The 333611-nt window shown below is 71.9% G+C and carries 271 protein-coding genes and 7 pseudogenes (1 of these 278 cut by a window edge); 131 read left to right on the top strand and 147 right to left on the bottom strand.

The features are described from left to right. A pseudogene (locus ACZ4VK_RS19830) lies at positions 1-230 on the top strand (ABC transporter); the annotation flags it as partial. Then, the gene (locus ACZ4VK_RS19825; protein WP_468353658.1) at positions 227-1018 is read left to right on the top strand and encodes an ABC transporter permease; all 792 of its coding nucleotides are present in this window, start codon (positions 227-229) and stop codon (positions 1016-1018) included. The pseudogene ACZ4VK_RS19830 and the gene ACZ4VK_RS19825, both read left to right, overlap by 4 nt. A 300-nt stretch (positions 1019-1318) precedes the next feature. On the opposite strand, the gene ACZ4VK_RS19820 is transcribed toward ACZ4VK_RS19825, so the two are convergent. After that, positions 1319-1813, bottom strand: coding sequence for a carboxymuconolactone decarboxylase family protein (locus tag ACZ4VK_RS19820; protein WP_468353657.1), 495 nt, complete (start codon positions 1811-1813; stop codon positions 1319-1321). Between the two features lie 311 nt (positions 1814-2124). Between ACZ4VK_RS19820 and ACZ4VK_RS19815 the strand changes: the two genes are divergently transcribed. Together ACZ4VK_RS19815 and ACZ4VK_RS19810 are read left to right on the top strand one after the other, a co-directional pair. Further along, entirely contained in the window at positions 2125-3717 is a 1593-nt protein-coding gene (locus ACZ4VK_RS19815) for a hypothetical protein (protein ID WP_468353656.1), read from the top strand. 319 nt (positions 3718-4036) lie between these two features. After that, positions 4037-5613, top strand: a pseudogene (locus tag ACZ4VK_RS19810) (carbohydrate-binding protein). Positions 5614-5673: 60 nt separating this feature from the next. Here ACZ4VK_RS19810 and ACZ4VK_RS19805 read toward each other — a convergent pair. Then, entirely contained in the window at positions 5674-6108 is a 435-nt protein-coding gene (locus ACZ4VK_RS19805) for a DUF4345 domain-containing protein (protein WP_468353655.1), read from the bottom strand. Positions 6109-6184: 76 nt separating this feature from the next. Here ACZ4VK_RS19805 and ACZ4VK_RS19800 point away from each other — a divergent pair, with 76 nt between their 5' ends. Continuing rightward, positions 6185-6793, top strand: coding sequence for a TetR/AcrR family transcriptional regulator (locus tag ACZ4VK_RS19800; protein WP_468353654.1), 609 nt, complete (start codon positions 6185-6187; stop codon positions 6791-6793). 69 nt (positions 6794-6862) lie between these two features. On the opposite strand, the gene ACZ4VK_RS19795 is transcribed toward ACZ4VK_RS19800, so the two are convergent. The 7 genes from ACZ4VK_RS19795 to ACZ4VK_RS19765 form a co-directional block, all read right to left on the bottom strand. After that, the gene (locus ACZ4VK_RS19795; RefSeq protein ID WP_468353673.1) at positions 6863-7630 is read right to left on the bottom strand and encodes an SDR family NAD(P)-dependent oxidoreductase; all 768 of its coding nucleotides are present in this window, start codon (positions 7628-7630) and stop codon (positions 6863-6865) included. Between the two features lie 118 nt (positions 7631-7748). Next, a complete protein-coding gene (locus tag ACZ4VK_RS19790; RefSeq protein ID WP_468353653.1) occupies positions 7749-9770 on the bottom strand; it encodes a SpoIIE family protein phosphatase in 2022 nt (673 codons plus the stop codon). 16 nt (positions 9771-9786) lie between these two features. Further along, positions 9787-11379 carry an oleate hydratase gene (locus ACZ4VK_RS19785; protein WP_468353652.1) on the bottom strand — a complete coding sequence of 531 codons (1593 nt, stop codon included), beginning with the start codon at positions 11377-11379 and terminating at the stop codon, positions 9787-9789. 312 nt (positions 11380-11691) lie between these two features. After that, a complete protein-coding gene (locus ACZ4VK_RS19780; protein WP_468353651.1) occupies positions 11692-12267 on the bottom strand; it encodes a DUF3291 domain-containing protein in 576 nt (191 codons plus the stop codon). A 32-nt stretch (positions 12268-12299) separates the two neighbouring features. Beyond that, positions 12300-12986: a helix-turn-helix transcriptional regulator gene (locus ACZ4VK_RS19775; protein ID WP_468353650.1), complete on the bottom strand. Its 687-nt coding sequence runs from the start codon at positions 12984-12986 to the stop codon at positions 12300-12302. Positions 12987-13148: 162 nt separating this feature from the next. Continuing rightward, on the bottom strand, positions 13149-14873 hold the full coding sequence (locus tag ACZ4VK_RS19770; RefSeq protein ID WP_468353649.1) for an acyl-CoA dehydrogenase family protein: 1725 nt from the start codon (positions 14871-14873) through the stop codon (positions 13149-13151). Positions 14874-14923: 50 nt separating this feature from the next. Then, positions 14924-15481, bottom strand: a complete 558-nt coding sequence (locus ACZ4VK_RS19765; RefSeq protein ID WP_468353648.1) for a PadR family transcriptional regulator — start codon at positions 15479-15481, stop codon at positions 14924-14926. A 205-nt stretch (positions 15482-15686) separates the two neighbouring features. Between ACZ4VK_RS19765 and ACZ4VK_RS19760 the strand changes: the two genes are divergently transcribed. Both ACZ4VK_RS19760 and ACZ4VK_RS19755 read left to right on the top strand, forming a co-directional pair. Next, the gene (locus ACZ4VK_RS19760) at positions 15687-16148 is read left to right on the top strand and encodes a cupin domain-containing protein (protein WP_468353647.1); all 462 of its coding nucleotides are present in this window, start codon (positions 15687-15689) and stop codon (positions 16146-16148) included. 123 nt (positions 16149-16271) lie between these two features. Next, the gene (locus ACZ4VK_RS19755; RefSeq protein WP_468353646.1) at positions 16272-17963 is read left to right on the top strand and encodes a CAP domain-containing protein; all 1692 of its coding nucleotides are present in this window, start codon (positions 16272-16274) and stop codon (positions 17961-17963) included. A gap of 40 nt (positions 17964-18003) precedes the next feature. On the opposite strand, the gene ACZ4VK_RS19750 is transcribed toward ACZ4VK_RS19755, so the two are convergent. From ACZ4VK_RS19750 to ACZ4VK_RS19735, 4 genes are all read right to left on the bottom strand, one after another. Then, positions 18004-19410, bottom strand: coding sequence for a DUF5685 family protein (locus ACZ4VK_RS19750; protein ID WP_468353645.1), 1407 nt, complete (start codon positions 19408-19410; stop codon positions 18004-18006). A 145-nt stretch (positions 19411-19555) separates the two neighbouring features. Beyond that, positions 19556-20284 carry a pyridoxamine 5'-phosphate oxidase family protein gene (locus ACZ4VK_RS19745; protein ID WP_468353672.1) on the bottom strand — a complete coding sequence of 243 codons (729 nt, stop codon included), beginning with the start codon at positions 20282-20284 and terminating at the stop codon, positions 19556-19558. Positions 20285-20376: 92 nt separating this feature from the next. Continuing rightward, positions 20377-21921: a globin domain-containing protein gene (locus ACZ4VK_RS19740; protein ID WP_468353644.1), complete on the bottom strand. Its 1545-nt coding sequence runs from the start codon at positions 21919-21921 to the stop codon at positions 20377-20379. A 400-nt stretch (positions 21922-22321) separates the two neighbouring features. After that, the gene (locus tag ACZ4VK_RS19735; RefSeq protein WP_468353671.1) at positions 22322-24151 is read right to left on the bottom strand and encodes a rhamnogalacturonan lyase; all 1830 of its coding nucleotides are present in this window, start codon (positions 24149-24151) and stop codon (positions 22322-22324) included. A 497-nt stretch (positions 24152-24648) separates the two neighbouring features. Here ACZ4VK_RS19735 and ACZ4VK_RS19730 point away from each other — a divergent pair, with 497 nt between their 5' ends. The 4 genes from ACZ4VK_RS19730 (at position 24649) to ACZ4VK_RS19715 (ending at position 27958) form a co-directional block, all read left to right on the top strand. After that, positions 24649-24771 (top strand): hypothetical protein, encoded by a 123-nt coding sequence (locus ACZ4VK_RS19730; protein WP_468353643.1) that lies wholly within the window; start codon positions 24649-24651, stop codon positions 24769-24771. A 146-nt stretch (positions 24772-24917) separates the two neighbouring features. Further along, positions 24918-25781, top strand: a complete 864-nt coding sequence (locus ACZ4VK_RS19725) for a GDSL-type esterase/lipase family protein (RefSeq protein WP_468353642.1) — start codon at positions 24918-24920, stop codon at positions 25779-25781. 50 nt (positions 25782-25831) lie between these two features. Next, complete coding sequence (locus ACZ4VK_RS19720; RefSeq protein WP_468353641.1) at positions 25832-26881, top strand: dienelactone hydrolase family protein; 1050 nt, start codon at positions 25832-25834, stop codon at positions 26879-26881. Between the two features lie 132 nt (positions 26882-27013). Further along, complete coding sequence (locus ACZ4VK_RS19715; protein WP_468353670.1) at positions 27014-27958, top strand: arabinan endo-1,5-alpha-L-arabinosidase; 945 nt, start codon at positions 27014-27016, stop codon at positions 27956-27958. A gap of 39 nt (positions 27959-27997) precedes the next feature. On the opposite strand, the gene ACZ4VK_RS19710 is transcribed toward ACZ4VK_RS19715, so the two are convergent. The 3 genes from ACZ4VK_RS19710 to ACZ4VK_RS19700 all read right to left on the bottom strand — a co-directional run bounded on the left by ACZ4VK_RS19710 (position 27998) and on the right by ACZ4VK_RS19700 (position 32225). After that, entirely contained in the window at positions 27998-28291 is a 294-nt protein-coding gene (locus ACZ4VK_RS19710; protein WP_468353640.1) for a putative quinol monooxygenase, read from the bottom strand. Between the two features lie 114 nt (positions 28292-28405). Further along, a complete protein-coding gene (locus ACZ4VK_RS19705; RefSeq protein WP_468353639.1) occupies positions 28406-30961 on the bottom strand; it encodes a GH32 C-terminal domain-containing protein in 2556 nt (851 codons plus the stop codon). 292 nt (positions 30962-31253) lie between these two features. After that, entirely contained in the window at positions 31254-32225 is a 972-nt protein-coding gene (locus ACZ4VK_RS19700; protein ID WP_468353638.1) for a carbohydrate kinase family protein, read from the bottom strand. Between the two features lie 320 nt (positions 32226-32545). On the opposite strand from ACZ4VK_RS19700, the gene ACZ4VK_RS19695 reads away from it, so the two are divergent. The 4 genes from ACZ4VK_RS19695 to ACZ4VK_RS19680 all read left to right on the top strand — a co-directional run bounded on the left by ACZ4VK_RS19695 (position 32546) and on the right by ACZ4VK_RS19680 (position 36853). Beyond that, on the top strand, positions 32546-33559 hold the full coding sequence (locus ACZ4VK_RS19695; protein WP_468353637.1) for a substrate-binding domain-containing protein: 1014 nt from the start codon (positions 32546-32548) through the stop codon (positions 33557-33559). A gap of 317 nt (positions 33560-33876) precedes the next feature. Beyond that, positions 33877-34872 carry an ABC transporter permease gene (locus tag ACZ4VK_RS19690; RefSeq protein ID WP_468353636.1) on the top strand — a complete coding sequence of 332 codons (996 nt, stop codon included), beginning with the start codon at positions 33877-33879 and terminating at the stop codon, positions 34870-34872. Next, positions 34869-35702 carry an ATP-binding cassette domain-containing protein gene (locus tag ACZ4VK_RS19685; RefSeq protein WP_468353635.1) on the top strand — a complete coding sequence of 278 codons (834 nt, stop codon included), beginning with the start codon at positions 34869-34871 and terminating at the stop codon, positions 35700-35702. The genes ACZ4VK_RS19690 and ACZ4VK_RS19685 overlap by 4 nt, the downstream gene beginning before the upstream one ends. A gap of 110 nt (positions 35703-35812) precedes the next feature. Continuing rightward, positions 35813-36853: a LacI family DNA-binding transcriptional regulator gene (locus ACZ4VK_RS19680; RefSeq protein ID WP_468353634.1), complete on the top strand. Its 1041-nt coding sequence runs from the start codon at positions 35813-35815 to the stop codon at positions 36851-36853. 26 nt (positions 36854-36879) lie between these two features. Here ACZ4VK_RS19680 and ACZ4VK_RS19675 read toward each other — a convergent pair whose 3' ends face one another. Beyond that, positions 36880-37938: a LacI family DNA-binding transcriptional regulator gene (locus ACZ4VK_RS19675; protein ID WP_468353633.1), complete on the bottom strand. Its 1059-nt coding sequence runs from the start codon at positions 37936-37938 to the stop codon at positions 36880-36882. Between the two features lie 151 nt (positions 37939-38089). Between ACZ4VK_RS19675 and ACZ4VK_RS19670 the strand changes: the two genes are divergently transcribed. The 5 genes from ACZ4VK_RS19670 (at position 38090) to ACZ4VK_RS19650 (ending at position 44550) form a co-directional block, all read left to right on the top strand. Next, positions 38090-39397, top strand: a complete 1308-nt coding sequence (locus ACZ4VK_RS19670) for an ABC transporter substrate-binding protein (protein ID WP_468353632.1) — start codon at positions 38090-38092, stop codon at positions 39395-39397. A 17-nt stretch (positions 39398-39414) separates the two neighbouring features. Further along, positions 39415-40365, top strand: a complete 951-nt coding sequence (locus ACZ4VK_RS19665; RefSeq protein WP_468353631.1) for a carbohydrate ABC transporter permease — start codon at positions 39415-39417, stop codon at positions 40363-40365. After that, positions 40365-41183, top strand: coding sequence for a carbohydrate ABC transporter permease (locus tag ACZ4VK_RS19660; protein WP_468353630.1), 819 nt, complete (start codon positions 40365-40367; stop codon positions 41181-41183). Before ACZ4VK_RS19665 ends, ACZ4VK_RS19660 begins: the two co-directional genes overlap by 1 nt. Before the next feature lie 8 nt (positions 41184-41191). Continuing rightward, positions 41192-43570, top strand: coding sequence for a beta-xylosidase/alpha-l-arabinosidase (locus ACZ4VK_RS19655; RefSeq protein WP_468353629.1), 2379 nt, complete (start codon positions 41192-41194; stop codon positions 43568-43570). A 206-nt stretch (positions 43571-43776) separates the two neighbouring features. Next, the gene (locus tag ACZ4VK_RS19650; RefSeq protein WP_468353628.1) at positions 43777-44550 is read left to right on the top strand and encodes an IclR family transcriptional regulator; all 774 of its coding nucleotides are present in this window, start codon (positions 43777-43779) and stop codon (positions 44548-44550) included. A 52-nt stretch (positions 44551-44602) separates the two neighbouring features. On the opposite strand, the gene mmsB is transcribed toward ACZ4VK_RS19650, so the two are convergent. The 5 genes from mmsB to ACZ4VK_RS19625 form a co-directional block, all read right to left on the bottom strand. Beyond that, the gene (mmsB, locus tag ACZ4VK_RS19645) at positions 44603-45844 is read right to left on the bottom strand and encodes a multiple monosaccharide ABC transporter permease (RefSeq protein ID WP_468353627.1); all 1242 of its coding nucleotides are present in this window, start codon (positions 45842-45844) and stop codon (positions 44603-44605) included. Next, positions 45834-47396: a multiple monosaccharide ABC transporter ATP-binding protein gene (gene mmsA, locus ACZ4VK_RS19640; RefSeq protein ID WP_468353626.1), complete on the bottom strand. Its 1563-nt coding sequence runs from the start codon at positions 47394-47396 to the stop codon at positions 45834-45836. Before mmsA ends, mmsB begins: the two co-directional genes overlap by 11 nt. 16 nt (positions 47397-47412) lie before the next feature. Then, positions 47413-48534 (bottom strand): multiple monosaccharide ABC transporter substrate-binding protein, encoded by a 1122-nt coding sequence (chvE, locus tag ACZ4VK_RS19635; protein WP_468353669.1) that lies wholly within the window; start codon positions 48532-48534, stop codon positions 47413-47415. A 5-nt stretch (positions 48535-48539) separates the two neighbouring features. After that, entirely contained in the window at positions 48540-49541 is a 1002-nt protein-coding gene (locus ACZ4VK_RS19630; protein WP_468353625.1) for a hypothetical protein, read from the bottom strand. 434 nt (positions 49542-49975) lie between these two features. After that, positions 49976-51139, bottom strand: coding sequence for a mandelate racemase/muconate lactonizing enzyme family protein (locus tag ACZ4VK_RS19625; protein WP_468353624.1), 1164 nt, complete (start codon positions 51137-51139; stop codon positions 49976-49978). 212 nt (positions 51140-51351) lie between these two features. On the opposite strand from ACZ4VK_RS19625, the gene ACZ4VK_RS19620 reads away from it, so the two are divergent. Next, positions 51352-51768: a DUF3052 domain-containing protein gene (locus ACZ4VK_RS19620; RefSeq protein ID WP_468353623.1), complete on the top strand. Its 417-nt coding sequence runs from the start codon at positions 51352-51354 to the stop codon at positions 51766-51768. Between the two features lie 32 nt (positions 51769-51800). Here ACZ4VK_RS19620 and ACZ4VK_RS19615 read toward each other — a convergent pair whose 3' ends face one another. Further along, a complete protein-coding gene (locus ACZ4VK_RS19615) occupies positions 51801-52175 on the bottom strand; it encodes a winged helix-turn-helix transcriptional regulator (protein WP_468353622.1) in 375 nt (124 codons plus the stop codon). A gap of 74 nt (positions 52176-52249) precedes the next feature. Here ACZ4VK_RS19615 and ACZ4VK_RS19610 point away from each other — a divergent pair, with 74 nt between their 5' ends. From ACZ4VK_RS19610 to ACZ4VK_RS19565, 10 genes are all read left to right on the top strand, one after another. Continuing rightward, positions 52250-52900: an NADPH-dependent F420 reductase gene (locus tag ACZ4VK_RS19610; protein ID WP_468353621.1), complete on the top strand. Its 651-nt coding sequence runs from the start codon at positions 52250-52252 to the stop codon at positions 52898-52900. Positions 52901-52973: 73 nt separating this feature from the next. Continuing rightward, positions 52974-53774, top strand: coding sequence for a VOC family protein (locus ACZ4VK_RS19605; RefSeq protein WP_468353620.1), 801 nt, complete (start codon positions 52974-52976; stop codon positions 53772-53774). A gap of 125 nt (positions 53775-53899) precedes the next feature. Then, a complete protein-coding gene (locus ACZ4VK_RS19600) occupies positions 53900-54850 on the top strand; it encodes a hypothetical protein (RefSeq protein ID WP_468353619.1) in 951 nt (316 codons plus the stop codon). Continuing rightward, a complete protein-coding gene (locus tag ACZ4VK_RS19595) occupies positions 54832-55638 on the top strand; it encodes a hypothetical protein (protein ID WP_468353618.1) in 807 nt (268 codons plus the stop codon). Before ACZ4VK_RS19600 ends, ACZ4VK_RS19595 begins: the two co-directional genes overlap by 19 nt. 15 nt (positions 55639-55653) lie before the next feature. Next, positions 55654-58887 (top strand): DUF6603 domain-containing protein, encoded by a 3234-nt coding sequence (locus ACZ4VK_RS19590; RefSeq protein ID WP_468353617.1) that lies wholly within the window; start codon positions 55654-55656, stop codon positions 58885-58887. Beyond that, the gene (locus ACZ4VK_RS19585) at positions 58888-62223 is read left to right on the top strand and encodes a hypothetical protein (protein WP_468353616.1); all 3336 of its coding nucleotides are present in this window, start codon (positions 58888-58890) and stop codon (positions 62221-62223) included. It begins immediately after the preceding gene. Next, the gene (locus ACZ4VK_RS19580; protein ID WP_468353615.1) at positions 62220-66830 is read left to right on the top strand and encodes a hypothetical protein; all 4611 of its coding nucleotides are present in this window, start codon (positions 62220-62222) and stop codon (positions 66828-66830) included. Before ACZ4VK_RS19585 ends, ACZ4VK_RS19580 begins: the two co-directional genes overlap by 4 nt. 2 nt (positions 66831-66832) lie before the next feature. Then, complete coding sequence (locus ACZ4VK_RS19575) at positions 66833-68587, top strand: hypothetical protein (RefSeq protein WP_468353614.1); 1755 nt, start codon at positions 66833-66835, stop codon at positions 68585-68587. Positions 68588-68693: 106 nt separating this feature from the next. Continuing rightward, positions 68694-69695, top strand: coding sequence for an ArsR/SmtB family transcription factor (locus ACZ4VK_RS19570; RefSeq protein WP_468353613.1), 1002 nt, complete (start codon positions 68694-68696; stop codon positions 69693-69695). A 212-nt stretch (positions 69696-69907) separates the two neighbouring features. Further along, entirely contained in the window at positions 69908-70447 is a 540-nt protein-coding gene (locus tag ACZ4VK_RS19565) for an RICIN domain-containing protein (protein ID WP_468353612.1), read from the top strand. An 81-nt stretch (positions 70448-70528) separates the two neighbouring features. On the opposite strand, the gene ACZ4VK_RS19560 is transcribed toward ACZ4VK_RS19565, so the two are convergent. Then, positions 70529-71143 (bottom strand): TIGR03086 family metal-binding protein, encoded by a 615-nt coding sequence (locus tag ACZ4VK_RS19560; protein ID WP_468353611.1) that lies wholly within the window; start codon positions 71141-71143, stop codon positions 70529-70531. 62 nt (positions 71144-71205) lie between these two features. On the opposite strand from ACZ4VK_RS19560, the gene ACZ4VK_RS19555 reads away from it, so the two are divergent. Beyond that, a complete protein-coding gene (locus ACZ4VK_RS19555) occupies positions 71206-72162 on the top strand; it encodes a helix-turn-helix transcriptional regulator (protein ID WP_468353610.1) in 957 nt (318 codons plus the stop codon). Positions 72163-72247: 85 nt separating this feature from the next. Here the strand turns inward: ACZ4VK_RS19555 and ACZ4VK_RS19550 are convergent, their stop codons facing one another. From ACZ4VK_RS19550 to ACZ4VK_RS19525, 6 genes and pseudogenes are all read right to left on the bottom strand, one after another. After that, positions 72248-73453: a cytochrome P450 gene (locus tag ACZ4VK_RS19550; RefSeq protein WP_468353609.1), complete on the bottom strand. Its 1206-nt coding sequence runs from the start codon at positions 73451-73453 to the stop codon at positions 72248-72250. Further along, positions 73453-73974 carry a cupin domain-containing protein gene (locus tag ACZ4VK_RS19545; RefSeq protein WP_468353668.1) on the bottom strand — a complete coding sequence of 174 codons (522 nt, stop codon included), beginning with the start codon at positions 73972-73974 and terminating at the stop codon, positions 73453-73455. Before ACZ4VK_RS19545 ends, ACZ4VK_RS19550 begins: the two co-directional genes overlap by 1 nt. A 77-nt stretch (positions 73975-74051) precedes the next feature. Continuing rightward, positions 74052-75104: a type III polyketide synthase gene (locus ACZ4VK_RS19540; RefSeq protein WP_468353608.1), complete on the bottom strand. Its 1053-nt coding sequence runs from the start codon at positions 75102-75104 to the stop codon at positions 74052-74054. Between the two features lie 154 nt (positions 75105-75258). After that, positions 75259-75774: a hypothetical protein gene (locus ACZ4VK_RS19535; protein WP_468353607.1), complete on the bottom strand. Its 516-nt coding sequence runs from the start codon at positions 75772-75774 to the stop codon at positions 75259-75261. A gap of 549 nt (positions 75775-76323) precedes the next feature. Beyond that, positions 76324-76440 (bottom strand): annotated as a pseudogene (locus tag ACZ4VK_RS19530) (IS5/IS1182 family transposase); the annotation flags it as partial. 86 nt (positions 76441-76526) lie between these two features. Next, entirely contained in the window at positions 76527-77891 is a 1365-nt protein-coding gene (locus ACZ4VK_RS19525) for a protein kinase domain-containing protein (protein WP_468353606.1), read from the bottom strand. 493 nt (positions 77892-78384) lie between these two features. Between ACZ4VK_RS19525 and ACZ4VK_RS19520 the strand changes: the two are divergent. Together ACZ4VK_RS19520 and ACZ4VK_RS19515 are read left to right on the top strand one after the other, a co-directional pair. Beyond that, positions 78385-78927: pseudogene (locus tag ACZ4VK_RS19520) on the top strand (transposase family protein); the annotation flags it as partial. A gap of 93 nt (positions 78928-79020) precedes the next feature. Beyond that, entirely contained in the window at positions 79021-79416 is a 396-nt protein-coding gene (locus ACZ4VK_RS19515) for a GNAT family N-acetyltransferase (protein ID WP_468353605.1), read from the top strand. A gap of 172 nt (positions 79417-79588) precedes the next feature. Here the strand turns inward: ACZ4VK_RS19515 and ACZ4VK_RS19510 are convergent, their stop codons facing one another. Continuing rightward, the gene (locus tag ACZ4VK_RS19510; protein ID WP_468353604.1) at positions 79589-80215 is read right to left on the bottom strand and encodes a GNAT family N-acetyltransferase; all 627 of its coding nucleotides are present in this window, start codon (positions 80213-80215) and stop codon (positions 79589-79591) included. Between the two features lie 72 nt (positions 80216-80287). On the opposite strand from ACZ4VK_RS19510, the gene ACZ4VK_RS19505 reads away from it, so the two are divergent. After that, positions 80288-80731: an endonuclease VII domain-containing protein gene (locus ACZ4VK_RS19505; protein WP_468353603.1), complete on the top strand. Its 444-nt coding sequence runs from the start codon at positions 80288-80290 to the stop codon at positions 80729-80731. Positions 80732-80778: 47 nt separating this feature from the next. Continuing rightward, positions 80779-81213 carry a DUF6892 domain-containing protein gene (locus ACZ4VK_RS19500; protein WP_468353602.1) on the top strand — a complete coding sequence of 145 codons (435 nt, stop codon included), beginning with the start codon at positions 80779-80781 and terminating at the stop codon, positions 81211-81213. Positions 81214-81310: 97 nt separating this feature from the next. Here ACZ4VK_RS19500 and ACZ4VK_RS19495 read toward each other — a convergent pair whose 3' ends face one another. Both ACZ4VK_RS19495 and ACZ4VK_RS19490 read right to left on the bottom strand, forming a co-directional pair. Beyond that, entirely contained in the window at positions 81311-81451 is a 141-nt protein-coding gene (locus ACZ4VK_RS19495; protein ID WP_468353601.1) for a hypothetical protein, read from the bottom strand. Further along, positions 81448-81861: a LysR family transcriptional regulator substrate-binding protein gene (locus ACZ4VK_RS19490; RefSeq protein ID WP_468353600.1), complete on the bottom strand. Its 414-nt coding sequence runs from the start codon at positions 81859-81861 to the stop codon at positions 81448-81450. Before ACZ4VK_RS19490 ends, ACZ4VK_RS19495 begins: the two co-directional genes overlap by 4 nt. A 41-nt stretch (positions 81862-81902) precedes the next feature. On the opposite strand from ACZ4VK_RS19490, the pseudogene ACZ4VK_RS19485 reads away from it, so the two are divergent. Further along, positions 81903-82169: pseudogene (locus tag ACZ4VK_RS19485) on the top strand (molybdenum cofactor biosynthesis protein MoaE); the annotation flags it as partial. Between the two features lie 122 nt (positions 82170-82291). On the opposite strand, the gene ACZ4VK_RS19480 reads toward ACZ4VK_RS19485, so the two are convergent. Beyond that, positions 82292-84610, bottom strand: coding sequence for an FdhF/YdeP family oxidoreductase (locus tag ACZ4VK_RS19480; RefSeq protein ID WP_468353599.1), 2319 nt, complete (start codon positions 84608-84610; stop codon positions 82292-82294). Between the two features lie 142 nt (positions 84611-84752). On the opposite strand from ACZ4VK_RS19480, the gene ACZ4VK_RS19475 reads away from it, so the two are divergent. Genes ACZ4VK_RS19475 through ACZ4VK_RS19465 form a run of 3 tightly spaced genes read left to right on the top strand, consistent with a single transcriptional unit; the run spans position 84753 to position 86019 of the window. After that, a complete protein-coding gene (locus ACZ4VK_RS19475; RefSeq protein WP_468353598.1) occupies positions 84753-84917 on the top strand; it encodes a hypothetical protein in 165 nt (54 codons plus the stop codon). A 41-nt stretch (positions 84918-84958) separates the two neighbouring features. After that, positions 84959-85585 (top strand): DUF1345 domain-containing protein, encoded by a 627-nt coding sequence (locus tag ACZ4VK_RS19470; protein WP_468353597.1) that lies wholly within the window; start codon positions 84959-84961, stop codon positions 85583-85585. Between the two features lie 14 nt (positions 85586-85599). Next, the gene (locus tag ACZ4VK_RS19465; RefSeq protein ID WP_468353596.1) at positions 85600-86019 is read left to right on the top strand and encodes an ATP-binding protein; all 420 of its coding nucleotides are present in this window, start codon (positions 85600-85602) and stop codon (positions 86017-86019) included. 21 nt (positions 86020-86040) lie between these two features. On the opposite strand, the gene ACZ4VK_RS19460 is transcribed toward ACZ4VK_RS19465, so the two are convergent. The 12 genes from ACZ4VK_RS19460 to ACZ4VK_RS19405 all read right to left on the bottom strand — a co-directional run bounded on the left by ACZ4VK_RS19460 (position 86041) and on the right by ACZ4VK_RS19405 (position 100271). Continuing rightward, the gene (locus ACZ4VK_RS19460; protein ID WP_468353595.1) at positions 86041-86751 is read right to left on the bottom strand and encodes a hypothetical protein; all 711 of its coding nucleotides are present in this window, start codon (positions 86749-86751) and stop codon (positions 86041-86043) included. Positions 86752-87362: 611 nt separating this feature from the next. Next, entirely contained in the window at positions 87363-88475 is a 1113-nt protein-coding gene (gene menC / locus ACZ4VK_RS19455) for an o-succinylbenzoate synthase (protein ID WP_468353594.1), read from the bottom strand. Positions 88476-88510: 35 nt separating this feature from the next. Then, a complete protein-coding gene (locus tag ACZ4VK_RS19450; protein ID WP_468353593.1) occupies positions 88511-89281 on the bottom strand; it encodes a GNAT family N-acetyltransferase in 771 nt (256 codons plus the stop codon). Further along, positions 89278-90360 carry a M20 family metallopeptidase gene (locus ACZ4VK_RS19445; protein WP_468353667.1) on the bottom strand — a complete coding sequence of 361 codons (1083 nt, stop codon included), beginning with the start codon at positions 90358-90360 and terminating at the stop codon, positions 89278-89280. The genes ACZ4VK_RS19450 and ACZ4VK_RS19445 overlap by 4 nt, the downstream gene beginning before the upstream one ends. Before the next feature lie 232 nt (positions 90361-90592). After that, positions 90593-91615: a dipeptidase gene (locus ACZ4VK_RS19440; RefSeq protein ID WP_468353592.1), complete on the bottom strand. Its 1023-nt coding sequence runs from the start codon at positions 91613-91615 to the stop codon at positions 90593-90595. 78 nt (positions 91616-91693) lie between these two features. Beyond that, complete coding sequence (locus ACZ4VK_RS19435; protein WP_468353591.1) at positions 91694-92386, bottom strand: ABC transporter ATP-binding protein; 693 nt, start codon at positions 92384-92386, stop codon at positions 91694-91696. Next, on the bottom strand, positions 92383-94200 hold the full coding sequence (locus ACZ4VK_RS19430) for a dipeptide/oligopeptide/nickel ABC transporter permease/ATP-binding protein (RefSeq protein ID WP_468353590.1): 1818 nt from the start codon (positions 94198-94200) through the stop codon (positions 92383-92385). Before ACZ4VK_RS19430 ends, ACZ4VK_RS19435 begins: the two co-directional genes overlap by 4 nt. Beyond that, positions 94200-95237 carry an ABC transporter permease gene (locus ACZ4VK_RS19425; protein WP_468353589.1) on the bottom strand — a complete coding sequence of 346 codons (1038 nt, stop codon included), beginning with the start codon at positions 95235-95237 and terminating at the stop codon, positions 94200-94202. Before ACZ4VK_RS19425 ends, ACZ4VK_RS19430 begins: the two co-directional genes overlap by 1 nt. After that, the gene (locus ACZ4VK_RS19420; protein ID WP_468353588.1) at positions 95234-96826 is read right to left on the bottom strand and encodes an ABC transporter substrate-binding protein; all 1593 of its coding nucleotides are present in this window, start codon (positions 96824-96826) and stop codon (positions 95234-95236) included. The genes ACZ4VK_RS19425 and ACZ4VK_RS19420 overlap by 4 nt, the downstream gene beginning before the upstream one ends. Positions 96827-97062: 236 nt before the next feature. After that, entirely contained in the window at positions 97063-97980 is a 918-nt protein-coding gene (locus ACZ4VK_RS19415) for a serine hydrolase (protein WP_468353587.1), read from the bottom strand. Continuing rightward, complete coding sequence (locus tag ACZ4VK_RS19410; protein WP_468353586.1) at positions 97977-98924, bottom strand: serine hydrolase; 948 nt, start codon at positions 98922-98924, stop codon at positions 97977-97979. The genes ACZ4VK_RS19415 and ACZ4VK_RS19410 overlap by 4 nt, the downstream gene beginning before the upstream one ends. Positions 98925-98945: 21 nt before the next feature. Next, a complete protein-coding gene (locus ACZ4VK_RS19405) occupies positions 98946-100271 on the bottom strand; it encodes a serine hydrolase domain-containing protein (RefSeq protein WP_468353585.1) in 1326 nt (441 codons plus the stop codon). Between the two features lie 195 nt (positions 100272-100466). Between ACZ4VK_RS19405 and ACZ4VK_RS19400 the strand changes: the two genes are divergently transcribed. Then, positions 100467-101054, top strand: coding sequence for an isochorismatase family protein (locus tag ACZ4VK_RS19400; protein ID WP_468353584.1), 588 nt, complete (start codon positions 100467-100469; stop codon positions 101052-101054). A gap of 12 nt (positions 101055-101066) precedes the next feature. Here ACZ4VK_RS19400 and ACZ4VK_RS19395 read toward each other — a convergent pair whose 3' ends face one another. Together ACZ4VK_RS19395 and cuyB are read right to left on the bottom strand one after the other, a co-directional pair. Beyond that, on the bottom strand, positions 101067-102758 hold the full coding sequence (locus ACZ4VK_RS19395) for a PucR family transcriptional regulator (RefSeq protein ID WP_468353583.1): 1692 nt from the start codon (positions 102756-102758) through the stop codon (positions 101067-101069). Positions 102759-102827: 69 nt separating this feature from the next. Beyond that, positions 102828-103571 (bottom strand): cysteate racemase, encoded by a 744-nt coding sequence (gene cuyB / locus ACZ4VK_RS19390; protein WP_468353582.1) that lies wholly within the window; start codon positions 103569-103571, stop codon positions 102828-102830. A gap of 287 nt (positions 103572-103858) precedes the next feature. Between cuyB and ACZ4VK_RS19385 the strand changes: the two genes are divergently transcribed. Beyond that, positions 103859-105205, top strand: a complete 1347-nt coding sequence (locus tag ACZ4VK_RS19385) for a pyridoxal phosphate-dependent decarboxylase family protein (protein WP_468353581.1) — start codon at positions 103859-103861, stop codon at positions 105203-105205. Positions 105206-105687: 482 nt separating this feature from the next. On the opposite strand, the gene ACZ4VK_RS19380 is transcribed toward ACZ4VK_RS19385, so the two are convergent. Beyond that, positions 105688-106653 (bottom strand): pirin family protein, encoded by a 966-nt coding sequence (locus ACZ4VK_RS19380; protein WP_468353580.1) that lies wholly within the window; start codon positions 106651-106653, stop codon positions 105688-105690. 151 nt (positions 106654-106804) lie between these two features. On the opposite strand from ACZ4VK_RS19380, the gene ACZ4VK_RS19375 reads away from it, so the two are divergent. The 3 genes from ACZ4VK_RS19375 (at position 106805) to ACZ4VK_RS19365 (ending at position 108469) form a co-directional block, all read left to right on the top strand. Continuing rightward, positions 106805-107152 carry a tetratricopeptide repeat protein gene (locus tag ACZ4VK_RS19375; RefSeq protein WP_468353579.1) on the top strand — a complete coding sequence of 116 codons (348 nt, stop codon included), beginning with the start codon at positions 106805-106807 and terminating at the stop codon, positions 107150-107152. 136 nt (positions 107153-107288) lie between these two features. Beyond that, a complete protein-coding gene (locus ACZ4VK_RS19370) occupies positions 107289-107714 on the top strand; it encodes a DUF6153 family protein (RefSeq protein WP_468353578.1) in 426 nt (141 codons plus the stop codon). Positions 107715-107812: 98 nt separating this feature from the next. Then, positions 107813-108469: a DUF305 domain-containing protein gene (locus ACZ4VK_RS19365; protein ID WP_468353577.1), complete on the top strand. Its 657-nt coding sequence runs from the start codon at positions 107813-107815 to the stop codon at positions 108467-108469. A 121-nt stretch (positions 108470-108590) separates the two neighbouring features. Here the strand turns inward: ACZ4VK_RS19365 and ACZ4VK_RS19360 are convergent, their stop codons facing one another. After that, on the bottom strand, positions 108591-110318 hold the full coding sequence (locus ACZ4VK_RS19360; RefSeq protein WP_468353576.1) for an amidohydrolase: 1728 nt from the start codon (positions 110316-110318) through the stop codon (positions 108591-108593). Between the two features lie 280 nt (positions 110319-110598). Next, the gene (locus ACZ4VK_RS19355; RefSeq protein WP_468353575.1) at positions 110599-111996 is read right to left on the bottom strand and encodes a purine-cytosine permease family protein; all 1398 of its coding nucleotides are present in this window, start codon (positions 111994-111996) and stop codon (positions 110599-110601) included. Positions 111997-112178: 182 nt separating this feature from the next. On the opposite strand from ACZ4VK_RS19355, the gene ACZ4VK_RS19350 reads away from it, so the two are divergent. Next, positions 112179-112823, top strand: coding sequence for a TetR/AcrR family transcriptional regulator (locus ACZ4VK_RS19350; protein WP_468353574.1), 645 nt, complete (start codon positions 112179-112181; stop codon positions 112821-112823). A gap of 7 nt (positions 112824-112830) precedes the next feature. On the opposite strand, the gene ACZ4VK_RS19345 is transcribed toward ACZ4VK_RS19350, so the two are convergent. Further along, the gene (locus tag ACZ4VK_RS19345; protein WP_468353573.1) at positions 112831-114276 is read right to left on the bottom strand and encodes a dihydrolipoyl dehydrogenase family protein; all 1446 of its coding nucleotides are present in this window, start codon (positions 114274-114276) and stop codon (positions 112831-112833) included. A 115-nt stretch (positions 114277-114391) separates the two neighbouring features. Here ACZ4VK_RS19345 and trxA point away from each other — a divergent pair, with 115 nt between their 5' ends. Next, a complete protein-coding gene (gene trxA, locus ACZ4VK_RS19340) occupies positions 114392-114757 on the top strand; it encodes a thioredoxin (protein ID WP_468353572.1) in 366 nt (121 codons plus the stop codon). Between the two features lie 262 nt (positions 114758-115019). Here the strand turns inward: trxA and ACZ4VK_RS19335 are convergent, their stop codons facing one another. Together ACZ4VK_RS19335 and ACZ4VK_RS19330 are read right to left on the bottom strand one after the other, a co-directional pair. Next, positions 115020-115289, bottom strand: coding sequence for a hypothetical protein (locus ACZ4VK_RS19335; RefSeq protein WP_468353571.1), 270 nt, complete (start codon positions 115287-115289; stop codon positions 115020-115022). Between the two features lie 17 nt (positions 115290-115306). Beyond that, positions 115307-116341 (bottom strand): LacI family DNA-binding transcriptional regulator, encoded by a 1035-nt coding sequence (locus ACZ4VK_RS19330; protein WP_468353570.1) that lies wholly within the window; start codon positions 116339-116341, stop codon positions 115307-115309. A 155-nt stretch (positions 116342-116496) separates the two neighbouring features. Between ACZ4VK_RS19330 and ACZ4VK_RS19325 the strand changes: the two genes are divergently transcribed. From ACZ4VK_RS19325 to ACZ4VK_RS19310, 4 genes are all read left to right on the top strand, one after another. Continuing rightward, positions 116497-117768, top strand: a complete 1272-nt coding sequence (locus ACZ4VK_RS19325) for an MFS transporter (RefSeq protein ID WP_468353569.1) — start codon at positions 116497-116499, stop codon at positions 117766-117768. Positions 117769-117812: 44 nt separating this feature from the next. After that, positions 117813-118520 carry an alpha/beta fold hydrolase gene (locus tag ACZ4VK_RS19320; protein WP_468353568.1) on the top strand — a complete coding sequence of 236 codons (708 nt, stop codon included), beginning with the start codon at positions 117813-117815 and terminating at the stop codon, positions 118518-118520. A gap of 41 nt (positions 118521-118561) precedes the next feature. Next, on the top strand, positions 118562-118765 hold the full coding sequence (locus ACZ4VK_RS19315) for a hypothetical protein (protein ID WP_468353666.1): 204 nt from the start codon (positions 118562-118564) through the stop codon (positions 118763-118765). Positions 118766-118848: 83 nt separating this feature from the next. Continuing rightward, positions 118849-120258, top strand: coding sequence for a flotillin family protein (locus ACZ4VK_RS19310; protein ID WP_468353567.1), 1410 nt, complete (start codon positions 118849-118851; stop codon positions 120256-120258). A 173-nt stretch (positions 120259-120431) separates the two neighbouring features. Here ACZ4VK_RS19310 and ACZ4VK_RS19305 read toward each other — a convergent pair whose 3' ends face one another. Both ACZ4VK_RS19305 and ACZ4VK_RS19300 read right to left on the bottom strand, forming a co-directional pair. Beyond that, positions 120432-120605: a hypothetical protein gene (locus tag ACZ4VK_RS19305; RefSeq protein WP_468353566.1), complete on the bottom strand. Its 174-nt coding sequence runs from the start codon at positions 120603-120605 to the stop codon at positions 120432-120434. A gap of 77 nt (positions 120606-120682) precedes the next feature. Next, positions 120683-121513 (bottom strand): TIGR02452 family protein, encoded by an 831-nt coding sequence (locus ACZ4VK_RS19300; protein ID WP_468353565.1) that lies wholly within the window; start codon positions 121511-121513, stop codon positions 120683-120685. Positions 121514-121672: 159 nt separating this feature from the next. Between ACZ4VK_RS19300 and egtA the strand changes: the two genes are divergently transcribed. The 4 genes from egtA to egtD are packed head-to-tail and all read left to right on the top strand — an operon-like array spanning position 121673 to position 125968. Continuing rightward, on the top strand, positions 121673-122932 hold the full coding sequence (gene egtA, locus ACZ4VK_RS19295; protein WP_468353564.1) for an ergothioneine biosynthesis glutamate--cysteine ligase EgtA: 1260 nt from the start codon (positions 121673-121675) through the stop codon (positions 122930-122932). Beyond that, on the top strand, positions 122929-124254 hold the full coding sequence (gene egtB / locus ACZ4VK_RS19290) for an ergothioneine biosynthesis protein EgtB (RefSeq protein ID WP_468353563.1): 1326 nt from the start codon (positions 122929-122931) through the stop codon (positions 124252-124254). The genes egtA and egtB overlap by 4 nt, the downstream gene beginning before the upstream one ends. Then, positions 124254-125006 carry an ergothioneine biosynthesis protein EgtC gene (gene egtC, locus ACZ4VK_RS19285; RefSeq protein ID WP_468353562.1) on the top strand — a complete coding sequence of 251 codons (753 nt, stop codon included), beginning with the start codon at positions 124254-124256 and terminating at the stop codon, positions 125004-125006. The genes egtB and egtC overlap by 1 nt, the downstream gene beginning before the upstream one ends. Beyond that, a complete protein-coding gene (egtD, locus tag ACZ4VK_RS19280) occupies positions 125003-125968 on the top strand; it encodes an L-histidine N(alpha)-methyltransferase (RefSeq protein WP_468353561.1) in 966 nt (321 codons plus the stop codon). Before egtC ends, egtD begins: the two co-directional genes overlap by 4 nt. Here egtD and ACZ4VK_RS19275 read toward each other — a convergent pair. From ACZ4VK_RS19275 to ACZ4VK_RS19265, 3 genes are all read right to left on the bottom strand, one after another. After that, positions 125863-126783, bottom strand: a complete 921-nt coding sequence (locus ACZ4VK_RS19275; RefSeq protein WP_468353560.1) for a lysophospholipid acyltransferase family protein — start codon at positions 126781-126783, stop codon at positions 125863-125865. The two genes, egtD and ACZ4VK_RS19275, sit on opposite strands and share 106 nt — an antisense overlap. Continuing rightward, complete coding sequence (locus ACZ4VK_RS19270; protein ID WP_468353559.1) at positions 126780-127613, bottom strand: GNAT family N-acetyltransferase; 834 nt, start codon at positions 127611-127613, stop codon at positions 126780-126782. Before ACZ4VK_RS19270 ends, ACZ4VK_RS19275 begins: the two co-directional genes overlap by 4 nt. Before the next feature lie 139 nt (positions 127614-127752). Further along, positions 127753-129003 (bottom strand): extracellular solute-binding protein, encoded by a 1251-nt coding sequence (locus ACZ4VK_RS19265; RefSeq protein WP_468353558.1) that lies wholly within the window; start codon positions 129001-129003, stop codon positions 127753-127755. A gap of 275 nt (positions 129004-129278) precedes the next feature. Between ACZ4VK_RS19265 and ACZ4VK_RS19260 the strand changes: the two genes are divergently transcribed. Next, positions 129279-129497 carry a dodecin gene (locus ACZ4VK_RS19260; protein ID WP_030215071.1) on the top strand — a complete coding sequence of 73 codons (219 nt, stop codon included), beginning with the start codon at positions 129279-129281 and terminating at the stop codon, positions 129495-129497. Between the two features lie 78 nt (positions 129498-129575). On the opposite strand, the gene ACZ4VK_RS19255 is transcribed toward ACZ4VK_RS19260, so the two are convergent. The 5 genes from ACZ4VK_RS19255 to ACZ4VK_RS19235 all read right to left on the bottom strand — a co-directional run bounded on the left by ACZ4VK_RS19255 (position 129576) and on the right by ACZ4VK_RS19235 (position 140364). Continuing rightward, the gene (locus ACZ4VK_RS19255; RefSeq protein WP_468353557.1) at positions 129576-130064 is read right to left on the bottom strand and encodes a phosphatase domain-containing protein; all 489 of its coding nucleotides are present in this window, start codon (positions 130062-130064) and stop codon (positions 129576-129578) included. A 28-nt stretch (positions 130065-130092) separates the two neighbouring features. Beyond that, the gene (gene nhaA / locus ACZ4VK_RS19250) at positions 130093-131391 is read right to left on the bottom strand and encodes a Na+/H+ antiporter NhaA (protein ID WP_468353556.1); all 1299 of its coding nucleotides are present in this window, start codon (positions 131389-131391) and stop codon (positions 130093-130095) included. A 232-nt stretch (positions 131392-131623) separates the two neighbouring features. Next, positions 131624-133168, bottom strand: coding sequence for an alanine/glycine:cation symporter family protein (locus tag ACZ4VK_RS19245; RefSeq protein WP_468353555.1), 1545 nt, complete (start codon positions 133166-133168; stop codon positions 131624-131626). A 358-nt stretch (positions 133169-133526) separates the two neighbouring features. Next, a complete protein-coding gene (locus tag ACZ4VK_RS19240; RefSeq protein ID WP_468353554.1) occupies positions 133527-138206 on the bottom strand; it encodes a DNA repair ATPase in 4680 nt (1559 codons plus the stop codon). A 100-nt stretch (positions 138207-138306) separates the two neighbouring features. Further along, positions 138307-140364 carry a flotillin family protein gene (locus ACZ4VK_RS19235; RefSeq protein WP_468353553.1) on the bottom strand — a complete coding sequence of 686 codons (2058 nt, stop codon included), beginning with the start codon at positions 140362-140364 and terminating at the stop codon, positions 138307-138309. A gap of 371 nt (positions 140365-140735) precedes the next feature. On the opposite strand from ACZ4VK_RS19235, the gene ACZ4VK_RS19230 reads away from it, so the two are divergent. Further along, positions 140736-143105 (top strand): ATP-binding cassette domain-containing protein, encoded by a 2370-nt coding sequence (locus ACZ4VK_RS19230; protein ID WP_468353552.1) that lies wholly within the window; start codon positions 140736-140738, stop codon positions 143103-143105. 16 nt (positions 143106-143121) lie between these two features. Here ACZ4VK_RS19230 and melC2 read toward each other — a convergent pair whose 3' ends face one another. The 5 genes from melC2 to ACZ4VK_RS19205 form a co-directional block, all read right to left on the bottom strand. Next, positions 143122-143949 carry a tyrosinase MelC2 gene (melC2, locus tag ACZ4VK_RS19225; RefSeq protein WP_468353551.1) on the bottom strand — a complete coding sequence of 276 codons (828 nt, stop codon included), beginning with the start codon at positions 143947-143949 and terminating at the stop codon, positions 143122-143124. Positions 143950-143972: 23 nt separating this feature from the next. Further along, the gene (gene melC1, locus ACZ4VK_RS19220) at positions 143973-144374 is read right to left on the bottom strand and encodes an apotyrosinase chaperone MelC1 (RefSeq protein ID WP_468353550.1); all 402 of its coding nucleotides are present in this window, start codon (positions 144372-144374) and stop codon (positions 143973-143975) included. Between the two features lie 292 nt (positions 144375-144666). Beyond that, a complete protein-coding gene (locus ACZ4VK_RS19215; RefSeq protein WP_468353549.1) occupies positions 144667-145416 on the bottom strand; it encodes a succinate dehydrogenase/fumarate reductase iron-sulfur subunit in 750 nt (249 codons plus the stop codon). Then, complete coding sequence (locus tag ACZ4VK_RS19210) at positions 145413-147356, bottom strand: fumarate reductase/succinate dehydrogenase flavoprotein subunit (RefSeq protein WP_468353548.1); 1944 nt, start codon at positions 147354-147356, stop codon at positions 145413-145415. Before ACZ4VK_RS19210 ends, ACZ4VK_RS19215 begins: the two co-directional genes overlap by 4 nt. A gap of 2 nt (positions 147357-147358) precedes the next feature. Continuing rightward, positions 147359-148084: a succinate dehydrogenase gene (locus tag ACZ4VK_RS19205; RefSeq protein WP_468353547.1), complete on the bottom strand. Its 726-nt coding sequence runs from the start codon at positions 148082-148084 to the stop codon at positions 147359-147361. A gap of 96 nt (positions 148085-148180) precedes the next feature. Between ACZ4VK_RS19205 and ACZ4VK_RS19200 the strand changes: the two genes are divergently transcribed. Together ACZ4VK_RS19200 and ACZ4VK_RS19195 are read left to right on the top strand one after the other, a co-directional pair. Beyond that, positions 148181-149092 carry a LysR family transcriptional regulator gene (locus ACZ4VK_RS19200; RefSeq protein ID WP_468353546.1) on the top strand — a complete coding sequence of 304 codons (912 nt, stop codon included), beginning with the start codon at positions 148181-148183 and terminating at the stop codon, positions 149090-149092. A gap of 62 nt (positions 149093-149154) precedes the next feature. Beyond that, complete coding sequence (locus ACZ4VK_RS19195) at positions 149155-151329, top strand: hypothetical protein (protein ID WP_468353545.1); 2175 nt, start codon at positions 149155-149157, stop codon at positions 151327-151329. A 142-nt stretch (positions 151330-151471) separates the two neighbouring features. Here ACZ4VK_RS19195 and ACZ4VK_RS19190 read toward each other — a convergent pair whose 3' ends face one another. After that, on the bottom strand, positions 151472-153643 hold the full coding sequence (locus ACZ4VK_RS19190; protein ID WP_468353544.1) for a putative bifunctional diguanylate cyclase/phosphodiesterase: 2172 nt from the start codon (positions 153641-153643) through the stop codon (positions 151472-151474). Then, the gene (locus ACZ4VK_RS19185) at positions 153640-154452 is read right to left on the bottom strand and encodes an SAM-dependent methyltransferase (protein ID WP_468353543.1); all 813 of its coding nucleotides are present in this window, start codon (positions 154450-154452) and stop codon (positions 153640-153642) included. The genes ACZ4VK_RS19190 and ACZ4VK_RS19185 overlap by 4 nt, the downstream gene beginning before the upstream one ends. A 594-nt stretch (positions 154453-155046) precedes the next feature. Here ACZ4VK_RS19185 and ACZ4VK_RS19180 point away from each other — a divergent pair. The 3 genes from ACZ4VK_RS19180 to ACZ4VK_RS19170 all read left to right on the top strand — a co-directional run bounded on the left by ACZ4VK_RS19180 (position 155047) and on the right by ACZ4VK_RS19170 (position 157093). Next, a complete protein-coding gene (locus ACZ4VK_RS19180; protein ID WP_468353542.1) occupies positions 155047-155367 on the top strand; it encodes a hypothetical protein in 321 nt (106 codons plus the stop codon). 236 nt (positions 155368-155603) lie between these two features. After that, on the top strand, positions 155604-156368 hold the full coding sequence (locus ACZ4VK_RS19175) for a bestrophin-like domain (protein ID WP_468353541.1): 765 nt from the start codon (positions 155604-155606) through the stop codon (positions 156366-156368). A gap of 167 nt (positions 156369-156535) precedes the next feature. After that, entirely contained in the window at positions 156536-157093 is a 558-nt protein-coding gene (locus tag ACZ4VK_RS19170) for a hypothetical protein (protein ID WP_468353540.1), read from the top strand. Between the two features lie 113 nt (positions 157094-157206). On the opposite strand, the gene ACZ4VK_RS19165 is transcribed toward ACZ4VK_RS19170, so the two are convergent. After that, positions 157207-157692 (bottom strand): hypothetical protein, encoded by a 486-nt coding sequence (locus tag ACZ4VK_RS19165; protein ID WP_359205407.1) that lies wholly within the window; start codon positions 157690-157692, stop codon positions 157207-157209. A gap of 424 nt (positions 157693-158116) precedes the next feature. On the opposite strand from ACZ4VK_RS19165, the gene ACZ4VK_RS19160 reads away from it, so the two are divergent. Further along, the gene (locus ACZ4VK_RS19160; RefSeq protein WP_468353539.1) at positions 158117-158779 is read left to right on the top strand and encodes a class F sortase; all 663 of its coding nucleotides are present in this window, start codon (positions 158117-158119) and stop codon (positions 158777-158779) included. 70 nt (positions 158780-158849) lie between these two features. On the opposite strand, the gene ACZ4VK_RS19155 is transcribed toward ACZ4VK_RS19160, so the two are convergent. Then, positions 158850-159737 (bottom strand): polysaccharide deacetylase family protein, encoded by an 888-nt coding sequence (locus ACZ4VK_RS19155; protein WP_468353538.1) that lies wholly within the window; start codon positions 159735-159737, stop codon positions 158850-158852. Positions 159738-159851: 114 nt separating this feature from the next. Further along, positions 159852-161066, bottom strand: a complete 1215-nt coding sequence (locus ACZ4VK_RS19150) for a CapA family protein (RefSeq protein WP_468353537.1) — start codon at positions 161064-161066, stop codon at positions 159852-159854. A gap of 269 nt (positions 161067-161335) precedes the next feature. Here ACZ4VK_RS19150 and ACZ4VK_RS19145 point away from each other — a divergent pair, with 269 nt between their 5' ends. The 3 genes from ACZ4VK_RS19145 to ACZ4VK_RS19135 all read left to right on the top strand — a co-directional run bounded on the left by ACZ4VK_RS19145 (position 161336) and on the right by ACZ4VK_RS19135 (position 163039). Further along, complete coding sequence (locus ACZ4VK_RS19145; protein ID WP_468353536.1) at positions 161336-161893, top strand: sigma-70 family RNA polymerase sigma factor; 558 nt, start codon at positions 161336-161338, stop codon at positions 161891-161893. Between the two features lie 4 nt (positions 161894-161897). After that, positions 161898-162311 carry a PaaI family thioesterase gene (locus tag ACZ4VK_RS19140; protein WP_468353535.1) on the top strand — a complete coding sequence of 138 codons (414 nt, stop codon included), beginning with the start codon at positions 161898-161900 and terminating at the stop codon, positions 162309-162311. A gap of 224 nt (positions 162312-162535) precedes the next feature. Further along, positions 162536-163039, top strand: a complete 504-nt coding sequence (locus ACZ4VK_RS19135) for a hypothetical protein (RefSeq protein ID WP_468353534.1) — start codon at positions 162536-162538, stop codon at positions 163037-163039. Positions 163040-163072: 33 nt separating this feature from the next. Here ACZ4VK_RS19135 and ACZ4VK_RS19130 read toward each other — a convergent pair whose 3' ends face one another. The 5 genes from ACZ4VK_RS19130 to ACZ4VK_RS19110 all read right to left on the bottom strand — a co-directional run bounded on the left by ACZ4VK_RS19130 (position 163073) and on the right by ACZ4VK_RS19110 (position 168382). After that, positions 163073-164284 carry a histidine kinase gene (locus ACZ4VK_RS19130; protein WP_468353533.1) on the bottom strand — a complete coding sequence of 404 codons (1212 nt, stop codon included), beginning with the start codon at positions 164282-164284 and terminating at the stop codon, positions 163073-163075. Positions 164285-164359: 75 nt separating this feature from the next. Then, on the bottom strand, positions 164360-166093 hold the full coding sequence (locus ACZ4VK_RS19125; protein WP_468353532.1) for a sodium/solute symporter: 1734 nt from the start codon (positions 166091-166093) through the stop codon (positions 164360-164362). Between the two features lie 33 nt (positions 166094-166126). Next, positions 166127-166540, bottom strand: a complete 414-nt coding sequence (locus tag ACZ4VK_RS19120; protein ID WP_468353531.1) for a hypothetical protein — start codon at positions 166538-166540, stop codon at positions 166127-166129. 120 nt (positions 166541-166660) lie between these two features. Continuing rightward, positions 166661-167419, bottom strand: coding sequence for a LytR/AlgR family response regulator transcription factor (locus tag ACZ4VK_RS19115; RefSeq protein WP_468353530.1), 759 nt, complete (start codon positions 167417-167419; stop codon positions 166661-166663). A gap of 90 nt (positions 167420-167509) precedes the next feature. Next, positions 167510-168382, bottom strand: a complete 873-nt coding sequence (locus tag ACZ4VK_RS19110) for an Fpg/Nei family DNA glycosylase (protein ID WP_468353529.1) — start codon at positions 168380-168382, stop codon at positions 167510-167512. A 164-nt stretch (positions 168383-168546) separates the two neighbouring features. Between ACZ4VK_RS19110 and ACZ4VK_RS19105 the strand changes: the two genes are divergently transcribed. From ACZ4VK_RS19105 to ACZ4VK_RS19095, 3 genes are all read left to right on the top strand, one after another. Beyond that, entirely contained in the window at positions 168547-169218 is a 672-nt protein-coding gene (locus ACZ4VK_RS19105) for a response regulator transcription factor (protein ID WP_468353528.1), read from the top strand. After that, positions 169215-170552 carry a sensor histidine kinase gene (locus ACZ4VK_RS19100; RefSeq protein ID WP_468353527.1) on the top strand — a complete coding sequence of 446 codons (1338 nt, stop codon included), beginning with the start codon at positions 169215-169217 and terminating at the stop codon, positions 170550-170552. Before ACZ4VK_RS19105 ends, ACZ4VK_RS19100 begins: the two co-directional genes overlap by 4 nt. Positions 170553-170668: 116 nt before the next feature. Further along, positions 170669-172435, top strand: coding sequence for an alpha/beta fold hydrolase (locus tag ACZ4VK_RS19095; RefSeq protein WP_468353526.1), 1767 nt, complete (start codon positions 170669-170671; stop codon positions 172433-172435). 45 nt (positions 172436-172480) lie between these two features. Here the strand turns inward: ACZ4VK_RS19095 and ACZ4VK_RS19090 are convergent, their stop codons facing one another. From ACZ4VK_RS19090 to ACZ4VK_RS19080, 3 genes are all read right to left on the bottom strand, one after another. Beyond that, positions 172481-173848, bottom strand: coding sequence for a wax ester/triacylglycerol synthase family O-acyltransferase (locus ACZ4VK_RS19090; RefSeq protein WP_468353525.1), 1368 nt, complete (start codon positions 173846-173848; stop codon positions 172481-172483). Between the two features lie 111 nt (positions 173849-173959). Next, entirely contained in the window at positions 173960-176047 is a 2088-nt protein-coding gene (locus ACZ4VK_RS19085) for a SpoIIE family protein phosphatase (protein ID WP_468353524.1), read from the bottom strand. Positions 176048-176096: 49 nt separating this feature from the next. After that, positions 176097-177533, bottom strand: a complete 1437-nt coding sequence (locus ACZ4VK_RS19080) for a DUF6777 domain-containing protein (RefSeq protein WP_468353523.1) — start codon at positions 177531-177533, stop codon at positions 176097-176099. Positions 177534-177822: 289 nt separating this feature from the next. Here ACZ4VK_RS19080 and ACZ4VK_RS19075 point away from each other — a divergent pair, with 289 nt between their 5' ends. The 3 genes from ACZ4VK_RS19075 to ACZ4VK_RS19065 are packed head-to-tail and all read left to right on the top strand — an operon-like array spanning position 177823 to position 180693. Beyond that, positions 177823-178695: a YndJ family protein gene (locus ACZ4VK_RS19075; protein ID WP_468353665.1), complete on the top strand. Its 873-nt coding sequence runs from the start codon at positions 177823-177825 to the stop codon at positions 178693-178695. Then, positions 178692-179243 (top strand): DUF1990 family protein, encoded by a 552-nt coding sequence (locus tag ACZ4VK_RS19070; RefSeq protein ID WP_468353522.1) that lies wholly within the window; start codon positions 178692-178694, stop codon positions 179241-179243. Before ACZ4VK_RS19075 ends, ACZ4VK_RS19070 begins: the two co-directional genes overlap by 4 nt. Positions 179244-179265: 22 nt before the next feature. Beyond that, the gene (locus ACZ4VK_RS19065; RefSeq protein WP_468353521.1) at positions 179266-180693 is read left to right on the top strand and encodes a lipase maturation factor family protein; all 1428 of its coding nucleotides are present in this window, start codon (positions 179266-179268) and stop codon (positions 180691-180693) included. Between the two features lie 99 nt (positions 180694-180792). Here the strand turns inward: ACZ4VK_RS19065 and ACZ4VK_RS19060 are convergent, their stop codons facing one another. From ACZ4VK_RS19060 to ACZ4VK_RS19050, 3 genes are all read right to left on the bottom strand, one after another. After that, positions 180793-180963: a hypothetical protein gene (locus ACZ4VK_RS19060; protein ID WP_198942251.1), complete on the bottom strand. Its 171-nt coding sequence runs from the start codon at positions 180961-180963 to the stop codon at positions 180793-180795. 302 nt (positions 180964-181265) lie between these two features. Next, a complete protein-coding gene (locus tag ACZ4VK_RS19055) occupies positions 181266-182750 on the bottom strand; it encodes an SDR family NAD(P)-dependent oxidoreductase (RefSeq protein ID WP_468353520.1) in 1485 nt (494 codons plus the stop codon). 60 nt (positions 182751-182810) lie between these two features. Then, positions 182811-183524 (bottom strand): (2Fe-2S)-binding protein, encoded by a 714-nt coding sequence (locus ACZ4VK_RS19050; protein ID WP_468353519.1) that lies wholly within the window; start codon positions 183522-183524, stop codon positions 182811-182813. A 285-nt stretch (positions 183525-183809) separates the two neighbouring features. Here ACZ4VK_RS19050 and ACZ4VK_RS19045 point away from each other — a divergent pair, with 285 nt between their 5' ends. Then, positions 183810-184832 carry a DMT family transporter gene (locus tag ACZ4VK_RS19045; protein WP_468353518.1) on the top strand — a complete coding sequence of 341 codons (1023 nt, stop codon included), beginning with the start codon at positions 183810-183812 and terminating at the stop codon, positions 184830-184832. Here ACZ4VK_RS19045 and ACZ4VK_RS19040 read toward each other — a convergent pair. The 4 genes from ACZ4VK_RS19040 to panD all read right to left on the bottom strand — a co-directional run bounded on the left by ACZ4VK_RS19040 (position 184713) and on the right by panD (position 188051). After that, positions 184713-186203, bottom strand: coding sequence for a transglycosylase family protein (locus ACZ4VK_RS19040; RefSeq protein WP_468353517.1), 1491 nt, complete (start codon positions 186201-186203; stop codon positions 184713-184715). The genes ACZ4VK_RS19045 and ACZ4VK_RS19040 overlap by 120 nt on opposite strands. Before the next feature lie 364 nt (positions 186204-186567). After that, a complete protein-coding gene (locus ACZ4VK_RS19035) occupies positions 186568-187233 on the bottom strand; it encodes a hypothetical protein (RefSeq protein ID WP_468353516.1) in 666 nt (221 codons plus the stop codon). 2 nt (positions 187234-187235) lie between these two features. Then, positions 187236-187580 (bottom strand): GNAT family N-acetyltransferase, encoded by a 345-nt coding sequence (locus tag ACZ4VK_RS19030; RefSeq protein WP_468353515.1) that lies wholly within the window; start codon positions 187578-187580, stop codon positions 187236-187238. 27 nt (positions 187581-187607) lie between these two features. Continuing rightward, a complete protein-coding gene (panD, locus tag ACZ4VK_RS19025; protein ID WP_468353514.1) occupies positions 187608-188051 on the bottom strand; it encodes an aspartate 1-decarboxylase in 444 nt (147 codons plus the stop codon). A gap of 1803 nt (positions 188052-189854) precedes the next feature. Here panD and ACZ4VK_RS19020 point away from each other — a divergent pair. Both ACZ4VK_RS19020 and ACZ4VK_RS19015 read left to right on the top strand, forming a co-directional pair. Further along, positions 189855-191039 carry a hypothetical protein gene (locus tag ACZ4VK_RS19020; RefSeq protein WP_468353513.1) on the top strand — a complete coding sequence of 395 codons (1185 nt, stop codon included), beginning with the start codon at positions 189855-189857 and terminating at the stop codon, positions 191037-191039. 216 nt (positions 191040-191255) lie between these two features. Beyond that, positions 191256-191494 (top strand): annotated as a pseudogene (locus ACZ4VK_RS19015) (hypothetical protein); the annotation flags it as partial. Between the two features lie 729 nt (positions 191495-192223). Here ACZ4VK_RS19015 and ACZ4VK_RS19010 read toward each other — a convergent pair. The 4 genes from ACZ4VK_RS19010 to ACZ4VK_RS18995 all read right to left on the bottom strand — a co-directional run bounded on the left by ACZ4VK_RS19010 (position 192224) and on the right by ACZ4VK_RS18995 (position 205034). Beyond that, positions 192224-192808, bottom strand: a complete 585-nt coding sequence (locus ACZ4VK_RS19010) for an SMI1/KNR4 family protein (RefSeq protein WP_468353512.1) — start codon at positions 192806-192808, stop codon at positions 192224-192226. Positions 192809-192818: 10 nt separating this feature from the next. Further along, positions 192819-203420 (bottom strand): LamG-like jellyroll fold domain-containing protein, encoded by a 10602-nt coding sequence (locus ACZ4VK_RS19005; RefSeq protein WP_468353511.1) that lies wholly within the window; start codon positions 203418-203420, stop codon positions 192819-192821. A 508-nt stretch (positions 203421-203928) separates the two neighbouring features. Continuing rightward, positions 203929-204204: a hypothetical protein gene (locus ACZ4VK_RS19000; protein WP_468353510.1), complete on the bottom strand. Its 276-nt coding sequence runs from the start codon at positions 204202-204204 to the stop codon at positions 203929-203931. Between the two features lie 20 nt (positions 204205-204224). Continuing rightward, on the bottom strand, positions 204225-205034 hold the full coding sequence (locus ACZ4VK_RS18995; protein WP_468353509.1) for a helix-turn-helix domain-containing protein: 810 nt from the start codon (positions 205032-205034) through the stop codon (positions 204225-204227). A gap of 1085 nt (positions 205035-206119) precedes the next feature. On the opposite strand from ACZ4VK_RS18995, the gene ACZ4VK_RS18990 reads away from it, so the two are divergent. The 3 genes from ACZ4VK_RS18990 to ACZ4VK_RS18980 all read left to right on the top strand — a co-directional run bounded on the left by ACZ4VK_RS18990 (position 206120) and on the right by ACZ4VK_RS18980 (position 208968). Continuing rightward, positions 206120-206863 carry a WD40 repeat domain-containing protein gene (locus ACZ4VK_RS18990; protein WP_468353508.1) on the top strand — a complete coding sequence of 248 codons (744 nt, stop codon included), beginning with the start codon at positions 206120-206122 and terminating at the stop codon, positions 206861-206863. A 128-nt stretch (positions 206864-206991) separates the two neighbouring features. Beyond that, positions 206992-207888, top strand: a complete 897-nt coding sequence (locus tag ACZ4VK_RS18985; RefSeq protein ID WP_468353507.1) for a PP2C family protein-serine/threonine phosphatase — start codon at positions 206992-206994, stop codon at positions 207886-207888. 57 nt (positions 207889-207945) lie between these two features. After that, the gene (locus ACZ4VK_RS18980) at positions 207946-208968 is read left to right on the top strand and encodes an MASE1 domain-containing protein (RefSeq protein ID WP_468353506.1); all 1023 of its coding nucleotides are present in this window, start codon (positions 207946-207948) and stop codon (positions 208966-208968) included. A gap of 77 nt (positions 208969-209045) precedes the next feature. Here the strand turns inward: ACZ4VK_RS18980 and ACZ4VK_RS18975 are convergent, their stop codons facing one another. Both ACZ4VK_RS18975 and ACZ4VK_RS18970 read right to left on the bottom strand, forming a co-directional pair. After that, positions 209046-209288, bottom strand: a complete 243-nt coding sequence (locus ACZ4VK_RS18975; RefSeq protein ID WP_468353505.1) for a DUF5302 domain-containing protein — start codon at positions 209286-209288, stop codon at positions 209046-209048. Between the two features lie 132 nt (positions 209289-209420). Next, complete coding sequence (locus ACZ4VK_RS18970) at positions 209421-209702, bottom strand: hypothetical protein (RefSeq protein ID WP_468353504.1); 282 nt, start codon at positions 209700-209702, stop codon at positions 209421-209423. Positions 209703-209998: 296 nt separating this feature from the next. Between ACZ4VK_RS18970 and ACZ4VK_RS18965 the strand changes: the two genes are divergently transcribed. Beyond that, the gene (locus tag ACZ4VK_RS18965; protein WP_468353503.1) at positions 209999-210970 is read left to right on the top strand and encodes an acetylxylan esterase; all 972 of its coding nucleotides are present in this window, start codon (positions 209999-210001) and stop codon (positions 210968-210970) included. Positions 210971-211292: 322 nt separating this feature from the next. Here ACZ4VK_RS18965 and ACZ4VK_RS18960 read toward each other — a convergent pair whose 3' ends face one another. Next, the gene (locus tag ACZ4VK_RS18960) at positions 211293-212483 is read right to left on the bottom strand and encodes a cytochrome P450 (protein WP_468353502.1); all 1191 of its coding nucleotides are present in this window, start codon (positions 212481-212483) and stop codon (positions 211293-211295) included. 379 nt (positions 212484-212862) lie between these two features. On the opposite strand from ACZ4VK_RS18960, the gene ACZ4VK_RS18955 reads away from it, so the two are divergent. Beyond that, entirely contained in the window at positions 212863-213948 is a 1086-nt protein-coding gene (locus tag ACZ4VK_RS18955; RefSeq protein WP_468353501.1) for a cytochrome P450 family protein, read from the top strand. Between the two features lie 36 nt (positions 213949-213984). On the opposite strand, the gene opcA is transcribed toward ACZ4VK_RS18955, so the two are convergent. Both opcA and ACZ4VK_RS18945 read right to left on the bottom strand, forming a co-directional pair. Continuing rightward, entirely contained in the window at positions 213985-214896 is a 912-nt protein-coding gene (opcA, locus tag ACZ4VK_RS18950) for a glucose-6-phosphate dehydrogenase assembly protein OpcA (RefSeq protein WP_468353500.1), read from the bottom strand. A gap of 268 nt (positions 214897-215164) precedes the next feature. After that, on the bottom strand, positions 215165-215710 hold the full coding sequence (locus tag ACZ4VK_RS18945; protein ID WP_468353499.1) for a DoxX family protein: 546 nt from the start codon (positions 215708-215710) through the stop codon (positions 215165-215167). A gap of 260 nt (positions 215711-215970) precedes the next feature. Here ACZ4VK_RS18945 and ACZ4VK_RS18940 point away from each other — a divergent pair, with 260 nt between their 5' ends. Next, positions 215971-216393, top strand: a complete 423-nt coding sequence (locus tag ACZ4VK_RS18940; RefSeq protein WP_073813137.1) for a DUF350 domain-containing protein — start codon at positions 215971-215973, stop codon at positions 216391-216393. Between the two features lie 32 nt (positions 216394-216425). Here the strand turns inward: ACZ4VK_RS18940 and ACZ4VK_RS18935 are convergent, their stop codons facing one another. Both ACZ4VK_RS18935 and ACZ4VK_RS18930 read right to left on the bottom strand, forming a co-directional pair. Further along, positions 216426-216899: a hypothetical protein gene (locus ACZ4VK_RS18935; protein WP_468353498.1), complete on the bottom strand. Its 474-nt coding sequence runs from the start codon at positions 216897-216899 to the stop codon at positions 216426-216428. Continuing rightward, positions 216896-218332, bottom strand: coding sequence for a WGR domain-containing protein (locus ACZ4VK_RS18930; RefSeq protein WP_468353497.1), 1437 nt, complete (start codon positions 218330-218332; stop codon positions 216896-216898). Before ACZ4VK_RS18930 ends, ACZ4VK_RS18935 begins: the two co-directional genes overlap by 4 nt. Positions 218333-218544: 212 nt before the next feature. Here ACZ4VK_RS18930 and ACZ4VK_RS18925 point away from each other — a divergent pair. Both ACZ4VK_RS18925 and ACZ4VK_RS18920 read left to right on the top strand, forming a co-directional pair. Then, a pseudogene (locus tag ACZ4VK_RS18925) lies at positions 218545-219435 on the top strand (SPFH domain-containing protein); the annotation flags it as partial. 8 nt (positions 219436-219443) lie between these two features. Continuing rightward, positions 219444-220391: a M23 family metallopeptidase gene (locus ACZ4VK_RS18920; protein WP_468353496.1), complete on the top strand. Its 948-nt coding sequence runs from the start codon at positions 219444-219446 to the stop codon at positions 220389-220391. Between the two features lie 84 nt (positions 220392-220475). Here ACZ4VK_RS18920 and ACZ4VK_RS18915 read toward each other — a convergent pair whose 3' ends face one another. Both ACZ4VK_RS18915 and ACZ4VK_RS18910 read right to left on the bottom strand, forming a co-directional pair. Beyond that, complete coding sequence (locus tag ACZ4VK_RS18915) at positions 220476-221207, bottom strand: ABC transporter ATP-binding protein (protein ID WP_468353495.1); 732 nt, start codon at positions 221205-221207, stop codon at positions 220476-220478. An 86-nt stretch (positions 221208-221293) separates the two neighbouring features. Then, positions 221294-222787: an ABC transporter permease gene (locus ACZ4VK_RS18910; protein WP_468353494.1), complete on the bottom strand. Its 1494-nt coding sequence runs from the start codon at positions 222785-222787 to the stop codon at positions 221294-221296. A gap of 110 nt (positions 222788-222897) precedes the next feature. Here ACZ4VK_RS18910 and ACZ4VK_RS18905 point away from each other — a divergent pair, with 110 nt between their 5' ends. Both ACZ4VK_RS18905 and ACZ4VK_RS18900 read left to right on the top strand, forming a co-directional pair. Next, positions 222898-223725, top strand: a complete 828-nt coding sequence (locus ACZ4VK_RS18905) for an MBL fold metallo-hydrolase (RefSeq protein ID WP_468353493.1) — start codon at positions 222898-222900, stop codon at positions 223723-223725. Between the two features lie 210 nt (positions 223726-223935). Next, entirely contained in the window at positions 223936-225189 is a 1254-nt protein-coding gene (locus ACZ4VK_RS18900; protein WP_468353492.1) for a serine hydrolase domain-containing protein, read from the top strand. A gap of 164 nt (positions 225190-225353) precedes the next feature. Here ACZ4VK_RS18900 and ACZ4VK_RS18895 read toward each other — a convergent pair whose 3' ends face one another. Continuing rightward, positions 225354-226565 (bottom strand): ROK family transcriptional regulator, encoded by a 1212-nt coding sequence (locus ACZ4VK_RS18895; RefSeq protein WP_468353491.1) that lies wholly within the window; start codon positions 226563-226565, stop codon positions 225354-225356. Between the two features lie 145 nt (positions 226566-226710). Here ACZ4VK_RS18895 and ACZ4VK_RS18890 point away from each other — a divergent pair, with 145 nt between their 5' ends. The 3 genes from ACZ4VK_RS18890 to ACZ4VK_RS18880 all read left to right on the top strand — a co-directional run bounded on the left by ACZ4VK_RS18890 (position 226711) and on the right by ACZ4VK_RS18880 (position 228977). Beyond that, entirely contained in the window at positions 226711-227280 is a 570-nt protein-coding gene (locus tag ACZ4VK_RS18890) for a winged helix-turn-helix transcriptional regulator (RefSeq protein WP_468353490.1), read from the top strand. Then, positions 227277-228215, top strand: a complete 939-nt coding sequence (locus ACZ4VK_RS18885) for a ketopantoate reductase family protein (protein WP_468353489.1) — start codon at positions 227277-227279, stop codon at positions 228213-228215. Before ACZ4VK_RS18890 ends, ACZ4VK_RS18885 begins: the two co-directional genes overlap by 4 nt. Positions 228216-228380: 165 nt before the next feature. Beyond that, positions 228381-228977, top strand: a complete 597-nt coding sequence (locus tag ACZ4VK_RS18880) for a DUF1349 domain-containing protein (RefSeq protein WP_468353488.1) — start codon at positions 228381-228383, stop codon at positions 228975-228977. Positions 228978-229002: 25 nt separating this feature from the next. Here ACZ4VK_RS18880 and ACZ4VK_RS18875 read toward each other — a convergent pair whose 3' ends face one another. Both ACZ4VK_RS18875 and xylB read right to left on the bottom strand, forming a co-directional pair. Beyond that, on the bottom strand, positions 229003-229227 hold the full coding sequence (locus tag ACZ4VK_RS18875; RefSeq protein WP_468353487.1) for a hypothetical protein: 225 nt from the start codon (positions 229225-229227) through the stop codon (positions 229003-229005). Between the two features lie 70 nt (positions 229228-229297). Then, entirely contained in the window at positions 229298-230791 is a 1494-nt protein-coding gene (gene xylB / locus ACZ4VK_RS18870; protein ID WP_468353486.1) for a xylulokinase, read from the bottom strand. Between the two features lie 156 nt (positions 230792-230947). On the opposite strand from xylB, the gene xylA reads away from it, so the two are divergent. Beyond that, the gene (gene xylA, locus ACZ4VK_RS18865; RefSeq protein WP_468353485.1) at positions 230948-232117 is read left to right on the top strand and encodes a xylose isomerase; all 1170 of its coding nucleotides are present in this window, start codon (positions 230948-230950) and stop codon (positions 232115-232117) included. A gap of 75 nt (positions 232118-232192) precedes the next feature. On the opposite strand, the gene ACZ4VK_RS18860 is transcribed toward xylA, so the two are convergent. Then, on the bottom strand, positions 232193-233329 hold the full coding sequence (locus tag ACZ4VK_RS18860; protein ID WP_468353484.1) for a LacI family DNA-binding transcriptional regulator: 1137 nt from the start codon (positions 233327-233329) through the stop codon (positions 232193-232195). 107 nt (positions 233330-233436) lie between these two features. Further along, complete coding sequence (locus ACZ4VK_RS18855) at positions 233437-233757, bottom strand: L-rhamnose mutarotase (RefSeq protein ID WP_468353483.1); 321 nt, start codon at positions 233755-233757, stop codon at positions 233437-233439. A gap of 166 nt (positions 233758-233923) precedes the next feature. Between ACZ4VK_RS18855 and rhaI the strand changes: the two genes are divergently transcribed. From rhaI to ACZ4VK_RS18825, 6 genes are all read left to right on the top strand, one after another. After that, complete coding sequence (rhaI, locus tag ACZ4VK_RS18850) at positions 233924-235090, top strand: L-rhamnose isomerase (protein ID WP_468353482.1); 1167 nt, start codon at positions 233924-233926, stop codon at positions 235088-235090. A gap of 48 nt (positions 235091-235138) precedes the next feature. After that, positions 235139-237193, top strand: a complete 2055-nt coding sequence (locus ACZ4VK_RS18845; RefSeq protein ID WP_468353481.1) for a bifunctional aldolase/short-chain dehydrogenase — start codon at positions 235139-235141, stop codon at positions 237191-237193. A 152-nt stretch (positions 237194-237345) separates the two neighbouring features. Continuing rightward, a complete protein-coding gene (locus ACZ4VK_RS18840) occupies positions 237346-238776 on the top strand; it encodes a rhamnulokinase (RefSeq protein ID WP_468353480.1) in 1431 nt (476 codons plus the stop codon). Further along, positions 238776-239492 (top strand): (Fe-S)-binding protein, encoded by a 717-nt coding sequence (locus ACZ4VK_RS18835; RefSeq protein WP_468353479.1) that lies wholly within the window; start codon positions 238776-238778, stop codon positions 239490-239492. The genes ACZ4VK_RS18840 and ACZ4VK_RS18835 overlap by 1 nt, the downstream gene beginning before the upstream one ends. After that, the gene (locus ACZ4VK_RS18830) at positions 239489-240913 is read left to right on the top strand and encodes a LutB/LldF family L-lactate oxidation iron-sulfur protein (protein WP_468353478.1); all 1425 of its coding nucleotides are present in this window, start codon (positions 239489-239491) and stop codon (positions 240911-240913) included. Before ACZ4VK_RS18835 ends, ACZ4VK_RS18830 begins: the two co-directional genes overlap by 4 nt. Continuing rightward, positions 240910-241554, top strand: a complete 645-nt coding sequence (locus ACZ4VK_RS18825; protein ID WP_468353477.1) for a LutC/YkgG family protein — start codon at positions 240910-240912, stop codon at positions 241552-241554. The genes ACZ4VK_RS18830 and ACZ4VK_RS18825 overlap by 4 nt, the downstream gene beginning before the upstream one ends. A gap of 73 nt (positions 241555-241627) precedes the next feature. Here ACZ4VK_RS18825 and ACZ4VK_RS18820 read toward each other — a convergent pair whose 3' ends face one another. The 4 genes from ACZ4VK_RS18820 to ACZ4VK_RS18805 are packed head-to-tail and all read right to left on the bottom strand — an operon-like array spanning position 241628 to position 245832. Continuing rightward, a complete protein-coding gene (locus tag ACZ4VK_RS18820) occupies positions 241628-242653 on the bottom strand; it encodes a LacI family DNA-binding transcriptional regulator (RefSeq protein ID WP_468353476.1) in 1026 nt (341 codons plus the stop codon). A 28-nt stretch (positions 242654-242681) separates the two neighbouring features. After that, positions 242682-243596 (bottom strand): carbohydrate ABC transporter permease, encoded by a 915-nt coding sequence (locus tag ACZ4VK_RS18815; RefSeq protein WP_468353475.1) that lies wholly within the window; start codon positions 243594-243596, stop codon positions 242682-242684. Further along, positions 243593-244525, bottom strand: a complete 933-nt coding sequence (locus ACZ4VK_RS18810) for a carbohydrate ABC transporter permease (RefSeq protein WP_468353474.1) — start codon at positions 244523-244525, stop codon at positions 243593-243595. Before ACZ4VK_RS18810 ends, ACZ4VK_RS18815 begins: the two co-directional genes overlap by 4 nt. Beyond that, a complete protein-coding gene (locus tag ACZ4VK_RS18805) occupies positions 244522-245832 on the bottom strand; it encodes an ABC transporter substrate-binding protein (RefSeq protein ID WP_468353473.1) in 1311 nt (436 codons plus the stop codon). The genes ACZ4VK_RS18810 and ACZ4VK_RS18805 overlap by 4 nt, the downstream gene beginning before the upstream one ends. Before the next feature lie 207 nt (positions 245833-246039). On the opposite strand from ACZ4VK_RS18805, the gene ACZ4VK_RS18800 reads away from it, so the two are divergent. Next, complete coding sequence (locus tag ACZ4VK_RS18800) at positions 246040-248064, top strand: beta-galactosidase (protein WP_468353472.1); 2025 nt, start codon at positions 246040-246042, stop codon at positions 248062-248064. Positions 248065-248212: 148 nt separating this feature from the next. Further along, positions 248213-249799 (top strand): glycoside hydrolase family 53 protein, encoded by a 1587-nt coding sequence (locus ACZ4VK_RS18795; protein ID WP_468353471.1) that lies wholly within the window; start codon positions 248213-248215, stop codon positions 249797-249799. Between the two features lie 90 nt (positions 249800-249889). On the opposite strand, the gene dgoD is transcribed toward ACZ4VK_RS18795, so the two are convergent. The 5 genes from dgoD to ACZ4VK_RS18770 form a co-directional block, all read right to left on the bottom strand. Then, positions 249890-251035, bottom strand: coding sequence for a galactonate dehydratase (dgoD, locus tag ACZ4VK_RS18790; protein ID WP_468353470.1), 1146 nt, complete (start codon positions 251033-251035; stop codon positions 249890-249892). Next, on the bottom strand, positions 251032-251784 hold the full coding sequence (locus ACZ4VK_RS18785; protein WP_468353469.1) for an SDR family NAD(P)-dependent oxidoreductase: 753 nt from the start codon (positions 251782-251784) through the stop codon (positions 251032-251034). The genes dgoD and ACZ4VK_RS18785 overlap by 4 nt, the downstream gene beginning before the upstream one ends. Positions 251785-251833: 49 nt before the next feature. Next, complete coding sequence (locus tag ACZ4VK_RS18780) at positions 251834-252817, bottom strand: sugar kinase (RefSeq protein WP_468353664.1); 984 nt, start codon at positions 252815-252817, stop codon at positions 251834-251836. 68 nt (positions 252818-252885) lie between these two features. Beyond that, positions 252886-253578 carry a bifunctional 4-hydroxy-2-oxoglutarate aldolase/2-dehydro-3-deoxy-phosphogluconate aldolase gene (locus tag ACZ4VK_RS18775; protein ID WP_468353468.1) on the bottom strand — a complete coding sequence of 231 codons (693 nt, stop codon included), beginning with the start codon at positions 253576-253578 and terminating at the stop codon, positions 252886-252888. 182 nt (positions 253579-253760) lie between these two features. Next, positions 253761-254666, bottom strand: coding sequence for an SMP-30/gluconolactonase/LRE family protein (locus ACZ4VK_RS18770; RefSeq protein ID WP_468353467.1), 906 nt, complete (start codon positions 254664-254666; stop codon positions 253761-253763). Between the two features lie 146 nt (positions 254667-254812). Between ACZ4VK_RS18770 and ACZ4VK_RS18765 the strand changes: the two genes are divergently transcribed. Beyond that, complete coding sequence (locus ACZ4VK_RS18765) at positions 254813-256093, top strand: ROK family protein (RefSeq protein ID WP_468353466.1); 1281 nt, start codon at positions 254813-254815, stop codon at positions 256091-256093. Positions 256094-256169: 76 nt separating this feature from the next. Here ACZ4VK_RS18765 and ACZ4VK_RS18760 read toward each other — a convergent pair whose 3' ends face one another. Then, a complete protein-coding gene (locus tag ACZ4VK_RS18760) occupies positions 256170-256940 on the bottom strand; it encodes an IclR family transcriptional regulator (RefSeq protein ID WP_468353465.1) in 771 nt (256 codons plus the stop codon). Positions 256941-257162: 222 nt separating this feature from the next. Between ACZ4VK_RS18760 and ACZ4VK_RS18755 the strand changes: the two genes are divergently transcribed. From ACZ4VK_RS18755 to ACZ4VK_RS18745, 3 genes are all read left to right on the top strand, one after another. Next, a complete protein-coding gene (locus ACZ4VK_RS18755) occupies positions 257163-258317 on the top strand; it encodes a mandelate racemase/muconate lactonizing enzyme family protein (protein ID WP_468353464.1) in 1155 nt (384 codons plus the stop codon). Then, positions 258314-259345: a zinc-dependent alcohol dehydrogenase gene (locus ACZ4VK_RS18750; protein ID WP_468353463.1), complete on the top strand. Its 1032-nt coding sequence runs from the start codon at positions 258314-258316 to the stop codon at positions 259343-259345. Before ACZ4VK_RS18755 ends, ACZ4VK_RS18750 begins: the two co-directional genes overlap by 4 nt. 198 nt (positions 259346-259543) lie before the next feature. Then, on the top strand, positions 259544-260578 hold the full coding sequence (locus tag ACZ4VK_RS18745) for a LacI family DNA-binding transcriptional regulator (RefSeq protein ID WP_468353462.1): 1035 nt from the start codon (positions 259544-259546) through the stop codon (positions 260576-260578). A gap of 26 nt (positions 260579-260604) precedes the next feature. Here the strand turns inward: ACZ4VK_RS18745 and ACZ4VK_RS18740 are convergent, their stop codons facing one another. Genes ACZ4VK_RS18740 through ACZ4VK_RS18720 form a run of 5 tightly spaced genes read right to left on the bottom strand, consistent with a single transcriptional unit; the run spans position 260605 to position 268585 of the window. After that, positions 260605-262806, bottom strand: a complete 2202-nt coding sequence (locus tag ACZ4VK_RS18740) for a glycosyl hydrolase family 95 catalytic domain-containing protein (protein WP_468353461.1) — start codon at positions 262804-262806, stop codon at positions 260605-260607. After that, entirely contained in the window at positions 262803-264863 is a 2061-nt protein-coding gene (locus ACZ4VK_RS18735) for a beta-galactosidase (RefSeq protein WP_468353460.1), read from the bottom strand. Before ACZ4VK_RS18735 ends, ACZ4VK_RS18740 begins: the two co-directional genes overlap by 4 nt. 52 nt (positions 264864-264915) lie before the next feature. Beyond that, positions 264916-265833: a carbohydrate ABC transporter permease gene (locus ACZ4VK_RS18730; protein ID WP_468353459.1), complete on the bottom strand. Its 918-nt coding sequence runs from the start codon at positions 265831-265833 to the stop codon at positions 264916-264918. Beyond that, positions 265830-266858 carry an ABC transporter permease gene (locus tag ACZ4VK_RS18725; RefSeq protein WP_468353458.1) on the bottom strand — a complete coding sequence of 343 codons (1029 nt, stop codon included), beginning with the start codon at positions 266856-266858 and terminating at the stop codon, positions 265830-265832. The genes ACZ4VK_RS18730 and ACZ4VK_RS18725 overlap by 4 nt, the downstream gene beginning before the upstream one ends. Before the next feature lie 2 nt (positions 266859-266860). Further along, positions 266861-268585 (bottom strand): extracellular solute-binding protein, encoded by a 1725-nt coding sequence (locus tag ACZ4VK_RS18720; protein ID WP_468353457.1) that lies wholly within the window; start codon positions 268583-268585, stop codon positions 266861-266863. Positions 268586-268932: 347 nt separating this feature from the next. Here ACZ4VK_RS18720 and ACZ4VK_RS18715 point away from each other — a divergent pair, with 347 nt between their 5' ends. Continuing rightward, positions 268933-271818, top strand: coding sequence for a glycoside hydrolase family 3 C-terminal domain-containing protein (locus tag ACZ4VK_RS18715; RefSeq protein ID WP_468353456.1), 2886 nt, complete (start codon positions 268933-268935; stop codon positions 271816-271818). A 152-nt stretch (positions 271819-271970) separates the two neighbouring features. Next, positions 271971-272492: a hypothetical protein gene (locus ACZ4VK_RS18710; RefSeq protein WP_468353455.1), complete on the top strand. Its 522-nt coding sequence runs from the start codon at positions 271971-271973 to the stop codon at positions 272490-272492. Positions 272493-272507: 15 nt separating this feature from the next. On the opposite strand, the gene ACZ4VK_RS18705 is transcribed toward ACZ4VK_RS18710, so the two are convergent. Both ACZ4VK_RS18705 and ACZ4VK_RS18700 read right to left on the bottom strand, forming a co-directional pair. Beyond that, a complete protein-coding gene (locus ACZ4VK_RS18705) occupies positions 272508-272714 on the bottom strand; it encodes a DUF397 domain-containing protein (protein ID WP_468353454.1) in 207 nt (68 codons plus the stop codon). Further along, positions 272711-273550 carry a helix-turn-helix domain-containing protein gene (locus ACZ4VK_RS18700; RefSeq protein WP_468353453.1) on the bottom strand — a complete coding sequence of 280 codons (840 nt, stop codon included), beginning with the start codon at positions 273548-273550 and terminating at the stop codon, positions 272711-272713. The genes ACZ4VK_RS18705 and ACZ4VK_RS18700 overlap by 4 nt, the downstream gene beginning before the upstream one ends. Positions 273551-273644: 94 nt before the next feature. Between ACZ4VK_RS18700 and ACZ4VK_RS18695 the strand changes: the two genes are divergently transcribed. Both ACZ4VK_RS18695 and ACZ4VK_RS18690 read left to right on the top strand, forming a co-directional pair. Beyond that, entirely contained in the window at positions 273645-274100 is a 456-nt protein-coding gene (locus ACZ4VK_RS18695) for a hypothetical protein (protein ID WP_468353452.1), read from the top strand. Continuing rightward, complete coding sequence (locus ACZ4VK_RS18690; RefSeq protein ID WP_468353451.1) at positions 274097-274354, top strand: hypothetical protein; 258 nt, start codon at positions 274097-274099, stop codon at positions 274352-274354. Before ACZ4VK_RS18695 ends, ACZ4VK_RS18690 begins: the two co-directional genes overlap by 4 nt. 155 nt (positions 274355-274509) lie before the next feature. Here ACZ4VK_RS18690 and ACZ4VK_RS18685 read toward each other — a convergent pair whose 3' ends face one another. Next, on the bottom strand, positions 274510-274968 hold the full coding sequence (locus ACZ4VK_RS18685; RefSeq protein WP_468353450.1) for a pyridoxamine 5'-phosphate oxidase family protein: 459 nt from the start codon (positions 274966-274968) through the stop codon (positions 274510-274512). Between the two features lie 215 nt (positions 274969-275183). Between ACZ4VK_RS18685 and ACZ4VK_RS18680 the strand changes: the two genes are divergently transcribed. After that, positions 275184-277001, top strand: a complete 1818-nt coding sequence (locus ACZ4VK_RS18680; RefSeq protein ID WP_468353449.1) for an FG-GAP-like repeat-containing protein — start codon at positions 275184-275186, stop codon at positions 276999-277001. 57 nt (positions 277002-277058) lie between these two features. On the opposite strand, the gene yicI is transcribed toward ACZ4VK_RS18680, so the two are convergent. Then, on the bottom strand, positions 277059-279299 hold the full coding sequence (gene yicI / locus ACZ4VK_RS18675) for an alpha-xylosidase (protein WP_468353448.1): 2241 nt from the start codon (positions 279297-279299) through the stop codon (positions 277059-277061). 215 nt (positions 279300-279514) lie between these two features. On the opposite strand from yicI, the gene ACZ4VK_RS18670 reads away from it, so the two are divergent. The 12 genes from ACZ4VK_RS18670 to ACZ4VK_RS18615 all read left to right on the top strand — a co-directional run bounded on the left by ACZ4VK_RS18670 (position 279515) and on the right by ACZ4VK_RS18615 (position 293045). Next, positions 279515-280165, top strand: a complete 651-nt coding sequence (locus tag ACZ4VK_RS18670; RefSeq protein ID WP_468353447.1) for a GntR family transcriptional regulator — start codon at positions 279515-279517, stop codon at positions 280163-280165. Continuing rightward, positions 280162-281088 carry a dihydrodipicolinate synthase family protein gene (locus ACZ4VK_RS18665; RefSeq protein WP_468353446.1) on the top strand — a complete coding sequence of 309 codons (927 nt, stop codon included), beginning with the start codon at positions 280162-280164 and terminating at the stop codon, positions 281086-281088. The genes ACZ4VK_RS18670 and ACZ4VK_RS18665 overlap by 4 nt, the downstream gene beginning before the upstream one ends. Beyond that, positions 281085-282833, top strand: coding sequence for an L-arabinonate dehydratase (gene araD, locus ACZ4VK_RS18660; RefSeq protein WP_468353445.1), 1749 nt, complete (start codon positions 281085-281087; stop codon positions 282831-282833). Before ACZ4VK_RS18665 ends, araD begins: the two co-directional genes overlap by 4 nt. Before the next feature lie 112 nt (positions 282834-282945). Then, positions 282946-283884, top strand: coding sequence for a carbohydrate ABC transporter permease (locus ACZ4VK_RS18655; protein WP_468353444.1), 939 nt, complete (start codon positions 282946-282948; stop codon positions 283882-283884). Beyond that, on the top strand, positions 283881-284798 hold the full coding sequence (locus ACZ4VK_RS18650; protein WP_468353443.1) for a carbohydrate ABC transporter permease: 918 nt from the start codon (positions 283881-283883) through the stop codon (positions 284796-284798). Before ACZ4VK_RS18655 ends, ACZ4VK_RS18650 begins: the two co-directional genes overlap by 4 nt. Positions 284799-284824: 26 nt before the next feature. Then, the gene (locus ACZ4VK_RS18645; protein ID WP_468353442.1) at positions 284825-285994 is read left to right on the top strand and encodes a Gfo/Idh/MocA family protein; all 1170 of its coding nucleotides are present in this window, start codon (positions 284825-284827) and stop codon (positions 285992-285994) included. After that, positions 285991-286836, top strand: a complete 846-nt coding sequence (locus tag ACZ4VK_RS18640; protein ID WP_468353441.1) for a DUF6807 domain-containing protein — start codon at positions 285991-285993, stop codon at positions 286834-286836. The genes ACZ4VK_RS18645 and ACZ4VK_RS18640 overlap by 4 nt, the downstream gene beginning before the upstream one ends. Then, positions 286833-288392 (top strand): glycoside hydrolase family 43 protein, encoded by a 1560-nt coding sequence (locus ACZ4VK_RS18635; protein WP_468353440.1) that lies wholly within the window; start codon positions 286833-286835, stop codon positions 288390-288392. The genes ACZ4VK_RS18640 and ACZ4VK_RS18635 overlap by 4 nt, the downstream gene beginning before the upstream one ends. Positions 288393-288453: 61 nt before the next feature. Continuing rightward, positions 288454-289794, top strand: a complete 1341-nt coding sequence (locus ACZ4VK_RS18630; protein WP_468353439.1) for an ABC transporter substrate-binding protein — start codon at positions 288454-288456, stop codon at positions 289792-289794. Then, positions 289791-290597 (top strand): rhamnogalacturonan acetylesterase, encoded by an 807-nt coding sequence (locus ACZ4VK_RS18625; RefSeq protein ID WP_468353438.1) that lies wholly within the window; start codon positions 289791-289793, stop codon positions 290595-290597. Before ACZ4VK_RS18630 ends, ACZ4VK_RS18625 begins: the two co-directional genes overlap by 4 nt. Next, positions 290594-291889: a pectate lyase family protein gene (locus ACZ4VK_RS18620; RefSeq protein WP_468353437.1), complete on the top strand. Its 1296-nt coding sequence runs from the start codon at positions 290594-290596 to the stop codon at positions 291887-291889. Before ACZ4VK_RS18625 ends, ACZ4VK_RS18620 begins: the two co-directional genes overlap by 4 nt. 25 nt (positions 291890-291914) lie before the next feature. Continuing rightward, complete coding sequence (locus ACZ4VK_RS18615; protein WP_468353436.1) at positions 291915-293045, top strand: pectinesterase family protein; 1131 nt, start codon at positions 291915-291917, stop codon at positions 293043-293045. A 51-nt stretch (positions 293046-293096) separates the two neighbouring features. Here the strand turns inward: ACZ4VK_RS18615 and ACZ4VK_RS18610 are convergent, their stop codons facing one another. From ACZ4VK_RS18610 to ACZ4VK_RS18550, 13 genes are all read right to left on the bottom strand, one after another. Continuing rightward, positions 293097-294599 carry a carboxylesterase/lipase family protein gene (locus ACZ4VK_RS18610; protein ID WP_468353435.1) on the bottom strand — a complete coding sequence of 501 codons (1503 nt, stop codon included), beginning with the start codon at positions 294597-294599 and terminating at the stop codon, positions 293097-293099. 114 nt (positions 294600-294713) lie between these two features. Continuing rightward, complete coding sequence (locus ACZ4VK_RS18605) at positions 294714-296390, bottom strand: rhamnogalacturonan lyase B N-terminal domain-containing protein (protein WP_468353434.1); 1677 nt, start codon at positions 296388-296390, stop codon at positions 294714-294716. Between the two features lie 189 nt (positions 296391-296579). Next, on the bottom strand, positions 296580-297248 hold the full coding sequence (locus tag ACZ4VK_RS18600; RefSeq protein ID WP_468353433.1) for a hypothetical protein: 669 nt from the start codon (positions 297246-297248) through the stop codon (positions 296580-296582). Then, complete coding sequence (locus ACZ4VK_RS18595) at positions 297248-297787, bottom strand: SigE family RNA polymerase sigma factor (RefSeq protein WP_468353432.1); 540 nt, start codon at positions 297785-297787, stop codon at positions 297248-297250. Before ACZ4VK_RS18595 ends, ACZ4VK_RS18600 begins: the two co-directional genes overlap by 1 nt. Beyond that, complete coding sequence (locus tag ACZ4VK_RS18590) at positions 297768-298871, bottom strand: LacI family DNA-binding transcriptional regulator (RefSeq protein WP_468353431.1); 1104 nt, start codon at positions 298869-298871, stop codon at positions 297768-297770. Before ACZ4VK_RS18590 ends, ACZ4VK_RS18595 begins: the two co-directional genes overlap by 20 nt. A 191-nt stretch (positions 298872-299062) precedes the next feature. Next, entirely contained in the window at positions 299063-299662 is a 600-nt protein-coding gene (locus ACZ4VK_RS18585) for a DUF4328 domain-containing protein (RefSeq protein WP_468353430.1), read from the bottom strand. A 166-nt stretch (positions 299663-299828) separates the two neighbouring features. Continuing rightward, positions 299829-300890 carry a rhamnogalacturonan acetylesterase gene (locus ACZ4VK_RS18580; RefSeq protein ID WP_468353429.1) on the bottom strand — a complete coding sequence of 354 codons (1062 nt, stop codon included), beginning with the start codon at positions 300888-300890 and terminating at the stop codon, positions 299829-299831. A 17-nt stretch (positions 300891-300907) separates the two neighbouring features. Further along, entirely contained in the window at positions 300908-303640 is a 2733-nt protein-coding gene (locus ACZ4VK_RS18575) for an exo-rhamnogalacturonan lyase family protein (RefSeq protein WP_468353428.1), read from the bottom strand. Positions 303641-304002: 362 nt separating this feature from the next. Continuing rightward, entirely contained in the window at positions 304003-304581 is a 579-nt protein-coding gene (locus ACZ4VK_RS18570; protein ID WP_468353427.1) for a hypothetical protein, read from the bottom strand. 16 nt (positions 304582-304597) lie between these two features. After that, entirely contained in the window at positions 304598-305479 is an 882-nt protein-coding gene (locus ACZ4VK_RS18565) for a carbohydrate ABC transporter permease (protein WP_468353426.1), read from the bottom strand. After that, positions 305476-306495, bottom strand: a complete 1020-nt coding sequence (locus ACZ4VK_RS18560) for a carbohydrate ABC transporter permease (RefSeq protein WP_468353425.1) — start codon at positions 306493-306495, stop codon at positions 305476-305478. The genes ACZ4VK_RS18565 and ACZ4VK_RS18560 overlap by 4 nt, the downstream gene beginning before the upstream one ends. Then, the gene (locus tag ACZ4VK_RS18555; protein WP_468353424.1) at positions 306495-307745 is read right to left on the bottom strand and encodes an ABC transporter substrate-binding protein; all 1251 of its coding nucleotides are present in this window, start codon (positions 307743-307745) and stop codon (positions 306495-306497) included. The genes ACZ4VK_RS18560 and ACZ4VK_RS18555 overlap by 1 nt, the downstream gene beginning before the upstream one ends. A 494-nt stretch (positions 307746-308239) precedes the next feature. After that, on the bottom strand, positions 308240-311152 hold the full coding sequence (locus ACZ4VK_RS18550; protein ID WP_468353423.1) for a glycoside hydrolase family 48 protein: 2913 nt from the start codon (positions 311150-311152) through the stop codon (positions 308240-308242). A 271-nt stretch (positions 311153-311423) separates the two neighbouring features. Here ACZ4VK_RS18550 and ACZ4VK_RS18545 point away from each other — a divergent pair, with 271 nt between their 5' ends. The 3 genes from ACZ4VK_RS18545 to ACZ4VK_RS18535 all read left to right on the top strand — a co-directional run bounded on the left by ACZ4VK_RS18545 (position 311424) and on the right by ACZ4VK_RS18535 (position 315703). Next, positions 311424-312989 carry a cellulase family glycosylhydrolase gene (locus ACZ4VK_RS18545; protein WP_468353422.1) on the top strand — a complete coding sequence of 522 codons (1566 nt, stop codon included), beginning with the start codon at positions 311424-311426 and terminating at the stop codon, positions 312987-312989. A gap of 16 nt (positions 312990-313005) precedes the next feature. Continuing rightward, entirely contained in the window at positions 313006-314763 is a 1758-nt protein-coding gene (locus ACZ4VK_RS18540) for a glycoside hydrolase family 6 protein (RefSeq protein WP_468353421.1), read from the top strand. Between the two features lie 259 nt (positions 314764-315022). Further along, positions 315023-315703 (top strand): D-Ala-D-Ala carboxypeptidase family metallohydrolase, encoded by a 681-nt coding sequence (locus ACZ4VK_RS18535; RefSeq protein ID WP_468353663.1) that lies wholly within the window; start codon positions 315023-315025, stop codon positions 315701-315703. A 243-nt stretch (positions 315704-315946) separates the two neighbouring features. Here ACZ4VK_RS18535 and ACZ4VK_RS18530 read toward each other — a convergent pair whose 3' ends face one another. Then, positions 315947-316969, bottom strand: a complete 1023-nt coding sequence (locus tag ACZ4VK_RS18530) for a LacI family DNA-binding transcriptional regulator (RefSeq protein WP_468353420.1) — start codon at positions 316967-316969, stop codon at positions 315947-315949. Positions 316970-317336: 367 nt separating this feature from the next. Between ACZ4VK_RS18530 and ACZ4VK_RS18525 the strand changes: the two genes are divergently transcribed. From ACZ4VK_RS18525 to ACZ4VK_RS18510, 4 genes are all read left to right on the top strand, one after another. After that, on the top strand, positions 317337-318686 hold the full coding sequence (locus tag ACZ4VK_RS18525; protein WP_468353419.1) for an ABC transporter substrate-binding protein: 1350 nt from the start codon (positions 317337-317339) through the stop codon (positions 318684-318686). A gap of 85 nt (positions 318687-318771) precedes the next feature. Continuing rightward, on the top strand, positions 318772-319776 hold the full coding sequence (locus tag ACZ4VK_RS18520) for a carbohydrate ABC transporter permease (RefSeq protein WP_468353418.1): 1005 nt from the start codon (positions 318772-318774) through the stop codon (positions 319774-319776). 4 nt (positions 319777-319780) lie between these two features. Further along, positions 319781-320713, top strand: coding sequence for a carbohydrate ABC transporter permease (locus ACZ4VK_RS18515; protein ID WP_468353417.1), 933 nt, complete (start codon positions 319781-319783; stop codon positions 320711-320713). 59 nt (positions 320714-320772) lie between these two features. Next, the gene (locus ACZ4VK_RS18510; RefSeq protein ID WP_468353416.1) at positions 320773-322206 is read left to right on the top strand and encodes a GH1 family beta-glucosidase; all 1434 of its coding nucleotides are present in this window, start codon (positions 320773-320775) and stop codon (positions 322204-322206) included. A 67-nt stretch (positions 322207-322273) separates the two neighbouring features. On the opposite strand, the gene ACZ4VK_RS18505 is transcribed toward ACZ4VK_RS18510, so the two are convergent. After that, positions 322274-322744, bottom strand: coding sequence for a hypothetical protein (locus ACZ4VK_RS18505; protein WP_468353415.1), 471 nt, complete (start codon positions 322742-322744; stop codon positions 322274-322276). Positions 322745-322911: 167 nt separating this feature from the next. After that, complete coding sequence (locus ACZ4VK_RS18500; protein WP_468353414.1) at positions 322912-323655, bottom strand: IclR family transcriptional regulator; 744 nt, start codon at positions 323653-323655, stop codon at positions 322912-322914. Between the two features lie 145 nt (positions 323656-323800). Between ACZ4VK_RS18500 and ACZ4VK_RS18495 the strand changes: the two genes are divergently transcribed. Then, positions 323801-324724, top strand: coding sequence for a glycerophosphodiester phosphodiesterase (locus ACZ4VK_RS18495; protein ID WP_468353413.1), 924 nt, complete (start codon positions 323801-323803; stop codon positions 324722-324724). 31 nt (positions 324725-324755) lie between these two features. On the opposite strand, the gene ACZ4VK_RS18490 is transcribed toward ACZ4VK_RS18495, so the two are convergent. From ACZ4VK_RS18490 to ACZ4VK_RS18475, 4 genes are all read right to left on the bottom strand, one after another. Next, complete coding sequence (locus ACZ4VK_RS18490) at positions 324756-325814, bottom strand: CU044_5270 family protein (protein WP_468353412.1); 1059 nt, start codon at positions 325812-325814, stop codon at positions 324756-324758. Beyond that, on the bottom strand, positions 325811-326518 hold the full coding sequence (locus ACZ4VK_RS18485; protein WP_468353411.1) for an RNA polymerase sigma factor: 708 nt from the start codon (positions 326516-326518) through the stop codon (positions 325811-325813). Before ACZ4VK_RS18485 ends, ACZ4VK_RS18490 begins: the two co-directional genes overlap by 4 nt. Further along, positions 326515-327069 carry an HD domain-containing protein gene (locus ACZ4VK_RS18480; RefSeq protein ID WP_468353410.1) on the bottom strand — a complete coding sequence of 185 codons (555 nt, stop codon included), beginning with the start codon at positions 327067-327069 and terminating at the stop codon, positions 326515-326517. Before ACZ4VK_RS18480 ends, ACZ4VK_RS18485 begins: the two co-directional genes overlap by 4 nt. Before the next feature lie 70 nt (positions 327070-327139). Continuing rightward, complete coding sequence (locus tag ACZ4VK_RS18475) at positions 327140-327844, bottom strand: DUF2470 domain-containing protein (protein WP_468353409.1); 705 nt, start codon at positions 327842-327844, stop codon at positions 327140-327142. A gap of 196 nt (positions 327845-328040) precedes the next feature. Here ACZ4VK_RS18475 and ACZ4VK_RS18470 point away from each other — a divergent pair, with 196 nt between their 5' ends. The 3 genes from ACZ4VK_RS18470 (at position 328041) to ACZ4VK_RS18460 (ending at position 330651) form a co-directional block, all read left to right on the top strand. Next, positions 328041-329363 carry a hypothetical protein gene (locus ACZ4VK_RS18470; protein WP_468353408.1) on the top strand — a complete coding sequence of 441 codons (1323 nt, stop codon included), beginning with the start codon at positions 328041-328043 and terminating at the stop codon, positions 329361-329363. Between the two features lie 95 nt (positions 329364-329458). Beyond that, complete coding sequence (locus tag ACZ4VK_RS18465) at positions 329459-329929, top strand: hypothetical protein (RefSeq protein ID WP_468353407.1); 471 nt, start codon at positions 329459-329461, stop codon at positions 329927-329929. A gap of 62 nt (positions 329930-329991) precedes the next feature. Then, entirely contained in the window at positions 329992-330651 is a 660-nt protein-coding gene (locus ACZ4VK_RS18460; RefSeq protein ID WP_468353406.1) for a class I SAM-dependent methyltransferase, read from the top strand. Positions 330652-330664: 13 nt separating this feature from the next. Here ACZ4VK_RS18460 and ACZ4VK_RS18455 read toward each other — a convergent pair whose 3' ends face one another. Next, positions 330665-330940, bottom strand: a complete 276-nt coding sequence (locus ACZ4VK_RS18455) for a hypothetical protein (protein ID WP_468353405.1) — start codon at positions 330938-330940, stop codon at positions 330665-330667. A gap of 134 nt (positions 330941-331074) precedes the next feature. Here ACZ4VK_RS18455 and ACZ4VK_RS18450 point away from each other — a divergent pair, with 134 nt between their 5' ends. Beyond that, on the top strand, positions 331075-332886 hold the full coding sequence (locus tag ACZ4VK_RS18450) for a methylmalonyl-CoA mutase family protein (protein WP_468353404.1): 1812 nt from the start codon (positions 331075-331077) through the stop codon (positions 332884-332886). Then, positions 332886-333611, top strand: the 5' portion of a protein-coding gene (gene scpA, locus ACZ4VK_RS18445; protein WP_468353403.1) for a methylmalonyl-CoA mutase. Its footprint extends 1449 nt past the window's final position; the window shows 726 of its 2175 coding nt (coding positions 1-726); it begins with the start codon at positions 332886-332888; its stop codon lies beyond the right edge, outside the window. The genes ACZ4VK_RS18450 and scpA overlap by 1 nt, the downstream gene beginning before the upstream one ends.

Here is a 333611-nt window from a genome sequence, read left to right as displayed (position 1 = left end):
ACCGCACCGCCACCACCGCACTCACCGGCACCACCCGCGACGACGACGCACTCACCCTGCAGATCCCCAGCGACGGCACCCAGCGCCAACTCCGCACCCTCCTCGACCGGCTGGACACCGCAGGCATCGAGGCCGACGAACTCACCGTCCACACCCCCGACCTCGACGACGTCTTCTTCGCCCTCACCGCCGGCGACGTCCCCCACCCGTCCAAGGAGTCCGTCCGATGAGCACCCTGTCCCTCGCCGTCCGCGACTCGGCGACGATGCTGCGCCGCAACCTCCTGCACGCCCGGCGCTACCCCTCCCTCACCCTGAACCTGCTGCTCACGCCGATCATGATGCTCCTGCTCTTCGTCTACATCTTCGGCGACGTGATGAGCGCGGGCATCGGCGGCGGCGGCGCGGACCGCTCCGACTACATCGCCTACCTCGTCCCGGGCCTGCTGATGATGACCATCGGCTCCACCGCCATCGGCACGGCCGTCTCCGTCTCCATGGACATGAGCGAAGGCCTCATCGCCCGGTTCCGCACCATGGCGATCCACCGAGGATCCGTCCTCATCGGCCATGTCGTCGGCAGCGTGCTGCAGGTGCTCGCCAGTCTGATCCTCGTCGGCGCCGTCGGCGTGGCCATCGGCTTCCGGTCCACGGACGCCACCGCCCTCGAATGGTTCGCCGCCCTCGGTCTCGTCACCCTCTTCGCCCTGGCGCTCACCTGGATCGCCGTAGGCATGGGCATGATCAGCCCCAACGCGGAGGCCGCCAGCAACAACGCCCTGCCACTGATCTTCCTGCCGCTCATCTCCAGCACCTTCGTCCCGGTCTCCCAGATGCCCGGCTGGTTCCAGCCGATCGCCGAGTACCAGCCCTTCACCCCCGCCATCGAGACCCTGCGCGGACTGCTCCTCGGCACCGAGATCGGCCACAACGGCTGGCTCGCCCTCGCCTGGTGCCTCGCCCTCACCGCACTCGGCTACCTCTGGTCCACGTCCGTCTACAACCGCGACCCCAAGTGACACACCTGCCCCGAACGCACGAGGGCGGCGCACCCCGACACACGTCGGAGTACGCCGCCCTCTCCGCCGTTCCCGCCGGAACCGCGGGTACGGGGCAGGGCGATCCGCGATCACTCCTCGGCGGTCGATCCCTGCAGGGCGCCGGACCCAGCCACGACGACATCGCCACGATCCCGTCCAGCGCCTCACGGGTCGGCCCGCACGCACCTTCCGTGCGCTTCTCGCGAGGGAGACGCGATGCGGTGGCTGATGCCCGGCCGGCCGCTGCGCTTGCCCTGGCGGGCTGTCAGCGGGCTTCCGTCAGTCCCACTGCTCGTCCGAGAGGGAGGTGACCGGCTGCGGCTTGCCGATGACGGCGAGGGCGATGAAGAAGTTGATCTGGCCGATCGCGATGGTGAGAGTGGCCAGCGCCTTGTCGTCGTAGTGCTTCGCGACCTCCGCGTACAGCTCGTCGGTGACGCGCTCCCTTCCGTGCGGGGCCGGCTGGAGGGTCGCCTCCACCAGGGCGAGCGCGGCGCGCTCCGCGTCGGTGAAGTAGGGAGCGTCCTGCCAGGAGGAGACGGCCGTGATGCGCTCCTCGGTCTCGCCGGCCTTGCGCAGGAACGCGGTGTTCAGGATGGTCAGGTACGTGTTGCCGACGATCTGCCCGGCGCGGAGGTGGACCAGGTTCATCGTCGTGCGCGGCACCGAGCGGTTGCCGGTGGCCCGGAAGAGGGCAGCGCTGACGTCGCTCAGCTCGGGGACGAACTGGCCGGGGTCGGGCATCCGGGAGATCGAGGGGTTCGGGTTCGTCATGGCTGCTCTCCTTCGTGTCGCCGCCGTGGTCGGCGTCTTCACAGCACTGACGGACCCGCTCGGGACGATGTGACAGCGATCCAGGAACTTTCTTCCGGGGCCGGGTACCGGATCGCGTGCCGACCTTCACCTCCCCCTCACGGTTCTCCGTCCGGACCCACCCAATGAGCATCCGATATGCCCCCTTCATCCCTAACTGTGTGCTGACTGCCTGCCGTTGCGGGCGCGACGGCCGCGTTTGCTTTTGACTCGAGCGTTCTGGAACCCTCCGTTCGACTTATCTGACACATCGACAACGGAGGCATCCACACATGCCCACACGGCGCATACGTCGCGCTTGGCTCACGGCAGCCGCCGCGGCCTCGCTCGCGGTCACCGGCCTCGCGGCGCCGGCCCAGGCGGAGGACGTTCCGGGCGCTCCGGAGACCTGGGTCCAGGAACCGCTCACGGCCGAGGGCACCGCCTCGCCGTTCACGACCCAGGCCTGGACCGCGCCCGGCGGCGCGGCCTCGCCCGGCGACTTCACGATGTCGCCCGGCGCGCTGAACGGCGAGACCACCACACGGGTCGCCCGCCTCGACGCGGTGCTGCCCAAGTCGGGCGTGCAGAACCTTCTGGCCGGGGCGAACCGCACCGCCGAGCCGTGGTGCTCCCGCGACTCGTTCGGCACCGCTCCGAACCCCGACATCAAGTACTGCCTGCAGAACGACGACTCCGTCTCGCGCGAGTGGGTCCCCCAGGGCATCACCGGCGTCTCCGACGCCAAGGACAACGAGCTGTGGGGTGACGCCGGGAACATCCAGCTGTTCGCCTCGTACGACGGCTGGGACCCGGGCCGCGAGACCGACCCGAACCCGGCGACCGGCGACTGCACCACGGCCGAGCTGGAGGCGAACGACGCCTGCAACCAGAAGGGCGTCCGGATCACCTTCGTCCAGAGCCGGACGAACCCGGCCACCGGCAGCCCCGAGGTCAAGTACCGGCACGTCCTGCTCGGCTGGACGTACATCAACTCGGCCGACCACGTCTCCTTCGACGGGCTGCACGCCGCCGAGTACCCGATCCAGAAGGGCGTCCACGCCGGCGGGATCGTCTGGTACGGCAACTACCTCTACGTCGCGGACACCCGCAACGGCCTCCGCGTCTTCGACATGCGCTACATCATGGACCTGGACCCGGACGGCGACCCCACCACGCACGACGTCATGGGGACCGACACCGACGGTGTGAAGACCACCTCCAACGTCGAGGTCAAGACGAAGGTCGGCCGGCACGACAACGTCTGGTACAGCTTCGGCTACCGCTATGTGATGCCGCAGGTCGCCGCGTGGAAGTTCAAGGCGACGCAGAGCAACCCCAAGGGTTCGTACGCCTGTGTCTCCACCGGCGCCCCGAAGGCCTCCTACATCTCGCTCGACCGCAGCACCACCCCCGACCGTCTGCTCATGGGTGAGTACTGCCGGCCGGAGAGCGGCTACCCGTCCACCGGCCGCATCGCCTCGTACCCGGTCGCGGCCCTGGAGGGACGCTCCGCCGACGTGACCGCGGAGGGCTGGGCCAACTACCTGCCCCTGGCCAACGGCGGCGCCCAGGGTGCGGCGGCGCACAACGGCACGCTGTACGTGAACGAGTCGAAGGGCACGGACGAGCCGGGCAACCTCTGGCGCTACAGCTGGAGCAACGGCCAGCTGGTCCAGAACGGGCAGGCCGTCAAGACCGCCCGCGGACCCGAGGACCTCTACGTGGAGCGCGGCACCGGCCGGCTGTGGTCGCTCTCCGAGCACCGCCCGGGGTCGGCGGCCGACTGCACGGCGAACCGGGACGCCGCCGATCCGGTGGGCACGGACTACTGCCAGCGGGTGCTCTACGGGCACAAGCTGAGCTGGCTCGACGGCCAGCCGTAGCGGAGCGGGCCGCCCTCGCCGGCCGCGTCGAACCCCGACGTGACCGGCGGGGCGGTCCCCGGAGAGGACAGCCCGGTCGGCCGGGGCGCCTCCGTCCGACATCGCGGCTCCCCGCCGATGACGAGGCACGGCCCGGCCACCCGGAGGGCGGACACGGGCCCGGGTCGGCAGCCCCTCAACAACCCCTCCTGTTCACTCATCTGAACAACAGTCACGTGCATAACCATTGACGCGTCCATGAGGGCACCCCTAGCGTCCCGGGAAAGCGCTTTCTCGTCCAGTCCCGGAACGCCGCCCATCCCCCTCCTGGAGACCCCAGATGCATCTGCGATCCGTCACAGCCTGCGTCAGCCTGCTGGCGGGCACGCTCGCCGTCCTGTCCGTGAACCCGGCGCACGCAGCGTCCACGCTGTACGAGGCCGAGAGCTCCCCCGCCGTGTGCAGCGGCACCATCGACTCCGACTGGTCCGGTTACTCCGGCAGCGGCTTCTGCAACGGCACCAACTCCACCGGCGGATACGCCCAGTTCACGGTGAACGCCTCCGCCGCGGGAACGGCCACGCTCGCCGTCCGTTTCGCCAACGGAAGCACGGCCGCGCGGCCCGCGAGCCTGGTCGTCAACGGATCCGCCGTGCAGACGCCGTCGTTCGAGACCACGGGCGCCTGGACCACCTGGACCGTCAAGACCCTGACCGTGACCCTGAAGGCCGGCAGCAACACCGTCCGGCTCACCCCCACCGCCGCCGCCGGGCTTCCCAACGTCGACTCCCTGAACGTCACGACGGCCGACACCCCGCCGCCGGCGAGCAGCGCGCTGTACGTCGCGCCCAACGGCACGGACGGCGCGTCCGGAACGCAGTCCGATCCCACGACGCTCACCTCGGCGATCGGCCGCGTATCCGCCGGCGGGACGATCTACCTCCGCGGCGGCACCTACCGTCACTCCACGACGATCACGGTCCCGCCCGGCAACAACGGCACGTCCAGCGCCCGCAAGACGCTGTCCGCCTACCCCGGCGAGACCCCGGTGCTGAACTTCTCGGCCATGACGGAGGATCCGGCCAACCGCGGCCTCGCGCTCAACGGTTCGTACTGGCGCGTCAACGGCATCGTCGTCGAGCGCGCCGGCGACAACGGCATCTACGTCGGCGGCAGCAACAACGTCATCGAGCGCACGGTCACCCGCTTCAACCGCGACACCGGCCTCCAGCTCGGGCGCATGGCCTCCACCACGCCGCGCGACCAGTGGCCGTCCAACAACCTGATCCTCAGCGCGGAGTCGCACGACAACGCCGACTCCGACGGGGAGGACGCCGACGGCTTCGCCGCGAAGCTCACCGTCGGCGGCGGGAACGTCTTCCGCTACGCCGTGGCCCACCACAACATCGACGACGGCTGGGACCTGTACACCAAGACGGACACCGGCCCCATCGGAACCGTCACCATCGAGGACTCCCTCGCGTACGACAACGGAACCCTCAGCGACGGGTCCCAGGCCGGGGCGGGCGACCGCAACGGCTTCAAGCTCGGCGGCGAGGACATCCCCGTCAACCACGTGGTCCGGCGCACGATCGCCTTCCACAACGGCAAGCACGGGTTCACGTACAACAGCAACCCGGGCTCGATGGCGATCTCGAACAACGTCAGCGTCGACAACGCCCAGCGCAACTTCTCGTTCGACGCGGGGACTTCGGTCTTCCGCGGCAACACCTCCTGCCGCGCCGGCAGCGGGACGAACGACCCGACCGGACCATCGGCGACGTGGACGCCACGAACCAGTTCTGGTCCGGCTCGAACGGCTCCCGCTGCTCCTCGTACGCCGGGGCCCTGAGCTGGTCCTTCGCCTCGGACGGCCGCCTCGTCACGGCCTTCGGCGGCCGTACGGTCACCTGGTGAGCCCCCGGAGGTGAACCGCCGCCGTCGGCCTCGGCGCTCCTGCCGGGGCCGACGGTGACGTCACGGGCGCGCCGACGGTGACGCGGGTGCCGGGTGGGGTGTCGTCGACCCCGCCAGGACCGCCTTCTCGTCGGCGTCCGCCAGCCAGAAGTACAGCGGCGGCATCACCAGTTCGACGACGGTGAGCGCCACCTGGAACCAGTGCGGCCATCCGTGCACGGCGAACGAGAGCAGCCGCCCGACGGCTCCGAGGAGGAACACTCCGGCCAGCCACCGAACCGCCCACGCCGGGATCGGTGACTGCCGGGCCGCCCAGAGCCACGCGAGCCCGTACCCCGCGAAGATCGCGCCGAAGAACCGCTGCAGACTGTCGACCGTCGCACCGGCCGAAGCCGCGCCCGGCACCGAGTCGTTGCCGAGGGCCACATGAAGCAGCCCGATCGCCACACATGCGACGCCCATCACCCGTACGAGCCACCGGAGAAGTCTGGCCATGGTCCGATCCACCCCCGTTAGTAGACACGCATCTACTAGAGGGCACTGGTAGACGTCTGTCAAGTAACCTGCGTCCGTGCCTCCCCGCCAGAGACTCAGCCCCGCCGAGCGCCGCTCCCGGCTCCTCGCCGTCGGCGCGCGGCTCTTCGCCGCCCGCCCGTACGACGACGTGCTCATGGAGGAAGTCGCCGAGGAGGCCGGCGTCTCCCGCGCGCTGCTGTACCGGCACTTCCCCGGCAAGCGCGACCTCTTCGCCGCCGTCTACCGGCAGGCGTCCGACCGGCTCCTCGAACAGGTGCCGTTCGACCCGGCCGGCGACTTCCTGGAACAGCTCGCCGACGGTCTCGACGTACACCTCGACTACTTCATCGCCAACCGCAACGCCGTCCTGGCGGCGAACCGGGTACTCGCCGGGGACCCGGTGATCCAGACCGTCATGACGGACGAGCTCGACGTCCTGCGCGCCCGGCTCCTCGACGTCCTCCCGCTCGCCGACGACCGCACCCGGGCCGCCGTGTCGAGCGTCCTGAAGAGCTGGCTGGTTTTCGTCCAGGTGTTCTGTGTCGACTGGCTCACGGCGGAGACGTGCACCCGCACGGAACTGCGCGACTCCTGCGTCGGCGCCCTGCTCGGGGCCCTCCGCCCGCTCCTCGCCACGGACCCCGCGCCGGCCTGGCGCCGGTAAGGGCGGCTCTCGTCGCGACGGAGTTCGGCCGGCTCGTCGGCGTGTTGACCGCCCGTCGACCGGCCGCTGTCAACTGCGCAGATGCGAGGCGCCGTTGAGGTCGAGGATGGTGCCGGAGGTCCATTCGGCGGCGGGTGAGGCCAGCCAGAGGACCGCCGCCGCGATCTCGGCGGGCTCGGCCACGCGGCCGAAGGGGCTCTGGGCGCGGATCGCGGCTCCCTCGGGCCCTTCCAGGCGGGGCGACACCCGTTCCGTGGCGAAGAAGCCGGGCGCGACCGAGGCGACGGCGATCCCGTAGGGGGCGAGGGAGACCGCGAGCGACTGGCCGAGCGCGTGGACGGCGGCCTTGGTGGCGCCGTACGCCGGGTGGTCCGGTTCGCCGCGGAAGGCGCCCCGGGAGCCGATGTTGACGATCCGGCCGCCCGCGCCCTGGTCGATCATCCGGCGGGCCGCGAGGTGGCTCAGGTTCGCGGTGGCGAGCAGGTTCACGGACACGTGCCGCTGCCAGACCTCCACCCACTCCTCGTACGGCGTCTCGGCGAGGGGGTGGCGGAGGTTCACCGCCGCGTTGTTGACCAGGACGTCGATCCCGCCGAGCGCCTCGGCCGCCGCGTCGGCCACGGCCTTGGCGCCCGCCGGGTCCGCGAGGTCGCCCCCGACCAGGGTGTGGCCCGCGCCGTCGAGGGAGTCCAGGGTCGCGCGGGCCTCCTCGGCGCGTGAGGCGAAGTGGACGGCGACCCGGTCGCCGTTGGCCGCGAACGCCTGGGCGACGGCCCGGCCGAGACCACGGGACGCACCACTGACAAGGACGCGGCGGCCTGTCGCGGGCAGCTTCATGGGGATGTCGTCGGACGGCGTGGGGGCTTCGGTTCTCACCCGGGCATTCTCTCCCGGCCGGGAACGCGCCCACCGGCGGGTGTACGGCCGGAGGCCCTGGACGTCGCGGGAGACCACGTCAGGCGTCGGCGGGAGGTTCCGGTTCCGTCTCCGCCGCCAGCTCCGCCCAGACCGTCTTGCCCTCGTCGGTGTAGCGGACGCCCCAGTTCTCCGCGAGGGTGGCGCAGATGAGCAGGCCGCGGCCGCCCTCGTCGACGGCCTTGGCGTGGCGGAGGTGGGGGGCGGCCTGGCCGGCGTCGCTGACCTCGCAGATCAGCGTGGTGGCGGAGTCCCGGATGAGCCGCAGGGTGATCGGCGCGGCACCGTAACGGACGGCGTTGGTGACGAGTTCGCTGGCGAGGAGCGTCACCGTGAACGGGTCGGCGGGGTGGTCCCACCCCCGGAGGCACTCCTCGACGTACGTCCGCGCGGTGCCGACGGCCGCGAAGTCGAAGGGGACGGTCCACTCGGCGAGTTCGGTCGGCGGCAGATGGCGGGTCCGCGCGAGGAGCAGGACGCGGTCGGCGGCGAGGAGCCCCTCCACGGAGTCCGCCATCGCCTCCACGTCACGGTCCGGGTGTCCGAGGGCGGCGAGGAGGTCCTCCGTACGGAGGTCGCCGTCTCCTGACGTGGCGGGAGAGGCCATGCAGAGGGTGCTGCCCTCGGGCAGGCGGTGCTCCGCGCAGGCGAAGGGCGGACCCTCGGCGCCGAGCAGGGGGCCTTCGTCGACGGGGGCGGTGTCGATGGAACCGTCGGGGCGGACGACGGCGAAGAGCGAGGTGCCGGCGCGGGCGATGTCGAGCCGTCCGCCGACGGGGTCGTGGACGGCGACGGTGCAGCTCGCCGTCGGGCGGTCGTCCTCGGAGGCGTGGGTGTGCTCGGCGGCGAGGCGGAGCGTGGTGTCGTGGAGGCGGGCGAGGAGTTCGTGCGGGTCGAGGTCGAGCGTGGTGAGGCTGTGGACGGCGGTCCGAAGCCGGCTCATGGTGGCGACGGCGCTGAGTCCCGCGTGCTCGACCTGGCCGACGACGAGAGCCACCCGGGCCCCCGGAAGCGGGACGACGTCGAACCAGGCGCCGGCGCCGCTGCCGCCGGGCCGGTGCCGCTGGGCCACGTCGACGGCCCCCTGTGTGGCCTCCTCCTGGCGCAGGGGCCAGCTCTGCAGCGCGGTCATGATGACGTGCTCGCGGGTGAACCGCAGGGCGTTCTCCAGGCAGGTCGCCGTACGGTCCGCGAGGGCTTCGACGAGCTGGACGTCGTCCGCGCCGTACGGTTCGGCGTCGGCCGCGCGCTGGAAGGCGACGACCCCGAAGATCTGCCCCCGTACCGTCAGCGGGGCGACCAGCCGCGTGTTCTCGCTTCCGCCGTCGCCCTCGCCCGCGAGCAGTGCGGCCCCGGAGGGCAGCGCTTCGCCGAAGATCCCGGGGAGCAGGGTGGCGCCCGCGGCCGGGATCCGCGGGCCCTCGGCGGTACGGCCCGCGGCGGCGCAGCGCAGCAGGGGGGCGGGGGTCTGGGAGCGCAGTCCGGGCTCCCTTCCTCTCAGTACGGTGTCGGTGAGGGCGACGACGACGGAGTCGGCGAACCGTGGCAGCGTCACGTCGACGAGCTCCTGCGCGGTGCGCTCCACGTCGAGGCTGGAGCCGATGCGTTCGTGGGCGTCCTGCAGCAGCTTCAGCCGGTTCCGGGTGCGTTCGCGTGCGGTGACGTCCGTGCTGGTGATGACCACGCCGAGGACGCGTCCTGTGGCGTCCTGCAGGCGGTACGCGGAGGCGGAGAATACGTGCTCGGTCCGGGGGTCGACGAGGGGCCGGCCCGTGACGAGCCGGTCGAGCGCCGGGCGGCCCGTGGCGAGGACGCCGCGCAGCAGGTCCTCGTCGACGCTCACCCCGGCGAGGGCGTAGGCCTCCACCGCGGGCAGACCGACGAGCCGCTCCGCCGGAATGCCGCGGATGCCGACGGCGACGGTGTTGACCCGGACGACGCGGAGGTCCGTGTCCAGGACGTGGAGGCCGATGTCGGACTGGGTGAACACCGCGTCGAGGACGGCCTCGCCCCAGGGGCCGGGGGCGTCGGGCTCCCGGGGCGCTGCGGCTTCCGTGTTCACGCTCGCCACCCCCGCATCAGGCGAAGGCGGTTCTCAGCGCGGACCAGGCGACCTTCGGATCGGAGAGGCCGTGGTACATCGGCGGGATCTCCTTGTCGACGCCGAAGTGGTGGTAGACGGCCAGCATGGCCGAGCGGACGGAGTACTCGACGGTGAAGACGACGCCTTCCGGGATCTCGACGAACTGTCCGAGGAAGGCGAAGTTCTGCGCGCCGTCCGGGATCACGAGCGGGCGGTCGGTGACCACGCGCCGCTGGAACTGGGCGTCGATGTAGGGCATCTGGACGGTCGTGACCCGGGTGGTCTCCCGTACCTCGTCGGCGATGTCGTCGAAGCCGAGGTGACCGAGGAGCTCGTCGAGGATCTCGGCGCCGGTGCAGTCGTCCATCTTCTTGGGTACGTGGTCGCCGGGGACGTCGCCGAAGAGCGCGTACCCCCAGAGCGTGTACGTGTCCTCCCGCTGCTCGCGGAAGTGGGGCTGGGCCGGCACCACGACCGAAAGGAGCCAGCGGGAGTCCTTCCACGTCATCAGGGCGCCCTCGCCGGGGACGTTGCCGGTGTACTCCTGGATGCGGTCGAGGAGGGTGCGGCCGGTCATGGTGAGGGTGAAGGACTCCCACTTGGTCTCGTCGATGTTGCCGCAGAAGACACTGGGGCGGCCGAAGTCGGGGGCGTTCTTGGCGACGGACTCCCAGAGCCGCCAGGAGCCGTCCCGTTTGTCGCGGATCAGTTCCGGGACGGTGGTGCTGTCGCCGTACGCGGTGTCGGCGGTCATCGAGCCGATGGTCAGGAACGCGTAGTCGTCCTCCCCCAGTTCGATCGTCCCGTCCTCTGCGCCGTCCCGTTCCAGATGGAGCCGCGAGATCCGCCGGGCGGCGGGCCCCGAGAAGTCGACGTCGGCGACGGTCACGCCGAAGTCGGTGCGTACCCCCTGGGCGGTGAGCCACTCCTGGAGCGGGCGGATCACGGAGTCGTACTGGTTGTACGTACTGCGCCGTACTCCCGACAGGGTGTGGAGGCGGTCGAATTCCTGCACGAACGCGAGGAAGTACCGTTTCAGCTCGATCGCCGAGTGCCAGGTCTGGAAGGCGAACGTGGTCCGCCACATGCACCAGAAGTGGGTGGTGAAGAAGTGCGGCTGGAAGAAGTCGTCGATGCGCCGGGCCCCGATCACCCGCTCGGGCAGGGCGAGCAGTCGGGTCATGTCGGCGCGGTCGCGGGTGTCGAGACCGAGGTGGGAGGCGTCGGCGATGGTGCGGTCGGCGTTGATGACGCGGGCCTTGGCATGGGTGGGGTGCTCGATGTTGAAGGCGCGCATCTCCTGCCGTACGGAGACCGCCGGGTCGTCCAGGGTGGGGATCGTCTCCAGGAGGTTCCACAGGCAGACGTAGTGCTCGTCCTCGAACATCCGGCCGCCCCGGGTGACGTATCCGCCCTCACGCGTCGGTGCCGGGGCGCCGTCCATCGATCCGCCCGCGATCGGCAGCTGCTCCAGGATGCGTACGTTCTTCCCCGGGACGCCCGCGTCGCGCACGAGGAACGCGGCGGCGGCGAGGGAGCCGATGCCTCCGCCCACCAGGTAGACCTTCGAGTGCTTCGATGCCGGCACGGGAGACCTCCGGTGGGGGTTGGGGACGCGGCGCGGGCGGTCGGGAAGACGCCACGGCGGCCCCGACCCCCCAGCCCTACGAGCTTCACCCGGATCGACGGCGCGCGCGAACGGAGCGCCGGACCGTGCCGGGGCGGGGGTGGGGCCGCCTCGCCGCCGTCGAGGGAGCGGTGGCGCGGCCCGTCACCGGGTGGTCGGCGCTCGCCCCGCCGTGCGGCACGTACGCCATATGGGCCGACGGGCCGGGGAAGGGTGCGGGTCGCCCCGGTCCCGTTCCCGCCGGTCGCACCCCGCTGGACCGGGCGTCCCCGCCTACGACACGGACGCGTCCCCGGCCGGTACCGACACGTCCCCGGCCGGCGTCGCCCGCGTCCTGCCGGACGACTGCTCAGGTCGCGCCGTGAGCGCGGCCTCTGAGTACTGGGCCGCCTCGGCCGCGGAGTAGGAGGAGGCGAAGGTGAAGGCGCGCGGTGACGGGCCGTGCGTCCGCAGCTCGGCCAGCCGGTCGAGGGCCTCGTCGACGGTCGGGAGGTGGCCGGCGGGCACCCACCACAGCACGAGGTGCGCCTCGACGTGCCGTTCGAACCATTCGCGGCGCCGCCGCATGACCTCCAGATGGCCGCTGCGGTACGCGAAGTCCCACAGCGCTTCCTGCGTCTCCCACACCGACAGGTTGACGATGACGTCCTCACCGGCCGGGCGAAGCCCGGTGGCGTCGGCCTCCCCCTCCTCCACCAGCCGCCACACGAAGCCGGGCGCGGCGTCGGCGGCGGCGTTGACCGGATCGAGCAGCTCGACGAAGGGCGCCACGCGCGGGTCGTCGAAGGGGTGGAGGAGTGTGGCGACGTTGAGTTGGGCGAGCTGGGCGGAGTGCGCGGCTGCGGTCATGACCTCATCCCAGCACGGCGCCCATTTCTATGTCAATGATCGTTGTTTTTAGAGGCTTCGACCACCACGCAGCACTCCCCCGGCCGGGCGTCCATGCGAGCGCGGACAGGACCGTCGGCACCGAGCAGCCCCTCCAGGAGGGCGAGATTCATGCCGCAGACCAGCGGCGGGAAGCGCTCGGCGACGGCATGGAAGGGGCAGTTGCGCATACGGAGGACGACGGGGGTGTCCGCTTCTCCGGGCACTCCCTCGCCGCCTTCCAGGTGCGGTTCGTAGCCCCGGGCGGCGAGCACTTCCATGGCCTCTTCGAGGCCGCCGCAGGGCGCCGCCGAGCCGCGCAGGGCCTCGCCCCGGCGGCGCGCGGCGACACAGAGCCCGGCGTCGAGCCCGGCCTGCTCGGCGGACTCCGCGAGGAGTTCGGCGGCGGTGCGGTAGTCGCGGGCCGGCAGCGACACCGACCGCTCGGCGCGCGAGCGCGTGTACACCTTGGCGGGGCGGCCCGCTCCGGGCCCCGACCGTCCGGTCAAGCGGCGGCTACCGCTCTCCAGGAGCCCCGCCTCGACGAGTCTGTCCAGGTGGTGCGCGGCGAGCGTGCGCGCCACCCCGGCCGCCTCGGCGGCCTCGTTGCGCCCGACCTCACGGCCCTGGGCCACCACGTACTCGTACAGTCGGCGTCGTACCGGATCCTGCAGTGCAGCGATCGCTTCGATGTCCTCCACCTGGCCATTCTAGGAACAACACAGGTTGGATATAGAAGGACGGGCCCCTCCCCGGCTGCCGCACGGGCGCTTCCGCCGCATCGCCGCACCACGTGAGAGGGACTCCGATCCACCCTCCCCCGACGGGGGAACCGCGCGCCGCGGTTCGGTCCACGCCGAAGGTCAGGGCGCCATCTCGTACGTGCCCGAGAGGGCCTCGACGCGCTGCCACACGCGCCCCGAACGCGCCTCGTCGACGACGGGACGACGGACCGCGCCGAGCGCCCAGAGCTGCTGCTGCTCGGTCGCGGAGTCCTTGCCGTGCAGCTCGACGGCGTGCGCGGAGAAGTCGCGGACGAGGACGGCGAACAGCTCGTCGAGGACGTCCTCGTCGAGGCCGGTCAGGGCGGCCTGCTCCAGGACCAGCTGCCCGTGGACGACGAGCGCGAAGAGCTGGCCGACGGCGAGGAGGAGATCGAGGTCGCGGCTCTGCTCCTCGTCCGGAGCGGCCTTGAGGACGAACTCGCAGAGCGCGTCGGCCTGTTCGCGGAAGCAAGCGACGTTGGACAGGTGGGCGTACGTGTCGTAGGCCGGGCGCCAGTCGTGGAAGCGGACGGAGCCGAGACCGCGGGCCGGGCCCTGGCGGAAGAGGAACGCGTCGTCGGCCGCGTCCAGGCGCGTCGGGACGGGCTCGTACGCGACCGGGTCGAGGAGGTGGTTGCGCATGAACTTCAGGATCAGCGCCAGGTTGACGTGGACCGTGCCCTCCAGCTTCGGCAGGCCGCGGATCTCGACGGCCGCCTCGGCGAAGTAGTTGTCCTTCTCGAAGCCCTTGGCGGCGATGACGTCCCACATCAGGTCGATGACCTTCTCGCCCTCCGTGGTCACCTTCATCTTCGTCATCGGGTTGAAGAGGAGGTAACGGCGGTCGTCGGGTCCCGCGGTGCGGAAGTAGTCGACGGCGCGGTCGCTGAACAGCTTCATGCCGACGAGCCGGACGTACGCGTCGGTCAGCTCGCGCCGCACGTGCGGGAAGGCGGTGACGGGACGGCCGTACAGGATGCGGTTCTGCGCGTGGGTGACGGCCTCGTACATCGCGTGCTCGCAGATGCCGATCGAGGCGGTGCAGAGGTTGAACTTGCCCACGTTGACGGTGTTGAGGGCGGCGTCGAAGGCGGCGCGGCCGGTGTGCAGGACGTCCTCGGCGGCGACCGGGTACTCCTCCAGGCGGAACTCGCTGACGTACTTGGAGGAGTCGACGACGTTCTTGACGAGGTGGTACGCCGGGTGGCGGCTGTCGACGGCGAAGAAGACGTAGCCGTCGGGGCCCTCGACGTCGGTGCGGCGGCCGAAGACGGAGACGAGCCCGGCCGCGTTGCCGTTGCCGATGTAGTACTTGGAGCCGGTGGCGCGGAAGCCGCCCTCGCCGTCGGGCTCCAGGAGCATGTCGGTGGAGTAGATGTCGGCGCCGTGGGACTTCTCGGAGAGGCCGAAGGCGAACACCTCGCCCTGGGAGAGGAGTTCGGCGGCGCGGGCACGGGCGGCGGCGTTGTCGCTCTGCCAGACCGGGCCGAGGCCGAGGATCGTGACCTGCCAGGCATACCAGTAGTCGAGGCCGTAGAAGCCGAGGATCTCGTTGAGGGCGGCGATGCGGGCGGTGTCCCAGCGCTTGTCGCCCTGGTCCTCGCCGGCGGCGGAGGCGGGCGTCAGGAAGGTCGCGAAGAGGCCCTCCTCGGCGGCGAAGGCGAGGAAGTCACCGAGCCAGGCGCGGGTCCGGTAGTCCTCGATGATCCGGCGCTTGCCGCGCGCCTCGAACCAGTCGACGGTGGCGCGAAGGAGCCGGCGGGTCTCCGGGTCGAAGTGCGCCGGGTCGTAGGTGTGCGGGTTGAACAGCAGCGGGTCGGCCATGACGTCCGCCTTTCCGGCTCGGGATGAGGGTGATGGTGCGGGAGGAGTTTTCAGCGCTCGGCCTGGAACCGGCCGAGGGTGGCGAGCACGTCGTCGAGCCAGGCGAGCATCATCCGCTCGTACGCGATGCCGCCGCGCAGCACGGCGTGCTGGAGCTCGCGCTCGGCATCCAGCGGCGACTGCGGGGCGGGCTCTCCGAAGTCGCGGGCCTCGCCCGCGAGGTAGCGGGCGAGCCGGTCCGTGTGCGCCTGCCGGTGCCGCTCGACCTCGCTGATCAGGGCGGCCGGGTCGTCGAAGGCGGCACCCCTGATCTTCACGGCGAGGTCGTGCCGCACGCTCTCGGGCTCGATCGGCTCGTGCAGCCACGCGGAGAGCGCGTCCCGCCCCGCGGCGGCGACGGAGTACTCCTTCTTGTCCGGGCGCCCCTGCTGCGGCACGTCCCGGACGTCGACCCAGCCGTCGCTCTCCATGCGCTTGAGCACGCGGTAGATCTGCTGGTGGGTGGCGGTCCAGAAGTACCCGATGGACCGCTCGAAGCGTCGGGCCAGCTCGTATCCGGACCCGGGCTTCTCGAGCAGGGAGACAAGGATCGCGTGGTCGAGCGCCATGCGCCCGATCCTGCTATGCACCTCGTTGCATAGCAAGCCCGCCCCGGTGAGACGCGGCTCACCCCCGCGAGCCGGCTCCCGGCGGGCTGTGACTCCCGGCCTGACGTCTCGCGCGACCTTGCCGAAACGGCAAGAACAATTGCTCGCCCCCGTCGGCGAGTTGCAGCCTGGTCCGGTCAAGACAGCCGCACCGAGAGGCAGCCCCATGACCACCCATGAAGGCGCCGGGCCCGTACGGGACTCCGGTGACCGCGCGCCGGTCAACAACCGCGTCCACCACGTCCGCTCCGACCGGCTGGACGGTTTCGGCGCCATCAGCGGAGGCACCGTCGGCTCGAAGCGGCTCTGGATGGGCCGGGTGGAGAACCCCCCGCTGAGCTCGACGGACAACCACCACCACGGCGATTCCGAGGCCGGGATCTACGTGGTCAGCGGACACCCCGTGTTCGTCTACCACGACGGCACCCAGGAGGTACGGCTCCCCGCCGGGCCCGGAGACTTCTTCCTCGTCCCGCCGTTCGTCCCGCACCGGGAGGAGAACCCCGACCCGCACGAACCCGCGGTCGTGGTCATCGCCCGCACCACCCAGGAACCGATCAAGGTCTCCGTACCCGAGCTGTACCGGCTCGAAGAGACCGACACGCAGCGGGGCCGGTCGACGCCGTAGCCCCGCCCCGCGCCTGTGACCCATGTCACGCCTTCCGTCCTCCCCTTTCCGTTGTCGCCGTCCCTGGCGGAGGCTCTCCCCTGTGCAAGGGACTCCACAAGAGGCAAGTGAAGGACGGACGGCGTGCAGCGGACCACGGGTTTTGAGCAGCTGACGGATACCGAGCTGATACGGGCGGCGCAGTACGGCGCCGCCTGGGCGCGCGAGCGCCTCGTCGCCGACTGCCGGCCGCTCGTCCACGCCCTCGCGGCCCACGCCCTGGAAGGGCGGCCCGGCGCCGATGCGGCCGTGCACGCCGTCGTACGGGACACCGTGAGCCGCGTCGAGTTCACGCTGGGGACCCTCCCCTCCCCGGAGGCGTTCCGCCCCTGGCTCGTCGCGGTCACGGTGCAGAGCACCCTGACCCATGCGGCGGCCGTCCACGGTCACCCGGCCCAGCCCTCCGCCCCGGGTACGGGCTTCACCGAGGCCCTGCGCTGGCTGGACGTCGAGGACGCCGTCCTCGCGGCCCTGTGGTCGCTGGAGGAGGAGGGGCACCTCAGCCGGTACGAGACGGCCGCCGCGCTGAACTGGTCGCCGGACGACACCGCGATACGGATGGAGACGGTACGCATACGCCTGGCCGAGGCCCGGTCCGTGACCACCGCCCTCGCCCGCGAACCCCGCTGCCCCGCCCTTGACCGGCAGGCCGCCGGCTGGGACGGCCGCCCGAGCGCCCCCTGGCGCGAGCAGCTGGCCCGGCACACCACCCCCTGCGCCCACTGCGCCACCGGAATCGGCGCGGCCGTACCCGTCGGCACGGCCGTACCCGTCGGCACGCCCGCGGCGGCTGCCTTCGACGGCGTCGACCCGGCCGAGACCTACCTTCTGCTCCCCCGCGTCCCCGATGCGTCCGCCCTGGGGGAACGCGATGCCGCCGCCGGTGCGGCGGCCGGGCGGCACAGCACCCGCGCGGCCCGCAGGAAGCGCCGCCAGGCCGACGAGCGCACGCGCCGCCGCGCCGCTGTCGCGGCCTGGATCGCCGTCGTCGCGGTGACCGGAGGGGCCTTCTCCCTGTACTCCGGGCGGGACGGGAAGGGGGACCTCATGGAGGTGAACCGGGCCGCCGCTCCCGGGCTCGACCTACCCCTGTCGAACGAGCCGGGCACGCTGACCGCCTCCCCGTCCACGACCTCCGCTTCACCCTCCGCCTCGGCCCCGGTTTCCGCCTCCGCTTCCGCCTCGGCCTCCGCGTCCGTGACGCCGAGCGCCTCCAGGCCGGCCACGTCCACGCCCACCAGGAACCCCCGGCCCACCACCACGGCGCCCGCGCCGCAGCGCCCCACCACCCCTGCCGGCGGCTCCGACGCCACGACGTCCGCGCCGCCGAGGACCTCCGCCCCGACGAGCGGTACGGACACGGGCCCGGGGGGCGGTCCGCAGCAGGACAGCGGTCAGACCTCGGCGGCGGACCAGGTGATCGCCCTGGTCAACGAGGAGCGCGCACAGGCCGGTTGCGGTCCCCTCAGCGCCAACGCCACCCTGACGAGAGCGGCCCAGGGCCACTCCGACGACATGGCCGCCCGGGACTTCTTCGACCACACCAACCCCGACGGCGACGGGCCGGGCGAGCGCGTCACGGCCGCGGGCTACCCCTGGTCGACGTACGGCGAGAACATCGCGAAGGGACAGAGCACCCCGGAGCAGGTCATGGAGGCCTGGATGAACAGCCCCGGCCACCGCGCGAACATCCTCAACTGCGACTTCAAGGAGATCGGCATCGGCATCCACACCGCCGGCGGCCCGTACTGGACCCAGGTCTTCGGCGCACGCTGAGCCCGCGCGGGGACGCGCGCCGCCGCGCGTCCCCGTTTCGTCAGTCGCAGCAGTCGCAGCAGCACTTGCACGGATTGCAGCAGCCACCGCCGCCGCCACAGCCGTCACCCGAACCACCGCCGGAACCCCCGGAGCTGCCGGAGCCGCCGGACCCGTGGCCGCCGCCGGAACCACCGAAGGAACCGCCACCCGAGCCGCCGCCCGAACCTCCGGATGAGCCACCCGAGGAACCGCCCGAGTGGCCGCCGCCGTACCAGCCGTCCCCTCCGGAGCCGCCCCGGTCCGAACCGCCGCCGGAGTAGCCTTCGCCGAACTCCGCGGGCTCGCCCTCGTCGTCGGCGCAGCGGCAGCAGGTGGAGCACAGCCTGCACTCGCCGCACAACCGGCGCCACTCACGACACCGTCGGCACTGCCCGTCCGCCGACCGGTTCGCAGCGGACGGCGCGCCCTCCGGGGCCGTACCCGCGAGCGCCCCGACGCCGCAGGCCGCGCCCGTGTCGACCTCCGCGGGCGCCTCCGTCGTCGTACGGCGGCCCAGCCAGGGCAGCATGCGCGGGCCCCGTGCCTGGGGGCGGTGCTGATGGTGGCGGTGCCGGGGGTCGAAGGCCCGGTCGACGGCGCGCTCCAGCTCGCCGCTCAGAAGTGCCCCCACCAGCCGTCCGTCGACGAAGTCGGCGTCGGACAGGGCAAGGCGGATCCCGTGGACGGCGTCGTCGCAGAGCCGGCGCACCTCGGCGCGGTCCGCGCCGGTCACGGCGATCGGGTTCCACGCGCCGGCCGCCGCGTCCGCGTCCAGGTCCTCCACCGCGTCGAGGAGATGGGCCAGCCTGCCGAACAGCCTGCCCGCCTCCGTCAGCGGTTCGACGTTGCCCGGCCGGTCGGTGAGCACCGCGGTGTACGCGAAGGCGGCGGCGGTCGCCGTCTCCGTGGGCTCCGTGACCGTGAGCAGTGAGCCACCGGGGCCGGTCGACCGCTCCACCTCCGACTGGCGTTCGACCGCCCTGAGCAGCACGGCGGTGTCGAAGCCGAGCCGTTCGCCGCCCGCCGCGCCCGCACGGTCCCAGCCGCGGGCGATCCTGCGGGCCGCCGGCGTCAGGGGGCGGCGCCCCAAGAGACCGTCGCCGTCGGCCACATGGTCACGTATCTTCGCCGCGGCGAGCACCAGCGACACCGTCGCCGCGAGCCGCGCGCCCTCGCCCTGTGCCACGTCCGCCGACCGCATCCCGCGCAGCGGGCACGGGCCGGCGCCCCGGCGCCAATCGCCGGTGCGCTCCGACTGCGCTTCGGTGAGCACCGAGACGATCAGACCGTCGTAGTTGGTGGCCACCCTCGCGAACTGCCCGTACTCGCTGCGCAAGGCCAGGCACAGCCCGCACAGATGCGCCATCCACTCGGTACGCAGCCCCTCGCCGAGACGATGGCGGCATGGCCTGATGATTCCGAACACCGAAGTTCTCCCCCGTAGAAACCGCACGACTGCGCGTGACGTCCATCGGATAACCGCATGTGACGTCGACGCGCGGCCGACATCCTAGAGGGTCTGTCCGACGGCTCACGGGGGGCCCGTCACCGCACAGATGTGCTCGTGCCCGTCATCGGACGGACGTGCTCCTGCTGAACCAGCCGCTGAACATCCCCGCCCCGGCCACGGCATCCCCGTCGGCTCCGGCCGCGGGCCGCTCGGCCCTCGCCAGCAGCTTCCGGGCCTCCTCACGCCAGGTCGCCGCGTCCGCGCGGGGCGGCGGCAGGAACGGGCCCCGCTGCGGCGCTTCCGTAGCGGCCCCGAAGAAGTCGCCGCCCTTCCGCTTGAAGTCGTCCGTGCCCCACTGGCGCCCGGAGCCGTGCCGGGGCACCTTCTGGAAGTGGGGGATGTGCTTGGCGCAGTGGATGTATGCCTCTTCGACGGCGACCTCCACCCACACCAGGGCCCGGCGACCGGGCACCGGGTCGACCGCGAGCCCGGGGTGGGCGCGGCGCATCTCGTCGTCGGCCACGACCCTGGCCCGGCCGTTGACGTGCAGTCCGATGCGGTCGCGGAGGAAGTCGACCATGAGGATGCCGACGTGCGGGTTCTCCTCGATGTTGCCGAGGCTGGCGTGGACGCCGTTGCCCCGGTACTCGGGATAGGCGAGCGTCAGGTCGTCGAGAACGTGGAGGAAGCCGGGCGGGCCGGCGCGGAAGGTGTTGTCGCACTCGCCGTGCCGGTCGGCGGTGGCCAGGAAGAACATCTCCTGCCGTGCGACGAACTCCCGCATCCGCGGGTTCAGCCGGTCGAGGACCTGGTCCCCGTAGAAGCGGTCGGCGCGCTCGGCGGTGCCCATCCGCTGCTGCACCTGGTGTTCGCCGTCGCTGCCCGGGCGGTGGGTGCGCAGGGGGGTCTCCCGCAGCTGACCGGTTGCCTGCTCGAAAGTGCTCACGTCGTTGCCCCGACCAGTTCTTCGATGGAGTCGTGTCGAATGCGGTGGGTGGGAATGCCCATGTCCACCAGGGAGTCGACGCTGCGGCGGATCATTCCGGCCGGACCCGACAGGTACGCGTCGTAGGTGTGCCAGGGGCCGAACTCGCGCACGACCTCCGGGATGCCGCCGGACAGCAGGCCGACGGGACCGTCGTCCACGACCGGGCGGACGGAGAGCCAGGGGTGCGCCTGCTGGAGCCGCAGCATGGTGTCGATGTCGTACAGGTCGTTGTTCCGGCGGGCGCCGTAGAACACGTCGACGGTGCGGCGCCTGCCGTGCCGGGCCACGTCTTCCACCAGGGCCTTGATGGGCGCGATGCCGGTGCCGCCGCCGAGACAGAGCAGCCCGTTGTCGGTGGTGTGGTCCACCGTCATGGAGCCGGCGGGGGGACCGAGCCGGATGACGTCCCCGGGACGGGCGTGGTGGACGAGCGCGTTGGAGACCCATCCCGCCGGTACGGCCTTGACGTGGAAGGAGAGCAGTCCGTCGGAGCGGGGCGCGGAGGCGAACGAGTAGTGCCGCCAGACGCGCGGCCACCAGGGGGTCTCCAGGGCGGTGTACTGCCCGGCGAGGAAGGGGTACGGCTGGTCGGGCCGGACCGTGACGACCGCGATGTCCCGCGTACGCATGTCATGGGCGACGACCTCCGCCTGCCACCAGGCAGGCGCACGCAGCTCGTCCTCGGTCGCCGCGTCGATCATGATCTGGGAGATCGTGGTGTACGCGCCGACCCACGCGGCCTCGGTCCTCGGCCCCCAGGTCGACGGGGCATAACGGGTGAGGGCGCCGATCAGCGCCTCTCCGACGGCCGGATAGTGCTCGGGGAGCGTGCCGTACTTCCTGTGACCACGCCCGAGGTGGGTCAGGTACGTGGTGAGGGTGACGGCGTCCTCGGCGTGGGTCGCGGCAGTGAGCAGCGCCTTGAAGAGACGGTCGCGCTGGGTGTCCATCGCCACGGGGAAGAGCGCCCGAAGGTCGGGGTGGCGCATGAAGAGCAGGGCGTAGAAGTACGAGGTCACCTTGTCGGCGATGGGCTCGATCTCGGCCATGGTGCGCCGGAGGAGCGCCGCGTCGGACATGTCCTCGGGCGCCGCCTGAACGGTGGGAGCGGGACGGGGACCGGGGCCGGGGCCGTGACCAGGACCGTGACCGGGGCCAGGACCGGGACGGTGACCGGGACCGGGACCCTGAGTAGGACCGGGGCCGTGACCCTGACCCTGAGCAGGACCGGGGCCGTGACCCTGACCCTGAGCAGGACTGTGACCGGGACCAGGGCCTTGTCCCTGACCCTGACCCTGAGCAGGACCCCGACCGTGGCCAGGACCAGGACCAGGTCCGTGCACCGGGCGTCCCGCCCCCTGTTCGGGGACTCGGCCTTCCGGGCGTGTCGGCTGTCGCTCCTGGGTCGCCTGCCTGGGGCTCTGCCCGAACCAGGCACCGCCCCCGGCCGCACCGCCGGATCTGCCGCCGCCGGCCGACGGGTCCGTCGGAACTTCCATCGGTCTGCCTCGCCTCGAACGTCTTCGGTCGGTCTTCGCGCGCGGGGTCCCGCGTGTGCCCCGTTCTCCCTCTCCCCAGCGGAATTTCCGCCGCGTCACCCCTGCCCCCGCGAAACCGAGGCATACGTCGCCCACATGGAGGGGCGTTCACCCGGACGAGTGAATGGGCCCGACCCTACCTCGCAGGCACAGCGCCCGGCCTGACGCCGTTTCTGCGCCTGCGAGACCATGAAACTGCTGGTCAGGCGATGGTTACCGACTGGTTGGAACAACAGGGGAAGCGGTTCACCCCCGGCTCCAGGGGGAATTCACCGACCGAAAACTCACGGAGTGATCAAAAGTCCTCCACATCCTTTACACGGAGTTCGCCCACCTGCCCCTGACGGGCCACTCCGGCCGGTCAGGGGGTGTAGACGGTGGGGCGGGTCGGTGTGGGCATGCCGGAGCCGATGAAGAAGCTGGGGTGCGGGGGCTGGTTGTAGGCGGTGTTCTGCCAGGCGAGGGCCGTGCGGTACTGCGTGTCGTGGAGCAGGGTGGTGATCCTCGTGCCGGTCGTGTGGGGGGTCGAGTAGATGCGGAGGGCGCGGTTGTCGCTGGTGCGCCAGACGACCTCCTCGCGCCAGTCGCCGAGGATGTCCCCTGACAGCGCGGGCGTGGCCTTGGTGGTGTTGTTGGAGGAGACGCCGGAGCCGGTGAGCAGGCGCGTGTCGCCGGAGGTGCCGTACTTGTCGATGCGGGTGCCGTCGAGGAGTTCGCGGACGGTGTCGCCGTCCCACCAGGAGAGGAAGTTGACGCTGGAGGGTTCCCGGCCGAGGGAGGCGCCGCTCGTCGAGCGCAGGGTGGTGTCGGAGGCCGACCACGCCTCGGCGCCCGGGCTGCCGGCGTGGATGTCGGCGGCGACGCCCCGGCCGTTGTCGGCGCCGGAGGCCGTCTGCCACAGGATCTGGCCGGTGCGCGCGTCGGCCATCCAGGAGCCGGGCTTGCTCTTGTCCTCGGAGACCTTGAAGTACTCGAGGCCCGGCCGGGACGGGTTGAGGTCGCCGACGTGGCCTGCGTCGCCGTGGCCGAGCCGGGTCGTCCAGAGTCCGGCGCCGTTGTCGTCGACGGTCATCGCGCCGTAGACGATCTCGTCCTTGCCGTCGGCGTCGACGTCGGCGATCGAGAGGCTGTGGTTGCCCTGCCCGTCGTACCCCTTGCCCGTGTTGGTGGAGGAGTTGGTGTCGAAGGTCCAGCGGCGTGTGAACTGGCCGTTCCGCCAGTCCCAGGCGGCGATGACGCTGCGGGTGTAGTAGCCGCGGGCCATGATCAGGGACGGACGGACGCCGTCCAGGTAGGCGGCGCCGGCGAGGAAGCGATCGACGCGGTTGCCGTAGGAGTCGCCCCAGGAGGAGACCGTGCCGCGGGCGGGGACGTAGTCGACGGTGCCCATCGCCTTGCCGGTCTGGCCGTTGAACATGGTCAGGAACTCGGGGCCGGCGAGGACGTATCCGCTGGAGTTGCGGTGGTCGGCCGAGGAGCTGCCGATGACCGCTCCGGTGCCGTCCCGGGTGCCGTCGGCCGTCTTCATGGCGACCTCGGCGCGGCCGTCGCCGTCGTAGTCGTACACCTGGAACTGCGTGTAGTGCGCGCCCGAGCGGATGTTGCGGCCCAGGTCGATCCGCCACAGCCGGGTGCCGTCGAGCTTGATGCCGTCGACGATCGTGTTGCCGGTGTAGCCGGACTGCGAGTTGTCCTTGGCGTTGGTCGGCTGCCATTTCAGGATCAGTTCGAGCCGGCCGTCGCCGTCGAGGTCGCCGGTACTGGCGTCGTTGGCCTCGTAGGTGTACGCGACGCCGTCCGGGGTCGTGCCGCCCGCGGGCGGCGCTATCGGCACGTCCAGGTATCCGGGGCGGAACTGGAGCGCGTGCTCGGACGAGGGCTGCTCGGTGCCGTTCACCACCGCGCGGACCGTGTAGTCGGCCGAGTCGGGGGCGCCGGTGTCGAAGTAGTTCGTCGACGTGGTGAGCGGCGAGGAGTTGAGCTTCACGGTGCCCCGGTAGACGTTGAACGCCACGTCGTTCGGGTCGGTGGCGAGCCACCGCCACGACACCAGGTTCCCGCCGGCGGTGTGGGTGCTGATCAGCCCCCGGTCGAGCCTCTCCACCTGCCGGGCGGTGGCCGCGTGCGCGGTCTGGGGCAGTCCGGCGAGCGCGGACACGGCAAGCGCGGCGGCGGTGAGGCCGCGCGTCAGCCTGCTCCTCGACCGGCTCCCCGCTCTGCGGAAGGACGGAGCCGCACGGTGGCTCCGGTGTGCGTCGGTCACGGTGACCTCCGGTGTATGTGGTGCGCGAACGCGGTCGCCCGCAGGAGATGAGGGGCGCACGGGGGGCGTGGGAACGCTCCCACGGCTGCGAGCGTAGGAACCCGCTGACGCCCGGTCAAGAACCTTGTCGCATCCTGGTGTTCGCCGATGTTTGAATGCGTGACTTTTTCCTGCACGCCGATTGACACCGTGGGAGCGTGGCCGTGAAACTGCGTGACGCCCCTCCCGGACCCCTGAGAACGATCCCAGCCGCCTGACCGACGACCTGGAGCCGGAGGGGCGGTCCCCCGTCACATGCGGGCACCCTCTCCCCCGCGTGAGGGCTGCTCAGTCATGCCTCGCCTTGTGCACGTTCACAGCATTCGACCCCGTGGAGAGCGCCCGCGACGCGTTCACGTGGTGCCGCCGGCCGAAGAAGGAGCAGCATGCCCCCCACCTCATCCGGCTCCGGACCCCTCAGCGGCGGAACCCTCCTCAGAGCGGGTACCGCCACCGCCGCGGCCACCCGGCAGCCCACCACCCTCATGAACGGCTTCACGCAGGCCTGAGCGAGCGCCAGGCCGTCGAGACCCCCACGCTCCCATCCGGGCAAAGGACGGACTCAAGCTTGTCACGTGCATGACATTCACACACCCCTCGCCACCCACCTGCGCTGACCGACGCACGGCAGCGCCCCTCCCCGGGAGCGAACCCGATGACGAAACTCCGGATCCTCCTCACCACGGCCCTGGTCATCGCCTTGTCGACGCTCGGCGTCCGCGCCGCCACGGCGGCCGAGCGGCCTTCCCCCCACTGCGCCGGTGCCTCGACCGCCGCGACGCCGGCCGTGCCGGCCGCGGCGACACCGGTCACCGTCTGGCTGGCCGGTGACTCCACCATGGCCAACCCCGGCGCGGTCTGCCCGGTCGGCTGGGGCAGCCAGTTCGACGCCCTCTTCGACGGCGACGTGACCGTCAGGAACCAGGCCGTCGGCGGACGCAGCATCCAGACCTGGCTGTACGAGTCGGCCGTCAGCGGCACCATGGGCGCCGACGGCGAATGCCGCCTCACCTCCGGCACGTACTCGGCACGCTGGCAGGCGATGCTGAACGCCACCACCGGGATGAAGGCCGGCGACTACCTCTTCATCCAGTTCGGCATCAACGACTCCTCCCCCACCTGCCCCCGGCACGTCGGCCCCGCCCGCTACCAGCAGCTGATGACCACGATGGTGCGGGCCGCCCAGGCCAGGGGCGCGCACCCGGTCCTGCTCACGCCGGTCGCCGCGATCACCTGCTCCGGCGGCACCGCGACCAGGAACCGCGGCTTCGTCACCGAGACGTACGCCACCGGAACCGCCACGGGCGCGCCGGTCATCGACCTCCAGACGCTGAGCGTGTCGCTCTACAACAGCCTGCGGTTCTGCCCGCACAACGGCGACTTCGGCTCGGGCCCCGTCGGCGCCTTCTTCTGCGCCGACCGCACGCACTTCGACACCTACGGCGCCCAGCGCATCGCCGGGCTCGTCGCCGGTGACGTACGCCGGCAGAACCTTCCGCTCGCCGCGCACCTCAGGTAGCGGAGCCGTACGGCGCGACCCGCGCACACGACGAGGACAGGAGGAACCCCATGGCCATGCTCCCGAACCTGATCCCGCTACCGGTGGCGAAGCTGAGAGCAGTCGTCGCGGCGGCCGTGATCGGCCTGATCGCCACGCTGTTCTCGGCACAGCCCGCCTCGGCGGCGGACAGCCCGTACCAGCGGGGACCGGACCCGACGGTGAGCAGCGTCGCCGCGCCGAGGGGGACGTTCGCGACGGCGGAGATCAGTGTGCCGCCAGGAAGCGGCTTCAACGGCGGAAGGATCTACTACCCGACGGACACCAGCCAGGGCAGGTGGGCCGCGGTCGCGGCCGTGCCCGGCTACACCGCCCGGTGGGACGCCGAGGGGGCCTGGATGGGGCCCTGGCTCGCCTCCTTCGGGTTCGTCGTCATCGGCATCGACACCCACAGCACCACCGACTTCGACACCGCCCGCGGCACCCAGCTCCTGGCCGCGCTCGACTACCTCACCCAGCGGAGCCCGGTGCGCGACCGCGTCGACCCGAACCGGCTCGGAGTGATGGGCCACTCCATGGGCGGCGGCGGTGCCATCAGCGCGGCCGAGCGCCGGCCGTCGCTGAAGGCCGCCGTTCCGCTCGCTCCCTTCTCCCCCTCGCAGAACCTCTCCACCCTGCACGTCCCGACCATGATCATGGGCGCGCGCGACGACGGCACCGTCACCCCGTCCTACCTCGACGGCCTCTACGCCGGCATGCCGGGCGGCACCCAGAAGGCCTTCATCGAACTCACCGGCGGCGGCCACGCCTTCCCCACCTGGGGGAACTCCCAGGTGACGCGCCGGGTGATCCCCTGGCTGAAGATCTTCCTCGACAGCGACACCCGCTACACGCAGTTCCTCTGCCCGTCGCTCGCGGACACCAGCGGCATCTCCCGGTCCCGGACCTCCTGCCCGTACGTCCCGCCCGGCGGTACGACCCCGCCGCCGCCCGGCGATCCCGTCGCCGGCGTCGCCTCGGGCCGCTGCCTGGACGTACCGAACGCCTCGGGGACCAACGGCACTCGGGTGCGTCTGTGGGACTGCTCGGGCGGGACGAACCAGCTGTGGACCGTCGGATAGGGCAAGCACGTCGCCCCATCACCGCCGATGGTCCGACCCAACGACGACAAGGAGATCCAGATGACCCTTACCAGGAACGCCCGCCACACCCCTTCCGGAAGGAGGCCGGGCAGTCTGCGCCGCAGGGTCGCCATGGCCCTGCCCCTCTCGGCGCTGCTCGCCCTGGCCCCGTCCGCCGCGTCGGCGTATCCCAACCCCGGGTACGTCACGGGCGCGACCGTCGTCCACGACCCGACGATGATCCGCACCGCGTCCGGCCAGTACCTGCTGTACGCCACCGGTGGCGGCATCAGCAACCGCGCCTCCACCGACCGCACCGCCTTCAGCGGGGGCGCGGACGCCTTCTCCTCGCGGCCGAGCTGGTGGTCGCGCTACTCGTCGGTGCCGGAGGCGTGGGCGCCGGACATCTCGTACCACGGCGGCAAGTACCTGATGTACTACTCGGTCTCGTCCTTCGGTTCGCAGAACTCGGCCATCGGTCTCGCCGGTTCGACGACCGGGCAGCCGGGCAGCTGGACCGACTACGGCGTCGTCTACACGTCGAGCGCGTCCGTCGACTACAACGCCATCGACCCCCATCTGTTCGTCGACGACGACGGGAAGTGGTGGCTGTCCTTCGGCAGCTGGTGGAGCGGGATCAAGATGATCCAGATCAACCCGTCGACCGGCAAACAGCTCACCACGAACACCACGCGCTACTCGCTCGCGTCCCGCCCCACCGGCACGAAGGCGGTCGAGGCCCCGTACATCGTCAAGCGCGACGGCTTCTACTACCTGTTCGCCTCGTACGACGTCTGCTGCGCGGGCACGAACTCGACGTACAAGGTCAAGGTCGGCCGGGCCGCCACCGTCACCGGTCCGTACCGGGACAGGAACGGCGTCGCCCTGATGAACAACGGAGGCACGCCCGTGCTGGAGTCCCACGGCAGCGTCATCGGCCCGGGCGGGCAGTCGATCACGAAGGACGTGGACGGCGACCTGATCGTCTACCACTACTACGACGGGAACTCCGACGGCACTCCGAAGCTCGGCATCAACCGCCTGGACTGGAGCAGCGGATGGCCCGTCGCCCACTGACCCGCCGATGACGGTCCCAGGACAGGCGGGTCCGGCACCTCAGCCGAGCGGGCTCAGGAAGGTGAGCACGGACTCCTTCTCCTCGATCAGCGGCTGGAGCACCGCGTTGAACGGCGGGCCGTAGGGCGCCGCCACATGGGCCTGGAACGCGGCCTCGTCCGCGTACACCTCGAAGATCCAGTACGCGCGGGGCTCGGATTCCCTGGTGTACACCTCGAACGCCAGGTTGCCGGGCTCTTCCCGGACGCGAGCGGCGTAGTCCCGGACGAGTCCGGCGACGCGTTCCTCGCTTCCGGGGAGCACGGTGAACTCGGCCAGCAGCGTCTTCTTCATGTCCTGCCTTCTGTTCTCTCCCGCCGGCGACAGGCGACGCCCGCGTTTCGGAACGGTGCGGAGGTGTCTGCCGGAGACCGGTGACGCACCTCCGCACCGTCAACTGCTAGGGCCCTAGTCGCGGTACGACCGCACCTGCCAGACCTTGGCGCTGTCCAGGCGGGCGGAGCCGCCCTCGGCGAAGAGCCGGATGCCGTCGCTGTCCGGGCTCGGGAAGATCTGGTCCGTGATCACGGCCTCGCCCTCGCCGCCGAACACCTCGACCGAGGACCAGTCGACCAGGATCCGGAGTTCGACCTTGCCGTTCCTGGCCGCCAGCGGCGCGCGCTGGACGCCGGGGAAGTCGCCGTGGAAGTCGACCGCGCCCGAGCGCGTCCGGTCGACGTACAGCTCCCCGGTCTCCTTGTCGTAGCCGATGACGGTCTCCTGGCCTTCACCGGCGCGCACCTTGAACCCGAAGCGCTCGGCGTCGGCGAGGGTGAACGTGGCCCGGATGTCGAGTGCCTTGCCGTCGGCGCGGCCCGCCGCCAGCGGTACGGAGCCTTCCGCGATCCTGACGCCGCGGACGCCGACCGCGGGGCCGTGGAGCGACTCCACGGTGGCGACGGGCTGCTGCGTCAGCCGGATCCGGCCGTTCACCGTGCGCAGCGCCATCTCGCGCGGGATGCTCTGCGCGCTGCGCCAGGGGGAGGTCGGAATGTTGTTGCCGTACTGCCAGTTGTTCATCCAGCCGATCATGCGGCGCTTGCCGTCCGGGGCGTCCTCCCAGGAGACGGCGGCGTAGTAGTCCTTGCCGTGGTCGACCCAGTCGGCCCGCTGGACGGACGAGACGGCCGGCCGGTCGGCGGCGACGAAGTGGTCGGCCAGGACGTGGCCCCAGCCGGCCTTGTTCATGTCGACGAGCTGGACGGTGGCCTGCTTGCCCTGGTGGGCGCGGAGGTCGAAGGAGGCCCAGTCCAGGCTTCCGCTGTCCGCGCCGGTCGCACTCTGGACGACCTTGCCGTCGATGAGGAGATTGACCGCGGTCTCCGTCGAGCGGGGCCGTGCCGGGGTGTCGGAGAGCATGACCTGGTCGAGCAGGATGTGTCCCCAGCCGCCGGTGTTCTCGTCGACGACCTCGATGTGCGCGGTCCGGCCCGCGAGGTCGCCGAGGTCCCAGGAGACCCAGTTGAGCGACTCGGAGTCGGTGCCGGTGGCACTGCGCACCGTCCTGCCGTCGACGACGAGCCGGACGGCGGTGGGGGCGTCGGATCCGGAGGGGTGGTTGCCGCCGCCGACGAGGAGGTTGAGGTGCTTCGCGTCGATGGTGAACGCGGGCGAGGTGAGGGTGCCCGTGGTCGCGTCGCCGCCCAGGAACGTGTTGACCAGGCCGCCGCCCTCGTGTCCCGACACCTCGTGCTGCCCGGGGAGGGTGCCGGGTGCGGGGCCGTCGCCGAAGGCGGTGCCCGTGGCCGTCCAGGAGCCGTAGCCGTCCTGCTCGAAGTCGGCGAGGACCTCTCCCGCGGGCGCGGGGGAATCGCCCGTCACGGAACCGGGCACGTGGGGGTGACGGCCGCCGCCCACCTTGAAGTTGAGGTACGGGCTGGTGACGGTGAAGGGCGGTGAGGTGAGCGTGCCGGTCTCGTGGTCACCGCTGTGGAAACTGTCGACGAGTCCCTTGCCCTCGAAGCCGCTCGTGCCCGACGTGCCGGGCTCGGGCGCGGGGACGGGTCCGTCGCCGAAGGCGGTGCCGGTCGTCCGCCAGGTGCCGTAGTCGGCCCCCTCGAAGTCCTGCACCACCAGGCCGGGCGGGGGCGTGTACGAGCCGTCGCCGTCGGGTTCGAACCGCTTGCCGTCGAAGTCGCCCACGAAGTACTGGGCGGCCGAACCTCCGGCGATGCCACCGGGGTTGATGTTGACGACGAGCACCCACTTGACGCGCTGGGGGTCGCCGTCGACGGGCAGCGGGAAGAGGTCGGGGCACTCCCAGACGCCGCCCACCGCGTTCCGCGGGCCGAAGTCGCTCAGATGCGTCCAGCTCTTGAGGTCCTTGGAGGAGTAGAAGCGGACTTTGTGCTCGGTGGACAGCGACACCGTCATCAGCCAGCTCTTGGTGGGGGCGTACCACTGGACCTTGGGGTCGCGGAACTCCTTCGACCCGATGTCGAGCACGGGGTTTCCGGAGTACTTGGTCCAGGTGCGGCCGCGGTCGGTGCTGTACGCCAGGGACTGGGCCTGCTTGCCGCCGTCCTTGTAGTGGCTGGTGTAGACGGCGACCATCGCGGGGTTCTCCGCGGTCCCGAACCCCGTGGTGTTGGCGTGGTCGACGACGGCGCTGCCGGAGAAGACCATCTCCTCGTCGTCGTGCGGGATGGCGAGGGGGAGCTCCCGCCAGTGCACCAGGTCCTCGCTGACGGCGTGGCCCCAGGACATGTCGCCCCAGGTGTTGCCGTTCGGGTTGTACTGGTAGAAGAGGTGGTATTCGCCCTTGAACCAGACGAGCCCGTTGGGGTCGTTCATCCAGTTCTTCGCCGGGCTGAAGTGGAACTGGGGGCGGTACGTCTCCGTGTACGGCCGGCTGTCCTCGGCCACCGCCTGCGGGGCGACGGCGGTGACGGTGAACGCGCAGGTCGCGGCCGCGGCGGCGACGAGGCGCAGCGGGACACGGCGGCGTGCGGGGAATCGGCTCATGGTTTCTCCTGCACTGGGGGCGGCGGCGTCGTATCCGCGTCCGCTGCGGTGGTACGACACCGGGGGATTCGCAGTGCCGGGCGGTGGGGGCGACCCGGGAAACGAATGTCATCGATGACATGTGACAGCGATGACATCCGCTGGGGAGTGATGATGGGCGAGGTGCGGGTGGCGCGTCAATGGCCCGGGGGGAGTTGTTCGGGCCGCCGGTTCGACGGGGCTTCGGCCGGGCCTCGGCCGGCGTTCGGCGCGACGGTTCAGCCGACGCTTCGGTCGCGCGTCGGCCGACGCCTCAGCCGGTCGCGCGTCCGGCCGCGGGCGCCGACAGCCGCAGCCGGCCCGCCCACGGCGGATTCGGGCCGACGACGCCGCAGGTCAGCGCCGCCACCCGGGAGGCGAAGGCACAGGCGTCGAAGACGTCGTCGATCCGCAGATCCGTCAGCCGTCCGCCGAGGAGCCCCTTGTCGCCGAAGTGGTGCAGGAGGCCTGCGGTGAAGGAGTCACCCGCGCCGACGGTGTCGACCACATCGGTCGTGGGCGCCGGTACGGAGGCCCGTTCGCCGTTCAGCGAGGCGACCGCGCCGCGCTCCCCACGGGTGATCACGACGAGCGGGACGCCCGCCGCGTGCCAGGCGTCGCAGGCCCGCTCGATCGTGTACTCCGGGAGCAGCAGTTCCAGGTCGTCCTCGCTGAGCCGGAGGATGTCCGCGAGCGCGCACCAGCGCCGCAGGCGTTCGCGGTAGACCTCCGGCGCCACGAGCAGCGGCCGGACGTTCGGGTCGATGGAGATCGTGGCCGTCGCGGAGGCGCGGGCGAGGAAGTCCTCCACGACCGCGCCGCCGGGCTCGCGCACCAGGGCGAGGGAGCCCGAGTGCAGACAGGCCGTGGACGTGAGGTCCACCGCGGTGAGTTCGTCCGCCGTCCACTGCCAGTCCGCGGTGCCCTGGGCGTGGAAGGAGTACGCGGCCCGGCCCTCGGCGTCGAGTTCGGCGACGGCGAGCGTGCTGGGCTCGGCCGCGCGTACGGCAGCCGAGAGATCGACGCCCGAGGCCTCCAGGTGAGCGCGGAACAGACGGCCGAAGACGTCGTCGGACAGCCGCGCCAGGAAGCGGGCGGGCGTGCCGAGGCGGGCGAGCGCCACGGCGGTGTTCGCCGGACCGCCTCCCGGCAGGACCCTCAGGGCGAGCTCGCCGGGCATGGGTGCGGGGACGGTGAAGGCATCCGCGACGCATTCTCCGAGGACGGTGACCAGAGGCAGGCGCATGACTCATTCTCTCCAGGTGGGCAGCGCGAGAAGGCTGCGGTTTTCGCGAGGGCGTTGAGGAAGCTCACCGAGAGCGCTGCTCTCCGTGAGGGGAGAGCGCCGCTCTCGATCCGAGGCGGTGCGGGCGGCGTTGCCGATTTGTGACGGCGTCAAGGCATTGACGTTTCCGGGTGATGGAGTTCATCATCCTCCGCAAGCAGTGTCAACGATGACATCGGTCAACGATGACACTCGCCGGGAGCCTCGACAGCAGCAGTCCCTCGCGCCGCAGCCCTTCGCTCGGCGCGGCCGTTCCGCCCTCGCCCAGCAGGAGATCAGTCATGCTTCGCAGAAACCGCGCCACCCGCGTCTCCATCGGATTCACCACCCTCGCCGCCGTCTCGGCGCTGACCCTGACGGCCTGCGGCTCCGGTGCGCAGGGAGGGTCCGACGGCGGCGGAACCAAGGTCGGACTGATCACCAAGACCGACACCAACCCCTTCTTCGTGAAGATGAAGGAGGGCGCCGAGCAGGCCGCGAAGGACAACGGCGTCGAACTCGTCAGCGCGGCGGGAAAGTTCGACGGTGACAACGCCGGCCAGGTCACCGCGATCGAGAACATGATCAACTCCGGCGTGAAGGGCATCCTCATCACGCCCAACGACTCCAAGGCGATCGTCCCCGCCCTCGAGAAGGCGCGCGCCAAGGGCGTCCTGGTCATCGCGCTCGACAGCCCCACCGAGCCCCGGGACGCCACCGACGCCCTCTTCGCCACCGACAACGTCAAGGCGGGTGAGCTCATCGGCCGGTACGCCAAGGCCGCCATGGCCGGCAAGGCGGCGAAGATCGCCACCCTGGACCTCGCGCCCGGCGTCGCGGTGGGCGTGCAGCGCCACCAGGGCTTCCTCAAGGGCTTCGGCATCGCGGAGGGCGACCCGTCGGTGGTCTGCATGCAGGACACCGGCGGCGACCAGGCCAAGGGCCAGACCGCGATGGAGAACTGCCTCCAGAAGTCCCCGGACATCAACGTCGTCTACACGATCAACGAGCCGGCCGCGCTCGGCGCCTACACCGCGCTGAAGGCGAAGGGCCTGGAGAAGAAGGTGCTGGTCGTCTCCGTCGACGGCGGCTGCACCGGCACGAAGGCCGTCAAGGAGGGCAAGATCGCGGCGACCTCGCAGCAGTACCCGCTCGAGATGGCGTCCCGTGGCGTCAAGGCGGTCGCGGACTTCGCCAAGGACGGCAAGAAGGCCTCCGGCTACACCGACACCGGCGTCACGCTCATCACGGACGCGACCAAGCCGGGTGTCGAGGCGAAGGACACGGCGTACGGCCTGGAGAAGTGCTGGGGCTGAGCCCCGGCGTCAGGGCGGGGCGGGCCCCGCGGAAGCCCGCTCCTGACGGGTCGCTCCCCCGGCCGAAAGGACCGGGCGCGACGTCCCGCCCGGCCCGCCTTCCCCGCCCCGGGGCTCGACCGCCCCCGGGGGCAGGACGTCACCGCCCCCTCGGCCGAACCGACCGCACCTTTCGGGGGGCGTCCTCGCGGCACTCCCCGAAGGTCGCGGTCGGCGGGGACCAGCCCTCCGACACGTACCCCCTGGCGAACCCCGCTCCACCGACCACCCACCACTGACGACTGATCACCGGCCACCGACCCCCGGCAAGGACCCTCATGACTGCCACCACCCTGCCCTACGACCAGCTGAAGGGACCGAGCACGGTCCGCCGGCTGCTCGCCACACCGACCGCGGGCCCACTCGTCGCGCTGCTGCTGGCCTGCGTCTTCTTCTCCCTGACGACCGAGCAGTTCCTCTCCGGCGGCAACTTCTCGCTGATCGTGCAGCAGGTCATGGTCGTGGGCACGCTGGCCATCGGTCAGACCCTCATCATCCTCACCGCCGGCATCGACCTCTCCTGTGGCGCCGTCATGGCGTTCGGCAGCATCGTCATCGCCAAGACGGCTGCCGAGGGCGGCCTGTCACCGCTCGCCGCGATCGCTCTCGGCCTGGTCGTCTGCTCGGGCTTCGGCCTGGTCAACGGCCTTCTGGTGCAGCTGATCCCGCTCCCGCCGTTCATCGTCACCCTCGGCATGCTGAACGTGGCGTTCGCCCTGACCCACATCTACTCGGCCAAGCAGACGATCACGGACCTCCCGGCGCCGCTGACCGCGCTCGGTGAGACGTTCCCGCTCGGGAACACCGACATCACCTACGGCTCGATCGTCACGATCGCCCTGTTCCTGCTCTTCGCGTACGCGCTCAGCAGCACGTCATGGGGCCGGCACGTGTACGCCCTGGGCAACAGCCCCGAGGCCGCCCGGCTCAACGGCATCCGCACCTCCCGGCTGACCGTCGGCATCTACACCCTGGCGGGACTCGTCTACGGAATCGCCGCGCTGCTCATGGTCTCCCGCACCGGTGTCGGCGACCCACAGGCCGGACAGACCGACAACCTGGACAGCATCACCGCCGTCGTCCTCGGCGGCACCAGCCTCTTCGGCGGCCGGGGAGCCGTCCTCGGCACCTTCATCGGCGTCCTCATCGTCGGTGTGTTCCGCAACGGCCTCCAGCTGATGGGCGTCGCGTCCATCTACCAGACCCTGATCACCGGCGTCCTGGTGATCCTGGCCGTGACCGTCGACCAGATCTCCCGGAGGAAGACCCGATGACCACCGCCGACGTCACGCCCGTGCTCCAGGCCCGCGGCCTGGTCAAGCGGTACGGCCATGTCACCGCCATCGACGGCGCCGACTTCGACCTGCTGCCCGGCGAGGTCCTCGCCGTCATCGGCGACAACGGCGCCGGCAAGACGAGCCTGATCAAGGCCCTCACCGGTGCGGTCACCCCCGACGAGGGCGAGATCCGGCTGAACGGCGAGCCCATCAGGTTCGCCGGGCCGCAGAGCGCCCGGCAGCACGGCATCGAGACCGTCTACCAGGACCTGGCCGTCGCCTCCTCCATGGACATCGCCTCCAACATGTTCCTCGGGCGCGAGCTGCGCCGGCCGGGCTTCCTGGGCAGCGCGCTGCGCATGCTCGACAAGAAGCGCATGCGGCAGGAGGCGGCGGCCCACATGGCCGACCTCAAGATCGGACTGCGGTCGCTGACACAGCCGGTGGAGACCCTCTCCGGCGGTCAGCGCCAGGCCGTGGCGGTCGCCCGGTCGGTGGCCTGGGCCACGAGCGTCGTCGTGATGGACGAGCCCACCGCGGCGCTCGGCGTCAAGGAGTCCGGGCAGGTCCTCGACCTGATCCGCCGGGTCCGCGACAAGGGCATGCCCGTGGTCCTGATCAGCCACAACATGCCGCACGTCTTCGAGATCGCCGACCGCATCCACATCCACCGGCTCGGCCGTCGCGAGGCGCTGATCAAGCCGTCCGACCACTCCATGGCGGAGGTCGTCGCCATCATGACGGGGGCGCTCAGGGTGAACGACAATGGGGGTACGGTCGTTGCCGACGCGGATGCCGCCCAGGCGGCGGGAGTGTCCGCCCACTGAGTCGCCGCCGGGGCGACACCGCGCCGACCACAGGGTCGCCGCACAGTCAGGACAGCGGGCCCGGCCCCCGGCAGGGGCCGGGCCCGCCGAACGCACAGGAACGGTGGTACATGGCCGCGAACCGTCGCCCCACACTGGCCGATGTCGCCAAGGAAGTGGGCGTCAGCGCCAAGACGGTGTCCCGGGTGCTCAACGAGGACGGGCCGAGCTCCCCGCAGACCCGCGAGCGGGTCCTCGCGGCGGTCGCGAAGCTCGGCTTCCAGCCGAACCTGATGGCCCGCAACATCCGCGTCGGCGGCCCCGACACCACCGTCGGCCTGGTCGTGCCCGACCTCGGCAACCCCTTCTTCGGAACCGTCGCCGGCGCCATCGAGGACGCCGTGCGCAGCCGGGGGCTGACGCTGCTCATGGGCTCTTCGGCCGAGGATCCGGACCGTGAGCGGACGTTGATCCAGACCTTCCTCGCCCGGCGGGTCAGCATGCTGATGGTCGTGCCCGCGTTCGGGGCGGATCACAGCCATCTCAAGGCACCGCGTTCGGCCGGCATGCCCGTGGTGTTCCTCGACCGGCCGGGGGTCGGACTGTCCGCGGACTGCGTGGTCAGCTCCAACAGGACCGGCGTCCACGAGGGCGTCTCCCATCTCATCGCCCGCGGTCACCGCCGGATCGGTTTCATCGGAGACCTTCCCGCCAAGCTCTACACCCGGCGCGAGCGGCTGGCCGGCTACCGCTCGGCGCTCGCCGAGGCCGGTCTGCCCTACGACCGGGCCCTGGTGACCGGCGGCCACGGCCAGGACGGGGCGGCCGCCGAGACCACCGCGCTGCTCGCCCTGCCGCATCCCCCCACGGCCCTCTTCGCGGCGAACAACATCATGGCCCTCGGGGTCGTCGCCCAGCTCACCCGTGAGGGGCGCAAGGACATCGCCCTTGTCACCTTCGACGACCTGCCGCTCGCCGATGTCCTCGAACCGGCCCTGACCGTCGTGGCCCAGGACCCGGCGGCCCTCGGGGAGACGGCGGCCAGGACCGCCCTGGCCCGCCTGGACGGCGACCGCACCCGCGCCCGGACCCTGATGGTCCCGACCCGCCTGGTGGTCCGCGGCTCCAGCGAACTGCTTCCCCAGGCGGAGCACGCACCGGCCGGAGGCTGAGCAGAGCGGCTGCTCACTGAACGCCCTTACAGAGCGCTGCGTTCGGGCGGGAGCGAGGGCGTCGTCGTCCGTGTCGGCGGCGGGGCGGTGCTCTTCCTGACGACGAGGCTGGTGGCGAGCTCCATGCGCGTCACGGACGGCTCCCCCACACGCAGCCGGAGCAGCATCTGCACCGCTTCCTCGCCCATCTCGCGCAGCGGCTGGTGGACCGTGGTGAGCGGTGGGCTCGACCATCGCGCGATCATCACGTCGTCGTACCCGACGACGGACAGGTCCTCGGGGACGCGCAGCCCGCACACGCGGGCCGCCTCCATGACGCCGAGCGCCTGCAGGTCGCTTCCGGCGAAGACGGCCGTGGGCCGGTCCGGCATCCGCAGCAGCTCCATGGCCCGCGCGTATCCGCCGTCGACGTGGAAGTCGCCGAACCGGACGAGGGAGTCGTCGTGGGTGAGGCCCGCCATGTTCAGGGCGGACCGGTAGCCGTCGAGCCGGGCCAGGGAGCAGAGCATGTCCTCGGGACCGGTGATGATGCCGATGCGTCGGTGCCCCAGGTCGATGAGGTGACGGGTCGCGGCGACGCCGCCGGACCAGTTCGCCGAGCCGACCGACGGCACGTCGGGTTCGGGGTCGCCCGCCGGGTCGACGATCACGAAGGGGATCGACCGCGCCCCGAGCTGCCGTTTGACGGCGTCGGGGAGTGAGGAGAAGACCAGGACCACGCCGATCGGCCGGCGCTGCAGGACCCCTTCGATCCAGTCCGGTGCCGGGGCGTGCCGGGTGCCGCTCTCGGTGAGCACGACGCTCGCCTGGTGGGCCTTGGCGAGGTTCTCCACGCCCCGGATGAGCTCCATCGACCACACGCTGTCGAGCTCGTGGAAGACGAGTTCGATGAGGGGCGCTTCCCGGGCGACGCGGGTGGTCCGCCGATACGAGTGCGCTTCGAGGAGCCGCTCCACCTTGCCGCGCGTGGCGGCTGACACGTCCTGCCGGCCGTTGAGAACTTTCGAAACTGTCGAAAGCGACACACCGGCCCGCTCCGCCACCTCCGCCAGTGTGATGCGCCTGTCCTCGTCGCCGTCTCGCATCCGTGCAGCATAAAGCACCGCTCTCCGCGTCGACATAGTCACGTTTGGATAACGCACCGCTGGAGGGTTGACCCGTTTCGCCGCACCCACCTAGCGTCCGGCAACGTGAAGTTTCGACGCGATGGTCGAAACTCTTTCGAAAGGTGAGGCGATGAAGCGGCACGTACGGCTCCTGAGAACCGCTGTCGTCGGTGGGGCGTCGCTGGCCATGACCCTGTCCCTCGCGGCCTGCGGCGGCTCGGGGGATTCCGCCGGAGGCGGCTCGGACAAGATCCACATCCTGGTGTACGGCGATGCCACCAACAAGGTGGAGAAGCGGCTCGTCGACACCTTCAACAAGACCTCGAAGGTCAAGGCGGTCCTCGACACCATCCCCGGCGCCGACTACCAGTCCAAGCTGCAGACGATCATCAGCGGCAAGCAGGCGCCGGACGTGTTCTTCAACTGGGGCGGCGGCAGCATCAAGCCCTACGTCGACGCGGGCCTCCTCATGCCGCTCGACGACTTCATCGCCAAGGACCCGGGCCTGAAGTCCAACTTCCTGCCGTCGGTCTTCAACACCGCGGTCGTCGACGGCAAGCCCTACGGCATACCCATGCGCGGCACCCAGCCCGTCCTGATGTTCAGCAACAAGAAGGTGCTCAAGGACGCGGGCGTCACCACCCCGCGTACCTGGGACGAGCTCCTGGCCGCCGTCAAGGCCCTCAAGGCCAGGGGCATCACCCCCATCGCCCTCGGCGGCGGTGACAAGTGGCCGACCCAGATGTGGTTCCAGTACATCTACGACCGGGTCGCCGGGCCCGAGCACTTCCAGAAGGCGGTGAACGGGGACAAGAGCGTCTGGGCGAGCGCAGACAGCAAGAAGGCACTCGGCATGCTCAAGGAGCTGATCGACGCCGGCGCCTTCGGCACCAACTACGACTCGGTCAAGTTCACCGACGGCGGCTCCCCCGCGCTCCTCGCCACCGGCAAGGCGGCCTTCGAGCTCATGGGCTCCTGGGAGTACTCCACGCTCCAGGACGCCTACCCGGACTTCGTGAAGACCGACCTCGGTTACGGCACCTTCCCGACCGTCGAGGGCGGCAAGGGCAGCCCGGACAACCTCGCCGGCAACACCAACAACTTCTACTCGGTCCTGAAGAACACCGAGCATCCCGAGGCCGTGGCCGAGTTCCTGAAGCTCATGTACTCGGACGCGTTCGTCAAGGACCAGCTGGGCATCGGCAACCTTCCCACCACCACCAACACCCCCGAGTTCCTGGCCGGCTCCGCCAGCCCGGCCTACTCGACGTACCAGTTCGACCTGGTGAAGAAGGCCCCCTCCTTCCAGCTCTCCTGGGACCAGGCCTATCCCCCGGCGGCCACCACCACCATCCACCAGGCCGTCCAGCAGTTCTTCAACGGACAGACGGGTCCTGACGCCTTCGTCGCCGCCATGCAGAGCCTGCCCGCGGCCTGACCTCCGGAACGCCTGACATGACCACTGCCACAGCCACAGCCGTGGACAGCACCGAGAAGACCGGCCGGAGCGGGCGGTCCGGCCGCCCCGCGACCGGTGTGGGCCGCCGCCCGGGCTTCGCCTGGGCGGCGCCCGCCGCCGTCTTCTTCGGCCTGTTCGCCCTCGTACCCCTCCTCCTGGTCGTCGTGCTGTCCTTCACCCACTGGAACGGCCTCGGCTCCCCGGAGTTCGCCGGCCTGGACAACTGGAGCAAACTGCTCGATGACCCCGTCCTGGTGAAGAGCCTCTGGCTGAGCCTGCTCCTCACCGTCCTCGGCGTCGTCGTCCAGACACCGATCAGCATCCTGCTCGGCGTCTGGGCCGCCGGCCACCAGCGCAACCGGGCCGTCCTCTCCGCCGTCTACTTCGTCCCGCTCCTCCTGTCCATCACCGCCGTCTCCGTCCTGTGGCGCGCCGTGCTCGACCCCAACTTCGGCGTCCCCTCGCAGGCGAAGTGGCTCTTCGGTGACGGCAACCTCTTCGGCACACAGGCCGGCGCCATCGGCGTCCTCGTCTTCGTCAGCACCTGGCAGTTCACTCCCCTGCACACGCTGATCTACCAGGGCGCCGCGCGGGCCGTCCCCGAAGTCCTCTACCAGGCCGCCCAGATCGACGGCGCGGGCACGGTCCGCCAGTTCTTCCACATCACGCTGCCGCAGCTGCGCAACAGCATCGTGACCTCGATGATCCTGATGGTGGTCGGCGGACTCACGACCTTCGACACCGTGCTGATCCTCACCCAGGGCGGACCGGGCACCGACACCACGAACACCGCCTTCTACATGTACCAAAGGGCCTTCAAGAGCTTCGACTTCGGAGGGGCCTCCGCCATCGCGCTGCTCCTCGTCCTCGTCGCCACCCTGGTCTCCCTGGTCATGGTGCGTCTGACCGGCTACGACAAGATGCGCAGCACCATGGAGGGCGTGTGATGAGGACCCGCCCCAACCTCCTGGCCGGTTTCGGCTCGCTGATCTGGCTGTTCGTGGTCGGCCTTCCGCTGTACGTCATGCTGATCGCCACCTTCCAGTCCCGGACGGACTACGCGGCGAACGGCCCCCTCGCGTTTCCCGAGCGCCTCACGCTCGACAACTACGTCAACGACCTGAACGAGGGCTTCGCGCAGTACCTGTTCAACACGGTGATCGTCACGGTCTGCGTGGTCGGCATCGTCCTGCTCCTCGTGCCGCCCCTGGCGTACGCCATCGTGCGAAGCGACAGCAAGGCCACCGGGCGGATCTTCCGTCTCTTCCTGCTCGGCCTGGCCATCCCGTCCCAGGCCGTGATCGTCCCGATGTTCTACCTGATCAACGAGGCCGGGCTCTACGACAACCTCCTCGGCGTCATCCTGCCGACCGCCGCCTTCGCCATGCCCGTCTGCGCCCTGATCCTCTCCGGCGTCATGCGGGACATCACGCCCGAGCTGTACGAGGCGATGACCATCGACGGGGCCTCCCCCCGGAGGATCTTCCTCCAGCTGGTGCTGCCCCTGTCGAAGAGCGGTCTGTCCACGATCGTCGTGTTCTCCTCGCTCCAGGCCTGGAACGGCTTCCTGTTCCCGCTCGTCCTCACCCAGTCCTCGGAGAACAAGGTCATCACCATGGGCCTGTACGACTTCCAGACGGAGCACGGCGTCGACATCCCGGGACTCCTCGCGGCCGTCGTCCTGTCCATGCTTCCCATCCTGCTCGTCTATCTGTTCGCCCGTCGCGCCCTGGTCCAGGGTCTGATGGGAGTCGGAGGAAAGTGACCGACACCATGGCCACACAGCCCCAAGCCCCGCAGCACGCCTGGCACGACCCCGCGCTGAGCGCGGAAGCCCGTACCGACGCGTTGATCCGTGAGATGACCCTGCGGGAGAAGGTCGCCCAGCTCGTCGGCGTGTGGGTCGGGGCCTCCGACGAGGGCGCCGAGGTCGCCCCGCACCAGCACGACATGGAGGAGCCGGTCGACCTCGACGCGCTGCTGCCCGACGGTCTCGGCCAGCTCACCCGGCCCTTCGGGACCGTTCCCGTCGATCCCGCGCTCGGCGCCCTCTCCCTGATGCGGACGCAGGCGCGGATCACCGCCGCGAACCGCTTCGGCATCCCGGCCGTCGCCCACGAGGAGTGCCTCGCCGGCTTCGCGGCCTGGGGCGCCACCGCCTATCCCGTCCCCCTCTCGTGGGGAGCCACCTTCGACCCCGCGCTCGTACGGGACATGGCCGCCGCCATCGGACGCGACATGCGTGCGGTCGGCGTGCACCAGGGGCTCGCCCCCGTCCTCGACGTCGTACGCGACGCCCGCTGGGGGCGCGTCGAGGAGACCATCGGCGAGGACCCGTACCTCGTCGGGACGATCGCCACCGCCTACGTCCAGGGCCTGGAGTCGGCCGGCGTCATCGCCACCCTCAAGCACTTCGCCGGCTACTCCGCCTCCCGGGCGGGCCGCAACCTCGCCCCGGTCGGCATGGGCGCCAGGGAGCTGGCCGACGTGATCCTGCCGCCGTTCGAGATGGCGGTCAGGGAGAGCGGCGTCCGGTCGGTGATGCACGCCTACACCGACACCGACGGCATCCCCTCGGCAGCGGACGACGGGCTGCTCACCGGACTCCTGCGGGACACCTGGGGCTTCACCGGCACCGTCGTGGCCGACTACTTCGGCATCGCGTTCCTGAAGACCCTGCACGGTGTCGCCGGAACGTTCGGCGAGGCCGCCGGTGCGGCCCTCGCCGCCGGCGTCGACGTGGAACTGCCCACCGTCAAGACCTTCGGTGCCCCCCTCCTGGACGCCGTCGAGCGGGGTGAGGTGTCCGAGGAGCTCGTGGACCGGGCGGTCCGGCGGGTCCTCCTGCAGAAGGCCCGGCTCGGGCTGCTCGACCCCGACTGGAGCCCGGTCCCGGCAGCCCTGGCCGGTGCCGACACCGAGGCCGCCCCCGACGCCCTCCGGGGCACGGTCGACCTGGACCCGGACGCCAACCGGGAGCTGGCCGGCCGCGTCGCGGAACAGGCCGTCATCCTGCTCAGCAACGACGGCACCCTGCCGCTCGACCCGCGGACTCCCCTTCGGATCGCCCTGATCGGCCCCAACGCCGAGGCTCCCACGGCCGTCCTCGGCTGCTACTCCTTCCCCGTCCACGTCGGCGGACAGCACCCCGGCACCCCCCTCGGCATCGACCTGCCCACCCTGCGCGAAGCCCTCGTCGCGGAGTTCCCCGGCGCCGAGGTCCTCGTGGCGCGCGGAACGGGCATCGACGACGCCGGGACCGAGGGCTTCGCCGAGGCCGTCGAACTCGCCGCCGGAGCCGATGTCGTCGTGGCGGCCCTCGGTGACCGCGCCGGGCTCTTCGGGCGGGGCACCAGCGGCGAGGGCTGCGACGCCGAGTCCCTCGTCCTCCCCGGAGCGCAGCAGCAGCTGCTCGACGCCCTCCTCGACACCGGGACACCGGTCGTGACGACCCTGCTCGCCGGCCGGCCCTACGCGCTCGGGCGTGCGGTCGACGAGTCCGCCGCCGTCCTGCAGTCCTTCTTCCCCGGCGAGGCCGGAACCGCGGCCGTCGCCTCCGTGCTCAGCGGACGGACCGCCCCGAGCGGCCGGCTGCCCGTCAGCGTGCCGCGCCACCCCGGTGCCCAGCCGTCCACCTACCTGGCCGCACGTCTGGGACACACCAGCGAGGTCTCCAGCATCGACCCGACTCCGGCGTTCGGCTTCGGACACGGCCTGACGTACACGGTCTTCGCCTGGAGCGACCTGGTCGTCGAGAACACCGAGGTCCCCACGGACGGCGAGGTGCGGCTCGCCCTCACCGTGGCGAACACCGGCGACCGCTCCGGCACCGAACTCGTACAGCTGTATCTGCACGACCCGGTGGCCTCCGTGGTCCAGCCCGTGCGGAGACTCGTCGGGTACGTGCGGGTCGACCTGGCTCCCGGCGAGAGGAGGCGGATCCGGGTGGTCGTCCCCGCGGACCTCGCGTCGTTCACGGGCAGGGCCGGGAAGCGCGTCGTGGAACCGGGGGAGCTGGAGCTGAGGCTCAGCGCCTCCAGCACGGAGCCGCGACTGACCGCCCGGGTGACCCTGACAGGACCGGTGCGGCAGGTGGACCACCGGCGGCGCCTGCACGCCGACTTCGAGATCCTCCCGCCCACCTCCGACTGACCGGACGATTCGACCGGCCGCGCGCATCGGAAAGCCGGCCCCCTTGCCCGTACGGGCGACGGGGCCGGCTTCTGTACGCGCCGACGCCGCCCCCCCCTTCCCTGCTCGAACGCCCCTGACAGGGGCTCTCTTCGTGAGTAGCCTGTCCTCGTCGTTCCGACACTCCGGTCGGATGCTGACATGTCGAACACAAGGAAGGGGCGGTCGTGGGACGGCTCGTACCTGCCGTAACCCGAGCCCTGGACATCCTGGAGCTCTTCCTCGACGGGGACGGAACGCTCTCGACCCCCGAGATCGTGCGCCGGCTCCAGCTGCCGCGCACCACCGTGCACGAGCTGGTGACCACGCTGACCGCCCGCTCCTACCTGGTGCAGGTCCCTGAGCAGCCAGGGCGCTACCGGCTGGGCGTACGCCCCTACCAGCTCGGCAGCAGGTACGCCGAGCAGCTCGACCTCGCCGCCGAGGGACAGCAGGTCGCCCGCGCCGTCGCCGAGACCTGCGACGAGACGGTGCACGTGGCCGTCCTGGAGGACACGGACGTCATCTACATCGCCAAGGTGGACTCCACGCACGCCGTGCGCATGGTCTCCGCCGCCGGCCGCCGGCTGCCCGCGCACTGCACCTCCGTCGGCAAGATGCTGCTCGCCTCGCTGCCCGAGGAGGAGCTGGCGGCCCGTGTGCCCGACGGGGCCGAGCTGGTCGCGATGACGCCGAACAGCGTCACCGACCCGGCCGCCCTGCGCGCGGCCCTCGCGGACGTCCGGCAACGTGGCATCGCGACCGAGAACCGCGAGTCGAACCCCGATGTCTCCTGCGTCGCCGCGCCCGTACGCGACCGTTCCGGCCGGGTGGTCGCCGCCCTGTCGATCTCCGTGCCGATGATCCGCTGGAGCGAGGACCGCCGCGCCGAACTGGAAGAGCTGGCCGTTAAGGGGGCCACCGAGCTCTCCGAGCGGCTCGGCCACCGGAGCCCGGCGTGACGAGAGGGGCGGCCCCTCCCCCGGGCCGCCCCTCCGCCGTCCGCGCGCGCCGTTACGCGCCGGCCCGCCGCTTGTTCCACACGTCGAAGCCGACCGCGGCAAGCAGCACCAGGCCCTTGATGACCTGCTGGTAGTCGGTGCCGATGCCGACCAGGTTCATGCCGTTGTTCAGTACGCCGAGCACCAGGCCGCCGATGATGGCGCCGAGCACCGTGCCGACGCCGCCGCTCATCGACGCGCCGCCGATGAACGAGGCGGCGATGGCCTCCAGTTCGAAGTTCAGGCCCGCCTTCGGCGAGGCCGCGTTGAACCGGGCCGCGAAGACGAGACCGGCGAGCGCCGCCATCATGCCCATGTTGAGGAAGACCAGGAAGGTGACCTTCCGGTCGCGCACCCCGGACAGCTTGGCCGCCGGCAGGTTGCCGCCGATGGCGTACACATGGCGGCCGATGACCGCGTTGCGCATGAGATAGCCGAAGCCGACCAGGAGCGCCGCCAGGATCAGCAGCACCACCGGCGCGCCCTTGTAACTGGCGAGCAGCAGCGTGAAGATCAGGATGGAGGCGGTCAGCGCGGCCAGTTTCACCGCGAAGAGACCGGCCGGCGGCACGTCGAGGGCGAACGCGCTCTGCCGGCGCCGCTCGCGCACCTCCTGGCGGATCACGACGGCGATCAGCAGGAAGCCGAGCACCAGGGTCAGGTTGTGGTAGTTCGTCGTCGGGCCGACCTCGGGCAGGAAGCCGTTGGCGAGCTTCTGCAGGCCCTCGGGGAACGGGCCGAGGGTCTGGCCCTTGAGGAAGACCTCGGTCAGGCCGCGGAAGACCAGCATCCCGGCGAGGGTGACGATGAACGACGGCATCCCCGCGTAGGCGATCAGATACCCCTGCGCGGCGCCCGCGGCGGCGCCGATGGCCAGGCAGAGCAGCACCGCGAGGGGCCACGGCACGTCGTGCTGGACCATGAGGACGGCTCCCACGCCACCGATGAAGGCGGTGATCGAGCCGACCGACAGGTCGATGTGCCCGGCCACGATGACGATCATCATGCCGATCGCGAGGATCAGGATGTAGCTGTTCTGGAGCACCAGGTTGGACACGTTGCGCGGCAGGAGCAGGTCGCCGCCGGTCCACACCGCGAACAGGGCGACGATGACGCCGAGGGCGATCAGCATGCCGTACTGGCGCATGTTGCGGCGCGCGCCGTCGAGCAGCGGGCGGAGGAGGCCCGCGCCCCGGGAGCCGGGTGCCGGCGGTATCGGCGCTTGCGGCTTCCCGGCCGTGACATCAGCGCTCATGGGCGTTCTCCCTCGTGTCTTCCTTGGTCATGTGGCGCATCAGCACGTCCTGTGTCGCCTCCGAGCGGGGTACCTCGCCGGTGAGCCGGCCGGCGGCCATGGTGTAGATCCGGTCGCACATGCCGAGCAGTTCGGGCAGTTCGGAGGAGATGACGATCACCGCCTTGCCCTCGGCGGCCAGCCGGTCGATCACCGTGTAGATCTCGTACTTGGCGCCGACGTCGATGCCCCGGGTGGGCTCGTCCAGGATCAGCACGTCGGGACCGGCGAAGATCCACTTGCTGAGGACGACCTTCTGCTGGTTGCCGCCGGACAGCCGGCCCACCGGCTCGAAGACGGTGGGCGCCTTGATGTTCATGGAGGTGCGGAACCCCTCGGCGACCCGGCGCTCCTCTTGGGCGTCGACCACCCCGCGCCGGGCGACCCTGCGCAGCGCGCTGAGCGAGATGTTCCGCCCGATGGTGTCGATGAGGTTCAGGCCGTAGTGCTTGCGGTCCTCGGTGGCGTACGCGATGCCGTGTGCCACCGCCTCCGGGACGCTGCGGGTACGGATCGCCGTACCGTCCTTGAGGACCGTACCGCCCGCGTACCGCCCGTACGAGCGGCCGAAGACGCTCATCGCGAGCTCGGTGCGGCCCGCGCCCATGAGGCCCGCGATGCCGACGATCTCGCCGCGCCGGACCGAGAGCGAGACGCCGTCGACGACCTTCCGCTGCCGGTCGATCGGGTGGAGCACGGTCCAGTCGCGGATCTCGAGGGCCGGGGCGGTGCCCGGCTCGCCGGCGTACGGGGTGCGGTCGGGGAAGCGGTGGTCGAGGTCCCGGCCGATCATGCCGCTGATGATCCGGTCCTCCGTGGTGGCCGGATCCGCCACGTCGAGGGTCTCGACGGTCCGGCCGTCGCGCAGGATCGTGACCGTGTCGGCGACCCGCCGGATCTCGCCCAGCTTGTGCGAGATGATGATCGAGGTGATCTCCTGTTCCTTCAACTCAAGGATGAGACGCAGGAGTTGGGAACTGTCCTCGTCGTTGAGCGCGGCCGTCGGCTCGTCCAGGACGAGCAGCCTCACCTCCTTCGACAGCGCCTTGGCGATCTCCACGAGCTGCTGCTTGCCGACGCCGATGTCCGCGACGCGGGTCGCCGGGTGCTCGTCGAGACCGACCCGGCGCATCAGCCGGGCCGCCTCGCTCAGCGTCTCGTTCCAGCCGATGATCCCGCGCGTCGCCCGCTCGTTGCCGAGGAAGATGTTCTCGGCGATGGACAGATACGGCACCAGGGCGAGTTCCTGGTGGATGATCACGATGCCCTGCCGCTCGCTCGCCCGGATGTCCCGGAAGCGGCAGGCGGTTCCCTCGAAGCGGATCTCCCCCTCGTACGTGCCGTGCGGGTGGACACCGGAGAGGACCTTCATCAAGGTCGACTTGCCGGCGCCGTTCTCCCCGCAGAGGGCGTGGACCTCGCCCCGGCGGACCGTCAGCGTGACGTCCGAGAGCGCCCGGACTCCGGGGAAGGTCTTGCCGATCGAACGCATCTCCAGGACGGGTCCCGTCATGGTCTCCTCCTCCCGGCTACTTCAGGTCCGCGGCGGTGTAGTAGCCGCCTCCGACGAGGACCTGCTCGTAGTTGGTCCTGTCCACGCTCACCGGCTGGAGCAGGTGGGCGGGGACGACCTTGCTGCCGTTGTCGTACGTCTTCTCGTCGTTGACCTCGGGCTTCTTGTCGTGCAGCACCGCGTCGACCATGTTCGCGGCGATCTTCGCGAGCTCCCGGGTGTCCTTGTAGACGGTCTGCGTCTGCTCGCCCGCGATGATCGACTTCACCGAGGCCAGCTCGGCGTCCTGGCCGGTGACCACCGGCAGCGGCTTGGCCTTCGAGCCGTAGTCGTCGGACTTCAGCGAGGACAGGATGCCGATGGAGATGCCGTCGTACGGCGAGAGCACCGCGTCCACCCGCTCGGTCTTGTACGCGGCGGTCAGGATGTCGTCCATCCTGCGCTGCGCGGTGCCGCCGTCCCAGCGCAGGGTGGTGACCTGGTTGAGCGCCGTCTGGCCCGAGCCGACCACCAGCTGCTTCTTCTCGATGTACGGGTTGAGCACGCTCATCGCGCCGTTGAAGAAGTACTTGGTGTTGTTGTCGTCGTTGGAGCCGGCGAACAGCTCGATCCGGAACGGGCCCCTCTTCGAGCCGTCCTTCAGACCGAGCTTGTCGACGATGTACGTGGCCTGGAGCTCGCCGACCTTCGTGTTGTCGAAGGAGGCGTAGTAGTCGACGTTCTTCGAGCCGAGGATCAGCCGGTCGTAGGCGATGACCGGGATGTCCGCGTCGGCGGCCTGCTGCAGCACGTTGTTCAGGGACTTGTTGTCGATCGCGGCGACGATGAGCGCCTTCACGCCCTGCGTGATCAGGTTCTCGATCTGGGCGACCTGCTGGTCGGGGTCGTCCTCGCCGAAGACCAGCTTCGTCCGGTACCCCTTGGCCTCCAGGTTCTTGACGACGTTGTCGCCGTCGGCGATCCACCGCTCGGACGACTTCGTCGGCATGGCGATGCCGACGGTGGCGCCCTCGGCGCCGTCGGATCCCCCCTTGCCGCCGCCCTCGGCGTTCTGTCCGCAGGCGGACAGGGTCAGGGCGAGGGAGGCGGCCGTGGCCAGGCCGGCCATCGCTGCTCTACGGGTGCGGGCAACGCGCATGGTCATCAGTCCTCGTTCTTCTCGTCGTCGAGAGCAGGCGATTCGGTGGCGGGGAAACGGTGCAGGGGCCCCGGCAGCCGGGAGCCGAGCGGCGCCATCGCGCCGTCCGCGCCGTGCCGGGCGAGCAGGTCCAGGGCGAGGCGGCCGCGCCGCACCCGCTCCCGGGCGGTGTCGAGCGCGAGGCTGCGCAGATGGGCCCCGTACGGGTAGATCCCGGGCGCCCTGGACAGGCCGAACTTCAGGTAGAGCGGTGCGCCGCGCCGGATCAGCTCGGCGACCTCGTACATCCGCACATAGCCGCCGAGGTCGTCGGGGGCCTCGATGTACATGTCCATGGGGGCGGCGGAGGCCCGCCGGATGCCGGTGAGGTGGTCGAGCGTCAGGTCGCTGGGCACGTTGATCGAGTCGGCGCCGAGCCGCTCGTACACCGCGTACGAAGCGGGGTTGACCGGGCCGATCAGCGCGGAGACCTTGAGCGTGGTGTCGGCCGGTACGAGGCCCTTGAGGCGCGCCCGGTGCAGCGTCCACAGCACGCCCTCGTCGGCGACGAGGAGGCACTTCACACCCAGTTCGGTCGCGCGGACGGCGTCCTCGACGCAGCCGGCGACGGCGTCGTGACCGCGGGCCCGCGGCCCCCCGCCGCCCGAGTCGGTGCGCACGGCGGCCCCGGTGTCCCAGGTGCCGCGCGGCCCGGTGAAGAGACAGAGCTCGACGCCGCGTTCGGTGGTCGCGGCGACCATCTCGGTGATCTCGGCGTCGGTCAGCATCCACACGCCGCTGCCCTGGCTGATCCGGTGCACCGGGACGTCGAGCCGCTCGGCCTCCGCCAGGACGACGGCCAGCGCCTCGGGGCCCTCGCAGGACGGGATCTCGGTGCGCCAGCGGCCCCCGCAGGGAAAGGTGTGCGGCGAGGCGTCGGCGGGGGCCGGGACGGGCGCGCCCAGGCCGAGCGCGGCGAGCACCCGCTCGGCCGGCCGGCGGGCGGTCGGGGTGGAAGCGTCGGTCACGGGCCGTCCTTCGTGTTCGAGATGTCGGATGCGGTGCGGAGCTGGGGGGACGGACCGTCCTCGCGGCTCGGCGTTCTCGCCGGTCGGGCGCGGGGTCGGTGGGCCGGCGCGGCGGATCGGTGGCGCGGGGCGGTGTCGGTGCCCCGGCGCGGCGGATCGGTGGCGCGCGGCCAGGACGGCCCCTTGCGGCCTCCGGGTCGCCGACGCCTGCCCGAACCCGCACGAGGACAGCTCATACGGGAGCGGCGGCAGCGGTACGGAGAGCCGGGGCGCGCCCAGGAGCGCGGCGGACGTGGGGGTGAGGCCTGCGCACGGTCATCCTCCGGGCGACCGGAGCGGCGAGGCCGAGCCCCTGGGGCCTGTCCGACGATTTCCGTCGGGTCCGGCCCGCCCGGCACGCGCCGGGGTGCCGATCGGACCGGGGCGACCGCCGCTCACCGGGTCTCCCGGGGCCGCCGCTGCTCCCAGCCCTCGGACCACAGGTCGAACCGGGCCTGCTGCTGCGGGAACTCGGCCGCCGCGTCCACGTCCAGCTCGACACCGAGACCGGGTGCGTCGGAGAGGTGGAAGCAGCCCGTCTCCGGGTCGACCTCGGGAGCCCCGCGCACGACCTTCTTGATCTCCGCGTCCGCGAAGTCGTTGAAGTGTTCCAGGATCTTGAAGTTGGGGGTGGAGAAGCCCAGTTGGAGGGAGGCGGCGGTGAGGACCGGGCCGCCGACGTTGTGCGGGGCGATCATCATGTAGTGGGTCTCGGCGGTGGCGGCCAGCTTGCGCGTCTCCCAGATGCCGCCGATGTGGCCGACGTCGGGCTGGAGGACGTCCGCGGCCTGGCTCTCGAACAGCTCGTGGAACTCGATCCGGTCGTGGATCCGCTCACCGGTCGCGATCGGCAGGTCCACCTTCTCGGCCACCTTCTTCAGGGCCTTGAGGTTCTCCGGCGGCACCGGCTCCTCGAGCCAGGCCGGCCGGAACGGCGCGAGGTCGTGGGCCAGGCGGACCGCGGTGGCGGGCGAGAAGCGGCCGTGCATCTCCAGCATCAGCTCGGTGTCGGGCCCGATGGCGTCCCGCACCGCCTCGACGAGGGAGACCGCGTACCGGCTCCGTTCGTGGTCGAGCTCGTAGTGGCCGTTGCCGAAGGGGTCGATCTTCAGGGCCCGGTAGCCCCGCTCGACCACGCCCCGAGCGGCCTTGTGGTAGGCCTCCGGGGTGCGCTCGGTCGTGTACCACCCGTTGGCGTACGCCTTCACCCGGTCGGTGACCTTCCCGCCGAGCAGCTGCCAGACGGGGACGCCGAGCTCCTTGCCCTTGATGTCCCAGCAGGCCATCTCCACCACCGCGATGCCGGACATCACGATCTCCCCGGCCCGGCCGAAGTCCCCGTACTTCATGCGCCGTACGAGGTCCTCGACGGCGAACGGGTCGGAGCCCCGGACATGGTTGACCTCGGCCTCGCGCAGATAACCGAGGAGCGCGTCGGTGTGGCCCAGCATCCGGGTCTCGCCGACCCCTGTGAGCCCCTCGTCGGTGTGCACCCGCACGTAGGTCAGGTTGCGCCACGGCGTTCCGACGACGTGCGTGGTGATTCCCGTGATCCGCACAGCGGCTGCTCCCTGCTGCTCGTTCGAAATTTCGTTACTGGTTCGAAATTCTGGCGTGACAGTAGGGAGGTGGCGCGGGAGGCGTCAAGGGGTCGAACGAGACGGACCGGAAACCCCGCCGAGAGGGTGCCGGAGCCGGAGGAGATCTGTTCCTCCTCCGGCCCTCACTGACACCATGGGCCGCATGACGCACCTCGCGCCGGTGCCGGACCATGGATGAGGAGGCGGAGCGGATGACCGCGTACGCGGAGCGGATGGGCCTCAGGACGGGCCAGACGGTGCGGGAGCTCGGCTGGGACGAGGACACGGACCCGGCGGTACGGGACGACATCCGGCAGGCCACGGGCACCGAGCTGCTCGACGAGGACTCCGAGGTCGCGGTGGACGTCGTCCTGTACTGGTGGCGCAACGGCGACGGGGACCTCGCGTGCGAGCTCACGGATGCCGTCGGACCGCTGTCCGACGGCGGCGTGATCTGGGTCCTCACCCCGGGAGCGGGCTTTCCCGGCCACCTCCCCGCCGGCGACCTCACCGAGGCCGCGGGCGAGGCGGACCTGCACCATGCGACGAGCACCGCCCTCGGCGCCTGGACCGGTCATCGGATCACCCGGCGGCCTCCGGCGTCGTAACACGCGTCACCCACACGCTTCATAACGCTCCGTCAGGTTCCTGGGACCGCTCCCCCCTGGCTCCCCGCTGCCTCCTGGGCGGCCATGACCTCATCGCCGTACTCGAATGCCCATGCGCCGACGGCATCGATGGGCCCCAGCAAGGTCCGCCCCAGAGCGGTGAGTTCGTACGCGACCCGGGAGGGCGCGTCGGGGTCGGTCCGCCGGTCGACCAGCCCGTTGAACTGCAGCCGTCGCAGGGTCTCGGTGAGGACCTTGGAGCTGATGCCCCCGATCCGCTTCCGTAGGTCGGCCGGGCGTCCGGGGCCGTCGCGCAGCGCCCAGAGCACCACGGAGTTCCAGGTGTTGGAGAGCAGGTCGAAGGCGAGGCGGGCGCGGCAGTCGGCGAGGAAGGCGTCGGTGGTCACGTACCGAATGGTGCCCGACCCGCTCTCTAACGTCGGTACGAACGATCGAAGCGGGCATGGAGAGGGAACGTGTGATGAGGATCGGCGTACTGGGAACGGGCAACATGGCGGACGCGCTCGCCACCCACTGGGTGCGGGCCGGGCACCAGGTGACCATCGGGGGACGGGAGACGCACAGGGCGGAGCGGCTCGCGACGCGCATCGGAGGCGGTGTGAAGGCTTCCGGTCTGCGTGCGGCGGCCGAATTCGGCGAGGTGGTGCTGGCCGCTCTGCCCTTCGGCGCGGGAGCGGACGTGGTACGGGAACTGCACCCGGCCCTGGAGGGCAAGGCGCTGCTCGACTGCTCGAACCCGCTCGGCCCGGGCTTCCGCCTCCTGACGGAGGGAGGCCCCTCGGCCGCGCGGCGACTGGCCGAGGCCGCACCGGGAGCCCACGTGGTCAAGGCCTTCAACCTCTGCCACGAGTCCGTGTGGCGCATGAGGCCGCCCGTCTTCGACGGTCGACCACTGGCGGTGCCGGTCTGCGGGGACGACGAGACGGCCCTCGCGCGCGTACGCGAGTTGGTGCGGGACGTGGGCTGTGAACCCGTGGCCGGCGGCGGTCTCGAACGGGCCGGACTCCTGGAGGCGACGGCCGCGCTGTTCATCGCGCTGTGGGTGGGCGAGGGAGCGGACGCCCAGGCGATCGCACCTCCACTGGCCTATGCGGCCGGGCCGGGCCAGTAGGGCGCCCGAGGGGCGCGTTTCGGTCGCCGGTGGCAGGGTGGGCCCGGTACGGGATCTGCGAAAGGGAATGCACATGATCACCACCGACTTCGCCCCCGGCTCACCCTGCTGGCTCGACCTCGGTGCTCCCGACGTCCCCGCCGCCGCGGCCTTCTACGGCGCCGTCCTCGGCTGGGACTACGAGCCCATGAGCGGCGGCGGAGAGGACATGGAAGGCGGGATGTTCCGCAAGGACGGCAAGACCGTCGCAGGCTTGGGCAAGCTCACCGAGAAGGGCGCCCGCTCCGCCTGGATGATCTACTACAGCGTCGCCGACGCGGACGCCACGACCGAGGCCGTGGAACGCGGCGGCGGGACCGTGCGGGTCGCGCCGACGGACCTCGACGAGTGGGGGCGGATGGCCCAGTACAGCGACCCGCTGGGAGGCCAGTTCGCCGTGTGGCAGCCCGGTACGGACAAGGGCGTCGACCTGGTGGACGCGCCGGGCTCACTGTCCTGGACGGAGCTCTACACGAGCGACGCCGCGGCCGCCCGGGAGTTCTACGGCAGCGTCTTCGGCTGGCAGTACGCCGACATGGAGATGCCGGGCGGCGGAGGCACGTACACCCTCATCACGCCCGCGGGCCTTCCCCAGGAGCGCATGCAGGGCGGCCTCATGGAACTCCCCCGGGAGAACCTCGCCCTCACGGGCGGCCGCCCGTACTGGCACCCGGTCTTCGACGTCGTCGACTGCGACGCCGCGGTCGCCAAGGTCACCGAGCACGGAGGCAGCATCCAGATGGGCCCGGACGACGCCGAGGACGTGGGCCGCCTCGCCGTCTGCCTCGACCCCTCCAACGCCGACTTCGTCGTCCTGACACCGACCCCGAAGTGACCCAAACCTTCGTTCCGGCCGGGAGGGTCACCGCTCTTCCAGTGTGACCGGGACTCCCGGCCGGGGCGACTGGATCTTGCCGGTTCGTCCCTGAGCCCTGCGCCGCCGGCGATCCGCATCGGCCGATGGTCTCGGCCGACAACCACCTCGGCACCGACAAGCGGGCGAACGCGCCTCGGCGTACGCTGGTGATCGAGGAGCAACGCACTCAACCGGCGCCAGGAGCAGCCGAATTCGACGAGTGCGGAGAGATGCCACACCCCGCCCCGGGAGCTGACTCCGGCATGTCGCCCATCGCCTTCGACACCGCCACCTTCAACGCCGCGGTCGCCGCGTTCAAGGCGGATTTCGGATCCCATGAGCAGCTCTTCCGGTTCGGGCAGTTCTACCTCACGAACAAGACCGTCGACGAGATGAAGGCTCTGATCAAGGCGGACCTCGAGAGCAACGTGCGGTTGATCGCGGAGCCCACGCTGCTGGGATCCACGGTCGAGTACTTCCGCAAGAAGCTGAGCGTGCCCGTCAAAGAGGTGGATGTCATCGGCATCCTCACCATGCTCGAGTTCATCGACGTGCACGGCGACATGGCCGGAATCCGCGCACTCTTCACGAAGACCCCGGGCGATGACAAGAAGCGTGCCCAGCAGGAGTTCGATCAGATCTGGTCGACCGCCGACATCCCCTCGGCGCCGTACTGGTCCGGCAGTCCCTCGATCGGCAAGGCGCTCGCCGCTTATGAGATCGAGAAGGGCATGTGCTTCAGAGTCCTGCGTTCGATGGCACGCAAGCTGGCGGCCAAGCGCGCCACGCCCCCGTTGCCCTCATCGGGGACCGTCAGCGAAGGCGCTCTGGCCGGGGCCCGCCCCAAGGAGACCGTCGCCCCGGCTGCGAACGACGCGGGTCGGCAGGTCATCCAGCACGACACGCCCCACCTGCTGCCGGGCGTGTACGCGCGCATGAAGGCACCATCGACGCCAGAGGTTTCGTGCACTGCGGCGTCCTCAGCGGGGCTCGTCATGAGCGCAGCGCCTTTCCGCAGCCCGAGCACCACGTCCTGGTGTTCGCCCACGACGTGATCGACGGACAGACGGCATTCCTCTTCTGGGATCCGGACACCTCGGCCAGCAAGATCGCGACGACGCCGTGGGGAGAGGGGTTCGGAGTGCTGTTCGGCACCCCGAAACGACTGTCCACGGCGATCGACGACGCCGATCTGGCGGCAGTCGACCGCACGCCGCACGCGCCGTCGTTCGGGGACCACCTCGACCACTCCACACGGCACTGCTACCAGGTGTACTACGTACAGACCCTGCCGATGCCGATCGCCGTGAAGGTCCACACCAAGGTGCTGTCGGCACCCCGTCGCGCGTCGATCGAGCAGATGATGCACAACGCGACGCTGGTCTACGCGTCGCACGGCGTCGAGATCATCGAAGCGTCGCGCGAGGATCCGGCGCCGACGGAGGGCGGCCTCGACCGCTTCCGGACGCTCCACGTCGGCCTGACCGACGAACCCTCCGTCGAACTCACCGACCTGCACGAAACCCTGCGCTCCGACGGAGCGCCCTCCGACCTCCGTCCGGGCCCGACGGACGTCGTCGTCGCCATCGTCACGCATCTCGTCCCCGCGGGTTCCGGCTGCGCGCACAGCCCGCCCGAGAAACCGGGAGCCGTCCTGGCCGCGTCGGCGGCCGGCGAATGGTCCCTGGCACACCAACTGGGCCATGTGCTCGGCCTCGACGACACCGTCGACCCGACCAGCGTGATGCACTCCGCGACGGGATCCGGCACCGGGGATCCCCCACGGCTCACCGATGCCGAGGCCGACGTCGTCCGTTCGAGCCCACTGGCACAGAGTCCCTAGAAGCCGAGTGGGCCCATGCCGATCTCCGAAGCACGCATCCGAGAACTCCTCGCAGCGGAGGAACCCGACTACACGGGCGCCGCCGCCGAGGTCGGCGGTGACGGCTTCGACGCGCTGTCGGCGCTCGTCAAGGACCCCGACCCGGTGATCGCGGCGCGCGCGGCCTCACTCGTGGCGGTGCTCGCCTCGGACAGCACCTGGAGCGGTGCGGCGGTGCCGGTGCTCGCGGACGCCCTGCCCCACGCCGATGCCGGTGTACGGGCGGCCGCCGCGTTCGGGGCGACGCGCGCGGGCGCGAACGGGCTGATCGTCCAGTGTCTCGCGGACCCCGACCCCGGCGTCAGGCTGATCACCCTGCGCGGCCTTGAGCCCCCACTCGCCCCACAAGTCGCCGCCGCCGTGCAGACCACCAGCGCGGCCGGGACCCCGCAGGCCGTACAGCAGATGGCCGTCGGTCTGGCTCTCCGGAGTCCCGACCCGGCGCTGGCCGACGAGCTGGTCGCGTGCCTGATCGAGTTCGCCTTCCGACGGCTGGCGGAGCTGCGCGCGCTCGCGCTCGGAGACGTACCGGGCTTCGCCGCCGCCGTGGGGAAACCCGGGTTCACCGACCCCGAGGGCGCCGTCGCGACCCTCCTCCTCGCGGCGAGAACCGCGCTCGACCACATCCCGCCGAAGCTCTCCGCCGCCGACTTCACCGGCGCCGCCGCACAGCTGGGCGTCGCCCTCGCCTCCGTCGCCAAGGCCGCCACCGCGGTGGACGGCACGGAACTTCCCGGCCTGCTGGCCACGAAGATCAACTGGGGCCTGGTCACGCCGCAGGGCCTCGCGAAACAACTCGGACTGCCGACGTCGGCACCCGCGCTGTCGATCGTCGACGGATCGCTCCTCGCCACGGTGTCCATTCCCGCCCGCTCCCTGATCACCACACCGGTCAGGCTCGGGTTCGACAGCGCCGACCTGACCGTACGTGTCGCGCTCGACGGTTCCGCCCCCGCCCTCTCGGCGTCGCTGGCGCTGACAGGAGTGGAAGGGGGCGTCGGCGGTGACTTCCTCGCGCGCGTGCTCGGCGGCGCCGGCGGATCGTTCGAGGCGGACGTCGTCATCGGCGTCGACACCAAGAACGGCCTGACGATCGGGGGCGGGGGCGGTTCACGCCTCGTCGTACCGGCGCGGCCCAGGACCGGCCGCCTCGACATCCGGGAAGTCGTGCTGGAACTGCCGTCCGGGGTCGCGAACACGGTCGACATCGGCAGTTCGATCACCACGGACTTCGGGGGATTCCTCACCGCGACGGTCCACGGTGTCGGCGTCCGTCTGCTGGTCGATCCCGGCGCCGTCCGCGCAGGCGGCCAACCCCTCGAACTGTCGCCGAAACCGCCCACCGGCATCGGCCTCGTCATCGACTCAGGACTGGTGCGCGGCGGCGGATACCTCGCCGAACGGCCCGACGGATTCGGTGGTGCGTTGCACCTCCGGCTGGGCCCGGTCGAGGTCAAGGCGGTCGGCCTGCTGACGACGAAGCCGCAGTTCGCCCTCGTCGTCGTCATGTCGATCGCGTTCGCTCCGCCGATCGACCTCACCTTCGGTTTCACGCTCAACGCGGTCGGCGGTGTCCTCGGCATCGAGCACCGGCTGGACACCGACGCCCTCCGGGACGGCATCGCGTCCGGTGCCCTGGACCACATCATGTTCCCCGCCGACCCGGTGGTGGCCGCACCGGCGATCCTGTCCACGCTCGCCCACGTCTTTCCCCCGTCCGAGGGGTCGACGGTCATCGGGCCGATGATCGAGCTCGGCTGGGGACGACCGGTCAGCCTCGTCACCGCCCAGCTCGGAGTCATCCTGTCGCTCCCCGACCCGCGCGTCGTGGTCGTCGGACGCGTACGCGTGGCGCTGCCCGCCCCCCAGCTGCCGATCGTCGACCTGCGCGCCACCGTGTATGGGGAGATCACCCCGGATCACCTGCTGATCCTGGCGTCGCTCAGGGGATCCCGGATCGCGGTCTTCCCCGTCGGTGGCGACGTCGGGCTGCTGCTGCGCTGGGGCGGGGATCCCGAGATCGCCATCTCGGCGGGCGGGTTCCATCCGAGGTACCAGCCTCCGCGCGAGCTGACGGGCATGCGGCGGCTGCACGTGGACATCTCGCCCCCCGTGCTCACGCTCCGCTCGGAGGCGTACTTCGCCATCACCACCAACACGGTGCAACTGGGCTGCCGTGTCGAGATCCGCGGGGACATCGGGGTCGCCGACATCAGCGGCCACTTCGGGTTCGACGCGCTCGTCCTCTTCTCTCCCCGTTTCGCGTTCACGCTGGACGCCGTGGCCGGGCTGGCCGTGCACATCCTCGGGGAGACCCTTGCCGGAGTCCGGCTCCTCCTGCATCTCTCCGGTCCCGCCCCCTGGCACGCCCGGGGCAGCGCCGAGGTCGAGGTCCTCGGCATCAGCGAGGACATCGACGTCGGCCCGATCACCTGGGGCGATGCCGACAACCCGCCGCAGGGGCCGGCGGATCCCCGTGCGCTCGTCCACGGCGCGCTCCACCGCAATCCCGGTGCCTGGCAGGCGCTGGCCCCGGCCCACGCGGACCGGGTCGTACGGCTGAAGCCCGCGCCGCCGAGCGATGTCGAGGTGACCGTGCACCCGATGGGGATGCTCGACGTCCGCCAGCACGCGGTGCCCCTGGAGACGGTCGTCACCCGTGTCGGCGCGAACCCCGTGCCCGCCGACCGGAGCAGGGTCCATCTGGAGACGCCCACCGTCAACGGCCGGGCGGCCGGGGCCCTGAGCGAGGTCACCGAGCTGTTCTCGGCCGGCTCCTACCTGGAGCTGACCGAGGAGCAGAAACTCTCGCGGCCGAGCTTCGAACCGATGCCCGCCGGCGTGCGCGTCCGGCCCCCCGGCGAGGCGGTGGGCTTCGACGGCGCGATCCCCTGCGAGCTGCGGTACGAGACGTTCGTGTGCCGCGACGACGCGGTACTGTTCCGGGACCTCCCCCGACATGACGTGCTCCTCGCGAGCGCACCGGCCACGACGCTCGCCGCGGGCGCGGCCGGGCGGAGCGCCTTGCGCGCGACCACGCGCTATGCCACCGCCCCCGACCCGATCCGGCTGGCCGACCCCGGTGAGGTCAGGGTCGTGTCGAGGACGACCCTCACCGCCGCGGACCCGGACGCCTGGGCGACGTACACGCACGCGGCGGAGCTGCCGCTCGGCGAGGACGCACAGCTCGCCCGACCGGGGGTGGGGTAGATGGCCGGGAGCCTGCAGTCACACGCCCTCGCCGCCGGCGTCTTCATGGCCGCGGACGCGCTCGCGTCGCCGCACCCGCCCCTGAAGCCCGAGGACGCGGTCCTCGACCGGTACGTCTTCCTGCCGCACGCGCGCACCGGCATCGCGGCCGCGCTCACGACCCCCTTCGCCTGGTCGCTGCCCGCTCGGGCGACGATCGACCTGCGCGTGCCGGTGAAGGACGACCGCGGGCCGGCGCTCGACGCCGAGATGCCGGTCCGTGTCCACGGCCCCGCCGACGTCGTCGAGCTCGATCCGCGCCAGATCATCCGGGCGTTCCCCGCGCCGGGAGCCGGCAACGCCGAGGTCGACGATCTCGCCCATGTCGAGTTCGACCGTCCCGACCTGCCGTGGCTGTTCACCCCCGCGGGGCCTGATGCCCAGGGGCGGCTGGTGCCGTGGATCTCGCTCGTCGTCGCGAGGCGACGCGCCCTCGAATGGGGCGAACGCCGTGGCGGCGTCGCGACCGCGCGGATCCGGCGGGACCAGCTGCAGCCGCTCGACGACGCGTGGGCCTGGGCCCACGCGCAGGTCATGGGCGCCAAGGGACCGGACGCGGAGACGCGGCCCACGCTCGTGGAGCGGCTCGGCGCCGACAACGCCGCGTACAACCTCAGCCGGGTCGTCTGTCCTCGCAGGCTGGACGATCACACCGCCTACGTCGCCTGCCTCGTGCCGACGTTCCTGTGCGGTGCGCAGGCCGCCCTCGGCATCACGCCCGTCACCACGCTCGCGCCCTCGTGGAGCGCGCAGGGTGATCCGTACGACATGGTGACCCTCCCGGTGTACTACACGTGGGAGTTCGCGACCGGCGCCGAGGGGAACTTCGAGAGCCTGGCCCGCAAGCTGCGGCCCGCCGTCGCGCCGCCCGGCGTCGGCCGGCGACGCGTCGACACGACCCACCCGTGGTCCGGGACGGCCCTCACAGCCGACGCCCAGGGCGCGGAGATGGTGGTCAACGGCCCCGTGGTGTCCCCGCAGCCGCCGGATCCGGCGTCCGCGGACAAGTGGCCCGCCCCGGAGAAGCAGTCGTGGGAGCCCGCGGTGACCGCTTCCCTCGTGGAGCGGCTGAACCGGACGGAACGGCAGGCGGACGAAGAGGATCCGCAACCGCCTCGGGTGGGTCCGCCGCTCTACGGCGCCTCGCACGCGCGCCAGGCCCGTGTGGAGACGGAGGAACCCGCGCTCTCCGCCCAGCCGGAGTGGTTCCGCGAACTCAACTGCGATCCGCGCGACCGCATCGTCGCCGGCCTCGGCACCCGCGTCGTCCAGGCCGAGCAGGAGGACCTGATGGCCGCCGCGTGGAACCAGGTGACCGGCATCGACGCGGCGAACCGGGCCCTGCGCATGGCGCAGTTCGCCCGGTACGTCAGCCGGTCCCTGCACCGGCGCCACCTCGCACGGTTCACCGACGCCGCGGTCCTCTCCGTCACCGAGCGCGTGCACAGCAAGGTCCTGGACGCCCCGCAGCGCAGCGTGGAGGCGTCCCTCGGCGCTTCGAGCCTGCCCCACGCGGTGACGACCGGGGCGTTCCGTCGCCTCGCGCGGGTCCGCGGTCCGATCGTCCGGGCGTCCGTGAAGGACCGGGCCCGTCGCCGCGCCGCCGTGGACAGGCTGACCGTCCCCGCCGATCGCCTCACCCGTGACTGGGTGGCGACCTACGCCCCGCCCGACGGCATCACCGGCGTGAGCCTCCTCGCGGCCGGCCTGCTGACCGACGACCTCGCGGCCGCCGTCGTCGGCTCCGGCTCCGGCTCCGGCTCCGGCCCCGGCCCCATGCTCGCCGAGACGCTCCTCGAACAGTGGCGCGAGACCCTCGCCGGCCCGGCGCCCTCGGATCGTCTCGTCCCCGACGAGCTGGCGCAGATCCCGGGGGGTGAGCTGGACGTCCGCCACAGCGTCCTGACGTCGATCGCGGTGCGACTGGTACGCGGGGCGCCGACGGCCCAGGAGATGGCTGCCGACCGTGACGTCGCGATCAACGGCGGGGTCCACGCCGTTCATCTGCGGGAGATCGTCGCGGCCGCCGAGGGGGCCGGTGTGGGGCGCCTGCGGCTCCCGGCGAGGGACGCCGCGCGGCTGGGCATGGAGAGCGTGGGGGGTGCGCCGGACGGGACCGGTGACGCCTTCGTCACCATCGCGGGGCTGAAGGCCTACGTCCGCCGCACGTTGGGGGACGTGGAAGGAGTCCCCCTCGAAGGGTTCGAGCGCGGCGCCGCGCTCATGGGTGACGTCGTCCGGCGCAATCTGACGCTGGACCGCCGCGCCGTGGCCGACGCGCTCGCCGTCATCGGCGACAGCGCGGTGATCCATGATCCGGTCCTCATTCCGTCGCGTGACCGGATCGACACTCCGGCGCTCGGGCTCGTCCGCAAGCTGGACCCGGCCATCACCGTGCCCGCGCGCGTCGACGGCCGACTGAGGTGGGGCAGCGGACGGATTCCCGGATGGCTTCCCGGGAGCTGGTTCGACGATGTCCCGATCGAGCCCGTCATGGCGCATCCGCGGTTCCCGCATCCCATGTACGAGCCGCTGCACCGCTTCGACCCGGAGTGGATGGTGCCCGGCCTCGGGCTGATCCCCCGCCCCGACATGACGACCCTCCTCGTGACCGACAACCGGTTCATCGAGGCGTACCTCGTCGGGCTCAACCACGAGATGGCCCGTGAGCTGCTGTGGCGGGAGTTCCCGACCGACCAGCGCGGTACCTACTTCTCCTCGTTCTGGACGGGCGGACCCGAGCTGGTCGCCGACCTGCACGAGCAGCCGTGGACGACGGGCCCCCTCGGCAGCCATGTCCAGGAGGATCTGGACGGCAAGCTCGTGTTCCTGGTCCGTGGGGACCTCGTACGCAGGTATCCGGGCGTCGTCGCGCACGCCGCGTTCGAAGTGGACTGTGCCAACGGGATTCCGGTGTTCGCGGCGCATTCGCCCGTCCCGACGCTCTTCCACGCCCATCTGCCGCCCAACACGCTGCTCGTGGGCTTCGCGCTGGACACGAAGCAGATCGAGGCCCCGGGCAGGACGTGGTGGTTCACGCTCTCCGAGAACCCGGCCGAACCGCGCTTCGGGCTCGATCCGTCGCGCCAGGTGTCGAGGACGCGCGACAACCTCGTCTGGTCGGACTTCGGCGTGGCCGTGGACGAATTCCTCGACGCGACCGCGGACACCGACATCGTGTACGACGGCTCCAGCTGGGGGAAGTCGAGCGCCCAGATCGCGTATCTGCTGTTCCAGCTGCCCGCCCGCGCGGCGTTTCTCGCGAAGACCATGGTGAAGGACACGATGCCGCCATGACGGACCTCCGACGCACGCGCTCCGTCCTCGCGGACGCCACCCGCGGCCGGGAGCGGATCGCTGCCCGGCTGACCGCCGACACCGCCGAGCTGGCAGCCGCACGCGAGCGGCTCGCCGGCCTGCGGGCCTCGGGAGACCGCGACGCGCTCGCGTCCGCCGTGGCGCGTGTCCGCGATCTCGTCGCACGGCGCGTGGAAGGGGCACGTGCGCTGCGGGACCTCGACGAGGGCGTGCTCGGCGATCTCGACAGCCTTCTGGGCCGGAGTCTCGCACTGGAGGCGGACCTTCCGCTCCTCCTGCTCCCGGTCCGCGTGGAGACCCGGTCCACCGCCGACGGCACCCGGCTGAGGGTCCGCGTCTTCCACGACGCGCTTCACACGGAGAGCCTCGACGAGGGCCTGTCGCCGCCGGAACGCGCGGCGGGCATCGCGTACTGGATGGCTCTGTGGGCGGGTGAAGACCCCGACGCGCCGTGGCGGACGCTCGTCGCCGCGACCGGTCCGCGGCGGGCGCCCTGGGTCGCCGAAGCGCTCCGGCCCGCGAACCTCGCCGACCGGCCCGACGGGCTGCCGGCCTTCCCCGAGACCGGGCCGCGCACCGAGCGTCCGCCGATCACCCGTACCCTGCCCGACCGCTTCCACGTCCGGGTCGAACAGGACGGAGCTCCGCCGCGCACCGCGCACGGCAACATCATCCCCGACGAGCTGCCGGTCGGCCTCGGCTCCCGCGACGAACTCTCCGTCCTGCGCATCGACGGCGAGGACCTGCCGCCCATCGACGAGTCGCTGCGTTGGCTCGTGGACTACGACGAGGCCGTACGCCTCGGCATGGCCATCACGGTGAAACTGCCGCTCGCCGGACGCCCGGTACGCCGGCTCCTGGTGTACGGAGTCCGGGCCGCGCTCGACGGAGCGTCGGGCGCGGCCCGGATGGAGAGGCTCCTGCGCTCGCACCGTTTCACCGACGGAGCGGAGTTCCTCCCCCTCGGCACGCCCACGAACAACACCGAGTCGGCGCGGACCTCGTGGAGCCGGCTCACACCGCCCGGCCCTCCCGGCCTCGCCCCTCCGGCGACGCCCGGCGAGGGAACCAACGCGGCGGTCACCGCCGAGGCGCTCGGCATCAGCCCCGCCCTGACAGCGGCGCTGCGCCACGGCGACGCCACCGAGCAGACGAACGCGGCGGCGTTCAACACCGCGCTGTGGACGACGACATGGGGCGACGCCATCGAGCACCTCACGCCCGCAGGACGGGCCAACGGGGACCGACGGCTGGACAACCGCGCGCTCGACGCCGTGCGCGACCACTGGGTGGACCATGTGCGCGGGCGCGGCCCGCTCCCCGCACTGCGCCTGGGACGCCAGCCGTACGGGCTGCTGCCGGTCGTGGCGACCGACGCCGCGTGGCAGCCGAACGACGGGGGCTTCGTCGAGAACCGGCTCGTCCCGTTCCTCGACCAGCAGGTCCGCTGGATGTGGGAGAAGGCCGTGCCCGGCGTCGCGACCGTGATGAACCGGAAGCTCGACGAGGCGCTGCCGACGATTCTCGGCACCGACGCGGTGCTGCGCGGGCTCCGGGTCCGTACCGCGCTGTCACCCGACCAGTTCCTGCAGACGGCGCTGGCGATGACCCTGCCCGATCTCGGCGACACGGCAGGCGGCCAACAGGTCACCCGCACCCTGCTGCTGCTCGCCGGAGTCCCCGACGAGGCGCTCGACGACCACGACCTGCTCGGCACGAAGACACGCACTCTCGCTCTGCCGCTCGTCGACAGCACCGATCCCGATTTCATCCGGTCACTGCTGACTCCCGATCCCACCGGGACGCCCGTGAGCCTCCTGCAGGTGCTGCTTGCGCACGCCGCCGAGACGACGCGGGAGGCACGCGCCAGGACGGTCCCGGCGGTGGAGCAGCTCGGGATCTTCCACGACATCCTCGGCGCCGACGAGGTCGATTTCAACCGTCAACTCGTCACCGCGGCCCTGCAGACCGTACTGGAGCGGGGCGACGGCTCGAACTCGCTCATCGAGGCAGCCGCCGAGCACCTCGCCGAACGGGTCGGGCGTCTGGACCCGCGTCTCGTCGCCGACCGGAACCCGATCCCGGCACTCGCACCGCGCACCACGCTGCAGCGGCTCGCCGGCGAGGAACCCCAGGTCTCCCTGCTGTCCGGCGCGACGGGGCTGCGGCTCGTCGGGGAGATCTTCCAGTACGTGCGGTGGGAGACGAGGTTCGACGCCGCCCTGGAGGCGATCGCCGGCATCGACTCCCTCGACGAACGCCGTCTCCTGCTCGCCGAGACACTGGACTGCTGCTCGCACCGGCTGGACGCCTGGATCACCGCCGCCGCGACGCGACGGCTCGGCGATGTCCGGGCCGCCGAGCCGCGAGGCGTCTACATCGGCGCGTACGGCTGGGTGGAGGACATCGACCTCAAGACCCCCTCCGCCGCCGGTACGGTCGACGACCACCAGGCTCTCCACGACCCCGGGGACGGCGGGTTTCTGCACGCCCCCGGACTCATGCAGGCGACGGCGGCCGGCGTGCTGCGCAGCGGCCGCCTCACCCACCGACGCGGCGCCCCCGACACCGAGGCGCTGGACATCGATCTGTCGAGCACCCGGGTACGCGACGCCATGGACCTGCTCGAAGGGATGCGCAACGGCCAGGCGCTCGGCGCCCTGCTCGGCTACCGCCTGGAACGCCGCCTGCACGAGCGGTCCGGCGACAAGCTCCAGCTCGACCGTTTCGTCCACGTCCTTCGCGCGCTCGCGCCGCTGCGCGCCGGGAAGCTGACCGAGCCCGGCACCGCGGTCCAGGAAGGCCTGGCGTCCTCGGACGTCGTCGACGGACTGCGGCTCCTGGCGGTCCCCGCCGACACCGTGCGGGAGAAGCTCCGGGAGGGCCCCACCGACGCCCTCTACATCGGCGAGGGGGAGTGGGAGGAGGCGACGCCGGACGAGGCCGACGCGGTCATCGCCGCGATCCAGGAGCTGGAGCGGACCCACGACGCGGCGGCCGATCTGCTCCTCGCCGAGTCGGTCTTCCAGCTCGTGTCCGGCAACCCCGCGCGGGCGGCCGCCGCCCTAGACGTCCTCGGCGCAGGGGAGGCGGTCCCACCGGAGCCGGAGGTGATCCGCACCCCGCGCGGTGGCGTACCGATCCAGCACCGCGTCGCCGTGCTCGTACCGGAGCCGCCTCCGGCGCCGGTGTCCGGCTGGGACCGGACGAGCCCCCGCGCCCTCGCGGAGCCCCGGCTGGAAGCGTGGGCGCAGGGCGCGCTCGGGGACCCCTCCGCCGTCACGGTCGCGGCCGGCCGGGCGGTCACCCTGGCCCATGCCGGTCTCTCGGCACTCGACGTGCTGTACGACGCGGACGGGGACACCGTCGCGTCGAGCACGCTCGTCGCACGGCTGGGGGACCCGTCCGCCGGACTGGGCGACCTCGGCGACGACTTCACGCCGCTCGCCCCCACGTGGGAGCTCGCCGGGATGCTGCGGTCGACGCTGATCGCCGGGCGGCCGCTGGAGGTCGCCGACGTGGGACGCCCCGTACAGGAGGGCGCGAAGGGCCGCGTACCCGACGTCGAGGAGCTGCGCACACGCGCCAGGTGGGCGACGAACGCGCTGAGGGCCGCGGCGGTGCGACAGGAGCCGCCCGCCGTCCTCGCACGCTTCGGTGTGCGCGGCCCGGCCGGCACCGCCGACGACGTCCTCGTCGCCGAAGCCCGTTCACGTGTCCTGGCCGCCGAGGCCCTCCTGGCGCGCATCGCCGAGGACACTCCGGTACGCACCCGGGTGGAGCTGGCATGCCAGACGCTGGCCGCCGTCTTCGGAGGCGAGTTCGTGGCCGTGCCGCTGCTCCTGCCACCGCCCCCCGGCGAAGCCGACCTGTGGGCCGGAGCCGTGGGGCCGACCGGTGTCCGGGCGGAACCGGGCGCGGAGATCCGCCCCTGGCTCGCCCGTGCGGGCGCCCTGCGCGCCGGTACGGCAGCGTACGGCGAATCGGTCCTGGTCCGCGAGGCGTTCGGGCGCCGGCCACGGCTGCGCGTCGTCCAGGCCCCCGTACAGGCGTACCCCTCATGGGTCGGCCTGCCCTTCGCCGGCCACGATCCGCCGATGGACCCGCTGACGAGCATGGTCGCCGAGGTCGCCCGCGGCGGTACGACCGATCCCGAGCCGGATCTGAGCGGTGCGGTGGCGGGCGTCGTCCTCGACGAGTGGACCGAGGTCCTGCCCCGCCGACTGCGGCGGGGGTCCGCCGCGGATCCCGAGAAGAAGTCCGAACTCGTGGACGTGACGACGACGGGCGTCGCCCTGCACGCGAACGCGCCGGGTGCCCGACCGCCGCAGGCGATCATCCTGGCGCTCAGCTCCGACGGAGCCGACTGGGACGGTGACCGGCTGGCCCACGTCCTCGACGAGGCACTCGCGCTGGCACGCATGCGGGCCGTCTCGCTCCAGCAACTGCCCTTCGCGGGCCGGTACCTGCCCGCGCTGTACTTCCGCGACTGGTCGCTCCAGGGCGAACCGGTCATCGACTGGGGAAAGCTGCAGGTCGCGGACAGCGGGAAGAACATCGTCGACTTCCTCCAGGTGGATCAGTGACCATGGCCATCGACCACATCTCCAAGAAGAAGTACACCGCGAACGAGGCGTTCGCCCTGGCCCGACCGCCGACGTGGACGCGCCTCGAACCACAGAGCACGTCCGGCGACCCCCGGCCCGGCACCGAGGCCAGGGTCCACGACCCGCTGTGGCTCCTCGCCCGGCAGTGGCAGCTGGGCGAGTTCGCGGGCGAGGACGCGGGCACACCGCTCACCGTCCGCGTCGCCACCCGCACCACTCTCGTCGACCGCTGGGCCCCCGGGGAGGAGAAGGACGGGCAGCCCTTCAACCGCGGACGGCGGGACCTTCTCGAACCTCTCGTGGAGAGCGAGCCCGTGACGGCCGTCGCACCCGGGCTGCGCCCCCGTGCCGAGGCGGCCGCCGCGCTGCTCGCGGCCCTCGACGACGCCGGACTCGGCAGGTTCCGCGAGGACTTCGCGGACCACTGTCCCCTCGACCTCGGCACGAGCGATCCCCATGCGCGGCTGGACGCCCAGTGGGCCCGCCTCACACGGCTCCTCGTCGGCCGACACATGGCCGACGGGGAGCTCATCTGCCAGGAGTTCGAGGACGCCGACGGCATTCCGGCATGGCTGGCGCCCGCCGACACCACCGAAGAGGGCCGGCTGCTCGCCGTCGTCGGGCCATGGATGGTCTGGTACCGCGGTGAGGTCTCGCCCCGGCCCGGCGGCGCGGACGCCTGGGTGGGCGAGCGGCTGGAGCACCGCTTCCGCGTCGGCGCGGGTACGACGGTCCTCGACGCGCCGGCACACCACGGCGGGGACATCGACTGGTACACGTTCGACCGGGCGCCGGCCGGCGCGACGCTGTCAGAACCGGCCGGAGGACCCGCCGCGGACCCCGAGAAGCGCGAGGTCCACACGCTGCTGGCCGGCCCACTGCGCTATCCCGGCATGCCCGCCGACCGTCTCTGGGAGATGGAGGACGCCGAGGTCGATCTCGGCGTGATCGAGTCCGAACCGTGGGACCTCGCCCGGCTGCTCGTCGCCGAGTACGCCCTGACCTACGGCAACGACTGGCTGGTGGTCCCGGTCGACGTACCGTTCGGTTCACTGACCACCGTCGAGTCGGTGCTGTACACCACCACCTTCGGCGAGCACTTCGTCGTACGCCCGACGGACGAGGTGAGCCCTGACGGCCGCTGGCGTGTGTTCACCCTCAGCACGGCCGCCGGAACCACCGCGCGGGGGCTGCTCGTCCCGCCGGGCGCGGTGGCCGTGGAGGACGGCCCGCCGGTGGAGGAGGTCCTGTACCTGCGCGACGAGATGGCCAACCTGGTCTGGGCCGTCGAACGCTCGGTGCAGGGCCCCAGCGGTGCCGGGCGGGACCGCTCCCGTGAGCGTGACGACCCGCTGCCGCCCACCGAGGGGCCGGTCCCGCGGGCGGCCCTCGACTACCGCCTGGAGACCGGCGTTCCGGCGCGGTGGATCCCGTACCTGCCCCGGTCGACGGAGTACCGCGAGATCGAACTCGTCCAGGGCAGGACGATCGGCCCGGACGGCACCGACGTGGCCCCGCTCGGCCGCCTCCTCAACCGGCCCGACACCAAGGCCCTGAAGGACGCGGAGATCCCCCGTGAGGGCATCGCCGTCCGCAGGCAACCGAGCGTGACCCGCCGGGCGGACGGCGGATACGAGCGCTGGACGACCAGACGGGTCCGTGTGGGCCGGGGCGAGGGAGCGAGCCGACTGGCCTTCGACGCGGCTGTGTCGCGCAAGCCACGGCCGACGGAGTAGGGGGCTTCGGGTCGCGGGGGCGTCTGGCCTGATTGGCCGTTGTACGGCCACCGGTCCGCGCGCGAGACTGATGTGTGCGAACGGGAACGCGGGGACGGAATGTTCGGTGAAACGGATCCACTTCACGGGCCAGGACCTGATGCGAATCCGACTGGCCGGGACGATCGGTGCGGCGGCCGAGACGTTCGACAGCGTGAAGCTGCTGCATGCCCCTGAGATCGACCTCGGTTTCCGGCGCTGGCAGGTTTCGGTACGGGGCCGCCTGGACGAACGGGCACGTCCCCTCCTCGCGCTGCTGCCGTCCCTGGGGCCCGATGTCGACGTGAGGAGCCTGGCGGGCGACTCGGCGTGCATCGAGGAGGCGGTGGACCGGCTGCTCGGCGCTCCCCGGAATCTGCTCCGCCTCGAGTTCGAGAACATCCGCTTCCACCCCACGCACCGCGTCTGGGCCCGCGACCTGGTGGACGGCGACCGTGAAGCATGGCTCCAGGTCACCGCGGCCTTACGGGCATGCCACGGCGTGACCGTCGCCCCGTACTGGGTCAGGGTGCGCACGCATCTGGCCGAGGTCCGCGCCGCGTATGCGAACGCGATGGCCGAAGGCGGGGTCGAGCGGCTGCTGAAGATCCTGTGCGGCCCGATGCTCCGCTGGCGGCCGCCGGTCCTCGAACTGGAGCATCCGCACGAGGCGGACGTCCATCTGAACGGACGCGGTCTCGTCATCGCCCCCACGATGTTCTCCGCCGGGCGGGCCGAGCTGATGCAGCCCACGCTGGACCCGGCCGAGGCACCCGTCCTCGCCGTCCCGACCGTCACCGACGCCCTGGTGGGCAGCACGCTGTGGGAGGGCGGCGGCGCGTCCACCGGTCAGGCGCTGGAGGACCTGCTGGGACGTACACGCGCCGCGATCCTGGAGGCGGTGGCGGTCGGTCGTGGCACCACGGATCTGGCACGTCGGCTCAGCATCTCGCCGGCGACCGTGAGCCACCACACCTCCGTGCTCCGCAACGCCGGCCTGGTCACCACTCGACGCGAGGGCAAGGCGGTCCTCCACACCGTGACGTCGATGGGCATGGCCTTGCTGGAGCCGGGCGCGCGCCCCCTGTGACCGACCGCCCCCGGACGGCCTCCAGGACACATTCCACGCCGCTCGTTCCGATGCTTTCGACGGGGATCGAAAGCTTGGCCTCGCCACCGATCCCCGACCTACGGTGAGCCCGCGTCAACCGGCCACGCCACGAGTCGACCGGCGTGCCGCAGAGCCGTTTGACGAAGGGCCGCCGGAGTCGCTCGCGGTGGCATGACGAGAGGAGAAGAGAGATGCGTCCGCATGCCTTCCACAAGGGGATCCTCGCGCTTCTGGCCGCGGCCGGATTCCTTGCCGCCGGCACCACGACGGTGTCGGCGCAACCGGTCACCCGGCCGGCCGCACACGCCGATACGGCCACGACCGCCGGTGCCCTGCGTACGACGGGCACCGACGCCGGTGTCCTGCGCGCGACCGACGTGGTCCAGACGTTCGCGAACATGGCCACCGGATCCTGCCTCGACGACAGTCAGCAGTACGGCCTGCGCGGCTACGGCTGCAACGGCGGGGTCTACCAGAAGTGGAACGTGCACGTCTGGAACGACGGCACGCGTCAGCTCCGGAACCTCGCGACCAACGAGTGCCTCTACGACGACGGCGTCACACTCGCCACCCGGGCATGCGACTCGTCGCGCGAGCAGAGCTGGTTCGCGCACAAGAGCGGTGACCAGGTGACCTTCCAGAGCCAGGCCACGGGCGAGTGCCTGGACGACAGCCAGTACGGGCTGCGGACGATCCAGTGCTACTACAACCGTCACCAGACCTGGCGCTGAGCCAGGACCCGCCCGGCCCTGCCCGAACGTGCGGGGAGGGCGACCCTGCCATGGGGCCGCCCTCCCCGATTCGGATGCTGATTACGGCTTGCGTCCGCACCAGGCCACGAGGCGGTCGATGGCCGGCGCGTCCGCGTCGACGTCCACCGCTGCCCCGAACGGCGCACCGTCACGCGGCCCGGTGGGCAGCCCGCGCCTCATGGCCGCGTACGAGATCGCCACGAGCTCGGGGTCCCAGTCCGGGAGTTGGCCGGTCGCGGTGGCCATGTCCCAGGTGTGCACGGTGAATTCCGAGGTCCAGACGGCTGCGGCGGCCGCACCCGGGAGGCTGCCGAACGGCAGTGTCAGCGTCCGGCCCAGGATCGCGGGATCCGCCCACGCCGCCTCGACGTCACGCACCGCGGCGTCCCACGCCTCCTGCCATTCGGTGTCCGCGAGGTCGTCGGCGACCGTGGGGAGACTCATCACGTCGCCGCCGCGCCCGGCGAGGGCGATCCGGCGCAGGACCGCGACGAGGTGCCCGGCCAGCCGCCGGACGGTGAATTCGGTGCAGGGCGTGGGCCCGTCGAACTGCTCGGGCCGGACCGCGGCGACGGTACGTCCGGCCAGCGCGATGGCCTTCAGCAGGCCCTGGCGAGGGTCGTCGGTGGCGTCGGGGGTGACAGTGGACCGTGGGGTGTTCTCGGTGTGCGTCATGAGCTCATCCTGAAAGCTGAACAGGTCACCTCCTGGCCACTTTCCGGAAGAGAATGGTCGGCATGAGAGCCGATCGTCTCGTGGCGACCCTGCTGTTCCTCCAAACACGCACCCGTGTGACCGTGGCCGAGGTCGCCGCCGAACTCGAAGTGTCGCCGCGGACCGCACGCCGCGACCTGGAGGCCCTGTCCACCGCGGGCATCCCCGTCTACTCGCAGCGTGGCCGCGGCGGCGGCTGGTCGCTGGTCGGCGGCGCCCGTACGGACCTCACCGGGCTGAACGCCGAGGAGATCCGGGCGCTGTTCCTGCTCGCGGGCCCTTCGTCCACCACGCCCGAACTCCGTACGGCACTGCGCAAGTTGGTACGTGCGCTGCCCGCACCCCTGCGATCGGGAGCCGAGGCCGCGTCGCGGGCCGGCCACACCGACGGCACGGACTGGTCGCGCGCCGACGTCACGGCCCCCGGGCCGCACCTCGACGCGCTCCGGCGGGCCGTGGTGGACGGCATCCAGGTGCGGCTGGGGTACGCCGGACCCGGCAAGCCCGTCGGCGTGCGAACCGTCCATCCGCTGGGTCTCGTGGCCAAAGCGGGGCGCGACTACCTCGTCGCCGAGACGGAGCGGGGCTTGCGGACCTTCCGGCTCAGCCGGGTCACCTCGGTCGAGGCAACCGGCGAGCCCGTCGTACGGCCGCACGGCTTCGACCTTCCCACGGTCTGGCGTTCGTTCGCCGAACGTTTGGAGGAGCGGCTGTACGCGGCGACGGTTCGGGCCCGGGTCGAGCCGGGTGCCATGGCGATCCTGGAGCGGCTGTTCGACGGGCGCCTGCACGTCGGTCCGATGCTCCCTGACGGGTGGACGGAGATACGGGTCGACGGGCCGACGCCGGAGGTCGTCGCGACACAGCTGGCCGGCCTTGGGGCACGCATCGAGGTGCTGGACCCGCCGGAGGCAAGGGAGCGGCTCGCACGTCTGGCGGTTGAGCTGGCCGGTGTGTACGGGCCGCCGGGCTCTTCGTGAACGAAATGCGGCGCGCCGACCCTACGGGTGACCTCCGACGGTTCCACAGGCAGGCTGACCCCCACCCGGCTCCGCCCCGTTGGGCCTACCAGGTCACCGGCAGTCCCACCGGCCCGCGGATGAGCACGTCCTTCTGCCAGACCACCTCGCCGGGATCGACGGCCAGTCGCAGGTCCGGCAGCCGCTCGACCAGCGTGGTCAGGAGCAGCTCCGCCTCCAGCCGGGCCAGCAACGGTGCCACGCAGTGGTGGGGACCGTAGCCGAAGGCCAGGTGGGGCCGGCCCTGGCGGTCGATGTCGATGCGGCCCGGCTCGGGGTAGCACGACTCGTCCCAGTTGGCCGCCACGTACGAGACGTACACGGCCTCGCCCCGGCGGATCTTGACCCCGCCCACCTCGACGTCCTCGGTGGCGACGCGTGGCTGTCCCACGCCGTGCTTGTGCGGAATCCAGCGCAGCAGTTCCTCCACGGCCGCCGGCACGGCTCGCGGGTCCGACCGCAGCCGGCTCATCAGGCTGTCGTCGGTCAGGAGTACGTACATCATGTTCGAGGTGTGATTGCGGACGGCGTGCCAGCCGTTCACCCCCATCAGCACCGCCAGGGCGAGCATTTCCTCTTCCTCGATCCGGCCACTCGCGACCGCGGCTGCCAAGGTGCTCGTGAGATCGGCCTGCGGCCGGGCCAGGCGCTCCCGGGCCAGCTCGCGGAACAGGGCGCGGGCGTCCTCCTTGGCCTGACGGGCCCGATCGACGCCCGCCTCGTCCGTCGCCCTCGTCAGCACGGTGTCCGCCCAGACGCGCAGCCGCGGCCGGTCGGCCTCCGGCACGCCCAGCACCGCTCCGATGACGTGCAGCGGGAACGGCGAGGTCACCTGCCGTACGAGGTCCGCGGGCGGCCCCGACGCCACCATGCGGTCGATCAGGTCGTCGAGGACAGCCTGTGCGCGTGGACGCAGCGCCGCCATGCCCGAGCGGTTGAACGCCGAGGAGACCACGGAACGGACACGGCTGTGGTCGGGGGGATCCACGAAGCTGACCGCCCGGTCCAGCGGCACGAGGTATCTGTTCATGCTCGGCAGCGGCCGGCCGACGATGTCCCGGCTGAACCGGGGATCGGAGGTGACGAACCGGACCACGTCGTGCCGCGTCGCCAGCCAGCACTCACCAGGAGTCCCGTGCAGCAGCCGGACCCGGACGACCGGCGCTTCCCGCAGTGCCTCGCGGAGGAACGGGTCGAAGTCCAGCGCCGCCAGGTCGACGGCCTCGTACACGGGTGGAGCGGTGTCCCTCATCACTGGCTCCTCGCCGGCCGGTCGTGGCGCAGCGGGGTGAGCTGCTCGATGTCGTAGCGGCGGCGCAGGGCCGCGATGGCGGTGTGGTCGGTGGGTCCTTCGGCGGACAGGATGTCCATGAGCTCCTCGAAATACCGCTCGTGGTCCGGCGGCGGGGACGACTGGAAGAACATCCTCGCCGGGGCTTCGGTGCGATTGGCGAACGCGTGCGGGCAGCCCGGCGGGACCACGATGACCGTGCCGGGTGTGGCGCGGACCACGCGGTCCCCCCGGGCGGACCGCCACCCGCGCCAGCCGTCGGGAGTCCGCACGCGCGGCTCGAAGGCGAGGACGTCGAGTTCCCCTTCGAGTACGTAGAAGAGCTCCTCGCTGCGGGTGTGGACGTGCGCGCCGACGTCGAAGCCGGGCGGGACGACGACCTCGAAGCTCGACGCGCTGCGCGACTGTTCGCCGGTCACCTTGAAGGTCACCTGCTGGGCGGCGGTGCGCAGCGTGCGGCCACCGCCGGGCGGCACGATCAGGCCGCCAGGTGGCCGCGGGACCGTGGGGGATGTGGCGGATGTGGCGGATGTGGTAGTGGTGTCCGCTTCGGGAAGGGTCACGGCGTACGGCTCCAGCGACCCAGTGTCATCTCGGCGGTGATGCCCGGCCCGAATCCGGCCAGCAGGCCGCGCGCCCGGTCGGCGGCGCCGCCCTCGTCGAACAGCCGGCGCAGCGCGTCCAGTACGACGACGCTCGCCACGTTTCCGTACTCGGTGAGCGTGGCCCGGCTGAAGCGGAAGGCGTCCGGGGGTACGCCGAGGAACTTGCTGAGGTCGTCGAGGATCCGCGGCCCCCCGGCGTGCACGATGTAGAAGTCGAGGGCGGACGCGTCCCAGCCGTGTCCGTCGGCGAGGGCGCGCAGCGCGGGGGCGAGCGGCTCCATGGTGCCGGGCACCCGCTTGTCGAGCAGGAAGTGGAAGCCGGTGGCGCGTACGTCGTACGCGATCCAGTCCTCGGTGCCCGGGATCAGGTACGAGCCGTTCCGCTCCAGGTGGATGCCGGTTCCGCCCGTCCCGCGGACCACCGCGGCGGCCACACCGTCGCCGAACAGGCCGTTGGACAGCAGCGATCCGATGCCGATGTCGGTGGGCTGGTAGCACAGGGAGCAGAACTCACAGGCCACGATCAGCGCGTTCGCCTCCGGGTAGGCCGTGCAGAAGTCGTGCGCCCGGTTGATCGCGGCACCGCCGGCCGCGCATCCCAGCTGGGCGATCGGCAACTGCCGGGTGGTGGAGGGAAATCCCATCGAGTTGATGAGCCAGGCGGTGAGCGAGGGCATCATGAACCCGGTGCAGGACACGTAGACGATCAGGTCGATGTCGGCGGCACGCACCCCCGCGTCCTCAAGGGCTCGCCGGACGACCAGGGGCACGCGGGCCTTGGCCTCTGCCGCGTAGAGCCGGTTGCGCTCTTCGAAGCCCGGGTGCGCGAGCGTCTCCTCGACCGGTTGCACCAGGTGGCGGGTCCGTACCCCGGTGTTCTCGATCAGGCGCAGCGAGAGGCTCAGTCGGGGGTGGTCGGCATGGCGCGAGCGCGCGAGCTCGAGTGTCTCCTCCATGGTGATGACGTACTCCGGAACTGACACGGCAGGCCGACATAACGTCGCCATGCGACACCCTCTTCCCCACGAGCCACCAGCGTGCCCGGTCCGGCTCAACTCGCTGAGTAACGATCACCCTCGGTCCGGGTCACAGCGGTCCACAGCCGGCACCGCGGCGGGCGACGACGGCGGGAAGTGAGACGGTGGCGGCAAGACCGCCGGGTCAGCGAGAGCGGCGGCGGCGGTGATACGCGAACGTCAATGCGAGCAGCAGGGGACCCCACAAGGTGAACAGGCCACTGACCGTCATCGCCAGCACGTCCCAGCCCTCGGCGTACGGGAAGCCGTCGGCGCCGTTGATGCGGAAGGCCCCGAACGCCCAGTGGACCATCAAGGCGGTGAACAACAGGCCGGCGATCGTCGCGGGGAGGATCACCGCGAAGGGCGGTATTCGTCTGCCGCCCAGCTTGGGAACCCAGGTGGGCACGACCTCACCCCAACGGCGGACCAGCCCGAGACTGAGCAGGGCGAACGCCTCGGACAGGACGCTGAGCCCGACGACGTAGGGAATGTTCCACGGTGAAGAGGGCAGCACCTCCCCGCCCATGCCGTAGCCGAAGGCGATCGGCAGACGCCACAGGCACACCGGCAGTGCGACCAGAGGCATCGCATGCGCTGCGCCGACAGCCCACCGGGGAACGGGCCGTTCTGTGGCTGTTCTGCTGATGATGTGCGCCATGGGGGTTGTCATGCCTTCACTCTGGCCCGGCAGCTCACGAGCCGGATCAGCTCAGCGGACGATCCTCCTCCGCCGGAAGGGCGAGAGACGCGGAGCAGAAGTCCGACCACCTCACCGTCATCTCATCAAACCCACGCCGAGCCAGTTCCTGCCGGCCGCGGAACAAGCCGCTGACCTGATGGTCCACCGGAGTCGTCGACCTGGGACACCGAGGATCGGCTCGACTTCACAGAAGTGCCAGAACCGACGGCGTCCACCACGCCGCGCTCGGCATTGCACGGATGCACGACCTCGCCCTCACCGGTCAGTCCACGCCGGCAGTACCGCAGCCCACCATGGAGGCGACTCGGAGAACATTTACGGGTCAGCCCTTACCAACAGCACCACGACATCCGCGATTGAGGGGAGCAACAGCCCCTCCAGCCGGAACAAGATCTCATTCACAGCCACGAACTGTCGGCCCAGTCAGTCGTGCCACTGCTCGTTTTGGGGCAACTTCCTGGGCCATCTCCGGGAGTTCAAACGTCACTCACCGTGCACGGATCACACAACCTGAGCCAGAACCGTGTTGTGTTCTTCTCTCCGGTCCAGGAGTTCGGTCTGGCCGCGTTCGTGGCGGTGCGGGATGACGAGTCCGGTTCCCAGGTAGCCGCCGTCGGCGATCGTGGAAGGTCCCTACCGCGTACCCCCAGGCTCCGAAGCGGTTGCCGATGGTGTGGGGCCTACAGCAGCCCGAGCTTCTCCACCACGCACTACGACAGGGATACACAGCCCTGGTAGTCGGCCTTGACGCAGTTCTCCTGCTGGTTGGTAGCCACGTACATCATGCAGCCGAACGCCAGCATCAACAGGGCGGCCGCGAGCAGGATCCAGGAGAACACCTTGTGGAGCGTGGCGGCCGGCTGCACCGCGCGAGTCCAGAAGGGCAGCGCGCCTACCGCTCCGGCCAGTCCCGCGAGGCCTTGGGCGACGGCCATCCACCGCGCGTGCCCCCAGTCCTGCCCGTTGATGGAATCCATCGCCGCCGTGGAGAACCAGATCCCCGCCATTACCAGCAAGGCACACAGGGACAGTCGGCCGCCCTGGACAACCCGGGTGCGCAGGGGCAGTGATCTCCAGGGCTCCGTGTGGACCACGGTCCTACGGTCCGGATCGGGGCGCGGAGGCCCGAAGGGGGGCCCGAACTGCCCCGCCCTGTTGGGCACCGCGAGCGGAGGCCTGAAGGCGGGACTTGTGGGCACCGGTTCCGCGGTAGGGCCGGGAGGAGCCATGTCCGCCGCCTTCACCGCGACCCGCATCGCCCGTGCGTCCGGGTACCGGTCTTGCGGGCTGAAGGCGAGGGCGCGGGCCAGGACCGCGTCGAGGGCCGGTCGGCCGGTGACCCCGTAGGAGGCCAGGGCCGGCAGCGGCCGTTCCCGCTGTTGAACGGCGACCGCGAAGATGTCGAGGCCGTCGAAGAGCCTGCGGCCCGTCAGGAGCTCGAAGAGCACGACGCCGACCGCGTAGAGGTCACACCGGCCATCGATGTCCGGCGCGCCGCGGAGCTGCTCCGGCGCCATGTACGGAGGGGTCCCGATCGCCGCATGGGTGCCCGTCAGCGCGGTGCCGGCAACCGCCCGGACGATCCCGAAGTCCGTCACCTTGGCGACGCCGCCCGGCGCCAGCAGGACGTTGGCGGGCTTTATGTCCCGGTGGACCAGCCCCAGCGCGTGGCTGGCCTCGAGGGCGGACAGGAGCTGGTCCACGAGGCGCAGGGCCTGGGGTACGGGCAGGGGGCCGTGCGTGCGCAGTTGGTCTGCCAGGGAGGGGCCGGCCACCAGCTCCATGACGAAGTAGGGGATGGGCGGGCCGCCCTGGCGTGGCTCCTCGCCGGTGTCGTGCACGGTGACGACGTGGATGTGTCCGAGTGCGGCCATCGCCTGGGACTCGCGTCTGAACCGGGCCACGAAGCCCTCGTCGAGCGCGAGCGCGGGCAGCATCGTCTTGACGGCGACGGGCCGGTCGAGCCTGACGTCGTAGGCGCGGTAGACCTGAGCCATGCCGCCGCTGCCGAGCGGTCCGTCGATGCGGTACCGGCCCTCGGCCAGTGTCGCGCCCACGCCGAATAGGTCCCCCATGGAGCCAATGGTAGGAGCGGTTCGGGCCCGCCCCGGACGGAGTCGACAGTCCTCACAAACGGAGTGCGCCGATCCCCAGGGGGGCCGGGGCCCGCGCGTTCGGCATCCGGATGGGTGCGACGAGGTGCTCGCGGGCACGATCGACTTGCGGTCCGCAGGAGAAGGTCTGGCGCCCGGCCAGGCGAATGTGGCCTACGGTCTATATCCGTCCTGGAGGGGTCGTGGCCTGGCTACCCACGCGGTCCCGTTGGCGTCCCAGTACGGAGTGAGGGCGGGGCGGAGGCGGTAATCCAGGTGGAGCCGGAGAATCCCGCATCTGCCTCAGTCGCTCACCGGGCAGGGTTCACGCCCGGCGAGTCGACGCACAGCAAGGACGGCAGACGTTTCGACTGGTACATCCGGGACCTGCACGCCGCCGCCCGGTGACAACGAGCAGTTACGGGGCAGCCTTTAAAGCGTGTTGCAGAAGTCTGTGAAGCGGGCATTTCCCTGTATGCGTGGGGTGTTGCGGGTGGAGACGTTCACGGGTCTGCGGATGCGGCAGTTCGAGCGGCTGGTGAAGGCGGTCCGTGAACGGGGCGGGAACGGACCCGGCGGTGGCCGGCCGTGGTGTCTGCCGCTGGCCGACCGGGTGCTGCTGGTGGCCGTGTACTACCGCACGAACCTCACCATGCGGCAGCTCGCGCCGCTGTTCGGCGTCTCACCCGCGACGGTCTGCCGGGTGATTCAGCGGCTGCGGTCGCTGCTCGCGATCGAGCCGGCCACCCGCCCCACCGACGCGGTCGACCGACTGTGGATCGTGGACGGCACGCTGATACCGGTCCGCGACCGCACCACCGGCGCGTCCTCACGCACCTACCGGTTCTCGGCGAACGTGCAGGTCATCATCGACGCCGACACCAAGCTGGTGATCGCGGCGGCCCGGCCGGTACCCGGCAACACCGCCGACGCGAAGGCCTGGCGGGACTCCGGCCCGGCCACCGTCTGCGAGGAGGTCACCGTGCTGGGCTACGGCGCCTACATCAACACCGGTCTTCGGCCGTGCCGGCTTCCACCTGCTCCGGAAGCGGGTTCTCCTCGCTCAGTAGCCGATGCGGACCAAGTACCCCCTGGGCACTAGGATCCGTACGTGGCGATCAAGTACGAGTGGCGGGGCGAATTCGATAACGCATCCCTCAACAGATTGCACGCCGACGGTTTCGACTCCCCGGTCGCTCAGGCCGACTGGCGAGCACGGCTTGAGCGCCACAGCCTTGGCTGGGTTTGCGCGTGGGAAAACGGCGCTCTGATCGGATTCGTCAACGTTGTCTGGGACGGCGGAGCACACGCCTTCATTTTGGACACGGTGGTTGCCCGGCATCTTCGGTCGAGAGGGGTTGGCGCCGGGCTTGTCGCAGTCGCAGCCGAAGAAGCCCGGGCCGCGAAGTGCGAGTGGCTCCACGTCGACTTCGAGGAACATCTACGTTCGTTCTATTTTGACGCCTGCGGCTTCCGGGAGACACCAGCAGGGCTGATCGCCCTCTAACATCACGGCCCAACCCCTCGGCCATGGTGCACACAGCCCCACTCATTCCCAGCCGTCACCCACCGTGTCGGCACCACAGAACCTGAGCCAGAACCCGAGGTACGACGTCGTTTTGACGTGAGATCGGGAGTCGCACGCCCACGCGATCAGCTGATGTACGCGACTTCGGGAGTCACCTGCCGCCGTCGGCCGGCCATGCCGTGGACCGTGACGAGGGCCCGGTCGCTGGTGAAGGCCGGAACGCCGGTCGCGTGGTGTGGGCCGCGTACGTCTCTGCGGTGGTTCGGTACAGCACACACTGGCGAAGCGGGCCTGGGGGCACGCTCGGGTCCTCGAAGTCGTCAGCTCCGTCCCGGGTCATGCCGATCCGACGCATGACCGCCTGGGAACGAACGTTGTCGATGGTCGTCGAGGCAACGACCTCCGGCAGTCCCAGGACCTCGAAGCCGAAGGCCAGAGCGGCCAGAGCGGCCTCGGTGGCGTAGCCGTGTCCCCATGCCGAACGGACCAACCGCCAACCGATGTCCACTCCCGCGAAGGGCATGTCCTTGTGGACCTCGTCCAGGCCGACACGGCCGATGAACTCGCCGGTCCGCCGTACTTGCAGCGCCCACCATCCAAAACCTCGGTTGTCGAACTCCGCCTGCATGACGGCCACCGCGTCATCACTTTGATCGCGCGTCAGCAGCTCCCCCAGATGTTCTCGAACCTCGGGGTCGGCATTCATCGCCGCCCACGGCTCAAGGTCGGACTCCCGCCATGGGCGGAGGAGAAGCCGGTCGGTACGCAGTTCTGGCATGCGGCCAGCGAACCTGATCCATGTCAGGGTGTCGACCGGTTAGCAGGCGCAGGAGTCCCACCGTGATCGTCGGTGCGTCTGGAGAAGGGGAGCGTGGAGGCCGGAATGTCGATGATCAAGGGCACGCCCAAGTGCGCATGCTGCGGAGGGCGGAACGAGCGCAGGTTCGTTTCCAGCGGCGAGGAAACCGTGTGGACGTACGTCTGCGACAGCACCAAGTGCAACGAAGATCAGCAGGAGATCGTCAGGAGGGCGGCGAGGCACCGCATCACGTACGACAGGTACGCGGAGATCCATCTGCGACAAGACGGCCGGTGCCCGGTATGTGGAGAACACCTCGGGAAGTTCGACAAGGACGTGGTGATTGACCACGACCACTCGTGCTGCCCCAAGAAGACGTCCTGCGGCAATTGCGTGAGAGGCATCCTGCATCGTCGCTGCAACTCCGTGATCGGGTACCTCGGCGACGATCCGGACAAGTTTGAACGGATAGCCGAGTACCTCCGGGGCTACTAGGAGGCGGGCGCCGCACCCGTGTCGTACCTCCGTGGTACTCCTGTCCCATGAGCCAGTTCCGCGACTTCAACCTCAAGCTGCTCGTCATCGAGGAGCTCATGTACGGCCCCGAGCCGCTCCTCCCGGCCTACGACCTGCCCTCGCGGCTGGCCGAACGGGGGATCGGCGACCCCGCGTCCTACGTCCTGGAGAACGGCCTCCACGCGGAGGTGCTGCCGGAGTCCCGCACCCATTTCGAGGCCCTGGAGATCCCGGCAGAGCTGCTCGCCCGCGTGGAAGAGCTGTGCTTCGATGCCGGGGCGGACGTCTTCCGGCACTGCGCCCCCGCCTGGGACGGCGAGGACGACCTGTTCGACGTCCGCTCGCTCGACGACCTCGCCCTGCTGCCCAACCTGCGGGAGGTCACCTTCGTGGAAGACGGCGTCCTGGCCGTGCCGGACGCCGCGGAGGTCTTCGCAGCGCGCGGCATCGACACCGACTGAGCCCCCCGCACCTGCCTGCCGGTAAGCCGACGCGTGCCTTGGTCTGGGCCCTCCAGAACCGGATGGACAGGCCGACCAGGGGTCGCCCAGGACGGCGCTACTCCTCAGGCAGTCGTTCCAGTACGGCCGCGACATCGGTGCGGCGCGCGACCTCCACCAGGGCGCGTGCCATCACCGACCGCGGCTCCCGGGCCGCCACCACGAGCCCGACCGGGACCGCCCGGTCGGGCTCCGTCACGGACACCGCCCGCATGCGCGCGGGACCCCGAAGACGTGCAGCCACGCGTGCGGCACGACGCTCGCCCACCGACCTGCCCGGACATGGGCGAAGAGCGCCGCGACGGAGTCCGTCTCGACCCTGGGCGTGGGAGTGACGCCCGCCTCGGCGAACAGCTCGTCGAGTACGCGACGCCCGTGCATCGCCTCCGTAAGGAGGCACAGCGGGAGCCTCGAGACCTCCTCCCAGGTCGCCGAGTCGCCGGGGGCGAGGCTGTCGGCGGCATCGGTGAGCAGCACGTACCGCTCCCGGTACAGCGGCACGGTCAGGTAGTTCTCCGAAAGATCGCCATGCAGATACGTGATTCCGGCCTCGAGTTCGAACTCCCGCACCCGCCGCAGGATGTCCTCCGACTGGAGATCCGCTCTCACCTCGACGGTGACCAGCGGGTGCTCCGTGCAGAAGGGCCCGGTCAGCGCATCCCGGCGCCGTGGAGGAGCTTCGCCGGGTGGCCCGGAAGGTGGCCGCCGACTTTCCGGTCCGCGCGCTCGCCGCGGTGCATCGGACCGGCCGACTCTCCGTCGGCGACATCGCAGTGATCGCGGCCGCCTCCTGTCCGCACCGCGCCGAGGCGTTCGCCGCCTGCGAGCGCCTGGTCAGTGACCTGAAGCACGAGGTGCCGATCTGGAAGCACCAGATCTTCACGGACGGCGGGGCGGAGTGGGTGGGTGCGTGCTGACCGTCCCGGGATGACGGGTCGGCGTGTCTGACCGGCGGAGATCGGTCCGACCGAGCTCGTCGCCGCGGAGCAACGCGCGTCTCTCCTCCTGGACCCTCCGGTCCGCCAGGGGTGACCGGACGTCAGGAAGCCCTCTCGATCGTCACCTTGACGTGCTTCATGATCGGCTGGTCGCTCTGGGCGCTGTAGTCGCCCAGGGCGACCAGCACGTTCATCTCCGGCATGTAGCCGGCCGCGCAGCCGCGCGGGATGTCGTACGGGACGGCGAGGTAGCCCTTCAGATACCTCCGGCCGCCGTCCTTGGCGGTGCTCGTGATGTCGACGGGGGCCATGTCGGCGATCCCGCGCTCGCGCATGTCCGCCCGGTTCATGAAGACCAGCGTGCGGAGGTTCTTGATGCCCCGGTAGCGGTCGTTGTCGGAGTAGATCGTGGTGTTCCACTGGTCGTGGGAGCGCATGGTGCCGAGCGCCAGGGTGCCGGGCGCGGGCACCACGTCGGGCAGAGCGGCGCTGGAGAACTCGGCGCGCCCGGACGGGGTGAGGAAGACCAGCTCCCGCGCGGGCTGCTTGATGCGGAAGCCGAGCGGCAGGCGCACGCGCCGGTTGAAGTCCTCGAAGCCGTCGAGCGCCCGCGCCATGGTGTCCCGGATGCGGTCGTAGTCCTCGACGTACCACTCCCAGGGCGTGGCACTGTCGGGCAGCGCGGCGCGCGCCATGCCCGCGATGATGGCCGGCTCGGAGAGCAGGTGCGGCGAGGCGGGCCGCTTCATGCCGATCGACATGTGGACCATGCTCATCGAGTCCTCGACCGAGGTGCTCTGGATCCCCTTGCGCTGGTGGTCCTTCTCGGTCCGGCCGAGGCAGGGCAGGATGAGGGCCCGGCGGCCGTGCACGATGTGACTGCGGTTCAGCTTGGTGCTGACCTGCACAGTCAGCTCGCAGTTCTCCAGTGCCGCGTACGTGACCGGAGAGTCCGGCGCCGCGAGCGCGAAATTGCCGCCCATGCCGACGAACACCGTCACGTCGCCGTTCACCATCGCCTTGATCGTGCCGACCGTGTCCAGCCCGTGCTCACGCGGCGGGTCGATGCCGCAGACCTCGGCGAGCCGGTCCAGGAACTCCTCGCTCGGATGGTGGTCGATTCCACAGGTCCGGTTGCCCTGAACATTGCTGTGTCCCCGTACCGGGGAGGGGCCGGCCCCCTCACGGCCCAGGTTGCCGCGGAGCAGCAGCAGGTTGACGATCTCCCGGACCGTGTCGACGCCGTGCTCGTGCTGGGTGAGGCCCAGGCACCAGCTGATGATGCTGCGGTCGGCCTCCTCGTACACCCGCGCCGCCTTGAGCACGTCGTCGCGACTCAGTCCTGACTGGTGCTCGATCTCCTCCCACGGGGTGGCCTCGCACACGGCGCGGTACTCCTCGAAGCCGGCGGTGTGCCGTTCGATGAACTCCCGGTCCAGCGCCTTCGGGTCGGTCGACGCGTGCTCCAGGATCGCTTTGGCCATGCCGCGCAGCAGCGCCATGTCGCCGCCGATCCGGGGCTGCAGGTTCAGCGTGCTGGTCGGGGTCGCGTGGAAGGTGGCCATGTCCTTGAAGTCGTGCGGGATGATCGTCCGGGTGGCTGCCGCCTCGATCAGCGGGTTCACGTGCACGATCTGTGCGCCGCGGCGGTGGGCCTCGGAGAGGGCGGTGAGCATCCGGGGCGCGTTCGAGGCGGCGTTGACTCCGAAGATGAACAGCGCGTCGGCGGTCTCCCAGTCCTGGAGGTCGACGGTGCCCTTGCCGGTGCCCAGGGCGGCCTGCATGGCCCGGCCGCTGGCCTCGTGGCACATGTTGGAGCAGTCGGGCAGGTTGTTGGTACCCAGTTCTCGGGCCATCAGCTGGTAGAGGAAGGTTGCCTCGTTGCCGAGCCGGCCCGAGGTGTAGAAGGAGGCCCGGTTCGGGTCGTCCAGGTCGCGCAGGGTGCGGCCGACGAGCTCGAAGGCGTCCTTCCAGCTGATGGGGACGTAGTGGTCCGTGGCGGGGTCGTAGACCATCGGCTCGGTGAGGCGGCCCTGGTTCTCCAGGTCGTAGTCGGTCCACCCGGACAGCTCGGTCACCGTGTGCGCGGCGAAGAACTCGCGGCCGACCCGCTTGCGGGTCATCTCCCAGGTGACGTGCTTGATGCCGTTCTCGCAGATGTCGAGATGGAGGCCCTTGGTGTCATCCGGCCAGGCGCATCCGGGGCAGTCGAACCCGGTGTTCTCATGGTTCATCTTCATGATCGCGCGGGGCCCGTCCACCGGGAGCACGCCCTCGCGCGCCATGAACCGGGACACGCTCTTCGCCGCGCCCCAGCCGGCCGCCGGGTGGTGGTACGGGTGGAACTCCGGGTCCCCCTCAGGAACGGGGCCGACCCTGGGTTCCAGGGTGGCTTCCGGCTCGTCCTTCTCGACGGTCACGACCTTCACCCTTCCCAGCAGGGGTACGCCTTCGGGCAGGCTAATTCCGCCGCCCGCGCCCCGCTACTCGGCCAGCCATGCCGCGGGAAGCCGACCGGTGGCCCTCGGGCTGCGTTCCACGCGGTCCATGCTTAGGGTGATCATGCCTACGGGTCGCCGCGTCGGCGACGTCCCCGACCCGGCCAGGTCGTGGCGATCGGCTGCACCGGGACACGACGCTCCCTCCTCATCCGTCGAGCCGTACCTGCACGAGACGCTGACGTTCCTGACGGACAGCGACGAGGCCGTCGCCGTCCGGGCAGCCTGAACTGCCCCTCCCCTGTCGTCCACATCCCTCGCGAGGCATCCATGCCGCTCTCCACCGTTCCCCGCGGACTTGGCTCGCTACTCTTCGGCGCCGTCGTCGGCACAGCCGTCGGTCTGCCCGCCGCGAGCGCCGTGCTTGGCTTCCTCTCAGCCCTCGCCGCAGCGGAGACCGTCTTCGTCGTCTCCGGCTGGCTCGCCCTGTGGCCGATGGACGCGGAGGCCACCCACCACAACGCCCGGCGCGAGGAGCTCCGGCCCGCCGTCGAGGAACTCGCCGTCGTCGGCACCGCCGTCGGTGCGCTCGGCGCCATCGGCGGGCTGCTCGTCACCGACAGAACGGGGCTGGGGCAGGCCGCCGCCGCGCTCGCACTCCTGGGCGTGTTCATGGCCTGGGCCTCGCTGCACCTGATGTACGCAGCCCGGTACGCCTACATCTACTACCTGCCGCCGGAAGGCGGGATCGACTTCAACAGCAAGGGCCGGCCCCGGTACGTCGACTTCCTGTACTTCAGCTACAACCTCGGCATGACCTACCAGGTCTCCGACAACAACGTCGACAGCACCGAACTGCGCGGGGTCATCCTCCGCCACTGCCTGCTGTCCTACGTGTTCGGTACCAGCACGCTCGCCACCGCCGTCAACCTCGTCGTCGGCATCTTCGGTGGCTGAGGACACTCGACCGGGTGAGTTCCTCGACGGCTGCTTCCTACAGCCAGGACGCACCACCCTGTTCGCCGAGGGACACCACGACGGCGCTGGCCTGTCCGTCCGGCGTCTGCTACTCGACGGTATCGCCGACTCTCCGCCCCATCGGCGCGCTGCCCAACGGGCTGTCCGCGGCCTCCATGGCCGCGTCGTACATCTCGGCGACCTTACGCAACCGCCTCGCCCAGGCCCAGGGCGGCGAGCTCGGGCAGCTCGGCTTCCTCCAAGTCCTCAGCCAGGACGAGATCAGCCGCCGCCAGACCGTCGCTCTCGAACGCCGCCTGCGCGTGGCGAAGTTCGAGCAGCAGGCCACCTTGGAGAGCTTCGACTCTGACTCAGCGACTGGTGTCCCCTCTTCCTCACCCCGGTCGTCGCCGAGTCCCTGCCGGACCGGCTGATCAACGCCGTCCACGGATCAACTAGCCATGCAGCCACACCCGCAGCGGACCGACCGCCTCGAAGCCATGGCGGACGGCGGCATCCAGGTCCGCGCCGTGCTCATAGCCGACCACGGGCAGGGTCGGGAACAGCCGGTGCGCTGCCTCCAGCACCACCGGCCAGGCCCGGTCAGCGCCGCCCTCCACCGCGAAGACATTGGAGATGCCGACCACATGGTCGTTGCGGCTCGCCACCGCCCCAGCGGCCACCAGGCCGTCAGCGGAGTGTCCGACGAGCACGGACGTGGCCGGGTCATCGAGCAATGCGGGCCGGAAGAGGTCCGCGTTGCCGCCCCCGTCATCCCAGGCAAGGGCCCAGGCCCGCAGCTCGTCCGGGCTGCTGACCACGTCCCAGGCGAGATCCGGTGAGGTGGTCGGCGCGCTCGCTGGGCGGTGGATCCACTGCGCGTCGAACAGCACCTTGAAGCCGGCCCCCGTCAGATCGAGGTCGGCGAAACTGTCCTTGACGCAGGCGCCGGGCGCGGCGGTATCGATCCGGCCCACCAGCGCGCCGGCCTCGGTCCCCGGCAGCAGCGTCACCGCGTCGGGGTAGTACAGCGGCGGCCGGGTCGGGACGGCCCAAGCCTGCAACCCGAACTCGCCCGCCAAGCCGTGCGATCGGCTCATCGACGCGCACCACTCGGCGTTGTTGCGGGCCGCGGCCCGGATCACGAACTGCTTCATCTCCGTCACGAGTGCGCATCATGGCCTGTCCTTGCCCGGTCCGTCGAACAGTTTCTGTCAGCCCAGGGACGGGCGCCGCACACACCCCGTCCCAGCGCCTGGGGAATCGCGTGACCGTCCACACTGCTCGCACACGAGCACACCCTGGGAGTACGCCCGCCGACTGCGCGACTGCGCGAGTGCGGGAGGGATGCGATGGGCCCCCTCCCGCAGTCGCGAAGACAGCCACAGGAAGGGGCCGAGCATCCCCGATGCCATATCGGCTCGGGAGAGAAATCCCCAGGTCAGCGCACCCGGCAGAGGAATCCGCGCCGCCGGTGGGGCGACGCGGATCCTGCACCCGACTCCGGGCGCCCCCGTCCTCGCGCTGAAAGGGGTTCTTCAGCTGAACTGCCAGACGGACGGGCTGCGTGGCGTCGTGGGTGCTCGCGGGTGAAAGCGCTCCCGCCGTCACGCTGTGCGGTGGTGCCACTGTGCCGGAGCGGTGGCCCCTTTCGTTCGTGTCCCGCTCTGAATTCGGTCGGGTCATCCGGTCGCAGGAGACGAGGTGCAACGAAGGCTCCCGGGGCGCGGTGCGCGCCCCGGGAGCCTTCGGGAGGTCGGCCGTCCTGCGCGGAGGACTAAAGCGCGATCCACTCGGTGGAGGTGGTGACCTCCTTCAGGACGTCCGGGAGGGGTTCGGTACCGAGCCCCGGGCCCTTCGGGACGTCGAGGTGGCCGTCGGCGAGGACGAAGGGGTCGGTGATGTCCGTGGCGAAGTAGCGGTGAGAGCCGGAGGTGTCGCCGGGGAGGGTGAAGCCGGGGAGGGCCGCCAGGGCGACGTTGGCGGCGCGGCCGATGCCGGTCTCCAGCATGCCGCCGCACCACACAGGGATGCCGTGGGCGCGGGCGATGTCGTGGATGCGGCGGGCTTCGAGGTAGCCGCCGACGCGGGCCGGCTTGATGTTGATGATCGAGCAGGCGCCCAGCGAGATGGCCGCGGCGGCGTCGGCGGCGGACTCGATGGACTCGTCCAGGCAGATCGGGGTGCGCAGCAGTTTGGCGAGCTGGGCGTGCTGGACCATGTCGTCGTTGGCGAGGGGCTGTTCGATGAGGAGCAGGCCGAAGTCGTCCAGTCGCGCGAGCTGCTGGGCGTCGACCAGGGTGTACGCGGCGTTGGCGTCGACTTGGAGGAGGATGTCGTCACCGAAGCGCTCACGGACGGCGCGGACCGGCTCGACGTCCCAGCCGGGCTCGATCTTCAGTTTGATCCGGACGTAGCCCTCGGAGACGTAGCCGTCCACCGCGTTCAGGAGCTCGGGTATCGAGTCCATGATGCCGACGGAGACGCCGCAGGGGACGCGGTCGCGGGCCGCGCCCAGGTACGAGCCGAAGGACTCTCCCGACAGCTTGAGCTGGGCGTCGAGGACGGCGGTCTCCAGAACAGACTTAGCCATGCGGTGGCCGGTGAAGGGTTCGAGTACGCGGCTGACCGCCGCCGCGTCCACCCGGCCCTTGGCGAGGGCCGGGACGAGGAAGCGGCGCAGGACGTCCTGGGCTCCGTCGACGTACTCGGAGCAGTAACGGGGCTCGGACATGGCCGCGCACTCGGCCCAGCCTTCGATGCCGTCGGAGGTGACGACGCGGACGAGCAGGACGTCGCGGCTGGTCTCGACGCCGAAGGAGGTGCGGAACGGGGCGACGAGCGGCATCGCGATGCGGCGCAGTTCGACGCCGGAGATCGTGGTCTTCATGTGCGGGTGGCTCCTGGGGTTGCTCATGGGGTCGTTCAGGCGGCGGTGCCGGTGGTGCGGTGGATGACGTAGCTGCGTCGGTCGTGGAAGCCGGCGACACGGGCTCCCTCGGCGAGGAGGCCGCCCAGGGTGTGCCGTACGGCCAGCCGCCAGTCGTGTGCGGCGCTCGGGTCGGTGCGGCGCAGGGACTCGATGTCGTCGGGCAGGTCGACGAGGACGGTGTGGGCGTCGGTCGGGCCGATCACGGGGCGGCCGACGTGGTTACGGACACCGTGAGCGGTGTCGGCAGGCAGCTCGAAGGTGTACGGCCCCGCGGGCGCGGTCAGGTCCCAGGCGGTCAGGACGCGGTCGGACTCGTCGCCGCCGTTGATGGCGTCGTCCATGGCGCCGTAGAAGGACTGCAGGTACTCCTCGGGGCGGGCGCCGAGCTTGACGAGGTTGAAGTAGGCGTTGCGGCGGATCAGCGGGTCGTAGGTCCACGTGATGCGCTTCAGGCCGCGGCTCAGGGCCCATTGGCGCTGGTGCAGTTTGAGGGCGAGGCCGATGCCACGGCCCTGGGCGGTGCCGGTGATGTGGGAGTGCAGGGTGGTGCCGACGGGTTCGCCGTAGAAGGCGACGGACGCGCCGACCAGGCGGCCCTGTTCGTAGGCGCCGGCGACATAGTTGCCCGCGTGGGACAGGGCACGCATGACTTCGGCGGAGACGGGCGGGCTGTCGGCGTCCGTCCCCCAGATGTCGGCGTAGAGGCGGCTGACGGTGTCGAGGTCGTCCATGGTGTGGAGTTCCCTGACGTCGAGTGCGGTCACTGCATCGCTCCGACGAGGTGGGCCAGGAGCCGGGCGCGGTCCGGCATCGTGGCGGTGACGACGTGTTCGTGATCGGCGTGGGCGCCGTCGCCGACGGCGCCGAGGCCGTCGAGGGTGGGGCAGCCGACTCCGGCGGTGTAGTTGCCGTCGGACGCCCCGCCGACGGCTGCCTGCCGCAGGGGGCCGAGACCAAGTCGCGTGGCGATGTCGCCGGCCAGGGCGAAGAGCCCGCGTGAGGCGTCGGGGTCCAGGGGCGGGCGGTTGGGGCCGCCGGTGATGTTCAGGCGCGCGTTGGGGAGTTCGGGCCGCAGGGCCCTGATCAGCTGGTCCACAGCGTCCTGGGCTGCAGCGCTGGGAACACGTACGTCCACGCTGAGGTCGGCGCGGGCGGGAACGGTGTTGTTCGCGGTGCCCGCCGAGGCAAGCGTGGGGGTGACCGTCGTCCCGGGCCCGGTCTCGGCGGTCACCGTGTCGACGATCCGGCTCAGGGCGAGGACCTGGTGGGCGAGTTCGGTCGCCGCGTTGATGCCCTTCTCGGGTTCGAGCCCGGAGTGGGCGGCGCGGCCGTGGACCGTGATGTCGTAGAGGGAGACGCCCTTGCGGCCGGTCTTGAGTGCGCCTCCGGGTGCGGAGGGTTCCAGGACGAAGGTGGCCGTGCACTGACGCGCCAGGTCCTCGATGAGGTGGCGGGAGGTGTCCGAGCCGACCTCCTCGTCGCCCGTGACGAGGACGCAGAGTCCGTCGAGGGAGGGCAGGGCGGCGAGTGCGTGGAACATCTGGACCAGGCCGGCCTTCATGTCGAAGACGCCGGGGCCGCGGGCGGTGCCGCTCTCCACCGACCAGGGGTGGGTCTTGAGGGAGCCGATCGGCCAGACGGTGTCGTGGTGGCCCAGGAGCATCACCCGCGGGGTGCCGAAGGTCCACTGAACGTGGGTGACTCCGTCGACGACCAGCGTCTGCGGGCGGGCGCCGAGCAGCCGGCCGCCCTGGTAGGCGACCACCTGTGCGCTGCGGGCGACAGCGGCGTGGTCGGCGGAGTACGACTCGCAGGTCACGAGTTCTTCGAGGTCGGCGAGCATGGCGTCGAGAGGGAACGCATGGCCCGCTCGCAGGGCGTGAGGTTCTTGGTCGACCGGCACGGTGAGTCCTCCAGGTTGGGATGACAGCCACGCTAGGAAGGGCGGACCCGGCCCGGTTGGTGGCACGGTGAAAACCTGGGCCCCCGATTCGTACGGCGGACCGAAGGACCGCCGGAACGGCCGGTGCCCGGCGCGTCGCACGCCCGGCCGGGCACCGTTCCACGGCAAGGGGTCAGCCCATGTGCTTAGCCATGAGGTGCCGCATGTTCCCGCCGAGGATCTTCACGATGTCCTGCTCCGGCAGACCCCTGCGCACGAGCGCCTCGGTCACCAGAGGCATTCCGGCCGGGCCTTCGAGGCCGGGGAAGTCGAACATCGGGTCCTCGTCGTCGAGGCTCTCGCAGCAGGGCGGGGTGACGTCGTGCATGACCTCCCGCACGAAGTCCGAGCCGAGGCCGACGTGGTCGATCCCGGCCACGGAGACGATGTGCTCGATGTGGTCGACGATGCGGTCGGTGCTCACCTTCGCCTGGTCGTCGGTGAGGAAGTCCGGTACGAAGTTCACGCACACCACGCCGCCGCTGGCGGCGACGCCGCGGATCTGCTCGTCGGTCAGGTTGCGGTGGTGGTCGCGCAGGGCGCGGGCGCACGAGTGGGTGGCGATGAGCGGCCGGGTGGCCAGCCCCAGGACGTGGGTGACGCCGCTCGCGCCCAGGTGGGAGATGTCGAAGAGCATCCCGAGGCGTTCCATCTCGCGCAGCGCCTCGACGCCGGGCACGGTCAGCCGGCTGCCGGTGGCGTCCTCGCGGCTGCCGTCGGCGAGCGGGGTGCGTCCCCAGTGGGCGATCGAGGCGATCCGTACGCCGAGCCGGAAGAGGGTGGGGAAGAGTTCGACGGAGGCGTCGATGCCGGGAGCGCTCTCCAGGGCGAGGACGAGGGCGATCTTTCCCTCGGCGAGGGCCGCGTCGGTGTCGTCGCCGTTCATGCACAGGGCGACCTGGTCGGCGTTGGCCTCGGCGAGGACGTGGGCGCACTCGATCATGCGGAGGGTCTGCCGGAGGGCGCCCTCGGGGCGGTACTGGTCGTCGATGAAGACGGGCAGGACCTGGATGTCGATGCCGCCCTCGCGCAGCTGGGGCAGCCAGCGTTCGCGGAAGAAGGCGCCCCAGCGCTTCGGGGGGCGGGCGGCGACGGCCATGAGGAGGTCGTTGTGCGCGTCGGCGACGACGGCGCGGCGGTGGAGGTCGTGGGACACGACGATCCTTTCGGGCAGGGGGAAGGCGTCCGGCGGCCCGTACGGGGTGCCGGACCGCCGGACGCGACAGCGGGAGGCTCAGGCGCGGGCGAGGCGCGGGACCGCGTCGAGCAGGGTGCGGGTGTACTCGTGCCGGGGCGCCCCGATCACCTCTTCGACGGGGCCTGACTCCACGAGCCGGCCATGGTGCATGACGGCGACGTCATCACAGACGTACCGCACGACGGCGAGGTTGTGCGAGATGAACAGCATGGTCAGACCGAGTTCGCCGCGCAGTTCGCGCAGCAGGTTGAGGACGGCTCCCTGGACGGAGACGTCCAGGGCGGAGGTGATCTCGTCGGCGATGAGCAGCTTGGGCCCGGCCGCGAGGGCGCGGGCGATGGCTACGCGCTGGCGCTGGCCGCCGGAGAGTTCGCGAGGGTACTTGCCCGCGTACGTGGCGGGCAGGGAGACCAGTTCGAGGAGCCGGCCGACCTCCGTCGCCCGCTGGGCGCGCGGGACGCGGGTGCCTTCGGCGATGGCGTCGCCGATGCTCATGCGCGGGTTCAGCGACGAGTACGGGTCCTGGAAGACCATCTGGACGCGTCCGGGCGCGACTCCGGTGACCTTGCCCCGGTAGGGGGTCAGGCCGGCCACGGCGCGGGCGAGGGTGGACTTCCCGGAGCCGGACTCCCCGACGAGACCGGTCACGGAGCCCTCGGGGACCTCCATGCTGACGCCGTCGACGGCGGTGAAGGAGCCGTATCGGACGGTGAGTCCGTCGATGTTCACTGGACCTCCCAGCAGGCCACGGAGTGGTCTTCCGTGCGGGCGAGCAGCTTGGGGCGGATCGCGCAGCGGGCGGTGGCGAAGGCGCACCGGTCGGCGAAGGCGCAGCCGTCGCCGACGTCGCCGGGCGCGGGCTGGCGGCCGGGGATGGTGCTGAGGGGGCCCGACCGGTCGGTGTCCATGTCGGGGAGGGAGCCGACCAGGGCACGGGTGTAGGGGTGCCGGGCGTAGTGGAGGCCGTCGGCAGGGAGCTCTTCGACGACGCGGCCCGCGTACATGACGGCGATCCGGTCGCACAGTTCGCTGACGACGGCGATGTCGTGGGAGATGAACAGGGCGCCTGCGCGCGTCTCGTCGACCACCTCGCGCAGCACCCGCAGCACCTCGCGCTGGACGGTGACGTCGAGCGCGGTGGTGGGCTCGTCCGCGATGATCAGGCGGGGCGTGCCCATGAGGCCCATCGCGATGACGGCGCGCTGGCGCATACCGCCGGACAACTCGTGCGGGTACTGCCGGGCGACCTCGGCCGGCTGTTTGATGCGGACCGTGCCGAGGCGTTCGACGGCGCGGGCCCGTGCCTCGGTGCGCGTGACGCCGTCGTGCAGGGTGGCGACTTCGGCGAGCTGGCCGCCGACCCGCAAGGCCGGGTTGAGCGAGGAGGTGGGGTCCTGGAAGACCATCGCCAGGGACGAGCCGAGCAGCTTGCGGCGCTCCGCGTCCGTGAGGCCGTCCAGGTCCACCCCGGCCAGTCGCGTGCGGGCGCTGCCGGCAAGGCCGGGGTAGGGCACGATCTGCCCGATGGCGGCGGCGGTCATGCTCTTGCCGCTGCCCGATTCGCCGACGAGGCCGACGATCTCGCCCTCGCGGACGGTCAGCGACACCTGGCGTACGGGGGAGATGTCGCCGGGGAATGCGACGGTGAGGTCCCGTACCTCCAGGACGGCGTCCGGGACGGGCTCGTCCCGGGTGGGGGTCACCACGAGGGCGGCGGGCTTGCCGACGGGTTCGCTCGTGTGGGCGGCGGCCTTGGCGAAGGTGTCGCCGAGCAGCATGAAGCCGAGACCGGCGAGGGTGACGGCGAGCGCGGGCGCGACGACCACGGACGGGGTGACGTAGACGTGCCCGAAGGCTTCGTTGAGCAGGCGCCCCCAGTCGTACGAGGGTGCCTGGACGCCCATGCCCAGGAAGGACATCGCGGACAGGCCGAGGAGGGCGCCGCCCATCGCCTGGGCGGTGTTGAGGATGAGAGGTTCGGCGATGTTGGGGAGGATGTGCCGGGTGAGGATGCGGCGGCGGGGCACGCGCAGCATGCGGGCGGCCGCGATGTAGTCCGATCCCGCGACGGTCGCGGTCATGGTGTGGGTGAGCCGGGCGAAGGTCGGTGCGAGGGCCACGCCGATGCCGAGGACGGCGCCCTGTGCGCCGAGCCCGGCGACGACGGCGGTGAACATGGCGAGCAGCAGGGTGGGGAAGGCCACCAGGAGGTCGACCGCGGCGATGACCGCGCGGCCGGCCGGTCGCGGAAGGATCTGCGGCAGGGTGCCGAGGAGGATGCCTGTGACGGTGCCGATGAGGGTGGCGAGGAAGGCCAGGCCGAGGGTCAGCCGGGTGGCGACGAGGGTCCGGGCGAGCAGGTCCCGGCCGAGGGCGTCGGTGCCGAGCAGGTGCGCGGACGACGCTCCTTGGCTGATCTCCTGGGGGTTGATCTGGTCGGCGGCGTCCTGCCAGATCAGCGGTCCGACGATGGCGAGGAGGACCATGAGGGCGACGAGTACGGCGCCCAGCAGACCGACGGGGTTTCTCAGCAGGCGGCGCATCAGCCCTCCCGGCGGGTGGAGGCGGACGGGGTGGCCAGTGTCGACTTGGGGTCGAGGAGCCCGAGCAGGATGTCGACGAGGAAGTTGACGACGAGGACGAGCGCTCCGTAGACGAGGATCATGGCCTGCGCCACGGGATAGTCCTTCTGCGTGATGGCCTCGACGGTGCGCAGCCCGAGGCCGGGCCAGGCGAAGACGTTCTCGACCAGGACGCTGCCGGTGATGAGTCCGCTGAGCAGCAGGCCGCCCATGGTCAGGGTCGCGGTGAGGGCGTTGGGCAACAGGTGGACCGCGTACAGCCGCCATGCGGGCAGCCGTTTGGCGTGGGCCAGGCGCATGTAGTCGGTGTCCAGTTCGCGCAGGGTCTCCACCCGGGCCAGGCGGGCGATCATCGCCGCCGGAGCAATGGCGAGCGCCGTGACGGGCAGGACGAAGGAGGCGGGGCCGGTCAGACCGGCGGGCGGGAACAGGCCGAGTCCCAGGGCGAGGACGAGCAGCAGCGCCAGACCGTAGAGATACTCGGGGATGGCGACGGCCGCGCCGGTCAGCGTGGTGAAGGCGGTCTCGGTGCCGCGCCGACGTCCGTTGTGGGTGCGGACGGCGGCCCACAGGCCTAGCGGTACGGCCACGGCGAGGGCGACCAGAGTGGCGAGGACCGCGAGAGCCAGGGTGGCGGGGAGGCCCTCACCGATGATGTCGCCGACCGGCTGGGAGGAGAAGAACGACGTCCCGAGGTCGCCCGACGCAAGGTCGCGGACGTAGTGCATGAACTGGGTGAACAGCGGTTCTTCGAGGCCGAGTTCGCTCCGGCGCTGCGCGACGAGTTCCTTCGGTGCGGTCGGGCCGAGCATCTTGCGCAGCGGGTCGCCGGGGATCAGGTGGATCATCGAGAACGAGGCCACGACAAGAACGGCGAGCGAGCCGGCCAGACGGAGCAGCTGCCGGGCGAAGAAGCCTGGCGTGAGCCGGCGGTGGCGGCGCGGCGCAGCGGCGGCAGGCGCTTGGTGCGGGGCGAGCACGTCGGATGGGGTGGTCACTTCCGTCCTCCCGTCATACGGATCGACGTCGGGTCGAAGAGCCCCGCCGTGATGCGGAAGGTGGCGTTGTGGGCTGCGGTGGTGAGGGTCTTGTCGACGACGGGGACGAGATCGACGTTGTCGAACAGCGCACTCTCCGACCGCGCCCACAGGGCGCAGCCCGACGTTCCCGGAAGCTTGCTCGCCTCGGCGGTGAGTTCCTCGTACGTCGTGTTGGTGAGGTGGGCGAAGTTGCCGCCCTCGGGGGTGAAGGGGCCGGACAGCGAACCGATGAGCTGCGTGGGCAGGGTGACGCCGAGCGACACCCAGTCCACGTCCCAGTCCTGAGTGACCGCTTCCACCTCGTCGTAGGTGGCGTCCGACAGGGCCCGCAGCCGCACGTCGACGCCGACCTTCTTCCACGCATCGGCCAGGTATTCGGCCGCGGCGGCCATGCTCTCGCCCCCGAAGGTGCCGTAGATCATGCGGATGGTGAGCCTCTTTCCTTCCTTCGTCCGGAAGCCGTCGGGGCCTCGGCGCCAGCCGGCCGCGTGGAGCGCCGAGCCGGCCGCGATGGGGTCGAAGGCGGGCAGGTGGCCGGTGACCGTGTCACCGGGGCAGGGGTTCGGCTGCAGGACCAGACCGGTGGGCCGTTGTCCGGTGCCGCCGGTGGAGATCGCGCCGAGGGCGTGCAGGTCGACGGCCTGGAGAAGTGCCTTGCGGACCGCCGGGTCGTGGCCGGGGTGTCCCTTGCCCTGGTGGAAGAAGAACTCCTGGGTGCCGTTGGCCTGGACGGTGGTGGTCACGCCGGGGACGTTGGTCACCCGGGCACGATCGGGGCCGGCGAACTGCGCGGCGTTCAGTTGGTGGGAGAGCAGTAGGTTGGCCGCGGTCGACTCGTTGCTGACGACCTTGAGGACGACCGAGCCCGGCATGGCGGGATCGGATGCCGTTGCTCCGCCGGGTCCCCAGGCGTAGTCCGTGCGCCGGGTGAAGGTGTAACTCTGGTTCGGCCGGGCCGCCGTGAGCTGGAAGGGGCCCGATCCGGAGGTGCCGCTCTCGAGCAGGGAGCGGTCCTTCAGACCCTGGCCGCAGACCATGAACAGGTACCGGGTGCTCTGCAGGATGAGCGCGAACGGCTTGGGCGTGGCAAGGGTCACCGTACCCGCCTGGTCATCTGCCTTCGCGGTCAGGCCCTCGGGGACCACGACACCGATCGCGGGCGACTTGGTGGCCGGATCGGTGATGTGGTCGATGTTCGCGGCGATCGTGCTGGGCGTCACCGGGCTGCCGTCCCAGCAGGTGACGCCGCGGCGAAGGGTGAAGGTGACCGACGACGGCTTGACGTCCCATTTCTGGGCCAGGCCCGAGACGATGCGGCCGTCGGGGGCGATGTTCACCAGCGTGTCGTAGGCGAGCGACAGGGCGGTGTACGTGGTGCTGTTCTGAAACTGGGCCGGATCGAGCAGACCGGGATCGGTTTTGATCGCGAAGGTGAAGGCGTCGCCGCCGGTCGACCCGGCCTGCGCGACGCTGCCGCAGCCGGCCGTCAGCAGTGACACCGCGAGACAGGCGGATATCGCCTTGGCTCTTTTCATCGGGGGCTTCATAGGGGGCTCCTTGGAGCGGGAGAGTTGCCCCACAGTCGCGGCTCGTGGCCGGAAATGATTCAGTCGGGGCGACGAAAGCCGCGGGGCTCATTGGGTGGGGGATCCCAAGCCAAGCGACGGTCTCGGAGACGCGTCGGCCCCGGACCGCGGGCGATGCGGTCCGGGGCGTGACGTGTCCGTACGAAGGGGCGGCGTGCACGGGTGGCTCGGGGTGGCTTGGCTCGGCGTGGGTTCGTTCAGGTTCCGGCGCGGAGATGGTCGACGGCGGCCCGGGCGGCCCGGCCGATCGCACGGTCGGCGAGGGGTTGCCGCGTGGCTGCGGTCGACGTACGAAGGAAGACGCCCACGGCGTACCGCTTGCCGTCCGGGTACTCGATCACGCCGGCCTCGTTGCGTACGGCGAAGTCGGTGCCCGTCTTCCCGGCGAGCCGCACGCCCGGTTCGGGGAAGCCGGAGACGAGGCGGTGCTGCCAGACCTGTTGACTCATGATGTCCCGCACCTCGGCGCAGGCGCTCGCCGGCCCGGCCTCGTCGCGCCAGATGGCGGCGAGGAGAGCGGTCACCTCACGGGCCGTGCTCGACGGGCTGGTGCCGGGAGCGCAGGCCCGCAGGGCGAGGAGCCGTTCGTCGGGAACGCCCGCCAGCTGGTCGTCGAGGGAGCGGTCCGGATCGAGCCCGAGTTCCCGGCGGATGTCGTCGTCCAGGGCGGCGCAGGAGGAGAACCCGAAGTCGGGGAAGCCCAGCTCGTCCAGTGTCGCGCGGACCCGTTCGGTTCCGACGATGTCCAGGAGCAGGTCGGTGGCGGCGTTGTCGCTGATCGTCATCATCATGAAGGCGAGGTCGCGGGCACTCATCTCGACGTCGTGGGCGCAGCCGTCGGTGCCGCTGCCGCCGGCCCGGTAGGCGGAGGTGACGGTGTGGCGCCGTGCCGGGTCGAGCTCTCCTGCCGCTGCCTGCCGGGCGTACTCCAGGGCGATGGGGATCTTGAAGACGGAGGCCAGCACGACCAGGGTGTCGGCACCGTGACCGAACTCCTCCCCGGTGTCGAGGTCCCGGGCGTGGACGTGGCCTTCGACACCGGCCTCGGCGAAGGCGGACGCGAGCACGGAGTGCGCCTCCTCGGCTCCGGCCGACGGTGCTGCGGCTGTGGTCATGTCGTCTCCTCGGTCGGAAGGGCGGCCGGTGCCCGGCGCAGGTGGTCGACGGCGGTCCGTGCGGCGCGGCCGATCGCGGCGTCGGCGGCCGGGTTGCGGCCGCCGAGGGCGGGGGTGCGCAGGAAGACGGCGACGGCGTAGCGGCCGCCGTCGGGGTACTCGACGACGGCGGCTTCGTTGAGGACGCCCCACAGGGAGCCGTTCTTGGCCGCGACGCGGACGTCGTCGTCGAAGCCCGCGGCGAGGCGGTGGACGGACAGCTGATGGCTCATGAGTTGGCGTACTTCGGCGCAGGCTTCGGCGGGGCCGGCCCGGTCGCGCCAGATCGCGGTCAGCAGGGAGGTGATCTCCCGTGGCGTGCTGGACGCCGAACGCGTCGGGTCGAACATGGCGAGGCCCCTGATCCGGTCCTCGCTCACCTCGTCGAGCTGGGCGTCGATGTCGCCGTCCGGGTCGAGGCCGAGCTCCTCCCAGACCGGGTCCCACAGTTCGCGGTAGCGCCCGACGGGGAGGCGCGGGCAGCCGAGTTCGGCGGCGACGGCGCGTACCCGGTCCGTGCCGAGGATCTCCATGAGCTTGTCGGTGGCCGCGTTGTCGCTCATGGAGAGCATGAAGAAGGCGAGGTCGCGGGTGCTCATGGTGACGTCGTGCCGACAGCTGTCGGTGCCGATGCCGCCGCCCTCGCGGTTGGCGGCGGTGATGGTGTGGCGGGCGGCCCGGTCGAGGGCTCCGGCGGCGGCCTGGCGGGCGTAGGCGACCGCGACGGCGATCTTGCGGAGGGAGGCGACGACGACGGGGGCGTCGGCGCGGAAGGCGACCTCGCGGTCACCGCCTTCGCCGTCGCCGTCGATGTCGCGGGCGTGGACGAAGCCCTCGACTCCGGCCTCGTCGAAGATCGTCCGGAGAGCTGGGGTCGTCGCGTCTGCGGTGGATGGTGGTGTCATGGGGATCCGATCCTGCGGAGATCAGCCGGCCTTGGGGGTGGCACGGCCGCTGTAGTGGAGGTACGAGGAGCCGTCGGCGCGCTGCTCGAACACCACCGCGTCCCAGATCGAGTCGCCTTCGTCGCGGCCGACGAAGTTGGTCGCGTCGACGGCGACGAGGTCGAGGGTGCGGGACCGGGCGAGGCCGACGAGGACGCCGGTGGGTTCGGTGCGCAGGCGCAGCCCACCCTCGTGCGCGGTGACATGGATCCTGCTGCCGGCCCGCTCGTAAATGCCGCTGAAGGGTTCGACGTCGACGTCGACGGGCGGCTCGGGCGGCGCGATGGGCGCGGGGACGTCGATCGCGTGCAGGCCCCCAAGGAGTTCGGTGACGAGACGGTGCTGGAACTCGACGCTTCGGCCGCCGTTGATCAGCGCGGCGACGACCGTCCCTGGCTCGGGCAGGACCCAGAGCGCGGCGTGCTGGCCGATGGTGTCGCCGGTGTGGGAGACGACCTCATGGCCGTCCCACTCGTCCAGGCTCCAGCCGATGCCCCACTGCCGTCCGCCGGCGTGCGGGTTGGGCAGATCGACCTGAGCCTGCCGCAAGGCGGCAGGGTCGGCGAGGAGCGCTCCGGGGCTGAGGTGGGCACGGCCGAAAGCGACCACGTCGGCGGCCCGCGCGCAGATCAGGCCTGCGGGGCCGACGGACCGGGGCAGGCCCCACCGCGGCACCACGGCGCCGTGCTCGTCGTGGCCGACGGCCGCGCCGAAGCGCAGGACGTCCTCCGGCAGCGTCCGGGTGTGCGTGAGGCCGAGCGGGTCGCAGATCTGCTCGCGCAGGGCCTGGTCCCACACCTTTCCGGTGAGCTGCTCGACGACACGGCCGGCGATGACGAAGCCGGAGTTGCAGTACGAGTGGGAGTCCCCGACGGGGAAGGTCTGCTCCAGGTCGGCGCACGCCTCGACGTACCGGCGCAGGCAGTCGTCGCCGCGCCCGGTGTCCAGGAACAGGTCGCCGTCGATGCCCGAGGTGTGGGTGAGCAGGTGGCGGAGGGTGATCTCGTCCGTGGCGCGCGTATCGCCCACCCGGAACTCCGGCAGGATCTCCACGACGGGGGTGTCCAGCGTGACGCGGCCCTGTTCGACCAGGAGCATCAGCTGGGTCGCGGTCCACACCTTGGTGACCGAACCGATCTGGAACAGCGAGTCGGTGCGCACCGGCGCCCCGGTCGCGGTGTTGAGGACGCCGGTGGCGCACTCGTACAGGTCGCCGCCGTACCAGAAGGCCAGGCTCGCGCCAGGCACGTCGGAATCGGCGGCGAGCACCGCGAGGCGGCTCGTCCAGTGCTCGATGTCGGCCTTCACGCTCGCCCTCCGGGTGGCTCGATGTGTCTGGTTGCGGCTCGGTGAACTTGGCCGGAAGCGTACGCACCAAGGCGCCAGCAGAGTTCGTACTGAGATACGAACGTGCAGGTCGGAGCTTGTCCCGGCGGACGACTCGGGGGGCGATCGGCGTTCCTAGGGTGGCGTCCACCCGACGTACGAGGAGACGAGACGACGATGCCGCTGATCGACCGCGACGACTGCGCCCTGGTGATCATCGATGTGCAGACCGATTTCTACCCGCCCCACCGGCTCGACGTGGACCGGCAGCGGTTCCACGACATGGTGCGGCGCATCGCCTGGATCACGTCCGTGGCGGACCGCCTGGAGATCCCCGTCGTGGTGACCGAGGAGGACCCGGCGGCCAGCGGCCACACCGTGCCGGAGATCCGCGAGGCGCTGCCGGCCAAGGCGGTCACGCTGTCGAAGAACGCCTTCGCCGTGTGGGACAACCCCGACATCGCCGCCGCGATCGAGGCCACCGGACGCACGACGATGATCCTGGTCGGCATCGAGACGGACATCTGCGTGGCTCACTCGGCGATCCAGCTGCACCACGCGGGCAAGCGCGTGGTGGTCGTGGACGACGCCGCGTACTCCCCCGGTCAGGCCCACGAGCGAGGCCTGCGACGCCTGGCCGGCCGGGGCATCGAAACGCTGTCCACCAAGGAACTCTTCTACGACTGGGTGCGGACCATCCAGGACGCGGACGCCTTCCACGACACCCACGCGGACCTGACGGTCCCGCCGGGCGTGCGGCTCTGACCGAGCCGACGCTCAGTCGAGCCTGGCGGCGGGGCCCGGGCCTTCGGTCCCGGTCCCGCGGCCGTTCTGCGTCTGCCCCGGTCCCAGCAGCCGCAGCTGCAACATCGCGGCGAACCTGGCCGACGGGTCCTGCAGGTCGATCTCCCCGACCTCGGACACCCGGCGGATGCGATAGCGGAAGGTGTTGGGGTGGACGAACACGCTCGCGGAGGCGGTGATCACGTCGCCGAAGGCGTCCAGCCACGCCCGCAGGGTCTCGACCAGGTGGGCGTTGTGCTTGGCGTCGTACGCGACGAGGCGGGCGAGGGGCCCGGACAACTCGTCGCGGTTGGCGACGGCCAGGTCCCGCATCTCCAGGAGCAGAGCGTCGACGTACACGTCGGCGATCGAGGCGACACGCTTCCCGGTCCGGCCGGTGAACAGCACGCGCAGGGCCCGGTCGGCGTTGGCCCGGGACCGCGGGAGCGCTGCCGGTTCCTCGGCGACAGAGCCGATTCCGATGACGGCACCAGTGCGGTCGCCGGTGCGCTGGAGGAAGTTCGCCGCCACCTGCAGGGCGCGATCCCTGGCATGGGCGCTGTCGCCGGGGACGGGGAAGAGTGCGTACGCCACGTCACCGAGCAGCGCCACCGCGGAACGCGGCTGTACGGCGGTGAGGTGCACGGCCAGGGCGGCGGCCAGGCGCTGACGCTCGGCCGTGACGTGGGCGTGGTCCTCTCCCCGCTCGGGCGCGAGCCCCATGGCCATGACCAGGGTGGGTTCGTCGACGAGGCCGAGCCGGCCGAGCGCTTCGACCGCTCCGGCCCCGCCTTCGAGGGCGGTCGCGACGAGGTCGGCGCGCAGGCGGTTCTCGGCGTCCGTACCGGCCCGGAATCGGAGCATGTGGAGGGCGACGAGCTTCGCCGCCTCCAGGAACGCCTTCTCGCGCTCCGGAGTGAGGGGCTTGCGCAGCGCGGCCCATACGGAGCCGAGGAACTCGTCGCCGGCACGCACGGCGACGGCGACCCGGGGCAGTGCCGCCTCGTCGCCGAGGGTGGGCGCGGGCACGTGCACCAGGCCGTCGCTGCGGTACAGCTCCTTGAAGACGCCGTGCTCCTCGTGGTGGCGCAGATAGCGCTCGGGCACCTGGCGGGCGAGGATGCTCTCCACCCGCGGGGCGTCCGCCTCGTCCTGCCGTCCGGAGAAGGCGAGGATGCGGGAGCGCCGGTCCTCGATGGTGACGGGGGCGTCGAGGAGGGTGGCGATGGCGTTGGCCAGGGCGAAGAGGTCTCCGGACGGCACCCCGCCCAGGGTCTGCTCCTCACCCTCCCCCGCATTGCCCACGTCGCCTTCGGCGAGCAGGGTGCGCAGCATGGCCGCGAGCTGGGCCCAGGAGGCTCCGCGGGTCAGGGCGAGCAGAGCGACGCCGGTCTCGGTGACGACCGGCTCCAGCTCGTCGGCGTCCTCGACGGGGCCGCGGACGACGAGGGCGGTGGCTCCGAGCGCGGCGAGATACCGCAGCAGCCGCGCGGTCTCCTCCGCTCCGTTGACACCGACGCCGAGCACGATGGCGCGCTCCGGGTAGTGCTGCTCGTCGTACGGGTCGTGGATGCCGACGCCGCCGATCTCACCGGCCGCGTCGGGGTCGCCGTACAGCAGGTCCAAGAGCGTGTGGCCGAAGTCCTCGAGCACCCGGCTGAGGCTTCGGGCGGGGTGCGTCGACATGTGCCTGATCATCTCCGCAGGTTAGGACTCGCACAGCCCTGCGATGTGGTGCGTGCGGACGAGGGTACGTCAGCAGGTTCGTTCGCGGATACGAACTGCGCTTGTGGGTCGCCAGAGGCGGGCGACGGCGGCTTCGGCGAGGGCGTCGGTCGAGTCGACCAGCGGTAGCACGCGGGATGCCGCTGAGCTGATCAGCGGTATCTCGGTACAGGCGGCGACGACCGCCTGCGCGCCCCGCTCCTTGAGGCTCTCGGTCGCCGTGGCGATCCAGCGCTCGGGCCCGCCAGGATGTCCGCCGCCCTTGACCGCGCGGATCGCGGTGTCCACGTACTCCTTCTGTACGGCGTCGGGCACCTGGACCACGTCGAGCCCGAGCCGGGCGCCGGCCCGCTCGTACAGCCCGGTCAGCCGCGTCCCCCTCGTCGCCAGAACACCCACGCGCTCAAGCCCAGGCGTGCGGCGCGCCGCTGCCTCAAGGGCGGCCCTGATCATGTCGAGGACCTCGACGCCGGTGGCCCTGGACAGCTGCTCGACGTAGGCGTGCGCGGTGTTGCAGGGCACGGCGATGCAGCTGACTCCCGCGCGCTGGAGCCAGCGGGCACCCTCGACGAGGGCGGGAACGGGCGAAGGCCCTTCCCCGAGCAGCGCCGCCGTCCGGTCCGGGACGGCTGGATCCGCCCACATGAGGACGGGCAGATGCGCCTGGTCGGATCCCGCCGGGGTGCGTTCGACGAGCCGCCGGTAGAAGTCGGCCGTGGCAAGGGGGCCCATCCCGCCGAGGATGCCGAGGGTCGGGCGGGTGACGTGACGCATGCGGGGCAGCCTTTCCGTTCTTCCCGCCGTGCTGCGCGGGGTCTCGACGCGATCGTCGTCCGATCGGAACAGCGAAATGTCGTCGCCGACGCCAAAAGCTCCGGCCGGGATTGGTACGGGGCGCCGGAGCACCCCCGCGCCGGGCATCGGGTTCGGTCGAGCGGACGAAGCGACCACCCCAGAGCTGTGACGGAGACCGAACCCTCGCACCCGGGTGCCGATTTGACTGACCTCCGGCCCCGCCCCTGCCCGGCCGGGTTCGTTGATCGTCAACACGAAGGCCCACCATGCACACGTACGACCCTGCCCTCACCGACCTCGTCGTCGCCTCCCTGCGCGACCGGCTGCTGAACCGGCCCCCGCTCAACCACCCGGGCGAGGGGGACAAACTCGACAGGGTCCTGGCCGGGCTGATCGGCCCCGAGGGAAACGATCCGGCGGAGGTCCTGCGCCTGTGGACCGAGCAGCTCGCGCCGACCGTGATCGCGGTCGACAGTCCCCGCTTCCTGTCGTTCGTCCCCGCCGCCCCCACGCAGGCCGCCACCCTCTTCGACATGCTCGTCTCGTGCTCGTCGATCCAGGGCGTCTCCTGGCTCCTCGCCTCAGGCCCCATCACCGCCGAGAACCAGGTCCTGCGCCTGCTCGCGGACCTCGCCGGGATGCCGGCCGAAGCCGGCGGATGCTTCGTCTCCGGCGGCTCGGCCGGAAACCTCTCCGCCCTGGTGACCGCACGTGACACGGGCCGGCGCCGCCGGGGCCTCGGCCCGTACGACCGCGTCCGGTTCGCCGTGTCCGACCAGGCCCATTCGTCCATCGGCAACGCCCTGCGCATCATCGGCGTCGAGCCCATCACGGTGCCGACCGTGGACCACCGCCTGACCGGTCCCGCGCTGCGCGCGGCGCTCGTCGCCGACGCGGACCCGTCCGACGTCATCGGGGTGGTGGCGACGGCCGGCACGACCAACGCCGGCATCATCGACGACCTCGCGGGAATCGCCTCCGCGGCACGGGACTTCGGCCTGTGGTTCCACGTGGACGGCGCGTACGGGGGCGCCGGCCTCCTCGCCCCGAGCCTCCGGAAGCGCTACCGGGGCATCGAGCACGCCGACTCCCTCGTCATCGACCCCCACAAGTGGCTGTTCGCCCCCCTCGACTGCGCCGCCCTCCTCTACCGCGAGCCGCGCCTGGCGAGAGTGGCCCACACCCAGGACGCCTCCTACCTCGACGCCCTTCACACGGACGACGACGCCCAGTGGAACCCGAGTGACTACGCCCACCACCTGAGCCGCCGCGCCCGAGGCCTCCCCCTGTGGTTCTCCCTCGCCGTCCACGGCACCCGCGCCTACAGCGAGGCCATCGAGAAGGCCCTCACCCTGGCCCGCGCCACCGCCACCCTCATCCGCGACACCCCATACCTCGAACTCATCCGCGAACCAGAGCTGTCCGCCGTACTGTTCCGCCGCATCGGCTGGACCGCGGAGGACTACGCGGCCTGGTCCGCCCGCCTCCTCGCCGGCCAGACCGCCTTCGTCGCACCGACCGGCTGGGAGGGCGAGACCGTCGCACGGTTCGCCTTTCTGCACCCAGAGACCACTCTGGAGCTGGTCGAGGAGATCGTGGGCACCATGGCCTGAACAACCCCCGCCGCCAAGCGGCCGGGACAACCCCCGAGTGGGGCTGTCCCGGCCGGGGAGAATCGAGCGCGTAAAACGGCGTCTGGTTTCCGACACGAGGACGACCATGGCGCTGGCGATGCCGTCGGCGACCAGGGCCACCGCCGAGGCTGCACCCCGCGATCCCCCTGCACGCCTTCGTCGTGCTCGATCAGGGCTGGGACAACGTCCCACGCCGAGCAGAGGAGAAACCGTCTCCGCGCCAACGCCGACAGAGCCACCCGCACCGCCATGTCACCTGATGGCCTGCCAGCGAAGTCGGCAAAAGGTCGGCATTCAGCTGACCAGACCTGCTCGCATGCGAGCACACCTTGGAAGCACACTCGCCGACTGCGCGACCGGCAGGGGATGCGATACGCATCCCCTGAGCAGTCATGCCGGAAGCCGCGAGGAGGACCGGCATCCGTCCACCCCTGAATCGACTCCGAGGATGAAAGACCAGGTCAGCGCACCCTTCCCCGCGCCTTCAGCTGGGTCGCCGGGACCTCCGGGGCGTCCAGGCGGTCGCCGTCGTACCCCTTCACCTCGCCGAAGCGGTCGGAGGTCATCCACTCCTCGCGGGCCTTGCGGATCTCCTCGTCCGTGCGGCCCACGAAATTCCACCACATGACGATCTCCTCCTCGAAGGGTTCGCCGCCAAGGAGCATCAGGCCGGCGTCCGAGGACGCGCGGAGGGGGAGTTCGGTGCGGCCGCAGCCGAGGTAGAGCATCGAGCCGGGGTGGACCGGGACGCCGTCGACGTGGGCCTCGCCCGACATCGCCAGGACCGCGTACTCGAAGTCCGGGTCCAGCGGGAGGTTCGTCTCGGTGCCCGCCGTGAGGGCGAGGTCCGCTCCGACGAGCGGGGTGTACGTGGTGCCGGGCGAGGCGGCTCCGTCGAGTTCCCCGAGGATCACCGTGGCCGTGAGGCCCGGGGCGGTGACCCGGGGCAGGTCGGCGTGGTGCTGGAAGTGCGGCTCCACATGGCGGTGGGTGTCGGGGAGGGCGACCCAGAGCTGGGCGCCGTGCAGGAAGCGGGCGTGCGGCTTGGGGCTCTCCTCCGAGTGGGAGATGGCCCTCCCCGAGGTCATGAGGCCGAGTTCGCGCGGCCGGATGGTCTGGAGACTGCCGGTGGAGTCGCGGTGCAGGACCTCGCCGTCGTGGAGCCAGCTGACGGTCTGGAGTCCCATGTGCGGATGCGGCGGGACCTGCATCCCCGGCTCGTCGGCGATGTCGTCGGGGCCGTAGTGGTCGACGAAGGCCCAGGCCCCGACCATCCGCCGGCCCAGGTTGGGGAGCAGTCGCCTGACCTCGGTCGACTCTCCGAGCCGGACCCGTCGGGGGCTGAGGAGTTCCCGTACCGGCTCGGCGACGACGAAGCCGCGGCCGCCGCACACGGTCAGCGCGGCCTGGCGATCAAGATTGCTCATGCTCAACCTGTTCCTGTCCGGGTTTACGGGAGGCGTGGCGCCTCCGTGGAGACGAGATGATCTTAGTGGAATGTTCAACCATCTCGCCTTGTTGACCTGGTCGTCCACCTCCCAGGGTGGCAGATCAGGCACTCCGGAAAGGCTGAGGCAAGTGAGCGACACGTACTACGAGTTCGGAACGGCCGGAGAACGCTGGGACCGCGCCCGGTTCTTCTTCGACGCGAAGGAGTACGGAACCGCCGTCCGCATCCTGCGCGGCCTGGTCGCCGATCACCCCGAGCAGAACGCCCAGCGGCTCCTTCTCGCCCGGGCGTACTACCACTCCGCCCAGCTCTCCCGGGCCGAGACCGAGCTGAAGGCCGTCCTGGAGCGCGACCCGGTCGAGCACTACGCCCGGCTGATGCTCGGGCGCACGCTGGAGCGCCAGGGGCGCGCGGACGAGGCCGCGCCGCATCTGCGGATGGCCGCTGCCATGGCGGGCGAGACGCCTCCGTCCTGATCCGGCACCCGCCGCCATGGCTGGGGCGACGCCTCCGTCCTGACCCGACCCGCCGTCATGGCCGGCGAGACACCGCCGTCCTCACGCGTCCCTCATACCCCCGCACGGTATATTCGTCAGCCAGGAGGTCCTGGCTATGCGTCCACACCGAGCAGAACACGGCAGACGAGCGGAAGGCGCCCTGGCGCGTCTTCTGCTCGTCGTCGTGCTCGCGCTCGGCGTGTTCCTCATGCATGCCGTCGGCCATCCCGAGGGCTCGGGCGGCGGTACGGAGACCACTTCCGCGGTCGCCTCCGTCGGCGCCGGCCACGACGCGGGCACCGGCGCCCACGGCCACGAGGGCCCCGGCCCTCGGCACGAGCCGGGCACCGGGATGGACATGACCACCCTGTGCGTGGCCGTCCTGGCCGGCTGGCTGCTCACCGGACTCGTCCGGGCGGCCCTCGCTCGCCGCCCCGACTGGTCGGCACTCCTCCTGGCGCGGCTCACGCCCACCCTGGGGCCGCACGCTCCGCCGCCCCGGCCCCCCGACCTCACCCAGCTGTCCGTCCTGCGGATCTAGACCGTACGCACCGCCGCCTCGGGCGCCCCGCGCTGCCCGTGGACGGCTTCGGTCCGCCCTTTTCCGTCTGTACGAACAGCACACGAGGTATCACCCACATGCGCGCCTTCACCTCTCGCACCGCCCGGACGTCCGCCCTCGTCGGCATCGCCGTCGCGACCGGACTCGTCCTCTCCGCCTGCGGCACGGACAGCGGCACGAGCGGAACGGACCACGCCGGTTCGTCCGCCTCCGCTTCCGCTTCCGCCTCCCCCGCCCCTTCCGGCTCCTCCACGGATGCCGCCGCCCCCGGAGCCTTCAACGACGCGGACGTCATGTTCGCGCAGATGATGATCCCCCACCACGAGCAGGCCCTGGAGATGGCGAAGCTCGCCGAGGGCCGGGCCCAGGACCCGGAGGTCAAGAAGCTCGTCACCGCCATCGAGCAGGCCCAGGACCCGGAGATCCAGAAGATGAAGGCCTGGCTGAAGGGCTGGGGCAAGCCCGAGTCCGCCGGTCACGGCTCCGGCGGCGGACACGGCATGGCCGGGATGATGTCCGAGCAGGACATGAAGGATCTGGCCGCCGTCACGGGCAAGGCCTTCGACCGCAAGTTCGCCGAGCTGATGATCGCCCACCACAACGGCGCCGTCGACATGGCGAAGGACGAGCAGAAGAACGGCAGCAACGCCGCGGCGAAGGCCCTCGCCGACGACGTCGTACGGACCCAGTCCGCCGAGGTCGCCGCCCTGCGGAAGATCCTCGACCGGATCTGATCGGGGCGGGGTGGGGCGCGTCGGGTCGGTCCGCTCCCGACTCGGCACCGTACGAGGCGTGAGGCGGCCCGCCGCTCTCCTGGGCGGGCTGCCCCCGGCCGCGTGAGCCGCCCCCGGGCCCTCAGCGCTCCACCACGACCTCCCCGCCCACCACGACCGTCTCTGCCACCGTGCCCGGGATCTCGTCCGGCGCGACGCGGAGGATGTCGCGGGAGAGGACGACGAAATCGGCCAGCTTGCCGACCGTCAGCGAACCCCGTTCGTCCTCCAGGAAGTTGGCGTACGCCGAGCCCATCGTGTAGCCCTCGACGGCGGTGGCGACGTCGATCGTCTCGGCCGCCGTCCACGACTCCCCGCCGCCGGGCGGGCGGCGGGTGACGGCGGCGTGGATGCCGACCATGGGGTCCATCTCGGCGACGTTCCAGTCACTGGAGAGGGCGAGGACCGCGCCCGCCGCGCTCAGGCTCCGCAGCGGCCAGGCCTTGTGCCAGCGGTCGGGGCCGACGTTCTCGGCCCAGTCCTGACCGGGTCCGGCGATGTCCGGAGCGGCGTGCCGGGGCTGCATACAGGCGACGACGCCGAGTTCGGCGAAGCGCGGGGTGTCGGCCGGGTCGAGGCACTCGACGTGCACGATCTGGTGGCGCGCGTCGCGCGGCCCGTTGGCGGCACGGGCCCGCTCGACCGCATCCAGGACGGTACGGATCCCCCGGTCGCCGGTGGCGTGGACGAAGCACTGGAAGCCCCGCGCGTCGAGGCGGGTGAGCAGTCCGGCGAACTCCTCGGGCGGGTAGAAGGTGTCACCACGGTGGTGCGAGCAGCCCGCGTACGGTTCCAGAAGGGCTGCGGTACGGGGTTCGACGACGTCGTCGATGTACAGCTTGAGCGGGCCGACCCGCAGCCGGTCGTCCGTGAACTTCCCTGCCGCCGCGCGGAATTCGTCCAGCTCGGCGTCGGTCGTTCCCCTCGGGTGGAAGAGCGCGGCGACGATCCGCGAGCGGAGCCTGCCCTCCGCCCGCGCGCGCTCGAACAGGGCGAGGTCGTCGAGCGAGTTCTGGGGTTCGACGACGGTGGTGATGCCGAAGCCGATGGCGTCGTCGAGGCTCTTGGCGAGCCGGCCGTACTGCCGGTCCGGCGACGCCCAGGGGACGCCGAGCTCGCGCAGGGCGCGGTGGCCGTCGCGCGAGAGTCCCTTGATCGCGAAGTCCTTGACGAATCCCGTCGGTTCGCCGGTCGCCGGGTCGGTGACCGCCCTCCCGAAGGGGAGGTCGGTGTGGTCGCGGTCCACGCCGAGCCGCCGGAGTGCGGCGGTGTTCAGCCAGGCGGTGTGGACGTCGTAGCTGAGGACGAGGGCGGGGGTGTCGCCGGTGACCGGGTCGAGGTCGGCGGCGGTGGGCATACGTCCGCCGGGAATCGCGGAGTAGTCGAAGGCCTCGGCCTCGATCCACTCGGCCTCCGGATGCGCGGTGTGCCAGGCGCGGATACGGGCGTGGATCACGTCGAGGCTGCGGGCGCCGGCGAGCTGCACGCAGGCGTCGTCGGAGCCGAGGCGGACGTGGTTGTGGGCGTCGACGAAACCGGGGAGGACGAGCCGTCCACCGGCGTCGATGACCCGGGTGCCGGCGCCGGTCCAGGCCCCGGCCCCCGCGTCCGACCCGATCCAGACGATGCGCCCGGCACGGACGGCGAGCGCCTGCGCCTCGGGGAGTGCGGGGTCGACGGTGTGGATCCGGGCCCCGGTGAGGAGGAGGTCGGCGGGAGCGGAGTCGGGGATGGGTGCTGAGTCGTCGGTGCGGTCAAGGGTCGCGGCGCCTTCGGGGGGCGCAGTGCGGTCGGGGGTGCTGCTGTTCATGCGGGGTGGCTCCATGACGTACGTACGAGGGTGTCGGGGCGGGCGAGAGGCCGGTGACGGGGCGGCAGGGGCCCCGAGGCTGCCGGCCGGGGGTGAGGCGTGCGGGCGAAGGCGGGGCCTGGGAGGCAGAGGCAGGCCTGGGGGTCGGGGGTGGGTGGCGCGGGCGAAGACGGGGCCTGGCCGGAGGCAGGGCATGCGCCGGGCACAGGGCTTGCGCCGCACACAGGGCCCGTCCCCGAGGCCTCAGGCCCAGCGGCGAAAGCGCGGCCCTCCCGCCGCCTCACCCCCGTATCGGAGTCACCCGCCCGCGTGCCAGCGCCACGTACACCAGGGCCGAGACCCCCGCCCCCAGCACCGTGAGGTCCGCGCCGCCGAGTGGGGCGACGAGTGGGCCGGTCCAGAGCTCGGAGTCGCAGGTGAGCGCCGAGAAGACGAGGCCGGCGAGGAGCGCGGTCAGGCCGGCCGGGTGCCAGCCCGCGCGGTACCCGTACGCGCCGCCTGTCCGCGCGTGCAGCCCGGCGGAGTCGTAGGTGCAGCGTCGGAGCACCATGTCGGCGAGGAAGACCCCTCCCCAGGGGGCGAAGACGATGATCAGGAGGGAGAGGAAGGAGAGGAGCGAGGTGGTGAAGTCCGTGAGGAAGAGGGCGCCGAGGGATCCGGCGGCGGTCACGGCGGCGCTGATGAGGATGGCGCGGGCCCGGCTCCAGGGGATGCCGAGGACCTGGAGGTTCAGGCTCGACGAGTAGAGCGTGATGATCGAGTTGGTGACGGAGCCGCCGAGGACCAGGGCGAGGAAGAGCGGCTGGAACCAGCCGGGGAGCAGGCTCTCCGTGCCCGCGACGGCGTCCGTCATGTCGGTCTGGGTCGCGGCGGCCACGCCGGCGACGCCCAGGGCGACGGAGGAGACGAAGCCGCCGAGGGCTCCGCTCCAGGTGACGGCCTTGAGGGACGTGGTGCGGGGCAGATAGCGGGTGTAGTCGGCGGGCATCGGGAGGTACGAGAAGGGGCCCGCGAGCATGACGACGAAGGCGAGGCTCCAGGCGGAGGCGCCGGGCGCGGCGGCGGGGGCGGAGGTGTCGGCGCCCGGCAGCACGAGGACGAGCAGGGCGGCGAAGCCGGCGGCGAGGACGTACGCCATCCAGCGTTCGGCGAACTGGACGGTGGCGTGGCCCCAGAGGGCGACGGCGAAGGTCAGCGCGAGGGTGACTCCGAGGGCGAGGGCGCGGGAGGTGTGGCCGCCGTTCCAGCCGAGGTCGGCGAAGAAGGCTTCGAGGGCGAGGGTGCCCACCACGGTGTTGACGATGGTGTAGCCGATGCTGACGATCCAGTTGAGCAGCCCGGCGGGCCAGTTGCCGCGCGGGCCGAAGGCCGCGCGGGAGATGACGAGGGTGGCGGTGCCGGTGCGCACGCCGCTGAGTCCCGCCGCGCCGATGGCGAGGAAGGAGAGGCCGCCGAGCACGACGACGGTGGTGGCCTGCCAGAAGGAGAGCCCGAAGGCGACGGCGAGGGCGCCGTTGATGACGTACGTGAAGGTGAGGTTCGAGCCGAACCAGAGCCAGAAGACGTCCTTGGCGCTTCCGTGCCGTTCGGCGTCGGGGATGGGGTCGATCCCGTGCTCCTCGACCTGGAACACCTCGTCCCGGCCCCTGGTCACGGGCGCCGTCTCATGTCCGAGCACACCGCACTCCTGTCGTGGGTTCTTGAATGCCGTTCTAAGTCTTAGAACGGCATTCAAGATGTGCGATGAGTTCGGGCCACGTCAAGACCCGCGAAGGTTGCGGTTAGGGTCGACCCCGTACAGGCAGCACGCCCGTACGGACAGCGCGCACGACGGCGGAACGGCAGGACGGGGCAGCGGCGGTGGCAGGGGCGGCACGACGGCGGGACGGACACGTCACCCAGGAGCGGATGCTGGAGGAGGCCATGGCGGCGATCGCCGAGGACGGCCTCTCCTCCCTCACCATGTCGGCGCTCGCCGAGCGGCTCGGCACGAGCGGCGGCCACATCCTGTACTACTTCGGCAGCAAGGACCTGCTGCTGCTCGCCGCCCTGCGGTGGAGCGAGGCCGCGCTCGCCGAGGAGCGCCGCGCACTGCTCTCCCGGCGGATCACGGCCGAGCGCAAGCTCGACCGTTTTCTGCGGCTCTATCTGCCGCGCGGCCCGCGCGATCCGCGCTGGACCCTCTGGATCGAGCTCTGGGCCCGCACCCCCGGCAACGGCGCGCTCCGCGAGGCCCAGGAGGAACTCGACCGGGGCTGGCAGGAGGACCTGGAGGCGCTGCTCACGGCGGGCGTCGCGCGGCGGCGGTTCGCGCCGCTCGACGCGGGCGCCCGTGCCTCCGAACTCCTGGCCCTGCTCGACGGGTTGAGCACCCGGGTCGTACTCGGCCAGGAGTCGGGCCGCGATCCTCGGCCCGCTCTTGAGGCGGCCCGCTCGGCCGCCCGGGCGCTCGTCGCTCCGTACGCGTCCGGCGTCGACAACGCCGGTTCAAAACAAGCAGGTTGACGGGACATCAGCCCCGGTAGGCCTCCAGGAGTCGCAGCCACGCCTCGCTCAGCGTCGGGTACGAGGGAACGGCGTGCCACAGACGGGCGATCGGGACCTCGCCGACGACGGCGACCGTAGCCGAGTGGACGAGTTCGCCGATGCCCGGTCCGACGAAGGAGGCGCCGAGGACGACCTCGCGGTCGAGGTCGACGACCATCCGGGCGTGTCCCCGGTAGCCCTGGGCGTAGAGCCCGGCTCCGGCGACCTGCGCCATGTCGAGGTCCACGGCCCGCACCCGGTGCCCCGCCCGCTCGGCCTCGGCGAGGCTGAGGCCGACGGCCGCCGCCTCGGGGTCGCTGAACACCACCTGCGGTACGGCGGCGTGGTCGGCGGTCGCCGCGTGCGCGCCCCAGCTCCCGTCGTCGAGGGGCTCGGTGCCCCGCGACGCGCGGGCGGCGATGGCGGCGCCGGCGATCCGGGCCTGGTACTTGCCCTGATGGGTCAGGAGCGCCCGGTGGTTGACGTCTCCGACGGCGTACAGCCAGTCGCTGCCGGTGACCTTGAGGCTGTCGTCGACGTCGAGCCAGGAGCCCGGCTCGAGTCCGACCTTCTCCAGGCCGATGTCCTCGGTGCGCGGAGCCCTGCCGGTCGCGAAGAGGACCTCGTCGCCGTCGACGTGGTCGCCGCCCTCCAGGACCACGGTGACCGGTCCCGTACCCCCGTCGCGCACCACCGCGGTGACCGTGACGCCGGTACGGATGTCCGCGCCGCGCGTGGTGAGTGCCTTGGCCACGTGCTCGCCGACGAAGGGCTCCATGCGGGGCAGCAGGCCCCCGCCCCGTACGAGCATCGTCACCTTCGCGCCGAGGGCCTGCCAGGCGGTGGCCATCTCCACGCCCACCACTCCCCCGCCGACGACGACGAGCCGCTCGGGCACCCGGTCCCCGCTGGTCGCCTCACGGCTGGTCCAGGGCCGGGCCCCGGCGAGGCCGGGCAGTTCCGGGAGGACCGCTCGGCTGCCCGTGCAGACGGCGACCGCGTGCCGGGCGGCGAGCACATGGTGCTCGCCCTCGGGGCCCGTGACCCCGACCCGGCGGGGGCCGAGGAGACGCCCGTGGCCCCGGTAGACCCGTACGCCGATGGAGTCCAGCCAGTCCACCTGGCCCTCGTCCTTCCAGTGGCCGACGACCTCGTCCCGGTGGGCGAAGACCTCCAGGGCGTCCAGCGGGCCGTAGACCGACTCGCGCAGTCCCGCGACCTTTCGGGCGTCGGAGCGGGCGAGAGCGGGGCGCAGCAGCGCCTTGCTGGGCATGCAGGCCCAGTACGAGCACTCGCCGCCGATCAGCTCGCTCTCGACGATCGCGGCGCTGAGGCCCGCGGCCCGCACCCGGTCGACGACGTTCTCCCCCACCGGGCCCGCACCGAGCACCACCACGTCGTACGCGTGCTCGTCTTCCACCGTTCGTGTCATGGGTCCCAGTCTGGCGGCAGCGGTCCGGAATAGCGCGGCTCGATACGCCGTTGTGCCGGGCGAGTCCCCAGGGGACCGTGAGGACACCCGCCAGGAGACCCCGAAAGGTAGGAACATGAGCACCGTAGAGCTCACCAAGGACAACTTCGACGAGATCGTGAGCGGCAACGAATTCGTCCTGATCGATTTCTGGGCTTCCTGGTGCGGTCCCTGCCGTCAGTTCGGGCCGGTCTTCGAGGCGGCGTCGGAGCGTCACCAGGACCTGGTCTTCGCCAAGGTGGACACCGAGGCGCAGCAGGAGCTGGCCGCCGCGTTCGAGATCCGCTCGATCCCGACGCTGATGATCGTGCGCGACAACGTGGCCGTTTTCGCGCAGCCCGGCGCGCTGCCTGAGACCGCCCTCGAGGACGTCATCGGGCAGGCGCGCAACCTGGACATGGACGAGGTCCGCAAGTCCATCGAGGACACCAAGGCGAAGTGACCGGCCGGAAGTGACCCGCGAGGGGGTACGGGAGGTTCTCCCGTACCCCCTCGTGGTGTCGTGTGCCGGTCTCAGCCGCTCCGGGGCGGGACGGGCGCCGAGCGCCGTGGGCCGTGGGCTCGGCAGGGATACTCGGTCGGTGACGACCGCCCGCCGCGTGGATGCATGATCTCGGGGTCGAGTTCCGGCCATGTTCCGGCCGTTCGGCGGGACGGTCGAGGGAACGGTCGCGAAGGCCTCGTCGAACCTGAAGATCCGCAGGTCAGTCGCGTGCCGGGGGGCGTACGAGGGCGGTCAGGCCGTAGTCGAGCTCGCGGCCGTCGACGAGCAGTGCCTCGACCGTCCGCGTCTCCGGGTCGATGTCGGCCCTGACGCCGTGCCCTTCGTAGATCGGGTAGCCCGACTCGCCGTGCCGTCCGGTCGCCTCGACGACGGCCGAGCGGATGGCGCTGTCCATGACGGAGGCGTCGCCCCGGTCCTCAACGTGCGAGGGCACAAGCAGGATCTCGAAACGCTTCGGAACTGTGCTCATGAACCGACGCTAAGCGTTCAGCTGGACTCCCGCCGGACGACCCGCGAGGCCAGCAGGGCGCGGGTGAGGGGCGGCGCGTCCGGTTCCCGTACGGCCCGGTCGACGAGCTCGGCCAGCTCGCGTCCGAGCACCATGTCGATGCTGACGGTGCTGAGCCGGGGCCGCAGCAGCCGGCCGAGGAGCAGGTCGTCGGCGCCGATGACGGCGGTCTCCGTGGGCACGGCGACGCCCGCGTCCTGGAGCGCCCGCATCAGGAGCATCGCGTACTCGTCGTTGTAGGCGAAGACGCCGTCGAGCCCCAGCTCGCGCCAGCGCCCGGCGAGCGCGTTCGCCGACTCCTCCTCGTACCGCAGCGGCAGGGGTACGACGGTGGCGTCCGTGCCCTCGACGGCGCGCCGGGCGCCTTCGAGGCGGGGGCCGGAGAACATGGAGAGTCCCGGCTCCTCGGGCATGACGACGCCGATCCTGCGCCGGCCGGTCTCCAGGAGGTGCGCGGTGGCGACCTCGCCGACCCGTCCCTGGTCCATGACGAGGGCATGGGTGCCCTCGACGCCCTCGGTGCCGAGGGTGATGACGGCCCGCGCTCCGGAGCGCTTGAGGATCTCGACGCCCTGCCGGGTCAGCTGGATCTCACCGAGCGAGACCACCGCGACCGGCCGGAGCTCGGCCCAGGCGCGGGCGGCCTCCCCGGCCTCAAGACCGACGCTGCCGTACTGGACCACCGTGTAGTCGAGCCGCCGCAGCGCCCACTGGAACTCGTTGAAGAACTGGCTGTACAGCGGTCCGACGGGGACGTGGGAGGTCGGAAGCAGCACCATCCTGCTGTGGCCGGCGCGCAGGCTGCGGGCGGCGGCGTGCGGCACGTACCCCAGTTCCTCGGCCGCTTCGCGCACCCGGCGACGGGTGGGCTCGCTGATGCGGACGGCCGAGGTGTTGTTGAGGACGTACGAGACGGTCGCCCGGGAGACGCCCGCCAGACGGGCGACATCGGCGCTGGTCGGGACCGCGCGCGCGGCGGGGCGCTCGGGGGACTGTTCGGTTGGCTGGCTCATCGCCTCGGCATCTTTCCAGAACGATCCGGCACGGGGTCTGGCGGATGGCCGGAATCGAATGCTACACAGTGCCCACACGTGTCACTGACACGTGTAACCCCCTTGCTCGATCCGCCTCTCGCCCCTTCGTCGGGCGATCTCCCCAGGAGGGCACCGTGGCCCTTTCCTCCCCCGGCACCGGCTCGTCGGAAGTCGAACCGCCCGGCACCGGTGCGGCCCGCCCCCTCGCGGCCGCCCCGCCGACCCGTGGCCTGCTCGCGCTGCTCCTCGCCGGGAACACCGCGATGTACGCCCTGTACGTCGGCGTCCCCGGACTGCTCCTCGCCCTCCAGATCGAGGACATCGACCCGGCCGACAAGGTGGCGAACTTCGGCCTGGTATCGGGCATATCCGCGATCTTCGCCACCGTCTTCAACCCCGTCGCCGGCGCCCTCTCCGACCGCTCGGGCCGCCGCAACCCGTGGATCCTCGCCGGTGGACTCCTCGCCCTGCCCGTGATGCTGCTCCTCGGCAGCGTCCACACCATCCTGCTCGTCACCATCGCCTGGTGCCTGGGGCAGGCCGTCATGAACGTCTACCAGGCGGCCCTGACCTCCGTCGTGCCCGACCGGGTGCCCCTCGCCGCCCGGGGCAGGGCCTCGGCCGCCGTCGGCCTCGGGCTGCCCGTCGGCTCGACGATCGGCGCCCTCGTCGGCGCGGCCTTCTCCGAGGACTACCGCACCGGCTACCTCGTCTTCGGCGCGGTCGTCGCGGCCACCGCCGTGCTCTTCACGGCCTGCGCCCGCGAGCAGCGCATGCCGGCCAGGGCTCCGCTGCCGGTGAAGGCGCAACTCGCCGCCTTCGGCAGCGCGCTCAAGGACCATGACTTCCGCTGGGCGTTCATCGGCCGCGCCCTCCTGGTCCTCGGCTACTTCGCGGTGGCCGGGTTCCAGCTGTACATCCTCAAGGACCACACGGATCTGCCCGCCGGGCTGAGCGCCGAGAAGGCCGTGGCGGTCCTCGCGCCGCTCACCGCGGTCGCCATGGTGGTCTCCACCGTGCTCGGCGGCTGGCTCTCGGACCGGTTCGACCGGCGCAAGCTCTTCGTGGGCGCATCGGCCGCGCTGGCCGCCGTGGCGCTGCTCATCCCCGCCGTCTCGACGAGCTGGACGGCGATGCTGGCCTTCTCCGTCGTCAACGGCCTCGGCTTCGGCTGCTACATGGCCGTGGACACCGCCCTGGTGACCATGGTGCTGCCGAAGGCGGAGGACGCCGCCCGTGACATGGGGGTCCTCAACATCGCCAACGCGGGCCCGCAGATCGTCGCCCCCTTCGTGGCCTCGCTCGTCGTCTCACTGAGTGGCGGGTACACGGCGCTGTTCTTGATCGCCGCCGTACTGTCGGTACTCGGCGCGCTCGCCGTGCGCCCCATCCGCAGCGTGCGCTGACCCCGTCGGCGTCCGCGGAGCACCGTCGAGAAAGGCCGCGCACCGTGCTTCTGCACACGACCACCTGGGGATCCGGGGACCGGATCGCCCTGCTCGTCCACGGCATCATGTCCGACCACCGCACCTGGCGGCGGGTCGGACCGGCGCTCGCCCTGCGCGGCTACCGGGTGGTCGCGGTGGACCTGCGCGGGCACGGCCTGAGCGGGCGGGCGGCGGGACCCGGGCAGTACCGGCCGGAGGACTACGCCGAGGACCTCGTCGAAACCCTTCCGGCAGGTGCCGAGTTGGCCGTGGGGCACTCGCTCGGCGGGCTCGTCCTGACCCATGCCCTGGAACGGCTCAAGCCGACGCGCGCGGTCTACTCCGACCCCGCCTGGCATCTCGGGGCGGGCCCCGACGGCTACCGGCCCGAGCTCTTCGTCCGGGGCAAGTCGATGACCCGGGAGCAGATCCGCGGTTTCAACCCGCACTGGGCGGACGAGGACCTCGACACGGAGATGGCGTCGGTACGGCTCTGGGACGAGCGATCGGCGTACGGCCTGGCGGACTTCGTGGGGGCCGACCTCTGGCCGGCCCGCGCCACCGTCCCCTCCCTGGTCACCCTCGCCGACCCGAGCATGCTGATCTCCCCCGACGACGCCCGGATGCTGGCGGGCCGCGGATTCACCGTGCGTACGGTGGAGAAGTCGGGCCACACCATCCACCGGGACGACTTCGACGGGTTCATGTCCGCGCTCGACGGCTGGATCTGACGTACCGTTCAGGAATGGACGACGCGTCGATGGACTCCTCGATGGTGGGACTGCTCGGCCGGGTGACCGGGACCGTCGGGCCCGGTCTCGTCGGTGAGGTGATCGTCCGGATCCGGGGCGGTGCCGAGCACTTCCTCGCCCATCCGGCCACCCCGAAGGAGCGGATCGAGGTCGGAACGGTCGTGATGGTCATGGAACATCTCCCTCCGCGCACCGTCTATGTCACAGGCGCGTACGACAGTTGACGGAACCGTTGAGTGGCGCGCGTCACAGGCGCACACTCCCTTCACCGGATCCGCGTCGGATCCGGTGAAGGGGGACCTGACCCATGGGCATCGGCCTTCTGGCGGGCGTCGTCGTCGGCGCGTTCGCCGTTCTCATCGCTGTGTTCAAAATGATGTGGCGCGTCGCGGAACCCAACGAGGCGCTGATCATCTCCGGTTCCAACCACAAGAACGAGGGCCTCGGCGCGGGCATGGGGTTCCGCATCGTCACCGGACGCGGCACGCTCGTGCTGCCCGGTGTGCAGGCGGTGCGGAAGCTCTCGCTCGACCTCAACGAGACCCAGTTGTCCGTCGAGTGCGTCACCCACCAGGGCATTCCGCTCAAGGTCCGCGGTGTGGTGATCTTCAAGGTCGGTGACGACTTCGTGTCGATCGCCAACGCCGCGCGCCGCTTCCTCGACCAGCAGAAGCTCATGAGCGAGCGGGTGCACATCGTCTTCGCCGGTCATCTCCGCGCCATCGTCGGCGGGTTGACGGTCGAGGACATGATCCGTGACCGGGAGAAGCTGACCGGTCAGGCACGTTCGGCCTGCGGCACGGAGATGGAGAAGCTCGGTCTGATCGTCGACTCGCTGCAGATCCACGAGATCGAGGACCCGACCGGATACATCAAGAACCTGGCCGCGCCGCACGCGGCCGCCGTCCAGCGGGACGCGCGGATCGCGCAGGCCGAGGCGAACCGGCGGGCCACCGAGGCCGAGCAGCAGGCCGCGGCGCGCATGTCGGAGGCGACCCGCGACAGCGAGATCCTCCAGGCGGGCTACCAGGCCGAACGGGACCAGGCGTCCGCGCGGGCCCGGCAGGCAGGTCCGCTGGCCGAGGCGGCCTCCCTCCAGGAGGTCGTCGTCCAGGAGACCCGGGTGGCCGAGCTGGCGGGACACCGCAAGGAGCAGCAGCTCCAGGCGGAGGTCCGCAAGCCCGCCGACGCGCTGGCGTACGAGACCCGGACGCTGGCCGCCGCCGAGCGTGACGCCCGGATCTCGGCGGCCGAGGCGGAGGCGAAGGAGACGGAGCTGGCGAGCGCGGCCAGGGCCACGGCGACCCGGCTCACGGGTGAGGCCGAGGCGGCGGCGCAGCACGCGAAGGGCCTCGCGATCGCCGAGGCGACCCGGGCGAAGGGTCTGGCGGAGGCGGAGGCGATCAAGGCGCGTGCGGCGGCGCTCGCCGAGAACCAGGAGGCCGTGGTCGCGCAGCAGCTGGCCGAGAAGTGGCCGGAGATCGTCTCCGCGGGCGCGTCCGCGTTCGGGAACGTGGACCAGATGGTGCTCCTGAACGGCGCCGACGGCATGGCGGACGTGTTCGCCAAGGCGCTGACCATGGGCGGGACCGGGCTCGGACTGGCACGTCAGCTGCTCACCACGATGAACCCGGGCGCTCAGGAACGCCTCGGCGTGGTGCCGTCGCCCCGCGCGCCGGAGGAGAGCGTGGAGATCCCGGTCGGCGACGGGAAGTAGCGGCGCCGGGGCGGATACGGAGAGGGGCCCGCTGCCGTGAAGGAGCGGGCCGGGATACGGAGAGGGGCCCGCTGCCGGGAAAGGCGGCGGGCCCCACCGCGTACCCCCGTCGGTTCCCGCGGCGGGCCCCACCGCGTACCCCCGTCGGTTCCGCGCTCCGCTCGGCCCCGGCCTCAGTTGTGGCCGAACTTGCGTTCCTTGCGGTGGGACGTGTGCTCGACGAGGGACGTCGGGGGCGTCTCTCTCGTGGGAGTCTGCGCGGACTTCTCCTTCGCGGCCGCCTCGGCGCGGTGTTCATGGCCGCCTGTACGGGCTCCCCGGTTCGTCCGGGTCTGTTTCTTGCCCACGATCGTGCCTCCCGTGACGGGTGTCGGACTCCGGTCCGTATCCCCTCAGCGTGGCACGCGGGCAGAAGAGCCGCACGTCAGGGCGTATGCGCGAGGACCCGGGTGAAGGCAGCGAGCGTCGGGGTGCCGGAGGCGCGGTCCAGGATCGCGAAGACGGCCTCCTCGAAGTGGCCGGCGAAGCGGCCCTCGCCGGTGAGCAGTGCCTTGAACGCGCTCGCGACCTGCTCCGGGTCGTTCTGGAAGACCCCGCAGCCCCAGGCGCCGAGCACGAGCCGCCGGTAGCCCGCCGCGGCCGCCGTCTCCAGGACGCGCTCGGCCCGGTTCGCGAGGGCGGCGGGCAGCCGGTCGGCGAGTTCGGGGGTGCGGCGGCGGACGACTCCCGCGTTGGGCGCGGGCGAGGTGAGGAAGCCGACGGTGAAGGGCTCGTCGAGGAGGGTTCCCCGGTCGTCGCGGAAGACGGGCACCCGGGGCGAGTGGATGACCCGGTCGGTGTAGAAGGCGTCCCGTTCCTCGCGGTGGTGGGCGTAGTAGGCGGGGGCGCGAAGGAGCGTGGCGTGGAGGGCGGAGGAGCGGCAGAGCGCCTCCTCCTGGGCCTGGGCGCCGTTGAGGTAGCCGCCGCCGGGGTTGCGGGCGGAGGCGAAGTTGAGGACGGCCACCGGTCGGGTCGGGTCGGCCGTGGTCATCCTGCGGGCGGCGGCCAGGCTGCTCTCGCCGGTGACGTCGATGACGGGGGCGCGGTCGGTGTCGGGGGTGACCGGGACGGGCTCGGGGCCGTGGAGGCGGGTTCCGGCCAGGGCGGCGGTCAGGTCGTCGGTGAGGGAGACGGTCCGGCCGTCAGGGGCGCGGTAGCGGCCCGCGGCCACGATCTCCTCGGTCTGCCGCGCGATCGCGCGCAGTCGTGCACTCATGCCGCCAGGATGATCGTTTCCTCCCCGCCTCCACAACGACATTTTCCGGAACAGGAGAGGCCCGGCCCGTCGGGGGCGCTCTTGCACGCCGCTCGGCGGTGGCTTTAGGTGGAGACAGCGACTCTCCGGGACCAGTCCCGATGACCAGGAGGTGTACGGATGTCGTCGAGCGGCATACCGCGTGGCGGGCCCCCTCTCACCGAGCGGGAGGCGGAGGACCTGCTGCGATGTATCTGCTTCAAGACCGGCCCGCCCCGCACCGTGGGGGTGGAGCTGGAGTGGCTGGTGCACGAGCTGCGTGACCCCCGGCTTCCCGTATGGCCGCCGAGGCTCGCGGCGGCCATCGACACCGTGCGGTCCCTGCCGCTGGTGTCGTCCCTCACCTTCGAACCCGGCGGGCAGCTGGAGCTCAGCTCGCGCCCGGCCGGATCGCTCATGGAATGTCTCGACTCCCTCACCGCCGATCTGCGGGCGGTGCGGCCGGCGCTCGCCTCCCTCGGTCTGACCCTCAGCGGATACGGGGTGGACCCGTGGCACGCGCCGCGCGGCCGGGTGCTCCACGAGCCGCGGTACGACGCCATGGAGGCCGTGCTCGACCGGACGGGTCCGGCCGGACGGGCGATGATGTGCGAGTCGGCCTCGGTGCAGATCTGTCTGGACGCCGGCGTCGAGGAGCCGGGTCCGCTCGGCTACCACCGCAGGTGGCGGCTCGCGCATCTCGTGGGCGCCGTGCTCGTCGCCGCGTTCGCCAACTCCCCGCTGCACGGCGGCCGTCGCACCGGCTGGCGCTCGACGCGGCAGGCGCTGTGGACGGACCTCGACCCCCGGCGGGCGCTCGCGCCCCCGGCGGACGGTGAACCGCGGGCGGAGTGGGCGGCGCACGTCCTGGACACCCCGGTGATGTGCGTACGGACCGAGGAGGGGCCCTGGGTCATGCCGGAGGGGCTGACGTTCCGCGACTGGCTGCGCACGGGTCTGCCCCGGCCGGCCGACGCCGATGACCTGCGCTATCACATGACGACCCTCTTCCCGCCCGTGCGGCCGCGCGGTCATCTGGAGCTGCGGATGGTCGACGCGCAGCCCGGCCGGGACGGCTGGACGGTGCCGGTGGCCGTGACGACGGCGGTGTTCGACGACCCGGAGGCGGCGGAGACCGTGTACCGGGCGGTGAAGCCGCTCGCGGAGCGGGCCGGTGACGCTCCCGCCCCGCGCAATCCGCTCTGGCTCGCGGCGGCCCGCGACGGGCTCACCGATCCCGAGCTGCACGCCGCCGCCCGCGCCGTTTTCGCCGCCGCCCTGGAGGCGCTGCCCCGGCTCGGGGCGGGTGAGGAGGTACGGCGCTCGGTCGCCGCCTTCCACGAGCGGTACGTGATCCCCGGGAGCTGCCCGGCCGACGACTTCGAGGCGGTGACGTCATGACGACGACAGGGACGGGGCTCGATCCGGAGGCCCTGCGCCGGCGGGCGCTGGACGCCCTGACCGTCGCCCGGGCCCGGACGGCGCTGCTCACCTCCTGTGTCGAGGACGGTGAACTCCTGGCCCAGCACTCTCCGTTGATGTCCCCGCTGGTGTGGGATCTGGCGCACATCGGCAACCAGGAGGAGCAGTGGCTGTGGCGGGCGGTGGCGGGCAGGGAGGCGCTGCGGCCCGAGATCGACTCCGTCTACGACGCCTTCGAGCATCCGCGCGCCACCCGTCCTTCGCTGCCGCTGCTCGCGCCGGGAGAGGCCCGCGCCTACGCGGCGGACGTCAGGCTGCGTGTCCTCGACGTCCTGGAGACCACCTCCTTCGAGGGGCGGCCGCTGCTCGACGCCGCCTTCGCCTTCGGCATGGTCGCCCAGCACGAACAGCAGCACGACGAGACGATGCTGATCACCCATCAGCTGCGGAGGGGACCGGCCGCCCTGACCGCTCCCCCGCCGCCGCCCCGGACGGACGGCCCGCTGCCGCCCGACGTCCTCGTGCCCGGCGGCCCGTTCATGATGGGGACATCGGACGAGCCGTGGGCGCTCGACAACGAACGCCCGGCGCATGCCCGGCCGGTGCCCGCCTTCCACATCGACACCACACCGGTCACCAACGGCGCCTACCTGTCCTTCATGGCCGACGGCGGATACACGGACCGGCGCTGGTGGCGGCCCGAGGGCTGGGCGCAGATCAGGGAGCACGGCATCGTGGCGCCGCTGTTCTGGCGCCGGGACGGCGGGCAGTGGCTGCGCCGCCGGTTCGGCGTGACGGAGCCGGTCCCCGAGGAGGAGCCCGTCCTGCACGTGAGCTGGTACGAGGCGGACGCCTACGCGCGCTGGGCGGGGCGGCGGCTGCCGACCGAGGCCGAGTGGGAGAAGGCCGCCCGGTGGGACCCGGTCTCCGGGCGCTCGCGCCGCTATCCGTGGGGGGACGCCGACCCGGAGCCCGCGCACGCCAACCTCGGACAGCGGCACCTGCGGCCGGCGGCCGCGGGCAGCTACCCGGAAGGCGCGTCGCCGCTCGGCGTACGGCAGCTGATCGGGGACGTGTGGGAGTGGACGGCGAGCGACTTCCTGCCGTACCCGGGGTTCACGGCCTTTCCGTACAAGGAGTACTCGGAGGTGTTCTTCGGCCCGGAGCACAAGGTGCTGCGCGGCGGGTCGTTCGCCGTGGACCCCGTCGCCTGCCGGGGCACCTTCCGCAACTGGGACCTGCCGGTGCGACGCCAGATCTTCTCCGGATTCCGTACGGCGCGCAGTGCGGAGCTGGACTGATGTGCCGTCACATCGCCTACGTGGGCGAACCGGTGGCGCTCGGCGAGCTGATCGTCCGGCCCTCGCACGCCCTGCTCCGCCAGTCCTGGGAGCCCCGTACGCAGAGCAGCGGCGTGGTGAACGCCGACGGCTTCGGGGTGGGCTGGTACGCCGAGGGGGATCCGGAGCCGGCCAGGTACCGGCGCGCGGCGCCCATCTGGGGCGACCTGTCCTTCGCGGACCTCGCCCGGGTGGTGCGCTCCCGCGCGCTGCTCGCGGCGGTCCGCGGGGCCACCCGGCCGGGCGCCGACGGAGAGGCCGCGGCGGCTCCGTTCGCCGCGGGCCCCTGGCTGTTCAGCCACAACGGCGCCGTCGAGGGCTGGCCCGACTCCCTCACGGCGCTCGCCGGGGCGCTGCCGGCCGGTGAACTCCTCCGGATCGAGGCGCGCACCGATTCGGCGCTGCTCTGGGCGCTCGTGCTGCACCGGCTGCGGGCCGGTGACGCGCCGGGGGCCGCCCTGGCCGACACGGTGCGGGAGGCCGCCGCCGCGGCCCCCGCGTCCCGGCTGAACCTGCTGCTCACCGACGGTGTCCGGATCGCCGCGACCACCTGGGGGAACGGCCTCTGGTACCTGAAGGGTCACGACCGGGTGGTCGTGGCCTCCGAACCGTACGACGACGATCCCCGGTGGCGGGAGGTTCCGGAGCACACGCTCCTGACCGCGACCCGCGCCGACGTCACCCTCACCCCGCTCAAGGAGCCCTCCGCGTGAGCCCGTTCCAGCTGACCCGTACCCTCGCCCCCGACGCCACCGGTGCCGATCTGCGCGCCGACGTCCTGCACGGGCTGACCCGCTCCGCCAAGGAGCTGCCGCCGAAGTGGTTCTACGACGCCCGGGGCAGCGAACTCTTCGAGGAGATCACCCGGCTGCCCGAGTACTACCCCACGCGGGCCGAGCGGGAGATCCTGGAGGCGCGGGCCCCGGAGATCGCCGCGGCGACCGGGGCCAGGACCCTGGTGGAGCTGGGTTCCGGTTCCTCCGAGAAGACGCGGTTCCTGATCGACGCGCTGCTGCCCGGTCTCGAGGGCTATGTGCCCGTGGACGTGAGCGAGTCGGCGCTGACCGGGGCGGCAGAGTCGCTGCTCGCGGAGCGGCCGGAGCTGCGGGTGCACGCCCTCGTCGCGGACTTCACCCGGGGGCTCGCGCTGCCGGGGATGCCGGGGCCGCGTCTGGTGGCCTTCCTCGGCGGCACCCTCGGCAATCTGCTGCCGGGCGAGCGGCGGACCTTCCTGCGTTCGGTGCGGTCGATGCTCACGCCGGGCGACGCCCTGCTGCTCGGCACGGACCTGGTGAAGGACGAGTCGACGCTCGTGGCCGCCTACGACGACGCGGCCGGGGTGACGGCCGCGTTCAACAAGAACGTGCTGTCCGTGATCGACCGGGAGCTCGGCGCGGACTTCGACCCGGACGCGTTCGAGCACGTGGCGGTGTGGGACCGCGAGCGGGAGTGGATCGAGATGCGGCTGCGGGCCCGCCGCGCGCTCACCGTGAAGATCCCGGAACTGGACCTCGTGGTGCCCTTCGCGGCGGGCGAGGAGATGCGGACGGAGGTGTCGGCGAAGTTCCGTCAGGCGGGTGTCCGCGCGGAACTCGCGGAGGCGGGCCTCGACCTGGAGCGCTGGTGGACCGACAGCGGGGACAGGTTCGCGCTGTCACTGGCGACGGCTCGCTGAGTGACGGACGGAGCGACGGCTCGCTGAGCGGCCGCCGCGAGGGTACGGCGGTCCGGATGCCGGAGGCCCGGAAGGGGCTCCGGCATCCGGACGACGGCGGTGAGACGGCGGGTGGAGACGACCCGCCACAGGGAGGAACCGAGGGGGTCGTCCGCGACATAGGCGGCGGCGCCGGTGGGCCGGTAGTCGATCCGTACGGGCTGTACGGCGCATCCGGCGTCCAGGGCGGCCTGGAACGCGGCCGGCCGGAAGCGCCCGCCGGCCCGCCCGCACCAGGTGGAGCCCTCGGGGAAGACGATCACCCGGCCTCCGTCCGCGAGCACACCGGCCATGGTGCGCACGGTGCCGGGGAGGGCTCTGAGGCCGTCCCGGTCGATGAAGAGGGTGCCGCCGAGCGCGGCGACCGTGCCGAGGACGGGCCAGCGGCGCACCTCCGCCTTGGCAACCATCCTGCCCGGCAGGACGGCCGCGATGAGCGGGATGTCGAGCCAGGAGACATGGTTGGCGACGACGAGGAGCGGGCCGGCGGCGGGCGCTCCCTCGTACCGGACGCGTACCCCGAAGGCGCGGACGACCGCCCGCAGCCAGCGCCGGACGAGGGCGAGCCGGACGGCAGCCGGGAGGAGGCCGGTGAACGGGGCGAGCAGGACGCCGAGGAAAACGGCGCCGAGACCGGCGGCCAGGCGGACCGAGGCGAGGACGGCCCCGGCCCTGGCCTCGTCGGCGGGACGGGCGGGTTCGGGGTGGGCGGCGCAGTGGCCCGGGGTGCAGGGCGCCGTGGGGAGCCACGGCGAGAGGGCCGTGGTCCCGTTCACCGTGCCGGGGCGAGCGCGAGGAAGTGCTTGAGGTAGCGCGGATCGGTCCGGCGCAGCGAGAGCAGGACGTAGAGGTCGGCGACGCCGAAGTCGGGGTCGTACGCGGGGGCGCCGCAGACCCAGGCCCCGAGCCGGAGGTAGCCGCGGAGCAGCGGGGGGAGCTCGGTGCGGCCCTCGGGGCGGGTGATGCCGTCGGGGCTCCAGAGCTTGTGCGGGGTGACCCAGTACTCCTCGGGGGCGAGGTGCTTGGTCTTGACGGTGTCCCAGGTGGCGGCGGCGAGGGAGCCGCCGTCGGCGAGCGGGAGGGAGCAGCAGCCGGCGAGCCAGTTGTGGCCGGTGCGGGTCATGTAGCGGGCGAGGCCGGCCCAGATGAGGGCGATGACGGCGCCGTTGCGGTGGGCGGGGTGGACGCAGGAGCGGCCGACCTCCACCAGGTCGTGCCGGACGGGGGCGAGGCGGGTGAGGTCGAACTCGCTCTCGGAGTAGAGGCGTCCCGCGACGGCGGCCCGGTCGGGCGGCAGGATGCGGTAGGTGCCGACGATCTCGCCGGTGCTCTCCTCCCGTACGAGGAGGTGGTCGCAGTACGCGTCGAAGGCGTCGGTGTCGAGGCCGGGCTCGGGGCCGTCGAGCCGGGCGCCGAGCTCCCCGGCGAACACCTGGTGGCGCAGCCGCTGGGCGGCGCGCACGTCCTCCTGGTCGCGGGCGAGCCCGACGGCGTACCGGGGGGTGGGCTCCTCGGCGAGGGGGGCGGGCCGCTCGGCGGCGGCGGGCGGACGGCCGGGGCCCTGCGGCTGGGCCGGGACGGCGAGCGTGGGGGTCGGTGCGGACATGTCGGGCTCCTCCGGCGTACGGAAGGGGAAGGGGCGGTGCCGGGCCGTGTGAGCGGTGGCCCGGCTCCTTACTTCTTCCGTGACCGGCTGGATTCGACGTGACCGTCCGGGGGCTCGCGGGTGTGGAGGCGCTGAAATGCTATTCGGCGAGGGTCTCCGTGATCTCGTTGGAGGCCCGCCTGGCCGCCTTCAGCGGGTCCTCGCCCTGGAGGACGGCGGTCATGTACGGCTTGATGGGGTTGTCGGCCTCGACGTCCGCCCACTGCGGGGAGTTGGGGGTGGCCCGGCCGCGCGCGGCGCCCCTGGCCATGACGGCGGTGGCCTCCTGGCCCGCGACGACGGAGGCGAGCCCCTTCTTGTTGGGCACGTACCCCATGGCGCGGGCGAGCTCGGTCTGCCACTTCTCGCCGGCCAGCGCCTTGACGACGTCGAGGGCGGCCCCGCGCTGGGGCGCGTTCTCCGGGATGATGAGGTCGGAGCCGCCGGTGAAGACGGCACAGGGCTTGTCCGCCGTGGCGCCGGGTATCGGGAAGTAGCCGAGCTTGTCCTTGAGGCCCGGGTTGGCCTTGAGGATGGCGGCGACGGCGCTGGGCGAGGCGATGAGCTGGGCCACGTCCCCCTTGGCGAAGACGTCGGCCTGGGGCGGGTTCTGCTCGTCGGCGTCCTTGGGTCCTGAGCCGAGGGACTGGAGGTCCTTGTAGAAGGCCATGCCGCGCCGGGCCGCCGGGCTGTCGAGCGCGCCGGTCCACTCGCCGCCCTTGCCGGTGGCGAGTTCACCGCCTTCGTCCCAGATGAATCCGGCGAGGGTGTACCAGTCCTGTCCGGCGAGGTAGATGCCCTGCGAGCCCTCGCGGTTGAGCTTCTCGGTGTCGGCGAGCCACTCGGCGCGGGTGGCGGGCGGCTTGTCGATCCCGGCGTCCCGGAACAGGTCCTTGTTGTAGATGACGATCCGGTTCGCCGCGTACCAGGGGATGCCGTACTGGGAGCCGCCGATCCTGCCGGGCTCGGCGAGACCGGGCAGCCAGTCCTCGCTGCCGAGGTCGCGGACCGACTCCAGGGTGAGGTCGTAGAGCTTCTCGGTGTCGGCGTACTGGGCGACCTGGGTGTTCCCGACCTCGATGACGTCGGGGCCGCCGGGGCCCTGGATCGCCTCGGTGACCTTCTTGCCGATGCCGGTCCACTCCTGGACGGTGACCTGGAGTTCGACGCCGTCGTGCTCCTCCTCGTACGCCTCGGTGAAACGGTTGAGGAAGTCCTCGCTGGCGCTCTCCCGCATCAGCCAGATGTGGACGGTCTTCGTCCCGCCGTCGCCGCCCGGCAGCATCCCGCAGCCGGCGAGGGCGAGTGCGGTGGCGACTGCCAGGGGGCAGGCGAGAGGACGGTTCTTCACGTAGGTCACCTTCTGCGGTTCAGCACAGGGTCGTGCGCATGGGGGCTGACCCGGCATGGGGGGACCGAACGGGGTGTTCGCGCGGGTATGTGGCCTGGATTCTGGTCTGGACCAACGGGATGGTCAAGTCCTTGACCATCCCGTTCCCGCGTCCCGGACGTCCCCTCCGTTCCCCTACCGGCCGGTACACGGTTGTCGGTCATCTGTGGCCGTGTCGCGCCGCGCCGCGCCCTGGGGCACCGTGGAGGGAACGCACCGAGAGGAGTTCGGCCCCCATGTCGAATCACACGTACCGCGTCACCGAGATCGTCGGCACGTCCACCGAGGGCGTCGACGAGGCCATCCGCAACGGCATCGACCGCGCCTCGCAGACGCTGCGGGGCCTCGACTGGTTCGAGGTGACGCAGGTCCGCGGCCATATCGTCGACGGTTCGATCGAGCACTACCAGGTCGGCCTCAAGGTCGGATTCCGCCTGGAGGACGAGACCGCCTGACGGTCCGCCACGGCCTGTCGGACCACGTACGGCCGTACGGCGACGTACGGCCCGTCAGGCCCCCCCGGGCCGTACGCATCAGGTGCGGCCCTCCTTCTCCTGGGCCTCCCTCAGCGCCTGCGACGGGGTCGCCCACCGGGCGCGTACGACCCGGAAACCGGCCGTCTCCGCCGCGTCGCAGACCAGCGGGTCGTCGTCGACGAGCATCCTGATCACCCGGTCGGCGCCGAGCCGGCGCAGGATCTCCACCTTGGTCACCCGGGCGGGCCGGAAGTCGCGGTTGCGGCGCATGTGCACCGGCCCCTCCGGAAGCCCCTGCCCGGCCAGCCAGTCCAGGGTGTCCCGGCGGCAGCGCTCCGGCCGCCCGGTGAGGTACACGATGTCGCACTCCTCCGCCGCCTCGCGGCACAGCGCGGTCCCCTCGTCGAGCGGCGGATCGTCGGGCGCCGCCGCGAAGAAGGCGTCCCAGTCCTTCGGGCGCCGCTCCAGGAAGTGCTGGCGATGGGCGGTCGCGGCGAGCGTGTTGTCGAGGTCGAAGACGGCCAGAGGCCGGTTGTCGGCTGTCACGGGCCCAGCCTAGGAGCCGGCCCTTCGTTCACCCGGAGTGCCGTGTGCTGCCAGCCTGGTAGATGTCGGGGATGCCGTCGGCGTCCTCGTCGCGTTCCTCGTCCTCCCACAGCTGCTTGTAGACGCGGTTGCGGCGGCGCAGGAGGACGGCCGCGAGTGCGGCGGCGATGAGGGAGCCCACCAGGACGGCGGCCTTGATGTGTTCGGCGGTGGCCGGGTCGGGGAAGGCGAGTTCGCCGATGAGGAGGGCGACGGTGAATCCGATGCCGGCCAGGGTGGCGAGGCCGAAGACGTCGGCCCAGGCGAGGTCGGGGTTGAGCTCGGCGCGGGTGAAGCGCGCGGCCAGATAGGTGCCGAGGAAGATGCCGAGGATCTTGCCGACGACGAGGCCGATGACGACGCCGAGGGGTTCGGGGTCGGTGAAGACGTGGCCGAGCGCGCCGGCGGAGACGCCGACCCCGGCGGCGAAGAGGGCGAACAGCGGGACGGCGACGCCCGCGGAGACCGGGTGGAGCAGGTGGGAGACGCGGGCGGCCGGGGAGGCCTTCTCGCCCTTGTCGCGGGTGGCGCGCAGGATCAGGCCCATGGCGACGCCTGCGACGGTGGCGTGGACGCCGGAGTTGTACATCAGCGCCCAGGTCGCGATGGAGAGGGGCGCGTACCACCACCAGCCGCGCACCCGCAGGCGCTGGAGGACGTAGAAGACGAGGAGTCCGGCGAAGGCGCCGCCGAGGGCCCAGAAGTTGAGGTCCGAGGTGAAGAAGACGGCGATGATGAGGATGGCGCCGAGGTCGTCGACGACGGCGAGGGTCAGCAGGAACGCGCGCAGGGCCGCGGGCAGATGGGTGCTGAGGACGGCGAGGACCGCGAGTGCGAACGCGATGTCCGTGGCCATCGGTACGGCCCAGCCCTCCAGGCTCCCGCCGCCGACCGTGACGGTGAGCGCGTACAGGGCGGCGGGGACGGCCATGCCGCAGACGGCGGCGATGACGGGCAGCGCGGCGGTGGCGGGGGTGCGCAGCTCGCCGACGACGAACTCGCGTTTCAGCTCGATGCCGGCGACCAGGAAGAAGACCGCGAGCAGACCGTCGGCGGTCCAGTGGGCGACCGAGAGGTCCAGGCCGAGGGCGGGGATACCGAAGTGGAAGTCGCGTATCGACTCGTACGCTCCGCTCCACGGACTGTTCGCCCAGGCGAGCGCGATGACGGCGGCGGCGAGCAGGACGAGTCCGCCGACGGTCTCGGTGCGCAGGGCGTCGGCGACGGCCTGGCGTTCGGGCCAGGGCAGCAGGCCGAGAACAACCTTGCGGGGGCGTGACTCGGGCATGGGGGTGAGCCTCCGGGGCGGGTTGGCGGGTGGGCACACTGCCCCTCGGACGCCGACCAGACTTCCCGGCACACCAGCGTCAATCCTGACGCGTTCTTCACACCCTATCGGGAGCCGGGAGGCCTCGCCAGGGCGTCCCTCCGTCGTGGTGACGGGATGAAGGGCCCTGGCCTCACCAAGGCGCGGGGTGAGGACAGGGCCCTTCGGGAGCCGGGCCGCCGGGGGGGGGCGGTCAGACGGTGGTCTTCACCGGCTCCTGGTCGGGGTCGGTCTCGCCGTCGGTGTCGAGGCCGGCGTCGCGCTTCTTGACGAAGGCGAGGAAGGTGTTCAGCTCGCGCTTGACGACGGGGGCGAGGAGGTAGAGGCCGATGATGTTGATGACGGCCAGCATGAAGAGCACGGCGTCGGCCATGTCGATCAGCGTCTGGAGCGTGAGCAGGGAGCCCGCGACCGCGAAGACGGTGTAGAGGACCTTGAAGGTCAGCTCGCTGGTCCTGCTGCGGCCGAAGAGGTGGGTCCAGGCCTTCATGCAGTAGTAGCCCCAGGTCAGGACCGTGGAGATCGCGAACAGCATGACCGCGACGGTCAGGATGTACGGGAACCAGGGCATGACCGTGCCGAAGGCGTCGGAGGTGATGGTGACGCCGCCGATGGAGTCACCGCCGTTGCGGAGCTCGACATAGCTGGCGGGGTTGGCGATGACGATGGTCAGCGCGGTCATGGTGCAGATGACGACCGTGTCGATGAACGGCTCGAGGAGGGCGACCAGGCCCTCGCTCGCGGGGTGCTTGGTCTTCACCGCGGAGTGGGCGATCGGGGCGGAGCCCAGACCGGCCTCGTTGGAGAACGCGGCCCGCTTGAAGCCGATGATCAGCGCGCCCAGGACACCACCGGCGACGCCTTCGGGGTTGAAGGCGCCCTCGAAGATCGTGGAGATCGCGGAGGGCACGGCGCTCGCGTTGACGGCGATGACGACGAGGCAGGCGGCGATGTAGATGCCGGCCATCGCGGGCACGAGCCTGCTGGTGACGGAGGCGATGGAGCGGATGCCGCCGAGGAGCACGATGCCGACGAGCGCCGCGATCAGGATGCCGAAGAACAGGGCGCCGGCCGAGGAGCCCAGGGCGCCGTCCTCGCCGCCGGTGACGGAGACGAGCTGGGCGTAGGACTGGTTGACCTGGAAGAGGTTGCCGCCGAAGAGGCCGAAGAACAGGATCATGAAGGAGGCGAGGACCGCGAGGACCTTGCCGAGGGTCTTGCCGTTCTTGCCGAAGCGCTCGGCCAGGCCCTTGGGCAGGTAGTGCATCGGGCCGCCGGAGACGGTTCCGTCGGCGTGCACGGTCCGGTACTTCACACCGAGGGTGACCTCGACGAACTTGGTGGCCATGCCGAGCAGGCCGCAGAGGATCATCCAGAACGTGGCGCCCGGGCCGCCGATGGAGACGGCGACGGCCACACCCGCGATGTTGCCGAGTCCGACCGTGCCGGAGACGGCTGCGGTCAGCGCCTGGAAGTGGTTGACCTCGCCGGCCGACCCCTTCTCGTCGTACTTGCCGCGCACCACGTCCACGGCGAGCCGGAACTTGCGCAGCTGGACGAAGCCGAACCAGCCGGTGAAGACGAGACCGGCGACGACCAGCCAGGCCACGATCAGCGGCAGCTGGGTGCCGCCCACGGGCACGGAGTAGAAGACGACGTCGCCGAGCCATTTGGCTATCGGCTCGAAGAAACCGCTGACCGCCTTGTCGACGGACTGGGTGAGGGAATCGAGTGACACGGTGGGGACCTCGGAAGCGCAGGACCGGCGCGCGGGAGGCAGCGCCAGTGGGGGTGCGGTCTTTGAGCGAACGCCGTTGTCCGGTCGGCGACCCGAGCGATCGATGTCCGTGGACTCGGAGCGTGATCGTCTCGGTCGTGCTGCCGGTACGTGACCGGCGCTCCGCAGGACGGCGAGGGGTGGTGCCACCTGCGGAGTTGCGCATTCCTATCACGACTTGCCACCCACACCACGTGATGCACCTCACATCACGGACGGTGATCTTCCAGAATCCCAGGATCCGTGACGTGACCGTTATCCGGACAGGCGGGTCCGTTCACCGTGCACTTATTTCCGCTGGTCACGAGCTTGCGGCCCGTCACTCCTGTCCCCTGGCCCGCCGGTAGGCGGCGGTCACCTCGCTCCACCGCCCGGCCTGCTCCGGGGTGAGGGTGCCGCGGAGTCCGGCGAGCTTCAGGAGGTTGGCCTCGGCCTCGGTGGTGAGGGTCTGGGCCTCGGCGCTGTAGTGGTCGTCGATCACGGCAGCGAGTTCGGCCTCGTTCATGGCGGGCGAGATACGGGCCGCGATCTTGTTCATCGTGCGGTACGAGCCCTGGAGCCTGAACGGCGGTTCCGTGCGGGCCGCGGCGGCGGTGGCGGCCGAGGCGATGTACTCCTCGTTGACGGCGAGCACGGTCGCGCGGGCGGTGAGGAGGTGCCGCAGCACGGCGAGGACCTGGTCGAGCTCGGCCGGGGCGTAGGGGTGGGTGAGCCGGTCGCGGCGCGCGGTCGGGTCGCCGGCCGCGAGCCGGGCCAGGAGCCGCAGGTCGGCGCGGTCGCGGCCGGCGAGCGGGGCGAGGACCGGGTGGGACGTGAGGGCGTTCTCGACGAAGCTGAAGGCGAAGGCCTCCTCCTTGCCGGTCAGCACGTCACCGAGGTTCCACACGTCGGCCCGGTCGGCGAGCATGTCCGGCACCCGGAAGGCCTGCCCGGACTCGGTGTAGGGGTTGCCGGCCATGCAGACGGCGAAGCGCTTTCCGCGCAGGTCGTGCCCGTTCAGGGTCCTGGTGGCGTCGCAGAGGGGGATGAACCTCTGCAGGAACTCCGGTGAGGTGTGCTGGATGTCGTCGACGTACAGCAGGACGTTGCTGCCCGCCGCCAGGGCGAAGGCGATCTTCTCCAGTTCCCGGCGGGCGCTCGCGTCGGGGGCCTCGGCGGGATCGAGGGAGGTCGTCCGCTGCCCGAGAGCCGGCCCGTCGACCTTCACGAGGAGCAGGCCGAGGCGCTCGGCGACGTACTCGATCAGCGTGGTCTTGCCGTAACCGGGCGGGGAGAGGAGCAGCAGCAGACCGTGGGTGTCGCTGCGCTTGGCGTCCCCGGCCGCGCCGAGCTGCTTGGCGAGGTTGTCGCCGACCAGCGGGAGGTAGACCTCGTCGACGATCCGGCCGCGGACGAAGGAGGACATGACCCGCGGCCGGTACTCGTCCACGCGGAGCCGGGCGCGTTCGCCGGCGACGAGCCGCGCCCGGTGCTCCTGGTACGCGCGGAAGGCGGGCACCTCGGTGGCGGCGAAGGCGCGCGTCCTGGTCAGGAACTCGTCGAGCCGCAGCTCCAGGGCGCGTCCCCGCACCCGGGGGTGGCTGCCGAGGAGTCCGGTGACGGTCGCCGTGGTCGGGGCGGTGACCTCGTAGCGGTCGAGCTCGGGGCAGAGTTCGACGGCGACGGCCTCGGCGAGGACGCCCTCGTCGGGTCGCTCCCGGGACGCCGACGCGTAGGAGGTGAGCCAGGCCTCGACGAGCTGTCGCCTGGCTGCCTGCCCGGTGAGGGCGGCGAGGGCGTCGTCGTACGCGGAGATGCCGCCGACCGCGCGCCGGAACGTGTCCAGGAAGGTACGGGCCGCCTCCGAGGCGGCGAAGCCCTTGGCCGGGGAGGCCAGTTCGGCCGTCAGGTACGCGGCGACCGTCGCGTCCCCGGTCTCCTCGGCCAGGTCCGCCCGCAGGCCGTCGAGGGCCGACTCCGCGCCGAAGAGGTCACGGGCCCGGGACAGGGCGACGGCCCGGTGTGTCCACTGCTCGCGGGCATCGGCGGTGGTGGAGTGGGCCCAGAAGATCTGGGCCGCCGCCCGCGCCGCCCCCGGGAACCCGAGGAGTCCCGCTCCCCCGCTCAGCGCCAGGACCGCTTCCAGGATCAGCGCCGCGTCGTGGTCGTGGACGCCGCGCTCGTACCCCTCGTCGTAGGCGGACTCCGCCGCCCGCCGCGAGAGCGCGGACAGGTCGGCGCCCGCGAGGCCGTCCGGTCCGTGCTCGGTCAGCAGCCGCGCCGCCAGGTGTTCGGACCGGTAGACCTCCGGGGACTCGGAGGGCAGGGTCCGGTGCCAGTACGGTCGGGTCGCGGCGAACTCCGGGTCGGTGACCGGCGCGCGGTAGTCCGTCCCGGTCAGGGCGAGGGCGAGGGTGTCCCCGTACGGGACGAGGGTCAGCTCGGGGGCCTGGCGGTTGACGGCGAAGCGGTGTCGGCCGAGCCGCAGGGTGTCGCCGCCGTCGGAGTACAGCTCGGTGCGGTCCCGCAGCGCCCGGCCGGCCTCCTGGCGGGCGGCGCCGAGCCTGCTCCCCAGCTCCTCCGCCCGTACGTCGTCGCCGAGCTCCCGCAGTGCGGCGACGGTTCGCCGGATCTTGGCGACCATGGGGTCGGAGGCGAAGTACGTGTGCACCTCGTCCAGGTCGGTCAGGGTCGCGACCCGGCGGGCGATCGCGTCGAGGACCCGGCCCGCAGAGCCGGCGAGCTGCTCCGCGCGGCGGGCGCGGGCGTCCTGGAGGGACTGCCTGCGGGCGGTGAAGGCGTCGTGGATCTCGGTGCGCCGCTCGGCGATGTCGGCGAGGAAGCCTTCGTGTTCGGCGAAGCGCGACTCCAGGTTCTCCAGGTGGAGCAGGAGCCTGCCGAGCTGGTCGTCGCAGTGGTCGGGGGTGTCGGCGGCGGCCAACGCTCCGGTCACGGCCTGGCCGAGCAGGGCGGACTCGGCGGCGAACCCCGCCCGGCCCTCCTGGTCGAGGAGCTCGGCGCGGCGGGCGGTGAGGAGGGCGCGGACGCGGTTGAGCGCGCCCATGACGTCGGCGACACGGGCCAGGATCGAGGTGCGTACGGTGGCCTCGCCGATGTCGAGTCCCGCAACGATCTCGCTGAGGGTCCGCAGGCCCGCGCTGTGTCCGTCGAGACGGTCCGCGATCGGGCCCGTCCCCGCGACGGTGGTCACGGTCCCGGCCTCGTCCGCAAGGCGTTCCGCCTCGGCGTGGTGGGCGGCGAAGGCGTCCTCGCGCCGCAGGAAGGCGACGGCCCGCCGGGCGGCCGAGGCGATGTCGTCCTGGACGTCCGCCGCGAGGGCGTCGATGCGGTCCGTGTCGGCGTACCGCATCTCCTTCAGGGTCGACAAGTGGCCCTGCGCCTGGCGGAGTTCGGTGATGCGGGAGATCCACTCCTCGGCCGTGGCGGGTGCCTCGCCCCGGACGCGGCGGACCAGTCCGCCGATCCGCCGGGCGGACGCGTCGAGTGCCTCGGCGGCCTGCCGGGTGAGCGTCGTCACGGTCTCGAACTCGTCGAGGACCTGCGCGGCGGTGGCCCGGAGCCCGCTCAGGGGGGCGCTCAGGTCTCCGGCTTCCGGGTCGGCCAGCCAGTGGTGGACGTCGGCGGCGCGGCCACAGGCGGCGACGAGGCCCTCGTACACCTCGCGGGCGGGCGAAAGATCGGTGGCGCGGCGGGCGATCGACAGGCAGTCGGCGATCCCCCGGACGAGGTCCGCGTTGCCGATGCGGGCCAGCGGGCCGTCTCCCACGGCGGTCACATGCGTGTCGGAGACGTACGGCGTCCGCCACATCTGCACGGGGTGGTTCCGGCCGGGCTCGCTCGACTCGCCGCGCAGCACGGCCATCGTCCCGTCGTCGAGCAGCGCGTACCCGCGACAGCTGACCGGGTGGGCGATCTCCTTGCGGATCAGGTTGTACGGGAGGAGCAGACCGCGCCCCTCCGCCTGGGCGTGGAAGGCGAAGAGGAGGTCCTCTCCCCCCGGCGAGCGGACCGCCCGGTCGAGGACGAGGCCCGTCGTGTCGGTGTCGAAGGTCCTCACCGCACCGGAGGCCAGGCAGTAGCCGCCGGGGAAGACGATCCCCTCGTCCTCGGGCAGCCGCAGACACGCCTGACCGATGCCGTCAAGCCTGACCACGGTCCCGGTCAGCGCGTTGAACACGAGGTGGCGGTGGGCCTCCTCCTTGTACGGGCGGACGCGGATCAGGGTCAGGGCGCCGACGACGGCGTACGCGACCTCGGCGTCGGCAAGGGACTGCAGCGGCTCGTCGACCGGTTCTGCGTGGACCCCCTCGGGGGATTCGGTGTCGTTCTCCGTCTTGAGGGTCAGCGTCCCGCCGGCCGTGGAGACGAAGAGGCGGCCGTCGAGCGAGATGTGCGGATGGCGGCCCGGCACGTGGTCGTCGCGGGTCGTCTCCGTCCAGTCGACGTCGTGGGAGAGCGGGAGGACGTGGTCGCGCTCGCCCTGGGCGTCGAGGAAGCGCGTCGTGCCGGACACGTCGACGGACCAGCGCAGGACGCGGAGGTCGTCGGCCTGCTCCCCGGTCCGGAAGACGGCGAGGAGCCGGCCCTCCGTCCGGCGCAGCCGCTGCAGGCGCGCGCCCCGGAAGTAGCGGTGCAGCGCGGAGAACTCCCGTACGAAGCCGGGGTCGTCGAGGAGGCCGGGCACGGCCTCCCGGGGCAGCGGGTTCAGGTCCCGGTCGTAGAGGCCGAAGACATCGGCGACCGACGTTTCGGACGCCCCGGTGGAGGACGGGTGGGAGCCGAGGAGCAGGACGTCGTCGCCGACGGCCACGAGGTCCCGGGGCACGCGGGGATGCTCGGTGCGGAGGCGGCCGGTGCCCGTGAGGGCGAGTTCGCCGGAACCGAAGGCGGCGGTCCTGGCCTCGTCGAGGGCCTCGGCGCGCCCGGCCAGCTCGGCCGCCTGTGCGGCGAGCCGGTCGCGCAGCACCGCGTACGTGTCCTGGTCGATTCCGGCGCTCATCTCTCTTTTCCGCTCCTTGTGCCGTGGTGGACGCGGGTCCGGCGCCGACAACCCCCGTATGCCGGCTCCGGACCCGCTGTGACCGCTCCCCCAGGGGCGGTCAGTTCGTGACCGCGCCGTTCAGCGCGGTGGTCTCGGCCGGGGGCGCGGGGGCCGGGTGGGGTACGGGCGCGTCGAGCACGCCGGACTTCATGACCTTCGCGAGCAGCGCGGAGACGCTGAGGTTCTGGACGTCGGCGCTGGAGAGCGAGCCGAGCACCTTGGACAGGTCCTCGGTGAAGGTGCCCTCGCCGTTCAGCCAGGGGCCGGCCAGCGTCCGCGCGGTCACCGAGTGGTCCATGAAGCCGTCGACGGACTTGCCCAGGGCGATCGACTGCACGAGCCGGTCGAGGAAGACCGACTCCCCGCCGACGATGTTGATGTCGGCGTTCTCCAGGCCGGTGGCGAGCACGGTGGCCTGCGCCTCGGCGACGTGGCGCTGCACGTCGAGGCCCGCGAGACGGATCTCCTTCTCCGCCTCCAGACGGAGCCGGTACTCCTCGTGCGTACGGGACGCCTCGTCGAGCGCGGCCATCGCCGCCGCCTTCTCGGTCAGGCCCGCGGCCTCGGCCTTCAGCTTCTCGCCGATGGCGGTGGCCTCGGCGAGTGCCTGCTCCCGGGTTCCGGCGGCCACCGCGAGGGCCTTCTCGCGGGCGCCGGTGGCCTCGGCGCGCAGCCGGGCCTCGGTGGCCTCCGCCTCCGCGCGGCCGGCCTTCTCGATGACGTCGGCCTCCTTCTCCCGGACCTGCGCCGCCGCGAGTCCCTCGGCCGCGGCCTCGGCCTGGACGCCCTCGGCGAGCCGGATCTTGGCGCGGGCGTCCATGTCCGCGGCCTTGTGGCGGGCCTCGGCCAGGGTGAGTTCCTCGGCGGCGCGGTGCACGGCGGCCTGCTCGGCCGCCTCCGCGGCCTTGATGTCCTTGACCAGCCTCTCCTGTGCCTCGGCCTCGGCCGCGATGACGACGGACTGCCGGGTGCGCTCGGCCTCCTCGACCGTCCGCAGCCGCTTGATCGACTCCTCCTGCTCGGCGACCGTGCGGTCCACCGCGATCCGCTCGCGGATCACCTCGGCGATGTCCCGGCGCTCCGACTCGACCTCCTTCTCGGCGGAGATGCGGGTGAGTTCGGTCTCCCGGTCACGGGCGATGACCTCGAGCATCCGGTCCTTCTCGATGCGCTCGTTCTCGACGGCGATGACCCGCTCGCGGTTCTTCTGCGCCACCGCCACCTCGCGGGCCTGGTTCTCCCGCTGGATCCCGAGCTGCTCCTCCGTCCTGAGGAAGGCGCTCTGCGCCCGCAGCCGCTCCTCCTCCACGACCCGCGCGGTCTCGGCCTCCTCCCGGGCCCGTACGGTGTCGATCTCGCGCTTCTGCTTGATCTCCGCGTCGGCCTGGCGGCGCTCCAGCTCCAGGATGGCCTCGCGGGCGTCGACGTTCTGCCGGGTGATCTCCTTCTGCTCGTGCTGCCGGAACTCGTTCGTCCTGACGTTCTCCACGGCGGTCAGCTCGGTGATCTTCCGGATGCCCTGGGCGTCGAGGATGTTGCCGGGGTCGAGCTGGGCGAGCGGCGTCTGCTCCAGGTAGTCGATGGCGGCGTCCTCCAGGCTGTAGCCGTTGAGGTCGATGCCGATGATCTCGATGATCCGGAACCGCAGTTCCTCGCGCTTGGTGTACAGATCGGTGAAGTCGAGCTGCTTGCCGACCGTCTTGAGCGCCTCGGAGAACTTGGCGTTGAACAGCTCCTGCAGGGTCTCCTTGTCGCTGGCGCGGGCGGTGCCGATGGCCTGGGCGACCTTGATGACGTCCTCGACGGTCTTGTTGACGCGGACGAAGAACGAGATCCGGATGTCGGCGCGGATGTTGTCACGGCAGATCAGGCCGTCGCGGCCCGTCCGCGAGATCTCGATGGTCTTCACCGAGATGTCCATGACCTCGGCCTTGTGCAGGACGGGCAGCACGACCTGCCCGGTGAAGGTGACGTCGACCTTCCGCATCTTCGAGACGATCAGCGCCTTTCCCTGCTCCACCTTGCGGAACAGCCGGCTGATCACGAGGAGCAGGACGAGGGTGACGAGCAGGACAACGGCGACGAGCACGCCGATGCCCACGGTGAAGGCATCCATGAGAAACCCCGTGTCGATGGAGGAAGTGGGGAGCCGCGGCTTCGGGCGGCGCCATGGGGGGGCGAGCACCGGACGGCGGGTGCTGCCGGGAGGAACCGCCAACCGCGCCGTGTGGGCGTTCCCCTCACACGTCGAGATTTCCGTCTCCCGGCACCGGACCCACGTCCAGGCCCTTCCGGTGGCCATCGTGGTGCACCGGCGTTCTCGTTCGCATTGCCGTGACCCGGCAGCCTTTGACGTCTTCTTGATGCCGGTGCCGCGTCATGGCGGGTGACGTGCCCGTCCCGGCCGGCGCCTGACAGACTGGGACATCCCTCCTGGCCGGCCGAGCAGGAGACCAGCCCTCGATCAGGACAGAAGTGGACCGACGGATGTATGACCGCTCCCATGATCCGTACGTCCGTGTCCGCGGCGCCCGTGAGCACAATCTCGCCGGGGTGGACGTCGACATCCCCCGGGACGCGCTCGTCGTCTTCACGGGGGTCTCCGGTTCCGGCAAGTCGTCCCTCGCCTTCGGAACGATCTACGCGGAGGCCCAGCGGCGCTACTTCGAGTCGGTGGCCCCGTACGCGCGACGGCTGATCCACCAGGTGGGGGCGCCCGCGGTCGGGGAGATCACCGGGCTGCCGCCCGCGGTCTCCCTCGAACAGCGCAGGTCCTCGCCGAACGCCCGCTCCTCCGTGGGTACGGTGACCACCCTCTCCAACTCGCTGCGGATGCTGTTCTCCCGGGCGGGCGCCTACCCGGAGGGCGCCGGGCGGCTCGACTCCGACGCCTTCTCGCCCAACACGGCGGCGGGTGCCTGTCCCTCCTGCCACGGCCTCGGGCGGATCCACGAGACGAGCGAGGAACTGCTCGTACCGGACCCGGGGCTGTCGATCCGCCAGGGCGCCATCGCCGCCTGGCCGGGCGCCTGGCAGGGCAAGAACCTGCGGGACGTCCTCGACACGCTCGGGTACGACGTCGACCGGCCCTGGCGCGAACTCGACGCGAAGGACCGGGAGTGGATCCTCTTCACGGACGAGCAGCCGGTCGTCACCGTTCATCCGGTACGGGACGCCGACCGCATCCAGCGCCCCTACCAGGGCACCTACATGAGCGCCCGGCGCTACGTCCTGCGGACCTTCTCCGACTCGAAGAGCCCGACCCTGCGCACCAAGGCGGAACGCTTCCTCACCAGCGCCCCCTGCCCGGTCTGCGGCGGCGGGCGGCTGCGGCCCGAGGCGCTCGCGGTGACCTTCGCGGGCCGGACCATCGCCGACCTCGCCGCGCTGCCGCTGACGGCCCTCTCCGGAGTCCTCACCGAGGGGGCCGCGTCACCGGCGCACGGCACGGAGACCGCGCGCGTCCTCACCAGGGACCTCGCCGCACGGATCGCGACGGTGACCGAACTCGGCCTGGGCTATCTCAGCCTGGACCGCGCCACCCCCACGCTCTCCAACGGCGAGCTCCAGCGGCTGCGGCTCGCGACCCAGCTGCGCTCCGGGCTCTTCGGCGTCGTGTACGTCCTCGACGAGCCGTCCGCCGGTCTGCACCCGGCGGACACCGAGGCCCTGCTCGTCGTCCTCGGCCGGCTCAGGGCCGCCGGGAACTCCGTCTTCGTCGTCGAGCACCACCTCGATGTCATCCGGCACGCCGACTGGCTGGTGGACGTCGGTCCGCGTGCCGGTGTGCACGGCGGGCGGGTGCTGCACAGCGGCCCGCCGGAGGGCCTCGCGGACGTCGAGGCGTCGGCGACCAGGCGCTTCCTCTTCGACCGGGCGCCCGCGCCCGCGCGGGAGGTGCGCGAGCCGGCCGGGTGGCTGCGGACGGGACCGGTCAGCCGGCACAACCTGCGGGCGGTCGACGCGGCCTTCCCCCTCGGCGTCCTGACCGCCGTCACGGGCGTGTCCGGCTCCGGGAAGTCGACGCTCGTCGGCGCGCTCACCGAGGAACTTCCCGGTGTGGGGCGCATGGTGACGGTGGATCAGCGGCCGATCGGACGGACGCCCCGCTCCAACCTCGCGACGTACACCGGTCTGTTCGACGTCGTGCGCAAGCTGTTCACGGAGACCGAGGAGGCGCGGGCACGCGGCTACAAGGCGGGGCGTTTCTCCTTCAACGTGCCCGGCGGCCGCTGCGAGACCTGCCAGGGCGAGGGCTTCGTGTCGGTGGAGCTCCTCTTCCTGCCGAGCACGTACGCGCCGTGCCCCGACTGCCACGGCGCCCGCTACCACCCCGAGACCCTCCAGGTGCGGCTGCGGGGCCTCACCATCGCCGAGGTCCTCGACCTCACCGTCGAGTCCGCCGCCGCGTTCTTCGAGGACACCCCGGCCGCCGCCCGGAGCCTGCGCACCCTCCTCGACGTCGGCCTCGGCTACCTGCGGCTCGGGCAGCCCGCGACCGAGCTGTCCGGCGGCGAGGCCCAGCGCATCAAGCTCGCCTCCGAACTCCAGCGGCCGCACCGCTCCCCCACCCTGTACGTCCTCGACGAGCCGACGACGGGCCTGCACCCGGCCGATGTCGAGGTGCTGATGCGCCAGCTCCACGGCCTCGTGGACGCGGGGCACTCGGTGATCGTCGTCGAGCACGACATGGACGTCGTCGCGACCGCCGACTGGGTCGTCGACCTCGGTCCCGGCGGCGGGGACGAGGGCGGCCGGATCGTGGCCGCGGGGCCCCCGGACCGGGTGGCGCGCGCGGCGGACAGCCGCACCGCGCCGTATCTGGCCCGGGCCCTGGAACCCACTGGGCGGAGCTGAGGAGGCCCGGCGGGTGTCAGGCCGCCGTGTCGAACGTGTAGTGGCGGGTGTGGTCCAGCATGTCCGCCGGTGTCACGTCGTTCCAGGGGCGCATGGTGTCGCCGAGGTCGACGACGTTCGGGGTGCCCGCGGCCGGGAGGTACGTGGACCGGGGGTGGCGGGCCTGCCATTCCGCCCAGAGCTTGTCGATGAAGGCGTGGTGGAGCCAGAACACCGGGTCGTTCGGGGAGACCCCGGTGGCCATCTGGCCGCCGACCCACACGTGGACGCGGTTGTGGAGGTTCACTCCGCGCCAGCCCTCCAGGTGGTTGCGGAATCCGTCCGATGAGCTGTTCCACGGGGCCCGGTCGTAGGTCTCCATGGCGAGGACGGAGTCGACCTCGGCGCGGGTGGGGAGCCGGCGGCCGCCCGCGCCCAGGTCGCGCCGGAGGAAGTCCCGGCCGTCGACGCGGACGTTGATCGTCCAGCGGCCGCCGCCGCGGGCGAAGGGTCCGTCGGTCACCTGGCCGTCGCGGGCGCGGCCGGTGCCGCCCAGGAAGTCGGGTGCCCACAGCGAGGAGCCGGAGGTGCGGTCGGCCGTCCAGTCCCAGTAGGGCAGGGTGACGGTCGGGTCGACGGACCGCAGCGCCTCTTCGAACTCTATGAGGAAGCGCCGGTGCCAGGGCAGGAAGGACGGCGAGCGGTGGCCGACGCGGTCGCCGCTGTCCGTGTCGCTCATGATGAAGGCGTTGTGCGTGGTGACGAAGGTGTCGTAGCGCCCGGAGCGCTTGAGCTCCAGGAGGGCGTCGACGAAGCGCCGCTTCTCTTCGGCGGTGAGGGTGGCCTGGTTCTTGCGTACGGTCATGGTGGTGCGGGCTCCTGGATCGGTCAGGCGAGGGTGAGGGGTACGAGCGTGGCACCGCGGAGTTCGCGGACGGCCGCGCGGGCCACCGCCCGGGGCGTGGCGACGGGCTCGTAGTGGTTGATCACGCTGATCCAGGTGCCATCGGCGTTCTGCATCACGTGCAGTTCCTCGCCGTCGATCGTCACGGAGTAGCCGCCTCCGTGGTGTCCCCCGTGGTGACCGCCGCCGTGCGAGGGCCCGCCCTGGATGCGGCGGCCCTGGTAGACCTCGTCGAAGGAGGCGGGGAGCGGTGCGGCCGTCGGTGCGGCGCGGAGCGGTGTGTCAGACGCGTCGGCGGCGGCCGGGCGGGCCAGGGCGAGGCCCGCGGCGGCGCCTGCCGCGCCGGCCGCGACGCCGAGAGCCCGGCGGCGGGTGATGCTGGACATGAGAACCCCCAGATGGTCGGTACGACCGGGGGATTGGTCATATGCCCCCGGCGGAGTCCATCAGTACCGGGGGTGCGGGCGCGGCGGAAATCGCCGGGAGTCGGTTGGCTACGAAGCGGACAACCTGCCGCAAAAAGTACAGAGTTGAACGGAGTTGATCTTGCGGTCCGGGGGCGCGACGGCACCCCGGAGCGAAGATCTTACGGAGAAAGTGATCGTTTCGTGAACGATCTTTCGCTCCGGGGTGCGGTGTGTGGCGGAGCCCACGCCGTCAGACTGTCCTGATCAGGACTCAGCCGCGGGGCGCCCTGCGCCGGGCCCGCAGCCACTCCCTGTTCATGGCCGCGATCGACGGCAGCGGGATCCCCTTCGGGCAGGCCGTCGCGCACTCGCCCGTCAGGGTGCAGCCGCCGAAGCCCTCGGCGTCCATCTGGGCCACCATGTCCAGGACCCTGGTCTCGCGCTCGGGGGAGCCCTGGGGAAGGACGTTCAGGTGGTTGATCTTGGCGGAGGTGAAGAGCATCGCGGAGCCGTTGGGGCAGGCCGCCACGCACGCGCCGCAGCCGATGCACTCCGCGTGCTCGAAGGCCGAGTCCGCGTCCGCCTTCGGGACCGGGGTCGCGTGGGCCTCGGGCGCCGCGCCGGTCGGGGCGGTGATGTAGCCGCCGGCCTGGATGACCCGGTCGAAGGCGGAGCGGTCGACGACGAGGTCCTTGACCACGGGGAAGGCGGAGGCGCGCCAGGGTTCGACGTCGATGGTGTCGCCGTCGCGGAACGCGCGCATGTGGAGCTGACAGGTGGTCGTCCGCTCGGGCCCGTGCGCGTCGCCGTTGATGACGAGGCTGCACGCGCCGCAGATCCCCTCGCGGCAGTCGTGGTCGAAGGCCACGGGGTCCTCGCCGCGCAGGATGAGGTCCTCGTTGAGGGTGTCGAGCATCTCCAGGAAGGACATGTCGGCGGAGATGCCGTCGACGTCGTAGGTGGACATGGCGCCGGGGGCGTCGGCGTCGCGCTGGCGCCAGACGCGCAGGGTGAGCCTCATGCGTAGCTCCGCTGGGTGGGGTGGACGTACTCGAAGGTGAGGTCCTCCTTGTGGAGGACGGGGGCGGCGCCGTCGTTGAACTCCCAGGCCGCCGCGTACGTGAACTCCTCGTCACGGCGGGCCGCTTCGCCCTCGGGCGTCTGTGACTCCTCGCGGAAGTGGCCGCCGCAGGACTCGGCGCGGTGGAGGGCGTCGAGGCACATGAGCTCGGCGAGCTCCAGGTAGTCGACGACGCGGTTGGCCTTCTCCAGGGACTGGTTGAACTCCGCGCCCGTCCCGGGGACCTTGATCCGGTTCCAGAACTCCGCGCGGATCTCGGGGATCCGGGCGAGGGCGGTGCGGAGCCCGGCTTCCGTGCGGGCCATGCCGCAGTACTCCCACATGAGTGCGCCCAGTTCGCGGTGGAAGGAATCGGGGGTGCGGTCGCCGTCGACGGCGAGGAGGAGGTTCAGCCGGTCCTCGGTCTCGGCGAGCACCTCCCGTACGGCCGGGTGGTCATCGGTGACGGGCTCGGCGTGCGGGTGGCGGGCGAGGTAGTCGTTGATGGTGGCGGGGAGGACGAAGTAGCCGTCTGCGAGGCCCTGCATCAGCGCGGAGGCGCCGAGACGGTTGGCCCCGTGGTCGGAGAAGTTGGCCTCGCCGATGGCGAACAGGCCCGGCACGGTGGTCTGGAGGTCGTAGTCGACCCAGAGTCCGCCCATCGTGTAGTGCACGGCGGGGTAGATCCGCATGGGGACCTCGTACGGGTTCTCCGCGGTGATCCGCTCGTACATCTCGAAGAGGTTGCCGTACTTCTCCTCGACCGCCCCCCGGCCCATACGGCGGATCGCGTCGGCGAAGTCGAGGTAGACGCCCTGGCCGCCGGGGCCCACGCCGCGCCCCTCGTCGCAGACGTTCTTGGCGGCGCGGGAGGCGATGTCACGGGGGACGAGGTTGCCGAAGGAGGGGTAGATCCGCTCCAGGTAGTAGTCGCGCTCGTCCTCGGGGATGTCGGCGGCGGGGCGGGTGTCGCCCTTGGCCCTGGGGACCCAGATGCGTCCGTCGTTGCGGAGGGACTCGCTCATCAGGGTCAGCTTGGACTGGTGCTCGCCGGTGCGCGGGATGCAGGTGGGGTGGATCTGGGTGAAGCAGGGGTTGGCGAAGTACGCGCCGCGCCGGTGGGCCCGCCAGACGGCGGTGGCGTTGGAGTTCATCGCGTTGGTGGAGAGGTAGAAGACGTTGCCGTAGCCGCCGCTGGCGAGGACCACCGCGTCCGCGTAGTGGGTGGAGATCTCGCCCGTGATCAGATCGCGGGCGACGATGCCGCGGGCCCGCCCGTCGACGACGACGAGGTCGAGCATCTCCGTGCGGGCGTGCATCTCGACGTTCCCTGCGGCGATCTGCCGGGAGAGGGCCTGGTAGGCGCCGAGGAGGAGCTGCTGGCCGGTCTGGCCGCGGGCGTAGAACGTACGGGAGACCTGGACGCCTCCGAAGGAGCGGGTGTCGAGGAGCCCGCCGTACTCACGGGCGAAAGGGACGCCCTGGGCGACGCACTGGTCGATGATCTCGACGGAGATCTGGGCGAGGCGGTGGACGTTGGACTCGCGGGCCCGGAAGTCGCCGCCCTTGACGGTGTCGTAGAAGAGGCGGTGGACGGAGTCGCCGTCGTTGCGGTAGTTCTTCGCGGCGTTGATGCCGCCCTGGGCCGCGATGGAGTGGGCGCGGCGCGGGGAGTCCTGGAAGCAGAACTGGACGACGTGGTAGCCCTGTTCGGCGAGGGTGGCGCCGGCGGAGCCGCCGGCCAGTCCGGTGCCGACGACGATGATCCGGTGCTTGCGTCGGTTGGCGGGGTTGACGAGTCTGGCCTGGAAGCGGCGGGTGTCCCAGCGTTCGGCGATGGGCCCGGTGGGGGCCTTGGTGTCGGTGATCGGCCCACCGACGGTGTGGTCGAGGTAGCTCATGGTCAGCTCACCACTCCGGTCATGACGGCGACGGGGACGGAGACGAAGCCCGCGGTGAGCACGAGCGCGAGGGTGTTCGCGAGGCCCCTGAGGAGGCGCTCGCGGCGGGCATTGCCGACGCCGAGGGTCTGGGCGGCGCTCCAGAAGCCGTGGCGGACGTGGAGGCCGACGGCGAGCATGGCGACGATGTAGATGACGTTGCCGTACCAGGTGGAGAAGGTGTCGACGACGTTCTGGTAGGGCCTGCCCTCCTCGAAGCCGCCGGGATGGACGGTGCCGGTGGTGAGGTCGAGGACGTGCCAGACGATGAACAGGGCGAGGATGATCCCGCCCCAGCGCATCGTGCGGGTGGCGTAGGAGGAGCGCCCGCGGCGGTGGACGTACGCGGTCGGGCGGGCCTTCAGGTCGCGGCGGCTGAGCTGGTACGCGGAGACGGCGTGGGCGACGACGGCGGCGAGGAGCACGATCCGGACGAGCCAGAGGCCCCACTCGTGGTGGAGCACGGGGGCGCCCATGACCCGCAGCCAGTGGCCGTAGGTGTTGAACTCCTCGGGGCCGAAGAAGACCTTGAGGTTGCCGGCGACGTGCGCGACGAGGTAGCCGAGCATGAGCAGCCCGCTGACGGCCATGACCGTCTTCTTGCCGAGGGTCGATGACAGGAATCCGCGTGACGGTGTGGGGGACGGCGGGCGGCCCGTCGTCCGGTCCCTCGTGGGTGCCAGAGCCATGAGCATGACGCTAGGGCCGAAGAGCCCGAGAGGTCCAAGACATGGTCCGGCTGATCTCGATAGGTGGCACCTATGGATGGGGCTTACGCTGGACTCATGCAGTTCCAGCAGCTCCTCTACTTCGTCGCCGTGGCCGAGACCCGTCACTTCACCCGGGCCGCGGAGCGCGTCCATGTCTCGCAGCCCTCGCTCTCGCAGCAGATCAAGGCCCTGGAACAGGAGTTGGGCGCCGAGCTGTTCAGCCGCGCCCGGGGCAACATCACGCTCACCGACGCGGGCGAGGCCCTGCTGCCGCTCGCGCGCCGGATCCTCGCGGACACGGAGACGGCCCGGATCGAGGTGCAGGAGCTGGCCCAGCTCAAGCGGGGCCGGGTGCGGCTCGGCGCGACCCCGAGCCTGTGCACCGGGCTCCTTCCGGACGTGCTGCGGTCCTTCCACGACCTGCACCCGGGGATCGAGCTCCTGATCGAGGAGGGCGGCTCGCACGACCTCGTACGGGAGCTGGCGCGTGGGGCCCTCGACCTGGCGCTCGTGGTGCTGCCCCTGCCGACTCCGTCACCGGCCCTGACGACGGTGGAGCTGCTCCGCGAGGACCTGGTGGTCGTCTCGTCCGCCTCGGCCCCGGCGCCCCGCCGCCCGGTGCGGGTCACGGACCTCAGGGACCAGCCGCTCGTGATGTTCCGGCACGGCTACGACCTGCGGGAGCTGACGGTGGCGGCCTGCCGGGCCGAGGGCTTCGAGCCGACGTTCACGGTGGAGGGCGGCGAGCTGGACGCGGTCCTCGGTTTCGTACGGGCCGGGCTCGGGCTCGCGGTCGTCCCCGCGATGGTGGCGGCACGCGCGGGCCGGGACCTCCGGGTGACCGCCCTCGCCCGGCCGGGCCTGCGGCGGACCATCGCCCTGGCCCACCGGAGCGACGTGGCTCCCCCGAGGGCGGCCAGGGAACTCCAGCGGATGCTGCTGGCCTCGCGGCGGGGCGGCCCGGAGCGGGCGGGGGCCACGGTCTGACGTCGGAGTCACGGCCCGAAATCCGCGTGCGGCGGGCGGCGGCCGACTGCGAGCATGCCTCCATGGTCCACGCTCTCGAACACCTGGTCGTCCGGCACACCCACCGCCTGCCCTCCCCCGCCGGTCCTGCCGGGGACGGGGCCGCCGCCGTGCGCAGGTTCGACGCGGCCCTGATGACCGCCGGGTTCAAGCTCTCGGCCGAGCTGTTCGAGCGCCTGTCGGGATGCGCGCGGTCGACCGTCGTCGACACCGCCGTCCAGACCCTGGCCACGGTCCGCGAACTCGTCGGCGACCACGTGCGGCACAACGTCTACTTCGTCGACTTCCCGGACAACGTGCCTGACACGCTCGACTTCTGGATGGCGTGCGTGACCGAGGCGATCGAGGAAGGGGAAGCGCGCGCGGGGGCGGTCGACCGGCTGCGCGCGGGCGTCCTCGACCTGCTGACCCTCCCCTCGTACGGCCGCTACCCGCACACGTACGAGGAGATGCTCGCCGTCCACGACGAGCTGATCGCGGCGGCCGGTGACCGGCTGACGGTGCTGCACCTGGGCGGGGACGCGGACGCCGAGGTCACCTCGCTCTATCTGGCCCTGGCCGGCAGCACGACCCCGCTCGGCGTGGAGCATCTGCGTGACCTGGCCGTGCTCGCCGAGCACTGCGCGGACGGCCCCCAGCCCGAGACGATCACGGTCCGGGAGAACCGCGCCGTCGTCAACCGTGCCCGGCTGCCGACGGGAGCGGCCCCGCTGCTCGACACCGTGACCGACGTCCTGCGGCTGGCCTGCGCCCTCGCCGAGGGCGATGTCACCCTGCGGGAGCCCACCCGTTTCCGCGCGCTGTCCCGTCCGCACCGCCGCGCCCTGCTCGCGGGGCTCGACGCGCTCGTGGCCGCGTCCCCGGCCAAGCTGGCGGACGTGTCCGCGCACGCGGAGGCGTGGAAGCGGCTCGGGGAGCGCTTGCACCCCCACGAGTACCCGCAGTGGCCGCACGCCGCCGAGGTGTTCGCCGTCGCGCGGGGCGAGCGGAAGGCACCGTCGTTCGACAGCCGCGTGGAGGAGATGCTCGCGCGGGGCGATGTCGCGGGAGCGGCGGAGCTGCTGGCCTCGCACGCCCCGGGACGGCTGTTCCGCGCCCTGGACCGGCTCCTGCGCCGCGCGGCGGAGGGCAAGGAGCGGGACGTCGTCCTCGCGGCCGCCGAGCGGGCCGCGCCCGAGGTGTCGGGCCGGGTCGTCCTGTCGGTGCGCGAGCACGTCCAGAATCGCACGGGCGAGACCCGTGAGCGGCGCGTGTTCGTGAACCGGGAGGGCAAGGCCTGGGTCGCCGACGACACGCGCCCTTCGCTGCCGGACGCCGTCCGTGAGCGGCTCATCGAGGTGCTCGACGCGGAGACCCGGCGCCGGCTGCCGGACCCCGGACACCTCCTGATCGACCCCGAAGTCCTCGATGTGGCCCTGCCGTTGAGCGGCCGGGCCGCCTCGGCCGGGCTCGGCGTCCTGCCGCGCGGCTCCGTCTCACCGGTCGAGGGCGAGCTGCTGCGGTTCTTCACGTACTGGAGGGAGGCCGCGCGCACCACCGACCACGATCTGTCGGCGCTCGTCCTGGACGAGAACCACGCGACCGTCACCTGGCTTTCGTACACGGCGCTGACCGACGTCGAGGGCAAGCACTCCGGCGACATCACCGCAGCGCCTGACGGGGCTTCCGAGTTCATCGATCTACGGCTTGGGGCGGTGCGCGGCACCTTCGTCGTTCCGCAGGTGCACGTCTTCGCGGGCGAGGGCTTCGACGAGGCGGCGGAGTGCTTCTTCGGCTTCATGCTGCGCGAGTCCGCGCGGGGTGGCCGGCCGTTCGAGCCGAAGACCGTCCGGATGAAGTCGGATCTTCGGGGGCCCGGCCGGGTGGCGCTGCCGCTCGCGTTCCGGCGGGACGACGAGGGCCGCTGGCACGCCCACTGGCTGCATCTGTACCTGCGGGGCACACCGTCGGCGAACCGGGTCGAGGAGCACCGGGTGTCGATCGCGGTCCTGCTGCGCGGTCTGCTCGGGCGCACCCCGCTGACAGTACGTCACCTGGTGGCCTTGATGGCGGAGTCGGGGGCGCCGACGACGCTGTGGGACGGTCGTACGCTGCCGGACGCCCCGGTCACGTACATCGGCCTGGAGCGCCCGGAGGGCCTGGCGCCGGGCTCGCGCGTGCTCACCCCGGAAAATCTGCGCGACCTGCTGCCCGCCTGAGTGTTACGGTCGTTCCGGGGCGAGGCCATGGAGAGGCTTCCTTCTCATAACTCCCATGAAATAGCCTCTCCGCTTTCCTCCCCCGTACCTCTTCCCGGCCTCCCCGCTTCGCGCGGGGAGGCCGGTTTCGTACGTCCGGGACTCAGACCGCGTCCGCGAGGAGCAGCGAGTGGATGCGGTCCGGGGCGCCGGGGCGGGCGTAGTACCAGCCCTGGGCCGTGTCGCAGCCGAGCTCGCGGAGCTGGCGGGCCTGGGCCCCGGTCTCCACGCCCTCGACGGTGACGGCGAGTTCCAGGCTGTGCGCCAGGGAGACGATCCCTTCGACGATCTTGAGGTCGACCGGGTCAACGGGGTGCTGCTGCATGCCCCGGGTGAAGGAGCGGTCGAGCTTGAGGACGCTGACGGGCAGCCGGCGCAGGTTGGCCAGGTTCGAGTAGCCGGTGCCGAAGTCGTCGAGGGCGATGTCGACGCCCATCTCGGCGAGCTGCCGCAGCGGCTTGAGCAGGTCCTCGTCGGCGCCGATGAGCGCCGATTCGGTCACTTCGAGGCAGAGCGCGCCGGGATCCAGCCCCGACCGTTCCAGGACGTCGACGGTGTCGGCGACCAGGCGGGGGTGGTGGAGCTGGGTCGGGGAGAGGTTGACGTTGATCCGCAGCGGGCCGCCGTCGGCGTGCCGGGTCTGCCAGAAGCGGGCCTGGCGTACGGCCTCCTGGAGGACCCAGCGACCGAGGGGCACGATGAGGCCGGTGTCCTCGGCGAGCGGGATGAAGCGGTCGGGTCCGAGCACGCCGTGCTGCGGGTGGCACCACCGGACGAGCGCCTCCGCGCCGTGCACGCTGCCGTCGTCGAGGTGGACGAGCGGCTGGTATTCGATGAAGAACTCGCCGCGCTCCAGGGCGGTCGGCAGGGCCGTGGTGAGTCCGTGCCGGGTGATGGCGCGGGCGTCGGCCTCCGGGTCGGCGAGTTCGAAGCGGTTGCCGCCCGCCGACTTGGCCCGGTACATGGTGATGTCGGCGCTGCGCAGCACCTCGGCGGGGGTGCGCTCGCCCGCGGGGCCTTCGACGACGCCGAGGCTGCCGCGGACGGTGAGTTCGCGGCCATCGATGCGGAGGGGGGTGGCGAGGGCCGCGAGGATGCGGTCGGCGAGTTCGGTGACGTCCCGTTCCCCGCCGGCGCCGGTGGTGAGGGCGACGAACTCGTCGCCGCCGAGCCGGGCCACCATCTCGCCCGCGCCGGTGACACAGCTCTGGAGCCGGTCGGCGACCTCGACGAGCAGCCGGTCGCCGGTGGAGTGGCCGAGGCTGTCGTTGATGACCTTGAAGCCGTCGAGGTCGAGGTAGCAGAGGCCGAAGCGGGCGTTGTCGCCGGGCGCGAGGGCCTTCTCCAGACGTTCGAAGAACAGGGTCCGGTTGGGCAGCCCGGTGAGCGCGTCGTGGGTGGCCTCGTACCGCAGGCGCAGATGGAGCAGGCGCCGTTCGGTGGTGTCCTCCATGAGGGCCAGCTGGTACTGCGGGTTGCCCTCGGCGTCCCGGAGGAGGGAGACGGTGAGGTTGGTCCAGAGAACCGTTCCGTCACCGCGGTAGTACGGCTTCTCGACCCGGTAGTGCTCCCGGTCGCCACGGACCAGCTCGTCGTACAGCTTCCAGACGTGCGGGCCGTCCTCGGGGTGGGCCCACTCGCTGACGTTCCGGCTGCGGACCTGGCCCTCCATCCCGCCGAACATGCGGGTGAGGGTCTCGTTCACCTCCAGGACGTTGCCGTCGAGGTCGGCGATGCCGATCCCTATGGCGGCCCCGTCGAAGACCGCGCGGAAGCGGCTCTCGGTGGCGTGCAGGGCGATCTCGGCGGCGCTGCGGGCGTTGAGCGCGGAGCGGGCGATGGCCTCCTGCTCGGCGCGGGTCCGCTCGCGCAGCGCTCCCGCGTAGCCGGTGGCCATCGCGTGCTGGAGCCGGGCGCAGCGGGCCCTGAGCTCCTCCGCCGGGAGGTCCGACTCCGTACCGGTCCCGCAGTAGAGCACGAGGTACGAGTCGACGACGCCGAGGCTGCGGCCGAGCGCGTCCGGGTCGGTGCAGTGGGCGGCGACGAGGGCCGCGCCGGTGCGCTGGGCCGGGGCCGTGTCGAAGGGCCTGGCGTGCAGCGCGTCGCACAAGGTGCGGGCCAGCGGCAGCAGATGCCCCTCGAACTCGGTGCGGGTGAGGGAGGTGGCGGTCACCGGGAAGATCGCGCGGCTCCAGATGGTGACGAACCGCCTGAGTCTGTCCTCCGGGCCGTCGGCTTCGGCGACGGTGCCGGACGGCTGCGACGGGACCTTCACGCCTTGCGCCCCACCCCTGCGAAACCGGAGAAGGCGTAGGGATCCTCCTCCTCGACCGGGCTCTCCGGTCGCCAGTGGGGCATCGGGACGAGACCGGGCTCGACCAGTTCGGTGCCCTCGAAGAAGCGGGCGATCTCGCCGCGCGAACGCATCACCAGGGGGCTGCGGATGTTCCGGTAGACCCCGACGGTGCCGCCCGCCTGCTCCTCGGAGAGCGGGATGCCCTCGTACGAGGCGTGGGTGAGGACCACGAGGCTGCCGGGCGCGAGGGCTCCGAGCAGTTCCGTCACGGCCTCGTGCGGCCGGTCATCGTCCTCCAGGAAGTGGAGGACGGCGACGAGGAGCAGGGCCACGGGCCGGTCCAGGTCGAGGAGTCGGGTGACCTCGGGGCTGTACAGGATGTCGGCCGGCTTGCGCAGGTCGGCGGCGACGACCGCGGCGCCCTCGTCGCCCTCCAGGACGGCGCGGCTGTGGGCCACGGCGACCGGGTCGTGGTCGACGTAGACGACGCGGGCGGTGGGGTCGGCGGCCCGGGCGACCTCGTGCACGTTGCCGAAGGTGGGTATGCCGGAGCCGATGTCCAGGAACTGGGTGACGTCGTTGTCAACGGCGTGCCGGACGGCGCGCCGCATGAAGGCACGGTTCGCCTGCATGATCTTGGGCAGGCCAGGCATGAACTCCATGGCCCTGCGCGCCGCTTCCCGGTCCACTTCGAAATTGTGCGAGCCGCCCAGATAGAAGTCGTACATACGGGACACGCTCGGCACCGAAATGTCGATACCCGGCGGAGCCCAGGCGGGACGCTCCATCAATGTCTCCAACAAGTCGCCATGGGGGATGCGGCCATGTGTTCGCGGCCGGTGTTCGAGGTGAGGCTACTGATCGCCCGCCGGGAGAGCGAGTAGAAACGGAAATTCGCGGTCCGTTCTTGGTCACACGCCATTGGCACGTGCTCTCGGAACGAAGAGTTCACGCCTTCAGGCCGTGCATTTTCACGTGCATATGACTGTGCGTCGACTCTCGGGCCGACGACGGTTCTCTCCGGTGGACGCCCCGGTCCCGCCCCGTACCTAGGCCGTTGCCGCGGCCGGGCCCGGTCGCCGGTGAAGGATGCCCCGTCCGCCGCCCCCGGCGACAGGGCGACAACCGGACAGATATCGCCGAAGAGGCCGGAACGCACGGACTCGGCCGTCTTCCGGAATCGAACCGCGCGCCGATACCCGGGCATTGCTCCGCATCCGCCTCCGGTGCGGCGAAACGTCAAACCGGCGCCTCCGGAGATCCCCACCATCCGGCGAATCCCGCGTGATTCCGCCCCGGTACGGCGTGTCTGTGATCAAGCTCGACGGCGTGTCTCTGTACGGATCACTCCTCGCGCGGCCGCTGGCGGCCCTGGCACTGGTGTGGCTTCTCTCCACACCCGTACCCGCCGCCGCCGACTCCTGCGCCTACGCCACCACCGGCCCCGACGGGTCGAACACCTCGGTGGCGGTCATCGGGCCGGGCGCCTGTTCGCCCACGCCCAGCCCGCCGAAGCCACCCCCACCTTCGCCTTCACCGCGTCCCACGACGCCCGCGCCCCGGCCGACGCCCGAGCCGCCGCCCCCGCCGGCCCCGGCGCCGCCCCCGCCTCCCGTACGGACGACGGCGCCGCCACCCTCACCCCCGGCGTCCACCCCGGCCCCGCGCCCCGAACCGGCGTCCCCCGCACCGCCGACCGGTGAACGGCCTTTGGAGCGGACCCCGTCGGCCGCTCCCCCGCCCGCGCCCGCTCCCCCGCCCAGCGCGCGACCGCCGGCCGCGGGACCCGTCGCGCTCCCCCACTACCGCCGCACGTCGCGGCCCCAGCCGAAGAACAGCACGTCCGTCGTCACCATGACGCTGGTGATCATCGCCCCCGCGGTCCTCGCGACCGCCATCCTGCGCCCCCGCTCCCGCTGACCTTTTTCCGGAGTCACCCATGTCTGAATGGCTTGTTCTCACCCTTGCGATGGCCGCCGCCTGCGCCGTCGTACTCACGATCGTCGTCATCAACAACCGCCGGATCACCGAGGACGACGATCCCAGCGAGACACCGGACGTCATCGAGTACATGACGATGATGATCGGCGTGATCTACGCGATCGTCCTCGGTCTGGCCATCGCCGGCGTCTGGGAGGCCCGCGGGGCCGCCCAGGAGACCGTGCGGCAGGAGGCGCAGGCCATGCACGAGATCTCGGCCCGCGTCCAGGTGTACCCGGAGGACGTCCGCGCCCGAATCCGCGCCGACGTCGAGGCGTACGTCAGCTATGTCGTCAACGACGAGTGGACGTACATGGCCGAGGAGGGCGCGCTGAGCGAGGAGGGCACCGAGCTCCTCGAGCGGGTCCGCCGCAGCGTCACCGACTACCAGCCGGCCAACGACTTCGAGGGCCAGGCCTACCAGCCGCTCGTCGACCAGGTGGCGGTGGCCGACGACGCCCGGGGGGCACGCGGGCAGAACGCGGGGGCGACCATGCCGGGGGTGGTGTGGTTCGGCCTGATCATCGGAGCCCTTGTGACGGTCGGCCTGATCTTCACCCTGCAGATCCGCAGGACCGGGCGGGAACTGCTGCTCGCCGGGCTCTTCAGCGTGCTGATCGCGTTCCTGCTCTTCCTCATCTGGGACTTCGACGCGCCGTTCGGGCGGGGCATCTCGGCCACCGCCGCGCCGTTCACCGATCTGTTCCCGCAGCTCACACGGTGAGGCGAGGCGTCCGAATGGGCCGCACGGGGGACATCGGTGCCCCATTCGCACGCCTGGGATCGCGGCTGTGGTAGTGCGCTCCTAGCGTTTCGGTCATCGAGGAGCACGCAAGGTATTCGGCGGAAACCCCCTTCCGCGGCTGCCCCTCGGGACCCGGAGGATTCACCATGCGCGCGATACGTGCCGCGTCCACTGCCTTGCTGGGGGCGGCCGCCCTCGCCCTGGCCGCCCCCGCCGCCCTCGCGGCGGACGGTGCCCCCGCAAGCGACCCGCGGGCCCAGCGGGCCAAGGCACCGGGCGATTTCGTCGTGTCCCCCTCGATCGTCGCCCCCGGCGGCCGGGTGACACTCAGCGCCCCGGGCTGCGCCAGTACGGCGACGGCCTCGGCCGGCATCTTCGACACCGTCACCATCGCGCCGAACGCCGCGGCGACCGCCACCGTGGACTGGGACGCCCGGCGCGGCGCCGTGTACACGGTGTCGTTCAACTGCACCGGCGGCGTGCAGGACACCGTCGATCTGACGATCAGCGGCATCCCGTCCGCCAGCCCCACCATCGCCTCCACCGTGCTCACTCCCCCGCGCGGGGTCCAGGGCGGCGTGGGCGGCTCGGTGGGCGGGCTCGAACCGGTCGAACTGGCCGCCGGAGCGGCGCTCGTCCTGGCCGCCACCGCCGGCGGGGTGTACGTGGTCCGCCGCCGCTCGGCCGCGAACCGTCGCCACTGAGCGGCGGCCGTGGACCGGAGCGGTGCTCGCGTCCCCGGACGCCCGTCACCCCCGGGTCCCAACGAGGACTCGGGGGCGACGGGCGTGGCGGGCCGACCAGGAGGTTCGGCCGGTCAGACCCCCGCACCTGTCATGCGGCGACGACGGGCGATGAAGAGTCCGCCGCCGAGCGCGGCGGCGGCGACCAGGCTGCCGCCGACGGCCATCTCGGTGGAGCTGGGCGCGAGCGAGCCGCCGATGCCGCCCTGTGCGCCGCGGCCCGCGAGGACGCGGAACGGGTGGGTGACCACCCGGGAGTTGTCGCTGCACTTGACGGCGAGGTTGTAGCTGCCCGGAGTGGCGTTGTTGTGGACACGGGCGATGGCGCTGGAGAGCCCGTTGGAGTTGACCGAGAGGTTGGTCGTGGGGAAGGCGTTGGACGTGACCGTGCCACCGTGACCGCACCCCTTGGCGGTGATCGTGATCGTCGATCCCGCGTGGACGTCGAAGGGGTTGACCTGGACATTGCTCGGCCCGTTCGTGGCGACGGCGAGGGGGGCCGCGAGCCCGACCGCAGCGATTGCGGTGGCGGTCACCGCCAGAGTGCGTGCAGCACGCATGGTTGAACCTCCAGTGGAAGACGCCCCAAAGCGGTGCTCCGGGAGTTTCGACGAGTACGCCTTCCATGACGAACCATCACAAGTCGGGGCGAGCTGTGCATGTCGGCACTGGTCCACCCCGGTGAGGCGACACGCCGGGAAAACGACCTCCGGAGGCGGGGGAAGCGCAGGTCAGAGCCGTCTCAGCTGCTTATCTGACGAATACTCGGATGGGTCAGCCCTCTGTCACCCGCCTGTCGTCGCGGGCCACTGCCGATCCGCCCCTGGCGCGCTCCGTGATGCCCGCCTCCGAGGGCGGCCGCGCGCACCCCGTCGACCGTGCTCCGGCACCCGTCCGGCGGCGGCCTCCACCCGTTCGCACCGTCCGGCGCGACGGCCCGGCCGGCCGCCCTTACCGTTCTGACGACGCCACGAAGGGAGAACCATGCCCCCGAAGGACTTCCGCGTCTTCGAACGCAGGAGACGCCAACCCTGGGGCGTCCTGGCCCTCGCCATGCTGTCCGGGATCGCGATGATGCGCAACGGAGTGGACGTCGCGCTCGGGCCCCCGCAACCCGCCGCCGCGGCACGGCCGGTGGCCCGCCCCGTCACCCCGCCGCCGGCCTCGGCGACCGAGGGGCTCGAGCCGCTTCCCTTCGCCCCGGCCTCCCGGATCAAGATCCCCGCGATCCGGGTGGCGGCCCCGATCATGGACGTGGGCCTGGACCCCGACGGCTGGGTGGCGGCCCCTCCGCCCGAGGACGCCAACCTCGCCGGCTGGTACCAGAACGGCATCTCCCCCGGCCAGCGCGGCACCGCCGTGGTCGTCGGCCACGTCGACAACGCGCAGGGCCCCGCGGTCTTCTACGGCCTGGGGTCGCTGGAGAAGGGCCAGCACGTCGAGGTCGAGCGGTACGACGGCCGGGTGGCCGTCTTCGAGATCTACGGCGTCGAGGTGTACGCGAAGAACGACTTCCCCGGCGTACAGGTGTACGCCGACACCGGTGAGCCCGAACTGCGGGTCATCACCTGCGGCGGCGGCTACACGCGCGCGCGGGGCTACGACGGGAACGTCGTGGTGTACGCGCGCATGGTCGGCTCCCGCTGATACCTCGTCGGGACACGGCGAAGGGCCCCGGCACCGGGAGGTGCCGGGGCCCTTCGCCGTACCGCGGGGCTCAGCTCCGGGGGACGGTGATGTGGTAGCCGGCGTCGAGGAGTTCGGGGAGATAGCGGCGGAGCGCGGCGACGCTCTGCGCCCGGTCGCCACCGGCGTCGTGGGAGAGCACGACCGCCCCCGGGGCGGCGCCGTCGAGAACCCGGCGGACGATGGTGTCGGTGCCGGGTTCCTTCCAGTCCAGGGTGTCGACGGTCCAGGCGAGCGGCTCCATGCCGAGTTCGGCGCCGATCTCGAAGGAGTGCCGGTTCCAGGCCCCGTAGGGGGCGCGGTACCAGAGTGGGGCCGTGCCGAGGGTCCGCTCGACGACCTCGCTCGTGGAGCCCAGTTCGTCGCGGATGCGGGAGGGCCGCAGCTTGGGGATGAGGGGATGGGACCAGGAGTGGTTGCCGACGACGTGACCGTCCTCGGCCATCTCCCTGAGCAGGTCAGGGTGTTCGACGGCCATCTCGCCGCAGACGAAGAACATCGCCCGGCATTCGTACCGGCGCAGGGTCTTCAGGATGCCGGGGGTGTAGCGGGGGTCCGGTCCGTCGTCGAAGGACAGCACCATGGAGCGGCCGACCCCGGACATGCTGAGGAAGGGCCGCTGCCGCACCGGCGGCAGCCCGCGCCGGAAGGCGGGGGGCGCGTACGCGGTCATCGGCTGGAGCCGGTAGGCGCTGGGGCGGAGCCGGGGGGCCTGGGCCTGGGGCCCCGCGGCCGGGCCCGCCGCCGCGCCACCCGCCCCCGTCCGGCCCCCGGGCAGGGCCGGGGGCACGGCCCGTGCGGACCGCTCGGGGGCGGCGAGCCGGTCCACCGCGAGGACTCCGACGGTGGCGGTGGCCCCGAGGGCGGCGGCGAGCCGCAGCACCGCACGCCGCCCGCTGGTCATCTGATCCTTTTTCATGACCAATGGTTCGTATGGATGAGGGCCCGTGCGGTTCACCGACACCGGCCGCCCGTCCGAAAACACCCGATGAGCCGAAAGCCACCGCAGGGGCGGCTCGCACCGGGCGGCGGGCTACTTGCCCATCACCAGGCCGTCCTGGTCGGCGCCCCGGCTGAGCACCACCTGCCGGATCGTGTCGCGGATGCCGGCGCGGTGCGGGTCGTCGCCGTCGGCGGCGAGGTTGACCACCCGGCCCCGCGCGGTGTCGAACCACTGCGGGACGAACTCGGCCTTGGTCACCTCCCAGCGCCCGCCCGGGTTCCTGGGCGGGGCGAAGGTGAAGCGGCCGATGCTGCCCTGGTTGCCCCGGGGGTCGTAGGCGCCCTGGTGGTTGATCATGTCCCCGGCGATCTGGTCGCCCATCCCGTAGACGACCCAGGTGCCGTTGACCTTCTCGTACGCCTGCGGCACATGGGCGTGGGTGCCGATGATCAGGTCGATGTCGGGGCGGCCGCCCGTCTGCGAGGCGGTGAGGGCGCGGCCGAGGGAGAGCTGGCGCTCGTCGGGTGCGGTCTGCCACTCGGTGCCCCAGTGGACGCTGACGACGACCACGTCGGCGCCGGCCGCGCGGGCCGCGCGGGCGTCGGCGATCACCTTCCGCTCGTCGAGCAGCTGGACGGCCCAGGGCTGTCCCTCGGGCAGCGGGTAGCCGTTGGTGTCATAGGTGTAGGCGAGCTGGGCGACGGTCGCGCCGCCGGCCTTGAGCAGGGTCGGGGTCGCCGCCTCCGCCGCCGTACGGGCCGATCCCGCGTGCCGGACACCGGCCCGGTCCAGGGCGTCGAGGGTGCGGCCGAGGCCGGCCGCGCCGTCGTCGAGGGTGTGGTTGGAGGCGGTGGAGCAGGAGTCGTACCCGGTGGCCTTGAGCGCGGTGGCGACCTCGGGCGGCGACTTGAAGGCGGGGTAGCCGGTGTAGGGCCCGCCGTCCTTCCCGTACACGGTCTCCATGTGGCAGATGGCGAGGTCGGCCCCGGCGACGACGGACTTCGCCCCGGAGAACATGGGGGTGAAGTCATAGCCGTCTCCGCCGGCGTCCGCGGCCGCCCGGCGGATGATCGAGTCGTGCGGGAGGACGTCCCCGGAGGCGACGAGGGTGAATCCGGCGGGTGCGGAGGCCCCGCCGGGGGCGGCGGACGGGACGGCGGGCCGCACGTTCCCCGGTCGTCCTGCCGTGGCCTCGGGGGTGGCGGCCCCGCCGGCCGGGCCGCTTCCGTCGCCGCAGCCGGTCGCCGCCGCGAGCAGGACGGCGGCCAGCGCGACCGCCCCGGCCGGTCTGGTGCGTGAGGTCATGACGGCACTCCAGCCAACTCGTGTGATGAACATCTGTTCTGACGAATTGATCTCCTGGAAAAGCCGCAGTCAAGGGTCAAGGCCGCATCGGGGCAGGAACCCCGCTGAAACGGACGCAGCACCTCCGTTCGGACGTGCGTCCGACCGTTCGCCGTACCATTCGCCGCTCGGTGCGACCGTTCGTCGCACACCGGTGTCCGTTCCCTGTCCCTCGCCGCCCGGATGCGCTCGTATACGGCCGGACGACGAGCCGCGGAGAGGCGGGCAGCATGACGACGGCGACCACCGACGAACGGACCCTTGAGGAGCTGCAGCGGGACCACGGCCCCGCGCTGCTCTCCTTCCTGCTCGGCCTCACCTACGGGGACCGCCAGCGGGCCGAGGACCTCGCCCAGGAGACCCTGGTACGGGCCTGGCTCCACCCCGAGGCCTTCGACGGCCCCTACGAGTCGATGCGCCCCTGGCTCTTCACCGTGGCCCGCCGCCTCGCCATCGACGCCCGGCGCTCACGCCTCGCCCGGCCCGCCGAGATCGGCGACGGCGTCCTCGCGGTGACGCCCGACCCCGCCGACGCCACGGCCTCGGCCGAGGCCGCCCTCGACGTACGGGCGGCCGTCCGCGAACTGAGCCCGGAGCACCGCGCGGTGCTCGTCCGGCTGTACTTCCACGGCCTCACCGTCAACGAGGCCGCCGTGGAACTCGGCATCCCCGCCGGCACCGTCAAGTCGCGCTCCCACTACGCGCTGCGGCAGCTCGGCCGGTCCCTGCCCGGCTACCGGCCGCGCCGCTCGGCCGTTGCCCGGCCCCGTGCCGTGGCCCCACAATGACGCCGTGACGTTCACTCTCGCCGCCGCCGAAAAGGTCCTCGCCGACAACTTCGCCCCCTGGGTGCTCGACCTCGGGCTCACCGTCGAATCCGTCGAAGCCGACGGGGCCGTGCTCCGGCTCCCGTGGTCCGACCGGCTGGCCCGGGAGGGCGGTGGTCTCTCGGGCCAGGCCCTGATGGCCGCCGCCGACACGGCGACGGTGATCGCGGTCGCCGCCGCCCGGGGCGGCTTCGTGCCGATGACCACCGTCCAGCAGTCGATCAGCTTCCAGCGGGCGGTCCTCGGCTCCGACGTCCTGGTGCGGGCCCGGCTCACCAAGGCGGGCAAGCGGATGGCCTTCGCCGACATCACCATGACGGCCGAGGGCACGGAGGAGACCGCCGCCCACGCGACGGCGGTGTACGCGCTCCTCGGCTGAACCGTCCGGACGCGCCCCTCGGCCAACCGTCCGGACGCGCCCCTCTGGCCTCGTACGTCTCCTTTGACCCCAGGAATCCCACCGGCACCGATCCGGCCGGGAAACGTATCCGAAACCACACGGGCCAGTTGAGCAAAGCGGGACCCGCGGGCGCCCTTCGCGGAGGAAGCTCTCCCCGGGCCCCACACGTCCGGGTCCCCCATGTCCGGGAGAAGGTGGGAGCGTTGCTGCCCGAGAGCACGAACGGCGCCGGCGGCACGAGTGGCGGCGGCCTCGCCGTCCCGATGGCCTGGCTGTGCGCCGAGTACCTGGCCGACGAGGTGCTGCGGGCCGCCGCACTCGTGGCGCCCGGCTCACTGGAGTACCGCGCGGGCCTCCAGGCGCTCGCCCTCACCGTCCACCTCTCGGAGGGGCCGGAAGGACCGACGGGCGGCAGGGCCGACGGCCGGATCGACGCGTGGCTGCGCCACACGGCGTACGACCGGCCCTGGCCCCCCTGGGTCGAGGAGCGGCTTGCCGCCCGGCGCGCGTCCGGCGGCGAGGGCCCTGATCTGGCGCTCGCGGAGAGCGCCTGGAGGCGTCTCCGGGACACCTGGGTGCGCGCCGCGGACCTCGAGGGCCGGACGGGCGACGACCAGGAGTGTCCCGTCGACGAGGACGAGCAGATCTGGCTGCCCGCCTGGAAGCTGGGCCTGCCCCTGGCCCACCTCTCGCTGCACCTGCGCTGACGGGGAACCTGTCGACGTGGCGACCTGGGGCCGTCACGGCGCCGAACGGTGCACTCCCGGGCGGTACTTGGGGATGCGTACCGTCACCTTCATCCCGGCGCCGACGCCCGTCTCGATGACGAGCCCGTACTCCGTCCCGTACACCTGGCGCAGTCGCTCGTCCACGTTCGAGAGGCCGATGCCGGAGCCCGCCGGGTGCTCTCCGCGCAGGACCGCGCGCAGCAGCTCCGGGTCCATGCCGATGCCGTCGTCCTCGACGGTCACCACGGCCTCCGCGCCCGCGTCCCGGGCCGCGATGGTGACCCGGCAGCCCCGCTCCCGGTCCTGGAGGCCGTGCTTCACCGCGTTCTCCACCAGCGGCTGGAGGCAGAGGAACGGCAGGGTCACCGGCAGGACCTCGGGGGCGATCTGCAGCGTCACCTTGAGCCGGTCCCCGAAGCGCGCCCCCGCCAGGGCCAAGTACTGCTCGATGGAGCGCAGTTCGTCGGCGAGCTGGGCGAACTCGCCGTGCCTGCGGAAGGAGTAGCGGGTGAAGTCGGCGAACTCCAGGAGGAGTTCCCTGGCCCGCTCCGGGTCGGTGCGCACGAACGAGGCGATGGCCGCGAGGGAGTTGAAGATGAAGTGCGGGGAGATCTGGGCGCGCAGCGCGCGTATCTCGGCCTCCACGATCCGGGTGCGGGAGCGGTCGAGCTCGGCCAGTTCGAGCTGGACGGAGGCCCAGCGGGCCACCTCGGTCGCCGCCCGCACCAGGACGGCCGACTCCCGCGAACCGTAGGCGACGAGCGCGCCGAGCACACCGTCCTCCCCGGTGAGCGGGGCGATGACCGCCCAGCGCAGCGGGCAGGCCGGATCGTCGCAGCCGGTGGGCGCGGACCGGCTGCGGCCGGTCTCCAGGGTGTCGGCGGCCTGCGCCGGGACGTGTGCGCGGTGATGGTCCTCGCCCGGTCCGTCCCAGGCGAGGACGGCGCCCCGGTCGGTGAGACAGAGCGCCTCGGTGCCGAGCAGGGAGCGGAGCGTGCCGGCCGCCCTGCGGGCCGTCTCCTCGGTGAGTCCGGCGCGCAGCGGCGGGGCGGCGAGCGAGGCGGTGTGCAGCGTGTGGAAGGTGGCCCGCTCGACGGGTGTGCCGAGATCGGGATCGGCGGCGCCGCGGCCGCCGCGCCGGGCGGCGAACCGTCCCAGGACGAAGCCCGCGGCGAGCAGCACGACCCCGGTGGCGGCCAGGGCGGCGAGGGCGATGCCGGTCATCGGCGGGCCTCCTGGACGGGGAAGACAGAGGCGGCGGCGCTCATCGGCGTACCTCACGAGCGAGGGAGCTGCCCGTCATCGGCGGGTCTCCTGGGCGGGGACGGTGCCCGTGAACTCCTCCGGCAGGTGGAGGCGCGCGAGGAGCGCCGGAGTGCCGGGCGGGACGCGGCCGGGCGTCGCGAGCGAGACGAGGACCATGGTGAGGAAGCCGAGCGGGACGGACCAGACGGCCGGCCAGGCCATCAGGGTGTGCGGCCAGCCCTCGGGGGCGAGTCCGGCCCGGGTCGCCATCACGGCCGCGAGGGCGGATCCGCCGCCGAGCAGCAGTCCCGCCATGGCGCCGGGCGGGGTCAGCCGCCGCCACCAGATGCCGAGGACGAGCAGCGGACAGAAGGAGGAGGCGGAGACGGCGAAGGCGAGGCCGACGGCGTCGGCGACGGGCACCTTCGAGGCGACCACCCCGACGGCGAGCGGCACGGCGGTGGCGAGCAGGGTCGCGAGGCGGAAGTGCCGTACGCCCCGGGACGGCAGCACGTCCTGGGTGAGGACCCCGGCGACGGACATGGTGAGCCCGGAGGCCGTGGAGAGGAAGGCCGCGAAGGCGCCGCCGGCGAGGAGCGCCCCGAGGAGGTCGCCGAGGAGACCGCCGAGGATCCGGTCGGGCAGGACGAGCACGGCGGCGTCGGCGGAACCGGTGAGGGCGAGCTCGGGGGCGTAGATCCGGCCGAGGGCCCCGTACAGCGGCGGCAGCAGGTAGAAGGCGCCGACGAGCCCGAGCACGACGAGGGTGGTGCGGCGGGCGGCGCGGCCGTGCGGGCTGGTGTAGAAGCGGACGGCGACGTGCGGGAGCCCCATGGTGCCCAGGAAGGTCGCCAGGATCAGTCCGTACGTGGCGTACAGCTGGTGCCCGTCGCGTCCGCCGGCCAGCGGCTGGGACCAGCCGAGGGGGTCGGTGCCGCTGGCGACCCTCTCCGGCAGGGCCGCGCCGGGCTCGAAGGCGAGGGTGGTGCCGCCGAGGACGTGATGGGTGCCGGCGGGCAGGGTCATGGTCCGCTGCTCGTACGGGACGGAGTCGACGCTTCCGGTGACCGTGACGGTCAGCGGGGCGTCGAGGCCGATGCGTACGGTGTCGGCGACCGTGACGACGGTGTGGCCGCGGAGGACGGCGGGGGCGTCGAAGCGGGCCCTGGGCGCCCCGTCGCCGTACCAGGCGGCGAGCAGGAAGAGGACGGGGACGAGCAGGGCGGTGAGTTTCAGCCAGTACTGGAAGGCCTGGACGAAGGTGATGCTGCGCATGCCGCCGGCGGCGACGGTCCCCGTCACGACGAGGGCGACGAGCAGTCCGCCGACCCAGTCGGGTGCCCCGGTGAGGATCTCCAGGGTGAGGCCGGCGCCCTGGAGCTGCGGCAGCAGGTAGAGCCAGCCGATGCCGACGACGAAGAGGCTGGCGAGCCGGCGGGCCTGCGGTGATTCGAGGCGGGCCTCGGCGAAGTCGGAGAGGGTGTACGCCCCGGAGCGGCGCAGCGGGGCGGCGACGAGGACGAGCAGGACGAGGTAGCCGGCGGTGTAGCCGACCGGGTACCAGAGCATGGCGGGGCCCTGGACGAGGACGAGACCCGCGATGCCGAGGAAGGAGGCGGCGGAGAGGTACTCGCCGCTGATGGCGGCCGCGTTGAGGCCCGGCCCGACGGTGCGGGAGGCGACGTAGAAGTCGGAGGTGGTCCGGGATATCCGCAGGCCGAGGGCGCCGATGAGGACGGTGGCGGCCACGACCGCGGTGACGGCCGCGACGGCGTAGGTCTGGTTCACGCGGGCACCGCGCGGGGATCGCTCATGCGGACCTCACCGTTCGACGAGGCCGGTGAAGTCGCGCTCGTTGCGTTCGGCGCGGCGCACGTACCAGTGGGCGATCCCCCAGACGACGGGATACACGCCCACGCCGAGGGCGATCCACACGAAGGCCTCGGGCGCGGGCAGCGCGAGCAGCAGCGGCAGCGAGCCGACGAGCAGGGCGAGGGCCCCGAGCGCGGTGAGGGCGGCGCGCAGCTGGCTGCGCATCAGGGAGCGGACGTAGGTGTGGCCGAGAGTGGTCTGCTCGTCGATCTCCGAGCGGGCCGGAGGGTGGACGGGCCGCCGCCCGGCGGGGTTCGGCACGGCCCCTCCGCCGTGGGCGGAGGCATAGGTGACGGTCTCGCGGCGGGGCCTGCGCTGGGGGTCCCCCCGGCCGAGGGCGGGGGGAGGGTGGTGCTCGGACATCGGGGTCCGCTCCGCCTCTCTCGACGACTTCCGAAAGGTCCCGCGGGCCAAGAGGGTGCCTTGACCTGGGACGCGTGGAGTCTACGCAGCGCTTCCCGGCCGCGACAGAGGTACGGAGGGTCAGCCTCCGGCACGCCGCATCAGCAGGTCCCGCAGGTCGCGCGCGTGCCGGCGGCTGACCGCGAGATCGGCGTCCCCGACCCGGACGGAGGTGGCACCACCGTCGAGCCGGAGCTCGTCGATCCGGGCGAGGGCCACGAGATGGCTGCGGTGGATCCGGACGAAGCCCCGGGCCGCCCACCGCTCCTCGAGGGTGGAGAGCGGAATGCGGACGAGATGGCTGCCGTGGTCGGTGTGGAGGCGGGCGTAGTCGCCGTGGGCCTCCACGTACGCGATGTCGTCGACGGAGACGAAGCGGGTGACCCCGCCCAGCTCGACGGGGATCTGCTCGGCCGCGACGGGCGCGGCAGGGGCGGGCGCGGCGGTGGTGTGCACCAGGTCGTGGACCCGGCGGACGGCCTCGGCGAGCCGCTCGCGGCGGACGGGCTTGAGGACGTAGTCGACGGCCTTCAGGTCGAAGGCCTGGAGCGCGAAGCCCTCGTGGGCGGTGACGAAGACGACGAGCGGCGGCCGCGCGAAGCCGGCGAGCAGCCGGGCGACGTCGAGCCCGGTGAGGCCGGGCATGTGGATGTCGAGGAAGACGACGTCGACGGCCTCGTCGCCGTCGGGCCCGGTCTCCAGGGCGCGGCCGATCCTGCGGAGGGCGGCGGTGGCGTCGCCCGCTCCCTCGGCGCTCCGGACGCGGGGGTCGGCGCGCAGCAGGTAGAGGAGCTCCCCGAGGGCGGGTTCCTCGTCGTCGACGGCCAGTACGCGCAGCATGCGGCGGAGTGTAGTGCGCGCGGATCGGGGGGCCGGGTGGGGGCGTGCGGGGCCGCGTCGGGGGGGCAAGGAGCGGGCGGTCCGCTCGGCCTACTTGAGGAGCTTCGACAGGCGGCGGTCGGCGAGTGGCTTGCCGCCGGTCTGGCAGGTGGGGCAGTACTGGAGGGAGGAGTCGCTGAAGGAGACCTCGCGGATGGTGTCCCCGCACACCGGGCAGGCCTCGCCCGTACGCCCGTGGACGCGCAGGCCGCTCTTCTTCTCGGCCTTGAGCTTGCCTGCGGCGAGGCCGTGGGAGCGTTCGACGGCCTCGTGGAGAGTGGTCCGCATCGCCGTGTAGAGGGCGGTCGTCTCCTCCGGGGTGAGGTTCCGGACGGGCTTGAAGGGGGACATCCTCGCGACGTGGAGGATCTCGTCGCTGTACGCGTTGCCGATCCCGGCGATGAGGCTCTGGTCGCGCAGGGCGCTCTTGATCTGGCGGCGTTCGCCGGCGAGCAGTGCGGCGAACTCCTCGGGGCCGAAGTCCTCGGCGAGCGGGTCGGGGCCGAGCCGGGCGACGCCCGGCACCTCCTGGGGATCGTGGACCAGGTGGACGGCGAGGCGTTTGGTCGTGCCCGCCTCGGTGAGGTCGAAGCCGTCGCCGCCGGTGAGCGCGGTGCGCAGGGCGAGCGGGCCCTTGCCGGGCCGGGGCGGTCCCGTGGGCAGCGGATCCTGCCAGCGGAGCCAGCCCGCGCGGGCCAGGTGGAAGAGGAGGTGGAGCTCGCCCGCGGGTCCCGTGGCGGTGAGGTCGAGGAACTTCCCGTGCCGACCGACCGCGGTGACCTCGGCGCCCTCGACGGCGCTGAGGGGCGGGTCGTACGTCTTGAGGACGCTGATCGCGACGGGCGTCACGCGGGCGATCTCCTTGCCCACCAGGTGCGTGTCGAGGAACGCGCGCAGCGCTTCCACCTCGGGGAGTTCGGGCATGGTTCCACCCTGCCGCACCGGCGCCGGGGCCGCGCGCCGGTACGACCCGGGGCGTACCGATCGGTGGGCGCCGCTCGCCCGGAGGGGCGACCCGTTCGTCGCGCCCCGGCGGCGGGCACTGACGAGCCCGGTCTGATCGGCAGACACCCCCTAGGGTGAGTGACGTGCGTGTACTGCTCGTCGAGGACGACGAAGACCTCCGGTTCGGGGTGGCCGCCGCTCTGCGGGCCGCCGGGCTCGCCGTCGACGAGGCCGCCGACCTGCCGCGGGCCGACGAGGCCCTGTTCGTCACCGCGTACGACTGCGCGGTCTTCGACCGGATGCTGCCGTCCGGGGACGCCGCCGCCTATGTCGACGGGCTGCGGCGCGACGGCCGTGACGTGCCCGTCCTGTTCCTGACCGCGCGTGACACGGTCGCGGACCGGGTGGAGGGCTTCGCGAGCGGCGGCGACGACTACCTCGTCAAGCCGTTCGCCGTGCCCGAGCTGGTGGCGCGGGTGCGCAGCCTGTGCCGCCGCTCCGCCGTCGTACGCCCTCCGGTGCACCGCCTCGGCGACCTGGAGATCGACACCGCCCGCCGGCACGTCCGCCGGGCCGGCGTCCTGCTCACGCTCACCACCAGGGAGTTCGCGGTCCTCGAAGTCCTCGCGGCCCGTGCCGACCAGGCGGTCTCGCGCGCCGACCTGATCGAGAGCTGCTGGGACGAGATGGCCGAGCCGCAGTCCAACGTCCTGGAGGTACTCGTCTCCCAGCTCCGCCGCAAGCTCGGGGACCCGCCGCTGATCCACACGGTGCGCGGCGTCGGTTACCGGCTCGCGCCCGACGACGCGCGATGAGGCCGGCGCTCCCCCGCCGCGCGCCCGCGTCCTCGCTCACGCCGACGGCGCGGGTGCTGCGGCTGCGCCGGCGGATCAGTCTGCTGTTCGCGCTGACGAGCGCCGTCGGGCTGATCGCGATGGCCGCGTTCGCCGTGCGCAGCGACAGCGCGCGCTGGCGGGAGCAGCTCGACCACGTGATGGACGCGGACACCAGCTGGGCCCTCGGTCTCCTGGAGACCGACGAGAACGGGCGGCTCGCCACCGACGTCCTGGCGGACACCGTGGACACCGGCTGCCCACCGCTGACCGTGCTTCTCACGGTCCCCGACGAACCGGACGGCCTGACCGTGCGGCACGCACCGGCCGCGCCCTGTCTGACCGTCGGCGCCGACGTGCTCCTGGAGGCGGGGCGTGCCGCGGCGCGGGCGGGCGAAGCCCGGGGCTTCGACCGGCGCGCGACCGACGGTGCGCCCGTCCGGGTGTTCGCGCTGCCCTTCTACCCGCCGGAAGCGGCCGAGGACGAGGGGCCGCAGGGCGTCCTGGTGACCGTGGCCGACGCGGCGGCCCAGCGGGACGACCACCGGCGGCTCGTGTGGGGGGTGGCGAGCGGCTGCGCGGTGCTCGTGCTGCTCTCGGCGGCCGTCGGCCACGTCCTGTCGGGGCGCGCGGTTCGGCCCGCCCTCACCGCGCTCGGCCAGCAGGAGGCGTTTCTCGCGGACGCCGCTCACGACCTGCGGACCCCGGCCGCCTCGCTCCGGACGCTCGCGGAGACGGCGCTGCGCGGCGAGACGGACAGCACGGACGTCCACCGGCGCACGCTGCGCCTCGCGGAGGGCATGGGCCGACTGGTCGACGGGCTGCTCACCCGGGCCCGGCTCATGTCCGGTACGGCCGCGGTGGCGCGCCAGCCGCTGCGCCTGGACCAGGTGGTGGAGGCGGTCGTCGACGAGGCCCCGACCGAGGGCCATCACGTACGGGTGGAGGCCGAGGACACGGTCGTCGTCGCCGATCCGGACCTGGTGCGCCGGGCCGTCGGCAACCTCCTGGGCAACGCGCTCGCGCACGGCCACGCGCGGGGGGTTCCGGCGGACGTACGCGTCACGGTGACCCGGGACGGCACCGTGACGGTCGACGACGAGGGCCCCGGCCTGCCGCCGGAGGTCTCGGACGCACTGTTCGAACGGTTCCGGAGCGGGTCGGGCTCCACGGGTCTCGGCCTGTCCATCGCGTCCTGGGTCGCCCACGCCCACGGCGGCACGCTGACGGCGGGGAATTCGGAGCACGGAGGTGCCAGGTTCGTCCTGCGGCTGCCGACACCGGACGCGCGGGGGCGGGGGCCGTCGGACCGGTGAGGGGGCTCGGGCCCCGGGACCGGTCGGGGCGTCGCGGGCAGCCGGACCGGTGAGGTGCGGCGCCCTCACGGAACCCGCTCCCCTCGCCCTCCTCAGCGAATCCTCAGCATCCGCGCGTGATCCTTCCCTGGACCGACCACCCATGGGAGTACCTCGTGATCACCGCCCCCACCCGCCGCCGCCAGGCTCTCGTCCTCGCCCTCGCCGTGCTCGGCGCCGCCTCCCTCGCGGCCTGCACGGCCGGGTCCGGTGCGGACGGGAACCGGCCGCGCCCGGCCGCGTCCGTCGACCCCGCCGACCGTCCCGACCTGCGGCGCTTCTACGGCCAGAAGCTCGACTGGCGGCCCTGCGGCGACCACCGGTGCGCCGCGCTCACCGTTCCGATGGACTACGCCCGCCCCGGCGACGGCAGGACGTTCGTGCTGCCGGTGGCGAAGGCGGTCACCGCGACCCCGGGGAAGCGCGTGGGTTCGCTCGTCCTCAACCCCGGTGGCCCGGGCGAGCGCGGGGTCCGGCTCATCAAGGAGGGCGTGGCCGAGGACATGGGCCGGGGACTGCGCGAGCGGTTCGACATCGTGTCGTTCGACCCGCGCGGGGTCGGGGAGAGCAAGCCGGCCCTGACCTGCCTCACCGAGGAATCCGAGGAGTCCGCGGAATCCACCCGGTCCACCGAACCGGAACCGGCGGAAGGGGCCGAGGAGCAGCCCGCGACCGCACCGCTCCACCCCCGGACGGACGCCGAGCGCGCCGACGCCCTCGCCGACGCGCGGGTGACGGCCGCCGACTGCCGGAAGGCCAGTGGCCCGCTGCTCCCGCACGTCGGGACGGACGACGCGGCCCGGGACCTGGACGTGCTGCGGGCGGCGCTCGGCGAGCGGCGGCTGACGTACGTCGGCTGGTCGTACGGCACGAGTCTGGGCACCTCGTACGCCGAGCAGTTCCCGCGCCGCGTACGGGCGATGGTCCTGGACGGGGCGGTCGATCCGTCCCTCGACTGGCGGCAGCGCATGCTCGGCCAGGCCACCGGGTTCCGGGAAGCTGTGGAGGAGTACGCCGCATCCTGCGCCGCCACGATCGGTGACGGCTGCCCCGGGGCGACGCCCGAGGAGATACGGGCACTCATCGACCGCCTCCTCGAACGGACTCGGCGCGAACCGCTGCCGGTCGACGGCTCCGCGTCCGGTCTCGACGCGGCGGGCCTGGTCGCCGCGCTGAGCCTGTCCATGTACACGCCGGAGGACCAGTGGGAGGGCCTGTCCGAGGCGCTGATCGCGGCGGACCAGGGGGACGGGACGAAGCTGGCGGCCCTGGCGTCGGGCGAGGAGGAGCCCCCGGCGACCGACGCGGAGACGGACCCCGACGCCGACCCCGAGGCCGATCCTGAGTCCGACACCGATCCGGACGCCGACACCGAGACCGAGACCGACCCCGGCTCCGAGGAGTCCGGGTCCGGGAGCGACGTCCCCGAGGACAACTCCGACGCCGCTCTCATCGCGATCAACTGCCTCGACGTCCCCCACCCTCGCGACGCGCGGGCCTACTGGGACGCGCTCGCCCCCGCCGAGAAGGCCGCGGGCGTCTACGGCTCGACCGGTGTGACGAACGAGCTGGTCTGCCGGGACTGGCCCGCCGGTCCCGGGCGTCCGCACCGGGTGCACGCCCCGGGGGTGCCGCCCGTCCTCGTCGTGGGCACGACGGGCGACCCGGCGACGCCGTACGGGGAGGCGGTGAGCCTGGCGCGCCAGTTCCCCGACGGCATGCTGCTGTCGTTCGACGCGACCGGCCACACCGGGTACGGCCGTGACGCCTGCGTCGACGAGAAGGTCGAGGCGTATCTGATCGCGCTCACCAGGGTCCGGCCGGGAACCACGTGTACGGCGTGAGGGCCGGAGGCCCAGACGGGCACTGACGGGCACTGACCGGAGCTGTCAGGCGGGCTCCGGCGGATCGAGCAGGTCGAGTTCCGCCGTGAGCGCGGCGGCAAGGGCGTCGAGGTCGGGGACCGCCGCGCCGTCGGCGACGAGGCCGATGTGGACCTGGCCGCCGTACGGGGACATGGCGACGGCGAGGGACTGGCCGCGGGCCAGCGGGGCCATCGGGTAGAGCGCGCGCAGCGGGGCGCCGCCGAGGGAGAGCGCCGAGCGGGGCAGGGGCACCTGGGTGACCAGCAGGTCGAAGAGGAGCCGGGCCGCGCCGGCGGCGAGGGGGGCGCCGAAGCGGTGGGCGAGCGGGTGCAGCTGGTCGGCGAGGAGGGCGACGGCACCGGCGCCCCTGAAGGGCCCGGCGGCCTTGTTGCGGTCCATGGCGTGCCGGACGGCGGCCAGTCGGGCGGCCGGGTCGGCTTCGGTGACGGGCAGGTCGAGCAGGTAGCCGGAGAGGCTGTTGCCGGGGCCGGGCGGGGCGCCGGGGCGTCGGCGGGAGACGGGGACGAGGGCCCGCGGGTCGGCTTCGGGCAGGGGCAGGCCGCGTCCGTCGAACCAGCGGCGCAGGGCGCCGGCGACGACGGCGAGGAGGACGTCGTTGGCGGTGCCGCCCGTGCCGCGGCGGACCCGGTGGACGCGGTCGAGGGGCAGGCTCGCGGTGGCGATGCGCCGGGTTCCGCTGGATTCGGCGGCGAGCGCGGTGGTGGGACGCCCGTCGAGGCGGCCGGCGCGGGCGACGGAGGACCCGACGACCGAGGCGCCCACCTCGACGGCCCGGCCGAGGTCGCCGAGGCGGTCCCTGGCCATGCCGAGGAGCCGTCCGGGGCCGGGGAGCCAGGAGCGTGGCGGCAGGGGGCGGGGGCGGCGCGCGGGGCGGTGTCCCGCGGCGATCTCGTCGAAGATCCCGGCGCCGATGGCGACGGCCCGCATGCCGTCGGCGAGGGCGTGGTGGAGTTTGACGAGGACGGCGAAGGAGCCGTCGGGGGCGCCGCTGAGCAGGTACATCTCCCAGGGCGGCAGGCCGCGGGCGACGGGGCGTTCCATGAGTTCGGCGGCGAGCCGGGCGGTCTCGGCCGGGAAGTCGGCGCCGGGCAGGGAGATCTCGTGGACGTGGCGCTGTACGTCGAAGTCCGGGTCGGCGCTCCAGGCGGCGCCGCCGACGGGCAGCAGGACGTCGCGGACGCGCATGCGGAGCCGGGGGACGGCGGCGGCGCGGCGGGCGAGCAGGTCCAGGACGTCCAGGGGGTCACGGCCGGGCTCGCCGTCCGGGGGGACGGGGCCGAAGTGGGCGAGGGCCCCGAGGTGCAGGGGGTGGGCGGGGGATTCGAGGTGCCAGAAGGCCAGGTCAAGCGGTGCCAGTAGCTCGCTGCTCACGGTGTCCTCATGTCCTGCGCGGAGAGGCGGGAGAGCGAAGTCAATCGCGTACCGACAGTTACGGTCAAGTACGATCAGTTCACGCTCGGTTAACACGCTCGGTCAACATTCTCAGCTCTCCAGGGTGAACTCGCACCACACGCACTTGCCGCCGCCCCGCGACTCGACGCCCCAGACGTCGGAGAGCTGGTCGACGAGGAAAAGGCCCCGCCCGGACACGCCCGCCTCCCCCGCCTCCCGGCGCCGGGGCAGAGCACTGGACCGGTCCTCCACCTCCACCCGCAGCCGGCGGCCCGTCCCGGCGAGGACCCTCAGGGTCACGATCGCCCCTCCGTCGGTGTGCATCAGCGCGTTGGTCATGAGCTCGTCGGCGACCAGTTCGATCTCGTCCGCCCGCTCCCGCGCGCCCCAGGCGCGTACGGCGGCCCTGATCATGTGCCGGGCCGAGCTCAGCGCCTCGGGGTCGTTCTGGGCCACGTGCTGCCGGAACCGCCCGGCACCGTGAGCCGCCGCCGCCCCGTGGCGGCGCAGCAGCAGAATGGCGACGTCGTCCTCGCCGCCCCGGTCGGCGACGACCTCGCAGAGGTGGTCGGCGAGTTCCTGGAGGTCGGCGGGCCCGCGCCGGACGAGGGCGGAGAGCCATTCGAGGCCCTCGTCGAGGTCGGCGCCCGGCTTCTCGACCAGGCCGTCGGTGTAGAGCATGAGGGTCTGACCCGGGTCCAGTTCCAGGGTGGTCACCGGATAGTCGAGGCGCCCGAACTCCGCGGAGAGGCCGAGCGGCAGTCCGCCCTCCACCGGGAGTCTGTGGCTGCTGCCGTCGATCTCCCTGAGCAGCGGGTCGACATGGCCGGCGCGGACCACCTGGACGACCCCGGTGCCGAGGTCGACCTCGGCGTAGGTGCAGGTCGCGAAGCGTTCGGTGTCGAGCTCGTGCAGGAAGACGGAGGCGCGGGCCATCACCGTGGCCGGGGGGTGGCCCTCGGCGGCGTACGCGCGGAGCACGATCCGCAGCTGGCCCATGACGGCCGCCGCGTGGGTGTCATGGCCCTGTACGTCGCCGATGACGGCGCCGACGCGTCCGCCGGGCAGCGCGATGATGTCGTACCAGTCGCCGCCGATGTCCCGGCCGAGGCGGGCCGAGCGGTAGCGGACGGCGGTCTGGGCGCCGGGCACCTCGGGGATCCTGCGCGGCAGCATCGCCTGCTGGAGGCCCTCGGCGAGGTCGTGCTCCTGCTCGTAGAGCATGGCCCGCTGGAGGCTCTGGGCGATGCTGCTGCCGAGGGCGACGAGCAGGGTCCGCTCGTCCTCGCTGAAGCCGGTCCTGTCGCTGTAGAGCAGGCCGAGTGCGCCGATGGGCCGGGCTTGGGCGATGAGCGGCAGATAGGCGGCGGCGGTGATGCCGAGCCCGCTGATGTGGGGCCAGAGCACCGGGAAGGAGCGGGCGAAGTCCGCGGCGGAGTCGATGAACCGCGGGCGCAGGGTGCGGATCACCTCGCTCATCGGGTACGGCTCGTCCACCCGGGTGAAGCGGGTGCCCGGCACGAAGGCGCCGTCGGGTCCTTCGGCGACGAGATGGATGCGGCCGGCCTCGAGGAGGCCCATGACGAGGCTCGCGGCGCCGAAGTGTTCGAGCGCGTGCGAGTCGTTGAGCAGGTCGATGACGTCCTGCACGGTCCGCGCGTAGGCGAGGGCCGCTGTGGTGCCCTCGACGACGCCGGCACGCTTGCGGCGGCCCTCGTCGAGGCCGAGCCGTGCGGCGGACTCGGTGAGTTCGTGGGTGGCGTCGCGGACGACGCCGACGATGCGCACCGGGCGGCCGGTGTCGTCGCGGTGGACGAGTCCCTGGGTGTGGGTCCACTGGTGGCCGCCGTCGCGGCGGCGGATGCGGAAGTAGGCGCCGTACTGCTCGCTGCCGTCCTTGAGCGCCTGGGTGACGAGGGTGTCGAGGCGGCGGCCCTCGTCGGGCAGGACCCGCGAGCCGAGGGTCTCGGGGCGGTCGTCGTACTCGGCACGGTCCATGTCGAAGACGTCGAGGGCGGCCTCGTCCATGACCATCGTGCCGGCGACGAGGTCCCAGTCGAAGCCGCCCATCCGGAAGGCGGAGCCGTAGTCGGCGAGGATCCGGGCCCCGACGCCCCGCCCCTCCTCCGCGCGGCGGAGCCGCTCGACCGCCTCCCCGCCCCCGCTGACCGCGTTCATGGGGCCACGCTAGGCGCAGCCCCGCCCGTGCGCACCAGGTAGATCCGTTTCACCCTTCGAAGGTCTCCGGCTGCTCCGGGACCGGTCCGGCGGGGAACAGGTCCTCGGGCTGCGGTTCGCCGTCGGGCACGGCGGGCGGCTCGCCCGGGGGCTCGGCGTTCGGGTCGGGGAACGGCTCCGTGTCGGGGTCGGTGTACGGGTCGGGATAGGGCTGCGTGTCAGGGTCGGCGTACGGGTCCGGGTACGGCTCCGTGTCGGGGACCGGGTACGGGTCGGGGTCCGCGGGGCTGGGCCCGGTGTCCGTACCGTCGCTTCCCGAGGCGTCGGGGCTCTCGGGGGTCTCCGGGACCGGGGGGTCCGCCGGGGGGACGGGCGTCCCGGGCGGGGGCTCGGGGGAGGCGGGCGCCGGGGAGGTGCCGCGGTCCGGGGCGCTGGGGTCGGACGGCGTGGCGGGGTCGGGGGTGCCGGAGCCGGTCAGGCGGCATTCGTCGGGGTCGCAGGCCGGTTCCACGGCGGGCTTGCGGTCCTTGTCGCCGTGGGTTCCGGTGAGCCGTTCGATCCAGCTGCGGTCGGCGGCGTTCACGATGACCAGGCTGGTGACGACGGCGGTCGTCGGCCGGACGACGATCACGCGGTCGGGGTCGAAGCCGTCCCAGGGGTCGCCCTGGTGGACGGCGCCGGGGGCGGGGGCCGGGGCGCGGAGCGGGTTGCCGCAGGCGCAGCGGACGCGCGGGGAGCCGTACTGGTCGACGAGGACCGCCGTACCGGCCTGCAGGACGGCCTGGAAGGCGTCGGCCCGACGCTCGCGGTAGCCGTGGTTGGTGACCCGGGTGTCGGCGCGCAGGACGACCGGGGTGAGGCCGCGCAGCCAGCCGGCGACGTTGGTCTCGGGGATCCCGGCTGCCTCGGCGAAGGCGCGGGTCCTGTCCTGGTCGGCGGCGAGGTAGGAGACCTGCTGTTCGACGTCGCAGCTGCCCTCCGCGCGCGTGCCGCCGTAGAGCCCGGGGGTGGAGCCGGTGACCTCGCGGACCTGTTCGGCCGCGGGGTTCCGGTCGTGGTCACCGGGGGGCCGCGTCGCGGTGTGCCGGGCGGTGGACTTGGTGAAGGGGTCGGGCCCCTGCTCGGCGACGGCCTGGAGGAAGACGTCCTGCGTGTCCGCGGCGGCCGGCTGGGCACCCGCCCCGGCGCCCTCCCAGGCGGCGGAGCAGCCCGCGAGCAGCAGGGAGGCGGTGAGCGCCGCGAGCGCCGAGCGGGCGGCGGCGCGGGGGGTCGCGCGTGCCGAGCGTACGGCGGCGGCGCCAGGGGTCGCGCGTGCCGAGCGTACGGCGGCGGCGCCAGGGGTCGCGCGCGCCGAGCGTACGGCGGCGGCGCCAGGGGTCGCGCGCGCCGAGCGGACGGCTGCGCGGGCGGCGGCGCGGGCGGCGGCGCGGCGAATCGCGCGGGGAGCCGCCGGGGTCCGCCACGTACGGCAGGGGGCTGAGCGCACCTGGTTCTCCCGTTCTCTCTCCCCCGGGCCACGACGCCCGGTTCCGGCCAGTCCCTCATATCTGTCGCAGTACGCGGACCGCCGCAAGCGGAGGGCGGCCGACCGGGTCTCGGGGGTGCCTTGCCGATCGGGCCGGGCTCGCGAACCGATCGGACCGGGCCCGCGGCGCGTGGCACCGCACCTCGCCCCCCAATGACGCGACCAGCCACTTGAACGCGTTCAAGAAAGGCTCTACGCTCGGACTCGGCAGTTGAACACGTTCAAGTCGGGGTGGTGGCGCATGACCGCACTGTCGGTCCTGGTAGGCACGGTCGTGACGATCGGCATGCTCTGGGTGGTCCCCACCGGGCTCGCCCTCCTCGACGGACCCCGTCCCCCCGGATGGGACGCGATCCGGCGCGCCTGGCCCCTGTTCGCCGTCCCCGGAGCAGTCAGCCTCTGGCTCCCCCGCTCCGGCCTCGCCACCGCGCTCGCCGCCGTCTACGCGCTCGCCACGCTGGCACTCGCGCTCCAGGCCCCGGCCCGGCTGTTCCTGACCCGCTCGCTCAGGGCCGGGGAGGTGGCCGTCCTCACCGCCCTCGTCGCCCCGTCGGTCGCCGGTCTCGCGCTCGTCGCCGAGCGGGCCTCGTACCCGCTGTTCGGCTTCGACCTGGACATCCTGGCGCTGACCGTCCCGCACTTCCACTTCGCGGGCTTCGCCGCCGCCCTGGTCGCCGGCCTCCTCTGCCGCGTCTCCGACGCCCCCGCCGCCCGCTTCGCCGCGCTCAGCGTTCCCGCCGGCACCCTGCTCGTCCTGCTCGGCTACTTCGTCGACGACTGGGCCGAACTCGCGGGCGCGGTCGTCCTGACGGCCGGCATGACGGCGGTCGCCTTCCTAACCCTCCGCGAGCGCCGCGAGACCGCGACCGACCGCCTCACCCGCGCGCTCCTCGCCGTCTCCGCCCTCGTCCTCTTCGTCACCATGCTGCTCGCCCTGAGCTGGGCACTCGGCGAGGCGACCGGGCTGCCCCACCTCGACCTGACCTGGACCGCCGCGACCCACGGCCTGGGCAACGCCCTCGGCTTCACCGTCTGCGCCCTGCTCGCCCGCCGCCGACTCGCCGGCACCCCCGTACCACCCACCACCCCGACGGCCCGCCCGCGAACGGAGCTTCCGGCATGACCCGCCTCATGGACAGCCTGTCCCGGACCCCACGCCCCCGCCCGACCCTCACCTACCCCGAGGTCGGCGCCACCCGCACCCCGGAGGCGCTCCCCGAGGGCTACCACCACCTCCGGCACACCGAGACCGTCGGTCACGGCCGCGCCGCCTTCGAGACCGCGGGCGCCGCCGTCACCACCTGGCGGATGCACCGGGCCTCCGGAGCGCGCGTCCTCGCCGATCCCGGCCGCACCGAGCCCGGCGCCACGGTCGAGGTGTCGGCGGGCGTCGGCCCGCTCCGGATCGGCGTCCCCTGCTCGGTGATCTGGACGGCGTACGAGGAACACCGCACCGGCTTCGCGTACGGCACGCTCACCGGGCATCCGGAGTGTGGCGAGGAGTCCTTCGTGGTCGACCTGGAGCCGGACGGCACGGTCCGGTTCACGGTGACCGCGTTCAGCCGCCCCGCCACCTGGTACACCCGCCTCGGCGGCCCCGTGGTCCCGCTGCTCCAGCGCGCGTACGCGCGACACCTGGGCCGGGCGCTCCGGCGCCTCGTCAGGGAGTGATCGGGGGCCGATACTGGAGGTGATGGAGTGGTTCACCGCACCCGATTACTGGCTGAGCCGGATCGTCTTCCAGCGGGGGCTCGCCGGGATCTACTGCGTCGCCTTCCTGTCGGCGGCCCTCCAGTTCCGGGCGCTGATCGGAGAGCGCGGCATGCTCCCGATACCGGAGTACGTGCGCGTGACCCGGCCCCGCCACACGCCCTCGCTCTTCCACTGGCGCTACTCCGACCGTCTCTTCGCGACCGTCGCCTGGAGCGGGGTCGCGCTCTCCCTCGCGCTCGTGGCGGGCGCCGGTGACGCGGTGCCGCTGCCCGTGTCGATGCTGCTGTGGCTGCTGCTCTGGGGGCTGTACCTGTCGATCGTGAACGTGGGCCAGACCTGGTACTCCTTCGGCTGGGAGTCGCTGCTCCTGGAGACCGGATTCCTGGCGGTCTTCCTCGGCAACGACGACACGGAACCACCGATCCTCGTCCTGTTCCTGCTGTGGTGGCTGCTGTTCCGGGTCGAGTTCGGCGCCGGGCTCATCAAGATCCGCGGCGACCGCTGCTGGCGCGACCTGACCTGCCTCTACCACCACCACGAGACCCAGCCGATGCCCGGCCCGCTGAGCTGGTTCTTCCACCACCTCCCCCGCCCGCTGCACCGGGTGGAGGTCGCCGCCAACCATGTCGTCCAGCTGGTCGTGCCGTTCCTGCTCTTCACCCCGCAGCCGGTCGCCTCGATCGCGGCCGGTCTGATGATCGCGACACAGCTGTGGCTGGTGCTCTCGGGGAACTTCGCCTGGCTGAACTGGATCACCATCGTGATCGCCCTCTCCGCCGTGGACGCCTCCGCACTGACCGGCGACCACCCCCAACCGGATCCGCCGCTCTGGTACGTGGTCCTGGTCGTCGGGCTGACCGCGTTCGTCCTGGTACGGAGCTACCGCCCGGTGCGCAACCTGCTCTCCCGGCACCAGGCGATGAACCGCTCGTACGACCCGTACCACCTGGTCAACACGTACGGGGCCTTCGGCACCGTGGGCCGGGTCAGGGACGAGATCGTCGTCGAGGGCACCGACGAGCCGGTGCCGCACCCGGGCACGGTCTGGCGGGAGTACGGCTTCAAGGGCAAGCCGGGCGACCCGCGCCGGCTGCCCCGGCAGTTCGCCCCCTACCACCTGCGGCTCGACTGGCTGATGTGGTTCGCGGCGCTCAGCCCCGGGTACGCGCGCGCGTGGTTCGGGCCGTTCGTCGAGCGGCTGCTCGACGGCGACCGGGACACCCTGCGGCTGCTCGCCCACAACCCCTTCCCCGACACGCCGCCGACCTTCGTCCGCGCCCGGCTGTACCGCTACCGGTACACGACCTGGCGGGAGCTCCGCGAGACCGGGGACTGGTGGCACCGGACGCTCCTCCGCGAGTATCTGCCGCCGACCCGGCTGCGGAGACGGGCGGGCACACCGACCTGAGCGAGACCGGCCGCCCCACGGAGCAGCGGTGAGGACAGCGGAAAACCCCGGTGCCCCCGGCCGAAAACGGCGGGGGGCACCGGGGTGTGAAGCCAGGACTCAGTCGATGCCGGGCAGGATGTGGGGCTCGGCGAGGTCGTCCTCGTAGCCCGCGAGCCGGATCGGGGCCGCGTGGGCCCAGACTTCCAGACTCCCCAGCTCGCCGTTCTTGCGCGGCCGGTCGTTGCGTTCGGCCGGTCGCGGTTCCTGCTTCGTCAGTTCGGGTGTCACCGCGCACTCCTTTGTGTCGCGTACCTGTGGGACAAGTGCCGGTCGGTCGCGGTGGCGCCGTTCGTCGGGCAGGACCGCGGCCTTGGTGGCAGGCCAGTCCCTGATCGGCCGTGAGGACGGTGTGTCTCCTCGGTGGCCGACCGTGAACATCAGAGTAACCAAATGAGCGCGTCCGCGCTCTACCGGGCTCCGAAGTGTGACGCGATCGGGTGAAGAGGACCGAAAGAGCGCCCCACCGGACGGTGGGGCGCTCTTGTCAGGACGGCGCGAACCCGCGTGTCGGCGGTTCGGGAGACGGTCTCCTACCAGTTGGCGGGGGCGTAGTCCTTCAGGAAGCAGCCGTAGAGATCCTCGCCCTCCTCGCCGCGCACGATCGGGTCGTACACCCGGGCCGCGCCGTCGACCAGGTCGAGCGGGGCGTGGAAGCCCGCCTCGGCGAGGCGCAGCTTGTCGAAGTGCGGGCGCTCGTCGGTGATCCAGCCGGTGTCGACGGAGGTCATGAGGATGCCGTCGGTCTCGAACATCTCCTGGCCGCTGGTCCGCGTCACCATGTTCATCGCCGCCTTCGCGGCATTCGTGTTCGGGTGGCCCGCACCCTTGTAGCCGCGGCTGAAGACGCCTTCCATCGCGGAGACGTTCACGACGTAGGAGCGGCCGCTGGCGGCCTTCTTCGCCGCCTCGGCCATCGCCGGCCGCAACTTGCTGATGAGGATGAACGGCGCCGTGTAGTTGCACAGCTGGGTCTCGAGCAGCTCCACGGGGGAGATCTGCTCGATGCTCTGCACCCAGGTGTTGCTCTCGACGACGTCCGGCACCAGGCCGCCCGCGTCGATGGCGGTGCCGTCGAGGTGCCGGGCGATGCTGGCGTTCCCCGCGACGAGGGCGAGGTCGGCGACCTGCTGCGCGTCGAGGTCGCTCACACCGGCGGGCAGCGCGGACGACGAGCCGAGCTCGGCGACGGCGCCGGAGTTGAAGGCGCCGATGACGTGCCGCTCGGGAAGGTCCCCGGCCGGCAGCGGGGCCTTCTCGCCCTCGACGAGGGCGGCGTACGCGGACGGCAGCCGGCGCACGGTCTGCGTCGCGTTGTTGATGAGGATGTCCAGCGGCCCGTCCTCGGCCATGCGGTCGGCGAGGGCCACGGCCTGGGCCGGGTCGCGCAGGTCGATGCCGACGACCTCCAGACGGTGGATCCAGTCCCCGGAGTCCTCCATCGCCTTGAAGCGGCGGACGGCGTCCTTGGGGAAACGGGTCGTGATGGTGGTGTGGGCGCCGTCGCGCAGCAGCCGCAGCGCGATGTACATGCCGATCTTGGCCCGGCCGCCCGTGAGCAGCGCGCGCTTGCCGGTCAGGTCGGCGCTCGCTTCGCGCTTGGCCCGGTTCAGCGCCGCGCACGGCTGGCAGAGCTGGTGGTAGAAGTAGTCGACCTCGACGAACCGCGACTTGCACACGTAGCAGGAGCGCGGACGCTGGAGTATCCCGGCGATCCGGCCCTCCTCGGTGACCGAGGACGGGAGGATGCCCTCGGTCTCGTCGTCGATGCGCTGCGCGGAGCCGGTGGCGGTGGCCTCGGTGACCGCCTTGTCGTTGGCGGTCTTGGCGGCCCGGCGCTCCTGGCGACGGCGCTGCTTCACGGTCCGGTAGATCCCGGCGGTGGCGCGCCGGACACGGATCGCGTCCGGGTGGTCGACGTCGAGCTTGTCGAGCTCGTCGAGGACGCTGAGGCAGACGGCCAGGCGCTCGGGGTCGACGCCCGGCCCGTAGTCCTGGTTTTCTTCGGTCACCGTCATGGCCTTCGGGTTCCTCGTTCGCTCGTACGTCGCCGCTCGTGGGCTTTCAAAAGCCCAACTTTACGGAGCGGATGGCCGCGTATCCAAACCCGTTCGGGGGGCGTGGTCGAAGACACAGTCGCCGCACAGTCCGGCGCCGGGGCAGCGGTAGTACAGACAGCAACTGGTGCGGCGCAGCCGGGGGCCACGGACCGTACCGGCGAGGTCGGGGTGGTCGAGGAGTCCGGAGACCAGCGCAGCGGCCCGTTCGGCCACGTCCGGGCGGCCCCGGGCATGTGCCCAGCGGGTCAGCTCGCGCAGGGCGCCGGCGAGGGCGGAGCCCGCGTTGCCCCAGAGCAGGCGCGGGGAGACGCGGCCGTCGCGGCGCAGCGCCGCGTGGAGCGGCACCAGGTGGGCCTCCTGGACGGCCGCCCGGAGCTCGTCCACGGTGGCGGGTCGGGTCGCGCTTCCGGCCCACCACAGGTCGTCGGGCGCGGACAGCGTCCCGTCCCAGTACAGCTCGGCCGGGGCGAGGGCCGGGAAGCGGCCGTGGAGCGCGGCGGGCCCGAGGGCGGTCGACCAGAGCCGGGCGGCGAGCCCGAGGTGGGCGACGGACGCCCCGACGCGCCGCTCGGGGGCGCCGAGCGACGCGGTGACCCGGTCCACGCGCGCGTGGAGGGGGCCGTCCTCCCCCGCGTACAGGAGGGCGAGCGGGCGGTGCGCTCCGCCGCTATCCGGCGCGGAGGTCCGCAGGGCGAAGAAGCCGCCCACCGATCCGCTTCCGACGAGATCCACTGGGGTCCCCCTGGTTCTGTGCGCCGGTTCTGTATGCCGGTTCTGGGTGCCGGACCTTCACGACGGGCGCTTCCACCCGATCCCGGTGCGAGGATTTTCCGACCACCGTAGCGGCCCGCCCAGCCTCCCCGGCATAGTTCGAAAAGAACCCTTTACACCCGTTCTGACCTGCACCGGTGTACATCTCCGGGCGTACGCGGCGGCCTCGTACTGCGTCGGCGGTATGCCCGAAGACGTCCCCTGGTACGACGACGCGATCGGCCGGGAAGGGGGATCGTGGAAGCTATGAGTCCCCTCCTGCTGTCCGTCGTCCTGGCCCTGGTCTCGGCGGTCGCCTACGCGTCCGCGGCGATCGTGCAGGAGCGGGTCGCGGCCTCCGCCGCCGGGCCGCGGTACGCGCCGCTGCGCAGCCCCGCCTGGTGGGGGTCCGTCCTGCTCAACGGCGTCGGCGCGGCTCTGCACGTCGCGGCCCTCGCGTACGGACCGCTCAGCCTGGTCCAGCCGCTCGGCGCCCTCACCATCGTCTTCGCGCTGCCCATGGCGGCCCTCTTCGTCGGCCGGAGGGCCGGGCAGCGGGCCTGGCGGGGCGCCCTGATGGCCACGGTCGGTCTGGCCGGCCTGCTCAGCCTCACCAGCGGCGCCGAGACGCGGGCCCTGGCCGACGGGGACCGGTGGCTGCTCACGGCCTGCACCGTCGGTGTGGTGGCCGTTCTGTTCACGGCCGCGCACCTGGTGGGCAGGTCCGTGCTGCGCAGTGTGGTCCTGGCCGCCGCGGCGGGTGTCTCCTTCGGTATGGCCTCGGTCTTCACGAAGGCGGTGGCCGACGTGTGGACGACCGGCGCGCCGCTCGCCGAGTGGACCGGTCTGCTCGTGCTCTCGCTCTTCGCGGTGACCGGGCTGCTCCTGTCGCAGGCCTCGTACCGGGGCGCGGGGCTCGCGGCCCCGTTGGCGACCGTCACGGTGGTCAACCCGGTGGTGGCCGCCGCCGTGGGCCTGACCCTGTTCGGCGAGGGGTTCCGCTACGACGCGGCGGGCACCGTCGCCGCGGTGATCTGCGGCGCGGTCGCCGCGGGCGGCCTGGTCCAGCTCACGCTCGACCGGATGACCGTACCGGCCGAGCCGCCCTCGGTGTCCGGTCCGGCCCCCGCTCCGAAGACCGGGTCGGGGCCGGGCCGGGGGCCGTCGGGGTCAGAGGGTGACGCCCCGGGCCCTGAGGTAGGCCAGGGGGTCGATGTCGGAGCCGTACCCGGGACCCGTCCGCACCTCGAAGTGGAGATGCGGTCCCGAGCTGTTGCCGGTCGATCCTGACCGGCCGATGCGCTGGCCCGGCTGGACCCGCTGGCCCTCGCGGACGGTGAGCGCCGAGAGGTGGGCGTACTGGCTGTAGCGGCCGTCGTCGTGGCGGAGCACGATCTGGTAGCCGTACGCGCCGCCCCATCCGGCGGAGACGATCCGTCCGGCGGCCACGGCCTTGACGGAGGTGCCGGTGGGCACGGGGAAGTCGACGCCGGTGTGGTAGCCGCTGGACCAGGAGGAGCCCCGGGTGCCGTAGCGCGTGCCGATGCCGGCGGAGATGGGGGCGGAGTAGCGGTCCTCGGTGGCGGCGGGCGGCCGGGGCTTGGAGGACGGCCGGGAGACGGGCTTCGTCGCGGGCTTGCCGCTGGGCTTGGCGGCGGGTTTCGCGGCGGGCCTGGTGGTCGGCTTCGCGGCGGGCCGCGTGGTGGGCTTCGCGGCGGGTTTCGCGGCGGGGCCTGCTGAGGGCCGGGCCGTCGGCTTCGTCGCAGGCTTCGTCACCGGCTTCGTCGACGGATGGGCCGCGGGCCGGGTCCGGGGGTCCTGCGTGGCGGCCTTCGCGGGGGGCGTCGTGGCCGAGGGGGTCTTCGGGGAGGCGGTGGCCTGCTTCGGCACCGTCCTCACCGGTCCGGCCTCCTTGCCCGCCCCCTTGCCCGCCCCCTTCTCCGCTTCCGTCGTCCGCCCTTCGGTCTTCTTCGGGGCGGCGATGCGCAGCGTCAGGCGCTGACCGGGGTGGATGAGGTCGGGGTCGTCGCCGACGACGGGCCGGTTCGTCTCGTACAGCCGCTTCCAGCCGCCCTGGACCCGCTCGTCGCGGGCGATCTTCGACAGGGAGTCGCCGGGCGTCACCGTGTACATCTCGCGGATGGCGGGTACGGCGGTCGGGCCGATGTTCCTGGCCGGCTGCTCGGGTAAGGCGCGCAGACCCAGGGAGGCCGGCCTGACAGCGTTCCCGCCGCTCGGCGGCTTGGTCGACGTACCGCCGGGGGTGATGTCCGGTGCGTCCCCGCCGCGGGCGAGACCCGCGCGGGGCCCGCAGGAGGGCCAGGCGCCGGGCCCCTGGCCCTTCAGGACGCGTTCGGCGATCGCGATCTGCTGGTCCTTGGAGGCGAGGTCGGCGCGCGGCGCGTAATGCGTCCCGCCGTACCGCTCCCAGGTGGACTGGCTGAACTGGAGTCCGCCGAAGTAGCCGTTGCCGGTGTTGATGCGCCAGGTGGAGGTGGACTCGCAGGCCGCGACCTTCTCCCAGACGTCGAGCGAGGCGGCCTGCACGGCGCCCGCGCCGATGAGCGGCAGCGCCATTCCGGCGCTTCCCGCGGTGACGGTGAACGAGGCACGGTTGATCCGGCTCGGCTGGTGGCGGCGGTGACGTCCGCGTACGGCCATGGGCCCCCCTTGAACACAGCAGCAGCCGTCCAAGTTAGGGGTGGCGCACGCTCCGTGACAAGGGATACGCGGAAAGCTCAGGAGCCTTTCGTCACATGCGTGTTGACGCCGTCCGCAGTCCGGCGGGTCCGGGCTGGGGCTGAGGCTCCGGTTCCGGTACGGGTCCACCCGGCTCCGGTGCCGGAGGCACCGGCACCGGGTTCGGCGGGGGCACGGGCGGCGGGCCCGGAGGCGGAATGGGCGACGGGGGAACGGGGCCGGGGTACGGGGGGCGGGTCATGACGGGCCTCTCTGTCGACGGGTTCGTCCGTCTCCAGGGTGGCCCGGCGGGCCGTGCCACGCGCGCCGGGTCCCTCCCTCCGGGTCAGTGCCCTGCCGTCACGGCCCGCGCGGCGGCCACCGCCGCGGCCGCGGCGGCGAGCCCGGGACGGAGGCTGGCCAGGACGGGCCGCCGGGTGGTCATCCGCCCGACGGCGTCCGCCATGGACGCCTGGGCGAGCACGACGACACCGCCGTCGGTGTCGGGCGCGCGGTCGACGGCGCTCGCCACGGCGTCGAGGTAGCCGTCCCGGTCCCCGGCCTCGAACAGCTCCCAGGCCCCCTCGACCACGACGGTGGTGACGATCGAGGTGTCCGGTCCGGACTCCTCGGCGATGAGGGCGACGGTCGGCTCCAGGGTGGAGCGCAGGGCGGCCACCACGATGATCCGCCGGTGACGGGCGGCCTCGGCGGCCATCGGCCGGTCCACGCGGAGCACCGGTACGCCGAGGGCGCCCGCCTGCCGCTCGGCGACGCCGCCGATCGTGGAGCAGGTGCAGAGCACGGCGTCGGCGCCGTCCGCGACAGCGGCCGCGAGGGCGGCGGCCACCTGCTCGCCGACCGCCTCGGGCCCCGCGTCCCGGGCCCGTACGAGCAGCTCCTCGTCGACGAGGTGGCGCAGGACGAGCCCGGGGTGGTGCCGGTCCCGCAGCTCCTCGAAGACAGGGACGTGGACCGGCGAGGTGTGCAGCAGGGCCAGGGTGCCGGCCATGGTCACCACAGGTCCGGGGTGGCCTTCAGCTGGAGCTTGGCCGCGCGGACCACATCGGACGCCGGGACCGGGGCCTCGTCGGGGTGACGCTCTGCCCACTTGGCGGCGTACGGGCAGAGCGGCACGACGGGCACGCCCTCGCCGGCGGCGATCGCGTAGAACTCGCGCACGAGGGCTCCGGCGATGCCCTTCCCCTCGTGGCCCTCCTCGACGATCGTGTGCACCGCGACGAGCGCGTGCGGCTCGGCGTCGAGGGCGAAGTAGACGACGACCCCGACGAAGGTGTCGTCCTCGAACGCCTCCAGGCGCCCCTTCGCCCGCTCGTCGCGGATCTTCAGCTCGGCCATGCGGCGGCGGCTCCCTCGGCTCGGAATTCAGATCTGTACGGGCACGGCCGCCGGTGCGGGCACGGCGTGCGGCCCGCGCACGGTGTCGCTCCCGGGAACGGGCGCGGACGCGTCGGTCCCCAGCTCCACGATGCGGTTGTCCCCGTCGACGTGCACGACACGCGGCACGAACGCCCGGGCCTCGGCGTCCTCGACCTGCGCGTAGCTGATGAGGATCACAAGATCGCCGGGGTGCACCAGATGCGCGGCGGCGCCATTGATCCCGATGACACCGGAACCGCGCTCGCCCTCGATGACATAGGTCTCGAGGCGGGCGCCGTTGTCGATGTCGACGATGTGCACCAGCTCACCGGGCAGGAGGTCGGCGGCCTCCATCAGCTCGGCGTCGACGGTGACGGAGCCGACGTAGTGCAGATCCGCCTGGGTGACGGTCGCCCGGTGGATCTTGGACTTGAACAGAGTGCGCAGCACTGTGGACTCCTCGAAGACGGCTCCCTGCCTGCTTTCTGCAGGTCAAGGGCGGTCCCGAGTTTACACCGACGCCTCCGTTCGATGTTTGTGAGGAACATCGCCCCCGGTCAGGCGAGACGGCTTCCCGCCTGGGCTTTCGCGCCGTCGCCGACGTCTGTTAAGGCATCCTCCGGGAACGCCCGGCGACTCATGCTGACTAGATGCTGACTTGCCTGATGCTCCATCAGACAGGCGGGAGACCACTCTGCACACACGGACGACGTGCGTCCACGCACCGCTGACCTGTCGGGCACCGACATCGCTCCGGTTCAATGGAACACGGTCCCCTTGGCCATCAGCCGGCCGAGGCTCGACCGCTCCGGAAGTCGGCTCGCTATCTGTCGCCCGTCCGAGGCCTCTCGGCAGCGTGGAACTCGCGAGCGACGGCTTCCCGCCCAGCGGGCCCGCGAGCCGTAGGCGCGGTAGGAAACCGACCCCGGCCGGCGACGCACAGCCCCTTCGGCGCTGAGAGCGGAAGCGCCTATGGGCCCGGCTGCCGACATTGCTGTAAGCGAGCAGGGCTGAGCGCCTGGGACGCGAACGTCTATTCCATGATCCGACAGAACCCATCAGCACGCGGCCGGTCGCGACGCGATAAAACGGAACAGCAGGGTCTCCCCCGGGTGGTCGTCATGGAACCGGACGACAGCCGGCACCCACGCGAGCCGATTCTGGGGGAGAACCACGAACCAGGGCTCGTCGCTCGCCCTGAAGAGCGAGAATCGTCGCATGGTTCGCTCATACTCCCGCACTCCTTCCTCCGACCGCGAGGAGGCAGGGCGCTCGCGCGGTGAAGCAGCCGGGGCCAGGCACACCATCGCGATGCGGGCGGCCGGATACGAGCCGCTGGAGCCCTACCCCGGGAGCGGGAAGCCGTGGCGGTCCCGGCACCTGCCGTGCGGAAACATCGTCTCCCCGCGACCGGCGTATCTCAGCGTTGGACGGGTCGGGTGCACGGAGTGCGCGAAGGAGAGCCGCCGGGCGATCTTTCAGGAGCGCGCCGGCGGGGCCGTGCGGGCCGAGGCGGACATGCGGTCGGTCGGTCTGGAGCCGCTGGAGCCCTACCGCAACAGCCAGACGCCATGGAGCTGCCGATGCACCACGTGCGGGGCCGTCGGCACACCACGACTGTCCTCGGTCCGCAACCTGATCAAGGAGAAGGTCGCGTCGGGCTGCGCCACGTGCAACCGCAGGGCCCGTGGCCGACGGCAACGCGAGGCCAACGCCGAAAGAGCGGAGGCCATGATGCGCGCGGCAGGGTACGAGCCGCTGGAGCCGTACCTGTCCGCCGCCGCATCGTGGAGCTGCCGTCATGCGGCGTGCGGCGAGGTGGTCCGGGTGAAGGCGTCGAGCGTTCGCAGCGGCTACGACCCGTGTCCGGTGTGCCGGGCGGAGGGGTACAAGCAGCGGGCTGCTGCCCGCCGTACCGACCCGGCCGAGGCCACCGCCCTAATGCGGGGGCATGGCTTCGAACCTCTGGAGCCTTATCCCGGTGCTTCGGTGGGCTGGCACTGTCGCTGCACCACGTGCGGGAAGGAGTCGAAGCCCCTGTACTCCGGAGTCAAGGGCCGCGGGTACGGTTGCGGTCATTGCGCGGGAAGTGCACCGCTCGACCCCGCGGCGTGCGCGGCCGAGATGCGGGCGGCCGGGTTCGAGCCGCTGGAGCCTTACCCCGGGAGTGACAAGCGGTGGCTGTGCCGCTGCCCGGCGGGGCACAAAGTGCATCTCCGACTGACCGGTGTCCGAACCGGCAAGGGGTGCCGGATGTGCGCCACCCACGGCATCGACCTGGCCGGGCCGGCGAAGCTCTACGTGATCACCCACCGGAAGTGGAACGCGGTCAAGGTGGGCATCGGCGCCTGCACCGGCTACAACTCCCGTCTCTTGCAGCACGAGCGTCAGGGGTGGGAGCTGTACCGGGCCAGCGACTACACGACAGGCGCCGCCGCCTACGACGTCGAACAGGCCGTACTGGACCGTCTGCGCGGCGCCAAGCTGTGTCCGTTCCTCACCAAGGACGTCATGCCGAACGGATGGAGCGAGACCTGCTCCACCGACCGCGTCACCGCGGACGAGGTGTGGGCCATGGTCGAGGAGGAGACCCGCCGCACACCCGGCACCTACGATCCGAGGTCGGGTGCCCGGCCCCGGGCCGCTGTCCTGATCGACGCCGAGGCCGCCGCCGAGAAGATGCGCGCCCGCGGGTACGAGCCGCTCGTTCCCTACCCGGGCCGCACAAACGCCACCTGGCCCTCCCGGTGCACCACGTGCGGGCACAAGGGCCGGCCCCCCTTCAACGCCGTACTCAACGGGGGTCAGGGCTGCCGCATCTGCCGCACCAGAGCCGCGCAGGCCAAGCGTGCCGCGGCGAACGCACCAAAGGCAGAGGGGGTGATGCGGGCAGCCGGGTTCGAACCGCTGGAGCCCTACCGCACCAGTCAGACCCCCTGGCACTGCCGCTGCACCACATGCAGCCGCGAGAGCACCCCCACCTACTCCAACGTCAGCAACGGAGGAACCCGCTGCCGCTTCTGCTCCGCCAAGTCGTCGAACGCCGAGCGAGCCGCAGCCGAGATGCGAGCAGCCGGGTTCCAACCGCTGGTTCCCTACCCCGGCCGGACCACGGACCCATGGAACTGCCGCTGCTCCTGCGGGAACGAGGTCACGACGCGTCTGTCCTTCGTCCGGTCAGGAACGACGGGGTGCAAGAAGTGCCCCCGGGCCGACGGCCGAACTGATCCGGCAAACGCCGCTGCCGAGGCCCGCCGGGCCGGGTTCGAGCCCCTGGAAACCTACCCCGGCAAGACCACCGACCGGTGGCGCTGCCGTTGTGCGTGCGGGACCGAAGTCACGGTGGCCTTGACCAACATCAGGCGAGGCCGAACCAGGTGCGGGACATGCTCCAAAGACCACACCGACGGATCGGCACGTACCGCAGCACCCCCCTGAGGGCGCCTACTCCCCGCCAGGCATACGAATCACCGGTGTCTGGAGAAACCTGCCGCGCTACAAGAGGACGCGTGTTCACCGCCTTGCTCGCCCAGGCCGACGCCAAAGGCGACCCCGACTGGATCGTCTCGGTCGACTCCACGATCGTCCGGGCTCATCAGCACGCCGCCGGGGCCGTCAAAAGGGGCCCCTACCGGCGAACCGGACGACCATGCCCTTGGCCGGTCCCTCGGTGGACTAACCACCAGGATCCACCTCGCCGCGGACAGCCAATGCCAGCCACTGGCATTCGTCTGAACCCCAGGACAGGCCGGTGGCGCGCCCGCGTTTCCCAAGAGCCGGGGCGGCCGCCCACCGCCTTCGATCGCGACGCCTACGAACAGCGCAACACCGTCGAGCGGTGCACCAACAAGCTCAAGCAGTGGTGCGGCCTCCCCACCCGCTACGACAAGAGCGTCCATGTCGTCCATGGGCAGCGAAGGAACACCGGTCCGCGGGCGGGAGGTTCGGCGATCTGCACGGTCCGCGCCAGCGCGGGCTCGAGGTCGGCGGGCCGCTGCGGCTCGTACGCCCACTTCACGGCGGGCTGCGGCAGCAGGGCAGCCTACGGGTTGGTGAGCAGCGCCTCGGCCGTCATCATGGCCTGCACCTGCTGGCCATGGTGACGGCCATGGGGGTTGATTGGCGCGGGCGTCGAGGATGACGCCCATGGCGTTGCCGGCGCGGGCCCGGTGTGCAGGTTGACGAGCGCAGCACCCCCGGAGGCGAGCGCGAACCCGTCGGCATCCCGACGACGACGTCCTCCTGCAGCCCGAGCACGTACCGGAAGTCCTCGGGGAACTCCTTGAGCATGGGCAGCTCGGTGGACCCGGGATTCCCGAATACGGTGGCGACCGCGCTACTACAGCGCATCCAGGACTGACTCACGAACCGCATGCATGAGGATCCTCCACAGCAGGACAACAACTGTCAGTGATCGACCCACCGCACACCGTGGATCCTCACAAAAGTGGTGCGGTGCCGACCGGAACCTGCTAAAAGACCGTCTGTCTGCCAGGAGGCCCCCGGTCCTAGACGAACCTGCGTCCACCTCATGCCGCGCAGTTCCCTCGCCGGGATGAATGACTCCGGCCCTGGTTCGAGGGAGGCTCGAACCAGGGCCGGAGTATTCGTGTCGGCTTACATCACTGTCGTGACCACGGGTTGATGCCCAGCTCCTTCAGCCGCGCTTCCTCGCTCGTGTGAAGGAACCGCGGGTTCGGCAAGCCGGACAGACGGCCCACTCCGACAGGGCAGCGCTCAAACTCCGAACGAAGCAACCTGACGATGAACTCACTCATGGTGCAGTGGTACACCGACCAGGAGCCATTCCCGCGGGAGAAGACTGCCAGCGGCCACTCCTCGGGATCCGGGCCGTTGGCAATCCAGCCGAGAACGTCCGCTTCGCTGGTTTCGCCCCAGACCAGGACGTCTTCAAGGCGGTATTCATCCGCAGCCGCTGGATCCTCCCACTCGTTCGCCTCCGGGTACTCGAGGATCTGCTGGGGCAGCCTGTCCACCCGCCTCACGAGTGGGTCCGCCGTGCTGACGGGGATGGCGATCCACAGCATTTCCTCGATCGAGCCGTCGCCGAAGTTCGCAACGAATTCCATGTAGTCCTGCGGGAAAGACGTCCCGTATTCCTGCTCGACGGCCTTCCAGTCGACCGCGTCGCCGCCATCACCCACACGGGTCAGCAGGCCGGCCAGCTCCGTGGCGTGGTCAGTCACGCCCACCTCCTCAGTCATTCCATTCATCCATGCCACGGACCGGAACAGGGCCGCCCGGGTTCGACACACGCCCGAGGTTGTGCCACTTCTGGGTCTTCAGTCCGTAGAACTGGTTGGGTATCTCCTCATTGATGTAGATCCCGGGTGATCCGTCGGCATTCCAACCGGACGCCTGCATCTTAAAGGCGTAGGGGACGGTTCGAGGGCCGTCATACAAGGGCACCACCTTGTAGCTGACCACCTGGCCGGACATGACCGCCTTCTTCACCTTGCTCTCGTACGTCAGCATGTTTGGCGTCATCTGAGGTGCACGCTTGTCGATGGTCCAGGCGTTCGCCTGACGACTACAGGTGACCAGGTTCTCCTCTCGCGCATCACCGGTGAGGTCCTTGGCCAGAAGATGGCACGCGTTCACCCAGATCGCACTGGGCTCGTTGCCGAAGTCCGCCATGTAGTCCTTGGCCCACTGATGGCCCGGCGGGTCGAACTTCCGGTCAGTCGAGTTCTCGTCGGTCTTGTTGTTGACGAGGAAATGCTTGTCGAGGCAGGCTTCCACGCCGGTGGGCCGGTTGCCGTTGACGGTGTCGATCCGCCCCCACTCGCGCCAGCCGCTGCCGAACTTCCGGCAGTCCCGGCTCTGGTGTCCCTCCGGAGCCGTGGTCGGGCCCGGGTCGGTGCCCGGGGCGTCGTGCGTGTCCGGGGCCTGGTCAGGGTTGAGGACCGTGGCGGCGCCGCCCGCGAGCATCGCGAGGAGGTTGACGCCGCTGACGACCATGTCGACGGCCTCGGTGGCCGTCCAGATGGCCGTGCTCGGGTTCCAGTCCGGCTTGGGGATGTGCTTCGGCGCCGGCGGCGGGTTCTTGCCGGTGTACGGGTTCTGAGGGATCTTCGGCTTCGGAGGTGCCGTCGGCCGCTTCGGACGGGTCAGCGTGGAGGTGCCGCCACCGCGTCCGCCGCCCGAGTAGTTGTGGCCGCCACTGCCACGGCTACCACTGCTGCTGTCGTTGCTACGGCCATGACTGCCATTGCCGCCGGAGTACACGTAATCGCTGCGTGATCCCCGACCACCGCACTCACTGCGGTACCAGTACTTGTCGCAGTTGGTCCCTCCTCGGTAGCCGCCGCCACCTGAGGACTGATGTTGAGAGCTGTACTCGCCTGCCTTCTTGACGAGACCGAGGTACCGGTCCATCTCGGCGCGCATCTGGGCTGCGGTCGTGGTCGGCTGCGGCGGCGACCACTTGCCCGGCATCCAGGTGCCCATCGAGCCGCTGCCACCGCCCATTTCAACCTTGTGCCCGGTCGGGTCGGTCCCGTTCATGGGGCTCGCGTTGCCGTACGTGTATCGGTTCGCCTGGACCGAGGGGTCCGGGTCGAGCTGCCAGGTGTCACGGCTGGTGAAGCCGCCGGTGCCCGGCTGGTACCAGCGGGCGGCCATGTTGACCTCGCCGGTGGACGAGTCGGTCCAGCCGGACTGGTAGCCGACCGACGGGGTGGAGCCGCTGCTCGCGGTCACCTTGCTGGAGGCGTCGTAGGCGCGGGAGGAGGTGACCGCCGTGCCGTCGGGGGACAGGCTAGCGACCAGGTCCGTGTGGCCGTCGGTGACGGCCAGGCGCGCCGAGCCCGCAGTCCCGGTGGTGGCGCTGGCGAGCAGCGTGCCGCCGGGGGTGCGGCTGTAGGTGGACGTGCCGTCCTTGACCAGGTTGTTGGAACCGCCGTCGTAGCTGAAGGCGGTGCCGTTGTGGGTCATGACCCGGTCGAGCGAGTCGTACGTGAACGTGCTCGTGCCGTTGTTGACCGTCCGCTCGAAGGCGTCCGAGTTGATCGTGCGAGCGGGGCCCGCGGTGTCCGTGATGCCCTTGACCGTGCCGCGTGCGGAGTAGTCGAAGGTCTGGGTGCCCCAGGTCTGGATCCTGTTGCGGGAGTCGTACGTGCCGGCGGCGTCCCCTCTCTTGGTCAGGTTGCCGGCCTTGTCCCACTCGTAGGCGGTGGTGGTGCCTCCGCTGGTTTCGGAGGTCATGCGGCCGGCGAGGTCGTACGCGTACGTCCGCTCGCCCGCCCCGGCCGTACCAGTCGCGGTCTTCTTGACCAGCCGGTTGTCGAGGTCGTACTCGTAGGCCGTGCCCTGGACCCCGGCACCCGTTCCGGTCTTCGTGACACTGTCATCGGCCAGCCGGCCGAGGGCGTCGTACGTGTACGAGCGCTTCGCACCGATGGTGTACGTTCCGCCGGCGGCCGGGCGTGCGTACTCGTCGGCAGTCGGTCGCCCGGCCGCGTCGTAGTCCCTGCGCACCTGCGTGCCGGTGAGCGGGTCGGTCGTCGTGTCGAGACGGCCGCCGACGTCGTAGGTGAAGGCCGTCGTGCCCGCCGCGTCGGTGCGGGTGGTCATCTTGCCGTCCGCGTCGTACGCGTAGGACGAGGTGCCGCCCGGGCCGTCCGTGGTCAGGAGCTGGCCGCGGTCGTTGTAGGTGTAGGTGTTGCCCGCAAGCACTCCGTCGCCGCCGACGCCGGTCAGACGGCCGGCGAGGTCGTAGGAGAGCGAGCGGGGACGGGTGGCCACGGCGGTGCCGGAGCCGGTCTCGGCGGTGAGCCGGTCCAGGTCGTCGTACGTCTTCTGACGCTTGACGTTGCCGGGGAGCAACTCTGTGACGACTCGGGCTGCCGCGTCGTAGACGTTTGTCCACGTGCGGTTGCTCAGGCCCGGGTGGAGGGTCGTGCTCGGTTCGATCGTGGACTCGGGCAGCCCCCACGTGTTGAACGTGTAGTAGGTGGCCTTGCCGCGGCCGTCGGTCAGGCGCGTGCGGTGGCCCGCCGCGTCGTAGCCGAAGGTCGTCGTGATCGAGTCGGTGGCCGTGGCCGTGACGGGTTCGACCTGCTTGGTGAGCCGGCCGAGCGCGTCGTAGGTGTATGTGCTGCGCGCGCCGCCGGCCGCGACGGACGCGGTGACGTTGCCGTCGGCGTCGTACTCGGTGGTGGTCGTGCGCACGGCCGTCGTGCCCGTGCCGTAGTCGGTCACGGAGACCGGGCTGCCCGCGAGGTCGTACGCGGTGACGGTCTTGCGGCCGGTCGCGTCCTTGCTCTCGGTCTGACGGCCAAGGCCGTCGTAGACGGCGCGCGTGACGCCGCCGGCCGGGTCGGTGACCGTCAGGGCCTGGCCGGCCTTGTCGTAGGTCGCGCTGGCGACCCGCCCGCCCGGCGTGGTCGAGGAGACCTGGTTGCCCGCGTCGTCCCAAGTGAAGCGGGAGACGAGGTTCTGGAGGACGGGCTTGCGCTCGACCGTGGTGGCGGTGAGCTTGCGGCCCAGCTCGTCGTAGGTGGACGCGGTGCGTGCTCCTGTCGGGTCCGTCGCGGAGACCGGCAGACCGGTCGCGGTCCAGGTGTAGGTGGAGATGCCGCCGCCGGACAGGGCGGTGGAGGTGCCGTTGAGGGAGGCCGTGCCCGGGGCCGTCAGGCCCTGCGCGCCGGCGACCGCCGGGTCGGTCTTGCTGACCAGGTTGCCCATCTGGTCGTACCCGTAGTACGTGGCACGGCCCAGCGGGTCGGTGGTGGAGGCGACGTTGCCGAGCTTGTCGTACGTCGTGCGCGAGACGGCCGTGATGGCCGCGGTCGCACCCGGCGGGGTGTAGTCGGGCAGCGTGACCGCGACGGTACGGCCCAGCTTGTCGGTCTCCGTCTTGGTCACCAGACCGCGCGTGTCACGCGACTCGGTGGCCTCGCCGAAGGTGTTGTAGCCGACGAGGGACTTGGGGGTGACGGCCGCGGCCGCACCGCCGTTCTCCTCGGCCTGCACCTGCGGAGCCGTCGTCTCGACCAGGCGGCCCAGCTCGTCGAACCGCCCGGTGCTCGTGTTGCCGCGCGGGGTGGTCTGGGTGAGCGGGAGACCCCGCTGGTCGAAGGTCGCCGAGGAGACCCGGGTGGCGGTCCCGTCGGTCACGGTCTGCTTCTTGGGATTGCCCACCGCGTCGTACTCGGTGGTCGAGGTCACCTTCTTGCCGGTGCCGTCGATGGACTGGGTCGACTCGGTGAGCCGGTCCTCGGCGTCGTAGACGTAGGTGGAGACCCGGTTCAACCCGTTGGGGTCGAACACCGAGCGGGTGATGCGGCCCAGGGCGTCGACCGTGTTCACGGTCGTGGCCCCGCCGCTCGCGGTGGCCGAGACCGCGTTCCCCGCACCGTCGTAGACCGTCGATCCGAGGAGGATGTCCTTCTTGGAGCCGTCGGACTGGGTGACCTGCTTCGCCGTCGCCGAGGCCTGGAGGCCGTCGTCGTAGTAGGTGAAGACGGTCGTGGCGCCCATGGCGTCCGTCGTCGAGGCCAGGCGGCCCGCCGGGTCGTAGGCCTTCGAGCCCAGGACCAGGTCGCGGGTCTGGCCGGACGGGTCACCCGTCCAGTTCTTCAGCACCGACTCGGCGACCTGACCGCGCTTGGTGTACGTGGTCGTCACGACGTTGCCCGCGGGGTCCGTCACGCTGACCACGCGGCCGAGGGCGTCGTGGCTGTACGTCGACTCGTTGCCGGCCGCGTCCGTCACGCTGTCGTTCAGGCCACGGATGTTGTAGCGGTAGGTAGTGGTACGGGTGACGTCGCCGCCGGTGGTGTCCTCCGTGGATTCGGTGAGCAGGTGCCCGTCCGCGTCGTACGTGCGGCTGATGCGGGCGGTGTGGGTGACTCCGGTGATCTCGTTCTTCACGCCCGGGCCGGTCTCCGCGATGACGCGGGACATGGCGTTGTAGGCGTAGGTGGTGGTGACACCCGCCGGGTTGGCGTCGGAGACCTGGGTCTCGGTCGTCTTCCGGCCGATGCCGTCGTAGGTGTACGTCGTCACCGCGCCGGAAGGCGCCGTCGTCTTGGCCAGGTCACCGCTCGCGAAGTACGCGTAGGAGACGATCGCACCGCCGGTGGACTTCTTGGTGGCGACCAGGCCCGCCGGGGTGGTCCCGCCGCCCACCGCGGGCTCGGTGCCCGTGGTGTAGGTGGTGGTCGCGGTCCGGCCGTCGACCGAGGTGACCGTGTCGGTCAGGCCGAGCGCGGTGTACGAGGTCGTCGTCCGGTAGCGGTTGTCCGCCGCGCCGGAGGAGCGGCCGTCGCGGATCGCGATCTGCTTGCCGTTGCGCAGGTCCAGCGGGTCAGCGGGGTTGTAGTAGTACTCCGCGAAGGAGGTCCAACAGGAGTTGGCGTCCCGGCAGGTGGTCGTGGAGACGGTGTTGCCGCGCTCGTCGTGGCCGGTGATGGTCGCGTGACCGTTGGGGTCGGTGACCGTGTGCAGGAAGCCGCCGGTGTCGTACGCGTACGTGGTGACACCGCCGTCCGCGTTCGTCGTGGCCGTACGGCGCTGGCCGCGGACCGCGTCGAAGGTGCTGGACGTCTTCGCGCCCGTCGGGTCGGTGACCGTCACCGTCGAGGACAGCGAGGAGCCCGAGGCATAGGCGCGGGCGCCGTAGTGGCGGGCGACCTGGTCACCGGTGAGGGTCCGCGGGTAGACCGCGACCTCGTCGATCTGGCCGGTGAAGTACTGCACGCCGTCGCCAGGGGACGCGGGCCACCACGTGGTGTAGCCGGCGCCGATGTACGCGCGCTGGTTGGTCTCGTGTGTGACCGGCGTGGTGGTGGTCTGGGCGACCTGGGCGCCGTCGAGGTACAGCGTGTGGGTGGATCCCAGTGCCGTCACCACCGCGTGGTGCCACTCGTTGTCCGTGACCGTGTTCGGCGAGGTGTTGGTCGCGGCGACGCCGCGGGTGAAGTACTGGCCGTGCAGCTTGTTGTCCGAGCCGACGTACAGGACCGGCGCGTACGCGACGGCGTCCGGGAGCGGCTTCTCCTGGTCGCTGAAGAGCACGCCCGGCTTGGTGGTCTTGAACCACAGCTCGACCGACAGGTCGGTGTTCGGCAGGTGCCCGCCGGGAAGTTCGGCCCATCCTGCACCCGCGAACTCCGCCGCGGTGCGGTCGCCGGACCCGAACGCGCCGGGCTTGCCCGGCGTCGCCTTGGTGTAGGTGCCGTTGGCACCGACCGCGGCGATCTTGTTCACGACGGTCGTGCCTGCGGACTCGTCCAGCTGCCAGTAGCCGGCCGGGGCGTCCGCCATCACGACGCCCTCGTACTGGGCGCCGTTGCCGGAGACCAGACGGTTGCGGGCCTTGAAGTGGTCCGCCACGGTCTGGGCGTCCAGCTCCTTGGAGTAGAACGCGGCCTCGTCGAGCTGCCCGCTGAAGTAGCGGGTCTCCGCAGACTGCGAGTCCCAGGCCTCACTGGAGTAGCCACCGCCGAGGTAGGCGTGGTTCAGGGTCTCCGGCTTGACCGTGCCGGACTGCGAGCCCAGCTTCACGCCGTCGAGGTACAGCGACTGCCCGGTGGGGCCGCCGGTGAGCACCGTGTGGTGCCACTTGTTGTCGGTGACCTTCACGCCGCCCATGACCGGCCAGCCCGCTGAGGGACCGGTCCAGAAGTGGCCGCGCAGCTTGCCCTCCGCGTCGATGACCAGGCTCGGGTTCCACATCTGCGGAGTGGTACCCAGCTCGGTGTTCTGCAGCGCGAGCAGGACTCCGCTCGGCTTGTCCGTGCGGAACCACATCTCCACGGACAGGGAGGTGGCACCCGCGATCGACTCGCTCGGGACCGACACGGCGCCCTTGCTGCCGTCGAGGGTGATCGCGCCGTCGTCGCCGTCGAGGAACGCGCCGACGCCGTCGAGTGCGACGCCGTCACGGTAGGAGCCGTTGCCGCCGGCGGATATCTCGTCGGCCGCGGCAGCGCCGCTGCTGTCGCCGAAGCGCCAGTAGTTGACGGGCGAGGAGGCCAGCACCGCGTCGCTGTACGCCTGCGAGCCCGCGGAGTACCGCGGCTCGGAGATCTGCCAGACGCCGCCGTTCTCGTCCGTCACCTTCGTCGCGCGACCGGTGTCACCGTCGTACTCGACCTGAGCACTCACCCGGCCGGACGGCAGGGTGGACTTGGTCAGCTTCGACCCGCCCGTACGGGCGTCGAAGCGGGCCTTGATCGCTCCGGCGTCGAGGGCCCGGTGGTAGACCGCGACCTCGTCCATGAGGCCCTTGTAGTAGCGCGTGCCGTACGTGCCGGCGCCGTCCCACGACTGGTCGGTGAAGCCGCCGCCGAGGTAGGTGTACGTCTTGGTGGAGTGGCTGACGGGACCCGCGAGGGTGCCGATGGCCTGACCGTCGAGGTAGAGGGTCTGGCCGGTGCCGGTGCTGGTCAGCGCGGCGTGGTGCCAGGCGTTGTCGGTGACCGTGGCCGTGGAGGTGATCGGGACGAGACCCCCGTTGGCCTTCTCGAAGGCACCGCGCAGCTTGCCCGCCGAGTCGACGGCGAGCACGGGGTTGTAAACGTTGGGGTGCGTCGGACCCAGCGGGTCGTCCTGGAAGCCGACGAGGACCCCGTTCGGAGTGTCCGTCTTGAACCACAGCTCCACCGACAGCACGGTGGAGGGTGTCAAGGTGGATTCCGGCAGCTCCACGTAGGAGGTGGTGCCGTTGAAGGAGACGGCCTTGTTGCCGGTCGCGCCCAGCACGCCTGTGGACCCGAGGGTCACGTCGCGGTAGTGGCCGGCGCTCATGCCGGTGCGGGAGACCGCCTCACTGGCCGCGGACTCGCCCTCGGACTCGTTCAGCCGCCAGTAGCCGACCGGGTTGGCGTCCTGCACCATGCCCCGGTACTGCGAACCTGCCGTGTACTCGTACGTCGAACAGGCGGTGGTCGAATCGGGCGGGCAGACCTTGGTCAGCTGGTCGCCGGTGTACGTGTACGACCACTTGAGCGCCGGAGCGAGCGGGCCGACGGCGTCGGTGGACACCGAGGCGACGTGTGCGCCGCTCCAGGTGAACGTCAGCGCGCGCTTCGACAGGGCGTCGGTGGCCTTGGTCAGCTTGCCGGACGTGTACGTGAGGAGCTGCTCCCGGCCGTGGCCGTCCTTGATCTTGGTCAGGCGGCCCGTCGCGTCGAACGTGTGGATCGTGGCCGCCGCGTCGCGCAGCGTCCAACCGCCACCCGTGACGGCGGTGAGTACACCCACCGAACCGGCCGGGGCGCTGTACGTGCCGTCGCTGTTCTTGCCGAAGCGGACCTGGCTGCCGCTGTCGAGGGTGACGACGACGCTGCCGTCGGGCTCGGCGACGGCCCGCATGTCCCAGCGGGTCGCCCACCCTGTACCGAAGGCGTTGGCGGTGCGCGGGTCCTGCGAGTTGTACGTACGCGTGACCGCGAGCTCGGGGCCCGCGCTCGGTACAGCGGCATCCGTGGCGGCGGTGGCGTAGTTGCCGGCCCGCTCGCCGAACGTCCGGCCGCTGTCGGCGCCGCCCAGGTGGGAGGTGATGACCGGCTGCGGGACCTGCGTGGTCAGGATCGACGGCGCGGTGCGCGCCGACTGGTCCTTGCCGTCGTTCGCGTAGGCGTACCAGGCGTAGGTCTTGGCCCACTTCAGCCAGCCGGCCGGAACCGTCCAGCTCTCGGAGGCTGCGTGCGTGTTGCCGCGGCAGTTCTTCCGGACGTCCTTGCCTTCTACCTCACACACCTCGAACTGGTACGTCAGCGAGCTCGGGGACTTGTCCAGGTCGGTCGCCTTCGCCCAAAGCGTCGGGTTGAGGGTGTCGACGACCGTGCCACCGGGCGGGGCCGCGCCCGTCACGTACGGCGGGGCGTTGACCGCGTCGAAGCGCACGGTCGGGCCGGGGACGCCGTCGTCGACGAAGCTCCGCACGCCGTACTCGTCCATGGTCCACTGGATGGTGTACGTACCGGGTGCCAGCGGAGCGATCTTGGCGTCGACGGTGGCGGAGGCGCCGGGCGCGACGTCGTAGGGCATCGGCGTCCACCGGATCTTGCTCCAGTAGTCACCGCCGACCTTGTTGCCGTTGGCATCGAACAGGTCATAGCGCAGCTTGTAGTTGCTGCTCGCACCCCAGGTCTGCTGCCCCTGGTTGGTGACGGTGACCTTGAAGGCGCCCTCGCTGGTGGCCGTCGGCGGCTGGACGAAGCCGCCCAGGCCGTACGTGGCACCGTACTTCGACCACGTGACGTCAAGACTGGGCTTGCCGCCAGGGTAGTTGTCGGAGCCGAACTTCTTCCAGCTGTAGGAGTCGTTCGTGGCCGCCTTCACGGCCAGGCCGTAGTTGGCCTTGCGGCCGTGCGTCCAGTCGTCGACCAGCTTGCGGCCGGAATCGCCGAGCGGGATCGACTCCCACGCGGCGGCACCGCAGGGCCAGCTCGTCGAGCCGTCCGGGCGCCAGGCGTGCGCGAAGGACTTGGAGCCCAGGGCGCCGCCGGTGGCGGGACCGGGGTAGCTGTTGGTGCTGCTCTCGGACCAGTTCGAGGTGATCTCGTGGACCGTCACCGGCCGTGCGGTGCACGAGTACGAGAAGGTGTTGTAGAGGCTCAGGTTCGCATTGATGACGAATGCGTTCTTGAGGGTGGTGTCCAGGCCGCCGAACTTGAGGAACGAGGCTGCCTTGTGGCTGCCACCGTCGTACGTGCCGGCCTTGAGCTCGGTGGAACTGGAGAAGTTCTGGTTGTACGGCGCCTCGACGAACGTGCCGGAGGCCGCCTCCAGGCCGTTCACAGAGGGGTCGACCTTCACGGGGAAGACCCGCTCGGGATCCGACAGCCACTTCCGGTCCAGCTTCACTACCAGGACCTGGCGGGAGCCCTCGCGCACGATGTCATAGGTGACACCGGAGGAGATGACGCCCTCGTCGGAGTTCGGAGCCTTCTTCGAGTCCTCCATCCAGCCGGCCGGCATCCAGCCCTGCTGACGGCCCGTCCGGTCGTGGAAGACGACGCCGCCGTGCCCGTCGAGCTTCGCCGTCAGACCCTTCAGAGCCAGCGGGAAGCGCCATTCGGTCGGCGCGGCTTTGTCCTTGAGGATCAGCGTCTCCTTGACGGAGTCACTGCCGGCGATCAGTTCCACGTCCGTCGAGCGGCGGACCTCCGGATACGTGATTACGCTGCCGTCGACACGGCCCTGGGAACGGGCCGCGCCCTCGATCGAGTAGGCGATCGCGGTCGTGTCGTCGACACCGAGGCGCACAAAGGTTTCCGCGTCGGCGAACGCGGAGAAGTAGACCTTGTCCTCGGTGGATCGCGCCTGCCAGCCGCTCGTCGAGGCACTCCCGGCCTGCGCGCCCTCGGGCGCTGTGGTGAGCCGGGTGTCAATGGTCTTCCACGTGCCGTCGGCAGCACGGAAGTTGACCTTCTCGTTGAAGAACCGGGTCGTGTACGTGCCGTCCTTGTTCAGGAATGTGCGCCCACGCTCGGTCCGCTTGCCCGTGACCTCGGAACTGGCTTTGGCGTCGAAGCCCGTGGGCACGGCCCGGCGCGGAGCGGGCACCTTGCTGTAGGGAAGGGCCCCGGCCTGCTTGGCCCCATCGCCCAGCCGCAGCCGAGCCGCACCGGTGTCCGGCGCGAGTTCGCCGGGTGCTCGCAGCGCACCGACGTGACCGCCGGCCGCGACCGCGTCGGTGTCGTCGCCGGAGGCGTTGTGCCCGTGGCCGCGAGCCGACCCCCAGCCTTGCTCGGGTCTCTCGCCGGCACTTGGGCCGGATCTGGACTCGCTCCAGTGTTCGGCCGCCAGGGCAGCCTGCTCTGTGCCCGCGAGCACAGTCATGGTGATCGCCAAGGATATGGCGAATGGACGGGTGATACGCACCGTAAGTGTCCCCCAGAGATGATCAATGAGTTCAAGTTCTATCCGGACGCACAGGAGACCCACAAAGTTCGCCCGAAAGCGCGGGGCCGCCTCTGCGACCAGAAGGAGGGATATTCGATGACAGTCAGTCATATACGTGACAGACCAACACTCCGGACGCCCCGGGGAGGTGACCAGAATCACTCAGGGAAGCGTTTGGAGGGACGGATATTCAGCCTCGGCGAGCGGGGGGGATCGGGCCGCGAAAGCGCGCTCCATGCCTGCGGCGGCGGCCCTGCATCAGCCATTCCCGGCAGGACGTGTCACTCCTCCTGCGCGCGCACCAGGTTCAGGTCCTCACCCCACGCGTCCAGCACCGCACGGCGCCCGGCCCGTATCTGGGCATGAGCCCGCGCAACACGTTCTGACACAGGTCGGCGAGAGCCGCGGGCTTTCACCCCGCCCCGGTCGACTTTCGCGCGGAAGGTCACCAGGCGAGGGGACCGAGTCGGTCGGTGAAGGCCCTGGTCGGCCCGTCGGCCTCGATCTTCGCCAGCATGGTGATCGAGATGATCGAATCGGTGCCCTCGGCGACCGTCAGCGCGCCGGTGTGACGATCCATGTCGGTGGCAGCGAACTTGCGGTTGGCGACCTCACCGGGGGTGACGGCGTTACGTGAACCGAGGAAGACCCTGCACCCCTCTTCCCCGAGCCGTCGGGCAGCTTCGAGGCCAAGGCCCTTGTTTGCATCGGTGATCAGCACCGAGGGCCGCACCATACTTGTCATGCCGATATCGCTCTCCGCGTGAATCCTGCAGGTGAGAGGAAACAGCCCACTAATTCGGTGTCACCGTCGCCGCACCGGAACCTACGTCTCACTGACGGGCGAGGCTGGGCGTAGCGTGCACAACCTCTCAACACTGTGTGCAGGGTCCCGCCACAGGGCGGCCGCGCGATGTTCGGAGGGGATGTTCCGTATGCATCGCGGAAGGCCCGCCCAAAGGCATTGGCACTGGAGAAGCCCCAGCGGGCCGCGATGGCTTGCACCGGCTGGCTGCTCAACTCCGGGCGCTCGAGGTCGGCACGCGCACGTTCCAGCCGAACCTGGCGGATGCGGGCCGCCACGCTGACGGACTGTTCACGAAACAGGGAGCAGAGGGCGCGCAGAGAGATGTTATGCCGGTCGGCGATCGCCTGCGGCGTCAGGTCTGGGTCCCCGAGGTTGTTCTCGATGTAGCGCGTGACCCGTTGGAACATCTCCATGGCACGGGCCTCGGCCGGCGCCGCGCCGTAGGTGCCGAGCTGCTGTGCCGGGCATGCCGTCGCCAGGTCGAGGGCGATAGACCCCATAGCGGCAAGCTCCGAGGGCTGACAGGTCGGGCCCTGGGCGAGCAGGGTGCCCAGAAAACCGCTGAGTATCGCCCCTGTTCCCCGGTCGGCCCGGATGTGCTGAGCAACCAGACCGTCCACCTTGTCGTGCCGCAACGGCAGCACCGAACGGGGAATCTGCAGAATGACCGCCGCTGCCAGCCCGTCGACGCTGGCCCCTTCGCTCGGACGCGAGCTGTCCGTCAACACCAGGCCGTCGGCCACAACCGACTGATGCCCCCTCTGGGAAATCCGGAATGAGCCCCTCGTAACCAATGCCAGCTGCTAGTGCTCGGGATCCCCCTTACGCACATGAGCCTGCGTCCGGCGCGACAGGACCGGCGAGAGAGTGAATGCCGACAGCCGCACGGAACCGAGGTCCAGGAAAGCTGCCTCTGCGTGAAAGTCAGTCATCTGCGCAGGACTGAGGCTGACAGGCATGACTCCGTTCGACACCACGTCACAGAACCACTCGAATCCCTCCGCAGAGGACATGCCTCCATTTCGTGGTCCCACTGATTCCACGCAAATCCCCCACTCCCGCAGTGCGACAACCATTATCAGCCACAGCCTCGCAACCACGTAGTGGCGGGACGGCCAAGCCCCCTGTCAGGACGGACAGGACCGCGCCGCGTTTTCGTCAGGCAACAGATCTCGTCCGAGGGCAGGAACCCTAGGCGGATGCCATCCCCCGGCCCGCCGCAACGTGTGTGTTCGGGCTGTGGTGTCTTGCCGGGTCCCAGGCCCTTGGAGCGCCGAGCCCTGACTCAAGCCACGCCCGGCCCCCCAACCGATTGGCGAGCTGACTCTCCAGCTGCTGCACCCGGGAGGTTAGGCGGGCGGCGCACGATGGCGTTGGCGAGGTCGGCCTGCAACGACGCCCAGCTCACGGTCGGCCCGATCTCCGGCAGCGTGCTCACGGATCGGCTGCCGACTATGTGCAGGGCCTCCAGCAGATCGCAGTGGCGGTGGAGGAGAGTGCGGTCGACGCCGACGATCGACGAGGCGGCCGGGCTCGCCTCTCCGTGAAAGCCGCCCGGCACGGTTAGGGCAGGCGTGGAGTCCGTGTCGTCCGGCCAAGATCGGTCCGACGGCCCGTCTCCGCCACGGACGGCATCGTCCGCTTCTTCGCGAGCTGACGAGCCACGAAGCGAACCTTCCCCGCGGGAACCAGGCATCTGCGCCCAGGTCCCGTCACGGCGGTCGCGAGGTCAGCAAGCCGAGACACCTTCGCACCCAATGCTGACCGTTTGCTGACCGGAGCGGCCTCATCACGCCGCTGACCTGTACGAATACCCAGATGCTAGATCTTGGACTTGAAGAACGACGGGGTGGACGGGGACGACGGAGCCCTGGCCACCGTCTCCTCCGACGGCGGCACGGCCCTGACGGACACGGGCGCCCTCGTCCGCACCACGGGAAACGGCCACGAGCGCACCGCGCTGGAGAACTGCGCGTGCCGCACCGTCTTCAGCCCCGCCGGTGACCCCGTGACCGGCTCGGGGGCCGGCACCACGCTGTGGGACGGGCGGCTGCGCACGCCGCTCGGGCTGCTGCCCGGCGGCCTGTCCAAGGGGATGCCAGGCGTACCGGAGGAGACCACCGCCGTGGCCTTCCCGCCCGACGGCTCCGTCCTCGCCGCGGCCGGGTCACACGGCACCGTGCGGCTGTGGGACGTGGCCTCCCAGCAGCCGCTGGGCACCGCCTTGCCGGTGCGGGGGACGCCGTCCTGTCGCTCGCGTTCGGCGCGCGTCGAGCAGGCCGACGGCCGCGCCGGCGGCGAGGAGGACCGGCGCAGAACGCTTCGCGCTCGGGGGACGAGGGTGTGGTGGTTCCTGGTCATGCCCGGCGTCCTCGGGGCCGCCGGTGCCTTGCCGCCAGGTCAGGCAGGCGCCGGGTGCGGCGGGTGCCGCCGGGCGAGTCGCGCGGCGTCGGCCTGCTCGGTCCGGGCGGAAGTCAGGCGCGGGGCGATGCCTTCGATCTCGCCGAACCGCTGTTCGTTTCCGGCGGTGTGGGGTGGCCCCGCTGGGATCCGCCGCGTTCTCCGCCGATGAGATGCGGATGCCGTCCCCTCCGGGCAGAGTGGGGAAGGACCTGTTCGTACCGAGGTGCTCCCCTGTGGTCCCGCGTGCTGGAGACGGGACGGACTGATGCGAGGATCGTCGTGACGTCGGAGTGATCGATGTTCCGCAGACGGCCGGCCGACAACAGCGAGGACCTTCTGGTCCGGCTCGGGTCGCTGACCGCCAGGGCGCGGGAGTTGGCCGAGACGCAGCGTTCCCGTGTCGAGCTCGCCGTGGCCCTGCAGCGCGGCATGCTGCCCTCGGACCTGCCCAGTTTTCCGGGCGCCCGGCTGGCCGTCCGCTATGAGCCCGCCAACCACGGGCTCAACGTCGGCGGTGACTGGTACGACGCCTTCTCCCTGCCCGGCGGGCAGATCGGCATGTCCATCGGTGACGTGCAGGGGCACAACATCGAGGCCGCCGCCTTCATGGGACAGGTCCGCGTGGCACTGCGCGCGCTGGCCTCCGTCACCGGAGACCCGGGAGAGCTGCTCGGTCGCACCAACGACCTGCTGATCTCCCTGGGCGCCGACCTCTTCGCCACCTGCACCTTCCTGCGGCTCGACCCCGCTGCCGGCACCCTGGAGTGCGCCCGGGCCGGTCACATCCCCCACATCTGGGCCACCACCGACGGCCGCTCCGGCATCGACGACAGCGAGGGCGGGCCTCCGCTCGGTGTGCTCCGCGGCGTCGACTACCCGACCACGCGCCACCGGCTCACCGCCGACGGTGTCTTCGTCCTCCTGACCGACGGGGTGGTGGAGGGGCCCTCGCTCCACGTCGACGAGGGTCTGGACCGGGTGACGAGGCTCGCCGGGATCACCGCCGTCGCCGGGCTGGACGTCGACGCGCTCGCCACCGCCGTCATGAAGCTGGCGGCCACGGTGGGGCACGAGGACGACGCGGCCGTCCTGGTCGTCGGCCATGACGGCGGTCCGGCCCGGTCGGCGGCCGAGGAGCGGGGGGAGGGGGCTCGCCCCGGGCCGGGTCGGTCCTCGGACCGGCCCGGGCCGTAAGGAGGCGCCCGACACGCAGGGGTCCTTGCCCGGTCGTGGCGGCCCGGCCGGTGTCTGATGGCTGACGTGTTGGATACTCGGAGGCAGTTCCGGCCCTCTACGGAGGCGGCTCTGCTGTCGCTGGCCGTGACGGTCTGCTACTACGCGGCCGGACGACTCGGCCTGATGGGCCGCCTCGTCGTCGAAGGCGTGGTGGTCACCCCCATCTGGCCGCCCACCGGCGTCGCCGTCGCCGCCCTGCTGCTGCTCGGCGCGCGGGTCTGGCCCGGGATCGCCCTCGGCTCCTTCCTCGTCATCGCCTCCCTCACCGCTCCGGGGCCCACCACAGTGGTCACCGTGGTGAGCAACACCGTCGCGCCGCTCTGCGCCTTCCTGCTGCTGAGGCGGGCCGGCTTCCGGCGTGACATGGCGCGGCTGCGGGACGGACTCTCCCTGGTCTTCCTCGGCGGGTTCGGCGCCATGCTGATCAGCGCGACCGCGGGGGTCGGACTGCAGGTGGTGAAGGGCTCCCTGGACAAGAGCGAGTTCTGGCCCGTCTGGCTGGCCTGGTGGGTGGGCGACACGATGGGGGTGCTGCTCGTCGCCCCGCTCCTGCTCGTCCTCGCGGGGCCGGCCGGACGGTTCCGGCTACGGCGCTGGAAGGAGGCGGCCTTTCTGGGGCTGACGACCCTGGTCCTCATGCCCATGGCCGTGCTCAGCCCGATGAGCATGCTGTTCCTCGTCTTCCCCCTGCTGATCTGGGCAGCGCTCCGCTTCCAGCTCGCCGGAAGCATGCTGTGCGCGCTCTTCGCCTCCGTGCTCACCACCTTCGAGGCGACCTCCGGGCGGGGCGCGTTCCTCCACCTGACGGACGTCGAGATCATGGCCAAGCTCCAGGCGTTCAACGGTTCCGCCGCCCTGACCGCCCTGCTTCTCGCCTCCGTCATCACCGAGCAGCATGCGACCCGCCGGTCGGTGCGCCGCGCCTGCCAGGAACTGGCGGAGGTCCTGGAGCACCTCGCGGCGGGCGAGCCCTCGCCGGGTTCACCCGGCACCGCCGAAAGCCCGACAGCCCCACCCGGCGGGCACCGGGATCCGTGACCCCCGCGCCGGAGCCGGCGCAGGGATCAGGAGCCGCCGAGTGCCGGGAGAGCGGCCGGACCGCCGGGCCTATCGGCTCAGCCGCCGCTCTTGCGCCTGAACGATCGCTGGCTCGCGGCCGGGCCCTGCGCCGCGCGCACCTTCGACGCGTCCGGGTTGGCGGCGACATCGGCCGCGTCCGCCTGTGCACCGCGCTTGCGCGCCAGGGCTTCGCGGAACTTGCGCTTGAGGTCGTAGTTGCCGTCGCTGTCCGGTGCCAGAGGGGCCGTCTCGGGGACAGCCGGCTCCGAGCCTTCCGTGGACGCGGGCTCTGCGGTCATGGTGACCTCCTGGGGTCGGGGGTGGGAAGCACAGGTTGTCATGCTGGACGAGGAGTCCGTCAGAGCGGTCCGGACGGCGGTCTCCTGCGAAGGTGTCGTCCAGCCACACCCTCTTCTTCCAGAAGGTCGCCGTCATTCGCCGGCGACGTCCAGCAGGCGTCTCGTGCGGGCGCTCGCTCCGCTGAGCGAGAGGGGGATGCCGAGGCTCGCGCACATGCGGTGGGCGCGGGCGAGGGTGCTGAGGGTGGCCGGGGTGGGCTCGGCGGTCGGGACGACGATGACCACCCTGGTGGGCCGGTGCGCCTGGACGAGGGCCTGGATCTGGAGGGCGCCGGCTGCCCGGTTGGTGACGTCCAGGTCGCGGTGGAGCGTCACCCGCAGGACCTGGTGACGTACGGAATGGCTGATGAGCATGGTGTCCCTCCGCGCAGGACGAGGAAGACCCACGGCCGGATACGGTGTGGGCGGTTCGTCCGAGGATGGCACGGCGGACGGGCCCGACGGCGTTCACGTGGCGTCAGGCGCGCGGAGTGTCCACCGGACGGGGACACGGGGGCCCGCCGGGCTCCGTCCGTCCGCCTGGCGCGGTGCCGGGCGCAGGGGGCCCGCGTGATCGACACGGCACCCCTTAAGGTGAGGAGGGCCGGGCTGCACCGGTCGACATACCGAACACGACCCCCCTTCGACCGGCGACTCACCAGGCGGTGTTCATGACCCAGTTCGACCTGCCCCTCGACCAACTCCGCACGTACCGCAGCGCGTCGGTGGAGCCCGAGGACTTCGACGCCTTCTGGGCGAAGACCCTCGGCGAGGCTCGCACGCACGAGCTCGACGCGCGTTTCGACGCCGTCCCGACGGGCCTCTCCACCGTGGAGACGTACGACGTGACCTTCGCCGGGTTCGACGGGCAGCCGGTCAAGGGCTGGTTCGTGCTTCCGGCAGGTACGACCGAACCGCTCCCGGTCGTGGTGGAGTTCCTCGGGTACGGCGGCGGGCGCGGTCTTCCGCACACCCATCTGCTGTGGGCCTCCGCCGGGTTCGCTCACTTCGTGATGGACACGCGCGGGCAGGGCAGCGGCTGGGCCACCGGTGACACCTCCGACCCGGTGGGCAGCGCGCCCTCGTTCCCCGGCTTCATGACGCGCGGCGTCGAGGATCCGTACACCTACTACTACCGGCGGCTCTACACCGACGCGGTCCGTGCCGTGGAGGCCGCCCGCTCGCACCCGCTGGTGGACGCGAGCCGCACGGCGGTGACCGGGGTCAGCCAGGGCGGCGGGATCACGCTGGCCGTGGCGGGTCTCGTGCGGAACCTGGTCGCGGTGGTGCCGGACGTGCCGTTCCTCTGCGACTTCCCGCGTGCGACGACGGTCACGGACCGCGCCCCGTACCGCGAGATCGGCAACTACCTCAAGACGCACCGCGGCCGCGTCGAGCAGGTGCGCGAGACGCTCGCCTACTTCGACGGGGTCCACCTCGCGGCCCGCGCCACGGCCCCGGCCCTGTTCTCGACGGCCCTCGAGGACCTGACGTGCCCGCCGTCGACGGTGTTCGCCGCCTTCAACGCGTACGCCGAGGACGAGAAGGCGATCGAGGTGTACGACTTCAACGACCACGAGGGCGGCGGCGCCTTCCAGCAGGCGGCCCAGCTGCGGTGGCTGCCGGGGAAGCTGCGCGGCTGATCCGACGGGGTGTTCGGCCGCTCCGGGCCGGGGCGTACGGGGGCGCCGCTGGGGCCTGACCCGTGTCGGGCGTCCGGCGTGTGTACGAGCCCGGACCTGAGCCGTGTCGGCTGTTCGGCACGTGCGGGCCGGGGCTTGAGCCATGCCGGCTGTTCGGCGCGTGTGGGCGGGGCGTGACCATGCCGATTGTTCGGCGCGTGCGGGCCGGAGCCCGAGCCGTGCAGCGGGCTCGGGCTCCGGCAGGGGTGCACGGTGTCCGTGCACGGGCATGGTGCCCGCCTTCCGGCCGGACAGCACGCTCAGCGGTTTCAGTGCCAGTACTTCATGGTCGTACCTCCTCCCCCGTGTCTGGACGCAGGGTGACCTCGAAGCGGTCGAGACCGCGCAGGGTCAGGTTGCGCCGGTGGTCCGGTTCCGCGACTCCCCGTGCGTCGGGGTACTCCCTGGCCAGGGCCCCGAGGACCGATCCGGTGAGCCGGATCGCCATGGACGCGCCCAGACAGGCATGGGCCCCGCGGCCGAACCCGAGGTGCGGGTTCGGGGCGCGGTCGAGTCGCAGCTCTGCGGGGTGGTCGAAGCGGAGCGGGTCGTGGTTGGCCGCGCCCAGGAGGAGCGTGACCGGATCACCCGCTCTCATGGTGACGCCACCCAGTTCGGTGTCGGTGACGCAGACCCTGGCGTCCGCCTGGACCGGGGCGTCGTACCGGATGAGTTCGTCCACGGCGGTGGACGGTGTCTCCCGGAACGCGGCGAGCGCGCCGGGGGTGGTGAGGAGAGCGGCCGCCGCGTTGCCGAGGAGCCGGGAGGCGGATTCGTAGCCTGCGTGGAGGACGGCGCGCAGACTGTTGCGCAGAACCGTTTCTTCCACGCCGCTGTCCGTCGCGTGCTCCGCCACGTACGCGATGAGGCCTTCCTTCGGCGGATCGGCCAGCCACCCGCCCGCGTAGGCGGCGAGTTCGGCACGGGCGGCGACGGCCGGCTCGTGCTTCTCCGGCCAGAGGCCCGCGTCCATGCCGTCGACGACGGTACGGGACATGGGCACGAACCAGTCGAGCTCGGGGGCCGGGACGCCGAGGAAGGCTGTGACGAACCGGAGGGCGACCGGTTCCGCGAGCTCTCCGACCAGGTCGAACGAGGGACGCCGGGCCAACTCCGCGAGGAGATCCTCGATCTGCCCCTCCAGGCCGTCGTGCAGCGCCTGGCGGTCCTGCGCGCGGAAGCCGTCGAGCAGGAGGCGCCGGATGGCGGTGTGCTCCGGGGGGTCGAGGGTCTGCACGCTCAGCAGCGGGGCGGGGATGTCCTCCCCGGCGCGGCGCCAGTCGGAGGCGAAGCGGTGGCTGTCGGTGAGCACGGCGAGGCAGTCCGCGTGCCGGGTCAGGACCCAGGAGCCGAGCGGTTCGTGCCAGAAGACGGGAGTGGACCGGCGCATCCGGGCGTAGGCGGGGTAGGGGTTCCGCAGGGTCGACGGACTGGCCAGATCCAGAATCGGGTCCACGGCTGCCGCTTGCTCCACGAATCGTCTCCCCCTGCGCATGGGGCCTGCTTGAGGCCCTGACTGCCTTCAAGTTGAGCGGTACGCGACGCGTGACCACCGGTGGGTGGAGCGCCTCGCTGGTACGTATCCGGCGGTTCGCCGGTCCCTCGCCGTACATCATCCGAGCCGAGCGCCGGTGACGCTACCACGCCAACCGGGGTGGCTGGTATGACTACTTGCCAGAGATCTTTCACAAAGCTCCGGGGAGTTACGGAAGATGACCGGTCAAGAGCAGACAATCGTTCACGATGTCCCGGTAAACGTCGCTCAACAGCCCAACCCCTACCCCCTCTTCGAACGCATCCGTGAGCACGGCGTCGTCCAGCGCGTCCGGCTGAATCCCACCCTTGAAGTCTGGATGGTCACCGGGTACGACGAGGCCGTGGCCGCGCTCACCGACCCGCGCCTCAGCAGCAGCCCCGTGGGGGTCAGCGGTCTCGAGGAGGAGATGGCCCATCAGGAGCGCACCAACGTCCTGATGGCCAGCATGCTCGTGGCGAACGGCGAGGACCACACCCGGCTGCGCAACCTCGTCTCCAAGGCCTTCACCTTCCGCCGCGTGGAGCAGCTCGCGCCCCGCGTCCAGGCGCACACCGACGCCTTCCTCGACGCGATCGCGGCGCGCGGAACCGCCGATCTGGTCTCCGAGTTCGCCCTGCCGCTGCCCATGGCGGTGCTCAGCGAGCTCATCGGCATCCCGGCCGAGGGGCAGCCGGACTTCGCGCGTCTCGCGGTGGGTCTCATCATGCCGCCCAACACCCCGGAGCGGCTCGCCAAGGGAGCCCGGGCGCGCGCCGAACTCACCGAATTCTTCGAGCCGTTGATCGCCCGGCGCAAGGCCGACCCGAAGGACGATCTGCTGAGCGCGCTGTGCGCCGCCCAGGCCGAGGAGCGGATCAGCGACCGCGAGCTGACGGCCATGGCCATCCTGCTCACGCTCGCCGGGCACGAGACGACGGCGAGTCTCATCGCCAACGGCGTCCACGCGCTCCTGCGCCACCCCGACCAGTTCGCCGCGCTGCGCGACGACCCCTCGCTCCTGCCGGGCGCGATCGAGGAACTCCTGCGCTACGAGGGCCCGGTGAGCCGTGGCGTCGCCCGCTTCACCGTCGACGCGTACGAGATCGGCGGGGTCACCGTCCCGCCCGGCGAGATGATCATCATCGGGCTGGCCGCGGCCAACCGTGACCCGGCACGCTACGACCGTCCCGACATCCTCGACGTGGCGCGCCGCGAGGTTCCGCAACAGCTCGCTTTCGGCCACGGTGTGCACTTCTGTCTCGGTGCGCCGCTCGCCCGGGCGGAGGCCAGGATCGCCATCGGCACGCTGCTGCGCCGCTTCCCCGACCTCCGGCTCGCGGACCCCGACGCGGATCTGAGCCGGCGCGAGGGCATCCTGCGCGGCATGGCGACGCTGCCCGTGACCTTCACACCGGAGGGCTGACACCCCTCGGGGCCTCCCGGTCACGGTCGGAGGGGGTCAGGCGCGGCCGCGCAGGGCCGCCGCGTAGGCCTCGTCGGGGTCGAGGCGGCGCAGTTCCTCGGCGATCAGCTCGGCGGTGGTCCTGACCTTCAGGGCGAGGACCCGGCCGGGCTGGCCCGGGATCGCGAGCCTGGCCACCGGACCCTCGGGCCGGTCGATGCGGATCTCGCCGTCGTCGGTGCCCATGCGGACGGCCGTGACCACGGGGCCGTCGGTGACGATCCGGTCGACGGGGACGCCGAGCCTGACCTCGAACCAGCGGGCGAGGAGTTCGGCGCTGGGGTTCTCGGCCTCGCTCTCGACGGCGGCCGAGGTCACGGTCCCCGGGGCCTGGTCGAGCGCGGCGGCCAGCATCGAGCGCCAGGGGGTGAGCCGGGTCCAGGCGAGGTCCGTGTCACCGGGGGCGTAGGACGCGGCCCGCGCCTCCAGGGCGGAGAGCGGATCCTCGACCGCGTACATGTCGGTGATACGACGCTGCGCGAGCGCGCCCAGCGGATCCCGGGAAGGCACCTGGGGGGCGTCGACCGGCCACCAGACGACGACGGGCGCGTCCGGGAGGAGCAGCGGCAGGACCACGGAGTCGGCGCGGGCGACGAGTTCGCCGTGGAAGCGGAGCAGGACCGTCTCGCCCGAGCCGGCGTCGGTGCCGAGCCGGACTTCGGCGTCGAGCCGGCTCTCGTGCCGCTCGCGGGGCGAGCGGGCGTGGCGCTTGATGACCACGAGGGTGCGGGAGGGGTGTTCCCGGGAGGCGTCGTTGGCGGCCTTGACCGCGTCGTAGGCGTTCTCCTCGTCGGTGACGATGACGAGGGTGAGCACGGCTCCGACGGCGGGGGTGCCGACGGCCCTGCGGCCTCGCAGGATCGCCTTGTTGATCTTGCTGGAGTCGGTGTCCGTCAGATCGATCTTCATGCGCGGCGGTCGTCCCTTCCTCTGCGGCGAGCCTAGCCCTCTCCGACGACGGCCGCGTGCGGGGCCCCGCCGCAGGCCACTGAACGACGGTTGCGGGCGCGCCGAACGACCGTTGCGGGTCGGCCGAACGGCGTCTGCGGGGCCACCAAGTGACCGTCGTCGGCCCGTCGATGACCGCTGCGGGCCGTCGGCCGGGTCCGTTACGCCCGGACCGTTGAGCCCGGCCGTCACGCCTGACCCGTCATGTCCGACCCGTCGGCCCGGGCCCTTACTCCGGTCCCGCGTCCGGCTCGAAGTCGGTGGCGGCGGCCGCCTGCCCCTCCGCGCGGCGACCGACCACGGCCGCCGCGGCGAGCGCGGTGCCGAGGAAGGCGGCGGCCACCACCCAGGGACGGTCGAGGACGTGATCGGTGGCGTGGTCGACGGAGTACCGGCCGGCGCCCGTGACCCCGATCGCGGCGGCGACGAAGCCGAGGAACGCCGGGTACTCGTAGCCGCCGCCCTGGGCGAAGAAGCCGGCCGGGGCGTGGACGGCGACGGCTCCCGCCATGGCTCCGGCGGCCGCGGCGCCGGCCGCCGGGGTGGCGAGGCCGAGGGCCAGCAGCGCTCCGCCGCCCGCCTCGCCGAGACCCGCGGCGACGGCGCTCTGCCGGCCCGGTCGGAAGCCCATGGCCTCCATCGCCTGGGTCGTGCCCTCGATACCACCTCCGCCGAACCAGCCGAAGAGCTTCTGGGTGCCATGCGCGGCGAATACGGCTCCGGTGCCGACCCGCAGCACGAGGAGCCCGAGGTCGCGTCGATTGGGGTGGCCCATGTGTTTCTCCAGTGCGGGAGGACGGACACGTACGCCTCCACTGTCGTCGCCCTCACCTGTCCCCGCCCGCCGGAGCACGGGCCGCGTACTCCGCTCGGGTCACGTTCACGGCGGCCGCCCGCTGTCGGCCGAGCGAGATCCCGGCCTGCGCTGCGCCCGGATTCCGGGCGGGCGGCGGGCGTTGTTGACGCGTGCGCTACATTTTGCCGGTCCTTGACCACCGATCCCCCGTGATCGTGACTTTGCGGAGCCGGCACACCATGAGCGACATCGTCAACGGCCTCGGCCGGGCCGGCGCCTACGGCGCCCTCGGCGTGGTCCTGCTGATCCTCGGCATCGTGCTCGTGGACCTGCTGACCCCCGGGAAGCTCGGGCGCCAGATCTGGGAGGACCGCAACCGCAACGCGGCGATCCTGTTGAGCTCGGCGCTCCTCGGCATCGGCGGCATCGTCTTCACCTCGATCTGGACGACGTACGACGACTTCGGCAAGGGTCTCGTCTCGACGGCCGCCTTCGGGCTCCTCGGCCTGGTGATGATGGCCGTCGCGTTCCTGGTCGTGGACCTGGTCACGCCGGGGAAGCTGGGCGCCACCCTGGTCGACCCCGAGCCGCACCCGGCGGTCTGGGTGACCGCCTCCTGCAACATCGCGGTCTCGGCGATCGTCTCCGCCTCGATCGCCTGACCTCCGGCTTCCGGCTCAGGGCTTCGGGGGCTTCAGCTCCCGAGGGGCTCCACCTCCAGGAAGCGGCGCCCGCGCGGCCCCTTGTAGAGCAGGGCCTCCCAGCCGAGCCGCGCCAGGGCCGGGACACACGCGCCGAGGGCCGCCGCTTCCTCCTGGGCGGCGCCCGAGCCCGCCGGACCCAGCCACTCCACCACCGCCGTGCCGGGCCGGTCCCCCGTCCGGACCCGGTACCCGGTGGCGACCCGCGCCCCCGAGGCGTCCACGGACGAGGGGACGAGGCCGCCCGACTCCAGGGCGAGGGCCACGGCGCGGACCGGCTGCCGGCGCTCCCAGTCGGCGGGCACGGCCTTCGGGTCACCGCCCTGGCGCAGCGTCAGCCGTCTGATCTGGAGCAGCCCGTCGAGGGCGGCCCTGATCTCCCGGGACCGCTGCTCGGCCTCGGCCCGCGGTACCGGCGGGCCGTCACCGGTGGCCGCCTCGAAGATCCCCCCGGCCCCTGCCGTCACAGCAGCCGCCGGATGTCGCCGCGGACCCGGTAGAAGCCGCCCGCGGCGGGGTGCAGGGCGTCGACCACGTACCGCGCACCGGGCTCCCGGATCGCCCGGGGGAACTGCACGTTCCACCCGGAGTCGTAGCCCTGGGAGACGACTCGCACCCGGGTCCGTCCCGACTCGTTCACACATTCCACGACGATGGAACCGGCCGGGGCGTTCCTCACGGTGCTCACGGCGGTCACGGTCGTCGCCGGCTCGTACACCGGCAGGGCGGCGGCGAGCTTGATGTCCCGGGCGACCGGCACGGTGCCGCCCTGCGCGGCCGCGATCGCCGCCTCGCTCGCGTCCACGCACACCAGGGAACCGTCGGAGGTCGCCAGATAGAGCCGCTCGTCGCGGTACTGCATGGAGAGCGCCGAACCCCCTCCCGTACCGAGCTTCCACAGCCGGGTGCCGTCCTCCGCGAAGCAGTAGACGGAGGAGGACGAGTCGGCGGCGAAGACGAACCGGCCGCCGGGCGAGGTGGCGCAGGAGTACACCGGGCTGTCGCAGGCGTACACCGCCTCGACCCGGCCGTCCTTCTTCGCGAGCCGATGGACCTTCTTGCGTGCCGTGCCCGCGTAGACCGCGGTGTCCTCCTGCCAGCCGAAGAGGACGCCGCCGTCGGTGGCCGTGTGCCACAGCTCGCCGCCGCCGTCCGGTGCGTGGGCGGCGACGCCGCGCGTGTCCCCGTAGTACACGGCGTCGCCGTCGGCTCGGACCATCCAGGCGTGCTCGCCCTGGCCGCCGCGCGCCCACTGGTGCTCGTCCTCGTGGTCGATGACGGTGAGCCGGCCCGAGCGGTCGGCGACGTGCAGGACGCCCTCGTGGATGTCGAGCCAGAAGATGTCGACGTCGGTGGCGATGTCGTACGCGGCGAAGGGCAGCTTGGACGACAGGTCGTACACCTTGCCGTCGTCACAGCCCGCGTAGATCCAGAAGTCGTCCGCGACGAGGCACTTGACGCCGTCCGGGAGGCTGAACCGGGCCTGCACCTCGCCGGAGCGGTCGAGCGTGAACACGTCCCCCGCCTGGTTGCCCACCCAGCAGCGCTCCTCGTCGATGTGGATGCCGAAGGCGGCCGAGCCCGTACGGAAGCGCCAGAGCACCGGGGCGACGGCGCGCGCGGTGGACGGCGCGGAGGTCACCTCACGGCGCGTCACCGGGCGGGCGGCCCGCTGCCCGGGAACGGCCGGCGCGTATCCCTTGCGGACCTTCTCGCCCAGCTTCTTCGCCGCGGCGGCCTGCGCCCTCGCCTGCGTCGGGAACGTGGAGCGCTGGGTCTGGCCCGCCGTGCCGATGCGGCCGTAACGGACCGACACCGTCAGGTCGTCCACGGTCACTTCGTAGAACTTGTGGGCACCGCCGCCGTCCTGCGACAGCTCCAGATAGGTCGTCGTCGTCATGGTGAAAACGGTAGGGGCACCCACTGACAACGGCCTCCGTGAAACCATGGCCAGGGGACCTAAGTCCCGGGCATTCAGGACGTTCGTCGCGGCATACCGGACATTCACCCCTGTGACGATGGTGGACGAAGATCATCCGACTCACCGTCACCTCTGGACCGGCCGGAAGGCTCATGACCGAACGACTGAAACGGCCCCTGCCCGTCCGTGCGCGCCGTCCCCCGCCCACCGACCCCGGCCTCGTGGAGCGCCCGGGGCCCGCCGTCCCCGGCTGGGTGGCCGTCCTGACCGGCCTGACCGCTCTCGCCGGGACGGCGACGGCGCTGTGGCGGGCCCGGCCGCTCCGCGACGCCGCCCTGTTCCCCTGGGAGTGGGCCGCTCTCGCCGGGTGCGTCGTCGTCGCCGTCGTCTCCTTCGGCGGCCTGACCCGTGGCCGGACCGGCTCCGCGTGGGTGCTCTCGCTCTTCGGCCGCTACCGGGGCAGCGTGCGCCGCACGGGCCTCGTCTGGATCAGCCCCTTCGTCCTGCGCCGCCGGATGGACGTGCGCCTTCGGCACTGGCGCAGCGAGCCGATCGCCGTCGTCGACGCGGAGGGTTCGGCGCTGCGGGTGGTGGTCCTGGTCGTGTGGTCGGTACGGGACACGGCCCGCGCGCTGCTCGCCGTCGACGACCATCTCCGCTATCTGCGCGAGCAGGTGGAGGCGGCCGCCGCGCGGGTCCTCTCGCGGTTGCCCGCCGACGCCTTCCGGGGCGACGGACCGACCCTGCGGGACGCCGAGGCTGTGGGCGACGCACTCACGCGCGTGCTCGCGGCCGAGTGCCGGCCGGTCGGCATCGCCGTCTTCTCCGCGCAGCCGACGCGGATCGAGTACGCCCCCGAGGTCGCCGCCGCGATGCGACGGCGACAGATCGCCGTCCTCGACGCGAAGCACCGGGACTCGGTCCTCACGGGGGTGATCGACGCCGTGGACGACACCGTGACCCGGCTGACCTCTCGGGGGCTCGTCGAGCTCAACGACTTCGAACGCCAGGCCCTGATCAAGGACTTGACCGTGGCCTTCTGCACCCGGGGCGGCAGCCCCGCCGATCCGCATCAGGAGTGAGGAGAATCGTGGACCTCCCCGCGTTCACCGATGACATACCCCCGGACTGCCTCTGCGCGGGCTGCGCCAACGCCGCCCGTCGTACGGCCGCCGGCGCCACGCGCGCGGTGACGGCGCTGCACGGGGTGCGCCGCGCGGTCGTCGCGACCATCGGCGCCGCCGCCCTGGCGGGCGCGGGGGCGGGAACGGCCGCCGCCGAACCCGCACCGGCGCACGCCGGCTGGGACGGCTCGAAGTACTGGTTCCGGAACGCGGCGGGCGTGTGGCGCTGGACCAGCCACGCCTCGACGTACGAGCGGCGGACCGGTGCCTCGGCCACGCCCGGCGGGCCCGGCCGGACCGGTGAGCCGGTCTTCCGGGGGCGGCAGGGCTGGGACGCCCGGGACGACGTCTACTGGTACCGGCTCCGGGGGCGCTGGTACTGGACCAGCCACGCCTGGAAGTACGAGCAGAGGACGGGCCTCTCCGCGACCCCTTCCCAGCCGTCACGGCCGTCACAGCCGTCCCGACCGTCGCAGCGCGTCGAGCCGGCGGCGCCGTCCGGTTCCTCGCGCGGCTGGACGGCGCCGGTCTCCTCGTACGTCTTCACGGGGTACTACGGTCAGCCCGGCTCCTGGTCGAGGGGCTACCACACGGGGCAGGACTTCGCGGTGCCGACGGGCACGGCGGTCCGCTCGGTCGGTCCCGGCCGGGTGGTGACCGCGGGGTACGGACGCTCGTACGGCTACGAGGTGGTGATCCGTCACCCGGACGGGCGCTACACCCAGTACGCCCATCTCTCCCGGATCGACGTCTCTCCCGGGCAGAGCGTGTCGGCCGGGCAGCGGATCGCGCGGTCGGGGGCGACCGGGCGGGTGACGGGTCCGCATCTGCACTTCGAGGTGCGGACCACGCCGTACTTCGGATCGGACGTCGACCCGCTCGCCTATCTGCGGGGGCATGGCGTGGCCGTGTAGGCGGCGGGGCCCGGGAGGAGCCACGGGTCAGGCCGCGGGCCGGGGGCACCGTCGGTCGGGTCTCGGGCCCGGGAGGGCCGTCGGTCAGGCCTCGACCGGGTCCGGTGATGTCACTGGGCGGTTCTCCGCGGATGCCACCCGGCGGTTCTCCTTGAGGGTGATCCGGCCCTTGCGGATCGTGGCGAGGCGCGGTGCCCGGCGGGCGATGGCGCTGTCGTGCGTGACCATCACGAAGGTCAGACCGTGCTCCTTCCAGAGCCCTTCGAGCAGGTCGACGATCTCGTCGCGCATCGACTCGTCGAGGTTTCCGGTGGGTTCGTCCGCGAGGAGCACCTTCGGTCGCTTCACCAGCGCGCGGGCGATCGCGACCCGCTGCTGCTGGCCGCCGGAGAGCTCGGACGGCAGATGGCCGAGGCGTTCGCCGAGCCCGACCGACTCCAGCGCCTCCGCGGCCCGGCTCCGGCGCTCGGCGGGCCGGACGCCGAGCGGCACCAGCGCCGTCTCCACGTTCTCCTGCGCGGTGAGCGTGGGGATGAGGTTGAAGCTCTGGAAGACGAAGCCGATGTTCTGGCCGCGTACGGCCGTCAGCCTCCGCTCGGAGAGCGCGGCGAGGTCGGTGCCGTCGAGCAGGACCTGCCCGGAGGTGGGGCGGTCGAGGCCGCCCAGCATCTGGAGGAGGGTGGACTTGCCGCCGCCCGTGGGGCCCTGGATGACCAGCCGGTCACCCTGGTCGAGGGTGAGGTCGACCCCGGCGAGGGCGTCGACTCTCTCCTGCCCGCGCCGGTACTGCTTGGTGACGCCGATGAGTTCGTACACGGTGTGACTCCTGGGGTACGGGGGTGGATTCGGGCGGCTACGCGACGCGACGCGGGGCGTCTGCCGGGCGCAGCCGGGAGCGTCGGCTACGCGACGCGGCGCAGGGCGTCGGCAGGGCGCAGCCGGGAGGCCCGCCAGGCGCCGAAGGCACCCGCGACGAGGCCGCCGCCGAGGGCGAGGAGGACGGCGAGACCCACGGTGGTGAGGGAGACGGGGGCGGTGAGGGCGATGTCGACGGTCTTGCCGGCGGCAGTGCTGCCCGGCCCTCCGCCGAGCATCATGCCGCCGCGTCCGCCACCGCCGAACGCGCCTCCGCCTGCGCCGAGTTCGGCGGTCAGGGTGGGGCCCGCGACAGTGACGGCGTACGCCCCCGCCAGGCCGATCGCGATGCCGAGGGCGCCGCCGATGACACCGTTGACGAGGGCCTCGCCGACCACCTGGCGGGTGACCCGGCCGCTCGTCCAGCCGAGTGCCTTGAGCGTGCCGAACTCGCGGACGCGGCGGGTGACCGCGGAGGAGGTGAGGAGTCCGGCGACGAGGACGGCGGCGAGCAGCACGGCGTACGAGAGCCACCTGCCGACGTTCGCGGCGAGGCCGGCCGCGGTGTCGAGCGAGCCGGAGACCGTCTGGGCGAGGTCGGCGGAGGTGGTGACGGTGGTGCCGGAGACGTTCTTCTGGATCGCGGTCTTGACCGCGTCGATCCGGGTCGAGTCGGTCGCCTTCACGTAGATCGTGGTGATCTTCGCGGTGGATTCGGAGAGGGTCTGGGCCTGCTTCAGCGGCAGGTAGACCTGGGCGGCGGCCTGTCCGCGGTCCGCGGTCGCGATGCCGATGATCTCGAACGTGACGCCCTTGACGGTCAGTTCGTCGCCGGTCGCGAGCCCCTTCTCCTTCGCGTAGGCGCTGTCGACGACGGCGACCTTCGCGTCGGTCTCGGTGGCCTTGAACGTACGGCCCTGGGAGACCGTGGAGGTGGTGAGGGGGCCGAGGTCGGGTGCGGTGACGTCGGTGCCGTAGAGCGTGAAGGAGTCGACGTCGAAGGCCGCGCCGCCGCCGGTGACGGTGTCGCCGGGCCCGGAGCCGCCGCCGCCGGTTCCGGCTGTTCCGCCGCCGGTTCCGTTTCCGGCGCCCGGCTGGGCCGGCTGGGCCTGGCCGCGCTGGATCCTGCCCCGCTCGAACTCCCCGTTGATCTTCAGGTTGACGAGGCTGAGCCCGCCCACCGCCCGGTCGACGCCGGGCTGCCGGCCGACCGTGGCGACGGTGGAGTCCGCCAGGGTCTGGAAGCCCTGGACCATCAGCCGGTCGCTGCTCTGCTCCTCGCCGTCCTCCTTGCCCTGGAACTCGAACCGGGGCCGCTGCGCCGGCGCGCCGTCCTCGGGCCGTTCCCGCGCCTTGGTCACCGTCAGGTCGGTCCCCAGGCCGTAGAGGGACTCCAGGACCTTGCCCTGGGCCCGATTCATGCCTGAGGAGACGGAGTTGACGACGATGACAAGCGCGATCCCGAGCGCGAGCCCGGAGGCGACGACGAGCGCCGCCCTTCTGCGGCGGCGCAGTTCGCGCCGGAGATAGGTGAAGAACATGGGGGTGAAGCTAGGGGCGGCATGTGATGACGGGATAAGCCCCGCGTGAGAGCCGGATGAGAGCGCCGGCCCCTTGGGCGTCGGGGCCGTGGGGTGGCAGAGTCGGCGTCATGTCGCGGAGTGACGGTACGGAACGGATGGGCCCGGTGACGGCACTGCTCGACGCCACCGGGGTGTTCTTCAAGTCGGCGCGGGACGCCTTTCCCGGGGCCGTGGCGGCGGAGTGGGCGGAGGCCGCCGCGCTGGACCCGGAGGCGTTCGGGCCCGAGGACGCCTGGCGGCTGGCCTTCCGCTGCTTCGCCGTCGCCGACCCGGGCGGTACGGGCTGGACGCTCGTCGACGCGGGCGTGGGCCCCGCCGAGGGCCCCGGGGCGCCCTGGTGTCCCGTACCCGGCAGCCTGCCCGAGCTGCTCACGACGGCCGGGATCGACCGGGCCGACGTCCACACGGTGGTCCTGACGCATCTGCACGAGGACCACACCGGCTGGGCCGCGGAAGCCTCGGGGCAGCCCTTCTTCCCGCGTGCCCGGTACCTGGTCCAGCGCGCCGAGACCGCCGCGCTCGACCGGCGCGATCCCGTGTGGGACTGGGTGGTGGCGCCGCTCCGGGCCTCCGGGCAGCTGCACGAGGTCGACGGACGGCACCGGCTGCGCCCGGGCGTCACACTGCTGCCGACCCCCGGGCACACCCCCGGCCACCAGTCCGTCCTCGTCGAACGGGCCGACGGCCGGGACGTCCTGATCACCGGCGACCTCCTCGTACACGCCGTCCAGCTCGCCGCCCCGTCGGTGGCCTACGCCCACGAACGAGACCCGGCCACCGCCCGCACCTCCCGCGAGAGGCTGCTCGCCGACGCCGCCGACACGGGGGCGATGCTGGCGACGGCCCACCTGAGCCGCGCCTTCGTCGAGCCACGGACGGCGCGGTCCGGGCGCTGACGCCGCTGAACGGAGGGCGGTGCGCTCACCCGGGATGCCGGCGGGCGCGGTGGCCTCCTCCTGGTTCTCTTCGGGGGTGCGACACGGCTCGGGGTGTATCGCGGACGTATCGACATGCGCATACGTCACCGCAACAGACCTCCGGCTTCAGTAGAGGCACGGACCACCGCGCATCAGGGGTCGTTTCGTGGATCAGGAAGGGACGTGGTCATGGACTCGGATTCCGTACGTGGCGTCGACCGGCGGCGGTTGCTCGGATGGGGTGGGCTGGCGGCCGCCGGTGCGACGGCGGCCGCCACGCAACTGGCGGGTGTCCGCCCCGGCCACGCCGCCCCGGCCCCCACTGATCCTCATGCCGTCCCGCCGGACACACGGCCCGGCGGAGCCTACGACCGTTACGTGGCGAAGCTGGCCGCCGAGGACAGGTTCTCCGGCGTGGTGCTGCTGTCTCACCGGGGCCGGACGGTGCTGTCGCGCAGCTATGGCATGGCCGACAAGGAGAAGGGGATCCGCAACCACGAGGGCGTCGCGTTCAACCTCTCCTCGGCGGGCAAGCCATTCGGCGCGGTGGCCATCCTGCAGCTGGCACAGCGGGGCAAGGTGAGGCTTTCGGACACCGTGGGCACCTATCTGACGGGCTTCACCAAGGAGATCGCCGAGAGGGTGACCCTCCACCATCTGCTCTCCGGCACCTCCGGGCTGAACACCCCGGAGGAGGATCCGCAACGCGTCTTCCGGAGCCGTGAGGAGGTGCACGAGTTCTACGAGTGGTGGGCCAGGCAGTCGAAGCCGGTGGCCGCCCCCGGTACTCCCACCGACCACGCCGGAGCCGAGGTCGTCATCCCCGCGCTGATCGTGGAGGCCGTGACCGGCACGACGTACTGGGACTACGTCGAGGAACACATCTTCGGGCGTTGCGGCATGACCGGCACGGCGTTCTACACCAGGCCGCAGTGGCTCGCCGACAAGCACATCGCGCACTCGTACATGCGGCAGGCCGACGGCAGCCGGGTGGATGCCGTTCGCCATCTGGACATAGGCAGCCCGGACCCGCTTCAACTGGGCAAGAACCCGGCTCGCGGCTTCATCGATCCGCCCGGGGACGGCGGCTTCGCCACCGCACCGGACCTGGTCCGTTTCGCGCACGCGCTGGGCGACGGCACGGTACTCGACCGGCCCTACGCCGAGCTGTTCACCGGGGCCAAGATCCCCCTTGCCCCGCAAGGAGGCGGCCTGCGGGACGGCCGGACCACCCCCGCCGACGCGTCGTTCGGGACGTACATGATGCCGGTGAGTCTGATCAACGGCCAGTGGGTGAACGGGCGCGCCGGCGTCAACCCCGGCAGCTTCGCCAGTTGGAACATCTACCCGGACACCGGTTGGGTCGGTGTCGTCCTCGGCAACTACGACGACGTGCCGTTCCAGGAGATCATCCAGCGGGAGATGCGGGCCGTCATCGGCTGACGCTCTTCGGCCCGACGCCGTGGAAGGCCTCCAGGCCGAGACGGCCGCTTCGACAGCGAGGCGAAGCTCCTGACGGTGGTTCCGGCACCGACGTCGCCGACGTATACGGAGGGCCCGTCGGCCTGCAAGCACAGGGTGCGGCCAGTCGGACGGCAGGCGTCCCGTCAGACGCCCGTCTGCGTCGCGTATGCCAGAGGGTCCGCCAGGACGTCGTGGAGGATGAGGGCCGCCGCGCCGCGGGACGCGTCGGTGGCGGCGGAGGCCGGGCGGAGGCGGCCCGCGTCCGGGGGCCAGAGGCCGGAGACGACACGGGCCGCGAGCTCCTCCGCCAGGGCCGGGGCGAGCCACGGCATCAGGCGCGGGTAGATGCCGCCGAGGACCACGGCCTCGGGGTCGAGGAGGTTCACGGCGCCCGACAGGGCACGCCCGAGCATCCGGCCCGCCTCGGCGAGCGCGGCGAGGGCGCGCGGTTCCGCCGCCTCGGCGCGGCGCACCAGGTCGGGGACGCCGTCGGCGTCCGCCGAGGCGAGAAGCGCGGCCTGGCCGGCGTACTGCTCCAGACAGCCGCGCGAGCCGCAGCGGCAGCGCGGTCCTTCGGCGTCGACGACCATGTGGCCGATCTCGCCGGCGAAGCCATGGGCCCCGCGCAGGAGTTCGCCGTGGACGACGATCGCGCCGCCCACCCCGATCTCGCCCGTCAGGTGGAGGAAGGTGCGGAGGTCGCCGAGCCCGCCGGACCACAGCTCGGCGAGGGCCGCCATGTTGGCCTCGTTGTCGGAGGTCAGGGCGAGGCCGGCCGTGCCGGGGCGCAGCGCCGTGAGGGCTTCGCCGAAGAGGCGCTCCGCGTCGGCCTCGTACCAGCCGAGGTTGGGAGCCTGCCGGACCGTTCCGCCGGAGATGAGGCCCGGCAGGGCGAGTCCGGCGCCGGCCGGGGCGAGGTGGAGTCCGGCGGCCGTGTCCAGGACCTCGGCGGCGATACGGGCGGCCTGGGCCAGGACCTCGGGGGCGCCGGCCCCGCGGTTGTCGAGGCGTTCGGTGCGCCGGACCCGGTCGGTGCCGGTCAGGTCGACGACGCAGACCGTGACGTAGTCGACGTTGATCTCGACGCCGAGCCCGGCCGGTCCGGTGTCGGCGGGCTTCAGGACGGTGCCCGGCCGTCCCGCATGCCCGCTGAACGTCTTGCCCGACTCGACGAGGAAGCCGAGATCGAGGAGTTGCTCCACGAGCGAGGAGACGGCGGGACGGGTGAGGCCGACGCGGGCGGCGACCGCGGCCCGCGTGGTCTCTCCCGCGTCATGGACGGTCCGCAGGACGAGGCTCAGGTTGTGCCGGCGCACTCCCGACTTGTCGGCCTTGGGTTCCGTGGGCTGGTTCATCGTGAGCGAGAGCCTAACCGTCCGTTTCACTCACCTGGAAACGGCCGGCGCCAGGAGTCCCGCAGAGGCAGCGGTTCCGTCGGCCGGCGAAGCCCGGACGCCAAAACAGTTCAGTCACCGAACTCTTCTGCGCTAGGGTCCGGTCATGACGCTTCCGCGTGACTACCGCGGGCAGACCTGTGCCCTCGCCCGCTCGATGGAGATCGTCGGCGAGCGCTGGACGCTGCTGATCCTGCGCGACGCCTTCTACGGCGTCCGCAGGTTCGGCGAGTTCGCCGCCCACCTGGGCGTCCCCCGGGCCGTCCTCACCGACCGGCTCGCCGGCCTCACCGCGGCGGGGGTCCTCGATCGCCGCCCCGGGACCGGCACGGGCCGCCGCGAGGTGTACGGGCTCACGCCCAAGGGCGTGGCCCTGTGGCCGGCCGTACGCGCGCTCACCGCGTGGGGCGAGGAGTTCCACGCGGCGGACGGCGGCCCGCGCCGCGTCTTCCTGCACGCCGGGGACGAGGCGCCGCTCGACGCGGACGGACGCTGTACGGGCTGCGGGGCGGCCGTGCCCGTCGGGGACGTCCTGGTCGCCCCCGGCCCCGGGCTCGGCCCCCCGGCTCCCGACGACGACCCGGTGACCGCGGCTCTCGCCCGACCGCACCGGCTGCTCACCCCGCTCCTCACCACCGCGCCCACGGGGCGCCCCACGAGAGGTTCACACCCATGAAGATCCTGGTCGTCGGCGCCGGTGCCACCGGTGGTTACTTCGGCGCCCTGCTGGCCCGCGCCGGGCAGGACGTCACCTTCCTGGTCCGTCCCGCCCGGGCGGCCGCGCTGCGCGAACGCGGGCTGCGGGTCGTGGGCCGGGAGGAGGAGTGGATCCTCACGCCCCGGCTCGTCACGGCCGGAGCCCTCGACGCCCCGTACGACCTCGTCCTCCTGTCGGTGAAGTCGACAGGCCTTGAGGCGGCGATCGAGGACATCGCGCCGGCCGTCGGACCGGACACGGCGGTCGTGCCGCTACTCAACGGGCTCGCCCACATCGACGCCCTCAACGCCCGCTTCGGGGCGCGGGCCGTCCTCGGCGGCGTGGCCAAGGTGGTCACGACCCTCGACGACTCGGGGGACATCCGACGGCTCGCCCCGCTGGCCCATCTGGCCTTCGGCGAACAGGACGGCACCGTCTCCGCGCGCGTGGAGCGGATCCGGAAGGTCCTCGACGGGGCGGGGATCGACGCGCCGGTGCCGCCGGACGTCATCACGGCGATGTGGAACAAGTGGGTGTTCATCACGACGATCGGCGCCGTCACGAGCCTGATGCGCGGCACGGTCGGCGACGTGTACGACGTCCCGGGCGGTCCCGCCCTGGCCCCGGCGGTGCTCGACGAGGGGGCGGCGGTCGCCGCCGCGGCCGGACACCCCGTACCGGAGGCGGAGCGGGCGGCCACGCTGGCCGTGGTGTCCGCGTCCGGTTCACCGATGGTGCCGTCCCTCTACCGCGACCTGACGTCGGGCCGTCCCACCGAGGTCGAGCACCTCTTCGGCGACCTCACGGACCGGGCCCGCGCCTTGGGCGTCCCGACCCCGCTGCTCGACCTGGCGACCCTGCACCTCCGCGTCCACCAGCGACGCGTCACGACGGGGGTGGCTGCGGGGGTCTGAGGGGGCGACCGGGGCAGGACGGTGAGGCGGGGCGCGCCGAAGCCGATCGGGCCACGCGCAGCGGTCAACCAGGGGACAGCGCCCGCCCCTTGGACTTTCGTGTCGGTTCCTGGATCCTTGCCCGAGTCCATGGCGGGCTCCCGGCCTGATCGCGATCATGACGGGATGAACGTCGACAGCTCGCTTCCCCTCGCCATGGACTGGGTGACCGCCCCGTCCGCGTGGTCCCTCGCCGATGGTGTCCTGACCGTCGCGGCCGGTCCTCGGACGGACGTCTTCACGGACCCGGTCGGCGGTGCCGTGCGGCGGGACGCCGCCGTGGCGCTGACCGATCCGCCGGAAGGCGACTGGCAGTTCTCGGCCCGGCTCCGGGTCGGATTCCGGTCCGCCTGGGACGCGGGGGCCCTCGTCGTCTGGGCCGACGACGACCACTGGGCCAAGCTCACCTTCGAGCAGGCCCATGACGGGACTCCGAGCGTCTACTCGGTCGTGACCCGCGGACGGTCCGACGACGCGCTCGCGGGCCCGGTCGCCGGGGACGCGCTGTGGCTGCGCGTCAGCCGGACCGGCGAGGGCTTCGTCTTCCACGTCTCCGACGACGGCGCGTCCTGGCGCCTTGTACGGCAGTTCGCCCTCGACGGCTCCCGCGCCGCCCGGGTCGGTGTCGTGGCCCAGTCACCGGTCGGCGAGGGGTGCCGTGTCGACTTCGACGACATCCGCCTCACGCCCACGACCCTGGCCCACCTCTTCGACGGCCGGTGAACGAACACCCGTCCGCGCGTCCCTCTCAGCGCCGCCCCCGCCGGTACGCGTCGCTCGCCGTGAGGGGGTTGTTGTGGACCGCGATCGTGGAGAACGACACCCGGTCGTTGCGGGCCTGGCGCAGGGCCTCCTGTTCCAGGAGGAGGCCCTCCGCCGTGTCCGTCCGGGTGCGGCCGCGGCGCATCAGCGTCACCGCCATCAGCGCCCCGGCACCGCCGAGCACGCCGAACAGAATCAGTAGAGCGATCATGTGCGCCTCCCCCGTCGTTTCCGTCAGGCTAGTCCACCGCCCTTGACCGGTACAGGAGTTGCCGGACGCCTCACGACACCGCGGGGCCGCTGAGCAAGGCGGGCGCGGCGGCCGAGAGGGTTCCCGCGACGCGGTCCCAGGTCGCGTCGTCGCGGGTGAGCGGCGGCAGGACCTCGCCCTCTCCCGTACCCCAGGCGGTGGCCAGGGCCACCGGGTCGGTGCCCGTCACCGCGCCGGCCGCGAGGGCCGCCGCGCCGAGGGCGACGAGTTCCTCGGCGGCGGGGACGACGAGGGGGCGGCCGGAGAGCCTGCGGACGGTCTCCGTCCAGGCCGCGCCGCGCGCGCCGCCCCCGATCAGGCGCAGCGGACGGTCCCGTACGGCGGGTTCCGCCGGGTCGAGGCCGCAGGCGCCGAGGAGACGGTCGAGGGCGCGCAGCACGGTGAAGGCCGCGCCTTCGTAGGCGGCGCCCAGGATCGCCCGGGGGTCGGTGCCGTGGCGGAGGCCGGTGACGAGTCCGGAGGCGTGCGGCAGGTCGGGGGTCCGTTCGCCGTCCAGGTAGGGCAGGACGACGACGCCGTCGCCGGGCCGGGCGTCCTCGCGGTCGAGGCCGAGCAAGGTGGCGAACCGGTCCACGGCGAGGGTGCAGTTGAGGGTGCAGCCGAGCGGGAGGCGGGTGCCGTCGGTGGCGGCGAAGCCGGCGAGCGCGGGGTCGGCGGGCCGGCCGCGGGTGGCGGCGAAGACGGTTCCCGAGGTGCCGAGGCTGACGACCGGGTGGTCGAGGAGTCCGGCGCCGCCGAGGCCGAGGCCGACGGCGGCGGCCATGTTGTCGCCGGTTCCCGCGGCGACGGCGACGGTACGGGGCAGCCCGAGGGCCTCGGCGGCGGCCGCGGTGAGGGTGCCGGCGCGGGTGGCGCCGCCGGGGGCGACGGTGGGCAGCAGGGCGCTGTCCAGGGCGATGAGGTCCAGGACGTCGGGGTCGTAGGCGCCGTCCCCCGGCCGGTACCAGCAGGTGCCCGAGGCGTCGCCCGGGTCGGTCACGGCGAGTCCGCAGAGGCGTTCGGTGAGGAAGTCGTGCGGGAGGCGGACGCCGGTGGCGGCCGCGGCGCTCTCCGGTTCGTGCTCGTGGAGCCACTGCCATTTGGCGGCGGTCATCGAGGCGACGGGGGCCGAGCCGGTGCGGTCGGCCCAGGCCGCGGGGCCGCCGAGGCGGGCGGCGAGGGCGGCCGCCTGAGGGGCGGAGCGGGTGTCGTTCCAGAGCAGCGCGGGCCGCAGGGGGCGCCCGTCGGCGCCGAGGGTGACGAGGCCGTGCTGCTGTCCGGCAACCGCGATGCCCGTGACGGAGGCGGCGGGGACGCCCGCGTCCCGTACCGCCGCGCGGACGGCGGTGACGAGGGCGGTCCACCACTCCTCGGGGTCGGTCTCGCGGGCCCCGGCGAAGCCGGTGACGGTGTGCGGGGCGCGGCCGGTGGCGAGGAGTTCGCCGGTGTCCGCGTCGACGGCCACGGCCTTGGTGGACTGCGTGGAGCTGTCCACGCCGATCACGACGGAGCGGCTGGTGGGCACGCCCTCACCTCATTTCTGTACGGATTCGGACAACTGGGATCAGAAGGTGTCGTGCGGGGTCATAAGGGGTCGGTTCACGGTCCGGGGCTGGCGCCGGAGTGCGTCCGTCCCGTATTAGTTATCTCAGAAAACAAATCCCGAGAGAAGGACACAACCATGCCGGATCTCTTCTCCCCCGTCCCCGAGGACCGGTTCACCTTCGGCCTGTGGACCGTCGGCTGGCAGGGCCGCGACCCCTTCGGCGAGGCGACCCGCCCCGCCCTCGACCCCGTCGAGACGGTGGAACGGCTCGCCGCGCTCGGCGCGTACGGCGTGACGTTCCACGACGACGACCTCATCCCCTTCGGCACCCCGGACGCCGAGCGCGACGCGATCGTCAAGCGCTTCCGGGCGGCCCTCGACCGCACCGGGCTCGCGGTGCCGATGGCCACCACCAACCTCTTCACGCACCCCGTCTTCAAGGACGGCGCCTTCACCGCCAACGACCGGGACGTGCGCCGCTTCGCCCTGCGCAAGACCCTCCGCAACATCGATCTCGCGGTCGAGCTCGGCGCCACCGTGTACGTCGCCTGGGGCGGCCGCGAGGGCGCGGAGTCCGGCGCCGCCAAGGACGTCCGGGTCGCGCTCGACCGGATGAAGGAGGCCTTCGACCTCCTCGGCCAGTACGTCACCGAGCAGGGCTACGACCTGCGCTTCGCCATCGAGCCGAAGCCGAACGAGCCGCGCGGCGACATCCTGCTGCCCACCATCGGGCACGCCCTGGCCTTCATCGAGCGCCTGGAGCGGCCGGAGCTCGTGGGCGTGAACCCGGAGACGGGTCACGAGCAGATGGCCGGTCTCAACTTCCCGCACGGCATCGCCCAGGCCCTGTGGGCGGGGAAGCTCTTCCACATCGACCTCAACGGTCAGTCCGGCATCAAGTACGACCAGGACTTCCGCTTCGGGGCGGGCGATCTGCGCCAGGCGTTCTGGCTGGTCGACCTCCTGGAGACGGCCGGGTACGAGGGTCCGCGCCACTTCGACTTCAAGCCGGTGCGGACGGACGGCTTCGACGGCGTGTGGGAGTCCGCGAAGAACTGCATGCGCAACTACCTGATCCTCAAGGAGCGCACGGCGGCCTTCCGCGCCGATCCCGACGTCGTCGCGGCGCTCGCCGCCTCCCGGCTCCCCGAGCTCGCCGTCCCCACGGCGGCGGACGGCCTCGCCGCGCTGCTCGCCGACCCCACGGCGTACGAGAGCTTCGACGCGGACGCGGCGGCGGCGCGCTCGATGGCCTTCGAGCAGCTGGACCAGCTGGCCCTGGAGCATCTGCTCGGCGTGCGCTGATCGCCCGCGTACCACCAAGGACCTGTCCGGAAAGTCCCGCCTTGCCTCCGGGCAGCGCTGCTTTCCGGACGGACCCTAGTGCCCGGCGAGCGTCGAGCGGCGGACGACCAGTTCCGGCTGGAGCACGACGTGCTCGTGCCGGTGGTCGGCCGCCTGCTCGCCGGTCTCCTCCAGGAGCAGTTCGGCCGCCTTCGCCCCGAGCGTGAGCGCCGGTTGCCGTACGGAGGTCAGCGGTACGGTCGCGGCCGCCGCGAACTCGATGTCGTCGTAGCCGACGATGGCCATGTCCTCCGGGACCCGGACCCCCGCCGCGTACAGCGCCTGGAGCACGCCGAGGGCCAGCAGGTCGTTGGCGCAGAAGACGGCGGTCGGACGGTCGGGGAGGCCGAGCAGCCGGGAGCCGGCATCCCGCCCCGAGGTCACGTCGAGGCGCTCGGCCGGGATGTCCCGGAGCGCCGAGGCGGGCAGTCCCGCCTCGGCGAGCGCGAGGAGGGCGCCCTCGCGCCGGTCGCGGACCTGCTGGAGGTGGGTGGGTCCGCTGACGTACGCGAAGGACCGGTGTCCCGTGGCGACGAGGTGCCGGATCGCCAGGGAGCCTCCGACGACGTCGTCGACGGAGACGGAGCAGCCGGCGCCGTCGCCCCCCACCCGGTCGACGAGCACGGACGGGATGCCGTGCCGCTGGAACTCCCGCAGGTTCGCCCCGCTGGGGTCGGCGGGGGTGACGAGGACGCCCCGGACGCGCTGTTCGGCGAAGAGGGAGAGGTAGTCGGCCTCGTCCCGGGGGTTCTGGTCGCTGTTGCAGACCATGACGCGCAGGCCGGCCGCACGCGCGGTGCGCTCGGCGCCGCGGGCGATGTCGACGAAGAAGGGGTTGCCCATGTCGAGGACGAGCAGCGCCATGATCCGGCTGCGGCCGGCCCGCAGCTGGCGGGCGGACTCGCTGCGTACGTAACCGAGGCGGGCGATGACCCGTCGTACGTGCTGGAGCGTCGCGGGCGAGACCCGGTCCGGCTGGTTGATCACGTTGGAGACGGTGCCGACGGAGACTCCGGCCTCCCGGGCCACGTCCTTGATGCCGACGTTCCCGACACTCCCCGCGCTTCCGGCGCTACCGGCACCGCCCACGTTCCCGGCGCTTCCGGGCCCTCCGCCGCTCCCGCCGTCGCCGGCCTTCCCGCCGTTCCGGGCTGTGCGCGCGGTGTCCGTCATCCGTCCCACCTGGTCCGTCCTGCCCCTGCCGCCCCGTCTGGGCGGGCTCCCGCCCCGCGTTTCATCCTATGCGGCCGCGCCGCGCCGGGCCGTCGGCCCGGATGCCCTCAGGCGAGGTGGAAGACCTCGGTCAGGGGGCGCATGGCGGCGTCGGGTGCCTGCCCGTCGAGCTCCTCGAAGAACTCCGCCATCTCGGCCTGCCAGCGGGCGTTGACCTCGGTGGCCTCCATCGCGGCCCGCGCCCGGTCGAAGTCGGGTGTCTCCAGATAGCCGACGAGGAGCCCGTCCTCGCGGAGGAACAGGGAGTAGTTGTGCCAGCCGGCGGCGGAGAGCGCCGCGAGCATGCCGTCCCAGACCTGCGTGTGGCGCTCCCGGTACTCCTCCACGCGCTCGGCCCTGACCTTGAGCAGGAAGCAGATCCGCCGCATGCACGCCCTCCGGTTATCCCGATCCGATCACTGAAATGTTTCATTTCCTGCGGGCAGGACGCTAGGGCCTTCACGAGATCACGGTCAAGAGTCTTGACGCCATCACGGACGATGGCTAGCTTCCACCGAAGACTGAATCGATTCATTTCAAGGCTCCGAGGTGAATATGCCCGACATCGCCGCCGTGAAGGCCGCACTCGCCGCGCAGCGGATCGAGACGCCCTCCTGGGGTTACGGAAACTCCGGCACCCGGTTCAAGGTGTTCGCACGGGAGGGTGTGCCGCGGACGCCGTACGAGAAGCTGGACGACGCCGCCGAGGTGCACGCGTTCACGGGCGTCGCCCCCAAGGTGTCGCTCCACATCCCGTGGGACCGGGTCGAGGACTACGCGGCCCTCGCGGCCCACGCCGAGGAGCGCGGCCTGGAGCTCGGCGCGATCAACTCCAACACCTTCCAGGACGACGACTACCGGCTCGGCAGCGTCTGCCACCCGGACGCGAAGGTCCGCCGCAAGGCCGTCGACCACCTCCTGGAGTGCGTCGGCATCATGGAGGCCACCGGTTCGGCCGATCTGAAGCTGTGGTTCGCCGACGGCACCAACTACCCCGGCCAGGACGACATCGTCGCCCGGCAGGACCGGCTGGCCGAAGCGCTCGCGGAGGTGTACGGACGCCTCGGCGACGGCCGGCGTCTGCTCCTCGAGTACAAGTTCTTCGAGCCCGCCTTCTACACCACCGACGTGCCCGACTGGGGAACCGCGTACGCCCACTGCCTCAAGCTCGGCCCGAAGGCCCAGGTCGTCGTGGACACCGGCCACCACGCCCCCGGCACCAACATCGAGTTCATCGTGGCGCTCCTGCTGAAGGAGGGGAAGCTCGGCGGCTTCGACTTCAACTCGCGCTTCTACGCCGACGACGACCTGATGGTCGGCTCGGCCGACCCCTTCCAGCTGTTCCGGATCATGCACGAGGTCTCCCGGAACGGCGGGCTGCGGCCCGAGACGAACGTGGCCTTCATGCTCGACCAGTGCCACAACATCGAGGCGAAGATCCCGGCCGTCATCCGCTCGGTGATGAACGTCCAGGAGGCCACCGCCAAGGCGCTGCTCGTCGACGGCGACGCCCTCGACGCCGCGCGGCAGGACGGTGACGTGCTCGGCGCCAACGCCGTCCTGATGGACGCGTACAACACCGACGTACGGCCCCTGCTGCGCGAACTGCGCGAGGAGCGGGGCCTCGACCCGGACCCGGTCGCCGCCTATCTCCGCTCCGGCCGGCAGGAGCGGATCGCCGCCGAACGCGTCGGCGGCCGCCAGGCCGGCTGGGGCGCCTGAACCCCGTTCCCCCGACCCCCTGACCCGTCCCCTTAAGGAATCCGTCACGTGACCACCTCCCGTCGCACGCCGCCTCCCGAAGTGCTCGCTCTCCTGGAACGCGCCCACCGGCTGGGCGCCGACCCCCGCACCACCAACTACGCGGGCGGCAACGCCTCCGCCAAGGCGTCCGTCGCCGACCCCGTGACCGGACGCCCGGCCGACCTGATGTGGGTCAAGGGCTCCGGCGGCGACCTGGGCACGCTCACCGAGGACGGGCTCGCGGTGCTCCGCCTCGACCGGCTGCGCGCGCTCGTCGACGTCTATCCGGGGGTGGAGCGCGAGGACGAGATGGTCGCCGCGTTCGACCACTGTCTGTACGGGAAGGGGGGCGCGGCCCCGTCCATCGACACCGCCATGCACGGCCTGGTGGACGCCGCCCACGTCGACCACCTGCACCCGGACGCCGGGATCGCGCTCGCCTGCGCCGCCGACGGGGAGAAGCTGACCGCCGACTGCTTCGGCGACAGCGTGGTCTGGGTGCCGTGGCGGCGGCCCGGCTTCCAGCTGGGTCTGGACATCGCCGCGGTCAAGGAGGCGAACCCGGGGGCGATCGGCTGTGTCCTCGGCGGGCACGGGATCACCGCCTGGGGCGACACCTCGGAGGAGTGCGAGCGCAACGCGCTGCACATCATCAGGACCGCCGAGTCCTTCCTCGTCGAGCGGGGCCGGCCCGAGCCCTTCGGGCCGGTGGTCGAGGGGTACGAGCCGCTCCCGGAGGACGCGCGCCGGGAGCGGGCCGCCGCCCTCGCCCCGTACGTCCGGGGTCTCGCGTCCCAGGACCACCCGCAGGTCGGTCACTTCACCGACTCCGGCGCGGTGCTCGACTTCCTGGCCCGCGCCGAACACCCGCGGCTCGCCGCCCTGGGGACGTCCTGCCCCGACCACTTCCTGCGGACCAAGGTCAGGCCGCTCGTCCTCGACCTGCCCGCCGACGTGCCGCTCGACCGTGCGGTCGCCCGGCTGCGGGAGCTGCACACCGCGTACCGCGAGGAGTACGCGGCCTACTACGCGCGGCACGCCACCGAGGACTCCCCGGCGATGCGGGGCGCCGACCCGGCGATCGTGCTCGTGCCCGGGGTCGGCATGTTCTCCTTCGGCCGGGACAAGCAGACCGCGCGCGTGGCCGGCGAGTTCTACGTCAACGCGATCAACGTGATGCGGGGGGCCGAGGCGGTCTCCTCGTACGCGCCGATCGAGGAGTCGGAGAAGTTCCGGATCGAGTACTGGGAGCTCGAGGAGGCCAAGCTGCGGCGGATGCCGAAGCCGCGACCCCTCGCCACCAGGGTGGCCCTGGTGACGGGCGCGGGCAGCGGCATCGGGCGGGCCATCGCGCACCGGCTCGCCGCCGAGGGGGCCTGTGTGGTCGTCGCCGATCTGAACGCGGCGAGCGCGGAGGCGGTCGCGGAGGAGCTCGGCGGCTCCGACCGTGCGGTGGCCGTGACGATGGACGTCACGTCGGAGGAGGCGATCACCGAGGCGTTCCGGGCGGCGCTGCTCGCCTTCGGCGGGGTCGACCTGGTCGTCAACAACGCGGGGATCTCCATCTCCAAGCCGCTCCTGGAGACCACGGCGCGGGACTGGGACCTCCAGCACGACATCATGGCCCGGGGCTCCTTCCTGGTCTCCCGGGAGGCGGCGCGGCTCATGATCGGGCAGGCGCTCGGCGGGGACATCGTCTACATCGCTTCCAAGAACGCGGTGTTCGCCGGTCCGAACAACATCGCCTACTCCGCGACCAAGGCCGACCAGGCCCATCAGGTACGCCTGCTCGCCGCCGAGTTGGGTGAGCACGGCATCCGGGTCAACGGCGTCAACCCGGACGGGGTGGTGCGCGGCTCCGGGATCTTCGCCGGCGGCTGGGGCGCGCAGCGGGCGGCGACGTACGGCATCGCGGAGGAGGAACTCGGCGCGTTCTACGCGGGGCGGACGCTGCTCAAGCGGGAGGTGCTGCCGGAGCACGTGGCCAACGCGGTCTTCGCGCTGACCGGCGGCGATCTGAGCCACACCACGGGGCTGCACGTGCCGGTGGACGCGGGTGTGGCCGCGGCCTTCCTCCGGTGAGCGGGCGTTCCTCCCCCTCCGAGGTCCCGGATCGCGGGCGCTTCTCCGAGACCCGGGATCGCGGGCACTCGTCCCGGCGCGGCCCGGATCGCGGGCGCCGGCCGCTGGATGTCTTCGCGGCGGCGGATCTGGGGGCGACGAGCGGTCGGGTGATGCTGGGCCGGGTCGGCCCCGGCCGCCTCGAACTCACCGAGGCCCACCGCTTCCCGAACACCCCGGTGCGACTGCCGGACGGGCTCCGCTGGGACGTCCTCGCGCTCTTCCAGGGCGTCCTGGACGGGCTGCGCGTCGCCGCGCGCTCCGGCGGTGTCGCCTCCGTGGGCATCGACTCCTGGGCGGTGGACTACGGGCTCCTCGACGCGGACGGCGTGCTGCTCGGCGCGCCGTTCCACTACCGCGACGGGCGCACGGAGGGCGTCGCCGAGAAGGTCCGGGAGCGGGTGGGGGCTGCGGAGCTCTACCGCGTCACCGGTCTGCAGCACCTGCCGTTCAACACGGTCTTCCAGCTCGCCTCGGCCGCCGGGAGTGCCCAACTGGGTGCCGCGCGGACGCTGTTGCTGATGCCGGACCTGCTCGTCCACTGGCTGACCGGGACGATCGGCGCCGAGGAGACGAACGCCTCCACCACGGGCCTCTTCGACGCGCGGGCGGGCGGCTGGTCCTCCGGGCTGCTCGACCGGCTCGCGATCGACCCCGGTCTGCTGCCGCCGCTGCGGGCCCCCGGCGACCCGGCGGGTGTGCTCCTTCCGCACGTCGCCGAGTACACCGGGCTCGACGCGGGGACGCCGGTGACGACGGTCGCCTCGCACGACACCGCGTCGGCGGTGGTGGCCCTCCCCGCCGTGGACCGGGACTTCGCCTATCTGTCCTGCGGTACGTGGTCGCTCGCCGGTCTCGAGCTGGAGTCCCCGGTACTGACGGAGGAGGCCAGGGCGGCCGGCTTCACCAACGAGCGCGGGATCGACGGCACCGTCCGCTTCCTGCGCAACATCATGGGCCTGTGGCTCCTGGAGGAGTGCCGCCGCACCTGGGAGCGGCAGGGGCGGCCGGCCGGGTTCGACGAGCTGCTCGCGGCGGCCGCGCGCGCGGAGCCGTTCGCGTCCTTCGTCGACCCGGACGCGCCGGAGTTCCTGGCCCCCGGCGATGTGCCGGAGCGGATACGGGCGTACTGCCGCCGCACCGGGCAGCCCGTGCCCGAGGAGCCGGGGGCGGTGGTCCGCTGTGTCCTGGAGAGTCTGGCGCTCGCCCACCGGAGGGCCCTGCGGCAGGCGGCCGCGCTCGCGGGCCGGGAGATCGGCCGGGTCCATCTGGTGGGCGGCGGAGCGCGGAACGCGCTGCTCTGCCAGCTGACGGCGGACGCCACCGGGCTTCCCGTCGTCGCGGGCCCCGTCGAGGCCACGGCTCTCGGGAACGTCCTCGTCCAGGCCCGCGCCGCCGGGCTCGTCGGCGACCTCTCCTCGATGCGGCGGCTCGTCGCGGGCACCCAGCCCCTGCGACACTACGTACCCCGCGAGGATCACCGCTCCGGCGCCGCCTGGGACGCGGCCGCCGCCCGACTCGAACCGTCTCCGAGGAACCCGTGATGCGTGTCGCCCTCTTCGTCACCTGCGTCAACGACGCCGTCTTCCCCGCGACGGGGGTGGCCACCGTCCGGGTCCTCGAACGGCTCGGCGTGGAGGTCGACTTCCCCGCGGCGCAGACCTGCTGCGGGCAGCCCCAGTTCAACACCGGCTACCGGGCGGAGACGGCGCCCCTCGTACGGCGCACGGTCCGGGCCTTCGAGGGGTACGACCATGTGGTCACCCCCTCCGGTTCGTGCGCGGCGATGGTGCGCCACCACTACGCGTCGTTCGGCGCGGAGGCGGCGGGTCTGGGGCCGCGGGTGTACGAGCTGACGGAGTTCCTGGTGGACGTGCTCGGCGTGACGGACGTCGGCGCGTACTTCCCGCACCGGGTGACGTACCACCCGTCCTGTCACGGGCTGCGGCTCCTCGGTCTCGGGGAGCGGCCGCGGCGGCTCCTGGAGGCGGTGAAGGGCCTGGAGCTCGTGGAGCTGCCGGGTGCGGAGGAGTGCTGCGGCTTCGGCGGCACGTTCGCGGTGAAGAACCCGGACGTGTCGGCGGCGATGGGCGCCGACAAGATCACGAACGCGCTGTCCACGGGGGCCGAGATCCTGTGCGGCGCGGACAACTCCTGCCTGCTGCACGTGGGAGGCATGCTGAGCCGCCGGGGCGCGCCGCTGCGCGCGGTACACCTGGCGGACATCCTGGCGAGCACGGAAGAGGAACCCTGGTCGTGAGCGGAACCTTTGTGGGCATGCCGGCCTTTCCCGAGGCGGCGCGGACGGCCGTCGGCGACACGACGCTCCGGGCGAACCTGCGGCACGCGACCCACACCATCCGGGACAAGCGGGCGCGTGCGGTGGCCGAGCTGGACGACTGGGCCGAGCTGCGCGAGGCGGGGAAGGCGATCAAGGACCGGACGCTCCGTCAGCTCGACACGTACCTCCTCCAGTTGGAGGAGGCGGTGACGGCGGCGGGCGGCACCGTGCACTGGGCGGCGGACGCGACGGAGGCGAACCGGATCGTCACCGACCTCGTGCGGGCCACCGGTGAGACGGAGGTCGTGAAGGTCAAGTCGATGGCGACGCAGGAGATCGGCCTGAACGAGCATCTGGAGGCCGAGGGGATCTCCGCGTACGAGACGGATCTCGCGGAGCTGATCGTGCAGCTCGGCGAGGACCGCCCGTCGCACATCCTGGTGCCCGCCATCCACCGCAACCGAGGCGAGATCCGCGACATCTTCCGCGACAGGATGGCGAGTTGGGGCCGTCCGGCGCCGGAGGGTCTGAGCGACACCCCGGCCGAGCTCGCCGAGGCGGCCCGGCTGCACCTGCGGGAGAAGTTCCTGCGCGCCAAGGTCGGCGTGTCGGGGGCGAACTTCATGGTCGCCGAGACCGGGACCCTCGTCGTCGTCGAGTCCGAGGGCAACGGGCGCATGTGCCTGACGCTGCCCGAGACCCTCATCTCCGTCGTGGGCATCGAGAAGGTCGTGCCGACCTGGCGGGACCTGGAGGTCTTCCTCCAGACCCTCCCCCGCTCCTCGACGGCCGAGCGGATGAACCCGTACACGAGCACCTGGACCGGCACCACCGACGAGGACGGGCCGCGCGCCTTCCACCTCGTGCTCCTCGACAACGGGCGCACCGACGCCCTCGCCGACGAGGTGGGCCGGCAGGCGCTGCGCTGCATCCGCTGCTCGGCCTGTCTCAACGTCTGCCCGGTGTACGAGCGGGCCGGCGGGCACGCGTACGGCTCGGTCTACCCCGGCCCCATCGGCGCCATCCTCACCCCCCAACTGCGGGGCACGGTCAGTGAGATCGACGCCTCCCTGCCGTACGCCTCCTCGCTGTGCGGTGCCTGTTACGAGGTGTGTCCGGTGGCCATCGACATCCCCGAGGTCCTGGTGCATCTGCGCGGACGGATCGCCGAGGAGGGCGGGAAGGGGCACCGTCTGGAGCGGGCGGCGATCAAGGCGTCCACCTGGGTCCTCGACCGTCCGGCCGCGCTCGCGGCGGGCGAGCGGCTGGCGTCGGCCACGCGGGCGCTGCACCCGAAGCGGCTGCCGGGGCCCGGCGCCCGCCAGTGGTCCGAGCACCGGAACCTGCCCGAACTGCCCGCCGAACCGTTCCGCGACTGGTGGAAGAAGAACCGCACATGACACCGCAGCCCTCCGGCCGTGACCGGATCCTCGCCCGGGTCCGGGCCGCCGTCGCGGACGCGCCGGAAGCCCCGGACGTCGCCCGCGCCTACCGGTCGCGCCACAGCACGGCCGACGCCGACGGCCTGCTCGACCTCCTGCACGAGAACCTCGCCGACTACCGCGCCCATGTCCACCGGACGGCGCCCGACGGTCTGCCCGGCCTGCTCGCCCGGCTCCTCGCCGAGCGCGGCGCCCGTAGTGTCGTCGTACCGCCCGGCCTGCCCGAGGGATGGCTCGCCGCGACCGGGGCGGAGCCGCTGACCGACACGCCGCGCCTGACCCCGTACGAACTGGACGCCGCCGACGCCGTGGTGACGGGTTGCGCCCTCGCGATCGCCGAGACCGGCACGATCGTCCTGGACGGCGGCCCGGGGCAGGGCCGTCGCGCCCTCACCCTCGTCCCCGATCTGCACGTCTGTGTCGTCGGGGCGCCGGAGCAGGTGGTGGCCTCGGTGCCGGAGGCGCTGCCCCGGCTCGACCCGGGTCGCCCGCTCACCTGGATCTCCGGCCCGTCGGCGACGAGCGACATCGAGCTCGACCGGGTCGAGGGCGTCCACGGGCCCCGGACGCTCGTCGTCGTCCTGGTGACCGGCGGCTGACACGACGGAGGAGCGGCCGGTCCCCGAGGGGGCCGACCGCTCCTCTTCCGTGACGACTCGCGGTGGCCGGTCGCTACGCGGATTCCCTGCGGACGAGTTCCGTCGGCAGGATCACCGCGGACGGCTCCTCGCCCGCGATCCGGGCGAGCAGCATCCGCACCATCTCGGAGCTGATCCGGTCCCACGGCTGCCGGATGGTGGTGAGCGAGGGCCGGGAGGACAGGGCCGCCGGGGAGTCGTCGAAGCCGCCCACGGCGATGTCCTCGGGCACGCTCCGGTCCGCGCGGGCGAGGGTGTTGAGGACGCCCTGTGCCATCAGGTCGGAGGCGACGAACACGGCGTCGATGTCCGGGGCGCGGTCGAGGAGGGCGCGGGCCGCGTCCTCGCCGCTGGCCCGGCTGTAGTCGCCCGTGGCGATCAGCGTCTCGTCGACCGGAAGGCCGCACTCGGCGAGCGTCTCGCGGTAGCCGGCGAGGCGTTCCACTCCGCCGGGGGTGTCGAGCGGTCCGGTGACGGTGGCGATCCGGCGGCGGCCCGAGGCGTACAGATGGCGGACCATGTCGCGGGCGCCGTCGCGGTCGTCGGCCGCGACGTAGCCGATCTTGGCGGACTGGCCGAGCGGCTTGCCGCAGGCGACGACGGGGACGCCGGCCTCCTCGAGCCGGGCCACCACGGGGTCGCCGGAGTGGCTGGAGACGAGGAGGACGCCGTCGACGTGGCCGGCCTCGATGTAGCGGAGGTTGCGGCGGCGCTCGTCCTCGGTGCCCGCGATCATCAGGAGCAGGGGGATGTCCTGGGCCGCGAGCGCCTGGGTGCAGGCGCGGAGCAGCACGTTGAAGTTGGGGTCCTCGAAGAAGCGCTCCTGCGGTTCGGTGAGGAGGAAGGCGACGGAGTCGGACTTGCCGGTGATCAGCGAGCGGGCGTGCCGGTTGACGACATAGCCCGTTCTTCGGATCGCGGCGTCGACGGCCGCCTTCGCCGTCGGGCTGACGTAGTGGCCGCCGTTGAGGACACGGGAGACGGTGCCGCGCGATACCCCGGCCTCGCGGGCCACGTCGTGGATGGTCGCCGGGCGGCGCCTGCTCGCTGCTGTGCTCATTCTGTGTGTTTCCCCTTATCCCCTGTGCTCAGGACTTTACGGCGCCGGAGAGCAGGTCGAGGCTCCAGAAGCGCTGGATGACGAGGAACAGGGCGATGAGCGGGACGATGGCGAGGAGCGCGCCGGTGATCACGAGGTTGTAGAGCGAGGGCTGGCTCGCGCCCTGCTTGAGGAGGGTGAACAGGCCGACGGTCATGGGGAACTTCTCGTCGTCGCCGAGCATGATGAACGGCAGCAGGAAGTTGTTCCAGATGGCGACGAACTGGAAGAGGAAGATCGTCACCAGGCCGGGGGACATCATCGGTACGGCGATGCGCAGGAAGATCCGCCACTCTCCGGCACCGTCCATGCGGCCCGCCTCGACGAGCTCCATGGGGATGGCGGCCTGGGCGTAGATGCGGCCGAGGTAGACGCCGTACGGGGAGAGGATCAGCGGCAGCAGCACGGAGGCGTACGTGTCCGTGAGGTCGGCCTCGGCCATGAGGAGGTACTGCGGGATGGCGAGGATGACCGGGGGCATGAGGACGCCGGTGAGCATGATGTTGAAGAAGGCCTCGCGCCCGCGGAAGCGGTAGACGGCGAGGGCGTATCCGGCGAACGCGGAGACGACGGTGGACAGGACGGCGCCGAGTCCCGCGTAGAGGACCGAGTTGCCCATCCAGCGCCAGTAGATGCCCTCGCGGTAGGCGGTGAGGTCGGAGACGTTGTCGCCGAGGCCGGTGCCGGGGAGGAAGGTGAAGGTGGAGAAGAGGTCGGAGGCCGGTTTGGTGGCGGCGACCAGGACCCAGGCGACCGGCAGGAGGCAGTAGAGCGCGCCCAGGACGAGGGCGGCGGTGGGCAGCAGGGCGGTGCGGCGCGGGGCGGGAGGGCCCTGCGGGACGCCGGGGGTGGTGCCGGCGGCCGGGGCGCCCCTGCGGACGGTCGGGGAGGCGAGCCCGGTCATCGGGTTGCTCCTTGTGTGGTGCGGCGGTTGGAGATCCTGAGGAGGGCGAAGGAGAGCGCGAAGGTGGCCAGGGCGAGCACGACGGCGGTGGCCGACGCGGCGTAGATGTTCCCTCCGGTGAAGGCGTCGCTGTAGACCTTCATGAGGGGGCTCCAGGTGCTCGGGATGCCGTTGGTGAGCGGCTTGAGCGTCATGGGTTCGTTGAAGACCTGGAGGGTCGCGATGATCGAGAAGAAGAAGGTGAGCACCAGGGAGGGGACCACCATCGGGATCTTGACGCGGAGCGCGATCTGGAGCTCGGAGCAGCCGTCGAGCTTGGCCGCCTCGTACACCTCGGCGGGCAGGGAACGCAGCGCGGTGTAGATGACGATCATGTTGAAGCCGGTGCCGCCCCAGACGGCGATGTTGGACATCGCGAGGTAGAGCGGTCCGCCGTCCATGAGGTCGGGCTGCGGCAGGCCGGCCTTCTCCAGGAGGAAGTGGAAGGGGCTGACGTCCGGGAGGTAGAGGAAGCCCCAGAGGACGGCCGCGATGACGCCGGGCACCGCGTACGGGAGGAAGATCGCGAGCCGGGCGAAGGAGCGGGCGCGGACGCGCTCGGAGTCGAGCAGGAGCGCGAAGAACAGGGCGAGGCCGAGCATCACGGGAACGACGATCGCGCCGTAGCCGAGGACGCGCAGCGAGCTGCCGAGGAGCTCGGAGTCGGTGAGCGCGGAGGTGTAGTTCTCCAGGCCGGCCCAGACCTCGGTCTTGGCGCCCTTGCCGAGGCCGAGTCCCTTGATCTGGACCTTGTGGAAGCTGAGCCAGAGGGCGTAGCCGATGGGCAGGGCGAAGAAGAGGACGAAGAGGACGCCGGCGGGGAGGAGGAAGCCGTACGGGGCCGTCTTGACCCCGTACGACCTGCGTGCGCCCTTGGGGGGCTGCGTCACTTGGCGACCTCGAAGCCCTGCTTCGCCAGGTCGGCGACGGTGGCCGTCTGGACCTTGCCGAGTGCGGTGTCGAAGCCGGACTTGGCCTTGGCGGCCTTGCCGAACTCGTCCTTGAAGGAGGTGTAGGCGACGTTCACGTTGGGGCCCCAGGCGGCCGGCGCGGTGGTCTTCGCCATCTCGGCGGCGCGGGTGTAGAAGTCGGCCTGGTTCGGGAAGAACGCCGGCGGCTTGGCGAGGGCGCCGCTGGTCTGGGCGGCGGTGGCCGCCGGGTAGATGCCGCTCTCCCGCACCAGGGCCTCCAGGGCCTTGGGGTCGGTGTTCAGCCAGGTGGCGAACTGCGCGGCGGCCTCCTTGTGCGGGGAGTCCGTGGTGACGGCCGTGGAGGAGCCGCCCCAGCTGCCGGTGGCGGTCTCGCCCTTGTTCCACTGCGGGAGCGGGGCCACGGCCCACTTGCCCTTGGTGTCGGGGGCGGCGGTGGTCAGGGTGCCGGGGGCCCACACGGCGCTGACCCAGCCGATCTGCTCGCCGGTGTTGAGGGCCTTGTTCCAGGCGGGGGTGTACATCGGCTGGTTGTCGACGGCGCCCTCGGCGACCAGGCCGCCCCAGAAGTCGGTGACCTTCTTGGTGGCGGCGTCGTCGATGCCGACCTTCCAGGTGTCGCCCTCGAAGGTCCACCACTTGGCGCCGGCCTGCTGGGAGAGGCCGGCGAAGAGGCCGGCGTCGTTGGCGGAGAAGGTGGTCAGGGACTTCTTCGGGTCCTTCTTCTTCACGGCGCGGGCGGTCTCGGCGAACTCGGCCCAGGTGGTGGGGACGGTCAGGCCGTACTGCTTGAACAGGTCCTCGCGGTAGAAGAACATCAGCGGGCCGGAGTCCTGGGGCAGCGCGTAGACGGCCTCGCTCCCGAAGGTGGTCTGCTGCCAGATGCCGGGGGCGAACTTGTCCTTGACGCCGGCGACGTGGGGGGCGATGTCCGCGAGGGCGTCGTTGGAGACCAGGGTGGGCAGCGCCTGGTATTCGGCCTGGACGAGGTCCGGTCCCTTGTGCGCCTTGGCGGCGGTGATGATCTTGGTGACCAGGTCGTCGCCGGAGGCCTGCTTCTGCACCGTCACCTGGATCTCGGGGTGCTCGGCGTTCCAGAGGGCGGCGACCTTGTCCATGCCGGGCGCCCAGGCCCAGTAGGTGAGCTTGACGGGGCCGGATCCGGCGCCCGCCTTGTCGCCGGAGTCGGATCCACAGGCGGTGAGAGCGGTGGCGCCGAGGAGGACGGCGGTGGCGGCGGCGAGGCTGCGGCGCATCGTGTGGGGCATGGGGTACTTCTCCCTGACCGAAAGGGGCCCCTCCCTCGAACGGAGAGGCCGGCCATGCATCTGTGAGCGTTCACAGTAGAGAAACGTTCCGGACACTTGTCAATGGTTGTTCCTGTGCGGTTATGTTGCGTTGCCACATCGAGATCAGGTGTGTGCACGTTCCCAACCGAACAAAGCTTTCATCGTTCGAGGTTTCAGGAGAGACTCATGTCGCAGACCACTCCCGAGGGCCTGCACCGGCTCGCGTTCGGCGGGGACTACAACCCCGAACAATGGCCGGAAAGCGTCTGGCAGGAGGACGTCCGGCTCATGCGGGAGGCCGGCGTCACCATGGTGAGCGTCGGGATCTTCTCCTGGGCCCTCCTCGAACCGGAACCGGGCCGCTACGACTTCGGCTGGCTCGACCGGCTCCTCGACCTGCTCCACGAGCACGGCGTCCGGGTCGACCTGGGCACGCCGACCGTGGCGCCGCCCGCCTGGTTCTACCGCGCCCACCCGGAGGCCCTGCCCGTCACCGCCGACGGGGTCCGCCACTCCTACGGCTCACGCGGGGCGATCTGCCACAGCTCCGCCGCCTACCGCACGGCCGCCGCCGGCATCACCACCGAACTGGCCCGCCGCTACGGCAGCCACCCCGCGCTCGCCCTCTGGCACGTCCACAACGAGTACGGCGTCCCGGTCAGCGCCTGCTACTGCGACGGCTGCGCCGCCCATTTCCGCCGCTGGCTGGACCGCGCGTACGGCTCGGTGGAGGCGGTGAACGAGGCCTGGGGCACCGCCTTCTGGGGCCAGCGGTACGGCTCGTACGAGGAGATCGACCCGCCGAGGACCACCCCGACCGTCGGCAACCCGGCGCAGCAGCTCGACTACCGCCGCTTCGCCGACGCCACCCTCCGCGAGAACTTCCGGATGGAACGGGACATCCTGCACGACCTGGCCCCCGGCATCCCGGTCACCACCAACTTCATGACCGCCCTCAGCCAGTGCGACTCCCTCGACTACTGGGCCTGGGCGCGCGAGGTCGACCTCGTCACCAACGACCACTACCTCATCACCGACGGCCGCCGCACCCACGTCAACCTCGCCATGGCCGCCGACCTCACCCGCTCCGTCGCCGGCGGCGCGCCCTGGCTGCTCCTCGAGCACTCCACGTCCGGGGTGAACTGGCAGGCCCGCAACCCGGCCAAGCGGCCCGGCGAGATGGCCCGCAACTCCCTCGCGCACGTCGCCCGCGGCTCCGAGGGCGCCATGTTCTTCCAGTGGCGCCAGTCCCGGCGCGGCGCCGAGAAGTTCCACTCCTCGATGGTCCCGCACGGCGGCACCGACACCCGGATCTGGCGCGAGGTCGTCGCCCTCGGCGCCGACCTGGACGCGCTGGCCGAGGTGCGCGGCACCCGGACCGTCCCCGACGTCGCCGTGCTCTGGGACTGGCACTCCTGGTGGGCGCAGAGCCTTGAATGGCGGCCGAACGAGGCCCATGACGCCCGCGAGCGCGCCGACAGCTTCTACGAGACCCTCTACGACCGGCACCTCACCGTCGACTTCGCCCACCCCGAGGCCGACCTCTCGGCCTACCCGCTGGTCGTCGTGCCCGCGCTGTACCTCATGACCGAGGCCGCCGGGCAGAACCTCCGCGAGTACGTCGAGAACGGCGGCACCCTCGTCGTCTCGTACTTCTCCGGGATCGTCGACGAGCACGACGCCGTCCACCCCGGGGCCTACCCCGGCACCCTGCGCGACGTCCTCGGCCTCACCGTGGAGGAGTGGTCGCCGCTCCTCGACGACGAGCGCGTACGGATCGAGGGACCTGACGGCGCCGCGCTCACCGGCGACGTGTGGACGGAGTTCGTCCGGCCGCGGGGCGCCGAGACCGTGTGGACGTACGCGGACGGGCCGGCCGCCGGCGGGCCCGCGGTCACCCGGCACCGGCTCGGCCGGGGCACCGCCTGGTACGTCTCCACCCGCCTCGACGCGGCCTCGCTCGACACGATCGTCGCGGCCGCCTCCGAGGACGCCGGGGTCTCCCCGCGCGCCGCGCTCCCGCGTGACGTGGAGGTCGTGCGCCGCGCCGGGGAGAGCGCGGAGTACCTCTTCGTGCTCAACCACTCCGGCGAGGACGCCGTGGTGCCGCTGGACGGCACCGGAACGGAACTCCTCGCCGACGGCGCCCCGGCGGTCGGCAGGATCACCGTCCCGGCCGGCGCCGTCAGGGTCGTACGCCTCGACGCCTGACCGCACCACCCCTCCCCCGGCCCGACGCCGGGGCCCTGATCTCCCCGGGGGCGGCCCGCACCCGCTGCGCCGCCCCCGGGTGAGCCGTACCACCCCCCGTAAGGAAACGCACCACTCACCTGTCCGCCACCGTCGAAGGGACTCGACGATGCACCCCGCTCCCCTCAGAAGCCGTGTCCGTCTGCGCGCCGCGGCCGTCGCCGCCGCGCTCGGCGCCCTGCTCCTGGCCCCGCTGCCCGCCGCACAGCAGGCAGAGGCCGCCGCCACCCTCACCAACGCCGGGTTCGAGAGCGACGCCGCCGGGACCGCCACCCCGGCCGGCTGGTCCACCTACTCGGCCGCCGGCCAGAACGCCGCCTCGTTCACCGAGGCCGGGGGCCACAGCGGCGGCTACCGCCTGAGCCACTGGTCGGCCTCCGCGTACAAGGTGGAGACGTACCAGTACCTCACCGGACTCGCCGACGGCACGTACACGCTCAGCGCCTGGGTCCGCTCGGGCGGCGGCCAGAACGCCGCCTACCTGGCCCTGCGCAACTGCGGCTCCGCGGAGCAGCGCACGGACCTGCCGGTGACGACCAGCTCCTGGATACGGATCGTCACCCCGGTCACCGTGACCGGCGGCGCCTGCACGATCAGCGTCAACTCCGACGCAAAGGCGGGCAACTGGCTGAACGTGGACGACCTGACGTTCACCTCCGGTACGACCGGCCTCGCCGTCAAGGGCGTCGACCTGTCCACCCTCAAGAAGAGCGAGGACCTCGGCGGCACCTACCGCACGAGCGCGGGGACGACGGGCGACCCGGTCGCCATCCTGAAGAACGCGGGTGCGAACTACGGCCGCCTCAAGGTGTGGGTGAACCCCGCCGACGGCTACAACGACAAGGCCCGGGTCCTCGCCACGGCGAAGCGCATCAAAGCCCAGGGCATGAAGCTGCTCGTCGACTTCCACTACTCCGACATCTGGGCCGACCCGGGCGCCCAGACGAAGCCCGCCGCCTGGCAGGGCCACTCGTACACGCAGCTGAGGACGGACGTCTACAACCACACGTACGACGTCCTGAACGCCCTGAAGGCGCAGGGCACCACGGCCGACATGGTGCAGATCGGCAACGAGATCAACACCGGCATGCTGTGGCCCGAGGGCTCGACGTCCCACTGGTCCCAGCTGGCGGGGCTGCTCAACTCCGGGATCTCGGCCGCCAAGACGGTCTCGTCGACCACCCAGATCGCCCTGCACCTCGCGCACGGCGGCGACAACGCCCTGTACCGCACCTGGTTCGACAACGCCAGGGCACAGGGCGTGAGTTACGACGTGATCGCGCTGTCCTTCTACGGCTACTGGCACGGCGCCCTCGCCTCCCTGCAGACGAACATGGACGACATCTCGGCCCGTTACGGCAAGAAGGTCCTCGTCGTGGAGACCGCGTACCCGTTCCGCCTCGACAGCGAGGACTCCCACGAGAACATCATCGACCTGTCCTCGGAGCTGGTCGCCGGCTACCCGGCGAGCCCTGCCGGTCAGTCGGCCTGGCTGCGGGACATCATGAACGTCGTGGAGGCGGTCCCGAGCGGCCGCGGCCTCGGCGTCGTCTACTGGGAGCCGGCCTGGACCGCCGTCACCGGCAACGGCTGGGACCCGGCCGACCCCTCCTCCGGCAACGGCTGGGAGAACCAGGCCCTGTTCGACTACGACAGCAGGCTGCTGCCGGCGGCGAGCTGGCTCGCCCACCGCTGATCGGCACCCGCTGATCCGCACACCGCTGATCCACACCCCATGAGGAAGGGGCGGGCTCGCATCCGAGCCCGCCCCTTCCGGTTGTCCCGGCTACCACTCGGCGAGCGAGCCGTCGTCGCGGCGCCAGGCCGGGTTGCGCCACCGGTGCCCGGCCTCGGCCGCGCGCTCGACCGCCTTCGCGTCGACCTCGATCCCGAGGCCCGGCCCGGTGGGCAGGCCCACGTGCCCGTCCTCGTACCGGAAGACCGACGGGTCGACCAGATAGTCGAGCAGATCGGAGCCGGTGTTGTAGTGGATGCCGAGGCTCTGCTCCTGGATCAGCAGGTTCGGCGCGGCGAAGCCGACCTGAAGGCAGGAGGCGAGCGCGATCGGGCCGAGCGGGCAGTGCGGGGCGAGGGAGACGTCGTACGCCTCCGCCATCGCGGCGATCCTGCGCACCTCGGAGATGCCGCCGGCGTGCGAGAGGTCCGGCTGCGCGACCGCGATGCCCTGGGCGAGGACCTGCTTGAAGTCCCAGCGGGAGTAGAGGCGTTCGCCGGTCGCGATCGGGATGGAGGTGGAGCGGACGATGTCGCCGATGTGGTCGCTCATCTCCGGGACGACCGGCTCCTCCACGAAGAACGGCAGATACGGCTCCAGGAGCGGCAGGACCCGGCGGGCCATCGGGGCGGTGAGCCGTCCGTGGAAGTCGATGGCGATGTCGAACTCGTCGCCGACGGCCTCGCGGATCGAGGCGACGCGGTCCACGATGGCCTGCGTGGCGGCGGGGGTGTCGATGAGCCGCAGCTGCGCCGAGGCGTTCATCTTGATCGCGGTGAAGCCCTCGTTCTTACGGGCCAGGGCCTCCGAGGCGACCTCGTCGGGGCGGTCGCCGCCGATCCAGCTGTAGACGCGGGCGCGGTCGCGGACGTTCCCGCCGAGCAGCTGCCAGACGGGGACGCCGAGGGCCTTGCCCGTGATGTCCCACAGGGCCTGGTCGATGCCGGCGACGGCGCTGGAGAGGACCGGGCCGCCGCGGTAGAAGCCGCCCTTGGTGAGGACCTGCCAGTGGTCCTCGATCTTCATCGGGTCCTGGCCGACCAGATAGTCGGAGAGCTCCTCGACGGCGGCGGCCACGGTGTGCGCGCGGCCCTCGACGACGGGTTCGCCCCAGCCCGTGATGCCCTCGTCGGTGTCGACGCGCAGGAAGCACCAGCGCGGGGCGACCAGGTAGGTGCGCAGGGAGGTGATCTTCACTTGGATTCCTTCTTCACGGTCCAGCCGCCGTCGACGACCAGGTTGGTTCCGGTGATGTACGCGGCGTCGGCGGAGGCGAGGAAGGCGACGGCCGAGGCCACCTCCTCGGGGCGGCCGAGCCGGGCGAGGGCCGTGGCGTCGGCGGAGAGCCGGCGTCCCTCCTCGTCGACGTCGTTCCAGACGTCGGTGAGGATGGGGCCCGGCAGGACGGAGTTGAAGCGCACGTCGGGCCCGTACTCGACGGCCAGCTGACGGACCAGGGCGCACATGCCGCCCTTCGCGGCGGCGTACGCGGCGTAACCGGGAAGGCCGAAGTCGGCGTGCACGCTGGAGGTGGCGACGAGGCTGCCGCGCTCGGCGCGCAGGTCGTCGAGGAAGGTGCGGGTGGCGAGGTACAGGGCCCGCAGGTTGATGGCCATCTCCCGGTCCCAGGTGGCGACGGGGAGTTCGTGGGCGGCGGCGGAGGTGTGGGTGAAGGCGTTGCTGTGGAGGATGCTCACCGGGCCGAAGCGGGCGTGGGTCTCGGCGCGCAGGGCGGTCCAGTCCTCCTCGGACGCCACGTCGCAGCGGACGTAGGCGGCTCGGCCGCCGTCGGCGCGGATCGCGGCGGCGACGGCCTCGCCCGCGTCGCCCGCGATGTCGGAGACGATCACGGACGCGCCCTCGGCGGCGAGCCGGGCGGCGCTGGCCGCCCCGATGCCGGAGGCCGCTCCCGTGACGACGGCGGTCTGTCCGGAGAAACGGTTCATGGTGTGGGTTCCTGGTGTTTCCGAATGCGGGTACGGGGGCGCGGCGCCGTCAGCGCGTGATGTCCTGGGCCGCGAGCAGGCCCAGTTCGGCGCGGCGCGGGAGGCCCTCCCAGTCGCCGGGGACGGAGACCGCGAAGGCCCCGCAGAGCGCGGCGAGGCGGAGGCGCTCCTCCACCGGGGAGCCGTCGAGGACGGCGGAGAGATAGCCGGAGACGAAGGCGTCGCCCGCGCCGACGGGGTCGACGGCGGTGACGGGGACGGCGGGCCTGACGTGCGGGGCGCCGTCGCCGGTGGCCACGAGGGCTCCCCGCGCGCCGAGTTTGAGCACGGCCTGCCCCGGCCCGAGGAGGGTCAGGGCGCGGGCCATCCGCTCGGGCTCGTCCTCGGGCACGAAGAGGGAGGCCTCCTCGGGACCCGCGAAGACGATGTCGGCGGACGGAAGGAGGCCGGCAAGCGCCTCGGCGGCCTCGGCGCGGCTCCAGAGGCGTTCGCGGTGGTTGACGTCGAGGGAGACGGTGACCCCGGCGGCGCGGGCGAGCGCGACGGCGTGGGTGACGGCGGCGCGGGCGGTGTCGCTCAACGCCGGGGTGATGCCGGTGACATGGAGGACCCGTGCCCCGGTGATCTGCTTCTCGTCGAGGTCCTCGGGGGCGAGCCGGGAGCCGGCGAGACCGGCGCGGTAGTAGCTGACGCGGAGCCGGTCGGCGGTGCGCCGCTCACGGAGCATGAGGCCCGTGGGCGCGGCCGGGTCCGTACGGGCGGCGGAGACGTCGACGCCCTCGGCGCGGAGTCCCGCGAGGACCATCGCACCGGCCGCGTCGTCGCCGAGCCGGCCGGTCCAGGCGGCCCGGTGGCCGAGGCGGCTGACACCGATGGCGACGGTCGCCTCGGCACCGGCCCAGCCGAGGCGGAGGGCCGCGCCCGTGGCGAGCGGACCGGGTTCGGTGGCGGCGACGACGGCCATGGCCTCGCCGAGGGTGACGAGAGCCGCGGGAGTTCCGGACGTCGTCGGGGAGGTCGGCTCGGACGTCATCGGGCCGGATGTCGGGCCGGCCGTGACCGGGCCGGAGGCCATCGGCTCGGACGTCCTCGGCTCGGACGTCATCGGCGTATCCCGTCGAGGAAGGCGGCGGCGCGCTCGGTGAGCGCGGCGAGGGAGCCGCCCTCACAGGCGTCCCCGACGAGGGGGCCCCCGATGCCGAGCGCGGTGGCGCCTGCGGCGAGGTAGGCGGGCGCGTCGGCGGCACCGATGCCGCCGGTCGGCACGAGGGGGACGTGGGGCAGCGGGGCGCGGACGGCACGGAGGTACTCCGGTCCCCCGGTGGCGGCGGGGAAGAGCTTCACCATGGTGGCGCCCGCCCGCCAGGCGGTGAGGATCTCGGTGGGGGTGTACGCGCCGGGCAGCACGGGGACGCCGAGCCGGACGGCCTCCGCGATGACCTCGGTGGAGGTGGTCGGGGTGATGAGGTAGGTGGCCCCGGCCTCGACGGCCGCCTGGGCCTCGGCGGGCGTGGTGACCGTACCGGCGCCGAGGGCGAGTCCGGGCGGGGCGTCGGCGGCGTACTCGCGCAGGGCGTCGAGCACGCCGGGGGTGGTGAGGGTGAACTCGGCGGCGCGGACCCCGCACGCCAGGAGGGTGTCGGTGACTTCGGCGAAACGGGTCGCGGAGGTGGAGCGGAGGATCGCGATGACGGGCGCGGCGTCGAGGGCGGCACGGAGGCCGTCGGCAGCACCGGCGTCGAGGGCGGCTCGGGGGCCGTCGTCGGGGCCGGCTGTCTGGTGCGGGGCGGTCATGGCGTGTCGCGGCTTCTTCCTTGGTGCGGGGCGTGTGCGGCGGTACGGGTCAGCGGTCCGCGTACGGAAGTTGGGGGCGTCCGGCGGTACGGGGCAGCGGCGCGCGTGCGGAGGCGGGCGAGCGTGCGGCGGTACGGGTCAGCGGTCCGCGTACGGAAGTTGGGGGCTTCCGGCTGTGCGGGTCAGCGGTCCGCGTACGGGGGCTGGGGCAGGCCCGTGGCGCCCGGGCGGCAGGCGAACAGGCGGCCGGCTTCCGGTTCCGCCCGTCGGCGTTCCTCGTCGAGGCCCTCCGTCGCCGTCGTGATCACCAGGACGTCGAGGCCGGGCCCGGCGAAGGCACAGCTCGTCACGTGCGAGGCGGGGACCTCCACGCGCGCGTGGAGGGTGCCTTCGGGGGTGAACGCGAGGACTTCGCCGCCTCCCCAGACGGCGACCCAGACCCGTCCCTCGCTGTCGACGGTGAGGCCGTCCGGCACGCCCCGGTCGAGGACCGCGAAGGGGCGGCGGTCGCTCAGGGTGCCGTTCGCCGCGTCGTAGGCGAAGACGTCGACCCGGCCGGTGGGGCTGTCGGCGTAGTAGAGGCGGGTGCCGTCCGGGCTCCAGCCGAGGCCGTTGGAGATGGTGACGGAGTCGATGAGGGTGACGAGGCCGTCGCCGTCGAGGCGGTAGAGGGCGCCCGCGCCGGGGCTCTCGTCGTACGCCATCGTCCCGGCGAGGAGCCGGCCCGCGGGGTCGACCGCGGCGTCGTTCATCCGGCGCGACAGGCCGTCGTCGGGCAGGACGGGCGCGGCGAGTTCGACGGCCTCGGTGACCGGCCGGTCCTGCTCCAGGCGCAGGAAGGAGGTGCCGGCCGCGGCGAGCAGGGCTCCGGAGGCGCAGGGCAGGGCGGCGCCGACCGGCCGGTCGAACCGGAGCGTGGCGACGGGGGCGAGGTCCGGTCGGCCGTCGTCGTCGGTGAGCGCGGCCCGGTGGACAAGGCCCTCGGGGATGTCCACCCAGAGCAGTTCCTGGCGCCGGGTGTCCCAGACGGGACCTTCCGTCAAGCGTCCGGGCAGGGGGGAGCAGGGCACGGCCCTGAGCTGCTGCATCTGGCCTCCTCGGTCGGCGGGTGGAGCGGCACGACTACGGGTTCGTCTAACGGTTGTAAATATCCCGTCCACTCCTTCTTCCAACCCTTTGAATAAGATCGCGGTACGGGGACCCACCCGGGCCGTACCAGCGGAGGACAGCAGCCATGATCAAGCGGACGTCGCAGGACATTCGCCGTCTCAACCGCTTCGAGGTCCTGCGGCGCTTCTACGCGGGGTCCGGCGCCGTCAGCCGCCAGGATCTCGCGGCGGCGACCGGTCTCTCCTTCGCCACCGTCGCCAACCTGACCTCCGAACTCCTGGAGGCCGGTGTCCTCGCCGAGGCGGGCCACGAGGACTCCAGTGGCGGGCGGCCCCGCGCGCGGCTCGCGGTCAACGCCGACCGGGGCGCGCTCATCGGCGTCGACATCGCCGAGACCTCCGTCCACGCCGAACTCTTCGACCTGGCCCTGGAGGTCCGGCACTCCGTCGCACGCCCGCTCCCCCCGGGTGACGTCCGGCCCGCCGACGTCGTCGAAGAGCTCGCCGCCTGCGTCGAGGAACTGCTGCGCGTCTCCGGGGTGCCCCGCGCGCGCGTGCTCGGCGTGGGCGTCAGCGTCCCGGGCATGGTGGAGCACGAGGGCGGGGTCTCCTCCTTCTCGCCCTACTGGTCCTGGCACGAGGTACCGCTGCGCGCCCTGCTCGACGAACGCCTCGGGCTGCCCCTCCGGCTCGACAACCCGCTGCGGGCCAGCACCGTCGCCGAGCTGTGGTTCGGTGCGGGGCGGGAGGCGGACGACCTGGTCGTGCTCACCCTGCGGGCCGGTGTCGGCGCCGGGATCGCGATCGGCGGCCAGCTCTACCGGGGGTTCACCAACAGCGCGGGAGAGTGGGGCCACACCTGCCTCGCGATCGACGGCCGGCTCTGCACCTGCGGCAACCGGGGCTGTGTGGAGGCGTACGTCAGCACCCGGGGGATCGCGCGGACCTGGCGCGAACTCGCCCCCGGCGACGAGCGGGCGACGGGTCCCGACGACGCGGAAACGGTCGCCGCGCTCGCGCACGCGGCGGCGGACGGGGACCCGGCGGCCGCCGAGGCCGTCGAGCGGACGGGGCGCCATCTGGGCGCGGCGGTGGCGAACCTGGTCAATCTGCTCAACCCCCGGGTCCTCGTCCTCGGCAACCAGGTCGTCGACCTGCTCGGCGAGCGCCTGCTGAGCGCCACGTACGAGGCGGTCACCCGGCACGCGCTTCCGCTGCCGCACGGGGCGGCGACCCTGCGGCGCAGCGCGGTCCCCCACAACGCGGTCACCCGGGGCGCGGCGGCCTTCGCCCTGGAGGGCTTCCTCGACGACCGGGAGGTCTTCGGCCCGGTCAGCCGAACGCGCCGCCCCCGGGAGCGGAAAGGGGACGGCGTACGCGCCGGGGCCACCGATGCGGAAGCCTGACCTCGCCCACGACGACGCGGCCGCGGCGGCCGCCGGCACCCTCTCCGCCACAACCACCCCGACCCCGACCCGCGCCTCAGCGCATCACACGGTGGCCGAGCCGCTCCGACAGTTGGTCCGCGCCCTTCACCGCGAGGGCCGTGAGTTCGTTCTCCCGCTCCTCCGTCCAGCGGTGTGCCGGTACGGAGACGGAGAGCGCCGCGACGACCCGGCCGGAGCGGTCGCGGACCGGTGCGGCGACGCAGCTGACGTCGGGGTTGGACTCCTGCTGCTCGACGGCGACCCCGAGGATCCGGATCTCCGCGAGCGCGGCGCGCAGGGCGTCCGGGTCCGTGAGGCTGTGGGGTGTCATGCCGGTGAGCTCGCGGCCTTCGAAACGCTCGTCGAGCTCCGCCTCGGGCAGTGTGGCGAGCAGCATCTTGCCGACGGCGGTGCAGTGGGCGGGCAGCCGTCGGCCGGCCGCGGAGACCATCCGTACCGCGTGGGTGGAGTCGACCTTGGCGATGTAGATGACGTCGGTGTCCTCGAGGACGGCCACATGGACGGTCTCGCCGCACGTGTCGACGACCTCGCGGGCGACCTGGTGACCCTCGGCCGCGAGGTCGAGCTGCTCGGCGTACCTGCTGCCGAGCTGGTACGTGCGGACACCGAGGCGGTAGCGGCCGGGCTGCTCCGGGACCGGGACCAGGTAGCTGCGCGCGGTCAGGGTGCTGACCAGCTCGTGCGTGGTCGTGCGCGGCAGCTGGAGTCTGCGGGTGATCTCGGGGGCGGACAGCGTCCCGTCGCCCTCCAGGAAGAGCTCCAGTATGTCGAATGCCCTGGTCACCGCCGGAACGAGTCGTCCCATGGATCCCCCACCTCGCCTCTGCCCGTTCGAAATTCCGTACCTCGACCGAAATCGCGAACAGAGACTAGCGGCGCGGCCGAGGGCGGGCAACGGTTCCGACAGAGCCCGGGTGAACGCACTCCCATTGACACCCCGGCGGGCCGCTGCCTACGGTCGCGCCGATGCACCGAACGTGATTCGGTATCCCGAACAACTCGTCCGCGCCCACCGGGAGCAACCACCGTGCGCATCACGGGAATCACCACTCATGTCGTCGGCACGCCCTGGCGCAATCTCACCTACGTCCTGGTCCACACGGACGAGGGTCTTACCGGGGTCGGCGAGACCCGGATGCTGGGGCACACCGACGCACTCGTCGGTTACCTGCGCGAGGCGGAGGCCAACCACATCACCGGCTCGGACCCGTTCGCGGTCGAGGATCTCGTACGGCGCATGAAGTACGGCGACTTCGGGCGCGCGGGCGAGATCGTCATGTCCGGCATCGCGGTCGTGGAGATGGCCTGCTGGGACATCAAGGGCAAGGCGCTCGGCGTGCCCGTCTGGCAGCTGCTCGGCGGACAGGTGACCGACCGGGTCAAGGCGTACGCCAACGGCTGGTACACCACCGAGCGCACCCCGGAGGCCTACCACGCGGCGGCCCGCGAGGTCGTGGCGCGCGGCTACCGGGCGCTGAAGATCGACCCCTTCGGCAACGGCCACTACGAGCTCGACCACGAACGGAGCCGGTACGCGGTCTCCCTGATCGAGGCCGTGCGGGACGCGATCGGCCCCGACACGGAGCTGATGGTGGAGATGCACGGACGCTTCTCCCCCGCCACGGCGGTACGGCTCGCCCGTGAGCTGGCCCCGTTCCGGCCCGCCTGGTTGGAGGAGCCGGTGCCGCCGGAGAACCTCAAGGCCCTCGCGAAGGTGGCCGGCAAGGTGGACCTGCCGATCGCCACCGGCGAACGGATCCACGACCGGATCGAGTTCCGCGAACTCTTCGAGTCACAGGCCGCCGACATCATCCAGCCGGACGTCGGCCACATCGGCGGCATCCTGGAGGCCCGCAAGCTCGCCGCCACCGCCGAGACCCACTACGTCCTCGTCGCCCCGCACAACGTCGGCGGCCCGGTCCTCACCGCCGCCACCCTCCAACTCGCCGCCTGCACACCCAACTTCAAGATCCTGGAACACTTCAACGACTTCGCCGACGCGGAGATCAAGAAGATCGTGCGCGGCGCTCCCGAGGTCGACCCGGAGACCGGCTGCTTCACCGTCTCCCACGCCCCCGGACTCGGCGTCGAACTCGACACCGACGCCGCCGCCGAATTCCCCCAGCAGCAGGCCCGGTTCGACCTGTGGGCCGAGGGCTGGGAGAAGAGGCAGCCGAAGTGAGCGCCGGGCTCCCGGCCGTGAGCCGCGCGGTCCTCGTCGAACGGCCGGGCACCCACCGGCTGATCGAGCGGGAGATCCCGGTGCCCGGTCCGGGCGAGGTACGGGTGCGGGTCGCCGCCGCCGGGATCTGCATGAGCGACCGCGAGCTGTACGAGGGCCGCCGGGCCCCCGGCTACGTCAGCTATCCGGTGGTGCCCGGCCACGAGTGGTCCGGCACCGTGGACGCGGTCGGCGCCGGGGTCGACCCCGCGCTCCTCGGCAGGCCGTGCGTCGGCGAGGGCTTCCGGTCCTGCGGCCGGTGCGAGCGCTGCCGGTACGGCGAGACCAGTCTGTGCACGGCCGGGTACGCCGAGACCGGGTTCACCGAACCGGGCGCGTTCGCCGACCACCTCCTCGTACCGGCGAGGCTGCTGCACCCCCTGCCGGACGGGACGGACCTCCGGGCCGCGGCCCTGCTCGAACCGGCCGCCGTGGTGGCCGCGGCGGTACGGGCCGGGCAGCCCCGCCCCGGTGAGCGGATCGCCGTGGTCGGCGCCGGGACGCTCGGACTGCTCGCCGCCCAGTGGCTCGCGGCCTCCTCCCCCGCCGAACTCGCCGTCGTGGACCCGCGCGCCGAGCGGGCGGCCAAGGCCCTGGAGTTCGGCGCGAGCCGGGCGCTCACCCCGGGCGAGGCGGAGGGCGAGACCGGGCGCTTCGACCTCGTCGTGGAGACCGCGGGGGCGCCCACCACGGCCGCCTCCTCCTGTCTCCTCGCCCGCCGGGGCGGACGGGTGGTGCTCACCGGCATGTTCACGGCGGGGGCCACCGGGATCGACCCCGTCCATCTGTCCGTCAGCCAGCTGGAGGTCCGCAGCGTCTTCGGCGCCTCCTCCGCCGCCTGGGCCGACGCGGTGCGCGCCTTCTCCCTGGGGCTGCTCGACCCGGCCCCGCTGGTCACCCACGAGTTCCCGCTCGCACGGTTCGGCGAGGCGCTCGCCCTGGTGGGCGGCGGCGACCCGGACACGGGCAAGGTCCTCCTGCGTCCCTGAGCAACTCCGCTTCCTGTCTCCGTACGTACTACGGGAACGCCTCGACGTCGAAGCGCTTCGATCTTCTTGGGTCGTCTCTCTGGACAGGTCAACACGGTCGCGTTACGGTCTCGCTGAGCCGCCGCAGCAGTGGTTCGACAGCTTTCGACGGGAGTCGTCGAAGCGATTCACCTCAGTCACGGCCCGCGGGGAGAACGGATGGTCACGCTTGCCGAGGTCGCCCGGCACGCCGGAGTGTCGGCCAGCACGGTGAGCTATGTCCTCAGCGGCAAGCGGCCCATCTCGGATCCCACCCGGCAGCGGGTGCGGGCCAGCATCGACCAGCTCGGCTACCAGCCGCACGCGGGCGCACGCGCCCTCGCGAGCAGCCGTTCGCGGATCATCGCGCTCATGGTGCCGCTGCGCACCGACATGTACGTACCCGTGATGCTGGAGATCGCGGTCGCCGTCGCCACCGCCGCCCGCGCCCACGGCTACGACGTGCTGCTCCTCACCGGTGAGGAGGGCCCATCGGCGCTGCGCCGGGTCACCGGCAGCGGTCTCGCCGAGGCGGTGATCCTGATGGACGTCCAGCTCGACGACGAGCGGCTGCCGGTGCTCCGCGCCGCCGGGCCGCCGGCCGTCCTGGTCGGCATGCCCGCCGATCCCACGGGCCTCAACTGCGTCGACCTGGACTTCGCGGCGGCCGGAGCGTTGTGCGTGGAGCATCTGGCGGGTCTCGGGCACCGGGAGATCGCGGTGATCGGTGAGGCCCCCGGTGTCTACGCGCGGCACACCGGCTTCGCCGAGCGGACCCTGCGGGGGCTCCGCGACCGGGCCTCCGAGCTCGGCGTCAGCCTGCTGCACCGGCCGTGCGAGGGCGGGCACGACGCCGTGGCGGGCGTGCTCGCCCGGATCTTCGACGAGCGGCCGGGGGTGAGCGCGTTCGTCGTGCAGAACGAGACGGCGGTCGAGCCGCTGCTCGCGCTGCTGCGGCGCACGGGCCGTGCCGTACCGGAGGACGTGTCGGTGGTCGCGGTCTGCGCCGACCAGATCGCCGTGCAGGCCTCGGTGGCGCTCAGCTCGGTGGCGATCCCGGCGCAGGAGCTGGGTCGGCGGGCGGTGGAGCGGCTCATCGCGCGCCTGACCCGGCCGGAGGGGGCGGCGGACGCCGTGGGGGTCGAACTCCTCACGCCCGAACTGACCGTACGAGACAGCTCGGGCCCGCCCGCCCCACGCGAACCGAGGAACTGACCGCACGCGCCCCACCACGACGGTGCTCAGGATCCGACGGTCCGTTCCTCCCCGGCGCGCAGGATGAGACGGCTCGCCCCCGCCGGGGTCCTGAGGTCGATCTCCGCGTCCCGGTCCGGGCGGAGGACCGCCTCGTACGCGCCCGGTGACCAGCTGAGGTCCAGGCGGGCGCCGAACCGGGTCCGTACGCCCGTGAGCCGGCCGCGCGGATACCGGGCCGGCGGCGCGGGCAGCAGGACGAGCCGGCCGGGCGTGGACTGCACGAGGGCCTCGACGAGGAGGGCGGGCAGGGCATGGGCGGCGTCGGCGTTGTAGACGTCGCGGGCCGGGTAGTGCGCGCTCATCAGGGAGTCGTGGAAGTAGTCGCCCGTCAGGACGCGGTCGAGGGCGGCGCCGGTGCGGGCCGCGTCCCGCAGCCGGGCGGCGACGAGACCGTGGTGGAGGTGCCCGTGGGCCGAGTCGTTCTCGCTGCCCCGGAGTTCGAGGGCGCGCCGGGCGGCCCGGGCGAGGACGGGGGTGTCGTACGGGTTGATCTCGTCGAGCGGCCAGACGGGGTACAGGTGGCTGAGGTGCCGGTGGTCGTAGCGGTCGCCGAGTCCGGGCCAGGCCCACTCGGCGAGCGCCCCCTCCTCGTTGACCCGGTACTCCGGGAGTCGGTCGGCGAGCGCCCGCAGGCGGTCGGCGTCCCGTGCCGGCGCGCGGTCGGCGGCCGCCCGCAGGGCGTGCCGGGCGGCGGCGATGTCCATGGTGGCGTTGACGGCTCCCCAGCTCCCGCCGCGCGGACGGTTCTCCGGGGAGTAGGAGGGGACGACGGCGATCCGTCCGTCGGGTCCTGTGCGGGTGAGGAAGTCCTCGTAGAAGAGGGCGAGTTCGGCGAGGGCGGCCGAGGTCATCGGGTCCCGTCCGCCGTTCGTCTCCTCGTCGTCGAGGAGCGGCTTGAGGAGCCAGTCGGCGCCGGCGGTCCACAGGTGGAGGGGGTACTCGCGGCTGAAGTGGTACGTGTGCCCCGAGACGCCGTCCGTGTGGGAGGGGGCGACGATGCCCCGGGTGCCGAAGATCGCCCTGGCGTTCGCCCGCCAGTCGTCCCGCTGTCCGTGCACCAGGGAGGCGTGGGCCGCCGTCACCTCGGGGAGGTCGGCGGCGACGGAGGACGCGGTCTGGAGGTTGAGGTTGGCGTTGGTGGTGAACGCCCCCGCCCAGGCCGTGTTCCAGTCGCCGGTCCAGAGCCCGGTGAGGCGGGGCGGATGCGTACCGGAGGAGGAGAGCAGGTGGTAGCGGCCGGCCGCGAAGAGGCGTTCCAGGAGGGCGGGGCTTCCGGGGCGGCGCAGGAGGGCGGAGCCGGGGAGGGCCCGCTCGGTCTCGTCGGCGCCGAGGTCGAGGGTGACGCGCCGGTAGGCGGTGGTGTGCAGGCCGGTGTGGCGGGCGAGCAGCCGGGCGTGATGCGCCGCGGGATCCGCGGAGGTCCGGCCGCCGGTCAGGGCCCGCAGGGCCTCGGTCTCCCGGGCCGTGCCGACGGATCCGGCGTGGCTCCACACCCGGGTGAGGAGCAGCAGCTGCCCGGCGCCCTCGACGCGGACGCCGCCGGCCGTGACCGTGGTGCGGCCGCCGTCGGTGAGCAGCAGCGTGAGGCCGGTGTAGCCGAGCGGGCTTTCGGGGTAGCGGGCGCGCAGGGTGAGGACGGTCTCCCCGCGTGCGGTGGTGACGCCGCGTCCCGCGCCGAGGCCGGCGGGGACGCCTGGCAGCCGGTGGTCGAGGTCGATCTCGACGGCGGGGCCCGGAGAGGTGACGTACTGGACGAGGACGTCGTCCGCGCGGGAGACGAAGACCTCGCTGCGCCGTTCCCCGCTCACGCAGGCGACGACCCCGGTGGTGAAGTCGACGGACCGCCGCACGGGGACGTCCGGGGTGCCGTGTGTGCTCCGTACGCGGGTCAGGAAGCCGGGGTGGAAGGGCCGCACCCAGCGCAGCGGCTGCCCGTCCGTGAACCGTTCGGCCGCTGTCATGGCCCCCGTGAGCAGGGCGTCCTGGAGGGCGGGGAGCGCGGCGGCGAGCCGGGGCGGCGCGGTGGCGCCGGGCGGGTTGTTCGGCCGTACGAGGGTGTGGTGGGTGACGATCACCCGGTCGTCCACGGGGTCGCCGTGGACGAGGGCGCCGTGGCGGCCGTTCCCGGTGAGGAAGGCGTCCTCCCAGCGGGCCGCGGGCGCGGGTTCCCAGGTGCCGTGGATCACGGAAGCTCCCCGGCCGCGGCGTCCGGTACCGGCCCGGTGTCCTCGAGGACCGCGACGCCGTACCGCTCCAGCTTCACCGCCCCCTCGACCGTGGTGCGGGTGAGCAGCTCGTGGTGGCGGCCGGGCAGGGGCACGGTGACCGGGTCGCGGCCGTGGTGGAGGAGGAAGAGGAGGTCGCCGCGGCGGACGGCTTCGACGCCCTCGGGCAGGTCGTCGAGGACGGGCCGGGCGCCGGCCTCGTGGGCCGCGGCGGCGAGGAGGGCGCGGAGGCCCTCGGGTTCGGGGAGGGTGGAGACGTACCAGGCGCGGCCGTTGCGGAGGACGGCGGGCAGGCCGTCGAGTTCGCCTCCCCGGTAGGCGGCGACGGTCTCGGCGCCGGGGGCGGGGGTGAGCTCCTCGGACCAGAGGGTGCCCCGGAAGGCGGGCCGGCCGGCGGTGTCGGCGCCGTCCGTGGCGGGGCCGCAGTCCACGTGCTCGCCCTCGTCGAGGGGCCACCACTCCTGGAGGAGGTCGATGCCGAGGAGGTCGCGGAGCCTGGCGTCCATGCCGCCGGGGCGGACGCGGTCGTCCTGGTCGGCGATGCCGGTGAGGAAGCCGCAGACGAGGGTGCCGCCGCCGCGCACGTAGGCGAGGAGGTTCTCGATGGCGGTGTCGTCGAGGAGGTAGAGGTGCGGGACGACGACGAGACGGTGGCCGCCGAGGTCGTGGTGGGGGTGGGCGAAGGAGACGGGGAGGTGGGCGTCCCAGAGGGCGCGGTGCCAGGCGCGGACGATCTCGGCGTGGTCGAGCCGGGTGGAGAGCGCCCCGTCCTGGGCGCCGGCCCACCAGGAGTCCCAGTCGTGCAGGACGGCGATGTCGGTGGTGACGCGACTGCCGGCGACGCGGGGGCCGAGCCGGGCGAGGTCCTCGCCGACGCGTACGGTCTCCTGGAAGACGCGGCCCCGCTCTCCCGTGTGGCCGAGCATGCCCGAGTGGAACTTCTCCGTGCCCTGCCGGGACTGGCGCCACTGGAAGTAGCAGACGGCGTCGGCGCCGTGGGCGACGGCCTGGAGGGCCCAGAGGCGGTTGAGGCCGTACGGCTTGGGGTGGTTGACGCCCCGCCAGTTGACCGCTCCGGCGGCCTGTTCCATGACCATCCAGGGCCGGCCGCCGCCCTGGGAGCGGGTCAGGTCGCCGATCATCGCGTTGTACTGGCCCGCGGCCGGGTCCCGCGGGTCGGGGTAGACGTCGACGGAGACGAGGTCCTCCTCCGCCGCCCACGCCCAGCCGTCCTGACCGGACCAGAACGGCATGAAGTTGGTGGTCACGGGGAGGTGCGGGGTGTGGCGGCGGACGATGTCACGCTCGGCGCGGTAGCACTCGAGGAGCTGGTCCGAGGTGTAGCGCCGGAAGTCGAGGACGTGTGCCGGGTTCTTCATGTAGTGGGCGTGGCGGGGTGGCAGGACTTCGGCCCAGTCGCCGTACCGCTGGCTCCAGAAGTCGGTGCCCCAGGCGGTGTTGAGGGCGTCGAGGGTGCCGTAGCGGTCCTGGAGCCAGCGGCGGAAGGTGCGGGCGGCCTCGTCGCCCCAGTCGTGGGTGCAGTACTCGTTGTTGATGTGCCACATGGTGAGGGCCGGGTGGTGGGCGTAGCGGGCGGCGAGGTCCTCGGTGATCGCCGCCGCGTACCGTCGGTAGACCTCGCTGGAGTGGGAGAAGTGCTGGCGCGAGCCCCACCACTCGGTCCTGCCGTCCTCGTCGCGGGGCAGCGTCTCGGGGTGGAGCCGTCCCATCCACGGCGGTGGTGAGGAGGTGGGGGTGGCGAGGACGACACCGATGCCGTTCTCGTGCGTGAGGTCCATGAGCCGGTCGAGCCAGCCGAACTCGCGGGCTCCGGGCGTCGGTTCGATGCGGGACCAGGAGAAGATCCCGAGGGTGACGGAGTCGACGCCGGCGCGGCGCATGAGCCGGACGTCCTCGGCCCAGGTCTCCTCGGGCCACTGCTCGGGGTTCCAGTCGCCGCCGTACAGGATCCGGGGCGGGCGGCCGGGCGGGCGGGTCACGTCGTCGAGGCTCGGCATCGGAATCTCCGTAGGGGGTGGGAGTGCTTCGGACGGGGCTGCCCGGCGGCGCTCAGCCCTTGACGGCGCCGGTGAGCATGCCCTTCCTGAAGTGCTTCTGGACGAAGGGCGAGAGGACGGCGACCGGCAGCAGGGCGAGGACCATGACGGCCATCTGCACGGCGAGCCCGGAGAGGTTCCCGGCCTTGACGGCCTGGCCGAGGCCGACGGGGATCTCCTGCTTCTGGGCGAGCTGGATGAGGACGTTCTGCAGCGGCATCATGTTCTGGTCGCTGAGGTAGATGGAGGCGTTGAACCAGGCGCTCCAGTAGCCGACCGCGTAGAAGAGGGTGATGACGGCGATCACCGCCCGGGAGAGCGGCATCACGATCTGCCAGAGGATCCGCAGCTCTCCGGCGCCGTCGATGCGGGCGCTGTCGACGAGTTCGGGTGAGACGCCCATGAAGAAGCCGCGCAGGACGAGGATGTTGAAGACGCTGATGGCGCTGGGGAGGATCAGCGCGAGATAGCTGTCGGTGAGGCCGAGGGTCTGCACGAGCAGGTACGTGGGGATCAGGCCGGCGCCGAAGAACATGGTGGCCATCAGGGTGAGCAGGATGAAGCGGTGACCGAGGGAGCCGGGCCGGGAGAGGCCGTACGCGCAGAGGATGGAGACGGCCATGGAGAAGAGGGTGCCGGTCAGGGTGACGAGGACGCTGACGACGGCGGCGCGGGTGACCTGTCCGCCGCTGAGGAGCTCCTGGTAGGCGATGAAGGTGATGTCCTTCGGGACGACCACGAGACCGCCGGTCTCGGTGATCGTCTTCTTGGAGGAGAGGCTGGTCACCACCACGATCCACAGCGGGAAGAGGACGGCGAGGCAGGCGAGGACCAGGACCGTGCCCTTGGCCGCGAGTCCGGCCCTGCCGGGCGGCTCCTCCCAGACGGGGCGGGCGGGCGCCGCCCACCACGCGGTGCGGTCCTTGCTCACTTCCGGTACACCCCCTGCTCGCCCATGAGGTGGGCGGCCTTGTTCGCCGAGAGCACGAGCACCAGGCCGACGACTCCCTTGATCAGTCCCGCGGCGGCCGCGTAGCTGAAGTCCTGGCTGCGCAGTCCTGTCCACCACACGAAGGTGTCGAGGACCTCGGCGGCCCCCGGTCCGACGGCGTCGCGCTGGAGCAGCAGCTGTTCGAAGCCGACGGTCAGGGCGTCGCCCACGCGGAGGACGAGCAGCAGGGCGATGACGGGCCGCAGGGCGGGCAGGGTGACGTGCCACATGCGGCGCCACCGGTTCGCCCCGTCCATGGCGGCGGCCTCGTAGAGGTCCTGGTTGACGGCGGCGAGCGCGGCGAGGAAGACGATGACGCCCCAGCCCGCGTCCTTCCAGATGCCCTCGGCGGTGACGAGGAACTTGAAGATCTCCGGGTCGGTCATGAGGTCGAAGCCCTCGTGGCCGTGCTGCCGGAGGGTCTGGGCGATGATGCCGGCGCCGCCGAGGATCTGCTGGAAGACGGTGATGACGAGGACCCAGGAGAAGAAGTGCGGCAGGTACAGGACGGCCTGGACGACCGCCCTGACCCGGGGGCGGAGCACGCTGTTGACGAGCAGGGCGAGCGCGATGGGCACCGGGAAGAAGAGCACCAGCTGGAGCACGAAGAGGACGAGGGTGTTCTCGACGGCGTGCCAGAACCCCGGGTCGGAGAAGACCCGTTCGAACTGGGCGATGCCGACCCAGGGGCTCTCCAGGATGGCGGTGACGCCGTTGGTGGAGACGTACGGGTCGTAGTCCTGGAAGGCGACCACGTTCCCGAGGATCGGGATGTAGTTGAAGACGACGACGAGGAGGAGGGCCGGGACGGTCATGAGGAGGAGGGTCCGGTCGCGCCGGAGCCGCCGGCCGAGCGGGACGCGCCCGTCCGTACGGCTCCGGTCCCGGCGGCGGTCGCCGCGCGGGGGCCGGCCGGCGGTGGCCCGCCCGGCCGGGTCCGCCTTCCTGGTGTCGAGCGTGCTCACCGTCAGCTCGCCGCGGAGCCGTTGGCGTCGAGGAGCTTCCGGTACCAGTCGCGCAGCTCGTCGCCGCCCTTCGTCTTCCACTCGGAGACGGCCTGCTGCATGTCGGAGACCTTCTTGCGGCCGCGGACGATGTCCTTCTCCAGCTGCTCGAAGTCGTTCATGAGGCCGGTCCAGCGGGAGGGCTCGATGACCGTCATGCCGTAGAAGGAGGACTTGGAGGTGACGGCGCCCATGCGCTGCTGCCACTCGATCATGGCCCGGGTGACGTCGGGGGTGTCGGGGTGGGCGATGTAGGGGGCGGGGCTGGCGACGAACAGGAAGGAGCTGCTGACCTCCTGGTTGCCCTTGTCGGTCTTGACGGGCAGGCCGTCCTTGACCGTGTGGTGGACGCCCTCGACTCCGTAGTCGGTGAGCATCCGCTCCTTGGTGCCGTAGGGGGCGGCGGTGAAGTCGGCGACGGCGAGGGCGTCCTCGATCACGGCCTTGGAGCTGCCCTTGCGGACGAAGGCCCAGATGTTGGCGGGGTTGGTGGCCCACAGCTTCGGGAGTCCGCCGGCGTGGCCGGGGATGTCCATGGCGGCCATGGCGAACTCCGGGTTCTGGGCGGTCTGTTCGGAGGTCTTGGCGTACCAGTGGGAGAGGTCGTTGTTGTAGATGAGGACCTGTCCCGCGGTGAAGCGGTTGCCGGTGTCACCCTGGTTCTGGGTCTTCTCGTCGGGGTGGACGACCCCGGCGTCGTAGAGCTTGCGGGTCCACTCGATGGCTTCGAGGTACTCGGGGGTCTCGATGCGGTTGATCATCCTGCCGTCGACCAGGTGCCAGCCGAGTGCCTTGTCGCTGCCGGGGAGGACGCCGAACATGTTGTAGGCGGTCCAGGTCAGGTCGCCGCAGGCCCACACCTTCGCCCTGGCGCTGGTGATCTCCTTGGCGAGGGCGAGGAACTCGTCCGCGCTCCTGGGCAGCTGCCAGCCCTTCGCGTCGAAGAGGTCCTTGCGGTAGAAGGGCGCGATGTTGGTGACGTAGGAGGCCGGCATGGGCAGGCCGCGCAGCCGGCCGCCGAAGAGGGAGCGCTGCCAGGCGTCGGTGGGGATGGCCGCGAGGTTCGGGTAGGCCTTGACCTTGTCGCCGGAGAGGTACGGGCCGAGGTCCTCGAACTTGGCGTTGATCGCGCTCGGGATCTTGCCGCCGAGGTTCCAGCCGGGGACGACGACCACGTCGGGTATCTCGCTGGAGGCGAGGACGGCGCCGAGCTTCTGGTCGTAGACGTTGCCGTCCTGGTTCTGCCAGGTGGCGCGGACGCCGATGGCCTCGTTCATGGCCTTGTAGTACGGGTTGTCGGGGGCGGGCGGGGGTCCCCAGAAGGGGGCCATGATCGTGAGGGCGCCGCCCTTGCCCCGCTTGGCGTCGACGGAGGTCTTCAGTTCGGCGCTCGGGATGGCGCGGGTGAAACCGGCCGCCGAGCCGTTCTTCGGGGCGATGTCGGGGGCGACGACGGTGCTGGCGACGAAGGCGGGGAGGAGCTTCGCCGCATCCTTGCCGGTGGTGGTGCCGTCCTTCTTCCCGGTGTCCGTCCCACCGCCGCCGCAGGCCGCGAGCAGGGGCGCGCCACCGGCCACCGCGGCGGCGGCGACGGCGGTGGAGGCGAGGAAGCCCCTCCGGCTCTGCCCGGAGTCGCTCCGGCCCGGGGTGGATCTCGGGGAGCCCGTGGAGACGGCGTTCGGCGTCATTGCGTCAACCCTTCATGGCACGCGCCAGGACATACGGCGACCGTCGAGGTGCCGGCCGGCTGCGGTGGTGGAGGTGGTGCGGGCGGGGCGGAACCCCGGGCGCCGTCGACGGTTCGAGTCGAAGCGCTTCGATATTGCTGCGAGGTTAAGTGAACGTCACGGGCGCGGCAAGAGTCGTTCCCAAGAATCTCGGGGTTCCCACGACCGTTCCACCCGCGCCAAGCACCTTTCCCCGAAGGGGAAATGATCGCCGCGCACGCCTTGACACCCGTTCCTTCCGGCCGGAGCATCGAAGCGCTTCGAAATCCTCGTCCTGACGACACACTCCTCTGCCAAGGGACTCGCACGTGACCGCACACCGGCCGCCCTTCCGTGACCCGGCCCTTCCCGTCTCCCGGCGCGTCGACGACCTGCTCGACCGGCTCACCGCCGACGAACGCCTCGCCCTGCTGCACCAGTTCACGCCCGCCGTCGACCGTCTCGGCCTCGACGCCTTCCGCACCGGCCAGGAGGCCCTGCACGGCGTCGCCTGGCTGGGCCCGGCGACGGTGTTCCCGCAGTCCGTGGGCCTGGGCGCGACCTGGCACCCGGAGCTTGTGCGCCGGGTGGGCGAGGCGGTCTCCCGCGAGGTGCGGGCGATGCGCGCCAAGGACGACCGGGCGGGCCTGAACGTCTGGGCGCCCACGGTGAACCTGCTCCGCAACCCGCTGTGGGGGCGCGGCGAGGAGGGGTACGCGGAGGACCCCGCCCTGACCTCCGCGATCGCCACCGCGTACACCAGGGGACTGCGCGGCGACCATCCCGTGTACTGGCGCACGGCGCCGGTCCTCAAGCACTGGCTCGCGCACAACAACGAGACGGCCCGTGACACCTCCTCGGCCTCCGTACGGCCCCGGGTGCTGCACGAGTACGACCTGCGGGCCTTCCGCGGCGCCGTCGAGGCGGGCGCGGTGGCCGGGGTGATGCCGGCGTACAACCTGGTCAACGGGCGTCCGAACCACCTCTCGCCGTACCTGGAGGACGAGCTGCGGGCCTGGACGGACCAGGAGCTGTTCGTCTGCTCGGACGCGGGCGCGCCGTCCAACCTCGCGGACTCCCAGGGGTACTTCGCCACGCACGAGGAGGCTCTGGCGGCGTCGCTGCGGGCCGGGGTCGACTCCTTCACCGACCACGGCACGGACGCCTCGATCGTCCTGGAGCGGCTGCGCGGGGCGCTCGACCGCGGTCTGATCGGCCCGGAGGACGTGGACCGGGCGGTGCGGCGGCAGCTCACGGTGCGGTGTCTGCTCGGCGAGTTCGACCCCGACTCCGGCCCGTACGGGGACGAGGACCGGTTCGACACTCCCGAGCACCGGGAGCTGGCCCTGGAGGCGGCGGAGGCGGCGGTCGTCCTGCTCAGGAACGAGCCCCTGGGCGAGGAGGGGCCGCTGCTGCCGCTCGGGCGGCCGGAGCGGATCGCCGTGGTGGGGCTGCTCGGTGACGCCTGCAAGCTGGACTGGTACAGCGGTGCGCTCCTTCACCGGTCCTCGCCGCTCGACGGGCTGCGGGAGCGGTTCGGCGCGGACCGGGTGACCTTCGCCGAGGGGGTGGACCGGATCCGGCTGCGTACCGCCTCCGGCGCGCTGCTGCGGGTGCCGGAGAGCGGGGCGGCCGGCCCGGTACGGGGTGTGGAGGGCGCGCTCGACCCGGCGCTCATCACCGGCCGCACCGACCTTTCGCCGCTCACGGCCGACGCCGAGGGCTCGGAACTGGCCCTGATCGACTGGGGCGACGGGGTGCTGACCCTGCGCGCCCCCGACGGCCGGTATCTGTCGGTCGCCGAGGACGGGTTCGTCCGCGCCTCGGCGGACGAGCCGGGCGGCTGGGTCGTCCAGGAGACCTTCCGGTTGGAAGGCACGGGGAACCACGGTGGCGAAGCGGACCACGGTGAAGGGCACCTCCTCCGGCACCTGGGAACGGGTGGCTACGTCTCTGTCGCCGCCGACGGCGTGAAGGTTGCCGCCGACCGCGCATCCGCCGACGTGTTCTCGGTCGAGACCGTCGAGCGGGGCGAGGACGCGGTCGCGCGGGCCGCCGCCGGGGCGGACGTCGTGGTCGTCGTCGCCGGGAACGACCCGCACGTCAACGGCCGCGAGACCGAGGACCGTACGACGCTCGCCCTGCCCGCCCACCAGGACCGGCTGTGGCGCGCCGCGCACGCGGCGAACCCGCGGACCGTCCTCGTCCTGGTCTCCTCCTACCCGTACGCGGTGCCGGAGGCCGCCGCCACGCTCCCGGCCCTGCTGTGGACCGCGCACGGCGGGCAGGCGGCGGGCACGGCGCTGGCCCGGGTCCTGGCCGGTGACGTCTCCCCGGCGGGTCGGCTCCCGCAGACCTGGTACGCGTCCGACGCGGACCTGCCCGATCTCTTCGACTACGACGTGATCGGGGGACGGCAGACGTATCTGTACTTCGACGGGACGCCGCTCTTCCCGTTCGGCCACGGTCTGACGTACACCACCGTCCGGTACGAGGGGCTGACGGCGGCGGTCGACGGCGAGGAGGTACGGATCTCCTGCACCGTCACCAACACCGGCACCGTCGCCTCCGACGAGGTCGTCCAGGTGTACGCGCGCGCGGTGGCGCCCTCCGTGCCGCGCCCGCACCGCGAACTCGTCGCCCACGAGCGGATCCACCTGACGCCGGGCGCCTCGGCGTCGCTCGCCTTCACGGTGCCGCTGTCGGCGCTCGCGTACTGGGACGTGGCGCACGGGCGGTGGACGGTGGAGCCGGGGACGTACGAGTTCCGGGCCGGGCCGTCCAGCGCGGAGGCGCACCGTACCGTCCGGATCGAACTGACCGGCACCGCGCCCGGCCCCCGGCCCGTCCTGGAGGCCGGCCTGGAGGCCGCCGACTACGACGAGCAGTCGGGCACGGTGATCGTGGACCGTACGAAGGTCTCCGGCGACGCGGTCGCCCCGGCGGCCCCGGACACGCCCGGCACCCTGCTCTACCGCGCGTGCGACTTCGGCGACGGCGTCACGGAGGTCGCGGTGACGGCCTCGGGGACGGGTGAGGTGACATTCTCCGGGGCCGACGGGACGACCGTCCTCGCCCGCGTCACGGTGGGGCCGACGGACGGCCCCTACGCCTACACCACCGCGGGGGCGGCCTGTCACGTCCGGGACGTGACGGACCTCCGCGTCGAGCTGCGCGGGCAGGTGCGCCTCGCGCACGTCGCCTTCTCCGGCTGAGGGTCCGGAGAAGCGCGACGACGGGGTGTCCCGCCGGTCTTCTGGCGACGCGGCGGGACACCTCAGGGCCCGGCACCGAAGCCTTCCGGTGCCGGGCCCTGATCACGTGCGGGATAGGCTCGCCGGGTCCATGACGCCGGGGAGGGCTCCACATGTTCGACAAGACGTCCGTACGACGCGCCGCGCTGGTCGCCGTCACTCTGGCTGCCCTGACCGTCTCCTGCGGTACGACCCCTGAGCCCGACCGTCCGGCGGCGGGCGCGGGGGCGGCGGCCACGACCGGGGCGCCCGAGGCGACGGCCACCACGACCGAGCCCACCACCGCGCCCGAGGCGCCCGCCACCACGACCGGCGAGCTCGCCCCCGCCCCCGGAGAGAAGGTCCGTGACGCCTTCGCCACCCTGCAGGCCACCCTCTACGACTCCTGCTCGACCGACTGCTCCTACTTCCTCGGCCGCGTCCACAAGGAACTCCAGGAACTGGACTGGGCGATGAAGGCCGACCCCAAGGGACCCGGACACTTCCCCGAGCCGATCCAGAAGATGACCGAGCTCAACAAGGCACTGGCCGGGGACAGTTCCTACGAGAACCTGAAGAAGCACGAGAAGCTGCTCATCGGCACGCGCGACTTCATCAACACGTGGATGCAGGGCCACCCGGACGACTACCGCTGACCCGGCCGGCCGCCCTCAGAGTCCGGGCCGCCGCACCTTGACCGACTCGACGAACGCGGTGAAGGCGGCGGCGGAAACGGAGAAGACGGGCCCGGCCGGGACCTTCGAGTCACGGACGGGGACGACTCCGAGCGCGGGTACGAGGTTGTGGGCGACCTCCACGCAGGTACCGCCGTTGTCGCTGTAGGAAGACTTGAACCAGCGGGGGGACTCGGTCGTCACAGCATGCCCTTTCGTACTTCCTTGATCATGGCCACGGTGTCCGCCTGGGAGAGCGATTCCGCCGCGAGTTGATGGTAGACCCTGAGCATGGACGACACGGCTCCGTTCTCCCGCTCCAAGTGGCCCTGGGCCTGCGATTCCGCATAGGAGAGCACGGATCGGTCGGGCAGGGTCAGGAGGTTCACGGGAAGGTTGAGAGAGCGCCTCTCCCCTATGGCGAACGGGGCCACCTGGAGGACCGTGCAGGGGCTTGCCGCCAACTCCACGACTCGGTCGAGTTGGGCAGCCATGATGTCGGGGCCACCGACCAAGCGGCGGATACAGCTCTCGTCCATCACGACGAAGAGCATCGGCGGTGGCTGCTGTTCCAGAACCTGTTGGCGCTCGGCCAAGAACGCCACGCGCTCGGCGGCCTGCTCTGCCGTGATGGTTCCGCGCAAGACGGAGCTGGCCGCGAGAACCTCTGCGTACTCGGGTGTCTGCAGGAGTCCCGGGATGATCCCGATGTCGAACACGCGGATCTCAGCGGCCCGCCGCTCCTGATGCACGTACTCCGGGAAGCCCTCCAGAAGCACACCATGCCGCAGCTTCTGCCACTCACGCTCGCACGACTGATCGGATTCAGCCAGGCCGAACGCTTCGTCAAGAGTTCTCGAAAACCCGAGAGTTGAAGATCTACGACCAGTTTCGACGGCAGAAACGTGCTTGCTGGAGTACCCCGTCCGCTTGGCCAGCTCCTCCTGCGTCCAGCCCCGCTCCTCCCGCAACCTGCGTAAACGCGCCCCATACGCGGCCTCCGGACCACTGTCCGGGTCCAGCACCTTGCGGTTGACCACGACTCTTCCTCCATAACTCGTACGTTGAAGGCATATCGACTGTAGGTCACGCTGATGCCTCCCGGTAGTGGATTCGCTACAGAGAGGAATGACCATGCCCGCAAGCGACTGTCCAGGCCCGGTCCCCGACCTCGGGACGTACATGGCGGCAGACACACCCGAGGGGAAGCCCCGCCTCGGGAAGGTGACCGCCTGGGACGGCGAGTTCGTCCACCTGCAACGGCCCGGCGGGGGGACCGCGTGGACGGCGGCACCGGCCGAGCTGCGCCGGCCGACCGAGGGCGAGCGCGCGCTGATCCGCGTGCTCACCACCCCGGTCACGGCGGCGCCCCGCGCACGGCAGACCTTTCCGGAGCCTCCGGTGGTCCTCTCTGTGGATCCCCTGCCGCCCGCCGTGCCGGCTCCGGGCTGCGCGACGTGCGCGATCGCGGCCGAGCGGGAGCGGTACTCCCTCCGGACGCACGACCATTCGGCGGCGGCAGACTTCCGGGTCGAGATCCGGAACCACCCGCACGACGAGCCGAGGCCGGCACTCCGGGAGCGGCCGTGACCACGGCGGCGGTGACCGTCACGCCGGTCTACCGCATGGGCGGGCACCCCGGACCGGAGTCCGAACTCACCATGACCGCGCGCTGCATGGACGGCGGGTGCGCATGGGAGTCGGAGCCGACACCGCGGCCCTGGAGCGGCGCGGCCTGTTGCGCGTCGCACACCGCGGCCACGGGGCACACCGTCTTCGCCGTCCGCCTGGAGTACATCGCGCTGGTGACCACCGAGGCAGCGGGCGAGGAAGGCAGTGGCTGACACGGCCGCCGACGCCACCTCGCCGATCGGGGCGCATCGCCGGCCTCCTCTGCATCGGCCTCACCGGCCGAGGGACCGGCGGGACCGACCCGGGAGCCCGGCACCGGACCTTTCGGTGCCGAGCTCCCGGATCACGCCTCCCCGGAGGGGCGGGCTCAGACCGTCCAGACGCCGTCCCGCATGAGGTGGCGGCCGGCGAGTTCGGGCTCCTCGTGCCATGCCTCCACGGCGGTCGGCCGGACCCGGAACCATACGTACGCGGGGGCCGAACCGCGCGGGTCCCAGCCGCACTTGGCGGCGAAGCCCTCGATCGCCTTCGTCGGTACGTCCGCGACGGCGAGGGTCGTCACCTCGCCGTCGAGCAGCACCACGTCCCGGGTGTCCCCGAGCGCGAGCCGCGTCCGTCCTCCGGTGCTGAGGTTGCGCCCGGTGGGGTTGGTGAGCCGGGTGCAGAGCCAGATGTCCGCGCCGTCCCAGTGGAAGGCCAGCGGTACGAGATACGGCGTCCCGTCGGCGGCCGCCGAGGACACCCAGATGTCCACCTCCTTGCCGAGGCGGTCGAGCACGTCGTTCTTGCGCTGCGCGGTACTGCGCAGTATCCGATCCTTCGCCATGTCTCCGACCCTACGTGTCACTCGCCCCGGGGTCCCCGGCTTCGGCTGCAGGGGCCGCGGCGAAGCGCCGGGCCGCTCGCCCTACCAGGACGTCTCCCACGGGGCGTGACCTGGCGCGATCACGATTCCTCCACACATCCCCCTTAGAACTGACGTGCGATCATAAGGCTCCTCTCGCATCAATCTCCAGAGAGATCCGAAAGAAGGAAAGTCATATGACGCGCCTACGTGCGCTCATCGTCGCCCTGCTCGCGGCGACGATGCTGGGTGGCCTCGTCACCCCGGCGTCCGCGGACACCGTCTCACCGAAGTCCGCCTCGGCACTGCGCTTCCTCAGCTACAACATCTGCGGGGGCAACGACGACCTCAACACTCCCTGTGGCACGGCCGCCCAGAGGGACGCGGTGCAGGTGCGCGTCGACCTCGTCAAGAAGCACGTGACCGCATGGGACCCGGACATCCTGTTCCTCCAGGAGGTGTGCAGGTCCCAGTACGACGAGCTCCTCAAGGTGCTCAAGCCCCTGGGCTACGGCGGCGGCTCCTTCGCCGAACTGATCTCCCTCGAACAGGACGGGACGAACGACCTGTGCAGGTCGAACGGTGAGACGGCCTTCAACAAGGAGTACCCCCTCGGCAATGCGGTCATCGCGAAGGGACCAGTGACGGCCCTGGACGATCTCAATCTGACGACCGGGACCGAGGCGCCCGACAAGACCTGGCGGTCCTCGTGCATCGAGGCCCAGCTCCAGGGCCGGAAGACGCGGGCATGCTCCGTGCACCTGTCCTCGTACAACGACACCATTCGGATCAAGCAGGCCGAGAAGCTCGCCGGCTTCGTCCAGCCGTGGATCGATGCGGACATTCCGGTCGTCCTCGGCGGTGACTTCAACGCCCAGCACTGGGCTCTGGATGAGAACAGGGCGTGGTACACCGATCCACGCCTCAGCCCCATGACCTCGTTGCTGAACCCCTTCTACAGCCACTCGGGCGGCACCGGTCAGTTCCTGGAGACGGACGAGACCGATCCCCAGAACGTCACACCCGAGTGCCAGACCCTGAACCCGCCGGCCGGCCACTGCCGCTCGGGAGAGGCCACGGTCCTCAGGGACAGCGACCCCCTCACCGAGTCCAAGTACGACTACATCTTCGTGAGCAAGGCACACTTCAAGAACGTCGTCGCCGACGCGCTGCCCCGCGAGTCCCTCTCCGACCACTACCCCTACCGCGGCGCCGCCACCTGGACGCATTGCAACAACCCCGCCGACGGCTATGGCGACATGCTGCGCCGTGGCGCCGACGGCAGCCTGTACCGCCACTTCGGGGGCCACTCGACCCATGTGCTCAAGGCCCTGTACTGCAAGGTCGGCGCGGGCTGGAACGCCGACTGGAGCGGCATGCGCCACCTCGCGCGAGCGGGTGACGTGGACGGTGACGGCGCCGAGGACCTCTACGCCGTCGACAGTTCCGGAGGCCTCCGCTTCTTCCCCGGCGACCCGACCGAGACGTTCTTCCGCTGGCCCCGCACCGTCGACCCAGGCTTCGGAACCGTCGACAAGATGGCCGTGAGCGCGGACATGGACGGCGACGGCACCCGCGACATGGTGACCCGGCTGACCGACGGCACGCTCCAGCGCAGGGCGATCCAGGCCGACGGCACCGTGGGCAGCCCGGTCACCATCCCGGGTGACGTCCCGTGGAAGGACTACGACACCGTCCTGGCGCCCGGTGACCTCACCGGCGACGGAGTGCCCGACCTCCTCGCCCGGACCCCCGCCGGTGATCTGTACCTCTACGAGACCGGTCCCGGCGCGACGCCGAAGCCCCGGGTCAGGATCGGCTGGAGCTGGAACCAGTACGACGGCATCTCGGCGCCCGGCGACGTCGACGGTGACGGCAAGGCCGACCTCCTGGCCCGCGACACCGCCGGAAACGTCTACTTCTACGCCGGTCTCGGCTCGCTCAACGGCACCGCCGCCTTTGCCGACCGCTTCCTGAGCGGCTGGGGCTACACGCCCGGCGAAACCCTGTTCTAGTCGGGCGCCACAACACGCCCCCCGGGGCCCTCCGGCATCGTCCGGAGGGCCCCTTCCTCATGCGTCGAGACTTCCCGTCAGCGGCTCGATTCCGTACGGCAGGTCCGTACCCGCGGCCGTCGCGCGGGGACCCGTCTCCGTATGACTGACGGTGTACGTGGCGGCCGGGGCGCCGCCGTGGTCCGGGACCGTGACCGTGGTCGTCGTGTCGGGTGCGCCGCCCGGGGCGACGAGCAGCGTGAGGCCGTCGAGCCAGTCGCCGTCCGGGCGCGTGGCGTCGGCGCCCAGGGGGAGGACGGCGCCGGGGCGGACGTACAGCGGGAGGCTGTCGAGCGCGTGGGTCTCGTGGCGCCAGCAGGGGCCGGTCACCGTCTCGCCGGTGAGGAGGTGGGTCCACTCCCCCGCCGGGACGTACACCCCGACCTCGCCGCCGGGCGTCAGGACGGGGGCGACGAGCAGGTCGGGGCCGAGCATGTACTGCCGGTCCAGGGTCCGGCAGGCCGGGTCGCCGGGGAACTCCAGGAGCATGGGCCGCATGACGGGGACGCCGGTCGTGTGGGCCTCGACGGCCACCCCGTACAGGTAGGGCATGAGGCGGTGCTTGAGGCGCGTGAAGCGGCGGGCGACCTCGACGGCCTCCTCGCCGAACTGCCACGGCACGCGGTACGAGTCGCTGCCGTGGAGTCTGCTGTGCGAGGAGAGCAGCCCGAAGGCGAGCCAGCGGGTGAAGACCTCCGGCTCGGGCGTGCCCTCGAAGCCGCCGATGTCATGGCTCCAGAAGCCGAAGCCGCTCAGGGAGAGCGAGAGGCCGCCGCGCAGGGACTCGGCCATGGCCTCGAAGGAGGCCCAGCAGTCGCCGCCCCAGTGGACGGGGAACTGCTGGCCGCCGGCGGTGGCGGAGCGGGCGAAGAGGACGGCCTCGCCGGTGCCGCGTTCCTTCTCCAGGAGGTCGAAGACGGTCCGGTTGTACAGCTGGGCGTAGTAGTTGTGCATGCGCTCGGGGTCCGAGCCGTCGTGCCAGACGACGTCGGTGGGGACGCGCTCGCCGAAGTCGGTCTTGAAGCAGTCGACGCCCTGTGCGAGCAGGGGCCGCAGCTTGTCCTGGAACCAGGTCCTGGCCTCGGGGTTCGTGAAGTCGACGAGGGCCATGCCGGGCTGCCACAGGTCCCACTGCCACACGTCGCCGTTGGGTCTGCGGACCAGGAGGCCCCGGGCGGCGGCCTCCGCGAAGAGCTCCGACTTCTGGGCGATGTACGGGTTGATCCACATCCCGACGCGCAGCCCCCGCGCCTTGAGCCGGGCCAGCATGCCCTCGGGGTCGGGGAAGGTCTCGGGGTCCCAGCGGAAGTCCGACCACTGGTACTCGCGCATCCAGAAGCAGTCGAAGTGGAAGACGGAGAGCGGGATGTCCCGTTCGGCCATGCCGTCGACGAAGGAGGTGACGGTGGCCTCGTCGTACGGGGTGGTGAAGGAGGTGGTGAGCCAGAGGCCGAAGGACCACGGCGGGGGCAGGGCGGGCCGTCCGGTGAGGGCGGTGTAGCGGGCGAGCACCTCCTTGGGGGTGGGGCCGGCGACGACCAGGTACTCGAGGGTCTGGTCCTCGACGCTGAACTGGACCTGTCCGACGGCCTCGGAGCCGACCTCGAAGGAGACGCGTCCGGGGTGGTTGACGAAGACGCCGTAGCCGCGTGAGGAGAGGTAGAACGGGATGTTCTTGTAGGCCTGTTCGCTGCTGGTGCCGCCGTCGGCCTGCCAGATGTCGACGCTCTGGCCGTTCTTCACGAAGGGGGTGAAGCGTTCGCCGAGGCCGTAGATCTGCTCGCCGACGCCGAGTGCGAGCTGGACGGCCATGTGGTGGGCGCCGTCGGGGGTGGTGACGAAGGCGGTGCCCTTGCGGCCGGCCTCGGTGAGCGTACGTCCTCCGGCGTCCTGGAACTCCAGGGTCCAGGGAGCCGAGCGGTCAAGACGGAGCCGGAGCGGCCCGGAGGCCAGCTCGACGACGGGCCCGTCGGTGCGGACCGTGCCCGCGCCCGTTCCCGAGCCGTCGAGCGTGAAGTCGGGGCCCCGGTGGACCGTGCCGGCGTGGTGGGTGACGCGGACGCCGATGACGCCTTCGGCGGGGGCGTGGCACTCCACGGTCAGGAGGGCCGAGTTCAGGGTGTCGCCGCGGGTCTCGACCCTCTTGACGGAGGCGTGGGCGGTGAAGCGGTCGGCTTCCTGGCGCAGATCGCGGACTTCGGTGGCGTACGAGGCGTGGACACCCTCGCGCATCAGCCAGAAGCCGTCGGTGAACTTCATGCTGGTCCTTGGGGGATGGGGTGGGAGGGGCGGCAGGGGCCCCGAATAGTTATCCCAGAAAACAAAACGGTGAACCAGCCCCTCTCTCCAGGAGCCCGAGCATAGAAAACGCTTGCGCGAAGCATTGACGAAACACGAACGCCCCCATAGCTTCATGCCCGTTGCACTTCGTACGTCATATATGAGACGCGATACATGAGATCTGAGAGCGCCCCATGTCCTTCGCCCCCAGTCCCATCCCCTCCCGCACCCAGTACGTCCTGGAAGCGATCAAGCACGACATCCTCACCGGCGGACTCAGACCCGGCCAGGCGCTCGTGGAGACCGAACTCGCCGCGCGCTTCGGGGTCTCGAAGACCCCCGTCCGCGAGGCGCTCAAGACCCTCGCGGGCAGCGGACTCGTGGTGATGAGCCAGTACAAGGGCGTCACGGTCCGGATGGTCGACGCGGACATGGCCCGCGCCGTCTACGACGTACGACTGCTCCTGGAGCCGGAGGCGGTCCGCCGCGCCGTCGCCTCCCGCGCCCCGCTCGACGCGGCCGACGAGGCCCTGCGCCGGGCGGCCGCGGCCGAGGACCCGGCCGAACGGTCCCTGGCCAACCGCGACTTCCACCGCGCGCTCTACCTGCCCTGCGGCAACCCGCTGCTCGGCCGGATGCTCGACGAGGTCCGCGACCAGGCCGCGCTCGTCTCGACGGTCGCCTGGGCCGCCGTCCCCTCCTGGGAGCGCGAGGCGGCGGAGCACGAGCAGATCCTGCGGCTGGCCACCGCGGGCGACGTCGACGGGGCGGGCCGGGCCGTACACGACCACATCGCCTCGTTCGTCGAGCGCGCCTTCCCCCACTCCCCCCTGGACAGCGAATGAGCGGGCAGCAGCACGTGAGCATCGAATTCGACACCCTGAGGACCGCCCTCGCCGACGTCGTGGCCATCCCGGTCACCCCGTTCGCCGAGGACGGCACCGTGGACACCGCCACCCACCGGGCGCTGCTGCGCCGGCTCCTCGACGGCGGGGTCAGCACCCTCACCCCGAACGGCAACACCGGGGAGTTCTACGCCCTCACCCCCGAGGAGCGCCGCTCCCTCACCGAGGTGACCGTCGAGGAGGCCGGCGACCGGGCCGCGATCCTGGTCGGCGTCGGCCACGACGTGCCGACGGCGGTCGAGGCCGCCCGGCACGCCCGCGCCGCCGGCGCCGGGATGGTGATGGTCCACCAGCCCGTCCACCCGTACGTCTCCGAGAGCGGCTGGGTCGACTACCACCGGGCCATCGCCGAGGCCGTCCCCGAGCTCGGCGTCGTCCCCTACATCCGCAACCCGCTCCTGAGCGGTGCCCGGCTCGCCGAGCTCGGCGCCGCCTGTCCCAACGTCATCGGCGTGAAGTACGCGGTCCCCGACGCGGCCCGGTTCGCCGGCTTCGCCAGGGACGCGGGCCTCGACCGGTTCGTGTGGGTGGCGGGCCTCGCCGAGCCGTACGCCCCCGCGTACTTCGCGAGCGGCGCGACCGGCTTCACCTCCGGCCTGGTCAACGTCTCCCCCGCGGTCTCCCTGGAGATGCTGGGCGCCCTGCGGGCCGGCGACTACCCGGCCGCCATGAAGGTGTGGGAGCGGATCCGCCGCTTCGAGGAGCTGCGCGCGGCGAACGGCAGCGCCGACAACGTGACCGTGGTCAAGGAGGCCCTCGCCTCGCTCGGCCTGTGCCGCCGCGCCGTCCGCCCGCCGAGCCGGGAACTCCCGGAGGGCGAGCGTGCCGAGGTCGCCGCGATAGCCGCCGGCTGGTCGGCATGAGCACGCACACCCCCGAGGACCGGCCTTCGATGCGGCCCGAGGAGCTCCGCAGCCACCAGTGGTACGGCACGGACGGGCTGCGCTCGTTCAGTCACCGCGCCCGCACCCGGCAGCTCGGCTATCTCCCCGAGGAGCACCTCGGCAAGCCGGTCATCGCGATCCTCAACACCTGGTCGGACATCAACCCCTGCCACGTCCATCTGCGGGACCGCGCGCAGGCCGTGAAGCGGGGCGTGTGGCAGGCCGGCGGCTTCCCGCTCGAGTTCCCGGTCTCCACCCTCTCGGAGACCTTCCAGAAGCCGACCCCCATGCTCTACCGCAACCTCCTCGCCCTGGAGACGGAGGAGCTGCTGCGCTCCTACCCGGTGGACGGGGCCGTGCTCATGGGCGGCTGCGACAAGACGACCCCGGCGCTCCTGATGGGCGCGGCCTCGGTCGACCTGCCGACGGTCTTCGTACCGGCCGGTCCGATGCTCCCGGGGCACTGGCGGGGCGAGACCCTCGGTTCCGGTACGGACATGTGGAAGTACTGGGACGAGAAGCGGGCCGGGCTCATCGGCGACTGCGAGATGGCGGAGCTGGAGAGCGGTCTCGCCCGCTCCCCCGGCCACTGCATGACGATGGGCACGGCGTCCACGCTGACCGCCGCCGCCGAGACCCTGGGCGTGACCGTGCCGGGTGCCTCCTCGGTGCCCGCGGTGGACTCGGGTCACGACCGGATGGCCGCCGCGTCGGGGCTGCGCATCGTGGAGCTCGTCCGTCAGGACCTGCGGCTCTCGCGGCTGCTGACCCGGGAGGCGTACGAGGACGCGGTGGCCGCGGTGCTCGCGCTCGGCGGTTCGACCAACGCGGTGATCCATCTGATCGCGATGGCGGGGCGTTCGGGGGTGAAGCTGACGCTCGACGACTTCGACCGGATCGCGCGGACGGTTCCGGTCCTCGCGAACCTGCGTCCGGGCGGGCAGTACCTGATGGAGGACTTCCACTTCGCCGGCGGCATGACGGGCTTCCTCTCGCGGCTCACCGACGTGCTGCACCTGGACCGGCCCACCGTCTCCCACGCCACCCTGCGGGAGCAGCTCGACGGGGCGCTCGTCCACGACGACGAGGTGATCCGCGTCCGGTCGAGGCCGCTGGCCGCCGAGGGCGGGGTCGCGGTGCTGCGCGGCAACCTCTGCCCGGACGGCGCGGTCATCAAGCACATCGCGGCCGAGCCGCGGCTGCTGAAGCACACCGGTCCCGCGATCGTCTTCGACGACTACCGCTCGATGCAGCGGACCATCGACGATCCGGCGCTCGGCATCACCGCCGAGCACGTCCTCGTGCTGCGCGGCGCCGGCCCCAAGGGCGGTCCTGGAATGCCGGAGTACGGCATGCTGCCCATCCCCCGGTACCTCCTGGAGCAGGGCGTCCGGGACATGGTGCGGATCTCCGACGCCCGGATGAGCGGGACGAGCTACGGGGCCTGTGTGCTGCACGTGGCGCCCGAGTCCCATGTCGGCGGACCCCTTGCCCTCGTCCGTACGGGCGATACGATCACCCTCGACGTCGCGGCACGCTCCCTCCATCTGCACGTCACGGACGAGGAGCTGGACAGCCGGCGGTCCGTGTGGACACCGCCGCCGGCCCGGTACGAGCGCGGCTACGGCGCGCTGTACATGGAGCAGATCTCCCAGGCCGACACCGGCTGCGACTTCGAGTTCCTGGCCAGGCCGGGGACCACCCCCGATCCGTACGCGGGCTGAGACCCGCCCCCGCACTCCAGCGGTAACCGCCCCATCAGCCCCACCCGACCCACCTTGTCCGAAATCTCGAACGTCGTTCGCGAAGCGCTTCACCGAGAACGGAGCCGCCGTCATGGCCTCAGCTGTGACCCCACCGCCCCAAGCCGTCACGGCACGGGGGCGCCGCCGCACGGGAGCGGCCCCCCGCCGACTTCCGTACCTGCTGATCGCCCCCGCCGGACTGCTGATGCTGGGCTTCATCGCCTACCCGGTGATCAGCGTCTTCTATTACAGCCTCCAGCACTACAACCCCACGAAGCCCTGGCGGAACGGCTTCGCCGGCCTGGAGAACTTCACCCGGATCTTCACGGACGACCCGCACTTCTGGGGGACCCTGAGCTTCAGCCTCAAGTGGGTCGTCGTCGAGGTGACGCTCCAGCTCCTCTTCGGTCTCGCGCTCGCCCTCATCGTGAACCAGACCTTCGTCGGCCGCGCCCTGGGCCGGGCCCTCGTCTTCTCCCCCTGGGCCGTCTCCGGCGTGCTCACCTCCGCGATCTGGGTGCTGCTCTACAACTCCCAGACCGGTATCAGCCGTTACCTGGCGGACATGGGCATCGGCACGTACGGCACGTCCTGGCTCTCCGACACCGCCACCGTGTTCCCCGCGGCGATCATCGCCGACCTCTGGCGCGGAGTGCCGTTCTTCGCCATCCTCATCCTCGCCGACCTCCAGTCCGTACCGAAGGACCTGTACGAGGCGGCCGAGGTCGACGGGGCGGGCAGGATCCGCCAGTTCGTCCACATCACCCTGCCCCACATCCGGGACGCGATCGTCCTCTCCACGCTGCTCCGCGCGGTCTGGGAGTTCAACAACGTCGACCTCCTCTACACGCTGACCGGCGGCGGCCCCGCGGGCGAGACGACCACCCTGCCGCTGTACATCGCCCACACCAGCGTCGACGCCCACAACTTCGGATACGCCTCCGCCCTCACCACGGTGGCGTTCGTGATCCTTCTCTTCTGCTCCATGGTCTATCTGCGCCTGAGCAAGTTCGGAGGCGACGGCAAGTGACAGCCGAGTCCACCCTCAGCCCGGCCCCGGCCGCCCCGGCCGCGCAGGCGGCACCGCCGCCCGACCGGACCCCACCCGCAGCCGGCCGCACCAGGCACCGCGCCTGGGACGAGGTGCCCCGCTGGCAGATCTATCTGCCCCTCGGGATCTACCTCCTCTTCACCCTGATCCCCTTCTACTGGATCCTGCTCTTCGCCGTCCGGCCCGCCGGCTCCACCTCGCTCCTGCCCTGGCCGATGACGACCGCGCACTTCGAGAAGGTGTGGAACGAGCGCAGCTTCGGGATCTTCTTCCAGAACAGCCTGCTCATCGGCGTGGCGGTGCTCATCAGCACCACCGTCGTCGCCCTCGCCGGTGGATACGCGCTCGCCCGCTTCGACTTCAGGATCAAAAAGGGCTTCATGCTGGCCCTGCTCTGCTCGCAGTTCGTGCCGGGCGCCCTGCTCCTCGTCCCGCTGTTCCAGATCTTCGCCGAGCTGAAGATGATCAACTCCCTCGGCAGCGTCATCATCGCCGAGACCGTCTTCCAGCTCCCGCTGTCGATGATCCTCATCAGCGGCTTCATCAGGAACGTGCCGTACTCCCTTGAGGAGGCGGCCTGGGTCGACGGCTGCAACCGCTTCTCCGCCTTCCGGATCGTCGTCCTGCCGCTGCTCCGGCCCGGTCTGGTCGCCGTCGGCTCCTTCGCCTTCGTGCACGCCTGGAACCACTTCCTGTTCGCCCTGATGTTCCTCAGCAGTCAGGACAAGCAGACGATCCCGGTCGGTCTCAACACCCTCATGGGCGCCGACAGCGTCGACCTCGGGGCACTCGCCGCGGGCGGGGTCATCGCCGCGGTCCCCGTCGTCATCGTCTTCGGCTTCATCCAGAAGTGGCTGGTCACCGGGTTCAGCGCCGGGGCGGTGAAGGGATGAGCCTCCCCCACACGAACAAGGAAGACATGAACGACGTCACCAGCCGGGCCCCGCTGCCGGTCGTCCTCGCGGGCGCCCGCGGCCACGGCCGCAGCCACCTCCTCAACATCCGCCGCCTCGAAGAGCGGGGGCTCGTCCGGCTCGCCGGGGTCTGCGAACTGCGCCCGCTCGACGCGGCCGAGCTCGACGGCATCGGAGACCCGGAGCAGTCCGCAGACTTCGAGGCGCTGCTCGCCTCGACCGGCGCCCGGATCGCGGTCCTCAGCACCCCCATCCAGACCCACACCGACATGACCCTCGCCGCGGCCCGGCACGGGGCGCACATCCTCCTGGAGAAGCCGCCCGCCCCGTCGTTCGCGGAGTTCCGCAGGATGGCCGACGGGGTCGAGGCGGCCGGCGTGGCCTGCCAGATCGGTTTCCAGTCGCTCGGCTCCCACGCGGTGCCCGCGATCCGCCGCCTTGTCGAGGAGGGCGCGATCGGCGAACTCCTCGGTGTCGGCGCGGCCGGGGCCTGGGTCCGCGACGAGGCCTACTTCCGGCGCGCCCCCTGGGCGGGGCACCGGAAGCTCGGCGGGGCCGACGTCGTCGACGGGGCGCTCACCAACCCGCTGGCGCACGCCGTCGCCACCGCGCTCGCGCTCTCCGGCTCCACCCGGGCCCAGGACGTCGAGCACATCGAGACCGAGCTGCTGCACGCGAACGCCATCGAGTCCGACGACACCTCGGCCGTACGGGTCGTGACCTCCGCCGGCACCCAGGTCACCGTCGCGGCGACGCTGTGCGCCGAGAAGTCCTCGGAGCCGTATGTGATCGTGCACGGCAGCCAGGGCCGGATCACCTTCTGGTACCGGCAGGACCGGGTCCTCGTGCAGCGTGCCGGACACGGCCCGGTGGAGACCGAGTACGGGCGCACCGACCTCCTGGAGAACCTGGTCGCGCACGTCACCGACGGCGAGCCGCTGTGGGTGCCGCCCGCGGAGACCGGCGCGTTCATGCGGGTCGTCGAGGCGGTACGGACGGCTCCCGACCCGGCGGGGATCCCCGAGGGGCAGTGGCACACCGAGCCGGGCGAGAGCGCGCCGCGCCGGGTCGTCGACGGCGTCGACGCCCTGGTGGACGCCAGTGCCGACACGCTCCGGCTGTTCTCCGAACTCGGCGCCTCCTGGGCGCCGGCGATCCGGGCGGAGGTCCGATGACCCAGGAGTCCCCGACGGTCCTGCGCTGCGCGGGCCGCGCCGTCGCCCAGTACCTCACCCGGCCCGAGCTGGCCCTCGACCACTCCCCCCGGCCCTACCTCCACCCCGTCACCACCCTGGGCGGGCGGCCGGTGACCGAGACGGTGCCGGAGGACCACCCGCACCACCTGGGGGCGGGCGTCGCCGTGCCCGATGTCGAGGGACACAACTTCTGGGGCGGACGCACCTTCGTCCGCGACCGGGGCTCCGTCGCGCTCGACAACCACGGGGTGCAGCGGCACGACGGCTTCAAGCTCTGCGACCCGGACGGATTCGTGGAGGAGCTGAGCTGGACGGCGGGCGGCGAGCGGCTCCTGCGGGAGCACCGGACGGTGGCGGCCACCGCGCTCACCGACTCCGCCTGGGCGCTCGACCTCACGTTCTCCCTCACCAACGTGTCGGGGCGGGATCTTTCGGTCGGCAGTCCCGCGACGAACGGCCGGCCGGGTGCCGCGTACGGCGGCTTCTTCTGGCGCGCGCCGAAGGAGGCGACGGCTCCGGCGGTGTTCGGGGCGGACGCCGACGGCGAGGAGGCGGTGCACGGGGTGCGCTCCGACTGGGTGGCGCTCGCCGGCGAGGGGTGGACCCTGGTGTTCGCCGGGGCGACCGCGCGGACCCGTGAGGACCCGTGGTTCGTCCGCGCCGCCGAGTACCCGGGCGTCGGCTCCTCCCTGGCCCACGGCGAACGGCTCGCGGTGGCGGACGGGGAGACCTTCGTACGGCGGGTGGTGACCGTCGTCGCCGACGGCCGCCTCGACCGGGACGCGGCCGCGGCCCTGGTCCGCAAGGCGGTGGCGTCATGAGCGCGGCGACCGTCACCGGGGACCTCGGCGACGGCACGTACCGCAACCCGGTCCTCGCCGCCGACTGGTCGGACCCGGACGTCCTGCGGGTCGGCGAGGACTACTACCTGACCGCGTCCAGTTTCGGCCGTGCCCCCGGCCTGCCGCTGCTGCACTCCCGGGACCTCGTCAACTGGACGCTCGTCGGCCACGCCCTGGAACGGCTCGAACCGGCCGCCGCGTTCACCGAGCCCCGGCACGACCGGGGGGTGTGGGCGCCCTCGTTCCGGCACCACGACGGACGGTTCTGGATCTTCTGGGGCGACCCCGACCACGGGATCTTCCAGGTCAACGCCCCTTCCGTACGCGGTCCGTGGACGGCGCCGCACCTGGTCAAGTCGGGGCTCGGGCTCATCGACGCCTGCCCGCTGTGGGACGAGGAGTCGGGCGAGGCGTACCTCGTGCACGCCTTCGCCAAGTCCCGTGCCGGCTTCAACAACCGGCTCGTCGGGCACCGGATGAGCCCGGACGGCTCGAAGGTGCTCGACGAGGGCCGGGTCCTCGTCGACGCCGACCTGATACCGGGCTGGTTCACCCTGGAGGGCCCGAAGCTGTACCGGCACGACGGCTGGTTCTGGATCCTCGCCCCGGCCGGCGGGGTGGCCACCGGCTGGCAGGGCGCGTTCCGTTCGCGGTCGTTCCTCGGCCCGTACGAGGAGCGGACCGTCCTGGCGCAGGGCGACACCGACGTCAACGGGCCGCACCAGGGCGGCTGGGTGCGCACCCAGCGCGGCGAGGACTGGTTCCTGCACTTCCAGCAGTCGGGCGCGCACGGCAGGATCGTCCACCTCCAGCCGATGCGCTGGGACGCGGACGGCTGGCCGGTTCTCGGCGACGACGGCTCCCCGGTCCGTGTCCACCGGAAGCCGGACCTGCCGGAGCAGCCGCCCGCGCGGCCCGCCGTCGACGACACGTTTCCCGGCGGGCGGTTCGGCCGCCAGTGGCAGTGGACCGCCAACCCGGGTGAGGGCTGGGCCAGTCAGCACACCGGCGACGGACTGCGCCTCGGCTGCGTCCGTACGGACCGCGTCGACGATCTGCGGGGCGTGCCGCACGTCCTCACCCAGCGGCTGCCCGCCGGGGCCCTCGTGGTCGAGGTCGGGCTGCGGCTCGACTCCACGGCGGCCGGGTCCCGCGCGGGGCTCGTCGTCCTCGGCGACGCGTATGCGTGGATCGGTCTCGAACGCGCCCCGGACGGCACCGTCCGGCTCGTGCACCGCTTCGCGCCGGCCAACGCGGACCGCGAACGGGACGCGGCGCACCCGGTGCCCGTCTCCGGCGACCGGGTCCGCCTGCGGATCGAGGTGACGGCGGACGCGCGCTGCCGCTTCTCGTACACCACCGACGACGCGGAAGACTCCGGCGACGCCGAGGACCCGATCCGTCTCGGGCCCGAGTTCGCCGCCACGCCCTGGCGCTGGGTCGGCGCGCTGCTCGGCCTGTTCGCCGGGGCGCCCGCGGAAGCGGAACACGCCGGGACGGCCGTGTTCTCCGCCTTCCGCGTCACCACCCCATGAGCTCCCCCACGTCCCCATCCCCCGTCACACCCCGCAACACCCCGAGAGAAGAGAGCCGACGATGACCATCTTCCCCGGCGGACGGCGCAGAGCCGCCCTCGCCCTCGCCCTGTCCGGTGTCCTCGCCCTGACCGCCACCGCCTGCGGTGACGACGGCAGCGGCGCGGGCGGCGACAAGGGCACCGAGGGATCGGGCAAGGGAAAGATCACCTTCTGGGACAACAACGGCGGTGTCCGCACCGACGTCTGGAAGGAGATCATCGCGGACTTCGAGAAGGCGAACCCCGACATCGACGTCGAGTACGTCGGGATCGCCTCCAAGGAGGTCCAGTCCAAGTACGACACCGCGATCCAGGGCGACGGCCTGCCGGACGTGGGCGGCGTCGGGGCCGCGATGCTCGCGGGGATCGCCGCGCAGAACGCCCTGGAGCCGCTCGACGCCCGGATCGAGGGCAGCTCCCTCAAGGGCAAGCTCAACGCCGGCATGGTCGAGAGCGTGAAGTCGGCCGGCGGCCAGGGCAAGCTGTTCACCGTCCCGACCTCGGCGAGCAACGGCGTGCTCTACTACCGCACCGACCTGTTCAAGGCGGCCGGCCTGCCCGAGCCCACCACCTGGTCGAAGTTCTACACGGCGGCCGAGAAGCTGACCCAGCAGGACAAGAACCGTTTCGGCTACACGATCCGCGGCGGTGCGGGCTCCATCGCGCAGGCCCTGGACGCCATGTACGGCCAGAGCGGCATCACCAGCTTCTGGGACGGCGACAAGACCACCGTCAACGACCCGAAGAACGTGGCCGCGCTCGAGAAGTACGCCGCTCTGTTCAAGAAGACCACCCCGGCCGCCGACGTCAACAACGACTTCACCAAGATGGTCGCCCAGTGGGACAGCGGCGAGATCGGCATGCTGAACCACAACCTGGGCTCCTACCAGGACCATGTGAAGGCGCTCGGCACGGACAAGTTCCGGGGCATCCCCAACCCGACCCTGGACGACGGCACCCGGGTCCAGGTCTCCAACCCGGTCGACGGGCTCGGGCTCTTCTCCTCCAGCAAGAACAAGGCCGCCGCCTGGAAGTTCATCGAGTTCGCCGCCTCGCACGCCTCGAACAGCAAGTGGAACAAGTCGGCCGGCGCCATCCCGGCCAACACCGAGGCCGCGAAGGACCCGTGGATCCAGGAGGCCGAGCCGACCAGGCTCGCCGCCGAGGTCCTGTTCAGCGGCAGGACGACCATCGTCCAGCTGCCGTACTACCTGACCGACTGGAACAACATCTCCAAGTCCGACAACGAGGCGGGCTTCCAGAAGGTCCTGCTCGGCAAGACCTCCGCCAAGGAGTTCCTCGACGACCTCGCCGAGCAGCTGAACAAGGCGCAGGCCGAGTGGAAGCAGCAGAACCCGTGAGCGTAGGCCGCCGCGCGGTGGTCACGGCCGGGGCGGGCCTCGCGCTCGCCCTGGCCGGGGCATCCCCGGCCCGTTCCCAAGGACGTCCCCCCATGCGCACCCTCTTCATCGCGGGCGACTCGACGGCCGCCCAGAAGTACGCCGACGCCGCGCCCGAGACCGGCTGGGGCATGGCCCTCCCCTTCTTCCTGCACCGGGGCGTCCGGGTCGCCAACCACGCCGTCAACGGGCGCAGCACCAAGAGCTTCCTCGACGAGGGGCGGCTCGACGCGATCCTCACGGCGCTCCGCCCCGGCGACCTGCTCCTGATCCAGTTCGGCCACAACGACGCGAAGGTCGCCGACCCCGCCCGCTACACCGAGCCGTGGACGACCTACCAGGACAACCTGCGGGTCTTCGTCGAGGCCGCGCGGTCCCGCGGCTCCCTCCCGGTGCTCGCCACCTCCGTGGAGCGGCGGAAGTTCGGCGCCGACGGCACCGCGCTGCGCACCCACGGCGCCTACCCGGCGGCGATGCGCGAGGTGGCCGGCGCCTCCGACGTGCCGCTCCTCGACATCGAGGCGCTGTCGCTCGCGCTGTGGCAGCGGCTCGGCCCCGAGGCGACCAAGACGTACTTCAACTGGACGGCGACCGAGCAGGACAACACCCACTTCAATCCGCCGGGCGCCGTCGAGGTGGCCCGTCTGGTCGCCGCCGAGCTGCTCCGCACCCATGTCCTCGCACCGCGTGAGACGCGCCGCCTGGACGACGAGATCCCCACCGACCTGATCACCTGGCCCGATGCCGAGGAGAGCCGTCCATGAACCGACGCAAGCAACTGGGAGTGGTGGCCGCGACCGCGCTCGCCCTGACGGTCACCGCCCCCGCGGCCGTCGCGCACTCCGGTCACCGGCCCGGCGCCGACCCGGCCCGCGCGGCCCTGCCGGCCGGTGACGGCTGGGCGTCCTCCGGGACCGGCACCACCGGCGGCGCGGCCGCCGACGCCTCCCGGGTGTTCACCGTCACCACCTGGGAGGAGTTCCGGGCCGCGCTCGCCGTGCCCGGCACCGAACCGAGGATCGTCAAGGTGGTGGGCACGCTGAACGCGACCGCCGCCGGCTGCGCCGCCTTCGAGGCCCCGGGGTACGACTTCGCCCGATACCTCGCCGACTACGACCCGGCCGTCTGGGGGTACGAGGACGAGGTCAAGGGCCCCCAGGAGGACCTGCGCGCGGCCTCCGCCACCGCCCAGGGCCAGGCGATCAAGGTCAAGGTGCCCGCGAACACCACGATCGTGGGCGTCGGCCGGCACGCCGCGATCACCGGCGGCAGCCTCCAGGTGACGGGCGTGGACAACGTCATCGTCCGGAACCTCACCCTGGAGAGCCCGCTCGACTGCTTCCCGCAGTGGGACCCGACGGACGGCGCGACCGGCGCCTGGAACTCCGAGTACGACAGCCTCGTCGTGTACGGCTCCACCCATGTGTGGATCGACCACAACACGTTCACCGACGGCGCCCACCCGGACAGTTCGCTGCCCTCGTACTACGGCGAGGTGTACCAGCAGCACGACGGCGAACTGGACGTCGTGCGGGGCGCGGACCTCGTCACGGTCTCCTGGAACGTCTTCACCGACCACGACAAGACCCTGATGATCGGCAACAGCGACAGCGCGGGCGCCACCGACCGGGGCAAGCTGCGGGTCACCCTCCACCACAACCTCTTCAAGAACGTGATCGAGCGGGCGCCCCGGGTCCGGTTCGGCCAGGTCGACGCGTACAACAACCACTTCGTCGTGCCGTCCTCGGGCTACGTGTACAGCCTGGGCATCGGGCAGGAGTCCCAGCTCGTCGCGGAGAAGAACGCGTTCACGCTCGCCGCGGGCGTGCCCGCCGGGAAGATCCTGAAGAAGTGGAAGGACGCCCCGGTCACGACCACGGGCAACTACGTCAACGGCGCCCCGACGGACCTGCTCGCCGTCCACAACGAGCAGTTCCCCGAGGAGCTGCTGCGGGCCGACGCCGGCTGGACCCCCGTCCTGCGCACCCGCGTCGACCACCCGAGGGCCGTCCCCGCGGTCGTCGGCCACCACGCGGGCGCCGGCCGTTCTCGCTGAGTTCCCGTCCTTCAGGAGGACCCGCATGCCCTCGCACCCCACCGGAGCCGTCCCCGGACGCCGCTCCCTGCTCCTGGGCGCCGCCGGAGCCGCGCTCGCCCTGACGCTGCCCGCCGCACCCGCGTCGGCCGCACCGCGCGGAGGCCCCTTCGGCCGGTTCGGTTCGCCCGCCGAACGGCTCACCGCCCGGACGCTGTACGTACACCCCGGCGGCCTCGGCGACCACACCACGGTCCAGGCGGCGGTCACCGCCGCGGACGGCCCCGGCTGGACGCTCGTGCTCGCCCCCGGCACGTACCGGGAGACGGTCGTCGTCGGTCCTTCCCGTACCGGCATGACATGGATCGGCGCGAGCGGGGACCCCCGCGACGTCGTCGTGGTGTACGCCAACGCCGCCGGCACGCCCCGGCCGGAGGGCGGCACCTACGGCACCTCCGGTTCGGCGACCACCACCGTCCATGCGGAGGGTTTCAACGCGCAGGGGGTCACCTTCGCCAATGACTTCCTCCGCACCGACCTGCCCGGGAATCCCGGCACCCAGGCGGTCGCCCTCAAGGTGACGGGTGACAGGTCGGCCTTCTTCCACTGCCGTTTCCTCGGCCACCAGGACACCCTGTACGCCGACTCCACGGCCCTCTCGGCCTTCGCCCGCCAGTACTTCGCGCACTGTTACGTGGAGGGTGACGTCGACTTCGTCTTCGGCCGGGGCACCGCCGTGTTCGAGCACTGTCACTTCCGGACGCTGTTCCGCCCGGACCTTGCGTCGGCGCCGCACGGCTTCGTCTTCGCCCCGTCCACGGCCCGTGCGAACCCGTACGGTTTCCTCGCCGCCCGCTGCCGGGTCACCAGCTCGGCACCGGACGGCTTCTACAAGCTGGCCCGGCCGTGGGTGCCGAGTTCCGACCTCACCGCCTGGCCGTCCCTCGTCGTCCGGGACAGCGTCCTCGGCGCGGGTGTCGACGCCGTCACCCCGTACGCGAACATGCGCGAGGCCTTCCCGTGGCAGGCGCAGCGCTTCTCCGAGCACCGCAACTCCGGGCAGGGCGCCCGGATCACCGTCCCGGAGAACCGTCCCCAGCTCACGGCCGCCGAAGCGGCGTCCGTGACCCCGGCGGCGTACCTCGGCGGCTGGGTTCCCCGGCGGCCCTGCCCCTGACGTCGGGAACACCTCCACCGGGCCTCCTCGCGGGGTCCGGTGGTCTCCCGTTCACGGTGCCAGGAGGGGGAAGCGGGCCTCCGTCCACAGGGCGCGGAGGGAGGCGGGCTCGGCCTCGTCGCCGGGGGCGTCGGCGGTGCGCCATGTCCTGGCGTGGGTGGCGGAGCCGTCGGCCGCCGGCCAGCCCGGGTCCCCGGTGGCGGCGAAGTCGGCCCACGCGCGCACCATGCGGCGCGCGAGCTCGTGGTCCTCGCCGGTGGGGGCGCCGCCGATGAGGAAGGCGAGCTCCTCCTTGTCGACGTTGCCGAAGGCGAAGGGGATGTCCGCGCAGTGCCAGGCGCGCACGGGCCCGTCGGGACCGGTGCGCCGGCGGTCGAAGCGCGACAGGAACGCCCGGCCGCCCGCGCGCGCGTGGAGCTCGGTGAGCCGGTGGGCGTACTCCCCGAAGAGGAGGTCGCCGAAGACGGCGAGGTAGACGTCGAGCACCGGGGCCTCGGGCAGCGCGGCGCGGTAGCCGGCCACAAGACCGTCGGGGAGGTCGAAGTCGGCGGCGAAGCGCTCGAGTTGCTCCTCGGTGGTGACCTTCGCGCTGCTGCCGACGGCGTCGAGCAGCCAGTACTCCTCCGTGGTGTGGCAGACGAGCAGGTCGATCCCCCGACCCAGCCCCTCGGCCGCTCCGGTGAGGGGGTCGACGGGCAGGACGTCCCCGTCGAGGACGGGCGCGTAGAGCACCGGGTCGTAGTACCGGGACCCGGAGGAGGGGTCCCGCCGACAGCCGTCGACCACCTGGTCGGAGGCGCGGACCAGGGCCTCGGGAGTCGCCGACACCAGGCCCTCCGGTGTGCCCGGGCAGCCCGCGGCGGCGGCCACCTCGCGGGTCGTCGAGGCGGCGACGCCGAGCGGGTGGCAGGGGCTGGCCGGGCTGTGGGCGATGGCCCGGTGGAAGAGGCCGCGGGCGCGGTCCATCACCATGAGGCAGGCGACCGAGGCGGCCCCGGAGGACTGTCCGGCGACCGTGACGTTCCCCGGGTCGCCGCCGAACGCGGCGATGTTGTCGCGGACCCAGCGCAGCGCGGCGACCTGGTCGAGCAGGCCCCGGTTGTCCGGATGGTCGGCTCCGCCGCCGGGGACGTGACCGAAGCCCTCGAAGCCGAGACGGTAGTTGAGGGTGACCACGACCAGACCGGCGCGGGCGAGCGCGACGCCGTCGAAGTCGGGCTGCGCCGAGGAACCGAAGGTGTAGGCGCCGCCGTGGATCCAGACCAGGACGGGCAGGGCGCCGCCGTCCGGAACCGGCGTCCAGACGTTGACGGTGAGGATGTCCTCGTCTCCCGGCGACCACACGGGCGCCCCGGGCAGCTCCGCCGACTGCGGGGCGACGGGGCCGAAGGCCGTACAGTCCCGCACTCCCGTCCACGCGGAGGCCGGGGCGGGCTCCCGGAGGCGGTGGGCGCCGAACGGCGGGGCCGCGTAGGGGATGCCGAGTGCGGCGACGACGTCGGTGGAGGCCCGGAAGCCCCGCACCGCGCCGTGGGTCGTCTTGAAGATGTCCATGGAGGCAGCTTGGCAGCGCGGCCCCCGGCGGCACCAACACCAAGATCATGGCGATTGACACACCGGTGATGTCAATGCGTGCCCGTGCCGGTGATCAGGGTGGATCAGGGCGGATCAGGGCAGCAGGTCGATGCAGTCGATCGCCGTGCCGGCACTGAGGAAGCCGGTGCCGGTGGATCCACTGACGACGTTCAGCCGGAGCACGTTGTACTGACCGGGATCGGTCTTCCAGGCGCTCGCCGGGACGACGTAGGTGAAGGTGTGGTTGTTGCCCCGGTAGGAGCCGGTGGTCAGCGAGCGGGTCGAGGGCTGGTCGGGCGGCAGGGGGATGGCGGAGACCCATTCGTTGACGGTCACCCGGGGACGGCCGTTGAGGAGAGCCGTGGTGACCCCGATCCGCAGGGTGTGCGCGGCGGCGGCCTGGGCGGCGGTGAGCCGGAAGTACACGAGGAGGCCGTCGTTGACGTCCTTCCACAGGTAGCAGGGGAAGGAGGCGGTCACGTCGCCGTTGCCGAGGACGACGTTCCCGGTCCAGGGCGCGGCCCGGACGTCGGCGGGGTGGGCGACCGTCATGAGGGCGGCGTTCTTGAACCCGCCGGGGGTGCCGTCCCAGTCGCCGATCCGCCAGAGCGCGGGCGCGGTGCTCGGGTCGTTGGCGAGGGTGATCGTGTGGAGCGCGGTGGCGGTGCCGGCGGTCACGGTCACCGTGCCGGTGTGGACGGCGAGTTCCCCCTTGTACACGGTGAGGGTGTACGTGCCGGGGAGCATGCCCCGGCAGGAGAAGGCGCCGGTTCCGGCGGCGGCACGGGCCCAGTACTGGGCGTCGGCGTTGGCGAAGCCGACGGTGTACGCGTGCCCCGCGGCCATGCCCTGGAGACCGACGCCCGCGACCCGTCCCCGGCCCGCGGCGCCGACCCAGCCGCGGATGCCCAGGCCGTCGACCCAGCCGGTGTCGTGGTTCGCGGCGAAGAGGGCGGGGTCGGGGGTGCCGCCGTCGGTGAAGGCGAGCATGTACGGGCCCTGGAGGCCGAAGCGCATGGGCTCGGTCTGGGACTGGTTGTAGTGGAGGATCTCGTACAGGCCGACGCCGAGTTCGTTGGAGTGCCGGAGCAGGGAGCGGTAGAAGGGGCCGCCGGAGGCCTTCTCGTGGTTGGAGCGGACCATCCAGAGGCCGACGGAGCCGTTGCTGTACCCGATGTGGTCGTAGTCCATGACGCGGACGCCGGAGTAGTGCTTGGACCGGGTCTGTCCGTCGGCGCGCCGCCAGACGTCCCCTGCCTCGATGACGGTGTCGGCGCCCTCGACCCAGGAGTCGGGGCCCTCGTTCGGGAAGATGCCGGGCTTGAGGCGGGCGATGAAGCGGGTGGCCGTGAAGGACGTGTCGGCCTTGTCGGTCCACAGGTAGACGTTGTTCCGTCCGGAGCGCGCCGCCAGGTAGTGGCGGAGGGTGCCGTGGACGACGGTGACGAGGACGGTGGAACCGGTCTGCGCCAGGGTGACGGTCGAGGCGCCGAGCCCGGACTCGACGTGCGAGTGCTTGCCGCCGTACCCCTCGTACTCCTTGCCCTTGTAGACGAGGGAGGTGAGGTCGCCGGTCGACTTGGAGACCTTGAAGACCAGGCCGGCGCCGGTGTCGACGACGTAGTGGGCGCCGTCGTCGCTCCAGCCGAAGCCGGCGGCCGCGGCGGTGCCGGACGCGAGGCCGGCGGTGACGGCGGCCGTGCCGGCGACGGCGGCCCCGAGGAGGGTGCGGCGGCGCAGGGGCTGTGCGGAGGTGTCGTACGAGCTCATCGGCGTGCGGCTCCTTCGGTACGGGTGTGGGGGAGGTAGCACTAGGTCGCCGCCGGAGGCGTGGGGGGTTGCCGGATGGCTCGAAACGTTTCAAGAGGCTTGTTTGTTAGCGCCGTTGACTCATCCGAGGGGCACTCCTACCGTTCGGGACAGCCCCCGGGGAAAGCGTTTGCTATCGCCGCCCGCCGGTCACTTCGCCGAGGCCGCCCCGAAGTCGCCCCGCAGGGTGGACCGGCCGCCGTCGCCGCCCGTGAGGACCACGGTGTACGTGTCGGCCGAGGCGTCCCGTACCCCTTCGGCGTGGTTGTACTGGCCCGCGAAGACATGGGGGCCCGGCGGGACCGTACGGCCCGGCTTGAGGATCCACCGGTAGACCAGGGCCCCGGGCTCCTGGTCCACCGTCACCGTGAAGTCCTCGGCCGGGCGGGTGCGCCAGTGGCCCGTGCTCACCACACCGGCGGTACGGGCGATCCGCAGCTCCACGGTGAGCCCGGTGACCGGCGTGTCCGTCGTCAGGGCGAGGTCGCTCTGGGCCCACCAGCGGTTGCTGCCGGGGTCGAGCGTGGCGGCGACCCGCGCCGCCGGGCCGGGCGCGGGCACCGTGGCGGCGGGCCCCGCGGGCCGGTCGCCCAGGCGGGTCGCCGCGAGACCGCCGAGGCCGACGGCACCGGCGACGGCCGCGGTCACGGCCGCGACCGCCGTCCACCGCCGGCCGTTCCAGCGGCTCGCCGGCCGGACCGGGCGGGCCGCCGGGGGCGCGGCCAGGCCGCGCTCCACGCGGGCCAGGATGCGGGCGTGGTCGGGCCGGTGCGCGAGCGCCGCCTCCCGCAGCTCGCGGCGGACCCGAGTCTCGTCCATCAGTGCCTCCCCGCGGCGAGTTCGGTGGCGGCCCGGGGGCCGAGCAGCCGCTGGAGCTCCGCCATGCCCTTGGCGGTCTGGCTCTTCACCGTACCGACAGAGACGCCGAGCGCGAGGGCGGTGTCGCGTTCGGAGAGGTCGAAGGCGTGCCGGAGGACGACGCAGGCGCGCTTGCGGAACGGCAGGGCGCGCAGCGCCGTCCGCACGTCGACGACGGCCGGCACGTCCGGGTCCTCGACGTGGTCCGGACGCCGGTCCCAGAAGGCGGCGACGCGGCGGCGCTCACGGACGGTGCCCCGGATCCGGGTGCGGACGAGGTTGGCGACGACGCCCCTGGCGTAGGCGGCGGGGTGGTCGGCGGCGCGGACCCGGTCCCAGCGGTGCCAGAGGGCGAGCATGGCGTCGGCGGCGAGGTCGTCGGCGGCGTCGGTCTCGCCGGTCAGCAGATGGGCGAGCCGGGCGAGTTCGGCGTAGTGGCGCTCGAAGAACACCCGGAACTCCGTCGCGCTGTCGCCGGCTTCAGTGTCCGCCGTGACCACGACGGTCCTCGGAGGGGGAGACGGGGAGGGATGCCGGAGCGGCGGGCGAGCCCGGTTCGCCGGGTGAGGCGGGGCCCGTGCTCGCGCGCTCGGTCAGCCGGGGCGGGATGAGTTCCGTGCCCCGGGGGTGCTCCCCCGAGAGCCGCTGGACGAGCCGCTCGACGGCGAGCCGCCCCATCTCCTGGGCGGGTACGGAGACGGCGGTGAGCGGTACGGAGGCGTGGACGGCGACCTGGTCGGGGCAGATGGCGACGACCGAGACGTCCTCGGGAACGGCGCGGCCCTGGTGGCGCAGGAGCGCGAGCAGCGGTTCGACGGCGGCCTCGTTCTGGACCACGAGGCCCGTGGTGCCGGGGCGTTCCTCGAAGACGCGGGTGACGGCGGCGGCGACGGCCGCGTAGGTGCCGTCGACGGGCCGGTGGAGCAGCCCGACGCCGTGGGCGGCCGCGGCGGCGCGCAGTCCGGTGAGGGTGCGGGCGGCGAAGCCCGTACCCCGCTCGTACACGGCGGGCGGTTCGCCGAGCACGGCGACGCGGGTGTGGCCGAGGCCGGCGAGGTGCTCGACGCAGCGGGCACCGGCGGCCTCGAAGTCGAGGTCGACGCAGTCGAGTCCGGCGGTGTCGGCGTCCTCGGCCGACGCGGCGGGGAGTCCGATGAGGACGGCGGGCCGCTCGGCCTCCCGGAGGCAGGGGAGCCGGGGGTCGTCGATCCCGACGTCCATGACGATCATGGCATCGGCGATGGCGCTGCCCTCGACGCGGCGGACGGCCTCGGGGCCCTCCTCTCCGGTGAGCAGCAGGACGTCGTAGCCGTGGGAGCGGGCCGTGGTGGTGACGGCCATCGCGATCTCCATCATGACCGGCACGTAGAGGCCGGTGCGGAGCGGCATCATGAGGGCGAGGATGTCGGTCCTGCTGCTCGCGAGCGCGCGGGCGCCGGCGTGCGGCCGGTAGCCGAGGGTGTCGATGCTGTGCTGGATCCGCTCGCGGGTGGGGGCGGAGATGGAGCGCTTGCCGCTGAGCACGTAGCTGACGGTGCTGGCCGACACCCCGGCGTGGCGGGCGACATCGGCGAGGGTGACCACGTGCGCGCTCCTGGGCAGTTCCGGGCGTCCGGCGCCCGTAGGTGATTCGGACCCCGACCCTAAGCGGCCGCTCGGCGGGCTGTCCAGGCGGGGCACGGGCCCGCGCGTCAGACCGTGCCGTGGAACATGGCTCAGGTCGTGGCTCGGGCCGTGTCTCGGGCCGCGTCTCAGGCCATGTCTCAGGCCGTGGCTCAGGTCATGTTGAAGTACGGCAGGGGGCCGGCGGGCTGGTCGGCCGTCACCCTGCGGATGACGGCGACCGCGAGGATCGCGCACAGGATGTCGAGGCTCTGGTCGACCGGGTTGCGGTAGTCCGTCTGGCCGAGGACCAGGAGGTGGAAGGCGACCGAGAGGGGGCCGTCGCAGAGCCAGACGCACCACCAGGCGTTGATCAGCCAGGCGTCCCGTGGCGGGCCGCCGGCCCGGCGGATGTCCAGGGTGATGCGGCGCGGCAGCCACCACATGGCGAGCGGGATGATCCAGGCGCCGAGGGCGAAGCCCGGGCTGTACTTGTGGCTGCCGGGGGCGAGGACCTCGGCGTTGCAGCGGACGCGGTGGAACCAGACCAGGAACGAGATCCAGCACGCCACCTGGAGCACGGCGGGGAGCGGGACCATGTCCTCGGCGAGCCAGGGCGAGTCCTCGCCCCCGGTCGCGATGACGTAGACGTCGGTGATGGCCTGGGTCGCGATCAGCGACTGGACGATGAGCGCCGGTCCGGCCGGGTTGCGGAATCTGTAGCGGGGCCCGCGCACGGCCGCGGGCCCGACGGGCACGTTGTAGGCGTCCATGGACGCTCCCCCCGGAGTGTGGTGCCGCCGCCGTGGTCCGGCCACGGCGGGTGATGATCTTCGGCATCGTAGAGGCGCTCCCGTCCGCTGGCCAGGGGGTGACGGGGCCGCGTCGCACGGGGTGGCGCCGCGGCCCCGGTTGTCCGACTCCGCGTCGGATCAGGTGTCAGCGGAAGAGCGGGGCGGGGAGGATGCCCCGGGTCCGCAGTTCGCCGGCGACGAGGGCCGCGTACTCCGTGGCCCCTCGGACCGAGGTGTGGGTGTTGTCCCGCTTCTCGGCCGTCAGGTAGAGCGCCTTGGACGCCTCGGGCCCCAGCTCCTCGACCCGCGCCCTGGTGAGGGCGGTGAGGTCGATCAGCGGCGTACCGAGAGAGCCCGCGAGCGCGCGGATCTCGGCGGGGTGGTCGACGCCGAGGCCGTTGACGAGGAGGGCGGTGCCGTTGTTCAGGGTGCCGTCGGCGTTGAACCAGCGACGGACGATCGGGGTGACGAGGACCGGTTCGCCACCCTGGGCGCGTACCCGCTCGACGAGGGTCGTCAGGTTGGCACGGTAGGTGGCCGCGTCCGTCTGCTTGTCGTTGTGGGCGAGCTGGATCAGGACGGGGTCGCCGGGACTGATCGCGGCCTCGACCCGGTCGAACAGGGCCGGGTTCGCCAGGAAGGTGACGGTGCTCTCGCCGGAGTCGGCGTGGTTGGCGACGGCGATCCCCCGCTTCAGGTGCGCGGGCAGCATCTGCCCCCAGCCGCTGTACGGGTCCCCCGGCTGGTCGCACACCGTGGAGTCGCCGACGAGGAAGAGCCGGTGGGCCCGGGGGGCGGGGGTGATCCGGAGCGAGGTCACGCGCGGTGCGGCACCGCCGAGGACCAGATCGAGACCCGGGTTTCCGGCCGCCCCGGTGGGCTCGCCCTCCGGGTCGCGGACGTCCACGGTGAAGGAGCGCCGGAGCCGCTCCCCCGCCCCGGTGGCGGTCTCGGCGAGCAGGGCGCGCCGGGTCTCGCCGGTGACGGCGGTGGCGCCGGCGGTGTCCCCGCCGAGGGTGAGGGTGACGTCGTACGTGCCCGGTGCCACGTCGAAGTGGCAGGCGAGGGCCCCGGTGGCCGTGGCGGTGCAGTGGTCGAGGCCCTGGCCGTAGGGGCCGCCGTTTGAGCCGTCGGCGTGGGCGGCGGGTGCGACGGCGAGGGCGCCGAGCAGGGTCGCCGCGGCGGTGAGGAGTGCGGTCCTTCTCATCGTGGGCCTTCCTGGGGTCACTTGGGGAGGTGGTCGCCGACGAGGGCGAGGTTCTGGATGGCGGCCAGGCCGTACAGGGCCGTGGTGTTGGTGCTGATCCAGAGGTGCTCGTAGCCGGGTTCGAGGGCGTCGGAGCCCTGGACGGGGGTCTTGTCCCAGACCATGGCAGCTGTATAGCCGTCGCTCTTGTCGAACTTGGCCCAGGCGCGCTGGGCGAGCTTGGTGTCGTTCAGCTGGGCCGCCGCGTACGCGTCCTGGCGGGAGTGGCCCTGGAAGAGGAGGAGGGTGCCGAAGTTCTTGCCGTAGCGGGCGGCCTGTTCGGTCTTGGAGGCGTTGAAGTAGCGGCAGTAGTCGAGCCAGGCCTCCTTGAACTCCGGCAGGTCGATGAGGTCGATGAGCTCGGCGCACATCTCGACCAGGCCGAACATGGCGGAGAGGTGGGAGACGCCGACGACGGGTTCGGTCGCGACGGCGAAGCGGCCGGTGTCGAGGTCGTAGAGACCGGTGCCCTGCACGAAACCGTTGGGCTGCGCGGCGATGGTCTCCATGGTGGAGCGGAGCCGGGTCTCGGCCTTGGCGGCCTTCGGGCCGCCGCGCTCCCACTCGGTGAGCCACGCGGCGGCGAGGCCGCTCCAGTCGGTGCCGAAGCCGATGGAGAGGGCGTGGCGGTCGGGGGTGTAGGGCTCGGTGCGGATCTTGCGGATGGGGTCGAGCACGAGGAACGTCTCGTCGGAGTCGACGAGGTCGTGCATGAGGTCGCCGACGCGTTCGTCAGCGGTGAGGAAGTAGTAGGGGCGCCGGTAGACGGCGGTGGAGATGCGCTGCTGCTTGGCGCTGTCGGCGAAGTGCTGGACGCCGTGGCGGGTGCCGAGGCCGGCCCACTGGCCGAGGTGGTAGACGTCGACCTCGCCGGTGTGGCGGGTCATGGCCTCGGCGAAGCGGAAGACGTCGGCGCGGCCCGAGCGCAGATAGGCGTACCAGAGCCACAGGTCGGGCGAGAGCTCGGAGTTGTCCCAGGCGTAGCCGCCGACGTCGTACCGCCACTGGTGCCGGTCCTCGTCGTAGGTGTGCATGATGTCGCCGTAGTCCCAGAAGCCGTACCAACGGCGCTGCTCCGCCTGGTCCTTGTAGTACGTGAAGAGGTAGTCGAGGTGGTCCTCGATCTTCGCCTTCGCGGGGGTGGAGCGGTCGACGGGCGAGAACAGTCCGCCGAACACCTTGGCGCGGACGAGGTCCTCGGGGCTGACGGCGAGCTGCGGGGGTGTGCGGACGGCGGCGGACTGGGCGACGAGGGCGTCGGCGGTGGGGGTGGCGGCGTTGGCCCAGAACATCAGCTCGCTGGTACGGGCGATGCCGTAGGGGGTGCCGAAGCCGGGTTCGTAGTCCTCGTAGGTGATGTTGAGGCCCTCGAGCTGTTCGGGGTGGCTGTCCTGGCCCATGCCGTCGTGCCAGAAGCGCAGGTCCATGGGCTGGGCCTCGGGCGACCAGAGCCAGAGGGTGACCTCGGCCTCGTCGCCCGCCGCGCCCCGGATGTCCAGCTGGGCGGGGTGCTTCTGCCAGAAGTCCCGGAGGCCGAAGGAGAGTCCGCCGGTGACACCGCCGACGTAACCGAAGCCGCTGGCGCGGCGGCCGCCGCCGGCCGGGATCCAGCCGTGGCCCGGCTTGGTGCGCTTGCGGAGGGCGAAGCCGTCGGCGGAGAGCTGGGAGAGGGTGTAGTCGCCCCAGGTGGGGACGTACTGCATACGTGTGGTGACGCGCTGGTCCCAGGTCGCCGGGTCGGGCAGCTTCTCGCCCTTGACCTGGGCGGTGCGGACGGCGGCGCCGGGGTCGCGGCGCAGTCCCGTGATGCCCTGGACGGCCTCGGTGAGGAATCCGGCGCCCTCTCCGGCGATCCGGACGTGCCGGTCGTAGGCGGCGTCGCGCATGGGGACGGTGAAGCGGACGCCGAGGCCGCGGATGAAGTCTTTGTTCTGGTCGCCGTCGTAGGTGATGGTGTGGACCATGCGGAAGGACTCGGAGCCCGCGTAGAAGTAGAGGCGGACCGAGAACGGCAGCCAGCTGCGGCTGCCCTTGCGGTGCTTGCCGTCGACGCGGACCACGGCCCGGACGGGGCCGGTCTGTTCGACGACGGCGCCGGAGATCTCGCCGTCGAACCGCTCCCATTTGGCGTTGCCCTGGTCGCCGTCGTCGAGGTCGCTCTGGCGGAGCAGCACGAGTCGGCCGTCGGTGGCGATCTTCACGCCGTCGCGGGTGACGGACTCGACGAGCTTCCCGCCGTCCTTGGAGACGACGGCCCGGACGGTGCCGGTGTCGATCGTGATCCGGCGGCCGGTCTCGGTGACGGAGACGGTCTTCGCGGCGGTGGCGGGCGTGCCGGGTGCGAGGGTGAAGCGCTCGGCGCCCGCGGCCTCGGGTCCGACGGCGTGCGCGGTCCACTTGAGGGAGCCGTCGGGCCATCGGGCGGTGGTCCAGGTCTGCACGGGGACGGATCCGCCGTCGGCGGTGGTGAGCGCGAAGGCCTGGTCGCCCGGGTGCGCGCCCTTGGGCCAGGCGGCACCGAAGGTCGATCCCGCGGCGGCGCCGAGCCCGCCGGGCTCCAGCCAGGTGACGGTCGCGGGCCGCCCTTCCCCGGCCGCCTCGGCGGCCGGGGCGGCCTGCGCCTGCTCGCGCCCGAGGACCCAACTGAACTGCGCGGCGGCTCCGGCCACGGCGGCGGCCTTGAGGAGGGAGCGGCGAGGTATCGAGGACACGGGAACTCCTTTCATGGGCATGCCGACGGCATGCCTGCGGAAGCGGGGGGATGGGGGGGCCTCGGTGGGCGCGACCATGAGGCCACTGGGCGGCGGACCTGGGGGGGGACCCGGACCCACCACCGTGTGGGCATTCGTCCCGCAGGGCGGGACGGGTGGGCACACGGGACGGCGCCCTTCGGCGGGCGCCTCCGCCCCTGTGCCTGGACCCGCACCGACTTGTGCGGCGCACACCGGGTGCGGGTACAGGCGCGGAAGCCTAGGCCCGGCAAGGGGCGCCGTCCGTTGTGCCCACCCGTTCCGCCCCAGCGGAACAGATGCCCACAACGGGGGGGCGGCGCCCACAGCCCCGGGAGGGTGGATCAGGTCGCCGTCGGTACCGCCAGGCGGCGTTCTGCCGCCAGCGTCGAGGCGACGAGGATGCCAAGGGCCGGCAGGGCCAGTGGTGCGGAGAACCACGCCGACGCGGCGATCACCGCCAGGCCGCAGACGACGAGGAGGGAGCCCGCCGGGTCGCGCAGCGCGCGGCGGGCGGCGGGGCCGAGGAGGTGCCGCCAGCGCAGGTCCGGGCGCCAGGCCGTGGCCGCCCGCAGGAGGGTGACCGTCAGCCAGAGCGCCGCGAGGATCGCGAGGGCCCCCGCGGCCCGCCCGCCGGGCACGGACAGCGCCCGTACGAGCGCGAGGTCGGCGCCCACCAGGGCGAGCACGGCCCCGTAGGCGAGGCCCGCCGACCAGCCCCCGCCCCGCAGGGCCCCGCGCAGGTCCGCGGCGAAGAAGCGCAGGCCGGCCTCCTCGTCGCCGGTCCAGCGCCGCAGGTGCGACGCGCCGGCGGCGAGCGCCGCCGGAAGCGTCACCAGGGGCAGTGCGGCGACGGCGATCCACACCCCCACCAGGAGGCACTCCGCGAAGACCCCGAACCGGGCGAGGAACCGCGTCCTCATCTCGCCGGCCACCCCCTCAGCCCTTCAGACCCGACGTGGCCATGCCGTCGATGAGGTACCGCTGGAAGGCGAGGAAGAAGGCCACGACCGGGAGGAGCGCCACGAGCGACATCGCGATCATGCCGCCGTAGTTGGCGACGCCGTCCTGGTCGACGAACATCTTCAGACCGAGCGAGACCGTGTACTTCTCGGGTTCGTTGAGGTAGATCATCGGACCCATGAAGTCGTTCCACGCGTTGATGAAGGTGAAGATGGCGCTGGTGATGAGGGCCGGCCTGCACAGCGGCAGCACGATCGACCAGTAGGTCCGCAGGTGCCCGCAGCCGTCGAGCCGGGCGGCCTCGTCCAGCTCCCTCGGCAGCCCGCGCATGAACTGGAGCATCAGGAAGACGAAGAAGGCGTCCGTCGCCAGGTACTTGCCGAGCAGCAACGGCGTGTACGTGTTGATGAGTTCGAGCTTCTGGAACAGCACGTACTGCGGGATGAGCAGCACGTGGTACGGCAGCAGCAGCGTGCCGATCATCAGGGTGAAGAGCAGTCCGCGGCCCGCGAAGCCGATCTTGGCGAAGGCGTACGCGGCGAGCGAGCTGGACGCGACCACACCGACGACCGAACCGAGGGCGAGGAAGAGGGAGTTGCCGAAGAACGTGGAGATGGGGATGTCGGCGATGCCGTCGGCGAGCCGCCGGTAGTTGTCGGTGATGGGGTCGCCGGGGAAGAGGGTGAGGCTGCCGACGATCTCGTCGTTCGGCTTGAAGGAGCCGCCGATCACCCACACCACGGGGTAGAGGATGACCGCGAGCACGGCCAGGGCTCCGAGGTGCCAGGCGACCGAACCCGCCGTGCGCGGCCTTCCGAGCCGGATGCCGGTGCGCGTGCCGGTGCGTGCGAGGCTCATCGGCCCCCCTCCTCGTAGTGCACCCAGCGCCGCTGGGACCAGAAAAGCACCGCCGTGACCAGGCCGACGGCGAGCAGCAGCATCCAGGCCATCGCCGAGGCGAGACCCATCCGGCTGTTCTCGAAGCCCTGGATGTAGAGGTAGCAGGTGTAGACGAGCGTGCCGTCGGCCGGCCCGCAGGCGTTGCCCTGGCTGCCGATGATGTAGGCGGAGCCGAAGATCTGGAAGGAGTGGATGGTCTCCAGGAGGACGTTGAAGAAGAGCACCGGGGAGATCATCGGCAGCGTGATGCTCCAGAACCTCCGCCACGGGCTCGCCCCGTCGACCTGTGCCGCCTCGTACAGCTCGCGCGGCACCTGCTTGAGGCCGGCCAGGAAGATGACCATCGGGGCGCCGAACTGCCAGACGGTCAGCGCGACCAGGGCGTAGATGATGCGGTCGGGGTCGCCGATCCAGCCGCCGGGGTCGAGGCCGACGAGCTGCTGGGCGCGGTCGACGGGGGCGCCGTCGGAGAAGATCGCGCGCCAGACGATGGCGATGGAGACGCTGGCGCCGATGAGCGAGGGCGCGTAGAAGGCGGCCCGGTAGAAGCCCTGTCCGCGCCGGCTCTGGTTGAGCAGCAGGGCGACGCCGAGCGCGGCGGCCAGTTTCAGCGGGGTGCCGATGACCACGTACCAGCTGGTCACCTCGACGGAGGTGCGCCAGCGGGGGTCGCCGAACATCTCGGTGAAGTTGTCGAACCCGATCCACTTCGGGGCGTCGAAGAGGTTGTAGTCGGTGAAGGCGAAGTAGAGCGAGGCGATCATGGGTCCTGCGGTGAGCAGCAGGAATCCCGCGATCCAGGGGGACATGAAGAGGTAGCCGGCGAGGTTCTCGCGGCGGGCCCGATTCCGTTCGGCGCCGGCGGGCTTCCGGCGCGGGCGTCCCCCGCCGGACGCGGCGTCCGCGGGTGCGGTCGCCACGTCCGGCCGGGTCGCCGGCGCGGGGTTCGGTGCGGAGGTCACGGCGGCGTCCATCAGGAGGAGAGCGCCGTCTTCGCCTCGGTGAAGTACTGCTTCACCGCGTCCGCGACCGGCCGCTTGCCCAGGGACATCTCCTCGGCGAGCCGCATGAAGGCGGCCTCGCACACGTCGGCGCCGGCCGGGTGCGGTGTGATGGGCTCGAGGACGCGGGTCTCGACGAGCTGCTTCTCGTACGCGGCGATCTGCTTGCCGACCTCGTCCGCGGGGACGTACGCCTGGAACTGGGCCTCGGTGGCCGGGACGCCCCGGTCGAATCCCATGATCTTCCCGACCTCGGGGTCGTGGACCATGAAGTCGATGAACTGGGCGACCTCCTTGGGGTGCTTGGTGCGCCGGGAGCCGCTGAGCATGAGGGAGCCGAGGTACTGGCCGGTCTTGCGGCCGTCCGTGGTGGGGATGGGGGCGAGGCCGTACTGGCTCTTGCCCTCGGAGGTGTAGCGGACGGCGAAGTTGTCCCAGGTGAACTCGGCGGCGGCGAGTTCGGCGGTGACCGCCGACTTGGGCTTGACCGGGATGGTCTTCTTCGGGTCGGCGTAGACGCCGGACTTCACGCGCGCGGAGGCCTTGGTCCACCAGTCCGTCAGATCGGCCTCGGTGAAGCCGAGGCCGGAGGTGGTGAAGAAGGCCTTGCCGTGCTGCCGCAGGTAGAGGTCGTACAGGTACATGATCCCGTACGGGCCGGAGTCGCCGGCCCGGCCCTGGGTCTCGTGGATCCTGGCGAGGGCCGCGTGGTAATCGTCCCAGGTCCAGCCCGGCTTCGGGGCGACGCCGGCCTTGGTGAGGACGGTCTGGTCGACGACGAGGGCCATCGAGTTGCTGCCGACGGGTATGCCGAGCAGCTTGCCGTCGACCTCGCCGAACTTCTCCAGGCCGGCCCGGAAGCCGTCGAGGCGGAGGTTCCCGGCCGCGGCCTGCTCGCGCAGGTCGAGGAGGACGTTCTTCGCGTCGTACTTGCGCAGGAAGCCGATGGCGTTCTGGAAGACGTCGGGCGTGTTGCCGCCGGAGGCCTGGGTGTTGAACTTCTTCCAGAAGTCGGCGTAGGGCTGGAAGTCGGTCTTGATCTTGATCTTCGGGAACTTCTTCTCGAAGAGCGCGATCGACTGGTTGATCCGCTTGGCCCGGTCCTCCGAGCCCCACCAGCTGTACCGAATGGTGACGGTGCCGTCTCCGGAGCCCGAGCCGGTGCCACAGCCCGCCGCAGTCAGACCGAGAGCCGCGAGCGAGCCGCCCGCGACCTTCAGCATGCTCCGACGGTCAACAGTGCCTTGAGTACGCACAGTTCGTCCTCCGCGCGTTAATGGAACGTTTCAGGAAAGCGCTTGCTGGGACAAAGTAGGGTTGCCCGCCAGCCACGTCAACGCTTCGGACAGGATCTTTCGAAGCGCTTCGAGCTGTGAACCACCCCCACCCTTGTGAAAGGATTCAATATGAACCGCTCAAGCCCGTCCCGCCCACGTGTCGGGGCGCGGGCGGCGGGCGTGACGGTTTCGGCGCGTGACAGGCGAATCCCCCTCCTCCGACACATCCGGTCCATCCGGTACATCCGATTCGTCGGCGCGTTCGATATCTCGACCAGCGGTCGTGTCTCCGAACGAGAACGTAGGAGCGTCGTCGTCGGCCGTCAATGGATCAGGCCTCCGCGAAGTACCCCCGGGCATGCCCGAAGGCCGGGCGGGCCCCTTGGGGGGTCCACCCGGCCTTCGTCGTACGCGGAGCCTCTCTCCGTGCGGGGCGGCTGCTATTCGAGCAGCTCCGCGTACGAGCCCATGGCCAGGGCGATGTCCGCCTGGGCCCAGAACCGGTGGTAGGTGAAGACGGGGGCCGCGCCGCCCGCCAGATAGGCCTCGATCTTCGGCCAGGCGGGGTCGTCCTGGTAGAAGGAGCGGATCGAGGCGAAGGTGGAAGAGCTGTTCACCGCGTCGCCGTTCGGCATGGCTCCGGTCCAGGCGTTCGGAACGTAGACCGGGTCGTCGAAGCGGTTGTAGTCGGCGCGGGTCTCCTCGACCGCGACGCCCAGCGGGTCCTGGTGGTGGGCCCACATGCCGTCGAGCAGCGCCTTGGCGACCCGCTTGGCCTCCGCGTGGCCGGACTTGGCCGCGTAGTAGGTGAGGGTCTTGGCGTAGGCGGCGGCGACGCCGACGTCGTTCGTGTAGTCGGCGACGGTGACGTGCAGGCCGGCGTTGGCGCCGGGGTTCGCCGCGTTCCAGGTGTCCGGAGCGCCGGACCACTGGAGGGTGGAGGGGATGCGGTAGGTGCCGTCCGGGTTGATCGTGGTCTTCGACAGGGCCCAGGAGACCCACTTGTCGAGGACGGTCTTCGCGGCTGCGTCACCGGTCTGCTGGTAGTACTCGGCGACCCGCTCCATCGACCAGGCCTGGAAGCCGAACCACTGGTTCGACGCCGGGTCGTGGTAGACGGGCTTCTCGTCGTAGTACATGCCGTGGAAGGTGGGGGTGCCGGCCGGCGGGGTGGCGTAGCGGCCCTGCCAGCTGTTGGTGGCGCCGCCCGCGATGGCGCCCTCGTCGGACTGGAGCCAGCGGTAGAACTCCAGCTGCCGGTCGAGGCTGTTCGCCCAGTCGGCCTGGCCCGTCGCCGACTTGGGCTTGAGCGGGGCGTACTCGCTGAGCGCGTAGGCGGCCAGCGGGTTCTGGTAGCCGCCGTGGGCGTGGCTGGATCCGATGCGCCAGGACCAGCCGGCCGAGGTGTCGGTGGCGCCGCCCCAGGCGTAGTACCAGGACATCAGGTAGTGGGCGCTGTTCTTGCCGGTGCCGGCCGGGCAGGCCGTCGGGCCGACGCAGTTGCCGACCTTCTTGAAGTACTTGTCGAACATGGCGTACCGCAGGTAGTCACCCATCTTGGCGGCCTTGCCGACGGTGCCGGCGACCTGGGTGCCCTTGCCCTGCTGCTTGGCCCAGAGGTCGGCCCAGTAGGCGGCCTGGACGGCGCGGGCGTCGGCGTCGGGGGCGTTGGTGAACTTCCACTGCTTGGCGTAGGAGGCGTCGCCCGTGAACAGGTCCAGGTAGCCGTTCCTGCCGCCGTACGTGAAGTTGTCGCACGTCGGGTGGGTGACGGTCTCCCAGACGGACTCCTGCGGGCCGCGCTGGAAGGTGTTGATGTACGAGGGGCCGGTCGCCGTCGGTCCCGCGGAGCACTTCCCGGGCTCGTTGCCGAAGCCGTAGACGTTGTCGACGTCCTGGATCCAGTGCATGCCGTAGATGTCGTCGGTGCCGTAGGCGCTCTTGAGTTCCGCGGCGATCGGGTCGGAGCCGGAGGTCACACCGGAGTCGAGCCGGGCCGGGTACTGCGAGGGCAGGTCCCACTCAGGGGCGTACGTCGCCGGCTTGGAGGGGTTGTACGAGCCGGTGGTCGGGGTGTCGGCGTGGGTGGGGATCATGAACTTCTCCATGATGTCCCAGGCGCCGTTGAACTTGGTCCAGTCGCCGGTGATCTTGCCGTACATGGCCTGGAGCCAGATGAGGTAGCTGTACGCCTCCGAGGTCGTCTCGTGCCCGTGGTCGGGGGCCTCGACGATCAGGGTCTCGACGGAGTGGTACGGGATGCCCTCGGGTGAGAAGTAGCCGTTGGCCGGGTTGGTGATCTTCCCGTGGAGGTCGAGGAAGCGGGCGTCGTACGTGGAGTCCGCGGCCAGCTGGGCGACGGTGACCTCGGCCTTGGCGTGGCCGGGGGCGGTCGCGGTGAAGACGGCGGAGCCGGTGCCGGTGGCCGCGGCGGCGACGGTCACCTTCTGGGCGGTGTTCCAGTTCGCCGGGGTGAAGGTGAGCGCGGCCGGGGTCGCGGTGAGGTTGGTGTTGCCCGAGGTACGGGCGACGCTCACCGTGACGTTCGCGGTCGGGGCGGTGGAGAGCTTCAGGTCGAAGGTGCCGGTGGCGCCCTGGCGCACCCCGAGCTGGCTCGGGGAGGCGACGAGCGCGGGGCCCGCGGCGACGGTGATGCCGACGGGCGCCGACTCGGCGGAGGTGCCGAGGCTGTCGTACGCCTTGGCGTAGAGGGAGTGGGCGCCGGTGGCGAGACCGGCCGCGCTGTGGGTGAAGGGCGCGGTGGTGTCGGTGCCGAGGAGCGTGGTGTCGCTGTAGAACTCCACCTTGCTCACGGTGGCGCCGTCGGCCGCCGCGGCGGTGGCGGCGAGCGGCACCGCGTCGCCCTGGGAGTAGGTCGCCCCGGCGGTGGGGCTGGTCAGGACGGCGACGGGCGGCTGGTGGGCACCCGTGCAGGGGGTGCCGTTGACCGCGAAGGCGGACGGGGCGGCGTTGGCCCCGCTGTAGGTGAACTGGGCGCCGGTGGTGACGGCCGCGCCGGCGGCGACGGTGCCGTTCCAGGAGGCGTTGGTCACGGTGACGTTCTTGCCGGACTGCGACCAGACGCCGCTCCAGCCGTTGGTGAGCTTCTGGTCGCCGGCGTAGGAGTACGTCAGCGTCCAGCCGTTCAGGGCCTCGGTGGCCCGGTTGGTGAGCGTGAGTTCGGCGGTGAAGCCCGAACCCCAGTCGTTCGCCTTGTAGTCGACGCTGCACTGGACCGCGGCCGCCTGGGCCGTGGTGGCGCCCACGGCCGTCAGGCCGAGGGGAAGGGAGAGCGCCGCGGCGAGTGCGGTCAGCTGCAGACGTGGTCTCGATGGTGCTCGTAGGCGTGGCATGCGGGTGGTTCTCCTCGCGGCTCGGGAGGCGGGGGAGCGAAGAGCGAACGTGCATGGAGACAAGCTCTGAACCAGTGGGAGCGCTCCCACTGTGCAGTTGGGACGCAACGGCGTCAAGATGCGCGAAGAGTCGAAGGCGAATGGCGAGGGAATTTACCCAACCCCTCTTTTGCTTGGCGTCTGTTGACGCTACGGTCTGCCCGACCAGTGGGAGCGAATCCGTCCGGTCGGCACACCGTCAGGGGTGTGCCCTCGCTGCGAGGACTCGCTCATGCGACATCCCCCACGTCTGTCCGCGCTGCTCTCCGGAGTGGCGCTCACGATGGCGAGCACCGCGTTCGCCCTCATGGGTACGGCCTCAGGAGCCGCGGCCGCACCCGACTGCACGGTGGAGTACTCGGTCGTCGGCCAGTGGGCCGGCGGCTACCAGGGTGCCGTCACCGTCACCAACAACAGTGCCGCGCTGAACGGCTGGAGCCTCGGCTTCGGCTTCCCGGCCGGCCAGGTCGTGAGTCAGGGCTGGGGCGGCAAGTGGACCCAGTCCGGGACGAACGTCACGGTCGTGAACGAGAGCTGGAACGGCGCGCTCGGTACGGGCGCGAAGATCTCGGCCGGCTTCATCGCCTCCTGGTCGGGCGCCAACACGGCGCCCACCGCGTTCACGCTCAACGGCACGCCCTGCTCCACGGACGGGACCACCCCGACGCCGACCCCGACCGGCCCGACGACGCCCCCGACCACTCCACCCACCACTCCTCCGACCACCCCGCCCACCACTCCCCCGACGACTCCGCCGACCCTTCCCCCGCCGACCCCGGTCTCCGGCGCGCCCGAACTGGGCGTCGTCGGCAACAAGTTCGTCGACCAGAACGGCGCGGTCCGACGCCTCCTCGGCGTCAACCGCTCCGGCGGCGAGTTCATGTGCGTCCAGGGCTACGGCATCTGGGACGGTCCTGTCGACGACGCCTCGGTCAAGCCGATCGCCGACTGGAAGGCCAACACGGTCCGCATCCCCCTCAACGAGGAGTGCTGGCTCGGCCTGGACAACATCAAGCCCGAGTACCGCGGCGCGAACTACGTCAACGCGGTCAAGGACCTGGTGACCAGGGTCCTCGCCCACGGCATGACCCCGGTCCTCGAGCTGCACTGGACGTACGGCCAGTACACCGGCAACTCCTCGGGCTGCTCCGACGTGCACGCCACCTGCCAGAAGCCGATGCCGAACGCCCAGTACACCCCGGGGTTCTGGACCTCGGTGGCGAACACGTTCAAGAACGACAAGCGGGTCGTCTTCGACCTGTTCAACGAGCCCTATCCGGACCGGGCGACCTCCACCGCGGCGCAGGCCTGGTCCTGCTGGCGCGACGGAGGCAGCTGCCCCGGCATCGGCTACGAGGTCGCCGGCATGCAGGACCTGCTTGACGCCGTCCGCGCCACGGGGGCGAGGAACCTCGTCCTCGTCCCGGGCATCGCGTACTCCAACGACCTGAGCCAGTGGCTCACGCACCGCCCCACGGATTCGGCGGCGAATCTCGCCGCCGCCTGGCACGTCTACAACTTCAACACCTGCTCCACCGAGACGTGCTGGAACGACACCCTCGCCCCGGTAGCCGCCCAGGTACCTCTGCTGGCGGGCGAGATCGGTGAGAACACCTGCGGACACGCGTTCATCGACCGCGTCATGAAGTGGTTCGACGACCGCGGCCTCTCGTACCTGGGCTGGACCTGGAACACCTGGAACTGCAACTCGGGTCCCGCGCTGATCAGTTCGTACGACGGCACCCCCACCGCATTCGGCATCGGGCTGCGCGACCACCTGCGCACCCTCACCCCCTGAGAGGATCCCCACCCGCATGAGCCGCACCCGCAGCACAAGCCGCACCGCCCTCCTGGCGGCGCTCGGCCTCATCACGGCCACCGGCGCCACCGCCACCGTCTTCGGCACCGCCACCGCCGGCGCCGCCGCCCCCGGCTGCAAGGTCGACTACCAGGTCACCAACCAGTGGAGCACCGGCTTCGGCGCCAACGTGACCGTCACCAACACCGGTGACCCGGTCTCCGCGTGGACCCTCGAGTGGTCCTACGCCGGCAACCAGCAGGTCACCCAGGGCTGGAACGCCACCATCACCCAGTCCGGCGCCGCCGTCACCGCCAAGAACGTCTCGTACAACGGGGCCCTGGCCAGCGGGGGTTCGACCTCCTTCGGCTTCAACGGCACGTACAGCGGCACCAACGCCGTGCCCGCGACCTTCAAGCTGAACGGTGTCGTCTGCAACGGCGCCACGCAGCCGACGGATCCCCCGACCACCCCGCCCACCACTCCCCCGACCACGCCTCCGACGACCCCTCCGCCGGCCGGCACCAAGGTCGACAACCCGTACGCCGGCGCCAAGGTGTACGTGAACCCCGACTGGTCCGCGAAGGCCGCCGCCGAGCCGGGCGGCACCAAGATCTCCAACCAGCCCACCGGCGTCTGGATGGACCGGATCGCCGCCATCAACGGCACCCCCGGCGCCAGGGGCCTGCGCGCCCACCTCGACGAGGCGCTGGTCCAGAAGGGCTCCGGCGAACTCGTCGTCCAGCTGGTCATCTACAACCTGCCCGGCCGCGACTGCGCCGCGCTCGCCTCCAACGGCGAGCTCGGCCCGACGGAGATCGGCCGCTACAAGACCGAGTACATCGACCCGATCGCCGCGATCCTCGCCGACCCCAAGTACGCGGGCCTGCGGATCGTCACCACGGTCGAGATCGACTCGCTGCCCAACCTGGTCACCAACGTCTCGGGCCGCCCGACGGCCACCCCCAACTGTGACGTCATGAAGGCCAACGGCAACTACATCACCGGCGTCGGCTACGCCCTCAACAAGCTCGGCTCGATCGGCAACGTCTACAACTACGTCGACGCCGGTCACCACGGCTGGCTGGGCTGGGACAGCAACTTCGGCCCCTCCGCCGAGCTGTTCAAGCAGGCCGCCACGGCCGAGGGCTCCACGGTCGACAAGGTGCACGGCTTCATCGTCAACACCGCCAACTACAGCGCCCTGAAGGAGGACCACTTCAAGATCTCGGACTCCGTCAACGGCACCTCCGTGCGCACGTCGAAGTGGATCGACTGGAACCAGTACACCGACGAGCTGTCGTACGCCCAGGCGATGCGCGACAAGCTGGTCTCGATCGGCTTCAACAGCAACCTCGGCATGCTGATCGACACCTCCCGCAACGGCTGGGGCGGCACCCAGCGGCCCACCGGCCCGGGGGCGCTGACCAGCGTCGACACGTACGTCAACGGAGGCAAGTACGACCGCCGCATCCACCTCGGCAACTGGTGCAACCAGTCCGGTGCCGGTCTCGGCGAACGGCCCCAGGCGGCGCCCGCCGCGGGCATCGACGCGTACGTCTGGATGAAGCCCCCGGGCGAGTCCGACGGCGCCTCCAAGGAGATCCCGAACACCGAGGGCAAGGGCTTCGACCGGATGTGCGACCCGACGTACACGGGCAACGCCCGTAACGGGAACAGCATGTCGGGCGCGCTGCCGGACTCCCCGCTCGCGGGCGCCTGGTTCTCGGCTCAGTTCCAGGAGCTCCTGAAGAACGCCCACCCGGCGCTGTAAGGGAACACGGGCCCTGGGCCCCCACGGTGCCGCATCCGTCCGGCGGGACGGGTGCGGCACCTCGGCGTGCCCGGAGTGAACGCCATTGGTCCGACAAATGGCGGCCTTCCGGAGCGGTTGACGCGCGTCGACCGGAGCCAGCAGTCTGCTCGTGGCAGGTTCACATCAACGCCCGATGGAGGCCCGCACGATGCACGGACGCGCTCTCGGTTCACTTCTCCCCAGACTCCTGCTCGCCTTCGCCCTCCTGGTCACCGGCATGGCGGGCGTGGTCGCCACCGCCGGGACCGCCCGGGCCGACGGCTGCTACACCTGGTCCCGCACCCTGTCCCAGGGCGCCACCGGCGCCGATGTGACCCAGCTGCAGATCCGCGTGGCCGGCTACCCCGGATACGGAGGCGTGCTCGCGATCGACGGATCCTACGGACCCGCGACCGTCGCCGCGGTCAAGCGCTTCCAGACCGCGTACGGCCTCGCCGCCGACGGCGTCGCGGGGCCCGCGACCTTCTCGAAGATCTACGGGCTCCAGGACGACGACTGCACCCCGATCCACTTCTCCTACGCCGAACTGAACGACTGCAACACCACCTGGTCGGGAGGCGCGGTGACCGCGGCCACCGCCAAGTCCAACGCCCTGCGCACCATGTGGAAGCTGGAGGCGCTCCGGCACGCCCTCGGCGACGAGCCCATCCGGGTCACCAGCGGCTTCCGCAGCCACGCCTGCAACGACGCGGTCGGCGGTGCCTCGTCGAGCCGCCACCTGTACGGCGACGCCGCCGACCTCGGCGCAGGCCCGCACTCGCTGTGCCGGCTCGCCCAGCAGGCCCGCAGCCACGGCTTCAACGGCATCCTCGGCCCCGGCTACCCGGGCCACGCCGACCACACCCACCTCGACCACCGATCCACCCGCTACTGGTCGGCCTCCAGCTGCGGCATCTGACCACGCCACCGGGAGGAGCGCGGGCACGCCGAGGCGGGCCCGCGTCGCTCCTCCCTCGCGGGCCCCCACCGATCCGCGGCGGCGCCGACTCGCACCCGACCGACACCCGCCCGCCCAGCGCCGGCAGCACCGCTCAGCAGGACCCCCGACGGCGCAGCGCCGCCCGCCCGGCTGACCACGACACCCGAGTGCCGACCGCCCCGCTGACCACGACACCCGCCCGCCCCACGCCGACCGCCCCGCTCAGCAGGACTCCCGTACCACCAGCTCCGTCGGCAGGACATGGCGGCCCGCGCCGTCCGGTGTCCCCGCGATCTCCTGGAGCAGCATCCGCGCCATCGTGCGGCCCATCTCCTCGATGGGCTGCCGCACGCTCGTCAACGGCGGGTCCATCAGCCGCGCGATCGGCGAGTCGTCGACCCCCACCAGGGCCACGTCCTCCGGCACCCGCCGGCCCGCCTCCCGCAGCGCCCCGCGCGCGCCCGCCGCCATCACGTCGGAGGCGGCGAACACGGCGTCCAGGTCCGGACTGCGCTCAAGCAGCAGCCGCATGGCCCGCCGGCCGCCCTCCTCGGTGAAGTCGCCCGTCGAGACCAGCGCCTCGTCGGGCGCGAGTCCGGCCTCCGCGAGGCCCGCCCGGTAGCCGCCGAGCCGGGCACGTGCCACGTACATGTCGAGCGGTCCGGTGACGGTCGCGATCCTGCTCCGTCCGCGCGCCACAAGCCGGGCGACGGCGGCGCGCCCGGCGCCGATGTTGTCGGAGTCGACGTACGGCACGGGCTCGGCCTCCGCGCGGCGGCCGTTCATGACGACGGGGAGGCCGAGTTCCCTGATGCGGTCGGGCAGCGGGTCGTCGCCGTGGACCGAGGCGAGCAGGACACCGTCGACGCGCTGGGCGGCGAGGTACTGCTCGAAGCGCTGCCGCTCCTGTTCGCTGCGGACCAGGGTGAGCAGCAACTGCTTGTCCGCCTCGGCGAGTTCCGCGCTGACTCCGCGGATGAGGTCGAGGAAGTACGGCTCGGCGAAGAGCCGGGCCTCGACCTCGGGGATGACGAGGGCGATCGCGTCCGTACGGCTGCCGGCCAGGGCGCGGGCGGCCTGGTTGGGGACGTAGCCGAGTTCGGCGACGGCTCTGGCGACGGCCGTTCTGGTCTGCTCGCTCACCCGGGGGGAGCCGTTGATGACCCGGGAGACCGTGCCCCGGCCGACTCCTGCCCTGGCGGCCACCTGCTCCAGGGTGGGTCTGCCGCTCTGCCGTCCGCTCACAACTCCCGAACTCCCCTCGTAGGAAACGTGCAGCTCACCATGGCCCGCAGGAAACGGAACGAACGATGGGAGCGCTCCCACAATAGTCCCCTCCCGCGCCCTCGCGCCACGACCGTGCGTTCAGGAGGTGATACGACCGTCCGCGCCTCGGGCCGCGAAACCCCCGGAAAACCATCCGGTAACGAATCCGCGTTCATGTCTTGACACCCGTACCCGCCAGGCAGCAACCTTCCGGCAACGACGTGGGAGCGCTCCCATCCGGGACGCGTACAGCCTTCATCAGGTCCTGGCGGGCGCCGCCGAGCCGCGATCAGCCGGCCGGGCCTCTTGGCGCACAACGAGCACCACCTTGGACGAGGAGAGTGGAATGCGCACTTCCAGCAGCAGACGCGGACGCCGTGCGGCGATCGCGGCGGTCGCCGTCGTCGTGACCGGCACGACCCTGCTCACCGGTTGCGGCAGCGACGACGACAACGGCAAGGGCGGCACCGGCACCAAGGCCGGCGAGAAGATCACGCTGCGGATCGGGACCTTCGGTTCCTTCGGCTACGACAACAAGACCGGCGCCAAGCTCTACGCCGAGTACGAGCGGCTCCACCCGAACATCAAGATCGAAGAGTCGAACGTCTCCGACGGCCAGAAGTACTGGGACACCCTGAAGCTGCGCCTCTCCCAGAACAGCGGTGTCGCCGACATCCAGGCCGTCGAGGTCGGCTACATCGCCGAGGCGACCGGCACGGCCATGGCCGGCAAGTGGGTCGACCTGGGCAAGGAGGGCGGCGCCAAGGCCGAGAACTTCCTCGACTGGAAGGTCAAGCAGGCGACGACCGCCGACGGCAAGCTCATCGCCCTCGGCACCGACATCGGCCCCATGGCCATCTGCTACAACAAGGACCTCTTCGCCAAGGCCAAGCTGCCCACCGAGCGCGACGCCGTCGCCAAGCTCTGGGCCGGCGACTGGGCCAAGTTCATCGCGACCGGCGAGAAGTACAAGGCGGCCGCGCCCGCGGGCACCTCCTTCCACGACTCGGCGAGCGGCCTCTTCAACGCGGTCGTCTCCAGCGACCCGGTGCAGTACGCCAACACGAGCGGCGAGCTCGACTGGGAGAACAGCCCCGGCGTGAAGAAGGCCTGGGACACCGCCGTCGCCGCGGCCCAGGGCGGCCTCACCGCCAAGCTGCGCCAGTTCGACGAGAAGGGCACCTGGAACGCGGCCTTCAAGAACTCGAAGTTCGCCACCGTCGCCTGCCCCAGCTGGATGACCGGCATCATCAAGGACCAGGCGGGACCGGCCAACCAGGGCAAGTGGGACATCGCCGCGCCTCCGGTCGCCGGCAACTGGGGCGGCTCCTTCCTCGCCGTGCCGAAGGCCGGGAAGCACACCAAGGAGGCCGCCGAGCTCGCCGCCTGGCTGACCGCCCCCGAGCAGCACGCCAAGGTCTTCGCGGTCAACGGCAACATCCCCTCGTCCAAGGACACGCTCGCCTCCTCGGCGGTCCAGGAGGCGAAGCTGCCGTACTTCGGTGACACCCCGGTCGGCAAGATCTTCTCCAGCGCGGCGGCCGGCATCACCCCCGCCGTGATCAGCCGTTACGACGGCCAGGTGAAGACCTTCCTCACCGACAACGGCATCCTCGACATCGAGCAGCGCGGCACCGACCCGGCCAAGGCCTGGGAGAACGTCAAGAAGCTGGTCGACGACAAGATCGACCAGTAGCGGGGGCCGTGCCGGTCCGCCACCCACGGGCGGCGGACCGGCACCGTCCGCACCACCGCACGCATCGACCTGGAAGGACGCCCCCGTGGCCACCTCCGTTCGGGCGAAGCCGGACGGCTCCCCGCCGCCCGCCGCACCGCCCTCCTCCCCCGGCCCGCGTGGCCGCCGTTCCGCCCGGGGCGGCTGGCGCAGCACGCTCTACCGCTGGGACCTCAAGGCGATCCCGTACGTCTTCATCGCCCCCTTCTTCCTCACGTTCGCCGCCTTCGGGCTCTTCCCGCTGATCTACACCGGCTGGCTCTCGCTCAACCGGGTCGAACTCGGCGGTGACCCGACGTGGAAGGGTCTGGAGAACTACACCGACCTGGCGACCAGCGAGTTCTTCTGGAACGCGCTCTTCAACACGTTCACCATCGGGATCATCTCGACCGTTCCCCAGCTGCTCATGGCCCTGGGCCTGGCGCACCTGCTCAACTACAAGCTCCGCGGCCGAGGCTTCTTCCGGGTCGCGATCCTCGCCCCGTACGCCACCTCGATCGCGGCGGCGACGCTGGTCTTCGCCCAGCTGTTCAACACCGACTACGGGATGATCAACAGCGTCCTGGGCTGGGTCGGGTTCGATCCGGTGAACTGGGAGTCGTCCAAGTGGCCGGCGCAGATCGCCATCTCGGTGATCGTCACCTGGCGCTGGACCGGCTACAACGCCCTGATCTACCTGGCCGCCATGCAGGCCGTGCCGCAGGACCTGTACGAGGCGGCCTCGCTGGACGGGGCCTCGCGCTGGCGCCAGTTCATCAGCGTCACCATCCCCTCGATCCGGCCGACCATCCTCTTCACGATCATCGTCTCCACCATCGGCGCCACCCAGCTCTTCGGTGAGCCGATGCTCTTCGGCGGCAGTGTCGGCATCAGCGGCGGCAGCGGCAACCAGTTCCAGACGCTGAGCCTCCTGATGTACGAGAAGGGGTGGGTGACCGGCGCGCTGGGGCAGGCCTCGGCGATCGCCTGGGTCATGCTGTTGATCCTGCTCCTCATCGGCGGCGTCCAGGCGCTCGTCTCCCGCCACAACCGCAAGAAGCTGGGGGGCTGACCCGATGGCCCGCACACTCGACACGACGCCGTCCCCGGCGAAGGCCCCGGCGAAGGCCCCCGCGGAGGCCCCGGCGGCCCGGTCGCGGCTCCGCCTCCGCCCGTCGGCCGGGAAGCAGCACCACGCGGGACCGCTGACCTACGTCCTGCTCGCCGTGGCCGCGTTCGTCTCGCTCTTCCCGCTGTACTGGAACCTGGTCGCCGCCTCGCACACCGGCGAGCGGGTCGTGGAGGCCCCGGCGCCGCTCCTTCCCGGCAAGCGCCTCCTGGACAACCTGACCTTCGCCTGGAACCAGGTCGACATGGGTGAGGCGCTGATCAACACCACGATCGTGGCGAGCCTGGTCGCGCTGTCCACCGTGCTCTTCTCCACGCTCGCCGGCTTCGCCTTCGCCAAACTGCCCTTCCGGGGCCGGGGCATGCTGCTCTCCCTGGTCGTCGCCACGATGACGATCCCGCCGCAGCTCAGCGTCATCCCGCTCTACCAGATCATCACCGACCTCGGCTGGTTCGACCAGCTCCAGTCGGTCGTCCTGCCCTCGCTCGTCGCCGCCTTCGGTGTGTTCTTCATGCGCCAGTTCCTGGTGGAGGCCCTGCCGATGGAGCTGGTGGAGGCGGCCCGGATGGACGGGGCGCACAGCCTCCGGATCATCTGGCACGTGGTGTTCCCGATCGCCCGGCCGGCCATGGCCGTGCTCGGCATGCTGGTCTTCGTCCAGTCGTGGAACGACTTCTTCTGGCCGTTCATCGCCCTCACCACGGACGGCAACCCCACCCTCCAGGTGGCGCTCGCCGGACTCGGAGCGGGCAACCACACGGTGGACCACGCCATCGTGCTGACCGGCGCCCTGATATCCACCGTGCCGCTGCTGCTCGTCTTCGCCTTCCTCGGCAAGCACATCGTGGGCGGCATCACGGCCGGCGCCGTCAAGAGCTGACGACCCGTCCCCCTCCGTTTCGCACACATCGCACGCCACGACCTTGGGAGCGCTCTCCTATGACCGCGTCCGAAACCCGGCCGCTCACCGCCACCCGCTCGTTCCCCGCCGACTTCCTCTGGGGCGCGGCCACCGCCGCGTACCAGATCGAGGGAGCGGCGGCGGAGGACGGCCGTACCCCGTCCATCTGGGACACCTTCTCGCACACCCCCGGCAAGGTCTTCGAGGGCCACACCGGCGACGTCGCCGTGGACCATTACCACCGGTTCCGCGAGGACGTCGGTATCATGTCCGAACTCGGCCTGAACGCCTACCGCTTCTCCGTCTCCTGGTCCCGGGTGCAGCCCACCGGCCGGGGACCGGCCGTCCAGAAGGGACTCGACTTCTACCGGGCGCTCGTCGACGAGCTGCTCGCCGCCGGCATCGAGCCGTCCCTGACCCTCTACCACTGGGACCTGCCGCAGGAGCTGGAGGACGCGGGCGGCTGGCCCGAGCGGGCGACCGCCGAGCGGTTCGCCGAGTACGCGGGGATCGTCGCCGACGCGGTCGGTGACCGGGTCAAGCGGTGGACCACGCTCAACGAGCCGTGGTGCAGCGCCTTCCTCGGATACGGCTCCGGGGTCCACGCCCCCGGCCGCACGGACGCGGTCGCCTCCCTGCGGGCCGCGCACCACCTCAACCTGGGCCACGGTCTCGCGGTCCAGGCGCTGCGGGCCGCGATGCCGGCCGACCGTCAGATCTCGGTCTCGCTCAACCTGCACGAGGTGCGCCCGCTGACCGGTTCGGCGGCGGACGCGGAGGCGGCCCGCCGGATCGACGCGGTGGGCAACCGGATCTGGCTGGGCCCGATGCTGGAGGGCGCCTACCCCGAGGACCTGCTCACCGACACGGCGCACCTCACGGACTGGTCCTTCGTCCGGGAGGGTGACACGGCCGCGGCGCACCAGCCGCTGGACCTGCTCGCGATCAACTACTACGCGCCGACCATCGTCTCCGAGGTGCCGGAGGGGGCCGAGAAGCCCCAGGACGACGGTCACGGCAACAGCGCGTTCTCGCCGTGGCCGGGCGCCGACTCGGTCGCCTTCCACCGGGGGCCGGGCGAGCCGACCGCGATGGGCTGGGCGGTCGACCCGAGCGCCCTGTACGACCTGCTGACCCGGGTGTCCGACGCATATCCCCAACTCCCGCTGGTCATCAGCGAGAACGGGGCGGCGTACGAGGACGTGGTCTCCCCGGACGGCTCGGTGCACGACCCGGAGCGCGCCGCCTATGTGCACGCGCATCTGGAGGCGGTGCACCGGGCGATGAGCGACGGCGTGGACGTACGCGGCTACTTCCTCTGGTCGCTGCTCGACAACTTCGAGTGGGCGTACGGCTACGCGAAGCGGTTCGGGGCCGTCCGGGTGGACTACGACACCCTGGAGCGGACCCCGAAGTCCAGCGCCCGCTGGTACGCGAAGGTGGCGCGCACGGGTGAGCTGCACACCCCCTGAGGTCGCACGACGAGGAAGGCCGTGCCGGGTTCGCCGGCACGGCCTTCCGTCATGGGGTGGGCGCCGGTCAGATGTCGACGACCCGGTAGCCGATGACGTACACGCCGCCGGAGCCCTCGACGGTGCGCCACTGGGTCTCGGCGCCGACCTCGCTGCCCGTGACGAGCGTGGCACCGAGCTTGTCGTCGCCGCCGAACGTGTCGAGGTCCCACAGGGTCATCGTGCGGGCCTGCTCCTTGCCGAGGATGAGGGCCGCGTTGCCGTTGCCGTCGGCCATGGAGCGGACGTAACCGCTGCCCATGGTCTGGTACTTGATGCCGTTGCCGGGCCAGACCTTGACGGCGTTGCCGTTGGCGTCGGTGATCTTGAGGTACGCCTCGTCGTGGTCGCCCTCGCTGTTCTTCTGGCAGTGCAGCTCGACCAGTTCGATCCGCACGTAGTCGATCGGCTCGGCCTGGGCGGTGCCGGCGAAGGCGGCGACGCTGCCGAGTCCGAGAAGGGCGGTGGCGGCGGCTCGGACGAATCGGTTCTTGCGCATGTGGTCCCCCCACACATCGGGTCACTCGCGTGACGGTGGTTCCGGTCCGCCCCTGTTCGGCGGGGCCGGTGTGCCGTTCCCCTCGGCACGTCCCCTACTGTGCCGGTCCGCCGCGCCGGGTTCTACGCGCGTTCCGCTGGACGGAACAGCACCGGTCGGCTTCGGTTTCAGGGGACGAGGACGGCCGCCGGGACCGTGCCCCGCGGGCCGCCGCTCCGGGCGAGCGCGCGGCTGATCGCGGCCCCCGCCTCGGCGACGCCCCGGGCGAGCGCGTCGAGCGGCCGGCCGGCCGGAACCATGCCGGCGAGGGCCGCGACCGTACGCCCGTCCGGGGTGCGGACCGGCAGCGAGGCGCAGCAGACCCCGTCCATCACGTCCTCCCGGTCGAGGACGGGCCCGCCGCGGAGCGGCCCGCGCAGGGCCTTCCCGGCGGCGGTGTCGAGCCGGAACGCGATGCCGTCCCGTACGGGGAGGAGCGGTTCGAGGTCGCCCGGCACCGAGCCGACCGTGATCGCCATGTCCTCGCGCAGCACGGTGAGGACCACGCTGGCACCGGTGGCGGCCCTGAGGCGCTGGAGCGGCAGCCGGGCGGCGGGCCGCAGCCCGGGGTGCGGCTCCCAGGCCTGGCCGATGCGGTACAGCTGGGGGCCCACCCGGTAGCGGTTGCCCTTCCGTTCGACGGCGCCGAGCGTGACCAGCTGGTCGAGCAGCCGGTGGACGCTGCCCTTGGGTACGCCGCAGGTCAGCGCCAGTTCGGTGACGCCGGCCTCGTCACCGCTCCGGCGCAGCGCGTCGAGCAGCGCGAACGCCCCTTCCAGGACGCCACGGCCGCGCGCCCGCGTCGCCGTGTCGCCGCCGTCTCCCCGGCCGAGATCGGCTCTGCCCGTTCCACGTCCCTCACCGGTGTCCATGAGTCCCCCCGACTCCGCGGGCCCGGCCGTGACCCCGATGGCTCGGCTCCGGGCACGCCCCCACCATGCCGCGTACCGGACCGTTCCGGCGAAGGGCTTGCGTCGTCCGTCGTGTCGCGGGCAACCAGCCCTAGAGTCTCCGGACATGAGAGACCCTCAGCCGCCCGCCTCCCGGTCCCGTCGGCGCAGGACCACCGGGCTCGTCGCCCTCGCCCTGACCACCGCCGTCGCCGGCCTCGCGACCGCCTTCGCCGCCGCCCCGCCCTCCCGGTCCGCGCCCCGCCCCGGGCCGGAGGTCACGACCGCGGCGAGCCCGTGGATGCGTGTGCCCGGCGCGCCGCCGACGGTGATCGCCCACCGGGGCGCCTCCTCGGCCGCCCCCGAGAACACGCTGGTCTCCGGTGAGGTGGCCCGGCGGGGCGGGGCCGTGTGGATCGAGAACGACGTCCAGCCCAGCGAGGACGGCGTGCCGTACGTCCTCCACGACGCGACCGTCGACCGGACGACCGACGGCACGGGCCCGATCCGTTCCCTGACCTCCGCCGAGCTGGACGCCCTGGACGCGGGCTCCTGGTTCGCCCCCGCCTACGCCGGGGCGCGCGTCCCGACCCTGGCCGACCAGTTGGCGGACCTCAGGAAGCGCGGCGGGAAGCTGCTCCTCGAGATCAAGGGCCGGCACGGCCACGCCGAGGTGGAGCGGATCGTGCAGGAGGTCCGCCGGCAGGACATGGCCGACCGGGTCTTCGTCCAGAGCTTCGACATCCCGTCGCTGCGGTACGCCCGTGAGCTCGCTCCCGAACTGCCGCTCGGTCTGCTGCGGGACACCCTGGACGCGGACCCGGTCGCGCTCGCCGAGGAGCTGGACCTCGCGGCGTACAACGTCTCGGACGCCGCGCTGTCCACCCGTCCCGGGCTGGTCTCCGAGCTGCACGCCGCCGGCCTGGCCGTCTTCGTGTGGACGGTCGACCGGCCGGCCCGCTGGAAGGTCCTGGACGCGCTCGGTGTGGACGGCATCATCACCAACCGTCCGACCGAGCTGGGCGGCTGGTGGGCGGGCCGTACGGCCTGATCGGCCGTCGGCCCGGCGCGTACCGTGGCCGCTACGGCGTGACCTTGAGGTCGTCGACGAAGGCCCGGACCATGATCGCGTGGGTGTAGACGACGGTCCCGGGCTTGATGAGGCCGCCCTCGCCGTCGCTGCCCTTCACCTGGACGGTGCGCTCGCCCAGGAAGGTGAGCGTCTCGCGGTCGAAGATCCATTCGGTGCGCTGTCCGCCGGTCTCGTCGAGCCGCGCGACCGCGACTCCCTCGCGGCCGGCGGCGTCGGTGGCGCGGTCCACCGCGACGACCCCGGGGATCTTCGCGGCGGCCCGGTAGAGCGCCGCCGTGAGCCGGGGGGTCGGCCAGCTCTCACCAAGGAGGTCCCCGATGGTGGTGAAGGCCTGCTGGTCCCTGCCGTTGCCCTGTCCCTCGGTCTCCTCGTAGATCTTCCGCAGCAGCGCGTCGGGGTCGGTGGGGAGGGTGGCGAGGTAGTCGTGCGAGGGGGCGCCCAGGTGCGGCTTCGGCACCTGGCCGGTCTCGTCGGTGCCCGCCAGGGTGATGCCCTCGGGGCCGGTGGTGCCGGGCTCGATCAGCCAGCCCTTGAGGCCGTCGGGGGACCGCCAGGACTGCCGGGTGTGCAGGGGCCTGCTGACGAGGCTGCTGACGCCGTCGACGGTCCGCACGTACGTGGTCGCGGTCCGCGACTCGATGTAGACGTACTGGTCCGCGCGGCCCTTCGGGGCGTCCGCCCCGGCCGCGGCCAGCGAGATCCGGTCGAGGAGGCGGGGCGCGCCGTGGGCGTCGACGGCGCCGATCGTGGTGGTGAGGGCGGGTCCGGTGGCGAGCTCGTGGGGGCTCCGGTCACCGCCGCCGGGGGTGAGGGCGAGGACGCCGACGGCGAGGGCGCCGGCGAGGACGGTCGCGGCGGGCAGGAGGATCGCCTTCCGCAGGAAGGGGTTGCGCGGGGCGGCGGCGCGGCGGTCGTCGTGGATCCGGCTCATCAGGCGCTCCTTGTGGAACTGGTGGCGGCCCGGAGGAAGGTCGTGCTCCTCGGTCGCCGGGAGGTCTCCTGTGTCGAGCCGGTTCGCCGTGGCGGGCTGGTTCGGGGCGGGGTTCATCGGATTCCTTCCTGCGCGGGCCGGACCGCGTTCGTGCGATCACCTGTTGTCTGTCGGGGGCGGGGGGCGGGTTCCCGTTTCTCCGGGGTCGGTTCGCGCAGCCCTGGGGGAAGGTCGCGTCTCTCCGTGCCCGGGGCGCGCGGTTCCAGGGCGAGTTCGGCCTCGGTGCCGGTGCGGAGTTTGGCGCGGGCGCGGGAGAGCCGGGAGCGGACGGTGCCGACGGGGACGCGCAGGGCTCTGGCGACGTCGGTGTAGGCGAGGCCTTCCCAGAGGCAGAGCACGAGGATCTCGCGTTCGGTGCGGCGGAGCGTGCCGAGGGCCCGCAGCGTGGCCGCGATGCGGCGCCGGTCGTCGAGCCGTCCCGCGACCTCGGACGCGTGGTCGGCTACGGAGGCCTCGGCGGGTCCCGCGGCGGCGTACGCGGCGGCGGCCGCCCGGTAGCGGCGGTTGCCGCGGCAGTGGTTGCGGGCGACGTTGGTGGCGACGCCGAGCAGCCAGGGGCGGAGCGATCCGCCTTCGGGGTCCACCTTCAGCCGCAGCCGCCAGGCCTCCAGGAAGGTCGCCGCCATGACGTCCTCGGCGACCGACCAGTCGCCGGTCAGCCGGAAGGCGTGGTTGTAGACGCTGCGGGCGTAGGAGTCGAAGAGTGCGGCGAAGGCCGAGGGGTCTCCGTCCCGGATCCGTGCGCGGGTGTCTGTGTTCACGTCTCTCGTCTGTCCGGGCCCGGTGCCGGGTTCCCGTGACGCGCGTCACTCCGGGAGGTGAGTTCCTCCAGGAGTTCGGGGTTGACCACGCGCAGGATCGTCGCGACGTGCCCGGGGTCGGCCGCCGCCCACAACACCTCGCGGGCCGCCCGGTACTTGGCGGCGAGCCGGTCCCGGTGCTCGGGCGGCAGCGCGGCGGCGCGGTCCCGGCGGCTGTTGTGCGCGTTGTCGGCGATCTTCACGAGGGTGGCGTCGGGGTCGTCCGTGATCCGGCGGATCTTCTCCTCGTAGGGCGTGCCGGGCCGGTTGGTGACGGCTTCGACGATGTCGACGACCCGGTCGGGGATGCCGGTGGCGCGGAGCCGCTCCGCCGTCCAGGGGGTGTCCTCGATGACGTCGTGGAGCAGGCCGGCCATGACGAGGTGCGGGCCGAACGGTTCGAGTCCCGCGGCGACCGCGCGGACGTGTGCGACGTAGGGGACACCGATCTTGTCGGTATGTCCGGCGTGCGCCAGGACGGCGAGTTCGTCCACCTCGGCGAGTGTCTTCATCGCCCCATCATCGCGGGGCGGGGACGGCCGGTCGTGCCGCTCCCCCGTACCCGGTCGCGCGGGCGGCCGGTCAGGTCAGCAGGTGGTTGGGGTGGGAGGAGCGGCGGGCCGCCGCGAGGAGTGCGTGCATGCGGGGTCCGGCCTGGTCGATGTCGGTGACGGGGGTGGGGAAGGGCAGCCGGACGTCCTGGTGGCCCGTGGGGTGTTCGAGCCGCAGGGTGATGCCGTAGCGGTCGAGGGCGACGGGGAGGGCGCGGACCATGTCCCGGTCGGGGCGGGGCCGGACGAGGCGGAGGAGCAGGGGGACGAGTTCGCCGTGGCCGTCGACGAGGTGGGTGAGCATCGATGCCTCGCAGGTGGCCATGGGGTCGATGTCCGTCGCGTGGAGCTCTTCGAGGGTGACGAAGGTGCGGCCCTCGGCGTCCTCGAGGAGGGCCTGGCCGAACTCCATGCAGATGCTCGCGCTCGATTCCGGCTCGTAGGGGGTGGCCAGGAGTCCCGTCAGGGTGACGCGGGCGCGCAGCCGTTCGCGGACGGGGGTGGGGGCGATGTCGGTGAACTCCAGGCGTACGGGGATGCGTGCGGCCTGTCCGGCGTGGCTCTCCTCGGACGGGTCGTGCAGGTGGATGTGGCCCATCGGTCCGGTCCCGTCGAGGAGATGCACCTCCTGGTGGACCCCGTCGGAGACGACGGTCATCGAGTGGGCGGCTGCCAGGACCGACCGCACGCGCTCGGCGGGGGTGGGCCGCGTGGTGCGGGGGCTGAAGGGACGCATCCGAGTTCTCCCGGGACAGGTGACGGAGACACTGCTCCTGAGGACAGCCGCCTCGGCGACCGTTACTTAGGTAAGCCTAAGCTAACTCACTGTCGGCGGCCATGGAAGGGCCCCACCTCCCGACACGGCCCCTGACGGTCCATGTGATGATCTGCTCTTCATCGAGCGGATCCCCTGTGGATCCCGGGGAGAGAACATGGCATACACGGACGCCAACGGCGTCGATCTGTCCGGCGTCACCGGCAGGCTCATCCAGACCGTCGACCTGGTGAAGAGCCCCGCCCCCCAGGCGATCGCCACCGACACCGTCAACGGGCACGTCTTCGTGCTCCAGGTGGAGAGCTCGGCCACCGCCCCCGAGGGCAACATGTACCTCAACCGCATCGACCGCCGGACCGGCACGGTCACCGGCTCGATGCAGCTGAAGGGCTTCGGACACGGGCTCTCGATGGGCGCCGAGCCGGTGGGCGCCGACACCTACCTCTGGACCGAGGTCGGCCCGCTGCACGTCACCTCGGACGGCACCACCTTCGGCAAGGCCGTCACCCGGTTCCGGTTCGTCGACGGCTCGGTCCTGGACGGAGCCCTCATCCCGCAGGAGCGGAAGTTCACGCCGCCCGGCAGCACCTCGGGAGTCGGACCGTCGCTCGACCCGGTGAACAACCTGCTGTACGTCATGTACCACAAGGACGGAAAGCGGCACTTCACCCGGTACGACCCCGCCGCGGCCGCCGCCGGCTCCTGGGTCCCGGTCGGCACCACCTTCGTCATGCCGGCCGGAGAGGACGTCACGCCCGCCGTGCCCTCGCCCTACCCGCTGCGCAAGACCCTCGTCTCCCAGGGCTTCACCGTGCTCGGCGACGTCCTCTACTCGTACCAGTGGGCGCCGTACGACAAGGAGAACAACCCGACGACGGTCCCCAGCGAGTTCCCCGGCATCGCCTTCCTCACCTCGTACTCGTGGACGACCGGCGCGCGCCTCGACCGGCAGGTGGTCACCAACGCCGACGGCCTCACCCGGCGCGAACCCGAGGGCGTCGCCGTCGAGGTCGACCCCGCCACCGCCGAGACCCGGCTGCTGTTCGGCTTCAGCAACACCGTCCCCGGCACCACGGGTTCGCGTGACGTCACGATCGGCTGGTACCCGACGAAGCCCGCGGTCGACGGGGTCAAGGTGCTCGCGGACTGGGAGGACCTCACCCTCGCCGCCGGTGTCACCCCGGGCGCCCAGCCCCCGCGCGGACGGCTGATCGCCCTCGCCGGCACCACCTACCTCCAGCTGCGCGGCACCCTCACCTGCTCCCCCGGCCTGACCGCGGACAGCAGGATCGCGACCCTGCCGCACCGGCTGCGCCCGACTCATCTCACCCGCCAGAACGTGCCCCGCAACAACAACACCGGCCGCTGCGTGTGCCGGATCGAGGCCGACGTCCACGGCGCTCTCTGGGCGTACGGCGCCACCAGCGACAACGCCACCACCTGGATCGACCTCGACGGCGTCTCGGTCGCCTGGCGATGAACCACCGCCGCACCGCGACCGGCCGCACGGACCGCCTCGCGTCCACCGCGCCCCTCCCCCCGACCGACCGCCCCACCCGATCCGGAGGATCGAGCATGACCCAGCACACGACCAGCCGCCGCTCCCTGCTCACCGCCGCCCTCGCCGCCCCCGCCGTCGCCGTCGGCGCCCCGCTCCTGACGGCCACCCCGGCCGCCGCCGTGGACCCCGTGGACGGCTGCCAGACCGTCGTCGACTGGACGGCGATCACCCTGGACCCGACCGTGACGGCCGTCGCGGGGGCGCCGGCGGAGGCCCGGGTGATACGGCTCGCGGGGACGGAGTTCCTCCAGCTGCGCGGCACGGTCACCTGCGACTTCAGCACCGACGGCCGGCTCGGCACGCTGCCCGCCACCATCGTCCCGCCGAAGCTGACCCGCGGCGTCTGCCCCCGCAACAACAGCCAGGGCATCAACGCCGTCCGCATCGAGGCCAACACCGCCGGCTACGTCAACGTCTACGGCCCCCAGTCGACGAACAAGGTCACCTGGATCCAGCTGGACAACTTCTCGTCCGTCCTGCGCTGAGACCGGTAGAACGCTCCCCCGGCGGGTAGTTCGCCCCGTGACACCCGGGAAAGGGGAGCGGCATGCGGGAAGAGGGTTCCGAGCGGAGACCGCTGTCGGCGGCGGAACTGTTCGACGGTCTGGGAATCGCGTACGAGCGGGCCTTCGGACACCTGCCGGCCCAGCTGGCGGCGGTCGACTGGCTCACGTCCCGCCTGGACGCGGGAGCCCGTGTGCTCGACGTCGGCAGCGGCACCGGACGGCCGGTCGCCGACCTCCTCGTCCGGTCGGGGTGCGCCGTGACGGGCATCGACGTGTCCGGGACGATGGTCGAGCTGGCCCGGGAGCAGGTGCCCCGGGCCCGGTTCGAGCGGGGCGACGTCCGTGACTTCGACGCTCCTGCGGGGAGCTTCGACGCGGTGTGCGCCTTCTTCCCGCTCCTGATGATGAGCCGGGCGGAGGCCGGCGCCGCCCTGGAGCGGATGGCGGGCTGGCTGGCGCCCGGGGGGTATCTGGTGAGCGCCACCGTGCCCGCCGACGTCGACGGCGTGGACATCGAGTGGATGGGCCGGCCGGTCAGGGTCTCCAGCTTCCCGGCCGGCGAGTACCTGCGCAGGCTCCGGGAGGAGTGCGGTCTCGACGTCCTCCACCACGAGGTGTCGGTCTTCCGCCCGGAGGACGAGCGGGCGGCCCCGGAGGAGCACCTCTTCTGCTACGCCCGCCGCCCCGTCGGACCGAGCTGACCCGCGCCCCGGGTCACGGCGTGTCGCCGGACCAGTCGAAGCGGCCCGCGTCACCCGGGCGCGGCTCGTAGAGGGAGCGGCCGCCGGCGCCGTAGCGGCCGAGCTCCGTCTCCAGGACCGCGCCGGCGGCCCGCTCCTCCGCCGTCCGGTCGGTGACGTCGAGCAGCAGGCCGTCGAGCGGCCCGCCCACCAGTTCGGCGTAGACCCGGCCCGGGCGGGGGCCCGGCCTGGGGTCGTCGTGGTCCTGGCCGTAGACCCGGCCTCTCAGCAGCTCCTCGTCCCTGTCCATGAGCCCCAGCCTCCCAGCCGCCACTGACAACGCCGCCGGGCGTGCCCACCACATGGATCGCCGCAGGTCGAGGAGAAGAAGGTCACAGTCGTACACCCTCCTTCTCCTTTGGTGATCTCCCCTAGCATCCGAGCATGACGGTCCTGCCTGACGACGGGCTCTCCCTGGCGTCCGAATTCCCTGACGCGCCACACGAACAGTGGCAACACCTCGTGGCGGGTGTCCTGCGCAAGTCGGGCAAGGAGGTCTCCGGCGACGCCGCCGAGGACGCCCTGTCCACGCTCCTGGAGGACGGCCTCGACACCCGTCCGCTGTACACGGCTCGCGACGCGGCGCCGGACGCGGGCCTGCCCGGCTTCGCGCCGTTCGTCCGCGGCGGCCGCGCCGAGGGCAACACCCTCGGCGGCTGGGACGTGCGCCAGCGCCATCTCGCCCCCGACAACGAGTCCGTCCTCTCCGACCTGGAGAACGGCGTCACCTCCCTCTGGCTCGGTGTCGGCGGCGCCGGCATCCCGGTCGCCTCCCTGGCCACGGTCCTCGACGGCGTCTACCTCGACCTCGCGCCCGTCGTCCTCGACGCGGGCGACGAGACGGAGGCGGCGGCCGAGCGGCTCCTCCGGCTGTACGAGGAGCGGGGCGTCGCCGCGGACGCCGCCCGGGGCAACCTGGGCGCCGACCCCCTGGGCCACGAGGCCCGTACCGGACGACCGTCGTACGACCTCGCGTCCGTCGCCGGTCTCGCACGCCGCTGCGCCGACGCGTACCCGGGCCTGCGGACCCTGACCGTGGACGCCCTGCCGTACCACGAGGCCGGCGGCTCGGCCGCGCAGGAGCTGGGCTGCTCGCTCGCGACGGGCGTGGCCTATCTGCGCGGTCTCACCGAGGCCGGACTGAGCGTCGCCGAGGCCTGCGCGCAGCTGGAGTTCCGCTACGCGGCCACCGCCGACCAGTTCCTGACGATCGCCAAGCTCCGCGCGGCGCGCCGGCTGTGGGCCCGGGTGGCCGAGGTCTGCGGCGCCCGGGAGGCGGGTGCGCAGCGCCAGCACGCGGTGACCTCGCCGGTGATGATGACGCGCCGCGACCCGTGGGTGAACATGCTGCGCACCACGGTGGCGACGCTCGCCGCCGGGGTGGGCGGGGCCGACAGCGTGACCGTGCTGCCGTTCGACGAGGCGCTCGGTCTGCCGGACGCGTTCGCGCGCCGGATCGCCCGCAACACCTCCACCGTCCTCATCGAGGAGTCGCACCTCTCCCGGGTCATCGACCCGGCGGGCGGTTCCTGGTACGTGGAGCGGCTCACCGACGAACTGGCGCACGCGGCCTGGGAGTTCTTCCAGGGTATCGAGCGGGTGGGCGGCCAGGAGGCCGCGCTGCGGGCCGGGACGATCGGCGAACGCCTCGCCGAGACCTGGGCCGCGCGCAGCGCGAAGCTCGCCACCCGCCGCGAACCGATCACCGGCGTCAGCGAGTTCCCGAACCTCGCGGAGAAGCCCGTGGACCGCGCGCCCGCGCCCGAGCGGCCGGCCGGCGGTCTGCCCCGGGTCCGGCGCGACGAGGCCTTCGAGGCGCTGCGCGCCCGCTCCGACGCCCACCTCGCGGCGACCGGCGCCCGGCCCCGGGTGTATCTGGCGGCGCTCGGCCCGGCGGCCGCGCACTCGGCCCGGGTCACCTTCGCCGCGAACCTCTTCCAGGCGGGCGGCATCGAGCCGGTCACCGAGGGCACGTTCGAGGAGAGCGGCGCCCGCGAGGTCTGTCTCTGCTCCAGCGACGCCCTGTACGAGGAGCGGGCCGCGACGGCGGCGGCGGAGCTGCGCGCCTCGGGCGCCGAGCACGTCCTCCTCGCCGGCCGCCCGGGGGCCCACCCCGGTGTCGACACGTACCTCTTCGCGGGCTGTGACGCCGTCGCCCTGCTCTCCACCGCCCTCGACCGCATGGGAGTGTCCTGATGTCCATCCCCGACTTCTCCGGGATCGAGCTCGGGGCGCCGACCGCCGACGGCGGCCCCGACGCGTGGCGTACGGCGGTCGAGAAGGCGGCGGGCGGCGACGACCTGCTCTGGGAGACCCCGGAGGGCATCGGCGTCAAGCCGCTGTACACCGGGCAGGACCTGGAGGGCCTGGACTTCCTGGGCACGTACCCCGGCGTCGCCCCGTACCTCCGCGGCCCGTACCCCACGATGTACGTCAACCAGCCGTGGACGATCCGGCAGTACGCGGGCTTCTCCACGGCCGAGGAGTCGAACGCCTTCTACCGGCGCAACCTCGCCGCCGGGCAGAAGGGTCTGTCGGTCGCCTTCGACCTGCCGACCCACCGCGGCTACGACAGCGACCACCCGCGCGTCACCGGTGACGTCGGCATGGCCGGTGTGGCCATCGACTCGATCTACGACATGCGGCAGTTGTTCGACGGCATCCCGCTGGACCGGATGACGGTGTCGATGACCATGAACGGCGCCGTGCTCCCCGTACTGGCGCTGTACATCGTGGCGGCCGAGGAGCAGGGCGTACCGCCCGAGAAGCTGGCCGGGACCATCCAGAACGACATCCTCAAGGAGTTCATGGTCCGCAACACGTACATCTACCCGCCCGGGCCGTCGATGCGGATCATCTCCGACATCTTCGCCTACACCTCGCAGCGGATGCCGCGCTACAACTCCATCTCCATCTCCGGG

It is taken from the genome of Streptomyces sp. NPDC028711, assembly GCF_055565415.1.
This window is presented reverse-complemented; position numbering and strand designations above follow the sequence as displayed.

Excerpts from the sequence above, each read along its gene's own strand:
- ACZ4VK_RS19820 (WP_468353657.1), bottom strand. The coding sequence starts at position 1,813 with ATGACGAACCCGAACCCCTCGATCTCCCGGATGCCCGACCCCGGCCAG.
- mmsB (WP_468353627.1), bottom strand. The coding sequence starts at position 45,844 with ATGAGCGCTGATGTCACGGCCGGGAAGCCGCAAGCGCCGATACCGCCG.
- ACZ4VK_RS19420 (WP_468353588.1), bottom strand. The coding sequence starts at position 96,826 with ATGAAGCCCCCGATGAAAAGAGCCAAGGCGATATCCGCCTGTCTCGCG.
- ACZ4VK_RS18495 (WP_468353413.1), top strand. The coding sequence starts at position 323,801 with ATGAGAGACCCTCAGCCGCCCGCCTCCCGGTCCCGTCGGCGCAGGACC.
- ACZ4VK_RS18815 (WP_468353475.1), bottom strand. The coding sequence starts at position 243,596 with ATGACCGGGCTCGCCTCCCCGACCGTCCGCAGGGGCGCCCCGGCCGCC.
- egtB (WP_468353563.1), top strand. The coding sequence starts at position 122,929 with ATGACGACGACAGGGACGGGGCTCGATCCGGAGGCCCTGCGCCGGCGG.
- ACZ4VK_RS19430 (WP_468353590.1), bottom strand. The coding sequence starts at position 94,200 with ATGCGCCGCCTGCTGAGAAACCCCGTCGGTCTGCTGGGCGCCGTACTC.
- ACZ4VK_RS18965 (WP_468353503.1), top strand. The coding sequence starts at position 209,999 with ATGACCCAGTTCGACCTGCCCCTCGACCAACTCCGCACGTACCGCAGC.
- ACZ4VK_RS18630 (WP_468353439.1), top strand. The coding sequence starts at position 288,454 with ATGACCATCTTCCCCGGCGGACGGCGCAGAGCCGCCCTCGCCCTCGCC.
- ACZ4VK_RS19470 (WP_468353597.1), top strand. The coding sequence starts at position 84,959 with ATGCCGCTCTCCACCGTTCCCCGCGGACTTGGCTCGCTACTCTTCGGC.
- araD (WP_468353445.1), top strand. The coding sequence starts at position 281,085 with ATGAGCACGCACACCCCCGAGGACCGGCCTTCGATGCGGCCCGAGGAG.
- ACZ4VK_RS18735 (WP_468353460.1), bottom strand. The coding sequence starts at position 264,863 with ATGCCGAGCCTCGACGACGTGACCCGCCCGCCCGGCCGCCCGCCCCGG.
- nhaA (WP_468353556.1), bottom strand. The coding sequence starts at position 131,391 with ATGCCCGAGTCACGCCCCCGCAAGGTTGTTCTCGGCCTGCTGCCCTGG.
- ACZ4VK_RS19780 (WP_468353651.1), bottom strand. The coding sequence starts at position 12,267 with ATGACCGCAGCCGCGCACTCCGCCCAGCTCGCCCAACTCAACGTCGCC.
- ACZ4VK_RS19040 (WP_468353517.1), bottom strand. The coding sequence starts at position 186,203 with ATGGCCGTACGCGGACGTCACCGCCGCCACCAGCCGAGCCGGATCAAC.
- ACZ4VK_RS18615 (WP_468353436.1), top strand. The coding sequence starts at position 291,915 with ATGCCCTCGCACCCCACCGGAGCCGTCCCCGGACGCCGCTCCCTGCTC.
- ACZ4VK_RS19605 (WP_468353620.1), top strand. The coding sequence starts at position 52,974 with ATGATCACCACCGACTTCGCCCCCGGCTCACCCTGCTGGCTCGACCTC.
- ACZ4VK_RS19130 (WP_468353533.1), bottom strand. The coding sequence starts at position 164,284 with ATGACCGGCATCGCCCTCGCCGCCCTGGCCGCCACCGGGGTCGTGCTG.
- ACZ4VK_RS19020 (WP_468353513.1), top strand. The coding sequence starts at position 189,855 with ATGTGCGCCACCCACGGCATCGACCTGGCCGGGCCGGCGAAGCTCTAC.
- ACZ4VK_RS18475 (WP_468353409.1), bottom strand. The coding sequence starts at position 327,844 with ATGCGTCCCTTCAGCCCCCGCACCACGCGGCCCACCCCCGCCGAGCGC.
- ACZ4VK_RS19700 (WP_468353638.1), bottom strand. The coding sequence starts at position 32,225 with ATGCGCCTGCCTCTGGTCACCGTCCTCGGAGAATGCGTCGCGGATGCC.
- ACZ4VK_RS19070 (WP_468353522.1), top strand. The coding sequence starts at position 178,692 with ATGACCCGCCTCATGGACAGCCTGTCCCGGACCCCACGCCCCCGCCCG.
- ACZ4VK_RS18560 (WP_468353425.1), bottom strand. The coding sequence starts at position 306,495 with ATGGACGCCGCCGTGACCTCCGCACCGAACCCCGCGCCGGCGACCCGG.
- ACZ4VK_RS18910 (WP_468353494.1), bottom strand. The coding sequence starts at position 222,787 with ATGTTCTTCACCTATCTCCGGCGCGAACTGCGCCGCCGCAGAAGGGCG.
- ACZ4VK_RS19155 (WP_468353538.1), bottom strand. The coding sequence starts at position 159,737 with ATGAAAAAGGATCAGATGACCAGCGGGCGGCGTGCGGTGCTGCGGCTC.
- ACZ4VK_RS18500 (WP_468353414.1), bottom strand. The coding sequence starts at position 323,655 with ATGGACACCGGTGAGGGACGTGGAACGGGCAGAGCCGATCTCGGCCGG.
- ACZ4VK_RS19315 (WP_468353666.1), top strand. The coding sequence starts at position 118,562 with ATGGTGGGACTGCTCGGCCGGGTGACCGGGACCGTCGGGCCCGGTCTC.
- ACZ4VK_RS19085 (WP_468353524.1), bottom strand. The coding sequence starts at position 176,047 with ATGAACGCGGTCAGCGGGGGCGGGGAGGCGGTCGAGCGGCTCCGCCGC.
- ACZ4VK_RS19765 (WP_468353648.1), bottom strand. The coding sequence starts at position 15,481 with ATGGCGCTCGACCACGCGATCCTTGTCTCCCTGCTCGAGAAGCCCGGG.
- ACZ4VK_RS18975 (WP_468353505.1), bottom strand. The coding sequence starts at position 209,288 with ATGACCGCAGAGCCCGCGTCCACGGAAGGCTCGGAGCCGGCTGTCCCC.
- ACZ4VK_RS18645 (WP_468353442.1), top strand. The coding sequence starts at position 284,825 with ATGAACGACGTCACCAGCCGGGCCCCGCTGCCGGTCGTCCTCGCGGGC.
- ACZ4VK_RS19165 (WP_359205407.1), bottom strand. The coding sequence starts at position 157,692 with ATGCGTGCTGCACGCACTCTGGCGGTGACCGCCACCGCAATCGCTGCG.
- ACZ4VK_RS19475 (WP_468353598.1), top strand. The coding sequence starts at position 84,753 with ATGCCTACGGGTCGCCGCGTCGGCGACGTCCCCGACCCGGCCAGGTCG.
- ACZ4VK_RS19720 (WP_468353641.1), top strand. The coding sequence starts at position 25,832 with ATGGCCATGCTCCCGAACCTGATCCCGCTACCGGTGGCGAAGCTGAGA.
- ACZ4VK_RS19395 (WP_468353583.1), bottom strand. The coding sequence starts at position 102,758 with ATGTCGACGCACCCCGCCCGAAGCCTCAGCCGGGTGCTCGAGGACTTC.
- ACZ4VK_RS19705 (WP_468353639.1), bottom strand. The coding sequence starts at position 30,961 with ATGAGCCGATTCCCCGCACGCCGCCGTGTCCCGCTGCGCCTCGTCGCC.
- ACZ4VK_RS18775 (WP_468353468.1), bottom strand. The coding sequence starts at position 253,578 with ATGACCGCCCCGCACCAGACAGCCGGCCCCGACGACGGCCCCCGAGCC.
- ACZ4VK_RS19300 (WP_468353565.1), bottom strand. The coding sequence starts at position 121,513 with ATGAGTGCACGACTGCGCGCGATCGCGCGGCAGACCGAGGAGATCGTG.
- ACZ4VK_RS18605 (WP_468353434.1), bottom strand. The coding sequence starts at position 296,390 with ATGAGCTCGTACGACACCTCCGCACAGCCCCTGCGCCGCCGCACCCTC.
- ACZ4VK_RS18945 (WP_468353499.1), bottom strand. The coding sequence starts at position 215,710 with ATGGGCCACCCCAATCGACGCGACCTCGGGCTCCTCGTGCTGCGGGTC.
- ACZ4VK_RS18885 (WP_468353489.1), top strand. The coding sequence starts at position 227,277 with ATGAAGATCCTGGTCGTCGGCGCCGGTGCCACCGGTGGTTACTTCGGC.
- ACZ4VK_RS19055 (WP_468353520.1), bottom strand. The coding sequence starts at position 182,750 with ATGACGGTGACCGAAGAAAACCAGGACTACGGGCCGGGCGTCGACCCC.
- ACZ4VK_RS18685 (WP_468353450.1), bottom strand. The coding sequence starts at position 274,968 with ATGGCGAAGGATCGGATACTGCGCAGTACCGCGCAGCGCAAGAACGAC.
- ACZ4VK_RS19610 (WP_468353621.1), top strand. The coding sequence starts at position 52,250 with ATGAGGATCGGCGTACTGGGAACGGGCAACATGGCGGACGCGCTCGCC.
- menC (WP_468353594.1), bottom strand. The coding sequence starts at position 88,475 with ATGAAGACCACGATCTCCGGCGTCGAACTGCGCCGCATCGCGATGCCG.
- ACZ4VK_RS19185 (WP_468353543.1), bottom strand. The coding sequence starts at position 154,452 with ATGGAGCGTCCCGCCTGGGCTCCGCCGGGTATCGACATTTCGGTGCCG.
- ACZ4VK_RS18905 (WP_468353493.1), top strand. The coding sequence starts at position 222,898 with ATGTCGCGGAGTGACGGTACGGAACGGATGGGCCCGGTGACGGCACTG.
- egtA (WP_468353564.1), top strand. The coding sequence starts at position 121,673 with ATGTCGTCGAGCGGCATACCGCGTGGCGGGCCCCCTCTCACCGAGCGG.
- ACZ4VK_RS18895 (WP_468353491.1), bottom strand. The coding sequence starts at position 226,565 with ATGAACCAGCCCACGGAACCCAAGGCCGACAAGTCGGGAGTGCGCCGG.
- ACZ4VK_RS18480 (WP_468353410.1), bottom strand. The coding sequence starts at position 327,069 with ATGAAGACACTCGCCGAGGTGGACGAACTCGCCGTCCTGGCGCACGCC.
- ACZ4VK_RS18875 (WP_468353487.1), bottom strand. The coding sequence starts at position 229,227 with ATGATCGCTCTACTGATTCTGTTCGGCGTGCTCGGCGGTGCCGGGGCG.
- ACZ4VK_RS18745 (WP_468353462.1), top strand. The coding sequence starts at position 259,544 with ATGGTCACGCTTGCCGAGGTCGCCCGGCACGCCGGAGTGTCGGCCAGC.
- ACZ4VK_RS18785 (WP_468353469.1), bottom strand. The coding sequence starts at position 251,784 with ATGAACCGTTTCTCCGGACAGACCGCCGTCGTCACGGGAGCGGCCTCC.
- ACZ4VK_RS18970 (WP_468353504.1), bottom strand. The coding sequence starts at position 209,702 with ATGCTCATCAGCCATTCCGTACGTCACCAGGTCCTGCGGGTGACGCTC.
- ACZ4VK_RS19815 (WP_468353656.1), top strand. The coding sequence starts at position 2,125 with ATGCCCACACGGCGCATACGTCGCGCTTGGCTCACGGCAGCCGCCGCG.
- ACZ4VK_RS19370 (WP_468353578.1), top strand. The coding sequence starts at position 107,289 with ATGCGTCCACACCGAGCAGAACACGGCAGACGAGCGGAAGGCGCCCTG.
- ACZ4VK_RS18585 (WP_468353430.1), bottom strand. The coding sequence starts at position 299,662 with ATGGACGCCTACAACGTGCCCGTCGGGCCCGCGGCCGTGCGCGGGCCC.
- ACZ4VK_RS19385 (WP_468353581.1), top strand. The coding sequence starts at position 103,859 with ATGCACACGTACGACCCTGCCCTCACCGACCTCGTCGTCGCCTCCCTG.
- ACZ4VK_RS19210 (WP_468353548.1), bottom strand. The coding sequence starts at position 147,356 with ATGAGCTACCTCGACCACACCGTCGGTGGGCCGATCACCGACACCAAG.
- opcA (WP_468353500.1), bottom strand. The coding sequence starts at position 214,896 with ATGAAGATCGATCTGACGGACACCGACTCCAGCAAGATCAACAAGGCG.
- ACZ4VK_RS19410 (WP_468353586.1), bottom strand. The coding sequence starts at position 98,924 with ATGACACCACCATCCACCGCAGACGCGACGACCCCAGCTCTCCGGACG.
- ACZ4VK_RS19805 (WP_468353655.1), bottom strand. The coding sequence starts at position 6,108 with ATGGCCAGACTTCTCCGGTGGCTCGTACGGGTGATGGGCGTCGCATGT.
- ACZ4VK_RS19730 (WP_468353643.1), top strand. The coding sequence starts at position 24,649 with ATGCCCCCCACCTCATCCGGCTCCGGACCCCTCAGCGGCGGAACCCTC.
- ACZ4VK_RS18760 (WP_468353465.1), bottom strand. The coding sequence starts at position 256,940 with ATGGGACGACTCGTTCCGGCGGTGACCAGGGCATTCGACATACTGGAG.
- ACZ4VK_RS19825 (WP_468353658.1), top strand. The coding sequence starts at position 227 with ATGAGCACCCTGTCCCTCGCCGTCCGCGACTCGGCGACGATGCTGCGC.
- ACZ4VK_RS19665 (WP_468353631.1), top strand. The coding sequence starts at position 39,415 with ATGACCACTGCCACAGCCACAGCCGTGGACAGCACCGAGAAGACCGGC.
- ACZ4VK_RS19620 (WP_468353623.1), top strand. The coding sequence starts at position 51,352 with ATGGATGAGGAGGCGGAGCGGATGACCGCGTACGCGGAGCGGATGGGC.
- ACZ4VK_RS19445 (WP_468353667.1), bottom strand. The coding sequence starts at position 90,360 with ATGCTCGCCGACCTCGAAGAACTCGTGACCTGCGAGTCGTACTCCGCC.
- ACZ4VK_RS18600 (WP_468353433.1), bottom strand. The coding sequence starts at position 297,248 with ATGGACGAGACTCGGGTCCGCCGCGAGCTGCGGGAGGCGGCGCTCGCG.
- ACZ4VK_RS19110 (WP_468353529.1), bottom strand. The coding sequence starts at position 168,382 with ATGCCCGAACTCCCCGAGGTGGAAGCGCTGCGCGCGTTCCTCGACACG.
- ACZ4VK_RS19690 (WP_468353636.1), top strand. The coding sequence starts at position 33,877 with ATGACTGCCACCACCCTGCCCTACGACCAGCTGAAGGGACCGAGCACG.
- ACZ4VK_RS18535 (WP_468353663.1), top strand. The coding sequence starts at position 315,023 with ATGGCGGGCGTGGTCGCCACCGCCGGGACCGCCCGGGCCGACGGCTGC.
- xylA (WP_468353485.1), top strand. The coding sequence starts at position 230,948 with ATGCCGGATCTCTTCTCCCCCGTCCCCGAGGACCGGTTCACCTTCGGC.
- ACZ4VK_RS18765 (WP_468353466.1), top strand. The coding sequence starts at position 254,813 with ATGATCAAGCGGACGTCGCAGGACATTCGCCGTCTCAACCGCTTCGAG.
- ACZ4VK_RS19400 (WP_468353584.1), top strand. The coding sequence starts at position 100,467 with ATGCCGCTGATCGACCGCGACGACTGCGCCCTGGTGATCATCGATGTG.
- ACZ4VK_RS19240 (WP_468353554.1), bottom strand. The coding sequence starts at position 138,206 with ATGAGCGCCGGAATCGACCAGGACACGTACGCGGTGCTGCGCGACCGG.
- ACZ4VK_RS18610 (WP_468353435.1), bottom strand. The coding sequence starts at position 294,599 with ATGGACATCTTCAAGACGACCCACGGCGCGGTGCGGGGCTTCCGGGCC.
- ACZ4VK_RS19740 (WP_468353644.1), bottom strand. The coding sequence starts at position 21,921 with ATGGAAGTTCCGACGGACCCGTCGGCCGGCGGCGGCAGATCCGGCGGT.
- ACZ4VK_RS18855 (WP_468353483.1), bottom strand. The coding sequence starts at position 233,757 with ATGCGGCGGATCTGCTTCCTGCTCAAGGTCAGGGCCGAGCGCGTGGAG.
- ACZ4VK_RS19100 (WP_468353527.1), top strand. The coding sequence starts at position 169,215 with ATGAGGCCGGCGCTCCCCCGCCGCGCGCCCGCGTCCTCGCTCACGCCG.
- ACZ4VK_RS18620 (WP_468353437.1), top strand. The coding sequence starts at position 290,594 with ATGAACCGACGCAAGCAACTGGGAGTGGTGGCCGCGACCGCGCTCGCC.
- ACZ4VK_RS19230 (WP_468353552.1), top strand. The coding sequence starts at position 140,736 with ATGTATGACCGCTCCCATGATCCGTACGTCCGTGTCCGCGGCGCCCGT.
- ACZ4VK_RS19215 (WP_468353549.1), bottom strand. The coding sequence starts at position 145,416 with ATGAGGCTCACCCTGCGCGTCTGGCGCCAGCGCGACGCCGACGCCCCC.
- ACZ4VK_RS19345 (WP_468353573.1), bottom strand. The coding sequence starts at position 114,276 with ATGACACGAACGGTGGAAGACGAGCACGCGTACGACGTGGTGGTGCTC.
- ACZ4VK_RS19035 (WP_468353516.1), bottom strand. The coding sequence starts at position 187,233 with ATGGCCGGCACCCTGGCCCTGCTGCACACCTCGCCGGTCCACGTCCCT.
- ACZ4VK_RS19710 (WP_468353640.1), bottom strand. The coding sequence starts at position 28,291 with ATGAAGAAGACGCTGCTGGCCGAGTTCACCGTGCTCCCCGGAAGCGAG.
- ACZ4VK_RS19540 (WP_468353608.1), bottom strand. The coding sequence starts at position 75,104 with ATGGCGACGTTATGTCGGCCTGCCGTGTCAGTTCCGGAGTACGTCATC.
- mmsA (WP_468353626.1), bottom strand. The coding sequence starts at position 47,396 with ATGACGGGACCCGTCCTGGAGATGCGTTCGATCGGCAAGACCTTCCCC.
- ACZ4VK_RS19260 (WP_030215071.1), top strand. The coding sequence starts at position 129,279 with ATGTCGAATCACACGTACCGCGTCACCGAGATCGTCGGCACGTCCACC.
- ACZ4VK_RS19160 (WP_468353539.1), top strand. The coding sequence starts at position 158,117 with ATGCCCCCGAAGGACTTCCGCGTCTTCGAACGCAGGAGACGCCAACCC.
- ACZ4VK_RS18900 (WP_468353492.1), top strand. The coding sequence starts at position 223,936 with ATGGACTCGGATTCCGTACGTGGCGTCGACCGGCGGCGGTTGCTCGGA.
- ACZ4VK_RS19270 (WP_468353559.1), bottom strand. The coding sequence starts at position 127,613 with ATGTCCGCACCGACCCCCACGCTCGCCGTCCCGGCCCAGCCGCAGGGC.
- ACZ4VK_RS19175 (WP_468353541.1), top strand. The coding sequence starts at position 155,604 with ATGTCTGAATGGCTTGTTCTCACCCTTGCGATGGCCGCCGCCTGCGCC.
- ACZ4VK_RS18550 (WP_468353423.1), bottom strand. The coding sequence starts at position 311,152 with ATGCCACGCCTACGAGCACCATCGAGACCACGTCTGCAGCTGACCGCA.
- ACZ4VK_RS18780 (WP_468353664.1), bottom strand. The coding sequence starts at position 252,817 with ATGACGTCCGAGCCGACCTCCCCGACGACGTCCGGAACTCCCGCGGCT.
- ACZ4VK_RS18825 (WP_468353477.1), top strand. The coding sequence starts at position 240,910 with ATGACACCGCAGCCCTCCGGCCGTGACCGGATCCTCGCCCGGGTCCGG.
- ACZ4VK_RS18640 (WP_468353441.1), top strand. The coding sequence starts at position 285,991 with ATGACCCAGGAGTCCCCGACGGTCCTGCGCTGCGCGGGCCGCGCCGTC.
- ACZ4VK_RS19600 (WP_468353619.1), top strand. The coding sequence starts at position 53,900 with ATGGTCTCGGCCGACAACCACCTCGGCACCGACAAGCGGGCGAACGCG.
- ACZ4VK_RS19510 (WP_468353604.1), bottom strand. The coding sequence starts at position 80,215 with ATGCCAGAACTGCGTACCGACCGGCTTCTCCTCCGCCCATGGCGGGAG.
- ACZ4VK_RS19195 (WP_468353545.1), top strand. The coding sequence starts at position 149,155 with ATGGTCCACGCTCTCGAACACCTGGTCGTCCGGCACACCCACCGCCTG.
- ACZ4VK_RS18890 (WP_468353490.1), top strand. The coding sequence starts at position 226,711 with ATGACGCTTCCGCGTGACTACCGCGGGCAGACCTGTGCCCTCGCCCGC.
- ACZ4VK_RS18770 (WP_468353467.1), bottom strand. The coding sequence starts at position 254,666 with ATGCAGCAGCTCAGGGCCGTGCCCTGCTCCCCCCTGCCCGGACGCTTG.
- ACZ4VK_RS19500 (WP_468353602.1), top strand. The coding sequence starts at position 80,779 with ATGAGCCAGTTCCGCGACTTCAACCTCAAGCTGCTCGTCATCGAGGAG.
- ACZ4VK_RS19685 (WP_468353635.1), top strand. The coding sequence starts at position 34,869 with ATGACCACCGCCGACGTCACGCCCGTGCTCCAGGCCCGCGGCCTGGTC.
- ACZ4VK_RS18835 (WP_468353479.1), top strand. The coding sequence starts at position 238,776 with ATGCGTGTCGCCCTCTTCGTCACCTGCGTCAACGACGCCGTCTTCCCC.
- ACZ4VK_RS18635 (WP_468353440.1), top strand. The coding sequence starts at position 286,833 with ATGAGCGCGGCGACCGTCACCGGGGACCTCGGCGACGGCACGTACCGC.
- ACZ4VK_RS19590 (WP_468353617.1), top strand. The coding sequence starts at position 55,654 with ATGCCGATCTCCGAAGCACGCATCCGAGAACTCCTCGCAGCGGAGGAA.
- ACZ4VK_RS18510 (WP_468353416.1), top strand. The coding sequence starts at position 320,773 with ATGACCGCGTCCGAAACCCGGCCGCTCACCGCCACCCGCTCGTTCCCC.
- ACZ4VK_RS18470 (WP_468353408.1), top strand. The coding sequence starts at position 328,041 with ATGGCATACACGGACGCCAACGGCGTCGATCTGTCCGGCGTCACCGGC.
- ACZ4VK_RS18460 (WP_468353406.1), top strand. The coding sequence starts at position 329,992 with ATGCGGGAAGAGGGTTCCGAGCGGAGACCGCTGTCGGCGGCGGAACTG.
- ACZ4VK_RS19725 (WP_468353642.1), top strand. The coding sequence starts at position 24,918 with ATGACGAAACTCCGGATCCTCCTCACCACGGCCCTGGTCATCGCCTTG.
- ACZ4VK_RS18565 (WP_468353426.1), bottom strand. The coding sequence starts at position 305,479 with ATGAGCCTCGCACGCACCGGCACGCGCACCGGCATCCGGCTCGGAAGG.
- ACZ4VK_RS19330 (WP_468353570.1), bottom strand. The coding sequence starts at position 116,341 with ATGAGCCAGCCAACCGAACAGTCCCCCGAGCGCCCCGCCGCGCGCGCG.
- ACZ4VK_RS18670 (WP_468353447.1), top strand. The coding sequence starts at position 279,515 with ATGTCCTTCGCCCCCAGTCCCATCCCCTCCCGCACCCAGTACGTCCTG.
- ACZ4VK_RS18490 (WP_468353412.1), bottom strand. The coding sequence starts at position 325,814 with ATGAACCCCGCCCCGAACCAGCCCGCCACGGCGAACCGGCTCGACACA.
- ACZ4VK_RS19200 (WP_468353546.1), top strand. The coding sequence starts at position 148,181 with ATGCAGTTCCAGCAGCTCCTCTACTTCGTCGCCGTGGCCGAGACCCGT.
- ACZ4VK_RS18940 (WP_073813137.1), top strand. The coding sequence starts at position 215,971 with ATGAGCGACATCGTCAACGGCCTCGGCCGGGCCGGCGCCTACGGCGCC.
- ACZ4VK_RS19585 (WP_468353616.1), top strand. The coding sequence starts at position 58,888 with ATGGCCGGGAGCCTGCAGTCACACGCCCTCGCCGCCGGCGTCTTCATG.
- yicI (WP_468353448.1), bottom strand. The coding sequence starts at position 279,299 with ATGAAGTTCACCGACGGCTTCTGGCTGATGCGCGAGGGTGTCCACGCC.
- ACZ4VK_RS18695 (WP_468353452.1), top strand. The coding sequence starts at position 273,645 with ATGCCCGCAAGCGACTGTCCAGGCCCGGTCCCCGACCTCGGGACGTAC.
- ACZ4VK_RS19150 (WP_468353537.1), bottom strand. The coding sequence starts at position 161,066 with ATGACCTCACGCACCAGACCGGCCGGGGCGGTCGCGCTGGCCGCCGTC.
- ACZ4VK_RS18880 (WP_468353488.1), top strand. The coding sequence starts at position 228,381 with ATGAACGTCGACAGCTCGCTTCCCCTCGCCATGGACTGGGTGACCGCC.
- ACZ4VK_RS19655 (WP_468353629.1), top strand. The coding sequence starts at position 41,192 with ATGGCCACACAGCCCCAAGCCCCGCAGCACGCCTGGCACGACCCCGCG.
- ACZ4VK_RS19745 (WP_468353672.1), bottom strand. The coding sequence starts at position 20,284 with ATGGGCACCGCCGAGCGCGCCGACCGCTTCTACGGGGACCAGGTCCTC.
- ACZ4VK_RS19535 (WP_468353607.1), bottom strand. The coding sequence starts at position 75,774 with ATGGCGCACATCATCAGCAGAACAGCCACAGAACGGCCCGTTCCCCGG.
- ACZ4VK_RS19770 (WP_468353649.1), bottom strand. The coding sequence starts at position 14,873 with ATGGCCGACCCGCTGCTGTTCAACCCGCACACCTACGACCCGGCGCAC.
- melC1 (WP_468353550.1), bottom strand. The coding sequence starts at position 144,374 with ATGTCCAGCATCACCCGCCGCCGGGCTCTCGGCGTCGCGGCCGGCGCG.
- ACZ4VK_RS18665 (WP_468353446.1), top strand. The coding sequence starts at position 280,162 with ATGAGCGGGCAGCAGCACGTGAGCATCGAATTCGACACCCTGAGGACC.
- ACZ4VK_RS18720 (WP_468353457.1), bottom strand. The coding sequence starts at position 268,585 with ATGACGCCGAACGCCGTCTCCACGGGCTCCCCGAGATCCACCCCGGGC.
- ACZ4VK_RS19145 (WP_468353536.1), top strand. The coding sequence starts at position 161,336 with ATGACGACGGCGACCACCGACGAACGGACCCTTGAGGAGCTGCAGCGG.
- ACZ4VK_RS19415 (WP_468353587.1), bottom strand. The coding sequence starts at position 97,980 with ATGACCACAGCCGCAGCACCGTCGGCCGGAGCCGAGGAGGCGCACTCC.
- cuyB (WP_468353582.1), bottom strand. The coding sequence starts at position 103,571 with ATGCGTCACGTCACCCGCCCGACCCTCGGCATCCTCGGCGGGATGGGC.
- ACZ4VK_RS19525 (WP_468353606.1), bottom strand. The coding sequence starts at position 77,891 with ATGGGGGACCTATTCGGCGTGGGCGCGACACTGGCCGAGGGCCGGTAC.
- ACZ4VK_RS19760 (WP_468353647.1), top strand. The coding sequence starts at position 15,687 with ATGACCACCCATGAAGGCGCCGGGCCCGTACGGGACTCCGGTGACCGC.
- chvE (WP_468353669.1), bottom strand. The coding sequence starts at position 48,534 with ATGCGCGTTGCCCGCACCCGTAGAGCAGCGATGGCCGGCCTGGCCACG.
- ACZ4VK_RS18980 (WP_468353506.1), top strand. The coding sequence starts at position 207,946 with ATGGCTGACGTGTTGGATACTCGGAGGCAGTTCCGGCCCTCTACGGAG.
- ACZ4VK_RS18580 (WP_468353429.1), bottom strand. The coding sequence starts at position 300,890 with ATGAGAAGGACCGCACTCCTCACCGCCGCGGCGACCCTGCTCGGCGCC.
- egtC (WP_468353562.1), top strand. The coding sequence starts at position 124,254 with ATGTGCCGTCACATCGCCTACGTGGGCGAACCGGTGGCGCTCGGCGAG.
- ACZ4VK_RS18710 (WP_468353455.1), top strand. The coding sequence starts at position 271,971 with ATGTTCGACAAGACGTCCGTACGACGCGCCGCGCTGGTCGCCGTCACT.
- ACZ4VK_RS18570 (WP_468353427.1), bottom strand. The coding sequence starts at position 304,581 with ATGAGGACGCGGTTCCTCGCCCGGTTCGGGGTCTTCGCGGAGTGCCTC.
- ACZ4VK_RS18805 (WP_468353473.1), bottom strand. The coding sequence starts at position 245,832 with ATGCCCCACACGATGCGCCGCAGCCTCGCCGCCGCCACCGCCGTCCTC.
- ACZ4VK_RS18655 (WP_468353444.1), top strand. The coding sequence starts at position 282,946 with ATGGCCTCAGCTGTGACCCCACCGCCCCAAGCCGTCACGGCACGGGGG.
- ACZ4VK_RS18545 (WP_468353422.1), top strand. The coding sequence starts at position 311,424 with ATGCGACATCCCCCACGTCTGTCCGCGCTGCTCTCCGGAGTGGCGCTC.
- ACZ4VK_RS19565 (WP_468353612.1), top strand. The coding sequence starts at position 69,908 with ATGCGTCCGCATGCCTTCCACAAGGGGATCCTCGCGCTTCTGGCCGCG.
- ACZ4VK_RS18795 (WP_468353471.1), top strand. The coding sequence starts at position 248,213 with ATGCACCCCGCTCCCCTCAGAAGCCGTGTCCGTCTGCGCGCCGCGGCC.
- ACZ4VK_RS18820 (WP_468353476.1), bottom strand. The coding sequence starts at position 242,653 with ATGAGCACAGCAGCGAGCAGGCGCCGCCCGGCGACCATCCACGACGTG.
- ACZ4VK_RS19205 (WP_468353547.1), bottom strand. The coding sequence starts at position 148,084 with ATGGCTCTGGCACCCACGAGGGACCGGACGACGGGCCGCCCGCCGTCC.
- ACZ4VK_RS19170 (WP_468353540.1), top strand. The coding sequence starts at position 156,536 with ATGCGCGCGATACGTGCCGCGTCCACTGCCTTGCTGGGGGCGGCCGCC.
- ACZ4VK_RS19550 (WP_468353609.1), bottom strand. The coding sequence starts at position 73,453 with ATGAGGGACACCGCTCCACCCGTGTACGAGGCCGTCGACCTGGCGGCG.
- ACZ4VK_RS19120 (WP_468353531.1), bottom strand. The coding sequence starts at position 166,540 with ATGTCCGAGCACCACCCTCCCCCCGCCCTCGGCCGGGGGGACCCCCAG.
- ACZ4VK_RS19380 (WP_468353580.1), bottom strand. The coding sequence starts at position 106,653 with ATGAGCAATCTTGATCGCCAGGCCGCGCTGACCGTGTGCGGCGGCCGC.
- ACZ4VK_RS19660 (WP_468353630.1), top strand. The coding sequence starts at position 40,365 with ATGAGGACCCGCCCCAACCTCCTGGCCGGTTTCGGCTCGCTGATCTGG.
- ACZ4VK_RS18955 (WP_468353501.1), top strand. The coding sequence starts at position 212,863 with ATGGTCACCGGGTACGACGAGGCCGTGGCCGCGCTCACCGACCCGCGC.
- ACZ4VK_RS18860 (WP_468353484.1), bottom strand. The coding sequence starts at position 233,329 with ATGACGGACACCGCGCGCACAGCCCGGAACGGCGGGAAGGCCGGCGAC.
- melC2 (WP_468353551.1), bottom strand. The coding sequence starts at position 143,949 with ATGACCGTACGCAAGAACCAGGCCACCCTCACCGCCGAAGAGAAGCGG.
- ACZ4VK_RS19580 (WP_468353615.1), top strand. The coding sequence starts at position 62,220 with ATGACGGACCTCCGACGCACGCGCTCCGTCCTCGCGGACGCCACCCGC.
- ACZ4VK_RS19680 (WP_468353634.1), top strand. The coding sequence starts at position 35,813 with ATGGCCGCGAACCGTCGCCCCACACTGGCCGATGTCGCCAAGGAAGTG.
- ACZ4VK_RS18930 (WP_468353497.1), bottom strand. The coding sequence starts at position 218,332 with ATGACGACGACGACCTATCTGGAGCTGTCGCAGGACGGCGGCGGTGCC.
- ACZ4VK_RS19695 (WP_468353637.1), top strand. The coding sequence starts at position 32,546 with ATGCTTCGCAGAAACCGCGCCACCCGCGTCTCCATCGGATTCACCACC.
- ACZ4VK_RS19360 (WP_468353576.1), bottom strand. The coding sequence starts at position 110,318 with ATGAACAGCAGCACCCCCGACCGCACTGCGCCCCCCGAAGGCGCCGCG.
- ACZ4VK_RS18680 (WP_468353449.1), top strand. The coding sequence starts at position 275,184 with ATGACGCGCCTACGTGCGCTCATCGTCGCCCTGCTCGCGGCGACGATG.
- ACZ4VK_RS19065 (WP_468353521.1), top strand. The coding sequence starts at position 179,266 with ATGGAGTGGTTCACCGCACCCGATTACTGGCTGAGCCGGATCGTCTTC.
- ACZ4VK_RS18465 (WP_468353407.1), top strand. The coding sequence starts at position 329,459 with ATGACCCAGCACACGACCAGCCGCCGCTCCCTGCTCACCGCCGCCCTC.
- ACZ4VK_RS18450 (WP_468353404.1), top strand. The coding sequence starts at position 331,075 with ATGACGGTCCTGCCTGACGACGGGCTCTCCCTGGCGTCCGAATTCCCT.
- trxA (WP_468353572.1), top strand. The coding sequence starts at position 114,392 with ATGAGCACCGTAGAGCTCACCAAGGACAACTTCGACGAGATCGTGAGC.
- ACZ4VK_RS19675 (WP_468353633.1), bottom strand. The coding sequence starts at position 37,938 with ATGCGAGACGGCGACGAGGACAGGCGCATCACACTGGCGGAGGTGGCG.
- ACZ4VK_RS18455 (WP_468353405.1), bottom strand. The coding sequence starts at position 330,940 with ATGGACAGGGACGAGGAGCTGCTGAGAGGCCGGGTCTACGGCCAGGAC.
- ACZ4VK_RS19670 (WP_468353632.1), top strand. The coding sequence starts at position 38,090 with ATGAAGCGGCACGTACGGCTCCTGAGAACCGCTGTCGTCGGTGGGGCG.
- ACZ4VK_RS18555 (WP_468353424.1), bottom strand. The coding sequence starts at position 307,745 with ATGCTGAAGGTCGCGGGCGGCTCGCTCGCGGCTCTCGGTCTGACTGCG.
- ACZ4VK_RS18540 (WP_468353421.1), top strand. The coding sequence starts at position 313,006 with ATGAGCCGCACCCGCAGCACAAGCCGCACCGCCCTCCTGGCGGCGCTC.
- ACZ4VK_RS19005 (WP_468353511.1), bottom strand. The coding sequence starts at position 203,420 with ATGACTGTGCTCGCGGGCACAGAGCAGGCTGCCCTGGCGGCCGAACAC.
- ACZ4VK_RS19030 (WP_468353515.1), bottom strand. The coding sequence starts at position 187,580 with ATGGCCGAGCTGAAGATCCGCGACGAGCGGGCGAAGGGGCGCCTGGAG.
- ACZ4VK_RS19555 (WP_468353610.1), top strand. The coding sequence starts at position 71,206 with ATGAGAGCCGATCGTCTCGTGGCGACCCTGCTGTTCCTCCAAACACGC.
- ACZ4VK_RS18505 (WP_468353415.1), bottom strand. The coding sequence starts at position 322,744 with ATGCGCAAGAACCGATTCGTCCGAGCCGCCGCCACCGCCCTTCTCGGA.
- ACZ4VK_RS19560 (WP_468353611.1), bottom strand. The coding sequence starts at position 71,143 with ATGACGCACACCGAGAACACCCCACGGTCCACTGTCACCCCCGACGCC.
- ACZ4VK_RS19335 (WP_468353571.1), bottom strand. The coding sequence starts at position 115,289 with ATGAGCACAGTTCCGAAGCGTTTCGAGATCCTGCTTGTGCCCTCGCAC.
- ACZ4VK_RS18525 (WP_468353419.1), top strand. The coding sequence starts at position 317,337 with ATGCGCACTTCCAGCAGCAGACGCGGACGCCGTGCGGCGATCGCGGCG.
- ACZ4VK_RS19575 (WP_468353614.1), top strand. The coding sequence starts at position 66,833 with ATGGCCATCGACCACATCTCCAAGAAGAAGTACACCGCGAACGAGGCG.
- ACZ4VK_RS19235 (WP_468353553.1), bottom strand. The coding sequence starts at position 140,364 with ATGGATGCCTTCACCGTGGGCATCGGCGTGCTCGTCGCCGTTGTCCTG.
- rhaI (WP_468353482.1), top strand. The coding sequence starts at position 233,924 with ATGCCCGACATCGCCGCCGTGAAGGCCGCACTCGCCGCGCAGCGGATC.
- ACZ4VK_RS19310 (WP_468353567.1), top strand. The coding sequence starts at position 118,849 with ATGGGCATCGGCCTTCTGGCGGGCGTCGTCGTCGGCGCGTTCGCCGTT.
- ACZ4VK_RS19365 (WP_468353577.1), top strand. The coding sequence starts at position 107,813 with ATGCGCGCCTTCACCTCTCGCACCGCCCGGACGTCCGCCCTCGTCGGC.
- ACZ4VK_RS19795 (WP_468353673.1), bottom strand. The coding sequence starts at position 7,630 with ATGAAGCTGCCCGCGACAGGCCGCCGCGTCCTTGTCAGTGGTGCGTCC.
- ACZ4VK_RS18800 (WP_468353472.1), top strand. The coding sequence starts at position 246,040 with ATGTCGCAGACCACTCCCGAGGGCCTGCACCGGCTCGCGTTCGGCGGG.
- ACZ4VK_RS19715 (WP_468353670.1), top strand. The coding sequence starts at position 27,014 with ATGGCCCTGCCCCTCTCGGCGCTGCTCGCCCTGGCCCCGTCCGCCGCG.
- ACZ4VK_RS19115 (WP_468353530.1), bottom strand. The coding sequence starts at position 167,419 with ATGCTGCGCGTACTGGCCGTCGACGACGAGGAACCCGCCCTCGGGGAG.
- ACZ4VK_RS19045 (WP_468353518.1), top strand. The coding sequence starts at position 183,810 with ATGAGTCCCCTCCTGCTGTCCGTCGTCCTGGCCCTGGTCTCGGCGGTC.
- ACZ4VK_RS18985 (WP_468353507.1), top strand. The coding sequence starts at position 206,992 with ATGTTCCGCAGACGGCCGGCCGACAACAGCGAGGACCTTCTGGTCCGG.
- ACZ4VK_RS18840 (WP_468353480.1), top strand. The coding sequence starts at position 237,346 with ATGCTGGGCCGGGTCGGCCCCGGCCGCCTCGAACTCACCGAGGCCCAC.
- ACZ4VK_RS18515 (WP_468353417.1), top strand. The coding sequence starts at position 319,781 with ATGGCCCGCACACTCGACACGACGCCGTCCCCGGCGAAGGCCCCGGCG.